Source organism: Guptibacillus hwajinpoensis, from assembly GCF_005144865.1.
In the GTDB taxonomy this organism is placed as follows: domain Bacteria; phylum Bacillota; class Bacilli; order Bacillales; family Guptibacillaceae; genus Guptibacillus; species Guptibacillus hwajinpoensis_A.
In genome coordinates this window covers 172,390-633,762 of the sequence record NZ_SWFM01000002.1, presented here as the reverse complement: position 1 = coordinate 633,762, position 461,373 = coordinate 172,390, and the positions used below count along the sequence as shown (strand labels likewise).

Below are 461,373 nucleotides of genomic sequence, written 5' to 3'. Positions count from 1 at the left end.
AGGGTGAGCTGGAGTTCTATGCTAGTTTAGGAACTTTTCCAAAATAAGAGTATTCTACTAGAGATCTAACATAACTATAAGAGTGGGGGATTTCCGCTCCAGGTGCTCGCTTTCCGTGGGGCGGGCGGTGAGCCTCCTCGGCGCGCTTTGGGCGCGCCTGCGGGGTCTCACCTGTCCCTCTAGTCCCGCAGGACTCGAGCACCCTTCCGCTCCAATCAGCTAAGTGGGGTTCTCTATAGAAAATCTTTTAAAAGCAAGAATCTTTTAGATAAGAGCCTTTAGAAAAAAGCATATTAAAAAGAACCATCCTGATAAACCAGAATAGTTCTTTACATAGATTATTCAACAAATGATGCTGGCTTTGTATTAGATAACTCGAAATAATAGAGGATGGCATCGACAATTCGTTTAGATGCTAATCCGTCACCATACGGGTTCGAGGCTTTTGACATCCGATTGTACTCTGCTTCATCTGTCAGTAGTGTTGCTGCTGTCTTATAAATGGTGTTTTCATCTGTTCCAACGAGCTTAAGTGTTCCAGCTGAAACTCCTTCTGGTCTTTCCGTATTTTCTCTTAGCACAAGTACAGGGCTACCAAGAGAAGGCGCCTCTTCTTGAACGCCGCCGGAGTCTGTTAGGATGAATGAAGCTCTTGAAGCGAAGTTATGAAAGTCTATGACGTCCAGCGGCTCAGTGAGATGAATACGCGGGTTTCCACCTAGAACTTCATCTGCCAATTTTCGAATCATTGGGTTTAAATGAACAGGGAAAACGACATGTACATCTTCGTAGTCTTTCACAATTCGATTAACCGCTTTGAAAATATTCTTCATTGGTTCTCCGTGATTCTCCCGTCGATGGGAAGTAAGAAGAATCATTCTTTTACCTTCTACCTTCGTTAAAAGGGGATGAGAATAATCAGATCGAACCGTGTTTTTCAAGGCATCAATTGCTGTATTGCCTGTTATGTAAATTTGATCTTGTTTTTTGCCTTCATTTAATAAATTGTCGTACGCTCGCATCGTAGGAGCAAAATTAAGATCTGCGAGCGCACCTGTTAACGTACGATTCATTTCTTCAGGAAATGGAGACCATTTATCATTAGAACGCAAACCTGCTTCAACATGACCTACAGCAACCTGATTATAAAAAGCTGCAAGACTTGCAGCAAAGGTCGTGGTTGTATCACCATGCACAAGTACAAGATCTGGTTTCTCGGCCTTCATGATCTCATCAAGCCCATTGAGTGCTCGAGTAGTAATATCAGCAAGTGATTGCTTGCTTTTCATAATATTTAAGTCATAATCTGGTTCTATATCAAATATAGATAAAACTTGATCAAGCATTTCTCGATGCTGTGCTGTTACCGCAACAAGTGGAGTTATGAATTGTGGATGCTTTTTCAATTCATTTACTAGCGGTGCCATTTTAATTGCTTCAGGTCTTGTCCCAAAAACACTCATTACTTTAACAGGTGCCATGTTGACTCTCCTTTTTTCCGAAGGCTTTTTCCGTAGAAATTGTAGCTTTTGCTATAAAGCGGTTGATTTCCGCGCCAATCAGCTAAGTGTGGATTTATAGACCCCTTACAAAAACAACAATCTTTTATAATACAGCTTTTCGGAATGATGATAACGTTCTGTTCCATCTTATAAAAACGAATCCCAAAAAGCAAAAGCCTTCCTTAGCAAAAAGGAAGGCTTTTCATTATTTACCACTCATATAATCTACAATAACATCTCCCCATACTTCAAACCCTTTATCATTTGGCCTTGCGTCAAGTAAATAGTCATTGATCTTGTCCCCATCTACAGATGGCCATTCTTTCCAATGATCCAAATATACAAGATCCTTTACCTCTGCGTACTTCGCAAGAGCACTAATTTGATAGGAATAATACTGAGGATCAGGAATAGGATTTGAAGGCATTAAGATAACGCTAACTCCAGGTGCGCCTTCTTTCAATTTCGAAATAATCGTTGAGATATTCTGATGACCTTCGTCAATCGTCACGTTCCCATTATCATTAAGCGTGAATGCTTCCAGAATTACGACATCGGGATTTTTCTCAATTACGTCTTTGTATAATTTCTCCTCAACAATCGCTTCTGTTGTTTCCTTCTTAAAGGTTAATTGCTCTACAGTAAAAGCGCCTTTCCAATAGGAAGATTCTAAGCCTTTTTCTACAATAGGTTGAAGACCAGATTCCTTTGTTCCAAAAGATTCAGAACCCATCATCACAACTGAGATTGGATCATTTGAAGCCATCATCTTTTCTTGAAGCTGTTCTGGAAAATTAGCTACTAATTCTTTAAGTTCATCATTTGAAATAGGTTGTTCAATTACCTTTTCGTTTTCGTCTTCAAGTTTGGAAGAAGACTGTTCTTCCGCACTTACCGGCTGTACTGAACGTTCAATTTTCTCATCCCAATGAAATTTACCTGCAATTACAAGCGCTAAGCACCCAATGATAGCAAGTAGAAACATTACATTTTTCATACCTTCCCCCCTAGGAATCTGTCGAATAATGGTATCTATTAGTATTATTGTAATAAAAAGAAAATGATTGCAAGTATAAATTAAGGATCTTTTCTAATAGATTATTGCTTATGAAAGAATTATTTTATAAAAACCAAACTTAGCTAATTAGAGCGCAAGTTGCTCACCGCTCGCCCCGCGGAAAGCGAGCATACTGGAACGGAGATTCCCCCACTCCTATAGCAACAATGTATACGAAAGGCTCTTTTCTAAAAGATTGTTGTTTTTGAAAGTACTTTCGTAAAAGAACCTGACTACGCTAATTGGAGCGGAAGGATGCTCGACTCCTGCGGGACTAGCGGGACAGGTGAGACCCCACAGGAGCGTTAGCGACGAGGAGGCTCACCGCCCGCCCGCGGAAAGCGAGCATCCTGGAGCGGAAATTAACCCACGCGTATAGCAACAATGTATACGAAAAGAGCCTAAATTAAAAAGCCGCTCACGAATGAGCGGCTTCTAAACGATTAGTTATTTAACCACTTATTAAACTGATCTCTTACTTCTTTGTTAACTGCATTATCTCCACCAAGAACTGTAGCACCTGACACATCTGTTGTTGTAAAGTACTTAACAAGATAAGATTCAATTTCTTTCGGAATCTTATTGCTTTCAACAAGGAACATGCTACCTTGATCTTTTACAACAAGCGGAGAAGCGGCAAGGGCATCTGGGAAGTTACGTCCATTTGCAACAAATAGTTTATCTGTATTTGAACCAAGCTCTTTATGGATCGCAACAAGGGTTCCATAACGGTTCGCACCAGCAAGACGTTTGGTTGTCGCAATTTTATCCGCCATTTCTACTACTTGATCCGAAATAACAGCATCCCCACCAAGTACATAAACCATCTTATTGGCCATTAGCTTTTTCGCTTCGTCAGTAAGTGATTTACCATCCGTTAAGATGATCGGCATATCATTTGCACCAGCTATAGAAGCTGCGCTAAGTGCATCAGCAAAGTTTTTGCCTGTTGCAAGGAAGACTTCTTTACTCTTTGACCCTTTTTCAGCAAGTTTGTTGATGATTTGGACGTTTGTATCATAACGATTCGCACCGCTTAGACGTTCAATATCGGCTGTACTTACGCCAATGTTAGCAAGCTGCGTGTTTACTTTCTTAGAAATAGCATTCTCTCCGCCAAGAATCATGACATTCTTCGCTTTCAAACGAGAGATTTCATTTAGAACCTCGTCAGATAGCATACCTTTGCTTCCTGCAAGAAGGATCGGCGCATCATAAGCACTTGCAAGAGGTCCTGCGGAAAGGGCATCTGGGAAGTTATAGCCTGTTGCAATGAAAACTGTATCAGCAGTTGTACCTTCAGGATACATTTTCTTCGAAACTTCAATAGCTGTCTCAATACGATTCTCACCAGCTACCACATCAACTAATTCACCGTCTGTTTTAACTGGAACAACCGATAGGATTTCACCAGTTGCTTTGTCTTTTAGGAATATGCCCGCTGTATATTGACCGCTTTCTTTAGGAGTCGTAATTTTCACATCCGTTGTTGCCTTCTTACCAACACCTAGATCAAAGCTTGATTTTCCAGTTACATCAATGCTACCAGCGCCTTTTTCACCTGGTTCTAAAACTTTTGCTTCAGTAATGGAAAGATCAAAATCAGTATCGTCTTCGACAGTTGCATACCCATCAACTCTTATTGTGTATTCACCATCAGGTAGATTTTTGAGTGAGATCGATTCTTCTGAATCACCGTCAGCATCTATTGCAATATAGTTCCCAATAACCTTTCCATCTTTAGAACGGTAAATGTATAGGTCAAGGTCATCTTCGGCATCATTTGTGTTACCGATTGCAACATCTAAAGTGATATTATTTTTCAATGTTATCGTTCGATCAAATGTACTTCCTTCCGCAACCGTTTCACGCGATTTGGATGTTTCACCCTTACTAAATTCCCCACCTACTACTTCAACAGATCGTTTAGTAGATAGATAGTTTTCGAATGTTATCGACTTAGATACCTCTGTCCCAGGCATGATACTACCAAGTTCAACCTTACCTGGACTCGATACGATATCTTGTACAAACGCTTCAAGCTTAAATTGGTTCATTTCATAGCCCTCTTTAGGACCTGATGCACCATAAACTGCTACTTCCCATACGCCTGATTTAGGACTTTTCACTACGTAATCTTCAACACCAATACCAGGAGAATCCTCTACATCATACCCAGCATAACCTTGGTATGGATTAACTTTATCACCATCAGGATTAATGACCATCATTCGAACCCGACCTTGGAAGTCGTCGTTTTCTTTAAGTGCTTCAAGTGCAAAACGAATTTCTTGTGCTCCTGGTTTCACATTAAAGAAATAGCTCTTTGTCTTAGAAGCTTGTACTTCATCTTCATGAGTAATGCGGAAACGATCCTCAGATTTGAAATCTTCACCAAGAATGATGGTTTGGAAAGAACGAGCTTCTGCATAAGCAGTGTCAAGATCATCAACCATTAGTGTACCAGCATTAACGCCTACATTCATTTTACTCTTATCATACTTAACAGTCAGTTCTTTGTATTCACCCGGCGCTAGCTTAATCTTATCAACAGAAGGTGTGAACCATTCAGAATCTGATGAGATGGTGAGATTCTTTGCTTCATCAGTTGGGTTCTCAACCATAACGGTTACCTCTTCTGGTACGTCTTTATTACGTACATAAAGGCCAGGACCACCAGAAACTTTTTCACCGTGGTAAACCGTTACATTCACTTCTTTCACTTCGTTGATATAGTGTTTACGGATGTAGTCATAAGCAGCTGGAACATCAATAAGTCCAGCACCTTCAGCTACACGCGTATAGCCGTCGATATGAACAGCAGTCTGAATAAGCGCTTCGCGTGCAAGCTCGTAATCAAAAGGAATACGATCCTTTAAAGCTGCTTGCTTTAATACTGCTACAGCACCTGCTGCGTAAGGAGAAGACATACTTGTTCCTTGAAGAACTTCATAATTACCTAAGTGAACAGGGAATGAAGCATAAGCTGATCCCGGAGCAACGAAGTCTGGTTTTTGCTGACCGTCTTCAGTAGGTCCGTTTGAAGAAAAATACCATAATCCTTCCCCATCAACTGGAGAACCATCAGCATTTTTACCATACGGATAATCACCATACTCTGTCGCCCACATCTTGCTGTTAATATATGCGCCTATAGATAGGGCCCTGATACTATCTCCAGGAGCTCCAACCGAGTCAACACCTGGACCAGAGTTACCCGCTGATGTTACATAGACTGTGTCGTACGCTTTACCCATATCTTCAATTATTTTGCCATAAGTACCAGAACCATCATTTAAATCTGGAGATGAACCAAGACTCATATTAACAACGTCTGTTCCAAACCCACCTGCTTCTTGTGGAATAGCAGCTAAATACATTGCATTTGAAATTGCCCACGCGCTAGTTCTACCAGCCGAATCAAATACTTTCAAACCAAACAGATCCGCTCCGGGAGCAACACCGTCTGCAGCGATAGCCCCAGTCTCATTCTCATTTGCTGGTCCATTAGCAGCAGCTATACCTGATACGTGAGTTCCATGCCCATCTCCATCAAAAAAGACTGTCTTTGTCGGGAAATTTGGATGTGGAAATAATGGGTCAGCAACTCTAAAGTTAGCTCCAGCTATCTCATCATCCAGGTTCACATCTAAATTAGCTGTATCTCCCACAGAGTATGCCTTCTCATCTGTAAAATCCATATCCTGATCAGAATCAATATAGATTTCATTGTCTACATGAAGAATACCAAACTCTGAATCACCTTTTTCATCCCCATTGATGTCAAAGTAAACTGCCTTACCATCTTTATCTACACCGTAAGGAGATGGTTCAAGTGTACCGAAATAATATGTATCATCAGCCGCATCGATACCATCCGTATTATAAATACCCTCTTCTACTGTTATTGAGTTGGATTCTGGTGCTTGTTGGTTAAATACAACGTCACCTTCACCAACAGTATCCACTACGCCCTTAACTTTAGAAGATACAATTTTCCCATCTTCATCATACTGAGTAAATGCTTCATGTCCTGGGTCAATACCAGTATCAATAATCCCTACTTTAATTCCAGTACCATCATATTTACTATGAAACTCATCAACACCGGTTGCTGAGTGGGTTTCTTCAGTTGCAGGCTTCACAACATCTTCAGGTTTTTTTTCAATTGGTTTAAGATCAGAGTCTTCCTGAGAAGTTTTATCTAGTACAACTTCATTATTTGCTCCAAGCATTCCTACAGAGTCTAAACGATAAACTTGTAAAATTTTGCGAGTTGGAACTTCTGCTAGATATAGATAGTTGTTTGTATTCTCCTTCACCTTAACTCCAAGACTTTCAAGCTCTTTGGTTAGATCAGGACCACCATGCTTATTCGCTACAATAATAAGTTCCTGCTTTGCTTGTTCACTCGCTGCAAGTGAAGCAATTTCCTGTGTAACGGGAAGCTTGAATTTCTTTGTTTCAGTTAAAGCTGCTTCAGCTTTTTCAGGATTATAAGTCGTCATCCCAGCGAATGAAGAAGCAATTAACGATGTACCAGCAACAACTGTCAGAAATTTTTTCTTAAACGTCATTTATAAAAATCCCCCTTTTAATTTGTGAAAACCTGCCAATCGCCCCTCCTTAAGCAATATATTATTATAATAATTCACTATTTTCAGTTTAATTTGAAAATATAAGGTAGTCAATCAATAAATGTAAAAATTGTGAAATATTTTTGATATTTTGTAGATAATTTAGGGCTTTTGTCCATAAAAGCCTAATAATGGAAGGTGATATTTGGCCTATAAACGACAAAAACGCCAGTGTTTGAACTGACGTCTTCAACAACTATTCTATTGTTCTAGCAATCGATCAATAGACCATGCTTTCTCTGGTGAGATGGCTTGTGGGCCACCTAGAATCCGGTAGTCTTTGATGCTCTGATTTGTTAAATAGCGAACTGACTTTTCCAGAGGTTCAGTATACCTCGTAGGATGAAGCAAAACGATAGCGTCACCTGACAATGACGCAGCAGCTCCACCTGTTAAAGCATCCGGGAACTTAAGACCTGTAGCAAAATATGTCTTCTTACTCGTTGAAGATGCCCCGAAACGCAGCAGTACTTTAAAATTCGTATCATAACGGTCCTCTCCTCCTATTCGTTCAAGCTCTTTTGAAGGAATAGAAGTATAGGAAGCGTCACTAACCACTTCTTTACCACCTATTACGTATGCTCTTTCCGGGACATTTTTATTAAGGTAAGTTTTTGTTTCCTTTGGTAAAGTACTTTGCTTTGTAAAAAGAACGGGTGCTCCGAATCTTGCCGCAAATGATGAAATTGAGAGCGCGTCTGGAAATTTTTCTCCAGACACAACGAATGCTTGATCCAAATTATCACCATTGACAAGGCTCGCAATTTCAGTTGCAGTCTCGTACCGATTTGCACCACCAATGCGAAGTGTGTTGATTCCAGCTGATTTAATCTCATTTGATATCTTTTCTGGTATAGCATTTCTGCCACCTATGACAAATACGTGATCAGCATGTAATCTTTTTAATTCAGTTAACACTTCAGAAGATACACCAGTCTTTTTCGTTAACAATATCGGACTTCCAAGTTTAGAAGCCAGTGGAGAAGCAGCGAGACTATCAGGAAATTCGTCGGACCTTGCAAGGATTACAAATTTACCACTAATCCTTTCCCCCTCTATATCCAAGGTTTGTTCCTCTAACTTGTTCCAGTTACTTTTAGCGATTTCAACAGCTGTTTCGATAGCTGTGTTTCCGTATATCCGGTTATACTCGGTAATGCCTTGTACAGCTGAATCGACATTCAATAGTCCACTTCCAAGAGAATAACTCGGATTGACCGGATCAGCCGTCTCTTTCATGAGTTTAATGGTTTGCTTACTCGTTAAATAAGGGGCAGATTCATTTATCAACACTGCTGATGATGTTGCAATTGGTGCAGCCATGCTCGTTCCTTTATCAAAAGCATATGTACCATTTAACGATGTACTATAGATGTCAGTTCCTGGCGTTGCAAGATCAACGAGTGACCCGTAATTGGAAAAGGAAGCTTTCTCGTTTGTTCCTGTTTCTACAGCAGCAACGGCTAGAACATCAGGATATGCTGCAGGATAAACGACGGACGATTCATTATCATTCCCCGCAGCCCCAACGACTAGAATATCTTCTGCTGCAGCTTCTTCGATGACGGTTCTTAATGCATATGAATGGTTGTAGCTTCCTAGACTTAAGTTAATAACATCTGCATCATGATCAATCGCGTACCGTATTCCTTGTACAACGCTTGATAAATCACCTTTTCCGTTTTCAGTAACCTTAATCGGCATAATTGATGTTCCTCGAGATGGAGAAACAATTCCTAGATTGTTGTTTGTTTCTGCTGCTATAAGTCCTGTCACTCTAGTTCCATGACCGTCAACATCCTGAGCTGGTTTTTTAGGTGTTACTAAGTTAACACCGTCTACTATATTTGCCTTCAGATCTGGATGAGTTAAATCAACTCCCGAATCAATAACAGCAACAGTCTGGGTGCTTTTCTTAGTAGATGCTAGATTCCAACTCTTCGATAAATGGATTTGATTGATCCAGGTTTTCTGGTAAGTGAAGAATGGATCATTTGGTTCAGAGCCCCCCATAAGGAAGACCGGCTGATCTTTTTCAACATGTTTAACCTCTTTCTTTGAAATAAGGAGGTCAATCGTTTCTTCCACTTCCGTTTCTGGTACCTCAATCACATCCACTTTCGATGGCTGTTCAAATGTACGAGATGGACTTTTGGTAGTTTCGTATGTAACGAGTAGACGTTCCGTGTTTTTATCTGTTTCCGCTTCAAAAACCTCAGGGTTTAATGAAAAAAAGAAACTCAAAAGAAATAAAAATAGAATATGTTTAGACTTCAGTTGTGACACCTCTCCCGTGGTTTGTTACTTATTCATTATTACGAGTATATAACGAATTTTTCGACAAATCACTAGAATAGTATCACATTAGAGGTTAGAAAAATATGGTGAAATGTATCGATTTATTAGAAAAGGTTTTGAAATAGATGACTGAAGGATTAGACGCGTTCATGAAGGAGGTATTGCTGCTGTTGCTGAAGAGTTTGAAGTTTTTCTTCGAGGATGTGCTGTTCTTTTCGCATGCTTCCAATAATCTGAATCAAATTAGTAATCATATTTTCTACTCGCTCAAGTCGATCTTCCTGCAATTTTTGTCACCTCCTTTTCATTTCCATCATTCTACCATATAATGATCTGTATAGTTCGAAAATTCATTCGACAAAGACCTGTTGGGAAACCTGTCTAGAAAAAGGGACTTAAAACGCCAAAAAACGATGTGTATTTCCCAACCTCAAAACTATTCTCTTTTCTGTGAATTTTTAGTAAACTGTAATCAAATAGTTCTAGGAGAAAGGGAGCAAAGAATGATAGGGGCAAAAATTCGTTACTTTAGACAAATGAAAGGCATCACGCAAGAACAACTTGCTTCCGGGATCTGTTCTATTCCATATTTAAGCAAAATTGAACACGGACTTGCCCAGCCGAGTGAAGAACTTGTCGAGCACTTGTGTAAAGAACTGGGTGTTTCTCTTGATCAAGTCGACGATGAGGATAAAATTACTGAAGTTACAAACAAACTTCAAGAATGGTATAGGGAGATGAGGATCAGAGACTTTGAGCAAGTAGAAAAAAAGAAACTGTTATTAGAACAAGAGTTTCAATCAATCGAAAACCCTTCTCTGTTAACTACTTACCTTCTTTATCAATTCCGATACCACATCCTTAAACAAGAACTAGATAAGTCTAACACGCTACTTGAACAACTTTACGTTGTACAAGAAAGTCTTAACCATCAATTGGAGTTCTACTACCATTACTTCTTAGGACTATACTATTATCAATTAAAGAAGTTTGCTGAGTCTCTTGAAGCATACAAAAAGGCAGAAAAACTTAGTAAAACAATGAGTTTAGATATAGGAGAAATAAGCGAATTCTATTATCAAAAAGCTCTTGTACACGGAAGACTATATCAAGTTGCATTATCGAATAATCATGCCGTTAAAGCCCTTGCTTTATTTAATCAGGAATATAATTTTAAAAGAAGTGCCGATATTGAGGTTCTTTTAGGAATTAATAATTTTAGAATATTGAACTACGAGGAAGCTACTAATCATTTAAAAAATGCTTTAAAGTATGCTGAATCTTTCAATGCTAAATTTCTTAAAAGTATCGTCTTTCATAACCTTGGTTTAGTTTCAGCGGCAATGGGATTATCCATAGAAGCATTGGATTATTACAAATCTGGATTGCAATGCATTTCCGAAAATTCATCTGAAGACATTGTCCAAACTATATATCTAATAGCTATTGAATATAACAAGTTAGATAAGGTAGATGAAGCAAAGAAATGGCTAACTCAAGGTTTAGAACAAGCCCTTGAAAATGAAGTAATTAATTACGTTTACCATTTCAAGATTTTAGATCATCAAGTTAAACAGTCTTTTAACAGTGAATACGAATCCTTATTAAAAGATGAGGCTATTCCTTACTTTCAAGAGAAACAATCGTGGAAGTACGTTACTGATTATTGTGAAAAACTAGCAGACTATTTTAATCATCACTCACATTACAAAAATGCTAGTTACTTTTATAGACTGGCCAATGATGCCAGAAAAAAAATTATCAATTAAGGGAGAGTTTAAAATGAAAAAAATCACTATCGGTTTAGCTACAGTTTTCACGTTGGCTGCATTTACTGTTGTTGGAACAAACCACGAGAAATTTCCAGAGTCTATTGATGCTCCAACAATAAACCATGAAAAGTTTCCTGAATCCATTGGAACACCAACAACAGACCATGAGAAATTTCCAGAATCCATCGGTACACCATCAGAGCAAGTAAACCTATAACACATTTAAGAGAGGAACAATTTCCTCTCTTTTTTATTTGCCCTCCCTTCCCTTATAACGCTATAATACTGGTCATAAGTTCACTAACAGAACAGGAGCGTGTGCTGACATGGCATTTTATATGTTTGATGTTGATGGAGTTCTAACAGATGAGAATGCTAGACCTGATCACGATGCGGTGAAGATGATTGAGAAATTAGCAGAAGATGGACATGTTATCTCATTTGTGACAGGACGATCAAGAGGATGGCTTGGGGACAATTTATTCCCTCTTTTCAGAAGCGATTTAGATTGGTCTTCGCTTTATTGCGTATCAGAGCATGGTGCTATTAAAGGCCGCGGGACTGACATTTCTTCATGGAATCTTGATGACCATTATGTTGTATCAGATCACGTCAAAGAGAAGTTATACAATGTAAGCCAAAAAGACGAATACAACGGTTTAATTCAATGGGATCAAACAAAGGAATCGATGGGAACGGTAGAAGCAATTCATGGCGATCCGGGTGACAAAGACCACTTAAATAAAACACGCCAGGCTCTCCGTGACTACGCAGACGATGTTGAATCGATTGCAACGAATTCTGGTAATAAAACAGTTGTTTCCACATATGGCGTAGACGTTATTCATCCAGACTTATCTAAAAAAATTGGTGCGAAATGGATTCTAGAGGAGATATCGAAACCAGAAGAAGTATTTGTTTTCGGGGATAGTGGCGGTGATATGGTCATGGCAGTAACGGCAAGAGATCATGGACTTTCCAATATTACATTTCACTGGGTTGGTGAAGGTGATGAACCTCATGAAGAGAACATCACGACCGTATCCAGTTCTAATCCTTACTCAGAAGGCACAAAAGATTTATTGAAAAAGCACATTGGCTCTTAAGCCAATGTGCTTTTTCATTAAGCCATCTCAATCGGACTATTATTATCTAGTGATCGATAGCATGCTTCAATTGCTTTCAAGTTGTTAACCGTTGCTTCACCTGAATAGGAAGGTGTCTCCCCAGTCGCAATACACTGAGCGAAATGATCAATCATTAACGTATACTGTTCTCCATTAACCGTTTCTTCTCTCACTTCGCCTTCACTAGTTGTCACTTGAACAATGCCGCTAGCTCCAGGTGCATCTGGACGATATGCATATGGAACTTTAATACTTCCTTTTGTTCCAAGTACTTCGTACATATTGCTCATCTGTCGCTCAAAGCTACAGTCGAATGAAGCTGTAACGCCGTTCGCAAATGTTAAAATACCTGCTGCAGACATGTCGACGCCTACTTCTGCAGGTACATTTCCTTCTACATATACCTTGGTCGGTTCATTTCCAAGAATGTGACGAGAAGAGTGAATGCAATAACACCCTACATCCCAGATGCTACCTCCACCCAGTTCACGGTTTAAGCGAATATTCTCTGGTCTATCGCCTAAAAAGAACGAAAAGGTAGAGCGCATGTGTTTGACATCACCAATTTCACCTGAAGCAATCACATCTCTCACTACATTGTGCTGTGGATGAAATTGATACATAAAGGCTTCCATGAAGGTGACTCCATTATCTTCACAGGCTTGTACCATCTCCATCGCATCTTCAACTGTAATAGCAGCAGGCTTTTCACATAAAACATGTTTCCCTTTTCTAGCTGCCTCAATTGTCCACTTCTTATGTAATGTGTTTGGGAGTGGAATATAGACTGCATCAATTGAGTCATCCTCAAGCATTGCTTCATAGCTATCATGAAACCTTTTAATTCCCATTTCTTCTGCAAACTCTTTCGCGCGTCCGCTACCACTTGCCACACTTACTACCTTAGCATGATCAGAATTCGTTATTGCTGGAATCACTGCTTTTCTAGCAATATTCGCTGTACCCATAATTCCAAATCTCAGTTCCAATTCCATCTCTCCTTCCGCTATCTTTCATTCATACTAGCATGATTTAATCTTTATAATGTTCTCATATGCTAGATTTATCTTCCTTTTTCATCTACCCCCAACTCCGGTTTCACTAAACCGAAACATTAAGTAATCCCTTTAATCCCCCCTTTTGATTATAAGGATAATAAGAGCCGGACCCATTCCCTGGGACCGGCTCTTTTCATTAGTCGACGAATCGTCTAATCACTTCAATTAATTCAGGACGGATATGTTTCTCCAGGTTTCTGATTTGCGCTTCGTTGCGGTATTTCTTCTCGATGATGTCTCTTTGTTTGCTATTTTCAAGCATCCAGTGTAACCAATTGAGGTCATCAGTTTCTTCAAATGCCTCTTCATTTTCATACTTATGGTGTAAATCCTTCAATAAATGCCCGAGACTCTTCTCCGGGTGTTCATTCCAATAAGTTCGTAAAGCATCGCAAAGAATTTCAATTTCCTGCTTCTCGTGCACGACATCACATCCTTATTCATTCGCTAATGTTATCTCTGAGTAGCCTTTACTATTCTAGAAATACTCATAGCTGTTTTTTTATTATTTATTACATAATAACATAAACACCTCCCACTCATTTCCTTATGGGAGGTGTTTCTAATCTATTTCGCTAATTTACTCACTCGATCTTCTATTGGTTTACTAATGGCAGCCTCTCCGCCAAGGAAATAGAATTCTCTACTTAACGTTGACTCGAGATACTGCTCTACTTCGGTTGAAAGAGTATTTTGCTTTGTTAAAATAACTGGTGCTCCCATTGCTGCTGCAAAAGGTGATCCAGGTAAGGCATCAATGAAGACATCACCATTTGCAAAAAAGACACCTTTGTTCTCAAAATCAAACGTCTGTGCAATTCTCACGCTTGTTTCATAGCGGTTTGCTCCAGCTACACGATCAACAGTAGAAGAAGTAGCAAGCTGATCTCTAACCGCGTTGGATACTGCATTCTCTCCACCGATAATCGTGGTTTTAACAGGATTCGCCGCAGTCATATAGTCTGCTGTTGCGCCACTTAACTTCTCAGTTGCAGTTAAAACAATCGGAATTTGCTTTGATGCCGCGTAAGGAGCGATGGAAAGAGCGTCCGGAGACTTTCCATCACCTGTTGTTACAAATATCTGATTGCTATTCCCAATTTCATTCGCAACAGCAACAGATGTTTCATAGCGGTTTGCTCCACTGATTCGATCGATTTTTGCAATATAACCTTTAGTTGTAAGCTGCTTGTAAACCTCTTCTGAAATAGCTGCTGGTCCCCCAAGAATATACACTTTTTCTGGCTTTAAGCGATCTAATTCTGCCTCAACGACAGAAGGAAGTTTGTTACTTGTCGTTAATAACAAAGGCGCATTGTGCTTTTTAGCAAGTACACTACCCGTTAGAGCATCTACAGATAAGTCTCCTCTACCAAGAACGACAACATCCGAAGCTTGTTTCCATCCTGCTTTTGAGATCTCAACACTTGTTTCATAACGATTATTGCCAGCAAGTCTATTAATAAAGCTTGAATTTACTTCAGTGACTAAATCTGTCCCTGGATAGTAGAATGATAGAATTTGATCATGAGTACGTCCTTCTTTTGACTGCTGATATGCGCCGTATTGGCTCATACCAATTCCATGGCCATACCCACTACCAGAAACAACAAAAGAGTCACCTTTGTCTTGGATATTCTTTACATATGGACTCTTCATAATTGTAGTTCCAACCATGAAACGAATATTGTAAGAAGAGTCCTGTATTGTCATTGTATGTTTCTTCAACTCACCATTTGAGTCAAATACAAAACCATCTTTGTTTTTAAGGAAATAGTTAATTGTCATACTACCCTTTAATACCTCATCTGATTTAAATGGTGGAAGGGTAAATGATATATTCGAAATATCGGTAATCTTAATTTCATCCGTTTTTCCAATTTTACTTTTAGAAGTAAGCCACGTTTTAATATTCTTAATTTCAGTTACGTTTGAACTTAGTTCAGAAACGTTTGCCCACCATGTTTCTGGCTTTTTCAAGTCTAGTTTATTCGCATCAATTTGTTGCTTCCCAAGCGTATACTCCCAATAGTCATATCTGGTGACCATTTTTTCATCATACGGATCGGCTTTAGTTTGTAAATAAGGAATTAACTTACTTCCCCAGGAGTTTGTATTCGACATAACCATACCGCCGTTAGTTGAAGAATAGAAAGCACCTATGTATTTATTGTCGTACTTTAGAACTTGACCAGCCGTATCATCAATGGCCTCATTTGTCGTTGCGTACCAATCATAACCTTTGTAAACCTGACTTGATTGACTATCTGTCAACGAGTCTTTGCGTGGTAAAGCAAACGTTCTTGCTGCAACTACTTGAGCTTTTAACGCTTCCATTCCCCCATTGTTCCCCCAATAAGCTGGCATTTCACTTGGAACTACGCCTTTCAAGTACTCTTCCATCGAAAGCGTATTAACAGGTCGAATGTAATTTCCTTCTACTTTAAATTCCATCCCCCCGAGGTATCGCTTGCCCCCAAGTTCTACGTAGCTGTCCATTGCGTTGGTAACTGTAGGTACTAACTTCATCGAACTTCCAAAATCTTTTAGCTTCGAGTCGCCCATGTAAAGAACAACATTACTACCTTCAGCCTTAACATGGTATTGATCTAAACGATTGCTGTCCAATACAATTTCGCTACCCTCAATTTGATAGCTTCCATACACATTGAATGACAAGGAATTACTATTCTTGATATAATTCACAAGTTTAACAGAAACAGTATCCCCCGCTGCTTGAACGCCATGCATCGACAAAGAAAATGCTAGAATGCCAACCAAAAGTGACGTAAAAATCTTCAAATCCCTTTTCCCCCTATACTTTTTTAAAGAAAATTTTAGATATATTCTCCCTTTTTAACACTTTAGCATAAATTTGCCATAAAATAGCTCTCATTTTGCTAATCTTATAAAAATAAAATAGAAGACCTATGAACATTGTCGAAACCATAGGATATTTTTACTATAAAAGTATTGCAGATTCAATTTGATGCACAAACCAAAAAAACTCTCCATTAATGGAGAGTTTTTGCTGAATAACATTTTTGCCATATGCTATATAAAATTAACCCGTGGAGGCTCCCTATCAAATCAACAAATACGTCCATAACTAAAGACGTTCTACCTGGAATAAAAGCCTGCACAAATTCATCTGTAACAGCAAACGCGCAAACAATCGTAAAAACAAATATTGGTTTAAGGAAAGAAGATTTTGTAAGAGGAAAATAGAGTAGAAAGATTGTTAGGAAACTATAAACAAAGAAGTGGCCTAGTTTTCGAATGATAAAATGCGTTAATCCTAGCTCGCCATTGTTGATGACGCTGAGTGTAAGTGGACCATAGTGAAATCCCTTCGCTTTGACAACAGAAGTAAACAACTTCACTAAAAAAGGTGAAGGCTCATGACCGACTAATGTCAGCATGGCTACAGTCGATAGAAATAGCCCAATGCATAGCCAGCATCTTACCATCACTGTCACGAACATAGATACACTCGTCATCATTCCCCCTCCTTTCAAAGCAATTCAAGTATTGCCTAAAAGAAAGGGTGTTATTCAGCTGTTTTCAGCCATGCTTTTTAACTGAAGGGCTCTTTTTTCTAGAAGTTCTTTCATGTATTTCTTCAAAAACAGAACGTTAGCAATTGAGCCTAGTACACCAAATGGGGCTTTATAAATAAACTGATCAATCATAAGAGTCACTTGTCCCATGTCTTCGAAACGGTGTGTATGTACAAAAGACTTAAAAGCACCAGAGACCATTTCATCAATAAACCAATCAGGTTTGTGCATAGCCGTTATTTCAGCAGTTAGACGTTGCTTTATTCCAAAATGAACGGCTTCCCATGTAACGGAATCACCGTTCTCCATTACCCCTGTTGTTACTCCATCTACAGCTCGTTCCTTTGTCTCCTCGGTACTTTTCATATGCGCTTCAACATTTCTCGCATAATCAAAGCACGTTTCTATAGGAGCTTCTATAAAGGTCTCAAGATAAATAACAGGCATTTTTTTCACTCTCCTATGTCAAATATCCCTATTTACTTCCATTAATTTGAATAAAAGCAGGCTATAAAGATTATTTCTTATAATTCGACAAGAAGAACTATATCTATTCAAGAAAGCAGCCGATAATAGAAATAATAGGTCAAATCGTTTCTTAATTTACTTGAAATTATATCAGAAAATAACAGTTACAATGAGACTGCGCGAAAACGGAGGAGCAGGGTACAATGAAGAGAAATTGGAGAACACCTGAACAAATCCAATTCCAGAAAAAACGCAAGGAAAAGGTCCTTTTCCTTGCCATTCCGATCTTTTCAATCATACTTGGTGTTCTAATTGCTATTATTTCGAATCAGGGTATTTAATAAGGTTGTTGTTTGTTAAAGATATTTTGTATTAAAAATTCACCCAACAAAGTTGATTGTAGCGGAAGGTGCTCGACTTCTGCGGGACTAGCGAAACAGGTGAGACCCCACAGGCGCGCCTAAAGCGCGACGAGGAGGCTCACCGCCCCACCGCGGAAAGCGAGCATCCTGAAGTGGAAACCGTCCACTTCTCTTATAGGAACATAGTCTACAAAAATAGCCTATAGAAAAGAGTCTTTATTAGCAAAACTTATTGCTCCAATTTAGGGGCAGTTACTTCTTTATGTTTGCTTCGCTTGTATTCTGATTCGGCATTAGGAAGACTTTCTACCGGGGTTTGATTATTTGTTATCGCTGCATGTGGTTGCGCTTTACGTTTCTTCATAAAAACGACCTCCCTTCACACCTTAGTTTGAACTTACTTTGTGCTTTCATGTGCAAAATAAAAATATCTAAATTTTCTGTAAACTATGCCCGTAATTTAAAATCCACATACGAATTGGCTATAATAGTGGAAATTCATTCATAAATTTAGGGGGGGAAGATTCATGGAAGAATCAATCATTCACCTTACATCATTTTCTGAGTCTCGTTACAGAGAGTTGATTTATGAATTTGAAATGAAACTTGGTCGAAACCTTCAAGAAAATGAATACCATTTAATCGAATTCATCATAGAGCGAGAGCTGTTAACCCAGGAATAAACGACTGCTCGCTTAAGAGGACGATGGGCCATTATTGGCCCATCGTCCTCTTTTTTCTATCCCAAAATCCTGTAAGAAAACAAAGCATCACATGCACGCCAGCTTTCACAGTTGCTTCCCTTGTATCTAATCGTGGATCAAGACAAACAATATCCATTGCCGCAGCTTTTGGCGATTGCCCTGCAAGAAATACAGCTTCAAAAAGTTCATCCGTCCTCATCCCACCTGGTGTTGAGGCTGGAGCGCCAGGTGCATAGGCCGTATCAAGGACGTCCATATCAACAGTTACATAAATGACATCAACGTTCTGATTCAATGCGTCGATCGATTCCTTCACCGTTCTTGAAATTCCATTTCTTCGCATTTCGTTCATCGTTCGATAGGTAATACCTACTGCATCAGCATATTCCTTCAGTGACCGACTATTGAAAAACCCGTGTAGACCAAGGGTATGAATATGTTTTCCTTCCACAATACCTTCTTCAATTAGAAGGCGCATTGGTGTACCATTCGTTGGGCCTTGGTCAAGAGGACGCAAATCAAAGTGCGTATCAAACTGTAATATACCGATCGTCTGCTCAGGATGTGCACGTTTCCACCCCTGAATAAGACGAGCGGTAACGGAATGATCTCCACCAACGCACACAGGTAAAGCGTGAGGATGGTTACTTCTTATTGCATACATTGCTTCACTAATGGAACGATGAGATTGTGCGATATCAGTAATAGACTGTTTTACATCTCCTAAATCAACGATTTGCATATCATCTAAATCAATATTTGATTCAATCTGATATGTGGAGAAATATTTCCAAGCGCTTCTCATTGCGTTTGGAGCTTCGCTAGCTGCAGATGCAGAGATTGATGAACGTGAAAGTGGAACACCTAGAAGAACGGCATCATATTTCTCCAAACTGTAATTACCAGACGTCGGTAACGTTTGAATCCATTCACTCACATTTTTCTCCCTTTTTTCATCCTCTTTTCGATAAACAGCAAAAGGCCTATCAAGCATTGGATAAGGATATTGACTCATATCAACATCCCTTCCCTTACTCGTACGACTCCATTCTTAATGACTCGTTCTACATGGTTTTCTCCAAAGTGGTAATGAAGATGATGATGTGTTGGAACGGAAAACAGAAGAAGATCTGCTTTTTTTCCAACCTCAATACTTCCAATATCGCTCCCTCTGTTAATCGCATGTGCAGCATTAATTGTCACAGCTACAAGAACTTCAGCAGGCGTCATTCCCATTTGCAAACAACCAAAATTCATCATCAGGGCTGTCGAAACGGTTGGTGATGAACCAGGGTTACAATCAGTTGAAAGGGCGACAGGTACACCGCGATCGATCATCCTTCTCGCATTCGCCATCTTCTTCTGTAGAAAGAAGGCTGTCCCAGGGAGTAGAACAGCTACTACTCCTGCTGTTGCCATTTGATCCATACCTGCTTCAGAAGCACATAGTAAATGATCCGCAGAAACTGCTCCGAGCTCTGCCGCTAGCTCCGCTCCACCATATGACTCCAATTCATCTGCATGAATTTTAGGAGAGAGACCAAGACGCCTTCCTGCCTCTAACACACGTCGTGATTGTTCAACTGTAAAGACGCCCTTCTCACAAAAGACATCATTGAATTCTGCTAATCCTTCTGCAGCAATGACCGGCATTACGTCTTTAATTAAATAAGTAATAAACTCCTCTGGAGCTGCTTTGTAAGATGACGGAACAGCATGTGCTCCCATAAATGTACTAACAAGATCTAGAGCGTGCTTTTGATTTAATTCACGAGCAACTTCAAGCTGTTTTTTCTCATTTTCAAGGTCAAGACCATAACCACTTTTGGCTTCGACTGTCGTTACACCCTGCTTCATTAACCGATCAAGACGTTCGTAGCTTTGCTCATATAATAGCTGATGACTTGCTAACCTTGTCTGCTCAGTCGTCGCATAGATCCCTCCACCTGCGTGCATGATGTCCAAATACGAAGCACCTTTTAATCTCATCGCAAATTCCTGTTCCCTAGACCCAGCAAAGACAAGATGCGTATGAGGATCGACAAATCCTGGTGTCACAAGCTTTCCTCTTGCGTCTATTACATCTGCTTCACTTGTTAATTGAGGAAACCGTTGCTTCAGTTCAGATGTTTTGCCGACTGCTAGTATCGTTCCGTTATCAATTAACACACTTCCGTTCTGGATAAGCGATAAATCTGATTCGACAGGCTTCACTAAAGGAGCAGAAGACGATCCTTTAAGAGTAATCAACTCATTCGCATCTTGTAGAAAAAGCGGTTTTTTCATCGGGCTCCCTCCTAATCAAGCGATGGCATATCGATCCCATTTTCCTGTGCGAACTTAATCGCTGTAGGGTAGCCCGCATCCGCATGCCGGACGACACCCATTCCGGGATCGGTCGTTAGTACTCGATTTAACCTCTCTTCTGCTGACTTCGTACCATCAGCTACGATGACCATACCCGCATGAAGCGAATACCCCATCCCCACACCTCCGCCATGATGGAATGAGATCCAGCTAGCTCCACCTACTGCGTTAACAAGTGCGTTTAAAATTGGCCAGTCTGCAACCGCATCGGTTCCATCAAGCATATTCTCCGTTTCACGGTTCGGTGATGCTACTGATCCAGCGTCAAGATGATCACGACCAATAACTATTGGAGCAGCTAATTCTCCTGAAGCAACCATGTCGTTAATAATTGTTCCGAATCTGGCTCGTTCTCCGTATCCTAGCCAGCAAATCCTAGCTGGAAGTCCTTGAAAAGCGATTTTTTTCTGTGCCATCTTAATCCAGTGGCACAGATGCTCGTTTTCCTTAAATTCCATAAGCATTCGCTCATCAATTTTTCGAATATCCTCTTCGTCACCAGAAAGAGCGACCCAGCGGAATGGTCCTTTGCCTTCACAGAACTGCGGCCTAATGTATTCAGGTACAAAACCTTTAATAGAAAAAGCATTAAGAACGCCTTGATCATATGCAACTTGACGAATATTATTGCCATAATCAAAAGCGATTGAGCCTTTTTCCTGCATCTCTAGCATCGCTTTCACATGGATCGCCATGCTCTCATTTGAACGTTTACAGTATTCCTCCGGAGAAACTGTTCTTAACCGACTTGCTTCTTCCACATTAAAACCTGATGGAATATAGCCATTAAGCGGATCATGAGCTGATGTTTGATCGGTTACAATGTCTGGTAAGACTCCTTTTCTCAAGAGTTCTGGAAGTAGATCGGCCGCATTACCAGGAACGCCAATTGATAAGGCTACTCCGGCATCTTTTGCCTGATTCGCTTCCTTTATTGCCTCATCCAAATCTTCAATCATTTTATCAAGATAATTGGTATCAATTCTTTTTTGTATTCGAAGTGGATCGGCTTCAATACAAAGACTAACGCCACCATTTAGAGAAACGGCTAGCGGTTGTGCCCCACCCATGCCACCGAGTCCTGACGTTAGTGTAAGTGTTCCCTTCAGCGTCCCATTGAAATGCTGTCTTGCACATTCCGCAAACGTTTCGTACGTTCCTTGCACAATTCCCTGACTGCCAATATAGATCCAACTACCTGCCGTCATTTGTCCATACATCATGAGACCCTTGCGATCTAATTCGTGAAAATGTTCCCACGTTGCGCGTGAAGGGACAAGATTCGAATTAGCTATGAGAACGCGGGGAGCTTGTGAGTGTGTTCGAAAAATCGCGACAGGTTTCCCTGATTGGATAAGGAGCGTTTCATCTGATTCAAGCCTTTTCAGAGATTGAACAATGTTCTCGAACGCTTGCCAGTTTCGCGCCGCTTTCCCTATCCCTCCATAGACAACAAGTTCCTCTGGTCGCTCAGCAACATTCTCATGCAAATTATTTAATAACATTCGCAACGCGGCTTCTTGCTCCCATCCTTTAGTATGAAGTTCCTTACCAGTATAAGAATGATTGATTACATATCGTTCATAAGTTCCTGACACACCTACACCTCATTTCAATTGAAGTTAGATATTGGGAAACAACGTTTACAAAACCTAAATATAATAAAGCAAATTAAACTCATTTTCCCAATGTACACCCCCATAAAAATGCGCTATACTAGTGATTGAAGTCATTTTTCGACAATTTTTACAAATATATGTCCTTTATTCAAAACAACAAATATGCAAATCGTACGAGAATGGCAAAATCATTGAAAAGTGATGACGCAAAGCTAAAGGGACTTCGCGGACACAATCACCGAAAGTCAGCCAGTTGCCGAATACGGCCTCCACTGCGATCTATGCAAAAACCAGGGGGAAATGATATGAAAGGTACATGGTTAACACCTGAAGAAATCCAATATAGAAGACAGCGCAAAGAGAAGATGATTTATCTTCTTTTACCTGTCTCCGCAATAGTAATTGGAGCAGTTATTGCTTTTCTCACTCAGATGACATATTAAAGATAACCGCTGGAGAGCTCAAAACGGCTCTCCTCTTTTAATGCATTTAAACGCATTGATTATAAGAACATTTTGAAATATTCAGATACTTCATATTTCTACGCAGAACGTATCCAATCCTTTTTTCTCCATTTTTCATTTACCACGACAAAAAAAGAAAGCCCTAACGAGGACCTTCCCTTATGCTCTATTTTGGATAACTCTGCTTATTGGTAAACGACTTATACAACCGTTTACTCCAAGCGAGTAGAAGACGAATGACTAAATATACAAGAAATAGGACGATAAATCCTTGAAGGCCAATGACAGCATCAGCAAATTCCATATTTCCTCTACCTGTAATCTTCTGTTGAATTTCGATCGCAAACACGACGACTAGCAGAACTGTTATCGTATAAATAAATGAAATAGCTGTTATGCTCCATTTTGAAAGAACACGAAACAGATATTGAACGACAATGAATCCTCCCATTCCCAGTAAACCAATAACCCAGAAATGCAGCTGCTTATCGGTGACGTTGAACCCAAGACCATACATAATGGTTATAACAATGTCATGAAGTTCATTGACTATAGCAACGATAAACTTTATAATCTCTCCCATTTTCCACGTTCCTTTTCATTTGACTAACTCTATTCTAGACAGGTAACGAGATTGTAGCAATAGCAGGATTTAACAAAAAAAGAAGCGTACATCGCTTCTCAAGTTTTATTTCTTCACCGCTCATTAATATAATCTTCGTTGTTAACAGGGACCTTTGTCATATCCATTCCACAATACGGACAAATCCACTCTCCCTGATAATTGCTGCTATAGGAAGGCTTTTTACATTTTTCACACGTTTTCTCTACCATACTCCCACTCCATTCGGTGGCATTCTTCATTACTAGTATTTATTTTAGAATGCAATTCGTAAGTCAACAAACATATTTTACCAGAGTGAACGATTAATTCAAGTACCAATATTCTGAATTAATGAGTAAAATATACTATTCGTGTGATCGCTTACTTTTGTTAAAATCTGTCCGATTCATTTAAAATGGTTCTTTTCGTAGACCTTTTTGCTATAAAAGTAGAGGTTGATTTCCACTATAAGCTGCTCGCTTTCCGCGGAGAGGTACGCTTGAGTCGCAGGAGTAGAGCAACTTCTGCTCCAATCAACTTTGAAGTGGTGTTCTCTTTAGAAAAATCTTTTTAAAAGGCTCTTTTCTAAAAGATTTTTGTTTTTGAAACGATTTTTGTATAAAAAACCACACTTCGCGATTGGAGCGGAAGGATACTCGACTCCTGCGGGACTAGCGGGACAGGTGAGACCCCACAGGAGCGTTAGCGACGAGGAGGCTCACCGCCCGCACCAAGGAAAGCGAGTATCCTGGAGCGGAAATAATCGCAATAGCAACAATATGAACTAACATAGCCTAAAAAAAGCAGGCATTACCTGCTTCTTTATCTCGTATTCTTTGAAGTTGTTACAAAGCGATTTTCAATTACTGGTCGTCCAATCGAAATGTAATGAATGGGGTACTTTGCTACTTCCTCTAATGAATAACAGTTCCTTCCATCAATCACAATAGGAGATGTCATAAGGGTTGTATATGTTATTAAATCGATTGACTTAATAACATCCCATTCTGTGATGATAAGAGCAACATCTGCACCACGTATCGTTTCTTCAATCGTTTCTTTAAATTGAACTTCTACTGGTAGAAATGTTCTAGCATTTGGAATTGCAATTGGATCGAAAGCGACTACATCAGCTCCTTGATTCACAAGTTCTTGTGCAATTGGAATGGATGCAGCTTCTCGCATATCGTCTGTGTTTGGTTTAAATGCAAGACCAAGTAACGCGATTCTCTTACCACTGAAATCACCAACCGCCGCTCTTGCTCTTTGAACTAATTTCATTCGCTGTGAATTGTTTACTTCAATCACAGACTTTAGGAGCCTGAAATCATGCTCGTTATTTCCAGCGATTTGAACTAATGCATTTGTATCTTTCGGAAAACACGAGCCACCATAGCCAATTCCCGCTTTTAGAAATTTGTCCCCTATGCGGTTATCTTTGCCCATACCAGAAGCAACATCTTCAACATTTGCACCTACTTTTTCACAGATAGCGGAAATTTCGTTAATAAAGCTAATTTTTGTAGCAAGAAAAGCATTTGAGGCATATTTAATCATTTCAGCACTTTTCAAGTCTGTGTGATAGATTGGAAGACCAAATGGAGCATTAATCTTGTCTAAGATTTCTTTTGCTTCATTGTTTTCAGTTCCAATCACAATCCGATCTCCATGGAACGTATCATAAACAGCAGAGCCTTCTCTCAAAAATTCAGGATTTGAGACGATTGTAACCTTTATCTTCTTAGGTGCTGCTTCTTCAATGACTGTCTTAATCCAATGATTTGTTCCTACTGGCACGGTACTTTTCGTGACAACAATAGTATCTTTCTTGAGCGAGCGAGCAATATCGTGTGATGCTTGTTCAATATACTGCAGATCTGACGTTCCATCAGGAAGTTGTGGTGTGCCAACCGCTATATAAATGACATTTGCTGAAGAGAAATTAAGCTGAGTTGTAAAAGATAACTGTCCTGCCTGAACATTTTTCTTCATCAAATCTTCTAATTCAGGTTCATAAATGGGGGATACTCCACTTGTCATCATCGCCACTTTCTCTTCATCAATATCGATACAAGTGACGTGATGTCCTATTTCAGCCAAACTAACCCCAGTCACAAGCCCTACATAACCGGTTCCAATAACAGAAATCTGCATTAAAATTCTCCCTTCGTTTGCATCTATACTTTAGGCTCTTATCTAAAAGATTGTTGTTTTTCAAGAGGGGTTTGTATAAAAAGCCACATTAAGCTGATTGGAGCGGAAGGTGCTCGACTCCTGCGGGATTAGCGGGACAGGTGAGACCCCACAGGCGCGACCTTCAGCGCCGAGGAGGCTCACCGCCCGCCCCGCGGAAAGCGAGCATCCTGGAGCGCAAATCAGCCTCTACTCTTATCGAAGAAGCAACAATGTCTACAAAAACATCCTTTTTCTATTATAAAAAGTTTTAATCTAGTTAAGAGCACATTCACCGTTTCCAAACAATACTTTAACATTTCTCTCATCATCCACTACCTATTATGCACAAATTTCGATATGATTGTGACTAAACTGATTAGAACAGAAAGCGTGTTGATGATCATTACATTTATTATGAATTGGAAATGGTTTATCCTCTCAATTATGATGATGGGAATTCTCTTTATTTCCTCTCATACACCTTATCAGCAGCAGGATATGAAACCATTTTTTAGAGATTATGTCACTCTTACAAAGGAGAACTTACCACAGGTTGAGTTTACTTACGATGGTACGCTCGTTACGCCTTCACAACCCTATCAATACGTAGAGTTCTTTATTAGAAAAGGGGCTCATGTTGCTTCTTTTGGTCTTCTAGCATTCCTTTCTGTGATGGCTTTCAGGGAACGAGGACAACATCAACACTTACTGCTTGGTTCTTTCACAGCATTTGCTTACGCGTTGTTTGATGAATTTCATCAAAGCTTAGTTAAAGGGAGAACGGGGCATTTAATTGATGTGTTGATTCCAGACACATCAGGGATCTTTTTAGCGGCATTCCTTTTTACAATTGTCCAGCGATTCAAAATGAAAAAGCCCCGCTAAGCGGGACTTTTGTCGGAAATAGTAGTAGGGGTAAATTAAATATCCTGTCTATTTTCTGATGGCGTTGATTTATCATTTACTTTTTCTTCATGCTCCGTGTCCTTACCCATCCCTTTTAGAAATGTAATGAGGAGGGTAAGAGAACGATTTACTTCTGGATCTTTTAGAGTGCGAAGCAAATCTAAATATCCTGTCTTCTTGGCATCTTCCCCATGCTCAGCAACATTTTCGATACCAGCGTTTACTTTTAAAAGAAGAGGCTCAAGGTCTTGCACGTTGATTTTACCGGCCGCTCCAACCAGGAGCATCAAGTTCTTTAGGGCGGCCGTATTTTCTGGTACATTCAACAACTCAACAAGAACTTTAAGAACACGATCGCCTTCTCCAAATAAGCCGTTGAGAAGTGAGAGGATACCTCTCTCCTTCATTCCACCTACGACATTAAGCGTCTCAAGAAGCGCATCCTTATTATCAATTAAAGCATCTTCAATCTCTCTTAAATCGTTTGCTCGTTTTTCCTCTTCAGAGACCTCGATTCGCCTAATCTGCTTAATGGCTTTTGCCATAATTGATTGCCTCCTTCGTTACCATATCGCCTGGGAAAATATAGTCCTTTCTCGCCCACTTCCGCTCGACCATAACACCCTTCTGTGGCTGTGGATTCCCATTACGATGATTAATCTTTGGAAGTGGTGAAGTGCCTTTATCTTTCAAGATTTCCATCTTTGCCTTCAATTCTTTATACACAGGCGTGTCCGTATCTTTATCAGCTTTACTACTAGTTAGTAAATTAACTGCCGCATCATCTGTATCATTAAGCGGAATGTAGACTTCTTTGCCCTGAACACGATCGGTTACGAGACACTTAATTTTCACAGCACCGTATGGAGAAGTTAGCCTCACAAGTGTTCCGTCAGTAAGACCACGTTCTTCAGCCAGCTCAGGTGACACCTCAACAAATGTATTAGGCGTTTTTGATTTAATCCCTTCATTTTTATACGTCATATTGCCTTCATGGAAATGCTCTAGCAATCGGCCATTGTTGACGTGGAGATCATATTCGTCGTCAAACTGTAGTGGCTGTGTCCATTCAACAGGGAATAGACGCGCTTTGCCATCAGGGAACGGAAACTCATCTTCAAACAGAAGTGGAGAATCTGTACCATTCGCTGCAACCGGCCACTGTTGACTGTTATAACCTTCAAGGCGTTCATAAGAGACACCAGCAAACATATCAGCAAGCTGCACAGCTTCTGTCATGATTTCACTAGGATCTGAATAGTCCCATCCAGCTCCCATTTCATTCGCGATTTCCATAATAATCTGCCAGTCTGGCTTCGAATCACCAAGGGGTTCAAGTGCTTGATAAAGTCGCTGGAAACGTCGTTCTGTGTTTGTAAACGTCCCTTCTTTCTCAAGACTTGGACTTGCGGGAAGAACAACATCAGCGAATTCTGCCGTCTTTGTCAGGAAAAGATCTTGTACGACAAAGAAGTCTAGTTTCTCAAATGCTGCATGCACATGGTTTATATTTGAGTCGACAATCCCCATGTCCTCTCCTTTTAAGTACATCGCCTTTAATTTCCCTTCATGGATATGCTCTACCATCTCATGATTATTTAAGCCAACTTCTTCTGGAAGCGGGGTGCCCCATGCTTTTTCATACTTATCACGAACTTTCTCATCTGTTACGTTCTCATATCCAGGCATTTTATCCGGCATACTACCGAAGTCACTTGCGCCTTGAACGTTGTTATGTCCGCGAAGTGGGTATGCACCTGTACCAGGTTTGCCATAGTTTCCTGTTACAAGAAGTAAGTTCGAAATCGCTGTACTCGTATCAGCACCACCACTATGCTGTGTAACACCCATTGCCCAAAGCGCAACCGTCGTTTTCGCTTCATGAATCATTTCAGCAATTTGAATTAACTCCGCTTCATCGATTCCTGTAACCTCTGACGCATAACTCATCGTATATTTTTCAAGGCTTGCAATATATTCATCAAGACCGTTAACACGATCCTTAAGGAATGCTTCATCAGCCCAGCCCTGATCAATGATATATTTCGTAACCGCTGAAAGCCATACAAGGTCCGTACCTGATGAAGGACGGATAAATAGATCGGAGCGTTCTGCCATTTCATGCTTTCTTAAATCAGATACAATAAGCTTCTGACCATGAAGTTTATGAGAGCTCTTCACTCGTGTTGAAAGGACAGGGTGAGATTCAGAAGTATTTGAACCAATAACAATCACAAGCTCAGACATCTCTATATCTTTAATTGATCCAGCGTCACCACCATGTCCAACTGTTCTAAATAAGCCTACCGTTGCAGGGGTCTGACAATAACGCGAGCAGTTATCAATATTGTTCGTACCGATAATACTTCTGCCTAATTTCTGCATTAAGTAAGATTCCTCATTCGTACATTTCGATGAACTAATGAATGACAGAGCATTTGAACCGTGGTCTTTTTTGATTTCTGCAAACTTGCTACTGATTAGCTTAAGTGCTTCATCCCATTCAGCTTCTCTAAAGGTATCTCCTTCTCGAATTAATGGTTTAGTAAGGCGCTCTTCACTGTTTACGTAGTCCCAACCAAATTTTCCTTTCACACATGTTGAAATTCCGTTAGCTGGTGCTTCGACCTGTGGCTCTACCTTTAGAATATCTCGGCCTTTTGTCCAAATATCGAAACTACACCCAACACCACAATAGGTACAAACCGTTTTCGTTTTCTTGATTTCATTTTCACGCATAGCAGATTCCATATCAGAAATAGCGAGAATTGAATTATATCCAGTTTCAACGTTTTTCGTTAATTCAATCATTGGACGAAGTGTATCTTGTTGAATTCCAGTTAATAATCCAGCTTCACCCTCCATGCCTTTTTCCATCATTGCGTTACATGGACATACAGTTGAACAATGTCCGCAAGAAACACAAGAAGATTCGTTAATATCAACATCGTTGTCCCAGATTACGCGCGGACGCTCACGTTCCCAATCAATGGTAAGCGTCTCGGTAACCTGTACGTCCTGACAAGCTTCTACACAGCGTCCGCATAAAATACACTGATCAGGATCATAGCGATACCAGGGGTTAGAATTATCAACGGGATCCGGCTTTGACTCGAACGGAATACTTTGATGGTTCATTTTCATCTCTTTGACTGTGTTATGTACTTCGCACGTTCCATTGTTATAATCACATACTGTACAGTAAAGTTCATGATTGTAAAGAATGCGATCCATCGCAATGTCTTGCGCTTGTTTCACATGAGAAGCTGTCGTATTAATATTATCTCCGTTTGAAAGATTAGTAGAGCAACCTCTCACAATTTCTCCATTCACTTCTACCATACACGTATCACATGTTTCAATCGCACCAAGACTAGGGTGATAACAAACACTTGGCAAATCTAGATTATTTTCATTTAATGCTTGCAACACACTTTGTTCTTTAGACACTGCTACACTTTTACCATTAATAACGACCTGGATTGAATCCTGCAAATTACATCACCCTTTTTCTTTTTCTGAAGTCCTATTTTATTCCTTTCCCTACTTCAGGAATTTTTAGACAAAACACTTTGAAAAAATTCATAATTTTGCACATTTAAGATAATATCCTTGTGAAACCTACATTTCATATCATGAATAAGGTGTTTTACACACTAAAAAACAGCTCTTCTTGAGCTGTCTTTTTGAAAGGCTCTATTGTAAAAAATGTTGTTTTTGATAGAGTTTTTGTATAAAACCACACTTAGCCGATTGGAGCAAAAATCAACCGCAAAAACGGCTACGAAAACCATCTTTTTAAAGCATCTAATCCTTCTTTTCACTTAACCACTGATAGACAATCATAAAACGCATGCAGGCTTTGTATAAAAGTTCTGGGCCACGTTCTATTGCACGATGTAATACCATTGGTTCATCTATAATCGGAAGAACTGCCTTTAAACCAAGTTCCTTAGCGTGAATCATTGTTGTCGTACCAGCAAATGCAACAACCGGAACGTTGTATTGCTTTGCCAAACGAGCAAGACCTGCTGGGACTTTCCCATAAAGCGTCTGTTCATCGACCCTTCCTTCGCCGGTTATGACCAAATCACTTGTTTTAATTTCTGCTTCAAGACAACATAGTTCAGCAATTAACGTAAATCCACTAACAAGTCTTGGATTTAGAAAAGATAGAAGGCTAAAACCAAATCCGCCTGCTGCGCCGCTACCTTCATACTTGTCTACATTCTTCCCTACGTGTTCGCTCACAATATTTTTATAATTTTCCATACCTGCTTCAAATCGATCAATGTCTCTCACTCCTTTCTGCGGTCCAAAAATGGTAATTGCTCCTTCAGAGCCTAGAAGGGGATTTGTTACATCTGAAGCTATAATAAATTCAACCTCATTTAATCGTGAATCCATTTCAGAAAGGTCAATCGAAGCAATATGAGCGAGAACACCACCGTTTCCTTGAACTTCTACTCCATCTTTATCGCGGAACTTTACACCAAGCGCCTGGAAACAGCCTGTCCCAGCGTCTACAGTTGCACTTCCGCCAAGACCGAGTATGATTTTCCTCGCTCCCTTATCAAGAGCTGAAGTAATGAGCTGTCCGGTTCCATATGTTGACGCTATATCTGGATTTAATTCACCCTCCTTTAGCAATGGAAGTCCTGAGGCAGAAGCCGTTTCTATTACAGCTGTAGACGTTTCCTCCACCCAACAATAAGTTGCATTAATACTCCGTCCAAGCGGATCATCTAGTCTCTTCACTTCCACTTCTTCACCCTTTAATATGGAGCAAAACGCTTCGACTGTTCCTTCACCACCATCTGCCATCGGTATAAGCACCGTTTCAATATCCTTATTTATTTCCTTAATACCACACTGAATGGCTTCCGCTGCTTCTATACTTGTCATGGATCCTTTAAAAGAATCTGGTGCGATAATAATTTTCAAGCATCTTCCCTCCTTACTAATTCAAGAAAAAACATCCTCCTTTATTAAAAGGCTCTTTTCGTATACTTTGTTGCTATAAAGCGGTTGATTTGCGCTCCTACCAGCTTTCCGCTCCAATCAGTTAAGTGGTGTTCTCTACAGATAAATCTAGTAAAAGCGACACTTCTTTAGAAAAGAGACTAGTAAAAACAGACGCTATCTTGAAGTAAAACAAAATGAAAAAACGGGCAGCCTCTTATCCGCTGACCCGCTCTTCTAAATTCTTCACTCCCACGCTCACATTGAGTGTATGTGCTCCGCCAATATAGACACCTTTTAGTGGTGAAATGTCTCGGTAATCTCGCCCAACTGCAATACGAATATGCTGCTCTGCCGCAATCGCATTGTTCGTAGGATCGAGACCAATCCATGGAAGTCCAGGAATCTTCACTTCGAGCCATGCGTGAGTAGCAGCATCGCCGCGGTAGGCGGAATTCTCACCACTATAGATATAACCACTAACATAGCGAGCCGGAATCCCTCGATACCTACAAAGCGCAAGCATAAGATGAGTATAATCCTGACAAACGCCAGTTCTATGGGTTAAAATTTTCTCAGCAGTTGTTTCAACATTTGTTGCTCCAGAAACATATTCCATCGTGTTATAAATATGCTCGTTCAACTTAACCGCAAAATCGAGCTCATCACGAGCATTTCTCCACAGGTCTTCTGTTTCAGCTTCCATCACTCCATTGGAAATGGTTGTATAGTCCGTTTCAATCATGAACTCCGTATGCGCTTGCTTAAAAGCCTCTGAATGAAGTTCTTTTAGCTGCTCATCTGTAAGTGGTAAGCTAACATCGATCTCAAAAGGCTTTGTTTCCACAGTGGAGATAGTTTCAATCGAAAGGTCTTGATGCTCTCCCCAAAGGTAGAACGTTTCAACATAATTACCCCAATAATCAGTATGACCATACGTTTGACTAGCAGGATTAATCAGTACGTTATACGCATGAAGAGTTTGCTGCTGATCATTTAGTGGTTTTAACCTGAACTGATTAATGCTTTGCCTTACTGGCAACTCATATTGATAGGTGTTCGTTTGGGTAACTTCGTATTTCATGGTATCACAACTTCCCCCAGATAATAGGTTTTGGTAATGTGCATGCCGATTGTGATGCACCTGTGTTGAAACCTTTGAAGAAATTCATGTGCTCCCTGTCCTAGAATTTCTTCTATTGAGAAATCGAATAAGTCATTGGCAAGGTGCTCAAGTTCCTGTGCAAGCGATTCTGAGTAATGTTCAACATGACCATCTTCAAGGGCTACGAAGGCATTTCTTACTTTTTGAATACAATAAATCATTGATCTAGGAAACTCAGCGTCAAGAATGAAAAATTCAGCTACATTTCGGCTCTTAATTAGCGGTCTGTATGTTTTGATATACGCTTCGTGACCACTAACAGACTGAAGAACGGACCACCAGTGATGATACTCAACAATTTCTTTGTTCTGGTAGCTTTCTAAATCTTTATGATAGTAAACATCCAATATGCGCGCTGCTTTTTCCGCTCTTTCCAGATGTTTACCCATTTCCATGAAAAGGTAAGCATCTCCTCGTGGCATTGTTGCTTCTACGATTCCCTGAAAAAGGAGAGACTCCTTTTTCACGAACTCACATAAATCATTCACTTCCTCCATTGTCCAAGGCGTATGGCTGTGTCGCTTTAACTTCAGATAAAAAGAATTTATGCTTTCCCACAGCTCATTCGGTATGATTTCACGAACAGCCCGTGCGTTTTCTCTTGCAATCGTAATGGTATTAAGAATGGAGTTAGGATTCTTCAATGAAAAAAGCAAAAACTCCATTACGTTATGATCACTTGAGCGGGTATATTCCTCATCAAATACATCCTGAAAACCACTTATTTCGATCAGTTCATACCAGTTCTGATTTATTTCCTCAATTGGATTTGCATTCTCCAGACGACTCGTTAACTTAACGGCAATTAGCCTGGCATTGTTTTCAGCACGTTCCACGTTTCGCGTTAACCAATACAATGAATCAGCAACTCGGCTGAGCATAAGCGCCTCTCCTCTCTATCGTTGAACTTTCACTGGATTTTCTTCAAGAACCCACGTATCTTTTGCACCGCCACCTTGAGAAGAGTTAACGACGAGTGATCCTTCTTTTAATGCAACACGTGTTAAACCACCAGGGAATACATGTGTTTTCTCTCCACCGAAAATAAAGACGCGTAGATCGACGTGACACGCTGCGAATCGATCTTCCTTAAATGCTGGTAGACGAGATAGCTTGATCGTTGGTTGCGCAATAAATTCAGCAGGATTCTTTAAGATTTGTTCTTTGTATGCTTCAATCTCTTCTTTAGATGCATGTGGACCGATCAACATGTTATACCCACCTGAAGCGTTCGTATGTTTTACGACGAGTTCAGAAAGGTGATCGAGTACGTAATCGAGCTGATCCTGATACCTCAGAAGATACGTATCGACATTCTTAACGAGAGGTTCTTCATTAAGGTAATAGCGAATCATATCTGGTACAAAATGATAGATTGCCTTATCATCAGCAACACCATTTCCGATGCCGTTTAGAATTGATACATTTCCTGCACGATAAACATCAATAAGCCCAGGTACACCTAGAAGTGAATCTTCACGAAATTCAAGTGGATCAAGGAATTCATCATCAATTCGACGATAAATCACGTCGACTTTCTTCAAACCACGAGCGGTTTTCATAAATACCTGTCGCTCACGTACAACAAGGTCTTTCCCTTCTACTAGCTCAATCCCTGTTCGCTGAGCAATGAAAGAATGATCATAATAAGCCGAATTATGCACACCAGGCGTTAGTAAAACGATATTAGGATTTTTGCTATGTGGCGCAAGAGAAGCCATAGCCGAATGGAGATAGGAAAATTGTTGTTCAAGTGATTGAACGGAATACTCATTGAAAAATTCAGGGTAAACTTTTCTCATTACATATCGATTTTGAAAAACATAGGAAAGACCTGAGGGATTGCGAAGATTATCTTCAAGAACACGATATTCTCCATTATCATCTCGAATTAAATCAATACCAGCCATAAAAATGTGCTGTCGTCTAGGCAAATCAATTCCCGCTACCTGTTCGTAGAAATGCTGACAATTGACAACAAGGTCTCTTGGAATAATGCCGTCCTTTAGAATGTTTTGTTCATGATAAACATCATCTAAAAAAGCATTAAGTGCATCAAAACGCTGTATTAACCCGCGTTCAAGTACTTGCCACTCTTCTGGCGGAATGATTTTGGGAACAAAATCAAACGGCATTGTTCGTTCAGTTCCTTCATTATCGCTATAAACAGTAAATGTTATGCCCTGACGAAGAAAATCACTCTGAGCAAGCTCATATCTTGTTTGAAGTTCTTCAGGCGCGATATCGGTTAACTTCTCATGGAACGGTTTGCAATGTCCTCTCGGTTGTTGACCTTTCTCAAGCATTTCATCAAAAAACCCTTCCAGCTTGTACGAATGAAACACTGACACTCCCCCTCCACTTATGTATTCATACTACAATAATTTTACCATTTTTCTAACTTTTCTAACAAATTTCAATATGGAAGATCGAAATTCCTCTATTTAAAGAGAATTACGGATGATTTTTTGCTAACAGATGTAAAGTACTCTCGGTGAATTCACTTTTTTGTAATCATACTCATAAGCTAGTACATCCCTTATTTTAAAAGGTTCCTTACCACAAGAAGCGAATCATTATAATTAGAGGGATTTTATGTCCAGATCGAGGTGAAAGAGCAATGCGGTTATCTGAGTTAAATCCTGATCGTCTTTCGAAAGATCAAATTACATCATTTATGTTTGATGACACACGCGATGATGGGAATGATGGGGACTGTATTCTAGTATTTGGAGCCAAAACAATCCATCGAGTGGAAAAGGCAGCAAATTTATATCATGATAAACGTGCACCATCTATTCTTGTAACAGGATCTGCAGCAAGGTGGGGTGTGAACGAAACAGCAGAAGCGATCTGGATGAAAGACCATTTAATAAAGCTAGGTGTACCAGAAGAAGATATTCTCATTGAACTTGAGGCTAGTAATACGACAGAAAATGTAATTGCTTCAATGATGGTACTTCAACAGGCATATGGGCTTCATACGATTAAAAGACTGCTTATCGTAAGCTCTCCCTTCCATATGAAAAGGTGTTTGTTGACCCTTAAAACATATATGCCGGACTGGATTACCTATACGTTTTGCTCAGATGATCGAAAAGTAGGTCAACGAGACAATTGGTGGACAGATTCCACTGAGAAAGAAAGAGTGATTAAAGAAGTTCATTCTATCTCAAAGTACGCAGGGCTTGGGATTATTGAGGACGTAGATATCCCATCACTTTAATTCCGTTTCAGTAACTTTATAAAAGGCTCTTTTCGTATAAATTGTTGCTTGGTTAATTTCCGCTCCAGGATGCTCGCTTTCCGCGGGGCGGGCGGTGAGCCTCCTCGTCGCTTACGCTCCTGTGGGGTCTCACCTGTCCCGCTAGTCCCGCAGGAGTCGAGCATCCTTCCGCTCCAATTTGCGAAGTCAGGTTCTTCTAAAAAATCCTTTCAAAAGCAACACTATCTCCGAAAAGAGCCTTATGAAAAAAGCTGTCTCTAAACGGTACACTGCGTACCGTTTAAAGAGACAGCTTTTTTAACGCCATTCTTTCCATTTATCCATTAACTGTTGTTTCTTTAATTGAAGCAGCGTATTTCCTTCATCGTCCCTGTTTTGTTTCTGCCATTCGTAGAAGCTTGCAACAGCAATGAGCGTAGACCCCGCAATTAATAGATACGCCCACCATGGCATGTTTCCCCAGTATGGCCTCGTTTGGACAAAGACATTTAGTAAGAGGACACTGCAACCAATAATAAAGTAAGATTTGATTCGATAGAGAAAACCAGCGAGCACGGATGCGAGCGACAAGCCTCCAGCAATAATCGCGTCATAGATTGTGTTGCTTATAAGCGCATCTGCCACAAGAATTGATGCTAAGATTGTTAGAACTCCCCATTCAATCAGCATCATCATTCGCTTTTCCTTTGACCATGTTGATTTCGAGAGATAAATAGTAAGACCCAGCCATGGCAAGATATACACTTCAGTGATGATATAGTGATTAATCTCAACATGGTTGAGTAGCGTATAGTAAGGAATCAATAACGTTGCAGCTGTGAGACTTTTAGCTATTCTAGAAGCGATTCCAACAGAAACTCTTCTCACTTGAAGTGCAAAGAGAACGCAGATCAATAAAGCAGGAAGTTCATCTGTCCAAAGAGGAAGAGGCGCTCCTTTTTGATATAGAGTTAGTACAGTCAACAATGCCGTTACAGAATACCAGTCTAAGTGATTCTCGAGTATGTTCTTCGATTGGAACGAGTAAAGAGTTCGATGAATGAGTAATCCTGCTACGAGAAGGGTCGTTGCTGAAAGAACTCGAACAACCGTTACCACCTCCATTGTTTCGAATGGAAGTGACAGTATAAACAGCACCACAAAAAGAAGGGGTACGATTGAAAACAAGTGCCATCCTGATTTGTGCATAACATAGAGTAAGAGCACGGCATAAGAAGCGCCTAACACGAACGGAAGAATCGGCATGTCGATAAAGTCAGTTGTGAATGGGACAAGTCCAAAGACAGAGAATGGCACAGCGTACCATTTTATCCGTTCCTTCCACTTATCACCCAACGAGAACCAGAGCGCAAACATTACTAGACTTGAAGCAAAACCAGTGTAGGTAAGTGCATTTCCATTAAGATTAAACGAACTGACAATCGAAATATAGAGAAATGGTAGTATCGTAAATCCTGCATAAAGAGAGGTACGGATTTTCCATTCAGTCGTTCTTGTTAAAATAGTATACAAATAGATTACTAACGCTATGCCGTATAAAATCGGCTCATCTCCTAATTCACTTACTGTGTACAAAAGCGAAATGGGTAGGTAAAGGTGAGCAAGATAGAAAAAAGCTCGTTGCGCAAAACTATTTTTCTTCGCTAGTGTATCTGCGATGAGTATAAGAAGAATGCTACCAATTATCCACTGAAAGACACCTTGTATTTGGAAAGCTTCAGCAGCTGAGATGTACGCTCCAAGCGTGAAAGAGCTGATAAGATACCACAGCGTTAATTCGTTTGTTCTTTTCAAAACCAGATAAAGGACACCAATTGCCCCAACTAATAAACTTGTTCTAACAAACAACTCATTAACTGGCGTTACAACTAGCATTAGTAACGAAATGCCGTATACACTCACTCCGGTCCAGAAAGTAGTATCTTCAAGCAACTTCTTCCCTTTTTTCTTCCATAAGTAGTTTAGCGCGATAATCACACACGCTGTAATACCTGTATGAAGCGGAAAGCCATACCCGTCATAACCATGCGCTTTCGTAAAGAGAAAATAGAGTACAAGTAAAGCAAGCGTCCATGCAATTGGACTCAATACAGCACCCGCATAACGAAGCCACAACCATTTTCCTTTTTGATAAATTGTTAAATAAATGATTCCAAGGACGAAAAGCATGACACTATCAAGCCACCACGTTTCTGTGATTAAACCGAGTAACAGCGCAAATCCCATGGGACCAAAAGATACAAAAAGCGAGCCTGTTTGAATTCTTATGGTGTACCGCCATTTATTCCAGTAGAAACCGGCTGAGTATAAGATTAGTCCTGTTAGAAATTGATGAAGAATAATAGTTGTACTTGATGGATCCTCGTAAACCAAACTCATTAGATAAAGACCAGCCGCTGCAAGAAAGACGGGTGACAGGAACCCGAACATACGATAACGCGAAATGTTCGCAAGGTACAGATAGTTCAAGCTGATGATGAAGTACCCTAGAACGAGCAACCAGGATGGATCATCGTAACGTAAGACAAGCCCTTTGTAACTAATAAATACGAATGCACACAATGAAACGAGCGCACTTGTAAGCTGAAAAGCTTTTTTAAAGTATGGATTCTCGAAAGGTCCAACCGCCTGAAGTCCGATGAAAATAAATCCAACGAGCGCGTATAACATGACATCAATGGATCCTAGAATCGAATGTTCAATCAATTGATAGATTCCGTATACGAGTAATGCGGTGAACACAAAGTGATATTCTTTTTGCTTCCCAATGTAAATCATAGAAAGGTAAAGCACAGCAGTGAGAATCACGTTAAAGCTATAGAACACTTCGCTTTCGAAGAAGAAAAGCAGTAGGAGTGTTGAGAGAACTAAATTCCCCTGAGCGTATATTGGAAGCTCCTTACTAAAAAGGGCTAGATTCTGTACGTTCTTCGCTTTCGCATATGCTAAAAGCAGAAGCCCATTAAACATGACTATTCCAAGATAGAAAACGTCTACTGTTGGATTAAACAAATTGATGAAAAAGGCAGCTCCAATGCTGAGTGTTACAAATGAAAACCAAACGAACAATCTTGATTTTTGACGTAAGGCGTGAAAGGTATATAACGGTAAACAGATTATTACACCTATGAGTCCAAGCACGTCATTTCCTGCACCTGTCACCGATAGCCATTCACCAAAAAGCTGAAAGTAACCAGCTGATAACACAACAATCGGTAGAAACAAGCTTCCAAGAATCAAAAAGGCAAAAGCTGTTTTCTCAATCTTTAACTTATGCCCACTCAGCCAACTGATTCCGAAGAACACAGCAGATACGCCACCGATTAAGGCTGTTTTCATAGCTGAGGTCATAACGTCCCACGTACTTGTCGCGAGTACTAATGCACCTAGTAGGAGAAACACAACGCCGATAATTAATATCCATGTTAGATTACGATCTCGTAATTCTTGAGGTAATTTCACTTTCTTTTCTTTTACTGGTCGTGGTTTTGTTATCGGTTTTGGTTGCAGCTGTGGAGTTTGCTTTATTTCTAACTCTTTTTGGTTATCTTCAAACGTATCAAGCATTCTCTGATAAGCAGACGAAACAAGTTCATACGTTTCACCCTTTATGTAATCGTGAAGTCTTAACCTTTTTAATTCATCTTGAAACACATTTTCTCTTTCTCTCTCATTCATCTTCCCCCACCTCCACTAATTAACATATTTTCCCTCTTTTGTTCTTGTCCCTAGTTTACTCATACTCGATTCCACCTTGCAATATGATCGCGTGATTTAGCTTATTTAAACCAAAGAAAGTGTCCGCTCCAGGCGGACACTTTCTTTGGTTTGTCTTTGAGGGGGGTCAGGTACCGACCTGACCCCCTATGGTTAATCCTGCATAATACCCTCCGCGGGCAATCAGTTCTTTATGGTTTCCTCTTTCAATGATTTCTCCGCTGTTCAATACGATAATTTGGTCGGCTCGTTGAATCGTATTGAGCCGATGAGCGATGACGAAGCTTGTGCGTCCTTCCATTAGTGCCCACAGCGCTTTCTGGATTTGAATTTCAGTTCTTGTGTCGATGCTGCTTGTTGCTTCATCAAGAATCAGAATCGCTGGATCGGCGAGAACTGCTCTAGCAATGGAAAGGAGCTGGCGTTGACCATGGCTGATTCCACCGCCATCCTGCTTTAGAATTGTGTCGTAACCGTCAGACAGCCTTGAAATAAACGAATGAGCGTTTGCTACACGTGCAGCTTTCTCAACTTCCTCATCCGTTGCATCAAGTCTTCCGTAACGAATGTTTTCACGCACTGTTCCATTAAATAAAAACGTATCTTGAAGAACAAACCCCATATTTTCTCTGAGACTAGCTCTCTTTATCTTCCTAATGTCGTGACCTTCTACTTCAATTGATCCACTCGTCACTTCATAGAAACGCATAAGCAGGTTAACGATTGTTGTCTTTCCGGCACCCGTCGGGCCAACAATCGCAATTGACTCACCAGGCTTTGCTTGAAATGAGACACCTGACAGCGTTTCATCCTGTTCATAGGAAAACGAAACGTCTTTAAAAGCAACTTGCCCCTTTACATGCTGGAGTTGTACCGCATCATCGTCATCCACTTTTTCTTCTTTTTCATCAAGTACAGAAAAAACACGCTCCGCTCCTGCGACAGCAGATAAAATCGTATTAAACTGGTTAGCAAGATCATTAAGCGGCCTTGTAAACAGCCTAGAATACTGAATGAAAGCAACAATCACACCGATTGATACCATCCCTTTTAGGGACAGCCATCCACCTGCAGCTGCAATTAACAGAAAGCTCAAGTTATTCAATACATTCATGAGCTTTGGAATAAACCCTGAATAAGTCATCGACCAGAAACCTGATGTTCGAAGCGCTTCATTTTTATTAGCCAATTGCTTTAATACACGTTTTTCCTGCGAAAACGATTTGACGATTTGTTGTCCAGACAACGTTTCTTCTATGACACTATTAAGCTCTCCAAGGTTACGTTGCTGCTCTTTAAAGTAATATCCGGTACGTTTCGTGATCCACCTCATGCCCATAAACATAAGTGGAATAATTGTGAATGTAATCGCAGTAAGCACTGGACTGAGCCATAGCATCAACCCGACCGTTCCTGAGAGGGTTAGGATACTCGCAAAAATCTGAATCACAGAGCTGTTCAATGTCTTACTCACATTTTCAATATCATTTGTTAACCGACTCATGAGCTCACCATGCGTTTTTTTATCAAAATACGGAATGGGTAAACGGTGTAAGTGGTGGAATAAATCCTTTCTCATGCGATAAACGGTTTTCTGTGCAATACCAATCATCCAGTAATTCTGAAAGAAGGTTGCAGCTGACTGCAAAACGTAGACAGCAATGAGGAGGCCAAGAATCATAGGAAGCCCTTTAAGTTCGCTAGGAACTAGGTATTCATCTATGGCAATGCTTGTTAAGTATGGTCCGAGAAGCCCAAATCCTGAGCTTGCGACGACCATCATGATTACAAGTGTTAATAGTCCTTTTTGTTTTGAAAGGTAGCGCCAGATTCTTGCGACAGTCCCCTTCAAATCGTCCGGCCGCTTTTTCCCATGCTGGTTATGTTTACCTAATCTCATGATAAGCCTCCTCTCCATACTGAGACACAAATATATCTCGGTAAACGGAATGATTCAGAAGCAGTTCGTCATGAGTTCCTTCTCCTATTAGTTCCCCATCTTCAAGTAGAAGAATTTTATCCGCTTCTTTAATCGAGCTTATCTTTTGTGCAATCAAAATCACCATACTCTGCAAATCGCTCAACGACCTCTGCAAGGCCGCTTCTGTATTTAGATCAAGCGCACTTGTACTGTCATCTAGAATAAGAATTTCCGGCGTTCGAATCAGAGCGCGCGCAATTGAGAGTCGCTGTTTCTGTCCCCCTGAAAGGTTAATCCCTTTTTGTCCGAGCACCGTCTCATACTGATTCGGCAATGACATGATAAACGAATGAATCTGGGCAGCTTTTGCAGCAGACATGATCTCATCTAAACTCGCCTCTTCCTTCCCCCATCGAATATTATCGCTAATCGATCCACTAAAGAGAATCGCTTCTTGTGGGACCAATCCAATTCGATTGCGTAGCTCTTCTAGCTGAAAATCATGAACATTACGCCCATTCAGCGTGATCGTTCCTGCGGTAGGTTCATATAATCTTGGGATGAGCTGAACTAGGGAAGATTTACCTGATCCTGTCGCGCCAATTACTCCAATTAATTGCCCTTGAGCGGCTGAGAAGCTGACTTGTTTCAGCACATTATCTTCTGAATCTGGATAGTGAAAGCTAACGTCCTGAAATTGAAGGGTCTTAAGTTCTTTCATAGTAGTTTCTAACCCCTCTTCCTGAATTGTTTCAGTCGCCAGCACTTCTTGCATACGAAAAGCCGAAGCCCTAGCACGGGATAGAATCATAAGAATAAAAGAGAACATTGTAAGCGCAACTGTAATCCTTGTGCCATATGTAATAATGGCGGATATTTCACCAACTTGTGCGGTACCAGCAACAACCTTTAATCCCCCAAACCAAACAACAGCTACAATGGCTACATTCATTAGAATGAGCAGAACAGGTGTAGCGAGCTCAATAAGGCGAAGTGATGAGACCGTTTGATTCATTAAATCTTCATTAACACCTTTAAACCGCCGCTGCTCGTGCTTCCCCCTAAGATAAGCTTTAATTAGCCTTACACCTACAAGATTTTCTCTCATAACACCATTTACTCGATCAAGTTTATCCTGAACTGAACTAAAAAGAGGAACCCCTTTTTTCATAACAAAATACAGAAAAACCATAACGAGTGGAATCGCAGCAGTTAAAAGAAGCGCAAGTTGCACGTCAACAACGAAGGCCATCACAACACCACCAACAACAAGTAACGGTGCTCTGACCATAATACGAAGTCCCATAAACACAACGAGCTGAACTTGATTAACATCATTCGTTAATCTAGTAATTAGAGAAGAAGTGGGAAACCGATTGAAATCTTTAAAGGCGAATGATTGAACTTTCTCAAAAAGTGCTTTCCTTAAATCGAAAGCGAAATGCTGACTAACATATGCAGCAAGAAACGTATTAATGATCGAAGCAATGAATGAAACGACGGTTAGAACAACCATGTAAATTCCTAGTCTGGTAATCACGTTAAGATTTTCTTTCACAATTCCGTTATCAATAATGTCTGCCATCATTAAAGGAAGCCATAGTTCAACAACAAGTTCAACTAACATTAAGAGTGCTGCAATAGTCGCAGCAACCCGGTACGGTTTAATATAGGCTAATACGTTCTGCACAGCATCCTCCCCTACTTATAAGGCGTCTAATTGTATTTATATTGTACAGGATATTTAGGGACTCGAACAAATATGTACTTTTAAAAGGCTCTTTTCGTAGACAATGTTGCTGGAGTGAGTGAATTTCCGCTCCAGGATGCTCGCTTTCCGCGTGGCGGGCGCTGAGCCTCCTCGTCGCTTACGCTCCTGTGGGGTCTCACCTGTCCCACTAGTCCGGCAGGAGTCGAGCATCCTTCCGCTCCAATCACCATGTTTGCCTCTTTATACAAAAAATTTTAAAGCAACAATCTTTGAGGAAAAAGCCTTTAGAAAAGAGCCTTTTAAAAAGAGTTGGCAACCTAAAGAGCCAGCTCACGAGTTGAGCTGGCTTCTCTTTTATTCTTTATTGCTTTTCGAAACAATCATTTCAAGATCACCCTCGAAATGACATTCCTTCATTGTAGATGGAATAATAAAGTGGTCTCCTTGGTTCACAGAGTAAGAAGCCTCTCCAGACGTTATATTCCCCTCTCCACTTAGCACACTAACGAGCAAGTAGGGGTGATCAGTATGAAGAGCATAGTCTCCATCCAATTCCCAGCGATACACGGTAAAATAATCTGACTCAACAAGCTGGATTTGCGTTAGTCCATCCTCTTCCATCGTAACAGGATGGAACGGAGGATCCTGATGAGGAATCGTAGATACATCAATGGATCTCTCAATATGTAGCTCTCGGGTATTTCCATTAGCGTCTTTGCGATCATAGTCATAGACCCGGTAAGTTGTATCAGAACTTTGTTGCGTCTCAAGAATCATCGTACCTGCACCAATAGCATGAATCGTGCCGCTTGGAACAAAATAAAATTCACCTGGCTCAATTGGAACACGACGTAGAAGCTTGTCCCATTCTCCGTCTTCAATCATTTGTTCAAATGATTCTTTTGTTTGCGCGTGGTGACCAAATATTAATTCAGAACCTGGATCACAATCAATAATGTACCAGCACTCAGTTTTGCCATACGCTTCCCCTTCAATTTCTCGTGCATATGTATCATCTGGATGTACTTGAACAGATAAATCTCTATCAGCATCAAGAATTTTAACTAACAATGGAAAATGCTCGCCCGTTTCATGACCAAACAATTCTCGATTGCTCTCCCATACCTCGTTCAGCTTTTTACCAGCAAGTGGTCCATTAATGACTTCACTCGGACCATTTTGGTGAGCAGAAATGCCCCAACATTCTCCGGTTGTTTCAGATGGAATTGTATAACCAAACACATCGCTTAGCTTCGTACCTCCCCAAAGCCGATCTTTAAATTCAGGTTTTAGAAAAAGCGGTTCATTTTGATACATCTTCATTTCCCCTATCATCTTGTTATTGTTCCTCTACCTTCTGGCGTCCGTGCATCGCTGCACCAACGATTCCAGCCTTATCATTTAGCTGAGCTGGCTCGATCTTGATTTTACCCCGAAGACCTTCATACACATACTGATCCACTTTTTCCCTAATAAGTGGAAGGATCATCTCTTTTGCTTGCATAACGCCCCCTCCAAGAATGAAAACAGCTGGATCAACCGAATGTGCAAGATTAGCAATCCCAATTGCAAGAGCATCAATCGCTTCATCTATAATTCGGAGCGCTTCTTCATTTCCTTCCTGGGCAAGTTGAAAAACTTCTTCAGCTCCCCCAGATAAGCCAATCCTTGCTTGTCCTTCTCTTGCAATCGATGTGCCAGATGCCAATGATTCCAGCGAACCAGCATTCATATTGGCATGCCTCATGCCACCAGGTTTAATAATCATATTCCCAATTTCTGCACTGTATCCGTGCTCACCCTGAATGAGACGGTTATTCTGTACATATCCGCCACCTATTCCAGTACTTACTGTTATGTAAAACGAACTACTTCTTTCGCGACCACTTCCGAACATCGCTTCTCCAAGCGCAGCAGCATCTGCATCATTTACAAGGAAGACAGGAATACCAAGATCCTCTTGAACAATAGACGCAATCGGGACATCTTTCCATCCAGGTAAATTAGGAGGAGCTACTACGATACCATCGAATGGATTTAATGGACCAGGTGAGCCAATACCGACAGATACAGCTGAATAAGCTTTTTTAACATCTTTAATTAAAGCAATCATTCTTTTAATAATTGATTCATACCCAGTTTCCGCATCTGTTGGAATTTGTTTAACCTTCAGCAGTTGACCCTTTTGATCTACAATCCCAACTCGAAGGTTCGTTCCTCCTAGATCCACTCCAATATAGACGTTCTCCATCGATCTACCTCCTCACATTTCTTTTCTATTATACTATCATGGATTTACTTTATTAGGACATAGCTCCCCCCACCTGTAAATGCAACTGGTGTACATAAAAGTACAAAATAGAACACAAACTCGTTTAATACGATAAAAACACGATAAATTTTAGAAAATTCTATCTAATAATATCCCATTCTGCTAAAATAGTACTAAATTCATGTAAATAAGGTGACTTATATGGTGTTTGATGGGATTTTATTGTCTATCCTTATCGGTTTCCTTCGAAGGGGCAGCTTAAAAGGGTTTGCTTATTTGTCATTTCGAGCTGGTTGGATTTTCCCTTTGTTGCTTCTGGTTGAAATTCTTGTCTTTGTATTCCAAACCTCTTACTCCTGGGTGGCTACACTAAGCGCTCCTCTATTTATGATCATTTACGTGGTAGGACTTATCTTTCTCTGGCTAAACAGAAAAATGAATATCGGAGTTCTGCTACTCTTTATTGGAGTTCTATTAAATTTTATTGTCATGGTCGTTAACGGAGGTAGAATGCCAGTTTCACTTGAAGCAGCAACCATTCTTGATCCAGCATATGCAGAAGCAATTCAGCATGGTTTATATGGGAAGCATGCTGTACTAACGGATAGCACATTATTTGGTTTTCTCGGTGACGTTATTCCCATTACTGATCCTTATCCGAAAGATCAGGTCATTAGCATAGGCGATATCGTCATGAATATCGGAATTTTCATTTTCATACAGCACGTTATGGTCAAGACCAAACATCCAGAAGAAACTCTCACCTCGACCCAACCTGAAGGGAGGTGAATGTTCATGGAACGAAAAGAAGGCATTAAGCTTACAGGCATCCTTATGAATATTGCCATTATTACTACAGCTGTTATTGCACTAACTTCTGGATTTAAATTGGTTTAATAAATACGGAGAGGCATAGCTTCTCCTTTAAAAAAACTAAATTTAAATGAGCGTGATAGAGACATGAAGGGCATATTTCAGAAAAACTCACAGGTTGTAGGCGTATATATACTATTAGCTTCAATCGCAGGAACAACACTGTTTACGACACAATATTGGCTTACATTTACACCACCAAACTGGAGTCTGGCCTTCACGTTTATAGTAGCCATTCTACTTCTTAATCACTACACAATTCTTCTGCCACCTAGCGGTAATTCACTTTCAATGGATTCCTCTATTTATCTGGCGGTATTATTTGTACTTGGAGTGAACTTAGCACTTACTATCTTGCTCGCAACCTCCATCATCTATGCCATTTATAAAAGAAGCGTTGTTTGGTGGAAACACCTCTTTAACTTTTCCATATATAGCGTCATGATTATTGGGGCTTATGAGATCTTTCTAATTTCAGGTGGCGGCCTTGGAACACTATCATTCTTTAACATTACAGCTTATATGTTATCGTTAAGCGTTTACTTTCTATTAAACGTCTTACTAATAGGCATTTTCTTTCTTCTTACAGCAACCGAAAACTTACTAACTATTTTTCGCGGTATGTTTAAAGAAACAATTTCAAGCTATTTAATAACACTCGTTTTGTCATTGATTCTTGTTTTACTAATGCAACAGGAAATTATTCTTGGCGTACTTTTATTTACATCAGTTGCAGTTCTCCTTTCCATGTCATTCAAACAATACTTTGAACTTTATTTGGAAGTCTCACAAAAAGCTGATGTTGATCATCTAACAGAGCTATACAATCACGGTTATTTCAAATCGCTTTTAGAAGAAGAAATTCGAACAGCAAGGTCAACAGGTCAACCGATATCCGTAGGCCTCATTGACCTTGATGATTTCAAAAAGTACAACGATCAACATGGTCATTTGCAAGGAGATAAATTGCTCAAGCACTTTGGGGCTGAACTGAAAAAGAATGCGAGCGATACGTGTACAGCTGCTAGATACGGCGGAGAAGAGTTCGCCATTTTGATGCCTGGAAAGACTGAGCTTGAGGCTTATCATTTTGTGAATCAACTCAGGAAAAAAGTAAATGACAATTATTTCGAGGGTGTCGAAGTTCTTCCACACGGTTGTTTATCCTTTTCAGCAGGCGTCATTCAATACAATAAAGAAATGTTCCATACGTCTGAAGTGCTTGAGAAAGCAGATCAAGCGATGTATTATGCTAAAACAAAAGGGAAAAATAATGTTTGTATTTATAAAGCAGAAAATGTTGCGAAAGAAACGTATTACAATAAACATGAAATGGAACTCCTTGAACAACAGTTGAAGATCTTCCTTTATAAAGACGTGTATACGTACAAACATAGTAGAAGAGTTTATGAATACGCCATTGAGTTTAGTTCGAAGCTTAACTTGAACACGAATGATGAGAAGACTCTTGTGATGGGAGCTTTAATTCATGACATTGGAAAGCTTGAAATTCCACGTGATGTAATCAATAAAGAAGGTAAGCTCACAAAAGATGAATGGGCGATGGTTCAAAAGCACGTCATCTGGGGTAGAGAGATTGTCGCAACGAATCGAGAGCTTCACTATCTCCTTCCATTAGTAGAGCTACATCATGAACGTTATGACGGAAAAGGCTACCCGTATGGATTAAGCGGGCAAGAAATTCCGAGGCTTGTGCGGATGCTTACGATTATTGATTCGTTTGACGCTATGACAACCGAAAGACCTTACCAGACAACAAAATCATTTAGTGAAGCGATTATTGAGTTGGAGAAATGTGCCGGTACACAGTTCGATCCCGAGCTCGTTGAACAATTTATTGAGGTCATTAAAGAAACTCCAACGTTGTACGAGAAAGCAAATGATACGACGGTTCAGATTGGTATGTAAGGGAAAGAGCGAATGCCATGTGTCGTGGCATTCGCTCTTTTTAATTTTTGGTAGTTTTAGCTATAAAAGTAGTCGTTGATTTGCGCTCCAGATGCTCGCTTTCCGCGGGGCGGGCGGTGAGCCTCCTCGGCGCGCTTAAGGCGCGCCTGTGGGGTCTCAACTGTCCCGCTAGTCCCGCAGGAGTCGAGCATCTTCCGCTCCAATCAACTTAGTTGTGAGAAATACACCTCTTCTTTAGACAAGATCATTATTATAAGTGAACAAGAACGGTACTACGTAATAACCAACATAAAGATCTAGTAATAATTTAGTTCTCATTCAAAATACTCCTGCACTATTTGATTTATATTAATAGCTTTTTTATCTCTTCCATTACAAGATAAAAAAGCTGAACCATCTCGGATCAGCTTTTTGCAACATTTATTATTATCAGGAATACCACTATTTCTCTGAGAGTGCATAAATCATGAGCTTAATCGAGTCGCGAATACTAGTATAGGGAAATCCGACGTGCGCTGAATGATGAAGTGTCATTTCAAACGTAGGCGGCACATGTATGAATCCTGCAGGAATATCCATTCCTTTTTGTTCGAGAGCGTATAGGACGCTATACATGACATTGTTGCAAAGATAGGTTCCGGCTGTATTTGAAATTTCTGCTGGAATGCCATTTTGCACAAGCGCATCGGTTATTTTCTTAATTGGGAGCGTTGAAAAATATGCTGCTGGTCCACCTTTGACAATTGGTTGATCTTCAGGAGCATTCCCAGAATTATCTTCAACACTATCATTGACGTTTATGGCAATCCGCTCAGGTGTTACCTTCGTTCGGTTAGCAGCAAGTCCAAGCATCATAATCGCAGCTGGTTCACACTGTTCAACGTAGTCAATCAGCATCTCTGCTGCACGTTCATAATCCACCGGAAGAACACGAGAAATAACCTCAAATCCACCGACTACCTCTTCATCCAGTTCTCTAACAATCTGTTCCGTCGGATTGTGACGATGATCTAAAAAAGGCTCAAATCCAGTTAAAAGTAGTTTCATCCTGCACTCTCCTTTCACATAGTAACAACTAATTAGAACGAAGACCTTCTTTCATTATATACCGTTCTATTACCTAAAACAGTGTAGTTCAACCTTGAAATCGTAGTAAATCTTTACCACTTAATAGGGGGATGTCACCGGTAACTCGTCTGTCCCCCACTGCTTTAAAGCAGGTATCGATGAGCTCAACCGAGAATGTTTATGTAATAGAAAGACTCTTTTCTAACAGATTTTCGCTTTTGAAAGAATTTATGAGTTGATTGGAGTGGAAGGGGCTCGACTCCTGCGGGAATATTGGACAGGTGAGTATCCTGAAGCGGAAATCATCATTACTCTTATAGCAACAATGTTTACGAAAACAGCCTATAGAATAGATGTTTCTGAAGGAGGACTATACATGTATTCGAAGATTGTCTTTACTCCGTTAAGTTATACGGGTTGGGGCTCAATTGAACAGCTCCTACCAGAGGTTGAGAAATATTCACCCCAGAGAATTCTCGTTGTAACTGACTCTGTTCTTGAAGAGATTGGTCTTGTTGATCGAATTCGAGATCCGTTAGAACATGTCGGCTATACAGTTGATGTCTACACAGATATTGTTCCGGAACCCCCACTTGCCGTTGGTGAAAAGCTTGTAGCCTATACAAGAAAAAATGCGTTTGACCTTGTAATTGGTCTTGGTGGCGGAAGTGCACTTGACCTTGCTAAATTAACAGCCGTTCTTTCAAGTCACGATGGTTCCGTTGCTGACTACCTTAATTTATCAGGCGGTAAACAGGTAACAGAAAAAGGACTTCCAAAGATATTAATTCCGACAACAGCAGGAACTGGATCGGAAGTCACAAATATCTCAGTTCTATCACTTGATCGAACAAAAGATGTTGTCACTCATGACTACCTACTTGCTGATGCGGCAATTGTTGATCCAGAATTAACAATTTCAGTTCCATCCAAAGTAACAGCAGCAACCGGTGTTGATGCCCTGACGCATGCAATAGAAGCCTATGTTTCTGTTAACGCAAGTCCTACGACAGACGGGCTAGCATTACAGGCGATTCGTCTAATCAGCCGCTCGATTAGACGAGCTGTTGAAAACGGAGAAGATCGTGAAGCACGAATCGATATGAGTAATGGAAGCTATATCGCGGGGCTCGCTTTCTTTAATGCCGGAGTTGCAGGTGTTCATGCACTCGCCTATCCGCTTGGTGGGCAGTTCCATATTGCTCATGGTGATTCGAACGCAGTTCTTCTTCCTTATGTCATGGGCTACATACGGAAAAGTTGCACAAAACGAATGAATGACATTCTTAATGCGCTTGGAGGAAACTCGCAGTATTTATCTGAAGAAGAAGGCTCTTACGAATGCGTTCGCGAGCTACATAGACTCGTCCTAGACGTAGGCATTCCAGAAACGCTCGGCGGATTCGGTATTCCTTTATCTGCACTCGACTCATTAACTGAAGATGGAGTGAAGCAACAAAGATTGCTTGCTAGAAGCCCACTGCCTCTCCATGAAACAGATATCCGAGCCATTTATCAATCTGCCTTCGATGGGAAGATTGTTGAACATACTCTTTCCAATGTTCAACATCCTTAATGATCATGATTGATTCGTAACTTCATAGGGAACACCTATAAAAAAAGCAGAACTGGTGGTGTATCCTTTGGGTTATTTCTTACTTCTCATTCTTTCACTCGCAATTCTTATTTTTCTAATCCGAGTGCCATTAACTGAACGATTTCCCCCTGCTATCCGAAAAATGGGGATTGTTTTTCTCGTAGGATTATCTGTTGTATTTCTCGTATTACTGATTGGATCATTTTTATAGACTCTTATCTAAATGCTCTTTTCTCAAAGATTGTTGCTATAGCTAGGTAATTTCCGCTCCAGGATGCTCGCTTTCCGCGGGGCGGGCGGTGAGCCTCCTCGTCGCTAACGCTCCTGTGGGGTCTCACCTGTCCCGCTAGTCCCGCAGGAGTCGAACATCCTTCCGCTTCAATCAGCCAGTGTGGTTCTTTTATTCAATAATTTTTTAAAAGCTTCAGTCTTTTAGAAAATAGTCTTTTTCTCTACAGAGAACCCCAACTCACAATGGACTTAAGCGGAAATCCCCCTTCACTCTTATAGAAACGTCTATGTAATGACCCTTTGTAGTATTAAAATAAGCAAGGGTGAGATGTCTCCCCCTTGCTTAAACCTTCTTAACTCTCCAACAGAAATGGCGTATTTTGGTTATCCATACACCTTAGTAGTCTTTCTTTAAACCGCTCAAGTGTCATTTTGCTTAGTGATTCTTCAAATGTAAAATATCCAACGTCCCGTGTTTCATTTGATAAGCTTAGCTCTCCACTTACAGGTCTTCCCTTAAAAACAAATACATTTCGTTTCTTTGAACTGTTTTGTTCAACACCTACTAATTCAATTATTTCTATTTCAATCCCAGACTCTTCTCTTACTTCCCTTACAGCTGCCATCTGCAATGTTTCTTCTTTATCCACGTATCCTCCGGGGAACTCCCATCCTCTATGTGGATTTTTGACAAGTAGAATTTCACCCTCTTCGTCTACAACCATTACCACCACGGCTATTTTGTAGTAAACCATTCCGAGCACTCCCCTTATCCTTTAAGATACTGCTCGAGAAGAGTTAGAAAACATTCCATATCTTTGTATGTTATATCACCTATATTGGCCACTCGAAACGTATTTAGATCGTCAAGTTTACCAGGATATATTGTGAAACCACGATCATATAGAAAATCATGCAGCTCATCAAAATCGTATCCTTGGTGTGAAGGTTCAACAATGGATGTAATAATTCTTGAATGATTAGGTTCATCAATCAAATGCGTCAAACCTAATGCTTTTAGTCCCTTTAGGAGCGTCCGCCAGGATTTCGAGTATCTATTATATCTTCTCTCAATCCCCTCCCACTGCGTTTCCAATATCGCTTGCCTTAGTGCATAAAGGGTTTGAACAGGCGGCGTGAATCTCATTTGCTTCGTACTAACAAAATGCTCATATTGTTCAGATAGATTCAGATACAAATTTCGTGGCTTAATTTCCTTTATTTTATCAAGTTGCTCATTATTTGCTATGACAAACGAGACACCCGCCATTCCCTGAAGATTTTTGTTCGAACTAGCGGCAAGATAGCTAATATTCATACGTTTCATATCAATAGGAATCGCACCATATGAACTCATCGCATCGACAATCATGGCAACGTTGTGTTTTTCGCATATTTTCCCAACTGCTTCTATGTTATTTAACAGTCCTGTTGTTGTTTCGCAATGAACAATCATAAGGTGAGAAATCTTAACGCGCGCGTTCTGAATTAACAATTCTAGTTTAATTAAATCTATAGCACTCTCAAGAGGTGAACGATATTCCAGAACATTTAATCCATAGATCGTCGCAATCTTGAGCATGCGTTCCCCATATGCCCCATTGTTTACGATAACAATCGCTTCTTTATCAACGACAGAACTTAGAATGGACTCAACAGCTGCTGTACCAGATCCACCAAACATAATAGTCGTATACTCATTAGGATTTCCCACAAATTCTGTGAGTGCCTGTGAAACAAACGTCATCGTATCCCCAAAGTCACTTTCTCTCGGACATATATCAGCTACAATCTGTGCGTGTTTCACTGTATCCGTCGTTGTCGCAGGTCCTGGATTCAATAAGATTTTTCGTTCAACGTGATGGGAGGATTCTCGTGCTTTTATTAGTGGGGCAATCAGATTATTAGCTCTTTGATAGTGATGTTCATCGTCTACCTCACACCAAACTAAATTGTCAGCATTCTGAACATATAAATCTACTTCTTTTGCAATATGAACAAGGCCATCTTCATAATGAAGATCCTTACTTGATTGAAATAACATGCTTGCTTTCTTACATAAAATTTTGAAGGTAGAAAGAGAGAGCTTTACTATTCCTACGAGCTCAGCGAATACCGCACTCAATTCGTTCGTATTCTTTGACATCATGATAAGGTTTTGATCCTTATCCACTTCTATAAAAACTTCGTCTCCTGAGCTAGTTAGTTCACTTGCCAGGATGACATCTGATCGTTTATTCGCAAGCACAGTCTGCAAAGCTTTTCTCTCAAAAAGTATATCTGATTCCAGAAGCAAGAAATCGTCTGTAATATACGGTTCTATTTGATAAAGTGTGAATAAACTACCACTTGCATTGTAATCTGGATTATTGAAGCAAGTAATCTGTGAATATTTTTGAGATAAGCTTTTATATTCTTCTTTTTTGTAACCAGTTCCAATATAGATGTTCTCAATTCCTGCATCTAGCAATTTTTCAATCGAATGTTCAATAAGAGGCTTTCCATCGATCGTTAAGAAACCTTTAGGACGCCCTTCGCTTCGATTTCGTATGCGACTCCCCATACCTGCCGCTAAAATAACAGCTGTTTTAATCACCTAAAAACACCTGCAATCTCTCTTTCACTTCAAAGGGCTTTAGTGTTGGACGTCCAAGAGATGCCTTGCTTCCGCCTGCAATCCGCATATAGAGAAAGGTTAATTTTTGATCCTGTTTCCAGTTTTCAATGCAATCCTTTAACTCTTCTAGCGTATGAACATAGATTGCTTGGTCATACCCGCAAGCTGAAGCAACTTCCACAAAATCAACGTTGCCTGAAACGGTCTGTTGTCCCCCAGTTGAGTCATGCACGTTATTGTCGAGAAGGATATGAAGCAAATTAGGTGGAGAGCAATAGCCATTTGTAGGGAGATTACCAAGCCTCATTAGTAAGGCGCCATCTCCATCAATAGCGATAACAGATTTCTCTCTTCTTGTGAGCGCAAGACCTAATCCTATTGAACTAACACACCCCATCGATCCAACCATGTAGAGATTGTTAGGTGCATCTTCCAGATCATAGAGCTCTCTTCCCGTTTTTCCAGTCGTCGCTAGCTGAACTGTTTGATTGTCTTTTAAAGTATTGATCTCACGTAATGCATCATATCTCGTTGGAAGCTGGTCTTCACGACTTTGGGGACGAGCGACTGAAGTCGTTATTTTCGTCTCTTGAGCTTGAAGACCAACAGGTTCAAAGGTTCCTTTTTTCACGATAAAAAAGTAGGGTTCATTCCGCTCAATCTTTTCATTAGCTCGATGCAATTGCTGTTTTGCTTCTTCTAGATTAGTTGATAGATAATCCCAATCGATCTTTAAGAGATCAAGGGTCTGAGGAGTGATTTCTCCCATTAATTCATGCTGCGGTTCATCTGGGACACCAGGTTCTCCTCGTAAACTAACAAACCCTAGTATTGGAATTCTAAATGGTTGTATAAGCGAGACGAGTGGAGAGACCGCATTCGTTAACCCTGAATTTTGCATTAATACAACTGATTTCTTTTGCCCTAATGTAGCTCCAGCAACGATTGCTACAGCTTCCCCTTCATTCGTAGCTGCTACGTACTCACATTCATTAATCGCGAAATTAATGAAATGCTTTAAATAAGAACAGGGCACGCCACTATAGAAATCGAAACCCAGGTTTTTTAGCTCAGCCCCAAATTCAGGAAGTGGAATCACATCTTTTCACCACCCTATCCTGAATAGCTAAATAGGTTTTCCGATCTACCCATGAGCCTTTAATGTAGGTAACAGATATAGAATGAGAGCTATGAACATGATTTAGAAGATCTGCAAGAGTAAGTTGATCAAAATCATCTCTTATTGCTAAACGTTCAAGAAAATTCCTTACAATCTCCGCTCCTTTTTCACTCACCTTCCATAAACCAAAAAATTCTCCATGGTTATGGTCTTCACTTAAACTCGTAACAACTTCAACCAATTTCACAGACTGATTATATAGTTCACGAGAATATGGAAGCTCAGCTTTTACAAAATAACCTGATTTTTTGCTTGAATCACTATCCACATCAATAACAATAGCAATGTCGTTCTCATTTGCTTGTAGCTCAGTGAGAACGTGAGGTTTATACATCATGTCACTATGACTTATGATAAGGTTGCCTTTGATTTGGTCCATTGCACGATGGAGTAACGATAGCTCTGCATGCTGAGCAGCACCGTCAAAATTTTGAACGGTTGGACCAATTACAGACACATGATGTATGTTGTGAGATTTTAGCTGTGCTACTTGGTCAATTAAGGCAGCTTGATCCGCTAAACTTTTCATAACAATGATTGAATTTATGTTTGCGCTAGAAGCATTTAAATATCTCCCTTCAGCTTGAGCAAGCTCTTCTGCTCCTTGAAGTTGAAAGATTTCATCCACAGATGTGACGTTGGCTTCTACATTGGCAAGACTTTCTTCAAGATATATTTGGTTAGACGTGTCTTGCATGGCTTTAATCGAAGCCCGTAGATTATGATTAGCCCATATCGCCAAGCTAACGCCTAAATCTCTGAAGCGTTGAGTCGGAACTGAATAGTATTTGGTTGGTACAATGACAACCGGTAGTCGATCATCCCACTCTTTCATAAAAGCTTCAATCTCAAGACTATCCGACCGCTTACTATGCATAAGAATCGCATCACTCCCCGCTGCTCTATAAGCTTCAGCTCGTTTAAGAGCTTCCTGAAGTCCCCAGCCCGCAATTAAGGCTTCCACTCTCGATACAACAACAAAATCATCGTCCATTTGACTATCTTTCATCGCTTTTATTTTTCCACAGAATTCATCGATACAAGCAAGCGGTTGCGCTTCACCCTTAATAAAAGAATTAGTCTTCGGGAAAACTTTATCTTCAATGCAAACTCCAGCTATGTCACGCTGCTCTAACTTCTTCACCAGTCTTCTGGCATTATTAAAATTCCCATATCCCGTATCCCCATCAAGTAGGATTGGAATAGAAGTAGCATCACTCATAAATTCTAATACATCTAATATCTGTGTCCACGACGCCTCATTGTTGTCTCTAACCCCTAATGATGCAGAGATTGATAAACCACTGCCCCAAATTCCCTTGAAACCGGCTTCTTCTACGATTTTAGCGGAAAGAGCATGATGGGCTTCCATGATGTATTCTAACGAATTACTTGTTATGATGTTTCTAAGTTGTGTTGTTTTTCTCATATCGGTCACCTCTATTTTAACTCCCTACAGGATGAGCTTATTTCTCATTTCTTGAAAAGAAGGTTGTTTCATAACACGGTGTGTGACTTTCAGCAAAATGGTTGTATCTTGATTCAAATGAGGTTGCAATACGTTAAATACCTCATCACCCGTTTCACAAAAGTGGACCTTCTCTTTCTCCATTCCAGCTTTTATTGCTGCATGACCGATCTCTTCTGCTTTCTCTCCAACAATAATTAACATATCAATTTTTGTCTCGGCTGCTTTTTGGCCCATTTGTTCATACTGTTCTGTGGCATATTTGCCCTTCCCTAACTGAGGCATATATCCTAATAGACCTACCGATTTCTTTCCTACTGTAACGGCTGAAAGAACTTCGAGAGCTGTCGCCATTGAAAGAGGGGCAGAATTCCATGTGTCGTCAATAATGGTCGATCCATTCGCTCCTTCTTTAAACTCAAGATGCTCTTTCACTTGCTTATAAGACGCCAAACGCTTAAGGGCTGTCGGAATATCAACGCCAACTGCTGATACAGCAGCGATTGCTGCAAGAGCATTGTAAACGTTGTGTTCTCCATATCCAGGCACGAATGCATCATAGCTCATTCCTTTGTAAATGAGCGTAAACGCCATTCCACCAGAGGCATATTGAGGATTAATTGCACGGAAATGACAGGTTTCGTTCATACCGATATGAACAGCGTTTGGAAAAAGACTAAGATCAATGATCCGACGTATATTCTCGTCATCTGAATTTAGTATTAGTGTTCCTTTCTCGGGGTCTAGCCCTTCAACAATTTCACCTTTTGCTTTCATGTACTCTTCTGGTGTATCACAATCTGCTAAATGGTGAACACCTATATTTAACAAAACGCGTATTTGGGGTTTAAAGTACCTGCAGGCAACTCGCAAATAGCCTGGATATGCAACAGGCATCTCAAATACTGCTACTTCTGTATCATCATCTAGTTTGTTTAGATAGCGAAGATTGACCGACATTGAATTCATACTCATCCAAGTCGCTTTCACATTGAAATCTTCCAATAGAATTTGCCGAACCATTTCTTTCGTTGTTGTCTTCCCACAAGTACCTGTGATTCCGATTATAGGGAAATCAAAAAGGTTCCGATAATACTCAACGAATTTCCAATAATCATCCTTTAGTTGATTAGTTTGAATTAGTATGATGTTTTCTCCTAAATCAATGCATTTATCTGGACGATCCGTTATAACAACTACTACCTCATGTTCTCTCCAGTATTTACCCTTAATCCGCTCATGATCGAGATGGAACAATAGGGTATGATCTTCAATATCTTTCTTCGTGCGATTTACAACGTGATGAATCATCGGATCTCCAGAACCTTGGATAACCTGACCGTCAACAAGCTTGAGAATTTCGCTTAATCTTAGGTTTCTCACCTGTCATCACCTACCATCTCTTTTTTCATAACCCGTCGTAACCTGCTAGTATACTTGCATAATTTAAAAGACGATGGCCAGCTAAATTCCGTAATTTATAAGCCCTGATTTGTGAGAATAAATTATCCGGTTTTGCATTAATTTCTAAAAGTTTGATTGAGTCGTACTGATCAATACATAAATCAACTGCGATTTCTCCAAAGGTGCCTACTTCATCCTGAACGGTTTCAACAATTCGCCCTGCAAGCTTCCCAAGTTGTTTAGATATAGATTTTCTCTCGGTACTATCTGGGTATACATGATGAAGCACTTTGCTAACACGCAAGTTAATTTCGGACTCTTCCGTCAGCACATCATCGTTCGATAGACGAGCAACCATGCCTGTTCTTAACCAGCGATTTTTTATTCCTTTTTGCATATAAACACGTATTTCAATATTTTTACCGTTGTATTGTTTGCGACGAATGCCTTCTTGAACGACATAGTTCGTTTGTTTAATATGAGGGGCCATATACTCCAGTAATTCCTCGATAGTAGTGAAATCATAACGTGTATTTTGTTGTAATTCTGTCATGATAATGTTCGTTGGCTTACGCAATATTCGATTAACTCCCATACTTAGAGATCCACTTACCGGTTTCACAAATACTTCCCCATGTTTATTTAGCATGTCAACTAAATCATCAGGAGTCTTTAGTGATTTTGTTTCGGGCAAATGATTACCATAATGACTCGAAAGGAGTTGATGAGTCTTCCACTTATCTCCTGTCAAATTGAAGAGAGAGGGAGAATTGATAAAAGGAATTTTGTAAGTGAATTGAAATTTAAACCGTACATCTGTAATATCCTGACTTCTATCGCGAATACGCAAATAACGATCATAGATAACAGCTGGAAAAGGAAAAACACCTTCCCCATCAATTGACGTACCTTTAATAGTCATTTGACCCCAATCAATATCAACTGGTTCAAATGCATAAACGAGCATTTGCTTTTCCTTTGCTAGATGGAACAAATGTTGGAAATAGGTGGTTTGTCTATCAAACGGTCTATTTGCAAGAATTCCAATAATCGGACCAAGTGTCACAACATCATCTGACGAAAAAATAGTTGGACACCAGCCTTCAGGCAAAGAGAGCTGGTCTCGTAATGCTTTAGAAAGATGGACCTTATCTGAGTTCTGAAATGCAAAAGGGTATGGTTTAATGGTTGCTGGTACAAGATTAATCCCCGCTCGAACGTGTGTCGCATCCCCTTCTTTAAGGTGATACTTCATTCTTAACTTTTTCGGGATTTGAATGATTGCATCTTGTTCATATCGTTTCGTTGTTTTCTCTAATCCCCAATTCGTTCTAAAGTCGCATTTTTCTTCAATCGGAAATCCACTGTCAATCGCTTCGAATAAGGATATCAATTCATTCTCATATTGAGCGTAGGTGGATGTATTTTGAATTGTTTTCTTTATGTGTGGCCATAGTTGTTTAAGAACCGGATAGTTTCCGTTATAGTAAGCTCTCTGAATAACGGGATGAAAAACAAAGTCGTCTTTCAATTCATGATGGTGATTCCCCACAAGCTTCGCTAGGCACAGAATAGATAACGATAGTGTTGGTTCGATCACCCATGAGCTTAACGATAAATACTCCATTCCATACGGTTTCACGCGATAGCGACCTAGCCCGCCATGGTTTGTTCTCCTTCGTTTTTTTGCTGTTCTAGAGTTCTCAATCATAGCAATCGGAATGGCAAGGTACTGATCTAGAGCCTTTAACAGCGATACAGAACATGGAATTCCAAAATGCAAATGCCCTCCACATTGATAACCCACAAACGGCATGCTCCCTGCTCGAAATGCTACATTTTCGTAAGGAACAAGTTCCGATGCTTTTTGAATAAGGGTTTTCATATTTTGAAAAACTTCGTGGGGTGTTTCAGCTTCTACTGGTCTAAGTTCAGCTAAAGCATACTGACCACTATCTTTCTCAATCTGCCTCTCGTCACAGCCCACTGATCCTTGAATAGGGAAGAAAGTCGAAGCTGGTAGTAATTCATTATCGCAGCTCAACATGAACTCAATATCTGCACCGATTGTAAATGGGCTTACCGCTTTTGTAACTGGATCTAGTTTCAAATTCTTGGATTCATTTATGTCCAAAACAATGTGTGATTCATTAGGTAGCACGCCAATTTTAACTATGCCTTGTGGCAGTCCTACTACGTATAGGGCACGTGTTGCAGTTTTGATCCACTCCTCCGGAATGGTATTAAGTTCAACTACCTTTGATTTCCAACCATAAGGCTGCGTCCTGATCGGTAATTCACTGTAAATGACTTTATCTTCCTCAATCGCATAAACTTTCTCCACCGTAAGACTTTGAATATGGAAGAGGTATTCTTTCTCAACAATGCATAATTTCGTAAAAAAGTCATATCCTTCTTCAATTGCCTCAGACTGAGTATGAATAATTGAAATATCTTTTCCCTGATAGTGACCATATTTACGACCAACAATTGGATACGCGCATGTTTTTGGATCCACTAATTCAACAGATCGTATATTGTTTAGCGCTAAAGTTTGAAGCATCAATTCTTTATCCGAAATAATGCTAAATTGTTCTCTTAACAGGTCCATGTATGATAACCCTCCATTGTGGAAATTCCGCTTTCCACCCACCCCTACAAAAGTCGTATCGCAATTAATATATTGAGATTTCATTACTTTGTTCCTGTACATTTGTATATTAATGGTGTACGTGTATGAAACGCCAAAGATTAAAAAGTGATGATATACACCTGATTAGCCCTTTCACAAATTTCACTTTCTTTGCATGTTTTAGTAATAAACCACTTCTAAATAAATGGCTCTTTTCTTAAAAAATGTGTTTTTTGAAAGAGGTTTTGTATAAAGAAATTCACATTTCAAAGTTGATTGGAGCGGAAGGTGCTCGACTCCTGCGGGATTAGAGGGACAGGTGAGACCCCACAGGAGCGTAAGCGACGAGGAAGCTCACCGCCCGCACCAAGGAAAGCGAGCATCCTGAAGCGGAAATCAACCACTACACTTATAGCAACAATATTTATGAATACAACCAAATAAATAAAGGAGTATACAAAATGGCAGTAAAGTTTATACAAAAAAATTATGTGAAGTATAACCGTGGAAAGGGATATAGGTGTTGCCATGTGGAAGCTTTACATGCGACACCACCTGCCGCTGATCTCTATACCGACTTACTTGTAACGAAATTAATCCAAAAAACTGGGTGTGCCGGTATTATTAGCACCGTTTCAAGAACTGTTATTGACCTTAACCGACCACCTAACGAGGATACTCTAGAGGCGGTAACAGAATATCGAAAATCAATTGAACAGATTGTGACTCATTTAGGAATAGTAGAAGAGAATACGAATCAACTCAACGTTCCATATTTGCACCTTTCATTCCATGGAATGAAAGATGAGCATTATGGACCGCTTGCAATTGAAGTCGGCACATCAAAGGGAAAATCATGTTCTAAAGAAGTGAAAGATTGGTTTGAAGAAAAGCTTACCGCGAATATAGAGAGCATACTCCCTAACGCTAAAATCATTTTTGACAATAAGTTCGCTGGAAATAAATCCATCCACCTTCATCGATTAGGCGATGGAGACGACTACAAAGGTTACAAGGAAAACTTTCATTCATTTCAAATTGAATTATCGCGAACCATTCGTAAGAGGCATCGTTCTAAGATGATTCAAGTATTTTCAGATTTAATAGATGAGTTTCAATCGACGTTTCTACATGATTCAAAATGAAGTTCAGAGACGAAAAAGAAAAGAATGGAGGAAATGTTCCTCCATTCTTTAAATGATTTTCTTTAAAGCATGTCTCTTATATAGTTGGGTAGTGTGAAGGAAGAAAGAAAGATCTCTGGATTAATATATTTCGTTTCCCGATCCATCAATTTCGTTAAATCAGCCTCTAATGGGTCTGATTTCTTTGAAGCCATCGTAAAACTCCAAATGCCACAAGGGAAAAGAGGAATCGTAATGATGTATGTCCTAACAATCGGAAATAGTTTCTTTAATTGATATCCCGTTTTTTCAAGTATTGATTCATTGTAGAATGGGGATCCCGATTGGAATGTCACCACGCCATCATCTGACAGGGCATCATAAACATATTGATAGAAATCTGAGCTAAATAGCTTTTTACCTGGCCCGACTGGGTCAGGGCGATCAATCATGAGAACATCATAGTGTTTGTTTTGATTCTGAATCCATTCATATCCATCTTGATGAATCATTCGGAATTGTTTGTCTGTCTTAAATTCCTCTTCTGGTGTTAACCATTTTCTACAAACGGATGTAACCGTCTCGTCAATTTCTACAACATCAATTTTTTCGATACTTTTATATTTCATCGCCTCACGGACGTGTCCACAATCTCCTCCTCCTATCATTCCAATGTTTTTTGGATTCGGGTGTGTCACGATCGGTATATGACTAATCATTTCGTTATATATAAAACCTTCTTTTGTAGACACTTGTGGAATACCATCCAAAACAAGCATTCTACCAAACCCTTTTGTCTCAACGATACTTATTTCCTGAAAAGGAGATTGCTCATAATGAAGTAAAGACTTAACTTTGTATGCCACTTTCATTCTTGCTTTTCCTACATAATTCTCAATCCAAAGAGTATGATTTGCGTCCTTTTTGAATCCATGGAACGTACCATTATCCGCCACACTACCACCATCCATCTCCTAATTTCACTTATTTCTAATCTTATGTAATCAGATCGACGGCTGGCACAGCAGATGTTTATAAATATAAAGTGGGGGTCAGGCTCGGGCCTGACCCCCACTGCTCTACCACATTAATAAGCAACAGAGTTTCAAAAAAATCGCTCTCTTTCGTTCTCACAAGCTAGTACAGAAGAGCACTTAAATAAACGTAGTCGCTAAGTAAATCACAACAGGCATAGTTAATAGACTTGATACAGTAGAGACCAGCGTTGCGCTCGAAACATTTTGTGGTTCGGTATGGAACTGAATTGCGTACATCGTTGTGTTCGCCGCAGTAGGTGTAGCAGCCATAATAATCATGATTTGTTTCGTCATAACATCGACTGGCATTAGCAATACAATACCAGCTGCAATAAGCGGCGCAATCATTAATTTAAGAGAAAGTGCAGTTGATAGCTTTCTCCAGTCAACGGCTCGAATGGTTATATTCGCAAGCTGCATGCCGAGCGTTACCATAATGACTGGAATTGCAGCATCAGCTATTAAATCTACCCCTTCACCGATTGTCCCAAGTGGGATGTGCAACCACTGAAACGCTAGACCAACAATTGCTCCATAAACCATTGGCATCCGTCTCACTGCTCGTAAGGCAGCCTTTACACCATCATGCTCTGGACTTCCTTTTGCAGCATAATAAACCCCAAGCGTACTCATCAATAGTTGTTGAAGTACCATTAAGACAATCGCCGTTTCCATCCCCACCGCACCGAAAAGAAATAGAACAAGAGGCGTACCATAGTTGCCGTTATTCATGAAGGCACTCGAAAGAACCAACCCGCACCGTTCTGACTCTGTGAAACGATAGAATTTGGATAGAATGCTAACTATGGCAATTAGAGCAAAGCAGAGTCCAAGCATGTAGATCGATAGATATCCGTATGATGAGTCAATTTCCTGTTCATAGAATGTCCGAAAAACGAGAATGGGCACTAATACATATAAAGCAAGATTTGATAGGACTCTTGTTTCAAGCTTTAGAAACCGCTGTGCGATATACCCAACAGCAAAAACAAAAAAGATCGGTAACAGAATCGTGAAGATCGACATTCTCATTCTCCTTCAGCTCGTAAGGCTTGCAAGGATAAAAAGGGACCCAACAACCTGGATCCCCTTCTCACTTTATCCGTTAAAAACAATAATTTTTTCTTCGGTCATTTCCTCAATGGCATAGCGCGGCCCTTCTTTTCCAGTTCCGCTCTTCTTCACACCACCATATGGCATATGATCCACGCGGTACCCTGATGTATCGTTGATAATCAGTCCTCCAACATGAATCTCATTAATCGCTTTTAAAGTAAAAGCGAGATCATTCGTAAACAGTCCTGCCTGAAGACCATACTCGGAATCATTTACTCTTGCAATCACTTCATCCTCTGAACGATAAGAACTCACCGCAACGACAGGGCCGAATACTTCCTGTCTGCACACTTTCATCTCATCCGTTACATTCGTAAGAATCGTAGGATAGTAGAAAACGCCATCTCGTTTCCCGCCGGTTTCAACGCTCGCTCCTTGCTCTACAGCCTCGTTAACCCAGCTCTCCACTCGAATCGCTTCACGTTCAGCAATCATTGGACCGATCGACGTCGATGCATCCATTGGATCTCCAACAACTAGCCCTTCAGTTACTTCCTTCATTTTCGCAAGGAATGATTCGTAAACCTCTTCATGAACATAAACACGCTGAACTGAGATACAAACCTGACCTGCGTTATTAAAGCTCTTCTCAGCTGAAAGAGTTGCTGCCGTCTCGATATCCGCGTCACGGTGAACAATCGTTGCTGAATTATTTCCAAGTTCAAGTGCTACGTTGCGGAGGCCAGCTTTCTCACGAATATGTTGGCCAACTCTTGGGCTTCCGGTAAACGTAAACATGTTCACATCCTGATTCTCAACTAGCCACTCCCCAACAGTTGCACCATCACCAGTGAGAAGGTTCAAACGACCAGCAGGCAAACCTGCTTCTTCCATAATCTCAGTTAAGATAACCGCACAAATTGGCGTCACTTCTGCTGGTTTCAATACAACGCTATTACCAGCAGCAAGCGCAGGGCCAATTTTGTGACAAACGAGATTGAGGGGCACATTGAATGGGGTAATAGCTGCAACGACACCGATCGGAAAACGTCTTGTGAAAGCCTGGCGTTGTTCAGATCCTGGTGCTGATTCAACTGGAATACCTTCTCCATGAATGCGTTTCGCTTCTTCAGCAGATACTTCAAGCGTTAGTGCCGCTCGACCTACCTCACCCCTACATTCCGCAAGTGGCTTACCAACTTCTCTCGCAAGAATTTCACCAAGTTCATCCTGACGAGCGCGAAGTGTAGCTGCCGCCTTAATTAGAACAGAATAGCGGTCATATGGTGAAAAGGGTGTTTTTAAAGCGTTTTTAGCAGCTTGCACGGCATCGATTACATCCTGCTTATCTGCTGCTGCCGTTCTTGCCGTTACTTCTTGAGTATATTTGTTAAGAACATCATCCGTGACCGATTTTTCTCTCCACTCACCATCAATATATAGTCCATAAGTAAGTACTGAAGTTTGTGTCGCCATTAAACATCATCCTCCTTTTTATAACGTTACGACCTTTTTGTTTAATAAAAGTTCTTCCGCTTTGCCTTGACTACCAAACACACGAATCTTCTCCTGCACTTTTTCTTTCATACGAAGACGTCCAAGTCCAAGGGAGCTTGCGAGTACAATATCATCAGGATTCTCAGCAAATGCTTCCTGTACACCCTTCGTAAAAGCCTGACGTAATTCAGTATCGACATTAATCTTTGCGATTCCAAGAGAGATGGCACGCTTAACTTGCTCATCTGGTACATCAGATCCTCCATGAAGAACAACCGGACGTTTCACCGCATCAACAATTTCTTTTAACCGTTCGAAGCGAAGGTTTGGCGTCTCCTTATATATCCCATGAGCTGTGCCAATGGATACCGCAAGATAATCAACATCAGTGGCTTCTACAAATGCAACGGCTTCTTCGGTAGACGTAATCAATGCATCCTTTTCATCAACTGTTATATCATCCTCGGTTCCGCCGATCTTCCCAATTTCACCTTCTGATCCAATTCCTAGAGCACTTGCGATTTCAACAACTTTCTTCGTTGTCGCTGTGTTCTCTTCGAACGAAAGACCTGATCCGTCGAACATCACTGACTGAAATCCCATTTGAACGGCCTGCATCGTTTGTTCAAACTGACGACTATGGTCAAGATGAATGGCAACCGGTACATCGAAATCCTTTTCGTACGTATCGATCAGTCCTTTTAATGCCTCCATACCAAGTGTTTGAATCACCTTTTGCCCTACTTGTATCATAATCGGTGCCTTTTCCTCTTCAGCTGCCTCCAATATAGCAAGTACCGTTTCTGCATTATGAGCGCTAAACGCACCTACTCCATACCCGTTCTGAAAAGCATGATCTAGCATCGTTTTTCCATTAATAAATGGCATACTATTTGCTCCCTTCTACCTCTTCAATTCAATATGATAGTGATACTGATCACTTCGATATTTTGTTTTTGTATATTCCATTGGATAGTCCTGTAATCCGTAGCTCAGTCGTGTCATTTCAAGCAAAGCTTCACCTGGTCGTATTGCAAGTAAATCAGCTTCATCGATCGTAGCATTCATCGCTGCAATTCGCTCGTGCGCTTTCGTTAAGTAAATTTCATCGTTCTCGAGTATTTCGTAAAATTTGGCTTCATTTAAATCATGCTTCATAAGAAGCTGTCCAATTGACTCAGGCCAGCAACTCCGCTCAAGTGCAACTGGTGTATCATCTGCAAACCGAATTCGTTCGACTAATAGAATTGGTGAATCTTGAGCTACTTGAAGCATATCACTCTCGTGGTAAAGATTTGTCCTGAATTCAGCTCGAAGAAGTTTCGATCTCGGGACTTGCCCTCTTTCCATCACTTCTTCAGCAAATCCTTTTAACTGACCTAGATTACCGACAAGCTGATGTGGTTTAACAACCGTCCCCCTGCCCTGCTTCTTCTCAAGCAGACCATTCTGTACCAGGATTGTCACCGCCTGTCGAATCGTTGTGCGACTCACTCCAAATTCTTTGATTAATTCCTTTTCTGTTGGAATAAGCGTATTCGCTTTCCAATCACCGCTTTGGATTCGATCAATCAGAGTATTTTTAACTTGTAGGTAAAGTGCTTCATCGCTAGTGGTTTTAAATCGATTAGTCGACATACAGTTCTTTTCCTTTAAGTGGTGGCGGGTAAGTTGTAACATCTTCACCTATGAGCGGCTTAAGCCATTCATAGTAACGTTTACGATTTTGAATGAACTCTTCTGGCATCACTCTTTCACCTGCTTCAACTACCTTTTCGAGCTCAATAGGAATCATATCAACAGAGTAGCGGTGGTGGGACTTACGCTTAATTGAAACCATAACACCTGAAAGACCATCTCGAATCCACTCTGCTCCAACTTTACCAACCGTATAAGCTTCCTCCCGATCGATATCGGAAATTACAGCGGAGAAGCTTCGCTGATTCATCCCTAGCAGTTCAGCCCTTGTCATTACACGTAATTCGCTTTTGAGAAAAGCTGCAACTTCGCTTGAAATGCCACCAAGCACTGGTCTTCCATCAACAACTTCACGCTGTACTTGACCTTCTTCACTCCAGTGAACGCCTTCACTAACCACAACAGTGGCATGACCGAAACGACGAAGTGCACAGTCTACATTCTGTAGCAAAAGCTCTTGTTTCAAAGGTCGTTCTGGAAGCGCAATGAAATGCGGACCTTCTTCTTCGTATTCCTGGAGAAGACCTGATGCCGAGGCAAGCCACCCCGCATTTCTTCCCATAGTCTCTAACACTCGAATCTTCTCAAAGTTCTGCATTGATGCAAGGTCTCTACTCATATCCCTTGTTGCCTGAGCAACATATCTTGCCGAACTTCCAAAACCAGGCGCATGGTCCGTTCCACCTAAATCATTATCAACCGTTTTCGGAAGTCCGAGCACTTGAAGCGGATAGTTCTGTCTTCGTGCTTCTAGCTCCACCTTCGCTAATGCTTCCATGGTTCCATTTCCCCCGATGAAAACAAGCACTTCCACATTCTTTTCTTTCAATTGACGGACACCTTGTTCAATGTGATCATCCGATAAAGGATAACGCCCTGAGCCAAGACATGCGCCAGGTACATCTCGATGAAGATGGATTTTGTGAAGCATTTCCTCGTCGCCATCCAACAAGGAACCATGCGCAAATCCTTCATAACCATTCTGAATAAAAAGCAGGGAATGATCACGATCGATTTCTTTCACAAACCCTGCGAGGGTAGCATTAATCACGGCCGTAGGTCCCCCGGCCTGGCCAATGGCGACCTTCTTCATGCAACTGTCTCCCTTCAGTTCTTCGTATAGATCGTCGTTTCTAATCCTAACTGCTTTCCAAGCTCGATTAGTTCGTCTGCCACATCGTCATAAATTATGGCGTAATGCGGCTCAAACCCTTCTTCCATTAACCCATATAGCGTGTCATTGATTTCTGTTTCCAGTTCTACTTCAACTGATGTCCCGTTAAATCGCTGTGGTGTATCAAGCGCATTCCCACGCATGACCAAAAGACGATAGCCTTCCGGTGTGTAACCTACTCGGAACATCGTAACGCGACCTGGCTTCAACCCGAATTCCATCGTAAAACCTAATTTACGATTTGGATGTACTCCAGGACGAGCACCTTGATCTGGATGTGCTAATGAGTAAGCTCCAGCTCCACAGTGCCAGAAGACAACAGAATTACTCGCTTCATTTACGTGCACCATGTCTCCTAAATACGGAGCACTTCCTGTTAACTGCTGGAGGATGAACATGGAGACAGATCCGTGAATATCTGATTCACATGATGAAACAACGCCATCTTCCGTAAATTGAGACAGTGTTGAACAAGCTGCAGCTCCTAGTTCGTTGAAGAAGTCCGGCCAACAGCGAATGGCAAGTGCTGACACATCTGCTTCGTTAATTTGTTCTTGTACATAAGTTGTAAACTGAGCAAAACGGTGCACCGTTTCGTCGTTCCGATTTAGCCCAATCACCTGTTGCTCTGCCCGTTCAATAGCGCCTTCCCATTTTTCACGGGGAAGCTTCACGCATTCTTCAAACGCTTTATTAAGGTCAAAATTCTTAACAGTTACACCTAGTTGCTTTTGAAGGGCTTCCTCATCCGTTCCTGAGAAGAAAAAGCCTGGAGGATGTTCACCAATCACACCAATCGTTAGTCCCTTAAGATCTTCAATGACCTTTTGTACTTTAAGCTGGATTTTAAGCCTTTTCTGAACCTGCGCTTCATCCGCATTGCCAAATACGAAGCTAAATGGATGATTGGCACAGCGCAGAACGTGACTTGTGCTATTACCACCAGTTAACGAATTGAGTCTCAGTCTTCCACCAACACTTGGTTCACGAACAGACCAAACAATGACCGGTGCTTCAACTTCTTTAATCAGCGCTTCCACAAATTCACCATCAGCAAATGTGACGCTTTGATAAATACTGGCGATAACTTCTTCGCTGTTAACGTTTGCAAGAAACGCTTCAAGATCATCTGGAGAAGTGATAATTTCTTCTGGCTCGATAACATTAGCTGTTACGCCGCGTAGGAACTCAGAACTTTTCTTTCTTTGACCTTCCCCCGCTTCAAGATCAAACGTTTTTCTTCCAATCGGTACATATAAAATGCTCGTTTTTGGCATGATTGGTCACAACCTTTCTTCCCTGTTTGTTACGAATACTGTATCATAAGTTACTATCTTTTAAAATAGGTAATTACCTTTAAGTCTATCTCCCTATTTTATAGCTTCAGCAGCTTTTTGAAAAATGTCGGCAAACGGTGAATCTTTTCGATAGAAAACAGGCGTTTGACCAATTGGTGCCTCCACATCAATGTTTCCACCCTTTGTTTCTGTGCCACTCCAAAAATGAACCCACTCATCATCAGGCAAGTAAACAGACCATTTGTCCTGCCCCTCTTCATAAACAGGCGCCACAACTAGGTCAGATCCAAGCATATATTGATACTTAATATCATAGGCTTTCGCATCATTTTCATATTCCATAAACAATGGACGCTGAATCGGCACTCCTGTTTCAGCATTTTCTTTACTAAGTGCTTTTAAATAAGGCTTCATGGTGGTGTAAACATTGGTCATTTTCACAAAGTGCTCAAGCGTTTCCTCATCCTGATCATACTGAAAACAGTCATCAGGTCTGTTACCTTCATGTGTTCGCATAACTGGCGTAAATGCAGCCATATCGACCCAGCGAAGAAGAAGCTCTTTATTACGCTTATTACCATGAAGGCTTGTATACCCACCGATATCGCTATGATGAACACCATTTCCACTCATCCCTGCAGACAATGCTGCTGGAATAACGGATGCTAGGCCATCGTCAAGACTCCAATCCACACTTTGATCTCCTGCCCACAGAAGCGGACAATAGCCACCACTACCGGAATATCCTGCTCTCATGAAATAAACAATATCGCCATAACGTCCGGCTTTTTTCACCGCGTTATGGTTTACTTTCGCCCACATCACAGGCCAAGCATTGTGCATCATTGTTGCGGGTTCTCCGTTAGACAGCTTAAGATCTGTCGGCAGATATTCACCGAAATCAGCCATCCATCCGTCCATTCCGAAATCGATCATATTCTTTTGAATAACGCCTTCATACCACTCACACGCTTCTTCGTTTGTAAAATCAACTACGCCGCAGTCAAATTCACCGAAATCCACAACATAATCGCTACCGTCTAGTGCAGTTGCAAGGTATCCATTCTTGTAAGCTTCTGCATAAAGGTCTCCTTCAACTGCAACATAAGGATTAATATAGCCGAGAAAGCGAATGCCTTTCTGTTTCCATTCTTTCACTTTTCGATCAAGCTCTGGATATTCATTCGGATTCCACTTCCAGTTCCACATCAATCGTTTACCAAAGGACGTAATGCGTTTTCCCTGCCAATCTTGACACCAAACCGCACCGACCTTCATTCCCTTTTCTAGAGCGTGATCTATTTTACGCTGAACAATATCGCTACCACCCTGCATTCCAAGCCAAATTCCATCAAATGTCCAATCTGGAAGCTCTGGTTGTCTGCCGAGGCGAGCAGTTAATTTCTCAACAAGCGCCTTATAGGTATCACCTGTTTCAAATAGAATTGATGCAGGTGCTTCCCATATGTGCAATTCATGAAAATCACTGCGCTGAAAATCAAAATCCGCGAACGCTGTCGTTTCCACATGGCAGAAATATTTATTCGTAGATACATAGGTTGGCTGCGGGTAATTGGTATTGTAGTAATCTCCGCCTGCCTGATCTTTCACATCTGCCTGCCAGGTTGTGTAAGTAGACTTATTCCGACCAACTCCAGGTTCTGATGTCCAAAGCGGGAAGTTCTTTCCGCGTAAATTAAAGTAGGAAAGCTGCTCACCACAACCGTAAACTTTTTCACTCTCATCAGCAGCTACTCGAACCCAGAAACGATTGAAGAGGGGGTCAACGAGCTCAAATGAAACGCGAAGACCTTCCCCATCCTGCTTAAGCACCATCGTAAGTAGCTCATGGTCATGAGAAAAGTGACGGAATGCGATTCTGCACGTATTTCCTTCATGACGAACCGTTCCGTATCGAAGTGCTACACGCTCTACAACATAATCTTTTATTTTAAAATTACCTCTGTACATATCTATTGTTTCTTCACCACTGCCTACAAAAATAAACGGACGTGCTGGAGAATGGGTGAACAATAATCGTCCTTCAAGGCGAATATCAAACTCTTCGCCTTGTTGATTCACTTCAAAGATGTTCTGAGTCACTTCTGTTTTCAATGTGAACTCCTCCTTCATAGTTGATTAAGCACTTCTAAACTTCTTATCGACTTCTACCGCTTCTTGATGCTTTCGTGTAACAAATCCTTGATACTTCGTATTCCAAGACTTTAGAGCTAGAAGGCAGCACAGTCCGCCTGCAACTGTTGTTCCAATGATTGCTGGCCAGAACCAACCTGATACAATGCCTCCTGCGTAAGCAAGTCCAATTGGTGAGAATAGGATGTAAACCATAACGACGAGAGTAATAAGGATCACAGCTACTGGAATTGTAAACTTCCATGGAACCATATCGACCTTTGGATTTGCTCGGAATTGATATGCTTCTGAAAGTGGACGAATGCGACCAACAATCATCATAATTGTCACTTCAATAAGGAAGAGAATAGCTGAAATATGGATAAAGTTCATTGTCACTTCGATATTGAAAAGTTGGTTCAATCCCCACACAAGCATATAGTACGTGACGACGTGGAAAATAATGGCGATTTTCGCACCGAGTGCCGGAATCCTTTTTGACATGATACCTACGAGTACAATGGCGATAATCGGGATGTTAAAGAATCCTGTAAACCGACGGATAAGGTCCCATAAGCCGTCTGGAGCATTCATTAGCATTGGTGCAATAAAGAAAGAGACAAGTGCGAGAACGCTTCCAAAATATTTACTAACATTAATAAGTTGACGATCGGTTGCTTCTTTATTGATACCAGCTTTATACACATCAAGCGCAAACATCGTTGCGGCACTATTCAACAGTGAGTTAAAGCTTGAGAAAACAGCACCGAGTAGAACAGCTAGAAATAGACCTGACATAAACGTTGGAAGCAAGTTGGCAACGACTGTTGGATAGGCGAGATCAACTGGATTCATCGACCCTCCATAGAGATGGAACGCAATAACACCAGGGATCATCATCATAAATGGGACCGTTAATTTATAGAATCCTGAAAGCAAAACCCCTTTTTGCCCTTCAGCAAGGTTCTTCGCTCCAAGCGTACGCTGAATCACGTACTGATTTGTCCCCCAATAGAACATATTCATGAAGATCATACCTGTAAAAATCGTCGAGAATGGAACAGAGTCGGTACTTGATCCAATCGCATTTAACTTCTCTGGATTCTCTATTGCAATAGTCTTCATACCTTCAAACATATCCCCATTTCCTAGCGCAAAGAATCCGAGAATAGGAACAATTAATCCAATGAATAAAAGGCCAATTCCGTTAAGTGTATCTGAAATGGCTACTGCTTTTAGTCCTCCGAAAATCGCATAAATAGCTCCGATAATTCCGATGATCCAAATAACGAGCCAAACTGATGATTGAAACGAGATTCCAAGAAGCTCCGGAACATCAAACAAACGAAGAATGGCAAGTGCACCAGAGTATAGAACAGATGGAATCGTAACGAATACGTATCCAAGCATAAAAAGAATAACCGTGTATCTGCGAACGCTTTCATCATATCGTTTGCTTAAAAATTCAGGAAGCGTTGAGAATGCGCCGCCGAGATAGCGCGGAAGTAAGATGAGTGCCATAATCACGATTGCAAAAGCAGCCGTGACTTCCCATGCCATATTAGAAAGGTTCGTTCGATAAGCTTGTCCATTCAATCCGATCAGCTGCTCAGCAGATAAGTTTGTTAGTAGGAGTGATCCTGCAATGAATCCACCCGTTAAGCCTCGTCCTGCAAGAAAATACCCATCTGAATCATTAACTGAATTCCTTGTTTTTAAATAAGAGACCCACGCAACAAGTGCCATAAAAAATACGCACGATACGAGTGTAAATGTCATACTAGACATGCATTCTCCCCCTTTGTTATTTACTTGGATATGTGACTGTCAGATTTTCTCCTAGAATTCCTTGATAAGCGCCAAGTTTCCTGAAACGTTCATGCTCTGGATGAGCAAGTAGCCATTTGTTTTTCATAAAAAGAAGTGGATCATATTCTTTTTGTGAGTCTTCTAACGGAAGATTTGTACCTTCTGGTAGAATCACCGTGCATTTAAATCCTTCATCATTCACTTTACATGGAGCAAGGTGAAGCGTGGTTTGGTACATTTCAATAGCAGTTCCTTTTGGGACAAAGAAAGCCTTAATCTTATTGACGTTAAACTGGTTATCAACGATATCATTCGTATGACCCAGCAAGAGTACAAAATCCGTTATCGCAACGTTGATTTCACTCCCCTTATGGAACTCCAGTCCTCCAAGCGATGAATTATTACCGTTACAGTAACCAATTTGAACGGGCATACCTCCAAAGTACCGTTTCTCAACGAACCTTTTAATAGATTCATCTTCTAACTCTTGAGCAGAAGGAACGTATTGATTTCCCTCTTCAGGGATTGCTGTTTCCTGCATTCGCTCCGCCATTTCCTCATATGGAAAATCCGTAAGTACTTTGCCATAGAACTTGAAAGAATCAGTATCGACACTCTCTAATTCAAGATGACGATTCATCTCTTGCAAAACTTCAATCATAGCAAACCTCCACCATAAGTAGTAATGTTTTAATAAACATCATAACCTTTTTACCACATTATATTGGAAACGCATTCATAAATGCAATAGTTTTTTGAAAAAAGAGAAAATAGAATTTAAAAGGGGTCAGGCGCGAGCCTGACCCCCACTGCTCTACCACATTAATAAGCAACAGAGTTTGTTAAGTCAACGCCATCAATTTCCTTTCGGCTATCGATCAGCCATTCCCCTCCACTTTTCACTAGCTGGTAGCGAAAAGCACTTGAGGTTACTTCTGTTATAACGTTTTGGTCTCCTGGCTCGTGATTAGCCGAATCCATCGTTACGAGAACATCGACGACCGCTCTTTTACCAGAGGAATTAATGGAGAGGCTATCTAAATCAAAGGCTGCTTCTAGAACATCTCCTGTGAAAGCTCCGTTATTTTGTCTAACGGATACAAAACGATCTTCGAAATATGAGTAAAGATCAGGTGTAAGGTTTGTGAAGTAACTTGCATCTAAATTTTCGTAAGCATTGATCCAATCTCTCAAATACGTATTAACCGCACGAATAATTGGCTCTGAATAGACTAGATCTGAAGAAGCGGGCTCGGATGGCACTTCTTTCTCTATGACGACAGGATCTGGCTCGCTATAATCAACTGTTAAGTAAACTCCCGCTCCATCAAATGGAACTGACGGGCTTTTCACAACGCCTGCTTCAAACTTCTTCTCAGCATGCATGACGACTGAACCATCTGTTGGAAATGGCCCAATTTCTCCACTTTCACCAATTGTAACGCCGGTATCTTTACCATTAATAAAAAGAACCGCATCGTCATAATTGGATTCTGGTGACACATACGCTCCGTTAACTGAAAGATCGATGTTCGCGGTTTCCTCTGGCGTCATTAACTCGATTTCAGCTTCTCCCTTCATCGTATAGCTCTCATGCTTCAACTCAGATGCAAACTGATAAAGCCCTGGAAGAAATGGCCCTACTTTCTTTCCATCTTCTTTTCCTCCAAATACCCCTCCTTCTTCATTGTTAATTTCAAGAGACGTACCTGGAAACTGCGTATAAACATTAGCATAGATAGGGACAGGTGAGATCGTATAGTGATCGAAAAGCAGAAACTTTTTACCCGATTTACTAAGCTTCATTTTAATAAATAAGGCTTCATCTCGTTTCCCAAACTTATTATTTTTTATCGTCTGTGCTTGACGCTCAAGGTCCTGAATTAAAAGGGCACGTTGCTCAGGGTGGTTCTTCATTAATTCAATAAATCCTTGTAGTTCTGCTTCGTGTGAAAGAAGAGGGTTAACTGGGGAAACAACGTTTTTCATTTTTTCATAGTTACCTTCCAACATGGCCTCATTAAATTGATCAATCGTTCGTTCTGGTGATGATAACATCCTTAACGTATAGAAACTGCCTGCAAGAAGAATAACGAGTGCACCTATACTTATAAGCCAGATCGTCCATTTCTTATTCCTATCCGGAGTCGTTTTCGCAACCTTTCGCCCACATTTTACACAAAAATCACCGGTTTCTTCCCTGTTACAAAACTCACACCAACCCATTTTTCCACCTCCTGCCATTAATTCAAATCATATGGCAGTGATTTCAATTTATGAACGCTTTTTGATTCAATTTTCCTATGTATTTTTCTAACATGATTCAGGACTTTTTACATAACTATGAAAAAGTACACGCTAAAAAAGGGGGGACAGTCATGTCAGATCTGCAAACAAAAATCGGTGGAGGAATATCGAAACTACAGGATGGTCTTCAACAGGGAAAGAACAAGCTTCAAACTGCTCAAGAAGTGTCTCAATTAAGAAAAGCAGCAAGTGATGCTGCTACAAATCGAGCAAAAATCATTAGGCAACTGGGGGAAATAGCTTATCGACTTGTCCGAAAAGGAGAAGTTCAACATTCCGAGCTAAATGAGCAAGCGGAGCGAATCATCCAATATGACCTTGAACTCTATCAAGCTAATAAAGAACTCGAACTCCAATTGCGAAGGGAATCGAACGGACAAACATGTGAATGTGGGGCAACGGTAAGTGAAGAGGATACCTTCTGCGGAAGCTGCGGTAACAAAGTGCATGTGCCTCAACCACCGGCCGTTTCGACCGTACCTTGCACAAGCTGTCAGGAAAACATTCCAGAGGGAGCACAATTCTGCGGTTGTTGCGGTACAAAAAACGGCTAGGAGGTGGTACGGAATATGTATTGTACAACCTGCGGGAATGAAGTACCCTTTGGCGATAATTACTGCCCAAATGACGGGACATTTCAGCAACACGATTTGCAGCAGCACGTCACATCTGGCGCAACTCCTAAGTTCTGCTCTGACTGTGGTACATCAAATACAGGTGAACACCTTTATTGCATTCAATGTGGTTCTTTCCAACTAACACTCATCCCTTTTAAATTCGAACGAACGAAGGAGAAAGTATCTGCTCCATCTCAAGCGCTACCAGACCTCAGTGGCATCAATAAAAAAATGGCTCTTCTTTGTGCGTTGCTTGCCTTTCTGATGGTCGGAATTGCGTCGTTTATTATTGCGGAGAGTTTTCAAAATCAAGCTGTTTCTATACAAGAAGTTATTGCAGAGTATGCAAGAGTCGGGCAAGACGGAATATTATACGATTTCTATGATTATGGAGACTCTAACCTACCTACTGACCCTTATACAGGGACGACAGATTACTGGATGGCCACTCATTTGCTTAACTCTGAGGTATCGTTCGATTCTACGTATGATGATGAGACCTATAAAGGTGGCGTTCATTTAGAATCAGGCTACCTTATACTCCTTCTTATACCAATATTTGCGCTTTTACTTAGCGGCTATTTATACGGCAGAAGAAACAGTTTAAATACACAGCAATACTGGATATCATCCCTTCTCATAGGAGCGGTTTACGGAGGACTTACAGCTATCGTTGCCATCTTTGCAGGTTTTTCATTTAGTGGGGAAATAGCAGATGATTGGTTCAACACAAGCTTAGCAATTGAAAACAACTACCCATTTGTAAAAGCGTTCTTTGCAGCGTTTTTCATTGGTACGGTTATTTCCTTTATCGGATGCTTACTTGGAAGTGGAACGTTGAAATCACTCACTTCTTCTCCTCTTAAAGAAGGAGTAAGAACGATAACGATTGGGATCGCAGCCTCCATCGTTGTGATGATGGTTGTATTCTATGGATTTATCATTGATGACTTACGTTTGCTTGGAGTGGAAGACATACCAACAAGTGTATTTGTCTTTATTATCGCCCAGCTTGGTTTCCTCTTATGGAACGTTCTCAATCTCTCATCACTTTCCCTTAATATGAGTGGATTCGGTGAAAATGTTCAAATCGATTTCTCTACGCTAGCAGGTATGAAAGTTATTCCAACAGTTACAGATCAGGATCTTACAATGTTATTGAACAACGCTCAAGATTTACGATTCTATATGCTACTTGGATTACTCCTCCCCATCACGCTCTTTGTATGGGCTGGATATCGAATGCAGCAAGAAGACGCGGTTCGAATTCATCGGATTGCAATGTTTGGGTTCGTGTACGCTTTGTTAATGTCATTATTAGTGGCCGGAACGAATACAGGAATTAACTTCTATAGTAGCCCGCTCACTGACTCGTTTATAGAAATGGAAGATTTACCAACTCTCTTCTATGGCTTCTCCACGATCGGCACATTCTTCAAATGCTTCATCTTCTCAACCCTTTTCGCAATCGCAGGAGCTTATTGGAAGAAGCAGCGAAATAGGGGTCAGGTACGTACCTGACCCCCATCGCGTTACCACTGTAAAGGAATGGGGGTCAGGCACGAGCCTGACCCCCATTCTCCTCTTTCTCCATTCATCGCTCCAACACAGCAGGACGAACAAACGTTACGCCATCTGCTTCAACTTCCTGATACACCCACTCGCCTGTATGCGTCATAAATTCGATTCCTTCTTCAGTAAGTAGAATCGTATCTTCTGACTTCACACCTGGCAACGAAGGGTTCCAAGCATACGCTTGATTCACCAAGACTTTATTCGTAGTTTCAGGGTTTGCTAGAAATTCCCGAGAGTTATAACCTGTTAGTCCACCCTGGTGAAGCAACTTCCAGTCTTCAGGGAATCCTTGGTTCGCATACTCATTCACACCAGCTACAATCACTTCGCCTGCTGTAACGCCCGCTTTCGTTGCTGCGTTCATCACGCTATCGATTCTAGCGACAGATGCGCTGTTTCTTCGCAGTTCTTCTGGCAATTCTCCGAAATAGACGAGCCTTGTTACATTAGCTACAAGACCGCCTTCCTCTGCACAAAGAACAAGCATCGCATGGCGCTCAAGCTTCTTCTCAGTAGGAATTGGATGGCGGTAGCGGTAAATTCGCTCATCGGTTGCAACAAGCAACACCTGAATCGACATCCCATTGCTCAATACCTTGGAAGCGAGATGTGCTTCAATTTCATTCTCGGTTTGACCAGGTTTAATTTCCCGGCACGTCTCTTCAACCGCTTTAGCCGCTTTTTGACAAAGATTCCTGTAGCGCTCACGTTCACCTTCAGTCAGTACTGACCGATAGTTCGAAAGCAACTCATCTACGACATCCCAATCAGAATAGATCATGTCGGTTGCCATTCGCTTTCCAGACGCAACCTCTTCAATTAGATCGTCCACAGGGTTGTACCAATCAACAGACAGTACTTCAAATGGAAAGGACAAATCTGCGCATTCTTCTTCTACGATTCGTCGCTCTTCCATTTTCGACGTCACAAGGTACGCTTTCTCACGTGTAATGACCCAGTCTGCAACGCCCGCTTCCATCGTCTCGACAATATAATTAGTATTCCCACCTGTTAACCACGAGAAATTGTTCCTTCTCCGGAGCAGAATGCCATCATAGTTCTTCTCTTCTAGAAACAATCGCACCTTTTCAATACTCATTCGTTATCACCATACCCTTTTGGATTGTTCTGATACCAGCTCCAAGCATGGGCAACAATTTGGGATAGTTCAGGATAGACAGGGTTCCATCCTAATTCATTGATTGCTTTAGATGAGGAAGCAATCAGCGTAGCTGGATCTCCTGCACGACGCGGTGCAACTTCAGCTTCAATGTTTTTCCCCGTAACACTTCTACACGTCTCAATCACTTCTTTAACCGTAAATCCTTTTCCATTACCAAGATTGTAGACGCCACTTTCATTCGTTTCTTTCATCTTCTTTAAAGCAAGATAATGCGCCTGAGCAAGGTCAAGAACATGAATATAATCTCGTACGCACGTTCCATCCTTCGTATCATAATCGTCTCCAAAAATAGACACCTGTTCTCTTTGACCGAGCGCAGCCTGTAGAACGATCGGAATTAAATGAGATTCGGGATTATGATCTTCTCCAATTCTACCTTCCGGGTCAGCACCTGCTGCATTAAAATAGCGAAGCGATACAGACTTCAGTCCATACGCATCATCACACCAGCGTAACATCTTCTCAATCGCAAGCTTCGTTTCCCCATATGGATTTGTTGGTGCAGTAACATCGTTTTCTTCAATTGGTGTTCGTTCAGGATTACCGTACGTTGCTGCGGTTGATGAAAAGACAATGTGCTTTACATCATGCTCCACAAGCTTTGAAACAAGCGCATGTGATCCAGCTACGTTATTGCGGTAATACTCAAGCGGATTCGTTACGCTCTCTCCAACAAGTGAACTTGCTGCGAAATGAATCACTGAATCAATTGAATGGTCGGCAAAAATTTGATCGATTACTTTTCCATCCGTTAAGTCTCCTTTATAAAAAGGAACATCAAGAACTGCCTGCTCATGGCCTTTTGTTAAATTATCTAGAACAACTACTTCTTCATTCTGCTCACGTAAATACATTACGGTGTGGCTACCAATATATCCCGCACCACCTGTGACTAATATCGCCATGTTTTTCCCTCCGATTTATAAAATAAGCGTCGAAAATCATCGTTATTTCCCGGAAAATACTAGTTATTTAGAGCGAAGGACGTGTGCTGCAAGCGGTGCTAACGACATTTCACCTGTAAATGTTTCTTCAGATACAGGGTCTATCCATGTTCCTTCAGGTAATGTTAATGAGCCTTTATTTTCAGTAGAATGATTAACAACACTCAAGAACACTGAGCCATCTTCCGCAGTACGAGTAACCGCCTCTACGTCTTCACCACTAGAAGGCATAACAGATACACCAGCATCGGAGAAAATGTCCGAATAAAGAGCATCCATCATCTCATTTTCGAGCGCAGAACCAACGTAATATACCGTTCCTTTACCAAATTTATTTTTCGTAATTGCTGCCGTTTTCTCGTAGAAACAGCTACGGTATTCAGCAAGAACTTCAGCTGTTGTCGGCTCAACTAAGTCACACCAGATTGATGCAACAGAATTCACTCCAGAAACGGAACCCTGAACGCCTTCCACAGCATTGCTTTGACCAAGCTGAAGCGATTCATATTCGTTAATTTCAACACCAGCAAGTTCTCGTAAAGCACCTGGTAGAGTATCCTCTACAACGAAATTATTCTGCTCCTTCACACCTGCTCGGTAGGATAGGATCACCGTTCCGCCTTGCTCAGCAAAACGAGTGATTTTCTCATTTACCATTGGATCTGTTAGGAAATAAACAGGGACAACAAGCACTTTATATCCATCAAGATTGCTTTCTTTCGTCACAATATCCGTCAGCGCATTCATACGGTGTGCCGGGCTATAGAAGCGAAGGAATTCGCGCTTATAATCAAAGGCATTACTTTGTGGCTGTATTCCCCATGCCCATGCATTTTCAACATCATAATAAACGGCTACATCAGCACTATACTTAGAAGCAATCCAGTCATCTCCAAACACATTTAGAGAATCGATCACTTCTTTTACCTCTCTATACTTACGCTTTGGTTTCCCATCATGATCAAGTACTCCGTGACAGAATTCTTCAGTACCAAAACGAGCAGCACGCCAGCGGAAGTAAACAATGGCTTCTGCACCCCGGGCAATGGCCTGATACGTCCAAAGTTTAATATGTCCAGGACGAGGTAAGTAGCCGATCGAACTCCATCCTTGCGCACCTGAGAGCTCTTCCATTACCCAGAAGCCTTTACCATCTTTGGATGAACGACAAAGATCATGCTGATGTGCAATGGCAGATGGAGCGATCGGTTCAGGAAGTCCACCCCAAACAGGATAGTTATCGAACGAAATAAAGTCGAGATCTTTCGCCATATCCCACTGATTAATTGCTTGACCTGTGTAGACGAAGTTGTGTGTGATCCACTGTTCTGATCTAATATGTTTACGAAGAAGATCGGTTTGAATTTTGTTATAAGATGTATAGGCGTCAGCACAGAAACGATCAAAATCCAGAAGCAGGCTCGGATTATGTTCCTGGTACACTTTACGTGGAACAGGAATTTGCGTCCATGCGGTGTACGTTTGACTCCAGAAAACCGTTCCCCACGCTTCATTTAGGGTATCGAGCGTTTGATATTTCTCTTTTAACCAAGTCTGGAATGCTTTTTGATCCACATCGCCATAACTACGGTCTGATTTCTCGTGTCCATACTCATTGTCTGTCTGCCAGCCAATGATGTCTTCATGCTGACCGTAGCGCTTTGCCATTTCCTCTACGATTTTCGCTGAAAAGTCACGGTATACCTCACTATTCACCGTATAGTGACGTCTGGCTCCAAAAGAAATAACCGTTCCATTCGGATCAACCGGTAGAATTTCAGGATATTTCTCGACCATCCAGGCAGGCGGCGTTGCTGTTGGTGTGCCAAGCACCACCTGAATCCCATTTTTCGTCAGTAGCTCAATAGCTTCATCATAGAGTGTGAAATCATATACACCCTCTTCTGGCTCCATAAGCTGCCAACCGAATTCTGCTAGTCGTACAACGTTTACACCAAGTTCCTTCATTAATCTTACATCTTCAGACCATCGCTCTTTCGGCCACTGCTCTGGATAATAATCTACACCAATATACAACGCTCTCGCTCCTTTAACTGCTCAAATGTTTATCCTATCTACTACAATGAGAAAAGAAGCCAGCCATGGTCGGCCAGCTCTTATTGATTTAAATAATTGTTCAATGCTTCTGTGAAGCGGTCAAATGCAGCCTGACCAGCATCATCCTGCTTAAACACACCAGCATGACTGAGAATATCAGAGAATATCAAGCCAACTTCATCTTTTAAGATCTCATCGATATTGACTGATGCAATATCAGGATATTTTTCTAAAATTGATTTAGCCCAGTCTACATGCTTAGCAATGCGATCATCAGCAGAAATTCGATTAAGAGGCTCCTCAGCAATGAGTGAATTACCAAGAAGTTGAAGTTCTTCTTTCAACCTTCCAGGCAGCACCGCAAGTCCCATTACTTCAATTAAACCGATGTTTTCTTTTTTAATATGATGAACTTCTGCATGAGGATGGAAAAGACCCATCGGATGCTCATCTGTCGTACGGTTATTGCGAAGAACCAGATCAATTTCAAATTGCTCACCATTCCGTCTAGCAATAGGCGTAATCGTATTATGTGGCTCTTCCGCTGTATACGCATGAACATCTACTTGTTCGTCACTGTATTCTTGCCAAAACTTGAGAATAGCATCAGCTAGTTCACCTAGCTCATCTCTGCTATCACTTTGCAGACGAAGCACTGACATTGGCCATTTCACAATCCCCGCCTTAACGTTCGGATAAGAAGAAAGATGAACAGTTCGCTCCATTCCTGCTTTAGCCATCGGGAAATCATGCTTTCCTCCCTGAAAGTGATCATGGCTTAGAATAGATCCTCCTACAATCGGAAGATCAGCGTTCGACCCTATGAAATAATGTGGGAACTTATTGACGAATTCAAGTAGACGATCAAATGTCCCACGAGAAATCTTCATCGGTTCGTGCTCACCATACAAAACGATCGCATGCTCGTTATAGTAGACGTATGGAGAATACTGCAAGTACCACTGCTTGTCTTCGAGCGTAACGGGAATAAGGCGGAGATTTTGTCTCGCCGGATGCGTTAAACGCCCAGCATACCCAACGTTTTCCTTACAAAGCAAACATTCAGGATAACTGCTCGTCTTCATATTTTTAGCAGCAGCAATGGCTTTCGGATCCTTCTCTGGTTTAGAGAGATTAATCGTAATTTCCATGTCACCATATTCTGTGGCCGTTAACCAGTGTTCATTCTTCGCGATTCGATCGGTTCGAATATAATGAACGTCTTTTGAAAATTGGTAGAAAGATGCGGTTGCCGCTTCTGGTCCAACCTCACGATACGTTGTTTCAAAACGATCAACTACGCTCGAGGGGCGCTCTGTTAAGCACCCCATAATCTTTGTATCAAGTAAGTCACGATATGTGACAGTATTTTCTGCTAATCTTCCATTCTCATAAGCCCAATCAAGAATGTTCTCAAGGATCTCAACTGGACTTTCAGGATTATCGATTACAGCATTTTCAGGATGATACTCAGTAAGTTGAAGGACATCTAGAATTTGATTTCGAGCATAAGACATGTCCCACTCACGAATGATTTCTCTCTTTATCGCATAGTAGAGGAGTCGTTCAATTTCGTGATTGATTGTCATGGTTTCTCTCCACTCCTCTCTACAGCGCTTCGCTTAATTGATTAATTTCTCTTGCACCATCGCCAATTTCAACAACATAAAATTCAGGTGTTAACCCTGTCTTCTCTTTATATACTTCTGCTGTATTCTTCCGGAACGACTCTAGAAACTGATTCAGAACGATACTAATCGTACAGCCTCCAAAGCCTGCCCCCGTCATTCGGGATCCAATGACACCTTCTTCAGACCAGGCTGCTTCAACTAGTGCATCAAGTTCAATACCTGTTACTTCATAATCATCACGTAAAGAAATATGAGATTCATTCATCAACTGTCCGAATGCCTCAAGGTCCCCTGCCTTCAACCGCTTCGCAGCTTCAATTGTACGTATATTCTCTGAAACAGCGTGTCTAGCACGCTTACGATCAACAGGATTTGTAATGTGGTGTTGATTCGTTTCAAACGCTTCAATTGTTAAATCACCAAGCGCTTGAATATCAAGGTGCGCTTGAAGCTGAGCAAGTGCGCGCTCACATTCAGAACGACGTTCATTGTATTTCGAATCAGCAAGACCTCTTCGCTTATTCGTATTCGCAATCACGAGAGAAGCATTTTCTAGTTGGACCGGGCTATAGCTGTACTCAAGCGTATTGCAGTCAAGGAGAACTGCTGCATTTTCTTTCCCCATTCCAATCGCAAACTGATCCATAATCCCACAATTAACACCAACGAATTCATTTTCAGCACGCTGACTCATTTTGACCATTTCGACCATATCAATCTCTAAATCATTCAGCTCATTTAGCAGTACAGACGTTGCTAGCTCAATGGAAGCCGATGAAGAAAGACCAGCGCCGTTTGGAATATTTCCATAATAAAGCACATCAAATCCACTTACGCTATAACCGTTCTGCTTGAAAATTGATACGACACCTTTCGGATAATTCGCCCAATCGTGTGCTGCGTCATAAGTGAGTTTATCTGATTCAACTTCAATAACACCTTTTGCATCAAAGTTCATTGAATACAAGCGAATCAGGGAATCTTCTCTCTTTCTTACGATGGCATATGTTCCGATGCTAAGTGAGCACGGGAAAACATGACCGCCATTATAGTCAGTATGTTCTCCAATTAAATTGACGCGACCCGGTGAGAAAAAGCTTTTTATTTCTCCACCATCTCCAAACACCTTCTGAAACTGTTCGTACATCGTCTTCATTTCAATCACCGACCTCGCCGTATTATTTACTACTTTTCCTTAGTTTAAGCTTTGTACCCATCGTGACTTTCTTTGCAACCTTTCGTCGTAGCAAGCGTTCCATCAAAAGTCCAACTGCTGTTTCACCCATTAATTCCGTATAGACTTTCACCGTACTTAAGGCGGGATAGACGTATTTAGACACGCTAATGTCATTCACGCCAATCAAACTCACTCGTTCAGGTACTGCTACACCTTTTTCATGAAGGGCACGCAAGCACCCAATCGCCATCGTGTCATTCCCTACAAAAAATGCAGTAGGGAGCTCTTCGCCAAGCTCATCTATCGCTTTATTCATGAGGGAATATCCATCATCAACCGTAAAGGATCCTGTATAAATGTATGGTCCGTTCACTTCTCCATGTCTCTCCATATAAGACTGGAACGTGGATTCTCGTTCATCCACAATTTCAGCACTCGCATCACGGAACGTTTCTCTTCCTCCGATATAGCCAATTCGTTCATGACCTTTGCTCACAAAGTAATCTAGTACTTTTTCTGTTGCCTTCTTGAAATCGACAACAACTGAATCGTATTTCTCATGACCAGGATCATAATCGACGAAGACAATGTTTGGTGTCACTTTGCTAAGAGAAGCGATCTCAGCCGTACTAAATTTACCAACTGCAATCATACCCTGGATGTTTTCCTTTTCAAGCTCGTCATAGCGGTCCTTAAAAATCTTTACAAGCTCAAGACCCTCTTCCTGACAACGCTGCTCAACGCCAAGTCGAATCGACATATAGTAGAGGTCATTCAGCTCTTCCTTTTCTGTGTACCAGTGAATAATGGCAATCTTTGGTGTAAGAGACTTTTTTCCTCGCTTCTTACTATAAGATAGCTCTTCTGCTACCTCGAAGATCCGCTTTTTTGTATCATCTGAAACAGATAACGTCTCATCATAGTTTAAGACGCGTGAAACAGTTGATGGTGAACATTGCACTTTTTGTGCGATATCCTTAATCGTCGCCATAGCCATCATCCTTTGTCATTCTCTTATTCTGCTTTTAAATAGGCTCTTTTCGTAGATATTATTGCTATAGCGGGTAATTTCCGCTCCAGGATGCTCGCTTCCCTTTGTGCGGGCGGTGAGCCTCCTCGTCACTTACGCTCCTGTGGGGTCTCACCTGTCCCGCTCCAATTAGCTAAGTGTGGTTTTTTATTCAATTATTGATTCAAAAGCAACAATCTTTTAGAAGAGAGCCTTTAAATAAAATACTTTCGACTGGAAGTCACCACCGCGTTCAGCAAACCCTTGATTCGCTCCATTGAATTCAATAGGAAGTGGTAGACCATTCTGCATCAATTCATCGCCGTAATATGTACGGCTGTCCACTTGGTATGCCAAGTCATGATGAAGACCTTTTAATTTCAATACTTGATTCGTCCGAGGATTCGGTGTACTTGAAGCTTTGTACCAACCAACAATGGCTTCCTTTCGATCATTCGAGACGATCATCCATGCTGTTTCATTTCCTTCAAAAGGACTTTGCAAACGAATAAACGATCCGTCCCGTACAAGTGGTCTGAATGATTTGTAGCGACGAATTTGCTCTTTCACAATGTCTTTCTCTTCGCTCGATAAACTAGAAGGATCGAGTTCATACCCGAACGTTCCAAAATAGGCTACATCCGCCCTTAGCGATAATGGAGTTGAACGAAGCGTTTGATGATTTGGCACGGCTGACACGTGAGAACCAATACTGTAGATCGGATAAGCCATAGATGTGCCATATTGAATTTTCAAACGCTCAACCGCATCCGTGTCATCGCTTGCCCATGCCTGAGGTGCATAATAGAGAAGCGCTGGATCAAAGCGACCTCCGCCACCCGCACAAGATTCAAACAGTACATTTGGAAACTCTGATGTTAAGCGTTCATAAAGATCATAAACACCAAGGATATACCGATGGAAAAACTCACCCTGGTGATTTAGTCCTGCAGAGTAGGCCTCCGTAATGTTTCGATTCATATCCCATTTGATGTAATCGAGGTCCGTTGCTTGAATGATCGCTCTCATGCGTTCGAAAATCGTTTCAACAACATTCGGATTCGTATAGTCAAGAACACGCTGGTTGCGACCAAGTGTGTAATGCTCTCCTGGTACACCAACTGCCCATTCAGGGTGCTCGCGATAAAGGTCACTATCCACGCTAATCATTTCAGGTTCAAACCATAAACCAAACTTTAGGCCCGTTTGTTTAACTTTTGAAGCTAGAGAGGCAATTCCTTCTGGTAGCTTTTCACAGTCTACGAACCAATCACCAAGAGAGGTGCGGTCATCATTACGTTTTCCAAACCAACCATCATCTAGAACAAACAGTTCAACACCTAATTCCTTCGCTTCCTTCGCAAAGTGAATCAGCTTTTCTTCATTAAAATTGAAATACGTCGCTTCCCAGTTATTAATGAGAACCGGACGTTCCGCTGATTTCCATTGCTCCGCAATCAGCTGGTTTCGATACAACTGATGAAACGACTGACTCATTCCGTTTAAACCTTCATCAGAATAAACCATCACCGCTTCAGGTGATTGAAATTCTTCTCCTGGTGCAAGATTCCATTGGAAACCAATTGGATGAATACCAAGCTGAACTCTCGCTACCCCATAATGATCGACTTCTGTTTGTGCAAGGAAATTCCCACTATAAACAAACTGGAATCCAAATACCTCACCTGTATGCTCTGTTGCATCCTTCGCTTTTAGTGCAAGGAAAGGATTATGATGATGTGAGCTAGCACCACGAATACTTGAAATCGACTGAATCCCCTGTTCGAGCGCACGTGTTTTCACATGACGCTCACGTGACCACGTCCCAGACAGATGAAGCAGATCCATCTCTGCATCAGGCAGATCGATCGATAGTGACATCATCCGCTCCACAGAAAGAGCAGTGTTTGACGTATTCACTACACGTGCATTCCGCGCAATGACCGCTTCATCAGCAAAAATTGTATAGCTCAAATGAAGCTCCACCCCACTGTACATGTCTTCTAGAACAATGATCAGTGTTTCTGCTTCAGATGAAGCGGCATACGTAGCTGGGAGACCACTTAAAGCAGGCTTCCCTTCCAACAATTCATGCGATTTGTATGCAAAATTCGCAACAGATTTTTGCTCTTGTGACATCATAATTGCCGGCTCTCTGAAATCACCTTTTCCATACACAGGGTACTCTTGCCTGATTGTTTCAAGTGAAAAGGCTGCGTCATCTTCGTACGTGTGACAGCTTGCAGGTGTCGGATTATGATACTTCTCAAAATGAGTATAGTCGCGATCTGGATGTAGCGCTTTACCAAAATACAGGTGTCCAAGCTGTCCATTTTTTAAGATGTGAAAAACGTAGCTGATCTTTCCATTTGTCAGGTGAAATTGCTGTTGATTAACCAGTATGCTCATTGCCATCGATCCTTTATCCGAGTTTAGGTTCGTTCGTTAATGTCACTTTGTTCGACTTGTTTCCTTCTAATACCAGAACAACAAGTTCATTTTCGCCTTCATACAGAAGTGGTCCAGGTAAATAAAGACGCTGCTGCGGCCCCATTGTCTGCCAGTACCTGCCAAGGTTAAATCCATTAATATAAACATTCCCCTTCGTAAACCCTTCTAGATCAACGAACGTATCCTTACAAGAATTCGCCTGGAATGTTCCTTTCAAATACTTGGGATATCGCTCACCAGCTGAGTAAGTGCTTGGTAACAAATCTCCTTCAATGCTCACCATTTCCCAATTAAACCAATACTGATTGTTAAGCCAAAGATTGCTGACAATCCCCTTCTGATCAGATAAATGCTTGCCATAATTAACTCTACCAAGGTTTTCAACGAGAATCTCAAAGACGTTTTCCTCATTTGGAAATGGAATCATCACCGACTTTGACTCATCATTAATTGAAACCGTTGCAACATGCTTGCCATTTACATAAATGAAGGCTCTGTCACGAATTGGCGTTGTATCAAGTTCAAACGTTCCTGTGTCATTAACCGATGTACGATAAAGCGTGTATCCAAAGTTCTGATTCAGCTTTTCCATGCTAAGTGGTGTAATGTGCTTTACTTTGGTCCCTACTTCTTCTAGAACATCGAATAAGCTTGTGCTCTCAGTAAGCGTCACTTCTCCATAACTTTTCGTCTCGACTTTAGAAACGTCTTCAATAGAAACGTTTTTAACGTTCTTCAACACATCCGCCATGGCCAGATACTTATCTGTCACGTCGCCCCATTCTGTTAAAAGGGAATCATAGTCATAGCTTGTAATCGTCGGAGCATATTGCTCATAATGATTCGCACCGTTATAGAAACCAAAGTTTGTTCCACCGTGGAACATGTAGAAATTCACAGATGCGCCCATGTCCATAAGTTTCTGGAACACGTCTGCTGCTTCCGCCGCGTCACGCGTATGATGCTCGCCACTCCAGTGGTCAAACCAACCAATCCAGAATTCCGCAACCATTTTAGGTGAATCTGGTTTCATGGCTTCAAGAGCCGCAAAAGCTTCTTCAGGTCTTGAGCCAAAGTTCAACGTCGTTACGACGTTATCCATTGAACCTTGTTTAATAAAATCTGGCCCGTCGGATGTGAAGTAAAACGTCTCAATGCCATGTTTCTCATATTGTTCTTTATGAAAGGCAAGATAGTTCTGATCGTTGCCATATGCGCCGTATTCATTTTCAATTTGAAACGCAATCACCGGGCCGCCATTTTTTTGTAAGAAAGGCTCTAGGCGTGGAAGAAGCTCATTGAAATAATCTTCTATATGGTTTATAAAAGCAGGATGGCTGCAGCGAAGGGCCATGTCGTCTTCTTTTAGTAACCAGGAAGGAAGTCCCCCCATTTCCCACTCTGCACAAATATATGGAGACGGCCTTAGAATGACATAAAGTCCAATCTCCTCTGCTTCAGCTATGAACCGCTCCACATCAGCCATTCCTTCAAAATGAAACTGACCTTTCTTCGGTTCATGAAAGTTCCATGGTATATACGTTTCTACCGTATTCAATCCAAGCGCCTTCAGCTTTTGAAGACGATCTCTCCAGTACTCAGGAACAACCCTGAAGTAGTGGAGACCTCCTGAAAGAATTTGAAAAGGTTCGTCGTTTAAGTAAAACTGGTTCTTTCTCGCTTCCAGCATAACAGCCTCCTACTATTTCAAGGCGCTTCCGAGCATACCTGAAATAAATTGTTTTTGCAGTGTTAAGAAGAATGCAATGATCGGTACTGTTGCAAGCGTAACACCCATCATCACTTGACCGTAGTCGATATAAGAGAGTCCCATTAAGCTAGATAGCGCAACAGGGAATGTGTACATGTCGTTCGTGTTCAGCACAACGAGCGGCCACATGAAGTTGTTCCACTGTGTCATGAAGAGGAAGATCGATGCAGCTGCTAGCGCAGGTCGCATTGATGGGATCACGATTGAAATGAAAATTCTTGTTTCGCTCGCACCATCAAGACGCGCTGACTCCATAAGCTCTGTTGGGAAAGCTAGGAAATTCTGTCTTAATAGGAAGATCGCGAACGGGAAACATAGTTGCGGTGCGATAACCGCGAAGTACGTGTTTAGTAGATTGAAATCAGACATCATTTGGAAAAGCGGAATCAATGTCGCTTGATAAGGAATCATCATTGAAAGCAAGAATGCTGTAAAAATGAATTTCTTCCCTTTGAAATTGTATTTCGCTAAAACGTAAGCTGCGCTCGCACAGACGGCAAGGGCAATAACAACGTATAGTCCTGATACAAAAAGAGAGTTAAACAGTACTCTGAAAATACCAATTGACTCATTTAGATTTGTTAGATTCGTCATAAACTGATCGCCAGGTAAAAGGGTTGGCGGGTTCGTAAACATTTTACTTGAATCGTTCGTTGCCCCGATAAACATCCAATAGAATGGGAAGATCGATACGACAAGGAAAATACTTAGAAGCGTGTACATCCATACCGCTTTTAACTTCTTTTTCTTTCTCTTCGGCTTCTTTTGCTGCCTCTCAGCAAGCGTGAGTTCATTCGTAGTCTGTTCAATTACATCAAGGTTCTTAGCCATTATTCATCACCTGCTATCTTGAATTGGATAATGGATAGAATACCAACCATCACAACAACCGCATATGCAATTGCAGAAGCGTAGCCAAAATCGAAGTATTCAAATCCACTTTGATAGATATAAAGTCCAAGAGTCATAGTCGAATCGGCTGGGCCACCACCAGTTAAGTTAAACGGTTCGTCGAAAAGCTGCAGGGTACCGATCGTTGAAAGGATCCCAGCAAATAAGATAACCGGCTTAAGTTGAGGAACAGTAATATAGAAAAATTGCTTAAACTTGTTTGCTCCATCAAGCGAAGCTGCTTCATATAAATCTTCTGGAATGTTTTGAAGAGCTGCAAGGAAAATAACCATGTTGTAACCTGTCCATCTCCAAGTCATGGCGATAATAATCGAAGCCTTTGCCCAGAATGGATCGGACAACCATGGAATAGCAGTAATGCCAATGTAGCTTAATGCCGTGTTAATAATTCCTTCTTCTTGAAGCATGATCGAGAAAAGAATCGAATAAGCAACGAGAGAAGTTACGGCAGGAAGGAAGAATGATACACGGAAAAAGCCTTTTAGCTTGAGTAACTGGTTGTTCAAAACATTCGCCAGCACCATCGCTAGAATAATCATAATTGGTACTTGTACAACAAAAATAATGAATGTGTTCTGCATCGCTGTCCAGAATATATCGTCGTTCCAAAGACGCGTATAGTTCTTCAATCCTGCAAAGACGTACTCACCTGCCACACGCTCCTGAAAACTTAGAACAAAAGAAGCGATAATAGGATAGACAGTGAACGCAAGGAACAATAGAATGGCCGGAGCTGCGAAGAAATAAGGAAATGTTTTCGCTTTATTCATTAATACCCCTCCTTAACATGAAAGGGGTTGATGCGAATCAACCCCTGATGATTTCAGTACTTATTGAATACGATTTTTCAAACGTTCTTCTGATGCTTTCAATGCTTCGTCAATTGCCTTACCGTTTGCAATTTCAGACTGAGCTTTGACCGCTTCATCCTTTGCAACAGCATAATCCCCTGTGTAGTTCACTGCTGGAATATTTTCCATTTCAGTAGCAAATAGATTCCAGATCGGCTGGTTGTTAAAGAACTCTACTTCTTTCGTGAATGCTTCATTATCATAAATCGTGTTAAGAGAAGGGAATAATCCACCTTCCATTGCGCTTAGCTGAACATCCTTATCTGTTGAGAAGAATTCCATAAAGTCATAAGCAAGATCTGCATTACCACTTGCACTTGGAATCATATAGTTACTGCCACCAAGGTTAGAAGCGCGATTGCCACCTTCTTCAAATGCAGGAAGTTCGATAACTCCCCAGTTACCGGAAGTGTCTTTACCTTGTTGTGTGATCGAACCGTATAGCCATGCGCCAGATGGAGCAGTAGCTACATCGCCTTCTACCATTGCACTAATCCATGCGTCCCATCCTACTGTTTCTTTCACAAGACCTTCTTCTTTAAGTGTTTGGTTAACTTCCATTGCTTTCTTAGACTCTTCAGAGGTTAAAGCAACTTCTTTGTCCTCGTTAAAGTAGAATGTGCCTTGCTCATTTAGCATCATGCGATAAAGGCCGTCATCACCATTAAGATCAAGACCAATCATCGCTGTATCTGTTTTTTCTTTAATTGTTTTCCCAGCTTCAATGTAGTCATCCCACGTCTTTATATCCTCTGCATTTACGCCAGCTTCTTCAAAAATATCAGTGCGGTAGAAAACACCAGTTGGTCCACCATCAAATGGGAAGCCATACATTGCACCGTCTTTTGAAAGTAGCTCTGTTTTATAAGATGGGAAGCTATCTTTCATCTCATCGAAACCTTTATCTGAAACGTTTACAAAAGCATCTGGAAACGCATTCATATAACCTTGAACACGATCGTCTTCAACAAGGACGATATCAGGTAACCCTTTTCCACCAGCTTGAAGGCCTGTAGTTAGTTTCGAATAAACATCATCCGTACCCATTTCCACAACTTCAAGTTCAAAATCCGGATTTTCTTCTTTAAATTTCTTAGCGGCTTCTTCAAGAACTGGTACGTTAATGTTCCAAGCCCAAGCCGTTACTTTATTGCTATCCCCTGCTTCTCCGTCGCTTCCGCTATTACCACAAGCAGCAAGAAACATACTCAAAACAAGTAGCATACTAACAAGACCCGTTACCTTTTTCATCGACTACCCCTCCATTTGTTTACTAAACGATCATTGGAGCGCTTCATGAAAGCGCCTACACTTATTAGGATAGTAGAAGGGGTAAACATAGTCAAGTAAATGTTTACTAAAAGTTTACTAGTTTATTTACTAACGGGGTCAGACCCCTCTCTGACCCCGCTAATAAATAAAAGGAAAGCGTCCACCTGAGACGGACACTTTCCCCTTTTTGTCTTTATAGGGGGTCAGGTACGTACCTGACCCCCCATCACATCATCATTATTGAATTCGATTCTTCAACCGATCTTCCGCTGCTTTATACGCTTCTTCAATCGATTTCTTTCCATTCATGATTTCAGATTGCGCTTTGATCGACTCATCGCTCGCAATCGCATAGTTACCTGTAAAGTTCACAGAAGGAATATCGTTCATTTCACTAGCAAACAGCTCCCAAATTGGTTGATTGCTAAAGAATGAAACTTCCTGCGTGAACGCTTCATTTTCATAAATTGTGTTCAAGGTTGGGAACAAACCGTTATCCATAGCTGTTAATTGAACGTCATCATTCGTTGAGAAGAACTCCATGAAATCATACGCAAGGTCCTGGTTGTTGCTTGCACTTGTAATCACATAGTTACTACCACCAAGGTTAGACGCTCTGTTTCCGTCCTCCTCAAATGCTGGCAGTTTAAACACACCCCAGTTTCCTTCTGTATCTTTCGCCTGTTGTGTAATCGATCCGCTCAACCATGCTCCAGATGGCGCAGTTGCCACTTCACCTTGAGCCATTGCACTAATCCATGCATCCCAACCAACAGTATCTTTAACAAGTCCTGCTTCTTTCATCATTTTCACTTTTTCAGATGCTTGCTTGGATTCTTCAGATGTAAAGTTCACATTCTTCTCATCATCAAAATAGAACGTTCCTTGCTGAGTCATCATCATACGGTATAGTCCGTCATCACCATTCAAATCAAGACCAAGCATCGCTTTACCTGTTGCATCCTTGATCTTTTTACCTGCTTCAATAAAATCATCCCAAGTCTTAATATCATCAGCATTTACACCAGCTTCTTCAAAATAGTCCGTCCGGTAGAAAACACCTGTTGGACCACCATCAAACGGGAAGCCATACATCGCACCATCTTTAGAAAGTAGCTCTGTTTTATAAGTAGGGAAGCTATCTTTACTCTCATCAAACCCCTTGTCCGAAACATTCACAAACGCATCTGGGAATGTTTCCATATAGCCCTGAACACGATCGTCTTCAACGAGGATGATATCAGGTAACCCTTTTCCACCAGTTTGAAGGCCAGTTGTTAATTTTGAGTAAACATCTTCACGTCCTAGTTCAACGACCTCAAGTTCAAAGTCTGGATTTTCCTCTTTAAATTTCTTAGCCGCTTCTTCAAGAACTGGAACATTGATATTCCATGCCCATGCCGTTACCTTTTTCCCACTACCGTCGCCTTCTCCAGCTGAACCTTCACTCGAGCTATTATCACTAGAACAAGCACCAAGAACTAACATCATAATAAGCAAAAAACTAACTCGACCAATAACCTTCCTCAAATTAACCCCTCCTGTTTGTTAACTAAACAATACCGAAAAAGAAAATGAAAGCGTATTCATATTTTTAGATTACGGTACATTTGAACTATAGTCAAGTAAATATTTACTGATTTATTTACTTTCTATTACATACCATCTTCAAGTTTCAATACACAAAAAAGCGCCCTCTTCCTAAGAAGAAAGCGCCCTAATATCTTAAGTGTTCTCAATAAAGGGAAAAGTGTCTTTGGAGGGGGTCAGGTACGCACCTGACCCCCTTTTATATCTTCGCTGTTACTCCATATACCGCTTCATGAAAATGGTTTACCTCTGGCTCAAGACCATTCTCTTCAAAAATCTTTTTCATTTTCTCAGAAGAAATCCGCTCATGGAGTGGAGGCCCCATATCCATTTCAATCGCTTCCCATTCGAGCACAAGCAATTTCTGCCCCGGCTTAATGATTCGCTTGAACTCTTGAAATGCTTTCGTGAGATCGGGTACTTCATGAATCACAAAAGCCGCAACCGCTTTGTCAGCTACGTGATCAGCCAGATTAACTTCTTCAAGACTACTTACCACGTACTCGATACCATCCGCTCCACCTGTTTCAGCTGCACGCTTCCGAAGAAGATCTAACATCTGCTTTTCAATATCAACAGCGTAAACCTTTTCAGTCGCTTCCGCTAATGGCAATGTAAAGTACCCATTACCTGCCCCAAAGTCAGCAACATGATCCGTTGCCTTTATGTCAAGATGAGCTATCACCTGTTCCGGTGAAATGATTTCCCTTCGTTTCGGATCTAGAAGTCGATCCGCCTTACCTGGTTTGAATCGTTTACCAGCCACAATAAGAACCTCCTTAGAATTTCTTACCTATTCTTAGATACCATCATAGGTATTATAACAAGAGAAGTTCATCTTAAACAAAAAAACCCGCTCTATTAGAGAGCGGGCTCAAGTGTCCTCTGTAGAGGGACATTTGTCTTCGGAGGGGGTCAGGTACGCACCTGACCCCTTTTTTGACCACTTTTATAACCGTCAGGATTCTCAGACTGCCAGCGCCATGTATCGCGGCACATTTCTTCAATTCCTTTTTCTGCAACCCAGCCAAGCTCTTCTCTCGCTTTTGTTGGATCTGCATAGCATTCTGCGATATCGCCTGGGCGACGTGGTGCCACGGAATACTTTACTTCTTTGCCTGTTGCTTCTTCAAAAGCCTTCACCATCTGGAGAACGCTATAGCCATTACCTGTCCCTAGATTATAGGCTTCGACTCCTGTTGTACCAAGAACATGTTCAAGCGCTTTAAGGTGGCCATTCGCAAGATCTTCAACGTGAATATAATCGCGAACCCCTGTCCCATCTGCTGTATCATAATCATCACCAAACACGCTGAGCTGCTCAAGCTTTCCGACAGCTACCTGACTAATAAATGGCATCAAGTTATTCGGAATCCCATTCGGGTCTTCACCAATTCGACCACTTACATGTGCACCAATTGGATTGAAGTAACGAAGAAGTGCAATACTCCAATTTGAATCAGCCACATGAAGGTCACGTAGAATTTGTTCAATCATCAGCTTTGTCTGACCATAAGGGTTTGTTGCACTTAGCGGTGCTTCTTCTGTAATCGGCATTACATCTGGCATGCCATATACAGTAGCTGACGAGCTAAACACAATGTTACGTACATTGTACTTTTCCATCACTTCACAAAGTACAAATGTACCTGTTAAATTGTTGTGGTAATAATGAAGCGGCATGGATACAGATTCACCAACTGCTTTTAATCCCGCAAAATGAATAACGGCTTCAATGTCATTCTGCTCAAATACCTGTTCAAGAGATTTACGATCGAGTAAATCAACTTCATAGAAAGGGAAATCTCTTTCCGTTAGCTCGCGCACACGATCGAGCGATTCCATTTTACTATTAGAAAAGTTATCTACAACGACAATATCAGATCCGTGATTCAGGAGCTGTACACAAGTATGACTTCCAATGTACCCTGCTCCACCTGTTACCAAAATAGCCATTTCTATTCCCCCATTCACTAATCGAACAACAAAAAATCTCTTCTCATCATACCATAAATATCCTTATTTTGATTAGCTGTTTTAGAAGGCATTGGTGCTGCAATGAGAGCATTGGTTGATTTGCGCTTCAGCATGCTCGCTTTGTGCGGGGCGGGCGTTGAGCACCTTAATAGCAACAATCTTTTTTTAGAAAACAGCCTTTGGTTAAAGCAATTAAACAAAAACCGCCCTACACGAGGACGGTTTACGAATCGAACTAAATACCAATCAGAAAGAAGCAACTACTCTAAAAAAGGATCCAGGACTTTTTACGTTTCTCTTTCTCTTCGCCACTAGCTGATTCAGCTGTCGCGAGTCCTTCTTGTTTCTTAATACCCTCTTCTTTAAAACGGCGTTTCTCTTCTTTCGACCATGATTTGTACTCTTTAATGAATGCCTCATAATGCGGCATAACTTCTTTCATTGGACCATATTCACGAATTGTTCCATGCTCTAGCCACAATGCCTTATTACAGAATTTCTTAATCTGTCCGTTGGAATGACTGACGAAGAAGATCGTCTTGCCACGCTCTTTAAACTCATTCATTTTCGAAAGACACTTATCAGCGAACGTTTTATCACCAACAGATAATGCTTCGTCCACTATGAGTACATCTGGATCAACGCTAATGGAGATAGAGAATCCAAGGCGCGACTTCATACCGCTTGAATATTTTTTAACAGGCATATCGATAAATTTACCAATATCGGCAAAATCAATGATGTCTGGCTTCATCTCTTCAATCTGATTTTTCTTATAACCCATCATTAAAAGCTTCAGTTCAATGTTCTCACGGCCAGTCAGTTCTTTGTTCAAACCAGCAGATACCGCTATGAGCGAGACATCGCCTTTCACTTCAATCTCACCACTTGTTGGTGGTGTAATGTTAGCAACAAGATTGGAGAACGTTGATTTACCCGACCCGTTTACACCGATAATCCCAATAATATCACCCTTGCCAGCTTCAAAGGTCAGGTCACGAATCGCATAGAAATCTTCCCCATAGCCTCCAGGTAAAATAATGTCCTTAAGCTTATCGGAGTTCTGTCGGTGCATTTTATATTTTTTGGTAATACCGTTTAGTTTTACTGAATAACTCATAAACGACAGTCCTTATTAGATATAGTCTACGAAATGACTTTTGAACTTCATATGAAGGTATGAACCAATCATCAATAATAACAGTACAACCACCCAATAATAGAGGGTGTATTGAAGCGTTTGATGAACCCAGCCCATGCCTAGAAGTGCATCTCTGTAGCCTTCCACTACATAATACAGTGGATTAAGTTTCATTCCTACCTGGATAAAACTTGGCAGGGAATCAATTGTCCAAAGAATTGGAGTTAAATAAAGAAACATACGAATAAACGACTGCAACATTTTATGCACATCTCGTACGATCGTCGATAGCGTCGACGTAATGAGCGAGATAGCAAAAATCAACATGATTAGTGCAAACATATAATACGGCAACTGAATCAGGTGCCAGGACAAACCCTGACCTGTCATCAACACCGCCGCAAAGTAGATACCGAGTAAGATCAAATGCTGATAAAAGACCGACATGATCACAAAGCTCGGAATCGTACTCATTGGGAAATTCATCTTCGAAACCATCGACAATCTTGTGTAAATGGACTTAGATCCTTGAATGACAGCTGGATTAAAAAAGAACCATACGACTAGTCCTGCCGACATCCACAATACAAAAGGAATTCCATCTACAGGATTTCCGTTTCGAATCCCAAATCCAAAGACAAACCAGTAAATACTCATTTGAAACAGCGGATTAAGAATTTCCCAAACCATGCCAAGATAGTTATTATTATTTGTACTTTTCACCTGATAAACCGAAAGACGATTAATCAGGTAAAAGTTGCTTACTTGTTCTTTTAAAACTGCCATCATCGAATTCATGCTTATTTTGCCTCACTAACAAAAATTTGGTCAACAACCTTTTTGGTAGCAGACCCTCCTTCGAGGTAACAATACGTATTATAGAAATCATTGTACTTTTCCTCGAATGCGCCAAACCCTTCGTTCTCAAACGTTTGGATGGCTTTCAAAACTTCTGCAGAGGTTGTAACCACTGGTCCCGGGGCTTCTACTTCAAGATCAAAATAGAAACCACGTAATTTGTCTCGATAAGATGCCAAATCATAAGCGAAGAAAATAATCGGACGTCTTAGATTCGCAAAATCAAAGAATACGGATGAATAATCCGTAATGAGTACATCTGACATTAAATATAGATCATTTACATCAACGCCAACAGACAAATCAAACGCAAAACCTTCATAACGAGAGAGATCAAATTGTTCCGCGATTAAATAATGCATCCGTAAAACAATAACATACTCATCGCCAATTTCGTGTTTCAGCATATCCAGATCAAGTTTCAGTTCATGCTTATACTTCCCTGCTTGATAGAATTCATCATCTCGCCACGTTGGTGCGTACAATACGACTTTCTTCTCAACTGGAATTCCATAGATCTGTTTTAATGAATCAATTTTATCCTGCGCGTTATCCAAATGAAGCCGATCATTGCGTGGATAGCCTGATTCAATCATGTTTTTCTTAAAACCGAACGCTCGCTCAAATATTTCACTTGAATACCGATTTGGTGAAATAAGATAATCCCACTTGGCAGCTTCCTTGTAGAAATTATTCTTATAAGACACCGTATTGGTACCTGGCATATAGACTTCATCCATATCACCAGCAAGCTTTTTAAGTGGTGTACCATGCCACGTTTGAACATACACAGTATGAGCTGGCTTTGGAATCCAAAGCGACATGCGACTGTTTGTTACCCAGTATTTGGCACGCGCCATAAGATAGAACCATCTAAGCGAAAAGCGCCTTACTGTTGGTATACCCCTTTTTCGAAAGGATTCAGCATGAGATTCCTCAACGCTCCAGATCATTTCAAGATCGTAGTCATGATCCACAAGATATTCGTAGATCGCTCTCGGATTACAGCTGTACTGTTTACCCGAAAAGCTCTCAAAAATAACGAGGCGTTTATTTGCTGGAAAACGACCAAGAGCTACAAACAGCAGTCGACTGAACGCTTTCATTAAAGGATATATTTTCAGCATTTTTAATAGCTTTTTCATGAACTTGACACCTTACTCTCAACAAGTAGTTGATGCTTAAATAGCTCTCTAGAAAAACAGGATAATGCCATATCGCCTTAACCAGCGGCAGTATCCTGTTCTAGCGTTATTCAGCTTTTCAATTAAGCCTTTTCTGGCTCAAACACTCTATTAATGACTTTCTTAGCAGCATGTCCATCATCAAGATGACAATACTTATCATAAAAAGCATTGAACTTGCTTTCATAGTCATTCTCAATTTGTCCGATGTTTTCAATCGCATCGAGAACAGCATCAGACGTTTGCAGCAATGGACCAGGGGCTTCATTCTCAAAGTCCATATAAAACCCGCGTAGTGAATCACGGTATTTAGCAATATCATAGGTGAAAAATAGAATCGGACGACGCAAGTTTGCGAAATCAAAGAACACGGATGAGTAGTCCGTAATTAACACATCGGATAGTAAATAAAGCTCTGCAATATCTCCATAATCAGATAAGTTATAAACGAATTCGTCCATACCAGTTGTATCGATATGATCTGCAATTAAATAGTGCATCCTTAAACCAATAACGTATTCATCACCAAGACGTTCCTGCATTTTCATGAGATCAAGCTTAATTTCAAACTTGTACTTACCTTTCCCATGAAACTCGTCATCCCGCCATGTTGGGGCATATAGAATAACTTTTTTATCTAAAGGGATGCCTATGCTAGCCTTTATCTCCTGCTGACGACGAACTTTTTCCTCATCATCAAGGTAAAGAATATCATTTCTTGGATACCCTACATCAAGCATTTCATTACCAAACTTGAAAGCTCTTCTGAAAATGTTCGTTGAATAATCATTCGGTGAAACAAGGTAGTCCCATTTCTGTGATTCACTATAGAAATTCCGCTTATATTTCTCAGTGGTTGTACCAGGCATGCGTACTTCCTTCATATCAGCTGCAAGCTTCTTTAATGGTGTGCCATGCCACGTTTGCAGATAAACCGTTTCCGGCCTTTTAATCGCAAAGTTAGGCATTCGTGCATTGGATACCCAGTATTTCGCTGTAGCTAAGTGATAGTAATAAGCTGGACTTAAGCGACGCACCTGTTTAGGATTACCCGGTATGTCTTTCTTCTTTTTATCATATACCCACAAGTAATCATATTTTTGATCACTCTTTAATAACTCCTCGTAAATATACCGCGGACTATCTGAATAGCCTTTACCACCGAAACTTTCGAGAAGAACTTTTCGACGTTTAATTGGCATTTTAATAAGAAAAGATCGATAGACCTGACGCATAAGAAGATGCTTCTTCCTAAATGCTCTGCGCCATTCTCGTAAACTTCTTCGAAATTTCATTGATTTTAAAACAGCATCCTTATTACCTTTTTGAATTAAACGATGCTCTCTTCGCTCAATGATGTTCCGTCGCTTGATTCTTCCTGGTGCAACAAGCGCAAGGCTATTTTTCAATGCAGTAAAGTGATCAAATAAAACATTTGGCTCCTTCGCTGCTTTGTTCGTAATACTTCTAGAGTAGTAATTCAAAAGAAGAAGATCCAGGTACCGACTAATGCTTTTTGTACCTCCATAGGATAACTTCATCTTATGATAAATATAGAACAAATCTGGGAGCTTCTCCTCTACCGAATGAAGCATTAAGGTAGGATGATCGATTGGATCATAGCACTCCCCTTTTACATAGGTAGGAAGCCCCGTTATCATCGGAATAATATCAGTATTCATAATCGCAGGAATTGAGAAAGAAAGATCTGTGTAGAACGTGGCTTGCTCATCAAAATGAAGACCGATTTCTTCTATATAGTCTTTACGAATAAGCAAATTAACAGAACTTCTTCTTCTCAGCGCTTTGACCTTCCTACCTCCACGTAGCTCACGTAGATTATAGGAGTCTTCTCCAATGTCGAGTGGAAGCTCAACCTTTCCACCTTTGAAGATTGAGCCACCAATCATAGGATATTCTCCGATATGCTGATCCAAGAGCTCTAGCGTATATGGGGCAAGGTAATCGTCACCGTCCACAAAATAGATATATTCTCCCGAAGCATACCCGATCCCAATATTGCGCGCTTTCGCTACACCAACATTTGTTTCGAGATGGTGAATCTTTAACCTCGGATCATTGTATCGCTGAATGATCTCTCCGCTTCCATCAGTTGACGCGTCATCAATCAGGATGATTTCAAGATCTCTGTACGTCTGGTTTAGCAAAGAAGCTAGACACTTTTCAATATAATCTTCTTTATTATAAACGGTTAGAATTACGCTGATTTGTCCCATAAAAATTCCTAGCACCCCAAATAATTATTATCTACTGCCGATCGTTTAGCCGTTGGATACAAGCAGTTCTTTTTTAATTTTAGTAGTTGAAATTCCTGCAGTACGTGGTAGATAAATAACTTCACAGTGGTCCTTTAGGAAATCAAACTTCCCTTCCCAGTCATCACCCATTACGAAGATATCCACATCATGGTTCTTCACGTCTTCCACTTTTTGTTCCCAATGTTCTTCAGGAATTACTTCATCAACATAGCGAATCGCTTCTAGAATCATTTTGCGATTCTCATAGCTATGGTACGCTTTTTTATTCTTGATTTCATTAAATTCATCAGTTGAAATAGCTACAATTAAATAGTCGCCAAGATCCTTAGCTCTCTTCAATAAATTAATATGTCCCCAATGCAATAAATCAAACGTACCGTAAGTCAAAACCTTCTTCATTTCGACCCCTCCAGTTATTTTGTTTAAATAAACTTCTTCACGAGACACGAATTAACAAACAATTTACAATTTTTAATAACACTTAACAACACATTGAAAGCTTTTGATTTATAATAGAACTGTACAGAAGTACTAGGTTCGATCAAATGAACGGGATGTAATGAAAACGCGTAAGCTTGTCTTAATAACAAGCATCGCTAAGAAAAACATCACATAGTAAAGCAATAAATCTGTTCCTGTTGTTTGCTCAATAATGGCAATAACGACAATTGCAACGAAGAAACCTGGTAAGCCAAGCAGAACAGCTACAACATCAAAAAAGAATGAGCCATCTCGAATCGAGTTAACTGGATCCTGAGTGGTTGATTGTGACATTGTTAATTTCGTTAACTGATAAGCAATAGGCACAAGCAATGCCATAATAATAGCCACAAAGGTCACGTAAACAAGTGTCATTTCGAGTATAGTAACATGAAGCAGACCACTTTCCCTTAATACTGTCAAAACCATTGATAGAAATACGGGAAGTGCCGCAGCTTGAATAATAATATCGATATAGTAGCCTTTTGATGATGTTTGTTTCGTTATTCTTGCAAGTTCTCCATCAACACAGTCAAATAAGTAGCCTATATTATAGAACAGTGCAGCGAACACAATTGACATTGGTGTCGCCATAACGAGCGATAAGCCAGATAATAAAATAAAGAAAACACTCATCCAACTCACTGTATTCGGCTTTAAGCGTAGTTTACAAAATAGTAGTGTAATATAAATTGAGATTCTGCGTAACACATACCATGACCACAAATCTTCTTTATAACTTAATGATTGAGACTGTTTTCGATAAGAAAGAATCGTCTCATTATCAAGAAACGTGGTCGGTAGTAATTCTTGCCCATTTTTCATGCCCGGTTTTCACCTTCCAGTATTGTTTGCTAAAGTATCCGCCGACAAGTCCAAGACCTCTAGTAAAATGAAGCAGAAAGAACTGCATCACGGTCGGAATATACGCACGGAAACCATGTTTTTCGATGACGCCAAGTGCCGAAACACCGATCATCATCAGATATACAGCTGAAAGGGTCAGTAAACTGATTAGAAAAGCATCGTTAAACAATGCTCCAACTCCAAGAGCAGTTCCAGTCATGAATGCCATCAAAGGCGCGAGTTGTCGGAACCTCATTACACCTCGAGTACCACTTGACGCAATAATACCCCATTTTCCATCAGCATATGATTTTTGTACAAATGCTTTCAGGCTGTCTCTCGCAAAGTAAGTGGAAGCAATGTCACTAGATAAGTAAAATTGTCCACCTTGATTTCTAACCCTTGCATGAAACTCTATATCTTCACTTCTTCTTAAGTTTTCGTTAAACAAGCCGACATTTTGGAACACTTCACGTTTATACGCACCATAGGGTACCGTATCAACTTGTCCTTCCCACCTACTCGAGCTTGACGTAATGCGGAACATTGAATTCCCAACGCCCATAGGGTGTGAATACACATATGCATTAATGGTACCCCAGAAACCTTTCCCTTCCGTTCTTATAACACCACCAACACAATCCATATTAGGCTTGCGCTGAATCAGATCATAATAACTTTGTAGGAAATTGGTTGGGATCATCGTATGGCCATCAACTCTTAAGATATAATGACCTTTCGCATTCTGAATAGCTAAATTCCATCCTGTTGGCAGAGTTTCTTTTGGATTATCAAACAATCGTATTTTTCCCGGGTTCTTTTGGCTGACATCTTCTACAATATCCTTCGTTCGATCAGAAGACATTCCATCAACTACTAGAATTTCATATGAATCTTGAGGAAACTCCTGTTGCAAGACACCGTCAAGCAACTTACGAATATACCTCTCTTCATTCTTCACGACGAGAAGCACGGAAAAGAACAATTCTTTCATTTCTTTTCATCCCTTCACAACTTCGCCTTATCTCACTATCTATGAGACTATTTTTAGATAAACCTTTTCAATCTAATATTTAAGTATACAGGAAATCCACTCATTAATCATTGTAAAATTTAGGGAAAAGAGAGATTTTACCTGTCAAAATTGTGAACAATCCTTTTATCATCAATTCCCTGTTACGGTTCACCTACCGATTTAAAGATAAGACGAATTATTTGACAACTTAGCTAATTATAGAACTACGACACTCTTCGTATTCAATCTCTTTTTGTGGCCATAAAGTGAATCTGATCGAAATGCTTCCTTTAAGAGCACACTAGTGTTAAACGAGTTACTTCTAACATTACCTTTACCCTATTTGAATAACTAAAAAACACACAACGTCAGCCGCTTGCCTTTTTTGTTAGAATAATCAGAAAAGTAATCACATGAATTCACGTCCGCTTCCATGCACCTAAATCCTTACTACTATTTTATCTAAAGGCTCTTTTCTTAAAAATTGTTGTCTTTGAAATAGGTTTTGAATAAAGAAATCCACACATCAAAGTTGATTGGAGCGGAAATCAACGACTACTCTTAAGGCAACAATATTTATTAAGACAGCCTTTCTAAAAAGGTCATGCATTACTATTGTAAAGTTTGTTATACCGAATTTAATTATCTTTAATAATAACATTGTAAGATATAGAAGGAAACCGGCACTCCCTGTCGAAAAATTTCTTATTGGGTGCAGTTTCAGCAAAAGATAGACCTTTATTTCATAAGCGAATAGGCCCTATGCTTCTTGTACCTAATATGAAAAAGCAGGAAAGAAGTCTTGAAATATGTTAATATTAGTAAGCACTTAATACGGTGAAAATTATTTAGTTACTGGGAGGATTCAACATGAGAGTTAGGAAGGCGATCATACCGGCTGCTGGTCTGGGAACAAGGTTCTTACCAGCAACTAAAGCACAACCTAAAGAAATGCTACCAATCGTGGACAAGCCAACGATTCAATATATTGTAGAAGAAGCTGTTGCAGCTGGAATAGAAGACATTATTATTGTAAGTGGACGTGGTAAGCGTGCCATTGAGGATCATTTTGACAAATCATACGAGCTTGAAGAAACGCTAATTAAGAAGCAAAAGAATGAAATGTTAAAAGAAGTCCAGCAAATCTCTAACCTTGCGAACATCCACTACATTCGCCAGAAAGAGCCGAAAGGACTTGGACATGCCATTAATTGTGCAAGCCGTTTTATTGGGAATGAGCCTTTCGCTGTTCTTCTTGGAGATGATATCGTCAAATCCGAACAGCCTTGTATCGGCCAACTAATGGATAGCTATAATCGCTATCGCACTTCAATCGTAGGTGTTCAGCAAGTAGCTGATGAAGCTGTTTCAAAATACGGTATTATTTCTCCAAAAGGTGAGCAAATCGATAATGGCATTATTCCGATTAAATCACTTGTTGAGAAACCTTCCCTAGAAGAAGCACCTTCTAATTATGCCATTCTAGGACGTTATATTCTAACGCCAGAAATCTTCTCTATTCTTGAGAATCTCCCTAAAGGGGCTGGTGGAGAGATTCAACTTACTGACGCGATTAAAGTGCTAAATGAACAACAAGCTGTTTTCGCTCATGAGTTTGAAGGCCAGCGTTATGATGTTGGTGATAAATTCGGCTTCATCAAAGCAACAGTCGACTTCGCTCTTAACCGTCCAGATCTACAAAAAGAAGTGATGGACTACCTAAAGCAAGTGGTTGACCATGAGTTAACAAAACAATAAGCGAAAACCGCATTCCTCCTTATCGGGGGAAATGCGGTTTTTCTTTTACTTTATTTTCTCAAGCTGCTTTTCAGAAAATTCGCCAACAAAAGGTAGCTTATACAGATGACCCTGATACGCTTTTACCATCAGTACGATCCATACAATCATACTTAGCGGTGGTAAGAGGAGAGATGAAGCAATAGTTCCAATGACGGGAATGACACTTAATACAAGGCTGACAACGAATAGCGAGCCGAACACGACAATCGATTGCATAGCATGAAAACGCACAAACTTGTTTTCCTTTTCAATAAGTAGAAAAAGAATACCAGTAATGAATCCAAGAGTATAGGTCAACAGTCCTGCGATGTTTTCTTCCATCCCGCTTGATGTTTTACGAGGCGTTTGACTCTGCTTCCCTGCTTCCACTAATCTCCCTCCTTTATTCTATTAATTCTGAATAGTTATTAATTTATTCTATCAAAAGCAGGAATACCATGGTAGTATACGAAAGTATAGTACTTATACGTTTATCTGTAATATTATGCATCGGAGAGTGATAGGATATATGCTTCCAGAACCTTCAATAAACGACAACTCCATCAAATCTTTTCCATTTAATCTAACGAGAGAGAAAGAGCTAGCTATTTTCTCCGAATTACTTGATCGTAATGGAAGTGGTATTTTATCAATATTCGGTCAACCTGGCACAGGAAAAAGTGAATTAATTATACATTATCAGCGTGAAGCGACTAGAAAAGAAGTGGTTTTCTATCTTGTAAATGCCCAGTATTCAAAAGCGGAACCCGCTGCTTTTTTGCAAGCACTACTTGAACAGATGGGTGCATCTAATCCATATGTTTCAACACTTGAAGCCATTACAATGCACATTCAACATCTTGAAAAACAGGGGAAAAAGTTTGTTATTGCCATTGACTCTTATGAGCGATTTGAAACACTTGATGAGTGGTTCAGACAGTCGTTTCTCCCATCGTTACCATCGACAACCATCCTCATTTTTTGCGGACGCAAGTCGTTGAATGATTCCTGGCGAGCGTCGATCTGGTACCCTTTTATACGTTCAATTGAGTTAAAAGGATTTAGTATCGGGCAGTTTGATTCTGCCTTTCAAACACTAGCACCAGAATTAATCAAAAAAGCCTGGCAGTTCTCAACAGGAAACCCTTATGCCCTCTCGCTCTGTGTTCAAAAACTTCAACAAACAAACGAGTGGAACTCGAATGACGAACAGTCTATTTATCGTACTGTTGTGAAGGAGTGGCTCAGTGAGTTAGATGATGACCGACTTCTTCCATATATTGAGGTTGCCTCAATCGGTCGATACATCCAACAAGAAAAAATTGAAGTGATGCTCGATCATCCTATGTCCCGTCATGATTTTGAAGCGCTCGTTTCGCTTTCTTTTTTCGAAGAGACAGAATCCGGTTGGAAACTTAATGCGCTCTTCCAAAGAGCTATGAGAGATGATCTCCAACGTAGAAAACCAGCTTATTATCATCAGCTCTGGAAGCGAGCACTTATGTATTGTCGTACATTCTTCGATCATGACAGACTAATGGATTCATCAGAAATTAGCGAGTTCTTCTATTTGCTTGGTGAACAGATGATGCAAGCCGCTCCGTTTGATCCTGAATCCCTTTCGACTTACAGTTTGTCCTCTGCAAGTGAGAAAGATTGGCCACATATAGAACCTTATTTAGCAGAACGCTCTCTCACGAAGGACAATCAAGAGTACGCCTTTTTGACGAAAGAAATGATCCAAGCAATTGGTATACAACACGTTAAATTGCTCCGTAACCGTGAAGGAAATGTTACTGGAATGGCTTTTCTCATTCCGATCCAATCGACAACACTTCCAAATTTAAAAAGAAGTCCTGTCACACGAAGTTATTTCAAAAGACTGCCTCCTGTTGAAGAAAAACGGATTATGGCTGTAACCAAACCATCTGGTTGGGTTATTCGTTATCTTGGTGTAACAGATAGCGAACGAAGTGAGGATCGAAAAGCGCTTCTTTATCACCTTCTCCCACTAGTTCTAACTGAAGGAATTCTTATAGCGTCAACACCACTCACATTCTATCAAAAGTTATTAGAGCAATTTCGCTTCAAGGAAGTTCCCGAGGCAAAGCATTTTGACTATGGACCATCACGACCATCAAAAACTTATGAACTGGATTTAAGAAATTCGCGCCTGCCACTTTACCTCGAATCCTTCGCTAAAGCGATCGGCGTTAATTTAACAGAAACGCCACTAGATCATTACGGCTTCACACCAAGGGAAAAAGAAGTTGTAACACTCGTTATCCAAGGCTATTCAAACGCAAAACTCGCAGATGAACTCTCTCTCAGCGAAGTGACCATCAAAAAGCACCTGAGCCGAATTTATGAAAAAACAGGCGTTAAGAACCGAACGCAGCTGACAAGGGTGATCATTGGGGGTCAGGTGCGTACCTGACCCCCACTACATTAATGAGGTGAAGTATTATAATGAAGGAAACCAACATTTATTTAATCCGCCATGCTCATTCGACGTATACACCGGATGAATATGGAAGGGAACTTTCACAGAAAGGGCGAGAGGATCAAGAGCGACTGACAAACGTAATGAAAAACGTGAAAATCGATGCAGTTCTCTCAAGTCCGTATATGCGGGCTATTCAAACTGTGGAGGGTATTGCCAAGGATAACAGGCTAGAAATACAGCTCATTGAAGAGTTTAAAGAGAGAATTCTCGCACAAGAGCCAGTGGAGAATTTTGATGAGGCAATTGAAGCTGTTTGGCGTGATGAAGCATTCCATTTACCTGGAGGAGAATCGAATGAAAGAGCTCGTCTAAGAGGCGTTCAGGCTTTTAAAGAAGTGTTACATACACATAGAGGAAAAAGCGTTGCAATCGGCACTCACGGTAACCTTATGGTATTGACCATGAGCTATTTTAACAATCAGTATGATGTTTCTTTCTGGAGAGAGCTTGATATGCCTGACGTTTACCGGTTAACGTTTGAGGGCGAGGAATTAAAAGCGGTTAATCGCATTTGGGAATGAACGAACAAAAAGGAAGGAGAATGAGCATCCAAGCTCAGCGCCTTCCTTTTTTATGTTAAACAAACGTTTGATTAACTTTTGTTTGGAACGATTCTATTATTCAAGCATTCCTTCTTCTCTCAACTTCTCTTCTACGTTTGCATAAACATTTCGATTGCCTGCATTCTCAGGACCTCTTCCATAGAACTGTTCACTACAATGCGACTGAGTTAAATAATAAGCACTATAGAGTAGGCGCCGATCCTTAATGGTAATACCGCTGTTAGGAAAAAGATACGTACAGTTTTGTTCAATCTGGGATCGCTTATCTTTTTGATCCACGTAATAAAATTCATCGGTCACTGCCCCATATTCCATATCTTCCGTAGATGTTAAATACGTACCATCCTCATGGTAGGGTATGATGGTGTACCCTTTCTCCTTTTTTAATTTAGGTGCTCCATCAACGTTATAAATGACAATTAACTGACCTTCATATCCCTCAGGGACGAGATGAATCGTATCCGTCTTTTCATGCTGAACAGTAGGCTCTGACGCACACGAAGTAGTTCCAACAACCACTAGTATCAACACAAGTAGCAGCCTTACCCATTTCATACACTTCTCCCCCAGTACTGTCGATGTCCCTTTCCTTTTCGACGGTGATAACCTCTCTTCCTTCTTTGCGCTGGCGAGTCGCGGGTGCCTGTCACCGCCCGCTTTTTGTCGAACGATACCGAAATGAAAATAGTCTCATGGAAGCTCCATCTTAGGACTGAGTTGAAAACCATTCCTGTGGCTGGTTTATTTTGGGTAGGTTCCGCGTACACTGAAAGTAACAATAGAAAGGAAAGGGTGAAACGAACATGGAGAACCTTTATGTGTTGGAACAAGAAATCATTAACCGCCGCTAGTCAATTCACTAAGAAATAGAAGGAGAATAATCAATGACTCTAGCCAAATACAACTACTACGACTAATCCCCTGGACATCGCTGACGATTTCCAGGGGTTTTTCTTTTTCTCTACTAAACGGTAAATATAAAGTAAATAAATCAAAAAGCCTGCTTCTCAATCGAAGCAGGCTTAATCTATTGTTTATACAGCAATATCTCTTTCAACAGCATTTGAATCGTTAAATTTATCGTGGTTCAACTTGCCAAGAATTCGAGAGGTTAGCGTACCTGATGTCATCGCACCGTTCACATTGAGCGCCGTACGTCCCATATCGATGAGAGGCTCAACTGAAATGAGAAGTCCCGCTAAGTAGACCGGTAAGTTCATAGATGAGAGAACGATTAATGCTGCGAACGTTGCACCGCCCCCAACTCCCGCTACACCAAACGAACTAATTCCAACGATCAGAACAAGCTGAATTAAAAATCCAGGACTAAGCGGATCTATGCCTACTGTTGGTGCAATCATGACAGCAAGCATCGCGGGATAGATGCCTGCACAACCATTTTGACCGATGGTTGCTCCAAAGGAGGCTGACATGTTCGCTGTTCCTTCATCAACGCCTAGACTATTTCTCTGTGCAGAGATGTTTAAAGGAATCGTACCTGCACTTGAACGCGATGTGAAGGCAAATGTTAGAACAGGCAGAACCTTTTTCAAATAAGTGACCGGGTTTAAACCACCTGTTGCGATCAAAATCAAATGGATGATAAACATAACTAATAGCGCTAAATAAGAAGCTAGAACAAATTTCCCTAACTCAAGAATACCGCCAACATTGGTCTGAGCGACAGTCGTTGCCATCAAGCCCATGATACCAAACGGAGTTAGGCGAAGCACAAGTGTGACGATACGCATTACGATCGCATAAACAGCATTCACACCTTTTGTGAAAACAGCTGCTTGCTCAGGATTTTTTCTTCGCACGCCAAGGGCAGCAATTCCCACGATCGCCGAGAAAATCACAACCGCGATCGTTGATGTTGGACGAGCACCTGTCATATCTTCAAATGGATTAGCGGGGATAAAAGCTAGAATCTTATCCGGCGTACTCATATCCTGGACACTACCTAGCGTTTCTTCAAGGTAACTTCCACGATCCTGCTCCGCCTGACCTGCTTCAATTTGCTCGGCATTTAAATCGAAAACGAGCGCGCTTCCGACACCAACGATAGCTGCCACCATCGCTGTGGAAACAAGGATGCCAATTATCCAACCTGACATCTTGCCAAGCTCTGACGTTTTCTCAAGGTTTGTAATTGATTGAATGATCGAAACCATCACTAGTGGAATGACGATCATCATAAGTAATCGAACATACCCGCTTCCGACAATGCTATACCAATCGGATGTTTGGCTTACAATCTCTGAACCGGCTCCGAATACAACTTGCAAATAAACGCCAAGCGCCACACCGAACCCTAATCCAGCAAAAACACGCTTACTAAAAGATACATGCTTTTGCTGCATCTTAATTAAAACACCAATAAGAACAAGTAATATGGCAATATTCACAATCACTAAAAATGTGTTCATACTGTTTCCCCCTTAGTTTTTTCAATGTCAAACTAAAATATATAATTCGTATGAGTTTAGTCGGCATTAATATAAAATACTACCATATTGTTGTGCTGTCAAGCGGGAAAGAGAGGGGTGGTGCCTGTCACCACCCGCTTTTTGTCGAAAGAAGGAACGTCTAATAATAGCATCTTAACCGATCAGCTTAACGTAACTTTCAATGCTTCTAATCCAAGAATCGCTTCAGTCACTTCCTCCTTTCTAACAGCTGAAGAAGCAGGAAAGTGAATCGACTCTCCTTCTCTCGTCGCGTAGTCTGCGATCACCTGACTTACTCTCTCTACATTTGTTGCTTCAACCCCAATAGATTCTAATGAGAGCGGCAACCCAATTTCTTTATAGAAATCAAATAAGCCTCTCACCTCTTCCCACTCTCCTTCAAGCACAAGCTGCACAAGAATACCATAAGCTACTTTTTCACCATGAAGGAAGGTGTGCGCTTCCTGAACATGAGTTAGCCCGTTATGAATTGAGTGTGCGCCAGCAATTCGACCGTATCGATCACCTAGACCACCAACCATTCCTCCTGATAAAAGATTTGTTTCAATCACACGAATAAACGCATCGCTCAATTGAACATTCTGTTGATCGTGAACAGCCTTTTCACCATCCTTAACTAGCACATCTCGGCAGCTTTTTGCTACCTCATATGCTAATTGAACGGGAACAGGCTTTGAGGGTAACCCTTCAATTAACGCTCTAGCTTCATACCATTTGGCAAGCGTATCACCAATACCAGCCCTCAAATAAGCGACTGGTGAATGCAAAAGAATTTCAGGCTCTACAAGAACAAGATATGTACTTCTTGGAAAAATAGTATATGTAACAAATTCACCCTCCTCTGTGTATTTCACACTAAGAGGTGTGGTCGCTGCACATGTAGAGGCAAGCGTTGGAACGAGACCAACATCCTTATTGATTTCGTTACCGACGGCTTTCGCGACATCTAGAACTTTTCCTCCTCCGACGCCTAGAATCAAATCTGCACCGTGAATGGTCGCTAATTCAGCTTGCCTTACAATTTCCGTTCCCGAACATTCCCCGCTATATGTTGAGTAAGCTACCTGATAAGCAGACAGATCGGGGAAGTACTCCCGAGCAGCTTTCCAGGATCGTTCGCCTGAAATCACAAATACTTTCTCAAATCCCCCTTCATGAAGAAGACGTGGTAACTCCTGAAGGACACCAACACGACACTCGTAATAGCCTGGCGTTGCTCTTACTTGTATAGGTTCCATTGCTAACTCCTCCTTTTTTTAATCCTTTTTCAACCGAGCTGAGAGAACATTTCCAAACGATTGGAGCCCTTGTACAAGAACAATTAGAAGGAACACCGTGACATACATCACATCTACTTCATACCGCAAGTGACCATATCGATAAGCAAGGTCCCCAAGACCACCGGCGCCGACAAGTCCAGCCATTGCCGTTGCTCCGATCAGTCCGATGGTTGCAATCGTTAACCCAAGCACAATCGAGGAACGAGATTCTCTTACTAGAACATGCCAAATGATATGTCGTGTTTTCACACCCATTGCTTCATAAGCTTCAACGACACCTCGGTCCACTTCAAGTAGCGCCGACTCCATCAATCTCGCAATATAAGGCGCCGTAAAAACCACGAGTGGAACAATGACACCCTTCACTCCGATTGTTGTGCCCGCGATCATTTTTGTAAAAGGTAAGATGAAAAACAATAGAATAATAAATGGAATCGACCTGATTACGTTAATGACCGCATTTAATAAACGAAAAAGAAATTTATTCTCGAGCGCTTTTTCTGGTCGCGTCAAAACTAGAAGTACACCTAATGGAAGGCCAATTAATACCGAGATTAAGAGTGAAATCCCCACCATTTGAAATGTCTCAATGATCGCTTCCCAAATATCTGCTCCCCAGAGATCAATGAATTCCGAAACGTTAGCTGACATGTGCTTCCACCTCCTGAACATATCCTTCTACAACGACACCATTTTCTTCTAAAAAGGCGACAGCCCGGGCTGTTTCTTCCGCTTCCCCATCCAAATGAACAACAAGCCTACCAAACGGCTGATCTTTCAGCTGCGTAATATTCCCGGCTAAGATAGACGGATACACGTCGAATTTCTTACTAACGAGCGCAAGAGCAGGACTGCCGGAGCTTTCCCCAATAAATGAAAGATTCACGATTTGACCACGTTTTTTTAAACGCGAGACAAGCGATTCTGGTAGCTCATCCTGGAATAACGACTGTACGAATCGTTTCGCTGTCTTTGTCGCAGGTTTACTGAAAATATCTACTACCCTGCCTTGCTCAATGACTTTTCCTTTTTCCATCACTGCGACTTCATGACAGATCTTTTGAACAACGTGCATTTCATGAGTAATGAGTAAAATTGTGATTCCGAAATCTCGATTAATTTGTTCTAGCAACGACAGAATTGATTCTGTTGTATCTGGGTCAAGCGCACTTGTTGCTTCATCACATAAAAGCACTTCAGGCTCATGTGCAAGAGCTCGCGCAATGGCGACGCGCTGCTTCTGTCCTCCTGATAACTGGGAAGGATAGGCCTCACACTTATCAGATAACCCGACGATCTCTAAATATTTATCCACTCGCGCGTTAATTTCTTTTTTCGGAACACCGGTCAGCTTAAGCGGGATCGCGATATTTTGATAAACGGTCCCTGTTTTCAATAGATTAAAAGATTGGAAAATCATCCCGATTCGCTGCCTCGTTTTTTGAAGCTTTCCAGTAGACAAGGACGTGAGCTCAATGTCATTAATAAACACTTTTCCATCTGTCGGTCGCTCCAGTAGGTTTACCATCCGGACGAGCGTGCTTTTACCAGCACCACTATATCCGATGACACCATAGATACTCCCTTTTTCAACCTGAATGGAAACATCATCAACCGCCTTCGTTATCGTTTCACCGCTTTTATACGTTTTCGTTATGTTTTCTAACCGAATCATCTCACCCACTCCTCTTCCAAATTACCAAGATGCAACAACAGAGCCGTTAAATTCGTCCTGAATAAACTGCTTCACTTCATCTGATTGATAGTAGTCCACTAGCTTCTGAATACGCTCATCGTCTTTGTCCTCCGTTTGTGTCGCAATCACGTTCACCCAAGGAGAATCCTCTGGCTCAATCTCAAGCGAGTCTTCTTTTGGTACACGTCCACTTTCCATCGCAAAGTTCGTGTTAATTGCTGCAATTGCAAGCTCACCAAGCTGTCTTGGAATCTGAGAAGCTTCTAATGGAACAAACTCGAGATTATAAGGATTTTTCTCAATATCTTTAATTGTCGCTTTCACTCCGACGCCATCTTTTAACTCAATAATGCCAGCTTGCTCAAACAACATAAGCGCTCTTGGTTCGCCTGTTGAATGGTTTGGTAACCCGACTTTGTCGCCTTCCTGCAATTCATCAAGACTTTCATATTGATCGGAATAAATGCCCATTGGAAAGTTAATTGTCGTTGCTACTTTTGAAAGCTCTAATCCTCGCTCTTTCACAAAGTCATTTAAATACGGCTCATGCTGAAACACATTTGCATCAAGTTCCCCTTCATCTAGAGCAGTGTTCGGCATCACGTAGTCATTGAATGCAATCACTTCAATTTCAAATCCATCTTCAGCTGCCACTTCCTTTACTTTGTTCATCACATCTTCATGCGGACCAGCTGTTACCCCGACCTTAAGTGGGGCATCTTCAGAATCCCCAGAAGCCTCATTTCCTGAACAACCTGCCAAAAAAACTAATATCAGTGCACCCAATAAGTAGAACGATTTCTTCATCTCTCAATCTCCTCCCGAATCTTCTAGTAATGTAAAGCGTTTGAGCACTAAAATATAAAAGTATAAAAATCCCTTTTGCCTCGAAAATCCCCCTTCCAATAAAAAAACTCCCTCTGTAAAGTACAGAGAGAGTTGTGTGATTTCATCCTAATCAGCAGCGCTGAACTCCCTCTCATCTTTCAAACGATTGCTCGTTTGCTGGAATTAGCACCTTTCTCACGAATTGAGATGGTTGCCGGGCGTCATAGGGCCAGTCCCTCTGCCACTCTAGATAAGAGTTTTTAATATTATTTAACTATTTTTAATAGTATAGTATCTTTCACGAAAAGCGTCAAGCCGAGAAATAGTGCCTGTCACCACCCGGTATTTGTCGAAAAATGTATTATTCTCATTCTCCTAAATGAGTATCAAACCAACCTGCTAGATGTTTTAATCTTTCAACTCGCAGTTCTGGATGACCGCTTCGTGATAAGTTATGATCTGAATCTGGGAAGCGGACAAATCTTGTTTTCTTACCACGGTGTTTTAAAGCCACATACAATTGCTCACCCTGTTCAATTGGGCAGCGATAATCGTTTACGCTATGGAGAATTAGAAGAGGTGTTTGAATTTGATCAACGTACTTTAATGGTGAATGATGCCAGAGCTTTTCTGGATTCTCATCCAAATCACTTCCTACTTCCCACTTTGTGAAAAAGTAGCCAATGTCGCTAACACCGTAAAAGCTCTGCCAATTTGAAATAGAGCGTTGTGTAACAGCTGCTTTAAAACGTTCTGTTTTCCCGACAATCCAGTTCGTCATAAAGCCGCCGTAGCTTCCACCTGTCACAAAAAGTCTTTCTTCATCAATAAAGGAATAGTTTTTAAGCGCAACATCAACACCTGTCATTAAATCTTCATAATCGCCACCGCCATAATCACCACGGCACCCATTCACGAACTCTTGCCCATACCCCTGGCTTCCACGTGGGTTGGTATAAAGAACAACATATCCTTTAGCTGCAAGAAGCTGAAATTCATGCATAAATGAATTCCCGTACATCATATGTGGACCACCATGAATCTCAAGAATCATAGGGTACTTCTTGTCTTCCTCAAAACCTATTGGTTTCATAAGCCATCCCTGAATCTCCACCCCATCTTTTCCCGGGTATGTAAACATTTCTGGTATAGAGAGCTCATAGCCCTGAAGAACTTCAGCATTTCGAGTAGAAATACACTGCTCCTTCACATGATCATCGCTAAATGAGAGCGTAGAAACATCGCCAATATTCTCAGGATCACTAACCGCAACAGACGCTTCGTTCACACTAGGCACATAGTGAAAAGCGTAGTGGTGCCTGTCACCACCCGATATTTGTCGAACTGTGGAATCTAATCCAGCATAATAAATTCCTGTGTTGCCCTTTGCACTTGCAAGGAAATAGACACCTGTCCCTTCGCTATTCCACATCCCACCAGGTGAAGCACCTCCCCAGTGCATATCAGAAATTAATACATCCGTACACTCAAGATCAACCGCTTCTGTTAAACATTTAAACTTCCTTGAAGCGAGATCGACTGTCCAGACCTTATTTAGCGTTGCCCCTTCATGCTCAAAAAAATGACCAATAAAGGAAAGACGCTTTCCATCAGGAGACCACTTAGGCGCAAGAAAGCTTCCACCCTTTTCGTTCAACAGCTCCGCTTCTCCCTCATCCTCCAATTGCTGGACGAACAAATCCGAGCGCATATAAGAGCCTTCTTCCTCATAGCGACTCCTTCCAAAAACGATTCCTGTTCCGTCAGGTGACCAACTAGGATTAGAATGATTGAACGGAGCATCTGTTAACGCCTCTACCTTTCTAGTCCCTGTCGTCACATCGACAAGCACAATCTGTGTATGCTTGCCATCGAGAAATCCCTTCCCATCCGCTTTATAGTGCAAATCATTCACAACAAGCGGCTTCCTCACATCGTTCTCATCGTCTTCTCCATCTTTACTTAACACAAGAATTGCTGAACCATCCGGTTTCCACACAGGGTCTACAGCTCCATTTGTCAGCTCTGTTAGCTGACGTGCTTCACCGCCTTCAGTTGAAATGAGCCATATTTGATTCTTTCCTGATCGATCAGAAACAAACGCAAGCGTCTTTCCGTCCGGTGACCAGCGTGGTGACTGATCTTTAAACTTGCCAGCTCCTGAAGTAAAATCACTCTCAATTCCTGTTGCACGATTCACAAGCACAAGATTAGAAGCATACTCTTTTTCCTCAGTAATCACTTTCTTAACATACACAACGTAACACCCATCTGGTGACAACTGCGGGTCCCCAACAAACGTTAGATCGTACAGCAACTCTTCCTTTATCATTGCTTGATCTACACTCATATCTACTTTCATGACTTCCACTTCCTTTCATTGTTTCTACTTCCCTTATATAGATTGAATTCCTGCCACAGAAGCCCTTTAAGTCGTCTTTTGAAAAGGCTCTTTTCTCAAAAAATGTTGCTTCTGAAAGAATTTTTGTTTTTGTATAAAGAACCAAACTTAGCTGATCGGAGCGGAAGGTGCTCGACTCCTGCGGGACTAGCGGGACAGGTGAGACCCCACAGGCGCAATGTTTTTGTGCACCGAGGAGGCTCAAGCGTCCCGCCCCGCGGAAAGCGAGCATCCTGGAGCAGATGAGACCCCGCAGGCGCGATGTTCTTGCGCGCCGAGGAGGCTCACCGCCCGCACCAAGGAAAAGCGAGCATCCTAAAGCGGAAATCCCTCTCACTCTTATCGCAACAATGTTTATGAAAGGCTCTTTTTTCAAAGATTGTTGCTTGTAAAAGCATTTTTGTATAAAGAACCAAACTTAGCTGATTGGAGCGGAAGGGTGCTCGACTCCTGCGGGACTAGCGGGACAGGTGAGACTCCACAGGCGCAATGTTTTTGTGCACCGAGGAGTCTCACAGCCCGCCCCGCGGAAAGCGAGCATCCTGAAGCGGAAATCCCTCTCACTCTTATCGCAACAATGTTACGAAAACAGCCTTTGAAAAACAGTCAATCGTTTATCAAGAAAAATTCATCCCATCAGACTCTATTCAAAACAGAAAACAGAAAACAGAAGTGAATTATTACCTATTATGAAAAAATCCACAACATAAAAGAGCAAAAAGCGAACGCGTGTTTTTATTTCGCCCATTTTTCCCTGAACCTACGCTCACTTTCATAGCAATTTCACATCGTTTTTATGCAATACATCTCAAAACGGTATTTGAATCATCTCAATATGAGATGTATAATGAAATTAATAAATTGAAAGCGGTTAACAAAACGACCATACCGCTTAAAATACAGGGAGGATTTACAATGAGCCAGCAAGCACGAAACCAATTTATTGAACTTTTGTGCGACAAAACGACAATGAACAGGGATGATGTTCTAAGGATGTCTGATGCGGAAGTAGAATATTTTCACTGGCTCTACTTTGATGAATCACCAGCGGACCTGATGTAACTTATATGAACATTCACACCCCCTGCAGGATCTCTCCTGCAGGGGATGTTTTGGTGTTGGTGTCCTTATTAAGAGGTGAAGTGCGTTACCAGTGATACCATCGGTAACGCACCTCACCTCTCCTTTTTCACTCCTTCTCAAGCCCCTTCATCACCTCAGCAAAGTTCCCATCCTTTTTCTCAAGCATTTCTTGCGCTTCATCCACTCCAACCTTCAAAAGAATCATAATCACTGCAACACGAGGGTCACCTTCTGCTTCCTTACTAGACCGCAAAGCCTCACGTTCTGAAACCCCAGTCAACTCCTGAATAATCGAAACCGTCCGCTTCCGCAACTTCTCATTCGAAGCCTGCACATTCACCATCAAATTCTGATACACTTTCCCAAGCTTGATCATCGACGCCGTTGTAATCATGTTAAGAACCATCTTTTGTGCTGTACCCGCTTTTAATCGAGTCGATCCAGTCACCACTTCCGCTCCTACTGGCAATTCAACCGGATACGTGACAAGTGTTGAAAGCTCTGACCCATTATTACAAGCAATTCCAGCAGTCGGCACGCCCAACTGATTTGCTGCCTCAATAGCCCCAAGCACATACGGCGTTCGACCGCTTGAAGCAATGCCGATCACCATATCGTTCGACGTAACGTTCTTTCTAACATCCTCTATTCCCGTTTCCTTACTGTCTTCCGCTCCTTCAATCGGATAGCGAAGCGCACGATCGCCGCCAGCAATAATTCCATTGACTAGATCTGCTGCAACGCCGAATGTCGGAGGACATTCGGAAGCATCCAACACACCAAGACGCCCGCTCGTGCCAGCTCCGAAATAAAAGAGTTTGCCTCCATTTTTCATCACCGCTACAGCACAATCGATTACACGCTCAATTTGAGGCAATGCTCCTTTTACAATGACAGGTACGCTTTGGTCTTCCTCATTCATCAGCTCGATGATTTCGAGCGTCGTAAACTGATGAAGCCGCTCCGATTTAACATTTCTCGTTTCCGTGTTGGGCGAACTGTTCACATCCGTCATCTCCATCTCTCCACTCTATTAGCTGCCGTGAGACGACAGTAAATTTTCTTTCTGTTGATCTGTTATCGCTCGACCTCGCGAAATTAGTGCACAGATACACGCACCTGCTGCCGGAGAGAGGAGTGGATAACAAACCTCGCACATCAACTTCCTCTCATTTCTCATTTCAGCAAAGCTTCTCCTGAAAAACTCTGATTGAAAAAGACCACCACAAACGACGAGTTTATCGTCGTCCCCTTCAATCGCCTTCGTTAATTCATTTAACTGTTCCATTGCTTTGTTCATAATCATCATCGCTGGCAGGTTCTTCTGTTCAGCAAGCAGAATCACAACTTTAGCGATTGAAGCGATTTTCATACGAGGATAGGGATCTTCATAAATGGCGGTTATCATTTCAGATGCGCTTGTAAGCTGTAGAAAAGAAAGCACCTCTGTCACAAACACCTCATCCCGCTTTTCCGTTCCATCATGCATCGCGGCCACCATACGAAGCGCCTGTCTTCCAATATCATAGCCACTGCCATCATCACCAAATAAATAGCCCCAACCACCTACACGCCTTGTCTCATCACCGCTAATCGAATACGCGATCGATCCTGTTCCGGCAATTAAAACCTTACCTTCCGTCGTATATGTGCCACTTGCCAAGGCTCCATAAGCATCGTTTTTCACTTCGATATAACCAGTGAAGAATGGGAGCGTTTCTTTAATCCATTTCTTCCATCTCACTTGATCCTCTTCTCGATCTCCACCAGCCGTAGAGACAAATATCCCTTCAAGCACTCTATCTTGTAAACCATCAGTCAATTCCATCACGACATGCTGAATCGCTGATCGCACGTCAACTTCCTCACGAGATTTCAGATTCGTAGATCCTGCCGTACTTTTCGCCACTATCACACCGTCATCATCGCATAAGAGCCCAACTGTTTTCGTTCCCCCGCCGTCTATTCCGATGTAGTACTTTTTATTTGATTGCACCCTGAGTTAGTCCCTCCATAAATTGTTTGGAAGCAATGAAAAAGAGGACAATCATTGGAAGTGATGCAAGCGTCAGACCTGCAAATAGTGCTCCCCAGTCTGCAGAGTATTCACCGAATAGCGAAAGCATGCCAACTGGTATCGTCTTTTTCAAATCGTCCGTTATGAAGATAAGTGGAAAGAAGAAATCGTTCCACGACTGGATGAATTGAATAATCATCACCGTTCCGAGCGCAGGTCTCATAAGTGGAAGAACGACATTCCATAGAATACGAAGGTTTCCTGCCCCATCAATTCGCGCTGCCTCCTCAAGCTCACGCGGCATTGTGCGGAAAAATCCGGTCAGAATGAGAATGGAAAGTGGAATACCTGTAGCAACATACATAAAAATAAGCGACCAGAGAGAGTTTAATAGATTCAAATCCTTCATAAGAATGAAGAGTGGCACGATTCCAAGCTTGATCGGTAGCATCATCCCCATAAGGAAGAAAAAGAAGATCACGTTGTTCCATACATAAGTGAAACGCGCGATGTAGAAAGCTGCAAGTGACGACGTGATAAGAATTAATAAGACAGACACAACACTAACAAAAACGCTGTTCATGAAATACGTTGTGAACGGAATGATTTCAAGCAGGTTTCGATACGTATCAAGGTTGAACGTCTTCGGTAAAGCTAGCGGACTCGTGAAAATCTCAGCGCTTGTTTTAAATGACGACAGAATCATTAATAGAATCGGATAGATGCTGATTGATGCGATCAAGAAAGCAAATACATAGTAAAACGGTCTCGTCCAGATTGTATGATTCATAGAATCTCCCCCCTTACATGTCCACTTGTTTTTTCTGCATGTATCGTAGATAAAGTGCGGTAAAGAATGAAATAAAGATAAACAGCACAACGGCGAGCGCAGATCCTAATCCGACAGCTGTTGTTGATCCTCCAGCTGATCCACCAAATGCAAGGCGATAGAAATAAATGGCGAGGGTATCTGTTGAGTGATACGGTTCGCCTTGAGATCCTTGCATCGCATACACAAGTTCAAACGCTTCAAATGACTGAATAAACGTAAGAACCGTCATAATCATGAAAGAAGGCACCATTAACGGAAGGATAATTTTTCGAATCATTGGCAAACCGTCTGCCCCATCGAGTTTACCTGCTTCGAATAACTCTTTTGGAATGGACTGTAGACCAGCAAGGAAAATAAGGACACCAAAACCAATGCCATACCAGCAGTTTACGAGAATAATGGAGATGAGAGCCGTATCCGGATCACCTAGCCACGCTTTCTGCAATTGCTCGAGCCCGAGCTTTTCTAGAATCACATTTAGCGCTCCGTAGTTCGGATTCAGAATAAGCTTCCATAGAAAACCAACCACAATCACCGATAATAGCCGAGGCAAAAAGTATGCGATCTTCAGGAATTCAGAGCCTTTTACTTTTTTATAAATAATATATGCAAGAATAAAGGCGAGCCCATTCTGGAAGATCATTTGAAGCACGAAGTAAAGAATGTTGTGACCGAAGGCATTCCAGAACAAGCCTGAAAAAGGTTCAAGCGTAAACAGATCTTTAAAATTCTTTAATCCAACAAACTCCCCTCGCACGATTCCTTTCCAATCAAAGAAACTATATGTAAGTGCTGCAAACAATGGATATACGACGAAAACTCCATAAATAAGCAAGGCGGGAATAGGGAAAAGGTGGATGGTCCACCTTTTCCAGTTCCTCTGTTTTTTTAATTTAACGACTGAATCTGAATTCATGGCTGGTTTCATATTCTCCGCCCCTTAATTACTGTAGTGGTTCATACCATGACTTCGCGCTTTCCTGTACAGCGTTCGCTACTTCTTCTGGTGTACGTTCACCGAGGTACATCCCTTGAAGCTCAGTTTCAATCGTAGCTTTCGTCGATGGATTACCACCTGCGAAATGAACAAGCATCATGTATGGTGTTGACTGTTCTTCTACCGCTTTACCTAGCGCATTTACAAGCTCATCTTCAGACTCAATTCCAGGAATCGCGCTGATCATTTTAAACTCTTCCGTGAACATCGTGCCGAACTCTTCTGTTGTCATAAACTGCAGGAATTTCTTCGCGGCTTCTTTGTGCTCAGAGTTTGCATTGATCGCATAGGAGCCATCCACCCATGTTGTGATCGTTGGCTCTTTACCAACTGCGGATGGCATTGGGAAGAAGCCAAGCTCTAGTTCTGGATTCATTTCGCGAAGCACTTCAATTTCCCAGCTACCGAGTGGGAACATCGCAGCATCGCCTGTAAAGAACATTGTTCGAATATCTTCCATCCCTAGTCCTTTATAATTCTTAGGGAAGAACTGTTTGATTTCGTCCATTGCATCAATCGAGCTTTGGAACTCGTCACTTGTAAAATCTGTTTCGCCAGCTGTGATTTTATCCACGAATTCATTACCACCATAATGTGCTGGTCCAATAATTCCGTGTGAAAGGGACAGCAACCAGCCTTCTTTTGTTCCAAGTGAAATCGGAGTAATGCCTTCATCTTTAATCTTTTCGCTTAACATCTTGAGCTCATCCCACGTTTGTGGTTCTTCTAGTCCAAGATCATCGAAAATCTTCTTATTGTAGAACATTTGCGTTGTACTAATATTCAGTGGCACGCCATACTGCTTGTCATCCGATCCTTTTGAAGCAGAGAGCGTTTCTTCGGGATATTGATCAAGTCCTTCTAGACCATCAAGCGGTTCAAGGTACCCTGCATCAGCAAGCTCAATACCCGGTGTGTACGGACGAAGGTGAATAATATCAGGACCTTCACCACTTTGAAGCGCAGTATTTAGAATCGTATTGTACTCGGTATTCTTCGATGGTTTAAATTCCACATTAATGTCAGGATTTTCTTCATTAAATTTGTCGATCACCTTTTGATAGCTTCCTTTATCTTCTGTTCGCCAGCTGCCAATTGTTAGCGTAACTTCTCCCTCTGAATCTCCTGAATTGCCACCACTTTGTGAGCTACACGCGGACAACACTAGAATAAAAGCTAGAAAACCAACAAACATGAACGCTTTCATTTTCTTCAAAACGTTTCCCCCTTAGTTAATGTAGTTGAAATCAATGAATGAAGATGAGACCTGATCTGTTTCATATTGTGTTGCCTTCCGTAATGAACAATATTCGATAAGAAGGTCACAATGAGTTCTTCCTTTGGATCAATCCAGAGACTTGTACCAGTAAATCCAGTGTGGCCGAAGCTTCCTTCTGACCACCTCCTTCCACATGAAAGTGGTGCTCCATTTCCACTCCATACTTCAAAGCCTAGACCTCTGTTCCCTACCACATGAGTCCTTGCACGCTTCATTAGCGCTGTCGATAGTACATCCTGGCTGTCAGGGTAAAGAAAATAATGACCGTACTTCGCCACATCACTTGCAGTCGAAAAGAGACCAGCGCTTCCGCTCGCTCCACCAAGGAGGAGCGCTTTTTCATCATGTACTTCTCCTTGAATGTAATGATCCTTATACCATTCCGTTGAAGCAATATGATCCATCGTAGAAGGATTGAACGCTGTTTCTGTCAGGCCCCATGGTTTATATAGGTGGGTGTCGGTGAACGTCGGAAGGTCCATTCCGCTTATCTTTTCAATCACTTTTCCTAGTAAAATCATTCCGATATCGCTATACTGTACCTTTTTGCCTGGTTCCGATATTAATGGTAATTGAACAATTTCTTGAAGGATATCCCTTTGTTCCTCCCGCTTAACGGGAGGTTCAAGGTCTGCCGGCAGTCCCGCTGTATGCGTAAGAGCGTGCCATATTGTAACTTCTGGATGCTGATAGTCTTTGAGGTAGGTTTGTATGGACTGATCGAGTTCAAGTGGCGTATGCTCAAGCAGCCATAAAATTGAAGGAAGGGTTGCCATCACTTTCGTTAGCGAGGCAAGGTCAAACTGTGTCGTTGTTGTAATAGGACAATCTTGTTGATGACGGTCTAGATAGTGACCATAAGCCTTATGAAATACTATCTTTCCGTGATGTTGTACATGTAGAACGGCTCCTGGAAGCTCCTTTTGATCGACTAGTTGTCGCAGATATGTATCCACATCACACATGCTTTTTAACATCCTCGACTGCTTTTCGAGTTCGTTCAAGCGCCGCAACGCTTTCGTCATAATTGCGACTTGTTATGCCAACATACAAAATATCAATAACGTTTAGCTGAGAAATACGGGAGCTCATCGCGCCACTTCGAATGCTTTTCTCAAGCGAGCTTGTGAAAAGCTTAATGTCAGCTAGATCAGATACTGGATTTGCACCGTATTTTGTTAACGTAATCACTTTCGCTCCGTTATCTTTTGCGATTTGGAGCGATTCAATAATATCTTTCGTCTGACCTGAATAAGAGATGCCAAACACTACATCCTGCTCACCGAGGTTTGCGCTAATTGTGCCCTGCGTATCATAATCAACAGCCGCTTCACACCAGCGATTAATGCGTGAGAGCTTCTGTTTAAAATCCTGCGCAATTAAGCCAGATGCACCGATACCATAAAGCGCTATTTTCCTTGCCTGATCGAGTGCTTCAATGGCTTTCTCGACCTCTTCTTTCGATAGAACGGAAATTGTGTCGTTAATCGATTGAATGTTGTTGTTTGATACATTTGCTATGAACGAATCCACTGTTCCATCAATCGAAATTTCCTGATAAGACTTGTTCGAATACTTTGTAGCAAGATCGCCTGCAATCCGAAGCTTTAATTCCTGAAATCCCTTGTAACTAAGGGTGCGTGCCAGACGAATGATCGTGGCTTCGCTCACCTCTGTCCTTTGGGAAAGTTTCTGGATCGACAGGTTGATCACTTCTTCTGGAAAATCGATGATATACTCTGCGACTTTTCGTTCTGACGGTTTTAAAGAAGTGATGGATTCTTGAATGCTAATTAATCCTCCGTTCACTTGTAACCCCCTCACCTTTTTTAAGAATTTTCTAATAAGTTTAGTGTATCAAGTTTTATTTATTAAATAAATACTTTTCCTGAAGTTTTGTTACATTTTATAAAAAAAGCAACTGTTACACGTCGTCTAAAGGGTCCCTATTTGGGGTGCAAATTGTGTGGAGATAAGGTCCTCCGGGGGATGACTCGCTTTCCGCGGGGCATGCGCTGAGCCTCCTCAGGCTCCGCCTTCCGGGGTCTCACCTGTCATGCTTATCCCGCAGGAGTCTCGCCATCCCCCTCCAGACCTTGCCGAAGTTGGCGCATGAAATCTCTAATGGCTCCTAAAAAAAGTTAAAAGACTCGTCAATTGACGAGTCTTTTGTCTTGTATAGGAATTAACCCTTTACACGTAGTCACAAGTGCTCTTTCCATAACGTTAGTAAAGCAAGTAATCTTCTCTCATTTCGTTAAACTCCGTTAAATCGTCCTGCCATTGTTGCTCCATCTCTTCAACGCTTTTACCGTCTTCAATTGCTTCACGAATCCAACCGTTTCCGACGAGAAGGTCAAAGAATGAGACGCCTGAGCTATTTTCTGCTCGGAATTCAAAGTCCTCTGGATATAGGTCATGAATCGTTTTTACAAGACTTAATCCGGTTTTCACTGGTTTGTACGCTTCTTTGTCCGTAACATGAATTTGAACACCATGTGTTAATTTACCCGCATGCTTTGAAAAAGAAGGCGTAAAGGATGCTGCTCTGAAATCAACGCCAGGGAGTTCAAGGCTGTTAAGTTCTGCTGCAAGTTCGGTGGAATTGATGAATGGAGCACCGATCAATTCAAATGGCTTCGTTGTTCCGCGTCCTTCTGACACGTTCGTTCCTTCAATTAATGCCGCCCCTGGATATACAAGCGCTGTATCAAGCGTTGGCATATTAGGTGATGGGAGCACCCACTCGAGTGGCGTGTCATCGTAATACATATCACGCTTCCATTTATCCATTTCAACAACCGTTAAATCAGCACCGATCTCAAATTCTTTATTGAAAAGCATCGCAAGCTCTCCAACCGTCATCCCGTGACGAAGTGGAATTTCATATTTTCCTACGAAAGACGAGTACTCATCGTCAAGAACAGGTCCTTCAACCGCTTCCCCACCAAGAGGATTCGGGCGATCAAGAACGATAAACTCAATGTCATTTTCCTTAGCCGCTTCCATCGCATAAGCCATCGTGTAAATGTACGTGTAGAAACGAGTCCCAACATCTTGAATATCAAATAGAAGAACATCAATACCTTCTAACATTTCAGGTGTTGGCTTTTTGGTAGCTCCATAGAGACTGTACACAGGAAGACCCGTTTCTTCATCAGTATAATATTCGACATATTGACCAGCCTGAGCGCTCCCGCGTACACCATGTTCAGGACCATAAAGCGCTTTAAGATCAACATCTGGATCATGGTGAAGCAAATCGACAATACTCGTTAGATCTTGATCAACCCCTGTTGGATTCGTAATCAGTCCAACGCTCTTCCCTTCGATCAAGGCTTTTTGTTCATCTAAAAGGACTTCCACACCAAGCTTGAATTTTTTCTTGTTTTTCTCATGACCATAAGCGTTACCATTTCCTTTGTTATCAGCAAGCGCCACGGATAATGAAGACAGAATGAGAATAGACGTTAACAGCATAACCAACCACTTTTTCATCGTAATCCTCCCCGTTTAAATGATGAATTTAGTATGTTAACCCATGACCAAAGTGATAAAGCACATCGTCATTTTCCCCGGGTATTGTAACTGGCAGCTTACCAGACGGTTGATTCCCACCAAAAATCGTCGCCGCAGTTGCCTCAAAACTTGCCGTTCTAAATCCATATTGTGCAATGTAGCTATCAACATTCGGATATGCCATGATGTCGTATGGATTGCGAATGCCGACTGCGATTACTGGAGCATCTGCACCTGCCATAATGCTTTGTACCATCTTCATCTGTGCATGATCCGGTGATCGCGTGCCTACGCTGTACGTATACGTCCCGATGATAATTTTATCTGCTTCATCTATCGTCGCACGTTGCTCATCAGTCAGTTCATAGGTAGAATTCGCTGAGATTACGGTAGTGTGATTATGATGAGATTTAACGGCATCACCAAGTGAATCGACAAAGCTTCTTCCGACCACAACAACGTGCTCGTCGCTATCGGGATCAAGTGGAAGAACACTCTCGTTCTTTACAAGCGTAATCGACTTGTTAGCTGCTTCCTGTTCAACCGCTTTATGTTCCTCGGATCCAACTACCTTAAGCGCACGTTCTATTTGATCGTTCACGTCAGCTGGATGTTCCGATTTCATAATGCCTCGTTTTACTTTTAGCGTAAGAATTCGATCAATGGAAGCTTCAATTCGTTCTTCAGAAATCTCACCTGTCTCCACTGCATCAAGCAAGCCATGAGCTACTTCAGGAAGACCAACAGGCATCAATACAATATCCGTCCCAGCTTTTACAGCTCGAATCGCTGCATCGACTGACCCGAAGTGATCCTGAATCGCCTTCATATTCATCGCATCTGTTGTAATGACGCCCTCGTATCCCATTTCTTCTCGCATTAGCTCTGTGAGTACTTTATGAGATAGAGTTGCAGGAAGCGAAATTTCAGTTCCGTCCTTCTTAGAAATCACTTTTGTATCATCGATTTTCGGGAAAGTTACGTGAGCTGTCATTATCGCATCAATTCCAGCATCCATCGCCTGTTGGAATGGATAAAGCTCGACTTCCTTAAGACGTTCTTTATCGTGTGGAACCTCTGGAAGACCGAGATGTGAATCGACCGCTGTATCACCATGACCCGGGAAGTGTTTTGCAGTTGCTGCTACGCCTGTTTCCTGAAGCCCTTTCGTGTAAGCAATACCGAGATCAGCCACAAGCTCAGGATCTTCTCCAAACGAGCGAACACCAATGACTGGGTTATCCGGATTATTGTTCACATCCATATCTGGCGCGAAGTTCATGTTCACACCAAGCGATTCAAGCTCTTCGCCAATCGCATGACCAACATCATGCGCTAAGCTTTCTGATCGAGTTGCGCCAAGTGCCATGTTCCCAGGCATATCCGTTCCAGTCTGAAGGCGTGTCACAATTCCTCCTTCCTGATCAATTGTCATCAGCATGCCGTATTTTTCAGATGCCTTCTGATAATCGGATACGAGCTTCGTTGTTTGTTCAGTCGTCACGACATTTTCTCTAAATAAAATAACCCCGCCAAGATGGTATTCTTTGATTTGCGCTTCGATTTCAGGAAGCATTTCAGTCACATTTTTACCATTCCAGTTCCGGTAATCTGGCATAAGCATTTGACCGACTTTCTCTTCAATCGTCATCCCATCGATTGCGTTTTGGATGATATCGTATTGCTTGCCTTTTTGTTTAATGAGTCTAGCTTTTGACGCTTTTTTGGAAGACTTGTCTACTTTGTAATCAAGAGCAATTCGATCGGAGTGTGATCCATCAGTAACGCTGATAAACGTACGTCCACGCTTACCCGTAAGCATAACGTTGCCGTCATCATCAACTTTTGCCACCTTCTTGTTAGATGATTTCCAGGTTAGGTTTTGCTCCGTTTTCATAAAATAACCATCATCATAGAGATGTAGGGCATTTAATGTAATCGTATTTCCGTCAAATTCTGGACTTGCTTCAGGTACATTTTCCATTAGTATTAAATCCGAGGCATTCCTTTCTTCTGCAGCCGCTTTCCCCGGCAGCATTCCCTGCGAGAAAACCATTAATAACGCAAGAAAACCTACGATCATTCGTTTACGCCGTACTCCCATTTCTACCCCTCCTGATATTGAAAATTAATATGAGCGTTGCATCCATTTGTCACTTTTTAAATTAAGATCCATTCCATTCAATTTGACCTGATCAACATACCAGCCGCGTTTGTTAACAGAACCGTCCGTGCTGTACGTAAAACGAATAGCCGTCGTTCCTGGTGGAATGGAAACTTCTTCTTTCTCCCAGTCCAGGCTACTTCCTGTAAGGGTTGCGACTTCATTCCACTCACTGCCATTTGCTGTGACCTCAACTGATCCTATATCATAGCCTTCCTCTATCCGGTACCATGTATTAAAAGTTAAGGTAGTATTTTCCGTAACATCGACTTCAGCAGTAAGGTGCTTCGACTGCTTATCTCCATAACCGCCAAACCAAGGCTTCGCTTTTTTACCCATGGCAACCGGGATCGCGTCAGCTACTTTTCTTGCAAACTCTCGTCGTGTTGGAGAAGTTGAAACTGTGTTACGCGTTGGATGCACACGATTTGTTAAGAGAATCGCGATCGTTTGGTTTGTTGGACTAACAACAATGGACGTCCCAGTGTAACCTGTATGCCCGAGCGTTGTGCTCTCAGAAAGTGCGTCCATAAACCACCCTTGTTGAAGCTCCCAGCCAAGTCCGTGATCGTCACCAGGAAATTCAGGGATACGGTTTTGAGTTAAAAGTTTAACCGTTTCAGGTTTGAGGATACGCGTACCGCCATATCGGCCTTCCATGAGAAACATGTGAGCAAACTTCGCTAAATCTGAAGCAGTTGAGAATACTCCTGCATGACCTGCTACTCCTTTAAGTGACCAGGCATTTTCGTCATGAACCTCACCCCAGACAAGACCTCGATTCGTCCACGGCTGATATTCGGTTGCGGCAATTCTTTCTTTTAATGTGGAAGGTGGATTGTACATCGTATCGTTCATTTTGAGAGGCTGTGTGATTTCTTGTTTTACATATTCATCGAGTCGCATACCGGATAAACGTTCAACAAGGGCACCGAGCGTGATCATGTTGAGGTCGCTATATGTATAATCGGTACCTGGCTCTGATTGGAGCGTGTAATTGAAAACATACTGAAGTCGATCTTCACGACTTCCTTCAATCGAATAAAGAGGGATCCATGGCTTAAATCCGGACGTATGTGTCATTAGCTGTTCAATGGTAACGCTTTCTTTTCCGTTAGCAGCAAATTCAGGAATGTATGTTGAGACAGGATCATCAAGCTGGAACTTTCCTTCCTCGTAAAGCTTCATAGCAGCGGTCGTTGTGAAGACTTTGCTAATCGAGGCAAGATCAAAAATCGTATCCATACTCATAGGGATTGGATTCTTCATTTCAGTGAACTCATCATCTGTGTATTGTGCGGAATAACCGTAGGCTTCCTCTTTCACAATGTGACCCCTTCGAGCGACGAAGGCTACCGCACCAGGCATTACTTTTTCGTCAATTGCATTTTGGAGGATGTGGTCAATTTCCTTGAGCGGCTCTTCTCTCATGCCAGCACCTTTAATTGAGCCTTCGTGGAGAACAGGTGATGTAGGACCAGGATTATCCCATGAAAAATTCGGATGTGTTTTGCTGGATTGATGGTGGTTCACTTTATTCTCTTTTTCAATGGTTGGACCTGGAGCAGCTAATCCGGACGGAGTTAATAATGACGTGCCAAGTACAGTTGTTAGCAGCAGCGACAGCGTTTTACTTCTCATATTATCCTCCTTTTTGCTTATACGTACCGTAGACGCAAAGCCTCCTCCCATCTTAATTTACAGAATATTCTTTCCAAAGTGTAACCTGATCCAATATAGTCGTCTATACCACTATTGTCACGTATGAAGAGAAAAACATACAAATTCCGCATCCTTTTACCTATGTCTTTGGAATGAATTTGAAGTTTTATGATCCATGATCTGATTGAGATTTGGAGCATTGTTTCAAAAAGTAGACGATAAGTCATTAAACAAACGTTTGATTAAGGAGGGGATTAAAGAGGGAGAGAAGCTAGACGAAGTTAATAAAAGAGAAAAGGAGTTGTCAGGCACGTCACCGACCACGCACCTGACAACTCCCTATTTCAACGCCCGAAGAAGCAGCGCCCAAAACTTCTCAAAATCAAGGCTATGCGCAAACTTTACATTCGGCTCTCTTCCTGTCACATTTAGCCGATCAACACAGGTTGTGCCATATGTATATTCTCCCTTTGTTTCAATATCGACTCGAACCTTCTCAAATTCAAAGATCGATTCATCTATTAAATAAGCAATCGTACATGCGTCATGAATTGGTGCCCCTTCAAAGCCAAAGACTTCTCTATAGGTTTTTGTAAAATAAACGAGGAGATCTCTAACAAATACTGACGTTACACTTTCAATAGAGTCAATCTTCTCAAGAATTGCTGGAGTAGTGATTGCCTGATGAGTGACATCAAGCCCAAACATCGTTACCGGAACACCACAATTGAAGACAATATCCGCTGCCTCGGCATCAACGTATATATTAAATTCTGCAGTCGGTGTCCAATTTCCAAAGGTTCCGCCACCCATTAACACAATTTCCTTGATCTTCTCCACGATCCCAGGTTCTTTTTGGATCGCATGCGCAATATTTGTGAGCGGTCCCGTTGGTACGAGCGTAATCTCTCCATCAGATTTCATCACTTTTTCAATAATAAAATCGACAGCATGCTGCTCAATAGCTGTTTTCTTTGGAACTTCAGGAAGCTGCGGACCGTCTAATCCCGAATCACCATGGATGTCAGGAGCAAACTCACGCACTTTCACAAGAGGTTGTTCCGCTCCACGAGCAACAGGTACATCTAGACCAATTAATTCACAAACTTTCAACGCATTAAGCGTTGTTTTCTCAACTTCCACATTACCCGCAACCGTTGTAATACCTTCGATCTGAATGCGATTACTTGATGCTGCCAGAATGATAGAAATCGCATCATCATGACCAGGATCACAGTCTAATATTACTTTTCTCATTAAGAATACCTCCTAGGGTAGGGGTCAGACCCCTCTCTGACCCCCACCTCTTTTCTACAACTCAACAAACTCCTTCTTCCGCTCTCGAAACACCGTCCAATTCTTGAATCCAATCTCCTTCAACTTCGCACGGACTTCTTCAAAATCTTCCCCAACCCGTGACGGCCAGTGAGCATCAGATCCAAACGTTACACCAACTCCATAGTGACACGCCATTTCGAGCATATCATTCGCCGGATACCAGCCACCGCAATCTTTGTTCTTGCCTGACGTATTGATTTCAATCGTTGCTTCAACTTCTCCAAGGCGCTTCAACGCTTTCTCCACTTCAGGTGTATGTACATTCGTAAAGTCAGGATAATACCCTTTCATCGCATCAATATGGCCGAGAATATCAAATACGCCGCTTTCAGCAGACTCTACAATTAGTTTGTAGTAATGTTCTTTTTCCTTTCGAACATCTTCCTCCGTTACGTTCTCCCATCTTCTTTTATCGAAAATATTGGATTCGTTACTGAAATGAACAGACCCAATAATGTAATCAAAAGGATACTGATCGTAAATGCTCTTATACAATGGATAATGGTCTCTAAAAAAGTCTGACTCAACGCCAAGAAGCACCTCTATTTTACCTCGGTACTTTTCCTTTAGCTTCACCACTTCCTCAACATAAGAGGAAAATTCACTCTTTGCCATTGCGATGCCTGGCAAGGCCATATCTTTTTCACTCGCAAAGAATGGAGAGTGGTCAGAAATCCCAATCATCTGCAAATCATTCTTGATTGCAGCTTGAATATAATCTTCAATCGTATCTTGTGCATGCCCACAGCGCTCATGGTGAGTATGGTAATCAAATTTCATCGAATCACTCCTTAACAGGTGGAAGTTTTTGTTATCGTTATCCTATCATAAAAATGGGCCTCGAACTGAAGATTCGTATCTTAATAATACCTCGACAGATACCGACTGGATGTGCCAAAAACCGGGTGGTGCCTGTCACCCGCGAACGCGAAGCGCGATTCACCCTGCTTTAGACTCAGGTATATATATCTGTTTTCACTAAATTCAGACATTCCCTCTCCATTCTATTTACTGGTAGGTTTTCTTTTTGTATACTAGTAATCGAAACGTTTCACTAATTTATGAAGGGAAGTGCATTGATGAAGAAATTCTTTTTTCTGTTCCTTGCTCTCGGGTTAATTATAAGTGGGGCTTTGCCATCATTCGTAGGTGCTCATGAGTCTTCTGAAGGGAAGAAGCATGCTTTTTCGAAACAATTGAAAGCGATTTCAAAGAAAACATATTGCTATTTTGAAGACTTTACTAATGAAGAGACTGGACTTCCATATGATGCTGTTCGAATGAAAGATGGAGAGATCAGTCCGCAGGATTTCACATCTCCTACCAACATTGGAATGTATTATATGAGCACCGTTTCAGCTGAAGAAATCGGAATTATCTCAAGAGAAGAAGCTGTGTCTCGTATCCAAACGAGCCTCGAAACGTTAGAGGAGGCTGAGAAATGGCATGGTCTTTTTTATAACTGGTACTACACGAAAGATGGTTCGTTGATGACAGACTGGGGCGAATTCATCTCTACCGTTGACAACGGATGGCTATCAGCAGGACTGATTGTTGCTGGGCAGGCTTATCCTGAATTAAATGATCAAACAAGCAAGCTAGTAGATGCAATGGATTATTCTACTCTTTATGATCCAGAAGTTGGGCAAATGCGCGGGGGCTATGATGTTAAAACGGAGAGTCTAACCGCACACCATTATGGTGCGTTTTATACAGAGCCACGCGTTGCTAGCTATATTTCTATAGGGAAAGGCGATGTTCCAGAAGAACACTGGTGGAAGATGTACCGCACTATGCCTGATAGCTGGGATTGGCAGTCACAAAAACCAGAAGGATACACGGAGACCTACGATGGTGTCGATGTGTTTGAAGGGCACTATACGTACAATGAGCAGAAATATGTTCCTAGTTGGGGCGGAAGCATGTTCGAAGCATTAATGCCAGGGCTTGTATTGAAGGAAAAAGAACTTGGCAAAAACGCGCTTGGACTCAACAATAAGCGTCATGTCGACATTCAAATTGAATACGCTACAGAAGAAATGGGTTACAGTGCTTGGGGACTCTCACCTGCTGCAACGCCAGATAACTATTCGGAATTTGGCGCTACTCCTCTCGGCATGAGCGGTTATAGTGCAGAAGGAGCGATCGTTACGCCTCACGCAACGTTTCTGGCACTTGATTATGCTCCAAAAGAAGTGTACAAAAACTTGAAAACATTGAAAGACTTTGGTGCTTACGGTAAGTACGGATTCTATGATTCTGTTAATGTAAAAACTGGTGAAGTGACACAAGCTTATCTAGCTCTTGATCAGGGCATGTCGATGGTTGCCATTGCTAACTATTTAGAAGATGGCATCATTAAAGATTACTTCCATCAAGATGAAATTGGAAAGAACCCTGAAGAACTATTAAAGAAAGAAACGTTTTCTATTAATTAGCACCATTAATTAAAAGGAGTCGCTACCCAGCGGCTCCTTTTTTCGAAACGTTTTGATCAATTCTCCAAGACTATCTCCAAATCTCGATCACATTTAACTCATCATTCAATTGCTCTTCCACCACATGTTTAGGAAGCACATCTCCACCTTGACGATATGGGTTCTCGGCATGGACTCCCTTGACTTCCTCACCGTTAACCAGAATTCGTCGCTCCCCTTTTGTCAGGTGATAAACAAACGTTATTGGTATATTCCAAAAGCGATATTGGAACTTTAAACCATCTAGTTTTTGTGGGAGAACCGGATCGACAATCATTTGTTTTGCTTCTTGCCTAATACCTAGTGTATTCGTTATAAGTTGATTCATATAAATTCCCGGGCCGCTCGAATAAATACGCCAGCCACCTTTTACAGGAACAGTCCCTTTTCTTAGTTCATCAAACCGTTCCTGAGCTTCATAACGAGTTTTGAATTTCCCATCAGAACTGCTGAAATACGCATTGCTCTGACGTTTCTCTGCATTCGTTACAACGTCCGTTATCCCAACAGGATTGATAATCTGCAGACCCTGCCACACTTCATCCTCTTTACCCAACTTCGCCATAGCTTCAACAAAACGAATATGAGCATGAACATATTGCAGTCCAATTTCCCTACCAAAGTTCGCGGCTTGTTCCGCCCTTTTAAAATGGGTACTTACTCCACCTTCGTATTTAGCAGGCTTGTCCATGAGACGAACGCCATCTGGACAATAGAGGTTTTCTTTTATGATTTTATAATGCGTCTCAGCTTCTTCCGCTGACAACAACTCACTGATCATCCCTCGAATCATTGGGAGTAACCTATACTGGATGCCTGTCTTCGTATCCTCCGGGTGCAACATTTTCTCAGGATTTTTTTCATCCTCCATATACAAAAATCCGGGCAACACTCCTGAGTTTAGAATGAATTTCTTGTAATCTTCCTGAATGCCTTCCGCAAGCTCTTTCAACTCTTTACCCAGTTCACCATTCGTCCCTATGGCTTTCGAAAGCTTCAACACCGCCTGATAGGTAAGGGCGACCGTCCAGGAACTGACCATATAAGTCTTTAATTGAGCATTGGCTGGTTGGAGCGTGTCATCCCAGTCCCCATCTCCGTAAGAAGAGAGGTGCGTATGATGGAGAAAATTCTTTTTAATGTAAGCAATTTGCTTTTCAATATGAGCACGTAGTGTGTCGGTGTGATCTGTCAAAACGAAATCCTTCTGGCTAGTAAATGGTATCTTCTCTTCCAAAATAGCGACATCGCCTGTTGCTGCGATATAATCCCCAACAACTTTCAACGGCCATACGATGACATCGCCATGACTATCAGCCTGTTGGACAGTTGAATACTCATCAAACATAAACCATTGTGGCCAATTTCCATCCTTTTCGTACTGATGAGCATACACCGTTTTAATGATTTCTTTCACAGTATCGTAGTGCTGAGCTGCCATAAAATACTCCATTGGCCCCTGACAGACGTCACGCGTTCCCCATGCTGCCCCAATATATTGCTCAAGCCCTCTTGGCACAGAATAGTGAACGAGCATGTTATGAGTGTACCACCAGGCAACTGCATTTACCCTGTCCAGTTCAGCGTTATTCTCTTCAAGACTTAGCTGAAAATCGTTCATCACATTTTGATAAAATAACCGATACCGCTCAATCTCAAGTTCTGCAACTCGTTCATCAGGCTCAAAATCCCCATCACGTGAACCTTGAATACAGAGTGACCAATCCTTAACTGCATCGATACTTAAAACCGAAAGAGAAGCAGATCCTGGCTCAATATGTTCAGCAAGTAAACGCTCATCTCCAACTAAAACGTCACCACCTGAGACGTATAGATGATAAGCTAGCTCGGGATTCATTTTAACACTATCAGCACCATCTCCACTTCTAAAAGTCAAGAGATTCCCATCACGACTAACATTGTAAGTTCCTTCATATTCATGGTTCGACATTGTGATCTGATTTGTTACGAGATAACGATACTCTTTACCATTTTTAGAACTCACATCTAACTGTACCTGTGTCGAATCAACTGTCGTAAAGTTTGTTATAACAATTAGATCGTCCTCAAATTTGTAAAACCACCGTGCATAGTTAAAGCCCATTTCAAACATCGATGGCATAGCAAGCAACCTGTATGTTCCTTCAAGTTCCACATAAATCCGTTGGCCCGATGTTTTGAGAATGTTAAGAGGATTGCGTGCGTTGCTCATCATTTTATGAAAAGATGTGTTTCCTAGCGAGATTTGAGAATTAAAAATGCCGTACATGTAAGCTGTCGTAGAAATAACATTCTCATTCATTCTGTCGTTTTCACCTGACATAAGAATATGCCCGTGCGGACGCTCAACGAGAAGCTCTTTTTCTTTTAATACAACATGCTCGTATGTTGGCGTGAAAAAGGACAGTAAATTCCCATTTTCACGCTCTTCTAGCTTACGAATTGGAAATAAATCTTTGATCTCTTCCTTTGTCATAGAAAGGGATTGAACAGGATCACTTGTAAGATAGCGAACAGGCATCTTAGGTGTTTCTAGTCCTTCTTCCATTTGAACATGTTTCCATGCTTCAAGGATGTCATCTTCAAACTCCAGCTTTCCTACTGCCTGAGGATGATCCTCCTGAAAAAGTCCGTAAAAGACAAATTGTTCTTCTCCTCTCAAAAGGACACGCTCAGATTGTAGAGCGGTATAAGCAAATTCATATTGATACGTTTCATTAGGAAGGGAGTTACCCTTTAACGCTTCTGGCTCGTTCGTTTCCTTATAAGACAAGCCAAAGAATTGAAACCCATCTGTTGAATAGCCTAGCGTCTTACCTAATGAACCCTGCTGAAGGTATGGAAATGACTTCTGTTGAGGCTGATTTTGACGAGTACATACAACATAGCCATTATTCGTTTCAAATACAGCGTGATCCAAGTACTGTGATATATACGCTTCATTTGTTCGGACAGCTCCTTTCTCAGCAAGACCAAGATCCTGTCCATAAACTACATCAACTTCAACGTCGCTTGCCTCAACTCTCACATCCCAGAACCAGATATTCTGGTCAGTCAGTGTAAAGATAACCTTATAGCGCACATCCGCTACCTCACCCGTCCAAACTACCTGATATTTTCCTACTTGCACCTTACTGTTTGATTGGGCACCGACCATTGGATAAGCTTGAATGCCATCCTCTGAAAACACGCGCAAATAAACCGCATTGAGTGACCCATCAAGTGAATTAGAAAGTACTTGGTTAACCATAATATTATTTGAAAAAAGTCCGTACAAGTCACCACTGTTTAGAAATACAGCCTCCATCTCCCCAGCATGTAACCTTGTTTTACCCCGCTCTGTTTTAATCACTCCATCACATCCCCTTTATTTCACAAATTAGAAAGGCAATTCTTCTATTAATTCCTTATTCGAAAAATTTAGTTACTTACTCTGCGCTTCTGTTTTCTAAAATCTGTAATCGAAACGTTTCATTTTTTTCGATATAAAACCCCATTGCTAAGACACTCACTATTCAAACCTTGTTTTCCTTAACTAACCAATGAAACATAGCTAAAAAATGGTGTTATACATGTTTTTAAACTATTTACACAAAAGCATTGAAAGCGGATTCATGTTTGATTATAATCGAGTTATCGAAACGTTTCAATACTTTGGGCAAGATGTTATGTGAAATAAAAAAGGAACTCTGCAGTGATCATGAAAATAAGCTTTTTAAAAGGAGATGGAACGGAATGAAGAAGAAAACGTCAGCGCTATTAGCAGTCTGCCTATTTACAATCTCAATGATTCTTGGGGCATGCTCAAACGATGAAAGCAGTTCAGGAGACGGAACAAAGGAAATAACGGTATGGGCAATGGGTGAAGAAGGAAAGAAGCTTAGTGAGCTTAGTAAACAATTCGAAGAAGATAATCCTGATATTAAAGTGAAGGTACAAGCTATTCCCTGGGAGAATGCCCATGACAAGCTGTTAACAGCCGTTGCATCACAAAAAGGACCGGATGTTCTTCAGCTTGGAACAACGTGGGTGCCTGAGTTTGCGGATGCTGGAGCTTTACTTGATCTTTCATCCTATCTTGAAGAGTATCCTGAATTCAAACCTGAGAACTACTTCGAGGGTGCAGCTGATTCTATGACATTTAATGATCAAGTGGTTGGTGTTCCATGGTACGTTGAAACGCGCGTTCTTTACTACCGTACAGATCTTTTAAAAGAAGCTGGATTTGAAGAACCTCCTGCTACATGGGATGAATTGAAAGATGCAGCGACTACCTTATCGGAACGCGGCGATGATTATTACGGACTTGACATCGATATGAATGATCAAATAACGCCATTTATCTTTGCTTGGCAGAATGGTTATGAAATGGACGTTGAGAATAAAGAACTGAATTTTGATAGCCCTGAGTTTAGAGAAGCACTGAAATATTACAGTAGCTACTTTGATGAAGGCCTCAGTCAGACCACAGCCGGCGTTGATATCGTACAAGCTTTCAAAGAAGGCAAGAAACCAATGTTTTTCAGTGGCCCATGGATGATCAACATTCTTAAAGACCAGGCTCCAGATCTTGAAGGTAAATGGGATGTTGCTGTGATGCCTGAGAAGAAATCGAACACTTCCAGCATCGGCGGGTCAAACTTCTCTATTTTCCATAACTCAGAAAACGTTGATGAAGCACTGAAGTACCTTTCTTATATGAATGAAGTTGATACTCAACTTGAATGGCTTGAGATTTCAAACACACTTCCATCACGTGTAGAAGCATGGGAAGATCCTGCTCTAAGTGATGACAAAATGCTCGCGACATTAGGTGAACAGCTTGAGAATACAAAAGGCGCACCACAAATGAAAGAATTTGAAGCAATGGCACAAGAATTACTCTCATCTATTGAACGAATCAATGTTGGTGACGCTGACCTAGATAAAGAGCTTGACCAATTCAGCAAAAAAGCCAACGAAATGCTAGAAGACTAATCAAGACGGAGTAACAGGCAGATAACTGCCTGTACTCCGTTTTATAGAAGGAAAAGCTTTCTTCAGATAGGTGGGATAACATGCGCAGTATAATAAAGAATGCTAACCAAGCAAAACACGGACTAATGTTCATCGCCCCTGCTGTACTTATTTTAGTTGTATTCAGCATTATTCCGATTCTAATTGCGTTTTTTATTAGCTTTACGGATCTAAACTTAAAAGGGCTTGCTGACTGGTCAAATATTCAATTCATAGGCTTTGAGAATTATGTAGATCTTTTCTCAGACGAACTATTTCATAAATCGATTTTCAATACTGTTTTCTATGTCCTAATTGGCGTACCACTCGTCATTATTTTTTCACTAGGCATTGCTCTTCTATTGAATTACGGAACTTCAAAACTCTTCACATTCTTCCGAGCTGTTTATTATATGCCTTCTATTACAAATATTATTGCAGTAGCGGTCGTTTGGGGCTATCTCTACAATACGGAGTATGGACTCTTCAACTACCTTTTATCCTTGCTTTCAGTAGAGAAAATACCCTGGTTAACTGACCCTACAATAGCAAAATTATCGCTCATTATTCTTGCTGTTTGGAAAGGCATTGGGATTAACATGATCATTTTCCTAGCAGCTCTTCAAGGAATACCTAAGTCATACTATGAAGCAGCAAGAATCGATGGGGCAAATCGAATTCAGGTGTTGTTCAACGTCACCATCCCTCTCCTTCGATATGCAACGTTTTTCGTAACGGTTACAACTTTAATCGGCTGGATGCAGTTCTTCGAAGAGCCATTCGTAATGACTGATGGTGGACCATTAGATGGTACGATCTCTATTGCCCTCTTCATTTATAAGAACGGATTTCAGTTTAGTCAATTCGGCTATGCAGCAGCAGGTTCATTTATTCTATTTCTAATCATTATCATCACGACACTCGTACAGTTCAAACTACGTAAGTCGGATACAGAATATTAATTTAATAGGATCGGAGTGAGAAAGATGGAGTCAAGATCCTTTTTACAAAAGATCGAAAAACCTGTGGTAGCTTTATTTTTAATTGCTGGAGGCGTTCTCGTCTCAATTCCATTTCTATGGATGATTTCAAGCTCCTTTAAACAGGAAAGTGACGTACTCAACATTCCACCGCAGCTTATTCCTAGTCATCCAACCTTTGATAACTACATCAACTTGTTTCTAAGCTTAAACTTTGGTGTGTATTTAAAAAACACGCTCATTATCGTGTTCTTCTCATTTATTGGCCTTCTATTAAATGCGATGGCCGGATATGGATTTGCGAAGTTCAAATTTAAGGGTAAGGAAAAGTTATTCTATATCGTCCTTGCTACCATGATGATTCCAGCACAGGTAACAATGATTCCAGTGTATCTTCTATTAAATGAAATGGGATTAACAAATACAATGGCAGGAATCATACTCCCAGGTCTCGCTGTGGCTTTCAGTATTTTTCTTTTCAGGCAATTTATGACCACAATTCCGACTGACCTTATTGAAGCCGCAAGACTTGACGGTGCAGGAGAATTCTATATTTTCTTTAAGCTCATTATCCCAATCGCCAAACCAATCTTTGCAGTTCAGGGGATACTGACCTTTATTGGCGCATGGAATAGTTTCCTCTGGCCACTTATTATTGCAAACGATGAAAGCCTCTACACCCTTTCAGTAGGACTCTCCCTCCTTCAAGGACAGTATGCGAATAATTACGCTCTCCAAATGGCTGGAGCTGCTTTCATGGTTGTGCCAATCGTCATCATTTTCGCCTTTTTTCAAAAGTATATCGTTGAAGGATTCACGATGTCTGGTCTGAAATAATGGCATTAAAGAAGCACTGGACAGTGACATTTTTTATCTATAAGAGGTAAACTAAATGTAAACTTACAAATGAGTTGTCAAGTTAGAGGATGTGAGAAAATGGCAACGATTAAGGACGTAGCAAAAAGAGCAGGCGTCGCCGTATCAACGGCTTCCTATGCATTAAATAACATAAAAAAAGTTAGTCCTGCTACAGTTAAAAAGGTACAGGATGCTGCTAGAGAATTAAACTATCAAAAGAACGGATTCGCTTCAGATTTGAAGCGAACCAAAACCAATACCATTGCTCTAATTCTAAAAGATCTTTCCGGACCCTATTATTCTGAACTCATTAAGGGTGTTCAAGAGGTTACGATGACAAATGGTTTTGATCTCATTGCCTGTAGTTCAATAGGTGGGTCACAATCAACAGCAGTGAAATTCTTAAAAGAAAAACGTGTTGATGGTGCCATCATTCTTGCGCATAACATTACTGATGAAATCATTCATGAATCAGCAAGAGAGGGCTTTCCAATTGTCGTTCTCGATCGAAACCTAAACAATGACCACATTATTCAGGTCGAAGTAGATAATACCCAAGGTGGCTATATCGCTACGGAGCATCTTATTCAAAACGGACATCAGGAAATTGCCTATATTAGCGGACCTTATGACTCGCACGATAACGAAATGCGTTTCAACGGGTTCCAGCAGGCATTAAGTGCTAACGAACTAAGGTTCCAATCAAGGTGGAAAATATCTGGTGACTTCACCCGCGAAGGTGGTTACCGCGCAACCAAAATGCTAATTGCTCAAGGTAACCTTCCGACCGCTGCTTTCTATGCAAACGATGAAATGGCACTTGGTGGGATTCAAGCTTTTAGAGAGAATAACATTTCCATCCCAGAAGATATATCAGTGATCGGCTTTGATGATATTCAGCTCTCTGAATATGTTTCACCTCCGCTCACAACAATTAAACAACCTAAATACGAAGCAGGCGCCCTTGCCGTTCACCTGATTTTCCAGCAACTTTCACTAGAAAAAGTAGATAGATACTACAAACTTCCTACTGAACTGGTTGAAAGGAAGTCTGTGAGAACAAGAAGAATAAACAAAGAAACGGAACGTCCAATCAATTAATGCTTTAAATTACAAATCCCCTTTCCATTAATGGAAAGGGGATTTCTTTTTTTGTTAAATTGTCTACTTTCTCTTCCGCACTTTCGACACTAATTGACATAAAACGGGTGGTGCCTGTCACCCGCGGATTATTTAGACTTTGTTAACTTTCCTATGATAAACGCCCTACTCTACCACTACTACTTCCATACCAATTTACTACGGAATCTCTGTATAATTCATATCATTATGCTTATTTCATTGTTATATCAAATCTATTACTCTATAAATGATCGCGCAGTTTGTAAATCTCTTTTTACATACATAGTCTATACTTCTACTCGAAAGACGATTTGAAAGGATGATGTCAATGAAACGCGCAATGAAGATAGCATTTCTATCGATCAGCACATTATTGATCGGAAATTTCTTTGCTGGAGGATTAGCCTCAGCAGCTGCGAAGGAAAATAAGCCAGTCATGAATTCTAACAAACTTGCGAATGTCGCACATCGTGGTGCATCTGGCCATGCCCCTGAGCATACCATCCCATCATACAAACTTGGGGATGAAATGAAAGGCGATTACATCGAAATTGATCTTCAGATGACAAAAGACGGTAAATTGATTGCAATGCATGACGAAGCTGTTGACCGTACAACAAACGGGACAGGCCTTGTGAAAGACTATACGCTTGAAGAGATTAAACAGCTTGATGCAGGTAGCTGGTTCAATGAAAAGTATCCTGAGCAAGCGAAGAAGTCTTACGAAGGACTTCAAGTACCAACGTTAGAAGAAGTCATTCAGACGTTTGGTCAAGACGCTCGCTACTACATTGAGACGAAATCTCCTGAAGTATACCCTGGTATGGAAAAGGAACTTCTTCGCGTACTAGAAAAATATAACCTAACAAGCGTAAACGAACGCTCGAGCAAAGTGTTAATTCAATCATTCAGTAAAGAAAGTCTATTAAAAATGCAAGATCTTAATCCGAATCTACCATTAGTACAACTGATTTCTTATAAACAGCAAGCTACGATGTCAGATAAAGAACTAAACGAATTAACCGAGTACGCTGTTGGTGTTGGGATGTCTTACACGAAAATTGACGAAGCATATGTCCAAAAAGTGAGAAGTGCTGGATTGCTCATCCATCCATACACTGTAAACGAAAAAGAAGATATGGAACGTCTATTAGATTGGGGCGTAACCGGAATGTTTACAAACTACCCTGATCGCTTGAATGAAGTACTAAAAGGGAAATAAGAAAAAGCTCGATTGAGAGATTATACCTCACAATCGAGCTTTTATTATAGTCTCATTACCAACCATATTGCATAAGGACCTCTGAAATAGCTATGTTATCATCTTTCTTCGCTAATTCGAAAGCTTGCTCACTTTCTTCTAAAGAAAAAGGTAAAGCACCAGCTACGAGCAATGCCTCAACAAGTTCCTCATGATTTTGTTTAATCGCTTCGAAAAGTATTGCCTTCCCATTAAACCGGGCATTAGCATCTCCCCCTCTTGCTAACAGAAGGGAGACAAGCTCTGATGATTTTCCCTCTTTCACTGCAACAACAACAGCACTATCCTCCCCGCTATCAACAGCAAAATTCGGATTTGCTCCTGCATTTAAAAGCATTGTCGTAAGATCTTCATTTTCTTCCATAATGGCGTAGTTAAGTAAAGTGGACTTTGCGCCATCTAATTCAGCTTCTAGGTTAGGGTTATATCCATTTTGAAGTAAGGTATTAATGAGGTCTAAGTTTTCTTCCTGAATTGCCTTAATGAGCATATTCTCATTTCCCACCTCAAACTGAGCACCCATTTTGAGCAACAGATCAATAATATCGTAGCTTTTATTATTAGTTGCAATCTCAAGGAGACGTTCATTTTCTCCACTTAAATGAACGTCCGCTCCAGCTTGTAAGAGCCATTTAACCATTTGATGATTCTCTATCATAACTGCATATGCAATAGGGGTCATGCCTTCTTCATTTTTCGTGTCAACATCTAGGCCGAGTGTGAATAGACGGTTCATTTCCTTATAATCTGTAGGTTCTATATTCTCTTTATAAATAATCTCCCATAATTTCTCATTATGGCTACTGAGTTCCGTCTCCACATCCGCTGATTCTTCAGCAGCACTAGCTTTTATAATTGATTCAGAAATGGGTTCATTTGAATCAATATCGCTACAACCAACGGCAACTAGAAATGGTATAACAAACAACATTTTATTGTTCATCTTCATCCTCCAAATGGTGATCCGTTCCTACCAAACAGGACTTTTATACTATTATACCGTGTATTAACCGAATAGAAAGCATCTATCTCTTCTTTTTAAAATTGTTCACCTACCGGCATGGGACAACTTATGGTTGTCATACACTTCTAGTAGTCAAGCTTCAAGGAGGAAGGAACCTTGTCGCACTTTAAAACGAGACGTCAACATGGAGGAGGTGGCGGAAAAGTCATCGTTATCCTCTGTGTGTTACTATTGCTTGCTGGAGCGATCACCTTCTTCATTCTCCAACACCCCAAATCCAAAGCCTCTGCAACAGTAAAGGAATTTTACTTATATGAGCAAAGCGGTGATTTCAAGAAATCCTGGCAGCTCTTTCACACAGAAATGAAAAACCGGTTCTCTGATGAACAATACAGCCAGCTACGTTCACAGCTCATTACACAAGATATTGGTTCTACGTCATTTACCTATACAGTTGGAAAAGTGAAAACGAAGAAAAATTGGAGATCAAGTGTAAATGGCGTCATTATGAAAAAAGTGTACGTGATGAAGGTAACTCAAAACTTTCATAATCAGTTTGGGAACTTTTCACTCGTTCAGGAAGTATTTGTGGCGAAAGAAGATGGAGAATATAAAGTCGTATGGGATTATCAGTAGAATGGAGCTAAACAACGTTTGATTAAGAGAAGATGCCGATCCATTTGGTGTCTTTTCTTTGTGGTGATTCATAATTGAATTTTACCAAACACCTCAGTCCTCTTAGCATTCACAAACTCACAATAGCTTTTACGCTTCTTTTTAAAGGTCCCCGGATACCCTTCTACCAATGGTGATAAATTCATATATGACTTCATTTTGCTATTTCGTGAAAAGTATAAACGATAGCTTGACCATGGATAGTCTTCTGCCCGGAGAACGAGGTTTGCTTTAACTGGATTGAGGTGTATATACCGACTAACTTCTAACATGTTAGCTGATGAATTTAACGGCTCATCAAAATAACGCTTCTCAAAAACGTGACCTGTTAGCTCATATCGCGCATTAAAATATGTAGCGTATCGTTTATTAACTAATGACATGATTTTCGAAATGGGATGTTCTTTTGAGCGAAGTTGAAGATGGAAGTGATTGTTCATTAAGCAGTATGCGGATAATTCAAAGGAATGTGTTTCGTAGACTTGCTGAAGAATGTATAAGAAGGTGCGATAGTCCTGAGGATCTTTAAAAAGCAGATCTTTCCGGTTCCCTCGGCTGACGATATGGTAAAAGTGATTCGGAAGCCATAACCGTGTTTTTCTTACCATAAGAAAGCGTGATGAAATTCATGAAGCTTTTTTCTTATCCGACATAATCGATTATTTGTCATATTTCTTCCTCCCTTTTGCAAAATTCTACTCTTTCTCTAAGAATAATTCTCCTAACCTATCACCGTCAACATCATCCTCTCGACACTTTTCTACTATATCCTCCATAAACCGGGTGGTGCCTGTCACCCGCGAATTCACCTGCTACGTAATTATTCTGTAATATTGAAATTAAATCGTAATTTAACAACCAAATTAACCCATAAATATGGTAGTATGGTTAGCGATTGGTCTTAAAGGGGGATTAAATTGAAAAAAATTTACTTATTTGGTTTAATAACGCTAGCTGTTGTTGGTAGTTTAGTAGGATTCGGATTTAATGAAGAAGGAAGTTTCGGGTCTAAATACCTATCATCAAAAGAAAGTAGTGCTAGTGTAGACGCTTCTGAATCTGATGAGAAACTAAAAGATGTTGAAAGCAATCAACTGGAAGCGCAACTTAGAGGCAAAAATCTAGCGGAAGCTGCTGAAATGGCCGCAGCTATTGAGGTGCCCGTCTTAACTTATCATCACATTGTTGCACAAGAAGATTTAAGAGATCGACATTATAAAGAGGATGGTAGTCTTTCAAACACTGTCATTGTATTGAAAGACTTTGAAGAACAAATGAAATGGTTACATGATCATAATTATTTCACGTTAACACTTCAAGAGTTCCAGCAATACATAGATGGTCAGGTTGATGTACCTGAGAACAGCGTATTACTTACTTTTGACGATGGACACAAAAATAATTACATAGAAGCCTATCCCGTTCTGAAACAATATGGATTTAATGCTGTTGAATTTTTGATTACTAGCTATAATCATTCCAATACAGAACCCTACAGTTCAGAACATAATCAATACTTAAGTTACGAAGAAATTGAAGCTTCAAGTGACGTGTTTGAATTTGCCAGTCATACGAATACCTTTCATAACTCAGAAGAAGACGGCACAGCTTACCTCGTTTCTAAAACACATCATGAAATTAGCGAAGACATCCAAACTAGTATTGATCTGATAGGTGATACGAACGCTCTCGCCTACCCTTATGGTGCATATGATGATGAAACAATGGAAGCGATTGACGGTGTTGGGGTAGAAATGGCCTTTACTGTTCAAGCAGGAAATGTACGACCAGGAGATGACAAATTGCAAATTCACCGTAACTCTGTAAGACCAAATCATTCGATCGATGACTTTGAAGAGATTGTTAGCGTGAGATAGAGAGAAATGAGATAGAGATAGAGATATTCGACATATTTCGGGTGGTGCCTGTCACCACCCGATTCAGGGGGATCAATATATTTTGAAGAAAAAGTATCTTTTTATTGCACTAGTATTTTTATGTATGAATGTATTTATTTTATCAGCTAATAACGCTGATGCTGCTTCACTTAATGTAGATCGACTTGCAGGAGAAACACGTCTACATACAGCCATAGAAATATCCAACAAAGGATGGCCAGAGGGTGTTGATAACAAAGAAAGAGCTGTTATTCTTGCTCGCGCAGACAAGCCTGCCGATGCCCTTTCAGCTGCAGGGTTATCCGGCGTAAAGGATGCTCCAATTCTACTTTCCTATCCATCAAAGTTAAATGAGATTGTACTTGATGAACTCTCTCGTTTAGGAGCAGCCAAAGTCTATGTTCTTGGAGGAACTAGCGCCATTTCAGAAAATGTCGTAACGCAATTAAAGAACGCTAACTTTGATGTAGAACGTATTGAAGGCAAGAATCGCTTTGAAACCGCTGTTGAAATCAATCGTGCAGCAGGACTAGAGCAAAGTGAACATGCTTACCTCGTAAATGGTGTAACGGTTGCGGATGCACTATCAGCATCCAGTTCTTCCGCTATTAACGAGACACCAATCTACTTAACCACGAAAGACACGATACCAGCAGAACTACCAGAAACGATTAAAGAAATTACAATTGTTGGCGGGAACGCCGTAGTTAGTACAAGTCTTGAAAAAGAACTTAAAAACAGAAATGTTATCGTGAACAGAATTGCTGGATCCAATCGGTTTGAAACGAACCTCGAATTGATTAAAACTACCGAAAACCCTAAAAAGAATATTTTATTTGTAAGAGGAATTTCTTCTAAATCTGGTGCGGAAGATTATCCAGATGCTGTAACAGCAGGTGGCCTTGCTCAGAGGATGAATGCAACTGTTTTTCTTCTTCATCCGAAGGGAAGCAATCAGGATAAAGCAGTTAAGAACTACCTTAAACAACAAAACTATAATGCCTATATCCTCGGAGGCCTTAATGCCGTACCGGATACTCCTCTTAACAAAATTGGAATCCAGATTCCAGCCTATGCAGAGGAAGTACCTGTACTAACCTATCATCATGTTCTTGAGAAACAGGATTTACGAGATTATCATTATGTCGGTACAGGAAAATTGAATAACATGGTCACTCTCCTGGATCAGTTTGAAAAACAGATGAATCTACTAGATGAAAAAGGATATCAAACCATTACTTTAAAAGAATTCGAATCTTTTATAAAGGGAGTAAAGCATGTTCCTGAGAACAGCGTCCTCCTTACCTTCGACGATGGGCAAAAGAATAACTATATTCGCGCTTATCCTGTTCTTAAAAAGTACGGCTTCACAGCTGTCGAATTTCTAGTTACTTCACGCGTAACAGAAGAAACGGTTCCTTTTAACACAGATACAAATCAGTTCTTAAGCTGGGACGAGGTTAATGACGGAAGTGATGTTTTTGAATATGGAAGTCACACACATAGTTACCATTCAAGAGAGACTGATACGCGTCTTCCATACCTTCTTTCCAAGTCAAAAGATAAGATTAAAAAGGATATTCAAAAAAGCATCGACTTAATTGGTAAAAGCACTAATGCATTTGCATATCCATATGGAGCTTACAACTCTACTTCCATCCAGGCACTAAATGAACTAAACGTCGACATGGCCTTTACTGTTAAAAGCGGTAACGTTAAACCAGGTGATAATCTCTTGGAGATTAAACGTCAATCGATTAGACCTTATCATTCAATGAAAGATTTTGAGCGAATAATCGAAGTTAATTAAGTTTAGTATAATGTGAAAAAAGAGCCAGAATTGAGGAGAAACCCTCCCTTCTGGCTCTTTTCTAGTTTCACTAAATTCCACCAATCGACATAAATCGGGTGGTGCCTGTCACTCGCGAACCCGCGAACTCAAACCTTATTAGGTGGCTCTTTCCCATTTAGTACGTCCATCAAATTCGCAGCTGCAACTTCTGCCATTTTCATTCTCGTCTTAATGCTAGCACTGCCGATATGCGGTAGTGTAACTAGGTTTGATAAGCTTAATAGAGGATGATCCACTGAAACAGGTTCCTCTGCAAAAACATCTAACCCAGCCGCCCAGATTTCTTTATTCTTAAGAGCATCGTAGAGAGCCTCCTCGTTTACGATTCCCCCTCTCGCAGTATTAATCAGCACAGCACTTTCTTTCATGAGCGCAAGCTGCTCACGTCCAATCATATTCTCTGTTTCAGCTGTGAAAGGCGTTAACACACAAACAAAATCAGCCGCCCTCAATAGCTCATCTAGTTCGACATACTGAAGCTCAAATTGATCTTCCGCTTCATGATTTCGACTACGATTATGATAGAGAACATTCATATCAAATCCTCTTGCTCGCTTCGCAACGGCTTCGCCGATTCTTCCTAATCCAATAATCCCTAATGTAGCACCGTGGATGTCCTGACCGGTAAGCTGCATTGGTGACCATGTTTCCCATTTCCCTTCACGCAAATAATCAGATGCTTCCGGAATTCGTCGAGCTGCTGCCATCATTAATGCAAATGTTAAATCAGCTGTTGTTTCAGTAAGCACTCCTGGTGTATTTGTAACCGTAATCCCTCTAGCCTTTGCCTCATCAACATCAATATTGTTATAACCGACGGCCATATTGGCAACCACCTTAAGGTTATTAGCCTTCTCAAGTAATGCTTGATTGACTTGCTCAGTTAGCAAGCAGAAAAGCCCATCAACCTGCTCGATTTCCTCTTCAAGAACCTCTCGTGGCACAGGGACTTCTTCTTCGCCCCACATCCGCACCTCATATTTCCCCCTCATCCTGTCGACAATTTCATCTGGCAATTTTCTAGTTATATAAATTTTTGACTTCATTTCCTTCACACTCCTTAAAGAATAATCGCTTTATCTACACCATTCACTCATCGTCTCGCTTTTCCTTCTCTCACTTTAGACATTACCCGGGAAATTTCGGACATCCTTCTCTTCTTACGTCATTTTATAACTGAATATTGTGTTAATATGAAGAAAAACGAGGTGAACTATGTTACAAGATTATCGCTTTTCGCACCCTCTTCGCGTTCGTTATTCTGAAATTGATGGCCAGAAAATCGTTTTTAATGCTCACTATTCTACTTACATCGATATCGCAACAACCGAGTATTTCCGAGAAGTGCTTGGTGATAACATGCTTGAATTAGCTGAAACTCACACCCTTGATCCAGTCCTCAAGAAAATCACGATCGAATTTATTAAGCCTGCAAAGCTAGATGATTTCCTAGATATATACTGTCGCATTATAAAACTTGGCACCTCGAGCTTCCAGCTTGAGCATACGATTACGAGAGGTGAGGAAATTCTTGTAGAGGCTGAGGTCGTGCAGGTGAATTATGATACAGAATCCGGAAAAGCCATACCTATTCCTGATAACATTAAGCAGAAGATCCTCTTATTCGAAAACCCGTCCTCTCATTAAGTTAATCAAACGTTTAATTAAAAAAGCTGGTGTGCTTTTGATGGCACATCAGCTTTTTTCCTTTATCGCCATTAGGCTGTGAAGTAGAAAGAGGTAATCGGAGCTGAAATACATCACCATTTAAACAATCACTAAAGCATCACTCCTTTTCACCCTGCGCAATACGTAACGCCGTCTGATAAAGCAACTGAACACCCTTCTCGATATCATCCATTTCAGCAAACTCAAGCGGGTTATGGCTAATACCCTTTTCACAGCGAACGAAAATCATCCCATAATCACTGATGTACGACATAAATAAAGCATCATGAAACGGACCACTCATTAAAACTGGAGCCTCTAGACGAAGCGCTTTGTCTTCCTCTTTCATAATGTCTTTTATCCAATCCGCACAGTACCTCGGTTCGCTTCTCGTATCTTCACTGATTGTGTGAGTTAAATTGTAAGAAGATGTTGTCTCCTCAATAATCGTATACAGTTTTTCCTCAAGCTTCGTCCGATGTCCAAGGTCAATGTCACGCAAATCAATCGTAAACTCCACTTTCTCAGGAATAATGTTTCGCGAATTCGGAAAAACCTGTACGCTCCCAACTGTACCGACAGTCGTATCCTTGCCTTCTTCTTTAATGAGGCGATCGAATTTCGAAATAATCTCACTCGCTCCGACCATCGCGTCTTTTCGCAAATTCATCGGAACCGATCCCGCATGCCCTGCAAACCCTTCTAACGTTACCGTTAGCCAGATAGGCCCTGATATACCAGATACGATCCCGACCGGTTTATTCTTTGACTCTAGGACAGGTCCCTGTTCAATGTGGAGCTCTAGAAAAGCTTCAATGTCTCCTTTTTTATAAACGGGACTTTCGGATAGATCAGGCTCGACACCAAATTCTTTCAATGCATCTTTTCTTGTTACGCCGTTCTTATCTTTCCTCTCAATCTCGCCTTCTTCAAGCAAACCTGCAAGGGCTCGAACACCGAAAACGCCTTTGTTAAAGCGTGATCCTTCTTCATCTGAAAAGCAGATCACTTCGATCGTCCGCTTTGGTGTTATTCCGTTATCTTTCATTGTATGTACCACTTCGATGGCACCAAGCGCACCTGCTGTCCCATCGAAGCGACCACCATAGGGCTGGGAATCGATATGGGAGCCGAGCATGAGAATCGGTTTGTCTTTCTCAGTTCCTTCCATTCTTCCAATTAAGTTACCGAAACCATCGATCTTAGCAGTCAGACCAGCTTCTTCCATCCAACTCTTCACAATGTCAACTGCTTCGCGGTCTTCTTTCGAATGAGCAAGACGACAGACACCTGTCTCACCGATCTTTCCAATTTTAGAGAGTTCCTCTATGTGCATTTGTAAACGAGTACGATTAATCCCCATACACTCACCCTTTTCACTGTTTTCTTCACTATAGCAAAGCCGTTTTCACATCACATTGTACAAAGTGTCATATATTGACTGAACATTATATATATTTCGTCTATTTATCCTAGTACCTGTCTGAGCTCATTAACTTTCGTTCGACAAAATAACAGAGAAACCGGGTGGTGACAGGCACTCGCGAACGCACTCGCGACCCATTACTCACATACACCATAATAGTACAAGCAATCCTCGAGAAAGTTGAATACGATATAGCAGACTTTTAAAAGGAGGTATATCTTCTTGCCAATTTATGATACTGGGGCTATTGATAACAAAAGAACTCCGCGAACTACACGTCTGTCTATCCGCGCATCCAACAGTGGACGCTTTTTCGCTACTGTAGGTATTCAGGTCTATAAAATCGTGAACTCAGGAGCTGGGTTTGATAACCGAACATTCACTGCTATGAATTTGGTTGGTTTGAGCTCAATCGATTTACCGAATAGCACTTTTACAATTGATGACATTCCTGCAGACTTTGACACATTTGGCGTGCGAGTTATAACGAGTGAACTTGGCGGGAATAACATTGCTATTTCAATTACTGAGACAAAGAATAACAACACACAGGCAACAACGTATACGACTGGCAATCTGACGAAGGTCGATGAGCTGTTATTTGTCTATGCAACAAATTTCGGAGGCCATTCGGTAACAGCTTATAATACAGGCACCAACACGTTAGTGAGCGAAATACCAGTAGGACTTAACCCTACTTATCCAGCTTTTACCCCCGATGGGACGAAGGCATATATTACGAATAATGGAGATAATTCCATAACCGTCATTAATACCGCAACGAATACAGTAATTAAAACATTCTCTGTAGGCATTGCACCTTTAGCTGCAGCAATTACACCAGATTCAACAAAAGGTTACGTAGCAAATTCAGGCGAAAATACAATCACCCTTTTTAACACAGCTACCAATACTCCAATCGGTTCTCCGATCATCGTAGGGAATAGTCCATCTGGCTTAGCCATATCCCCAGACGGAAAAAGAGTATACGTGACTCTTCAGACCGACAATGCCGTGGCGATTGTTAATACCGTGACAAATAATGTAGAAGATACATTGATTGTTGGAACAAATCCTACTTTCATCGACTTATCTCCAGATGGGACAAGGGCATACGTGACGAATGAGCTTGATAATACAATTTCCATCATCGATACAACAACAAATACCGTCCTCGCCCCAACGATTCCTGTAGGTACTAAGCCAATCGGCATCATTGTTAGCCCAGATGGCTCACGAGCGTATGTTGGAAGCGAGACTGACGGAACCGTTACGGTGATCAATTTAATTACAAATACAGTAATGGGTCCACCAATACCTGTCGGACCTAATCCAATTATCATAGCTATTACGCCGGATGGCTCAAAAGTTTATGTTCCAAGTATCGGGAACAACACGATTTCTGTAATAGATACAACGACAAACACTGTCGCCGCAACCTTATCAGCCGGTCAAAACCCTGGCGGTATTAACATTACACCTATATTGCTTTTCTAAATTGCCATCAATATAGAAAGAAGGAGCTGAAATGATTTGCCTGTCTTTGATACTGGAGTGATAGATAATCGGGGCACGCCGAAAACACGTCAAATAACTATATCAGTCTCTAACACTGGTCGTAGTTCGGCTATCGTAAGTATCCAGGTTTATCGCGTGACAACCGGTTTTTCATCCCGTCAGTTATTTCGATTAAGTCTAGTTAGTCTAAATCCACAATCCTTATCTAACAACACGTTCACTTTGGAAAATGTAATTGTGGAATCCAACTTCGGTGTGCGTGTTATTACAAGTGGTATTGGGGAAAATGACATAGCAATTTCTATCGTTCAGAAAGCTTCAGACAACTCAACGATCGCTTCAAGAACTGAAGGTGATATGCTGAAAATTGACGAGCTATTGTTTGCTTATGTAGCCGACCTCAGCGGTAATACGGTATCCGTTTTCGAAACAGGAACAAATACCCATGTTAAATCGATTCCTGTAGGAACTACTCCTGTATTTATTGCCATTAGACCTGACGGAGCTAAAGCATATGTAACAAACCAGAACAGTAATTCAGTTTCTGTTATAAATACAACGACTAATACGGTAACTAGCACTATATCAGTTGGTACAAGTCCAATTGGGATTGCCCTTACACCAGACGCTCAGCGTGCTTATGTGGCAAACCAAGTAAGTAATGACGTGACGGTGATCAATACTGTAAACAACTCAGTCATCGGGACACCGATCCCTGTAGGAAATGCGCCAATCGGTTTAACTGTAACACCAGATGGATCTAGAGCGTTTGTTGCGCTTCAAGAAGACGATGCCGTCGCAGTCATTAATACAAATACAAACACACTCGAAACAACCATTTCAGTGGGGATGAGTCCAGACTTTATTGCCATAACACCTCAAGGTGATCGCGCATTTGTTACGAACCAAGTCGATAACACCGTATCAATTATTGATCTTGAAACGAAAGAGGTAATGGAGAACTTGCCTACAGGTCAGGGCCCTGTTGGGATTTGTATAACGCCTGATGGTAGTAAGGCCTATATCGCCAATGAAAATAGCAACGATATCACCGTCATCAATGTTAAGACAAATACGGTAGTAGCTTCGAGCGTACCTGTTGGAAAATCTCCACTCATCACAACGACTTCCCCAAATGGAAAACGAGTTTACGTAAGTAACAATGGAGATAGCACCGTATCAATCATCGATACCTCTTCCGATACCGTTATCGGAACAATGCCTACTAACTTCGGTCCTGGCGGAGTCACAGTCACGCCTATCCTCTTGTTCTAATTGACTTCGACAAAACCTAACAAAAACCGGGTGGTGCCTGTCACCCGCGGTTCTGCGGAACGCTAACAGCGAACAGCCAAAACCACCTTGTCACGTGCAGCCTAATTGCATATAATAAAACTAGATCACATAAAGTAAAAAAAGAACGCCGGTGCATAAGCACCAGCGTCCATACAGCTGCTCCGCATGAAGAGCGGCGGCTCAAAAGGCATAAAGAAAAAGTAACTCACCTTAAACCTTGGCCGGGGCAGGGTGGGTTACTTCTTTTTATTACTAGAAACCGTAATAATCGTGACCACGAGAGAAGCAAAGCTAATCATCAAAACAAGCGCTTCAAATGTGCTCATCATTATAGGCAGCACCCCCTTTCAACAACGGGGTACCGCCGCCCACCCTGCATTGCAGCTGATACTAATCATCTTACCATAGTCGGCGACCTTAATTGGATAGACCATATACCTAAGTTGCTTCAAAACGAAATTCATACCCCAAAAAAGCTTGAAGAGAAGGCACATGCCCGCCTCTTCAAGCCTTTTCTATTACAATGGACGATCATCAAAATCATAGTCAGCTGGCTTCGGCGCAACTCGCGCATGATCCAAAGCAGGCGTGTCTGGTCTTGCAATCTGATAGACGGAAGCTCCTACAATTTCCGCTACATTCTGAAGTTTTTCTTTGCTTATTTTATCAATCGTATCATCAGGAGAATGGTACCACGGCTCAAGAGGCGCATGAATGAACAAAGCTGACGGAATTCCTTTTAGGAAGAATGGAACATGATCGCTTCGCCCAAGCTGTCCATAATCGACAGCTCCAGAGATTCTCGCTCCTGCTGAAGCACCAAGATCAGTTACAAGATTCTTATTTCCGTCAGGAGTAAACATGATCAGATCGCCCGCGTCACGACTTCCTACCATATCCATTTGAAAATGAGCAACCATGTTATCTAACTCTTCATCTGTTAATGTGTCAGCATAGTGATATGATCCAACTAAACCTTTTTCTTCAGCTCCAAATGTCACAAAGCGAAGCTCAGTATCTGTAGGCGTTTTGGCCATAATTCTCGCCAATTCAAGCGTCGCTGCAACTCCTGATGCATCATCGTTTGCACCTGGCCCATTAGGGACTGAATCATGATGCGCACCTACTGTGATGATTTGACCGTTGTCTTTGTTTGGATGAGGTTCCTTCTTCGCAATCACGTTATACGATGTTTTATCAATCGGACCGGCATTCTCTACGCTCACACTTGCTTGAACGTCTTCAATTTGAAGCTTCTCAACAAGACTAAGTCCCGCTTCCCTTGTAATGGCCACAGCCGGAATGTCCTGCCCTTCATAAGCGTATCCAAAATCGTTACCAGACTGCCCGTCGCCATTAAACATGATTACACCGATAGCACCTTTATCATAGACGTTCTGGATCTTTTCATAAAAACTATAAGAACCTCGCTCAATTAAAGCGATCTTTCCAGCGACTTCATCCCCAACTTCACTTGCAGATGCAAGTCCAACATAAACGAGTGATCCTGTCACACTATCGTTGATCGACCCTTGAAACGAACGAACATCGCCAGAGAACACTTCATCATTAAACGAAAGGCTTGAAGTTCCCCCATCCCACTCTTGAATGGTGAACGGCTGTAATTCAGTCTGATAGCCATAGCTCTCAAACTCGCTCTTTATGTACTGAACCGCTTTAAACTCACCTTCTGTACCCGCTGCTCGAGGTTGTTTAGATAATAAATCAATGTTGTTATACATGTTGTCAGCACTGATTTTCTTAATCACTTTGTTATCAAATGCGTGATCCGATTGTTCATTAGGCGCAGATTTCGCTGCATCAACCGAGAAAGACATTGGACTAAGAACCAGACCTGCAGCTATAGCTACCGTAAGCGTTTTCTTATACAATCAAAATTCCTCCTTAAGAGTTAAATTACCATCCTAATTATTCCATTAATTGAATGTTTAGTAAATTAACCAATTACTTCTAAAGAGGAATTAATTAAGAAAAACCGGACTTTTAACCTATAAGAAAACGAGCTAATACAAGAAGGTTCAGTCGAAAATTGTATTTTCCCGTAGAAGAAATGAGTATTCTTGGTCATTTTAGAATTGTTTGCACTTTTTATTATTGAATACTGTACTATCCATCATAAAAAAGATATTACGGTTATTAAAGGTCCTAAAAAGAGCCCTTCATAATTGAAGGATCCTTTAACTCTACTAAAATTCCCCAACTCTCATTCGACAAAAAACGGGTGGTAAAAACGGGTGGTGACAGGCACCATCGTAACCTCACACCTTCCACAACCTCAAAAGCACCGCTTCTTGCACCACCGCATGTTTCCTCCCCGTCATCAAACTCACACTCACATAACTAACTAGCGAAAGTACCACCGGCAACACAACCGTATGCATCCCAAACGCATTCGGCATAAACGTATTAAATGCGATATAACTCCCTACTCCGACTAAAATCGATGCCATCGCACCACTCGCGTTACCTTTCTTCCAATAAAGCCCCATCACAACCGGCCAGATAAACGCGGCTTCTAATCCCCCGAATGAAAAGAGGTTCAACCAGATCAATAGCTCTGGTGGATTCACTGCCATTGCAAAAACAAGCACGCCGAGTACAGTTGTTACCCCTATACTAAACCGCTTGATCGTTTGATCACTCGCTTCAGGTTTCACATAATTAAGGTAAACATCCTTCACAACAGCAGAACTCACAAGCAATAACAAGGAATCAACAGTCGACATAATTGCAGCCATTGGTGCCGCGAGCACAATCCCCGCAAGCCACGCTGGCAATACTTCCATCGCAAGCTTCGGCATGACCTTGTCCCCAACTTCAATCCCAGGTAACACGGCTCGTCCAAACACTCCCGTTAGATGCATACCAAGCATGATTACACCAACAACAACCGTTCCGATAATAAGCGCGCGGTGCATGCCTTTGGAGCTTTTATAAGACATGGCACGAACCGCAACCTGAGGCAGTCCGACGACACCAACTCCAACTAGAATCCAGAACGAGGAAACATACAGCGGTGTGAGCGATTGATCGGCACCAAATGGTGAGATTAACCCTGGGTTTTCCGCAGCAAGTGTGGAAACAATGTTCCCCATTCCTCCTCCTGCCATCACTGTTCCAATAAGAATCACAAGCGTTCCAACTAACATGACCACGCCCTGGACGGTATCCGTGATCGCAACCGCTCGAAAACCTCCGATGATCACGTAGACAAGAACAGATACAGCAAAAATGAAAAGCGCTCCAATATACGATAACCCTGTTAGCGCCTCAATCAGCCTCGCACCGCCAATCCACTGCGCTGCCATCGCTGAGAAAAGAAAGATAATGATGCTGAGAGCTGATAGAATCACAACGCCTTTGCTTTCATAACGTGCCTTTAAGAAATCAATGAGCGTCACCGCACGAATTTTCCGAGCCATGATCGCAAACTTTTTACCGAGAACAGAAAGGACAAAATAACCTGTCGCAAGCTGCGTCATTGAGAGCAACACCCAGCCAAGCCCCATCGTATAAGCGACGCCGGGTCCACCAATAAAACTACTCGCACTTCCGTATGTAGAAATCATCGTCATCGCTAGAATGAACCCGCCAAGCTGACGGCTCCCTAGAAAATACTCCTGCAAAAAATTCGATGTCGATTTCAAATGAGTTGATGCATAAAAGCCAATCACAAAAATGGAGATCAGAAAAAGGATGAGTGGAATGACAACTTCCCAGTTCATTTGTCACCCTCCTCATCAAACGGCACTTCTTTAAACAGGAAGACAACCGCTAAAATGACGAGCGAAATCACGATCACTGTTCCAAGGATGCAGCTATAAAAAAACCAAGCTGGCAGCCCCCATATATAACTGTATTCACCAACTGGTTTGGAGCCAATCCCATAAGCAAATCCGTACCAAAGTATAAAATTTATAATAACTAATCCAACGCCTAGTAAAGCTTCCCGATTCGCCACGCGATACCTTGGGTCATCCTCAAGGGGTTTATCGTGCTGCTTCATGCTTCTCCTCCTTAAAACAAAACCTTATTCTATTATAACCAGTAGAATCACTGTCACTTAAATTGAACATACTTTAAATGGAATAACCGTTACAAGGATATAGGAACACACTGAAAATTACTAGCATTTTGACATAAAAAAAGCACCACTCAGACGGTGCTGCTTGAATAATTCCTCTTAAACAAACGTTTATTTAACGTCCACCTATGCCTTTCGATACGCTCTCCGTTCCGCATAAGAAACGCACTTATAACAAACTGGCTTACGATTTCCCTCTTCATCTAAATAGTATTGAGCGCGCGTTGGCTTCTTCTTACAAATCATGCACTTCTCTAAGCCAATTAATTTCAGGAAAAAGCTCTTCATGTTTTGTAACACTCCCCATCTCTAGTAAACTAATATAGAGTACATCATAAAGATCAACTCTTTCTTCTATACAAACCAAACACCAACTGCAAACAAATTACGACAAATATCGGGTGGTGCCTGTCACCACCCGAATAATCAAAGGATGAGCATTCATGAAATTGATTCTCGCAACTCCTTTCTATCATCAGCTTCGCGGCAATACAATTACAGTGCGACGTATTGCAGAAGGATTAAACGAAGCCGGGATAGAAACAGAAGTGATATCAATAACGGAGCAAACCGATGACCAGCATTCCTTAAAGACTGCTGATTTAATACATGGATTCAATGCTTATCGTTTTTATCAGTTTATGAAGACAATGAGCACTCCGATCACAAATTATACAATTACGCTAACTGGAACGGATCTCAATCATGATCTGAAGAACAATGAACGAAAGCAGGATGTCATCACCTGTTTGAAGGACGCGCTTGCCGTTCATGTTTTTGACGAAAAAGCAAAAGAGCGTGTACTTGAGGTCTTGCCTGAACTCAAGAGAAAGCTTTACGTCATCGCTCAAGGAACAAGCACTTTCAACAACCAACCTCCCATACAGATCGATCAGCAAGACGCTTTTACTTTTCTACTACCAGCAGGAATTCGGAAAGTCAAAAACATCCCATTCGCTATCAATGCTCTTCAACAATTACGACAAACTCACCCACAAGTGCACTTGAAAATAGTTGGCCCGATTATTGAACCGGGAGAGGGCAACTATGTTCAGCAGTTAGTCTCAGAGAACAGGGATTGGGTCGTGTACGACGGGGTCATCCCTCACACTGAAATGCAATCGTTGTATAACAATGCGGATGTTGTGATTAATACGTCTCACAGTGAAGGCCAATCATCTGCCGTTCTCGAAGCAATGGGTCATGGTCTACCAGTACTCGTTTCTGGAAATAAAGGAAACACGAGTATAGTGACACACGATCAAACAGGTTTCGTTTATGACGGTATGGAGAATTTCCTGAACCTTGCACGTTCTTTAATTGAAGATTCTTCATTGCGCCAAGAACTAGGGCAGAAAGCAGCGGAATACGTAGAAAACCACCATTCAGCTAATATGGAGATAAAAGCGATAATCAACATGTACGAAGAAAGCTTAACGTTAAATAGCTTAGGGGGAAAATAAATGCTGAAAAGCCCATGAATTGTTGATCAAACAAGGGTCGTGTACGACTCTATCGATAAAGAAGTCATTACAAAAGGTGAAAAAAAGGCTCACAAAACAGTCATTTTATCATTCGATGATGGTCCTGGCCGCGCCCTGCCTGCACTACTTGATATCTTGAAAAAAGAAAACGTTCAAGCCATGTTTTTCTGGCAATCACGCCTCCTTTACGGTGAAAGACCCTGGAAAAGAGTGTTGGATGAAGGTCACATTATTGGAACGCATTCGTGCAGGCATCCTAACTTAACAAATCTCAATTATGATCAACAATTTAAGGAGCTCTCAAACAGTAAGCACAAAATCGAGGATATCACCGATTTTCCTATCACTTACTTCCGGCCCCCATTTGGTCAGTATAATTCGGAAACCATTAAAGCTGCACAGGACCTGGATTTGACTACCGTCATGTGGCGAATCAGTTCAATGGACTGGGAACTTGCTAAAAACCCAAATAAAATTGTAGAAAACGTGGTTTCAAACCTTGAAGATGGTGCCATTATTTTACTTCATGAACTAAAACAAACCGTACAGGTTCTCCCTACTATCATAAAAGATATTCGAGCACAGGGATATGAATTTGCAGTGCTCCCATAACAATCAAAAAAGGAGATAGTGGAATAGTCCACTATCTCCTCTGCTTTTTCAAATCTGACATCACCCTTCTACTTCAATTTCATTGACGCCCTCAACGTGCCTGAGAAGCTGGTAGATATCCGTTGTTTCGTTCTCTGCAAATGTCATCAATTTAAGCTCCACTTGCGGATTCTTATCTTTCGTATCTCGAACCCGAACATGACGTATTTCAAAATCATGTTCCACTATGGCTTTCATAAACTCAGTCAAATCTACGTTTTTCTTAAGCGTAATCTTAGCCCGCATCTCACGCTGTCTTAGAGCTTTCGGACCAATTCGCTTAATAATCCACGGAAGAATATTCACACTAAATAGAATCAATCCTGCCCCTACAAATGCTTCATAATAAAAACCTGCACCTGCCGCAATTCCAAGACCTGAGGCTCCCCAGATAATAGCTGCCGTCGTTAACCCTGATATCGCGTCGTTATTCCTTCTAAGAATAACACCCGCGCCGATGAAACCGATTCCCGAAACAATTTGAGCCGCTAGTCGCATCGGATCCGTTCGAATATTCTTTGAAAGCTCAGCGAAAGTCTCAGCAGATTCAATTGAAACAATCGTTAACAAGCAACTGCTGACCGCAATCACAATACACGTTTTTAACCCAAGCGGCTTATGCTTTAACTCCCTCTCAATCCCAATCATTAAACCGAGCAAAGCGGAAATACATAATTTAATTAGTACAACAACCATCGCTCGTCAACTCCAACGTCTAAATCAGAATATAGTCTTCTCATTAGTACTCTATTCAGTTGAAGTAAACATTAGAAGAAAACAACACCTCAGGATCTCAAATCTCCACCCGACACAACCTGACATTATTCGAGTTAAACCGGGTGGTGCCTGTCACCCGCGATTATCCTTCTACCTCCACAAACGTAGCGCCTTCAAGTTCTCGTAGTTGTTGATAGATACTCGTTGTATGGTTCCTTTCAAATGTTAATAATCGAAGGTCTACCTGATGATCCTTCTCCTTTGTATCGCGAACGCGCACATGTTTGATCTCAAAATCAGCAGCTTGAATCGTACTCATAAAAGCTGTAATATCCGTGCCTTTTTGAAGCGTAATTTTCGCTCGCATCTCCCTCTGCCTTAATTGGCTTGGACCAATTTTTTTAATAATGAAGGGAAGAAGATTCACACTGAACAGAATTAAAGCTACTCCGACAAACGCTTCGAAATAGAATCCTGCACCCGCCGCAATACCAAGCCCAGAAGCTCCCCAGATAATTGCTGCTGTTGTTAATCCAGAAATCGCATCGTTATTACGTCTTAAAATAACCCCTGCACCGATGAAACCAATTCCGGACACTACCTGTGCTGCAAGACGCATCGGATCGGTTCGTATGTTAGGTGAGATTTCGGAGAAAGTCTCAGCAGACTCAATTGAAACAATGGTTAATAAGCAGCTACTAACTGCGATAACCATACACGTTTTTAAACCAAGCGGCTTATGTTTAAGCTCTCTTTCAACACCAATCATTAGCCCTAAACAAGCAGATATACAAAGCTTTGCGATGACAACAATCATAGTCCCTCACCCTCACTTCACAACCTATTTTTCTTTTATTTTACCAAACATATCATGATCGTTCGAAAGAGGGTTGCTAATTATTAGAATAAATTCCGTTTGTGAACAACAAAAAATGGTTGCAGGAAGCAAACACCTTCTACAACCATCATTATTTAACACTGCTTATATTTACTTAAAATACATCATCAGAGTTTGCACAAAATGCTGCCCGGTAAGTTCTGCTGAGAACAAAATCATTCCCCAGAATGGTAGAACAAACAGACAAATCCATCCAAAACTTTCAAATGTATTCTTCCAATATGATGATTTATTCATCGCATTCTCCACCTCACGTATTATTAATAAAGAAATTATGTTCCTCTATTAAAAACGGAGGTCTGAGAAATAACTGGATTGAAAAGCAACTACATTCAAAAAACCATGGGCATCAGGATGAATCTCAATAGAAGGGAGCTTCCGCGTCAGAAAAAGAGAATATATAACAAGCTTATCAGCTGTTATGTAAGGAACAGAAGGACCGACAATCTTTTGTTTTTCTATTAAAATCGAGATAGATTGAGGGATGATTTTCGCGTCAGGAAGATAGACGAACTCAGTGATCGTTGGATTGTCAGTCGTTGGATATTCGAATTGATTTAATTGCTGTGCTGGATAAATGAACACGAGAAAGCCAAACAAAACGATCACTAAAAGCTGCTTCACCCTTTGCCCCTCCTCCACTGTAATCCTTATCCATATTTTCATCATTCTAGCACCGCTTCTATATAAAAGTCTATCTGCCTCGCAAGTTTTTTCATCGCGGCATCCGACAAATAGCGAGCTCATTCGGGTGGTGACAGGCACCCGCTACCCACTAAACCTTCGAAGAGAGTCAAAGGGAGAACGACCTAGGTCGTTCTTCTTATTTTTCGTATTAGTAACGTAACTTATAAAAGCGCTTTAATAAAGAGGACCAACTCAATTAGTAAAACCCAAAAGCCATCACATCACATATTCAAACAGGATCCCCTTCCTTAAATTTGTGAATTTTAACATATCTAGAGTTGTAACACAGCTGTAATTTTTAAAAATTTACAAACATTTTAAAAAAATAAACATTTCTCTAACATCTTTAAATTGACAAATAATTTGCTAAAATGGAGAAGTTCTTTAAAAATTGGAGGTTAAATCATGGAGAATACCATACAGGGTAAGCCAGCTAAAAATGAGAAAATTAAACACCCTCCTGGCTTATACCTTTTGTTTATCACTGAGATGTGGGAACGCTATAGCTATTATGGTATGCGTTCAATTCTAATACTATATTTAACAGCTGAATTATTCAGCGGTGGACTTGGCATGGATCAGGGTTCAGCTCTAGAATTGTATGGTCTTTATGTTGGTCTAGTTTACTTTACACCTTTAATAGGAGGGTATTTAACCGATAAATTTATCGGCTTACGAACCGCCATTACAATAGGTGGTATCACTATGGCTGTAGGTGACTTTACACTTTTTGCTATACAAGAGCAATGGGGACTCTACATAGGCCTTCTGTTGCTGATAATCGGTAATGGATTTTTCAAACCTAATATCTCTACTCTTGTTGGAGAGCTTTACAGTAAAAATGATAAGCGAAAAGATTCTGCTTTTACCATTTTCTACATGGGAATCAACCTCGGTGGACTAATTTCTCCATTAGTTGCAGGATTACTCTATGCGAATATTTTCTATTCGAATACAGGCGGAGTAGAAGTATTCGGTTTCAAATATGCTTTTCTGGCTTCATCAATTGGAATGATTATTGGTCAGATTACATTTAACTTACTTTCAAAAAAATATCTTGGGGACATTGGAAGAAAACCTACAAGTTCACGTGTTAAACCTAGCCTTGAAGAAAAAGCAAAACCATTAACAAAAGTTGAGAAGAAACGTACAGTAGCTATCTTTGTTCTTGCCCTCTTTACAATTGTTTTCTGGACTGGTTTTGAACAAGCAGGAGCATCATTCACACTTTATACTCGAGATTTTATAGACAGAACAATTTTTGGATATGAAGTGCCTGTTTCTTTCTTCCAGTCACTAAATCCATTATTTATTCTACTTCTAGCTCCATTCGTATCTGCATTGTGGATTAAACTATCAAAAACAAAACGCGGCGATTTTTCTGTTCCTACCAAAATGGCATTCGGTCTAATCCTATTAGGACTAGGATTTATGGTAATGATTCCTGCTGTAATGATGACAAGTAGTGGACCAGAAGATACAGTAGTTAAAGCCAGCATGATGTTCATGATCGTAACCTATTTCCTAAACACACTTGGTGAGCTAGCACTTTCACCAATTGGACTATCTGCTGTCAGCAAAATCTCACCTATCAAAATCGCTTCTTTACTGATGGGTATGTGGTTCCTAAGTAACGCAGTAGCAAACTACTTGGCTGGACAAGTAGCAGCACTTACAACATCAGCAGGGTATCTAGAAATATTCATCTACCTTGGTATAGCAGCAATTTTCTTTGGAATTGTATTATTGCTTCTATCTAAAAAGATTCAAAAGTTGATGCATCTAGACGAATTTGAGGAGAATGATAACACTAAACAAGTAATCTAATCCTTTAATAAAATTTTTCATAAAAATGCTACTGGCTAGACTAGTAGCATTTTCTTTTATCTGCTTCAACAAAATTATAGTTTCGGTCTATACATTTCCCCTCAATATCAACCATGATACAAAAAGTTATTTTGAAATATTATATTAATATAAACAACCCTTTACTTTAATATGGTATTAATGTAAAATTATACAAGTGGAGGTGAGATGAATGAAGAAAAAACTTACTGCGTTTTTACTAGCTGGTACCCTTGTAACTGGAATTACTTCCGCTCCAGCATCCGCGGCTAATCCTGATAAGATTAGTGGTGGTGGAGGCTATTCTATTGGTTGTGCAATATGGAATTACTTTTCAGACAATGATATTTGTGTGAAAGATCCATACTTTGGTCAGTAATCATTTAACAAAGTACCATTCTGGCAGTACTACATACAAAACGGTTCCCCTCACTCTCAAAGGGAACCGCTTTTTTATTTGCCCTAATTTCGACTCACACCGCCAATACCATAAAGATAGTGTTTCTTACATTCGTTATTACTACACGAAGCGAATTCAACAAAAAAATGGATTCGCTTCGCCAACTGACTATTATAAAAACTATTGAAAAGCGAGAACTACCTTGCTGGACAAATTGCAGCACTCACAACATCAGCAGGATATCTTGAAATCTTCATGTATCTAGGCTTTGCAGCTCTTGGACTCGGAATAATTCTTCTGCTACTGTCTAAGCCACTACAAAAGCTTATGCATCTTGAAGAATTCGACGATGATCATGTTGCAAAACAAATGAACGAATAAAGAATAGTAAAAAGCGGTTCCCACTTTTAGGATGGGAACCGCTTTTTCTATCTTTCCAACTCAATATTATAATGATACTGATCACTCCGATACTTTGTTTTCGTATATTCAATCGGGTGATCATTGAGTCCACGGCTCAACCTCGTCATCTCTAAAAGCGCTTCGCCTGGACGAATTCCTAGCGAATCAGCCTCATGAATTGTCGCGTTGATCGCTGTAATACGTTCGTTCGCTTTCTTAAGATAATAATTATGCTGCTCAAGTACTTCATAATACTTCGCTTGATTTAAGTCACATTGAATTAGAATGTCACCAATTTCCTTCGGCCAACACGTTCGCTCGAGCGCAATCGGAACTTCATCAGCAAAACGGATTCGCTCAACTAATAGGATTGGTTCCCCCTCATTGACTTTCAGCATATCGTTTTCATGATAAAGATCCTCACGAAATTCCGCACGAAGGAGCTTCGAATGAGGCGTTTGCCCACGTTCCACGACTTCCTCAGCAAACCCTCTCAACTTTCCAAGATTCCCAATTAAATTCTGCGCTTTTACAACCGTCCCGCGCCCCTGTTTCTTCTCTAAAAGACCGTTCTGAACGAGAATCGTAATAGCCTGTCTAATCGTCGTCCGACTCACATCAAACTCTTTAATCAGCTCCTGCTCAGTCGGTATCAATGTATTCGGCTTCCATGCCCCTGTTTGAATTCGCTTAATCAATACATCTTTTATTTGTAGATATAGGGCTTCACCTTTAGAATGATTCAGTATATTCGATGACATATAAGCCACTCCTTTAAGTGATCAAGAACAACTCGCTTCATACATCCATTATACCGAAAACTTGCCTCACTTAATACGATAACGCCTCTCCAACACAAGAACATACATTCGACATAAATCGGGTGGTGCCTGTCACCACCCGATTTTTCTTCCACTCTCTCCTATCAAGTGCTAAACCACAGCAAGCAGCAATATAAATAAGTTGATAGCTTAATCAGACATGTTCGGGGGCGTCTAACATGAAAAAAGGACTGATCTTAACCCTCTCCATTACAGGAGGAATCGCAGCCATAATTGTCAGTGTCTTAATCGGCGTTCTGATTGGCAATGCAGATCTTGAAGAAAACTATACCGAGAAGATTAAGAAGATCAAATCAGATATCACTATGGCAGAGGCGAAAGTGAAAGACGAGGAAAGCAAACTACTATCCATTAAGGAGCATACAGCTGCTGCTGAAGAACAACAAAGTTCTGAGAATGAAAAGCTAGAAAAACTACAAGCAGAAGTGGACGAAGTAGAGAAATTGATTGAGGAAAAAGACGCTATCACAAAAGAGAATGACTCTCTGCAAGAGGATAAGGATAAGAGCAAAAAAGAACTCAACAAATTGAGTGATAAAGTGAAAGAAAAAAAGACTCGCGGAAGTGAACTAGATGACACGATTAAAGCAAAGGAAAAAGAGCTCGAGAAACTCGAAAAAACCATTATACGTAAAAGCGAAGAACCGATTGAACTCACTGCTGGTCAGTATATCGTTGGGACAGATCTGCCTGAAGGTCGATACCAAGTAACGAATATCGGAGACGGTACAAATTTCTTTGTCTATGACTCAAGCGGAATGCCTACCGTAAATACGATACTAGGAGACGGAATGGTCGGAACAGGAGACTACGTCTTCTTCACAAACACAGGTGATATGATCGAAACGCTCGGCCGCGTTAAATTAATGCCAGTAGAATAATAGAAAAAGAGCTCCCGCAAGCAAGCCGCAGGAGCTCTTTCATTTCGACATAATATGAGCTAATTCGGGTGGTGACAGGCACCCGCGAAACAAGCACCGCGAACCGCGACCCGCGAACCGAGCATCTACATCCCAACTCCACTCTCTTTATAAACACCTTTCCTCATCCTCACAAAGAAGTACAATCCAATAAGGAACCATCCCCCAACCATCACCCATTCATAAGGCCAGATCAGCGCTGCCGGCATGCCAGGAAAATACAGCGCGATAAATCCGAAACTCAGAACTAGCGCAAGGTACCCGAAAATCGGACTTTTCCCTGCTCGGAATGGCCGCTCCATATCAGGCTCATTTTTTCTAAGTTTAATGAAGGACCACGCTACAAGGAAGTACGCAACCACAATGCCAAGGCCGCCTGCATCCACGATCCAGACAAGCGCAGACCTTCCAAGTAGAGGGGCAAGCATTGATAGTACCCCTATAAAAAGCACCGCATTTGAAGGTGTATGATGCTTCGGATGCAAACGCCCGAACCAGGACGGTAGCATACCAGATTTCGCCATGGCATATAAAACCCGACTACCGCCAATCACAAATGAATTCCAGCTCGTAATAATTCCTGCAACACCGCCAAGAATTAATAATTTCGCAAACATGGCAGAGCCAAATAGATTCCCCATCGCATCCGCCGTCGCTAATTCAGTGGTACCGAGCTGTTCTTGGTTCATCCCAAGAGAAACGCCAATTGCAATCGCTATGTAAAACAGAATCGCTCCGATAACTGAAATGACGAGAAACTTTCCTATTTGCGCCTGTGGCAGATTGGCTTCTTCTGCAACCTGTGGAATCACATCGAATCCAACAAATAAGAACGGAACCATCACGAGTACCGCCATGACACCACCCATTCCACCAATAAAATGAGGGGTTAAATTAGCAGGCTCCCCATTTACGCCAGCACCGAATATCAACAGTAAGCCTGCCGCAACAATCACAAGCGTAAACACCGTTTGCAGCACAGCCGCTTGCTTAAGACCAAGATAATTGATAAAAGTGATAATCACAGCACCAACAGAACCAATCAACACCCAATTGAGGTGAACATCCCAACCAGCAATCGTCCATAAGTAACCTGCCTGGTAATCTGGTAGCAAAAAGTCAATCACCGTAGGCAATGCCACTGCCTCAAATGTCGCAACGGATACGTAGCCGAGTGTTATTGCCCAAGATGCAACGAAGGAAGCATTCTCACCCAACGCGCGATGGACGTATTCATGCTCCCCGCCAACTCGCGGCATCGCAGACGCCAGTTCAGCATAATTGAGTCCAACACAAATCACGAGAAAGCCACCAATTGCGAACGCTAACACAGCTCCGAATGAACCTGCAGAAGTAATCCAGGTCCCCGAGAGAACAACCCACCCCCAGCCAAGCATTGCACCTAACGCTAGAAAAAGCAGGTCAAACTTCGACAGGACCTTCTTGAGTTTCTTCTCTTCGACCGCCATCACAGAACACCCTTACGCAGTTCATTAGCAACCTTTCGAATCGATTCCTCAACAATGAACAACCCTTCCTCTAATTCATCATCCGTAATCACAAGCGGCATTAAGAACCGAATGACATTGCTATAAACACCTGCACCTAATAAAAGAAGTCCCCTTTGCTGCGCTTCAGTAAGGATCGCTTTTGCAAGATCTTTATCAGGTGTTTTATTGTCTCGATCGCTGACGATTTCAATAGCATTCATTGCACCTAACCCACGAACATCGCCAATAAAAGAAAATTCCTTCGCTAAATAAGTAAACCGCTCTCTCACTTTTTCACCGATCCGAACCGCTCTTTGATTAAGTCCCTCGTCTTCGATTACATCGAGAACAGCAAGCGCTGCGCGACATCCAAGCGGACTGCCGCTATATGTGCCACCAAGTTCCCCAGGATCAGCCGCATCCATTACTTCGCCTCTACCGATTACGCCACTGATCGGAGTGCCTGCCCCTAACGATTTCGACACTGTAATGAGATCTGGTACAACATCAAAATGCTCTGATGCAAAATAACTTCCTGTTCGCCCAAACCCTGTTTGAATCTCATCCGCCACAAACAGAATCCCGTGTTCTTCACACGTGCGTTTCACAGCTTGGACGAAGTTTTTATCCGGTACAATAAAGCCGCCTTCACCTTGAACAGGCTCCATGACGATTGCAGCGATCGTCTCTGGGGCAACTTCTTTTAAAAGAAAATCAGAGAACTGCTGAATCATGAACTCACTATATTCTGCCTCATTCATTTGCTCAGGTCGACGGTAAGCATACGGAAAAGGAGCCTTATACACCTCTGGCGCAAACGGCCCAAAACCAAATTTATAAGGCTTCACTTTGCTTGTCATCGACATCGTCATTAGCGTTCTGCCGTGAAAAGCATTCTGGAACGTTACAACTGCCTGACGCCCCGTATATTTCCTTGCAATTTTCACCGCATTCTCAACAGCCTCAGCCCCACTGTTTTGCAGCAACACTTTTTTCTGATGAGTTCCCGGTGCTAATGCTGCAAGCTTTTCAGCTAATTCAATATAAGGTTCATACATCATCACATTGAATCCGGTATGGATGTATTTATCGACTTGATCATGAAGCGCTTCCTTCACACGCGGGTGGCAATGACCGACATTGATCGTACCGATTGCTCCAGCAAAATCAATGAACGTGTTCCCATCAACATCTGTTACCCTAGCCCCCGAAGCTTCCGCCGCAAAAGTTGGAAGCCCACATGTTACTGCCTTGGGCACAACATTCTCACGTCGTTCTAACAATTGACTGGCTACAGGTCCTGGTAAAGTTGTTTGAACAAAAGCACTCTTTGTCATCATCAATCACTCCTTCTATTTATTGGAAAACGGACTGCTGTCCGGTTAAATCGTATAATGTGGAAAGAAGGTGCGCTTCAATAGCGCGTGTCATTTCTTCAATGTCTTTTTCTCGAAAAGCGTTCAGAATACGTAAATGCTCAGGAATCGACTTCACCTCTTCAATCGGAATCGTATAGAACTCATCCTTCAAAATCAGATAGCCATCAGACCATTGATTAAGCGTTTCCACTTCTTGAAGTAAAAATTTATTCCCAGTCAATGTCGCAGGATAGGAATGAATCAGCCCGTTCACTCGCATAAATTCTTCAAAGTCCTTCTCTTCATACGCCTTTTTCTCCTGATCTAACAGCTGCTCTAGCTCATGAACATGCTCATCTGTAACGGTAGGAAGCGCTAACTTCGCAGCATACCCCTCCAACACAACGCGTAAGTGAAACACATCGCTTAACTCTTGATCAGAAGGATTGTAAACAAAAGCACCTCTGTTAGGGATTACCTCTAGTAACCCTTCATTACCTAACCGCTTAAACGCCGCCCGAATCGGCGTTCGACTCATATTAATTTCCTGACTCACCCACTCTTCCGTCACTCTCTGACCAGGTAAAAGCCTTCGGAGCATAATCGCTCGCTTCACTTTCTCATAAGCCAGTTCTTCATTCCGTTTCTTATTTGTCATCCTAAACCACCTATTGTGTCCAAAGATTGTATACAATTTCTTGATTCTTCTGACATATTATATCAAACTTGTTAATTATTCAATATTTTCAGACAAATATAGTTGTATCGTCCTACCTCCACACAAAAAATCCCTAAGCCTAGATGACCACTACCCATCCAAACTCAGAGATATTCGACACCATTCGAGCTAAACCGGGTGGTGACAGGCACCCGCGAACCCGCGAATTTACGCTCAGCGTTCGCACGCCGCCAATCCTACCCCAAAAACACCGCGCCATACGCAAGCGATCCAACAATCACAAATGCCGGATGCACTTTCATCTTCTCCATCAACACGTAACTTGCCGCAATCAGAAAGATCGTTTGGTACAATCCCGCTCCCTCATAAGAGCTAGTAAAAAATTGAAACGCCATCACGCCAAGGAGAATTGCGATCGTCGGACGGATGAGCGCGGTCATCTTCTTAACCTTCGGGGAGTTTTTAAACTTATTTAACAAGCTCAACAGCACGATCATCAGAATCAACGACGGTGCCACCGTAGCAAACACGCCAACGAAAGCTCCAAGAACACCGCCCTGCTGAAATCCAATATACCCTGCCATTTTCGTTGCAATCGGCCCTGGTAGTGCATTCGCCATCGCAAGCATTTCACTAAATTCATTCACGCTCATCCAGCCAAATCGACCTACCACTTCATTCTCAACAAGGGGAATAGAAGCAGGTCCACCACCATAACCAACGATCCCAGGTATGAAGAAGGCAACAAAAATATCCCAATAAATCATGATGACTGCTCCTCCTTCACCTGTTTTCCGTCATCATCCCGCTGTTTCCCACTAGTCGGCTTCAATAACGCATAAAGCAACAAGCAAGCAATCACAATCCCTGGATGAACCCCAGCTAATTCAATCAACGCATAAGATGCAACGGTTAACGTAATCGTTAAAAGCCAACCCAAATTTCCCTGTGCTTTTCGAAAGAAATCATACGTTAACACAGCAAGCATCACGCCAACAACCGGAACAACCGCCTGCGTCATCCCCTGCACCCACGCCTTCTCACGAAATGTGGAGAGAAACGTTAAAAGGAAAATCATGATTCCAATTGTTGGTACAATCGTCGCTAATACAGCGTTGAACATACCGGTTACCCCCGCCACGCGATGCCCAATATACCCTGCCATTTTCGTCGCAATCGGTCCAGGCAAGGAATTCCCTAATGCTAGAATATCAGCAAATTCATCGTCATTGAGCCATTTGTATTTCTCTACTACTTCTTTATGAACAAGTGGAATGGAAGACGGTCCACCACCATATCCAAGCATTCCCACCCTCAAAAAGGCGAGAAAAAGATGCCACTGTTGCATGGGACACCACCTTTCACATTCTCGCACCGCCAAAATTAATAAGCAGCAATTGTACCATCAGTCCGAGATTCCGTACCTCCAAACAGTGTACCAGATTGCTGATCACGCCAGATAATTTGACCCCTTCCAAAAGCGCCTTTTTCTAATTGGACTTCGATCCCATGTCCTTTACGACTAAGCGCTTCTGCAAGATAAGGTGGGAATGTCGACTCCACCCATACTCTCTTCCCCTCTACCCATTGCCATCTCGGGGCATCAAGTGCAGCCTGTGGATTCAAGTTAAAATCAATCATGTTCGTGATCACTTGCAAATGGCCTTGTGGTTGCATAAAGCCACCCATCACGCCAAACGGACCAATCGCTTCACCATCTTTACTCAGGAATCCGGGAATAATCGTATGATAGGTACGTTTTCCACCTGAAAGAGCGTTATCATGCTCAGGATCCATTGAGAAATTATGTCCCCGATTTTGTAGCGCAATCCCCGTCTCTGGGACAACGAGACCAGAACCAAATCCCATGTAGTTACTTTGAATAAAAGAAACCATGTTCCCTTCAGAGTCTGCCGTCGCTAAATAAACCGTTCCGCCTTTTGGTGGCTTACCTGGCGAAGGCGTAAGTGCTTCGTCCCCGATTAACGCACGACGACTTTCCCCGTAAGAAGCTGACAGCAAATCATCAACCGCTACCGACATTTTCTTCTCTTCCGTAATGTATTTCTGTCCATCAGCAAATGCGAGTTTCATAGATTCAATATGTTTATGATACGTTTCAGCAGATTCTTTATGATCGAACTGGAAGCCATTTAAAATATTGAGAGCAGAAAGAGCGATAAGCCCCTGTCCGTTCGGCGGAATCTCCCAAACATCATACCCTCTATATGTAACAGAAATCGGATCAACCCATTCTGGCTGAAAAGAAGCAAGGTCTTCTTCCGTAAGATAGCCATTGTACTTAGACGAAAAGGCTGCAATTTTCTCTGCGATCGCGCCATGATAAAACGACTTCCCGTCAGTGTCCCCGATCTCCCTTAACGTCTCTGCATGACCTTTCGAACGCCAGATTTCTCCTACTTCAGGAGCGCGCCCTTCTGGAGCAAACGTTTCAAACCAGTGACTGAACTCTTCGTCCGTCAGAACTTCTTTAAACCGAGCATATGCTTCTTGCCAGAACTTACTTAAAATAGGGGAGACCGGAAACCCTTCTTCTGCATAATGAATCGCAGGTTCTAACGTCTCTCTTAATGAAAGCTTCCCAAACCGACGAGATAATTCGGCCCATGAAGCCGGCACACCAGGAACGGTAACGGGAATCCATCCGTACTTCGGAATTTCATCGTATCCCCGTTCTTTTAGCGACTGGATTGAAATCGATTTTGGTGAAGGACCACTACCGTTCAACCCATGCAATTGCCCCTTTGTCCAAACGAGGGCGAACGCATCACCACCAATGCCATTTGAAGTAGGTTCTACAACAGTCAGCACAGCCGCCGTTGCGATCGCCGCATCAATGGCATTTCCGCCTTTTTTCAAAATATCTAACCCAGCCTGTGCCGCTAACGGCTGCGACGTCGCAACCATCCCTTTATTCGCAACCGTTGTCATTCGTTGTGAAGCGTATGGGTAATGTAAGTAATCAGTTGTCATAAGAATGCTCCTTTCATTTTCAAAGACTAATAAATAGTAATAGAACGAGCTGAGGCAGACGTTTACTATTAAAACAGACATTCTTCACTCTAATAGCTTCAACTCCGTCACAGTCTATCAGAAACCCACTTAACCAAAATATTTCAATGTTATTATTTATATACCTTTGTTAATTTAAATGATGTTTTTAATTAACAAAGGTTAATGTTAGTATCGATTATATAGAATATTCCGATATTTTCAATGAATTTTTGACTGAAAATTACTACTTTTCATTAACAATGAACGGGTGCATGTCACGATCTCAATGTGGTATGCAACGTATAACTCATAATTGGGAAGGTGTATAAAACATGAATGAAGATAAAAAATTAAAAATCGATGATACAGACAAACGAATTATTGAGTTATTAACCGAGGATGGTAGAATGTCTTACGCAGATATCGGAAAAAAACTCGATCTCTCCCGCGTTGCAGTCAGATCCAGGGTCAATCAATTAATTGAATGTGGCGTAATCGAAAAGTTTACATGTGTGGTTAATAGCGAAAAAGTAGGAAAAGGGGTCTCCGCTTTTTTTGAAGTCGATTGTGAACCACGTGCGCTTGTAGAAGTAGCAGAGAATCTTGCGAATAACCCTTACGTTGCGAGCTGTTATCAAATGACGGGACCGAGCACGTTACACATGCATGTGCTAGTCAATGACTTCATGCAATTAGAGTCTTTTGTGAATAATGAATTGTATGCGTTGGAGGGAATTACGCGGGTTGAGTCTCATATTCTGTTAAGGCGGTTTAAGAGTAGGAGCGGCCTGAAGTTGTAATGGGATATAAATGAAAATGAACACAAAAAGTGCTGCTTCATATTGAAACAGCACTACTTTGCTTAAAAGACATTCCATTAAGTATTAACTAAATCACTCGTCTTTTCAATACGAGGTGAATAAGCAACAACATTATTCCTCATCTTCTTCGCTTCATAAAGAGCCATATCCGCAGTTTTAATCAGTTGTTCTTTAGTATCCACGATCGTTGGATAAGTAGAAATGCCAATTGATACGGTAATACAGTCCAGCGGCATGCTTTCTGCTCCATAAAAAGCTCTCTCTGAAATAGACTTTCTAATTTCTTCAGCTAGCTCAAAAGCTTCCGTTTGACTATGACCGGGAAGAATAATCGCAAACTCCTCTCCACCATATCGACACGTATAGGCATCATTTGGTGAATGATCCAGAAGTAGAGACGATATCTCTTTTAACAACGTATCCCCTTGAGGATGCCCGAAGTGATCGTTGTAAGTTTTAAAGAAGTCTAAGTCTATTAAGAAAAGCGAAACTTCTTTACCTGTTTGAACCACTTCTTCAATCTTTTGCTGAAAAAATCGATGGTTATACAGATTGGTTAAACCATCTTTAATTGATAGCATCTTAAAATCATTGTACATCTTGTAGTACGTTCGATAAGAAATTCCTAGGCCCCATAGAACGACTGCGAATAGAACAATCCCCATGATTTCACCCTGTTCAATAACCTTTGTAACGAGTGTTCCAAACGCCATCAAATTAAGATAAACCACAGTTGACTTTACATCGAGTGAGATAAACGACCGATTCCTAATATAAATAAATATATTAACCAAAAGTAAATTCATAAGTTGATAGCACACTATGTACAGAACATAGGATAGAACGTTATTTAAGCTAAGACTACCTATTTCACCACCAGCAAGTTGGTATGCTTGTAATGCAACATAAGAAGATAATGCATACTGTGCTCCATTGAAAAAAATCGGTTTCCAAGCTGCAGGTTTAGTGAATACGAGAATGATACTGAAGATAAGCACAATGCACGCAGTTGGGAAGAAACCGTATATCACACCAGAGATAAATAAAAGAGGTGATACAAACGAAAGTTCTTCATCACTCGGAAGAGAAATAGGGCGTAATTCAAACAGAACCGCTACACTTCCTATTATCGATATAACAATCCACTCTTCTACTTGCAAAGGTCTTACATAAACAAATGACAAAGAGACATAGATTCCCAAGATACAATACAGGTAAATTCTCAACAGCGTATCATTATCCAATTTCATTGCTACAAATCTCCTTCCCAGGAGGATAACTAGATTACGAGCATTATGTTAGTAAGGTGAGCATATTTCTATGCTCACCAGCTAACTACCAACTCACTCTATACCCTGGATTAAAAAGAATATTAAAGATTTCAGTATCGTCATAATTATTGGTGGTACTGTCATCAGCTATATAAGATGACCCGTTTGCTCGTTTTAAAAAGAAGGATTCGTACTCATTAATCGTGATCCCATAAGTAGTTAAGAAACTTGATTGGATGTCAGTCGTCGCTAACTCTTCAATCATTTGATTAATCCCGTCAAGACCATCATATTTAATTAACTGCTTAACTGCCATAAAATACAAACCTTCAACATTATTTGATGCATTCAAAAGATCCTCTTGATTGGACTTAAGAGAAAATTTTCCATCTTTGCTTTTAAATTCTTTTAAATCCTTTTTTAATCCATGATAAGAAGATCGAGTACTAGTTGGATTCACCATTTGTTGAGCAGTAAATCCGTTGTATACAGCTAATCCCTCCTCAAACCAAATAGGGGATTTACCTTCAAGTCCAGAATACTGGAATAGAACATGAGTTAATTCATGAGTTAAGTAATGAGCAAGTTGAGATTTGTCATTGTATACGTAAAGTGGAATCCAAATCCTAGTACCATCTGTTATTCCACCTGTGTTGTTCACAATATTGTCTACTGATTCATCTGGTAAACCAGCTTTCACCAATGAGTTGCGGTAAGTCCTCTCATTCGAGAACAATATGATTTTAAACGGAACATTCTTTAATTGAGGAAAACTCTTTTTCAAATCCTCATAGGCCATATTCTTTTTAATAGTTGGTAGTGTAACATTCTTCAAAATAGTAGCAGTTACTTTAAGATGTCGATCTGAAATCCCTCTATCACCTGCATAAACTCTTCCAAGCTCTTCACCTGTAGAATCAATCGTTTGAACCTCAGGTAATGTTGGGCGCTCAACTATTTTATGATCATAAGTCTCCGTTTCGAGCTCACTACCTGTATTAGCAGAAGCTTGTGGTGTAAATGAAAGTAATGGGCTAAATGCAAACAGGGTTATCATGAATAACTTACTAATTTTATAGAACATGTAAATCTTCCCCCTCTCATTCATTTCTTCTCATCTCGCTTTGAATTGTGCTTGATTTTAATAGCTTGCAGGAGAAATCGATCATTATTCATAACTACACCTCCTTATTCCCAAAATTAAATCTATGTTTTGTAGGTTCCTAGGTGTCTATGTAGTTAGGCAAAAATAAAATGCTATTCCTGTAGTGGAATAGCATTGAATACTCTCAGCTATTCGGCAACCTGGCAATCATAGTAACAATCGTTACCTTAGACCCACGGCTTTGTGTCCTCATCTTTCGACAAGTTTACCTTTTCGTTTCTTATATTTAATTAGTTAATTGCCCTTACCTAACTGCGATACGCGAGGTTGATCAGGGTTTATTCCAAGTCATAATTTACAAATCTGAATTCTTATATTTAAAAAGGATAAAAAATTATCGTTTAAACAAAATCACGAATAACACAATATTCCGACATAAAAAGGTAAAATAATCTCCTGCTATCAAAAGAAGGAATATATAATCGGGCGCATCTATTCATATTTGTCTTAACGAACAAGTTTAGTGCAATTCCCTATCATTTTTTTTAGTAAATTATGTATTTTTATATAAGAATTTAGTACTAAACGAATGTTAACACAGGGCTCAACTTTGGTTCTAAATACCTATAAATACATGATATGGTATTTTTTTCATTTAGGCAACAAGAAGCGTTCGACAATTGCAGTTACTTTCTACATTTGACGACATTAATAGACTTATAACGAGATAATGTTTTGGAACTATTCCAAAACCTTTTCTCCATACTAAAGAAGTGCACCCAACAAAATATCAGGTGCACTTCTCACATTACTATTCAATTTATGATTAAGGCCTCGGCTAATCAGCTATCCAAAAGCACTCCCTGGATCATACTCCCCCAACTCAAGCTCAGTCCGTTCCCCAAGCACAAGCCGAGCAAGCTCTGCTCCTAGAAAAGGCCCGCTCGTTAAGCCCGATGCACCAAGGCCATTCGCTACAAATAGCCCTTTTACATTAGGTACCTGTCCAGCCATGGGTACATTCCCAGGCGTAAACGGTCGAAACCCTACTTTCGTCTCCACATACGTGCTACTCTCCAAACCAGGTGCAACCTTCAACGCTCGTTCGATAATATGATTCACGCCTCCCATCGTTACACGCAAATCAAAACCAGCCTCATCTTCCTGCGTCGCACCGACCACAATCTTTCCATCTTCAAACGGCAAGAAATATTGAATAAAAGGAGGCATCACAATCGGCCACTTATCGGTATCCGTATCCGGAAGCTGTAGATGAACAATCTGTGCTTTTTGAGGTGCGACATGAAAGTTCATGCCAAGGGGCTCAAGCAACGTTTTCGCCCACGCTCCTCCAGTGACGATAACTTGATCTGACTGATACGCCTCTCCATCTACAACAACACCTTTAACGCTTGAACCATTCCAATCTAGCTTTGCATCGCCGAGTAAAACCTTTGCACCATGTTTTTCTGCGCCTCGAATCAAGGCATTTCGTAATGCCGCTCCGTTCACCCGAGCTGCTCCGCTTAAATGCACCGCACCATAGTGATCGGATAATGGAGGAAATAGCGCATTTGTTTCAGCAGGTGACAAGCGTGACACTTCTCCCATCTCAGGCGTATCTTTCCTACGCTCCATCGCAAGCTTCAACTTTTTTTCAAGCTTTGTTTCACCGGAGTAGATATTAATCGCACCAACACGCGCATAACCTGTTTCCTCTTCACCGTCTTTTCGAAGTTCTTCTATTAATGATGGATAATAGCGCGCACCAGCTTCCACCAGTCGATAAAACGCACCACCTCGACGATTTGTAAGCCATGGACACACAATACCAGCCGCAGCCTCAGTCGCCTGCCCCGCATCTTTCCGATCGACTAGCATCACATCTGCTCCCTGCTTTGCCAGGTGGTAAGCAGTGGACGCACCAAGAATGCCAGCTCCTATTACAATAATTGATTTCATACGTTGCACCTTTTCTTCGTTTGTCTGTTACGTCATTTTACAAGATAAGTCCACGGGACTCAATGTTATGCAATTTAATTAAACGTTTGATTAACGGTTCAAGCCTTAACAAATCCAACACTTAGACATAATACTTTGTAACTTAAAGTTAACACTTCCTTCACAGTGCCCCGTTACACTCTAGTTAACAACAACACTAGGAGGACACTCAACTTGATTAATGGTAGAAATTATTTAGCAGCTCTTATCATTGCTATCATGTTTATCGGACCGTTATCAGCATTTTCCGCTAGCGGCCCACTAGGCACTGTAGATCGTATAGATGGAGGAATTGGCGATACCACTCACTACACGGATGATGCACCAAACATCTCAGTAGATCCTAAAGTAACGAACATCATCGCACCCCTTTTCGGCACACCTGCGATTAAAGAAAATGGACAAACATTAACAGTTAAAATGAATACCGAGGGGAAAGAAGCAGCTGGCTGGAGTATTAAGTTAAAGCCTACTAATCACTCAGCCTTCACAAAAACATATGAGCTGCCAGTTGAGAACGTATCAACTGGACAATCTCACTGGAAAGATGCTTCGAAAATCTATGATGTAAATGTAACGATTCCAGAAAGCGTACCAGAAGAATTGTATGATCTAGTAGTATCGTATACCGCAAACGGACAACGAAAAACGGATGAGCAACCACATTCGGTGAAAGTAGTAAAAGAATTCAATAAAAATTTCACCTTCTTACACCTAACAGATACACATGTTGGATCTCCTCGTAATTTAGGGAGCACAGATGATTCATCAACTATTAACGCTGGCCGCTTGAAAGAAGCAGGCATGTGGAATCCAAATGAAGAAAAGCGATGGCTATATCTTCAAAAAGCGATTAAAGAAGTGAACTTGAAAAACCCTGATTTCGTGGTTGTAACGGGTGACTTGATGTTCGGTCAATTGAACCCACTTGAGTATATCTATGAATATGAAGAAACGTACAGAGTACTACAGAAGCTAGATGTACCCGTCTACCTTGTTCCAGGAAATCATGATTACTATGCGCAGGATGCAACACTAACGGATGGAGCAAAATACTGGGAGCAATACTTTGGACCTCAGTACTTCTCATTTGATTACGGTCCTTACGCTCACTTCCTTGGTTACAATTCGTTCGATTGGCACAAGTTCGATCGAAGCGGGAACGGAACTGTTTCTGTTCCAACATGGGGCGGACAAATTCGTGAAGAACAACTAGACTGGGTGAAAAACGACCTTTCTGAGAATGCAAAAACGGCTCAACCGAATCAGATTAAAGGACTGTTCTCTCACCACAATCCACTCTGGCAGGATCGTGACATCTGGCCACAGGATGACCCAGACGTGCAGGAGTATTGGAAACAGTATGACGAGCAACACAACCCACAAAAACTGAGCACTCTGATTCTTGGCGAAAAGCTCGGTATTGACTATGACCAGCAATGGCACGGAGAAAATGCAAACGAGCTAATCGATGTGATGAAGCAATATAACGTTGACCTTAGCCTCCACGGCCACACGCATATTGACAATGTAACGAAAAAAGATGGCATTCTCTACACAACAACAACCGCCATTGAACTCAGCGGTAAACCATGGGTTGGCTTCCGACCTTTCGAGGTAAACAACGGCGAAGTCATGAATTACAATTACGAAGAACCCGGACACTCAGTCCCAGTCTATGAAAATGGCGATACAGAAAATGGCGTCATGTCATTTGAATCTACCTATCAAAATCCAAACGACGGAACTGCTACGAACCAAACAGTAAAGGTAGTTAATCGATTGAAAAAGGATATGACTGTGACTGTACCTATGTATCTAGTGAAAGGTGACTATGCTGTATCAGAAGGAAATGTGAAGCAGAACGTTACTTCTGGTGATAAGCAGTATGTTGAAGTGGAAATTACGGTACCGGCAAATAGTTCGAAAGAGATCGTTGTAGACTAATAGTAAGAAAAACAAACTCCCGAGAATGTGGTCATCCTCGGGAGTTTTCTTTCGACAAATTCTAAGTAAATTCGGGTGGTGCCTGTCACCACCCGACTATTCACCTATTAAACACAACCAGTTTCATTTCCGTCATTTCTTCTACAGCATACTTAATGCCTTCTCTTCCTGTTCCGCTTTCCTTGACACCACCGTAAGGCATATGATCAACGCGGAAGGTTGGGATATCGTTAATCAGAACTCCGCCAACGTGCAAACGATCCGCTGCTTCCAACGCTGTATGAACATTATCCGTATAAATACCTGCTTGCAATCCATAATTTGAATCATTCACAAGATCATACGCTTCTTCCATACTACTAAACTTATTAATTACTACAATCGGTGCAAACACTTCCTGACAAGAGACGTTCATATCAGCTCGAGCATTCAGAATAACAGTCGGTTCCAATACATTCCCTTCAGAACCTCCACCAGCTACAATGTTAGCTCCTCCATGCCTCGCTTCTTTAATCCAGGAGAGCGCCCTCTCAACATCTCCCTCTGAAATAAGAGCAGACACATCCGTTTCTGTATGCAGAGGATCACCTGTTTTTAATGCTTTCGTTTTCTCTATAAACGCTTCAACAAAGGCATCGTAGTTTGATTCATGCACATACACGCGCTGAAGCGAGATACAGACCTGTCCCTGATAAGCGAACGCACCCATTACAGCGCGATCAACGATATGAGTTACATTTACGCCCTCATCCACAATCAGTGCTGAGTTCGATCCAAGTTCGAGCGTGACCTTTTTCAATCCCGCTTTGTTCCGAATCCCAATTCCGACTGCAGGACTCCCCGTGAACGTTACCATATTCACTCGTTCATCCGTCACAATACGATCGCCTACTGTCTTCCCACTACCCGTAACCACATTCAGTGCCCCTTTAGGTAGTCCTGCTTCTTCAAGTAACTCCGCAATAAAATAAGAGGAAAGAGGTGTCTGACTTGCAGGCTTTAAGACGATCGTATTTCCAGCTGCAATTGCTGGACCTATTTTATGCGCAACAAGATTCATAGGGAAGTTAAATGGCGTAATTGCACCTATAACGCCAAGTGGTTCACGCACCGTATACCCTACTCTTCCTTCTCCTCCTACAGCAGCATCAAAAGGAATCGTTTCACCTGAAATCCGCTTCGCTTCTTCTGCAGCGAATTTGTAGGTTGCAATCGTTCGTGCTACTTCTCCTTTTGCTGTCGCGATTGGCTTCGCAGCTTCCAATGCAATCATTTCTGCTGCTTCATCAGCTCGTTCACTTAACTTCTGAACAAGTTTTTCTAAAATCGTCGCTCGCTCGTGGGCTGGAAGGTTTCGCATCGCAAGCCTCGCACGATATGCCGCTTCAATCGCGCTCTCCACATCCGCCACTTCTGCCACTGGAATTTCCGCAATCACCTCTCCTGAATAAGGTGATCGCAACTCTTGATAAGACGAACCCGCTCGCCATTCGCCATCAATGTACAATTTCTTTTTATCGACCGTCGATTTCATAAGGCTCCCTCTTTTCGCAAATTATTGTTGAACGGCAAGTTCATCCATTACGTCTTCAATTACATCAAGTGCCTCGTTTAATTGATCATCTGTAATCACAAGTGGGGATAATAGACGAATTACATTTCCGTAAAGTCCCGCTCCCATCACAATAACGCCACGGTTATGACACTCCTTTAAAATTCTCCCTGTTAGTTCTTTATCCGGCTCCTTCGAATTAAGATCTTTCACAATCTCAACGGCTAGCATCGCACCAAGTCCGCGCACTTCGCCAATTACAGAATGTTTGGCCTGCATGTCCTTAAAGCGAGATACAGCTAGATCGCCAATGTGATTCGCTCGCTCAATCAGCTTCTCTTCTTCCATCATTTCGATCACTTCAAGAGCTGCAACGCAACCAAGCGGACTTCCTCCATACGTCCCACCGATTTCACCCGGATTCGGTGCTTCCATAATTTCTGCTCGACCGGTTACTGCACTGATCGGAAGACCTGCCGCAATCGATTTTGACATTACGAGTAAATCAGGTTCGATATCAAAATGCTCAATCGCAAACATCTTCCCTGTTCGTCCAAATCCAGTCTGTACTTCATCCGCAATAAACAAGATGCCATACTTCTCACAGATCGCCTTAACACCTTGAACGAATTCTTTCGACGGAACAACGAAACCACCTTCACCTTGAACAGGCTCCATAATAATCGCAGCTACTTCATCTGCCGGAACTTCACCAAGGAAAAAGTCTTCTAATCTTTTAAGAATTTCTTGATCGAGCTCTGCTTCTGTCATGCTCGCATGCTTTCGGTAATAGTAAGGGTACGCCATTTTGTATGTATCTGGCGCAAATGGGCCAAATCCATACTTATAAGGCTTCACTTTACTCGTTAACGACATCGCAAGTAATGTTCGTCCATGGTATCCGCGCTCAAACGAAATGATTGATTTACGACCAGTGTATTTGCGAGCAATTTTCACCGCATTTTCAACAGCTTCTGCTCCACTATTTAAGAAAAAGGTTTTCTTTTGTGAAGCGCCAGGCGTGATTTCATTTAATTTCTTTGCAAGCTGGATATAAGGTTCATACATCATCACGTGAAAACACGTATGAAGGTATTGATCCACTTGAGCTTTTAACGCTTCTACTACTTTTGGCGGACAATGTCCCGCATTCATACTTCCAATTGCACCAGCAAGATCAATAAACGTATTGCCATCCACATCCGTAAGAAGAGCGCCTTCCCCTTTTTCAGCAAATGTCATCATTGTATTAAAAGGACCGCGTGGCACATGCTGTTCCTTCAGTTCCAGTAACTCTGATGCTTTCGGACCTGGTATCGTTGTTTTTAATTCAATGCTTTTTTTACTTGCTTCCGTTTTCATAATATAGCCTCCTTCTTTGATCTTCCCCCTCTTTATATGCAAGCTTCATACCAACTTTAATAACTAAGGCCAAAAATCGTTAAATAAGTTATGATAGGATAGTCTAGTAGTCAGATTAGTCAGACATAAATTGGAGGTAGATTCGAATGTCTTCAACTCTTTTAGAAATCGAATTGAATGCGATTTTAAGTGCATCAAAAGATAACATTGTTATCACGGATGGGAAGGGAATCGTCCTTCGCGTTAGTCCAAACTGTGAAGCTGTATATGGAAGAGAAGCTTCATTTCTAATCGGTAAATCAGTGCGAGAACTAGAACAAGAAAGTGTTTTTGCTCCATCGATTACAAAGCGGGTCCTCGTTGAGAAGAAGAAGCTTCAAATCATGCAAAAAACCCCAACAGGACGAGTTGTTATGGCAACGGGGCTTCCGGTCTTCGATGATAACGGCACTATTATCCGCGTGATTAGTTTTTCTCACGACTTAACAGAAATTCAGCATTTAAAAGAGGATTACGAAGAGTTGCGCACGCAAATGGAAGTCTACCAAACAGAGATTCAAGAGCTTAGAGAGAAAGAATTAGTACCCGAGGACTTCGTAATCAAGAGTCAAGCGATTCAGATGATCTGGCAACTTGTTGAGCGCGTTGCGAAATCGGATGCTTCTGTTGTGTTCTTAGGAGAATCAGGTGTTGGGAAAAACGTTTTTGCTCGCGCCCTTCATAAAGGAAGTGAACATCGAAACGGTAGTTTTATAGAGGTCAACTGCGGTGCTATTCCAGAAACACTTTTCGAATCTGAAATGTTCGGATATGAACCTGGCTCCTTTACTGGCGCAGGTAAAAAAGGCAAAGCCGGGTTAATTGAACTTGCGAATAACGGCACGTTATTTCTTGATGAAGTTGGAGAACTGCCTCTTGCCGTGCAGGCAAAACTATTAAAAGCAATTCAAGAAAAAACGATTACGAGAATTGGTGGCGTTAAACCCAAAACCATAGACTTTAGGTTGATTGCATCAACGAACCAGAACCTTGAAGACATGGTTAAAAAGGGGCAGTTCCGAGAGGATCTTTTCTATCGATTGAACGTGATTCCCATCACAATCCCACCACTTAAGGAACGAAAAGAAGATATCGCTACGCTAGCTGCTTTTTTCCTGAATCAGCTAAATGATAAATACCAAACAACTAAATTCTTTCATGCAGCTACCATCGAAGGGTTATTAGAATATTCCTGGCCAGGTAATGTACGAGAGCTTCAAAACATCGTTGAGCGCTTAGTCATTACAGCAGAAACCAGAACCATTTACCCAGAAGCCCTTCCCTCTTACATTCAGAGAACTTCAGATCAAGGACCAACAAACTGGGCCCTACCTTCCCATGAAGAAGAAGGAAAAAGTTTGAAAGAGGCACTTGAAGCGGTGGAAGTGAGATGGCTCAAACGCGCATTCAACCAATACAAAACAACTTATGAAATGGCTGATTACCTTGGAATGAATCAATCTACCGTAGTGCGCAAGCTAAAAAAGTACAAAATTGATGCAAAATCGCATTAAAATGCATAAATGCATGATTCACCTCTTGATTAATGCAAATCCGCATTAAAACAATGGACAAATCGCCATCATTCATCACACATAGTTGGCACGGAACTTGCAACCTATAATTGTGACACTACATATTACAGGAGGTTTCCCATGTATCAGCCAAAAGACTCTTCGAAATCACCGAGATTTTGCGGTGTAAGAACGTTTATGAGACTCGAACAAATTCAGACAACGGAAAATGTAGATTTTGCAGTACTTGGTGTTCCATTTGACACTGCCGCGTCGAATCGCACAGGACAGCGTCTTGGACCACAGCATATCCGAAACTTCTCTACGCTGCTTCGTCCTTATAATCCTGATATGGAAATTAACATTTTTGATTATTGCTCAGGTGTAGATTATGGAGACATTGATGTGATTCCAGGAAACATTCACCGCACGTATGACAATATGGTAGAAGGTCTGACGCCACTTCTAAATGCAAACGTTACTCCAGTTATTATGGGTGGCGATCACTCCATTACACTTGGCAATCTTAGGGCATTTCACAAAAAATATGGCCCCGTTGCACTCGTTCATTTTGATTCTCATGGTGATACGTGGGACAACTATTACGGTGAAAAGTATATGCATGGAACGCCTTTTAGACGCGCTGTAGAAGAAGGTTTAATCGATACGGATCATTCAATCCAGGTTGGAATGAGAGGACCTCTTTACGGCCCTGGCGATATTGACGATGCAAGAGATCTGGGTCTTGAAGTGCTTCCAATGAAAGAAGTTCGCAAGCTCGGCTTTGAAGAAGTCATCGCACGGATTCATAAGCGTGCTGGTGATCGCCCTGTTTTTGTTTCTTATGATATTGATTTCGTAGACCCCGCCTTCGCACCTGGAACGGGTACGCCGGAAGTAGCTGGACCAAATAGCTTTGAAGCGTTGGAATACGTTCGTGCACTTGACGGTCTTAATTTAGTAGGCTTTGATTTAGTCGAAGTATTGCCAACGTATGACCACAATGAAATTACAGCAGCCCTTGCCTCTTCCATTATGTATGAAATGATTACGCTCACTGCATTAAAGAAAAGAAGCGCTCTTCAAAGAGCTAATGAAGAAACGGTTAAACAGTCTTAGTTACTTTACCAAACCGAATAACACAGTAAATTATCTAACTATTCAAATTTTAAGCACTATTTTATATGTAAGGAGGGCTAATCAATGTTATTCCTTGATATAGCCATTATCATTGTCTACTTCTTAATCGTGATTGGTATTGGCGTCATAGGATCGAGAAAAGCAAAAACAATTGAAGACTATGCGCTAGCGGGGCGCAACCTTGGCTTCTTCATGTATTTCGGGTGTTTGTCGGCTGTTATTCTTGGCGGGGCGTCTACAATCGGGACAACAAAGCTAGGTTACGAGTTTGGTGTGTCTGGTATGTGGCTTGTCTTCATGCTTGGACTTGGCATCATGGGGTTAGGACTCTTTTTCTTAAAGAAAATATCCAGTTTCAAAGTGCTCACTATTAGTGAGTTTCTCGGAAAGCGTTTTGGTGATGAGTCTCGCCTTCTAAGCGCCCTAGTTGCGTCCGTGTATGCCTTAATGGTTGCCGTCACACAAGTCATCGGCATTGGAACCGTTATGAATGTATTGCTCGGTTGGAATTTAACAACATCCATGTTATTAGGTGGAGGAATCGTTCTTTTTTATACAATTCTTGGCGGAATGTGGTCTGTGACAATGACGGACATTGTCCAGTTCATCATCATGACGATCGGTGTATTCTTCATCATGCTGCCTCTTAGCCTATCGAAAGCAGGAGGATGGGGAGCATTGAACCAGCAACTTCCTGATAGCTATTTCTCATTCACTGGCATTGGCGGTAGTCAGGTGTTCCAATACTTTCTCCTCTTCTGTCTAGGAATGATTGTCGCACAAGATATCTGGCAGCGGATCTTCACGGCTAGAACGAATAAAACAGCTCGACTTGGGACGATTCTTGCCGGCATTTATAGTCTTCTCTATGGTCTTGCGGTTAGCATTATCGGAATGTGTGCGTTTATCGTACTTCCGAATTTAGGAGATTCACAGAATGCCTTTGCGAGTATGGCCATTGAAACAGTCCCAACAGGAGTACTCGGTCTTGTTCTAGCAGGTGTTATCGCCGCGCTCATGTCAACAGCATCCGGTACGTTGCTCGCATCGTCTACTCTCATCTCAAACGATGTGATTAAACGGTACTTCGTGAAAAATGCGAGTGAGAAGCAGAGCATGATCGTTTCAAGATTAACGACTACAGCCATTGGCGCGGTTACAATTGTATTTGCCGTGTGGATTCAGGATGTTCTCGTCGCGCTAGACGTCGCCTATGCCATTTTATCCGGAGCGGTATTCGTTCCAATTCTACTCGGTTTCTTCTGGAAAAAAGCAACTTCCAAAGCAGCCTTCTACTCCATGATCAGCAGTATTCTCGTCATCATAGGAGGGTTAGCGATCGAAGGTTTGCATTCTACAAACCCGATTATGTACGGCATTCTAACAAGCTTTATCGTCATGATTGGCGTGTCTCTTGTCACCGAAAACCAACCAACTGAAATGACTGGAGCCATTGAAGAAAGGAGTCACATTTCATGACCAATCAGCACGTGTATCTAAACGGTTGCTGGGTTGAAGGAGAAGGTGGTGAACGTCCTCTTCTCAACCCAGCTACTGAAGAAACACTAATCACAATCAAAGAAGCTTCACGGGAACAAACATCATCTGCTGTTGAAGCAGCGCGAAACGCATTCGATCAAACGGACTGGGCAACAAATTCAACGAAACGAGTGTCCGCTCTCCGTAAGCTAGCAGATCTGTTAGAAGAAGACGCCACATCGTTCGCAGATGCTGAAACGGCTAATACGGGAAAGCCCATTCGTGAAGCAACGCTCGATATCGATGATTCTGTCGCCTGCTTGCGCTACTACGCAGATTTAGTAGAAAAGCGAGCGCCAGCGACGATCGAGATGGCGGATGGGACAACGAGTAAGGTTATTGACGAAGCAATCGGTGTTTGTGCCTTGATTGTACCGTGGAACTTCCCACTTCTACTCGGTATGTGGAAAATCGCTCCCGCTTTAGCAGCAGGGAATACTGTCGTGTTTAAGCCTTCCGAACTCACACCGATAACGGCCATGAAACTCGCTCACTTGATCGATCAATGTGATTTACCAGCTGGTGTTTTCAACCTTATCCCTGGTGCAGGCGATCCAGTAGGTGAAACGCTCGTTACTCATCCTGAAGTTGATAAGGTTTCGTTCACTGGTGGTTCAGAAACTGGTAAACACATTAACCAGCAATGCGCACGTGATTTAAAGCGCGTATCGCTTGAACTTGGAGGAAAATCACCGCTTGTTATTTTAAAAGATGCTGATTTGGACGCCGCTGTTGAGTGGGCGATTTTCGGAGGTTTCTTTAATCAAGGTGAAGTGTGCGTGGCGTCATCCCGCATTCTTGTTCATGAAGACATTTACAATGCTTTCGTGGACAAACTCGTTAACGACACGGCACGCATTGTCATTGGTGATCCAACACATGAAGAAACAGAAATGGGTCCTCTCATTAGCCGTGATCATTTAACGAAAGTAGAGAAATATATCGAGATCGGCAAACAGGAAGGTGCAACCGTAATCTGTGGAGGCGACAGTAAAGATAACGGTTTTTACCTATCTCCAGTCATCTTCACGAATGTCACTCAATCCATGCGCATTGTGCAAGAAGAAATTTTCGGTCCCGTCATCACGGTGCAGTCGTTCAAAGATAAAGAAGAAGCGATTGCTTTAGCAAATAGGACAAAATACGGGCTTGCCGCCGGGGTACTTTCAAACGATTTATCCATGGCGGAACAGGTTGCTTCAAAGCTCAAAGCAGGAACCATTTGGATCAACTCTTACCATACACCTTACGTAGAAGCACCATGGGGAGGCTACAAGCAAAGTGGCATCGGACGTGAACTAGGTCCACATGGTCTGGCTGGCTTTACAGAAGTGAAGCATGTGAATACGTCCCACATCCTCCAGAAAGCGAACTGGTACTCTCATTGAACTCTCCCTGGTAAGAGTTCAATGCGCTGAAAATTATCGGAATATTACAAATTAATATGAGGGGGAATTATAATGAGTACATTCACCGATCGATTAGGCCATGATGATATTAGCCCAACACCTAAGAATAAGAGAAGCATGAACTTTTTCTCAACGTTTGCTCTATGGCTCGCAGCAAACGTTGTTATTACTTCTGTTATGACAGGGATGCTGTTTGTACCTGATATTACAATTGAAAAAGCGGTGCTTGCTATTCTCATTGGTTCTGCAATCGGGGCCATTCCACTTGCTTTAACTGGTAACATTGGAACACGAACTGGACTCCCTACGATGGTCATGACAAGAGCGGCCTTTGGACAGAAAGGTGCCATACTCCCTGCACTCGTGAACACGATTGTTTTAATTGGTTGGAGCTGGATTCAGGCTTATATGGCTGGTCTCTCCCTTAACTATGCGATCAGTTATACGACCGGTTACAGCAACATTAATCTGTTTGTGATTTTAACTGAAGTTCTTGTTGTTGGGATCACCATATACGGTCACCGTGGTGTAGAAAGCATTGAAAAATGGGTCTCTGTTGCCATGCTCATCCTCTCAGTTCTAGTATTCTATAAGCTTTTTACAACGTACAGCGTTTCTTCGTTAATTGAATTAAAAGCAAGCGAAAACCCAGCCATCTCTGGGATTATTGCCTTTGATATTGTGGTTGCGACTGCTTTCTCATGGATGTCTAGCGTTTGTGATTTTAACCGCCATAGCAAATCTGAAAAAAGCGGCATGCTTGGTACTTATCTTGGATATATCGTCGCCTCCCTTATTGCGATGGGACTTGGGGCAGTTGTTAGTGGCTTTAGTATCCTCAATAACATGGAACAAACCTATGACCCGACCGTGCTTCTAGCTGCTTACGGATTTGGATTCGTTGCTTCCATCGTTGTCTTTTTCTCAGTATTATCTACAAATGTCATGGCGCTTTACAGTGCAACAATGTCATTCATGAATGTATTCCCGAAATCAGGATTCTGGAAGCCCGTTCTCGCGCTCGGAATCGTTTGTACACTTGGCGCTCTTTTAAAGGAAGCCTTAATGGTTAACTTCTTTAACTTCATTCTCTTAATTGCCACCCTGTTCATTCCTGTTTTCGCGATTGTGCTTGTCGATTATTTTATCGTCAAAAAAGCCTACTACGATGCAGAGGATGTTGCTTTCGATCACAAAGGTCTTTATCGTTATCAGCGAGGTGTTAATGTTGTAGCAGTCGTAACGTATATAGGTGGCGCCCTTTTCGCCTATTACTTTACTTACGTCCAACCTTTAAGCATTGGCGCCACGATCTTAACATTTGCTTTATCCGGAGGATGCTACTACGGATTAATGGCACTTACGAAACAACTCGGAGTTAAAAAGACGGATTCAGAAGAGCTTGATGTGAAACTGGAGGCCTAAAGAATGAAGCATAAGATTGCAGCAGCTCAAGGAACATTCCATAATGGGAATATTGAGCAGAATTTGGACAGAATAGAAGCGATGATTACCGAATGTGTTACAAAGAACCCTGATACAAAGGTCGTCACGTTTCCTGAATTAGCCACCACGGGGTATTTTCTATCAAACGAAATAAAAGAGTTAGCACAAGAACGATACGGACCAACCTATCAAGCCATTCAGAAAATGGCTATCTCCAACTCCCTTTCAATTGTGTACGGCTATGTTGAAAAAGATAACGCTGGCAACATCTACAATGCCATTCAATACGTTGATGCGAACGGGAAAGATACAGCAAACTACCGTAAAATACACCTCACTCCACTGGAGAGAGATGTATTCACGGCTGGATCTGAGCCCGTTACAGTCAAAACTGAAATCGGAACGATTGGACTGATGATTTGCTGGGATCTCGCTTTTCCTGAGCTAGCAAGAAGCCTTGCGCTCGATGGAGCCGATTTACTTCTTGTTCCATCAGCGTGGGAGGAACCTTATGATGCTCCCTTCCTTCAATTTAGCGGAGCACGCGCGATTGACAACACCGTCTACCTTGTCGCATGCAACCATACAGGACATTCAGAAGAGCTGACGTTCTTCGGTAAATCATCCATTTTCGGACCAGATGGACAAGCCATTTCAACTACCGAAAAACAGTATGATATCATTACAGCAAATACAGATGACCAGTTGCGGAACGAACTGAAACAAACCTTCTTCTCCATGCTAGAAGAACGAAGAACTGACATCTACAGCTAAGGAGCCCATCTCATGAACTTTAAACAGATAATCGACTTATCCATTCCAATTAACAACGAAACGCCCGTTTACCCTGGGGATCCTAAACCCGAGATCCATCCTGCTGCAGAGCTCGATAAAGACGGCTATCAAGTTACACAGCTTAACATCGGCTCCCATACCGGCACACACGTTGACGCTCCCTTTCACTTCCAAAAAGAAGGCGAACGCATCGATCAATCAAGCCTCAACAAATTTATGGCGCCCGGACTTGTGATTGATGTCACTGGAAAAGAACCTGCAGAACAAATCACAATGGATGATGTAGCTGACCAAATTGAAACCGTCGTTCCAGGTACAATCGTCCTCTTTCACACCGGATGGGCGAAGCATATTGGAACAGAAACGTATTTCAAGCATCCCTATCTATCTGTAGACATCATTAACAGTTTACTCGATAAAGGCGTTACAACTTTCTTCATCGATGCCCTAAACGTAGATCCACCAGACGGATCAGCCTTCCCTGTTCACGAAGCCATCACTTCTGTGAATGGAATCATTGGTGAGAACTTTTGTAATTTCAATCAAATTGATTTTGCGAATCCTTTGATTATCGCATTACCACTGAAGCTAGAAGGTTTGGATGGCTCTCCAGTAAGGGCCGTTGCAGTTGAGGTTGAGTAAAGAACAAAAAAGAGCCCTCTTCCTATAAAGAAGGGGGCTCTTTCGTGCGTTCGACATCGTTCGACAGAAACCGGGTGGTGCCTGTCACCGCTCAGATAGATCGAATTCTTCTGCGATTTCCGCCATTTTAGATGGCATCGCATCATCGTTCATCACATTCTGAGATTTCTTGAAGTTAGCTGGGTTTACCTTATGTGCATTGGTTTCTTTGTTTGAGCTCTCATTCAATCCACTGCTTGTACCATATCCGATATAAGAAGGATACTTCTCCTGCTCATTCGCTGTTTTCCTCTCTACATCGCCTCGTTGAGCATACTTGCCAACTTTCAAGGTAGAGGTTTTCAATTTCTCTCCATACTTCATTGCCTTTTCAGATCCGTTTAGCAGTACATCGCGGGTATTTTTCCTAGCTGTTTTAGAAAAAGCGAGAACGAGCGCTCCTGCTGATAACAATCCTAATGAACCAAAAACTCTTTTCTTCATCGTATTACCTCCCAACATATCGTTTACCACTTATCTATTGTGTAACAAGAAATACTGAAATATTCATTTTCTCTCGTTTTGATTTAATACCCTTATTTCAATACTTTATAACTTCTGAAAACATAACTATTTGCATTGTCTAAACAAAAAAAGCCTCTCTCCTATTCGAGAAAGACTCTTCCTATCAATTTACATTATCGTTTTATCTCACGTGCCTTCATCCTCGCAAAATGCCTTTCCAAAAGCTTGTTCACTTCAACAGGTTTTTCAAGCGAAATGGAGTGCCCTGCTCTTCCAAGCACTTCACATCTCCCATTTTCTACTTTCTTAGCAATATTCTCTGAGAGTTGGATCGAATACGCATGATCCTGTTCACCAGCAACCGCTAGTACCGGGATCTTCACACCATCTAATTCCTCAAGAATGCTTGTACGATGGATCACCTGATGTGCGGCATCACCAATCGAAGGTTCAAGCTTCTTCATATAGTCGTACCAATAATTTCGTTCTTTCTCAAATACCGGATCATCAAGCGAAGCATCACCGAACATGATGTACATGAGCGTATCAACAACACCTTCAGCTCCATGACTCTGAAGCTGTGATACAAGCGGTTGAAATTCAGCCTTTTTGTATTCTGCTTCACCGGAACTTCCAAGCACAACACAGGAACTTAGCAAATCAGGACGTCTCGCAGCAAGGCGAAGCGCGATAAACCCGCCCATTGAATTTCCGATAAAATGACACTTTTTAATACCTAGCTCCTCAATCAATGCAGCAGCATCGTCTGTAAGCGTATCCATATCAAGGTTCTCCAAAAATGACCGACCGCTTCTACCTTGTCCGCGATGGTCATAACAAATCACACGATAATTTTTGGAGAAATGTGCTACTTGATTGTGAAACATATACGACGTAAAAAATAGCGAATGACTGAAAACCATAACAGGCGCATCCTTTGGACCATAATCTTCATAATAGAGCGGTGTATCGTTTACATCAATAAACGGCATGGCAAACCCTCTCCTTCAATATGAGTGTACTTATGGCGTATCAAGTAAAAAATTCCATACAAACCACCAAATCCCTGCTTTTTGACGCAAACGACAAAATGTTACACCGTTCGGGTGGTGCCTGTCACCGCCCGAATTTTCTAAATTCAATTGACATCTTTTCCAGAACTAGGTACTTTTAGTATGACGAATGATTTAATACCCGTGATATTTTTATCATACTAGGAGGTATTCAAATGCCAATCTATTCAGATCGAGAAACGTTGAGTCGCATTCAGATGAATGAACTCCAATGGGAAAGATTAAAACAAACGATCGAACATGCCTACCATAACGTCCCTTTCTACCGCGAATCCTTCAACCAGATACATATTACTCCTGCAGATATTAAATCACTGAATGACTTACCACTTCTCCCTTTCACGAAGAAACAGCACTTACGAGAGAATTACCCTTTCAATCTATTAGCCTGTCCTATGGAAGACGTTGTTCGAATCCACGCCTCCTCTGGCACGAGCGGGAAACCAACCGTCGTCGCCTATACAAAGAGTGACATTCGTAACTGGGGCGATATCGTTGCCAGAGCCATCTCGTTGGCCGGTGGAGGTAAAGGAGATATTCTTCATAATGCGTATGGTTATGGCTTGTTCACTGGTGGTCTCGGACTACACGCTGGTTCAGAACAGCTAGGATGTGCGACCGTTCCGATTTCAGGTGGAAACACGGCGAACCAAATCACCCTAATTCAAGACTTTAAACCAGCCATTATCTGTTCTACCCCTTCCTACCTCCTGAACATAGGCGAAACGATGATGCAGCAGGGAATTGACCCAGCTTCTACATCCTTAAAGTATGCAATCCTAGGTGCAGAGCCATGGTCTGAAGAGATGAGATTCCAGATTGAGAAATTGTTCAATCTTAAAGCAATGGATATCTATGGATTAAGTGAAGTAATGGGACCAGGTATTGCAATGGAGTGCGTGGAGTGTCAGGATGGCCTTCATATCGCAGACGATCACTTCTTAGTTGAAGTGATTAATCCGGATACACTTGAACCAGTAGAAGACGGAACTGATGGAGAACTAGTCTTCACCAGCCTAACGAAAGAGGCGCTCCCAACCATCCGCTACAGAACAGGAGACATTGCATCCATCACAAGAGAACCTTGCCGCTGCGGAAGAACAACAACTAGAATGAGCCGCGTAAAAGGTAGAATTGACGATATGCTGATTATACGAGGGGTTAACGTCTTTCCTTCTGAGATTGAACGATATATTTGCAACATGGAAGAGCTAGTCCCACACTATCAAATTCACCTACAGAAAAAAGGTTATCTCGATCACGTCGAACTTCATGTAGAAGTATGCCAAAATTATTATGAATCCCTGCCTGAAAAGAGCTTTAACCATCCAATCGCAGCGGAACTCATCAATCGAATTGCGAAGACATTAAAAATGAAAGCGCTTATATCGGTGGATGTGCTATTAAAAGAACCCCAGGGGATACCTAGATCGGAAGGGAAAGCGAAGCGGGTGTTTGATAATCGTGCGATTCTATCCACCTTATAATTCAAAAGCCCTCCTCACATAAGAGAAGGGCTTTTTATTCGACAAATCCAACCAAATTTCGGGTGGTGACAGGCACCTACAGCTTTATCGATCAGTCACGCTAATAAACTGCTCTTTCTACCAACACTAACCATTCGTTTGGACTCATTTGATTCAAGAGCAGCTAAAATTACCTGTAACGACTTCATTCCTTCTTCACCGCTAACAGCCGGAACAGTTTTATGTACGATACAATCCACAAACTTCTCTATAACATGCGTAGTCTGCTGTCCACCCTCTTCATTCGTCTGGATCTTCTTGAGTTCATGTTTGACGACGTCTCCGTTCTTGTATTCCACTACAAGCGAATAATCTGGATCATCCTCTAGACGCAAAACTGCATTTTCACCATAGATAATTGTTGAGTTGTCTGCACCTGATACATAAGACCAACTTGCTGTCAGTGTCCCAATAACGCCGCTCTCAGTTTTAAGAATACAAACAGCGTTATCATCAACATCCGTGTTTTCCTTTGCATTCGTTTCGACCAATGCGCCAACTTCTACAATTTCCCCTAGCAAATAGCGCATTAAATCGGACTTATGTACACCGAGGTCTCCCATCGCTCCAATAAAAGCTCGCTCCTTATCGAAAAACCAGCTTGTTGCTCCATCAATACTCCATTGCTCTGGTCCTGGATGACCGAATGTGGTTCTGAAGCTATATATTCTTCCAATATCTCCGCTCTCAATAAGCTCCTTTGCTTTCGAATGAGATGCTACAAATCGCTGATTATGTGCAATCATTAGTTTGCGATCGTTTACTTTCGCTGATTGAACCATCGCTTCTGCTTCCTCTTGTGAGGTTGCCATGGGCTTTTCACATAGAACGTGCTTTCCGGCATTCAACGCCGCAATAGAAACAGGTGCATGCAAAGCGTTAGGTAAGCAAACGCTCACTGCATCAATTTCACTATCTTCCAGTAACTTACGATAATCCGTATAAGCTGTACCACCGTATACACGCGCCATTTCTTCAGCACGTTCTTTCACAACATCACACACCGCTACAATCTCTACATTTTCCTCAGCATGATACTCAGGTAGATGCCGGCGTCTCGCAATGCTCCCACATCCGATAACAGCTACTTTCACTTTGTCCATATCCTATCCCTCCATCATCTTTATTAAGATAAAATGCTACTCGGCAACGATTCAGGCTGTCGGCAAGTACTTGTCATATGATAATGTTCACCTTTCAAAGAAGACTCATGAATGCCATGCATGATTTCGAGCACATGATAAGCAAGCTCCCCACTTGCTCGATGAAGCCTCCCTGATTTCAAAGCATTTACCATATCAATAACACCGATTCCTCGGCTATTTTCGATAGAACCGTGGGTAAAAGCCACTTCAACCCATTCCAATTCACCAGATTTCCTCAACAAAACAGGTCCGCCAAACGTATTAGGATCGGGTACACTTAATGATCCTTCCGTTCCATAGATTTCTAGAAAAGGAGTTTTCGATCCCCATACGTCAAAGCTAGTAACCAGCGTTCCAATCGCTCCATTTTCAAAATCGATAATTCCCGCTACATGCGTGGGTGTTTCCACTTTAATTTTTTCACCAAATTTAGGCTCACTAGTTATTTTTCGTTCAGGAGAGGTGACCCTCGCAGACCCTGTCAAACGACGGACAGGTCCAATCAAATTAATAAGCGCAGTTAAATAGTATGGCCCCATATCAAACATTGGTCCTGCTCCAACTCGATAGAAAAATTCTGGATCTGGATGCCAACTCTCAGGTCCATGTCCCATCATAAAAGCTGTTGCAGCAATAGGTTCACCTATTGCACCATCCTCAATGAGCTTTTTGCACGTTTGTAATCCTCCACCAAGAAACGTATCTGGTGCCGATCCGACTAGCAAGCCTTTTTCCTCCGCTTTGGCTAATACCCTTTTTCCATCTTCTAGCGATATCGCAAGTGGTTTCTCTACATAGACGTGTTTCCCAGATTCTAAAGCGCGTAGACTAACATCCGCATGCGCTGCCGGTATCGTTAGATTGATAACAAGATTTATCGATTTGTCTTCCAGTAGTTGATCCACTTCAAGCACTTCGGGAATGGCATATTCCCTTGCTTTCTCAATGGCCTTATCATAGTAAAGATCTGCTATAGCAACCACTTCAAGACCTTCAAGCTCTCGTAAGTTTTTTAAATAAATGTCACTAATGTTTCCGCAACCTATTACACCAATTCTAGTTTTGTCCATTGATTCTCACTCCTCTTGAATCTTCCTATCCTTTTACTGCACCACCTGTTAGTCCTTTTACTACCTTTTCTTGTGAAAAGAGATACACAACAAGCATTGGTAGACTCGCAAGTGTTAATGCTGCCATCAATCCAGGTACGTTAACCGAAAACTCGCCATAAAAGTCCTGTAGACCAAGTGGCAAAGTCATGTTTTCAGGACTGGAAACGAGAACAAGTGCAAAGATAAATTCGTTCCAGAGATGAATAAAGTTATAAATGAAAACGGTCATGAGGGCAGGTGTTAACATCGGGAGAATAATACGCCAAAAGATCCCAAAATGAGAGCAACCATCGATTTTCGCAGCCTCTTCCAATGACTTCGGAATTTCCTGCATAAATTGCGTTAATATGAAAATGGAAATTGGTAGACTGAAAGCAATGTAGGGCCCAAGAAGAGCAAGCAATGAATCGTACAGACCCATATTCTGAGATAATTTAAAAATTGGAATAAGTGTGGCATGAATCGGAAGCATCATACCCGAAATAAATAGGAGAAATAGAGCACGATTAAATCGATAGTTCATTCTGCTCAATGGATAGCTAGCTAAAGCAGCAATTAACATGACTGCTACAACAGCTGCTACTGAAACAAGAATGCTATTCAAAAAGTAGCGTGTTAAACCCATTTGGAATACGTCAGCATAGTTTCCTAACTCAATTGACCCTAAAATCGCAAATGGTTCTTCAAAGAACGCGCTCTTATCTTTTAATGAAGTCGAGATCATGTACACAAATGGGTAACCAGTGAAAATGAGCAGCAAAAGCCCCACTATGTATAAAGGCATCTTTCTTAGTGATTGAACCATTAGAAAGCTCCTTTCTTTTTGCGGTTATAATCGACAATCTGAATGAGCACTGTAACTATGAGAGCAATCAAGAACATAATAAATGCAATAGCACTTGCATAGCCCATATTAAAATTAATAAAAGCTTGCTTGAACATATAGGTTCCCATTAACTCTGTCGCATGGTTCGGTCCGCCACCAGTCATAATATAGAAAATATCGAACGCTTTAAGAGAGCCAACGATTGCTAGGATAGAAGAGCTTACGATTGTAGGCATAAGTAAAGGCAATGTAATATGAAAGAACTTCTGCCTTGCATTCGCACCATCAATTTGGGCAGATTCATAAAGTTCTTCAGAAATTCCTACCATAGCCGCTTTAAAGAGAATCATATAGAAAGGCGAGAACTGCCAGACCACGACTAACAGAATCGCAATCAGGGCTGTATTTTCATCACTAAGCCATGCTACATTTTCAAAGCCAAGGAGATTCACAAGTTGATTAATAATCCCATTAATCGGATCAAACATATACACCCATAATAATCCGATCGCAACAGTAGACATCAAAAACGGAAGAAAATAAACACTACTGAATAATCGAATTCCTCTTATGGGAGCAAATAGCATCAATGCCATAATCATACCTAGAGGAATTTGAACAAATACAGAGGTAATAACAACCCAAATATTGTTCGTCAACGAGGTCCAAAAAATCGTGTCATTAAATAGTTGAACATAATTTTCCAAGCCAATGAACGTTTTATCACTTGTTCCATCCCAGCTGTAGAAGCTATAACTTAAAGTAGATAGTATTGGATAAACGACATAGACAAGATAAACAATAAGCGCTGGTGCAGTAAATAAACCAATCGTTACAGCTTTTCTGATGTTACGCTTCTTCGCACTTGCCACAACCCTTGTCGTCTCGCTTCTCCTTGTCACCTCAGCAGTTTCCATAGCAATCGATCCCCCTCCTTTTAATAAGAAAGAGGGGTTACCCCCCCTTTTATTCCTTTATTCAAGAAGCTCTTCCGCTTTCGCTTCCATTTTCTTTGCTGCTTCTTCTGGTGTCATCGATAGACCAAATAGTGCCTGGGTTGTATCTTTGTGAAGTTCAGCTAGTTCAGGAGGCAGTGTTTGATCATAAGGCATTTGGATATGGGAGGCATTCTGAGCTACATCATAGAACTCTTTAACAAATTCATCTTCAGGGACAACCCCTTTAACAGCTGAGAGTGTACCCGTACCATCGGTAAACTTTTGAGCGGTTTCTTTACTCGTTAATGCTTGAATAAATTCAGCTGCCAAATCAGGATTTCCTGACTCTGCAGCAACTGACCAGACTGGCCCAGTCGCGCCACCAACCTGAGTTTGGTCTCCTTTACCTCCAGAGATTGTTGGGAATTCAAAGAAGCCGAGCTTCTCCTCAAATTGAGGAGCTTCTTCTCTGACGTTATTCAAGAAAGAAATCGTCATATCCATCATTGCAGCCTGTCCAGAATACATTAACTGACGACCGCGTCCCTCGTCATAAGGAATCCCGTTAAATCCTTCGTTAAATGCGCCCATCTTAACTAAATCTTGAATGTATTCACCCGCCTCAACGTAAGCTGGATCATCAAAACCACGACCCTCTCTATTGAATGCACTCTCGAATAATTCAGGTCCACCGATACGACTGGCAAAATTCATCAAGTAGTAAGACCCAGGCCACTTTGTTTTATTTGTTAGAGCAAGAGGAATGACATCATTCTCCTTAAGCGTTTTAACAACTTCCGTAAATTCTTCATATGTTTTTGGTTCGTCAAGGTTATACTTCTCAAAGATTTCTTTGTTATAGAAAATGACATCCAATGATAATCCTAGTGGAACTCCGTATACTTTCTCATCGAAAGTTCCGTTGTTTAATGCCATTTCAAGGTAATGATCCTGATCAATATTAGCAGTAATATCCTGCACATTTCCTTGATCAACAAAATGCTTTAACCAACCTCCACCCCAACTTTGAAACACATCCGGCGGATTCCCACCTGACATCGATACGGCTAGTTTTTGCTTGTATGCATCATTTGGAGTTTGTAACAGCTTAACCTTCACGCCATCATGATCTTCTTCAAATTGTTTGGCCACTTCCTCAAAAAGTGCTTCCCGTTCACCAGTTTCGATGTGCCATACTTCAATCACCTTTTCATCCTCTGAAGCAGCACCTCCTGATGCCCCCTCATTCCCACCACAAGCAGCTAACAAAAGCATTGTAATAACTGATAATAAAGCCGTAAGTTTCTTCATGCTTTATCTCCCCCTAGTTAATAAATGATAAAAAAGAAATCACGTATGCTTGCTTAGAAAATAGTTCATGCTAATTTCAATACTTTCAAAAGGTGAACGCTTACATTTATCTTGTTCAATAACCCACCAATCAACGTTCGAATACTCCCCCTGCTCCAACACTTCGTTTAGATTTACTCCACCCGTTCCAAGCTCAGCGAAAAACTGCTCTCCGTCAGTTGTCATGTCCTTCAAATGAACTAAAGGTGTTCGATCCTGGTATTGCTTCATCCATTTAACCGGGTCTTCCCCAGCTCGCGTTAACCAGTAAATATCAAACTCAGCTTTAACCCACTCTGGATTTGTTTCATCTAGGATCGTTTCAAGAGCAGTCTTTTCATTTGATAAACGTTCTAGTTCAAAATCATGGTTGTGATAGCATAGCGTAATGCCTTCTTCGTGACATTCTCGCCCAATATCATTCAAGCTTCGAATGAGCTCAGCATACCCTTCCTGATTTCTTAGTTCAAGCGCTAGAAATGGACAAACGAGCTTATCGCTTCCGATTTCATGCTGATAAGCAATCACGTTTTTCAAATCTCCTTTCAACACATCAAGCGGAATATGACTGGACGCTGATTTTAAACCAAGATGATCGATAACCTTTTTCAACTCTTTAGCCGGCAGATCGTAGTAGCCCGCGAATTCAAGTCCCTCGTAACCAATCTTCGCAACTCTTTCTAAAGTACCAACAAAATCCTTCTCACATTCATTTCGTAACGTATACATCTGTACTGCAACAGGTATATTTGCCAATTCAGTTCTCCCCTTTTTTCAAATTCAAGTCCTTTCGCAATCCGATACCTGTCACTCACCTCCTATAAGTACTCATCAAAATGTAATGGATTACATTTTGATGAGTAAATAAATGAATATCAGCAATTTTTTCATGGTTTTTCTCAATTTTAAAGTAAACGATTACATTTTTATGGAAAAGAATAGCCCTTAGGACTAGTTCTCTTTCAAATAGCCACAAGATTCTCTGATGACAAGTTGAGTATCAAGTACATGTTGTTTCTTCGTTAATAATTCTCCGTTAATTTGCTTTAACAGTAGCTCCATCGATCGCTTCCCCATTTCAATAAAAGGCTGCGCAATCGTAGTGAGTGCAGGCTCAAATAGTTCAGAGAATTGAATGTTATCAAACCCAATGACTGCTACATCATCTGGAACACGGAGACCCTGATTTTTAACTGCTTTAATGGCTCCCATCGCCATTGTATCGTTTGCTGCAAAAACAGCAGTTGGTGCATTCTCTAGTGCAAGGAACTTATTCATTAAATGATAACCCGTTTCATATGTGTGATCACCTTCTTGAATGAGTACACCATCTACTTCAATCTCTTGTTCAAGAAGCGCTTGTCTGTACCCTTTCAAGCGATCACGACTTAACGGAATATCAAGTGGTCCCGTAATCATCCCAACTCTTGTATGACCCAATTTCGCTAAATGTTCCACCGCTTCTCTCGCACTGCTTACATTATCAATAGCAACAGTAGGAACATTAAGACCTTCGATAAAATCGGATGTAAGTACAACCGGATATTTAGCGGCAAGTTCAGATATCACGTCGTTGTCTAATCTCGTTGTCAATAAAATCATGCCATCAACTTGCTTTTGTTTCAGTTCATCTATGTAGCTGTATGCTTTATCAGCATCTAAATTCGTATTCCCAAGCAGCACCTTGTAGCCGAATTGATTCGCTATAAGGTCAATACCACCAATAATTTGCGGAAACACGTTGTTCATAATCGTTGGAACGACCACAAGTATTGTTTTTGTTTCTGTTCGTCGAAAATACCTCGCTAAAATATTGGGCTGGTAATTTAATTCTTCAATCGCATTGAGAACTTTTACTCGTGTCTTTTCCTTCACAGTCTCAGGGTTTTGAAGAACCCGTGAAACCGTTGCTGTCGATACATTCGCTAGTTTAGCCACGTCTGTCATGTTTGCCATTTCGATTATCTCCCTAGTGTTTAAAATAACTTTACTATTTTAAACTATAAATGGCCGTTCTGATTTATTCAACCAAAATATAATGGATTACATTTCGGTTTCCATGTACTGAGTTGTTCTTGTTTTAGTATATTGAACTTTCTGAATAATTTCAATAATATTTACAATATTTTGTTATTTATTGGATTTTTTCTAAAAAATTGTTGCTTTAGAAAGATTTTTTTGTATAAAAGACCACACTTAGCTGATTGGAGCGGAAGGTGCTCGACTCCAGGGGCGACTAGCGGGACAGATGAGACCCCACAAACGCAATGTTTTTGTGCGCCGAGGAGGTTCAAGCGTGCCGACCGCGGAAAGCGAGCATCCTGTAGCGGAAATCCCTCTCACTCTTATCGCAACAATGTTTATGAAAGGCTCTTTTTTCAAAGATTGTTGCTTGTAAAAGCATTTTTGTATAAAGAACCACACTTGGCTGATTGGAGCGTAAGGGTGCTCGACTCCTGCGGGACTAGCGGGACAGATGAGACCCCGCAGGCGCGATGTTCTTGCGCGCCGAGGAGGCTCATCGCCCGCCCCGCGGAAAGCGAGCATCCTGTAGCGGAAATCAACCACTACTTTTATAGCAACTTTGTCTACGAAGTATACGCTCACAAAAAAACCTTGAAAGGTAACTACCCATTCAAGGTCATTTCAATTTCCTCATCACGTTCAAACCTGCTCCTTCTTCCACTTAATAAAAGAAATCAATTCCTTATAATCACTCAAATGCTCCCCTTCAATCCCCGCTCGTTCTGCTTCTTCAATAAATTCCCCCCACCCACCATCCTTGTATCGCTCTGCTCCGTTCGTTTCATCAGTACCAAGAATCGAATAAATATCAGTATTCAATTCTTTTGCGATACGTTTGATCAGGTTAATGGATGGATTAGCCTTGATATTTCTCTCAAGGCTATTTAAATAAGATTTAGAAACATTTGCTCGCTCAGCTAATTGAGTTAAGCTTATTCCTCTTGCCTTCCGATACCTTTTCAGATTATCTCCTATCATCCCACACCTTCACCTTCCTGTTTGATGTCGTTTTTCACGATCATCATGATTTGTTTGCCACACCTTGCTGTGGAACGATGACCGATACAGGTACCTTTTGCTCAGATACCTTCTTTCTACCCATTCCAATTTTTCCACTCATATAATGTCCAAACGGAATTTTGTTCATGATGTAAGTAGCGATAACAGATAGAATCACGCTTACTACCGCATAAACTGCAACTTGTATCATGACAGGTAGATTGATAGGAAGTATGCTTAATCCAATATAAATAAATGCCATAAACAAAGGATGGAACAAGTAGATTCCAAATGCATACTGACTAATGAAAACGAAGAAGTCGGGAACTCTTCGAATACTCATCCCTACATAGTAGATGAAGAAAATCATACTTGTTGTAAAGAAAAGCATATCAATTTGCTTTGATGAAATTTTACCGAATACATCGGTTTGATAAAGAAACACACATAAGCTTCCTGTCAGCACAGGACCAGCCAGCACAAGTTTCGAGTGTTTTTTGATCAAAGAGACAAACGCTGGATAATATCTTCCACAGTAATACGCTAGTGTGAAATAAAACAGCCAGCCGAGGAAAGGAATCCAGTACAATTTCGCCCAAATGTATTCGCCTAATGGTGTTTGAACGGGCGGAACAAAATTGAAGAATCCTAAATACGCACTAGTAATGAGGAAGGCAACTGGCAGCACCACTTTTGGACTCCACTTCTTTAAGTGTGAATGAAAGAAATAATAGAGAACGTAGAATTGAAGAATAATTAAAATGAAGTATCCGTGATAATCACCAAGTAGAAGGTGCCTCCATAAGAACGAACCAAATGCACTAAGAAAAGAAGTCTCTGAACTTAGTGCAACTTCCAATCCTTTAGAACCTGCATAGAACGTTCCAAACAACAGATATGGAAAAAGAACATACTTAACGCGTTTTCCCCAGAAGTTCGTTGGTAACTGATCCTGATAGGACCGAGCAAGAATAAAAATTGAGATGAATACAAAAGTTGGTGTGGCGAAGGTGAATAATAAATTCATAGAATTAACAACAGTGTTCGTTTCTAAGAACGACCTGGAAAATGAATGCAAGAAGACAATGCCAAGACATGCCATACTTCTTAATAAAAAGACTTCATCAATCGTTTTTCTTTGATCCATCTAATCATTCCTTTCCTATCTTTACGAGAAGAAATAGTTATCAAACTCGTACAGTGTTTTTTTAGCTAATGCACCGTGAATCCCTACAAAGTTCCCAATAAGTTTGATGTATTCACTGCCCGTCACACCGATACTGTATTTGTCACTCCACCAGAGCAAAGAGTGATAGCGACTTTCTGTACCGATATAAACAAGTTCAATGTCACTCCCCTTAAAGGCACGTTCATAATTTAGCTTTGTTCTTCGCATATGGTAATCTGACGAAACAATGATGGCAGAGCTCATATTCCGATTCTCCATCAGTTCCTTTGAATACTCGGCACTGGCTAACGTACTCTTCGACTTGTAGTCTGTGTAGATATTGTTGGAAGCGACTTGCTTCTTAACCCTAGCATGTTCCAACTCTGAAAAACCACGCGCGTTCGTTAAGACAATGCTGTCTGAAAACCCTTCTCCGACAAGTGTTAACGCCTCTTCTACTCGTCCATCTGCACCACTTAGTACAAAGATGACATCTGCTTGTTGTGGTTCTTGATCGACGATTAACCACTGACCAGCATATAAGAAGACAGAGAGGACAAGAATCCCCAAGACTATGAAAACTCGTTTCCTATTGAAATAGGGTGAAGCTTTCTTTTTAAACAATACAATCGGGTTATCATTCATCGCATTCACCCGCAGCTTTCTTTTAGCGTCCTACCTATTCTGGATACAAATATTTAAGTAATAACGACTTCAAATCTTTGATCGTCGCTTCCGTTGAAGAGGCATGCTTCTCGTTATGTTCTATTTTCTTAACATACTGACCGATTTCTACGAAAAGCTCTCTATACTTTGATTCTGTATCAACCTTCATACAGTGGCACTTTCCACTACAGAATAAATGGGCTCATAGCTTGTTCTCCGATCGAACTTCTCCTCAGCGAGCCCTCTTGCATTTCTACCACATACCGTTCTAAGATCACGATTGTTATAAAGCATCTCGATTAACTCCACCAATCGCTCGACATCACCTGGTTCGTAACTATATCCAAGCTTTCGATCTTCAACAATTTGCGTAAATTCCTCGTTCTGGCTACTATTTAATACTGGTAGTCCTGAAGCAAGATAATCTCCTATTTTGTTTGTAATGCTTTGCTGTGCACCTTTTGTAATTGCATTTGCTGCTATATCAGAGTTTGTAAGAATAGGAATCATTTCTTCATATGGCAGATACCCCTTAAACGCCACATTCGCATCAAGTTCATTTGCTAATGCTTGAAATTTCGGCTTTAATGGTCCGTCACCTAAAACGTTAAAAACAATGTCCGTATATCCTTTCTGATTTAATCTCGCTACAGCTTTTATCACAGTCTCAATATCGTAGCTATAGCTTAATGTGCCAACATAGGTGACCGAGAAATCATCCGACTTTCCTCCAGCCTGCTGAACATTACATGAATCAAAATAGCCAAGATCTGTTCCAATAAAAACGGGTAAATAACTCTTCGCACGTTGATTGACCTTTTGAACGCGGTCCACATAGCTTTCCGATACACCGACAACGAAATCTGCCATTTGATAGATTCGATTCGCGTACCAAGTTAACGGATAAAGTAGCGTGTCGGTAACGGGCTCCGGAAACTTCAATGTGTTTTTAATCGATTCTGGCCAGACGTCCTGAACATCAATAATGAATGGAATCTCCTCTTTATTGGCGTACTTCCCAACCTCATAAGCCGCTCCCATCATCGGATAAGCACAGTAAATGACATCAGGCTTCTTCACAAGAACCTTTAAGTACGTTGCAAGTTGCTTTGCGAAATGCCTGTGACTTATGATGCGGTCAAAACCTACATTCCTCGTATATCCGAGTTCAGCGATAATCACTAGTTTGTAAGGTAAAGTGTTTGTTAGCTCTGATAGATGGTCACTATCTCTAAACTTTTTCTCTGGATGCTGGAAGCTACTCGTAACGAGCGTAACCTGATGTCCCAGTTCGCTCAGCCTATTAGCAATATACGTAAAGCGACTAAAGCCTTTCTCACCAGGCAAAATCGTAAACGGCGCCACAAGCAGTACTTCTTTTTGAGTAGACACTTGGAATCTAACCTCCCTTCTCTAGATACTAACGGCTTCTGAACCTTTAAGTGGGATAGCACGATTAGCAATTGATAGCAGTACTTCTCTTACAACGGCCTTGTCTGAGGACCAGCATTCATCTACAAGTTCAATCACTTCATCCACATCGACTTCAACAGACTTGCCAATATAAATCTTAGGGTAAATTTGTTTATCTCGGACTTCATAATCATTTAAGAGCTCTTCATACAGCTTTTCCCCGGGTCTCATCCCGGTAAATTCAATTCCAATATCATCTTCTGAAAGGCCTGAAAGTCGAATTAAATTCCGAGCCAGATCGAGGATTTTAACCGGCTCTCCCATATCTAGAACGAAAATTTCTCCACCGTTTGCAAGCGCTCCTGCCTGTAGAACAAGCTTTGAAGCTTCTGGAATTGTCATGAAATACCGTTCCATTTCAGGATGCGTGATTGTGATCGGTCCACCTTTTCGAATTTGATCCTTAAAGAGCGGAATAACACTCCCACGACTACCTAGCACATTTCCAAACCGAACGGCTACAAATCGTGTATCACTTTTCTTATCAAGATTCTGAACAATCATCTCAGCAATTCGCTTTGTTGCTCCCATCACGCTAGTCGGATTAACCGCTTTATCACTTGAGATCATCACAAATGTTTCAATCCCAGCTGCATCAGCCGCTTCTGCCACATTCCGAGTTCCGTACACGTTATTCGTGATTGCCTCTTCAGGATTTCGTTCCATTAGTGGCACATGTTTGTGAGCTGCAGCATGAAACACCGCTTTTGGTTGGTGATGCGCCATAAGCCTAAAGATCTTTTCACGATCCTTAATATCGGCAATTTCTGTTGTAAACTCTATGTCCGATCCGTAGCTTGATTTAAGTTCCATTTCAATTGAATAAATACTGTTCTCTCCATGCCCTAGCAAAATGATTTGAGAAGGACGATAGTTAGCGATTTGCCTGCATATTTCTGAACCGATGGATCCGCCTGCTCCCGTGACAAGGATCACTTCACCTTTCACAAAATTCTCGATTGAATCTGTATCCAGTTGAATAGCTGGTCGTCCAAGTAGATCGCCGATTTCTACATTTCGAATATCGCTTACAGATACTTTACCTGTCACAAGATCTTCGAACATCGGAATCATCTGGGTTGTGGCATTTGTTTTGATACATTCCTTATAAATCTCGTTCAATTCTCTTTTATTTAGAGAAGGAATGGCGATCACAATCGTTTCAATCCCCCACTTCTTTACAGTCTCAGCAAGAGAATCCGTTCCACCAACTACCGGTAAACACATAATATCGAGATTTTGTTTCCGTTTATCATCATCAATAAAGGCAACAGGCTGAAGTCCACTATCATGGTTATATTTCAGCTGTCGTGCAACAAGCGTGCCCGCACAACCTGCACCAACAATGAGCGTTGGCTTCATTTGTTTGGAACTAAAGGAGTTCTTCTCTTGATAGAGTCTAAAGGAAAAGCGAGATCCGCTTATGAGAAAAAGTTGAATCATCCAAGTGGAAGCTAATACTCGAAAGAAAACGTCCTGCATGAAAATGAACTGACTAACAGCCGCTACAACGATTGCGAACGTAACCGCCTTTAAAATAATGATCAATTCTCCGATACTCGCATACTCCCATGCTCGTTTGTACATTTTATAAAAATGCGCAAAGATGTGATAGCTAATGATAAGGGTTGTCGAGATAATCAGGAGCGGAAACGTAAACACCTCGGAAATCGGAAATAGCGAGACTGTACTAATGTAAACAGAAGTGAAAACGATTAGAGAGTCTAGTAACATCGCACTCCATAACTTATTCTGTAACTTCATTCCTTTCAGCCCCTTCGTTATACCGTTCATTCTTTATTAAGAACAACAAGGCGTACTTCTTCTATATAACGCCTTTGACATGCACTAGTGTTTTCGTTACTTTCTCATCCAAGTTTGCTAATAACAACGTGATAACCCGCTGCTGCTCTTCTTCACTCATACTTGTACCTGACGGGAGACATATTCCCGTACGATATAACTTCTCACATACGCACTCACTCGAATGTTTATAGAAGCGATTGTTTTGAAATAACGGTTGAAGATGTAGCGGTTTCCATACCGGTCTTGCTTCAATGTTTTCTTCTTCAAGTGCTCTTACAAGCTCTTCTGGTGAGATAGCCCAGTACTCTGGATCAATGTTCATCGTCGTTAACCATCGATTACTCACCGTATCCTTCGCTTCAGGTTTGAATAAAATGCCTTCCATACCCTTGAATGCTTCCTTATAGCGTGTAAAGACTTCTCTCTTTTGCTTCACTCTTTCGTTAATCACTTCCACCTGCGCAATACCCATCCCAGCGAGGATGTTGCTCATTCGGTAGTTATGTCCGATTTGACTATGCTGATAATGAAGTGCTTTGTCTCTTGCCTGTGTAGCAAGAAATCTTGCTTGATCAATCGCCTTAAGGTCGTTCGTAACAAGCATCCCACCGCCAGAAGTAGAGATGATCTTATTTCCATTAAACGAATAGACACCGTATGCCCCCAACGTGCCACTTTGTTTATTTTTGTATAGAGACCCAAGTGACTCTGCAGCATCTTCAATGACTGGCACTTTGTAATAATCACAAATGGCAAGTATGTCATCCATCTTTGCACTTTGGCCGTAAAGGTGAACGACAACGACTGCTTTTGGCAATTTGTTCTCTTTAGCAGCATCTTTAAAGGCTTCAAGCAAAGCCTCTGGAGACATATTCCATGTTTCCGGTTCAGAGTCGATAAACGTTGGAATTCCACCTTCATACAGAATCGGATTGGCACTCGCGACAAACGTAAAGCTCGAACAGAAAACATGATCGCCAGGTTCAATACCCACTAGACGTAGCGCAAGATGAATCGCAGCTGTACCAGAACTTACCGCAAGAGCTCCCTCTACATTCGCGTATTTCTTGATTGCATTCTCAAATGCATCTACATTTGGTCCAAGTGGGGCGATCCAGTTTGAATCGAAAGCTTGTGATATATAATGTTGTTCTCTACCCGTCATATGAGGTGGGGATAAATAGATTCTTTTATGCCTATTCATCAAGAAAACCTCCTTTCTAAGTACGTGCTAATAGTGATTGATTCTCTTCATCTTTGCTAGTCAGATACAGGTCTGGATGACGGTAGACTGGAAAATAATCAGTTATTTCCTCGTTCTTCATTTCCAAAACAATTTCTTCGTATATGTCCGGACAATGAATTTGTTTACCGATATAGAAAGGCAAATTTCCTTTTTTATTAAAACGCTTCTTAAACCGATACAAGCTATCTCCATTTCCCGTGTAGCCGCCACCTAAATGTAAGGATTTGTAATTTCGTTCCTTTGCCCATCTCACCGTATAATCTAAAATCAAATTGTTAGCTGAAAGCTTTAACTGATCTGAATCAGAACCTGATAAATGATAATGGATTGTATCATCACCACATATAAATAATGCGGACATAATAACCTTCTCATCCTTCGTTACCACTTCAATTAATTCTGCTTTTTCCTTTAGAAGTTCACATGTGTGCTGAAAAAAAGCTTCTGAGAAATAATAATAATCTCTAGCCCCGTTTTTTGTCATTGTAGAATAATAAAGTCTCAGAAAATCGCTGAGTTCACTTATATCTCGATGCACGATTCGTAAATCATAACTGTTTGCTTTACGAATTCGATTCCGGTTCTTCGTATCGTAGTTCGCCCAAATATCGTCATAATCTCTTGTTAAATCAACATGAATGGTGTCTCTAATATAAATTGGTTCTGAACCAGAATAGATGGACTGATTTTGTAACAATGGATGAAATCGAATGAATTCAGAAATAATATTTGCTTTTATACAATGATCATTAAACGCAATTGCAGACCGTAACAGTAATGAACGCGCCTCAATCTCGTCTCTCAGGTTAGTAATTGGACCTCCATATCCATAAGGAGTCGAGATGTCATAGAGTGCACCATATTTTGCCACAAATTTTCGTAAATGAGTGAGTTCACTGAGACTTCGTAATAAATAGGGATAGTACACGAAGTTATCCCCTTCTTCATAAATGAATAACTGTGCTTTCCCTTCCCCATTCCGTTCGTAAATTTCAGAGTATTCGGGAGTGAAATAGATGTCCTTATTTTCGATACGGTTTAAATAAGCATGCCATGTTTGTTTGTCACTGAGATCAAGTATTTTGGTAGTCATATTCCCCTCCCATTTGATGTGTTAGGCTCACCCTCATGCGATGACTAGTAGATAATTTTTCAAAACCTTCTATGTTGGGGTGCTTACTTAATACTAGGAGTTTGCGATTTTGATCTAGTTCATATAGTGCACCCATCAAATCCTGATCGACTATGCCTTCCTCACCGATGCGGAAACAGTTGTCGGTGATACGACCGGTCGAATACTGTCCTTGCCTTGTTTCAATCGTTAGCATGGAGAACCCATACTTTTGATGGTGTTCATCAGCTTGCTCTTTATTAATTACTTGATAATTTACTTCCTCACCAGCAGGTTTGGCACGTTGTTGTGCGACATACCAGTAGGTGAGATCGTGAATCTCATATCCCATCTTTTCGTACCACGATATAGCTCGTGTGTTGCCCTCAAACACATCTAGAGCAAGAGATTTCATAGAAGGCGTTTTTAGAGTCGATAGTCCATGGTCATATAATAAGCTGCCAACTCCTAGACCTCGTTCTCCCTCCAGAATCGCAATGTTGTTCAGAAATAATGCCTCTTTCTGAGTTCTCCACTCTGCAAATCCAAGGAAATGATTTCTCATGTAAGCACCAAAGAATTTCACATCCGAGTTATTGACCATCGCATTCTTTACAAACAGATTGTATTTTGGAGAACTGTAGATGGTAAATGGAAAAACATCTCTTCTTACTCCAGTTTCAGTCAGGGCAGGGATAGAGTCTGCATCAGATACGAGAAGTGGTTTAATTTCAATACCCTTCATCCAAAGCCCTCCATTATTAAGTATTAAGCTTTTAATTTGCGTTCCATATCAAAGTCCATTAAATGCTCGCTTGGAACATCAACAATGTCTTCTTTTCGTAACACTTTCACAATTGTTAAAAGCATGATTTTCATGTCTAACCAGATAGACGCATTCTCGACATACTCTACATCGATTGCAAACCGTTCATCCCACTCAAGGATGTTCCGACCAGCTATTTGTGCAAGTCCAGTAATACCAGGTTTCACTTGATGTCGCTTACGTTCTCTCTCTGTATAGTAAGGTAAGTATTTGACTAGAAGAGGTCTTGGACCAACGATACTCATATCACCTTTTAGAACATTGACTAGCTGGGGGATTTCATCAATACTTAACTTTCTGATAATCTTCCCAAGTCTTGTTAGTCGAACAGAATCCGGTAATAAATGGCCGTTCTCGTCTCTTGCATCAGACATCGTACGTAATTTATACACAATAAACACTTGATCTTTGTAGCCGATTCTCTCCTGTTTAAATAGAATTGGCGCCCCCAACTTGAACCGAATTAGAATACAGGTCACAATTACGATTGGAGACAGAATCAGTAGAATCAAAGCACTACAAGTTACATCGATTACACGCTTCATCACATCACTCCCTCAATGTCATATCGTTTCTTATTAAGAACACTCATCTACGACTAACCTGTAGATATTCTTCCATCGTGCGCTCTACCATTTTCTCCATTGAAAATTCCAATTCTACTTTCTCTCTCGCACGTTGAGCTAATTTACGACTCATTTCATTGTTATCAACCAGTCCGAGAATAATGTCACAGAACTGTTTTGCACTATACTGCTGTACGAGAAAACCTGTTTCATTATGAATAATTGCTTCCTTCACACCTCCAACATCCACGGAGAGTAAAGGAGTTCCAGCTGCCATCGCCTCAAGCATTACCATTGGAAACACTTCTTTCTTAGAGGTTAATAGAAGTAAATCCATATCCTTTATGAATCCCTCGGGGTTAGAAGTGTTACCAAGTAACGTAATATTGTTAAGCCCTAAGGAGTTAATTTGATTCATAATGGACTCCTGTTCAGGCCCATCCCCTGCAATATAGAATTCAAGATTAGGAACACCTTTTAACTCATTTGCGATCTGGATAAAGAGACCATGATTCTTCTCTTCAGATAACCTTGCTAATATGCCTATCTTATAGTGATCACCTTTTTGCTTTGAGCTAAAATAAAACCTCTTTAAATCCACTCCATTATAGACAGTCGTTACCTTAGCCGCTTCTACACCTTTTTGAATTAAATTCTCTCTTTCAAATTCACTTACAGCGATAACCCGATCAACATACGTATTTACGAGCCTAGCAAAGATCTTTGAGTATTTCTCAAGAGCTGTTACGTTATGCTTTGTATAAAGAATAGTAAAGGAATTCCTCTTATTCATTGTCATTTTTATCATGCAAAGATAAAGCACCATTCGTAAGCTATTAGCATGGACGACATCAATACTCCTATGCGAGATAAGGCGACGAATACTCCTAATATTCTTCAAATGATTGGTCCGGCTCATGGGATGAAAGTTCTCTTTATGCTTGATATGAGATTGCAACTCCCCTGGACCTGCAGCAGTGTAAACTGTAAGATCTGGAGCATGAACTTCATTCTCAAGGCGACAGAAATAATTCTCTGCCCCTCCGTGAATCAGTTTATCGGTAAGAATTAAGAGATTCATATTCTTTCCTCCCTTCAGGTTGTATGTAGCAAGCGAGCACTTTGGTTAACCGGTAGATCCGAAGTTCTTGACTCAGTCTGAGAAAGATAAGCTGATAGAATGGCCATGAACAGGAAGAACATATCATTGATGACGAGAGACAAAGACACCATTTGAAGGAGAAAGCCGATAAAGGTTAGAAACAAATAAGGTTTTGTTCGATACAACCTGCTTTGAAGCAACTGTACGAAAACAATTAAGATAAACAATAAGTAGAAAAACAGCCCTGTAATACCAGAATCCGAAAGAATTTCTAGAAACGTGTTGTGAACATAATGCGGTTCACCATAATCAAATAAATTATAGTCAGAGAAATTAAAAGCCCCTAACCCTAGAACCATATGAGAAGAGAAATAGTCAATGGCTCGCCCCCACAGTTCAAACCTGCCACTTCCACCATCACTAGATAAATCATCCACACGGGATGCCACAAGACTGAACACATCGAACTTCAATTCTACTATTGCGATATAAGCCATGATTCCAAGTGATGCAATCACTCCCCCTATAAGCTTTAGCTGCTCCTTGGGCTTATTCGTAACTGCATAGAGTAAGAAGATCAAGATTAATGCAACTAACCCTCCTCTTGAAAAAGTCAAAATCGATGTGGTTAAACAAAGGAATAATCCAACCTTGTTTTTCAGGGTATGCCTATGACAAAGAAAGTAAGCAAAGAAGAGCGTATTATAGAAAACAAAGAAATTAGGGTCCTGAAGAAGTCCGATTAGCCGAGGGTAACCACGATCCAGTAGCACTCCTACAGATGTAATCCCATCACCGTCCCAAACAAAATTCTGCAACTTTAAACCAATTACGTAGAGAATCAAGCTAACGATATTGAAGACGATCCCTGCATAGCCGATGGCACTTTCGATGATGGTGTCCTTGGTTTGGCCGATTATATCTTTAATGATCACATAACAAATCATGTATAACACGATCCCAAACACCATACGAAAGCTCGATAATGAGTAAAGAGCAAACGCTCCAGAGTACATATAAATGAAATAGAAAAGAAAAAAGAAGATCTCAAACAAATGAAAACGGTAAAATCGAAAGGAAAGGATATGAACACAGAAGAATAGGAGACAGAGAATCATATAGGGCTTAATGGCAAAGCCAACATAAATGTTGTACCTACCCATCGTCACCAATACAATTAAAACAAATAAAGCAATATTGGTTCTTTGTTTGAATTGTGTATCTGTAAGCTCCATTTTCATACCCTCCCCTCCGCTCAATTCAATTTCAATTTATTTTACCGTGGCTGGTAAACCATCCCGGTAATCTCAATCCCCGCTGCCTCCATATCCTTTTTCAACTGTCGGATTCTACTCTTCTTATCCCTGTGTTGTTTAACAACGACGATGACGTCATCGCAAACCTCTGCCAAAAGTTGAATTTCTAAGTATGTTAAATAAGATGGCGATTCAATCACTGTCACATCACTAATTGACCTAAGCTGTTGTTTAAGTAAATTGAGGTTTTCCATTCGCCAGCTGTCGATCTGGTTAACCGAAGATGTACCTAAGGGCAGGAAAGATAAGTTCTTTATTTTTGTAGGATGGACATACCTTGCAACATTGCCTCTATGCAGCGCATTTGTTAACCCAAACGTTATTTTTTCATCAAGCCATTTATGAAGAACTGGTCCGCTGAAATTTCCATCTATTAGAATGGTGTTCTTACCTTGGTCAGCATAAGACTTGGCTAAATCAAGTGAGACAAACGAATCGCTCAATGAATGGTCTGGGGTTGTAATGAGAATACTCCTGTGGCTCATATTTGAATTTTTCTCAATCTCACTTCTAATTACTTTTATCTGATTAGCCCTTAGTCGGTGGCGAGCTGCTTCTTTCATCGCTTTACTGTGCAATTTCTCTTTAATTAAACTACGCACGAAGCTCGCCTCCTTTTTGCTCTCTCATGTCAAGATCAATTTTCTTTTTCTTAAACAACATTCGCTTTCCTACTTTTTTATCGACGACATCTAATTCTCCAAGGACTCGTAAACCAAGCTGTGATTCAATGTCCTCACTACTCACAACTGAATCATCGAAATGTTCTCTTAGTAGTGCAAGGCCAATACCCATAAATAAACCAACTGCAAAACCGATCACAATATTAACAATTGGTTTATCAACTCGAGTGAGTTTTGTTTCTCCCTCATTATTACTAAGTAGCTCAATTTGGTTCACCTTCAGCAACTTCTCCATCTTCTCAACAGATGTTGATGCAATGGCATGGGCCAATTCCTGCGCCTTTTCTGAATCATGACCTTTGGCAATGACATTAATAATTTGAGAATTCCTTGTGTTTTGAACAGAAACACTATCCTCGATTTCGTCATCTTTAAATCCGTATTTGGACTTTACTGTGTTATCAACAATCGGACTTTCAATGAAGTCCATGGCAGAAGCAAGAAGGCGTTCGATCTGCTGACCGTCCATACCCGAACCGTCATTAGCAAGCGTTCCAATTAGGATATACTCAGTTGCCTGGTAAGAAGGTTTAATGAGGTAAATGGATGCAACAATAGCAATTGATAATACGACTAAGGTGGTTACCATGATCGAAATATACCTTCTCTTAAGAATCTCAAAGAACTGTTTTAAATCCATTCTCTGCTCCATATTGACCTCCTAAATAAATGTCTTCATTTCGCCTTCCGTTCTTTTTAGAGAACCCTAACACAAGTATAGTCCCCCCGGCTTCTTATGGGAAGGACTAAAGATGTCTAAATATGCCTTAAAACTTGGTGTTTTCCTTTACTTTCTACCATTCTCATGAAATAGCTCCGTTTTTCATAAAGAACAAAAATAAGACAAAGTGTTCATTATATAACACGATATAGTGGGATTATTTTCCTAATTGTTCCTTTCAACTGCTTATTTATACATATTTCTAGTTCCTGAATTCATAACTTGTTCATGGGGCAGATTGAAATCAAGATCATTATCAGCAGACTGCGATGTTAATTCTATTAATGATCCTTCACTTTTGGCAAGATGAGCATCCCATATAACACCATTTAATTGATTCGCCGAACCACTAATTACAATCGCCTTTTGCGTAACTTTTGATACTTGAATTTGGAGTTGGCTAAACTGGTTACCCGACGTTTCATTTGGTACGGTTACTTGCCCAATTAAATGAATACAACGCACGCAATCATCAAGCGTTATATTTGTAAAACGATTACCATTTATCCATGTATACTGATCACTTATCCTATTTGTCTTTGCCTCCAAACGGATTCCCTGATTGAAACCAACAATACTTACATCTGAAATATTCACAAAACTAATGTAGTCACCTGGCTTACTAGCTGTAAGAGATAAGGCAGTACCCTTATGAGAACCACTCGAATTAACCAGCGTCACGTTATGCACTCTCGTTCTTTCTGTTGACCAATTCTTCTGATTCCCTTCAATTGAAATAAGTTCAGAGTTAAATTTAGGTGTTGATACTTCTATGATGCCATTAGTGAGTGAAGCATTCCGCTTCAATTCAAAGGCTCGAAAATCACCTTCAATATACACCTTTGTATTCTGGTCAAACTCTAGCTCCACATTTTCACGAACGACAATCCCCTCTGTTAAAATATAAGATTTGTTTCCTGCCAATCTTACTTTTCCAATAGTTGACTCTGCACTATAATCGATTGCTGCTTGGATCGCTGCTGAATCATTTGCCGAATCCTCTCCATTCGCTCCAAACTGTTCAACAGTTACAAACGTTTCACCTTGTTCTCCAGGACCTGTAACAGAACGTGCCGGACTATTATTACCTTTCACCCCAATCCATCCTATAAGCAATGCAACGATGACAAAACATAGAACAGTAGCGATTAGTGTCGTTCGCTTTTCCATGGTTATCTCCCCTCGGTCGTTCGTTATATAAGTACCTTCTATCACATAAGCCCCATTCCCTCTTTCATACTATTTTGAGCATAGAAAAAACCATCCAAAACGGATGGTGTGCAATATTCTTCTATAAAATTTCCTTTTTGTTATTTCTACCATTATCCGTTATGCGAGAAAGCGGGACATTTCTAATCGCGAACACGTTATAGGAACTAGTCGACGTGAATTGAACGAGAGAACGATTATGAGAAACATTTGATAGATCCCAAGACATCCCACCAAAGACGTTATATTGCCCATTAGACAAAAGAATATTTGTCGTAGCGCTCGACAACTGGATCTGAAGATTGCTGAACGTATTTCCACTACACTCGTTTGGAATCGTCTCTCCTGACACCAATGAAATACACTTCACACAATCATCGATGACGATATCATTGAACGTATTTGCATTCACATAGCTATAGCCGCCCTGTGTTTGAACTGCCTGAAGAAAAACCCCAATATTTAATCCAACAAGCTTCACATTTTCAAATGGTACAAATGAGATTTCATGACCAGGTCCATTTGCATACAGATGTATGCCCGTCCCTTTATGGGAGCCACTCCAGTTAACAATCGTTACGTCCTTCACCTGTGTTTTAAACCAAGAGTTATAATACTTATATTTCCCATCTAAATAAATAACCGGTGAATTAAAGGCACGATCGTCAATAGCAATATAAGCACCAATTAGAGAAGAATTTCTCTGTAACTCAAGTACTCGGAAATTACCCGACACAATAAAACGTGATCCATAACTAAATTTAAGAAGAACACCTTCCTTAATCACAATAGGACTCGTAATGGAATAATCTCGATCAATCAATTCAACCGTTTTCACATTGTTATCAGCGGCATAGTCAATCGCAGCTTGAATCATGGCAGTATCATTAACGGCAGAAAAATTATCTGCTCTTACCAAATTAAAACCTCCCTTTCTAATAACCGAGGCACTACCAATAATGTGCTCTCCTTACATATTATGTTAGAGACAAGCGTCTGACAGGCTTATCGCCTAGGAGGAAGGGTTTTCTATAGAAAATGGGTTAATATAAATAAAACATCGCTATACCATAAGATGGTATAGCGATGTTTTCAATTCTATATACAAAAGTTCGTTCCGAAACTATCAAAACTATTCTTAGCCCTTACTTAGTTAGTTCTACCCCATGCTCCTCCGCCAACACATTAACATCCTCCTGATAATCCCTCATCATTTTGCCAGCTTCCTGTAACTTCGCATTTGCAGCATCCATCTCACCATAATCTTGATGCTCAATGGCACTAACTACACCTAGAAAAGCACTGTGTTGGAGATGAAGAGCGTCGATGTAGTTCTCATGAAGTTCCCGTAATTCACTTGTTTCAACTTTAACTTTTTGAACCCGATCGATGTACCCTACATACTGGGGGATTACTTCTGTAATTAGCGTCTGATGGGTGATGGAATCATCTTGATGATTTGGTCCAATCACACTATCGTACAAATTGATAATCTCAGTCTCCTCTTCAGCAAGCGCAGGCATCTCGTCATTTACATAATGGAGAAGATCATCCTGGACAGAATCAGAACAACCAACAAGAGCAAGTAATGCCATGAACCCCGCTAAAAGCCATTTTCCCCTCATCTGAACACCCCCCCTGCTTACTTTATTTAAAACAAGGGGAGTCCTATTACCAAACTCAACTAATTTTTAATATGTGCTTTTCAGTATTATACTGCCTTAATCAAACGTTTGTTTAACTGTTATCTCTACTACGACAATAATGAAAGTCTTCTATCTAACATAAGAAGCTGAACCCAACTGGTTCAGCTTTTTAATGCTTATAGATTAAACCCATCTTTTCTTACAATAAACCATGGATTTAGAAGGTTTTCTTTATTATAAACAAGAGGTTCACCTGTATTAGGTTGCGTTACTGTGCCGCCTGCATTCATCACAATCGCATGACCAGCCGCTGTATCCCATTCCATTGTTGGAGCAAAGCGAGGATATACATCCGCCGTTCCTTCCGCCACAAGGCAAAGTTTAAGGGAGCTTCCTGCTGATGTTATATCGATCTCTCCAACCTTTTGTTTCACCTTATTCAGGTATTCTTCTGTTTCCTTTGAAAGGTGTGAGCGACTGGCAACTGCTGAGATTTTCTCATCTTTCTTATCCAATGGTAACTTCATAGCTAACGTTGTAAAAGTTTCCACCGAATTATATTGTTTACTTGTTACTCCCTCCAATTTATAGGAACCTAGACCCTCCTTAGCGACATATAACGTATCAAGTACAGGTGCATAGATCACTCCTAAAACTGGCTTGCCCTGATGGATTAATGCAATATTAACCGTGAATTCTCCATTCCGTTTAATAAACTCTTTTGTCCCATCTAACGGATCTACAAGCCAGAAATAATCCCAGTCTTTTCTACCCTCGTATTTTAAATGGTTTCCTTCTTCGCTAAGAATTGGAAGGTTTGGAGTTAAATCTTCAAGACCTTTTACAATCGTTTCATGAGATTTTTGATCTGCGAGCGTTAGTGGAGAGTCATCTTTTTTACTTTCCACCTTAAAATCTTCAGAACCATAGACTTCTAGTATTTTAGCTCCCGCTTCAAGAGCGATTGTTATCATTTCTTCTAACTTAATCTTCTCTAAAATAGGAATACACCCGCTTTCAATTTATTTTATTTCACAGTTCTCTTTGCCTGTCCCGAAAACGCTTTTCCCCTTCAAATAATTATTATTAATCTATTCTTCTTAAGATCTGTTTGTATAGGTTGTCTGCACTTCTTCTTAACTATAAATCAAAAAAGAGCCCAATGGATGGGCCCTTAATCTTAAAGAATTCAGTTAAACAAACGTTTATTTAAGCTCAGAATGACTCAGTTAACGCTTAATTCTTTCGTCTTTATCGTATAAGAATGAGAAACAGGATCTCTCTGATCCGCATCTTTCACTGTATACAATGTCATTGCTTTATTAAGAAAAACAGACGTCCCAAGCACAATCGTAAAGATAAGGATGAAATACTCCATACTCAACATCGCATCAGGTAGCACCGTCGAAGCCACAAAGAGTACCAGAGGATAGATAAGATAAACTCCGAAAACATATTTCCCAAACCCAGCTAAAAATAAATCTAGCAGAATCACTTTTTTAACAGATTCGTACATCGCGAGTAGCGAGATTGTAATCAATGGAATTGTAATCATCAGCGACCAACTGTTTCCGCCAACCGCTCCTGCTTGACCGTCATAAATCAGAAAACCAATTAAGCCTACTAAGCTTACATAACCTACCCAGTTAAGCTTCTTCGCCACGCTTTGGGCAAGTTCCCCGTGGTGAGCAAGGAATCCACCAAATACAAAGAAGAAAATCCACTTTACTAAGATCGCTTTCTGTCCAAGCATTATTCCTACTGCGTTAGCAGTGTCAGGTGAATAGATAAAGAGAAAATAAGCATTCACGACGAAGGAAAGGAGCAATAGAAGTGACCATGCCATCTTCGTACGAATGAGCTGCAATAGCGGGAAGACCAAATACAACTGAAGTACCGCAGCTACGAAATATAAATGATAGAAAGAGTTGCCCATAACGAAATCAAGAATGTGCGTCTTCCATCCTGTAAACACCGAAACTTCCATCACTATTTTTGTGATAGCAAGATATAGAATACTAATTCCTACAAAAGGGAGAACGATTTTGACGAATCCAACTTGATAGAATCGCTTTCGATCAAATCCTACACTCCGCTCTAGGAGCACAAACAGCATTCCCACAATCACCGCTAACATCGCAACACCTGGTTGCTCAAACTTATATGGAACTGCTGTCGCTGAGGCTTCGCTAAAAAACATGTTGGATACGTGAACGAGTAGTATACCGATACAGGTAATCGCACTTACAAAATAGATCATCTTCATCTCTTGATTCGTTTTCTGCATGAGCTCACATCCTGTTTTGATTTGGCTTTATGTCTCCATTATAAAGGTGTGATTCTCACTATGAAGCGATATTGGGTAATCTTTACAAAACATTAACAGGCGTGTCATGAACCTTACAAGATTAGCCCTGCTCTACTTGAATAGAACCATCATCTGTACCCTGGAGAAAACTCTCTCTAGGGTGCTTTCTATTAACATACTAAAAATTATTTTTAACCACATGCCCCTTTTTCCATTTTCAAAACGATATATAGGGTGAAAGGAGGTGATCAACATGGCAACAGCATCTCTCATGAACACTCAGCTTCGCATGGTACTTGAAACTGGCGTTGACGAGAACGGCAAATCAATCTTCCGCAGCAAGAACTTCAACAACATCAAGCCGTCCGCAACACCAGATGCGCTTTTCTCAGTAGCACTAGCGCTAGCACCACTTCAGCAGCACAACTTATTCGCGGTTGAGCGCAATGACTCATCTGATCTACAAGCGTAAGAACACCTAATTCATAAGAAAGGAGGTGAACTACAATGGCCAAAACACTCGAACTTCAATTCGATACACGTGACAACAAACCATTCTCAATAACATTAAGCGATCCAGTTGAACCAGTTAATCCAGCTGCAATCGCAGCGGCAATGGACGCAATCATCGCACAAAACTGCTTCACAACAAGCGGTGGAGATGTAACAGCTAAGAAAGGCGCTCGACTCGTTGAACGTAACGAGAATGAGATCGTGATCAGCTAATGACCTAAGGAAGGGCACTTGTCCTTCCTCTTTCGTAAGCCCATTAACGAACAAGGAGGGAAAACGATGGAGTCATGGATGTCATTGATTAGCGATGTTGGCTTTCCGATTGTGGTGACGCTTTACTTACTACATCGCATTGAAGGAAAACTCGACACGTTGAATGATACGATTCTGCAGCTGCCGGATCACTTGAACTCACGAAGTTCGGATCAAATAAAAGGCTAATAACTGAAATAAGGAGAGGTTCAACATACGATTTGGACCTCTGCATTCCTGTCTATCGCTATACATAACTGTCCGTTCAACTTCATATCGAACAACAGCTTCCACCTCTTTTTTAAATGGAGAGTACGTGAGGTTTCTTAAAGTGTGCCGTTGTTCAGAACGTGGAATGCCTACCACACGTTGTTAAACTAAACTTGTCAGGTAAGCTGAAGCCGATGCAGAAAATTCAGCGTTCTCATGCAACACACATTTCCCGGTTTATGTGATGAGAAGCTATGGCGAGAACGGCCCTAACGGTTCGGTAAGGTAACCAGGCGTACTACGGTACGGGTAGCAGCGCAAAGACCACGCACATTGGACTGGTTTGATGTGTAGAAAGTGCGCTGTTGAAGGAATTCAAGCGTTCAAATCGGGTGATACGGTGGATACCTCAGAAAGGTCTCAGTATACTTCAGTAGTAACGGACGGCTGCTTTTACAGTGCTGATGCTTTCTTGTCAGCACTGTAAAGGTAGTCATTCTCTGTCCAATGTTTCCTATCCAGTCTAGTGCCTTCAGTGGTTAAAGAGCACTCAAGCAAACAGCTTGGAACGGTTTATCTATTAAAGTAGAAAGTGCAGCATGACCTACTACTTTAAAGAAAGTAGATATAGAAAAGATTAAGAAAAAAGCGGAAGCGTCCTGGTTGGGAAGATGGTGGGAGCGGATCAGATTTTGACGTTGGTTTTTGGAAAACTGGAATAAGGAGTTAAGTAGATATTAAAGGACTATAGCAATCCTAGTAACCGCATAAACGGGTACTCAGCCAATAGTGGTTGGAGGTGAAATCTTAGCAAAAACAGCTACCTCTAATAAGAGATAGCTAGTACACTCTCAAGTTGGATAAAACAACTGAAAGTATTAGATCACCTTAAGAGACCTTATTTGCAACGATTTTATCATCTAGCGCAATTTATAAAATTTTGATCATCTTTTCAGCAGGCCTAGTCTGCGTCAAATTGGAGTGCCTATATACTGGAAAATATCCCTGACATTCTTCAGGAATAGAAGCAGCTAATTCTTTATAGATGGTTTCATTGTGTATCTGCTTCCCTATATAAAATGGCAAAGCCCCATTCTTATTGAAATGTTTTTTAAATCTATAAAGACTATCATTATTTCCTGCATAGCCACCACCTAAATGCATGGCTTTGAATCCCCGTTCCTTCGCCCATTGGACCATGTAATCCACAACTAAATTGTTCGTAGCGAGACGTAAATACTCTTGATCAGATCCTAATAAATGATAATGAATATACTCATCTCCAAGCATAAAAATAACGGACATAACTACTTTCTCTTCTTCTGTCACTACTTCAATTAATTCTACGTTATCTCCTAATAGTTCAAGCGTATCTTGAAAATAAGTGTCAGAAAAATAATAGTATTCCTTAGCCCCTGTTCTCTTCATTGTCGAGTTGTAGAGTCTAAGGAGATCCTGCCTTTCATTCCGATTTCGGTGCTTGATCTGAAGGTCGTAACTCTTTGATTTTCGAATTCGATTTCTATTTTTTGTATCATAATTCGCCCAAATTTCATCATAGTCTTTTGTTAGATCTACATAAATCGTATCTCTAATATAGAATTTCTCCCCGCATGTAAACAGGTTATGATTTTGATATAGAGGATGAAACCTAATAAATTCTGTTATGATATCAGCGTTCTTACAATAATCTCTAAATGAGTTTGTGAATCGTGACAGAATTTCATTTAATCTCGCTTCTTCCTTTACGTTAGTTAATGGACCTCCATAACCATAAGGCGTAGTAATATCATAGAGATTACCGTATTTTTGGGTCACCTGACATAAATGGGGTAATGTGTTTAAACACCTTAATAAATAGGGATAAAGCACAAAGTCCGAACCTTCTTCGTAAAGGTATAGCTGTGCTACGCCATCCCCATTTCTCTCATGAATCTCACAATACTCAGGGGTGTAATACACATCCTTGTTATTTAAACGGTTTAGATAATCGTGCCAGTTCTTTTTATCATTAAGACCGAATAATTTAGTTCCCATGTAATCCTCCCATTTGAAGTGATACCGTCGCTCATGTCTGGATCTATAGTATGTACCGGCATAACCGTTATTTTATTCACTTTCGCATCGTTTTAGTAGCACTTCCTCCCCCATCGTTTCTTATAGAGAACAACCGTGTATAAATCAACTATCACTACACTCTTACCATACTAACTACCACGGTTTCATCACAGCCCCTCTTCTACTCTCTCTGAACTCCTTCTTTGAATAATGCCTTTCTTTGATAGGTACGAGAAAAGCGATTGATTCAATTGTTTATCTAACAAGATATAAATACCAATGATGGTATATTGAACTCCCGCTGCGAGAAATGGCAAACTACTGAACACTACGTCGCACAACACTAAGCTTCCTAGGAGAATGATTATGAATGGAATCATTCTCTTTCCTATGAATGTACGATTCGGTGCAACCACCCAAAACCCCACAAATGCAACCACTTCAATAAGAATGCAGGCCCATGCTGCTCCAATCAATCCAAAGCTTTGACTCAATGTCCAATAGAAAATAGCTGCCCCTACCACTGCAAGTGATTGAACAATCATTCTTTGTGTTTGACGAGCTCGTGTTGTTAAGCCATCTGCAAGGGCAATTGTGATTCCTTGTAGAAATAACACAATTGAAATGATCTTCAATAAGCTTGCTGCACTAACCCACTCAGCTCCAAATAACAATTCAATAATAGGTGTCGCAAAATAATAGAGTGGCACCGTCATCGCCATACCAACTAACCCCATTACCTTCATTTGAAGCATGTTTAACGACTCATGATCTTCTATATGGTTACTATTGTAATAACGGAATAAAACCGGATAAAATGCTCCTGCCACAATGAAAGGGAGTTGAAGAAGCGCCTGCGGAATCCGATAAGCGACTGCGAAAAGACCAACTTCAGCAAGAGATACCGTTTTCTCTAAAAGAATGGGGCCTAACTGCGGAAGAATCACAAATAGCAATCCAGTCACTGTGAAGGATAACAACTGATCAAACAATCCTTTGTGGAACGAGCAGCGAACCGGTATTTTTGTGTATTTGAGAACCAGGAATATCCCCATTAAACCAGATATGAGATACGACAAGCCATATGCTGAATAAACAATATAAGGATGCCAGTTAAAAAACATACCTAGTGTAATAGATAGAACGAGCAAGATTGAGGAAGTAATTCGTATAATCCCTGAGAATTGCATTTTCTCAACAAGTTGAAAGTATGTTGAAGCAATACTCTGCATGGAAACACCAATAACAAAAGGAATAATGAGAAAATAAGAGGTTTTAAGTAGCATTGCATCTTCTGAGTGAAGCGATTGAATAATGATAAATCCCACTACGAACGTCGCTATTAACAGAATCACACGCAATTTAATATAAGAAGACATTACAACAGGAATATCTGCTTTTTCCTTAGATCCTTCCCGTAAAACGATTTTGCTCAAGCCCGCATCTGTAAAATAAGCCATAATCATCGCAAAGGCAAGTGCAACACTGAACATCCCATAATTTGATGACTTAAGATAGGATGCTAAGACAATCAGAGCTCCAGCATTTAACGCACTTGCAAGAGCAGTGCTATAGAACAGGTGAAGAATGTTCATTGCTATTGAATTTCCATTCGGCTTTTTCATATCAGGGCCACCTTATTTAAATGAATGTGGTTCGTACCATCTATCTTCCAACGTCACCTCTATGCAAAGCATTCCTAATCTAACCACTAATTTCGTTCTTTTTAGAGAACTACACTGTAAGTATAAAGCCCTAAGAGAAGATAGGGAAATTCCGTTTATGCCTAAAAAGTTCCATTTTAAAGGCCATCCCTCCCATTATCTTCTTTAATCTAATGCAAGCTTCTTTTTTCTTAGAGAACAAAAACGTTCACTATATGACACGATAGTACAAAACTTTCATTTACTTGTGACAAGTTAAGCGGATTAATAAAAGGCTCTTTTCGTAAACATTGTTGCTATAAGAGTGAGAGGGATTTCCGCTCCAGGATGCTCGCTTTCCGCGGGGCGGGCGGTGAGCCTCCTCGGCGCAAAAAGCATTGCGCCTGTGGGGTCTCACCTGTCCCGCTAATCCCGCAGGAGTCGAGCATCCTTCCGCTTCAATCAGCTAAGTCTGGCTCTTTATACAAAGATTCTTTCACCATATGAAGAGTTGGGGAAAGATGCAAGGTTATAAAGAGTTTGATCTTAAAGATAGTAACTTTCGATTGAAAAGAGGGTTGTATTAATAATGCAGGTTACTAAAAGTGTTATTCATCGGAACTATGAGTTTGCGCCATACCGACTTATGATCAATCTTCAGGGTTACATTCAACTCTACCCCAGCAAGGCAGATGGGATAAATAACTTTATAATCATAGACTACTTTTTCAACCTCAATGACATTCTCCCAATCATCACCAAAGTCGTAGTTGTAAACAATTCATATCCATAAGCAAGGTATAATCAGTTGTTTAATACAAAGAGTGCAACTTAATTAAACGTTTGATTAAGGTGTAATTTATAGAATCTATCAAGGTTAATCTACTTTGATTTATTCTTTAAGAACTTTAAATTCGCCTTCAGAGTATGAAAACTTATCTGATTTCATTTTCATTTCTTCATCATGTTTCGTACCTGGATGATTCGGCTGAAAAATAACGATGATCGGAGAGTGATCACTTAATTTTTGTTCTCGATAGGTATGCAAATACTTGAATGATAAAGGCTTCAGTCTTTCAGATGCAAAGCAATGGTCGAACCTGCGTGGAAACACTTTATCTTTCCTTTTTAAAATAAAGCTATAGTCGCTTTTCGCAAATCCATAAAGCGAACGATAAACATCTTCTAAATCATAATCAGATAGGTGTTCCAAAACACTTCGTTCTCCCGCATCCCATTCTATGCTTTTATTAGTAGTTCTCCATGAACCGTCTGTATGTAATGTTTGACCCCAGGTAATGATCTCTCCATCCTTCATTTCTAACTGTGGCGAATTAAAGTCTCCGCATAGAATTCTATGGTTGTCAGAATCGCGGGCTAATTTATTGAAAATCCCTTTAAAGGTATCGATTTTGACCCAACCATTTGATGAACCCGGAGGAACATGGCTATTATAAAGCTCGATATGCCCAAACGGACTATCCACCTTTACACCTAATACTCTTTCTTCCCAAGGTATTACGAAATCATTTAATATTTCTAGCGACCACTTACTTGCAATTAATAGACCATTCTTTCTAGGACCACTTAAGGTAGAAGGATCATTACTTAATGTAAAAGTATCTATTATATGATGAAGTCCTATTTCGTTAAGTGCTTGTGTATATTGATCAATGTTTTTAGTGGTCATTTCTTGAAGAGCTACTAAGTCAGGTTGTAATTCACTCATTAAGTTTAGCTGCTTTTCAATTCTCTTTCCTCCACCCTGGCGAACATTCCATGAGAAAAGTTTTAGATTATTAGTTATGTGAATCACCTCAGTAACATTTTAATTATTTTATAGTATAATTGCTGGTGTTTGTAATTCAATTAAGAAAGTATTTTATGATTTTTTAGGAAGGTGATAGTTTGAGATTATTCATAACTATCGTTTTGTTGTTTATATCTTCATTATTAACATTAGTATTAATGGATTACTTTCATGATAAAGCATTAAATCTACTAGATAACACTTTGCAATCAACTATTCTTGGAATTGTTTTTGCATTTGGGAATTGGGCATTTGGCACACCTCGATCTCATAAATAGAGAATTGTAAAATTAAAAAAGAATCACGAGAGCGCTCCCCTGATTCTTCGCCATCCTTATTTAATAACAGCTATATTCTTCTTAACATACGCCCAGTTCTGCGGAAACAGAAATCGTAACCGCCAGTAAGTACTTCCAAGTAAGTTATAAGCCTCCATTTGTTTATATTTCGCTGTAATACTCTTGATGTCCTCAAACCAAACAATATGCTCTTTATTCATAAGATTATAACTGTAGTTGGGAGCCTGCGCTATGGGATTGTATTGTATTGGAATCCATCCACTGAGTGCACCGTTCTGAGCATCCTGATTTGAAACCATTTTTGCATTAGCCTCACGTGGCACCGTCCAATCATATCCATAAAGACTCATCGCCATCATGACCTTGCGCCGATTGATCTCACCAGTCGCATACATCAATACTTGTTCAATCCACCAAACAGGCGCAATCGGATCAGGTGGCCCAATCGCATATCCATAGTCAATTGTCATAACAGATACAATATCCACAACCTCCCCAGTTGCTTTGTAATCAAGAAAACCAACCAATCGATTCGTTGGCATGTCGCTGCTTTTTGCATGTGCATTGAGTTGTAGAATCAAGTTTCCAAGAGCCTGCTTTAACTCTTTAAGAAATGTTGTGAAATCATTTCTTCTATCAGCGGGAACGAACTCAAAATCAATACTGACTCCTGCATAGCCTTTTTCCTTTACCTTTTTAACGAGGCTTTGAACCAAAGTCTTTCTTCTAGCAGCATCCTGAAGAACAACATTGGCTAGGACTGGACTAAACATACGATTCTCATAATTGCTAATCACAAGTAATGTTTTGATGTTCAACGCTTTCGCTCTTTGTAAAATAAGATCATCATCTATCGTAAGAAGTTCGCCTTCAGACGTGAACGAATAGGTGAATATCGCTAAATACGTGATCGAATCCGCGAGATCGTTAAGGGTTTCAAGGTAAGGTGCCCCCGTTAATGCATCAAAAAACACAAGAGTTTGCATAGGGTACTTCTGTGGCGTAGGAATTCGGATTCTTAGTCCGATTGGAAGAGCATTCGGATTGACGGATGGATTTGCTGTCATAATCGCTTGAATTGAAGTTTGAAATTGTTGGGATAGCTTCCAATACGTATCACCTGGCTTAATCTGATAGTACCTTTCTGGCAGTACCTGATCTGGGATATATAGATTCAAACCGGGAACAAGTCGATCAGAGACGAGACCGTTCACAGTCTTTATAGTCGCTATCGGTACACCATAAGCAATTGAAATGCCCCATAGATTATCACCCATCATTACAGTGTGGATCGCCATTCAATCCCCCCGTTCCTCAAAAGGCTATATTGATAGTCTATTTTGGAATGAAGGTCTTCATGAAGGAGGATTTTCTTGAGGAGGAGAGGGAAAGATTTGCGCTATTAAAATATACTATCTTAAAGTAAGTACGGATTGCTCTATTCCTGTTAAAAGAATCCTTAGTGCTTTTACTCTTTTACAATATAATCTGGTGCTCCATTTTTAAGTGAATTCTCTTTATTGTTCTGTGCACTTGTTTTATCGATTGTATTATCATGCAGAAGAAAACTATACTTGCCTGAAGGAAGTCCATCCTTTTCTGTAATTTGCTCGACGATTGTATCAAATATTTTTTCATTTGGATCTACGTCTTGTTCCTCCATATACATTTGGATTGTAATTGAAATCTTTGAAGGATCAATAGGTTCAGGTCCCAGAATACTTTTCCATTCTTCTTTGGTTTTGTTTGGATTCATTAAATATACTGGTAATAATTCTTCTAATCTCCCACCATAAACAGTCACTTTATAATATGGCGTTAAAAAGTAATTTCCTCTTACATTTTCATTTGCTTCTTCTCTTATTCCGATGACCGGATACTCTTGAACTATACCTTCAAGAAATGTATCAAGTTCCATAAATCTATCTTCATAAACCCATGCATATAAACCACTGACAATCGCTGTCTCAACTTGCCCTTCTTGCGACCAAACGCCTTCTGGATCTATTTCTTCCTTATCTTTATCAACAGGAATAATAGCGTAGGAATAGAAATGCGGCTGCCCAACTGACTCTACAAATACCGTCGCACCGTCTACTGCTCCTACAATGTTATGTACCTTAACTTCGGTTTGATAGTTTTCTTTAAAATAAGCTTTCACTGCTTCTTCGACTTCTTCTTTATGTTTCTCAGCAATTTTATCGGTGTCATTTCCACTTTGAAGTGTATAGCCTTCCCCAGTGTAGTCTTGAACTGATACAAAGTACTTGTCTTCTATAATATCTTCTTCTGATTTATCATTGAACAAACACCCACTGAGAAGTAATGTGCTACAAAAAATGCTACTATACAGGTATCTTTTTTTAATCATTCATAACTCCCTTTTCAATTAGTAAGAAACAGACCTTTATGACTCTTCTGTATGATAGAAGAAATTCATTAAATCAGCTGTCGTCTATTTATTATATCTTTTAATATAGAGGACACACCAAATCAACGATGCCGGAGGTTGCAAATGAGGTTATCAATTAGTCTACTCATAATTTTATCTTTATTTCTAGGAGGTTGCCAGGAGCTTAACGACAAGCATACAACCGATCCGGAAAATCTTGATCCAGAAGAACTACCGCAAGTAAGAGCTTTTGAAGATGAGTTTACAAGAGGATTTTTGCAATCAACTGTAGAGTCGAAAGAAGGATACTATCCTTTTTTATCTGATACTGGTAATTATGAAATGAATTTCCCTGCAGGTGGCGTTATAGGAGAGAAAGGATATTATGTACAAAAAGGTACTGAAAAATATAGTATTGGTATAGAATATAATAAATTTAATGCCAGAATCAATATTAAATACTATCAATTTATGAAAAATGAATATTTGGAATCTAGATTACAAACGCTTGAAGAAAGTTTTGGCATCCCACTTCAATTTCAAGAAAAAAAGTTAGATGGACGGTCTTTACAAAAAGCTTTTTATAAAGATGAAGATGGTTACTTTGGAGTTGTTGCCATGATTCAGAACATAGAAAATAGCGGTGCTATTGAAGTGACGACTGTTTCAGAGTGTAGTAATAATGATACGGAGTGTGATCAAGTTATTCAAGATACCAAGGACGTTCTATATAAATGGATGGAGTCAATCAAATTCATCAAGAAAAGTTAATAGATAGTTACCTTGATAGTTCTAAAAGCACCTTGCAATTTGAATAAAATCACTCACAAAACGCGCTCTTATTTCGGATAAGTATTTGTCTAATCCTTAATAATATCATCTGGATAAGTTCGTTCTAGACTATTGTCCTTTGTATTCTGACCACTCGATTTATTGATTGTATTGTCATGTAAAATAAAACCATATTGTCCCAGGGCTAGTCCTTCCATTTCTGACAAGCCACTTACCACTTCATTAAATATTTCTTTACTTGGTTCAGCATCAGGTTCTTCCATATATAACTGAATAAGAGTAGCTACCATGGAAGGATCAATTGATTCACCCTCTAACATTTTTGCCCATTCTTCTTTTGACCGATTAGGGTTATCTAAATACGGTGCCAATAGCTTTTCTTCCACACTTCCACCATAAATAACAACTTTATAGTATGGAGTTGTATGATAGTTGCCAACCCCATTTTGATTAGCCACATTAGGTATACCGACGATCGGATACTGCGTCACTTTTTCGTCCAAATACTGATCAAGTTTCTGAAATTCCTCTTCAAAAATCCAGGCATATAATCCGCTAATAATAGCTGTTTCGACCTGCCCTTCTTGTGACCAAACTCCACTAGGATCTACTTCTTCTGTTTGTTTATCGACTGGAATAATGGCATATGTGTAAAAGTGTGGCTTCCCAACTGATTCCACAGATACACTTGCACCATCTACTGCTCCAACAATGTTATTTACTTTAACATCTGTTTTATAGTTTTCTTTAAAATATGCCTTCACTGCTTTATGTACTTCTTCTTTATGCTCCTCGGCAATTTTGTCAGTTTCACTGCCATTCGGTAATGAATATTCCTCCGCTGTATAATCCTGTACAGATTTAAAGTATTGATCCTCTATTAATTCTTTCGTGGTCTTTTTCGGTTCTTCCTTTGAATTCGTGAAAGTAGAACACCCTCCCAGAATGATTACACCCGCAAGAATACTAGTATATATAAATCTTTTTTTCTTCATGGATAGCCACCTCTCTATCTGTAAAGCAATCATATTATTTCTCTACACTTCCACATTATAAATCAAATTCATCAAAACATCCGCCAACACTATTCGTTTTAGAAATCACCGGGATGCTTCTGCTGATTCATTTGCTTTCACACTACAAAAAACCAGGTAAGCTACTAATTAAATTAGTTTGCTTCCTAGTTTTACTTGAGTTTTTAAGTAAGTCTAATAGTGAATCATGAGAACCGTCCCCGTGATTCGTCGGTGATTTTTATAAATAAATAAAAGCACATGACTTTTAATAGTCACATGCTTCTACATAACCGTTCCTCTTTCAACCTGTGTATGAAGAAGTTTGAGATTATGAACAACTTGTTCAGATGCTTCAACTAAAGCATCGACCGATACAGCTTTTTGATGAGAGAGTTGGTTGATTACATCCGAAAATAATAGGGTCATTTCTTCTAAAATATCGGTAGAACTCAAATTGTATAACCGAACATCTTCGTACTTGCTAATGTTAAAAAGAGCTGTATCGATGTAAGGTTTGAAGCGATCAATTAACTCAGGGAAGTTTGTTAACAGTTGTTGGGTGCCTTCTTCGAGACCTTCTACCATATTAAGTAGCTGTTCTAATGGGTTAATTGTGAGGGATACAAACTCGTTGATCTTTTCATCAAAACTGCTGAATAAGCCTAGTAATTTGACTGGCAACGAGGAAGTGGATTGAACTTGTATATACCGAATAGAATTAATGAGAGCTTGTAGCATACTACCAAATGCAGACAGTATCCCTTTTATTGTTGAGAGAGGCGGAATAATATGCATCCAAATAGCATTTACAATTTTCTCTGTCGCTTCTTCCAGAACTTTTTCTTTAATGGAGAGTCCATTTGGTAAATACTCAGAATCAATCAAACGGGATTTTTCTATTTTTGATATCTTCTTAACCTGTTGAAGTTGGCTTACTTTCGACTCAATAGAAGCCGCTAATGAAAGGTCACGATCAAAGAGTGACGCTGCCGTTTCGGAAACACTCGTTCCAAAGCTCATGATTTGACCTGATAACAAGTCTTTATTCTGATTGATAATCTCGTAATGAGATGCTAACTCGCCAACTATGGCGTCATAAAAGTAATCCGTTCCTCCCTCAAACAATTCAGGGAGTTTATTCTCGCGTATGTAAGTCATATGCTGTACAAGATCCTCGAAATGGCTTTCCATTTCATTAATTTTCCGCTGAATATCACCAAAGATACTTTCCACGCTAACATCAATCTTAAAAATATGTTCAGCAATCTCAGCTGGAGGAGAATTAAGATACGAATTCAGACCCCTAAAACGATCCTCTGCCATATACAAAAGTTTTCTCATATTCTCAATTTCCACCTGTATGAGGTAACCGGTTGATGTAATCCCCTTTAATACCGGGGAAGAGGTTAGATCTTCGACAAAGTTAGAGAATGTTTCTTTTAAATTTGTTACACGCTCTTCAAATTTTGCTCGCTCATCCTCAACGATACTAACAGAATTTCCGATGTATTCTGTAGAAAGAGAAAGACGATTCGCTACAAGATCAAATATCCCTTGATACAGGGTATCAATGGTTTCTGCATTAAGTTCAATGCGACTTGAATTCCCTGCATGTAGTGACTCACCAGTCCAGATGCTTGTTACAATGTGCTCATCAGCACCAATTCGGATAAACCCGTAACCCGGTTCTCCCTTCACGCCAACTTCAACTTGTTGGTCTTTCATATCTCCGTCTAAATAGCCAGTGTGGTTAGCACCTAAAAGAAGCGATCCAGTTGGAGTTCCTCCACCGATACGATAAGCTTTTCCTGGTATGCGATAACCCAGCCCCAAAGCTTCTTCCCCATTTGTTAAAGGATCGTATTCCATAAAATAGTTTGTGCTATTAACCTCTAAATTTGTAGGATCTATTAAATCACCTGGTAAAATAGCAGGGTTTAACGTCACACTTTTAACGTCCTTATTTTTAACTGCGATTGAGTTTGCGAGTGCTCCACCTAGAGAGTTTCCTGCTACGTATGAGATTTCTCCGAACTTCTCTTCCATATCATTGAAATATTGACCAGCGTCCTTTAACTGCTGCGGGGTGTCGGCACCAATGAGTTGAAGATCAGTTATAACATCTTGTTTATTTTTGGGGTCAGTTCCTACGTAGATAACTGCTATTTCCACTGAATTGATATCATCTGTAACTTTTTGGACTGTAATTGCATTCAAGCCTGATGAATTAATTATAATACGATCAATTACTTCGTACGTATTTTCATTCACTTGAAATCTTTCAGAAGCAAAAAGTTCCCTGTAAGCGTGAAAACCTGAAAGTTCTACAAGATCCTTATCACTAATATTATTGTTTTGTACAGCTTTCAAGTATACCTCCACCTTTTTAAGATATATATAACTTTATTGTTTAACAATGTAATTTGGAGCAGCTCTTTCTAGGGTATTTTCCTTCGTATTCTGTCCTCTAGTTTTATCAATCGTATTGTCATGAAGTAGAAAGCTATACTTTCCGACAGGTAGCCCGTCCATATTCGACAAATCGGTTACAATTTGATCAAATATTTCCGAATTTGGTTCAACATCAGGTTCTTCCATATAAAGTTGTATTAGAACACCAACTCTAGCAGGATTAATTGATTCACCCTCTAACAATTTTGCCCATTCTTCTCTTGATCGTTTTGGATCTTCCAAATAACCTTCTAAAAGCTTTTCTTCCAAATCCCCACCATAAAATACCAGTTTATAGTAAGGGGTTGTATGATAGTTGCCAGCACCATTCTGATTAGCTTCCTCACGTATACCGATAATCGGATACTCTTTAACTTTCCCTTCTATATATTGATCAAGATTCCTAAATTTGTCTTCAAAAATCCAAGCGTATAGCCCACTTACAATTGCTCCGTTGATTTGCCCTTCTTGAGACCAAACACCATTAGGATCCACTTCCTCGGTTTGTGTATCGACTGGAATAATGGCATAGGAATAAAAGTGTGGCTTGCCAATTGATTCCACAGAAACACTCGCACCATCTACCGCTCCAACAATGTTATGTACCTTAACATCCGTTTTATAGTTTTCCTTAAAGTATGCCTTCACTGCCTTATGTACTTCTTCTTTATGTTCCTCTGCAATTTTGTCAGTTTCACTGCCATTCGGTAATGAATATTCCTCCGCTGTATAATCCTGTACAGATTTAAAGTATTGATCCTCTACTGATTCATTAGAAGTTTGTTTTTCTTCATTTTGTTCCTTCTTTTTATTCGGTTCATCGTTTGTATTCGTCAAAGCAGAACAACCTCCCAGAAATAATGCACTGCAAAGGATGCCAGTATATAGATATCTTTTTTTAGTCATAGTTAGCTCCCTCTTCAGTTTTTCACAACGATCAATAATTGCTTCCTATTTTTATAGTATAAATGAAAATTATTTAAACGCTTCCTGGTAATTACCTTTTTATCAAAAATAGTCTATTAGACTTATTCACTTTTACCTAGGAATTAGGAATCTTAAGATCGTTCTCATAGAATTAGACGACGAATGCAGGGAGTGTTAAATACTTTTTCCCAAAACTTCAAACACCCCCATTTGTTTTGGTATACTTATAACATTACTTACAAATCATTACATATACCCCAGTTTATTATTTTCTTCAGAAACCCCAAATTTACAAATAGCGAGGTCAACTATGTCTCTTCTAAAAAACGTGTTCAATATTCTGACTGATAAACGTGATATAAAAGAATCCATTCTCTATAAAGAAAGTACCGAAACCTCAGCAATTCTAAAGAGTTTAACAGACTTGAAATTAAGCAACGCTGCAAACCTGGACAATAAGAAGATCGATAACCATCTTAAACTCTTTTCTATAGGTCAAACTGGTGAACAACAAGTTTTATTTGAACTTCAAAACGCCATGCTTCCCTATCTCATTTTGCATGACGTCTATTTAGAATTCGAAGAATATCAAGCGCAGATGGATTTTGTCATCATTACACACAAATTCATTCTTGTCTTGGAAGTAAAAAAACTGTTTGGTAATATTCACGTTACAGATAAAGGGGAATTCCAACGCGTGATTACGAAGAACAATCGAGTTGTGAATAAAGAGGGCATGTATAGCCCAATTAATCAGGTTGGGCGACACGTCGAGATTCTTGAAAAACTTCTCAAATCTAACGGCACAATCACGAAATGTCCGATTCGATACGCTGTTACCTTTGCCAACCCGAAAACGATCCTAGACCTATCAAAAAATGCACCCGCCAATATTCAATCCAACGTTATTCGTCATGATCAGATTAAAACATTTTTGAAAAGTGAACTTGATAAGAAGTCCCCTGTTTTTATGTTAGATCAGCAACTTTATCAAATAGCCGATACCATTCTTCAAAATCATAAACAAAAACCATTTAATCAAGAAAGCTATGTACTCGATTCCCCTCCACCCACTGTAAAAAAAGAGACTAGTCTTTCTAGTGCCTATAACGATCAAGAAACAGACCAGGATTTAAAAGCAATGCTAGTTGCCTATCGATTAAAAAAGTCTCAAGAACTAGGGCGTAAACCCTATCATATTTTCACGAATAAAATGTTAGAAGAATTCCTATTAAAGCAGCCCTCCACAGTTGACGAGCTTCTAGAAATAGAAGGAGTTGGATCTAAAATAGCCTCTGAATATGGAGAAGATCTATTAGCAATCATCCGGAGAGGTAAAGATCTTCCAGTATACGAGATAGCTCATAGTGAAGCTCATTCACAACTTGCTGCTTCTAAAGAAGATTCAGTTGATAACGTTAATAAAGGAAATGGTGAGCTTCTAAGGTTATCACTCGTTGAATTTCGAACCACCCGCTCAAAAGAATTAAATGTGAAGCCTTATTATATCTTCACGAATCGTACGCTAGAAGATATTCTTACAAAACGACCGGCTAGTATGAAAGAGCTTTTGAATATTGAAGGAATTGGTCCAAAAAAAGCAGAGGAGTTTGGTCAGGGAATTCTTGAGTTAATTAAAAGGGATCGCCATTAATACGGGGATGAGATAGGCGACGATTCCTGAATCAATAAATGCATAATAAAACAGTTAAAGTTAGGAGTCTTTATGGAAAATCTCAAAAGAAATTTTATCGAAAATCATTTCACCATTTCAAAGGAAACAACTAAATCAATCGAGTTTGAACATGGAACAAGTGGTGAGGTTATCTACTTGATCCCAAACAAAGAAATTACGATTATACTAAACCCCAAATTAGTACAAGCAAACCAACAACTACTTGATAAATCATTCGGGTTGAATCATAGCACTTCTTTCAGACAGTTCCCTAAAAGACAGCATACTGGTAAAGACCTTATTCATTATGGTTATTCTTTTAAACTTCAATCTTCAGATGAGCTAGTAAAATTATTAAAAATAATATAGAAGATGAGAGGGAATCACCGGGACGGTTCTGCTGTTTCAAATGGCTACACAAAACAGAAACCTAGAAGGCAAGGCTAATGATAGACTAACTAGCCTCCTGGGTATCTTTGAATTTTTAAATGAAATTACGATAAAAGAGTATACATGAGAACCATCTTCATGACTCCCTTTCAGAATTAGAATTCCTTTCTTTGAAATTTGTGCAAACGCTTGCTTAACTACTGTACTATGGTATATACTATCCAAGTGTTATTTTTTACCCATAATAAGGAATTGATTCCATGTTTGGATCAGCAATCAATTCTATCTTAGAAGTTCTACATATAGCCTGATCGGGACAGTATCTAAACACAGTCCAGAGGCGCATCATCTATAGGAAAATTAGCAATCTGTCGCTCTAATCATAACAGCACTTATTTTTTGGATTTATGTGCAAGCGATTGCATTTAAAGAAAAGTTGTTCAATTAAGATGTTCATTGCGACTGATCGTGCATTAACAGGAGGGAATTATGTTAGAAGAAAAAGTTGTCAGCGAGCAAAGATATCAAAAAGAATTACCATTTCTACCAATCAGTACAATTTGGTTAATTAGTTTCGGGTTTCTAGGTGTGCAAATGGCCTTCTCACTGCAAAGTGCAAATATGGGACGCATATTCCAAACGCTTGGCGCAGATCCTCATAATCTAGGTTTGTTCTTTATACTCCCACCTCTAGCAGGTCTAGTGGTCCAACCATTAGTTGGTTATTTCTCAGACCGTACCTGGATGCCAAGGCTTGGCAGGCGAATCCCTTATTTATTAGTTGGGGCTGTAGTTGCTGTTATTGTTATGTGTCTACTACCCAATTCAGGTAGCTTTGGATTCAGTGCTGTAACAGCCATGACATTTGGAGCCGTTGCCATTCTCTTTATGGATGTCTCATCCAACATGGCGATGCAACCCTTTAAAATGATGGTTGGAGACATGGTTAACAAAGAACAAAAAGGATTTGCTTATTCGATCCAAAGCTTTCTATCAAACAGTGGTGCTGTATTAGCAAGTATTTTTCCTTTTGCTTTAACAGTGATTGGTGTCTCAAATAGTGCGCCAAAGGGCGTTATTCCACAATCGGTTGTTATTTCATTCTACGCTGGAGCCGGTGTTCTCATCATTTGCAGTCTTATTACAGTCTTTAAAGTGAGAGAGTATGATCCAGATGAGTTTGCTTTGTATCACGGAATTTCTAAGGAATCTACGAAAGAAAAAGCAAACCTTTTCAAATTACTAGCTAGCGCTCCAAAAGTGTTTTGGACAGTGACACTCGTTCAGTTATTCTGTTGGATGGGTTTTCAATACTTATGGACGTACGGCACGGGGGCAATTGCCATCAACGTTTGGAATACGAGTGATCCAGCGAGCGCAGCCTATCAAGATGCAGGGAACTGGTTTGGTATTTTAACGGCTGTGCAATCCATTGGTGCTGTCATATGGTCACTTGTACTATCCCGTATGCCAAACGACCAGAGAAAACCATTTTATGCGATTAGCTTATTGTTAGGTGGGATCGGATTTGGTTCAGTCTTCTTCATCCACAATCAATGGGCACTAGTTGTTTCATTTACCTTAATTGGAATTGCATGGGCAGCGATGATGACGTTCCCATTCACGATCCTCACGAACGCTCTAAAAGGAAAGAATATGGGAACCTATCTTGGGCTGTTTAACGGTAGTATTTGTTTGCCACAAATCATTGCGTCTCTCTTAAGTTTCGTGTTGTTCCCATTGATCGGATCTTCCATGCCGTTCATGATTTTACTTTCCGGTGTCTTGCTTGTTGTTGGTGCGTTGTCTGTACCGATTATTAAGGAAACGTATGCGAAGTAACGGTTCACAACTTAAGTGAATTTAGTTCATTAAATAATTTAAATCAAGCGACTAGCCTATTGATAATCAAAAGGTTAGTCGCTTTTAATGTTTTGGCTAATAAATGCTAGATTTGGCCAATATAATCTTAATTTGGACAATATATTACGATTTTGGACAATAAACTGGGATTATGGACAATATATCGGGATTCACAGATAAAGGATAGCGTATCAAAGCCTAGACATCACCGTGACACTCATGACTCCTAATTCTTTGCTTCATATATCATGAGTGATGCTTGCTCATCGTCATCAGGTATAGCAAATAGTTTAATTCCATTATCTGATTTCTTAAGAAAAACAGGATTACGCGTAATGACATGACCCTCGGAAGAAAACTCTGCTACTGGAACTTCATGCTCTATATTGAACGTTTTCGTATCAAGCAACGCTAAACCACCGAGCTCATATTTTCCTGTATTCGAGTTCGGATCATCTAATTCAGAGATACCGCTGCAAATCATTTTGTCTTGACCTACATATTCGCAATCCTGATAATCAATGAAATGACTTTGATTGTTCTCCATCTTCAATCCATTCCCTTTTTTACCCCATACATAATATTTACGTGATCCCCAACTAACTCCGAGTATTTTTCCGTTTTTATCATTATGAACAACGCCACCGATATGGTCGTTTACTCTGAACGCTTCTTCAACTTCTAGGGTTTCTGTATTGATTTTATAAACAATGGATTTACTGTCTGGACGGTATTCAGCAGTCGGCACCCAAATATTTTTTCCATCAAAGTCGATGCCTCCAGGATGATACATGTCACCTTCACCAAGTTTAATATCTTTCAGCAACTCTCCTTGTTTACTGAAAACAAAAAGATGCCCTATTCCTTTTCCGGCAGAACGGTCATAACCATTTTGTGCATTACTGTACTTTTTAGGCTTTTCAATAATTTCAACTGATGACATGTAGAATTTGTCTCCAACTTGAGTCATTCCTTGAGGATGATACGCATCGAACTGTAAATTAACTTGATCTTTTTTATCCCAATTTGTGCTCCGAGACAACTCTTTAAATGATTCTGTTACATCGTGGTTCTCATTGTTTTCTGCAAATACAGTTGTGAACATACTGATTAGCAGAACACCCGTCATTACCAATATAATCTTCCGCATAATTTTCCTCCTATTACCTACTTTTTTAATGAGTCCTATGTACTCGCTCAACTTCCCCATCGGTTATGTTTAAGACATCCTCATCATAAAAGAAAAATAATAATAGAAAGTTACAGGACTATATTAATTTAGTAAATTTGGAGAATCACCGGGGCAGATCTGCTTATTCATTTGCTTACCCAAAACAAAAAACCAGATGAGCTACTAAATAGATTAGTTAGCACCCTGGTTTTTCTCGTATTCTTGAGTGTCATAGTGAACATATGAATTCACTAGTGACCTTCCTTTATCTATTTACTATTTTATAGAATCATGAGAACCGTCCCAGTGATTCAATGAAAAACGAAGGTTCGTACCTTTTATTCTACTTATTCTCCATCATAATTACTCTCTGGCAACGTATCCCAGAAAGAAGTATCAGTCGAATCAATTGAATCATCTGCTAGTGCTTCTAAACTAGCTTTCATCGCAGTAACCGCTTGTTGAATTAAATAGCCATTGCTCTTCTGCCCTAGAACGTAGTCGTCACGGTAATGATCCGCCATTCCGCGCATTTCGAACAGAAGTGTTGCGATACCATATTCCATAGCTAATCCGTTTCGGCTAATCGTTGGCGCACTTCCTCCTGGATACTTCGAAAGTAGGCCATATCCTTTTGCATCAACAGCATTATAAACAACGGCACCTAGTTTCTTAGATTGTTCCCGAACCTCAGGGTCTACAGCTTCGTTTGTTGGATATAAAATCGAACCGGAGACTAGTTCTCCTGTGTCTCCTAACGTCGTTTGCGTTCCTTGGTGATGGAGATCAATCATATAATCCGGTTGATATTTCTGCAGCACGTTCTCATGCAAAGCCTTCGTTTCAGGCTGATTACGATCGACGTGATCACGGTTAAGGTCTACCTCATTCGCATTATATCTAGTATGAGTACCAGATACATAGTCTTCTAATGAGAAATTGACATCCCCTTCTGCCCCATCTACGTTTAATCGTGGAGCAATAAGCACATTTACATTCTCAAGAATATCTTGTACATTCTTCCCGCTCGAAGATAAATATTTAATCATCTCCAAAGCGCCTTCAGTTGTTAACGCTTCGTTCCCATGCTGCTGGGTTAAGAAAAGGATCGTTGGGTTGTCTTCGTTCATACTACCAAACTTAGCGAGGTAGAGATCTCTCCCTTTTACTGATTGACCGTAAACTTCTAATTCCAGTGCTTCAGAGCGCTTATCCACTTTTTCTAGAAAACTTACCATCTCTTCATAAGAATGCAGACGTTCGTTCTTTATCGTTTCATTGCCACCGTAGTTTGGTCCATTAGGTCCGTTCTCTCCAGCAAGTACCGTATTCCCTGTTAAAAATGATCCTGACACTAACATTGTTCCGGCTATTGTTAACGATAGAACTTGTTTTTTCATAGTTCTCCTCCTAGTAAGATAAATTCTCGGTTGTATTATTAAAACGATTTAATGACCATAATCTTGATCGCGATCTGTCAGTGGGATATCGTCATAATCCTCGGGATCAATCGAATACACATCTCCGCTCGTCACGCCATCGATAATACCGTAAAGTCCAAGTTCAACCGCTTTAACCAGCTGCCCAATTCGCTTTTGACCATAACTTTGCGTTTGACCCGTTACTTCAAACAGCACAGCGCCACTTCCATTTAACGCAAATGAACCAAGTGCTGTACCTGGCAAATCAAGATTTTGTGGATACAGAGTAATATGATCAAATGGAGAATTACCCCTCTCCTGTAAGGCGTTATAAGCAGCTACATTTAACTGTTTTGAAAACTCACCATTATATGTATCTGCATACTCACTATATTTCGTTCCTTCAGTACTATCAGGATCAGGAATAAAATCACCGGAAATCGAGAGCGTCACTTTATCATCCGTGCCTTCTACATAATACTCGCCCTGATGATGCAAATCGACAAACACATCTACTTTGCCAAACTCATCCATCAATCCTTTGTAAACATCACGAACCGTTTGAGCTTCAGGGGTAATGTACCACCCAGGATTTGATGAGTTATTTGGAAAATCTTCAGGTTGAGGCACATAGTCGAGATTCGGATTAAAGTCACGGTTTACGTCAAAGCCAGGATTAGAAGCGTAATCCCAGTATTGATTGGTATACGTGTAGTAATTCCATGATGGCGACGCACTAGCGAGCTGTGGAAAATCCTCCACTACTTCACTCCACGACATGTCATTTCCCCGTCGATTTAATTCCGTCGCATCAGGATTGATCATCGGCATAGCAACAATCGTCACTTCACTTCTGATTTTCTTAGCTTCTGGGGAGTTAGACCCAAGGTGTTGCAACATCTTCAACAACGCAGCCGTCCCCGTTTTTTCATTCCCATGAATTTCACTTTGCAATAAAATAACTTTCTCTCCTGAACCAACCGTCGCCTTATAGATTTCACGCCCCTGGTTGGAGTAACCAGCAACTTCTACATTCACTTGGCCCTGGCTGTTCTTATCAATCTGCTTAAGTCTTTTACTTAACTCAGCATGACTGATAAAACCTGAAGTAGCGTATTCTTGACTTTGCGCTGCAGCACGTTGTTCATTTGGCGCTGCCATAGTAGGACTAACAAGTACAGATGACAATAACAGGGTACTGCATAATAACGTTACGTTCTTTTTTGGACTCATTCGATTCCTCCTCAGTTTTAAAAGTCTACAACTGAGGAGTTCTCGTTTTTAGGCTGCTCCACCTTTTGATTAGTTTTAAAACGAAACGTATGGACTAGGAGGTTTTTGGAAAATAGGTAGTTTTACATGGGGAGTTATTGTGGTGAAGTTTAAAGAAGTGGTACGTTAGGAGGTTTTGGTGGTTTCTTTTAGTGGGGGGGCGTATTCCTTAAACCAAAAAGAATCACGAAAACCCCGCCGCGATTCTTCTTCAAGCATACCTATCTGTTATAAAATACCTATAAATGAGAAGGTCATATTTTAACCTAATTATTTTAGTATGACTTAATCCTTAATTTGGGATTTATTGGTCGGAACTCGTGACCTTCTTGATATAATGTAAGAAAAAGTTTTGGAGGTTTACATGAAGAGATTATATATTTTGATTGTCCTATCTCTATTATTAAATTTATTAGGTTGTAGTACAGAAACTACAGATTCTACAGACTATATTGAATACGATGGTAGTGATTTAGAAGTTGCAGTAATTGGAGATATTCCAAACTTGAATGAGGAGAAGGTGAAGTTTACCAATATTACTTTTGAGGAGATGGAAAAGTTAAAACCAAAACCGGAAGAAATTGATGCCGTTATTATTACTAAAGAGAACTTAATCAAAGCATCCCAGGGTAAATATGCAAAAGTTTATAAAAATACAAATATACCTTTTTTCTTTATTGAATCAAGTAAATCATACGTCCCATTTGTGTATGAAAAGTATTCTTATGAGAAATATCCTGAAGTAGATAGTCTTATATATGCTACTGGAGTTTATTTTCATAAGGAAGAGTTAACTCATTGGGGTTACGGACTTTATAATGACAAACTAAATGATGAAAACATAAGAAACGTTTATATTAGGATCTTTTCAACAATTGATGATGTTAAAAACATGAGTAATTAAAAAAGAAAGCCCAGATTAAATCTGGGCTTTCTTTTATTTTTAGTATAGATAAATGTTTTCCCAATCGTAAAGATATGCATAATCAACGGGACGGTTCTGCCGATTCACTTGCTTACACAAAACAGAGAATTCAGGTGAACTAATCAATTGAACTATTAGCCTCCTGAATTTTCTTGAGCTCATATTTGTGTAATCCTGTTTAAACTCCGACATGAATCACGAGAACCATCCCCGTGATTCACCCGCTTACATGAGCGAGTGGCTTTCTATTTTGAGGATTTGGCTAATAAAGCCTAGATTTGGCCAATATAATCTCAGTTTGGCTAATATATTTCGATTTTGGACAATAAATTGGAATTCTGGACAATATATCGGGTTTCACATATCAGGAATAGCGTTGCGATTAAACCGTACTGTTTTTCATAGCTTAAAAACCCAAATATTAAAGCACGCCTACTGCAACGATTGCAATACCAATGATAACAGCCAGCCCGAAATAGAATAGAGCTTTACTATTATTAGGTTGGAATCAGCAAGACGGTTCTGCTAATTCACTTGTATACATAAAAAAGCCAGGAAAGCTATTCATTTGTTGGATAGCCTCCTGGTTCTTCTTTACCTATTTATACGTTGAAATGAATCATGAGAACCTCCCCTGTAATTCTCGTGATTATTGAGCAGGTTTAGCGATATAGCCATCGCGAAGAATAACACTACCTTTAATAGAAGAAAACGAAATTGATTCACACGCATGATCTGGATAAACCAAACTAGTAAGTGCATATTGCCCTTCGTTAATAAATAGTTCAATGGAAGAAGAGTCTATAATCATCCTTAAATTAAGCTCGTTGATATTCTCGACTTTCACTATCTGATCATCAATAAAATTACTTGAGAAATCAATTTCCCCTGAATCTTTACGGACCACGCGAATAGCATTCATATTGTAATCGATTTCAATATTAGTAGTCTGTTCTTTCGAATGATTCACAGTGATGCCAAACTGTTGTGAATTTTCCCTTTCAATATTTATGGAACAATCAACAAAAGGACTTCCAACTGGATACTTTTTCGTTCCATTTTCATGACTAACCTCTCCATCAATCACGCTATCTATTGAGAAATATGATTCAATTTCCTTAACTGGTAATTGATTCACATTATATTCTTCCCCTACCTTTTGAAGAGAAAGTTCTCTTGGTAGTGTCATTTGGCTTCTCCAACCGTTCGTCGGCACTTCGTTTGCATAGCGCCAGTTACTCATCCACCCAAGATAAATGCGCCTTCCATCTATCTGAGGAATATCAGAAAAGCTAACCCCAGCATAGTTATCCTTACCAAAGTCTAGTAAATGGATTGAATCGTGATCTGGTTTAAATGTACGCCCATCAAATTCACCAACAAAATACTGTGTTTGTGATCCTGTTTCAAATTCAGGATTATCTCCAACACTTACAAGTAACACCCATTTAATTTCATCTGTCTCGGGTACCTGTAACTGAAATAAATCAGGGCATTCCCACACGCCAGTGTGAAGTCCTATCCCTTCCCCAAACTCACTTTCAAAATTCCAATTAATTAAGTTAGGCGAAGAATAGAATGAGATAGTTTGACCAGTAGCTAGTACCATCATCCAGTTCTTTTCCTTATCATTCCAAAATACTTTAGGATCTCTAAAATCAACTTTTGAATCACTAGTTAAAACAGAATTGCCTTCATATTTCACCCACGTTCTTCCACGATCGTAACTGTAGGCGATGCCTTGCGTCTGTGTAGGTTCTGCTCCTGCTTCCCCATCAAGATGATACGTAAAAACAGCTACTAATCCTGGTCCATTTGGAAAGAAACCGGTCGTGTTCTCCCAATCCACAACAGCACTACCTGAAAAGATCATTCCATGCTCATCGGGATAAAGCGCAATATCTAGCTCCTCCCAGTCTATTAAATCTTTACTAACCGCATGTCCCCAGTGCATTGGTCCCCAGACCGTACTATCCGGATGATACTGATAGAACAAATGATACTCTCCATCAAAGAAAATTAATCCGTTCGGGTCATTCATCCAGTTTTTTTGTGGAGCGAAATGTAAATATGGTCTGTATTTTCCTAAGGCATTTGTTTTCATTTGTCATCCTCCAATATGCTAGATCTATTTTTTAGCAGCTTATTTAATTCCTGTTCCTGAGCCGCCAAGTCCTTGTAATAAGTATTTTTGAGCGACAATATAAACGATAATAAGTGGAATTGTAGAGAGTGTAAGAATCGCCATCACCTGGTTGGTGTATACAGGTGGCGTCGAATTAATATTTGTAATGGCAACTTGTAACGGAAACTTTTCTGTATCCGTTAAGACCATTAGTGGCCATAAATAATCATTCCAACTTGCAATAAAGGAGAGTGTTCCGACAGTAGCGATCGCTGGTTTTGACATTGGGAGGATAATCTTCCAAAAAATCGTCCAATAGTTCGCACCGTCCAATTGAACGGATTCAATAATTTCATCTGGAACAGCTTTAAAGAAATTGCGAAAAAGGTAGATAAATAACATATTAGCAAGCATCGGCAACACAACAGCCATTCTTGTGTTTAGGATTCCTAACTCATGTGCCACTGTAAATTGTGTAATAATCAAGGTTTCCATCGGGACGATTAAGAGTGATAAAAGCAAGCCAAATAGAAACTTCTTTCCAGTAAAGTTGAATTTCGCGAATGCGTACCCTGCCATCGCATTTACTACGATTGATCCTGCTGTAACAATGACAGCATACATGACGCTATTGAACACATATTTCAATACATCAAATCTTTCAAACAAAGCCTGATAAGTTTGAAACCACTCGGATGGATTTATTGAAGGGAAGAAAGACTGAATGGTTCCCATGTCAACATAGATATCTCCTTCAGGTTTCATTGAGGATGCAATCATCCAAATCATCGGAAAAATAAAAATAGACGCTAATAGAGTGAGAAACGAGTATTCTATTATTCTCTTAACCGGCTTGCTCATGATCCATCATCCCCCTTTGATAGCTTGTTTTGAACGATTGTTACTAGCCCAATTACAATGCCAAAAACAACAGTCATGGCGCTTGAATAACCAATCAACCGATCTGAAAATCCTGATTGATAAATATAGTAAACTGGTGTCATCGTTGAATTCATTGGACCACCTTGCGTCATAACCATTGGTTGAATGATTAACTTAAATGCTGCTATAAAGGTCGTAATCATAATTAACAGAGTTGTCGGCCTTAACAGCGGAAGCGTAATGTGGATGAAATTTTGCCATTTGTTTGCACCATCAATTTTACTAGCTTCATAAACACTGCTCGGGATGTTTTGGAGCCCAGCTAGGAAGATCAACATTTGGTAACCGGCACCTTGCCAGGCAGATACAAAAACGATTGTATAAAGAGCTTGTTTAGGACTCGAAAGAAAAGGTTGGGCTTCGATTCCCACTTTTTCCAAAAGAACATTAATTAAACCTTCAGATGGATTTAATAAATAAAGCCAGAGTACTGAAATAACAACTAAAGAAAGAACCACTGGAGCAAAATAAGCTATTTTAAAGAAGATATTTCCTCTTCTGTTCTTGTTAATCAGTAGGGCCAAACCTAATGCAGCTCCGATTTGGATTGGAATAACACAAACAACAAAGAGGACGATATTCTTTAAACTTTGTAAGAAGATCGGGTCTTTAAAAATTTCGATAAAATTATCTAAGCCGACAAACTGTTTATTATCTGGCGTTAATAAATAGTAATCAGTAAATGCGTAGTAAATTGCCATTAAAGCTGGAATAATTAGAAATAACCCCATTAATACTAGCGCAGGAGATAAGAATAAGTATGCGGGTAGGTTCATACTGGAATTGAGCTTCTTCATCTTTGATGTCTCCTTTTAAAGGTAAACCGACCTGAAAATCGAGACAGGTCGGTTTACGAATTCTATTATTGTAACGCTTTATCAATTTGTGAAGACTTGGTATTGAGTAATTTCTGAATATCTTGATTCTCTTCAAAATAAGTGACATCACTGATGGTTTCTTGGAATGTACGGCTTACTTTTGGATACCCTGGAAGTACTGGTCGTGCATGTGCCGATTTTGCATTTTGATCAATGAGAACTTGCATTTGAGGTGAAACTTCTCCTCTAATTTCTTCTATTACTGAAGTCGCAGCTGGTAGAACACTATTTGCGAGACTGATTTTTGTAAGAGCCTCTGTTTGCGTTAAGAAATCAATTAAGGCAGCAGCCGCTTCCTCTTTATCGGTTGTAGCAGACATGGCATATTGCCATGAGCCCGATGGAGAAACTAACTCATTCGTATCCGGAGATGTTGGATAAGGCATAACGCCATAATTTACATCAGGATAGCTACTTTTCATTTCGGCAATCGTCCATGAACCTGTCATCATCATAGGATATTTACCAGTTTGAAATCCTTTTTCTACAGGTGTCTTTGTCGTGTATCCTTTTTCAACCATCTCTTGAATAAAACTCATTGTTTTGACGCTATTCTCATCATTGAAGAAGCCTGTTGCCTTCGTGCCATCTTCAGAAACAATGCTTCCACCTTGCGACCATAAGAATGGTGTGAACGCATACATTAACCACTCACTTTGATCCTTTAATCCCATATCAATAGCGGGTTGATCATACTCTTTCACAAGTGTTTCATTCAAGTCCATGAATTCATTCCAGTCCCACGGCTCTTCAACTGTCGGTAATGTCGCTAAATCAACCCCTGCATCCTCCAGCATTTGTTTATTGTAGAAAATACCTACGCCCGATTCGGAATATCCAACTGCATATAATTCATCATTATATGTACCTTGCTGAATAATACTTGGTAATAAATCATCTTTATTGCTGATATAGTCACCGATTGGTGCAATCATCCCTGCCTCAGCATATGCTGCTGTATTAGGCCCATCAAGTGTTAATACATCAGGTAATGTATCCGTTGTCAAAGCTGCGTTGATTTTATCTTCATAACCGCCACCGCTTCCACTTCTAGGAATGAACTCAATTTTTGCTGTATAGCCTTCCTCATTTTCCTCGTTAAACTGATCGATTAGACTTTGCATCTCTTTACCTTCAGCTGTTTCATTTGAAGTGTGAACCCACATCGATACTTCATTTTTGTTACCACTTGACGCTTCCTCTCCACTACAAGCTGCGACCACAACTGCCATACACAAACCGAAAACTAGTAAGATTAACTTTTTCACTTCTGTATCCCTCCCCTTTAAAATAACGGACGTTGGCATCACTTCATGAAACGATGAACAAAATAAATTTTTTCTAATTTTCCTATAAATGTAACCGTCTACAAAGATTATAATATGTCATCCGGTTTCATATGTCAACCGGATGACATATTGTTTTTAAAAAAATAGAAATACTATTCGAAAGAAAGAAGCGTAGAGAAATACCCCTCTTACTTTCTGGTAGTATCACTTTCAATTAGCTTTACTGGTAATATGGTTGCTGACTCATAATCTTCTTCTTTATTGATCTGTTTCATCAATATTTCTAAAGCTTTAACGGCTATTTCTCTTACTGGTTGCTCTATTGTTGTTAATTCTGGGAGTAAGAGTCTTGTCGTCTCTGTGCCATCATATCCAACTATCTTTAATTTAGTAGGAATATCAATTCCTCTATTCCTAGCCTCCTGCATGACTCTAGCAGCAATTAGATCATCACTAGCAAAAATGCCATCTACCTCTGGGTTTTCTTCAAATAGTAAAGAAAAAACTGAATCATTTGCTTCATATTCATACGTAAGCGGTGTCAATCCGTTGCGTTCCATAACATCTTCATAAGCTTTTCTTCGCATATTCGCTGGTGTTTCTAATGAAATGGGACCATTAATATGAACAATGGATCGACATCCCTTTTCAATTAATAATTGTGTTGCCTTTTCTCCACCCTGGTAATTATCACTTGATACAACAGGGATTTTGGTAGACAAATAACGATCTATTCCCACTACAGGAAGGTTTGGATCTTCATATTCTTCAATTCCTTTATTATGAGCACCCGCAATAATACCATCAACTTGATTTCTTTGTAACATCCTTAAGTAACTTCTCTCTTTATCTTCCCGCCCCTGGCTATTACAAAGTAACACTTTGTAACCAAGTTCAGATGCAAGGTTTTCTAAGTGAAAGATAAGCTGACCATAGAAAGGGTTACTCGTCGTTGGGAAAATAAGACCAATCAGGAACGTTTTTTTGATAAAAAGCGAACGAGCAACTTCATTCGGGTAATAGTTCAATTGTTCCATTGCTTTATGAACTTTCTCCCTCGTCTTTTCACCTATATAGCCCCGATTATTTAGTACACGAGAAACCGTAGTAGGTGAAACACCCGCCACCTTAGCAACATCTTCAATTTTTGGCTTCACATTCAACTTCCTCCTTTTTAATCATTACGTTTCAGAAATTTCACAACTCGATTTCAAGATCATCATATTACCATACTTTATTATTCTAGCAGAACTTACACATTGTCAAATCCTTCTTGTTGAAATCAGTCTGGGAATCACCGGGACGGTTCTGCTGATTCACTTGCTTTAGAATACAGAAAAAACAGGTGTGCTACTCATTAGTAGTACACCTGTTTTTTTCGTATCTCGTATTAGTGGACAGTAGTTTTTAACTTGAAGGCGAATCACGAGAACAGTCCCCGTGATTGTAAAATTGGTTTAAGAGGAAACCTATTTCTTCTCCTTTTTGAATACTAATAGGAAGGTAATCAAACGTTTGTTTAACTTCCACCATTCTTCATTCAATCATCTCTTGAAACCCTCTTCACCTCTTGAAGCAACGGCTCATATAGGTCTGAACCCTTTTTCACATAGTGAAGCTCCTTCACTCCTGGCACCTTCAAATGGATTGCTCCACTTTGCTTGTTGTACCACAATCGCAGTCCATCAAGGAAAACGGGTTTTCAGTTTCGGAAACTTCTAGCTTCATCATAGTTGATTTCATCCTTTTCATTATAATAAGTTCTCATTAACCTCTTACTGTTAGTCGTAATGCTCATCCACAAATGCTTGTTCCTCATTGGCTGTCAATAAGCGACTTGCTCTTCCTACGTTACCGTTTTCCATACTCCAAATCTCATTATGAATCTCAACGGCATTTTGAAAATCACCTTTTTTCCATTTTGTAAGCGCCTTGTAGTAGAAATCATAATGTTCATATTCTCCTTCACCTTTCACTTTATCGAGAATCGCGAGCATATCTTCAATACGCTTATCGGTCATTTCAACAAGCGTCCATTTTTCATCCGCATATACTTTTTGGTGGGTCATGCCATGAAGGGTAGTCATAAAATGGCTTTCACTAGGTATGGTGTCATCAGCTGTTGAATTTGCTCCATCATCGACGTAGCGATCTGGATCAATCTCTTCTTCTGGTTGCTCTCCCGACTGCTTTGTTTCACCCTTTTCTTCCACTAATTTTGCATTTAGATCAGAGATCAACCAGTAGCCAAGACCTAGAGATAGAATGACAATGATGCTTATGGATAGTAGTAACGTTTTTGTTGATGGCATTCTGTTAGACATCTCCTCAGAAAAATTGTTATTTATCTTTATCTTCTCTTGCTACATCTATTAGCGCATCTAATTGAACAATACTGCTCTTAAGTTCTTCATATTGGTTCTCAAGTTCTCTCGCTCTTTTTTCACTATCGTCTTCAAGAGAAGCTGATGCGTTTGCTAGCGTTTCTGCTTTTATATGAATTTTTTCTATCTCGTTTTTTAGTTCAGGAAGTTCATCAGAGTATTTCAGCGCTACTTCCATGCGTTTCATTAGCAGTTCGCTTCTATTATGAATCTCTTTAATTCCATCAACGTTCACATACCAAGATAACCCCACCTCTTTATCATGGTACCTCGTCAAAAGAAGCGGAAAAAGGTCTCTTTCGATATCAGATGCCTTTTCATCTATATATCCCATAACAACGCCCATATATTGATTTTCTGTTGGAAGCGGCCGTTCATCAACTTCGGGATTCCTCTCACCCCAATCAATACTTGAAATATAGCCAGTATCTTTCGAAAAGCTATATCCATTCTCGTATGTGATGCTAGAAGACCCCGATTCCTCTGATGAAATTCTATTTTGTTCTGGTAATTTCCATGCTTTTAAATAATCATAAATTTGTTGATGATTTTGATTTTGGAAGACCTTTTTATCAAAATCAATAGGAGCTTCTTTTTCTCTACTCTCATGATTATCTTCAGAAAGATTTTGCTGTGATTCTTTCATGTCTAGACTTTGTTCTGTTCCAATAAAATTAGAAAATGCGTAAGAACCGAGAATTAGTAAAAGAATTAGACAAGCTGCTGTTGAAAGAACGGGAATAAATCGTGTACCTTTCCGCTTCGGCTTTTTTGAATGAATAACCGCTTCATAAATCCGCCCCTTATACCCTCTACTTACCTCACCCTCTTTCAATACCGTTTCATTCATTTTACTCCGAAGGTCTTTCAGCTTTTCATCCATCTACTCAACCTCCTTATAAAGCTCACGAAGTTGTAATTTGGCACGCCTTAATCTTGTTTTAATAGTTTCTGTTTTAATACCTGTTAACTCTTCTATTTCTTGAATGCTTAGGTCCTCATAGTAAAATAAAATGATCACTTCTCGATATTTTATCGAAAGCGAAAGCACCTTCTGAGAAATTTCTTCGCCTTCACTTTTTTGAATAAGATTGTCATCAAGACTACCCACTGTTTTCAACTTTTCATCACTGCGAAGAGGCATGATAGACCGAAACCACTTGCTCTTTAAATAATCTTTGCAGCGATTGACGGTAATTTTGAACAGCCAGGTTTTATAGCTACTTTCTCCCCTAAAATGATCCATGTTTTTAAAACAGGATATAAATACTTCCTGCGTGATATCATCCGCTACCGCCCAATTTTTCACATATGTATAAGCAAGTCGCTTGATCTGCTCGGCATAATCATCAATCAACTCCCTTAGCAATTCATTTCTCTCGAACTCGTTCTCCCGTTTCTTCTCCCCCAACTAGCTCCCCCCTGGATTCACCTGTATGATAGACGACTTACTTTCTAAGATCGGTTCAAAATCCCCAAAATTCCCTAAAATGGTTTAACTTAAGAACTATAACACACAAAAAAAGGCTACTCCTTAGTACGAGTAGCCCTCAAGTTTTCTCACTTTTTATTCGTGCAAAGTTACCATCTCTTTAATTCTTAATAATTGTATAGTTGATCAGGTAAATTATCATATACCGAAACATCTGCTTGATTAATCGAACGATTCGCTATCGCATTTGCAGTACTGTCTATTGCAAGGAATGCCTGTTTTGTGAGATAGCCATTGGATTTCTGTCCAAGTACATAGGGCTCATAATTCCCATCTGCCATACCCCTCATCTCAAAGAGAATAACGCCTATATCATATTGTAGAGCCATGGCATTCGAAGCCACATTAGGATTCTCTGTTGGCTCATCATACTTGAAAACATGAGACCAGCCTTTTGCTTCTAATCCTTGATAAAGAACAGTCGCTAGTCTCTTTGATTGTTCAACTACGTCTTGCTTAACCCCTTTTATTTGTGGAGTTAGAAGAGACCCTGAAGTTGGCTTTCCGTCATACTCTTCTTGTGTACCCTGATGATGGAAATCGATCATGTAATCAATATTGTATTTGGCTAGAACATTCTCATGTAAGGCTTTTGTTTCAGATGCTGTTTTATTCACATGATCTCGGTTAAGATCGAGTTTATCGGCATTATACCTTGTCAGATGACGTCCACTAGCTAAATAGTTCTCAAGCTCAAAATCAACATCTCCCATTGCACCATCCGCATTATACATAGGTACAATTAGAATATTCACGTTCTGTAGTAATTCTTTATTGCTCTTACTGTTTGATCCGAGATGACGAATATAATCGAGTGCACCTTCAGTCGTGAGCGCCTCATTCCCATGCTGCTGGGTTAGATATAAGATTGTAGGATTCTCTGGATTCGTTATGTATTTGACTAGAAAAATATCTCGACCCTTCGTTGTCTTTCCAATAACCTCAAGATCCATACTCTCTTGCTTCTCGTTTTCTTTAAGAAGAAAGCTCGACATCTCTTCATATGTCGTTAACATTGCCGTTTGAACCGTTTCCTTTCCGTTAACATCAGGACCATTGCCTGCTGCGAATGACGGCATGCCTGCAATTGTTAAGCTTGCAATAACGGCAGAAAGTGATAACGTCAGTATTTTTTTCTTCAAACCTCTTCATCTCCTTACTAATTTTTAAATCCCAATAACGTGTTCGATTCTAGATATGTAAGTTATTTCCTTCAGTTTAAGCCTAAATGTGGATCAAAGGCCTAGTAGTTAGTTTTATCATGGTAAAGTATCACCCAACCAAAGAACTATAAGCTAGAACATCTTTCCTAGAATGAGCGAATAATTTTAGGATTAGACGACATATAGGATTACTTTAGTGCATTGAAATGGTTTTGTTATTCACTATCTCCCATAAAACAGAAAAACCAGGAGAGCTAATCAATAGAATGGTTAGCTCTCCTGGTTTTCTTTACGTCTTACTATGGAATAAGTCAATAACACAACTGACTCTACTCTCTATACACCTCAAAGTGAATCACGAGAACCGTCCCCGTGATTTCTTTATGTAACATAATGAGTTCGATTATGTTTTAAATCCAGGTTACTTCTGATTTAGGCTAATAAAAAGAGACCTTATCTTTTTTGGATAAGATCCCTTCTCCGATAATATAGATCTATTCTGCCAACGATTTCCTTAAGTTCAAAGCATTAATTAAAGCCTCTTCATCTATTAAAATATCGTTTGGCTTTACCCCTTTTCCAAGTATATATCCTTGAAAATCTAACCCAATGAAGTTGCAAATATAAGAAAATTGCTGAATCAATGGAAGACCCTTTGTCTTAGGCTCATCCCCTCCAACCGCAATCACATAAGCCGTTTTTTGGGCCATTTTAGATTTGAATTCTGGATACCTTTTATCTCTAACAGTCTGTGACCATCGATCAACAAAGGATTTCATAATGCCAGACATCCCGTACCAATAGATTGGCGTAGCAAAGATGATTACGTCGCTTTCTAATACAGAGTCAATCACCTTATCATAATCGTCATCAACAGAATCAAAACCATTTTCTTCGTGTCGTTGATCAATAATATCTTTAATATGGTAATCTTTCAAAAATAATTTATTCACTTGTAAACCTTTAACAACATGTTCAGTCAATACTTCTGTGTTTCCATTAGCTCTTGAACTACCATATAGAACTGCAATACTCATGTTACACCGCCTCATACTTAAGGTTCGACTTCTCTTTTCTTCTCATAACAACCACTTGAAGACCCAGTCCCATTAGCATTAGTCCACTCATGCAAATGAATCCTATGCTTGGAGAGAAAATATCAATTAAAAGTCCTAGCCCACTTGCTAAGATGGCTTGTAATAGTAGAGCGATTCCCATCCAAACAGATAAGGCTCTTCCCATTAAAGGCTTAGGTACAACTTCCATCAACATAGTGTTCATAATGATTCGTAAAGATGAATTTGACAGACCGATGAGAAAACTGCCCAGGTAAATCATTAACACTAAATTATTAACAGCAAGACCAAAGAGAGTCACGATCGCCAAGATAAATATCGTACTAACAGCCTTGTTTTCTGAGATTTTCTTAGCAAACGGTGCCGCAATGAAGCCAGATAATAAGCCACCAACCCCATATGCCATATCTGAGAAACCAAACACGACAGAATCTGCATTTAGTGTATCACTGACATACCCTGGAAGTACCACGTTATAGATCATCGTTGCGACTAACGGGACAATGGATACGATTCCTAACAAGAAAGTCGTTTTATGTGAGCCTAAATATTGCAGGCCTTTTTTAAAGGACTCAGAATAGCTTTCATCACTACTCTCAAGAGAGATCGATTGATATTTAATAAACATAAACAATAGGCTACTAAACACGAACATTAACGAGTTCATGAGTAAAATAATTTCAAATCCAAAAAACTTGTAAATGAACCCAGAGGCAGCACCAGCCATAAACATACCTACTTGAAGACTGATTTCAATAAGTGAGTTTCCCTTAGAGAGTTCCTTCTCAGGTAATAACTCTTGCATTAAGCTCCTCGATGCCGACATGTATATGCTCCAACCTATTCCATTAATTATAGCGAAAGCATAGATATAGCCAATTGAAAATCCATCAAAGATAAACAATCCGGTTAGAGCTCCAATTGTAATCGCTCTTAAAATAAAGGTTGCCTGAATGACACTTTTTCGATTGAACTTATCTGTGATGATACCTGTAAAAGGAGAGACTAAAAAACCTGATATTACGTTAATCGATAACATAAGACCGATTGCTCCAACTGATCCTGTTTCATCTAACAAATACCAATTTGCTCCAATTGTACTCATTCCCACTCCAAAACCAGATATAATATCTGCTAAAAAAAAGAACAAAAAATTCCTTCGAATAAAAGACATATCTTCACCTCTCCTATTTCTTCATTTATGCTTCTTGCCTTAAATGGTATAGCAGTATAATCGAACAGTAAAACTGAATATTTAAATCGCTTCCATCGAAAAATCCGATGCTATCAATGGGCTTAAGTCCGTCGATAAATTCGAATACTATTTCAAAAGAGAAACCCATCATTACAATAAAGTAATGATGGGTTTCTCTCCTAGTAAACCTCTACATCAACATGATTAATAGTTTTATTGGTACTGAAGTTTAATACGATTTATTAAGTTTATTGCGTTATGTTTAGCCTCTTCTGAATTTTGTCCAGTAGTGATCACATACCCTAGACGATCATCAGAGCTTTCAGGGATTTTCACCTTATCGCCTGTCTTTACAGTAATGTCATATTTCAAGATATTTAGGTCATTCGCAATTTCCTCTTCACCGCCAACAAAAGAGATAACCCCCTCTCTATCTGCTGTTAAATAAGCTATAGAGGTGGCTTTCTTTTGCATGTAAGTCTCAGTGATGGGTAAATTCAAATAGAAATTTACTGTTTCATCGAAGATGTCTAAACCGTAAGTGGTGTACAATAATTCGGAGGATATTTTATCTCCCCCAGGTCTACCATTCACTTCAATGATTTTAGGACCATCTTTTGTTAACTTTAATTCAACATGGCTTGGTCCATTATCGATCCCTATTGCACGTAAAGCTTGAACACAGACGCGAATCATATCATCAATCTTATCGCTCTCTACAGATGTAGGAACAGTATGTGAGATTTCTACAAAATAAGGTAGATCAGAAGTAAGTTTCTCTGTCACTGATGAAAACACAACTTCGCTATCCTTCAAGAAAAATTCTACGCTAAATTCTGGACCTATTAAGTATTCTTCAATGAGATATTCGTTTCTTACGTCAAAATCCATATAGGTCTTTTTGAATTCTCTTAGTTTCTCAAATGCTACTTCTAATTGTTTGTCATTTTCAATGAAATAGACGCCTTGACTACTGGCACAATTGGTAGGTTTAAGAACTACGGGATAGGTGATAGTTTTGGCAGCTTGTATCGCTGCCGTCAAGCTGGATACCTTTTGATATTTTGCACTAGGTACTTTATGTTGCTCATACACATCACGCGCTAAATCTTTATTTCTTGCGTTGTTTGCTGCTTGAGAAGATATTGTTTTTAGCGATAACCTTTCAGCTACCTCAGCTGTTAAGTGTGAGGCATAATCAGTCGCAGGAATTAACGCATCAATTTGACCGTAATATGAAGATTCTTTAATCGCATTGTAAATCGATTCTGCATTTCTTATGTCAGCTACTAAAAAATCATGATAATAATTCTCGTACGCATACTTTTTAGGATTATCGATTGATGAGCCAATTGCGATGACTTTACATCCTTTTCTGTACGTTCTTTCTACAAAATCAATGCCATAAAAGCTCGGTTCTACGAATGCTACAACTTTTGTCTTCACCATTCTTCCTCCTCACATAATTTTTCTTACATTGACAGCAAGTATGTACTTTCCATTTATAGGAATAGTTTCATTCTATGATAAGATGTAACTAAATCCCATATGAAAAGATCGATAGAACCAATCGGAAAATGCGATAGGAGTAGATTAATATGGATATGAAGCAGTTAGCTACATTTAAAATAGCAAGTGAGACTTTAAACTTTACAAAGACTGCTAAAGCGCTTAATTATGCGCAGTCTAGTGTTACTTCTCAAATTAAAAGTTTAGAATCTGAACTTAATGTAAAGCTTTTTGAACGATTAGGGAGTAAGCTCGTTCTCACTTCTAACGGTATAAACTTTAAAGGCTACGCAGATATGATTCTACATCAATATAAATCCGCTTTAGAGGCTATTAGCGATAACAAACAAACGTCCGCTACCATAACTGTAGCGGCGACCGAAAGCCAATGCACGTATAAACTTCCTGGGATTTTAGCCGAGATAAACGAACAATACCCAAATGTGAAAGTAATCATAAAACCTATACACCAAATTGACTTTATTCAATCTGAACTTCAAGAGGGGCGACTTGATTTTGCGTTCGCGTTTAATGAGGACTTGAATGACGAACAAGGTTTCCAAACCACTCTTCTAGCAGAAGAAGATTTAGTATTGGTAGCATCACCTTTAAACAAAGCTAATAACCTTATAAAACCAACTCTAAAAGACCTTCATGAGCAAACGATCTTATTAACAGAAAAAGGCTGCTCATATAGGGGTTTTTTAGAAAATATGATGGCTGAATCAAATATGGCTTTTCGGTCCTCCTATGAAATAACCAATGTGGAAACGCTAAAAAATTGCTTAAAATCAAACCTTGGAATTGCTTTACTCCCTTACGAAGTAGTAAGAGAAGAGATTCAGACTGGGAAGCTAAAAAGGATAGACTTTAATTCTAATCCAATATGGGTTCATTACCTTTCATGGCATAAAGACAAGGTTTTAACCGAAATACAAGAAAATTTTATTTCTGTGAGTAAAAACCATTTTAGGAACTGCTCTTTGTTACCAATAGATTGAAGATCATGAACATCTATTACATATCATTAAAACCCAAAAATAGAAGTGAAAGAATCTACGAGAATCACGGGGACGGTTCTGCTGATTCATTTTTCTTCCAAAATACAATAAACCAGGAGAGCTAATCAATAGAATGATTAGCTCTCCTGGTTTTCTTTACGTCTTACTATGGAATAAGTCAATAACACAACTGACTCTACTCCCCATACACCTCAAAATGAATCACGAGAACCGTCCCGGTGATTCCCTCACATCACTCTTTCTCCCTGAACCCAAGTCTCAAAAACTTCAAGCTCCTTCAACTCTTTCGGTTCAACTTCTCCTGGATGCGCTGATAACACGACGAAATCAGCTGTATGACCCTTTTCCAATTTGCCTTTCACCTTTTCCTGAAATTCCAGTTCTGCTCCTGTCGCTGTATAGGCATTATAGATTTCATCAACTGAAAGTCGCTCATCTGGAATCCAACCGCCTTCAGGTTTTCCTTCTTCATCCTGTCTTGTGACAGCTGCGTAGATGTGCATCATAGGTGATAGTGGACCAATTGGACAATCCGAGCTTCCGGTGAACGGAATGCCCATCTTGCTTACCGTTTTCCATGGGTTACAATATTTCTCTTGTTCTCTTCCTACCCAATCAGCCGTTTGATCGTATTCACTCATCATAAAGCCAGGCTGGATCTCAAGATAAGGTTTCAGCTTCTTTAGTCGTTCTAATAAATCTGGTGCAAGAATTTGGGCATGAATAATGCGATGACGCATTTTGCCTGCGCATACTTTCTCAATCGCATTGATCGCTTGCTCGACTGTTCGATCACCAATCGCATGCATCGTCACCTGCATGTTGTTCTCATCTGCCGTTTTCACCATTTCATCAAGTTCTTCTTGCGAATAAATCAAAGTCCCGCTTGTTTCCGGTTTATCATGATAAGCCTGTCTTAACGCTGCCGTGTGTAATCGCTGTGTGCCATCAAGGAAGATCTTGAAAGCTCCCATCCGCACGCGATCTGAACCTTCACCAGTTCTTCTATTATAAGTGTTGAGATATTCCTTCATATTATCGAGATTGTAGACGTAATGATGGAGATGAACTTGAACAGGTAGGTCTCCCTCCTCTTCTAATTTCCGATAGCTGTCCCAAACACGATCAAACGCACCCGTATAATTTAAATCATCTGTATGGATCGACGTAATACCATGCTTTAATAGATGCGGAACAGCATCACTAATCGCTTCATAGACCTCATCTTCTGTTTTTTGTCTGAAGTGGAATTTAATAAAATGAACAGCGCTGTCTTTAAATCGTCCAGTCCAATTACCGTTCTCATCTTTCTCTATGAATCTGTCATGGTTTTTCTCGAGACCATCATGCTCCTTAATAATCTCTAAAGCTTCTTCATTTACGATGCATTCATGACCATCGTCATGAAGGAAGAACATCGGCTTTTTATATTCTAACTCCTCAAGATCATGAGCCGTTAAAAGATGATCAATGTCTGTGAACTGACTATCAATTAATCCCCGCCCAATAATCCACTCATTCTCTTCCATCTTTTCTTCCGTATATTTATCACTTACAATTCGCTTCATTTCCTCCCACGTTGTTACCTCACGCAAATCAAGTTCTTTCTTCATCAAACCGTATCGCAGCAAATGCAGGTGCGTATCATTGAAGGAAGGAGCTACCGTTTTCCCTTTCCCATCAACAATGTTGGTTTGATCACCTTCATATGGTCCGTCCCCAACATAAGAGAATTTCCCGTCTTCAATGACAAGATGACCGTTTTCTATGGTTTCTTTTCCTGGTTGATAGATTTTCACATTGGTAATGACACTCATTCTTCCACTCCTCGTTATAAGAATTCTATTAATTCTCTACCCTCTACTATTAAAAATACTCGCTAAATTAGCGGGGCGGTTCTGCTGATTCATTTGTACTTGCATACACAAAAACCAGGAAAGCGAATTAACACATTTGTTCGCTTCCCTGGTTTTTCTTAAACTAAAATTAGACATTAATAAAGTTAGAGTGAATCACGTGAACCGCCCCCGTGCTTCTAACCCTTTTGTTTTGTACTTAATATAGTAATGGTAATGAGAATAATAACGAGTCCTATACTTTGAGTTAATGTAAGCACCTCTCCCAAAATCACTAATCCAAATAGAGAAGCCGTGACCGGTTCTACCATTGCTATGATCGCTGCAACGGATGCTGACGTTTTCTTCAAACCTTCTATATATAAGTAAAAAGAAATTCCAGCGCCAATTATTCCAAGAGTTACAAACCAAATCAAATCCTCGGAAAACAAAACGTCGAGCGCTTCTTTATGATCAATAAGTAAAAACATGGCAATGGTAAATGTAGCAAAAGCGACGGTTAGAACAAAAGGAGGACGTCCTTCTTTTGAAGCATTCTTAAATCCAAAAATAAATAGAGCGTATGAAAGACCTGATAATAGCCCACTCATAATTCCAAAAACATTTAAACTCCCAACCCCTGTCTCATAAACGTTTGTTAATAAACTAATTCCCACCATCACGATTACCATCGCGATTACTTTAAATGGGGTGACAGTCTCTATTCGAAATAGAAATGAACTAAAAAGAACGAATAAGGGTGCTGTGTACATCAAAGTTGATGCTACTGCTACACCAGATTCTGAAATACTAAGAAAGTAAAAACTGAAATTGCAAGCGACAGCGAAACCGGCTACTACCGACCACTTTACTGCCTTAGATGAATACGTTACTTTATTTCCTTTTCGATAAAGAAGCAGCCAAACAAAAATACCAACAAATCCTATCGCACCTCTATAAAAGGAGATGACGATCGGATCCCATCCTTTATCCATTAATATTCCTGCTAATCCCCCTGAAATGCCCCATAAAACAGCTGCCATGATAACAAAACCTATATAATATAAATTCATTTCAATCCTCCTTAAACGAAGCCTAAATGACTTGTTTGGAGGAGATTCCCAACTATTTACTAACTAAAACTAGAAGTATGGAAATGTAGTCATTTTCCATACTTTTTACTACACTGCAACCATCTCTTATAAACGTGCACATAAATCTTTCTATATGGTCTGGATATAGACCAATTCGGAATCGCAATTCAATCAAACGTTTGTTTAATGCTAATTGTTGATACCTGAGTGAAATAGCCAATGATCCCATTAAAATAGTGGTAGTATTCCGTTGGATGGTTTAAAATAGGTCACTAACAGGAAAAGCTTCACAAAAAGGTAGTGATGAAAGAAACATGTTATATATATGGGATGTTGAAAAGATTATTAAAGATACATTAGAAGAGCACGATTTAGCGATCAATTATGAATTCAATAACGAGCTAAACGCTCCCATGAGCTATAACGTATCAACGAACACAATTAAATTTAACTACTTACAAATCAACGGATACCAAGCCAAAGTCAACTTTAAATTAAAAGAAACGGAAGAAAACATTGCACTACTCCTTCTCTACCACGAGATTGGGTATTATTTAGATTTTAAGAAACACAGACATGACTTGAGGATATTAATGTATGAGGATGAGGATGAGGACGTTCAGCAAAAGCTTCTTGCTGATATTGAAGAGAACGCTTGGGAATTTGGGCGGAAATTGGTTCCTGATCATTTGCAAGAGTCTTATGATAAGTTGCGGGAGATAGATGAAGCGTTTCAGAATGGGTAGAGAATTAGCGGGACGTTTCTGTTGATTCACTTGATTTAAAATAAAAAATCAGGTAGGCTCCTCAATAATACGAGGAACCCACCTGTTTTTTTACCTCTTTTTAATGTGCATTGGTTTTTAACTTGGATTCCAATCAATAGAACCGCGCCCATTCCCTATCATTCTCCTATTAACATGTTCCTCAACATGCAAAATACAGTTAGTTATTTTGCTTTTTTGCCTTTTTTATCTTTGTTACTTTTTTTATCACTTTTCCCTTTATCATGTGGAACGTCCACTGTGGCTACTTCAGTCAAATCATTACCAGCATAATCTGTGATTAAATAAGTAATTGTATACACACGCCCCGATTTTTTTCCTGACCGCTCAGCACGTAGGGAAAATTCTGTATCCTCAGTACCATACTCTGCACCTTGAATGTCATCATGACTATCATCATCTTCATTACTTGTGATTGACACTAGCTCAACAGAATCGACTTCTGACATGGCGTCAGAATAGGTCAAGGTGGATTGAATCTTCTTCATTTTATGATTCGGTGACCATAATTCATACTTGTTTAATCCGACTTCCAGCTCCGGTACAGTAGTGTCTACGTTCACACCTATCGTTTGTGTATCTTCTACGTTCCCTGCACCATCAATTGAACGGAACTCTACATTATGCATTCCCTCTTGCAATGTAACGGGACTATTATAAGAGATCCATTCTCCTTTGTTTAATCGATACTCTGTAGCATCAATGCCGGAGCCTCCATCTGCAGGTGAGAGAGTGAAAGTTGGATCTGAAACATACCAGTCGCTCTTTCCTTTCGTTCCTTCAAGCTCCATTGTTGTTAATGGCTTTGTTGTATCAACCTTCAGTTGAACTGACTTTATATCTTCTACATTACCCGATTTATCTGTTGAAAAATAATCAACTGTCCATTCCCCATCACCTAGTGATTCAGGTGTAGTATATTGAGTCCATTCTCCATCGTTTTTTCTATATTGGATAATGGCATCTTCGTTTACTGAAAATTCTAGTGGAATGTGGTTATTAAACCAACCATTTTCATGAACCTCAGGAATGGTGAGAGTTGTTACTGGGGGAATCTTATCTACTGATAGCATTAACGTAGGGAATTCATCACCGGTTTCCATAGTCCATACGGATGTGAAATTCCATTCTGGATAGATTAGATTGCTTAATTTAGAATGATTATTTCTTTCTATCCAAAAGGAGTTGTTAATAGAACTTCCCGAATCATATCCAACAAAATTTCCTTTTCTTTCCTGGGGAGGTATTACTCCAAATGAGTTTTGAATCGAACTATCTCTTGCACTAGATACAAAGTGCATTCGAGAGCGCATGTCCTGTTCTTCACCTTCCAAAGACATAGCAGTATATGAATTTTTTATACTGTCTTTATAAGAGGCTCCAATCAAGCCTCCTACCTCTTGATAAGATGAATGTGGATTTATTGTTCCTTCAGTAAAAACATTTTCAACTTTTCCTTCACGTGAGCTTCCAAAAATCCCTCCAATAGTACTGTAATTTTCAGATACGTTTACATCTCCTATAAAACTTGACTCAGACAGTGATGTATAATAAGCATAACCAGCAAGTCCTCCAACAGTATATTCAGCTTCTACAATCCCATTAACAGCTATTTTTTTTACTGTACTGTGGTGAATATATCCAGAAAGTCCTCCAGAACTCGCCCCCTTAATTGAAATATTTTTCAAGAATAAGTCTTTTATTGTTGAATATCCAATTTCGTTAAATAAACCTACACCATCAGTATATGGTCGATTAATAGTTAGATTTGAAATGGTATGCTTTATACCATCAAAATTCCCTGTAAATTTGTACCCCTTATTCATGCCAATAGGCATCCACCCTTTACCATCAGGGGCACTGTATCCACTTAAGTCAATGTCAGCACCTAATTCGAAATGTGCGTCCAAATAATTTCTTAATTGATCCAATTGGTCAGCTGTTTCGATAACATAAGGATCTTGTTCTGTACCTGATCCACTTGCGAAGGGATGATCGGGATTCGCACTGACTTCCCCTGATAGGATGGGCACTGTTACAAACAGTAAAAAAGGCAATACAAAAAGTTTGATAACTGATTTGTTCATTCGTTTAGTCTCCTTATTTGGTTTGGTTAAAAAGCTGAAGTCATTCTTAATAAAGAACAAAACAACGGGACTCACAGGGACGATTCTAGTGATTCCCTACAAATAAATTAATTAAGTGACCTAGTATAACCTTTAATAAACACCTACTATCAAACGAACACTTAAACTTAAGCATTAAAGTATGAGTTACATCCTAGTACATTAGCAATTATCCTTTAAAAGCGATAAAAACCAGGTGACCTAATCTAAATGATTGGCCACCTGGTTTTATAGAGTCTTAAGATGAAACCAAGAGGAACTTACCAAGGTTTTTCATCAATCAACTATTACTATATTTACCGTTTTTTATTTTGAGTTCACACACCGTGATACCCCTTTATTTTAAGTGGTAAAGCTAAGTGTTTCTGAATTATCTGCAATAACTGAATTAAGAGATCGTTTAGTTTTAACGTCCTTAAGATCAATTGTTGAGTTTGCATAAAAACCAACTAAGATGTGCTCCTTAACAATGATGGAATTTGGGATTTTATTAGTATTAAATACCTGATCTATGTTAAAACGCCAAAAATGATGACCTTTGTATGTGGGGTTATAATTAGTCCAAAAAGAACCAGACAATTTTGCTTCGTACACAATCTCCACTTTCATATTACCTCGACTTGCATTTATAATTGCTTCTACTCCTTGTCCTGGTTCTAAATTTACATGCACGCCAGAAGAACGGCCTACCTCTATTTGTTTGGATTGAGACGATTCTTCTCCCCATGAATGAGAGTAAGCTATTTTTGTTTCACCGCCAGCATTACCACCTGGAAAGCCAACTGTATAGTTGATAGCTTGCGAAGCCTCAATCTTATTTGAACTACTCCATGAACTTTCAACTGTTTCACTTACTGAATCTTTAATTGCACAGTCAAATGTAGCATGACTACTACTGTCGTTCTTAAACGTTTGACTTGATATTATAACAGGTTCAGAGGTAATATCGATTACTTTAGCGTCCTTAACTTTCAAGACTGTTGAGGTTTCATCCCCACCAAATTTACTAAACAAATCACCCCATGGTGTCGGACTATAAAGAAATACATCCTTAGGCGCTTGGCCGAAAAATTTTTTTGCAGATTGCTTTAATTGATCTCTTTCAACTCCAAAATGCTTCATTTCCTTTTTGGTAATAATGTGACGAACACTTCCAACTGCTGTCACGCTAGATGATTCTTTGTCCAGACCAGGCTTGATACTAATCTCAATACCGTCTTGGCTCATTGAAAAACATCTCCCTTTTTTTATTACCATTTGCTACAGAACAACTGGACGAAAGGTCATACCATTTATAACACACTAAAACATTTTCTTCAATAAATTTACAGATTATTCCGAAAAAATAACAGGGATCACAGGTAAAGTTCTACTGATTCATTTCTTTGCACAAAAAATTGTTAAAAAATGAGGATAAACCCTCCCTTGCTTCATGCTGCTATAGCCGTATAGAATCACGAGAAACGGCCCCGTGATTCATGGAGTTCAAAGATTCAATCCTTATACAAAACAAAAACTAGTTGAGCTAATTAATTCACTGATTCGCTCGTCTAGTTTCACTGTATATTCATTTCAGAAACTATGAAAAGAGTCACAAAACGGTTATGCTGATTCATAACGAATAACAAAACAATAAAACCAGGTTATCTACTCTATAGTACGTTAGATAACCTGGTTTTTTCTTTGACTTATCTAGTAAGCCTTCTCCGTGACTTGTCAGCCGCTCCTCATTATCCGTTCAAATTATTAAAAGGATTACCATCCGGGTTTGAACGAACATAACCTCCTCCGTGCTCAATTGGACGATCGATTGTCGGATTGCCATCGCCGTCACGATAGTAGCCTTCAACATAGGTTCCATCGGATCTAAAATAGCCGTCTACATAGTGTGGTTCTACAAAATGGAGATTCCCCAAATCCAGTGGTTCAAATTGAAACTTATAGGCATGCTTTAATGGATCTGAAGTATGAAAGACATCATTTGTTCCTGAAAAAGAGTTCGTATCAAGAACCGTTATTTCACCAAAGTCAGTAGATTCATAACCTGTACTCAATCCATAATCTTGATCAAATGCCGATGAAACATCCACAATGTCAAAAGAATTAAATTCGCCCATACATTTGTTCCTCCTCTTGTTTGTACAATTCTATTTGCGCCTTTACTTTACTAAGCTCTGTTAAATGATGTTGCACACTCTTTTTTTCTAGTGATTTAGCATGAACTTCTTTTTGAATTGCTTCTTGGATGTAAATGACTAAGGAAGTGAACTCTTTTATAGCAATCTTTTTTATCTCTTGGACCTCTGTTGATAGATAATGCTGAAGACGTACCTTAAAATCATTTAAAGTAGCATCTAAATGCTGATTCACTTTAAGCTTAACCTCAGGTTTCACCTTCTCAAGTTGTCGCTCTGCTATTTTTTGCTGTAGGAATGGAAGACCTGCCATACCCACGATAGGAATGAGAAAAGGTCCTCCCAGTAAAAGCGCAACAGTGCTAGCTCCTCCTAGTACTGCACCCGCTTTAATAGAAGCGTTCCCCGTTGCAGTGTCAAGGATAGGATAATCAGCTAGATAGTGATACTGTTCTCCAACAACTTGTACTTTAATAGACTGTTTAAATGATTTAGAGAGACCCCTCGATACTTCAACTTGAAGCTTTCTAAGTAACTCTCCTAAGTAATCGCTGTATTGATCAATCCATTGCTTAAAACCATTTTGTAAGGTTATAGGCAATTGAGTTTGAACAAGGTTTTTAATATCATTCCCTGTATAAAGCTCTACCTTAGTAAGTAAATCACTTCGAAGACGCTCCCCAAAATGATCTGCTGATTTCAAAGCCATATACGATATTTCTTCTTCACGTTTGCCAAGGTAGAAACGTAAGCGATTTTCCCATTCATCTTTCTTATTCATCCACTCTTCTATAGAAGAAAGCTGCATTTGTAATTCTTCTATAGAAGCCTTTGATACGTTTTCTATAGTCTTGATTTCATCTAAAAGTGAGTTTAATAGATGATTGAAGCGAATTTGGAATCTTTCCATCTTCACTTTATTTCTGTTACTACTCTTTATAATGGACTCTATTTCATTCTCCACCTCACCTACACCGGAGAACTGTATCGATTGTTCGTTATTCTCAAGTTTCCCTTGTAAGCCTTCAAGTGCTGAAATAGGGTAAATCCTCGGATCATTTTTCCCCGTAATCTTCTGAATACGACTCTTTACAGTATCCAGCACATCCTCCATTTCTTCTTCATCAATGCGGTCCATGAAGTTAGCAAGATAGATTGTTTGGTCATGTGCAGACAAATGATTCTCCATAAATTCCTGCTCAGTTCTCTTCACTGGTGACGTCATAGAGAGCATAAATAGAACAACATCTGCCCGAGGAATAAAGCTATGTGTTACGTCGGAACGCTGTTGATTTAAATCGTTTACGCCAGGAGTGTCTACGAGGATGACCTTGTTCTTCAAAAGATTTGAAGAAAGAAATATCTTCAAATACTTAATCTCTTCTGGTTCAAAATCAGCCGTAGCTGTATAGCCATTCAAGAGCTCCTTGGATAAGGGATGGTTCTCTACTTCACCACTTTGTTTAACAACCTGTATACGAGGTTCATCAGCATGCATGACTGCATGAATGGTTGCTGTAGTAGGAGTAACGTCTACCGGCATAAGCTCCTGTCCGAGAAGGGCATTTACAAATGTGGATTTGCCATGCTTAAATTCGCCAACAACGACTACCGTATAATAATCTTCTCGAAGGTCATCAATAAAGTTTTGGAATTCTGGAATACTTGGACTATCCGGCATAATTGATTTAATCAACGATTGTAATGAATCGGCTTTTCTTTCAAGCGTTGCTTTCTTCTCTTCATGATTCACAGCTTAACCTCCTGCATTTCAAATCCAGCACCTAAATAGTTCAGATCCTTTTTAAGAGCTAGGAGCTGCTTCTCTCTCATTAATACAAGTTGCAAGTTACTCTGTAGATCTGCTTCCTCTAGCCTCAAGTTTTTCTCGAGAACTCCCAACTGCTGCTCAACTAATTCGGTTTCTTCTGTTACGATTTCAGAATATCTAGCTTTCACTATTTTTGCGAGAGATTTCCATTCATCTGAAAAGCCTATTTCTTTCTTTTTTCTAGTAGCTTCTAATTGTTGAACAAGCATTCTTTTCATTTTCGTTTTTTCATCTTCTCCAAGGATGAATTTATTAAACAACCAGCTAATTCCATGTGCAGCCACTGTTAAGATAGCGCCAGATGCAATTAACGTTTTACCAATAAAGCTTGTAGAATTGTCCCATGCCTCACCAAGCTCACCATATAGTTCATCAAACAAAGTAACCTCGCGTTCGTAAGTAAGATCTGCTTCTTGAATCACAGGAAGGTGACCAGTCCCATCATTCCATAGATTATTTATTCCGGAATGAATCGATTTCCATTCTTCATTAACAGACTCACTCATTCGTTTGATCACCTGGCTAACTGTCTCGCTCATTCGCTTTTGCTTTTCTTCATGTAATTTTCGCTCTAAAGGAGCAATGGTTTTTTCGATTTTGACATTCAAGTCATCGATACCCAAATAGCGATATTCCTCAAAAGCACCTAACGCTTTGTCAGATATACTTGTTAACCGCTGCTTATACCATTCTTCCAGAGTCCTCTTTTCTTTAATAAGTTCAAAAGAAATATTCTTCTTTGCTTCTTCTCCTTTGACCCTAACCTTCTTAATCTTGCTTCTCAATTCGGCTATTTTCGCTTCAACATCATGGGCTTGATGAGTAAGTGATTGTTTTTGAAAAGCAATTCTCTTTACTAACACATCATCAATTACCCTCGCCACCTGGTGATTCGCTTTTGAGATTCTAGCGGCACCTCGTTCAGATTCTAGAAATTGAGCTAATGATTTTTCCAAAGCCGGAAAACCTGTATCTTCTATATTCCAAGGAGTGATTGGTCTACCTCTGAATATTACTTCTTCACCTTCACTTATTCTCCTACTATTGAGAGCTTCTTTAGCAGCGACAAGAAACATTCTTACTTCTGGTAGTATAGGTTCAAGTTTCGCTTTGGCATAGTTCATTACTTTTTCAATATCTTCCTTACTTTTGAGTAAATCCTTGAAATTAATAACAACAAAAATTTTACTTATATCGTTTGCTAATAAACGATCACGTAGAAAGCTAACTTCTGACTCCGAAAGTAACTTTGTTGCATCTAGAAGAAGAATAGCAGCATCAGAAGCAGGGATGATGGTGTTAGTGATTTCTTCACGTATCGGATCAAGGTCATTCGTACCTGGGGTATCAATGATCTGCACACCATTTTGACAAAACGAAAGTGGATAGTTGATCTCAGCATACTTAACTCTTTTAATCCTCTGAACGTGCTCATCAAAAGTTGCTTCTGACTCTTTATCTCCAATAATCGGATCTTTAGGGGCGATTAATCCTTTGAATTGATCTTCTGAGATAAGATCAACAGTCTTACGATCATGATAGTGAATCTTGATTTTATGTGACGCTCCGTAAGATATAATATTTAATACAGTTGTAGTTGGTCTGACAAGAGATGGAAGAATTCGTTTTCCTAGAAGTGCATTAATAAATGTTGATTTTCCACGTGAGAATTCACCTACCACTACAATCTTGAACTCCTCTTCCAGAAGTTGTTTTCTAAAGTTAGCTATCTTACTAGTTTCAGTGGTCAATTCCATTTCCCCTAGCGTGTACTCCAACTGTTTCATAGTCTGCGACAGCTGATTTCTCTTTTGTTTATAAGCCTCCAGAGAAAAACTCATTCCTCTTCCCTCCAAATAAATTCAATTTCTTCGAGAATGTTCAAATCGACTAAATCTCTTATTTTAATTTCACCTTCATTTGAAATAGAGACGATATAGGTTGCCTCGATCTTTTTGTCATCACCATCACCCTCTGGGTAATAAAAGCGGTCTTCTGTATAAATATCAATTGCTAGTTCTGTGTCTGAATGTTCTCTTACGTTGACCACACGAACGTCCTGATTCTCCGTTATGATATCCCTACCTTGTACATATTCCACATAACTCTCAGTCTCTGAATACTCTTCTGAGTTAGGATCATAATCAGCCTCAATGTAGTCAAAACCATACTCGTTAAGTGCCTCAATGAAGCGTCCATAGAAAGAAGTCATCCATAGAGATACTTGATTGTGATCAACATAGTCTATTGTTCTCTCAATGATTTTCTCTTTGTTCGTTTCAAGGTTCGTAATCATTTCTATTGCGTATAATTCATCACCTATCACACGCACCTTGTATTTCTTACTCTTTTGGTAGTAAATTCGATCGCCATTCCCTTTATCATAATTAAATTCTTCGCTTGTTAGGATGTGATAGCTATTTCGCTCTACCTGCTCAACTGCCTGAATATTATCTTGCAAGAAATCAAATTGATAGCCTTTTCCATAGATCGAATCAATATAGTCTTCGATCTCTTGTGAGGCCGAACTATCGGCTATTAGATAGGAAGATATATAAGTGAAGTCAGTTTGATTGAGCGCTGAAAGATAGTCGCTCCGGAAATCACGAATAAATTGAGTTAAGGACACTTCAGAGACACTGTACTCCTGCTCCTGAGTGTCAATTAGGTTGTATTGAACACCTGTAATTTCTAACGTATTTAATGTAGGTGCAATCACATACTGAACATTGTAGGTGTTTATTTCACCATTCAGCTCATAAGTTTCTATAGCACTTAATTCCGCTTTGTCCGCTACGTAATCAACGCTTTCCACATCATAGGTTTCCAGCGAACCATACCCAAATTCGTCATAATATGATCTATAATCAGCTGCTCCCCCTTCAGAAAACCAACTATCACTTATGCTGGCACCCCTATACAACCGATCATCTAAATCGTTCATCATGTCTTCGTAAAATTCTTCTACTTGATCTTGCGTCCAACTTTCTTCCATTAGTGGTTCATCATTATTAGAAACATCTGATTCATCAACGATGTCATCCTCGTAATCAGAAGTTGAATCACTAGCATAAACGGCTACTTCTTCATTACTTACTTCTTCCGTGGGCTCCCCTTCATATGTGAATACAAATGCAAAGATTGAAAGGATAGAAACTATCACGATAGCAGTGGTTCGTTTTGTAGAAATATACCTATGATATTGTTCCAGATTGATCTTTAATGCCATTGGCTTTTTCAACTTATCTATTTTAATCCGATTAAAAGATTCTTTGGGATCACTTTTGTTCAGTGTATTCTCCTTTTCGCCAAGCTTACGGAAATTCTTAAAATCTAACATTCCTTCGGGTTCTGGATAAAAATGTGGGATCAACTGATTTTCTCTGAAAAGATAAAAACATTTTTGGTAAGTTTCTACAGTAGATAACTCACCATGTTGTGCAGTGAATAATGGGCTCACAATTCTTATATATTCATTTAAATCAGCAATAAACTTCTGACTATCCTCAAGAATAGGATCATGGATCTCCTTAAATTGATTGATAGTATTCAGATATGAATGATTCCATTCCGTTATCTTTTGAAATACAGAGGGAATTCGTTCCTTATAGAAAAGCTCCTTTTCTTGCGCAAGAAGAGCATACATCGTTTGTAACTTGTTCTGTAATGCTTCTCTCGTTTGACTCAGCTTTTCACGTTCCTCTTCTAACTCCTTTACTGTATTGTGATAGGTTTCGTTCTCCTTTAATTTCGATTTAAGACCCCATTTACTGAAAAGAACGGGGACTTTAAACTCGTCCCACTCCCTGAGCAAATCCTCATGATTCTCATAAGACATTTCTAGTGAACGATTGTAATGATCTACCTCACCAATATAGGATTCCCGTAAAGGTACTACATCGTTTTTCCATAAGATTAACGAATTTGTTTCTCCATTAATTTCCTCGTATTCGATCATCCATACTTCAAACGCTTTGAAAGAAGAACGTAACCTAGAGAGTTTATTGAAGTGAGACTGAAGACGCTTTGTTTGTTGATACTCTTTAGATAAGTCATCTATCTCAGTGATAAGATGAGATAACTTCCCATTAATAAAAGACTTTAACTTATGTTTGCTTCCGATAGCAGAACTCAGCTCTTTGTCTATGCTAGTAAACCTCTGACTAATAACCTGCATGGCATCAAACAATCTGTTGAACAAACGAATCGTTTTCTGATCTTTATCGTTCTCTACCTTTGAAATAATAGACTCGATTGCTTCCCAATTACTCCACTCCAGTTTAGTAGAGTCCTTCTCAAGTTTTCCCTCAAGTGCTTCTATAGCAGATATGCCGATTAGTCCCCTCACCAATCCGCTTACTCTCCCAAGTGAACCTTCGAGAAATTCTTCGATACTCTCTTCTTCATCGTCATGAAGATCAATTCGATTCACTACACCATATGGGAGTAAACCAATCTCTTTAATCTTTCTTAATTGGTCAAGTTCTGACTGAGTTCCAAGGTTTTGGTAGTTAAAGAGCCAGACCACTTCATCCGCTCGCTTCATAAATTCTATTGTTGATCGTGTATGATGATCATACCCTGAATTCAATCCCGGAGAATCTACTATTGTTAAGCCCTTTAGAATTTCTCCCGGTAACTTCAATTCAATATACGAAAGCTTATGCCGCATAGACTCCCATTTGCCTGCTCTCTCAGCCGTTAACTCCTCAAGCCACATATGATTGAAGTGCTTTGTTGTACCATCACCAAAATGACCAATAACCTCTTCTTTCTCGCCATATGTAAGCTTCGTTACCACTGCTGTAGCTGGAATAATGTCAGAAGTTAGAACCTTCTCACCAAGAAGGGCATTAATAAAAGTTGATTTACCTGCATTAAACTCTCCAGCTACTAGTAGCATGGGAGGCTCATGAATGTCCTGACGAATAGAAATGATTTCACTTGGATCTCCTTTATTTTCATCAGATAACCATTTATTTAGATTCTCTAAGGTTTCATTCAGCAGCTCTTTCCAATTCATGATTCGTCCCCTCACCGTTCAAATACTAATAACCATCAATATTCCCTCATAAAGATTCTATAAATTAATAACTTCACTCTTACTATCGGCATTCACAATGGAAATATATAGGTGTTTTTATGTTTTTAAAAACATTTTCATCCTCACTCCTTTACTATCTATTAGAATGATCTAGCTAATAGGCTAATCTTTCTTGTTTCATTGATTAACTACTTCAGCCTGTCACTATATACTCTTCCAATTCATTAAGGATTTTTGCTTAGAATATAGAAAGCGGGATATGCCCTTACCGACTTCCACAACACCGTTAAAGTAATAACAATGGCATATATTGGAGGTAGACAGATTTCCATCTAGAAATTTAAGTATAGGACAATAAACCTTTAACGATTCAACTTGTAAGGAGGGGTAGCTGTTATGGATTGGAAAATGAGACTTTATGAAACTATTGAGCGATTAAAAAATTGGGTACCCGCTAAGCATGTAGTTATATTAAGTGAACTTAAATCAATACAACAGGATATATATGACCCACCAATGTTGTTAATAGCTGGTGAGTTTAATGCTGGAAAGTCTACTTTTATTAATGCGCTTCTAGGTAAGAGGGTACTTACATCGGATATCATCCCAGCTACTTCTGTTGTTACAAAATTAACTTATGGCGATGAAGAAGAGGTCATTGGTCATTATGTGGATGGTCATTCAGAGCGTTTCGATCGTTCAGAACTTGAACAATTGACTGTGGAGAGCGAGGGTAAATGGCAAGGTACTCTTCACAGTGTTTCATATATTGAATTAAGGTTACCAGAAAAACGTTTAGAAAATTTAACAATCGTTGATTCTCCTGGTTTGAATTCTGGGTATGAATCGCATACTTCTGCAACAATTGAATTTATGAAGCGAGCGGATGAAGTAATATGGCTCTTTAATTACCAAAATTTAGGTACCCAGTCCGAACTCTCTCAATTGAAGAAAATGCGTGAGATTGGTTTAGTGCCTTATGGTGTCGTAAATCGGATCGATTTACATAATGATGAAGAAGAAAGTTTGGAAGAGTTTCTTGAAGCATCGTTTAGAAGAGTAAACGGGCTTGTTAATGGATTAATAGGTATATCTGCAAGTGAAGCGCTTGAGGGCAAATTGGAATCTAATTCTGAATTGTTGAAATGGAGTAATTGGAATGTCATTGAGCCTTTAATTTTACATATCGAAAAGACAAGCGAAAGGAAAAATAACAAATTATTCACAAGACTAGCCAATTCACTTACAAAGATAAATCAATTAATTGTAACTCAAAACAAAAAATTCACTAATTTCCCACTTAGATATTCACTGAAAACTTTTATAGAAAATGAGTTATTTGTATTGTTAAAAGAACGTGAATTAGTAGAACCTGCATACAAAGAACTTTTATTTCTCCAAGCTCACTTTAATGTTACACCTGATAAAATAAATACTATTAAGAAGGTTAATAGGTGGGTGTTGGAATATGAAAATGTAAAAGGTGAAACGAACGCTATTCGGTTTTGGAAAGAGGATCTCCTACCAGAATATGAGTTATATAATAAAGAAGTAACGTACTATAACAAAGAATTAGAAGAGATCTATCCAAACATCCAACAACTCAAAAAAGAGTGGGAAGAATTTAAACTTCCGGTTTTATTTGGTACGAAGACATTGAAAGCTAAAATTAGAGAAAGCGAAAAATATCAAAAGAAAATTGATGATTTTACTGTAAAACACAAAAATCTTATGGTTAGAATTAAGGGTTTAAGATCAAAATCAATAGAAATGGATGCACTCCTTCAGGAGGAGAAAAAAGCTCTTTATAACGAACAAACAGAGAAAATATATCAACAAGTTCATAAGTGGAATGATTCTTACCTTAGAATGAAAAGAGAATTTAAAGATGTAGAAGATGATTTCCTGGATGATGTAATGGCTTTTGAACAAGATTTAATGTGCTATATTGACATATTGTCTCCTCTTTTTTCTAACATTCATTTGGAAGAGAGGTTACTTGATTCTTATCAGCGCTGTTTTTATATATTCAGTAAAACCAAATCTTATTTGGATCTATATCCTAATAAAACAAGTATTGAAGCTTTTAAAGATTTTAGAGATTTAGATACTTTAAAAAATGTCTCTATTAAATCAAATCACATAGAAGGTGTTCAACCTATAATATTGACTCACGTTAATAAACCTCCTCAACTAAAGGTGAATCTAGATGGCTATTACAATAATATTAATGCTACTCGGTGGGGATTTAGTATTCTAGCGGGTATCGCCACCATTTTGTTGTCAATTGCTATTACGAATAATGCAGAAAAACCATTTGACGATATAAGTAGAGATGAAACTGTAACCGCTATTAAGGAAGAGGTTGAAAATGGTGCTCAAGTAGAAGACTCATCCCAAGAAAAGAAGGGAGAGATGATGCAGGCAAGTCTAGATGAAATGATAATAGGCAATGCAATTAAAGCATATTATGGTAACACCACTGGTCTTGTTAACTTAATCATGATCGACTCGATAGATGAATTTGGTGATAATGATGAATCAGTAGAATTATTAGAGCGAATACTTACAAGAGCAGGAACCTTTCAGTTAGAAGTAATAAGTACAAATGAAAATGATGTGTTGCAAGCGTATATCTGGATTGAAGACATGTTAGTTAATGAAGAAATGGTGAAGCAAGGTATGGCAACTCTTAGCGATGATGTCTCAGATAGTAAGTATGAAAATCGTTTAAGGAAAGCTGAAGAGTTTGCAAAAGAAAATGGCTTAGGAATTTGGGCGGAGGAAGAACAGAGTGAAAATTAAACAGATGTAAAGGAAGAAACCTTAAGTATAACAACTAATAATGGAAGAGATATCGCGGGTGGAACCCCGTTGATCATGAAATAGCGGACGGTTCTGTTATTCACTTGTATTAAGTTAACTTTAATTCAGTAAATCTAGTAAATTGTTTACTTATCACTTTCATCTTTAACTTAGGCCGTCCCCATTAATTCACGCCCTATAAATCAAACTTTGCGATAACCCCTCCACACCTTCCAACTCAAACAGATAGCCGGTTGTGTTGTATTTAAAATAGAATCTCGGGAACGGTTATACTAATTTATTTGCAAAAAAATTCTTATTTTTTTGACATTTACGTTTACAGCCTCAACCCCAGGGGTAGTTTCCAAAAGAATGGAAAATAAAATATATTTGGGGGTTATCAAAATCGAAAATGTAATGCGCAAGAAAAAGGTCTTAGTATCAAGCTTAGTGTTCATGTTGTTAGGTTTTATCTTAGCTCCGTTCGGTAGTTTAACTGAAAATAAAGTGGAAGCTGCTACGAATCAAGTATTAAGTGATGAGATCATTCAGGCTGCCGATCCTTACATAAAAGCAGTAGGCTCACACACGCAACCGCCAAGCACATCCGACGGAAGTGAACCCGAAGAACCAACCGATACGACCGAAAGTGGAAGTGATGAAGGAGGTGTAGATGACCACATAGAGCCTTCTGAAGGTGGTGAAGTCCCACCTTACCCTCCCAAAGATACAAAAGATGATCCTTTTTACGGAATGAATGCTACTAATGCTGCTACAAATGACGGAACAACACCAGATCAAGAAAATCTACCAGACCCGTATTACTATAGCTTTGGAATTTCTGATGTGGACTTAGAAGCGCTAAAGAGTGATTTGGGTGAAGAAAAAGCTCAACAGGTAGTTGATCAATTAGAGGTTACAAACGAAGCAATGAGGGAATTCGACTTAAAAGATGCAACCGTTGCAACGAATGTTGTAACTCTTGTTGGACAAAGCGAGGAATCTCAACAAGACCCTACTTGCCCTCCTGAAAAATGTTATTCACCAGATGATGTTGAATACGGAGAGAACGATATAAAATTTTATTGGTGGGGCATCGAGACTTCCCTATCTGAATATGTTGTATCCGTTCTAGAGAGAGGAACAGTTACCGCTGGTGTTACTTTCCTTGGTTATATTTTCGGTACTGGAATTGGAGCTGCTTTTATGTTTGCTCTAGCAGAATTTGTTATTAATGAATTCGTCGATCGATATGCCGAACCGGTCATAGTAACGGCAGTTTATCCCGGAGTTGTAATAGAAGCTAGTACCCCTTAAAGAGAGGTGATTTAATTGGCTCAAAAAGCAAAAGGTGCAACGATAGCTTCCCTTATTGCTCTAGTGCTAGTAGTAATTATTAACCTCATATTAGAAGATCCACTCATTATCAACATCTCTTCTGCTGTGATTGTATTTTTAATTATTGCATTTGGAAATCGCTTTAAAAATAAGGAGAAGAAGGAGCATTGATGAAGCGCCTTTTTAATAATAGGTTAAGGGACGGAGGGACAGGTACCTATGTCCCTCCGTCCCCATGTCCCTTATTCCACCCCTTTACTCACGCAGTTATTTCAGTATAGAATCACGAGAACCGTCTCACGGGGACGGATCTACTGATTAACTCGCTTATATAACGAAAAAAACCAGGTGAACTAATCACTAGAGCGGTTAGCCACCTGTTTTTTCGTTTACTTATATTTGGATCAATTAGTTTAATTCTTGAGAAGAATTAAGAGAATTACCCTTGAGTTTCTTTAATATACGCACAATGAAGCTGAGCACTAAAACCGATATGCTGTAAATGAAAATAACTAACGAAACTATTACTATTCTATCTAGTAAGGTTAGTCCCCGCAAAAACAAACTACCAATTATAATAGCCACTAGCATTGCTCCTGAATAGGTTACGAACATTTTCTTTTTTGTTGGCTCAGTTCTAAAAAAAGTTAATAGGGATTAACGGAGACTAATCATTCTATTGATTAATGTCCTGGTTTTTCTTTTTGTATAAGTAAGTTGTCCTGTAGACATATCTTTATCAATACCTTTCTGGAAAATATAATTCAGACCATAGTCTCATATTTCCCCGACTAAATTTGTGGAAAAGGCGTGGCATCTATTAATTTTTTCTGATAACGAACGATACACACAAAAGGAAGAAGTATAATTTCCAATAAAAACATTGCAAAGAAACAGGAAATCTCAAAAAATAGATAAGAAAAAGCTAGTACCATTACTGCAGAAAAACAGTTCAGTATCTATGGTTCCGTCCGAGATACCATATAAATTTAATAATCTAATTATTACTTATTAAAAAAACATCCAGAGATTATAATTCTGGATGCTAAATATTTTCTTGTTGCACATGAATATTAGTTATCTGTTATAAATATTAAAAGTACTTGATTCTACGACATCTACTAAAGATCCATTTTTATACAATTCAACTCCAACATAACTACCAGGATCCCCATAAAGATCTGACAAGTCTCTTAAATAGAATGACTTAATGGGTGTTCTATAACTAAAATACCCTTTAAGAGTAGGAGTATCAACAAAAGTTGAACCATACGAATCAACGCTCGCCTCATAATTTAATTTAGGACAGTCTCTGCTTTCTGCATACCAATCGATTGTTGTAGCACTCGAAGTATATGCTGAATAATCTGTCCATACTCTTACTTCACATCCAGAAATACCGTATACAGATTGCCAACTTGACATGGCTGCTTCTGCTTGGTTCATCGGTAGGAATGTAAGAACACTAATTAAACCTATCATTAAAAATGATACTATTTTCTTCATAAAAAGCCCTCCTAAAATTATAAACAACCGATATATTATATCACAATATTATTCTCTTTCCAATTTTAACTTATATATATTAATTTGAGAATTCACCTATTTCATTTAGAAATAATACGCCTCTATGTGCAAGCGACACTTCCCCTGGCTTGGGATTGGGAATCACGGGGACGGTTCTCGTGATTCAACTCAGAGTTTAAACAAACTGAAATAATAGTTAGCCACCTGTTTCTTTATCTATTAGCCTTAAAAACCTAATTAAAGTTAGAATGTATTATGAGAACCATCCCATTAACACCTTAAATAAGCGTATAATGAAGCTGAGCAATATAACTGAAACGCTATAAATCATAATAACTAACGTAAGCATTAAGATTTTATCCAATAGGGTTAGCCAAGACATAAACAAACTACTACTTATGATAAACACTAGCATAGCTGCTGAATAAGTTAGGAACATCCTGTTTTTTGTAGGCTCACCTCGAGAAAAATTAAATGGTATTATCGGATTAATAAGCGCTAGTATAGCCATAGTGCCACAGTAATACCCTATAGATATAAGTGATTCAACGAGCTTATCGTTGTAGCTTAAATCGGGATTGAAAATGAATGCGTCAAGAAAAAGCGATAACATCGAAGTAGTACTGTAAGTTCTAAAAACCTTTACCCGTGATCTCATTTTTTTCGTTATCCATGGTAAAACCAATCGTGGATTGATCATTCCTATTATAAATGCACAAACCGAAATCATTAACGTTATAAAGAAGAAAATATCCATGTTCCCCTCTCTTTTGAAGTCCTAAATTATTGTTTGATAAACTACTAAAACTCCCAAATACCTTCAATTATTTTACCATCATCAATGGTACCCTTCCATGCTAAGGTCACCAGAACGATTCTTCTGATTCTCTCGTTTACATAAAAGAAGAAAAGCAGATGAGTTAATCATATAATGATTAACTCATCTGCTTTTTTTAGTATTAATAGAGGAAAATTCATTTATTTTGAATCACGAGAACCTTCCCCGTGATTCGGAAGCTAACCATAACCTTCTCGCTAAGTCAGACGGTTTAAATCATAATACCTCTTTCACGCAGTTCCCTAAAAGACAACATACTGGTAAGAGTCTTATTCATTATGGCTATTCTTTTAAATTCCAGTCTTCAGATGAGTTAATTAAATTCTTAAATGTCATATAGAAGACAATTAGTAAGAATGTAGTCATGGGACGGTTCTGCTGATTCATTTGTACACAAAATACAAAAGGGAACAGGTGAGTTAATCTATAGATTTGCTCACCTGTTCTTTAAGGTTGAAGAGATTTAATCCAACATTGAAGTGAATCACGAGAACCGTAACCGTGAATCTAGATAGTAACACCCATCGAATTAGCGAAAAGGATTTGATACATAAAATGAATATTTTAGCTGTGTGTTGTGGTGCTATTGGATTCTTTCTAATCAGTAATTTGTTGTTTTCATTGTTATATATGCTTAGTAAATCGGCAGGGAAAGGGTTTTATCGCTGGACTTCACATGATGACTTAGAAATTCTAGTCATCGTGACTGCTCCATTATTCGGATTGACACAATACGTAGCAAGTACATTATATGAAAAATACAATTGGTTTAAAGCTAGAATTCTTCTAATCCTTTACTCGATTTTATTGGTGATACTAGCCATCTTGTTCTTTATTTTGTTTGACTTATTATAGTAGCAACATAACACTAGTACACGAATGGACTACAGAATCACGAGAACGATTGGCTCCAGATACTGCATCACTGGGATGGTTCTACTGATTCACACTTTTTATATAAACAAAAACCAGGTCAACTGATCCATAAAACGGCTAACCTCCTATTTATCTTCCGTATTTTTTAAACTATTAAACTCAGAAATGAATCACGAGAACCGTCCCCGTGATTCTATTAAATATACATTGAATGAATGAACAGATAAGTTATTCGGGTGGATATAAAATTAATCAACTAATACAATAAAGGATGTTATAAACTTGATGGAGTTTCTTGCAATAGCGTGCGGCGTTATCGGAATGGCTTTAACCTTTAATCTATTATTTTCTTTTCTATATCTAATAAGTAAATCTGCAGGTCATGGATTATATCGTTGGGTAGTTCATGACTTGGATTTTTTAATGGTGCTGTCATTCCCTATATTTGGCATAACTGAATTTGTAGCTAATAGACTTTATAGTAAGTTTAATTGGTTTGCAGCTAGAATCTTACTAATTATATACGCTATTTTATTATTCGTACTAGCTATCATTTTCTTTATTATATTTGGTGAAATTGCTGGTTCGAAGTAAAACTGAAAATCAAAAGGATTAATCAAATATGTCTTAATTTAAGCCGTTGTTTGAGTGATTTGAATAAGTACAACTTAACCAATATTATCAAAGCCATACCACCATGCACCATGCATGTTGATATGGCTTTTTTTGAATTATTAGTGGAGCAATAGCAGTGCAAAAAAACCTACAGCCCAAACAAATAAGTCACCCCTACTGCAACGATAACCATACCGGCGATAATGGCCAGTCCATAATGATATAAAGCATGATTCTTATTACCCTCTGTCCGTTCTCTTATTCCATAACGTAGGATTCGAACAAAGCAGTACGTCATGAAAAGTCCCGCGGCAAAAAGATTATTATCAGGGTTCGAATCGAACATTAACACGATAAAACCAACGATTAAAGCAACATAAAAGAACCCTAACACAGCTTCCCACCGATTGTTTTTCACAGTCTCTTTTATCACTTCCATCTCCTTATTGAATCTATTCGATACCTCTCTCCTTACTCCTCAAACTACCTCGAAGAAATCCACCAAGCAAAATGACCGCAATGTGCATTAGTACTAGCACCGAAAGTAATAACATTACTTTTCTTCTTGAAAAAGACTTATAGACATTTCAAGTTTTTGTATAGTAGGCTTTTTCTCCTACTCCTATGTACTTATAAAATTTCCCTTTATTTCTATTTTTTATTATTATACCGATCCATTATTATCCATCGTATGTTATAATGAACGTCTGTTTTATTTAATCCAATTGGGGGGATTTTATGTTTCAAACATTAGAAAAGCAGGTTGGCGATCGATTAATTTTGCCAAACCACGAGAATTTTGATGAGGCACGCAAGGTGTGGAACAGTGCGATTGATCGTAAACCAGGTTTGATTGTGCGTTGTGAAACCGAAGAGGACGTAAAAGCTGGCGTTGCTTTCGCTCATGAGAACAACCTTACCGTTTCAGTCAAAGCTGGCGGGCATCACCTGGGAGGTCTTGCGGTAGGTGATCATGCTGTGATGATCGACCTATCTAACATGAAAAAGGTTACGGTAGATACTGAAAAGAAAGTGGCATATGTACAAGGGGGAGCCACTTTAAAGGATGTAGATAACGAAACACAAAAATACGGACTTGCCACACCGACTGGAACCGTATCTGAGACCGGGATTGCTGGCTTAACACTGAACGGTGGACTAGGCTATTTAAGAGGAAAATATGGCCTTACGTGCGACAACCTCGTTGGAGCAACAGTTGTTACAGCATCAGGTGAATTGATCGAAGTAAACGAAACGAGTCATCCTGACCTCTTCTGGGCACTCCGTGGAGGCGGCGGTAACTTCGGGGTCGTCACTGAGTTTGTCTACCAGCTCCATGAAGTGGGTCCTGAAGTGTTAGCGCTTGATGTAATGTATGATTACAAAGACGCGAAAGACGTTATTAAGAAAGCACAAACCTATATGAACGATGCCCCTGATGAGGTCTCGATTAACCTGACGATGACAACCTTGCCTCCTGCACCGTTCATCCCAGATTTTCTACATATGAAAAAAGTCATCATGTTGACTGGCATGTTCGCTGGAACGCCTTCCATAGGCGAAGAGGTCATCAAACCTTTGAGAGAACTAGCAGAACCGATCGTTGATGGGACAGGCATCATGCCGTATACCCAGCTGCAAAGCAAGCTCGACATCATGGTCCCAGAGCACGTTCCCGTACACGGAACCTCCCTCTACTTCAAAGGACTAACAGATGACGTGATCGATACAATCTTAACTAAAATTGATCACGCTCCAGCACCGAGTGTACTTGTTCAACTCTGGTCGCTTCATGGCAAAATGAACCGTGTCGCTACAAACGAAACGCCATACGCTATCCGAGATGCTAACTTCGTTCTTCTTGTTGATATCATGGCGATGGATGTGGAACTTGATCTATGCAAACAGTGGGTAGATTCGGTTTATGGAAGTCTACTATCATCCGCCCATCACGAAGCTTCTTACTTAAATGGCATTACACCAAGCGAGAAAGTTGTCAAAGCTGCGTTCCGTGGGAATTACGAACGTCTAGTGAACGTTAAGAACATGTATGATCCTAAAAATGTGTTCTGTCATAATCATAATGTTGTGCCAGGGGATAGATAGAGGAAGTTGAAGAAGCTCAAGAATCGGTAGATTCTTGAGCTTCTATTATTAGCAATGCATTTTTTGTTAGTGAATCACCGGGACGGTTCTACTGATTCATTGCACACATAATACAAAGAAGAACAGGTGAGCAAATCTATAGATTAGCTCGCCTGTTCTTTAAGATTGAAGAGATTTAATCAAACATTGAAGTGAATCACGAGAACCGTCCCCGTGATTCTTAACAGGTTCGAGGGAATCCCCCTATTGAGATTTACACAACATTTTTGACACCACCTGTTGTACTTTAATGGATACTATGTTAAATTTTTACTGTAATAAATACTAATAGAAAGAAGGAATGTACTATGAAAAAGAAAGCGAAAAAGTTTATTATCTCGGGGTTGGTAGTTGGTGCAATGGGATTGGGTATAGGAAGTACAGCGTCTGCGGCATCTTTCGGATATAGTGCTAGTGGAGCCTCTTCTGTAGAATCTTATGAAATTAGATATGATGGTGCCGCCTGGAATTATTATAGTTCACCATATAAATGGACTTCGTTTAAATATTCACGAGATGGTAGAACTTTACTAAGTAAAACAGCCTATAGTTCCAAAGTGACAGGTTCTGTTTATGACGATTTACGATGGGGAGACAAGTATAATACGAAATTTAATTGGAACCGTGGGTCTTTAAGATAATTTTTCCCATTTGAATTCTTTAAGATATCTGCTTGAATCAATTTCAAACCTTTACCCTTTAGAGCTTCAAGGGTTTTAAGACACAAAAAAGTACCTCCCCAAAATGTCGAATTGAGTAAGCACCACACAAACCAATAATGTTTCGTATCACACGGTCAAACGGTCCAAAATCCATTTTGACCTCGTTACCTAGGTTTATAATGCTTCAAGATTGGCTACATAAGGGACGTACATTCTGCATGTTTGTCTTTCTTCAAAGGATTTAATTGTGAAATTGATTCGCTGAACAAAATTTAATGAAGTATCTATGAGATTTAATTATTGAATTATGGAAAATTGTTCGGGCCTGATAGGTATTTTTCCTACAGGGCCCGATTTTAAATAGGTATAATGTCATCGACTTTTAAATTGTATAAAGTATCGCATTACTTTAATTATGAATAATAACTTATTGTTTTCACAGCTACATAGTTGGTGTTTATTAAAAGGTGATACTATAATTTATAGATGCCATCTTTAAGGAGTAGTTTATGAAATATTCTTTATTTAGATTTATCGACGTTTTTGAGGCTTTTGCTATCTATCTAATCTGTTTTGCTTCAAACTTAATAATTATTTATGTTCAAACTTTGAATTTAGAAGGTTCTTCTATTATAAAGTCTTTTTTAAAAAGTATTATAGATTATCAACTCATAATAAATATTTTCCTTACATTTATTATAATAGTATTTCACTATCAATTTTTAAACCGTAGGAAAACAGAAATATCCTGCCGAATACTTGTAGGAGATACAATGGTAAATATTATAATTCGATATATCATGAATAGTCTATCTATATTAGTGTTTAGCTTTTTACTTTCACTTTCATTAAACTTCTATTTAGAGCTGAATGTAACAAGCAATCTCTACTTAGTTTTAATTTTTATTATATATATATTAATTAGTGTAGGTCAGGTGCAAAGAAAATGAGAATTTTACAATTTTTTATAACTAGAATATTTCTGAAAAGATGGATACTTGTTTTGGGGATGATATTATTACTTTTTTTAGCTAATTATCTTTCTTTTACTACTGCTCGTTCAATTATTTCAACTTACCAAGGTTATCAAGAAATGGAAACTCTGAATCAAGAAGGAACTTTTATTGCTAATCTAGACCCAGATAGTGAAGCTGATTTTGGTAAATTTAAAATAGATGATACCCAAAAAGTATATGAATATTTAAACAACAATTATACTTATGCTCTGCGAGCAGATGGTTTTGTCACTCCATTAGATAATAAACATAATATGGAAGTTTCTTTCAATTATATCAATGAAGAGGCTTATAAGTTAAATCAATTTAAATTATCTCAAGGAAACCAATTAACCTTCAATTATAATTTTAATAAAGAAAAAATACCCGTTTTAGTAGGTGCAGGTCTGGCCACCACATATCCTGTAGGGTCAAATATTGAGATTACAGATCCTGTCACCCAACAATTAGTCAATTTAAAAGTTCAAGGAGTCTTGAAAAAGAATACTCGTCGTTCTAATTTTTATGCTCCAAATTCAAAGAATTATTTCAATTTTTCAATTTTTATACCTGTGAATGAAAAATTTATTCAAAGTGCGGGTCTTGACCTTCACGTTAATAGTTTGATGGACATTGCGCTTCTTGATTCGACAAAAGAGAAATCAATGAATTTAAAAGAACATATCCAAGAAAATCTAGGTTTAGAATTTAACTTTTTTAGTCAACAAGAAAACTTTAATTACTTTGAAGATTATTATGTTAATTCATTAAAAATCATCTGTACTATTACCTTTATTTTACTCATAATAATTGTGTGTCTAGCTACCTGGAATACTTTAGTAAGTATTCGATTAATGATAAAAGACTTTACAATCAATTTATTAGTTGGATTAAGTTATTCAAAACTAAGAGCAATTTTTTATAGTTATTTTGGAATATTGTTTTCTATTAATCTAGCCATATTATTTGTGATAACCGCTTTCGATAGATACGGCTTTTGGTTAAGAAAAGACTCAACTTTTGCGACTTACGGAATATTTGGCTTAATTAGTAAGGATTGGATTGCTTTACTTATTGTTCTTTTTATAGATTTTATTATTGGGTTTACAATTGTTGAACTTACGATAAAAAAAATTAAAAGTATTCCGATCTCCGTGGGGGTGTTAAAATGAATAGTATAATTAAACTAGAAATACAGAAAAAAGTATTCAAGAAGAAAGGTCTTTCGATCTTAAATGATTTTGAGTTGGAAGTTGAACGTGGGGAAAGACTTTCTATTATAGGGGAGTCTGGAGTTGGAAAAACTTCTTTGCTTAATATTATTGGTCTACTTGATACAAAATATCAAGGGAGCTATAATCTTTTTGGTTCTTCTGTTAAAGATTTATCACAAAATAAACTAGCTGAGTGGCGTAATCAAAAAATTGGTTTTGTTCTTCAGGAGTCCGCACTAATTAATTCTTTGACCATAGAGGATAATATTAAATTGCCCCTTATGTATGCTAACATTGAAAAAGACCAAACTGTTCAAGAACACTTTAAACGAATAATTAATAAAATTGGAATTGAGCCCATTTTGAAAAAAAAACCTCTTGAGTGTTCTGGTGGCCAACGATCTAGAGCTGTATTTGCTAGGGCTGTAATTATGAATCCCCAATTAATTTTATCAGATGAACCAACAGCGTCTTTAGACTTAGAAAATAAAGAAAAAATTATCAATCTACTTTTTGATATGAATAAAGAATTTAATACTACTGTTATTACAGTGACTCATGATTTAGATTTAGCCAATCGTCATGAACGAATAATTACTCTCGAAAGGAATGAATAAAATGGGATTCTATATAATGATCATGTCATTCATACTTGGTATATTCTTTACCATTCTTGGTGGTTCTCGTTGGAAACGTAACTTTTTATACAAGGCTTTCATAGTGCTAGGAATCATTCTCATTCTTTTTGCTATCTATCTAGCAAGGCCTCATTAAGAATTATAGTCACATAAATCATTAATGAGTTATATTTTGTATCTGAGTCTGAATTTGTAAGAAATTAGTAAACGAATCACCGGGACGGTTCTACTGATTCATTGCACACATAATACAAAGAAGAACAGGTGAGCAAATCTATAGATTAGCTCGCCTGTTCTTTAAGATTGAAGAGATTTAAACAAACGTTGAAGTGAATCACGAGAACCGTCCCCGTGATTCTCGTGATTCTATTTAAAGCCCAATTTCATTGACCGCATAAGTGGCCTGCTCTTGAGTAAACCCGTCAAATACGAGTTGGTCAATCAGACCGCTACTTGAAAAAGACATCACATCAAGATACGTTTGCCCTGCTTTCACCGCCTGTTCGTTCCAATCGACAGTAATGTTTTCCACGGCGAAAGAAGCTTCTGCATTGCTGTATCCGTCGAATTCTAATTGCTCAATCAAGCCAGTTTTTGAAAATGCCATAACGGATAAGTATGTTTCTGCTGACCCAATTGCGTTCTGTTGTGCCAATGTAGGACTTGATTTTTCTGGCTTCTTTTCAGCTTTTTTCTTAGCCTCTTGTTCAGCTTCCTTTTTAGCTTCGTCTTCCGCCTCTTTCTTAGCCTTTTCTTCAGCTTCTTTCTTCGCTGCTTCTTCCGCTTCCTTCTTAGCTTTTTCTTCCTCTTCTTTCTTAGCTTTCTCTTCAGCAGCTTTAGCAGCTTCTGCTTCCTCTTCCGCTTTCTTCTTTTCTTCTTCAGCTTTCTTCGCTGCTTCTTCTACCTCTTTTGCTTCCTCTTCCTCTTTATCTTCAGCTTCTTCAGCATCAATTTTCTCTTCTTCGGCATCTACCACTTTTGCTGGCTCTGATGAAGTCGTTTCTGATTGTCCAGCATCAAGCACGGTTACACTAAAGATAAATACAATAACCAATGCCAACAAGGAAAGTCCATTTCTTTTTCCTTTTCCATTTCGCTTCACTAATCCAATAATCGTGATAACACCTACAATAAGTATTCCTAACATGCTAACAGCAAAGATAAATAATGACATTACAAAGCATCCCCCTTCATCCTAATTTATTTCTTCTTTGATGACTGAGATATATTTGATCGGTCCATCTGTACTTTCAGAATGGTACGAGTACTGATAACTATAACCATCTACAGTACTTATCTATTTAAGTACACGATTAGAGTTATAAGAATTAGGAGCGTTTTGGATTATTTAACCTTAAGCTGCTCGCCTGAAGAAGTTGCGATCATGCTTTGCTGCAAATGACTCATCACTAGAAAAGAGGTATAGAACACCTTCAATTATCCCAATGATTGTTGGAATGTACGTCCATACAAACAATAGATAAATGATTCCCCATCCCCATCTACCAAGATAAAACTTATGTGCGCCAAACGAACCAAGTAAGATAGCTAATACGCCTGCTGCGATTCGATTCTTGGAGTAGATTGGTAGATCTGTTCCATTTGAACCACTTGAACTAGCTGCAGAACTCGAAGATCCTCCACCGCCGCCTCCAGCATTCATAAAGACCATAGGATTTGTATTACTTTTACTTTCTTCTAACTTTTCAATCTTGCTTTGATTCTCTGTCATAATTTCACCAATACAAGTTTTACAGTAATTCTTCCGCTTTACTTCTGTGTTACACTCCTGACAAATAAATTTCCCACACCCTACACAAGTTCCAACGGATGTCTGATCTTCATGCATATAGCAGCTTAACCCCACACATACTCCCCCTTGAATGGCAATTAATTTCTATATCTATTATATACTACAATCATCATATTTATGGATAATTTAAACAAAATATTCCTTTTTAATAATTCCAATGAACTACTACTATCCTCATAGTCCATCCATAAATTATAGTTTTCTATTGGATATCCTCGCCATCTGTCTTTTCAATAGTTTTCATTTTGACTAACCCACCACCTCTATATACAAAAAAACACAACACAACGATGTCCCCTTCTCTAATTTGATTCTATCCAACTACCTACCTCATCCTCAGCAGTATCAATCACTTTTATCAAAACTTGATGCTTTTCTTGGCAGATTAAGATCCTCCCTGTTAATCACCAGGACAGCTCTGCTGATTCACACCCTTAAACAAAAAGAAACCCAGGTAAATTAACCGTAAAATAGTTAGATTACCTGGGTTTCTTTTTGAATGAGCTTTGTAAGAATTATATTGGGAAATGAATCACGAGAACCGTCCCCGTTATTCAAAGTGGCTATGAAGTCCGTTTTTACCGTGTAGCTCATTTAGTAGAAGAGTTGGAGCAAGCCTAAAGGTTGAATAAGCTCTCAGCATTTCGTGAAAAATTGGAGAAGGTAGATTTAATCATCCTGGATGAAATGGGCTACCTGCCGTTTAGTAAAGAGGGCTCTGAGCTACTATTCCAACTTATCTCTGAATTCTACGAGCAGAAGAGTTTAGTCATCACGTCAAATTTAGAGTTTAGTCAATGGAACAGAATATTTGTAGACTCTAGATTTAACGCTGCATTGGTGGATCGACTGATTCACCATGCCCATATCTTCTCTTATCAAGGAGAGATTTACCGCTTAACCACAATGCATTATCTAAAAGAATATAAAGAGAAGTATTACGGGTGACAAACCTCTGCACTTTTCTATTGCAAAATACAGTCTTATTATGAAATCAGTCAATATCCCTAATGTTTCCTCTATGTACCATTAGGTTCATGCACCTTGCAGTGAATCGCGAGAACCGTCCCCGTGATTCTTTATTTTCTTTACGGTGTTATATCTTTTCCAGTTATCCCCCATTGCTACTATTCCACCTAGAACAGTTTCATTCATTTCTATTAAATCTTGTAAATCACCTATCACTTCATATCCCAATACTTCTTTTCCAATTGGTTGAAATAGGTCAATGAGTCCCACTATTTTATATCGAGCTTCTTTCTCAACAATATCAATGACTACTTTACTATGACCACCTGACCCAAATATTTCAATTTTATCCATTAAATTCAATTCCCTCTCATTCTCTATTAACTTTAATTTATCAAAGTATTAAAATAGAAGATAGAAGATTTTACCTAAAAGGAGAATGATGTAAATAAGAGGATTATTGCTTATACTCTGGTAACCTTAAGTGTTCTACTAAGCTTATTGTTTTTTCAAGAGGAAGTGTCTACGTTGTCTCAAGAGGTGAGACTGAGTACATTAGTGGGAATAGCTGCAATAGCATCTGGCGTTTCAGGTATTCTGATGAGCCTATCAACAAAGCGAGTGGCTAACTTCGAAGCCATAAGGGAGTATTTCCAACAGGGTGATACACCAGAAATGATAAAAGCCAGGCATAAAATTTATGAATGTGAAAAAAAGGATGTTGATCTTGACCCTGAATCTGCAACACTAATATGTTCCTTTTTTCATTTCTGGGGAATTATGGTAAAAAAGGGTTTTTACCACTATGGATTTTCAAAAGCGCTTCAGGACCATCCATAGTTCGCCTTCACCACTTAGTAACACCATACATAGCACAGCGAAGACTATCCAATAACAAATATTATGGTGAAGGGTATGAATATCTTGCGAAGAGAATAACCAAGGAATATAAGTACACTTACATCCCACGAGCTGAAGATGAAGAAGTATAACTATACCCAACACAGTATATAGTTTTTGAGAGCTCAAAACCTAAAATCATCGGGAGGATTTTTTTATCTTATATTAAAAGGAGTGCTAATCAAAATAATGATAAGCACTCCTAAGATTTTTGATATAGAAGATAGATTCAAGCAGATTTTTCACGTTTATAGAGTGAGTCATGAGAACCGTCCCCGTGATTCCCGTTTCAATGTAAAATGGAACATATTATCAATTTAAGTTTTCAAATATATAAAGGGGGAACTATGATGAATCCTGAAGAAACTGTTGGTAAATTAGTGGACGCAAACAGAAGATATTTTGCAGTGGTATTAGGAAAATATCTTGAAGATAAATACATAGTTGATAATAGTTGGAGAAGTAAATCCGGATGGAATGAGGTTAAAAAAAGACACTTCAATAACGAATGTTTTTATTGTGGAGTACAAGAAGGCTATCAGTATACTCATCCAATATCTAAAAAAAATATGAGAATTATTTTACAAAAAGAGCATTTAGACAGTATAAGGATGGGAGGATTGGATGTAAAAGGGAATGTTGTCCCAGCATGTTCATTATGTAATAGAGAGAAAAGTGATACTAATTGGGAAGAATATCTCAATAAGAAAATTAAATCACAATCCATAAAAGATATAAAAATAAACAAAATAAATTGTTATAGAGAAAATTTTAGTAACTGGAGTAATTTAATTGAAGATACTATTTATAAGAATAGCAAGATTACATTGGATATAAAATTACAACAAGCAATACAATCTGCCCACCATTGGATAACAAATGAAATTTATCAAGATAAGCTTTATGAATATCTCTATCACATAACCACTATTAGGGAGTGGAACAACACACAAAATAGCTACTCTGCAGAATTTGAGATAGACGGGAAAAAAGGTACACCCTGTTCATATGAATTTCAAATTAATAATTATATAGACCGCCCATTAATGACTATCAATATGGAATCTGAGAAGATAATTATTCTATCTTTTAAAAAAGATGAGGTTGAAGGTCAATATGAAATGATTAACGTTGAAGGCGATAACTTTTTTTTGGTAAAAGGAGTGATTTCTTTAAATAAAATAACTTCATCAGAACCATTTTGCATATCACATTTTAGTGATATTAAGAATGCACTATCCAGTATAAAGCATTCTCTAACCAGCCAGGGGGTTAATTTTGCTGGCTACGAACCTAAATAATAGTGTAAAAGAATCACCCGGGGACGGTTATGCTGATTTACCTACTAATACAACAAAGAAAAACAAGGGGACTAATCGATAAAACGATTAATCACCCTTGTTTTTCTTTGAACCTTATTTGTTGGCACCTTGTTTATACTCGGAAATGAATCATGAGAACCGTCCCCGTGATTCGATAATGGATACGCCGGATGCAGAATGATGCGGATTTCGGAAGGGTGGTTCGCGGGATGATGTGGAACTGCTGGTATTCAGCTGATACAAGCTCATTACTTCAAGTCGAGCTTCTTCTGTCAAAGGGGGAAGGATCGATGGAAAGGCTTCGGCAAGCATGCTTTTCCCACACCCCGGTGGACCTGACATGAATACATGATGCTCTCCCGCAGCCGCAATTTCTAGTGCTCGCTTCGCGTACGAGTGGCCGACAATTTCAGAAAAATGAACCCTGCTCGCGACAATAGATTCTTCCTGAATTTTTGGTGGAATAAATGAAAGAATCGTTTGGCCGGACAGGTGCTGAATTACTTCACTTACTGAAGAAACATAGATAATATCCAAGTCCTTAAATTCCAGTTGGGGTAACGCCTCATCAAAAGGAAGATATAACCTTTTAAGACCAAGCTTCTTCGCCGCCAAAATGGCAGGCAACATTCCCTCTACCGGGTGAATGCCACCATCTAGCGAAAGGGCACCAATAAACGCAAAGTCTTCTGAGAGCTTAACTTGTATTTTCTTCATGTTGAGGAGTACACCTAATGCCATAGGCAGATCAAACAATGGCCCATTTTTCTTCTGCTCAGCGGGAGACAGATTAATAATAATTTTTTGGTCGGTAAGTGAGTGATTCATAGAGTGAAGAGCTGCAGCTACTCTCTCCTTCGATTCTTTCACAGAAGCATCGGGCAACCCCACAATAACGATGGTTTCCATCCCATCCACTGCCTGAACCTCCACTCTCACTCGATACCCTTCCAAACCTCTTAATCCGATACTAGTAACGTTCGAAGACAAACCAATTCCTCCTTATGCATATGATAGAGGAGGACGCAGGGACAGGTACCTCGTCCCAATAATAATTTATTATGGTACTTCCCCCCTCTTAAGTAGACAGCAAAAAGACCAGAGGGACAGGTCCCTGTCCCAGCCAACATCGAATAAAACAACACTTTATCCATAATCAAAAATTCCCCACAATTACTAAAGCATTTCTGTACCTTTCCTATATTATCTCCGCAAATCACCTAACTTCGTATATTCAGGAGAGACAGCACAATTCTTCTCTCCCCTCTTTCATTTCAACCCTTTCCTTACTCTTAATCTATGTACATTCTCATCCCCTCTCTTCTGTAACTTCACCGCCTCCCAAATATGCCCATCAGAAATCGCCTTAACCTGTTGGAGATCTGCAATGGTACGGGCAAGCCTTATAATTTTAATCTGTGCTCGGTTGCTTAAGTGGTTCTTTAAGGACAGCTGGCGAATCATTTGGTGCTGGCTGTTTGATAGTAAATTGCTTTTCGTTAATTGGTCGTATGAGACTCTGCCATTGCAGATCTCTTCTCCATAGCGATCGTACTGCCTTTGTCTTGCTTCTGTTACTCGTTTTCGGATGAAATCTGAACTTTCCTTTTCGTTTTCCTGCTCTGCTTGCAAATCTACTGGTTTTAGAGATAGGTGAATATCAAACCGGTCACGGATCGGACCTGAGAGGCGATTTTGATAGGCTGTTATTTGCTTTGGGGTACAGGTGCAGTAATGGGTGAGGGAATGATGGAAGCCGCAGGGACACGGATTCATTGCACCTATCATAATAAATTGAGCGGGGTAACTGACGGTTGAATGTGCGCGGCTGATCGTGATCTTTCCACTTTCAAGAGGTTGCCTTAACATGTCGAGGGTCTTTTTAGTGAATTCGGCAATTTCATCTAAAAATAGGACGCCTTTATGGGCAAGTGAAACTTCACCTGGCTTTGGATTTTGTCCTCCTCCAATAATGGATACGCCGGATGCAGAATGATGCGGATTTCGGAAGGGTGGTTCGCTGGATGATGTGGGACTGCAGGTATTCAGCTGATACAAGCTCATGACTCCAAGTCGAGCTTCTTCTGTCAAAGGGGGAAGGATCGATGGAAAGGCTTCGGCAAGCATGCTTTTCCCACACCCCGGTGGACCTGACATGAATACATGATGCTCTCCCGCAGCCGCAATTTCTAGTGCTCGCTTCGCGTACGAGTGGCCGACAATTTCAGAAGAATGAACCCTGCTCGCGACAATAGATTCTTCCTGAATTTTTGTTGGAGTAAATGAAAGAATTGTTTGTCCAGACAAGTGCTGAATTACTTCACTTACTGAAGAAACATAGATAATATCCAAGCCCTTAAAATCCAGTAGGGGTAACGACTCATCAAAAGGAAGATATAACCTCTTAAGACCAAGCTTCTTCGCCGCCAATATGGCAGGCAACATTCCCTCTACCGACCGAATGCCACCATCTAGCGAAAGGGCGCCAATAAACGCAAAGTCTTCTGAGAGCTTAACTTGTATTTCCTTCATGCTGAGGAGTACACCTAATGCCATAGGCAGATCAAACAATGGCCCATTTTTCTTCTGCTCAGCGGGAGACAGATTAATAATAATTTTTTGGTCGGTAAGTGAGTGATTCATAGAGTGAAGAGCTGCAGCTACTCTCTCCTTCGATTCTTTCACAGAAGCATCGGGCAACCCCACAATAACGATGGTTTCCATCCCATCCACTGCCTGAACCCTCCACTCTCACTCGATACCCTTCCAATCCTCTTAATCCAATACTGGTAACGTTCGAAGACAAACCAATTCCTCCTTATGCATATCATAGAGAATGAATTTTTAAAAATTGCTCTGAATGAGAATATCAATAGGAATACCAAAGAAGATCTATCATTTTGGAAAATGAAAGAATACTCTTGAAGCACATATCCAACCTTCATTTCATTCGATCAATCACACTTTTTGATATTCCAGTTACCCTGGAAATTTGACGGATGGATACCCCTTTGATTCTTTTCATCTTTGCCAATACAACATTTCGCTCTTCCCGATCCATTTGCTGGAGCATACTGTTGCTAATGATGCCCATTGTACGAAGATAGTCCCTGACCTGGTCATCTGTAACCTTTGTTATCTCTTTTATATCCAGGCATTGATCTTCATTTGTCTCTTGCATAAAAAGGATAAAACGTTGACGAGCTACTGTTCGATCTTCAGAGAATAAACGTAACCCCCTGTCAATATCAGCAAGTTTTACGATACGTACATACTCATGGATACTTGTCCACTTACTGTCCCATACACTTCTGACCAACTTTGCCTTAAGGGGATTTTGATGAATATACCTCAACACAGTCACAAAGTAGGCATCACTCTCTACGTTTTCACTATTAAATCTCTCTTGAAATAGATGACCACATCTTCCGTATTTCAAATTGTACCAGTACACATAACTTGAGCTTAGCCTCTTCATAAACATTGAAAGACTCTCCTCTGTCTCCTTTACCAACAGATGGACATGGTTATCCATTAAGCAATAGGCGTATAGTTCAATGCCACTCTTTGTTTTGTATCGGGCAAGGACTTCTAAAAACTTTCTCTTATCTTCCTCATCTTCAAAAATCGTCTGACGGTTGATCCCTCTGAGAACAACATGGTACACCCCCGTGCTGCTTTTCTTTCTAGCTTTTCTAGGCAGTTTAACCTCACCTCTTTTCGTCTGTTATTAAGAACAGAATTGGATGCGAGTTTTGAAAATGAAAATAAGAGTAAAGCAAATATGGGGTTGCATAAAGGAGGGCATTTCTAAAATAGGGGAAGGGGAATGTGCATTATCATAACGAAACGGAAGCACTTTTATTTATTTGACAACAATACAAAAAAATCCTTCTACAATATCACAATTAAATTACGTTAAAAGTGGAAAGGAGAAAGATGATGGATATTCGAAACCTTCTTCTAGCGTTTATCGTTGGGATATAGAATCTAACTCTCCAACGTCACTATCTGCAGAATTAGTATTATAGCCAATATCATTTGCGATGGCTCACTTTAGGCACGAGAGGATCATTTCCTTGTCCTAAGTGGCTCAAATAGATGGCAGAGGTGGTTTATTTCGAAGACTATAATTGAGTAAGAAGAACGCCTCTTAACCCATGTCCTTCTTTATAGTGGGACAAAGAACCTGTCCCCATAGCTCTTTCTCCCATCCAAGCTTTATAGGCAGAATCTCCTCCAGGTAGAGTTTTAATAAAATTCATAATAGCGATAGTTTTGTCATCCCTCACAAGAATTTTCCAGGTGTCTGGCTTATCTCCTATTAACAACTGATTGTATTCTACCGCGATTTCTGTTTTATTTAGCAATTCATCAGCTGAGACATTTTCCACTTCTTTTTTCTTAACTAAATTATCAACTGGTTCTGTTGTTGATGCACCACTACTACAGCCCGTAACAAACAACCCAACCCATTTTCTCAAAAAAGACCCCCTTTGTTCTTTTTAATGAACGACAATTGAAATAAAAAAGATCTCTTGTTTTGCCGCTAATATTTTCATTTATATATTATTCTTCATTCTTCCGTTTTTTTCCTCTTCATAGATTTAAATCATTGTGGCTGGTTCTATTTATTACACTTACTTTTTAAAAAAGAAAACCAGCTGGACTAATCATATAAGGGTTAAGTTCACTGGTTTTCTTTGAATACTATTTGTGGGATATCCATTCCAGAGTGAATCATGAGAACTGTCCCCCTGATTCCTCAAATTTACATTCCACACAAATAACGGTACACGTAAATAAATAACGCTATGCGAAAAGTAATACTTTGAATACATATCTACATATCTACATTATTTAACCGCCTAAACTACTAACTTAACCGCCATAGACTGTTCTCAATTACTGAAAAATTAGTGATAATAAAAATCAGGAGTTAGTTACAGTAATAAAACCACTTTAAGAGAGGGCGATCTCCTGAAGTGGTTAGGGTGTAAGAATTAAAGTCTCAATTTTTTTATTTCTTCTTCCGAAAACTCGTGTTTAACTGTAACTAGCTCTGCTTTTCCTTCAATAATCGCTGAAGCAACACTCAATTCGGGTTCAATACCTAAATATTCACATTCCGACTCAGAATACTTATGTATAACTTCTCCTAATGTGTTTTCACCTTCGAAATTAACTAAGGCAAAAGTTTTCAATCCGTTGTCCGAAATACCTATTTCTTTAACAGCCCTCTTTTCATCATTAATTTCCTGGTTACTTAATACACTATCGATAGCTTCTCTGAGCTTAACCCCACTATCTTTTAATTCTTGTATTTGTGAGAAAAGATTCTTGTCGGTTTCATTATACTCCCTTCTATCATATTCATCTCTTTCAATCACATAACCTAGCTTTTCCATATGTCTCGCAATATGACGAATGTTAGATGTTGATGACTGATGTAGTATGCTCGCGATTTCTTTTGTACTATACTTCTTATTCATATTATCACCTCCTTATTTACAACAAATAATATACTAACATAACTAATAACAATAATCACAGAATAATTTAGATTTTATTAAAAAGGAAATTACTTATCACCAGCATCAACTGGACGGGTTCTACTGATTCACTTGTATACATAAAAAACCAGGAAAGCTAATCACTTGTTAGGATAGCATCCTGGTTCTTCTTTAAATTTTTTATACGTTGAAATGAATCACGAGAACCGTCCCCGTGATTCCAAATAGATGGCAGAGGTGGTTCATTTCGAAAGTTATAATCGAGTAAGAAGACCGCCATCGCTTTTGTATGCTGGGACGAGGAACCTGTCCCCATGGCTCTTAAATGAAGATTAAAGCCACTATCATTTTTTGATAGTGGCTCACTTATGGCACGAGTAGATCATTTTCTTGTCCTACATAGATCAAAAAGATGACAGAGGTGAGTCTGATCCATATTCTTCTTTAGTGGGACGAGGAACCTGTCCCCATGGCTCTTAACGGAAAGCTTTTAATTTTTTTTGATAATAATCGTCCTAAATTGTGGGATGGTTGCTCAACAAATTTGTAAAATAAAATAGCTACCAGTAAAACGATTATTAAACTTATTGATATACAAAGATAAATATTATTAGTCAAAGGATACATTACAGAAGTTATCCCCAATAATATTGGGAAATGAACGATGTAAAAAGAGTAAGAAATTTTCCCTAAAAAACAAACATATTTGTTTTTTAAAAATTGGAAAGAGTTAATTTTTTTATATGAAAAGTAGAGGATAATGACCCATCCCACCGCCATTATCGGATCAACACTCAGACCATGTTCAGGCATAGATTTATTAAAAAAAAGTGGCATATAGAATCTTATGTTAATTAAAAACAAAGCGAACAAAAATAGCGATACAGAAAAAAACTTGTTTTTCAATTTAATCTCCATTAAACTAAAAAGCTTCTTATGATATTTAGCTAATATGCCACCGATAACAAATATAGGAAGGAACTTAAGAAAAGGTATTGCAATATGGGCAACACAACTCAGTATGAAGAGCGCAAACAAGCCAAAATAAGAATCCATTTTTTTTAACGGGACAATAACTAGAGGGAATAATAATGAAACATATATGAATACTCTCATAGCCCACATTGTAGAATTTATGGAATCAGTCGATGCTCCAAATACCAATATATATCCTAAGATATCACTGGAAGTTGGAGAAGTGGTCCATTTTGAATTTATCCATTCACTCAATCCAGTCATCGTCCCAGGTTGAAATACAGTGTACTGGACCATAATTGCAAAAAACATTCCTGCTAAATAAACAGGATAAAGTCGGAAGAACCTTTTAATTATGTATGAACTAAATCTTACTGGACGGTTAGATTCATTGACGTAGTTAAGAGAAAGAAAAAATCCACTTAATATAAAGAATATGTTTACTGCTGTGGCTCCATCCCAAAATATAAACTTCAATTCCCCTGTGTAAAACATGCTTACTGCATGCGAGAAAAAAACCATTAGTGCTGCAACTCCACGAATACCTTCAAAACTTTGGTATTCGTTGACTTTTAGTTGACTACTAGGATTTATCAATTTTTTAGCTCCAATCAAAAATTAGTTAACATTGTATTATTTTAACCTATAAAGAATCGGTAGAAAAAAATCATTTGAATTAGGAGGATACTGTTCAACTAATGGGTAACCACTAACAATGATGATATGATTGATTCCTGTAGCTATAGCTTCTTCAACAATATACAGAATTTTTGGCTTATCATCGATAGGAAGCATTTCTTTTGGTTATGCTTTTGTGGTTTGTAAAACCTGGTATATAGTCCCCCAGCAGGTATAATTACTTTTTTATTCTTTATAAGTAAATCACCTTGTTTTCTTTTAAAGAATAAATTATATGTAATTTGTAGTTTACAAACTTAATAATATTATTCTGAAAATTATCACAACAAATCAAAAGAAAACCCGCCTCTTGTAGCAGTTATCACTATCAATATAAACTGTCTACAGAGTGGGCTCATAGGTTTTTTAAAGAGCAAACTTAAAATGTTAGAAAATAAATGCAACTATCTACTAATTAGCTACCTAATAATTAATTATTGAACGTTATAATAATCAGTATACCAATCAGCAAACTTCTGCAGCCCTTTTTCAATAGAAGTTTCAGGCTTAAACCCTACAGCTTTCTGCAGTTCATCCGTAGAAGCATATGTTGCCGGAACATCTCCAGGTTTGATAGGCTCAAATTCTTTTTTAAACTCAACTTTTTTACCAGTTGCCTTACTCAAACACTTCTCCAACGTTTCAATAAATACCATCAACTTCTCTGGGCTATTATTACCAATGTTATAAACCTTATGTGGCACATCTTCAGTTGGAGAATTGCTAAGTAGTCTCTCAATACCGATAACAATATCGTCGATAAACGTAAAATCACGATACAGATCATTCTCAAAATCACCATTATTAAAGACTTTAATCGGTTCACCAGCAAAGTACTTATTCGCAAATCCAAAGTAAGCCATATCCGGTCGTCCCATAGGGCCATAGACAGTAAAGAAACGAAGCCCAGTAGCAGGAACGTTGTATAGGTGGCTATATGTGTGAGCCATTAACTCATTGGACTTCTTCGTAGAAGCATATAGCGAAACTGGATTATCTACAAAATCAGTTTCTTCAAATGGCACTTTTTTATTTGCGCCATAAACGGAACTAGAAGACGCATAGACAAGATGATCTACAGGATGATGTCTACATGCTTCAAGAATATTATAGAAACCGATTACGTTGCTTTGGATATAGACATCTGGATTCTCAATTGAATAACGCACTCCAGCTTGAGCAGCAAGATTCACAACGATATTCGGTTTGTACTCCTCAAAGATATTTATTATCACATTCTTGTCAGAAATATCTCCTTGAACAAAGGAGAAACGGTCAAAAGGTTTCAGTTCCTCTAGACGTGTATACTTTAAATTCAAATCATAGTAGTCATTGATGTTATCGATACCAATAACTTTACACCCTTGTTCTAATAATTTCTTAGATAGATAGAATCCAATAAAACCAGCTACCCCAGTAATAAAATATGTTTTATTAGTATCTAGAAGCTTGTAACTCATTGTTACTAGACTCCTTTGAACTTTCTCTGTATACTGGCATTCTTCCGATGGAATGATATTCAACGCCAGCTTCTTGCATCTCGTCAACTTTATAGAGATTTCTACCATCATATACAAGAGGAGTTCTCATTAAACTCTTATATGATTCAGGAGTCATTGCTCTAATTTCTCCCCATTCAGTAAAGACAAAGCAAACATTTGCACCTTCTAATGCAACCTCAATGCTATCAACATAGGTAATGCTACCTTTTCTGTTAGACCCTTCAGGATACAAATTAGCAAAGTTAGTTGCACCAACAGGATCAAATGCATAGATATCTGCACCTTGATCAAGTAGCAAAGGTACATTTTCAAGCGATGCCGCCTCTCTTAAGTCATCTGTTCCTGGTTTAAAGGTTAGTCCTAGTACTGCCACCTTAAGACCATTAAATGTAATTAATCGATTACTAGCTTTTTTGTATAACAATGTCTTTTGATCAGTATTCACATCGATCGCAGACTTCACAGTTCTTAACTCGTAACCATTTTGCCTAGCTAGATATTCAAGGGCTTTTGTATCTTTAGGGAAACATGAGCCACCAAATCCTATCCCAGCATTTAGGAACTTGCTACCGATACGCTCGTCATAGCTCATTCCTTTAGCAACATCTTGAACATCTGCACCTACTAATTCACAAAGGTTTGCAATATCGTTCATATATGAGATTTTTAGAGCCAAAAAATCATTAGAAGCATACTTCACCATCTCGGCAGATCTTCTATTAACAGAAACAATAGGTAAGTTAAACGGTTGATAAATGTTAGTTAATAAGTCTTCAGCCCATTTGCTCTCTGTCCCAATGATGATTCTCTCTGCATAGAGTGTATCGTGAACTGCAGACCCCTGTGCCAAGAATTCTGGATTTGATGCGACTTCTACTTTCACATCATTAACTAAAAAATCATGGATGAATTGTTCAACTTTATCATTTGTTCCAACCGGAACTGTAGATTTCACCACAACTAAGCAATCTTTTTCTATTGTTTCAGCAATTTGTCTAGCAACAGTAGCAATATATGATAGATTAGCTGATCCATCTGGCTGTTCTGGTGTCCCTACACCTATAAATATTGCATCTGCATCCTTGTATGCTGATTTGTAATCTGATGTATAATCAATTCTTCCAGCTGCATAATTTTTCTGCATTAACTCTTCTAAACCTGTTTCAAAAATGGGAGATACACCAGATTTCATTACTTTTACTTTTTTATCATCAATATCAACACAAGTTACTTGATGACCTATTTCCGCAAAAGATACACCTGCTACTAACCCTACATATCCTGTTCCTGCTACTGCTATCTTATACATAGATACGCCGCCTTCCTGTATTTCTTAAGTTACACTTCTCTTAAAATTTTTCTTGCAAACCTAGCAAATTTGAACATTGCGACAATCAGAGCACTTGGAAAATAACGTAACTATTTAGTGGATTCATTAAATCATTCAAATGTCATTAAACTAAATCAAGATTTGTGTACCAATCCTTAACACCTTCATAAAAATACTTGCTTTCTATATATATTTTTTGATTAGCTTTTTTGTAACGTAGTTTTATCTCATCAATATTGTTAATTGTATAATGAATTTGTTCTCTAAGTTCATTTTGAAACCCTCTTTTATTAACTTCAACAACTCTATCAGATAAATTTATTTCATCGTATAAATCAACTATTTTTTTATAACTACTCATACCTATTGTCGGTATTTCTTGAGCTATAGAACAAACATTACTATGAAATCTCATACCTAAAATAAATTCACATTGTTTATACAAACCAAAAATGTACTCTTCTGAACCTGAACCAGTTAGACACGAAGCTATCACAATTTTAGTTCTTCTAAGTCTATCATCTATTTTTTCCAGTAAATCATTAATAGCCTGTAAATCACTATAGATATGAGGGAATAATATTATCTGATATTCAATATTATTGTATAAGAAGACATTAATTTCTTCTGCAAATTTTTCTATAAACTCTTCATATTCTATTCCATTTTCTGATTTTCCATTAAATCTTATGTCTTTCATATCAGAAACAACATTAATACCTATTGATCTATAATTACTATTCAATTCAGGGAAATCAAATTGTTTAGATTCAAAGAAAAAAGCCCCATCAGGCACTTTGTAAATTTGCTCAATATATTTCCCATCATATAATTTATTAATGGTCTCATATGAGCCATCGTTTCTTACACTTATTAAATTCTTTTTATTGTTTAATATCTTTTTTAGAAAAGATTCAAACTTTATAACAGTACTTTCACTTGCTCCTTTAGCGATATCGCATCCGACGCCATGGAACAAAATTGGAGTCTTAATTTTATCTAAAGATTCTTCACTAATATTAATGGTAGTTCCCGTGAAAGAATAGTCCCATTTCAGTTCAAAAAAGTTACCACCTCCAATTATCACCAGATCAACACTATTACATGCATCAACGAAGTCCTCACTATTAAAATCTCTAATGGCCCAAGACTTATAAAACTCTCTCATTTCAATTTCTTCGTATTCGACATGGCATCCCAATGTTTCTTTTAACCTTGTTCTAAAGCCATTATGGTTCGCATTATCTCCAATATTTCCATTAAAACTTGCTATATGTAAAGCTCTTATAGTTTTCATAGAATCCTCCTATATATTAGTTACCTAATCTGAGTAACTTGAGTTTTAATTTTAGTATTTCTAAATCGAAAGGTTCATCAATATCTAGATCGAATTGCTCATCCATAATATAAGGTATTGTATTATCGTTAAAACTTGTCTCCGAATTTAATTTTTCATCAATCCTATTAATATAAATAGATCCATTCACTTTATAAAATTCCGGGAAGTCCTGTCTTCTTATTGTGCTGTTGATATTTAACATTTTTTTTATTTGGTTAAATTCGTTTATTGTTCGTAACAATACAGGGTTTTCCGCTACTTTACTCACACTTACCAATGATTCGTCATATTCTTCGTTCATTACTAACTCAATTGCTTCATCAATATGTATAGATTTTCTTAATGGTTGAGTAGGTTGCAATAAAACTATGTAATCATATTTTTGATCTATATTTTCTATTAAATTAATTACACAATCTATAGTTCTACTGTCATCTTTAGCAAGTTCTTTAGATCTCAAAAAAGGAACGTCTGCACCACACTCTTTAGCGATAGCTGAAATTTTTTCACAATCAGTGCTTACAACGATCCTATCAAGGTATTTGGATTTAGACGCTGCACTAATTGTATAGTCAATTAAAGGCCTTCCGTTGATATTAATTATATTTTTATGAGGGATTCCTTTACTTCCCCCACGTGCAGGTATAATAGCCAGGAATGTTTTTTTATTATACATATTATACTCATCCTTTAAAATTTTAGTTTAGACTCCTAAAACTGTATTTAAATCCACAAACTTTTTTTGGAAAGAGTTCTCCCAGTTATTATTTTCTAGTATTTTAATGAATTTTTCGTCACTATTACCATTCCCATAAATTGAATTCGTAGGTATATTCATAATACTCGCTCTATATATTGCGGATTCTATATCATTAATATCTTCATTTACATGGATAATATTTTGATTATCAGTGATACTATATCTTCCTTCTTGTCTATTCCCTATATCTATTGCAGGAATACCATACACTCCTGCTTCTCTTATCCCTGCACTTGAGTTACCTATAATAGACTGACTATGTTTTAGTATTGTTAGAAAATATTCAAACCTAATCGAAGGAAATAACTTGAAGTTTGTAAAATCCTCAAATCTTTTATACTCATCTAAAATAATATCTGTTCCTTCATCATTATTTGGATAGATAACTACAAAGTTTTTTTCGGATTTTATTAGAGCATCGACTAGTTCTTTTACATTTCTGCGTAATTTACTAACTTCAGTTGTAACAGGATGGTACATTACTATAGAATATTCCTCACAAAATAAATTGTATCTTTGTCTTGCTTTTTCAATGGTTGGTAATTTATTAGAGTGCATTATATCTATATCCGGTGAACCTATTATATATATAGAATTCTCTTTTTCTCCTAATTGAATAACCCTGTTTTTCGCTTCTGAATTCGCTACTAAGTGAATATGTGAAAACTTAGTAATTGCATGCCTTATAGATTCATCAATAGTTCCAGATACCTCGCCACCTTCAATATGAGCAACCTTTATGTTATTAAATGCTCCAACTATCGCCCCAGCAAGTGCTTCTAACCTATCACCATGTATTACAATTAAATCAGGCTGTATCTCAGCAACGAAATTGCTCAGTCCAAGAATTGTATTACTTAATGCAATATCCATATTAGAATTAGTTGATTGATTAATATATTTATAAATATTATTAAATCCATCTTTTTCAATTTCACTATATGTTGAACCATATTTAGATAACAAATGCATTCCTGTTACAAAAACGTTTAGTTCAAACATTTTATGTTCATCTACTTTTTTCATTAAGGATTTTATTTTTCCATAATCTGCTCTAGTTCCAGTTAGAAAGACAATTTTTTTCTTCATACAAACCACCCTTTAATAAACATCTGCCCAATTTATATGTTCATCACTAGAAATATCCCTTATAGATTTTCTTCCTAAAACTTCATTATAGTTTTCAGCTTTAATTTCACCAGTGCCTGGTCGTTTCACCCAAACATTATCATGCGAGAAGATTTCACCTTTACTTATAGGCTTTATAGTCACAACAGTAGCAAAAGCAAAGTCAATAGTAACTTGTTCTTCTTTAGTTGCTTCCTTTTTTCCGCCACGCATTTTTGCAACTTCAGATGAACTGATAATAAGTTCTGTTAGCTCAGATGGTGTCATAGAATTAATAATATCTGGACCTTTTCGATCTCTACGATCAGTAAAATGCCTTTCTAATATTGAAGCTCCTAAAGCAACTGCGGCTACACAGGCATTATTATTAAGTGTGTGATCTGATAATCCCACAACAACATTCGGAAATTCCTTTTGTAGCTCTTGCATTGCTCCTAACCTAACTAGTTCAGGGGGAGTAGGGTATAAATTAGTAGTATGAAGTAGTGCATATGGAACTTTCCTGTATTCTAGAATTTCAACAGCCTTTTTTACACTCTCAATATCATTCATTCCTGTCGAAACGATCATTGGTTTACCAAAAGAAGCAATATGATCAAGTAACGGATGGTTGTTCATCTCACCAGAGCCAATTTTATAAGCTTTCACATTCATTCTTTCCAGTCTTTCAGCCGCAGCCCTTGAAAAGGGAGTACTTAAGAAAATCATTCCTTTAGATTCAACATAGTCTTTAAGTTTGATTTCCTCTACTTCAGAAAGAGCACATCTTTCCATAACCTCATAAATTGAAATATCTACATTTCCTGGGATTACATTTTTTGCTTCTTTACTCATTTCATCTTTGATGACATGAGTTTGATGCTTAATAACTTCTGCGCCAGCCTTATACGCTGCATCTACCATTTCAAAAGCAACTTTTAGATCACCTTCATGATTAATTCCCATTTCAGCAATAACTAAAGGTGGATAATTTTCTCCAATCATTCTCTCTCCAATTTTAATACTGCCCTTATTCATCTGATCATTTCCTCTCATAATTTATATTTTAATTAAAGTGTTATTAGGAATAAATTTTTCACATATACCTATCTTTCGCACAATTAAAGTCTTTGCTTTTATATGTTTATAGACATTTAATTTCTATCCAAAAAAATCCTATCAGTTAATTTCTTAACAGTTAAATCATGTATTTCTTAATCTCATTTTCAACTTCAGTTAATTCTTCCTTATCCAATGTGTGTAATTGTATTTGAGCTCTAATTTTACGATATCGTTTAATATGTTTATTAATATTCTCACCAAAACTAATTCCGGTTTTATAATTTATTGCTGAAAGAATTGAAAGAATACCACGGTATATATTTCGTGCATATGCAACCCACATTTCTTTATTGAATTTCTTTTGAAATTTTTTAATTAATTTTGGGTCCCATTCAATATCATAACTACTAGTTTGATAAACCGTCTCAAGTAATTTAGCTAAACGAAGATATGATGGCCTAGTTTCATTAACATCATAATAGTGCTTAATATCCTCTCCTTTAATAGGGAGATCAAAATTTTCATTAATACTCTTAGCAAAATCTTCATAGTTATCTAGGTTTTCAGCATCTACCATAATTGAAACATCGTCTTCTCTTAATATTGGAGTGGGTCTTACTATTGCACATGGAACTTTTGCAAAATAGGACTCTACAATTGACGTACTTTTCCAAGTGTATACTTTATCACTTATTCCAATCCATTGTTTTACAGAAAAGTCTCTTATTACCTTAAAGTTAGCATGCTTGTCTATAAGATTTTTCAATTTCATACTATTGTATTCTGCTGGGTGTGGTCTATATATAAAGTTTAGATCTGAATTCTTTTCTAGTAAAATATTGACCCATCTCAAAAAATCATCTTGCGATTTAACTGATAAATTGTACCGTTCTTCAACAATAACTTCGCCTACTTTTTTCTTTAATTTCAAAATTTCCTTATCTGAAAGACTTGCATAACTAAAAGAGGAAATAAAAAATATTGTTTTTAAATTTGGATTTAAATCATATGATGTTAGTAAATCGTTACGGTCTTTATAATACCCTTTGAAAAAAGGCAATAAAAAATCAATTTGTAATGGCCCGGTGACAGCGATTTTGTCTTCTTGCATACCTACTCTAATCAAATTTTCTTTGGGTTTCTCTCCCCAGCAAATGTGCAATATTTTTTTAGCGATTCCTTTTGGATACCTATAACTATTAATGTCTCCTTCCGTTTTTAAAGTCCCTATTTGTTCCCACTGTAAATTGACTATTTTTTTTACAGGTCCTGCTAACCTATAAACTAAATTATAAAGTACTTTTTCATCGTACATAGAATGAGTTAAGATTGTTCTTACTTTTCCATAATACTTTTTTCGCAATTTATTTAAATTTTCATACGGAAAATGACAATATTCAACAGAATAGCCTCTTTTTTTAAGTTCATTACCTACCAATACTATGCTTTCTAATTCCCGTTGCTTCAATTCATATACAAATAAAAAATCAATCATAAAAACACCCTACTCCTGAAATTATTCTTTTAATTAGTATTATCTTGTAAAATATTTAGTTTGTTATCTGTTATTTAATAATTCATAGAAACTATAATGACAACTTGACCTTTAATATCATTTTTTGAAACGTTCTATTATCATATTATTCAACTGTATTGCTTCAGGAATCTTAATTAGTATTGATGTAGAATAATATACCAAGGCACCACACAAAATTGATAGAATTAATGCAAGGTTCTGGTCTACTAAGTTCACTATTGAATAAAATAGTAACAGTGATGATCCTCCCATGATAATAGAGGCAAGAATTATTTTTGTAGTTCCTTTTAAAATATTTAAAACCCCAATAGAGCCTATCTTTTTCTGAAGAGCAGTAATTAAGGAAAATACAATAATTCCATCAACTATACTCGTAGCCAACGCTAGCCCAGCTACTCCCATATATTTTGATAGTATTAAATTTAAAATAATATTAATCAACAAAGCTATTATTGTATTAATTACCGGAGTTTTTGAATCCTCCAAAGCGTAAAACACTTTAATTATTATATGTCGCAAGCCTAAAAAGGCTAATCCTATTGTATAAAAAAACAATGCAGACCCTGTTATAGCAACAGCACTACTGTCAAAGGCTCCTCTACCATAAATTAGTTGTACTATTTCTTTAGAAAACAACATCATACCTACACTTGCTGGTATCAATAATAATAGAGTTAATTTAATCGCTTCATTTAAATTCGTTTTTAATTTAGCTATATTATTAGCAGCCGCAAGCTTTGAGATATTAGCAAAAAAAATAGTCGCCAATGATACTATAAATAAATCATCCACTAATTTATTAATCCTACTAGCATAATTAAGAGCTGATATCCCACCATCCGACATTGTAGAAGCGATTGTTTTGTCTATTAACTTATTTATTTGATTAACAGCTGAACTAAACATTACTGGTATAATTAATTTCATTGATCTATTAAGATTTTCTGACTTATAATCCAAATCGAAATTATACCTGTAACCATACTTATACGACAAAAATATAATCAAAATAAGTTGCGTGAAAACTCCAAGTACTTGTCCAAATCCTAAATAAGTTAATCCGTAATTATATGCAAAGTAATATGAAAATATCATCCAAATATTCAATGGCAGTGTTGATATTATCGGTAATAAAAAGGACTTTTTACTATTCAAAAAACCTTCAAGAACATAAATTATTGGTAGAAACAGCATTGTTACTACGGTAATCCTTGTTAATTTCACTGCTAGATTCAAAGTTTCACCTTCAAATCCAACTGCAAATACCTTAACAATAGCTTCGATATTTAACCATATGATTATATTAATTAAAAAAGTTATTATTACAAATATGTTTATTAACGTATTTGTATAGACTAATCCTGCTTTCTTATTTTCATATTTTGATATTCTCGAATAAATTGGCAAAAACGCCGTTTTTATGCCTACCCCTATAAAAGAAAAAATAATGGTTGGGATAACTAATGAAATAAAATAAGCATCTGTAACATTCGAAAGGCCAAAAAAGTATGATAATGCAACCTCTCTAAACAAAGCTATAATCTTAATTAATAATGTTATACATGCCATAAATAAAAATGTTTTCTTCAATCTGTTCACCAGTTTCTTAATCTTTAAATTAGCTAATAAAATAGTTGTGCTCTCAATTTTTTTATTTGTTGAATGTTATTTTTAATTCAATTTAAAAAAATCTGTATCTCATTTCTTCTTTTATTACATTTTTCCGATATTCAAGTTTCAATAATACGAACTTAGCCACTAATATAGCAATAACTACTTGTGTAATTATTTGTCTGTAGGAAACATTGGCCAAATCTAATAATATGATAATTGTTAAAAAAGTTGCTATCAAAGCATATCCAATATTTTTTTTCCTATTTTTGATAGAATTAATTAACATTATTATTGGAAGGCTGTAATAAACAAAAAAACCAATAATTCCAGTGGAGGTAAGAACTTCTATGAAATTATTATGGGAGTAGCCTCCAAAAAAACTCACTCTTCTAAAGTTATCTAATCCGTAACCTAATACTGGATTTGACTGAAAGAGTAACCATCCCTCATTATATAACCTTAAACGGTCCCTAGTTGATGAATCAACTTGACTATTAGAGAATATGTTAGCACCGGCTAACCTTTGGCCTAATACTTCATGTAAAAAAGATGTATTCATAGAGAGTTCATATAATAACACGATGAAAAAAACAATAATAATGCTAACAAGAGATTTATTCTTAACTCTTCTAATTGAAATAAATAGGAATAATGAAACTCCTCCTAACAATGCTAAAAATGCTTTTCTAGATCCGGTCATTAGTGAAATCACGATAAACGGAATTAAAAAAAGATAATAAATAGTTTTGTTGCTTTTCTTAGCAATATAAACGGAGGCTATACTAGAATATGTTAATGCAATCCCAATAGTATTCGGATTTAACCCAAGATTAGCACCCAGTCTATCAGTCCCCCAGACATCAAAAGGTGTCATGATTATTACTCTAACAATTAAAATTAATCCTGCTATAACTATTGCTCTTAAAATCCAATTAAATTTCGAGTCGGAATCTATCAAAGAAATTAGTGCTGTATAAAAAAATAACTTTAATGTTAAATTTATTGCCTCTGAAGTTGAGGCTATACTATCATATGCAAATAAAGACACAAAATAACCCCAAGTTATAAAAACAGTCATCCATAATAAATGGACTGTAACTTTTATTCGACCGAATTTAACTAAATTTAATAACATAATTAAAACCATTAAAAGCTGAGCAGCTATCGAAAGACCTTTAATATTAGAAAATGCATAAACTATAACTATTGAAATAAGGAGCAAATAGTTGACATTAGATTGTTTACCAATAACAAAATTGCTATGAGAGAACATGCCCTCCCCCTTTTTATTAAATGTAATTGAGAGTAGGATTTTTTAAATTAGAAATTAGTTATTAATGAGGTTAAGTGCTAGTGATATTTTACTTAATATATTTATCCATATATGAAAATATCGGTGAGTGATTGTGATATAGACTATTAACAATAGACAAAGTACCATGTCAACTTTCTAATCCCCTCAACGATAATCCAAGCTCTTTGTTCATAATTTATACCCATTGATATCTTTATTTGAAGCAATAATAGGCACCCACATGCCATAGCTTCTGACTACTTAAATTCACATCGATTTTTTCCCAATCTCTATTCTACTTTGGGTAATAAATAAGATGTTAATTTATCACTTAACTTTATGCGGAAAATTTACTATTAATTAATCACCAACTATTTAGCGTTAGTTGCAATAAAAGATAATATTTTCTCTGCTCTCTTTTCTAACGTTAGAGATTGTGACTTTTGAAGACTACCTTTACCTAGGTCTTTTAACTTTTCTTTATTATTGTAAAGATGATTAATTGCAAATTTTATTTCTTCAACGCTGGAAGGATTTACTCTAATCGAACATGAATCATCTAATATATCATCGTTAAATGACAAATTAGATGATATTATTGGTAAACCACAAGCCATCGCTTCAATAATTGCATTACAGCAGCCCTCATTTAGTGTTGGGAGTACAAAGACATCCGCCGCACTATAAAAGTAGGGTAAATCTTTATTATCAACAGCTTGATTATAAAGACAACTCTCTCCACTTGGTGTTAGTTCACCTTTTCCGGCACAGATGGCATAAACACCATCTATCTTGTTAATTGCTTGCATAAGCCTATCAATACCTTTTCGGTAATCAAAACTACCGACGAAACATACTAAGAACTTATCATTTGGAAGCCCGAACTTTGCTCTGCTTTCAATTTTTTCTCTAGGATAAAATCGCTCTTTACGATACCCATTTGGAAAAACATCAATTACATTCTCTTTCACAGCATTTACAGATAGAAGCATTTCTTTGTTTTGTGTAGAAACAGCTACTACACCATCTAAAGTTTTTAATTCATTAGCAACTTTAGATGCGCCAAAGTGATCAATGGTCATAAAAGTTGCTTCTCCGTGAGCCATAAATGAAGGCAAATTAAACAATCGACCAATTCTAGCAGCCGCTATTCCAGCTGGTGTCACAAAATGTCCGTAAACCGCATCAGGTTTATCAATCATTTTGGTAATTACTTTTTTAACAGCATTTGTGAAATTATTAGTTGTAATTCTAGCTGGATTAAACCCTAATATTTCACTTTGACCATATCCTATATACTTGGGGAAATATACATCTACAGTAGTTCCATTTTCTGTAGTTTCGCTAGTCTTATAGGGGAATTTTAAATATTTTGTATTCAAATTTACTGGCATTGGACAAATTACTGAACAATTAATTCCTTTATCTGCCATTGACCAAACAAGTTGTTGCACAAAAACTAAAACGTTTGGTTCTACTGGGTTCGGATATTTATTTGTTATAATACATAAATTTTTCAAAATGATATCTCCTTATAAACAAAAAATATTTACTCAACATCAGTTTCAACTTGGTAGTTTTATCCAATCACCCATTTTTACATCAAAAGAATGAGGCGAAATTTTCCCGAATCCAGCACTTTTAGTGAAGGTCAGCTCTCCAAAAATGATCTTACCATCAACATTATAAAAATCTACACGGACGTGCAAAAAATCTTTTGATAGTTCTTTCGCATAATAAACCATTTCATCAAAATTATTTGGTTTGGGAACTTTAGTTGTCAAATCATTCTCATAACCTAATTTAACTTCGGGCAATAGGTTGAACTTCATATCGTATGCGTTAATGGTATGCTTATTGTCTTTCCATGTATCTATATAAACTAATTTGGGTTCTCCATTAAAACAAAAGAACTTGTAATCATATAACGCTTGACTTTGTGTATCCTTCAAATACTTCTCAATTATTATTCTAGGTTTTTCAACTCCATAAAACCATTCACCATAACAAGGTAAAAAGTCAGCTTTCAACCATTTCTTTAATAGGTTAATTGTTTTCTCTATATTTATTTCTCCCTTATCTTCACAAACTATATTAAAGGTTGAGCCATGAGTTACTTTGATTACAAATTGATTCGGTAAACTTTCAAAAGGGATTTTTTCAGGATTAAAACCACTCCATATTAAATCATTTAATATTTCTCCATGTCCGAGAGACTTCACGTATTCTCTAACTGTATATTTATCAGAGCACTTAATCATCAATTCATTTTTATCATATAGTTTTATCCACTGTAATTTTTCATTGTATGTAGTAGGATTTTCTAAATTCAATTTATAACCTAACTTTGCTTTAAAAAGTATTTTCAGACATAATTCAGGTGACATTTTATAAAGTATATTCATTGGGGTTAAAATGATATTTTTCACGATATTATTCATCAATTCTATCCTTTCCATCCTGCATGACCTATCGCATAAAATCTTGAATTATACTTAGGACTTTAGAAGGTTTATTGTATCTTTTTTTTATTGGATTTCTTTCAAATTTATTAATGCCATTAAGCAATTCATCCATATTTAATACACAATACAGATAACCTTCTTCTGCTAATACTTCGGCGACTTGGGTTTGATGGTCATCAATATGCTCACCATATCTTGCCAAACGCGGAACGGCTAACAATTGCTTTTCTAATTTTAAAGCTCCAATGAGTGCACCCGTTCCACCATGAGATATTACTAGATGTGCTTTCCGTTGACATTCTTTAAATTCAACAACTGACATAAACCGCTCAAACTTATAGTTCTTTGGAATATATGTTGACTTTCCAATTTGCGCAAAAACTTCCTCTTTTATTTCTCCTTGTTCAATTAACTCATCTAACTTTTTTAGTAGCCGATTAAATTGGTATTCCCTTGATCCAACACACACAAAAATCAATATATCCCGCCTCCATATATCGCTTTAGGATAAACTTTTTTCAATGGTTCCCACTGAATGATGAACAAATCTGCGTGCTTATACATTAACCTTCCTGCTCTAGTACCATCATTTACTCTCGCAAATGTTTCAATATAAATTAGTTTTTTTCCAAATAACTTTGCCAAAAATGCCATTGGCAATACTATCATAGTCCCTGTAGTAATAACATAATCTGGTCTTTCCTTGTACCAAATTTTTATAGACTTAAAGATATTTAATAGCATTTTTAATGGGAATAATTTATCTCGCATGCCGGTTTGAAACAAGTAATAATCTGCATCAGAAGTATATTTTGCGCCCTCTGTAATCCAAAATACATCATTATTCTCTGCTAATGGAGATAACATTTTTAATTGCTCATAGTGTCCACCTGAAGATGAAATTAAACATACTTTATTAAATTTTTTTTTCATTTTTCATACCCTCTCACTTCATTTTTCCGTAACATTTATTGAATCTTCCAAATCTCTTATTATATAATTCTCTTTATACAAGCTTAGTTTGTTATCATAGATCAAGTTTCCGAAAACTTTGTTAATTACACTTGACTTTCTTAAGCCTATTTTTACTACTGGGTTGAAAAACTTAGTTAATACTATGTTTCTATTATGTGATTTTGCAATTAACCTTACCATTTCACTAGTCTTAACATACTCTTTATTCTGAGGAAAAAAGAGACCACTTTCCCCATTATCAATCATTAATCTTACAAACTCACAAAGATTATCTACATGGATCATACTTCTCTGATTATTAATATCTGGAAATACAGGAAATATCTTAGCAACTTTAGCTAGTTTTAAATAATTTCCTTTAGCTCCCTTTCCAAATATCATCGGGGGTCTCAAAATAACGACTTTAAATCCATAGTTATCTAATTTTTTTATTCCTTCTTCTGCCAACAACTTACTATTCCCGTAAAAATTACTAGGAATTGGTTTGGTGTTTTTATCAATAACTTTTTTTGAGATACTGCCATCACCATATACAATAATACTACTCATAAAAATAAATTGCTTAACGCCTTCAGCTTTTGACTTCTCAGCCACTGCAATAGTTAAATCCCGATTCACCTTATAGTAAAGTTCTTCCATTTTAGGGTCCGAAGACACATGTGCTATCCCCGCAACATGGAATATAACATCGTACTTTGAAAAATCACTTTTTTTCCAATCATCCGTTCTGAGACTAATACAATCCACTGAATATTGATCAGGATAGTTTTCTAGCCAACTTTCTAAACTTGTTCCTATATAACTGTTAACTCCAGTAATTAGTATCGTCTTCATTTTGAAGAATTCTCCTTCGTACTAGCTAGTTCTTTATTTACACCTGTCCCCGTACCACCCTCAATAACTCCATCACTCTTTACAACACTTACAATAGTCCCAAAGAAACACTTAACATCCATACCAAAACTAAGCTTCTTAACATACTCCCCATCCAGTCTTGACTTCACCTCAATAGGAAGCTCATCTCTCCCATTAATTTGCGCCCATCCAGTCAACCCAGGGGGAACATCATTAACGCCATACTTATCACGTTCTTCAATTAGATCATACTGATTCCAAAGCGCTGGACGAGGTCCAATTACTGCCATTTGACCAGCAAATATATTAAAGATCTGCGGAAGTTCATCCAAGCTTGTCTTTCTCATAAATTTCCCAACTTTAGTAATGTACTGTTCCGGATTTTCTAATAAGTGAGTAGGTGTGTCCTTGGGTGTATCAATTCTCATCGTACGAAACTTCAATATATCGAAATGCTTTTTATGAATACCTACGCGTTTTTGTTTAAACAGAACTGGACCTTTTGATTCTGCCTTAATTGCAATAATTAAAACGATAAAAACCGGTGACAATATTACAATTCCTAGTGAAGAAAGTACAATATCCATTACTCTCTTAACCTTCATATACATAATTAACTCTCCTTCTAAGTCAGTTAGTTGGGTAGATGCTAGTTCTAAGATAGTTTTTCTATTAAACTAGCAACTAACCAAGTACCTCACTATTTTCTCTATCTTTAACTTACACACTTAACTCCTCATTCTTATAAGTGTTAAGTACACGATCTGAATGTACTTAACACCTACATATAATAACTAGTTAAAAATCAGTAAAAGTAGTTTACTTCGCATACAACAACTCTTTACTAGAGTTGATCCGATTATGTGCAATATCCAAAGCCCTCTCTCTAACACCCAACTTATCCATATCCTCAAACCGACCAACAAAATCCATCACAACACTCAAATCCGCAATAACCGACTTCCCAACATAAATCTTCGGATAAATCTGCTCATCATGAACCTCATCCTTACCAAGAAGCTCTTCATACAATTTCTCACCAGGTCTCACACCAGCAAACTTAATCCCAATTTCATCAACGGAGTAACCGGACAATTTAATGAGGTTTTCCGCAAGATCCACAATCTTAACCGGCTCACCCATATCAAGAACGAAAATTTCTCCGCCTCTTGCCATGGCGCCAGCTTGAATCACAAGTCTCGATGCTTCCGGAATTGTCATAAAGTAACGAACCATATCTGGATGCGTTACCGTAACCGGACCCCCCTTTTGAATTTGCTTCTTAAAGAGTGGTATGACACTACCACGACTTCCAAGTACGTTACCAAAACGTACGGCTACAAATCGTGTTGCGCTGATCTTGTCCATCTGTTGGACAATCATTTCCGCAAGACGCTTCGTTGCGCCCATGACGCTTGTAGGATTAACGGCTTTATCGGTTGATACCATCACGAACGTATCAACATCTGCATCACTCGCTGCTTCTGCCACGTTTTTGGTGCCAATAACATTATTTTTCACTGACTCATGCGGGTTTGCTTCCATTAAAGGGACGTGCTTATGCGCTGCTGCATGATACACAACATTTGGACGATGTAGTTTCATCACTTCACCAAGTCGTTCACGATCTTGCACATCAGCTATGACTGGTATGAAGGTAATGGTATCTCCGTATGTATTTCGAAGTTCCATTTCAATCGTATAAATGCTGTTCTCACCATGACCGAGTAACACAACTTGATCTGGATTGAATTTCGAAACCTGGCGACAGATTTCAGAACCGATGGAGCCTCCAGCACCTGTAACGAGCACTGTTTTCCCAGTGAGCGTTTCGGCGATGTTTTCTGTATCCAATTTAATCGGTTCACGACCTAGTAGATCTTCTACTTTCACATCTCGGAAACTATTAATCGATACTTTACCTGTCATTAAGTCTTCAATCATTGGGATGATTTGCGTCTTTGCATTTGTCTTAGAACATTCCTCATAGATTCGCTTCATCTCGGATTTTGAAAGAGATGGAATCGCAATGACGATGGTATCAATTTCGAGTTGCTTGACTTGTTCCACAATGTCTTCCGTTGGCCCAAGAACAGGAACGCCCATGATTTCTAAATTCTGCTTTCGAATGTCATCATCAATAAATCCGATTGGATTCAAGTCAGAATCGACACTCTGCCTTAATTGACGAACAATCATCATACCTGCTGATCCAGCACCAACAACTAGCACACGTTTCTTTTTATTCTTCGTATTCATATACGTATCACGGAACATCCGCCAGGCAAAGCGAGATCCTCCGATGAGTAACATATGAATCATCCACGTAATAGAGAGTGCTCTGAAGTAAATATCCTGAAGCAGTATGAACTGTGCTAATGCGGCAAGAATGACGGAGAATGTGACGACTTTAAAAATAACAACAAGTTCCCCGATACTTGCATATTGCCATGCTCGCTTGTATAGCTTGTAATAGTAAGAAAAGAAATGATGACCTAATAGAAGAACAATCGAGCTAGCAATAATCGGTTTGGACGAAAGAAAATCAGCATAGTTCAAAAGAAAGCTACTAATGAAAATCGCAAAAGCGACAATGCACGAATCAATCACGATTAGATACGATAACCGCTTATGATAGGACATTTACTTGCACCTCATTTCAGATTTCGTCATTCGCTCTTCAATCGATCTGTTTAGTAGCCCTTGTATCTCAAGTAGTTTCTGATCGGGTGCATCTTGCTTAATATATCGAATGGCTTTTCGAATCGACTTTGGTAACTGATCCGTTCCCTTCATATAACCACTCCCCCTTTAAATAACAATCCCATAAAAACGTCTTTTCCCGCGTGTCTATTATTGTGGTTTGGTTCTAAATAACCACTTCAAAAGAGAAATGCTTTTCTATCTACTTCTGGGCATAGTAATAGTAATAACTTCCATCCTTCATCTTCTTCCTATTTAGTACGACCCCAAGTAACTTACTATTCACACTTTCCAACCGCTCTTTCGCCTTCACCGCAGCTTCTTTATCCGTCGTTCCACTACTCACAACAAGCACAGTTCCCTGCACTTTATTCGCAACAATTTGCGAATCTGCCACTGCAAGAATTGGAGGACAGTCGAATAATATAATGTCATAATGAATTAGTGCTTCTTCTATTAAATTATCCATCCCTTTTGAACCAAGAAGTTCAGATGGATTGGGGGGAATTGGACCACTTGTTAAAACGTTAAGATTCGGCACTTCCGTTTCCTGCGTCACCTCTACTAACTCAGCCTGACGGGTGAGGACATTAGTGATCCCTCTAGTATTCATCGTTCTGAACGTGTAATGAACCGTTGGCTTCCGTAAATCCGCATCGATAATTAGAACGCTCTTACCTTGTTGAGCAAGAACAACTCCAAGGTTCGCAATAGTCGTAGATTTCCCTTCCATTGGGCCTGAAGAAGTCACCATAATCGTGCGGATTTCTTCTTCTACGGAAGCAAACTGAATGTTAGTTCTGATTGTTCGGTATTGCTCAGCAATTGGTGATTTCGGATTTTGGTGGGTTAATAGACTTCTTTCTTTATCAACGTGTACAGACTTTCGATTTTTACGACTCAACCGTCTCACCTCTTACTGACTTTTTTGCATTCCCTTTCGAAGAACCTACTTCTTTATCCTCAATGACTGCAATTGTTCCTAGTACAGGAAGACCAAGCAGCTTTTCAATATCGTTTTCATCTTTAATCGTGTTATCAAGGTATTCAAGTAAGAAAGCAAGTCCTACACCCACCATTAAGCCTATAATTAATGCAATAGCCATGTTAAGCACGGGGTTAGGATTTACAGGAGCTGGTGTTCCTTCAAATCCAGCTTTTGAAAGAATACTAACGTTATCGACATTCATAATGTTACTAATCTCTTTCTCAAATACTGTTGCAGTTGTATTCGCAATCTTCACAGCAAGCTTTGGATCCGGATCTGTTACTGAAATCAGTACAACTTGCGAATTTTGTGCATTGCTTACAGATATCTTATTGTTTAGTGTGTTAGTCGTCATATCAAGTGATAAACTTTCTTTTACTTCATCAAGAATAGTAGGACTTTTAATAATGACACTATAGGTATTAATAAGTGCTACATCTCTATTTACCTGGTTATAATCAATGGCACTATCTTTATCTGTTTTTTGATTCACAAGAATTTGGGTTTGAGTTTCATAAATTGGGGTAAGTAAGAAATAAGAGACAACACCGCTGGTTGCTGTAGCGAGTAGTGTAATTAGTAGAATAAGAGATAAGCGTTTTTTGAGTACTTCGAAAATTTCCTTTAAACTAATTGTTTCTTCCATAAATGCCTCCAACAAGCTCATAATATTTTTAATACGTAACTATTCTGAATACAGATTTCACTATAACACAGAAAATCAGTTAAAATTAGCCTTTTTTTTCATGTTTATCCACATGACTTTAGTAATGGTATAAAAGTCATGTTTTATTTTGTCGATTATTGTAGAAGAAAGTGCTTACACAGTAGAATTTCTTACTTTTATTGACGAAATGTTTTTTATTAAGTTTATTCTAATTGCATTTAGTAATGAAGTAACCCCCTCCTTATTTTAAAATAATCCTAGTATCTTTTTCCTTCTAATTTTCTCAGGAATTTCTTTTGCAACCATCTTACCTACAATCATATCTTCAGCGTTTTCCTGCAGCATATACCTTGTCGAAATGCCGAATTCACGTTCAACTGTCCCCATTGCGTCACCAAGGTCAAAAGGCCTATTTGTCGTGTTGTGAGCATCAGAAGCAATAAAATGCGTAAGGTTGGATTGGATAAGGTCAAATGAGAATTTTTGAATCTTTTTCCCCATCTCTCCTGTTACACTTTTGCCTGTTAACTGACTCAGTGCTCCCTCTTTTACAAGGTTATAAAGACGCTCAGGATTTTCCATGATTTCACGATTACGTTCAGGGTGGACAATAATCGGAATGATACCATTCACTTGAAGATCAAATAATAATTTGTTTGCATAGCGCGGTAAATGGCTTGATGGAAATTCAATTAGCATGTAGTTCCCATTTCTATTCACTGTAAGCAACTCTTCGCCACTCAAGTCTTCTACTAACTCACCATAAATACGATTTTCCTGACCAGGTAAAACTTCAATATGTATGCTCTCTTCTTTGAGCTTTTCATTTAATCGTTCTACTTCTGCCAGTATGATGCGACGTTCATTTTCGAACGTTCCATTTTTATGGTGTGGTGTGGCAACGATCTTCGTAATGCCCTGATCATAAGCTTGCCTTGCCATAGCAAGACTATCTTCTACTGTCTTCGCTCCATCATCGATTCCGGGTAGGATATGAGAGTGTATATCGATCATCTTCTTGCCTTCCTTCTATGTTGGATTATTCTAATAGATTAGCATATTATTGTTAAGATATTGTAAGCTTTGTGATTTTTGTCTAGTTTGTCATAAACAATTGGCAGTAGCACTTGAGATTGACGCTCTTTCACAAACTTTTTCTGGAAGGTATTTACTTTACAAAATAGTTCGACTTATAATAAAGGTTAGAATTTCGATAGAAAAATTGCAAGACAATTCTTGATAGAAAGCTGGAATGAGAGAATGAAGAAGTTTTTACTGATTGTAGGAATAATTGCGGGTGTTGTTCTCGTTGCTGGTGGCGGTTATGCGTATTATCTATATGATTCAGTGAAGGATACAGCTGGCGAGATGCACGAACCTATTAGTAGAGAAACATCTGAGAAACGAACGGAACAAGTAGATATGCAAAAGAAAGACCCTATTTCTATTCTCCTGATGGGTGTGGATGAGCGAAAGAATGACCAGGGTCGTTCGGATACAATGATTATGATTACGTTAAATCCACAGGACAATTCAATGTACATGTTTAACATTCCACGTGATACTCGCACAGAAATTATTGGTCGTGGAACGGTTGAGAAAATGAATCACGCTTATGCATATGGCGGGATTGAAATGACAATGGATACTGTCGAGAACTTCCTTGACGTTCCCATTGATTACTATTTCAAAGTTAACATGGAAGCATTCGAAGATGTTGTCTCAGCTCTTAATGGCGTAACCGTCGATAATCCGTTTGCTTTTCAATATGGTGGATATACATTTCCTAAAGGTGAAATTGAATTGAACGCTGAAGAAGCACTCGCTTTCTCTAGAATGCGCTATGAAGATCCTAAGGGTGATCTAGGCCGCAATGATCGTCAGCGTGAAATTATTAAGTCAATTATTAACGAAGGTGCAAGTGTAGGTAGCATTAATAAGATTGGTGACTTGCTGAATGCTGTTGGAACCAATGTGAAAACAAACATGACATTTGAAGAAATGAATGATATTTTCAAAAACTATCGTGACGCTCGTCAGAACATGACAACATTTGAAGTTCAAGGACATGGTGAAATGATTGATGGTCTGTGGTATTACATTGTTTCGGATGAAGAGAAGCAAAACATTACGCAAAAGCTGAAAGATCATCTTGAATTAAGTTAATTATTTAAGGCAGTTCCAGTTAAACTGGAGCTGCCTCTTTTTTTAAAAGATTCCTAATCTCTTCTTTTTATGAATTCTCTGAGGTGGTTCCTTTTGAACCACTTTTCCCTCGATTAGAAATTCTGCGTTCTCTTGCATCATATACCTCATAGACAAACCAAACTTATTTTCCACTGTGTCTAGCGCTTTTCTTAGATCACATGGTCGTGTTTTTACATTATGCGAATCAGAAGCGATAAAGTGAGCGAGGTTATGTGTGATTATCTCATGAGAGAATTGCTTCACTTTCTTCCCCATCTGTCCTGTTACCGCAGAAGCTGTTAACTGACATAGTGAACCTTCTTTGACAATTTGGTAAAGTCGTTTTGGGTTCTCTATGAATTCTTGGTTACGTTCAGGGTGAACAATGATTGGAATTAATCCACTTATTTGCAGATCAAATAAGAGTTTATTTGCATATGCAGGAACGTGACTTTGTGGAAATTCGATCAATAGATAGGTTCCTGTTTCGTTTATTGATAACAGTTTCCCTCGTCCATAATCATCAATCATATCACCATATATTCTAATTTCTTGGCCTGGAATCACCTTGAGGTCTATTTTTTCTCTCTCAAACTCTTTATTAAGAATGGCTACTTCCTGCAAGATCACTTTCTTTTCATTATCAAAGCTTCCATTACGATGATGCGGAGTAGCTACTACTTTCGTAATCCCCTCGCTCACTGCCTGCTTTGCCATTTCAATACTCTCTTCAATCGTTGATGCACCATCGTCAATCCCGGGGAGGATATGACTGTGAATATCAATCATGTGCAAATCCCCTTTCCTGAATGGTTTGTGTCTTGTCGAAACATTAACTAGTAAGTTCATATTCTACTTTAAAAGATGTATTATTCACGATAACAACAGGGTTTGTTCTATTTAAAGAACAACACTTTATTTTATACTAACATATTTTTCAATATTTGGGAGGGGAAATCTCAAATATTGGATATTTGTTTTATAAAGATAGTAGATTGACAAAAAGAGTTGATTGAATGTGCTTTGTATAAGCTACTTATATTACTTTATGGTTATTAAGATATGGAAACCTTTGAAGTTAAGGGGCGTTGTGAGATGATCGTCAACCTCTGGTATTATATCGCGCCTGATTAAGAGAGACAGTCAAATACGCAGAAGTTAAAGAATTATTTCGAGATTAGTTGAACGGAAAGAAGGGCTCTTCCACAGTGGAAAAGCCCTTCTTTTTAGTCTGTTTTCAGGTTGGATGCCATTCCCATGTTCTTCGATAAAATGCTTCGAATCTGTTCAATGTATGGTTTCGCTTCGCCCGCCTGCTTCTGTTCTCTTTCGACCTGCTGCACAAATTCCTGCAGCTCACCCCACATAGGGTTCTGTTTCTCTAGCCCTTTCATTCCGAATCCTCCGTTTTATTTCTAGTAAACTATTTTTTGAGATTGTATCACTCTATTCAAATAATTACCATAAAAATTTTGTAAATTATCAGTAAAGTATGCTTAATAGAATAAGAATGACTATGATGGCCTCAACCGATCGATGTGCTCATTTGGTATAACCTTACCCTATTATGGGTATACTCAATCATAGAATAAGAGATTCAAGAATTAGCAAAACAAGCCGGTTTCTTTTCCATAGAACGACAGCGTTTGATAGCTCTATCAATTATAATAGAGGAAAGTCACCCTGCTTCAACTGGATGAATTTCTTCGTACGTTATAGAATTTCATTTCTGTTTGTTTAAAGTATAAGAAAATCTAAAGCTTTCGCTAAGAACTGGCGGTAAGCTAAGGTTTTCTAAAAGGGGTTGAGGTTATGCAATACCATGAAGAAGGCAACTTCGCTAAAGGTATGGTATGGGGCGTCTCACTAAGTATTCCTCTCTGGATTGCAGTATTTGGTTGGGCTAAACTGGTAATGAGAATGGTTAGTTGATTTAATATAGAAAGAAAAGACGGACAGCGTATGTGCTGTCCGTCTTCTATTTGTTACTAATACTTGTTTTAAGTAGCGTAGATATTAATAACAAAAAACCTTAACTCGTTTAGTACGTTTAATTTGCAATAATGCTTATAATTGCTCCAAGGAAGATCGCAAATACTGGTACTAATAAATATCCTAGACTTCTATTTCTCTGTTTTCTCCAGGCAATCTCTTCTGGAGTCATGTACGTTCCCTTCAAAACTAAACCGCCTCCTATAGTAATATTATCCCAAATAAATTATATACAGATATAGAATAAATTGGAACTACTTTCGTTAAATAATTTTCTATATTTTTCAAATTATAGCTGTATGCATTGGTTTGTTCGTCATTAAGAATTAATTGTTCGTTTTTGGGATTGGAAAGAATTTTGCTTTAATGTTTTATTAATATAATTTAGTCACTTCTGCCAAGGGAATTATTGATAACACGTTAGGTGATGAATACCATCGGTATGTACGTAAGAATTTTAGATATAAAAAAATGTAGAGAAACACTAGGTTTCTCTACAAGGTGATCATTGCGTTATTGCGTTTCTTTTCTTATTTAACAAACAGAGAAATAATCTCATCTTCTACTTGCGTATCCACCGCATTCGGTCCACCGAAAATCGTAAATGTATTTGTTCCATTGTCTTCTAGCAGCTGCTTTGCAGGCGTTGATAGTCTGTCTGGTCTTGTTAGGATGACTGGCTCTTCGTTATATGCCGCATGAACGGAACCTGCAAGGGCGTCAGCGAAGCCTTGTCCTGTTGCTAGATTAACAGATTGAAGGCGGACGCCGAGTTCTTTTGCAACATTAACAGACGTTTCGTAGCGATTATCCCCTGCGATGCGGTTTCCGTTTGGAAGATCTGAGACGACGTTGTTTGAGATGACAGCTGGACCACCGATTGCGTAGGAGTTGTCATAGTTTTTTAACGCATTGCTAGTTTCTTCTGGAATGTCGTTTGATCGCGTTAATAGAATTGGGCTACCTTCCATCGCGGCAATAGATGCAACGGATAAGGCATCCGGATAATTGCCGCCATACGTAACATAAGCTGTATTGCTTCCTGTGTTTCCAAGCTCCGCTGCGATGTTTGCGGCTGTTTCATAGCGGTCATCGCCTGCGATCCGAGTGACGCTGATAGAAAGGTCTTTTTCTAACGTCGTTTCAACTCTTTCGGATACAGCGCTTGTTCCGCCGATGATGGTGACTTCTTCTACACCGAAGTAGTTGAATGCATCGAGCACGTCGTCAGGAATTTCATTTGTTTTCGTTAATAGAATCGGTGCATCTTTTGCGTAAGCAAGTGGTGCCCCAGCAAGAGCGTCCGGGAAATCTGTACCCGTAGCGAGTACAACGTGTGGCGCTTCATTCTTTCTGAACGTTTCTTTCGCGATTTCAACGGCTGTATCATAGCGATTGAAGCCGAAATGGCGCTCGTAGAAAAACATTCCCTCACCAAAGGTAGCGAAATAATACGGCTCACCATTGTCTTCATTTAGAAGGTCGGAAACAACGAAGTAGTAAGTTCCCGCCTCAAGGTGATCGAAGCTTCCTTTGTATTTTGTGATATTTTCTTCGCTATCTGGTGTGATTTTCTCGAAGCTGCTGTTATAGACGTCAACTTGCAGCTGTAGTGTTGGTTCGTATTCATCAGTTGCAGCTACAAAATCAAATCGATGGCCTTCTTTTACTTCTAGTTTGTAAACATCTTGATCGTTATCCGTTAACGTACCAGCTGCGATGTAATCGATCCCAGTTTGATTGGCATCATTGAATGCGTTGTTCGGTTCCTCTTCTCCGATAAATCCTTGAAGTTCTGCAGGCGCTTCGGCATTCATGTTTTCCTGTGCGTTGGTCTCTGTTGCTGCAGAAGCTGTGTTACCTAGTAAGCTCCCCGCTAGTAACACAGATGTGACAATCCCCATTGCTTTCTTCATGTGTGTTTTCCCCCCGGTATTTTGTATGTTCGGTTTGGTGCACCTGAATGAGTATAACAAGAGAGATGGGAGGATTCTAGGGAAATTGGGAAATAAAAGGAAAAAAGGCTCAGACTCGTGTCTGATCCCTTTTTCCTTTATGGTTGTGTATCTTCAAACTCATTCGATTTACAAAATATAGAGAAAGTATTTAGCTCATTCTTAAATACTTGAGCTTTTAATCTGGCGTTAGAGTCTCATCGATCATATTGATAGCCTTCGTTTTTACTTTACCTACTATAAATTGCCCTGCAGGGACAGCCAAAACATTTGTGATTTAACGTATCTGATCCTCATTAATTTAATTCCCTAATTTTTGTATTATGCTACTTTTGAAATAGACTGATCTATTACTCTGTTTTCTTTAATCGTTTTTATAATAGCACCAGTAACTATAAACATAGTACCGCCAACAACAAATGCTGCCCCTACTACCCAATAAGCAATGAGGTAGTTAGTGTCTATATTCATTAAAGCATATCTACTAGCGTCAACATAAGAAGATGGGTCATCCATATATGACATAGCTGAATCGATTCCTTTGTAAAATATTAATAATGCATGTACGTAAAAGATAACTGCCCAGATAATCCATTTTTTCATTTTATTTTCCTCCTATTAAAAGTCCGATATTATTTGTTTGTGGCACTACGGTTCCAACAATTACATAAGTATTGCTTTAGATCTTCAAAATGCTATAGAAAATATCCCAATTGTTTTTTCATTCTACTCGACCCTTAAGTATAATAGAGTAAAGGATCAGACATACGTCTGATCCCCAAAGCTATTTATTCAAATAACATCTTAATATCGTCTTCTACGCCTTGACCAACGGCACTTTTGCCACCAAGAATGGTGTAGAACATCGTTTCTTTATCTTGGAAAAGGTTCGCTACTGGAATAGGCAGGCTGTCTTTCTTCGTTAATACGACTGGCTCAAAGCGATTCGCAGCAAGTACTGAACCAGTTAAGGCGTCAGCAAAGCCTTGTCCTGTCGCAAGCGTTGCAAAGTCGACCGGAACGTCAAGCTGCTTAATCACCTGAACGGATGTTTCATAGCGATCCGATCCTGCAATACGCTTTCGGTTCGGAAGTTTCTTGTAAACAGCATCACTAATAACGGATGTTCCACCGATTGCATACGTATCGTTGTAGTTCTTAAGTGCTTTCGCTGTTTCAGCAGGAAGCTCTTTTGTTTTTGTTAGTAGAATTGGGCTACCTTGGAAAGCAGCAATAGACGCAACGGACAAAGCATCAGGGAAATTGCCACCGTATGTGACGAAGGCTGTGTCACTGAAATAAGGATCGAGTTCACCAGCAATTTTTGCTGCTGTATCATAGCGATTCGCTCCAGCGATTCGCTCGAATGTGATGTTCATTTTCTTAAGTTGATTTTCAACGTCTTTCGATACAGCCGTTTGTCCACCAAGAATGGTTACATGTTCAACGCCGAAGTAAGTTAACGCCTTTTTCACAGAGTCAGGAATTGATTTTGTTTTCGTTAATAGAATTGGTGCATCCTTTTGATAAGCAAGAGGTGCTCCTGCAAGGGCGTCAGGGAAATCTAGTCCTGTTGCGAGAACAACTTCAGGTGTATTGCCTTCTTCAAAGCCTTCTTTCGCGATTTCGACTGCTGTTTCGTAGCGGTCTGCGCCTTCGATACGAGTAATTTCTGGTTCACCAGTATAGACAGATGCTGAGAAGAAGTACTCAACGCCCTTGTTTATATTCGCTGTATCAGATACTACGAAATAATAGGTTCCGGGTGCAAGTGCTTCAAACCCAGCGTAGAATCCACCGTCTTTATCTGTATAGTCAGGCGTCATCTTTTTCTGTGAACTGTTATAAACATCAACTTGAAGTTTTAGAGATGGTATGTCTTCAAGGGTTCCAGCCGATAGGTCCAAGAACACCTCTTTATCTGCCTCAACAACCATTTTGTAATAGTCTTTGTCATTGTTCGTTAGTTTACCTGAAGCTAAATCATTATTTTGTAGCTTGTTCGCCTGAGCAAAACTATCGTTTGGTTCCTCTTCATTATAGAATCCAAACTCATCATAGCCGTTCATCGAAATGTTTTGCGCTTTTTTGGCAAACGCGTCCTGGGTGTTGGCTGAAGCAGCAGGAGCACCCATCAAGGTCCCTGCAAGGATTACTGTAGATAACATAGCGAATGGTTTTTTCATTCTTTTCATTTTCCCCTATCATTCTCATTTTCTAGTACACATCCGTTACCGAGCATGTCCCCCTGCTCCTTCATCACCCTTCCAATTTTTCACACTAAGAAGATTATATAGAGAAATGGGTGTAAGCGCTATAGGGAGATTTTGTCGAAAATGGAGAGGTTTTGGGAGGGGTCAGAGAGGGGTCTGACCCCCTTCTTTCATTAAAGAAGCGCTCACCATGGGCGAGCGCTTCTAACTTTATATACTATTTTGTTTGAGTAAGGCTATTCTGTATTCCATCTTTAAATGATGGAGGGGAGTTGATACTAGAGCTATCAGAGGTGTATTCTTCTTCCACCTTGTTAATCGGTATGATCTGACCATTCTCAATGTTAAAGACTTTCCAGATGACACCTGTTTTATTTGTTGGGACATAGAATGTTTTGATTAAATAGCTACCTTTGTATATTTCTACTTTGGCATCAGATTCTGATAATGCGGTACTTCCATACTCACCCTGATTCGAATAATCATGAACAAAATATTCGTAAACTCCACCTTCAGTTTGATTAAGGGTGATCGTTTCTGGACCATATGAGGTTGTATCATCGCGATCTAATGTGACGGCAAGTTCACCATCTTTGTAATAGTCATCAGCATAGTAAATATGAAAAAGCTCCGCCCCATCATACGAACCAACTAAATGTGAATCCAGGTCAGACGGGTTCTCTCCCCATGATAATATGATACGCGTTTCTTCATCAGCTAACAGAGGAGTGATTGTTGCATTTTGGTTCTTGGAATGTAATCCACCTAAGGAAGTAATGGTGAAAGTAGCTGCCACATAACCTTCTTTCGTAATTGTTCCTGTATAGGATCCTGCATCAAGCTTGATTTTGTACTCACCATTCTCATCTGTTGAGGTAGTTTGAACAACCTCGCCATCTTTAGAATTAACACCTTTTCTAAACGTAATTGTAGCTCCATTAACAGGATTTCCATTTAGGGCATTGGTAATTTCACCACTAACTTCTCCAGGACCTTCATGCTGGTCAGACACTAATTTAAGTTCTGGATTGTAGGTTAAACCGTCTCTCGTTACTTCTGCGTTATTAAAAACTTCATTCTTGTATCCATTTTTCTTGTAAACCAACTTGTAGAATCCTGGTTGTAGATCTAGCTCATAAGATCCGTCGTCTTTGGACGATGTTGTACGGAAAAATTCACCGTCTTTGTAAGCCGTAATCTTAACACCAGACAGCTTCTCTTTTGAGACTGCATCACTCACAGAACCTGTAACAGCTCCTGAAGGCATACACATGTCGAATCCTGTTTCATATAGATTAAAATGGGCGAGTTCTTTTTCATACTCGAAACCAAATTCCCACCATCCCAACGAAGCTTTCATTCTTGCTTTTAAGTCTGAATTAACATCTATATTGTATTCAGCTAGGAAACACCCTTCTACTTCTGGTGATAAATCGCTATCAAGAAAATCGAACGCGACCGTACCATTACCCTCCAATAAAATCGTTTGTCTAATCTCGTTTTCTACGACAGCTGGGACAAGGCCGTAAATCGATAATCCTACATCAAATCCAGCAGCTTGAGAGGCTTCAATCTTCCCTTCTACATCAAGAGAAGCTTCGGACTTTATTTGCTCTGATTTCGCTACAGCAACAAATTTATTATTCTTGCTTTTCCAGTTCACATCCATATGATGCGACTGTTCATCAATAAATGAAAATTTACCTACTAACTCTATTTCTCCATCAAGCGTCGTGACAAAAAACACCGTTAAGCCAAGTGGAACCTTACTTCTTGCTTCTTCGCCTATGACTATGCTTCCCACTGTGAATGTAACCGATCCTATTGTGACAATATCGTTACGCTCCACTCCCTCTAGAATTTTCTTTTTATCATCTTTTTTATTTTCTGGGAAAATATCCCCTTCCCAATTGATACTTAACTCGGATTTCATGGTTTGATCTGCATCAAATTTCATATCAAACGATTTCATCTTTCCTGAGAACCGAGATTTCTTGATTTTTGTTGATCCTACCATATCGTTTAATTCCATGGTGCCATTAAGCTTTACTTCCATATCACGATGGGCAGTTTCCTTTTCATAAAGGATCGCATCCATAACTAGTTTCATAGAACCGAATTCGAATTTATCACCTTTTAGAGTACTAGGAGCACTCTTTTGTTGAAGCATAGCTTTCTGAAATTCCTCATAACTTGCAACTTGTTCACCACCCGGTGCCTGAAGTGTCACTCCATCATGTAGATCCATGCCTATAATGTTATCTACTGTTAACTCTTTCTCAGCACTGAACTTAATTTCTTCAAACATATCCTCTATTGCAGGCTGCCCTAACAATAGCGTGGTTTTGTCTCCATTATTCTTTTTGTCACCAATTTGAACCATCAATCCTGTAGGGTGTTCTTCATCAGGTGGAATGACGAATAACTGACCAACTTCATAGGCTCCTAGTTTCGATGATGAAGGTACCGTAATTTCAAACGTACCATTATCAAAGATCGTTGCGTTTTCAAAAGCCTGTTCTAGAAGAGTCTCTTCGGTCTCTGTCATGATCACCGCATCTTCTGATAGAGTCGCCGCGCCTTCAGTATCACTATACTCACTAATAAATGATTTCAGACTTTCAACCACTTGATCCTCTACAGCCTGCGGTCCACCAAATACTTCAAAACTTCTAACTTTTTGTGCTGCAACTAATGTATTCACTCGATCAGGAACTTTGTCTGGCGCAACAAGCATAACGGCTGTACCTTCGTTTGCTGCCAGTAATGATCCTGATAAGGCATCTGCAAATTCTCGACCAGTACTCACATAAACATGATCATTCGTCTCGTAAAAATGACTGATGATGGCGGCGGCTGTTTCATACCTTGTTTCTCCTGCAAGCCTTAGTGGAGAAGGTAACTTTTCTTCCACTTTAGTTGAGATGGCATTGACCCCACCAACAACGATTGTGTCTGTAAAATCGTCTACATACTCTTCAACTGATTCGTTTAGGCGCTCGGGTCTAGTTAATAGGATCGGAAATTGTTTCTCGGCTGCATATGGAGCAATAGCGAGAGCATCTGCAAAATCAAGGCCAGTCGCGATAACGGCTGTTTCACTTGATCCAATCCGCTTAGCGATCTTTATCGAAGTTTCAAATCGATCTTCTCCACCAATTCTTTCAACCGAAATCCCCATACGTTCAATGTCGCCTTTAACACTTTTGGTTAGTGCTTCTTCTCCCCCAAGCAAGATAACCTTTTCGGTTTTTAAACGTTGCAACTCACTTTTTGTAACATCTGGGACGTTATTTGATTTTGAAAGAAGGATTGGCGCTTTTTCTTTTTTTGCTAGTGGAGCACCAGCTAACGCATCCGCAAAGTTATCTCCTCTAGCAATCACAACGACCTTACTTCCATTTTCCCACCCTTTTTTTGAAATTAAAGCAGCCGTTTCGTAACGATCCTCTCCTGCAATGCGATCACCGTTTTCGTTCGCAATAACGTACGAATGTGGTGAAAAAAGCAGTCCCCCTACGATTAATAACATAACCAACCACTGAACTAACTTCAAACGATTCACCTAACCAATCCCTCTTTTCCCATTTATTTTACTTACTTTACTAATATTAGAATATTTTTAATCGAAAATCCACTTAATTTTTTCAAAAATCTGATTATTTATTTTTGTATTCTGGGGAGGGTGTTTAAATCGTTGTTTCATTCTCTTTTAAGAACATGATGAGTGTGAGATTATGTCGTTTAATGGTCCAAAGTGAATTTTTTGCTCTTTTCCGCAAGAAGCGTGTAGTACTCTGTCTCATTATCTTGGTATAGGATTTTTTAGCTACTGTGAGTAGGAAGGCTCTTCTTTCTATCTATGACATTTGGATAGAACATTGTGGAACCTGTTTGCTAATTCCAAGTCGGGTCAGGCACGTGCCTGACCCCTATAAGTAACTATTCCTTCTGCTAGTTTAGTCATTAGATTGCGGAGGTAGTGAGGGTTTGAGAGGTTGCGATCTTCTTCTGGATTTGTCATAAAGCCCATTTCAATTAGCGTTGTCGGAACTTCGGACCAATTAAATCCTGTGATGTCACTTCGAAATGAAATTCCTTTGGTGTGGATACCCCCATTAGTTTGAACTGAATTGATAATTGAATTTGAAGCTTTACTAAAGAGAAGGGGCCAGGCAAGTGCCTGACCCCTTACTTATTTCTCTTTCGTCGTCCCTCTTACAATCAACTTCGGCGTAAACAATATCCTCTCTCTTGTAACAACTCTTCTATGAATCTCCTCAATCAATATATCTACAACCTTATTCCCCATGTCTCCCATCGGTTGCGCGACTGTCGTAAGCGCAGGAACAGTAGTCGTAGCTAGAATCGTATTATCAAATCCTATGATGGATAAATCATCTGGTACGCTAACAGCTAGCTCCCTTGCTCCTTGAATTGCACCGATCGCGATTAAGTCGTTGCAGGCAAACACAGCTGTTGGAGGATTGTCCTGTTGAAGAAACTTTTTCACAGATTCTGATCCATTCGATAATGATGCAGTAGTTCTCAAAAGATTTCGTTCATCGAACTGTTCACCGTACATTTCAAACGCATCTCTAAATCCTAGAATTCTCATTCTGCTGCTATGAACCTCTTCACCTATGATGGCGATGTTTCGGTGTCCGAGCGATAGGAGGTGAGACGCTGCTTCGAAGCCACCTTTGTAGTCATCGACTGAGACCGTTGTAACATCTAGTGAGGGATCATCGAGTGAGAGCATGACGAGTGGTATGTTATTTCTTTTTAAATCATTGAGCAGCTTTTTATCCTGAAAGCCGGATGCAACGATGAGCCCGTCGACCTGCTTCCGCTGCAGTAATTCTATGTATTTCTTTTCTTTCTCAGCATTGTCGTCTGTACTACACATGATCACGCTCATACCGCGGTCGTGCGCACGGTCTTCGATCGTTCGAGCGATTTCAGAGAAGAAGGGATTTGAGATGTCTGGTACGAGTAGACCGAGAGTTTCTGTTCGTTTCCCAGTTAGCGCAGAAGCTACAACGCTCGGGTAATAGTTGAGACCCTTCATCGTCTCAAGCACTTTGACTCTGGTCGCTTCGCTTATTTTACCTGTCTGGTTAATAACCTTGGATACGGTTGCAATCGACACGCCCGCTTCCTTCGCTACGTCATAAATCGTCGCCTTCATGGTTCCTGCCTCATTTCTGTCACCTGTTTCGTATACTTTTATCATATCATTTCAAGAGACTTTTGGCTTATGACCCGGTTTATTTGAATATAAAAGCAGGCTGAATCTGCAGCCTGCTTTTTAAACCGTTAATGAGTTCGTTCTGTTTTGTATAAGTTCTCCTTTTTCGAATGATTCTTTACATGAATAAGCAAGCCGCGTTGATTCCACACCATCTCGCACGGTAACAGCAGGTTTCCGACCTTCTAGAATACAGTTGATAAACTCTTCTGCCTCACTTCTGTATGCTTGCTCGAACCGCTCAAGGAAGCCATCGACACATTCCTGTATTGCGCCATTTTCATTAAATAGAACGATTTGATTTCGTTCCGGCACTGTGCCGATTCGTATTGATCCTTTTGTCCCGATAATTTCTGTCTCAATATGATACCCATGCGCACAGTTACGCCCTGCAAGAAAGACGCCGCTTGCATTATTCTCAAAACGAACCATCGCTGCACCTGTTTCTGCATCCTTAAGCTCATCGAACTCTTTTCGCTCATATCCCCCACCGATCGCCCACACTTCTTTTCCCTCTGTTCCAAGGTACCATCGTGCAAGGTCAAGATCGTGAATTGCCATATCAAGAAATAGTCCACCGCTGTAGTTCGAGCCAGCGAATTTCAGGAAGCTATCCATCTTTACTGCCGGATCAAGTCCATAACAGCGAATAAAAATTGGCTTGCCGATATCACCGCGGTCAATTTTTTCTTTCGCTGCCATGTATGATTTATCGTACCTGCGCATAAAGCCAAGCATGAAGACCTTATCAGAATGTGCCTCGACAGCTTCCTGCACCTCAACAGCTTCTTCAAGGTACAAACCGAGTGGCTTTTCGCTGAAAACATGAAAACCAGCAGCAAGCGCCTGTTGAATTTGCTTACAGTGAAATCCTGAAGGTGATGCGATGAAAATGGCATTTAACTCTTTATTTTGTAGCATATCTTCATATGTTGTGTAGGTATATGGAATATTCCATCTTTCCTGAACTTCTTTTACTTCATCCTCAATAACACTGCAGACGGCAGTTAATTCGCAATGTGGAATCCGAAAGGCGAGGTTTTCAGCGTGTTGCTTGCCAAGACGACCAAGCCCGACGATTCCAACTTTTACTTTCTTCATAACATCCCCCCTTACACGCCAGCCGTGTCTTTTAAGTATTGTCGTGCCATAAGCGCATATTCGAGTGGGTTCGCAATCGCTGGATCCTGTTCGGCTTCAACAAGCAACCACCCACGATAATCGGATTCACCGATTTTATGAAGAATCGGTTCAAAGTCGATATTGCCATTGCCCGGAACCGTGAACACACCTTTTCTTACCCCGTCTAGAAAACTCGTCTCTTCTTCCTGCATCGTTTGAGCGACGGGAATTCGAACGTCCTTCAAGTGAACGTGTTTAATACGTGGAAGGTATCGCTCCAGCACCGGAATCGGATTCTCACCAGATAGATAGAGGTGTCCTGTATCATAAAGAAGGTGAACGAGATTTGGGTCCGTCATTTGCATCAAGCGGTCAATTTCTTCTGCTGTTTGTACGCCTGTACCCATATGGTGGTGAAAGACGAGTTTCATTCCTTTTTCGTTTGCGAGCTCGCCAAGCATGTTCAATCCACTCGAGAGCTTTTCCCACTCATCGTCTGTGAACACGGGTTTTTCTTTAAAGAGTGGAAGATCCTTTCCCTGGATGCTTTTTCCCTGTTCGGAAACGACGATTACTTCTGCGCCCATTTCATGTAGAAAATCACGGTGCCAAAGAAAGGCTTCTGTTGTATGTTCGAAGGGTTCCGTTGTAAGAAACGCGCTGAACCATGCACTCGCAATCTCCACTTTTCGAAGAGAAAGAGCTTTTTTAAGTGCAATTGGATCTCTCGGATACTTATTACCCACCTCTGTACCAGTGAACCCGGCCAGTGCCATTTCACTCACACATTGCTCAAAGGTGATATCTCCTCCAAGCTCAGGCATATCGTCGTTCGTCCAATTGATTGGCGCAATCCCAAGCTTGACGGCATTTTCTCTAAACATGCAAATCCCCCTCTAGTAGTGGCGCGCTTTCTCAAGCTGCCGTTCTTTGTCTCTATATGCCTCCTGGATCGCTTCCTTTTGCGATTCTTCTGCCACACCAACGTGCCACCACGCATCGTAGCCATCCGTCATCGTTTTTGGGAGAACTTTAATATCAATCAGTGTAGAAACTGTTTCGTTCTTCGCCTCTTTCAAAGCAGTTTGAAGCTCCTCCATCGTTCTTACGGAGTACGTTTTCACACCATAGCCGCTCGCACTTTTCGCGAAATCGATCGGCATGATGCTTCCATTCAGCTTCTTACTGTTTTCATCACGCTTACGAAATTCCGTTCCGATGCTGTCCATGCCGTTCCCCATCTGAAGATTGTTGATACATCCGTAACCAGCGTTATCAAATAAAAGCACGTTAATTTTCTTGCCTTCCTGGATGCTTGTGATGAGCTCGGAATGAAGCATCATGTAACTTCCATCACCAACCATCGCATACACTTCCTGCTCTGGTGCAGCCAATTTCACACCAAGCGCCCCTGATATTTCATAGCCCATACAGGAATAGCCGTACTCCATGTGATACGTGTTCGGCGTGCGGCTCACCCACATCCGCTGCAGATCACCTGGAAGGCTCCCAGCTGCCCCAACGATAATCGCATCCTCTTCAATGGAGCGATTGATTTCACCGATAACAGCTGTCTGAGTAAGCGATGACCCGAGTGTTTCCTTGTACTCCTCAAGGCAGTGATCAAGGTGCCCGGCAATTTCAGGCTGGTAGTTTTCTGAATTGGAGTCAATTCGATACAAACGGTCAAGCTCTTCCTGCCATTCGTCCTTCACTTTTTGAATGCTATCACCATGCTCTGCACTGTAATCAACGAGAAGACGGTCAAGCGATTCAATCGCTGTTCTCGCATCTCCAACAACTTTTACCGCATCGAGCTTATTGGCATGATAGTCTGAAATGTTGATCGTTAGGAACTCGACCTCACTGTTTTGGAACAGCTGTTTAGAGGAAGTGGTGAAATCTGAGAACCTTGTACCAACTCCGATGATAAGATCAGCATCACGTGCAATCTGATTAGCTGCTTTCGTTCCGGTTACACCAAGGCCTCCAAGATTATAAGGGTGTGTGCTTGGGATAGCGCTTTTCCCAGCCTGCGTTTCAGCGATAGGAATTTGATAGATTTCAGCGAAGGATTTAAGTGCATCGCCTGCTTCTGAGTACCGAACGCCTCCACCACAAACGATTAACGGCTTACGTTTTGATGTAATTAATGCCATCGCATCGCGCAACTCATCTTCCGTCGGTTGCCTTCTGTTCAACCTGTGAACACGCTTTTTGAAGAACGATTCTGGGTAATCGTATGCTTCCCCCTGGACGTCCTGCGGAAGTGCAAGTGTCACTGCACCGGTGTCTGCAGGGTTCGTTAAGACACGCATTGCGTTCAACATCGCGGTCATAAGCTGTTCAGGACGTGAAATTCTGTCCCAGTATTTGCTTACAGGACGGTACGCATCGTTTGTCGTAAGCGTTGCATCATGTGGCTGTTCCACCTGCTGCAGGACGGGGTCTGGTTGACGGGACGCAAAGGTGTCACCTGGTAACAGCAAGAGGGGCACATTGTTCGCCGTTGCCGTAGCGGCAGCTGTCACCATATTCGCAGCTCCCGGTCCAACCGACGACGTACATGCGATGAGCTGCTTTTGATGGTTTTGCTTTCCGAATGCTGTCGCTGCATGCGCCATGCCCTGTTCGTTTCGCCCCTGGTACACCTCGAGATCTCCGCTATCTTCTTCAAGTGCCTGACCAAGTCCGAGAACATTTCCGTGGCCGAAAATCGTGAAGATGCCTTTGAAAAACTTTTGCTGTTCACCGTCAACCTCGGTGTATTGTTGATTCAGGAATTTAATAAGTGCCTGTGCCATTGTGAGTCTCATTCTGCCACCTCCGTTGAATAAAAAGCTGGACGGTGAGCCCGTCCAGCAATGATCGTTACACCCAGCGAGCTGTTACAACTTTTTTACGTGTGTAGAATTCCACACCATCTTTTCCATTCGCATGTAGATCGCCATAGAAGGAATCCTTCCACCCTGAGAATGGGAAAAACGCCATCGGTGCTGGTACGCCGATGTTGATTCCGAGCATGCCAGCATCGATCGTTTCGCGGAACGTTCTTACCTTACCGCCATTGTTCGTAAAGAGGCATGCGCCGTTCGCAAAGCGAGATTGGTTCGTTAGGTCAATCGCTTCTTCAAGATTTTTCACACGAGAAATGGAGAGTACCGGTGCAAAGATTTCATCCTGCCAGATCTTCATTTCACTCGTAACGTTGTCAAAGATCGTTGGTCCAACGAAGTATCCTTCACGCTGAATATCTTGATCCTTTCGTCCGTCACGAATGAGCTTCGCGCCTTCACTTTCACCGGATTCGATATATTGAAGCGTACGCTCTTTATGCTGCTCACGGATAACGGGACCGAGGAAAATGTCTTCGTCGAGGCCATTTCCGATTTTGATTTCATTTGATTTCTGAACAAGTTTTTCGATGAACTCATCCGCTACACTTTCTTCAACTGCGACAACCGAGCACGCCATGCAACGCTCACCCGCTGAACCGAATGCCGCGTTCAATACTTGAGTTGCTGCGTTTTCAAGGTTCGCATCATTTAAGATGATGGAGTGATTTTTCGCGCCAGCTAGCGCCTGCACGCGCTTCAAGTTCTCTGTACCTTTTTTGTACACATATTCTGCAACTGGCTGCGAGCCAACGAAGGAGATCGCTTTTACCTGTTTATGTTCAAGCAATCCGTTCACCACGTCATGTGCACCGTGGACGATGTTGAACACCCCTTCAGGAAGACCGGCTTCTCCAAGAAGCTCCGCAAGACGGTTTGCAAGTAGCGGGGTACGTTCAGATGGCTTCATCACGAACGTGTTGCCTGTTGCAATCGCCATCGGGAACATCCAGCAAGGCACCATCATTGGGAAGTTGAACGGTGTAATGCCGCCTACTACGCCGATCGGATAACGGTAAACGCCAGATTCTAGACCCTGCGCAATTGATGGAAGCTGAGAGCCCATCGTTAGTGTCGGTGCACCTGTCGCGAACTCAACGCACTCGATTCCACGCTGCACTTCGCCCTTCGCTTCTTTAAAATTCTTTCCATTCTCAATCGTGATAAGCTCCGCTAGCTCATCCCAGTGCTCAACGAGTAGCTGCTGGTACTTGAATAGAATACGAGCGCGCTTTGGTACCGGTACTTCGCTCCATGAAAGAAATGCTTCTTTTGCTGTTGCCACTGCGTGATCAAGATCTTCTCTCGTTGAAATTGGAACCTGTGCGATCACTTCACCTGTTGCTGGGTTGAATACATCCTGGTAGTCCTTCGTCTTCGCATCGATCCATTCGCCATCTACAAAGTTTTTAACGGTTTGAACAGCTGTTTTTGTCATCGTTTTTCCCTCCTGAAATTAAACTGGTTGAAATTCTGATGTTGCTATCTTTTCATCAATTTCTTCTGTCGTTGGCATCGCTTCTGAACAGCTATGTTTCGAAATCACGATACTCGCTGAAGCACTTCCATATTTCATCGCTTTTGAAAGGTCCCATTGATGTAGGAGACCGTAAATAAAGGCTGAGGCATAGGAATCACCTGCTCCGAACGTTTTCAGTACTTTCGTTTTGAAAATGCCACCTCGGTGAGAGCTACCATCTTTCGAGTATGCAATCGACCCTTCTCCACCGTGCTTAATGACCACAACTTCCGCATTGTGACTGAACCATTTTTCTGCCGTTCGCTTATCGTTCGTTTCCTCCTGCTGAAATTGCTCCATCATGTCGAACTCTTCTCTTGTTCCTATAATCACGTCACACTTTTCAGCTGCGAGGTTGTAGTAAACCGCTGTTTCTTTCGCTGAATTCCAGCTGTATGGACGATAATCAAGATCGAAAATGACAACGACATCGTGCTTACGTGCATATTCGAGTGCAAGAAAGACCGCTTCTCGAGACGGGCTTTGTGAAAGAGCAGTTCCTGAAATCAAAAGTGATTTCGATTGTTTGATGTAGTCTTCTGAAACATCCGTCGATTCAAGCTTCAAATCTGCGACATTATCGCGATACATGAGGATGCTACAATCTTCTGGACTTTTGATTTCTGTGAACGTAAGTCCCGTAACAGCACCGGTTTGATCCTTTACGACACCCTCTGTATTAATTTTGTTTCGCTCAAGATAATCAAGAGTGAAGTTCCCCATCTGATCGCTCGAGACTTTTCCGATAAAACCACTTTTCAATCCGAGTCGTGAAGCTCCGATTGCAATATTTGCTGGCGATCCTCCAACATACTTTGTAAATGAAGACGTTTCTTCCATCGGGCGATTGATTTCATTTGCATTAAGGTCAATGCAGAGTCTTCCCAGTCCGATAAGGTCGATCGGACGGTCTTGCTTAAAATCAAGGTTGTACATCATCACACCTCCAACAAGTTAGGTTAAGCGCTTACCTTAACGGCGCACTTATTTCATTACATTTTCAAACAACCATTCGTGGTCTGGATCATTATGAAATTTCCACGTACGCTTTGGACCAGCCATGACATTTAAGTAGTAAGATTCATACCCAGGAACAGAAGAAACGGGGTGATATCCTTCTGGTACGAGCACTACATTGCCATTTTCTACGCTCAACGTTTCATTGAGGCTTCGGTCATCGTTATACACTCTCTGGAACACAAAGCCTTGATCCGGATTGATTTCATGGTAATACGTTTCCTCTAAGTATGATTCATTCGGTAGATTATCACGATCATGCTTATGCGGTGGATAGCTCGATGTATTGCCATCAGGTGTAAACACCTCAACAACTAACAGGCTGTCCGCTTCTTTTTGTTCTGGTAAGATGTTATGAATTTTCCTCGCCATCTTCCCATGCCCACGGTCTTCTACTCCAACGTCTTCTGGAGAAATAAGGCGAGCACTATACGTTCCTTTCCCGGGTGCGCTGCATACCGCTAGCTTCAGATCCGTTAGGGCAGTGACGCGATACTGGTCATTGTCAGGTACATAAACTGAATAAGGTGGTACTTTCTCGAACACACTCATACGGTCACCGATGCTATGAAAGGCTTCGTGTTTCGTCTCCACGTCCGCTTTTCCGCTGAGAAGAACGAGACAAACCTCTTTGTCTTCTGTTAGACGCAGTATCGATTCACCTTTTTTTAATGAATAAACATCAAAGCCAACGTAATCCCATCCTGCTGATTCAGGACTCACACTGAGCACATTACCTTCTTTCGTTGGCTTTAAAGGCTTAACTAGCAATTGAGACATCGTAACACTCCTTTTCTAGAATCAGAGTAAGCGCTTTCCTTATTTAGATAATAGTCTACATCACATCGTTTAAAAATTCAATTAATTGCGAACGGGTTTTAACTCAGCTAGAGAAATCGTTCTTTTTTCCTGCCATGAACGGCGTGCTGCTAAAGCTAGTTCTTCGGCATGAAGGCCATCTACTCCGCTACATGTAAGAGATTTTCCTTCTGTAATGGCTAGCGCGAAATCATTAATTTCTTCGATATACGCTTCTTTGTACCGATCAAGGAAAAAGTACTTCGGATGTTCTACAGCTATGCTATCTTTTGTACTGATTCGAACAGTTGTGTTTCCTTCGTTTTCAGCTGAAACTGCACCGAGATCTCCAAACACTTCGATGCGCTGGTCATATCCATAGACGGCCTGGCGACTGTTGTCGATCACCGCAAGACTGCCATCGGCAAACGTTAGCGTGATGATGGCGGTATCCACATCATTGTGGCGGGCAAATTTCGGATGGACAAGATTGGCTGCTTTTACAGTCACATCGACCACTTCACTTCCTGCCAGGTACCTTACCATATCAAAATCATGAATCGTCATATCCATAAACATCCCGCCAGAGCGCTGAATGTACTCTTCAGGTGGTGCTTCAGGATCGCGTGACGTAATTTTGATTACATGAGGCTTACCGATTTTTCCTTCTCGAACGGTATCATACACTTTTCTGAAATGCTTGTCGTAGCGACGGTTAAAACCTACTTGAAAGTGAACGCCCTCTTCTGCAACAACTTTTAAAGCTTCACGCGTTGCGTCGATATCAAAGCTAATCGGTTTTTCACAGAATATGTGCTTACCTGAGCGTGCCGCTTTTTTTATAAAATCAACGTGTGTATCGGTTGAAGAGCAGATAAAAATGGCATCAATGTTAGGATCATTGAAAATGTCATCAGGGTTCGTTGAGACCGTTGCTTCTTTTTCATAGACTGTGCCAGCAAGGTGCTCCGTATAGATATCAGTGATACGCTTCAACGAATAATGTGCTGATTGAAGCATATTTGCAGCATGAAGGAGACCGATTCTTCCTCCCCCAATAATTCCTACGTTAACTTTTTCCATTGATAAAAACTCCTTTCTTTAAATCGAGGATTGCTTAAGTGATGGGGTTGCTTTCTCATTGTGTTGTTCTAACTTTTTCTGCTTCATTGCTGTGTTTCTCCAGAACCAGAATACTCCTCCGATTAAGATGAGGGTTGCGAGCATAAAGACAAATGACATGGAGGAATAGTCTCCGCTACCTCTTGCCACACCGATTGGTGAGAAGAACGCATACACGCCAATCATCAAGACGAGAATGAACACTGAAAATACTTTTGCGTGCTTCCACGGTTTGAGATCTACTTTCTTAGAGTCATACAATTCATACGCAACGGCTCTCGGACGAAGCTTTCCAACAAGCACCATAACAAACACATTTAGTGGGAAGAGCACGGATAGTACATATAGGAAATTCACGTTCCCAAGGAAAAACTTCGACAGTGCATACACCGCGATATGAACAAGAATCGTAATTTTCGGTGCACTTGCCGGGACATGTTTGCTAAAGAATCCAACGACTACCATGGCTATGATTGGAATGTTGTAGAACCCGAACATTTCCTGCAAGTAATAGTACAAGCCTGATGGTGCAAAAATGATGAATGGTGCTACGACGACGGCTACCGCAGCAAGAAAACCTGCAAAGATTCGCCCAACTTTTACAAGCTCTCGTTCCTCCGCTTCTGGTTTGAATATTGGACGATAAATATCAAGTGTAAATAATGTGATCGAGCTGTTGAGTGCACCGTTAAATGAGCTTAAAATCGCTCCGAATAATACGGCTGCAAGGAAACCAGATAGCGCTAAAGGGAGCACGTCCGTTACGAGCGCAGGGTAAGCCATATCAGAATTTTTTAGTCCGCCATCATACATGAGATACGCGATAATTCCTGGTAGAACGAGAAAGAATGCGCCGAAAATTTTGAAGAAACCAGCGAACAATACGCCTTTTTGACCTTCAGCAAGGTTCTTAGCACCTAACGTACGCTGAATAATTGCCTGGTTTGTGCACCAGTAAAAAAGGTTATTGAATAGTAGACCGGTTAAAAGTACTGTCCATGGAACTGAGGATTCGTGGTTTCCGATTGCGTTCAACTTTGCTGGATTTGCATGAAGGAGCTTGTCCACTCCCTCTACTAAACTCCCACCACCGAGAGCAAAAAGCGCAAGGAAAGGAATCATAAAACCACCGATGATCAGCCCGATTCCATTAATCGTGTCACTGATGGCGCAAGCTCGAAGACCACCAAAGATAACGTAACAACACCCAATGATCCCAATCGCAAGTGCAACAAGCATGACGGTCGAGAACTGGCTGATCCCGCCGATGCTAGATAGCGAGAAGATGCTATCTAGAACGAGTGCACCTGAGTAAAGAACAGTTGGAAGATAGGCTACTGCATAGCCGAGTAGGAATAAGATCGATACGATTTGTCGAGTGCGTAAATCATATCGCTGTTCCAGAAAGTCTGGAATGGTAGAGATCCCAGCTTTTAAATACCGCGGCAAAAAGATAAATGCCATAAAGATAAGTGCGATCGGCGACGTAACCTCCCACGCCATCACGACCATCGACTCTCCAAAGGCTTGTCCATTCAGCCCTACCATCTGCTCAGTCGACAGGTTCGTTAAGACTAGAGATCCCGCGATAACAATGCCTGTTAAACTTCTCCCTCCAAGAAAATACCCATCAGAACTACTTAAATCTGTTTTACGAGTTTTGTACCATGACACCCATGCAACAATGGCCGTGTACGCAAGAAAGCTTATTAATATAATCCAGATCATTCAGTACATCCTCCTTTTCTCATCCTCTGATTTTTGTAAGGGCTTTCAAAATTATTGAGAAAGAATTCGTTTAATATACTTGTTTTGACTTGTTTATCTGTTGCGTTTCTAGCACCAGCACTCAAGGTAAGCGCTTACCTTGAGGTTGAAATAAAAAACGGCATGCCCGTTTGGTTGTTTTTCATAGATGTTGTGATTATGTTCCCATGTTGTTCCTTTGGAGTTGATCACCGGCTTTTTCTACTCTTTTCACTTAAATAGAACCACCTCTACCCTTTCTATGTAATTGAAAGAAAGCGCTTAACTTGTTTTAGTATAAAACAGGTTAATTTAGTTCGCAAGAGGTTTTTCTAATTTTTCTGAATAATGGGAATTAAGTACAAGTAGGGTCAGGCATGAGCCTGCCCCCTATACACAACAATTCCATCCGCTATATACCTCATGAGTTTGCGAAGGTACTCCTGGTTTGAAAGGTTCGCATCATCTTCTGGATTTGTCATAAAGCCCATCTCAATTAATGTTGTCGGAACCTTAGACCAATTAAATCCTGTTATATCACTTCGAAATGAAATGCCGTTAGTGTCGATGCTTCTATCATTTTGAACGGTATTGATAATAGCTTTGGAAGCTTGTAAGCTCTGTTCAAAGATTGGATGACCTTCAGCAGGAGTTAGGATATGAAACCCTTTCACATTCTGATCCGTTGATCCATCCGCATGCAATCGAACAAACAGGTCTGCTTGATGGTGGTTAGCGAGTTCTGCTCTTTCTTTATTACTCATATCCACTTCGTTCTTATCTCTTGTCAGAACAACGTCAATCCCCCGCTCTTCCAATAATTCTTTTAATATGAGAGCGGCTTCGAGTGTTAGTTGATACTCGGGCTTGTTTGTACTTACACCAGAAGTCCCTGAAGAAACTTTACTCTTCGTTTCGGTTCTTCCTAGACCAATTGGTTCTTTTTCTAGATTGGAGTGCTTCTGGTGGCCAGGATCAATAACAATTAAAAATGGTTTAGGAGATGGAGTGACCGCTTGAGACTCATCCTTCTCCCGTGTGCTCTTCTTTATCCCATCACTTTCTCTTATCGGTGTAAGGTTTGCTGCTTGCTTATCTACAACCTTATTGGTTACTGGAGAATAGGCTTCTTTAAGGATAAAAAAAGTGGCGAAAAGACTAATGAGTAATAACGCGCTAACGAGTATGCCAGCTTTGCTTTTGAAACTCACTTATATTGTTCCTCCATCTTTTCAATTAACTTCACGTTATAGTCTTCAATACTACTTAATGAACCGTCGTAATACGGATCAGGGTAATACCAGCTTTGGTCCGAAAAGTAACGTTCTAATTCGTCTGATTTGAAAACATAACCGTGACGAGCAAAGATTTCATTTCTAGCTAATCGCAGTTCGTCCTCACTGAACCAGGAAAGATCACTTTCGTGTAGTTTAATAACATCACTGTTCGGGAGGATATAGAAACTGAAGGGCTCGGTGTACTCGAAGTCTTGAGTAGCATAGTCAGACATGACGTTTTCATCGACAAATAAAGTGATATCATTCCAGTCATAAGCTTCTAATATGGGGATCGAATAGCCACACGAACCATAATACCCGCTTAGAACAGCTGAAGGGAGGGTGACTGGATACTGTGGAACACAGGTATTCCCAACACTAATGCTCCAATCTAACTGCAGCTGTTTTTCTAATTCGTGCACAACATGAAGCACCTCTACTGACCATTTCTTAATCGGAGTTAGATTGTTTTGATCGTATAGCGTAAAAATACGGTCTAAGTTATCCGATGGAATGGCATCTGCTTGAATTATTAGTTTCCCATTAATATTTCTAATGCTCCACTCACCTAAAGAAATGTCTCTACCATTTGCGTGAATTGATAGTTTGTTAAGCTCTTCTGTTGCACTCTCAATGTCTAGGATTTTGGCGCCTGCTACTTTCTCCTTTTTCTCTTCTTTACTTTCTTCATTCTTTTCTTCTTTCCCTTTTGAAGTTTCCTTTTCTTCGTTTTGGCTTGCGATTTCTTTACTTTTCTCATCAGGCGTCTTTTTGTCACTCTTTAGAGCTTGACCACTAGATACAGGCGATGCCTTTTGGGAGCTATACTTACCTCCTATATAGAAGGCACCGCCAACAAGCAAACCGATTACAAGGATTAAACCGATATAGATAGCAGGTTTACGTTTGGTTGAAGCGCCGCTTCTACTAACCCCAGAAGGAGGTGCATTCTCCTGCTGGTGATCTACTTTGCTTCCACATCCTGTACAAAATTCTTGATTCTTATGTAATTTCTCCCCACAGTTACTGCAGTGACCCATAACATTACGCCTCCTTATAAATGATACTGAGAAATTTCACTCAACCATTATATGGGACATTTGATGGAGATAGCACTAAAGAGTGGGGAATAGGGGGTGGGGGGGTCAGACAGGGGTCTGACCCCACACTACTTTTTTACTACATTCTAAACTGTTTATGATGGTTTCAAATAAGTAACAATGAGGAAATTAGTAAGTAAATGAAAGCGCTGTGACACTCTATTCACATTTGATCGTCTTCACAAATTGTTTACACTAGGAAGAGACAAAAACAGCACTAGATAACCGAAAATCCTAGTAAAGGAAGGAGGTTTGTTGATGGGCGTACAGCTTCGTAAAGGATTGACCGATCGTAGAACCTACCTCATTCGCAAGCTATTAGACTCACCTGATAACCGTAAAGACCTCACTCAACTTCATTTGTTAACTTTAACTGAGCTTGAACGTAAGTATGCAAGGGATAAGGATCGCAAATTAGTGAACTAGATGATAGATAAAGAAAGATAGCACCGGAATGTCCGCCTGAGGCGGACATTCCGGTGCTTTTGTCTTTGAAGGGGGTCAGACCCCTGTCTGACCCCCTTCCTTACTACTTTAGTTAAACTCAACTTTCAATAATTCTACACTTGAATTGGGGTGCGGGTTAAACCCTTCGATGTTGTTCTTTCCAGCAACGACTGGGGTGGAGTGAACGAGTGGAATCCACGGAGCATCTTCGTGAATGACCTCTAGAGCTTGTTTGTAGAGCTCATTTCTTTTTTCCTGATCCACTGTTGATTGTGCTTCTACTAGAAGCTTGTGCAATTCATTGCTCTCGTATCGAGAGGAGTTGCTGCTTCCTATCATTTCTTTATCAAGGAGCGTATAGAGGACATTATCAGCGTCACCATTTTGTGCAGTCCATCCTAATAAGAAAGAATCCGCTTCTCCCCCAATAACTTTCTCAACGTACGCTGCCCATTCATAGGTTTTGATGGTCGCATTAACGCCTATTTCCTTAAAGCTTGATTGAATCGCTTCCGCTACTTTTTGGCCATCAGGCATATAGGGACGTGATACGGGCATCGCCCATAACTCCATATCAAACCCGTCCGTATAACCCGCTTCCTCCAGTAAGCTTTTTGCCTTTTCCAGATCGTATTCATATGGAACGATCTCGTCGTTATATCCTTGAATCGAAGGAGGAATCGGATTTTTCGCTGGTTCTGCCTGTCCTTCGTAAAAGGCTTCGATGATAGCGTCTTTATCGACCGCATGATTTAGTGCCTGTCTTACTTTCTTGTTTTCAAGGGGACCTCTTGTCACATTCAGTCCGAGGTAACCAATATTCATTGATGGACGAGTAAACGTTTTGAGTTCAGTACTCTCTTCAATTTGTGGCACATCACTCGGCATCACGCCATCCATCATATCGATCTCACCCGTTTTAAGAGCATTCAAGCGAGCCGCGTTATCAGGAATAGATTTAAAGATGACACGCTCTAATTTCGGATATTCCTGTACCCAATAATCTTCATTTTTTTCTAGAACGATCTTGTCGTTTCGTTTCCATTCTTTGAAGATGAATGGTCCCGTTCCTACAGGATTTTGTCCATAATTTTCACCTTTTTCAACTAACGCCTTCGGACTCGCAATGGAGAATGGCGTCATCGATAAATTTTTCAGAAATGGCGCTTGAGGTCTGTTTAACGTCACTTGTACTGTATATTCGTCTGTTGCTTTCACTTCTTTAATCACATGGCCTTCGTCGCCTTTAAAACCTCCAAACATTGACCGATAGAAAGCGAATGGCTCGGCCTGGTTTTCTTTAGGATTCATCCATCTCTCGAAATTAAAAACGACCGCTTTCGCATTAAAAGCTGTGCCATCATGAAAGGTAACATCCTCTTGTAGATGAAACGTATACTGAAGGCCATCATCAGAAACGTCCCAATCAGAAGCAAGATCTGGATGAACCTCTGTATCCATATCACCAAATTGAACGAGCGTATCATAAATGTTGTCGGCAACTTTAAACGATTCACCGTCTGTTACAACAGCGGGATCTAGTGAAACAGAATCTCCACCTCTACCGTAAATTAACGTTGTTTGCTTACCGTCTGAGCTAGTACCAGCATTAGAGGAACACCCAATAAGGCTTAACCCAACGACGAGGGACAATAAGAGTAAATTGAATCGCTTCAAGAAAACACCTCCATGAATTTTTAATCATTAGTTGAATGACTTGTTTTAGTAGAATTTAATAAGGCACCTTCAGGAAAAACAAGGGATAGAAACATCTTTCCAATGCCAAGTATAGCTCGTTCATCGACATCAAATTTTGGATGATGATGAGGATATATCGCATTGATATCAGGGTTTCGACCTCCAACAAAAAAGAACGTACCTGGAATTTCATTCAGATAAAACGCGAAATCCTCTGCACCCATAATCGGATCCTTATCGGAAACATTTTCTTCGCCAAAAAGTGTTTTCGCTAACATAGAAGCTCTAGTTGTCTGGTCTCTATGATTGTAAAGAGCCATGTGCCCACGGTTATACGCAACTTCCGCTGTTGCACCATACGTTCGACACGTCATCTCACTTATCTGCTGCACCAACTGTTCTGCACTGTCACGTACCCCTTTATCGAAGGTCCTTACGGTTCCCTTAATATGAGCCTGGTCTGGAATAACGTTGTGCGCATCCCCACTATGAATAGCACCGATGGTTACGACAACAGATTTCAATGGATCCGTTATACGACTAGCAATTTGCTGTAAACCAAGGATGACATGACTTGCTACAACAATCGGGTCAACCGTTTGGTGTGGCATCGCGCCATGACCACCTCTTCCTGCGATCGTGATATCAAAAGTATCAGCGGCTGCCATCGTGTAGCCTTCATGAAACGAATAATGACCAATAGGATGATCTGCCCAAACATGAGCACCGTAGATTTCATCTACTTCATCCAAGCAACCATCTCGAATCATCGCTTCCGCTCCACCAGGGGCGACTTCCTCGGCAAACTGATGAATCAAAACAACATCTCCCTCGAGTTCATCCTTCACCTGGGTCAATACATTCGCAACGCCAAGTAGTGCTGCGGTATGTAGATCATGTCCACACGCATGCATCACTCCAGGAACTTTGGACTTATACGAGACGTCTTTTTGATCCTGTATCGGGAGGGCATCAAAATCAGCTCGGAGCGCAGTTGTTTTCCCAGGCTTCCCTCCTCGAATCGTACCAACAACTCCATTTCCACCAACACCAGTTCTCACTTCAATACCGAGCTTCTCTAGGTAACGTGCGATTTTCTCGGGCGTCTCTACTTCTTGTAGCGATACCTCAGGATACATATGCAAATCTCTTCTCAACTCCACAAGGTCAGGATAAAGCATTTCAAGCTTCTGGAATAATTCAGTCATTGTATGGCTCCTCCCTGAATGAAATGTAGTCGATAATAATGGTACGCTATTTATAAATAAATTCCAAATATTCAAATAAATATAAGAAAAACCTCATCAGTGTCCTCAATTTGAGGATTTTGATGAGGTTTTGTCTTTGAGGGGGGTCAGGCCCGAGCCTGACCCCTTCACTCACATTCTATTTCAACTGCTGATTCAATCCATACCAAATGACATCAACTCGATCTGCCGCATCTGTCAGATCTTGATAAGCCCAACCTGTTAGTTCACGCCAGTCCCGTTCTTCTCTTTCAAATGGGACAATCCCCTGAGTAATATCGGTTCCGATGATCACAACGGTTCGATCCTTCTGCTCACTTTCCCACGACTGCCAGATTCCTAACAACGAACGCCAGATTGCTCTGCATTCCTCGAGACTTGCATCTGCTGTTAGTCCTTTTATCCATTCCTCCATTCCTTCAAGAACGACTACGTTTCCATAGAACCGACTCACATCAATCGGGATCTTCGGCTTATCGCTTGGCGTTTTCCAGTAGTGATCGTCTGTTAATCCATAGAACGTTCTTACCCATTTCGCTTTACCGTTATAGGCACCACCTGTAACGAAGTGCATTGTATGCCCCTCCTTCGTACATTCAGTTCTATTCTAGTTCAATCCTTAAACCGTTCGGAATGACCTGCTACCAGTACGACCGCTTCTTAGGTAGATCCTCAAAAGAAATTGCGAAGAACGTGTGAAAATGAATATTGCCTATCAAGTTCAAGGTCGGCGTACGTTTTTCCTTCTTATTTACGATGGTCAGCTACTTTTGGGGGTCAGAGAGGGGTCTGACCCCTTGTTACCATCTTCACAAATTCTTAACACACAACAAGGTAAAAAGGATGTATCCTAGAATCGAACGTGATCATAACGGAAGGAGGTTGTGTTCATGGGCATACAGCTCCGTAAAGGCATGACCGATCGACGAACCTACCTAATTCGTAAGCTACTCAATTCACCAGACAATCGGAAAGATTTAACGAAGCTTCATCAGCTCACATTAACTGAGCTTGAGAAGATGTATTCGACTGAAAATCGTAAACAAGTACAGTAAGGAAATAATAAATAGAGAAGGACTCAAAATCCGCCTGAGACGGATTTTGAGTCCTTTTTGTCTTTTTGGGGGGTCAGGCTCGAGCCTGACCCCCATCCCCTTGACCCCCATCCCCACACCACTATTCCATTCATCAGTTCAACTTTGCATTAATCTCTAACACTAACTCCTCAAAAAGCTCCTTAACAGTCGTCTCTTTGTTCATTCGAGTTCCTTGTCCTGCCCAGAGCGACATGAAATGTGCGTTCCCTTGTTTAGCTGCTTCTTTTCTAATTGATTTTGTTAAGCTATTTTGAATAGGATAAGGTGCAATAAAGGCATTCTCATTCATGAGTCGAATAAACTCATTCTCAATTCCTCTAGCTTCTTTTCCGGAGAAGGATTTTGTTAGAACGGTATTCTCTTCTGTTGCATCCATAATCGCTTTTTTATGAAGATCATGTGCCCCGCTCTCTCTTGTTGTTAGGAAAACTGTACCCATCTGTACGCCTTCTGCTCCTAACATTGTGGCCGCAGCAAAACCTCTTCCATCCATAATGCCACCGGAAGCGATTACTGGAATCTTCACATGGTCATCGACTTGAGGGGCAAGGGCCATCGTACCAATTATGCCGCCTCCTAAAAACGATCCCCGATGACCTCCAGCTTCACTTCCCTGAGCCACTATCGCATCCATGCCAGCTCTCTCCACAGCTATCGCTTCTTCAACCGTGGTTGCTGTGCCAATAACGGTGATCTTGTTTTCTTTTAGACGATTAATAATCGATTGATCTGGGATACCAAACGTAAAGGAACAAACTGGGACATTTTCTTCGATGATCATTTCAATGTGTCGTTCAATCTCTAATGAAGTTTTAACTTCTGGTAGTTCGTTCGATAGATTTAACTTTTTACGAAAGGTTTCTAATGTTTGGAAACTTTTATGTAGTTCTACTTCTGAGATGTTCTCTTCTTTTACAACAAACAAGTTCACTCCGAACGGAAGATTTGTTCGTTGTTTAACGTCTTGGATCGTTGTTTTTAATTGATCAGCGCTTAAATAGCCAGCCCCAATCATGCCAAGACCACCTGCATTACTGACTTCTGAAACTAATTCCGGAGTTGTTGGTCCTCCCGCCATCGGTGCTTGAATGATAGGATACTCGATTTGAAGAATGCGTGTTAATTCTGTTTTATTCCACATACCATTCCTCCTATTACTCTTATTAATGAATATATAACTAGCATAGTTGTGTTAATCGATGTTGTAAATTGCTGTTAATTAATTATTGCCAAGATAAGTAGTGAAATAAAAAGCATGGACGTGTCCGCCTGAGGTGGACATTTCCATGCTTTTGTTCTTTTGTGGGGTCAGGCACGTGCCTGACCCCTCCTTTTATGCTTGCTAAGTGCTTCGGTCGTGCATGTGTAAACACCTTCACTCACAAGCTTTCCAAGCGTCGTGATTGTGCCGCCGTATGGCTGGTGTGCTCCTCTTTGCGTTGCTGCAATGAGGATGCTGTCTGTTGGTGTTCCTGTTGCGATTGTTCCTGTTAAAGCGTCTTTGATTTCCTGGTCCTGCATAACCTTAGCCTTCGCTTCAGTTGCGGTCATAATGCTTTGAATAAACGCTTCATCTGTCAGGGTGCCGCTAACAAAAATCCATGTGTTGATTGTGCCAGGTAAAGGGTTGTAGTCGTGCACCCTACTTCGTGAAGCGTCAACCGCATTACCTCCTCCAGCCGTCACGACGATAAAAACGGAAACTTCTTCGTGATTGATGAGTCGGTAGGAAACGTCCTCAAGCTGAACGGCTGTCATCATACCGACGGTTTCCGTTGGATCAATGTTGTGATCCTGCAGAAACGCTCTCATTTCCTCACGGTGATTAGTACAGTTGTAGCTTTTATCAACATGGCGATTGACGAATGAGCTATACCAGCCTGTTCCAGATCCGACCACGCCTGATGACATCGTACGGAGTGGAAATGGTGCTGTGAGTGTAAGCGTTTCGTCCGTCCGCTCGAGGTACCGTTCATCTATAACAAGGTCGTTTAGATCATCAGCGTGCTTTTCAGGTAAAAGAAGCATTTGCGGCTTAGGAACAGTTGGATGCGGATGCTTCTCGATATTCGTCCGATAAACGGATTGAATGCGCTCTTCGTTCAGCACTTCATTTGGGTTGTTGTGCAGATTGATTTTTCCATCCTCAAGAAGAAGAAGGCGATCGCAATAAAGCCCAGCAAGGTTCAAATCATGAAAAATCGAGATAACCGTGAGCCCTTGTTCACGTGTCCATTTTTTCAGTAAATCAAGCAATTCTTTCTGATAAGAGAGGTCAAGATGGTTCGTCGGTTCATCAAGCAACAGGATCTCAGGCTCCTGTGCGAGTGCCTGAGCAAGGAAAACGCGCTGGCGCTCACCACCGGAGAGCTCATTCACGTATTGATCTTGAAACGCAGCGATTCCGGTTTGCTCCATCGTCTGCTGCACAACCGCTTCATCGTGCTCACTCCACATTTGGAACCAACCGGTCTGGTGCGCATAGCGACCGAGGGAGACGGTTTCTTTGACGGTATACGGAAAAGCCTGTTCAGCATGCTGCGGTAGAACGGCTAGCACTTTGGCTAGCTGTTTCGCCGAGTAGCTAGCGATCGGCTTTTCTTTTAGCAGAATCTCCCCTGATTGCGCCTTTAAAATACCACTAACCATTTTAAAAATGGTCGTCTTCCCGCTTCCATTTGGCCCCACAATTCCGAGAAGCTCGCCTTTTTTCACTTCAAAAGAAAGGTCGTGGAGGACGTCGTGACCGGGGTATCCTCCTGTTACGTGATTCACGCTTAGCATACTTATCCTCTTCTTTCCTTACGTCTTCGAATTAAAATGATCGCGAACACCGGCGCCCCGATGAGGGACGTGATCACCCCAATCGGGAGCTCTGTTGGTGAGATGATCGTTCTTGAAATGAGGTCTGCTACGATGAGAAATGCGGACCCGAGTAGAATCGAGAGCGGCAATAAATGTTTATGATCCGGTCCCCATAACAGTCGCGTTAAGTGCGGAATGACGAGCCCAACGAAACCGATCGTTCCCGAAACCGCTACGGCAGCTCCTGTTAAAATCGAGCCTCCGATAAGGATCCATAGTTTTCGTCGTGCGACGTTCACACCGATATGCTGAGCACGCTCTTCACCAAACGACATCGCGTTCAGTTCCTTGCTGCTGAAAAGTAAGATCGCAGATCCAATAACGAAAAATGGGAGAATGATTGCGATGTACTCCCAACCTCGCATTGATACGCTTCCGAGTAGCCAACCGATAATTTGGCGCAACTCCTCTCCAGTCAGTGCGATCATGAGTGAAAGCAGTGATCCAAGGAATGAGCTGAACACGATACCAGTTAGAATGATCGTTTCAACGCGCATCGATCGTTCGATTTGTCGTGCAAAGAACAGCACGAGAAAAATGGTGATGATCGAAGCGGAGATGCTCATGACAGGTAAAGTGAAAATACCGATGAACGGTAGCGTTAGATTGAAAAATAGGACGAGCACCGCTCCGACTGAAGCACCTGATGACACGCCGAGCACATACGGTTCCGCCAATGGATTACGAAGGAGACCTTGAAAGGCGGCCCCAGCTATCGCAAGGGACGCGCCAACAAGACCTGCTAGGATCACGCGCGGCAGGCGGATGTCCATTACAATCGTTGTGTACATTGGGTCGACAGTTCCCATAGATGGAAGTTGTAAGACCTCTGTTCCTATTAATTGAAGGATTGAGATTACTGGGACAGACACCGTTCCAACCGAGATGCCTAGCAGCATCGCTCCGATTAGCAATGCTGTTGCGATCACATAAGCGATGAATCGATTATTCCGTAAAAACATCCGGATAAACCGCTTTTGCAAGTTCCTCTACTCCTTCAACGAGACGAGGGCCTGAGCGTGTGACAAGGTCAGAGTGAACGTCAACAACCTGCTCGTCTGTTATAGCCGTGACATCCTGCCAGCCGTCTCGGCTCAATACTTGTTCAACTGGTTTTTCAGAATAATAACCGTACGTTGTGATGATGACGTCAGGATTTGCTTCGATAATGGCTTCTTGATCGATTTGATTCCAGCCTTCTTGATCGTGCGTCACATTCTTTGCGTTAATAAGCGTTAGCATGTCATCCATGAACGTATTTTTACCTGGTGAGTATATTTCCGGTGCTGGAGATACTTCGACAAAGACGTTTTTCTGCTGATCTTCGCTGATTGTTTCTGCTTTTGCTTTGATATCCTCAAGGCGCTTCTTCATATCTGCGATCGTTGTTTCGGCTGCTTCCGTTTCACCGGTTGCCTTTCCGATCATCTCCATCGACTTGTACACTTCCTCAAAACTAGTGTCATCGTTCACGACAAGAACAGTGATACCAGCATCGCGAAGCTGCTGCAGTCCAGCTTCTGCTGTACTTGCACTAGAAGCATGAGCAAGTACAAGGTCAGGTTTCAGAGAGATAATTTTCTCAATGTTAAATTCCATTCCCCCGATTTTCTCAATGTCAGCTGTTTCTTCTGGATAATTATCGAAATCCGTTACGCCAACGACTTCTTCACCTGCACCTAGGGCAAAAAGAATTTCGGTGTTACTTGGAATGAGAGTGACGATTTTCTCAGGATCGTTCTCAATTGTTACGTCTTTGTCCAGAGCGTCTGTAATTGTAACTGGGAATGCGCTATTCTCTGATTTCTCAGCTTGATCTGTATTTGTGTTTCCTTCGTTCGTATTGTTTTCCTGCGCTTCATTTGTTCCACATCCAGCCATGATTCCTGTAACTAAGAAAAGTAAGACAAGTAAAGAATAGAGCTTTTTCATGTGTGTTTCTCCTCCTGTTTTTAGAAAAACTCAACTTGGTGCCAGATGGCAAAGCCTTCGTTTTTCTTATGCTTTACTCCTACGAAAGAGATTTTTCAATAAAAATAAAAAATCCCCACGCACGAGCATGGAGATGGCCGAATGGAAGTATAGGTTGTTGATCGGTACAACACCTGAATCCGTTCGCACATCCCTATCCTCGTAGGTTGTTCGTGCTAGTGACTCAAGGCAGGTCTCCTGGCTCATGGTTATCGCGCGCTGCTCCTTCCCATTCGCTGACGAACAGTGGTTATTGCAGCTTACGACCATTTACAGTGGCGGGACCGCGCTGGATTTACACCAGCTTCCCTTTTAAGTCTTCCTATTGAAGACACCTGAATCGGTTGATATGTAATTGCAGTTTTTATTATACCTTAAGGGGGTTGTGGTGGGAAGGGGGTGACGGGGTCAGACAGGGGTCTGACCCCACACAACCTTTTTACTATCTTCTCTTCGTTAATAAATATAAAAACCACACACTATGATTTTGCTCATCTGCAGCTGCTCGCTTGAACGTTTCTTTAATGAAGGGATCCTGTGCTTGGTCTGCAATATCCAGGTAAAAATCGACTGTCTCTTGTTCGTCGTTAAAGGCGAAATCAATACCCTCTCTATACTCATTCGGACACTCCTCTGTCACCTGAGGTGAAGGTTGTTGACCGGTTAGTTGCGTGTAAATATTTTTGAAAGCTTGCAGGTGCATTTTCTCATCTTTCCTAATTTCCTTAATGCGATTTCGCTCGGTATCATTTGGGGCAAGCTGTGCTAGCTTCTTATAACACTGAATCGCACTGTATTCTCCATTGATCGCGGTGGCAATATCATCTACAAGCGTGCGGTAATATGGATGCATGATTTCTCTCCCTCTGAACACGTGATAGCACAGTGTATGATGAATGCCTATGTCTTGGTGAATGAAGAGGGTGGGGGTCAGAGAGGGGTCTGACCCCGTTCGTTATAGTGGACTCCCCATTTTCTCCTATCGCCCGCTCTTCTCTCCTCCTTCCCTCATATGCTAATAGCAACAATTGCATCATGAAGAAAGGAGAATTACTCAGTGATTGAACCACATGGAGGAAAACTCATTAACCGCATAGCGGATGATACTGAAAGAAAATCCCTGTTAGAAAAAGCAGCCTGGTATCCGTCTATCACATTAAACTCCTGGACCTTATCTGACTTATACCTAATTGCAACGGGTGCATTCAGTCCGTTAACGGGGTTTATGAAACAAGCGGATTACGTCAACGTTCTAAAAGAAATGAGGCTCGAAAATGGGACAATCTGGAGCCTGCCTGTTACGGTTTCTGTTTCTAAAAACATTATAGAAACGCTATCTCCTGGTGAAACCGTCTCCTTAAAGGGTGAAGATGGGAAGATTTATGGATTACTAAACGTTGAAGAAATGTATGAATATAGCAAGAAAGCAGAAGCCTTTTTTGTTTATGGGACAGCTGATCCCGATCATCCTGGCGTTCAAAAAACGTTGGAAAAGGAAGATTTTAATATTGCAGGTCCAATTACGCTCCTTAAGCATCCTGAAAAGCTGCGTGAGAATTTCCAAACGCCCGCTGAGTTAAGAGAGAAATTTCAACAGCTCGGTTGGAAATCGATTGTTGCGTTCCAAACAAGAAATCCGATTCATCGTGCGCATGAGTACCTTCAGAAAACGGCTTTAGAAACGGTGGACGGACTCTTAATCCATCCGCTCGTTGGTGACACGAAGAAAGATGACATTCCGGCTCCAATTCGTATGAAGAGCTATGACGTTCTTTTGAAAAATTATTACCCTAAGGACCGCGTGATGCTGTCCGTCTTTCCAGCTGCGATGCGATATGCTGGTCCACGCGAAGCAGTTTTTCATAGCCTTGTTCGTAAAAATTTTGGCTGCACGCATTTTATTGTCGGAAGAGATCATGCCGGTGTTGGCGATTACTACGGCACGTATGATGCTCAGAAAATTTTCGAGCAGTTTTCAAAAGAGGAGCTTGGCATTGAAATACTTGCGTTCGAGCATGCCTTTTATTGCATCAACTGTGCCAGTATGGCGACTGCGAAAACTTGCCCGCACGAAACGAATTTTCATATCCATTTAAGTGGCACAAAGGTTCGCGAGATGCTGAAAAATGGACAAATACCCCCTAAAGAATTCTCGAGACCTGAGGTTATTGAGGTCTTAATGAATGAGATGAATCGTAAAGATGAAGAAAAATAGCAGGCGATGGAGAAGAAGCTACAATGATTGAGTTCTATTTTGTATCGATTACAATGATTTTGATGTTAGTTGGATTGCTTTTTGAAATGGAGCGTCCAGAAGTGATTCTCGCTTCAACGCTAATGATTTTCATGGTGACAGGCATCGTGACGCCGACAGAGGCGATGTCAGGATTTTCAAATGAAGGCATGCTGACGATTGCGCTACTATTTATCGTGGCTGGCACCATTCAAAAAAGCGGTCTTGTCGATCGGGCTCTTCAACAGTTACTAAAAGGAGCCTCTTCCAATCATCATATTATGGCGAAACTGCTCCCTCCAATATCGCTCCTTTCTGCCTTTGTGAACAATACTCCGATTGTGATGGCAGCTACGCCAATGGTGAAAAAATGGTGTGAGGACAAAGGGATTTCTCCGTCCAAATTCCTGATTCCACTCTCTTACGCCACTATTCTCGGTGGTACGATTACGCTTATCGGTACATCAACGAACCTTGTTGTTCACGGACTTTTATTAGAATACGGACATAAAGGATTCTCCTTCTTCCAGCTTAGTGCGGTCGGGATTCCGATTACGCTGCTTGGGCTTGGCTACTTGATTTTCTTTAGCTCGGCGTTATTGCCAGATCGTAATGTTAGCTCAATCATTGAATCAGAGGCATTAAGAGAATTTACGGGAGAGGTTCTCGTTACACGTGATTTTCCTTATCTAAATCGAACGGTGAAGGAAGCGAAACTTCGAAGTTTAAAAGGCGTCTATCTCGTTAGTATTTTACGTGAGGGAGAAACGATTGCACCCGTCTCAAGCGCAACCATCTTGCATAAAGATGACCTTCTCCTTTTTACTGGAGACATTTCGACGATAACTGAGCTTCAACGAATGAAAGGACTAGAACTCCAAAGCAGTTCAGGTTCTCACTTTCCAGAAGATCACCGACTTGTCGAAGCCGTTGTAACGCATCATTCGTCGCTTCTATTTAAAAAAATAAAAGAAACAGATTTCAGAAGTCAGCATCAAGCCGCAGTTATCGCTGTTCACCGACAGCACGATCGATTGAAAGCAAAAATCGGAGATATCGTTCTAAAGCCAGGTGACGTTCTCCTGATGATTGCGGGAGACGAATTTAGTAAGAAGAAACGTTCTGCTGATTTTTATTCGATTACGCTACTTGAAGAGCAGTTGATTACACCTATGCAAATGAAGAAAGGCTGGTTATCGATTGCGCTGCTTGCGATCATGATTGGGCTCGTCACGTTCGGTGTCCTAACCATGTTTACGGCGATGGCAATCACAACGTTGCTGCTATTTCTATTCAAATTTGTTTCGCCTGGTGAGGTTAAGAGTCTTATTCAATGGCATGTTCTTTTGATGATTGCATGCTCATTCGGAATAGGTTTGGCGCTAACGAATTCAGGCGTAGCCACGTCGATTGCCCAGTTTCTAATGGCATTATCTAGCCCGCTCGGCCTTTTCGCTGTGCTACTGAGCGTATACATTTTAACGAACATTTTTACAGAAATCATGACAAATAGTGCAGCTGCGGTTCTCATGTTTCCGATTGTAGTGCAAGTCGCTAAAACGATGCAAATTGACCTATTACCGCTCGCAATTATCGTGGCAATCGCCGCATCATCAAGCTTTATGACGCCGATTGGATATCAAACAAACCTGATAGTGTATGGCGCTGGTGGGTATCGATTCAAGGATTTTATTAAAGTTGGATTTCCACTAACATTGATCGTTATGGTCGTAACCGTTGTAATCGTTCGCTTCTTCTGGTTCTAAGGATTGAGATGTAGGAGGTGTTAACTGTTGGAGGATAATAACTTAACGTGGCATGAAGGAAAAGTGATGAAGAGTGACCGCGAAGCATTAAAGAAGCACAAAGGGGCTGTGCTCTGGTTCACAGGATTATCTGGATCGGGTAAATCAACCATTTCGGTCGAGCTTGAAAAAGTATTGTACGGTTTAGGTGTTCACACGTATCGACTGGACGGGGATAACGTAAGGCATGGATTGAACAGCGACCTCGGTTTTGCCGATAAAGACCGCATTGAAAACATCAGGAGAATTGGAGAAGTGTCACGCTTATTTGTGGATGCAGGAATGGTAACTTTGACCGCGTTTATCTCCCCGTTCCAGCACGATCGGGATATGGTGAGAGCCCTTTTCCCTGCTGGAGAATTTGTAGAAATTTACGTCAAAGCAAGCCTTGAAGCATGTGAAAAGCGTGATCCTAAAGGGCTTTACGAGAAAGTCCGTAAAGGCGAAATCAGTCAATTCACAGGCGTCGACTCTCCGTATGAAGCGCCTGCAACTCCTGAGCTTGTTGTGGATACAGAGAAGCAAACGGTTGAGGAAGCAGTGGAGACGATTGTTAGTTATTTGAAGGCGAATGGGTATTTGGGGTAGGTCTTTGGGAGGGAGTATTTAGAAGGGGGTCAGACCCCTGTCTGACCCCCTCTTCTTTATTCTTTCTTAATAGGATGCAAACAATAAGGGTAACTTATCTGTAAGTAGACCTATTTAAGGAGGAACTCATCTTGATGATGAAGCTTGTGAATATAGGCGCATTCGTCTATTTACTTATCTCATCCCTCGTATTCGCTGGTGATATGGGCGGAAGCGATGATGTCATCTTCGCACCTGCTGGATTTACATTCTCCATCTGGTTTTTAATCTATCTGTTGATTTTGATATCCCTCGTTAGGCAATTTACTGCGGATGAACGAGATCAGGAACTGTATAAGAAAATCTCATTTTTATTTTCACTAAGCATGTTGCTTTCAGGTACTTCAGTGCTCGTTGGTACAACTGCTTCATTACTTTTAATCGCGGGTTCGTTAATTACGCTTTCCGTGCTATACGCGTTAATCACTAGAAATCCTGATCGCTCTTCTTTCTTCATTATTCCCTTCTCTTTCTATCTCGCCTGGACTTCAATTGCGACGATTGTTGATACATTTATCGTTGCAAATGCAAACGGGGTTGATTTGATATTTGGAATGAATGAACTTGGCTGGACGATTATTATGCTCATCATCGGCGGCGGTCTCGCCGTATACTTTAGTCTTTATAACGATGATTTAATTTATCCTCTCGTCTTCCTTTGGGGATACTTCGGAATCTTTGTGAAAGATGATAAACCAGTGCAGGTTACGTATACGCTGAGCATCGTGATGATCGGTATTGGCGTGTTTATCATTTGGAAGGTGTATCGGGAGATTCGTGGGAGAAGGATGCGGGCGGAAACGGTTTAATGATTTTAAAGCGGTGGGGGTCAGGTGCGAGCCTGACCCCCTCTCACTGCTGAAACCCATCAAATCATTGCTACATAAAGCTTTAAAGAGCATAAACAACATATGAGAATGAGAAGAAGTGTCCGCCTGAGGTGGACACTTTTTGCGTTTTGTCTTTTAGTGGGGTCAGGCTCGCGCCTGACCCCACTCTCTCTCTCCCACTCTCCCCCCTCTTTTTTCGCCTTCCACCCCCACCATAGAGGCTTATTTACTACATCCAATCAAGTTATTTATTTACTAAAATAAACTCCTTTCATCTGTAAAGAATTCGTAATATTTGACATTTTATAGCCACCTATTTTGCTTCAAGCTATATCCCATAAGGAAAGTTTTATTACAAAAGTGATCATCTAAGTTTAAAAGATGGATTAATAATGCTTCTTTCTTCCAATTTCACTTTTGAGGAAGTTTCAGGCTTTTCAGAACGAGGTATACTCCGTTTAATTCACAGCCCAAGCAACTGAGAAAAAACGGGCCAAAAGGCTTAGGACACACATTCAGTAACAGATTGGAGTGAGATGATGAGTATTCAAAAAAGTTCGGATAGCTCAAGTTTGGCGGAAGTCATTGATCGAATTTTAGATAAAGGGATTGTAATTGACGCCTTTGCCCGAGTTTCTCTCGTTGGGATCGAGATTCTAACCATTGAAGCTCGCGTGGTCATTGCAAGTGTGGATACGTGGTTACGTTATGCAGAAGCTGTTGGACTTCTACGTGATGAGGTTGAGGAAAATGGTTTATCGAAACAGGAAAATGAACGATCACCACAATTCAGCATTTAAAGATAGTCATACATTTTAACAGAGATGAGGGTAGATCATGGCTGAAAACGAAGATAAAAACACAAGCAGCAAGATCCTTTCGCAACCTGCGGAAGGCGACTCACAAACACAGGGAAATAGCGGCGAACGTCCTTCTGTCAATTACGCCATTCTAGGTGGAGTGGTTGGTGCAGGTATTGGCTTATTATCGAGTCCCGGTGCTAGCAAGAAGGTTGTTGAAAGCATCGGTAAGTCAGAAGCCGTTCGAAACGCTGGGCAGGAGATCAGGAAAACAGCTCAAGAATTCATTACTGAGCAGGCTCTTCTTACAATAAGGCAAACGGCTACAGGTTATATGAGCAAGTATGAAGGTCGTTTATCACCAAGGAAGACAAGCGAGGAAACGCAACAACCTTCCTCCCATTCAAACGAAGAAATCGAAGAAATTAAGGAAGAAAATAAGCATTTAAACGAGCGACTCGATCGGATTGAGAACATGTTGTCGAGCCTTGTGGATTCAAAGTAATCTGCATTCAGCTTTCCTTAAAGGAGGCTTTGGATGAGTAATCCTGGTAAGAAAATCGCCAAAAAGGTCATGGAGCATGCACCAGAACCTGTGAAAGATAAGGTAAAGGAAAAAGTGAAAGAGAAAGTCGTCGATGATTTTCAAGACAATGTCCAAGTAGGTATTCAATCAAAAGTAACGGAAGCTGCCGAGAAATTAGAGACAACGAAAGATGAGAATGCCGATAAAGTTCACTCGAAAGCGGAAGACGCAAAAGAAAAAGTCCAGGACGTCTTGTTGTCCGTTCGTGAAAAACTAGGCAATGCGAAAGAAGCCGGCGAAGAGTTCCAAGAAAAGGTGTCTTCATCCACTAAGAGTAGAAAGAAGATTAAAGGTGTCGGAAGCATCAAAAGTGCGACCAATATCAAGAGTTCCATGAACATTAAGAGCTCTACCGAAATTAAAAGTTCAGAAAATATCAAATCATCTAAAGATATTAAGAGCATGACTTCTTAAATCGAAAGGAGAATGAACATGGCTATTCAAAAGAGTTCAGATAGTTCCAGTCTTGCAGAGGTTATTGACCGAATTCTTGATAAGGGGATCGTCATTGACGCGTTTGCGCGGGTCTCTGTTGTCGGAATTGAAATTCTAACTATTGAGGCTAGGGTCGTTATTGCAAGTGTTGATACTTGGTTACGTTATGCCGAGGCAGTTGGATTGCTTCGTGATGAAGTTCAGGAAGAAGGACTTGCGAACCAAACGAATGAACGAAATGCTCAGTTTAGTATTTAAGCACAAAACTAGTTAGCGGGGTGGCTCTAGGGCCATCTCCCCTACTTTAAGATGGAGGTTCCTATGGAAATTAAAGAAATTATGAATAATGTAGCTGATTTTTTCAATCATCATATCGCTCCTCTCCACAAGATTACCTCAGTTGAAGTGAATGAAAATGAAGGCTGGCGGGTCATTGCAGAGGTTATTGAGGAGAAGGAATATATGAAGAAGTATGCAAAAGATGAAATGCTCGGGACGTATGAAGTTCTTTTAAATAAGGAGAAAGAAGTAACGTCCTTCTCAAGAAAAGATATTCGATACAGAAGTGCGATTGGACAGGAAATGTAGGAAGCGCGGGAGGTTAGTGTTGTGACGGTTTTAACGAACAGAAGTAAGAACAATCGAGAGCTCATACAGGACGATGAAACGAAAGAACTGCTCTCTCGTTCTCTTCAATACCTGAAATCAGGTTATCCTGTCCATTTTATTGGTCCTTCTGGAGCCGGGAAAACCTCTCTCGCACTTGCGTTAGCGAAGAAACGAAAGCGTCCCGTTATGCTGATGCATGGGAATCATGAATTAAATAACAAGGATTTAATTGGTGATTTCACGGGCTATACGAGCAAGAAAGTGGTCGATCAATATGTGCGATCCGTTTACAAAAAAGATGAAAGTGTTACTGAAACGTGGCGAGATGGACGGTTGTTAGAAGCTGTCAAAAACGGCTATACGCTTGTTTATGATGAATTCACACGTTCGAAGCCTACTACGAATAATCTTTTCCTTTCGATTTTGGAAGAAGGTGTTCTTCCGCTCTACGGCTCTAAATTGACGGAGCCTTTTATCAAGGTTCATCCAGCTTTTTCAATCATCTTCACAAGCAATCCTGCCGAATATGCTGGCGTATACCAAACGCAGGATGCGTTATTAGATCGCTTGATTACAATCCACGTGGATTACAAAGACAGTGAGCGAGAAATGCTAATCGTTTCTGAGAAAGCAAACCTTGTGATGAGTGAAGCGCGAGCCATTACAAATCTGGTCTCAAATATGCGTGAGCATTGTCCAAATGGCAACGGTCCTAGTTTGCGCGCCTCCCTCATGATTGCAACACTCGCTATTGAATCAGATATTCCCATAGACGGCAGAAATCCAGAATTTCAGCGTCTATGTCTCGATATAATCGCACATACCGTCAGTCAATGCATTGACGAAGAGAATCCAATTAGCAAAGCAGAAGAATTAATCATAGATGCATGTGAAAACATGGAAGTTATTGAGGAATAAAGGAGTGCTACGCATGAGTCAAAACGAAGAAATGGGCATTTATATCTTTTGTGCCATCCAAACAAATGAAGAAGATCATTTTGGAACAATCGATCTTGAAGATGAGGAAAGAGAACTTTTCACGATTCGATACAAAGATGCAGCGATGGTGGCAGCCGAAGTTCCGATGAAAATCTATCACCCTAATAAAAAGAACCTATTAACGCACCAGGAAGCCGTCTCGTTTGTTATGGGTCATAAAGATACCGTCATTCCGATCAGTTTCGGAAATACGTTCAAATCTCGTGATGATGTAAAAGTTCTTCTCGAGAATCTCTATCCGCAATTCGAGAAGCTTTTCCCTAATATTAAAGGCAAAATTGAAGTTGGGCTTAAGGTCATTGGAAAGAAAGAATGGCTTGAGACGATGGTGAATGAAAATCCAGAAGTCGAGAAAATGGCCGCGTCGGTAAAAGGAAAATCGCAAGCGGCAGGCTATTATGAACGAATTCAACTCGGTGGCATGGCACAGAAATTTTTCGCTTCCCTTCAAAAGGATATTAAAGAAGAAATTTTCGCTCCACTGGAGGAAACATCTGAGGCAGCAAAAACCAATGATCCTCTCGGTGAAAAAATGTTATTAAATGCAGCCTTTCTCATTGACCGCGAAAATGAAGAGAAGTTCGATGAGTTAGTGAATGAGGCTCATGATAAATGGAAAGACAAAGTTGATTTCAGCTACACCGGCCCATGGCCAGCTTATAACTTTGTGAACATTCATTTAAAGGTCGAGGAAGGCTAATGATTCACAAACTGGTTACCGCGCCTTTTGATTTAGTCATAAAAGTCGGTGAGAAAATCAAAGAAGAAGCAGATAAAGAATTGTTCGACCTTCCCACAATTCAACAAAAATTAATTCAGCTTCAAATGATGTATGAGCTTGGCGAAATCCCTGAAGAAGCGTACACAGAAAAAGAAGAAGAATTGCTGATCCGTTATGAAATCGCGAAACAGCGCGAGCTAGAACAATGGGAAGAATTAACGAAAAAGGATTGAAGGTGAACACATGAGTAATCTCCTCTATTTATACGGTTTGGTTCCTAGTCATGAGGCTACTACTACTCCCCTTCCTTCTATCAAGGGGTTCGATGGTGAGGGCATCATTTATCCATTATCAATAAATGAAGTCACAGCCTTTGTTTGCGAACTAGAAGCTGATCAGTATTCAGAAGAAACGATTAGCAACAAAATCAACAACGATATGGAATGGCTTCAGGAAAAAGCATTTCATCATCACGAAACGGTCCAGCAGCTAGCACAACAGTATACGATCGTGCCGTTAAAGTTCTGCACGTTATATAAAAACCCGGATAGCTTGATGCAGACAGTTGAGAGCAATAATGAAAAGCTTAGTGAAACGTTTAAGTTGTTAGAGGGCAATGAAGAATGGAATCTCAAAATCTACTGCAATGATGAAGAGCTTAAGAAGCAAGTGAGTGAAAGCAATACTTCGATTGAAGCAAAGAGGCAGGAAATTAGTCAACTATCGCCCGGGAGACAATTTTTTGAGAAAAAGAAAATAGATGAGCTCATCAATCAAGAGTTAGAAAATGAGAAAAACCTCTTTTGTGAAGAGATCCATGAAAAGTTACAAAAGATTTCTCTGTTTGGAAGCATTAAGAAAAATTGGAGCAAGGACGTTACGGGACGAAAAGAAAAAATGGCATGGAACAGCGTTTTCCTCCTCCCTTCCGCCAATGTTGAAGAGTTTATTGAAGAAATAAAGCTCGATGAAGAAACTTACGGGGTAAACGGATGGGATTTTGAAGTATCAGGTCCATGGCCACCCTACCATTTTTCTAGTTTTACTTCATAAAGCGAGGATTGAGGTCCATGACAGTTAGAGAGTCAATCGAAAACAAAGATATCGCCCTTATCGATATATTGGATGTCATTCTTGATAAAGGTGTAGCGATTAAAGCAGATTTAATTATCTCCATCGCAGACGTTGATCTCGTCTATTTGGATTTACGTGTTTTGATTTCGTCTGTCGAAACCCTTGTCCAACATAAGCAAGGTACTCGAAATACGATCCATTCCAATCAATTTGATAAAGAAAGGGAGGCATTAATCGATGCAACAGGCCAACCAGACAAGTGGTCGAATTAATTTCGACCCTGACAAGGCAGAACAAGGATTAGCACAGCTTGTCTTAACGGTGGTAGAACTTTTAAGACAAATTGTCGAGCGACACGCGATGAGACGCGTTGAAGGTGGCACGTTAACAGACGATCAGGTTGAGAACCTGGGTGTCGCTTTAATGAATTTAGAAGAAAAAATGGAAGAATTAAAAGATGTATTTGGACTGGATGCCGAGGATTTAAATATTGATCTTGGACCACTCGGAAGCTTACTTTAATTCGGCCGAGCCAGAGGAGGCGTTTAGATGGCTGTTGAACATCAGGGTCAATCAAATACTATTGTTGATGTTTTAGAAAAAGTTCTAGATAAAGGCGTCGTCATCGCTGGTGATATTACAGTTGGCATAGCGGACGTTGAACTTCTCACCATCAAAATCCGCCTGATTGTCGCTTCCGTCGACAAAGCGAAAGAAATCGGGATGGACTGGTGGGAAAATGACCCTTACCTTAGCTCGAAAGCTGCAGATAACAAAACAGCAGCGCTTGAACAAGAAAACAAGAAATTACAGGAACGACTGAATTCACTTGAGAAAAGTTTAGAGAACAACTGCCTTAATATGGCAGAAAAATAATAATTGGAGGGATTTAAAATGACAGAGCAAAACACGACGACTGTAGAGAATCAATCAGAGGGAAAGAGATCGACGAACGAAAACAATGGTCAGAACAAATCTAGTTTTAACAGGCCGTTAACGAGGACCGTTACAGGAAGTATTCTTGGGGCCACAGTTGGTTACCTTGCAACTCCTGAGAACGGGAAAAAGCTTTTCTCCAAAATCGATCAGGAGAAGCTTAAAAACAAAGGAAAAGATTTTGGAAATGCAACGAAGGAACGATCAAGAAAAGCAGCTGATTCAATCAAAACGTCAACGACGAACCTTTTTAAAAGGGACAAGCAGCAGTATTCTGAAGAAGAGAATGAAGTGGAAGCTGAGACAGCTGCAAGCTCGGAGACTAGTGTTCTAGATTCAGTTGACGATCAACAGCAAGACTACGATTCTCTTAAACAGGAGAATGAAGACTTACAAAACCGTCTTAAGCAAATTGAAGATAAACTTGATCGCCTGACGCGAGCAATTGAAGCGGATGAAGAGGATGAGGATGATCAACCTGCTTCCAAGCGAGGTAAAAAACAGACGAAAAAATCGACGAGAAATGTAAGTGAAGAAAACGACGAGGAAGACGATGAGAACGAACAGGCTCCTTCTTCAAAGAAGAAACAGCAAAGTTCGAAATCAACAGACCCAAAGAATGAAGAGAATCAGGAAGATGCTGATTCTGAGGAAGACGATGAAGAAGACGATGAAGAAAACGAGCAAGACAGTGAATTGAAAGATTACCAGGATAGCGATGATAATGATGAGAACGAAGATGACGATGAAGAAGGCGAGCAAAAGAATACAAACAAGAAAAAGCGTCGTTCAACGCGCAAAAATGCTTCTAAGAAAAACAGCAATTCAGATGATGAAACAGAAAACTCTGATGACGAAAAAGAAAAAGTAACAACACTATCCAGCAACGATGATACATCTTCTTAAGTAGATTGTTAGAAAGGAGAAGTAGAAAATGAGCTTTGAATCAAACAACAATAAAGACAATATACTCGAATTCTTCACACAAGCATCTAATAAACACGACTTTTCCCTTGATATCACATTAAATATCAACGGGGCGATTGTTACAGGAACAACCGTCTCTGCAAAGGAATACTTTGATACGCTAAGCGACTCCATTGGAGATGGAAACGACGTTGCAGAAAAGCTAAGTGAAGAATTTGCAAATGCAGGCCAAGCACTGGAAGACAACAATGGAGCCGAGACGAACTATATCCATTTAAAAAACACAAAGGTTTACTTAGGTGATAGTAAGCCCACTCCTTCAAAGGGAAAAATTCTTTGGAGAGGTAAGATCAGTGAGGTGGATGGGTTCTTTCTTGGGAAGATATCTGATGCGAAATAGGGGGAGTAAGGGGGAGTAAGGGGGAGTAAGGGGGTCAGGTGCGAGCCTGACCCCCTTACTTCATTTATAGCGTCAAACCGTTGGTGCGTAAGGCTTTAATCAGTATGAAGGCTCCTTATTAAGTGAAAAAAGTGTCCGCCAGAGGCGGACACTTTTGGTAGTTTTGTCTTTTAGTGGGGTCAGGCCCGAGCCTGACCCCTCTCACTTAACTGCACTTCCTCAATCCACATAAACCGAAACAGATCCACCATTCACAAAGAATTCTCCCCATCCGTCATTATTGATCGTAACTGAGTTGGATTTGTTTCCTGTGATGTCGTTCCATGTTTCACCAGCGTTTTGCACGCCAACGTACATCCACTTCGAGCCACCCGGTCCGTCTGTCATGAGTGTGGCAAGACCCGAGTTTGCATGTGATGCGTCACCTTCTCTCGTCCAGCCAATGATGTCCTGGTGGTTTAAGTAATCGTGCTGTGTGCCGTAGGCGAAGGATTTTCTAGCTTGAAGCAATGGATCGAGCTTCGCCTGCTGTGCAGGGATTTCATAAGACGAGCTCCCTTTTGTACCATAGTAATCGCCGTAGAATACGCTCGGGTAGCCCTGCCCTCTTGTTAAGATAAACGCATAGGCAAGCGGTTTGAACCATGATTGCACTGTTGACTCTAGTGCTTGTCCTGGCTGCGAATCGTGGTTATCAACAATCGTTACTGCTTTACTTGGGTTCGAAGCCATCACTGTGCCATTTAGCAGGTTTCTCATGTCATACGACCCACCACTCGTTGATGCCTGGTGAAAATTGTAGTGAAGCGGTACGTCGAACACAGACTGTGTATAATTCGTTTTTTGGAGGTAATCGTTAATCGCGCCAAGGTCATTTTTCCAGTATTCAGCTACTGTGAACATTTCTTTTCCAGTATCCTGACGAACCGAAGTAATCCAATCGCTAAGATAAGAATGCTTGATGTGCTTTACGGCATCGAGTCTAAAGCCATCCAGGTTGAGCTCATTCGCATACCATGTGCCCCACTTTTTCATTTCACTTGCTACTTCTGGATGCTCGAAGTCGAGGTCCGCATACATGAGGTAATCGTAGTTTCCGTTTTCAGATGATACCGTCCAATCCCACGCTTTTCCTGTTCCTTTGAACTGATAGATGCGCTTCAGATCGCGCGATTCATCCCAGTCTGTTCCGTCAAAATGATACCATTTCCAGTCAAAGCTCGAGTATGTATCTCCTCTTCCGGGAAAATTGAAGCCTGTCCACGCCTCGATTTGGTACTCCCCTGAGACAACTTGATTACGATTGCTACTGCTCACTTCAACCGCTGTGACGTTTTCAGTGTAATCCGCTCCACCTTTGTGGTTCATGACAACATCACCGTATACTTGGATGTTTTTCTGGTGAAGGGACGTTATTGCATTTTGGAGCTGACTCTTCGTCCCATATTTCGTCCGGACTGTGCCTTTTTGATTGAACTGCCCTAAATCATACAAATCATAAGCGCCATACCCGACGTCGTTTTGCTGAGTTCCCTTATAAGCTGGTGGAATCCAGACTGACGTTACCCCAATATCTTTTAGATGCTGTGCGTCACTGTTCAGGCGATTCCAGTGTGCACCGTCATTCGGCAAATACCACTCAAAATATTGCATCATCGTGCCATTGGTCGAAGCAGCCTCAGCACTCATTCCCGGAACAAACATAGGTAGTAACATGACAGTTGCAACGATTAACGATAAAAGTCTTCTTCCCTTTTTCAAAAAAGCCCTCCCCTGTTTCACCTTATGAAAGCGTTTGCATTTATAAGTCTACGTGTGCAATTTGTGCATCTCAATCGACTTTTATCACAGATAGGGGGATGACTTTTGTCTCAAAACGAATAGAAAAATGCATTGTCAGTTGCAAAGACTTAGTTCCAAAGTCCTTGTTTACTATTTTTCAAAAAACTAGTCTTCAACAGAGAGAAGATAAATTTTACCGTTAAATGACCCTCGCTCGTCTGCCTTTCTTTTCCTAACATTCTCTACTTCTTCTATGGAAGTTCCATGACTCTTAGTTAGCATGTGAATGACCTCAAGTACATCTGCAAGCTCGGTTATAGCTTCTTCATCCGACTCAGATTCGAGAAATTCATTTGTTTCTTCTAGCAATTTCTTTCTCAGTGCTGATCTGTACTCATCGTCTGTTAGAATCCTTGTTTCATAGGTTTTCCCTGTGTTCGAAATGATCTCAGGTATCCGATCACGTACGAGCTTATTGTAAACGGACATGGCTTTTGTCCTTTTTGTTTATAAGAGCGAGAAGATCCGAAAGGCTACCGGAACAGCGGGTAACACCACTTGTGTAGTAGAAGGTGGTCGACTCTGTTGGCTCAGGAAATTCCTTAGAATAAAGATAAACCGGAATAGAAAGACCGAGTGCAATCCCCATTTCGATATGAGTCCCCTTTCCACCTGGGAGAATAACCACCAAAAAGTCAGCGTTTCTTACAGCTTTCAGTTCATCTTCTCCAATAATCTCAAGCTCCTCTTCTGTTGATGCTCTTACGTTCTTTGTCCAATCATAGGTTTGAGTAAATCCCTCTTGCTTTAATTGCTCGCTGAACTGTTGCACTTTGGCTTTGTTTTGAAAGCCAGAAGCGACGTAGAATTTCATATGTATTGCTCCTTTCTTAATGGAGGGGTCAGACAGGGGTCTGACCCCCAGTGCTTTAAATCGCTACCAACTTAGCGCGCTTCGCATCGACATGTTTACGATCCAAAACGTCTAGAGCTTCTTGATCAAATCGATTCATAATGTATTCGCTAATCTTTTGAACTTCCTTCTTCACTGCGTCGTTACTATGTTCAGAAATATAGATCAGTGTATCGAATATAGCAAGAAGAATCGAGATATCTTCTCGTCCATAGAAGCTGATCTGATAGAAAGTAGAATACAATAATTCCTCTACATTTTTTTGCGTACCAATGACACGAGGTTTGTCCTCTTCATAATACGTAACGAAGTCTCCCCCAAGTTGAAATGCTTCCACTAAAGGCACTCTTAAATAATCAATACAGCTAATCGCCGTATTTGGATCATTTATGCCAGGGGAAATCGCTCTTAATGCAATTTCAACCATCTTTTGAATCCCGAAATCAATGTCTTGAACGCTGGATCGCTCATCTCCAACTGTAATGAATTGGTTGATATTCACATTAACTTCTTCAGTTTTATGATAAATGGAAAGAATTTTACTTTCTGGTGTAACAAAGCTACCAATCGGTTCACTCACTTCAATCATATAGTCATTGTTGATGGCAAAAGTTAAAAGCCCCTCATAATCAATCAATTTAATATATCCATAATTTGTTGCGGTGAATTCTTCAACAGATGCATAGCTTGGAGAAAATTGAGGCTTCACTTCTAAAACTCTATTTCGATCATCATCAAGTGCAGCTTTTGCCTCTCGAACCATATTTAGAGATTCATCTGTTAATTCTTTTATTAAGTTACTTACTTGAATGGAACTTGCTACTCTATGCAAAAAGAAAGCGAAAAAGGCGAGACATACAAATGCAGTGATTACGCCTACTGTAGCTGAAATCACTTCATGATCGATCAATTCTTTTCTCATAAATAATAGGGATAGAATGGAATAAACAAAGCCTCCCATGAAGATTCCTAGTACCCTCATCGTAGTCGGGTTTGTCGTAAAGTTCTTGAGTGTTCTTGGTGAAAATTGTGAGGAATAAGTTGTTAATACAACCATGATCGTAGAGAACGTAATCGTTGTCATCGTCAGTAGCGCTGCCGAAAGAGACGCAAGCGTCGTCTGGGCGAGATCAACAGTCGTTGTTAAAAAAGAAGGGATAAAGGGCTGAACCTGCTCATAGTAAACCGTATCAATTAGTATGACAGCTATAGCTAGTAGAAAAGATAGAACAGAATAAGTTCCAGGAATAAACCAGATACTCTCCTTAATGTGTAATAAGATCTTCTTTATCAACGCACATCTCCCCTTACTCGTTTGGCATCCTCTATACGAAATGCCTATGGTTTTAGTATAAAGTAGTTAATAGATTTGTGCTTAACTTCGTTAGGCAAATTGTCCTCAAATTGCGGACTTTATAGCTTTTTTGTCTTTATAGGGGGTAAGGCTCGCGCCTGACCCCCTATAAGCTTGACCCCCTATAAGCTGCCTATAAGCTGCTTATGTAAATCCTTCATCAACCTTCGCTCTTTCCGTTCTTCATACATCACTGATTTCTTCATCTTCTTCACCCGCATTTTCCCTATTACGTGTCGGACAGAATCATTCTTCTTCATTAACTCTTTGTACTCAGGGTTTTTCGTAAGATCTTGAAACCAGCTAAATGCCATAAGTGCCACTATGTTTGCTTCAATTCGCTCTTCATCTGGTCCTTCACCAAACGCAAAAAACATCTCACCAAAAAAAGCGAAGATTTCTACAAGCAGTTCCAACTTAGTCTCACCCTCCTAAACTATTAACTTTCGTATGCTCTTAACTCAAATACGATTAAAAGTGAGCTTTTGTTTCAAACATATGGTAATAAAATGAAAAATCATGCGAAATGTTCTCCTATTGTGGACTTTTCGCATGATTTTTAGTGATTTGTCTTTTAGGGGGGTCAGGCTCGCACCTGACCCCCCTTGAACTCAACTTCTCTCATCTACTTCACTACTGGAACTACAATAGAGGATGGATATTCTTCTCTATTTAATATTGTTGCAATTCCGCCTAGTTGGTCCAATTGTTGTGGAGCTGGAGACATTGCATGTGGGAAGTCACTTGGACCGATTGCGACACGCAGTTTGTGTCCTTCTTTAATCACAACATTCGTAGGGAAGATTTCTACATTTAATTCCATCACTTCATTTGGTGTCACTTTATTCACGGCATCTCTAGTGAAAGGATGCCATGGTTGGATGTTTTCTTCATTTAGGAAACGGCTTTTCGATTCATCAACCGCTCGGTGTGACGCAGCAAGCCAACCGGCTGTTATTTCGCTGGAGCTACCGTCTGGAGCCACATCAGTCAAACGCACGGAAAGAACTAACTCTTTCGCCGTTGTACTTGCATAGACTTTCGCTGCGATTGGACCTGAGATATGCAAGTCGCTATTCATTGGTGCAGTGGTATAGGTGAGTTCTGTTGTTTCGGTTAACCGATTGTCTTTTGTACATGGTAGCGCACTTGGAATGCCAGCTGTCCATTGATTTGTGCTACCAGAACAAATACCGTTTGCTGGCTGCTGGACCATTGTTCTAGAAGATTCAAGTGATGAAGGTGTATCCTTTGTTAGCATCTTACCAGAACGAAGATAGAATCTTTCTGCCGTCGCTTCTGAATGTGGCCAACTAGGCTGAACTTGGAACTGATCTTCACCAAGAACATATTGCGTCACATTAGGAATTTGCTCAATTCCTGTGCCATCAATCCCCATTAAGTACGTGTCGAACCATTTTAAAGCGATTTGATCTAGCGTCGGAATATTATCAGCAGGCAATCCACTTCCATAGTTTCCGTGCGTCCAGTTTCCCATTAAAAGTTTCGTAGTTACGCCGTTCGCTTTTAGTTTCTCATAAAGGAGTGGCGTACCTCGTTGAAATAGGTCGTGTAGACCACCAGTCAAAAAGGTTGGTACTTGGATTTGATCAGCAACATAAATCGGCGAGCGTAAATGTGCAGCTGGACCATCATAGGCAAAGTCCCCACCAGTAATGGCTGAACTAAGCGTGCTCGTTGGATACCCTGTTGTTTGACCTGCATGGTTAATGAGGACACTACTCGCCATAATCGGCTCTGACATCGTATACGTTGGTGGAAGGAGACCGCTACTCGTCACCAGCCCTAACCAGAGCGGAATAAATCCTGTATTCACCATGCCACCCGACATCATAATGTCACGGTAGACGTCAGCCATTGGCACGACTGGGAAAATGGCTTCTAACCCTTTGGGCTGCTTAGCTGCAGTGAGTAGCTGGTTGATTGCTCGATAAGATGAACCGTACAGTCCAACTTTTCCATTACTCCACGGCTGCTTTGCCGCCCATTCAACTACTTCTTTTCCATCACTCTGCTCAGCGATACCAAAAGAATCCCAGGCCCCTTGAGAGGAGCCTGTCCCACGCACGTCAACGACGACATGGGCATAGCCTCGTTTAATAAAATAGTCATTGTGGTTTTCTTTATTATCTTGGTTTTTATTGTAAGGAGTCTGCGTTAATATGACTGGAAATGGACCTGGTCCATCTGGTCGATGAACATCTGCAGCTAGAACGACACCATCTTGCATCGTAATAAAAACATCTTTCTCTGTGATATAGCTTGAATAATCTGCTGGACGATCGTAGGCCTCCTCGTCCCATGCTTGCGTTGTTGCACTTGAGGTTGCTTTGGATTTGCTCTTAGTTTTTTCATTGGCTGAAGCATGCACAAGAGCTGGGGCAATCACCATATTCAACATGATGAAAAAGAATACACTAAACCGAACCTGTTTCCACGACATCATATTACCTCCCTGTTTTTGTAAACACTTATATTAATGGTACTAAGCGTTAAACCATTAATAAATAGAGTGATGTAACTATTGTCCATACGCCAAAGGATGTAATGTGTAGCGAGCATTATTGTGGATGGGATTGAATAGAAGAAAGAAGTGTCCGTCCCAGACGGACACTTCTTTGGTTTTGTCTTTTAGGGGGGTCAGGCTCGCGCCTGACCCCCTCTCCTCTCCTCTCCTCCCTCTCCTTTTTTTACTTCCCTTTCAAATAATCTTCTATCCACATTTCCTGAGGTACTAGCTTTCCTCCTGTCGCCCAGACAAGATGGGTGCCTCCCTTATTCTTCTCATAATCCTTCGTAACGACAGGGCCAATCATTCCAGCAAGTGCAGAAGGCTCGAGCTTAATGCGCTCAGAGTTATAGAGCCAGCGAAGCATGTCGTAGAGTCGCTGGTCGTCGACTGTGAAGACGCCGTCGATGATTGATTGAACTTCACGTCCAACAAATCCAGATGGCCTTCCCACCGCTAATCCGTCTGCAGCAGTGATGTTATCAATTTCAAAGTCTTGGACTGAGATCTTGTCATGTTGGCCCGTCATTAATCCAAGCAACATTGAAGGCGAGTGCGTTGGTTCTGCGAAATAGCAATGAACGTATTCGCCAAACACTTGATGCAGTCCAAAAGCAATTCCACCAGGCGCACCGCCCACCCCACAAGGTAGGTAAACGTTCAATGGATTCTCCGCATCGACCTTGATTTCCATCTCATCTAACTGCTTTTTAAGTCGAAGGGCCGCAACCGCATACCCCATAAAAAGGTCTTTCGAGTTTTCATCATCAATAAAGTGACACGTGAGGCTCTTCTCACACTGCTGTCGTCCTTGTTCAACCGCAACGCTATAGTCTGCTTTATGCTCCACAACCTTCACGCCTTTTTTGCGAAGGAGATCTTTTTTCCACTGTTTCGCGTCGCTCGACATGTGAACCGTCACGTTAAAACCAAGCTTTGCTGACATGATGCCGATGCTCAGTCCAAGGTTACCAGTCGAACCAACTGTAATAGAGAAAGCTGAGAATAACTCGGTGAACTTTTTATCTGCTAAGATCGCGTAATCGTCATCCTTTTTAAGTAATGCATGACCTAAAGCAAGTTTCTCCGCATGCTTGATGACTTCATAAATTCCGCCACGCGCTTTAATACTACCTGCAATCGGTAAAAGATCATCACGTTTCAAGAGCAACCGGCCGTCAATTTGTGTGTCGTATTCTTTCTCAAGCTTTGCCTTCATAGAATTAATATCTGATATTGGCGATTCGATGATGCCGTTTGTCTCTGGGAATACTTTTTGGAAGTAAGGGACGAAGCGTTTCATGCGTGCTTCTGCTTCAAGGATATCGTCATAAGAAAGCTCGCTTTGTGTGGGAATACCTTTAGCGGGATTCTCCCATACAACTTCCTTCAGTTTTACCAAATCTTCTATCAGAGGATAGTCTTGAATCCACTTTTCAAGCGGTTTACCTAGTACGTGCATCTACATCGCTCCCTTCATGCTAAAGCAAAACCCTCTGAAACAAGTCAGAGGGTTCGTTTTCTTTATTTTATCGTAAGCTTTGCAAGTCTGTCTTCTACGCTTACCACATCAGGGCCACCAAGAAGTACGAATTGTTCTGTTTGCAAATCATTGATCGCCGCTTCTATGGATGGTGAAAGTTGATCTTTTTTCGCTAGTAACAATGGTGAATCATTTTTCGCTGCTAGAACAGCACCCGTTAATGCATCAGCAAAATTCAAGCCAGTAGCAACATAACCGGTGTGTGCTTCGTCATCGAAATAGCCGATGATTTCAGCAGCTGTCTCATAGCGATCGTCTCCAGCTAAGCGTTTGTGACCTGGTAATTGATCGTACACATTCTTTTGCACGACATTATCCCCGCCAACGACGATTGTTACTTTCGTGTCAGCTAACGCTTCTTTCGTGTAGTCAGGTAGCTTATTGTCTCGCGTAAGAAGAATTGGCATACCTTTCTTCGCTGCATATGGGGCAACAGCTAACGCATCTGGGAAGTTGTATCCGTATGCTACAACCGCTTTATCGCTAGGAGAATCGAGTTTCTCAGCAATCAGCTTAGCTGTTTCAAAGCGATCTTCTCCACCAATTCGCTCGGTTTTGAGACCCATATTGCGTAACTCTTTTTCAACTGCAGGGTAAACCGCATTATCACTTCCAAGAATAATAATTTTTTTAGCACCAAGTCGCTTGATTTCATTGGCAGTTTCTTTTGTGAGTGTCTTATCATCCGTTAGTAGAATAGGAGCGTCCAACTGATAAGCAAGTGGCGCACCAGCTAGAGCGTCAGGGAATTCATAGCCACGACTAAGGACAACCGTGTCAGCGCCGTCCTGCCAGCCGTCTTTTGAGATTTCGATCGCTGTTTTGTAGCGGTTATCGCCTGAAAGACGTTCGGTTACAGGGATTAAACTACCTGAAGCCATATATCCTTTTGTTCCGTCTTCAAGCTCTACGTGATAACGAACCCAATGGTCGTATGGGATAGTACCCTGGTTTTTGGTTGTATCAATATAAAATTCGCTACTCAATACAGTAGCAACTTGAGACTGTTTTACGTTGACTCCGTTTTCTGAGCTTGGTTCTTTCTTTAAGAGTTTACCAGCTACTGTAGAAACCTTGTCGCCTTCTTTTAAAAGAGTTCTTGAACGTGTTAATTCATCGTTCACGTCATAATGCATTTTATTAAATGTTATTGGTTCTTTTTGCTCCTTATCATAAGTGAAGTCATCCCTCTGGAACTTAATCGCTTCAATGTTAACAGAGAAATAATTACGCTGCTCAATGTTTTTGAATACTTCATCTTGATAAGTGTTTAGATTACGTGTCCCATCTTTTGCATCTCGAAAATAAGGACTATTCACTGGTACAGTTCCGTTATACGCCATCACTGCAAAGTACCAGTGTTCTAGAATATCTCGATCATTTGTATTAATAGTTGGAATAATCCCGCGGTCTCCATAATTCCATTTTTCATTTAAAATTTCTAAACCAGCATTGATATTGTATTGAATGTCATCTCCAAGTCTTTCAGGATCATAACAATTCTTTGTCTCACCTTCTTCACACACACCAGTTGTAACTTGCATTAATCCAATACCACCGTCTGTCTTATTGATAATCGGATCGGCTTGGGAATCATCTGACCATTGCTTCCAACCGTTCTCTTGAAATGCGACCGCTTTTGCAATCTCAGGTGGAATATTATATTCTAACGCACTTTCAGTTAACATTCTGTTGATATCATTGTAAGTGACTAGATCCTTTGCTTCCCCGTTTGATATCGTTGGCACCAAAAGTGTTAGAAAAAGAACCCCTACTAGTAAACTACTAATTTTTTTCGCCATATTTTCCCCCTTAAGAATGTACTACCATTTTCCATTTATTCATCCTCTCTCATTCTAGCATCTGGTGGTTTGAATTCCAATTTTTATCATATAAATAGTTATCTTGAACTACGGTACTTCCTACTAAAATAAAAAATCAACGGCACAAGTACAATCGTAGGTAAAATCCATAGATAAATGCTACGAAACCCTCCTCCTAGTAAACGAGGTGCACCAAATACTGTGAATGCAGTCACCGTCGAAATCGAGCACGCAATCATTCCCTGGATATGCTCAAGCAGCCAGCTGTTTCTGACAGGCATTGGACGGAGCCAGTAAGCTAGTTGACCAAGGCCTAGAAAGATTCCTAGAAAAGGAAAGAATGAGATGAGCGTATTGCCAGAACTGAAACCGTAGATTGAACAGGCAAGTCCTGATAGGAACAATAGACTTGAGAAAGCAAGGTCACCTAAATGTCGGTGTCGATCGGATTTACGTTTAAACCGTAAAACACGTAGCCCGTAATACGCTGTAGATGAACTTAGAACTGCAATAAATAATAAGAAAATCGAAAAGGAGAATCGCTCAGGTGATGTATCAGGTTGAATGAAGATCCGTATGAAAGCCATGCCTGTTGCCGTAATACTGACAATTCCCATCATCACAACAAAGAACCATCCGATTCGAATGTGCCACTTGCCACCTTTCTTTAGGACAAGCGGCAGCTAGAACGAGAATAGCGCGCTAAACCCTGCGGTTATGTGAAGAATTAAGAACAGATTGAACATTATGTAGTCCCCCTTTTGTAAGCGGGGTCAGAGAGGTACCTGACCCCCACTGCGTTAAAACACTGAAGTAACACAAAAAAATGTCCGTCAGAGACGGACATTTACGTGGTTTTGTCTTTGAAGGGGGTCAGGCACGTGCCTGACCCCTATTAAGCTAAATCAATGCGCCCGCTTCGCGCCTAGATACCTCGGTCCCCAGTAGCTTGAGTTCATATCGCTAATCGTCACTCCTGTTGAAGATCCAGCATGTATGAATTTGTTGTTACCGATGTAGATCCCTCCGTGTGAAGCGCCTGGTTTGTATGTGGTAAAGTACACGATGTCACCAACGGATGGTGAGCTTACAGGTGTTGTCACATTCCACATTTGCGCCATTGTTCTAGGCAGAGAAATGCCCTGCTTTTTAAACACATAGACGAGGAAACCGCTACAGTCGAAGCCCTGCGTTGGGGTGTTTCCACCCCATACGTACGGTACACCTATGTATACAGATGCATCAGCGATGAGATCCATTACACTGAAGCTTGAGTTGGAAGTTCCGTTATCGCTACCTGTATTCCCATTTCCTGTTCCTTCGTAGCCTGTTGATTGCTTGAGCTTTTCCCAAGTAGAAGGCCCAACAACACCATCGACAGTTAGCTTGTTGCGCGACTGGAATGCTCGTACAGCTGCATCTGTGCCGTTCCCAAAGTCGCCATCAAGTGGTCCTGAGTAGAGTCCAATCGCTTTTAACTTCGATTGAAGTTCTTTCACGAGTGAGCCAGTTGATCCCTTCTTTAGGAGGTCACCCTGGTCTTCACCTGTTGATGGTGTTATAACAACTTTATCTGTCGAGCCGTCAAGCGCATCCATGGTTTCTTTCGTTGCAGTCCCTGTTACCTGCAGTTTCTTTGCTTTCTGGAAGTCCTTGACCGCTTTCTCAGTAACAGGACCGAAATACCCTGTCGCCTCAACATGGAACGTACCCGCTTTCTTCAGCTTGTTCTGTAATTCCGTAACTGCATTGCCTTTCGAACCTACTTTTAAAACCGTTTCCGTTTGCGTGTTGCTTCTCGATTTTAGCGTGTCGATCGTTTTGTCGTCAGCAATTCCTGTTACAGGTAACCCTACGATACTTTGAAACTCTTTAACGGCTTTTTGCGTATTATTACCAAAGATTCCATCGATCGAATCATTGTAATAACCACGATCCTTAAGCATTTGCTGAAGGGAAGTAACTGAGCTTCCACGAGACCCGATGGATAGTCCAGTAACCGCTGCCTCAGGCTTTGCCGTTTCTTTTTCAGAAAGAGCGGCTAGCGTTTTGCTATCAGCAACGCCCGTCTGTGACAAACCAGCTGATTTCTGGAAGTTCTGCACAGCTTTCTGTGTGATCTTCCCGAAAATACCGTCTACCTTGTAGTTGTAGTACCCTTTCGATTTCAGCTTTGACTGCAAATCGGTCACTGCACTCCCACGCATACCGATTGAAATGTCTGAAGAAGAGCTAGACGGTTTTGAGCTTGAGTTAGCCGAGCTTTTCGATAGTGCATTAATCGTTGCAGCGTCTGCTTTACCAGTTACAGAGAGGCCTTTATCTCGCTGGAAATCCTGTACTGCTTTCTTGGTAATCTGACCGTAAATGCCGTCTACGTTGTAAGAATAGTAGCCTTTGTCTTTAAGCGCCGACTGCAGATTAGTAACCTGCTGTCCTCTTGATCCCACCTGCAGCGTGGACGACGTCTGCTGAGATGATTTGCTCACAGACTTTGCACCAAGCGCCTTCAGCGTGTCCGTTGTCGCGACGCCAGTAACGTTTAAGCCAACTGCCTGCTGAAACTTACCTACTGCATCTTCCGTAATTGGACCGTAGTACCCTGTTGAGGTGTGGTATGTAAAATACCCCTTCGCCTTCAAAACATCTTGTAGCTCTTTGACATCTTGATTGTTCATGCCTTTCTTAAGCTCTTGATCCCCAAACGCTGCTTCTGCACCATCAGGTTGAACAAACATTACTCCAGCTACAATCGCAGAACCAGTTATTGCTTTCTTGACCAATGAAGGTTGCATCCAGATCCTCCTCATTCCAATTAAGTTACTGCCCAAATATCGACACTTTGCATATACTATCGGCTATTATTCAACAAAGTTTAAGTGATATCCTGTTATTTTTTCACAAAAAAAAGAGATACAGGTCATTTTACCTGTATCTCCCTCGTATTCTACTATTTATTACTTTTGAAAAAGCATGTCTTCAACGCTTTTATTTATGGCTGCTTCTCCACCTAGTATTCTAAAATCTGTAACGGTTTTGATCGCACTTGTTGTTTCAGGTGGAATACTATTCGATTTAACGAGTAGGAGAGGAGCATTCTGCTTCCCTGCAAGAACAGATCCTGTTAATGCATCAGCAAATCCATAGCCATTTGCGAGATAAGCTGTTTTGGCGTCAGGGTAATAGTTTGCTTTCACCGCTGCAGCCGTCCCAAAACGATTCTCACCACTAATCCGCTCTGGTGAAGGTAGATTGTTGTATACCTTGCTTGTGATCACCTGATTTCCACCAACAACGATCGTATCGTTAATCCCTACGAGCGCCTTACTTGTTGCAGTCGGTATCTTATCACTTTCTACTAAAAGTATTGGGTACCCCATCTTAGCAGCATAAGGAGCGATCGCTAGCGCATCAGGGAAATTACGACCATACGCTACTACTGCATATGCAGGGTCCCCACCCATTCGCTTCGCAATTTTGGCTGATGTTTCATAACGGTTCTCACCACTAATGCGTTCGACACTTAATCCAAGTGCCTTGATTGCATCCGCTGTTGAAGGGGAAATGGCGTTATTTCCTCCAAGGATGATTGCTTTCGTCACTTTCAGGCGCTTGATTTCGTCAGCTGTTTCTTTTGGAAGACTATCTGTTTTTGTTAAAAGAATCGGTGCATTTAATTGATAAGCAAGCGGAGCACCTGAGAGGGCATCTGGGAAATCATATCCTCTGGCAATAACGACGGTTTCTGCTGCACTGAACGTTTCCTTACTAATTTTCGCGGCTGTTGCAAATCGATTTAACCCTTCGATTCTAAGGATTGTCGTCGCGGATGTCTTAACCTTAAGAGACGGGCCATTCGTTGTTGCATACCCTTTCTTATCAACCGCTTCTACTTTAAACGTATACTCTTTATTCGTTGCTAGACCTTGTACTTTTAAGCTACGAGTCGATGCGTTTACTTCTTTAAGAAAACTACCATTCTTGTAAATGATATAAGATGCAATTCCTGATGGATCCGTTGCTGTTGGCCAGCCTAACGTAATCGAGCTATTGGTAATTGCAGATGACGTTAATTTCGCGCTCTTTGGCCAAACAGGAGGATTTTTATCTTCCCCATTCGGCACTTTCACAGAAACGGCCATGGAATCACGGCTTGGATCGAGAACGGTTACAGAGACGCTCGAATTGGATCCTGAATATAATTTACTATTCGGCTTTGATGTATTGGTAAATTGAGCATATCCATTCCCGCTAAAATAATGATCATAGTACATATAAGGATAGTGTTCTGGATCTTGATCAAACTCTGGGTAGCCAAGTCTGCTTTCATTCGCCTCTTCTAGGTCCACCGCTTTGTGCGTTTCGTCCTGATTAACCATTCCATTAGATAATTGATCTTCATCAATATGCCAAATGGCAATGCCAGGAGCTGCAGCGTATTCAGCTAGTCCAATATCGAATCCTTTAAACTGTCGATTTTCGACCAAAAAGTATTCTGACTCGTCAGGCGTTTTCAGCTTAAGGACAGAATAGTCGTTAGCTAAGAAATTCGTCACTTGATAGGTGCCATTATCCTGAACCTCAACAGGTCTAATGAACCCTAACACCATTTTAGACCAAGGATCGAGATGCGTCGGGTACTCTCCACCATATTTGTAGTTAGCCGTTGTCCAGGCGCCACCGCCCATTAGACTATGAATGCCAACTCCAAAAGATGAATTGTCGTAATCATATAAATCAGGGAGACCAAGGTCATGTCCCAACTCATGAGCTATGATCCCAACCGTTGCCATGTGATCGCCATGGTTTTCACCGAACATCGTGTAACCACCATTTGCTAGATAGGCACCAATTTTCACCCCGTCAAGACGAGGTGCTTCACTATCGTATAAATTGGTCATATGCCCCCAAACCACTTTCCCCTCATCACCATAGCTTGCTTCACCACCAGCAACGATGGTCACAATATGTAATTCTTCTGATGATAGGTAGCCATCTTTGTTCTGATCAAATTGTGCGTAGTTTACTTTAGCATTGGAAGCCGATACTGCATCTTTAAATAATTGATAGTATCGCTCATTTTGATTATATGCTCCCTCAGGGCGAGGGTGATTTTTGTTTATGGAGACTTTAACAACACCATCATTTACTACTCCACTTGTTTCACTTGCCGCTTTAAACTGAAGTTTACCTTCAGATACTTCATCATAATACTTGTTCAATGTACTGCCTGTTGAACCGAAAAAGCGTTTGTTCCAATCAGCATCTTTATTTTTTATTTTCACATCATTAAATTCAACTAATAACACGAGCGTTGAATGTTCTCTAGCGCTTAATAGTTCAATTTGATCGTTAGTTGGAATTTCTTTCGGCTTCGCCATCAGTTTATTACCGGGCTCTAGCTTCATAACTTCCTTAAGGTCTGCTGCATCAGAAGGCTTTTCATCAATCGCATACTTGGCATTGGTTAATTGCAGATCCTGATCCACAATCTTTGCATAATACCAGTAGTTATCGTTCCCTATTTTGATCACAGATGCATCCTCTGTCGTCCACCAGTTCAGGTTCTCATTTCCATTCAACGTTGCTTTAAACGTCTCACCTGATGGTTGAACGAGCTGTTTCGTTTCTTCTTTTGCTGGCATAGCGTTTGCATTCCCCGTAAACAAAAACACCATCAAAAGGCTACATAATAGAACTCCAAAACCGTATGCGCTTTTTCTCATCGTTTTCCCCCTAAGGTCATTCAGAGTAATCCCTCCGAATTCATACTTTAATAGTCTACCATTAGCGAGTGAAACTTTTCCATAATTCAGCATATTTTAGGGAGAAAAAGAGGCCAGCCCAACGCTGTCCTCTCATGGTCAATTTACTTTACGCCTTGAAGTTCTTTTTCGATCGTAGGGCTAACTGCTTTTGGCCCACCAAGGATAGTGAAATGATAGATTCCGAGCTCTTCCTTCGCTTTAAGCACCGCATTCTGCATCTTTTCAGGATGAACGAGCAAGAAACTATTGTCTGTTTTTGCTGCTAATACGCTACCAGTTAGAGCATCAGCAAACTCGAGACCGGTTGAAACAAATGCCTTATAGGAAGGGTTGAGATCCCTCGCAATAATGGCAGCAGTTTCATAACGATCCGCTCCTCCGTAGCGTGTAGCGCCTGGTAATTTATTAAAAAGATCTTCAGAAATAACAGCAGTTCCGCCGATCGCTAGGCTTTTTGGATAGTTCTTTAATAGTTTAGCAGAGGCTTTCGGAATCTCATTCTGTTTCGTTAAAATGATAGGATACGCGTTCTCAGCTGCGTACGAAGCCACAGCAAGCGCATCTGGAAATTTCGTTCCATTAGCAACAACCGCCGTGTCTGATGATGGAAGAAACGCTCCAATTTTCGCTGATGTTTCATAGCGATCCGCACCATCAAAGCGGTGCGTTTTAATATCCATGTCTATAATTTCCTGTTCAACTTCAGGTGAAACAGCCACGTTACCGCCAAGGATATAAACCACTTGAGGGTTTAGTCGGGCGATTTCTTCTTTTACATTTGGATCTAACGCATCAGAGTGAGTGAGTAAAATAGGTGAATCTGAGTCATACGCAAGTGGAGCACCGGAAAGCGCATCTGGAAAATCATCGCCACGGGCAAGGATGACAGCCTGTGCAGACTCTTTCCATCCAGCTTGTGAAATTTTAATAGCCGTTTCATAGCGGTTCTCACCAGCTATCCGGGTTGTGTTAACCGGTAAGTTCTTGCTCATTTTCTTCCAGAATTCATCTGCAATCGCCATGTAACCGGCTAGTGATGGGTGGACGTTCGCTGGATTAGGTAAGTACTTTGATGGATTTTCTGCAATCTTATCGTAGGTTGGAACATAGTGACTGTTTGTAGCGAGAGCGATCCCTTTAATGATATCGTTAACCATATTTGTAAGTTGGATAATTGGTTGTTGCTGATCTTCAGGGTACTTGTAGAATCCATTATAATAGCCCATTAAATAAACTTGAGCAGTCGGATTAACCTTACGAATAATCTGCATACTTGCTCCGTAGTTTTGAGCGATTTGGTTCATGATTTTCCCAACTTCTACTGGATCCTTCAAACGATCAGGATTGGTTTTTAGCACCTGCAGAAAATCATTCGCACCAATCGAGATTGTAATCATATCTGTCGATTGGAGCTTAAACTGCATCTCAGGTTTCGATAACGCGGTCAATAAATCGATGGTTGTAGCACCAGGCACAGCAAAAGGCTTTTCAAAACTACCTAACAGTTCTACGTTCTGTAGATCCTCAGCTATGTAGTCTGCAAAGCTTAACCCTACTGAAGGTTTTTCAGGGGTACTATCGAACATAACTCCAGCAGTAAGTGAATCACCTAACGCAGCATAATTAACAACCTTCTTATCTCCGTCCAATCCAGTTGCACCAAAAGCTTGCGTAGGTACGAGCATCGCAATGACCAGAAGTAACGAAATCAACAATCGACGATTTTTAATGTACTTCAATCCGAACCCTCCTCGTATTCCATTCGTTATTACGAATGCCTGAGTATATAGTATTGGCTATTCTTTCCTGGATACCTTCTTGTTATTTTCTTATTTATGGTAATTTCACACGAAGAAGCACAGAGACAAAGCCTCTGTGCTTCTTAAAAAATTTATTTCTGATTTTGAAGTTTGGTAACTACATCAGAACCAACTGCTTGCTCTCCACCAAGAACGCGGAAATCATAAGCTTCGATCTCCTTAGCTGCTGCTGCCGTTTCTTCTGGAAGGATTGTTGGTTTCACTAGAAGCATTGCTGCGTTTTTCTTCGCTGCAAGTACGGATCCAGAAAGAGCATCAGCAAAATTCATTCCAGTTGAAATATATACGCGTGCAGATGAGTTTAACTCTGTAGCAATTTCAGCCGCTGTTCCGAAGCGATTCTCTCCAGCATAGCGTGCAGATGTACCGAGAAGATCATCCAAATCTTTATTAACAGCTTGCTCTCCACCAACTACAATCGCATCTCGAATGCTAATAAGCGCGTTGTTTGTTTCAGTTGGAATGTCATCAGCTTCTGTTAGTAGAATTGGGTAGCCCATTCTTGCAGCATATGGAGCGATTGTAAGAGCATCTGGGAAGTTTCTTCCGTTCGCAACGATCGCTTTATCAGGTGAACCACCAAGCAATGCTGCGATGTTCGCTGCTGTATCATAACGATTGTCACCAGATACACGGTCAACATCAAGCTTCATTCCTTCAAGTTGGAATTCAACATAGCTACTTACTGCGCTGTTTCCACCAAGAATAATAGCTTTTTTAGCACCGAGGCGTTTAATTTCTTCTTTTACAAGAGAATGGAGTGCCCCTGTTTCAGTTAGTAGAATTGGAGCGTCATATTTGTAAGCAAGAGGTGCGCCAGCAAGTGCATCTGGGAATGAATCACCACGTGCGATAACAACTGTATCAGCTGATTCCCAGCCTTCTTGAGAAATTTTCACAGATGTTTCGTAGCGATTATCACCATGAACTCGTTCAACATCCGCTTCAACAATACGTGCTTCATCCGTTTGCTTTACCGTTCCAATTTTCTCAAGGTACTCAGTGAATACTTCATAATCAACGAAGTTAAGCTGTTCGATACGTCCTTCAGAAGCGGCTACACCCATTGCTGTATACCCATCTCCGCCTTCAGCAATATAAGCGTTTGTGGCAACAGTGTAAGTCGCTTTCGGATCGATATCAACATAGCCTTTGTCTGTTTTTACGTTCACATCTAGAATACGTTCGCCTACTTTAAGGTCCTTATCAAACGCATACTTAAGTCCGGATACGTGAGCGAATCGTCCTTGACCAGTTTCTAGTCCACTTACGCCGTGTTCAAGAGACGAAATAATTTCTTCACCAGTGAGATCAAGCGTAACAAGGTTGTTACCAAATGGCATTGTTGTAAGAACTTCACCTAGAGTAATCGGACCTTCATCAATGGACTCACGAATGCCTCCACCGTTCGTAATTGCGATCGTAGCATCTGTGAATTGTTGGGCTTTGTATAGCATGCCGTCTGTAATCAGGTTACCAAGATTTGTTTCACCACTTCGAACCGATCCACGTTTTCCATCTAAGTAAACAGTTGATTCGCCGACAACCTTCTTTTCAATTTCTTCAAGTGGTTTTTTCAGATCATCGAAAAGCTTCTGTGCTTCTGGATCAGATTCATAAACTTTTTTAACATCTTTTCCAGTACCTAGGTCTAGAAGCTTTTCATCCCATTCAGTTAGAACGCCGTCTTTATTAAACGTCACTTGAAGATCACCGAGGTACTTGCTATATTCATTAGCTTGTACAACAAGCGTTGGCTCTTCTTTCTCATTCACAACTACCGCGTCTTCGAGCTTCGTGTGGCTGTGTCCACCAACGACAACGTCGATACCTTTAACTGTTTCAGCAAGCTTAACTTCGACTGTTTTTCCAAGGTGCGTAAGGGCTACAATTTTGTTAATCCCTTTGTCTTGGAACATTTTAACCATTTTCTCAGCTTGTTCTTGATGGTTCAAGAAAGAGATAGTGTCCCCAGGGCTGGATAGTTCGTCTGTTGATTCAATCGTTAAACCAAATACACCAACTTCTTCTCCATTTACGTCTAGAATAACTGCTGGATAGATGGTTCCGTCATCGCCCGTCATTGCCATTTCATTTTTGTAAAGTGGGCCAAGGTCAGGGTCTTTACTATAATCAATATTTGAGCTTACGATCGGGAATTTCGTTTGTTTAACAAATTCAGAGAATGTCTTTGGACCTTCATCGAATTCGTGGTTTCCAGGTACCATCGCATCGTACTTCATCATATTCATGAATTGTACGTCTGCAAGACCTTTGTATTGGTTGAAGAATAACGTTCCAGAGAAGACATCACCAGCATCTAATAGAATCGTGTTCGCACGTGCAGCACGAATTTCTTCAACTGCTGTTAGGCGACGTGGTGCATTATCAAGGTGAGCGTGTGTGTCATTTGTATGCATAATTGTAAGATCAAAATCGCCACCTGCCGCTTCTACAGGAGCTGAAGGTGCTGCAGCAATTGCCATTGCGAGTGCAGCTGTTGATAAGACACCGAAAAGAGGTTTTTTCATGTTCATGTACGTAATCCCTTCCCTTTCGAAAACTCTATTTTTGTCGGAATTTATCCTTTTTCATTATATAACAGTTTACTAGGTTAATGGTCCCTTTTATTGGAACATTCGATAAATTACAAATCATTCTTTAAGACTAGTTTCATAGTAAAAGGAAAGGCGGAATGAACCGCCTATTTCCTCTTTCACTTACCTTTTAATTCATTCATAACATCGTCGCTAATTGCATTCGTTCCACCAAGAATGTGGAAGTTGTGGAGGTCGTTCTCTTTAATTGCATCTGAAATTGGATCAGGAATTTCGTCCGGCTTCACAAGTAGAATCGCTGCATCTTCTTTTGCCGCAAGAACAGAACCTGCAAGAGCATCGGCGAACTTAAGACCTGTTGCAACGATTGCTGTATCTGCATTCGGTGTAAGCACCGTTGCGATAGCAGCTGATGTAGCATAGCGGTCTTTGCCACTATAGCGGACTGCATTCGTTAATTGACCGAACACCTTCTCACTAATGACATTTTCGCCGCCAACAACAATTTGTTCTTCTGTTTGGGTTAAAATTTTGTTCGAAACGGCCGGTAATTGGTCTGTTTCTGTTAACACGATTGGATAACCATTTTTCGCCGCATAGGATGCAACAGAAAGAGCATCTGGGAAGTTACGAGCATTTGCTAGAATCGCTATGTCAGGGGATCCGCCAAGTTTGGCTGCGATGTTTACTGCCGTTTCGTAGCGATCCTCTCCTCCAATGCGTTCCACTTTAAGACCAAGACTCTTTAATGAGTATTCAACATACGTCGAAATGGCCTGTTCTCCTCCAAGGATAATTGCTTTTTCAGCGCCAAGACGAGCAATTTCTTCCTTCAAAGCAGAAGATACTTTGTACTTCTCGGTTAAAAGAATCGGTGCATCGTACTTGTAGGCAAGCGGTGCGCCTGCAAGTGCGTCAGGGAACATGTCGCCTCTTGCAAGAACGATTGTATCCGCGCTTTCCCAACCTTTTTTGGAGATTTCAATAGCAGTTGCATAACGATCTTCTCCAAATGTACGGTCGACTTTGTTTTCCATTTGGATCTTCGCTAGAACTGGATCATGGTCGCTTGCACGCCCATCTGCTTCACTAAAATCAGCATTGATGTTAATGCTGTCGATCGTTGTACGTTTTGCTAGATTGTTTGATACAAGAATATGATCAAGAACTTGCGAGTTTCCTTGATAAACGTAAGTGTAACGCTGTTCAGATGGTAGTTTCTCCATCATGTTCGTTAGCACATCGCCTTCAAGCGTATTGATTGGTTTAGAGAATTCGAAGTCATTCAAGTCACCAAGAACGACTACATTTGCATCGTCCATATTTGTAACAACATCGTTCACAAAACCATTTACGATAGAAGCTTGTTTGATGCGCTGTACTTCACTGCCTAGCACAACTGGGTGCTCTGCACCAAATAGTGCGCCATCGCCACCTTTTGAGTTAAAATGGTTCGCTACAACGATGACTTTTTCACCATTAAACTCAAACTCTGCAGCAAGTGGCTTACGAGAGCTTTCGAATGCATCGTTCGTTGGATCGATGCGCCCTGGATTAAGTGTTAAACCATTTGCATCAACATCTACTGACGTTGTTGCATCGCCAGCTGTTTTCTTTGGTAAATTAACACGTTCAGGATTGTAGATAAAACCTACGCGAATGTTTCCGCCTGGCTGCCCACCGTCTACTTTGTCTGCTGGAGCGATATCAGTAAACTTGTAAGTTGGACCTCCCGCTTCTTCAATTCCTTTGATGATTGCGTTATAAGATTCACTAGCATCTGTTGTGCCATCATCTGTCGGACCATTGTTGTCCTGTACTTCAATTAAACCGATGATGTCAGGTGTTTTCATGTTGTTTACGATCGAGTCAGCGATTTTCGCTGTTTTGCTTTCACCAACACCAGTGTAGTAGTTCTCAATGTTGTAAGATGCAACTGTTAAATCGCCTTCAGATGATTCGATTTTCGTTACTTCACGTTTCGTATCTCCTTCGATGACAGAAGGGAACGTACCAGTTGGACGAATTTTGAAATTGCTATAATCGTAGCTAACGATACCTGTAACAGAGCCATCGAGTCGATCACCTGTTGTGACATCAATATCGATCCCATCTACATCAATGAGCATACGTTCTGGGTTGTAATCTTCAGGTGAGATCAATAGACCATTTGCACGTGTGAAAAGTTGATCTGCACTTGTATTAACGTAAACAGGAAGTTCGTCGTATTTAACAGGACCTGAGATTGTCGCATCAGGAATGGCAATTAACATCCCTTCAAGACTTTCGTAGAAATCAAGTCCGTCTGTTTCGGGATCGAACGTTTTCATATTGTCGTCTTCAATGTTTTCAGTTGGAGGTGTACGGTCGTCTCCAATAACGATTGCTTCTGGTAGTGTGTTACTGGAAGATGCGATTGTCACGTCTGAAGCGGTAATTTGAGTTGTGAGAAGATCCTTCGCGTCGCTATAACCGCCTTCTCTCCACTCTTTTACTTGACCATCTACTTCAACGTTGTCGCCAACTTCAACGCCTGAGCCGCCGCTTTTATAAACGTAAATCCCTTCTGAAGTAGCTACGTTATCATCTGGCTGCTCTTCTTGCATGTAGAAGCCGCTTGATCCATTTTTCGCTGTAACAATTCCTTTTACTTTTGTTACTGCCATACCTTCGTATGGAGAAGTGTGGTCCGCAGCTTGGATGTCATGAATGCTGATTCCATCTGCTGATTTTAATACTCTGTATTCAAAAGTAGAAACGTCGCTTGTTTTGCCATCTTTTGCTGCAATAGATTTAATAGTTGTGTTTTTTGTTAATTCGATTGGAGCAGTATACTCTGTACTACTAGCTGTTGGCTCACTACCATCTGTTGTGTAATGAATCGTTGCGCCTTCTTCAGCTGTTGCAAGCGTTACTTTTGTACCTTCTAGTACTGATCCCGCTTTCGGATTTGCAGTAACTGAAAATGCTTTTTCAATAACGTCTGTTGCGTTACGTGGTACAAGTTTGTATTCGCTATAGTTATAATCGATAACACCTTTAATAATTTCGTATGTTTTGCCGACTTCCAGTAAAGATTTGTCATTTGGCTTGATGACAAATTCACCAGAAGTATCTTCAGCAGTAAAGTTTCCTTTGCTGTCGACTGATTTAACTGTGACGTTTGTAAACTTAGTGAATTCAGCTTCGTGCTGTTCACCGTTATCTTTTGATAGATCAGTTGACTTAAGAGATTCAGGAGCTGGAACTCCTTTATCTGGAGTGGTGTTCTCTACAGTTGTCGCTTCGATTTGCTGCATACCATAGTAATCCGTGATCGAACCTTGAGCTGTTACTTCATCACCAGGCTTAGCTGTCATACCCGCTGCGCGAATGATAATTCCAGCCGTTTCGTCCTGAATAAAAAGGTTTGTTTGACCGCCAGCTTCAAAAGCAGCAGTTGCGATTCCTTTAACTTTAACTTGTGTGTTTTTTGCTTCTTGTCTAGCATCATTTATTGTTGAGAGTTTAATAGGGTCTGGGTCTGGAGTTGTGCTGTCAGGGAAAGTGTAAGTCGATGGGCTTTTAAGACCCGGTACACCGAAATATGTTTCGAGGGTTCCGGTAATCTGAATTTTTTTACCTTTGTTTTCTGGATGATCAACTAGATTCAGTTCTGTTCTGAGGTTGTTGTTAGGTAACTGAACAGGCATGATGTTTTCTGCCTTTGTCTCATCTGGTGAATCTGCGATGGCAATGTTTGTTTTTACATTATTGGCATCATCTAAGTTATAAGATGGTCCACTTGAAGTTGTTCCTACAATATAACCTTCTACTGTGGCAGAACCAGTATTGTTTGCGATCGCTTCACTTACTGAAATGGTTCCTTCAGCTGAAGCATACTGCGTTACTGGTAATGCGAAAAAGCTAAGGACCATTGAGAAAATGAGCGCAAAGCTAATTAAACGACGTGTTGACCTTCGTTCCAAATTCTATTCCCCCCGGATATGTAGTCGAATTTTGGTGACAATGCCACCAATTGTCAGTATACAATATCTTCCGGTGTAAATGTGTGAAAATAGCGTAAATTGTCTAATTTTTGAAGGCGCTGACATTTGTTTTACTAAAGGGGGGTCAGGTGCGAGCCTGACCCCCCTTAAAGACAAATAGCCCCATTTGTCCACGCTGGGAGGACACTACCTAAATTATCTGATTAGCATTCTATTCTACATAATATTTGTAAATAATTGGTTAAACTATTATACAACTATAGGATTGTGAATCTTTCCACCTTTACATCTGTGTTCAACACATAGGTCATAAGAACCAGAAAAGCAAATTGTGACACAATAAAAAAACCACCTCATCGATGGCTCGATTTGGTGGTTGAGAGGCAGGTTTATCTTCTTCTATGTTTCAACTTTCCCGGATGGGTTGGAATCCATCATGCTCTAGTCGGGGAAGTTGTTCTTGAAGATCCTTGAGGGATCAATACGCGGTTTTATAAGTGGAAGGTTTAACAGCTAACATTTGGTTTTATTGAGAGTATGGCAATCTCTTATTTTTCACGTGTTATTGGCGTTAACTCTAATCGACTTATAAACGAGCTAACACTAACGTATGGAAGTACACCTTGTTCAATCAGACAGTTTGTCCCCTGTCTAATTCGATCGTCTTTGTTTTGGAATGCAAAGACTTGTCTTGCTTGCTTCTGCGCAAAGTGTGCAGTCGTCATTGCACCACTTTTCACATCAGCTTCCATAATCACGACATGACTTGACCATGCGCTGATTAGCGCGTTTCGCTGGATGAATTGCTTCGGTTTGGGCGCTGTGCCAGGTGGATACTGGGAGATAACAGCACCCTGATCGATGATGGCTTCGAAGAGCGAGCGGTGCTCTTTCGGATAACAGTCATCGACTCCATGTGCAACAAAGGCTATCGGCCGCCCACGATTCGCGAGGCAGGCTACGTGAGCGTGCTGATCGATTCCTTTTGCGAGACCGCTAATGACAGGTATGCCAATCCGTGAGAGCGTGTGGGACAACTCTTCGGTAGCACGCCTTGCGTGATTGGAGCAAGTTCTAGAACCGACAATTGCTACGGAAGGTAAAATAGGCTGGATAAGGCCTTTGTAATACAGTAGAACAGGTGATTCAGGTACATCGTTTGCGTAATAAGGGTAAAGCGGGTCATCTCGGGGTAACAGCCAGATCTCCTTTTGATAAACTAGCTCAAGAATGCGTTTCGGTCTCTCCAGTGACCGTGCTGCTAAAATAGCTTCACGCGCACGCTTTGAGATTCCTTTTACTTCTTGAAGTTCAGCAGGAGAGGCATGATAGACTCGTTCAGGGCTTCCGAAAACAGCCAGTAACTTCTTTTGCGTTACCGGGCCGACATGCGGAATTGAACTAAGCCAGATCCAGCGCTCCATTCATTCACTTCTCTTTCGCTTGTAATTTTCCAAAGGAACCTTTCCTATTAATCAGGAAGATTTGTTAGTAAATAGATGCGTTTGCCACTAAGGATAGGCACTTGCTTCCTTAGTTCAGGTGGTGCTGATGGATCTGAATTGTGCACATAACGCTGATAAGCTTCCCGAGCTGGTTTTTGAAACAAAGATAATATGTAGTCGGGATAAGCATGCGGATCCTTTTTATATGAAAAATAGGCGCGATAACTGCTCCAGGCATAGTCCTCAGGCTTAACAGCCATCTGGGCTTTAACTGGATTAAGGTGAATGTATTTGCTCACGTCAATTTCATACATCATTGAATCAAGCAGTTCAGCGGAATAGCGACCTTGAAATACGTGTCCTGTATACTCATATTTGTCGTTGAAATATCTTGCATAGTTGGAGTTAATAACTTTCATGATTTCACCAGGGGGATGATTGAAGGTTTCGATGGAGAGATGCACATGGTTAGTCATGAGACAGTATGCGTGTAGGCGAAACGGAAATGCATGACGAGCTTGTTCGAGAAAGACTAAATACTTCAGTCGATCGATTCGTTCTTCAAATAACGGCGCTCTACGGTTCCCTCGGCAGGTAATATGATACTTCGCACCAGGAAACCAATTGCGTTTTTTGCGAGCCATTCGAATTGCTCCTTTAGTAAGGAAGATGGGGAATTTCTACCATATCGGGGGCTGATAATTGTAGTATACCACCTTTCAAGAATTTGGGAATAGTTAATTGATAAATTATTCAGAAATATTTTTTATTTCATTTGGAGGAATTTGGGTGCGGTGGTAGTAGGGGACGTAAGGGGGGGGTCAGGCTCGAGCCTGACCCCCATTACGCTCTCTCCCCTCAAACCCCTTGCTACATATAAGCTCACCGCCACTTAATACCGTTTGAAACAGCGAAAAGTGTCCGTCTGGGGCGGACACTTTTCGCTGTTTTGTCTTTTAGTGGGGTCAGACAGGGGTCTGACCCCACTTAGATTAAACTCTCACTACTTCAACTTCTCCACAACACCATCACTTACCGCTTTCGTTCCACCAAGAATCGTAAATGTATCGGCTTCAAGCTTCTTAAGGGCATCTGCCGTTTCAGTTGGCAGCTTGTCTGGCTTTACGAGGAGCATTGCTGCATCCTGTTTTGCTGCAAGCACCGAGCCTGTTAGTGCATCGGCGAAGTCCATGCCTGTTGCGATAAATACTTTCTTCGAAGAATTTAGTTCAGTCGCAATGGATGCTGCTGTTCCAAATCGGTTTTCACCTGCGTAGCGCTTCGCATCTGGTAAGTTACTAAACACTTTCTTACTGATTACCGCTTCTCCACCAGCGACGATCGTTCCATCGACGCTACGTAGCGCTAGCTTTGTAGCTTTTGGAACTTCATCCTTCTTAGCGAAAAGAATCGGGTACCCGTTCTCTGCTGCATATGATGCTGCAGCTAGTGCATCTGGGAAGTTCATTCCGTGTGCTACGACTGCTTTATCAGGACTACCACCGAGGCTCGCCTGAATGTTAGCAGCTGTTTCAAATCGGTCTTGTCCGTAAATGCGTTGCACTTTCAAGTCCATTCCTTCAAGTTGGTATGCAATGAACTTCGGTACAGCTGATGTACCGCCGAGAATGATCGCCTTTTTAGCACCAAGACGCTTAATCTCATCTTTTACAGACTTCTCAAGCCCTTTTTCACGTGTAAGAAGAATTGGTGCGTCTAGTTTGTACGCAAGAGGTGCGCCTGCTAATGCATCAGCAAAGTTATCTCCTCTAGCAATGACAACCGTATCCGCTTTGTCCCAACCTTCTTTAGAGATTTCAACTGCTGTTGCATAGCGATCGTCTCCGAATAAGCGCACAGGCTCTTTCGGCTCAGGCTCACCCGCATTCGATGTTACCTTCCAGGTATACTCTTTCGTGTTCTTTGCAATAGCGCCGCCATCGTTGTTAAAGATTTTGGATTTGTTATCTTCAGATGGTGCGATTGAAACAGGAATCTCGTTCTCACCATTTTTAAGAGTCACTTCGTGTGTGAACGTCATGTCGTCGTTCACTTTTACTTTTTCACCGTTGATTGTAAGGTCGCCTTCTTTAATGGCATTACCTTTAAACGTTACTTTATCGCCTTCAACGACTGCTCCGTTTTCTGGAGATTTTACAACAAGAGGCATATCGATCCAACGGTAAATTTCGTCCTGGACGACCATTTTGTTACCGCCTTGATTTGTTACAGTTACTTTCAAGTCAGTTCCCTGTGCGCCATAACCATAGTAGCTCACATCATCATCTGACTTATCATTACGAGTGTGATCAGCAAGACCTTCTTGGTCCCATGACTCACCCTTCGTATACTTGTACGTTAAAATTGTACCTTCAGGGAATGATTTCTTCAGCTCCCAGTCTGGCGATACTGCACCATTACGAGACATTTCCCACGCGCTTGTGCTCCACCCGTTTTGATCTCCAGGCATTGTCACTTTTGCGCTTAGTGGTGTGTAATCTGGGGCGTGCACTTTAAATGTCACATCAACCATAACGATATCAGGTGTAACCGACACTTCGTTTGAAGCCGTTTGATTTCCAGCCTGATCGTAAGCAACCACTCTGTATTTGTAAGTTTGTCCATTCTCAACTGCAAAGTCCGTATAGCTTACAGCTTCCGCTTCTTCTATAAGCTCAACCGTTTCGCCATTGCGCTCTATTGCAAGAAGATACGGGTTATCCGCTCCTTCAAGTGTCCAGTTTAATGTAATCTGACCAGACTCTTGCATTGGTACTTCAAGCTTCACTGCTTCTGCAGGTGCTTTCACATCATCTGCATTCTGAGTTAAAACAACTTCCTCGGTATTCGTTGTTTTCCATGTTGCTCCGCGGTCTGTCGAGAAAGCAAGACGATACGTGTATGTCCCTTTCTCAATTGGACGGAAGTCAGCTTTGAATACATTATAGGCGTCCTTTTCTCCACCTTGGCCAGTATACATAGCTTGCTTCTCAGACCAGTCACTGTCTCCGCGCTTCACTTGTAGCTTCGCGATCAAGCCTTCTGCAAGATCTGACTCTGTCGCTCCTTCAATCATAACGCTACCTTCAATAGCAAACGTTTTTGATAGATCGAGTACTTGATCCTCTAATGCTATGACAGGTGTAATCTCGTACTTGCCTTCTTTCCACTCAATGTGAGGAATAGATGCTTCAGTAGTCTCAACTTTAAGCGATTCATTTCCATCACCATCAACTGCTGTTACTGCAAAGAAGTACGACTGACCATTCGTCAAATTGTCGATCGTAATTGACTTCTGATCCGTAACTGTTACTTCTTCGTACATTGCACCTTGAAGCGTTGATTTATATACTTTGTACTGCTTTGCATCACCCTTCCAAGAAAGTGTTGCGCTTCCTTCTCCTGCAGTCGCTTTTAGCTCGCTTACTGCGTTTGGACGTTCAAAACTTTGGCCGTTATCAGCAATGAGCATGCGTCCAGTCATGGCTGGAATTGTTACATTCAACTTGCCATCCTTCACCGTTGCTTGATAATCCTTCGCAAGTCCATCTGTGAATGCGATATTATTCAAAAGAACATCATTTACGTCGAGTTCAAGCGTTTGTGCCTTACTTCCACGGTTAACGGCAATAACCGCTGCACCGTCTTTATTTGTACGAGCGAATGCATAGACATCGCCTTCAGCATGCAATGTTGTTAGCTCACCATACGCTAGAAGATCAGCATTTGCCGTTCGAACTGCACCTGCATTTTGATAATGCTTTACTAAGTCAGCATTTTCCTTTTCCCATGGATATGTGCGGCGATCATCGGGATCCTTAGAACCAGTCACACCAGCTTCATCGCCATAGTAAATCGTTGGCGCACCAGGATAACCCATTTGAAGGACAGCGGCTAATTTTAGACGCTTCACACCAAGTTCATGATCATATTTCGGATCGAACTCAGCTCTTTCATAACTATCTGTCCCACCACCAAGCAAGTAGACTGCACGTGGTGTATCGTGTGACCCCATTAAGTTCATGAGGGCATGGAATGCTTCCTCAGGATAATCTTCCTGTACGGCCATCAATTTCTCATCAGCACTAGCTGCATTCCCATTTTTCAAAAAGTCGAGAATCGCTCCTTCAAAGCGGTAGTTCATAACTGAATCATATTGATCACCTAGGAAGTACTTCGATGCATCATCCCAAATCTCTCCAAGGATAAGCGGCTCTTCTCCTTCTTTCAACGTAGCTCCTGCACCGGCCATCTCTTCTGACTTCAGTTCTTTACGAAACTCACGCCAGAATTCCATATCCACTTCGTTCGCTACATCAAGACGCCAGCCAGATGCACCGTTTGTTAACCATGATTTCGAAGCTGAGTCTTTGTCATACATAATGTAATCGGAGAACTTCTTATTGTTCAATTCGCTTTCGTAGTCAACGGCTTCTCCATCAACACTCTTGATTTCAGGGAGTGAATCATAGCCCCACCAAGCCTGGTAATCATAGCGTTCGTTGCCTTTTTCATCGACTACTTTCTCATTCTTAATGTTGAACCAGTTATGGAAGCCATACTCGTCGTTAAACGTTTGACCTTCCTTTTCGAGCTGTTTACGCGCTTCTGTTTTTGCTTCTTCTTCCTTTAGGCCTTTGTCATTCATCAAGTCATAAATGCGAGACCAGTATTCATATGCCCCAACAACATCATATTTGCCATATCGGTCAAAATAAATAGAGTCATCCCCAACATGGTTGAATACGCCGTCCATAATTAAATGCATATCACGCTTTTCAAGCTCATCTGTAAACGCTTTAAATTCTTTTGGCGTTCCAAACATCGGGTCGATTGATTTCCAATCCGCTGCATCGTACTTATGGTTTGATGCCGCTTCAGCGATCGGATTCAAATAAATTGTATTTACACCAAGTGACTGAATGTAATCCAGCTTGTCCTGAATTCCTTTCACATCTCCGCCAAAGAAATCATTGCTCCAGAATCCATCTCCCTCATAACCTGGCTTATCCGAAAGTCTAGGGTTGTCCGGAAGTTCGCCCCATTCCTGATGCTCGATTGGCTCAGGACCTCTAGCATTTTTCTTCGCATCATCGTTATCTTTGTTTCCATTATTAAAACGATCCGGGAAGATTTGATACACGACAGCTTCCTTCATCCAATCAGGCGTTTCAAACCCTGGATCGAATACTGTCAGTTGATACAATTCAGCATTCGCTTCGACTGCTTTCCCTGCTGCTCCTTGCTTTGTATCTTCACCGTACTCTGCTTTCGCTGAGCCGTCACGAACAATAAATTTGTATCCGTATAGACCCTTCTCATTAGGCGTTACGTCAGCTTCCCAAAAATCTTTTCCGTCTGCCGTTGCTGCCTTTTCCATTGGTACAAGTTTACTTGTTCCTGTATTTTGATTCTTCATATACAAATCCGCTCTTGTTAAATCATCTCTCTTTGATGCAAGGCGGATCGTCACTTTCTTACCTACTTGCACTGCACCGAATGGAGCACGGTAAGCTTCTTCCCATGAATTATGTAGAAGACTCGCTTTTGTAACTGCACCATCAGAACCTTTTGCACTGTAATCCGTGCTTACTTCTTTAGTCTCTGCATTGAAGTAAAACGTCACATCCGTCTTCTCCAACACATTTAGCTTCGCATTATCTGCAGGGTAGTCTTCACCCCATGCATTTCCGAGAGCGATTTTGTATGCATAGTTCCCCTTAGGGACACTTGCAGTAAATTTGTAAACGTTATCAAAGTTGTCATCAGTTAAAAGCGCTGTTGATTTTTCTGGACTCCATTCAGGTCCTGCATCAATAGCAGGTTGAATTGAACCGACTAATCTAGGCAACTTTTCATCTGAAATTGGTGTGTATGTTGTTGAATTAGCCACCGCATGTGTTCCATCATGATAGTAGAACGTTACTTTAGTAGCTTCTGAGAGTGATAGTTTAAAATTGTTAGCCCCATCACCGTAACTCTCTCCCCATGACTTATTAATTGCGATTTTGTACTCGTAATTCCCTTTTGGAAGCTCTGCCGTTATTTCATAGAATCCATTACCTTTTGCTTTCATAATGGTTTCTTCAGCTGCAGGATCCCATTCTTTCTTTGCACCCATTTCGTCCTGCAAATCGCCAGCAAGTGTTACGATTCTTTCAGTGGACGTCTCACCGATTGTAAATGTACTATTATCGTTTCCATTTGGATTTAGCGGATCTTTCATCCATTCTCCCTCCACGATAAATTTATACTCATGCTGACCATCCGACAAATCATCAACTGTTAATCGCCAGACATTGTTATCTCCCTTTTCAAGTGGAAGAGCTCCGTCCTGCCAGTCCGTAAAATCACCTGCAACAAGAACGTTGCTTTCGCTCCCATCTCCTTCATAAACAAACGTTGCGCTCGATCCATCAATAACCGGGCTTTGTTCCGCCGCTTTAACACCTGGTATAGCACCAGCTATAAGTTGTATAACAAGGACGATAACAAGTGACAGTGAAAGTTTTCTTCGATTACGCCGTTTCATTCTTTTCCCCCTCTTATTAAACACATGAATGTGGAACCGTTTGCACACTTTCGCAAAAGGAAGGAAACCGCTTGCACAAACAAAATAAAAAAATAAGCGAGTCTTTTCCGAGAGTAAGCAAACGCTTTCACGATCTATTTTGCCATAGGAATTGGAAAGAATCAACTTATTTTTGTTAAATTGTGCTACTTTTCATATAATTCGATCGGAAGACCATCTGGATCTGCCAAAAAGGTAAAACGCTTATTTGTTAAGTCATCCACTCGTATGTCTTCAAGGGATTCAATACCCTTCTTTACAAGCTCATTCACAGCTTCATCAAGGTCAACAACTTCAAAAGCAAGGTGTCTTAACCCCTGTGCCTCTGGATAGCTAGGTCTCATAGGGGCATTTGGAAACGAAAATAATTCAATTCTCGTATGCTCACCTACAGCAAGATCAAGCTTATAAGAATTTCGCTCCTTGCGATACGTTTCTTCTATTATATGTAGTCCAAGCGTTTCAACATAAAAGGACTTTGAGCGTTCATAGTCTGAGCAGATAATTGCAACATGGTGTATTTTAGTAAACATTTCCATCACCTCTCATTTAACGATACTGGCGATTACCTTATCCGTCAATAAAAAAACCCGACAATACGTCGGGGGCATGAGCAATTATAGTAGAGATTCCGCTCCATCAACGTACATCGCTGTACCTGTCACATGACTGGACGCATCTGAAGCGAGAAAATAAACAACATCCGCCACTTGCTCAGGACTTCCTGATTTTTGCTCAAGTGGGTGACTGCCTTCTGGGTATTCAACAGGAATCTCAATTTCTTTCACACTACTTTTTTTATCCGTACTTTGATCAATATTCGTTTCGATTGCACCTGGACAGATCGCATTCACTCGAATATGATATTGCGCAAGTTCAAGTGCTGCCATTTTCATAAACGCAACTTGGCCCGCTTTTGATGTACTGTATGCCGACATTCCGAAATTAGAAAATGTTCGATTTCCATTTATTGAGCTCGTAATAATAATACTGCCACCGTTTTCCTTCATATAAGGTATGCTGTGCTTCACCATTAGAAAGGTGCTCCTCAAATTTGTATGAATCGTTTGATCCCACTCCTCAACTTTCATTTCTTCAATCGAATTTAATGTGCCATTGATGCCGGCGTTATTGAAAAGAACATCAATTCGTCCCCATTCCTGTTTAACTGTTTTCAATGCTTCTGTAACTCTTTCTTCGTCTGACACATCAACATCTAGTACAAAGGCTTCCCCGCCATCACTAACAATCTCATCCCTAACGCGCTCTGCACGATCTTCTTTCAAATCAAGCAAACAAACCCGCATGCCTTCTTGTGCAAATCGCTTCGCTGTAGCTTCCCCTATTCCAGATCCACCACCTGTAATAACTGCAACCTTCTTCATATGTAAGTCCTCCTTTTTCCTCTCTATACCCGCTCACCCTCTTTTTAAGACTACTCCAAAAAGAAAAGACCTTCTGCAAGGTCTTTATTACTGATTTTCCGTTTCGTCACTCTTTTGTTCGTCGTTCTTATCCATGTTTTCTTCATCCATATTTCCATCTTCGTCTTGATCGCCTTCTTTTGATCCATCTTCATTCATACTATCATCGTCTTCTTCATCAATCGTTCCTTTGTCTTCGTTAACGTTCTCTCCATCCTTTTGCGAGTCCTCCTGCATTTCTGGATCTTCAACAGGACCTTCCTCCTCATCGGCATCAGAACAGCCTGTTACCATGTTAACTGCAAGCATTAACGTAAACAATGACAATAACCACTTTTTCATACTTGTTCCCTCCTAGTATGTTGTAGTGGTATTCTTACCAAAACCCGTAGATCTATTCTGTTTCCTATAAGAAGCTAATGAGTTTCAGGCCAACTATGACAAAAGAGGCTATAAAAAACTGTTATTTATTACAAATTCCAACACATTTTTCATATTTCTTGAACTATGATAGGTATAGCGAATAGGCTGAACAGATAAAACATCCTCCAGCATAAAGGCAACCTTTCTGAAAAGAAATGGACGCAAAGTATACAGATCTAAGGAAGTGGAGGAGTCGAGACTTCTATGATGGCTGTACTACCTGGAAAATTTATAAGGGGGATAATAATGGGGGTACATACAAAACAAAAGCTTGATCAGGACTGGGTTGAGCTGATCAAGGAGGCAAAAAAGCTTGGATTAACAATTGAAGAAGTGTATGCCTTCCTGCATAAAGAAAGTAAGTAAGGCTACAAACAAAAGCGACAATAAAGTTTGTCGCTTTTGTTCTATTTACGGAACGAATACATACTGGTATACTTAATAATAACAGATAATTTTGTCAAGGGCATCGGAGGGATCGACAAGTGATTGGTGAAGAAGTTAAAAAGTATCGTTTAAGAAAGGGATTGTCTCTTTCAGAATTAGCAGAACGAGCAAATGTTGCAAAATCGTATTTAAGTTCGATCGAACGTAATATTCAATCGAACCCTTCTATTCAATTCCTTGATAAAATATCAAACGTACTGGATGTCTCCGTTGAAGTCTTGCTACAAGGCAATGATTCGATTCACCAAACTGATTTAGACTCAGATTGGAAGAAACTCGTAAAAGAAGCGATGGAGTCTGGAGTTAGCAAAGATCAGTTCAGGGAGTTTTTGGAGTTTAACAAATGGCGTGCAAAAAAAGGGTCCGATCAATAAAAATGATTAAAGAGCTGATTTTATGGCTCTTTTTTTATTTTATAAAGGAAAGTAAAAGTAGCCAGTAGCCATGTAGACATAATAAGAACGTATAAATAATGGAAGCAACACTTAAAAGAATTCTTACGGAAACAGATCTAATCTGCTTGTGTAAGAATAAAAAACTAAGTAAGAGTAGAGAAATACCCGTTTTATAAGATAGAAATGCAAGAGGATGAAATTCGTACATAGATCTCATGAAAGGATTTACTTCTTCAATCCATCCGTTCTCTAGTCCCCAGAACGTTACAAAGCCATCAAGCAGGTTACAGCAGCCTACATAAATTACAAGAAATCGAAACGTCGACTTATCCTTCATTCTAGATAAGGGGATATCTTCTGATTTTTAATGATTTCACCTAAGTCGGAATAAAGTTTTTGTTCATCCCGCATCATTCCCCTGATATCCTGTTCCTTCTTCTCAAATGAGTTTATCTTTTTTAATATCAAAGATAATTCACATTTTCCCTTGTACTCATCATTAATATAAAGTCTAGCCAGCCGTTGATTTATTGCGATGACTTTAATTCTTTTTCCTAGAATATACGATACAAACGTATTTTCACCTAACCGAATCATTTACATCCCTCCTCAATTTTTCGAGGAATTGGTTAGAAATTGCTTCACTTCCTCCTTTGACAACCCAAGTTTCTTTGCGATCGAGATAAGCGTCACCCATTCTTCATCCAATTTTTCGTCAGTATACGTCCTCATTCCCATCCCCCTTATATAATTCTCCAGCACCCGACATTAATAAAGAACGATTTGTTCTTTATTTAGAATGTACATCTAATATAGTATTATTTTGGAAGATAAAAAAGACTGAAAATTCATTGATTTTGGTCATTTATTAGTATAAATCATTGCTTTACTTAAACATCCTCATCTTTTCTTAAACTTTCATCTAATTCTGAGTGAAATAAAATAATTAAATTGTGACAATCGTTCTGTTTACAGAACGATGTGTTCTTGATAAAATTAATATACCAAATAATGATAAAGTAGAGGTAAAGGGATGATAGGGGAAAAAATTAAACTTTATCGAAACCGAATGGGGTTATCATTAACAGAGTTAGCGAAACGTGCTGGAGTGGCCAAGTCTTACCTTAGCTCAATTGAGCGCAATCAACAGGCTAACCCATCGATTCACTTCCTTGAGAAAATAGCGGCAGAGCTAAAGGTACCAATGGAAGTTTTTATCCTTGATGAGGATACAGGAGAACCTGCACTTGATACGGAATGGAAGGAATTGATTGAAGAGGCTATGCGCTCTGGTATAACGAAAGAAGATTTTGCGGATTATTTAGAGTTTAAGAAATGGCAACTAAAGCATAGCAAAGAGGATTGAAGCAGCCGGTCCCGCCCTGCTTCATTTTTGTTTGAAATAAAAACTCCTGTCTAGAGCGGACAGGAGTCGATCATCTTATTCAGCAGAGTTCGTGGAGTTCTCGTTTGAAGCAGGTTCTTCTGTGTTACTTCCATTGTCCATTGAGTTGTTGCCGTTCTCTGTGTCGTTACCTTCATTACTGCTACAAGCCGTGATTAACATGAGAGCTACAAACGAAGTTGCAATTTTGAGCATGAATTTCCTCTGATTCATTTCCAAAATTCCTCCCTGAACTCAAGTAAGTTTTTACCGCTACGTTGCGGTTGAGATCATCATATCAAGTCAGATTGGAAATTTGTTGATATTTACATAGTCTCTATAAGGGTTTTACAAAGTAGATAAACGAATAACAAACCATAATGATTTCGCTTAAAGAGTAGTGGTTGATTTGCGCTCCAGGTGCTCGCTTTCCTTGGTGCGGGCGTGAAGCCTCCTCGGCGCGCTTTAGGCGCGTGTGGGGTCTCACCTGTCCCGCTAGTCCCGCAGGAGTCGAGCACCTTCCGCTCCAATCAACTTCTAAGTGTTATTGTTTATACAAACCCCTTTTCAAAGACTAAATACTTTTAGAAAAGAGACTTTCATTAAATGAAGACTTGGTGAGCAAAGTAACAATGTCTATGCAAGCAGCCATAAGTAAAATCAATATAAAAAAACCCCCACCAATAAGAATCTCTTCAATGCCTATCGGTAGGGATTTATTTCAACTATTATTTTAGTGCAAACATGATTTCTGCTTCTGCTGCTACTTCGCCGTCTACTGTAGCCGTTGCTTTGCCTTTGCCGATCGGTCCTTTGATTCGGATGATTTCGACTTCAAGGCGAAGTTGATCACCAGGTTTCACTTGTCTTTTGAAACGGCATTTGTCGATCCCCGTAAAGAAAGCGAGCTTTCCCTGATTTTCTTCTTTTTTCAACATTGCTACTGCCCCTACTTGCGCAAGTGCTTCTACGATTAGGACACCTGGCATAACAGGATAATCTGGGAAGTGCCCGTTGAAAAATTCTTCATTCGCTGTAACGTTCTTTATACCGACCGCTCTAACTTCTTCCTCAACTTCAAGAATACGATCAACAAGTAAGAAAGGGTACCGATGCGGGATAATCGATTTAATATCTTGAATATCTAACATGTCTCATTCTCCTTTCAATCACTACTTTTCTTTCTTAACAATATCAGTGATTTTCACCCACGTGTCTTTCTTGAAAACATCGCCAGGGCTTCCATCACCAATAACACCATAACCGAGCATGGCTCCTGCTAGAAGCGAAGCTAGAAGTAATAGCATCACGAGAAGAAGGCGCAGCCAGATCGGGATTAACCGAATTCTTGGCCTGCGCTGCTTCTCTTCTGTATTCTTATTCGTTTGTTTGGCCTCTTCCGTCGTCATGTTTTTACGATCTGAGGTCTGGTTCACCTTTTCATGGTTGTTCGCCATCATGATTACACCCTTACGAATAGTTTCCGTTACGTAGCTAGATTAATTTTTTCTTAGCAATCTTGTCAATATGTTCAAGCATAAGGCCTGTCCCTTTTGCAACACAGCTCATTGGCTCTTCTGCTACTAGAACAGGAACCATTAATTCTTCAGCAAATAGCTGATCGATACCGTGAAGCAATGCGCCTCCGCCTGTCATAATGACACCGCGGTCAATGATATCTGCTGAAAGTTCAGGAGGAGTTCGTTCAAGTACGCTTTTCGCCGCCATTACCATGTGTGAGATCGGCTCTTGAAGTGCCTGCTGTATTTCATCAGATTTCACTGTAATCGTGCGTGGAAGTCCTGAAACCATGTCACGTCCGCGAATATCAAGCTCTTCATTCCGGCCGCCTGGAAATACCGTTGCTACGTTGATTTTAATTTGCTCTGCTGTACGTTCTCCGATTAAAAGCTTATAGGTTTTCTTGATGTAGTCGAGAATTTCGTAATCGAACTTGTCCCCTGCCATTTTAATGGAAGAGGCGGTGACAATATCGCCCATTGAAAGAACTGCGATATCCGTCGTTCCACCGCCAATGTCCACTACCATATTACCGCTTGGCTGAAAAATATCCATACCTGCGCCAATGGCTGCTACCTTTGGTTCTTCTTCAAGAAAAATTTGCTTTCCACCGCTTTTTTCCGCTGCTTCTTTAATTGCCTTTTTCTCAACCGATGTAATATTGGTTGGTGTGCAAATAAGAATACGCGGCTTCGATAGAAAACTTTTCACATTAATTTTGTTCAAGAAATGTCTCAGCATCATTTCTGTAATATCGAAGTCTGCAATTACGCCATCTTTTAGCGGACGTGTTGCAACGATGTTTCCAGGAGTCCGGCCGACCATCTGTCTTGCTTCTTCACCAACAGCAAGTGCTCTTCCAGTATTAGTATCAATCGCTACTACTGAAGGTTCATCAAGAACAATGCCTCTGCCCTTCACATAAATCAGTACATTTGCGGTACCTAAATCAATCCCTATATCACGTGAAAACATGACTTATCCTCCCTGTGTACTATAACTCATCTATTGTTCCAGTCCTAGTATGTATAAACTACGTATCCATTAGTATATTGTACCACAAAAGTATCACAAGGAAGAAATGATTTAGAAAAAATTGTCGTTTTTAGACGTGTTATTTGACGGCTTCTTCTTTTTCGGTGTCCTTTCTATATTTTATTCTCGTCGCTTCGCCGCCGCGGAGATGGCGTATCGATTTATGATACTCGAGAATCCCCTTCACCTCATTGGCGAGGTCCGGATTAATTTCGGGAAGCCGTTCGGTTAAATCCTTGTGAACGGTACTTTTTGACACTCCAAATTCTTTGGCGATCACCCTCACCGTTTTCTTAGTCTCCACGATGTAATTTCCAATCTTGATGGTTCGCTCTTTGATGTAATCGTGCACACCACTCGCCTCCCTAAATTGGATGTGAGAGATGCGAAATGAGACTGATAAAGTGATCATGCTACGAAGCTCTAGTCATCAGGTGACCTACATGATGTCAGGAGTATTGCATGCAAGAATACTTCGAAGCGTTACCACAACTTCTCACCTCTGCCCCTCATTTACTAAGTTTTGTAACATTTTATTAAGGCAAAGGTGGTTATATACCAAAAAGTCAAGAGGGACAAGGGATTTTATTTAAATTTTCTTTCAAATGGGTAATATTGCTTATGTTGTATGTTTCAGGATACAAAAAAGAACCTCTGATTTTACTGAAAATCAGAGGTTCTTTCACTTTTCAGGTAGGCTTTATTTGTAGACATTGTTGCTATAAGAGTAGAGGTTGATTTGCGCTCCAGGATGCTCGCTTTCCGCGGGGCGGGCGGTGAGCCTCCTCGTCGCTAACGCTCCTGTGGGGTCTCACCTGTCCCGCTCATCCCGCAGGAGTCGAGCACCTTCCGCTCCAATCAACTATGAAATAGTGTTCTCTATAAAAAATCTTTTAAAAGTAACAATCTTTTTGAAAAGAGCCTCTAAATCACTTTATCATCCTTCCAGACCTCGCCATCTTTATAAGAGAGTTGCTCTGGGTAGCGGAGATCCATGACTTCATCTTGTAGCTTTTGAGACGGTGGCTTTGTACTTAGTGAGACGAGGACATTCGTTAAAAACGCAGAGCCTGCACCAAACACACCTGCTCCTGTATCGATGATGCCAAGAATCGTGAAGCCGCCGAATTTAGCAAGGAAAATATACGTTAATGTTACGAGTAAGCCTACGATCATTCCTGCTATTACTCCTGGAGCATTCGCGCGCTTCCACCAGACTCCTAGAATAAGAGCTGGGAAAAAGGTTCCTGAAGCGAGCGCAAAGGCCCATGCAACGATTTGTGTAATGACCCCTGGTGGATTAAGGGCAACAACTCCTGCTACAACTGTAGCAATCAAAATCGACCAACGAGCAACTGCCATCCGCTTCTTCTCAGTGGCACTAGGATTAATGATTCGATAGTAAATATCGTGTGAGAAAGAAGATGATATGGCAATTAATAACCCCCCTGCCGTTGATAAAGCAGCTGCCATTGCGCCTGCGGCCACAAGACCGATCACGAATATACCAAGGTTTGCAATTTCAGGTGTAGCCATCACAACGATATCGTTACTAATCGCGATTTCTTTCCACTGGAGAATGCCATCTCCGCTCGTATCAGCCATTTTAAGAAGGCCGGTATTGACCCACTTTTCAGTCCATGCAGGCAAAGCATCGATTGGGCTCCCCGCTACCTGCTTCATCAAAATGAATCGTGAAAATGCAGCATAAGCTGGAGCAGATAAATAGAGAAGTCCGATAAAAAGTAAAGCCCATGCACCGCTCCATCTTGCAGCTTTCATAGTAGAAACGGTATAAAAGCGCACAATTACATGTGGTAAACCTGCTGTTCCCGCCATTAAACTAAACATGAGTGCCATGAACTGCCATTTCGAAGCGGTATCGAACGGTGCAAAGTATTCAGAGATACCGAGCTCCCGATCAAGCGCTCCAAGCTCCGAAACAACATTTCCATAGCTTAACCATGGTATCGGATTATTTGTAATTTGAAGAGACATGAAGATAACAGGAATAAGATAAGCGAGAATTAAAATGACGTACTGAGCAACCTGTGTCCAAGTAATCCCCTTCATTCCACCAAACGTTGCATAAATAGCGATAATCACTACGCCGATCATGACGCCGATTTTGGCATCGACTTCAAATAAACGCCCAATAACAACACCTGACCCTGCTAACTGACCGATTGAATATGTAAAACTAATTAAAATCGTTGCGATTGCAGCAATCACGAGTGCTGTTTTACTTTGAAAACGATCGCCGATAAATTCTGGAACTGTATAGCGCCCATATTTACGAAGCTGCGGCGCAAGAAGGAAGGTTAATAACAAATAACCGCCTGTCCACCCCATAATATATGCAAGGCCATCATACCCGAGGACCATAACTGTTCCCGCGAGACCAATGAATGAAGCTGCACTCATCCAGTCAGCACCAATCGCCATTCCGTTATAGATAGCTGGTACGCCTCTTCCTGCAACAAAAAACTCTGATGTTTGACGTGCACGATTATAGACGGCTATTCCAATATAAAGACCAAATGATGCAACAATGAGCAAAAGCGATACGAGAAACTGGCTATCCATTCTTTACCCCCTTATGATTGGAAAGACTTCCCTTTCGTTACCTTACCTTTTCGTTCTACTAAATCGTATTTCTCATCAATTCGATCCGATATGTAAGCGTTAACAAATAATAGTAAGATAAAAACAATGATTGAGCCCTGTGCGCCCATAAAGTAATGAAGTGGAAAACCGTTGAATGTGTATTGAGCTAGTGTTTCTGCAAGCATCACCATTCCAAATGAAACTATGAACCAGATAACTAGAAGAACGCCTATTAAACGGACCCTTGCATGAAAGTAAGCATCCGCTACCTTCTTATCAATCTTCCTCATTTCTTAACACCTCTTCTTATAAATTAGATATTTCCATAAACGGTTTCGCTATAAGAGTAGTAGTTGATTTGCGTTCCATTGTTGCTTTTGAAAGAATTTTTCGTATGAGAAAGTTACACTTAGCTGATTGGAGCGGAAGGATGCTCGACTCCTGCGGGATGAGCGGGACAGGTGAGACCCCACAGGCGCGCCAAAGTGCGCCGAGGAGGCTCAGCGCCCGCCCCGCGGAAAGCGAGCATCCTGGAGCGGAAATCAACCCTCTTCCTATAACAACAATCTCTACGAAAAGAACCTTCATAAAACAATACTCTTTAAGGAAAGCCTATTTATTTTAAGTTAAAAATAAGCTCCATAGTTTCAACGAAGCCAAGTGGCACTCTGGCGATCTCTACTATAAAGTAGGCGCCCATCATGCCAATTGGTAGTAACAAATACTTTTTCTTCTTTTTCCTGAGTGTGATCACTAGACTAACAACTGCAGCTACCACTAATGCTAGTAACAAATAACCTCCCCCTTTAATTTTTCTGAATTTTCCGAAATACATTTCTAATTATGTTTCTATCAGATCTGGAAGTCAATGCGACTATCTTCCCAGTATTTGTATATTCAACCTCGACAATTGACCCAGAGAAAGCATCTTATCTTGATTCATTCTCGTAGAATTCCTTTGAATAGGTATCTATAATTATGTCGATTCCATCGGGAACTTTCATGCTATTTCCCGGGAAAGCTCGAATGTTGTCATGAAATACCTCCTTATCTCCCCTTGCATTTAAACGTTAATAAAAACTTGAAAACAACAAAAAAACCCCCGATTTCTCGGAGGTTCTTCCTTATTGAGAATCCTTTGTATCTGATTTTTCTTGTTCCGATTTTTGCTTATTGTTGTTTTGCTCGTCGGATTTATCCTCGTCTGCACCTTTTGCATCATCTTCGGCTTTCTTCTCAGCATCCATTTCGGATTCAGTACCTTTTTGATCAGTACCTTCTGAGGCTGATGGGTTAGAAACAGCATCCCCAGCTTCTGTGTTTTGCTTTCCTTCAATGGCTGAAGCAGGCTGATTGAACACATCAAGTGGATTCACTGCAGCTCCATCTTTACGAACTTCAAAGTGTACGTGTACGCCAGCGTCAGTATTAAATGTGCTTGTTCCCGCTACACCAAGCTTGTCTCCCTGTTCTACTTTATCACCTTCTGCCACTTCAAGGGCATCAAGAGATTCATAGACAGTCACAACACCATTCGCATGTTCCAAATGAACGACATTACCAAGTAACTGATCTTCCGTTGCTTTAACAACTTTACCAGTCATTGCAGCTTTCACATCAAAACTTGATCCATCTTCTTTTGCATAATCGATTCCTGCATTTTGGTAGTAGGTATTATTATAGAAAACAAGAGCTGCTTGTTGTTCTTCAGTGCTTGCTGCTGTATCGTAGAATTGTTTCTGCACAAATACTCCACTATCTTCGGATGCAGGTACTTTAAAGACTTCTGAATCACCAAGGACTGGAACAGACTCGTCATTCGCGTCAAAGGCACTTCTTTCTTCGTTAACTCCACCTAAATCACGCGGCCCTGCATTTTCTTGTCCGCCTTGCATCCAGAGAACTGCTGCAAGAACGATTGCTGCAAAACCAAGGTAGACTGCCGGATAGATCCAGCGTTTTCTTGCTAGCTTCTGCCATTTAGAAGCGCTTTTTTCAATAGGATGAGATCGTTGTTTTTCATCTCCCATTTGTTCATCACCTCAGCAACATTGTGGTCAGTTTGCGAGATTTATATACATTTAACCAAAAAAATATCTATTTATTTTTCGACAAAGGGTTTTATTTTATACATTGAATGATTTTCCTTATTAAGTTTTCGGATCAAAATACGTCATTCTCTAGTGATAACAGCACTTCTTTCCTAATTCAATTTATGTAAATGTTTCTTGTTTACAATTTGTAATAAATTTGCAAGAATGATTACTTACGCATTAGGGTATATAATCCTCAGATGCAATTACATCACCGAATTCTATCTATAGGAATTCGGAATGACTAACTAAAGGGGATTAACTAGATATGAATTACGTTATTACGTCGACACTTCCTGAACAATATGGCGGAAGAACAAAGTCCCTGCTGGATCGTACAAAGAAGTTAGTTGAACAAGCTAACATGGATTATACGATCATTACAACGAACTACAACCCTTACTATGGGGATATCTATGAACAATACTATGCTCAAGATAAAATTCCACGCTCTGTTCAACTGATTAATATCTATGACTTTCTATCAGGACGCTCTTATTCTGGTAAAAAGGTGGATCAGCCTGTTGAAGAAGAGGGACTTACTCATCGGGAGATTAAGAAGAACACTGTTTATCGTTTCTTTGAAAATGGTGAATACGTTCTTTATAAAAAATATGATAAAGAAGACGGCTCACTAAAATTTGTTGATTTTATGGATCCTTATAACCGGAAACGGGCTTGTAGGAAAGAATTTAATAGCCGCGGAATTTGCCATCGTAAAATTAATTACAAACAAGGTACAACAAATAAGCTTGAAGAAATTCTATATGACGATTACGGGAATGCATATGTGAATCGTACGTTCGACGGATCAAGTGAAAACAATTTAATCCGCATGCACCTATTCACTGATAATGACATCTTAGAATTCAAGACGGAAAAGGATTTCTTCCGTTATTGTTTCGAACAAATGATTGAAGACAATTCAACTATTATTAATGACGCTCGCCTTCTTGATAAACCGATGTGTGAAATGGAAGGCAACAACTTAACCAAAATTGCGATTCTGCATAATTCTCATCTATCAAGTGATGATCGTAACGATATTAAATCATCGTATCAGTACATTATTGATCATGTTGAAGACGTTGACCATATCGTAGCGTTAACTCATGAACAAAAGAAGGATCTTAGTCACCTGATCTTTAACAATGAGAAAATCTCTATTATTCCGCATTCCATTGCTCCACCAGAATCTCAAAAGAATGTGAAGAAAGAGAATAAATTTGTCTTTATCGGCCGACTGACTGACGTGAAGCAGGCAGATCATATTATCGAAGCGTATCAACTAGCAAGAAATGAGCTAGCAAACTTTACGATCGATATCTACGGTGAGGGTCCTGCAAAGAAGAAGTTAGAAGAGTTGATTAAAGAATATAACCTTGAAGAAAACGTCTTCCTTAAGGGATTAACCGACGATCCTGAGGGTGTCTTCGCAACTGCTAAAGCTTCTTTCCTAACAAGTCAGTATGAAGGATTCGGCCTGGTTATTATGGAGAGCTTAAACAACGGTTGTCCAGTAGTTGCTTATGACACGAAGTACGGCCCAAACGATTTAATCATCCACGGCAAGAATGGTTTACTCGTAGAAAGAAATAATCTTGAGGCGCTTTCCGAAGCGATGATCCAAATGAAGAATGCTGATTTCAAGAACGTTGATGTTGATAAGGAATTTCGCGAAGATGCCTTTATCTCGAATTGGTCCAGTCTTCTAAAAGAAGAGAAAAAACGCTTTAAAATTCCTTTCTTTAATTAAAGTCTTTTCTAAAAGATGGTTGGTTTTGACCTAGTTTTTGTATAAAAAACCACACTTCGCTAATTGGAGCGGAAGGATGCTCGACTCCTGCGGGATTAGCGGGACAGGTGAGACCCCACAGGCGCAATGGTTTTCGCGCCGAGGAGGCTCACCGCCCGCCCCGCGGAAAGCGAGCATCCTGGAGCGGAAATTAACAGACACCCTTACAAGTAAATGAAAAGAGCCTTTTCAACCTTAAATAAAAAACACAAACAAAAGGCCGCGCAATCGCGGCCTTTTGCTTTATTTTTGTGCAGTTAAATTGCTAACATACCGTTCCATCTCGCTAATTGCGACGTCCTTATAGTAATATTTCACAATGTCTGAATACGGCTTCCCTTCTTCTGCCATTCCATTTGCACCATACTGACTCATTCCTACACCGTGCCCGTATCCTTTCGTTGTTACGGTTATGCTGTCGCCACTTCGTTGCCAGGTAAAGTCTGATGAGCGTAGTTCTAACAAGTCTCTTATTTCTCTGCCTGAGAACGTTTTGCCGTTAACCGAGGCTTCTGCGACTCGCTTACCTTCAGTTAAGTTCTTAATCGTTCCAATAGAACCGTCACTTGGGAGCGTCACACCTAACTTCTGTTCAAACTCACCAACTGTGAACGAAATCTTATCCTCATATTTCGGAGAGTCTACATCCCATGGACTTTCCACACTCCTTAAATAAGGTGCTGCGTTTTCCCAGTAATCTTCGGAGTTTTCCGTATACCCGTTGCTTGTTGAGAAAAACGAAGCATAAATCGGATTACCATCATACGTTAAGATTTGCCCCGCCGTAGAATTAACGGCTTCTTCAATCTTTGCGTATTTCTTTTCGAAATTCTTTCCCCACGTCTTTTGGAGCTGATCTTTATCTTTGTACACCTGGTCCTGAATCGTATCTGTTACAACAGCTTCAGAAGGAAGGTTTCCAGGTGGATTTGTCAGTTTTGCAACGACAAACGTCCGTGCTGTTAGCGCTTGTGCCTTCAATGCCTCAATATTGAATTCTGAAGGCATTTCAGCGGCTACGACTCCTGTTACATAGTCTTCGATCGGAATATCCATCGTTTCCGATTTCTCTGAACGATAAACAGCCACCGACACGGCTTCCTCTTTCTTCTCTTTCTCCTTATTCGCTACGCTAGCAGGTGCCGGCTCTGTGTAGGTTGTACCGTAGGGTAAAACGAGAAGTGATGGAAGAAGGATTAGTATCGCCGCAAATAGAACAAGTGATACAAGAATCGGTTTCATTCGCATGCCTCCTTCTAGTTTGTTTACCCCTACCATCGTATGGAGTTGGACAACCATTTAGAACAGAAACAGCGCTAGCAAACTGAGTTGTTACCAAAAATAGCTAATGTCATCTTAATCAGTCAATGACGTCATTTTGCACACAAAAAAACCGTAGCAAACGCTACGGTTTTTTCCTCATATATTATGCAAATTTAGGCTTCATGTTAACTGCTTGCTCAGAAGTTTCTGTAGCTGGCTTTTGGTTCTCATCGATTGTAACACGTTCAACATCTGCACCAAGGCTAGCAAGCTTCTCTGAGAAGTTCACATAACCACGATCAAGGTGCTTCAGCTCATCGACACGAGTATAGCCGTCTGCGACAAGTCCAGCAAGGATAAGGGCAGCTCCTGCGCGTAGATCTGTTGCGGAAACTTCTGCACCTTGTAGTGTGGAAGGTCCTTCAATGATTGCTGCGCGGCCTTCAATCTTAATATTACCGTTCATGCGGCGGAATTCTTCCACGTGCATGAAGCGATTTTCAAATACAGTTTCTGTAATTACACTTGTACCTTTCGCTTGAAGCAACAGCGCCATCATTTGAGATTGCATATCTGTCGGGAACCCAGGGTGTGGCATTGTTTTCAAATCAACTGGCTTAAGCGTTTCTGGTCCTACAATACGAAGGCCTTGACCTTCTTCTGTAATCTCAACGCCCATTTCTTCCATCTTCGCAATAAGTGGGCGAAGGTGTTCAGAAACTGCGTTCTCAATAAGGACATTTCCACCTGTAATTGCTGCAGCTACCATAAATGTACCTGCTTCAATTCGGTCTGGAATGACAGCATGCTCAGCTCCAACGAGCTTCTCTACGCCTTCGATACGAATTGTACCTGTTCCAGCGCCACGCACTTTTGCACCCATTGCATTCAAGTAGTTAGCAAGGCAAACGATCTCAGGTTCCTGAGCGACGTTTTCCATTACTGTTGTACCTTCTGCAAGGACAGCAGCCATCATAATATTTTCTGTTGCTCCTACACTTGGGAAATCAAGATAAATCTTTGCACCTTGAAGTCTTCCTTTAATAGAAGCTTCAATAAATCCGTTCCCAATTGTTACGTCTGCACCCATTGCTTCGAATCCTTTAAGGTGCTGATCGATTGGTCTTGAACCAATCGCACAACCTCCAGGAAGTGCAATACGAGCATGACCCACACGGGCCAAAAGTGGTCCCATTACAAGGAACGAAGCCCTCATTTTGCGGACTGCTTCAAATGGTGCCTCTGTTTCCAATGGCTTAGTTGCATCTACTTTGATTGTATTACCATCTATTTTCGTGTCTACGTTCAGATAGCTCAATACTTCGCTAATCGTGTGTACATCTGATAGGGCAGGCACATCTTTTAACGTGCTAGTGCCTTCACCTGCTAAGATAGATGCTGTGATGACGGGCAAGACTGCATTCTTTGCTCCTTCTACCTTAACAGAGCCAGCCAATTTCCTGCCACCTCGGACGATGATTTTTTCCAACGTATTCCCCTCCGCGTCCTATTTGTATATTAATATTCAGTCGTAATTATTGGTGTGCCAATTGTAGCGGTTATTCCGCTGCCTAATCCTGTATTGCGTAGTGCTATTTGTAAGTTCATTCTCTTGTTGTTTGTTACAAGATCTTCTTTCCACTCTTTATGGTATGCGGAAAGAGATACAAACGTCTCTTCATTGACTTCTTCGACTTTTGAAGCGGAGAAAGCTCCTAATAGCTCGTCTGCTTCTTTGTACAAAACAATGTTCATTGTAGCATTTTTTACCCCCTGAAAACAAGTGAAGACAGGGGCTTCTTCAGTGACTAATTGTGTCTTTTGTGACTTAAATCGTTCGTACGTTGTTCGCCATTCCTCCTGAGAAAAACCAAACTTTTCCATGTGATAAATAAGATAAGAGCTCATGCGATTGTTTTCTGGATAAGAAACGAGTGTTAGTGTTTCAGTTGTTTCCGTTTCTGGATCCATTCTTGTCCCACTTACTTTGACATTTCCATCATGCTTTTCAAGCGCACCCCAATTGAAGCCGGGCGCTCTCTTGTTAAGTTCTGACATAATACCTGTGTTCCCTAAAGGCTGTGGTATGAAACTCACTTTTTCTCTCGTGTAAAGTGACCACCTGTCAATTGCGTAATCGTGGGTCAATAATACATTCGCCATTTCGGCAACTTTTACTTCCGTTTCATCTTCAAATGAGACCGATGTACCATTTGAAAAACTTCCCAGAAGCAAGATAGATAGTACTCCGATTAGAAGCTTCATCTTAACCCTCTCCCCGTTCAGGTCTTCTTATCTTTCAGTGTGACCATGGGGAGGAAGGACATACATGGAAGTTGTAGTCAGATACTGACAAATTCCGTACGAAGCTTCTGTAGTGTATATGGAACAGTGTCTTCAATTAACGAAACAGCGTCTAGAAAAAATACTGCAAACGGATGGACCAGTTGTAGTAATCAAGGAAGAAGTTGCTTGCGAGGGAACCGATGCTAAGGGTCAGTAGGATCATAAGGACTTTTGCCTGTGGACTATCCGGTTTTTTAAAGAAAAGATCGAACCGAAATGTTTGCAACGCCCACCAAGTAATCAATAAGAAAACCAGGTTTATGACAATCGAAAAGATCGATTGCTGCGCCAATGCTTCTGTCATCATATCTACCTCCCATCTGCAAGTGCACCATTCGACAAACATACCATTTTTCCATCTAATAGCTCATTATAAAAGAATTTCGTTACGATAGATACCCGACTTTACCCCTATATATAACTTTTTTATGTGTAATATAAGTTATTTCAGACATAATATGGATAAAAAACTTTTTACCGATAAGAGTATTGGTTGATTTGCGCTCCAGGTGCTCGCTTTCCGCGGGGCGGGCGGTGAGCCTCCTCTTCGCTACGCTCCTGTGGGGTCTCACCTATCCCGCTAGTCCCACAGGAGTCGAGCATCCTTCCGCTCCAATCAACTTTGAAGTGTGGCTTTTTATACAAAAACTTTTCAAAAAACAACTTTTAAGTATAGAGACAAACGAAAAACAGCAGGATTCCTGCTGTTCTATTGATTAAATATCTCTAGAAACTGAAAATGATCATGGATAAAGGTTAATGCTACTGAAGGGAAAATACCAAGTAAAACGGTTCCGGCTACTGTAATGGCAAGTACTGCTGTTACACCATTCGAGATTGTGACAGGTGTTTGGTGTTTGGATGGTCTGAAATACATTTGCACAAAGAATCCAAAATAATAAACGTACGAGAGCACTGTTCCCATTAACATAGCAGTGACTAATAGGTACCGCTTCGGTTCTGTGCCTAACGCACTCATAAAGATTTCAAATTTCCCTATAAATCCTGCTGTGAGTGGTATACCAGCAAGCGAAAGGAGATAAATACTCATCGCAATTGTGAGATAGGGCGAGCGTTTGAAAAGACCAGCAAATGAAGCGACAGTCACTTCTTCTTCAGCTGACATGACGTGAATAACCGCAAACGCTCCAATGTTCATTAATAAATAGGCAGTAAGATAAAACCAGACAGCATCGAATACGAGCTCAGATAATGCCGCTAACGGAACAAGAAGGTAACCTGCATGTGCGATGCTTGAGTATGCGAAAAGTCTTTTCGCATTCAGCTGCCTTAGTGCAATCACATTCCCAATAAGAATCGTTAGAACCGCAATGAGAACGAGATAAGGCCGAACTGAAACAAGTAGTGTTTCATAATTAACTCCATCAGGTGTAATGACCTCCCTAGTTCCAGGTGCAAAAACAAACGGAACCATTAGAAGTCGTAGCATGATTGCAAACCCGGCAATTTTTGAAACAACACTTAAAAATGCGGTAACAGGCGTTTCAGCCCCTTGATACACATCAGGTGCCCACATATGAAAAGGTGCGGCGGTTATTTTGAAGGAAAGGCCAACGACAATCATAAGAAAGGCGAATACCGCTAGAAAGCGGTTGTCTGTTACAACGTCACTTCCCATTAGTCCTTGAATTTCATAAATGTTCGTCTCTCCTGTTAGTCCGTAAAGATAGCTCATTCCAAACAAAGTTATGGCAGTAGCAATCCCACCATTTACAACATATTTAAAGGCGGCTTCATTCGCTAAAGTGTTGTTTTTCCTAATTCCCACTAGTACATATGATGAAAGACTTAATAGCTCTAGCCCTACAAAAAGCGTAATTAAATCGGCACTTGAGGCCATCATCATTCCACCTAGTAACGCGGTTAGAATGAGATAAATATATTCTCCCCTTACGCTTGTAGACTCGTCAGGGACACCTAGAAGAAGCACAAACCCAGTTCCGATTAGCATAAGAAATTTAAATGCTTTTGCAAACGAGTCCAGGCGATAGGTCTCATTTAAGATGGAAACGACCCCATCATCAAACTGAAGGAAAAGAAAAACAATAGCTGCCGCGATTCCAGCAAGAGCTAGCCATATGAGAAGCGAACGATCTTTCTTCTTATTCATGAAAAGATCAATGAGAGAAAGCGCGACAGCTGTTAGGAGTATTGTGAACTCTGGCATCATGCTGTTCCATTGATATTGTAGCAACGTATCCATATCCATACCGTTAACCTCCTATCCCAAGTGTGCGCGCGAGTTGAAGTGTATTGGATAGCACTTGAGGATATACACCAATCCAAATGATGATACTAAGTAAAATGGCCGATGGGACAAGTTCAACAGCCGTTAAGTCTCTATTATTGTCGAAGAGTGTTCGTCTCTCACCAAACGTGACGGCAAGAACTGCTCGAAGCATATAGACTGCCGTTAAAATAAGTCCCAGAACCCCGACAGCACCAATAACAGGCATTGCTTCAAACAATCCTAGAAAGGCTAGAAATTCACTAATAAAACCGCTCATTCCGGGAAGTCCAAGTGAAGCTAGACCTGCAGCGAGAAGAAAACCTGCAAATAATGGAGTCTGACTTGCTACCCCGCCAAGCTCTTCAAGCTTGGTTGTCTGAAAGCGATTAATAAGCACACCGACAAGTAAGAAGAGAAGCGCCGCAATTAAGCCGTGTGATATCGTCTGGAAAACCGCTCCCTGTAGCCCAGCCGTATTAAAGGATGCAACACCAAGTAATACAATGCCCATATGTGAAATCGAGGAATAGGCAAGCACGGATCTAAGCTCAGTTTGAACTAGCGCAATGAACGCCCCATAAAGGAGATTTATAACGCCTAGTATCGCTAGAGCAACAGCCATTTCCTTTAACTGCTCTGGGAAGAACCCTACTCCGAATCGAATTAAACCATAAGCACCTATTTTTAATAAGACGCCCGCGTGAATCATGACAACTGCAATGGGTGCTTCCACATGGACACGCACCATCCAAGTGTGAAAAGGAACAATTGGAAGCTTAATACCAAAAGCAATAAGCAATAGAACAAATAGCCACGTTCTTGTGCTTCCGGATAAAAATTCGAGTGAATCCGTATCTTTTAATAGCATTGTTAATTCAGTGATATTGGTCGTTCTCATTTCAACGAAGAGAACAATAATCACAATGAGAAGAAGAATGGATCCAATTCCATTGTAGATTAGGAAAGAGAAAGCGGCTTTTTCTCGATTAAATCCTCCCCACTTCCCAACGAGTAGAAACATCGATACAAGCGTTATTTCAAAAAACAAGAAAAAGAGAAACAAGTTTTCACTAGCAAACACACCGAGTATTCCAACCTCAAGAAGTAAGAACAGAATGTAAAATCCTTTCGCGCTTTCCTTTATCCGAAGCGCTGTAAGGGATGCAAGAAAGGTAATGAGTGAAGCTAGCATGAGAAACAAAACAGAAAGTCCCGTTACCCCGAGATCATATGCAACTGTGTAAGGTTCGTTTGGACTAATGGATGTCATGAGCTCAAACCATTGGTGATACTCCTTAAACTGCACACCTGATAGACTCCGATCAAACAGGGAAAACACAATCAATGTAAGTCCAAGTGGCAGAACCGTGCCCAGCACGCCCATATAATTAATAAACCGATGATCACCTGGCATTATACTAAGTAGCACAATCCCTAATAGCGGGGAGAGAATGAGGATCGTCAATAGAAAAGAATCATTCATTAGAAATACCCCCCTAATACAGCAATTAAAAGGAGAACAAGGACTAGACCTGAGAAAGCAACCGTACCGTACGTCTGCACCTGACCGGACTGCAGCTTCACTCCCGCTTGCCCAAATCGTTTGACTGCTCCGGTAATAACAGCCGCTCCCCCTTCAATAATGAATCGGTCAACATACATCCAAAAATACGCGATCACTCGGCTACCTTTTACAAAGACCACTTGATACAGCTCATCTACGTAATACTTTCGATAGAGAAGCTCGTGTAGCCCAGTTCGCTCATTGGATTCCTTAATAGAAGTCGTCTTCCTCACATACATCATCCACGCTAGAGCAATCCCCCCGATTGAAAGGACACTCGCTAGTATTGGAAGCCAGAATGGCGCTTCGTGATGAACAAATGTGATCGAATAAGGCGTTGTTTCAAGCCAGTCACCGAGGAAGGTTCCGAACCAATTCGTTTGGATGTAGCCTCCAACAATGGCAAGGGCCCCTAGAACCATCATTGGAATCAACATAACACTGGGTGATTCACGCGCTTCCGTGGAACTGTTCCCTGAAAAAACAAGGAAATAGAGACGGAACATATAGAAAGCCGTTAGAAAAGCGGTAATCAGACCGATCGCAAATAGTACGTATCGACCATCTCCGTAGGTAGTAGCAAGAATTTCGTCTTTACTAAAAAATCCTGCAAGTAAAGGAAAACCAGAAATGGATAGACTTGCAATTAAGAATAGAGTTGCTGTTATGGGTAATTTCTTACTTAGTCCGCCCATTTTAAAGATATTCTGCTCATGAACCGCGTGAATAACACTCCCCGCTGCAAGGAAAAGCAGCGCTTTAAAAAAGGCATGCGTTGTGAGGTGAAAGACCCCTGCTGTGTATCCTGCAGCACCAAGTGCTAGCATCATATAACCAAGCTGGCTGACGGTTGAGTATGCAAGAATCCGCTTAATATCCGTCTGCACCAGCGCGATTGTCGCTGCAAAGATCGCTGTAAAACCACCCGTTACAGCGACTGTCGTCATCGCTACTTCCGAAACTGAGAAAAGTGGATACGTAACGGCGACGAGGTACACACCTGCCGCAACCATCGTTGCTGCATGGATGAGAGCGGATACGGGTGTTGGGCCTTCCATCGCGTCAGGTAGCCATGTATGAAGCGGGAATTGCCCCGATTTTCCAACGGCACCAACAAAAATGAGAATAGCGATAAGCGTTATGAGTGATGGGGCAATATCTCCCGCTTGTGCCGCTTCAAAAATGACGTCTAACTCAAAGCTTCCTGTTTGCCAGAACAATAGAAAAATCGCGACGAGAAGTCCAATATCTCCAATTCGCGTCATGATAAACGCCTTTTTGGCAGCTGCTTTTGCTTCAGGTTTATAGAAGTAAAAGCCAACTAAAAGGAATGAGCAAACTCCTACTAGCTCCCAAAACATGTACAACTGTAGAAGATTTGGCGAAAGGACAAGCCCTGTCATAGAGAAAGTGAAGAGCCCAAGATAGCTGAAAAACGTTGCATATCGCTCGTCATTCGCCATATAGCCCATTGAATAAATATGTACGAGAAAACTGACAAGGGTGACGATCACGAGCATGAGGGCGTTAAGCGGATTTACCTCGAGACCAACCGTAATGATCACCGTATCAAGAGAGAACCAATTCGCTTCAACTATATAATTGCCTTCCGCAAAATGGCTGAAAAGGACGATAAGTGAACAAAGGAATGCAGCTCCTGTAAACAGGGTACCGACGATTCCAGCTTTTTTGTAAATGGGCCTTGTGAACAGAATGATGAGAAACGATAGAAGTGGCAACATTGGTATGAGAAAGACGTAGTCCACTTTTATGCCCCCTTCGCTACTTTTTAAGTGTGTTCATTTCATCAACGTTAACGGTTGCCCTGTTACGATAGAGCGCAATTAGAATGGCAAGACCAACAGCGGCTTCAGCTGCAGCAACTGTAATGGTAAAAAGGGAGAACACCTGGCCACGAATCGATGCCCCAACACCGTATTTAGCAAATGCGACAAGGTTTAGATTCACTGCGTTTAGCATCAATTCGATTGAGATGAGAACAATCACGGCATTGCGCTTTGTTAAAGCCCCGTAGAGTCCCATACAAAAAAGAAGCAGTGCTGTTACGAGAAAAGCAGAAAGTGGAACTGAACTCATGATTGCTCACCTTCCTTCTCATCCTCCTCGTCTTTCTTAGCAAGCACAACCGCTCCAACTAATGCGACGAGTAGAACAACCGAAACTAGTTCAAAAGGAATCACATAATCCGTGAACAGCATGATGCCTATTTGTTCTGTGTTATTCTCATGAAGTGTTTCCGCCTGTGGACCAAGCGAGATGGTTCGAATACCTTTAAACATAATGAGAAAGAAAAGCACGATACCTGTGAACACGACTCCTTTCTTTGCCCATCCTGTCTTCGGCTCTGCTTCTGTATGCTTTGTGAGCATGATTCCAAACAGCATAATGATGGTGATGGCACCGGAGTAGATTAAGATTTGAACGACCGCTACAAATTCAGCTGACAGCATAATGTAAAGCCCTGCAATACCCAGAAACGTTAGGACAAGCGCCATCACCATATGAATCACTTTTGTAAGGTTAAGCATGAGAAGTCCACCGGTTATTGTCACAAGAAAAAGTATGATAAAGACTAGCAGCTCACCGGTCATACTTTATTTTCCTTCCTGAGGTTTGTATCATTTTCGTCTAACCATTCCAAGTTCTTAAAAAGTTCATCACGACTAAATTCAGCGAGCTCAAAATTGTTTGTCATGATGATTGCTTCAGTCGGACACACCTCTGTGCAAAGATCGCACAGTATACAGATCTCAAAATTAATATCGTACGTTTCAATGATTTTCCCCTTTTTATTCGGATCAGGGTGAGGCTTTCCCGTTAGACTGATGCAGTCAGTTGGGCAAATAGCGACACACTGATTACAAACAATGCATTTCTCAGGATAGAACTTCTGAATGCCCCTAAATCGATCAGGCAATTCGAGTGGTTGATCTGGATATGCATACGTCACTTTTTCTTTTGTCATGTTTTTGAGGGTGTAAGCTAAGCCTTTTGCAAGTCCACGCATGTTGTGCTTCCTCCCTTATCTAGAATGATCGAAATAGTTCGATGACAATGGTCGTGAGAAAAATATTTAATAGTGCAAGTGGTAGCAGGACTTTCCATCCAAATGACATGAGCTGATCAGCTCGAAGTCTTGGAAACGTTGCTCTGATCCAGATCATGACAAACACGATCGATATGAACTTAAGACCAAACCAAATCGCACCTGGAATAAACGTTAAATATGGAATCGCCTGCCATCCGCCGAGAAAAAGAATCGTTGTAAGCGATGCCATTGCAAAAAGATAAACGTACTCGGCAAGCATAAAGAATGCCCAGCGGAACCCTGAGTACTCTACATGGTATCCCGCAACAAGCTCCGATTCAGCTTCAGGCAAATCAAATGGCGTTCGGTTCAATTCGGCTACCGACGCAATAAGAAAGATTAAGAATGCAAGCGGCTGTTTAAATAGAAATGCAACTGCTTGTTGCTCTGCAATAATGTCATTTAAATTAAGGGAGCCTGTGAGAAGAACGATACCAATCACGCTCATAACAAGCGGTATTTCATAAGAAATCATTTGTGCTGCTGAACGCATACTTCCAAGAAGTGCGTATTTATTGTTCGATGCCCACCCGCCAGCTAGTATCCCGATCGTAGTAATACCAGATATCGCAATGTAGTAAAGCAAGCCAACCCCAATGTTCGCAAATGAAATTCGCTCTGTTAGTGGTAGGACTGCAATAACGATAAATGCCGGTGCAAAAGCGATAACCGGCGCGATGATAAATAACGGTCGATCCGCATCACGTGGGATCGTATCTTCCTTTAGAAGTAGTTTAAGGACATCTGCAACGGTTTGCAGTAGCCCAAACCTACCTCCAACTCGGTTGGGTCCATGCCGTAGTTGCATAAATCCAAGCACTTTCCGCTCAGCAAGAATCGCATAGGTGACAAACCCAAGGACGACCATCAGCATCGCTGCACTTACAAGGAAAAATCCACCGGTTTGTACGTAGCTAGGTGTGGATTCAAGCATGTTTTGGATCATCAGCCATCCACCTCTCCAAGCACAATATCAATGCCTCCAAGAATGGCAATCAAGTTCGAGATATTCTCCCCTTCAAGAAGCTCAGGAAGAATTTGCAGATTATAAAAAGATGGACGACGAAACTTTAAGCGGTAAGGCTCTTTCTTCCCTTTCGATGCAATGTAACAGCCAATTTCCCCACGCGGCGATTCAATCCTGACGTACGTTTCACCAGGAGGTGGCTTAATGATTCTTGGCACTTTTGCCATGAATGCCCCTTCCTCCGGAAACTGCTCAACTGCTTGCTCAACAATTTTTAACGCCTCTTCGATTTCAGCCATTCGACAGTTATAGCGCGCCAATGCGTCTCCTTCATGGAATACGGGAACGTCGAAGTCAAATCGATCATAAATCGAATATGATTCATTTTTCCTGAGGTCCCATTTCACACCTGTACAACGAAGATTAGCCCCACTTAAGGAGTAAGTTAGCGCTTTTTCTTTAGAGTACGCTCCAACCCCTTTAATTCTCGCCATGAAAATTTCATTACCCGTGACAAGATCATGGTAGCCTGCAAGCTGCTCCCTCATATATGGAACGAACTCTCTGACTTTATCAATCCAACCCTCAGGGGCATCCCACTTCACACCGCCAACGCGCATATAGTTAAACGTCAATCTACCACCTGAGATCTCTGTTAATAGATTGATAATCGCTTCCCGCTCACGAAATGCGTAAAGAAACGGACTCATCGCACCAATATCAAGCAGGTATGTTCCAAACCAGACAAGGTGACTCGCAACTCTTCCAAGCTCCATGACAATCACACGTAAATATTCGGCCCGTTCTGGAATCTCCATCGCCATCATCGTCTCAACGGCATGGCAGAGAATGTAGTTGTTCGTCATAGCTGCAAGGTAGTCCATCCTGTCTGTATAAGGGATGATTTGCGTATATTGAAGATTCTCAGCAATCTTCTCTGTTCCCCTGTGAAGGTAACCTATGACAGGCGTTGCTTCCTTAATGATCTCTCCGTCTATTTTCAGGACGATGCGAAACACGCCGTGTGTACTGGGATGCTGCGGTCCAACATTCAAAAGCATTTCCTCAGTACGAATCATCGCTACACCTCCACATCATAAGGTTCATAGTCTTTTCTGAGCGGATGCCCAACCCAATCATCTGGCATCATGATTCGCGTTAAGTTCGGGTGTCCTAGGAAAGTAATACCAAGCAAATCATAGCCTTCTCGTTCAGGCCAGTTTGCTCCCTCCCAAAGCGAAGTTAGCGAATCAATGACAGGTTCGTTCCGATCAAGCTTTACCTTCAAGGCAACACTTTGATTATTCTGATAGGAATAAAGATGGTTATAGATCTCCATGTGCGTTTCAAAATCTGTTCCGTGTGTTTCAGAAAGATAATCAAAAGCTAGGAGCTCGTTGTATTTAAGAAACTGAGCGATCTTTAGATAAGTCTCTTTTCTCGCAACAAGAGTTGGAACATGTTTTGAGAGTCTATTGATATACGCATCCTCTAGTAGGTCTTCACCCAGGTTCTCTCGAATGATCTGAACATATCTGTCTAGAGCTGGCTGGTTTGACGACGGCTTCTCTTCTTCAATAACAGGTTCTACGGGCTTAGACCCTTTCGCCTTAGCAGCTGCAGCTGCTTTCGCTTTTGCTTTTGCCTTCGCAATGGCGATTGCCTTTGATTTTTCGTCATCGCCAGTCTCTTTTTCTGATTTCTTTTTTAATGCAGCGGCCTTTGCCTTTGCTGCTGCAGCCGCTTTCGCTTTGTCATCATAAACTACCTCACCTGATTCCTTCTTTTTCTTGAGCGCAGCCGCTTTTGCCTTGGCCGCTGCAACGGCTTTCTTTTTAGCGAGATCCAGATCCTCTTCTCCGGTAGGTTCCTCGCTTTCCTTTTTTAACTCGGTGGCTGAGTTAGACTCGAGCTCTTTTTTCTTTCGAAGTGCAGCCGCTTTCGCCTTGGCTGCTGCAACGGCTTTCTTTTTGGCGAGATCTAGATCCTCTTCTCCAGATGGTTCTAAGGTTTCTTTTTCCGCACCGTTTTGCTCAAGTTCTTTTTTCTCTCGAATCGCAGCCGCTTTTGCTTTTGCCGCTGCAACAGCCTTCTTTTTCTCAAGATCTCCGTCCGTGTTTGCTTCTGCAGCTTTCTTTGCTTCTCTCTCTTTTCTTAACTCAGCCGCTTTTTGTTTTGCTTCTTCAACGGCTTTCCGTTTTTCTTCAGCTATCTCTTCAGGTGTCTTTCCATCGGTCATCGATTGGTCACCCGCTTTCCAGTTCGTGCTTCGTAGCGAATTTTTTCCTGCAATTTATTTATTCCGTAGATAAGGGCAGCTGGATTCGGAGGGCAGCCTGGAATGTAAACATCGACGGGTACGATTTGATCGACCCCTTTTACCACCGCATATGAATTGATATATGGTCCCCCTGCTGTTGCACAGGATCCCATTGCAATGACCCACTTTGGTTCAGGCATTTGATCGTATAGACGCTTTAGAACTGGAGCCATTTTCTTCGTAACGGTTCCTGATACAATCATGACGTCAGACTGCCTTGGGGATGTACGGAAAAACGTTCCGAATCGGTCCAAATCATAATGCGACGCTCCTGAACCCATCATTTCTATGGCACAACAAGCAAGTCCAAAAGTAAGTGGCCAGAGGGAGTTACTCCTCGCCCATGCTTTTACATTCTCGAGCGTTGCTAGGAAGACATTTTGCTTCATTTCTTCGTATTCTTCTGGTGTAATGTTTTCTAAATTTAGATCCATTTCAACACCTTCTTCTTCCATGCGTATAGTAAGCCAATAAAGAGCATGATGATGAAGAGCATCATTTCAATAAATGCAAAGAAACCGAGTTTCTGATAGGCAACTGCCCACGGGTACAAGAAAACGGTTTCGACATCGAAAATGACAAATAACAATCCGAATAAATAATATCGGACATTATACTGAATCCAGCTTTGGTGGAACGGCTCAATGCCGCTTTCATAGGTTGTTTGTTTTTCTGCGGTTGGCTTTGAAGGGCGAAGGAATCTCCCAGCAGTTAGAGCAATAGCTGGAAGTAGAAGGCCAAGGATAAGAAACATAATGACAAAGAGGTAACTATTCTGGTACACGTTAAGCGATTCACCCATGAAGGTCACTCCTCTCATCGTGCTGCTAAATATGCTAGTCTTGTATACTAATTCAACATCTCTTACCTTATTCTTGCTTTTCTTTGGAAGTTTTTTTAAAATTTCGAGCAGAGGTGGTTTCATGTCAGATAAAAGAATCCGTACATTAACTGAAAAACTGTGGGCTCGTAATAAATATGCTGTTATGGCAAAAGGGTACGAGCATTACAAAAACGTTAGCAATGCATTAAAAAATGCACATACAAATGAACAGCTTCTAGGTGTTTACGAACTGTTGAAGGACACGCTAAAACTTCCTTACACTAGAAAAGGTATGCGGACAACACTAGAGCATATGTGGGGATATTTTAAAAAACAGGCAACAACTGAAGAAAAAGATTTATTTGTCATGAAACGAAACGAACTTAGCGATACTGAAATCCTTTCAGAAAAAGACATTCAATCCATTCGAACTTATTTAGTGGAACTACTCGATCGGTATCCGTCTGATTATTTGGAGCAAAGCAGTATTCTCCACCCTAACGAGAAATGGAATGAAGTATATGATCAAAAACAAATGAAGATTATTACAGAAGAAGATTATCTCTAACCGTTAAAGGACCTTCACCTTATAAGAGCGAATGATGTTTTTTAGAAGGCTGTTTTCGTAAACATTGTTTCTATAAGAGTGAGGGAGATTTCCGCTCCAATCAGCTATATTTGGTTCTTTATACAACAATTCTTTCAAAAACAATAATCTTTTGGAAAAGGGAGGAATGCCTCGTTGACGAGTTACATTGGATTTTTAAGAGGAATCAATGTAGGTGGTAAGAATAAAATAAAAATGGCTGATTTAAGAGCAATGCTTGAAGAAATGAACCTTATGAACGTAAAAACCTATATTCAGAGCGGGAATTTATTGTTTGAATCAGATCAAACAGAAGAGGATTTAAGCCAACAAATAGAAGAGCAAATCAAAAAGACATTTGACTTAACGGTACCGGTTATCTTAAGAACTGCTAAAGAGGTAGAGGAAATAAGAGATTGCTGTCCATTCAGTAAAGAACAGCTTTCTAAAGCAGAAGCCTCTTCTGCAGGGGAAAGCTTATATGTCGCGCTTTTATCTGAATATCCTTCCGAAGAAGCAATTAAAACTTTATCGTCTTTTACCTTTGAGAAAGAGGACTTTCATGTACATGGTAGGGACGTATATCTTCTTTTCTATGACAGTATTCGCAATGCTAAGATAACCACTAAGCTAAATAAAGTCGATTCCAAAGCAACGGTTCGCAATTGGAAAACAATTAATAAGTTACTTGATATGTCGACATGATGCACATTGACAAATCAAAATGATCTTTATAAACATTGTTGCGATAAGAGTAGTAGTTAATTTCCACTCTGGTATGCTCTCTTTCCGCAGTGTGAACGGTGAGCTTCTTTATAAAAGGCTCTTTTCTAAAAGATTTTTGCTTTTAAAAGAATTTTTCGTATGAGAGGTTACACTTAGCTGATTGGAGCGGAAGGATGCTCGACTCCTGAGGGATTAGCGGGACAGGTGAGCCTCCTGGAGCGGAAATCATTCGCTTTATATCAACAATCTCTCCGAAAAGAGCCTTATAAAAAACTTTCTCAAAACACCTATCTTTAGAAATGAAACAACAAAAAAGCATCAGAGGTTTGCACCTCTGATGCTTTTTATTTACCTGCCAAATCCAGGCGGTTGATTGCACGCTTGAGCGCTAGCTCAGCACGTCTGAAATCAACGTTATCCTGCTTCGCTTGATTCAAGCGTTGTTCTGCTCGTTCCTTTGCAGCACGTGCGCGTTCCACGTCAATTTCAGAAGGAATCTCAGCAGACTCAGCAAGGATCGTTACCTGCTTTGGTCTTACTTCAACAAACCCACCGCTAACGGCCAGTACATGCGTGTCTGCTCCATTTTTGAAACGGACTGCATTGATGGTAAGAGGGGCAACAAGCGGAATGTGTCCAGGTAAAATACCGAGCTCACCGCTCTTTGCTTTTACGCTGACCAATTCAGCTTCCCCTTCGTATACCGGGCCGTCAGGGGTGACTACACTGACATCCAATGTATTCATTGTACCCCTCCCTGGGTGTGGTGATCATAATTAGAAAAAGTTGGCTTATCGCCCAAATAGCAAAAGTGGGAGCAGAAGACCTAATGGGTCTCCGCCCTACTATGATCTAGCTGCATGGGCCAAATCCTCCGGCTGTTTCATTTCACCCCTTCGATTGAGACATAAAGCGTCTCATTCTCATGGCCTCCAACATCCTGCGGATTTAATCAGGCCCATTCCGCTTTTCATTGTCCAGCTACGGCTCCCGGGTCCTCGAGTCGCTTCACCTTTTCGATTGAACACAAAGAACGTGTTCATTCGAAAAGGCTCCAGCGCTTGTCGGACCCAGGCGGTCGCCTTCGCTTTTCCTTATTACGCCATTTGTTTCGCTTTTTCTACTACTTCTTCAATTGTTCCAACAAGACGGAATGCGTCCTCTGGAATGTCATCGTGTTTGCCATCAAGAATTTCTTTGAATCCTTTGATGGTTTCTTTAACTGGTACGTAAGATCCAGCCTGACCAGTGAACTGTTCAGCAACGTGGAAGTTCTGAGAAAGGAAGAACTGAATGCGACGAGCGCGAGAAACAGTTAGCTTATCTTCGTCAGAAAGCTCATCCATACCAAGAATCGCGATGATATCTTGAAGCTCTTTGTAACGCTGAAGTGTTTGTTGCACTTCACGCGCAATGTTGTAATGCTCTTCACCAACGATTTCAGGAGAAAGCGCACGGGAAGTTGAAGCAAGTGGATCCACCGCAGGGTAGATACCTTGCTCAGATAATTTACGTTCAAGGTTCGTTGTTGCATCAAGGTGAGCAAACGTTGTAGCCGGAGCCGGGTCAGTATAGTCATCGGCTGGTACATAGATTGCCTGAATTGAAGTAACAGAACCTTTATTAGTTGAAGTGATACGCTCTTGAAGCTGACCCATCTCTGTCGCAAGTGTAGGTTGGTAACCTACTGCTGATGGCATACGTCCAAGCAATGCTGATACCTCAGAACCTGCTTGTGTAAAGCGGTAAATGTTATCGATGAAGAGAAGAACGTCTTGTCCTTGCTCATCACGGAAGTATTCTGCCATTGTAAGACCAGTCAAAGCAACACGCATACGTGCGCCTGGTGGTTCGTTCATCTGACCAAATACCATTGCTGTTTTCGTAATAACGCCAGAATCTTTCATCTCGTAGTAAAGGTCATTACCTTCACGCGTACGTTCACCAACACCAGCGAATACAGAAATACCGCCGTGCTCTTGTGCGATGTTGTTGATCAGTTCCTGGATAAGTACCGTTTTACCTACACCGGCACCACCGAAGAGACCGATCTTACCACCTTTAACGTATGGTGCAAGAAGATCTACAACTTTGATTCCTGTTTCAAGAATTTCAGTAGTTGTTGAAAGTTCATCAAATACTGGTGCAAGACGGTGAATCGGATCGCGGCGAACTTCGCCAAGCTCTTCATCAAGGTCAATTTTCTCACCAAGAACGTTGAATACGCGTCCTAGTGTGATATCCCCAACTGGAACGGAGATTGGTGCGCCTGCATCAAGAGCTTCAACTCCACGTACAAGACCGTCTGTTGAACCCATTGCTACGGTACGAACAGAGTTATCGCCTAGGTGAAGCGCGACTTCAAGCGTCAACTCGATGCTCTCTTCGGCACCAGTTTGCGCTGTATAGTTAACTTTAAGGGCGTTGTAGATTTCAGGGAGCTTGCCGCTCTCAAACTTAACGTCTACAACCGGACCCATAACCTGGGTAATGTATCCCTTGTTCATCCTGTTCCCTCCTAACTTGCTTTAAGCTGCCTTTGAAAGTAAAACTTTCAAAAAGCATTTATGGTTTATCGTCGTATTGTCTAGCTACACAAGCCAAATCCTCTGGCTGTTTCACCCATTCGATTGAGACATAAACCGTCTCATTCTCATGGCTTCCAACAACCTGCGGATTTAAACGGGCTCGTTCCGCTTTTCGTGTCTAGCTACGGCTCCTGGACCCTCGATCGCTTCACCTTTTCGATTGAATACAAAGAACGTATTCATTCGAAAAGCCTCCAGCGCTTTTCGGGACCAGACAGTCCCCTTCGCTTTTCGTTATTATTCTAGTGCTGCCGCTCCACTAACAATCTCCGTTAACTCTTGAGTGATAGCCGCTTGACGTGCACGGTTGTAAGAAAGTGTAAGGTTGCCGATAAGGTCGTCTGCATTGTCAGTCGCACTTCTCATCGCTGTCATACGGGATGCGTGCTCTGCTGCTTTCGCATCAAGAAGCGCTCCGTAGATCAAGCTTTCAGCATATTGAGGAAGGAGAACTTCAAGAATTTCTTCTTCTGATGGCTCGTACTCGTAGCTTGCGAGTGACTTACTTCCACCTGTCTCAATATCGGTTAACGGAAGAAGCTTCTTCTCCGTTAGATCCTGCTGAATGGCACTTACGTAGTGGTTGTAATAAAGATATAGCTCGTCAAAAGCTCCATCTTCAAACATTCCAACTGTTCGAGAGGCAATGTCTTTAATGTCTGCGAAGGCAGGCTGATCAGAAAGACCAACGATGCTTTCAACTACAGGCATTCCGCGCTTCTTAAAGAAGGAAAGTCCAACTTTACCAGCAACGATAATCGCGTACTCATCAGTTGAGTTATGACGTTCATTAATTGTTCTGTATACATGACGTAGCACCGAGCTGTTATATGCCCCTGCAAGTCCACGGTCAGACGTGATTACCACGTAGCCCGTTTTCTTCACATCACGGCTTTCTAGCATCGGATGACGTACGCCGCTTGATCCATTGGCGATGCTTCCAACAACCTCTTGAATTTTCTCCATGTATGGAACGAATGACTTCGCATTCATTTCAGCACGGTTCAATTTCGCAGCTGATACCATCTGCATCGCTTTTGTAATCTGCTTTGTTTTCTTAGTCGATGTAATTCTCGACTTAATATCGCGTAAAGATGCCACTCATTTCACCACCTTTTAAGCTGGCCGCGGCGTTTCCGCCGCATCCCTCTTATTCAGATACTGCGAAGCTCTTTTTGAATTCTTCGATTGCACCGTTGAATTCTTTTTCGTCAGGAAGAGCTTTTGTTTCACGAATTGTATTGAAAATTTCTTTCTTATTATGTTCGATCCATGTCATCATTTCAGATTCAAAACGCTGAATATCTCCAACTGGGATATCATCAAGGAATCCACGAGTTAGTGCGTAAAGAATTGCAACCTGCTTCTCAACAGAAAGCGGCTTGTTTAGTCCTTGCTTAAGAACTTCAACCGTACGAGCACCACGGTTCAGCTTCGCTTGAGTTGCTTTATCAAGGTCAGATCCGAACTGAGCAAATGCTTCTAGCTCACGGTATGATGCAAGGTCAAGACGTAGTGTACCCGCAACTTTCTTCATCGCTTTAATCTGAGCGGAACCACCTACACGGGATACGGAAAGACCTGCGTTAACCGCTGGACGTACACCCGAGAAGAAGAGATCAGACTGAAGGAAGATCTGTCCATCAGTGATGGAGATTACGTTAGTTGGGATATAAGCTGATACGTCACCAGCTTGTGTTTCGATAAACGGAAGGGCAGTTAGTGAACCTGCTCCTTTTGCATCACTAAGCTTCGCTGCACGCTCAAGAAGACGTGAGTGAAGATAGAATACATCCCCTGGATATGCTTCACGACCTGGAGGACGACGAAGTAGTAGGGAAAGTTCACGGTAAGCAGATGCCTGCTTTGTTAAATCATCGTATACAACAAGAACGTGCTTGCCGTTATACATGAATTCTTCACCCATTGTTACACCAGCATATGGTGCAAGGAAAAGAAGTGGAGAAGGCTGAGATGCGCCGGCTGTTACAACGATTGTGTAATCAAGTGCACCCTGCTTACGAAGCGTTTCAACAACGCCACGTACCGTTGATTCTTTCTGACCAATTGCAACGTAGATACAGATCATATCTTCGTCTTTTTGGTTCAGGATTGTATCGATTGCAATTGAAGTCTTACCAGTCTGACGGTCACCGATGATTAGCTCACGCTGTCCACGTCCGATTGGAATAAGTGAGTCAATTGCTTTGATTCCTGTTTGAAGTGGCTCATGTACTGATTTACGATCCATAACCCCTGGTGCTGGGCTTTCGATCGGACGAGTTTTCGTTGTTCCAAGTGGACCCTGTCCATCAACAGGTTGTCCAAGAGGGTTAACAACACGGCCAAGAAGCTCTTCACCGACTGGAACCTCCATGATACGACCAGTACGACGAACTTCGTCACCTTCACGAATTTCAGTGTATGGTCCAAGGATAATGATACCTACGTTGCTCTCCTCAAGGTTCTGAGCCATACCCATAACACCGTTTGAAAATTCAACAAGCTCTCCTGCCATCACGTTATCGAGACCGTGGGCACGAGCAATACCATCACCAATCTGGATAACGGTACCAACATCATCAACTTTAATATCAGTTTGATAATTTGCGATTTGCTGCTTTATCAGCGCACTGATTTCTTCAGCATTGATGCTCATGCATATTCACCCCTATCTTCTAGCTCTTCGCTGAAACTAATTCTCGTTCCATGCGTTTAAGTTTACCGCTAATGCTTCCATCAAAAATGCGATTGCCGATACGGACTTTAATCCCACCGATTAAAGTAGGATCGATCACATTCTCGATCCGAAGCGTTGTTTTGCCTACTCGCTTCGCAAAAACTGCAGAAATCTTCGTCTGCTCCTCTTCACTCAAAGGCTTCACAGAGAATACTTTCGCTGCTGCTGTTTGCTGTTGTTCATAAGCGAACCTTTCAAATTGACTGACAAGATCGAAGACGATTGCAACACGCTTTCGTTCGATCAGTGTAAGAAGCGTGTTCATAACAGACGTTGAAAGAGTTGCTCCAAAGCTTGTTTGGATTAGCTCTTTTTTCTGTGCTGTTGTGAATTTTGGATGCTCAAACACGTTCATTAAGTCTGGCGTTTGGTTAAAAACTTCTTTCACAACGACCAGTTCATTCTTGACTTGCTCGACGTTATCGTTCTCACGAGCGATGTCAAAAAGGGCACCGGCATAACGTTTTGCGATTACTTCAAGATCTCTGCTCATTTCTGATCGCCTGCCTGATCAAGGTACTCATCGATAAGCTGCTTTTGAGCACGCTCATCAAGTTCCTTCTCGACAACTTTTGAAGCGATCATGACTGATAATGATGCAACCTGCTCACGCAGTGATGCAACTGCACTTTCACGTTCGCGTTTAATTTCAGCTGTAGCAGCTTCTTTCAAACGTTCAGATTCAAGGCGAGCCGCTTCGATCAATTCTTGACCTTTTTGGTCAGCCATTTGTTTCTGGTTCTCAAGCATAGCTTTCGCTTCCTGACGAACACGCTTCATTTCTTCGCGCTGCTCATTCAAGAATGCTTCAGCTTCTTTACGATTCTTTTCAGCTGAGTCGATTTCGTTAGCAATATGCTGCTCGCGATCCTTCATAATGCCCATTAAAGGTCCCCATGCAAACTTCTTAAGTAGCGCAAGAAGGACAATAAATGCGAAAAGCTGATAAATGATATCTCCCGCAGCAAATCCTGCTCCTAGAATTAAACTATTGAACACCGTGTTCACTCCCTTCAGAGGTCATACAAAACGAATGGCGAAGGTTTCATTTCGAAACTTTCTTCGCCATCATGAAACGATCCAAAATTACTATAAAGTTCTTTAATTATTGACCAAGTACGATGAAGGCAATAACAACACCGATGATCGGCAATGCTTCAACTAGTGCGATACCGATAAACATTGTTGTTTGAAGAGTTCCGCGAAGTTCTGGTTGACGAGCGATTCCCTCTACTGTACGTCCTACGATAAGACCGTTACCAATTCCGGCACCTACTGCCGCTAAACCTACTGCAATTGCAGCTGCAATTAAACCCATGCTAAACTTCCTCCTTATAATTCATAAAATAGTTTTTTATATAATGAAAACTCATTGATACCTTGTTTTAATGGTCGTCTGCCACTTTGTGTGCCATGTAAACCATTGTAAGCATTGTAAAGATAAACGCCTGAATTGTACCGACAAAGATACTGAATCCTTGCCATGCGAGCATAGGAAGAAAGGCTCCAAGCGCTCCAGCGAATGATGCGCCACCAAGTCCTGCGAGAAGTCCAAGCAGAATTTCACCGGCGTAAATGTTTCCGTAAAGACGTAGACCAAGTGTTAATGTATTGGAGAACTCCTCAATTAACTTAAACGGGAATAAGAATTTAAGAGGACTGAAAAATCCTTTTCCATATTCCTTAGGTCCTTTCATTTTCACACCGTAATAGTGTGTAAGAACCACGACCATCGTTGCTAAGGTTAGCGTGATTGTCGGATCTGCAGTTGGAGACTTCCACCATAGTTCTGAATCGATTGCAATGGCGAATGGAAGACCAAGCATATTTGATACAAAGATGTACATGAGTAACGTCATCCCAAGAAACAGGAAGCGTCCACCAGTTTTCCAATCCATCGTGCTTCCAATAAGACCTTTGACAAAGTCCATCACCCACTCAATAAAGTTCTGCAATCCAGTAGGACGCATCGCTAATGTGCGAGTTGATACAACAGCAAGAATAAAAACAATAGCAGAAGCAATTGTAATCATAAGTACATTGGAAAGATTGAAACTAATTCCCAGGAATTCATGTATAGGTGCATGATGTTCCAACAGCTTTTCACCTCTCTTCCTACTTAAAGCGTATTTTGGATATTGAATCTATGAGAATGATAATGTAGGTGATCATTAACCCAATTACCACACCTAGCAAGTTGAAGTGTTCCGGATATCTTGTTGCGATTGCGACTGCTAGTCCTGCAACGGCTAGTCTCGTTAGAAAACCGAGTGACTTCGCCTTTTTACCTTCAGCAGCTGCTTCACCAAGACGGTTGATCTTTCGGAACATGTTGAATAGGTTGTAAATGCTGAAAATTGTGCCAAGAATTAACCCGAGGAATAATGCTTTATATGAGGTAATTCCCCAACCCATTACGAAAATGGCGAGCAAATACAGGGTAAATTGCATGTAGCGGCGGAAACTTTGAGTGTATTCTGTCATCTAATCTTCCCCTGTAAACTTATGTAGAAGACGTACCAAACCATATATCCCACCACCTAGACCAAGTAAAAGCCCAATGACTAGAAAAAGTGGAAAGGTGTCGAAAAGGCTGTCTATCCATTTACCAAGAAATACTCCGGTAAGAATTGATCCAACTAAGTAAGAAAGGATCGTTGTATAGATTGCCATCGCCTTCAAATTAAGCGCCCCTTTTCTAAAAAGGTAAGTCGTTTGAAAGGTTATGTAGAGCAAATGAAAACCTTATCACTATACCCTTTGTAAGTCTACAATAGGGTCTTGTTCATGTCAATGTGTTTGGGGGAAATGGTGTGATCAAATTCACAAATAGAATTTAATTCATAAAACCCAGCATCACAAGGCATAGTAGCGCTTTCAAGAGCTGACTTGATTTATTATTCAAAAACAGGGAATGATTCCCTGTTTTATCGTATCGAATATTGTCACTATTCTTTCACATTTACAGTCATCCGACAAAATCCGCTCTTCCTTTAAGTAATAAGCTCTTATCAAAAAAATAATAGTGCTGTTGATTTCCGCTCCAGGATGCTCGCTTTCCTTGGTGCGGGCGGTGAGCCTCCTTCCGCTCCAATCAGCTAAGTGTGGTTTTAAATTTCAATAACAACATCCGATTAGAGATGAATCAACACTAAAAGCCTCCACCAATATGAAATAGGGGAGGCTCTTAATTCTTTATTTTTTACTTCGTTCCATATAGACGGTCACCGGCATCACCAAGACCAGGAACAATATATCCTTTTTCGTTCAGTTTCTCATCAAGACCTGCGATGTAAATATCAACATCAGGGTGCGCTTCATTTAGAAGCTCAACGCCTTCAGGTGCCGCAATAAGGCACATCATCTTAATGTTCTTTGCTCCGCGCTTCTTAAGGGAGTTGATCGCTTCAACAGCAGACCCACCAGTTGCGAGCATTGGATCAATTACGATGAATTCACGCTCTTCGATATCAGGTGGAAGCTTTACGTAGTATTCAACTGGCTGGAGTGTTTCAGGATCACGGTAAAGGCCAACATGCCCTACTTTTGCAGCTGGGATTAGCTTCAGAATGCCGTCTGTCATACCAAGACCCGCTCTAAGGATTGGTACAAGTCCAAGCTTCTTACCAGAAAGTACTTTCGATTTTGCTTCTGTTACTGGTGTTTTCACCATTACTTCTTCAGTTGGAAGCTCTCTTGTAATTTCATAAGCCATTAGTGCAGCTACTTCATCAACAAGTTCACGGAATTCTTTCGTTCCTGTTTTCTCGTCACGAATGTATGTAAGCTTATGCTGAATCAATGGATGATCGAACACGTATACTTTACCCATCGTATGCACTCCCCTTTTCAAGTTGTTTTCGTTCACAAATCTTCTTCGCAATTTTACAGAAAAATACGCTTCGGTTCAAGGTTTTATAAGATGATGAAATATTCACAATTATGCTCCTTGCTTAAAAGCTTCCAATAGCCCTATAAAAAAGCCGGAAGTTTGTGTTCTTCCGGCTTTAGAAACTATTTAACTAAAAATGATGTTATTCTTGAAGGTTTTGTATAAAAAGCCACACATAGCTGATTGGAGCGGAAGGATGCTCGACTCCTGCGGGACTAGCGGGACAGGTGAGACCCCACAGGAGCGTTAGCGACGAGGAGGCTCACCGCCCGCCCCGCGGAAAGCGAGCATCCTGGAGCGGAAATCAACCACTTTATAACATCAATGTTGAAAACAGTCTAGAAAAAATCTATTTAATAAGTTAGTTCCTCATACATTGGAAACTTATCAGTCAGTGCTTGAACACGCTCTTCTGCTTTTTTAAGAACATCTTCGTTTTCGAGGTCTTTTAGTACATCGCCGATGATGCTTGCGATTTCTACCATTTCTGCTTCTCCAAAACCACGAGATGTCACGGCTGCTGTTCCAATCCTCAGACCGCTTGTGACAAATGGACTTTGTAGATCAAATGGAATGGTATTCTTGTTTGTTGTAATCCCAATATCATCAAGAGCTTTTTCAGCTACTTTACCTGTAATATCAAGGCTCTGTAGATTTAGAAGCACAAGATGGTTATCCGTACCATTTGATACAAGGTTGATGCCTTCTTTTTCAAGAGCTGAAGCTAGCTTTCTTGCGTTAGAAATGACTTCCTCAGAATAAGCTTTAAACTCATCAGAAAGTGCTTCACCGAATGCTACTGCTTTAGCAGCGATAACGTGCATGAGTGGTCCACCCTGGATACCAGGGAAGATCGACTTATCAATTTTCTTCGCATACTCTTCTTTACAGAGGATCATTCCTCCACGAGGGCCACGGAGCGTTTTGTGTGTTGTTGTTGTAACAAAGTCTGCATATGGGACAGGGTTAGGATGATGTCCTGTTGCTACTAGACCTGCAATATGCGCCATATCGACCATTAAGTAAGCATCTACTTCATCTGCAATTTCACGGAATCGTTTAAAATCGATTTCACGTGGATAGGCGCTAGCTCCAGCTACAATTAATTTCGGACGATGTGTTTTTGCTTTTTCCAGAACATCATCGTAGTTAATACGCTCGGAGTCTTTGTCTACGCCATACTCAACGAAGTTATACTGGACGCCACTGAAGTTAACTGGGCTTCCGTGTGTGAGATGTCCGCCGTGTGAAAGGTTCATTCCTAGAACAGTATCTCCCTGCTCAAGGATCGTGAAATAAACAGCCATATTCGCCTGTGCACCTGAGTGAGGCTGAACGTTCACATGATCTGCGCCAAATAACTGCTTCGCGCGATCTCTTGCAATATTTTCTGCGACATCGACATATTCACAGCCACCATAATAACGACGGCCAGGATAGCCTTCCGCATATTTGTTTGTTAGAACTGACCCTTGAGCCTCCATAACGGCTTGTGACACAAAGTTCTCTGATGCGATTAGTTCAATCTTGCTGCGCTGTCTACCAAGCTCGTCTTTCATTGCCTGTAAAAGTTCTTGATCCTGCTTTGCTAGGTTTTGCATTGATATCCCCTTTCCATCCCACACAAATTTCCATTCGTTTGCACGAACAGGAGTGATTCAATCTAGTTTGCATTGTACCATAGAAGTACGGAACCGTATATTAAATTAATTGACTAAATTATCGTTCGGTTTTGAGTCTAAAAACAGTGCTCATTTTTCCCAAGATACGACGCTCGTTCTCCACCTATTAACTTTGGCCTTGATCGCGCCATCGTTAAATGGGCATGTCCAATTGACTTATGTCTGCTCCTTACAGGTACTGCTACGTGCCTAATGTGCATACCAATAAACGTATCACCGATATCGATTCCGGCATCAGCAGAAATGAACTCTACTAGGACAGGATCACTCATTTGTGAATACGCAAGCGTCGCCATGGAGCCACCTGCTCGCATCGTTGGAACAGCCGCTACAATATCATAGCCTTTCGCGTATGCTGTCTCACGTTCTACAACAAGGGCACGATTTAAATGCTCACAGCATTGAAACGCAAGTTGAACACCCGTTTCCTTCTGAAAGGAGTGAACACTTTCGTAGATGACCTCTGCAGCAGAAGTTGTACCAGCTGTTCCAATACGCTCACCTATGACTTCACTTGAACTCATTCCTATTACAAGTAAGTGACGATTCGAAAGTCGCGCATCCACTTGAAGATCCTGTAGTGCTTCAAGCGTATGTTGCGCGAGATGACGCACTTGCTCCTCCATACGTAACGCCTCCTTATGCTCTTGCTTCATACTCTGTTATTTTACTAACACGTTTAGCATGACGCCCAGCTTCATACTCGGTTTCTAGCCACACCTTTGCGATTTCTGAAGCAAGCCCAGGTCCGATAATACGCTCACCCATGGCAAGCACGTTAGAGTCGTTGTGAAGTCTCGTTGCTTTCGCACTGAAAAGATCATGAACAAGTGCGCAGCGAATTCCGCTCACTTTGTTAGCGGCAATCGACATTCCGATGCCTGTGCCACAGATCAAAATCCCACGGTCCGCTTCACCAGAAGCCACTTTTTCAGCAACGGGAATGGCGTAATCCGGGTAATCGACTGAATCATTGCAATCACACCCTAGATCTATAACGTCCATCCCAAGTTCTTTAATCACATGAACAATGTCTTCTTTAATATTAACACCAGCATGATCTGCTCCAATTGCTACTCGCATAATTATTCCTCCATACCGTTATCTTGATTTACTCGTTCAATCATTCGTTCAATTGCCGCTTCAATTTCAGCATATGTTTCCCGATACTGTTCGATCGTACCACCGAATGGATCGGAAATATCCAATGAAGGAAGCTGTTGCTCAAGTAACTGTAGTTCTTCAAGATCCTTCTTGAGCTCTGCCTCAAATTGTTCACGCTTCGTTTGCTCTGCTTCGCCTTCGAAGCTCGTAATATCATGTAAGAAAGCCGCACGCTTCATTTCAACTTCAGCCGCTTTTTGCTGATACGTATTGTATTTCTCTTCATCTTCACCGACTGCAAATTCTTTCAATGTATAGACGTTCTCAGCAAGCTCTGGGAAATCTCTTAGAACGAGTGCTTTGTGACTACTTGTCATCGTCAGAACAATGTCTCCCCACTCTGCAAGCTGTCGATCAAGCATTTGAGCCGTATGATTGAACGGAACATTCTTTTCCTCAAACAGGATCTCTACCTGTCGACTAGCTGGAGCGCCATTTGCTGCAAAAACGCCTGCTGATTTTGCTTCAATATTAACGTCTTTATTCTTCAAAACGACTTCCGCCATTGGACTGCGGCATGTGTTTCCTGTGCATACGAATAAAACTCTCACCATGACCACTTCCCTTCTCTCTTTATTATGAGAGATGGCCGTGGATAAATCCACCCTCTATCAAACTAGAATCAATGTGAAAAATTGTGGGACTTATGAAACCTTTTTGTTACCTGTACGTAATACTTGCTATAAGCAAATTAAGGGGGGGAAACCATATGTCACAAAGAAAAATCGTCATCCTATCAGGGTCCATCGTTCTGTTTCTTTTATTAGGGGTAGTTCTTGTTACAAGCTGGTATACAGTCGATGAATCTGAACAGGCGGTTATTATGACATTCGGAAAGGTAGATGAAGAAATTAGCGAAGCCGGGCTTCACTTCAAGTTGCCATGGCCAATACAACAGGTAGATATTCTGCCAAGGGAAACGTTCAGCTTAACGTTTGGTTATGATGAGGAAGATGGTGAGATCGTCGACTATCCAGAAGAAACGAAAATGGTTACTGGGGATGAAAACATCGTTCTCGCTGATCTCGTAGTTCAGTGGCGAATTACGAACCCTAAACAATTTCTCTACTACTCAGACGAACCGAAAGAAATTCTTTATAACGCAACATCAGCTTCACTAAGGGGCGTCATCGGAAGCTCTGAAATTGACGAAGCACTCACATCAGGAAAAGCGGAAATTGAGGGAAATGTGCGTGATATTCTAACGAAATTAATTGATCGATATGAGATTGGAATCTCAATTCTAGATGTAAAGCTCCAGGATGTTGAACTTCCGAATGATGAAGTACGTAAAGCCTTCACGAACGTAGTAGATGCTCGTGAACAGAAGGAAACAACGATTTATGGTGCTAGAAAATATAAGAACCAGGAACTAAGCGTTGTGGAAGGTCAGAAGGATGCACGTATATCAAGGGCTGAAGGTGATAAAGCACAGCGAATTGAGCAAGCCCGCGGAGACGTTGCAACGTTCAACGCGTTGTACAACGAATATAAAAGCAATCCTGATATTACACGACAGCGTCTTGTCCTAGAAACGCTTGAAGAAGTACTCCCTGATACGAAAATCTACATTACAGATGAAGGCGGAGACACGGTAAAGTACTTGCCAATTCAGCCGGCAAAGACTGAGACTGAAAAGCCGAAGGGAAGTGAAACGAATGAGTGATCAAAACGTATTTAATATGGATGAGCATCGTCGGAACATGAATCCACGTAAAATCGTCAAAAGTGTATTGCTCATCGTTCTGCTTATTATGATCATCGGCGCCTTTTTCAGCACAGTGTTCGTCGTGAAAGAAGGAGAATATAAAGTTATTCGACAGTTTGGTGATGTTGTAACAATTGAAACAGAGCCAGGATTGAAATTTAAGATTCCATTTATTCAGTCTGTCACGACCCTACCTAAATACAAGATGCTATATGATGTAAATCCTGAGGAAATTACGACTAGGGATAAAAAACGAATGACGGTAGACAATTATGCTGTTTGGTCTGTTAGCGATCCCAAGGATATGATTACGAACGCCAGGACAATTGAAAACGCCGAAGCCAAAATGGGCGAATTTATTTTCTCGGTAATTCGTTCAGAGCTAGGGCAATTGGAATACGAAGAAATCATCAACGAAGAAAAATCAAATCGAGGTAGTTTTAATGACAACGTTCGCGAACGTGTGAATAAATTGCTTGAGCGCGACGCATATGGCATTCAAGTAACGGATGTACGTATGAAACGAACAGACCTCCCTGATGCAAACGAACAATCGGTGTTCCAACGCATGATTTCAGAACGGGAATCGAAAGCTCAGGAATACTTATCACAGGGTGACGCTGATTCAGACCGAATTAAAGCAGAAACGGACAAAGAAGTCGATACGATTCTAGCAAAAGCAGATGCTGATGCACAGGAAATACGCGCAGAAGGTGAATCTGAAGCTGCGAAGATCTACAACAAAGCATTCAGTAAGGATCCTGAGTTCTACGAGCTATACAGAACGCTTGAATCTTATAAGACAACGCTAAATGACGAAACGGTTATAATGTTGCCAGCTGATTCTCCATACGCAAGACTGCTACAAGGAATTACCGAATAACGCCAAAGACAAAGCCGCTGATTTCTCAGCGGCTTTTTATTATGTAACGATTTAGTAGGAAAATGTTATTTCAAACTATATATCCCTTTAAATCCTTCTATTTCCAGTAACACCAAGATGTCAGCTTCAAAATACCATTAGGAAGACCTATTAAGATATACTCAAAATCAATGATAAATGACCTATTCCTTTTCCATTTAATTCTTGAAATATTTCAATTAAACAAAATTCAACATATTTTGTTAATATTCTTTTAATATTCCTTCGTTAGGATACAGAAGTACCAGTTAACTTCTAAGGAGGATGATGTAAGTGCAAAAAAAGAATTGGTCCATTTTCAATCTTGTCACTGTGTTCGCTCTAAGTCTCTCAACTGTTCTCACACCGATAGCTGATGAAGCGTATGCGGAAGGTCCAGCCGATCCAGCTCCGGAAATCTCACCTGTAGGTACTCCAAGCGGAAAAGACATTTTGTTTGATAACACTCATGGTCAAACAGCAGGTGCAGCAGATTGGGTTATTGATGGTGCTTTCTCTGATCTTGGGAACGCTTTAGCAAATGAAGGTCATCATGTAAAAGAATTACGAAAAGACTCCCCGCTAACTCTTGCAGATTTGAATACATATGAAGTTTTTATCGTTGGAGAAGCGAATATTCCTTATAAAGCATCTGAACAAGAAGCGATGCTTCAGTACGTTCAAAATGGCGGAAGTATTTTCTTTGTAGCGGATCATTACAATGCCGATCGAAATAAAAACCGCTTTGATTCTTCAGAGATCTTCAATGGTTACAGAAGAGGTGCCTGGTCTAATCCTACGAAAGGTATGGGTTCAGAAGAAGCGGCTTCTGAAGCAATGCAAGGAGTGACGAGCTCTGATTGGTTATCAAATAACTTTGGAATTCGCTTCCGTTACAATGCAATTGGAAATGTAACGGCAAATGATATTGTTTCTCCTGATCAAGCTTTTGGTATTACGAGCGGCGTTTCAACAGTTGCGATGCACGCAGGCTCAACTCTCGCTGTAACTGATCCGAATAAAGCAAAAGGAATTGTATATCTTCCTCAAACGTCAGCTAAATGGTCTTACGCAGTTGATCAAGGCGTTTATAACGGCGGAGGTCGCGATGAAGGTCCATTTGCTGCAATTTCTAAAGTTGGTAAAGGAAAAGCCGCTTTCATTGGCGATTCTTCACCTGTTGAAGACTCTTCTCCAAAATATAAGCGCGAAGAAACAGGTGGCACTAAGACAACTTATGATGGTTTTTCTGAACAAGACGACTCTACTCTTCTAGTAAACCTTGTAGATTGGCTTTCAACTCAAGAAAATTATACAGATTTCACTCAAGTAAGTGGACTTCAGCTTGATCAACCCACGCCTGTTCTAGCGATGGAGGATCCACAATCGTCAACTGAACCACAAGCTGAACCATGGGCTCAACCGGATCCAGGCTACAAATGGTATGACCCTTCGACGTTTAAAGCAGGTTCTTACGGTTATGTAGGTTCTTCAGGCGGTGGCGACCCATCCGGCGGAGAGAATGTATACTTCTCTGAATATGTAGAGGGTTCCGGTTATAATAAAGCGCTAGAAATTTTTAATGGCTCTTCAGCGGCTATTGATCTATCATCTTACTCAATTGAATCATCTAACATCACGACAAGCATTCCACTTTCAGGCACTCTAGCAAGCGGAGATGTGTTTGTGATCGCCAATCCTAATGCGTCATCATCCATCCTTTCAGTAGCAGACGCTCAGGATAGTTCAATCTCATTTAACGGCGATGATTCCGTATCGTTAAAGCACAACAGCGTTACAACAGACACAATCGGTACAAACGGCACCAATTTTGGTTCAGACGTTACTCTTGTTCGAGATTCCTCTGTTGCAAGCGGCTCAACAACGTATGTAGCAAGCCAATGGAACTCGTACACAACAGATACGTTCTCTTACCTTGGTAGCCACAATGGATCAACAGCAACACTTGGAGAAGATTTCGAAACTGGTTCAAAGGGATCCTATACAACTGGAAATGTAACTACTTCAACAGGATCATGGACATTTGCAAACGCCCTTCTTGGCGACCTTTCGAATGATAAGAAAAACGGAGCACAATCTGCAAGAATTAAAGCACCTGGATCCATCTCTATGAATTTCGACGCACCCTCTGTGTCAGTTGTGAAACTAACTCATGCGAACTTTAGTTCAGATTCTGGCGCTACGTGGAAGCTCCAGAAGTCCACAGATCAAGGGACAACCTGGACAGATGTGACTAGTGCTTCTACAAGTGGTAGTACATTAACTGAAAAAACAATCACTGTAAATGTTAACTCACCAGTAAGATTTAAGGTTGTCGTATCTGGTACATCAGGTGAGCGAATTAACATTGATGACGTAATCATCTTAAATTAATGTTCCTTTTCTAACCGCTGACACTCAGCGGTTTTTTTAAAAAGTCTTTTTCTTAAAGATTGTTGTTTTTTAAGAGGTTTGGTATAAAAAAGGTAACACTTCAAGGTTGGTTGGAGCGGAAGGATGCTCGACTCCTGCGGGATGAGCGGGACAGGTGAGACCCCACAGGAGCGTAAGCGACGAGGAGGCTCACCGCCCGCCCCGCGGAAAGCGAGCATCCTGGAGTGGAAATCAACCCCTACTCTTATCGCAACAATGTCTCCGAAAAGAGCCTTTTTATATAATGAGCAATTTAAGCCCAAACCCAAATAAAATACAACCGCCAAGCAGCTCACTGTATGATCCGATATAGTGTTGGAATTTGCGCCCCATCATTAACCCAGCCCAAGTTAGCATCATACTAAAGACTCCAAATAGAATAATCGACACAATAACACGTGCACCGTATATCCCGAGACTCAGCCCAACTGAAAAACTATCAAGGCTAACACTTAATGAAAAAAGCAGTAAACCAAAACCTAGTGGCGTTACGAATGGCTTATCACTTGAAGAAAGCGAGGATAGTCCCATTTGAAGCCCTAACAAGAGCAATAATCCTCCACCTACCATTGTTGCAATTGTTCCGAAATGCTCTGATAAGAAACGTCCGATCAACATGCCAGCAAGTGGCATTCCCATATGAAACAGGCCAATAACCGCACCGATTTTGGCAATTTGGCGAAGCCTGAGCGGGATCATTCCCATTCCAAGGCCCACTGAAAAAGCATCCATACCGAGAGCAAATGCCATTATGCTTAGCGTTGCAAGCTCTCCAATTAACGCAGTGGAAATCATTCCATCTCCTCCCGGGACGTGCTATTCAACTTTTATGCGTGTCCACTTGAAAATAGAAGGAAAAGAATGAATAATAGATTAAGAAAGGCTCGCTAAGGGTAAATAGCTAAGGATGAGCCAAATTGGAGGAACTAATACTATGAGCGTTCACAAAGGAATTTCAGATCAACTTAGCAAAAAAAACCGCGAGATTAATTTGTTTATACAATTAGATAAAGAACGAGAAGCAGCTATCGCTCGGGCAGTTGCACATTGTGAAGCAAACGAAGAATACACAACTGACCGCATCAACGAACTATCTTCTCAAATTAATGAACTTGCCAAACAAGGAAGCATTCCAACACGTACTTATGTAACAAACGCTATGATTGAGGAGTATTGTCAGAAGAAACGCTAAAAAATGAGAAAGACCGGCTCAGAATACTGAGCCGGTCTTTCTATTATTCTTTGATTACACGATTGTTCGCAGCTTTCGTTAATCGATTCATAACGGCTGCTCCTACACCCGCATGTGTAAACATTTCACTATATATTTCATCCACATTTGATTCATCAAATTTTCTAAGAACATCATATAACCGATTGGCGACTGTAATGAGATCGTGTTTCGATCCGCAAGGAATAACAACGTCAGCTTTAAATAATTCTTTTGACTCCTCTGTTGCTAGCACACCAATCTTCAGCCCTTCCGCTCTCCTTTTATCCACAAGTTGTTGGATAAACGAATAAGAACCATCCACAAGGGTAACCGGTGCGGTAGGTGCATAATGCTTATATTTAACTCCAGGAGACTTAGGTTGATGACCATCATCACTAAGCGCTGGATCAATTTTCACTTCCCCAACAACTTCTTCAAGCTGCTCTTTCGTCACACCACCTGGTCTTAGAATGGTCAAAACATCGCCAGAGCAATCAACGACCGTCGATTCCAACCCAACTCCAGTTGAACCACCATCCACAACTCCAGCAATTCGTCCGTCTAGATCATGAATGACGTGTTTCGCTGTCGTTGGACTCGGTTTACCGGATAAATTCGCACTTGGAGCTGCCAGTGGCAAATTCGCTGCCTTCAATAATGCTATTGCTACTGGATGATCGGGCATTCTAACCGCAACCGTATCTAGGCCTGCTGTCACATTCGTGGCCACACTCTTTCCACCAGGTAACACAATTGTTAATGGTCCTGGCCAAAATGCATTCATTAATTGATCAGCTTGCTTCGGAATATTTGTTACTAACTTTTCCACATGTGGACGAGATGCGACGTGCACGATGAGTGGATTATCAGCAGGACGGCCTTTTGCTTCAAAAATTTTTGCGACAGCCTTGTCTGATAAGGCATTTCCCCCGAGGCCATAGACGGTCTCTGTCGGAAAGGCGATCACTTCATCTTGTTTTAAGTATTCCGCAGCTTCCACAATCTGTGGATAATCTTTTTTGCTATCCACATTTTCATCCACATACCAAACATTTGTGTGGATACCTTCCACGTTATTCACCCTCTTACTTGATAAAGACTAGTAAACCCGCTTATTTCGGGATAATAAGTGGTTATTCCACAGAATTCTACACATTTTGTAAAAACGCTTCCTTTTGCTTTTTCATCATTCATCCACAATGTGTGGATAACATACGTTCGTTTTGTGTATAACATTGTTGATGAGACAAGCTAAACTAAGCGTTTTTTCATAATGACCCGATTACTTTCTTGATCTGTGAACAACCTATTGCTTTGCATTTGAATCGGTAGGCTTTCTCCGTTAATTGTCGAGAAACCAAAAACTTGGAAGAAAAAAGACTCTTCCTTAGAAGTGAGGTACAACTCGTCCAACTTCGTTTTCTTCGCATATTGAATGACTGAATCAAAGAACTTGAGCAACCCTTCAGAGGTTGATTCCGAGCTGTTTAGAACAAGCGCTCGAAGAAGACCTGCAGCACCGAACGTTTCAAGGCCAATAACTCCGAATAGCTCTTTCGTTTCTGTTTCGGCAATTAGAAACGATTCAATTTCAGGAAGCCCGTCCACTTCAAGGCCAGATTCTTTCACAATGTTCCATACGGCGGATTCGTCTTCTGCTGTCGCTTTTCTTACTAGAAACAAATGAATCATCCTCCTTCATTCTTCTGATAAAGAGCACAAAACCGTTCTGTTATGGTCTTATGCGTAAAAGGAGGATAATAGACTAACTATTTAAATATTCCCTTGAACCAATCGCCAACTCCATCAATTAGTTTAACAAGAAAGAAATCTACTTCCACTTCATCTGAAGGTTCTTGAACCGTTTCCTCATCGCCTGCAGCTTGTACCGCATCGCCATTTGAGAAATCAAGAAAGCATAATGGAGGGAAAAGAACGCACCACCAGTTATCCCCAAGTCCTTCACCGATTGTAATCAATACAGCTTCATAACTTCCTGCAGGATAAACAAAATCACCATACAACTTCGTTGGGAAAGCAACTTCTTCAAACTTCACGGAAAATGATTCACTGCTCCCGACTTTTGCAAGCTCTGTCTTAACAATTGCTTCAATTTCACTTAAATGACCTTTAATCACTTTACGTGAAGCTTCAATGGAAGTTAAATCTGCAACCCAGCCGTTAATGGATTCATTTACCTGATCACGAATTTGGCGTTTAACCGTTTGGTCTTCATCGCTATTACTATTTGCTAGTATACGAAGACGAATCGCTTCGTCTGGAATCACCTGGTTTGCTGATGCTACATCCGAACCCTGGAGACTTGAAGCAAGAATAAAAATTGAGATTAATAGATTTATAAGTCCTTTTTGATTCATCATCTTGTATCCCCGTCCCTTCTAGCTCTCATTCTGGCCAGAATTACACGTTCTAAACGTATAACTCTTCACCAGAATGTGAGTAGATTCGACGAGGCTAGTTTACAACACCAAATACCATACGCTCTTTGCCGCTAATGTCTTTGATAACTTCAACCTGTATACGATCTCCGAAAGAGGCTTCTAACATATCTGCTACCGTTCTTGCTTGTGTATCCCCGACTTCAAACCCAATTAAGCCTGGGCTTGCCAAAATGCCCGGAAGATCAGTTGCGAGACGACGATACAGATCATAACCATCTTCTCCTCCAACGAGTGCCTGAATCGGCTCATGATCGCGTACAAGCGGATCAAGCTCTTGATAATCAGCTTCCGAAATATAAGGTGGATTCGATACAACAATATCGACCTTTCTTTCTTTAAGAGGATCAAGCAGATCTCCATGAAGAAATGTAACAGGAGCTTGAAGATCACGAGCATTTCCTTCTGCAACGTGAAGCGCTTCTTCAGAAAGATCAACAGCCGTTACATGGCTATTGGTTAATTCAAGAGCAAGACTAATCGCAATTGCGCCGCTTCCTGTTCCAATATCCGCAATCGACGCACAGGCTGGATCAGGAAAAAGACGTTTTGCTCGAGATAGAATACCTTCAACTAGTTCCTCTGTCTCAGGACGAGGCACAAGAACATGGTGATTCACACGAAACGTTCGACCATAGAATTCTTCTTTCTCACAAATGTGCTGAACTGGAATACCACTTGCATGCTGATGAATTTTATCCTGAAAGCTAGCATAATTCGGCATTTCATCTCTCATCATGAGCAGAAGTTCTGTTCGAGATAAACCGAGCTCATGTTTCATCAACCATTCCGCTGCTGTTGCTTCTCTACCATGCTTTTCTAAAAAAGAAGAAGCCCATTTAAGGGCTTCGAATACAGTCGTCATAAGGTCACTCTCCAGCTTCTGCCATCAAGCGCGTTTGCTCTTCCGTAATAAGCGCATCAATAAATTCATCAAGTTTTCCTTGAAGAATTTGATCCAGCTTTTGAATCGTGAGGTTAATACGGTGATCTGTTACACGATTCTGCGGGAAATTATACGTACGGATTCGCTCTGAACGGTCCCCAGTACCTACTGCTGATTTACGATTGTCATCATACTCTTTCTGTGCTTCTTGCTGGAACTTATCATAAACACGAGCACGAAGTACTTTCATCGCTTTTTCTTTGTTCTTGATCTGAGACTTCTCATCCTGACACGATACAACCACGCCTGTTGGTGTATGCGTTAGACGAACGGCTGACATTGTTGTATTAACACTCTGTCCACCAGGTCCACTGGATGTAAATGTATCCACACGAACATCCTTGTCGTGAATCTCTACTTCCACTTCTTCCGCTTCAGGAAGAACGGCTACAGTTGCAGTTGATGTATGAATACGACCACCTGATTCTGTTGAAGGAACACGCTGAACGCGGTGTGCGCCATTCTCATACTTCATCTTGGAATAAGCACCTTCACCGTTAATCATGAAAATCATTTCTTTAAAGCCACCGAGCTCTGTAGAACTGTACTCGATTACTTCAGATTTCCAGCCCTGCATTTCAGCAAATCGACTGTACATTTTGTACAAGTCACCAGCAAATAAAGCCGCTTCATCTCCACCCGCAGCGCCACGAACTTCGATAATAACGTTCTTATCGTCGTTTGGATCTTTAGGAAGAAGAAGAATTCTTAGACGCTCAGCATACTCTTCTGCTTGTGGTGTAAGTTCTGATAACTCAGCTTTCACCATTTCACGCATCTCTGCGTCTTTCTCTTCTTCAAGCATTGCTTTCGCATCTTTAATGCCTTCAAGGACTTCCTTATATTCACGATAAACTTGCACGGTTTCCTCAAGGCTTGACTGCTCTTTGGAATATTCGCGGAGTTTCGTTGTGTCATTAATGACTTCAGGATCACTTAACAACTGATTTAACTTATCATAACGTTCTTCTACTATTTCTAAACGGTCTAACAAGATCTTTCACCTCGTTTTCGTTGCATAACATTCTAATTATAGTATAGGACATTTCACCCGTCAAAAGCAAAATCAGCTTGAATTTCTTTTAAACAGGGTAAACTGAAAAGAAGAGACCGCTAAAAGAAAGGTGATGGGTTATGAAAGTTGTTATTATTGGTGGAGACGCTGCTGGCATGAGCGCAGCAATGCAAATTGTTCGGAACGACGAAAATGCAGAAGTTGTAACGCTCGAAAAAGGAAATATTTACTCTTATGGCCAGTGTGGACTTCCATATGTCATAAGCGGAAAAATTGAATCATCCGAGAAGTTGATTGCTAGAACAGTCGATACATTCCGTGAAAAGTATGGAATTGACGCGAGGGTTTTCCACGAGGTAACCGAAGTTGATACTGAAAACAAGGTAGTGAAAGGAACGAATCTAAAGACAGGTGAAGCTTTCACGGAAAACTTTGATAAACTTCTTATCGCGACGGGGGTAAGTCCAGTTAAACCAGGATGGGATGGCATTGACTTAGAAGGTATACATACACTTAAAACGATCCCAGATGCAGAGAAAGTCATGAAAGACTTAGATGATTCCATTAAGAAAGTCACAGTGATTGGCGGAGGATACATTGGTCTTGAAATGGCAGAGGCGTTTAGAGAGCTTGGCAAAGAGGTCCGAATCATTGAACTAGGTCCTCAACTCGCCAGTATCTTCGATAAAGATATGGCAGAATTTATTCATGAAGAAGCTGAACGTAACAACGTTTCTGTCCACACAAACGAAGGAGTTCAATCATTTAAAGGCGATAAGCGCGTGAAAAAAGTGGTTACAGATAAAGGAGAATACGATGCTGATCTCGTTCTCGTTTCTGTTGGCGTAAAGCCTAACACTGGATTCTTAAATGATTGTGGCATTCACATGACTGAAAATGGTGCTATCCAAGTAAATCGTTATATGGAAACAAGTATGGAGAATATTTATGCCGCTGGTGACTGTGCAACCCATTTCCACCGTGTAAAAGAGCGAGATGACTTTGTACCCCTCGGCACTACAGCAAATAAACAGGGACGAATTGCTGGACTGAACATAATCGGACAGCCGAATACGTTTAAAGGCATTGTCGGATCATCTGTTATTAAATTCTTTGAACTAACACTCGGCCGAACTGGTTTATCTACGAAGGAAGCAGAAGAGCTCAACCTTCCATATGCAAATTGTTCTACAGAGGCAACGGACATTGCAGGATACTACCCAGAAGCGAGAGAGCTTCGTGTGAAAATTGTGTACAGAGATGACAATGAACGCATTCTCGGTGGTCAATTCATCGGAAAGTACGGCGTTGATAAACGCGTAGATGTCCTTGCAACAGCTCTATACCACAACATGTCGCTTCACGATATTGAAGACCTTGATCTTTCCTATGCACCACCATACAACAGCGTATGGGATCCGTTGCAACAAGCAGCAAGAAGAGCCCAACATTAAAATATGTAACAAATAACCCTCTCGCTCGAGAGGGTTATTTGACTCTAACGTGAATTTTATATCTCGGTACTGTTTTGTAGATCTTTGCTGCAAGTTGGTTCTTCAGCTGATTAACATCTTCTTTCGCATTGCCAAAATTCACATTAACCCAGGCATGATTTCCTGTAATTGAAATAGCTCCTGCGTTATAGCCTTCTGCTTCCACAACTTCTCTAATCTTGTTCTGATCATCGCTAATGGTTGATTTATTAACACTCATATTACGATAAGACTGCGGGTTTAAGTTAATATCTGTATTCAGCTGCTGCCCTTCTCCGGCCTGTCCATCAGAAGTAGGTGGTTTTAGTGGCGAACAAGCAGAAGCAACTAGAATAGTTAGTACCATCAAAAAAGTAAAAATTCTCATGCGTCTGACACCTCCTGTTCTTAAAGTGCCCAATGAATCAGGAGATAGATCAGTTAAAAAATGTAAATGAAAAGGATCCTTCTGTAAGGATTGATGTTTGTTGCAGTGGATTTGCGCTCCAGGTACTCGCTTTCCGCAGGGCGGGCGGTGAGCCTCCTCGTCGCTAACGCTCCTGTGGGGTCTCACCTGTCCCGCTCATCCCGCAGGAGTCGAGTAATACCGAAAAGCGGAAGTGGCCGGTTAGGTCCGACAAGCGCTGGAGGCAATTCATTTGAACACGGTCTTTGTGTTCGGATGAATTGCTGAAGCGACTCGAGGACCTGGCCACTGCAGCTAGATCACGAAAAGCGGAAATGCCAGTTTACACAACAAAAAAAGCCCGGGATTCCGGGCTTATTTAGATACTTCTTGTTGCTTTGGATCTCTTGCTGTTGGTTTACCGGGTACTTTATGGCAGTGACGGCAGCGCGGTTCATATGATTCTGAAGCTCCTACAAGAATAATTGGATCATCATAATGAGCGGGCTTACCATCGATCAAGCGTTGCGTTCTACTTGCTGGAGAACCACACACAACGCAGATGGCTTGGAGCTTTGTAACCGATTCTGCTACTGTAAGAAGCTCAGGTACCTGTCCAAATGCTTTCCCACGAAAATCCTGGTCAAGACCTGCTACAATGACACGCACGCCTTCATCAGCAAGTTGCTGAGCAACTTCTACAATGCCATTATCGAAGAATTGAACCTCATCAATCGCAACCATATCTGTATCTTCTGAGACGCGACTTAGAATGGCCTGTGAGTGATCAACTGGAACAGCAATAACTGACATCCCATTATGAGACACAACAGATTCTTCACTATATCTATTATCAACTTTTGGTTTAAACACCTGAACCTTTTGCTTTGCATAAGTCGCTCTTCTGACTCGACGAATCAACTCTTCTGACTTTCCTGAGAACATACTCCCACAAATAACCTCAATCCAGCCGCTGTGTTTCATGACATGCATGCAACCGCTTCTCCTTTCTCCAGCATAGGCATTAAAAAATCGGCTAAGCCAAATCTATGGCAACAGCCTGATCATTGTTTACTGCTTATACTTTCATTTATTTTGATTTATATTAATTAGGCTTTTTTCGTAAACTTTGTTGCTATAGAGAGCGGTTGATTTCCGCTCCAGGATGCTCGCTTTCCTTGGTGCGGGACACTTGAGCCTCCTCGTCGCTTACGCTCCTGTGGGGTCTCACCTGTCCCGCTAATCCCGCAGGAGTCGAGCATCCTTCCGCTCCAATCAACTAAGTGGTGTTCTCTATAGAAAAATCTTTTAAAATCAACAATCTCATAGAAAAGAGCCATTAATTAAAAGACACAAGGGGATAGAGGAGCACTAGATGCTCCTACGATTTTTGGCTCATTCGAGTGAAACCTTAGTTTCACTCGCCTTTCAGCTAAGCTGAAAGGTCGCCGTTTTGGTAAGAAACGAGTGAGCAAATTCATTTGCTCGAACCGTTTCTTACCAAAACGGCGGAAATGAGCCAAAAATCATCCCCATAAAATAACACAACCAACGCTATTGTGTTTCATTATTACTTATAGTGTTAAAAAAACAGGCAAGAAGTAAATACTTGCCTGTTTTCTATTATTAACCTTAACGGTTGTATTTTTTTCTAAACTTATCTACGCGTCCACCAGCGTCATTAAACTTCTGACGTCCAGTATAGAACGGATGACACTCAGAGCAAACCTCTACGCTGACGCCGTCCTGTTTTGTAGAACCAGTTTCGAATTCGTTACCGCAAGCACACCTAACAGTGATTTTTTCATAACCTGGATGAATTGCTTGTTTCATGAATTTCATCTCCTTCCGCCCTGATCCCTGAGGAACCAGAGTTATCTGAAGCTAGAAGGCAATGCCTTCTAGCTTCTGCACACATAGAAGTATTATAGCAGGGAGATACCTACAATGCAATTGGTCATTCCAATCTTAAATCAGTTCAATCTTTAACGTGAAGAACCGCTTTTTTCTTTCTCAAATAGATCGAAAAACTCACGGTTTGCTTTCGTTTTCTTAAGGCGTTTTAAGAAGTTATCCACAAATTCAAATGAATCATCCATGCTCTTACGAATTGTCCAAAGCATTTCAAGCTGTTCTTTCGGAAGAAGAAGTTCTTCCTTACGCGTACCAGAGCGACGAATATCAATCGCAGGGAACACGCGACGTTCTGCAAGTTTACGATCAAGATGGAGTTCCATGTTTCCTGTACCTTTAAATTCCTCATAAATGACGTCATCCATACGAGAACCTGTTTCAACAAGGGCTGTCGCAAGAATCGTCAGGCTACCGCCTTCTTCAATGTTTCTCGCAGCACCAAAGAAACGCTTAGGACGGTGAAACGCAGCAGGATCAATACCACCTGAAAGCGTACGTCCACTCGGAGGAATAACAAGGTTATAAGCACGCGCTAGACGTGTAATACTATCGAGTAGAATAACTACGTCTTTCTTATGCTCAACAAGACGCATGGCACGTTCAAGAACAAGTTCTGCCACTTTAATATGATTGTCTGGAGTTTCATCAAAAGTTGAATGCACAACATCGCCATCAACAGAACGTTCTATATCCGTTACTTCCTCTGGACGTTCATCGATTAGAAGAACAATAAGTTCTGTTTCTGGATGATTTGTTGTAATGCTGTTTGCAATTTCTTTCAATAGCATCGTTTTACCTGCTTTTGGAGGTGCCACGATTAATCCACGCTGTCCAAATCCAACGGGCGCAATCATGTCAATAATACGTGTTGAAAGACTACCCGACTGATTTTCAAAGTTCATGCGTTTCTCAGGGTAGAGAGGTGTAAGCGCAGGGAAATGGACACGTTCTTTGGATGAGTCAGGGTCTTCACCATTTACTGCCGCTACATGCAACAGTCCGTAGTAACGCTCATTTTCCTTTGGAGGACGGACTTTTCCAGACACACGGTCACCATTACGCAAATCGAATCTACGAATTTGCGATGCCGAGATGTAAATATCTTCTGCACTTGAAGAGTAATTAATCGGTCGAAGAAATCCGAATCCTTCAGAAGAAATGATTTCAAGTATCCCTTCCATGAAAAGAAGTCCAGACTGCTCTGCCTGTGCTTTTAATATGGCAAAGACAAGCTCTCTTTTGTTTAACTTGCTATAATACGAGACTTTATACAATCTTGCCTGCTCATACAGGTCTTTTAACGTCATTTGTTCTAATTCTGATAAATTTACTGCCATGTTGACACCACACTTTTTATATAATGATAGGTTTTATCCCAAAAATTGAAGCACGAAATGACAATTAGGTCACAGTGGGTTGCCACAAATAAGCGAAACCCTTGAGATCTAATGCAACATTCCTTTAAATCAATAAAACGTTTTTGAAGTCCAAAAGCTGTTTGAAAACAATAGGATTCTGCTGAGAGAAATAAACTAAATCGATCTTCGAAAATAAAGAAAGAGAGAAAAGAGTTTGTTGAGATCCTGTGAGAGGCTATCCATTCAGGCATCTCTTAAGTGAGAGTAGAGGAAGAACACAACGAAGGTGTTGCTTAACAATCGTTACTCTTAGTTTAATTGGTCCAATAGCATTGAAGGTTTTCGGATGGTATTGAATCCGAAATGAACTAGGTTGTTTAACTACTTTGATAACTTACACGTTAATTATACAGCACCTTATAGTTTTACCAGATTCCACAAGAATATTCAACATGAAATGAGCGATGCTGTTTATCACAGCACCACTCTTTTCTATTCTCTAAGCTCTAATGACCAGATCAGGCTTCTTTTTCAAGCTGTGTTTGCCGTCAATAAAGCGGACTGTTCCTGATTTAGCACGCATAACAACGGACTGTGTTGTTCCAGAAGTTCCCTTGAACCTTACACCTTTTAGTAATTCGCCATCTGTCACTCCTGTAGCAGCAAAAATGGCGTCATCACCTTTTACGAGATCTTCCATGTAAAGAACACGGGATACATCCTCAATCCCCATATGCTTACATCTAGCTAACTCTTCATCATTCTGCGGGAGAAGTTTCCCTTGAATTTCGCCACCCAAACATTTCAGGGCAACAGCAGCAAGAACGCCTTCAGGAGCACCACCTGATCCAAAGAGAATATCAACTCCAGTATCCTCAAACGCAGTGTTAATGGCAGCTGCCACGTCTCCGTCTGTAATCAACTTGATTCTAGCACCTGCAGAACGAACTTCTTCTATAATCTTTTCGTGGCGCTTACGGTCTAATATGACCGCCACACAATCTTCAATTTCTTTACCCTTCGCTTCAGCTACTGCTTTCAGGTTATCAAGCACGGAAGCATTAATATCGATTTTCCCTACAGCTTCTGGTCCTACTGCAATTTTGTCCATATACATATCAGGCGCATGCAAAAGGTTTCCGTGGTCAGCAACAGCAAGTACGGCAAGTGCGTTCCATGTTCCTGCAGCTACAATGTTCGTACCCTCAAGTGGATCGACCGCAACGTCTACGCGAGGTCCATAGCCTGTTCCAAGCTTTTCCCCTATGTATAGCATTGGTGCTTCGTCCATCTCACCTTCCCCAATAACAACTGTTCCTTTCATTGGTACAGTGTCAAATACGTCACG

General features: G+C 40.5%; 402 protein-coding genes, 3 pseudogenes and 5 riboswitches (1 of these 410 only partly in view). Of the genes and pseudogenes, 100 read left to right on the top strand and 305 right to left on the bottom strand.

Features of this window, described 5'->3' with window-relative positions; translation table 11 throughout:
• Positions 1-338: 338 nt before the first annotated feature.
• The 5 genes from wecB to FBF83_RS20865 form a co-directional block, all read right to left on the bottom strand.
• On the bottom strand, positions 339-1,481 hold the full coding sequence (gene wecB / locus FBF83_RS10200; RefSeq protein WP_136947040.1) for a non-hydrolyzing UDP-N-acetylglucosamine 2-epimerase: 1,143 nt from the start codon (positions 1,479-1,481) through the stop codon (positions 339-341).
• A 226-nt stretch (positions 1,482-1,707) separates the two neighbouring features.
• Positions 1,708-2,499 carry an SGNH/GDSL hydrolase family protein gene (locus tag FBF83_RS10195; RefSeq protein WP_136947039.1) on the bottom strand — a complete coding sequence of 264 codons (792 nt, stop codon included), beginning with the start codon at positions 2,497-2,499 and terminating at the stop codon, positions 1,708-1,710.
• Positions 2,500-3,002: 503 nt separating this feature from the next.
• The gene (locus tag FBF83_RS10190; protein WP_136947038.1) at positions 3,003-7,136 is read right to left on the bottom strand and encodes a cell wall-binding repeat-containing protein; all 4,134 of its coding nucleotides are present in this window, start codon (positions 7,134-7,136) and stop codon (positions 3,003-3,005) included.
• Positions 7,137-7,397: 261 nt separating this feature from the next.
• Positions 7,398-9,482, bottom strand: a complete 2,085-nt coding sequence (locus FBF83_RS10185) for a cell wall-binding repeat-containing protein (protein WP_136947037.1) — start codon at positions 9,480-9,482, stop codon at positions 7,398-7,400.
• 149 nt (positions 9,483-9,631) lie between these two features.
• Positions 9,632-9,781: a hypothetical protein gene (locus tag FBF83_RS20865; protein WP_169525343.1), complete on the bottom strand. Its 150-nt coding sequence runs from the start codon at positions 9,779-9,781 to the stop codon at positions 9,632-9,634.
• Between the two features lie 216 nt (positions 9,782-9,997).
• Between FBF83_RS20865 and FBF83_RS10180 the strand changes: the two genes are divergently transcribed.
• The 3 genes from FBF83_RS10180 (at position 9,998) to FBF83_RS10170 (ending at position 12,372) form a co-directional block, all read left to right on the top strand.
• A complete protein-coding gene (locus tag FBF83_RS10180; RefSeq protein ID WP_169525341.1) occupies positions 9,998-11,263 on the top strand; it encodes a helix-turn-helix domain-containing protein in 1,266 nt (421 codons plus the stop codon).
• A gap of 13 nt (positions 11,264-11,276) precedes the next feature.
• Entirely contained in the window at positions 11,277-11,483 is a 207-nt protein-coding gene (locus FBF83_RS10175; RefSeq protein ID WP_136947035.1) for a hypothetical protein, read from the top strand.
• Between the two features lie 109 nt (positions 11,484-11,592).
• The gene (locus FBF83_RS10170; RefSeq protein WP_136947034.1) at positions 11,593-12,372 is read left to right on the top strand and encodes an HAD family hydrolase; all 780 of its coding nucleotides are present in this window, start codon (positions 11,593-11,595) and stop codon (positions 12,370-12,372) included.
• Positions 12,373-12,389: 17 nt separating this feature from the next.
• Here FBF83_RS10170 and FBF83_RS10165 read toward each other — a convergent pair whose 3' ends face one another.
• From FBF83_RS10165 to FBF83_RS10145, 5 genes are all read right to left on the bottom strand, one after another.
• A complete protein-coding gene (locus FBF83_RS10165) occupies positions 12,390-13,388 on the bottom strand; it encodes a Gfo/Idh/MocA family protein (RefSeq protein ID WP_136947033.1) in 999 nt (332 codons plus the stop codon).
• A gap of 199 nt (positions 13,389-13,587) precedes the next feature.
• On the bottom strand, positions 13,588-13,875 hold the full coding sequence (locus FBF83_RS10160) for a hypothetical protein (RefSeq protein ID WP_136947032.1): 288 nt from the start codon (positions 13,873-13,875) through the stop codon (positions 13,588-13,590).
• Between the two features lie 143 nt (positions 13,876-14,018).
• Entirely contained in the window at positions 14,019-16,253 is a 2,235-nt protein-coding gene (locus tag FBF83_RS10155) for a SpoIID/LytB domain-containing protein (protein WP_136947031.1), read from the bottom strand.
• Positions 16,254-16,465: 212 nt separating this feature from the next.
• Complete coding sequence (locus tag FBF83_RS10150) at positions 16,466-16,951, bottom strand: VanZ family protein (RefSeq protein WP_169525339.1); 486 nt, start codon at positions 16,949-16,951, stop codon at positions 16,466-16,468.
• A 54-nt stretch (positions 16,952-17,005) separates the two neighbouring features.
• Complete coding sequence (locus tag FBF83_RS10145; protein WP_136947029.1) at positions 17,006-17,458, bottom strand: SRPBCC family protein; 453 nt, start codon at positions 17,456-17,458, stop codon at positions 17,006-17,008.
• Positions 17,459-17,682: 224 nt separating this feature from the next.
• Between FBF83_RS10145 and FBF83_RS20860 the strand changes: the two genes are divergently transcribed.
• Positions 17,683-17,820 (top strand): hypothetical protein, encoded by a 138-nt coding sequence (locus FBF83_RS20860; protein ID WP_169525336.1) that lies wholly within the window; start codon positions 17,683-17,685, stop codon positions 17,818-17,820.
• A 250-nt stretch (positions 17,821-18,070) separates the two neighbouring features.
• Here the strand turns inward: FBF83_RS20860 and FBF83_RS21285 are convergent, their stop codons facing one another.
• A complete protein-coding gene (locus FBF83_RS21285; RefSeq protein WP_255436017.1) occupies positions 18,071-18,205 on the bottom strand; it encodes a hypothetical protein in 135 nt (44 codons plus the stop codon).
• 163 nt (positions 18,206-18,368) lie between these two features.
• Here FBF83_RS21285 and FBF83_RS20855 point away from each other — a divergent pair, with 163 nt between their 5' ends.
• Entirely contained in the window at positions 18,369-18,524 is a 156-nt protein-coding gene (locus tag FBF83_RS20855) for a hypothetical protein (RefSeq protein ID WP_169525334.1), read from the top strand.
• 31 nt (positions 18,525-18,555) lie between these two features.
• Here the strand turns inward: FBF83_RS20855 and hutG are convergent, their stop codons facing one another.
• Genes hutG through hutU form a run of 3 tightly spaced genes read right to left on the bottom strand, consistent with a single transcriptional unit; the run spans position 18,556 to position 22,510 of the window.
• Positions 18,556-19,560, bottom strand: coding sequence for a formimidoylglutamase (gene hutG / locus FBF83_RS10140; RefSeq protein ID WP_136947028.1), 1,005 nt, complete (start codon positions 19,558-19,560; stop codon positions 18,556-18,558).
• A complete protein-coding gene (gene hutI, locus FBF83_RS10135; RefSeq protein ID WP_136947027.1) occupies positions 19,557-20,831 on the bottom strand; it encodes an imidazolonepropionase in 1,275 nt (424 codons plus the stop codon). Before hutI ends, hutG begins: the two co-directional genes overlap by 4 nt.
• A gap of 11 nt (positions 20,832-20,842) precedes the next feature.
• Positions 20,843-22,510, bottom strand: coding sequence for a urocanate hydratase (gene hutU / locus FBF83_RS10130; RefSeq protein WP_420875124.1), 1,668 nt, complete (start codon positions 22,508-22,510; stop codon positions 20,843-20,845).
• Between the two features lie 192 nt (positions 22,511-22,702).
• Positions 22,703-22,792, top strand: a riboswitch (cyclic di-GMP riboswitch).
• A 44-nt stretch (positions 22,793-22,836) separates the two neighbouring features.
• Between hutU and FBF83_RS20850 the strand changes: the two genes are divergently transcribed.
• Positions 22,837-22,974: a hypothetical protein gene (locus FBF83_RS20850; protein ID WP_169525331.1), complete on the top strand. Its 138-nt coding sequence runs from the start codon at positions 22,837-22,839 to the stop codon at positions 22,972-22,974.
• Between the two features lie 187 nt (positions 22,975-23,161).
• Here the strand turns inward: FBF83_RS20850 and FBF83_RS10125 are convergent, their stop codons facing one another.
• Together FBF83_RS10125 and FBF83_RS10120 are read right to left on the bottom strand one after the other, a co-directional pair.
• Positions 23,162-23,578, bottom strand: a complete 417-nt coding sequence (locus FBF83_RS10125) for a hypothetical protein (protein WP_136947026.1) — start codon at positions 23,576-23,578, stop codon at positions 23,162-23,164.
• An 843-nt stretch (positions 23,579-24,421) separates the two neighbouring features.
• On the bottom strand, positions 24,422-25,753 hold the full coding sequence (locus FBF83_RS10120; protein ID WP_136947025.1) for a UDP-glucose dehydrogenase family protein: 1,332 nt from the start codon (positions 25,751-25,753) through the stop codon (positions 24,422-24,424).
• 417 nt (positions 25,754-26,170) lie between these two features.
• Here FBF83_RS10120 and FBF83_RS10115 point away from each other — a divergent pair, with 417 nt between their 5' ends.
• Positions 26,171-26,659: a VanZ family protein gene (locus FBF83_RS10115; RefSeq protein WP_205665317.1), complete on the top strand. Its 489-nt coding sequence runs from the start codon at positions 26,171-26,173 to the stop codon at positions 26,657-26,659.
• 35 nt (positions 26,660-26,694) lie between these two features.
• Here FBF83_RS10115 and FBF83_RS10110 read toward each other — a convergent pair whose 3' ends face one another.
• The 6 genes from FBF83_RS10110 to FBF83_RS10085 all read right to left on the bottom strand — a co-directional run bounded on the left by FBF83_RS10110 (position 26,695) and on the right by FBF83_RS10085 (position 35,152).
• Positions 26,695-27,225: a DUF1641 domain-containing protein gene (locus FBF83_RS10110; RefSeq protein WP_136947024.1), complete on the bottom strand. Its 531-nt coding sequence runs from the start codon at positions 27,223-27,225 to the stop codon at positions 26,695-26,697.
• Positions 27,209-30,175 (bottom strand): formate dehydrogenase subunit alpha, encoded by a 2,967-nt coding sequence (fdhF, locus tag FBF83_RS10105; protein WP_136947023.1) that lies wholly within the window; start codon positions 30,173-30,175, stop codon positions 27,209-27,211. Before fdhF ends, FBF83_RS10110 begins: the two co-directional genes overlap by 17 nt.
• Before the next feature lie 312 nt (positions 30,176-30,487).
• Positions 30,488-31,624, bottom strand: coding sequence for a glycerate kinase (locus FBF83_RS10100; RefSeq protein WP_240688054.1), 1,137 nt, complete (start codon positions 31,622-31,624; stop codon positions 30,488-30,490).
• 235 nt (positions 31,625-31,859) lie between these two features.
• The gene (locus FBF83_RS10095) at positions 31,860-32,726 is read right to left on the bottom strand and encodes a transglutaminase family protein (RefSeq protein WP_136947022.1); all 867 of its coding nucleotides are present in this window, start codon (positions 32,724-32,726) and stop codon (positions 31,860-31,862) included.
• Complete coding sequence (locus FBF83_RS10090; protein ID WP_136947021.1) at positions 32,723-33,688, bottom strand: alpha-E domain-containing protein; 966 nt, start codon at positions 33,686-33,688, stop codon at positions 32,723-32,725. The genes FBF83_RS10095 and FBF83_RS10090 overlap by 4 nt, the downstream gene beginning before the upstream one ends.
• A 15-nt stretch (positions 33,689-33,703) precedes the next feature.
• Positions 33,704-35,152: a circularly permuted type 2 ATP-grasp protein gene (locus tag FBF83_RS10085; protein ID WP_240688053.1), complete on the bottom strand. Its 1,449-nt coding sequence runs from the start codon at positions 35,150-35,152 to the stop codon at positions 33,704-33,706.
• 275 nt (positions 35,153-35,427) lie between these two features.
• Between FBF83_RS10085 and FBF83_RS10080 the strand changes: the two genes are divergently transcribed.
• A complete protein-coding gene (locus FBF83_RS10080; protein WP_136947020.1) occupies positions 35,428-36,033 on the top strand; it encodes a YdcF family protein in 606 nt (201 codons plus the stop codon).
• A gap of 297 nt (positions 36,034-36,330) precedes the next feature.
• Here FBF83_RS10080 and FBF83_RS10075 read toward each other — a convergent pair whose 3' ends face one another.
• The 5 genes from FBF83_RS10075 to FBF83_RS10055 form a co-directional block, all read right to left on the bottom strand.
• On the bottom strand, positions 36,331-39,711 hold the full coding sequence (locus tag FBF83_RS10075) for a hypothetical protein (RefSeq protein ID WP_136947019.1): 3,381 nt from the start codon (positions 39,709-39,711) through the stop codon (positions 36,331-36,333).
• A 166-nt stretch (positions 39,712-39,877) separates the two neighbouring features.
• Entirely contained in the window at positions 39,878-41,650 is a 1,773-nt protein-coding gene (locus FBF83_RS10070; protein ID WP_240688052.1) for an ABC transporter ATP-binding protein, read from the bottom strand.
• Complete coding sequence (locus tag FBF83_RS10065) at positions 41,637-43,361, bottom strand: ABC transporter ATP-binding protein (RefSeq protein ID WP_136947017.1); 1,725 nt, start codon at positions 43,359-43,361, stop codon at positions 41,637-41,639. Before FBF83_RS10065 ends, FBF83_RS10070 begins: the two co-directional genes overlap by 14 nt.
• Before the next feature lie 375 nt (positions 43,362-43,736).
• Entirely contained in the window at positions 43,737-44,699 is a 963-nt protein-coding gene (gene manA / locus FBF83_RS10060; RefSeq protein WP_136947016.1) for a mannose-6-phosphate isomerase, class I, read from the bottom strand.
• 22 nt (positions 44,700-44,721) lie between these two features.
• The gene (locus FBF83_RS10055; RefSeq protein WP_136947015.1) at positions 44,722-45,633 is read right to left on the bottom strand and encodes an ROK family protein; all 912 of its coding nucleotides are present in this window, start codon (positions 45,631-45,633) and stop codon (positions 44,722-44,724) included.
• Between the two features lie 222 nt (positions 45,634-45,855).
• Between FBF83_RS10055 and FBF83_RS10050 the strand changes: the two genes are divergently transcribed.
• Positions 45,856-46,443 carry a DUF5317 domain-containing protein gene (locus FBF83_RS10050; RefSeq protein ID WP_136947014.1) on the top strand — a complete coding sequence of 196 codons (588 nt, stop codon included), beginning with the start codon at positions 45,856-45,858 and terminating at the stop codon, positions 46,441-46,443.
• 171 nt (positions 46,444-46,614) lie between these two features.
• The gene (locus FBF83_RS10045) at positions 46,615-48,456 is read left to right on the top strand and encodes a diguanylate cyclase (protein ID WP_136947013.1); all 1,842 of its coding nucleotides are present in this window, start codon (positions 46,615-46,617) and stop codon (positions 48,454-48,456) included.
• Between the two features lie 441 nt (positions 48,457-48,897).
• Here the strand turns inward: FBF83_RS10045 and FBF83_RS10040 are convergent, their stop codons facing one another.
• On the bottom strand, positions 48,898-49,503 hold the full coding sequence (locus FBF83_RS10040) for a pyroglutamyl-peptidase I (RefSeq protein ID WP_136947012.1): 606 nt from the start codon (positions 49,501-49,503) through the stop codon (positions 48,898-48,900).
• A 397-nt stretch (positions 49,504-49,900) separates the two neighbouring features.
• Between FBF83_RS10040 and FBF83_RS10035 the strand changes: the two genes are divergently transcribed.
• Together FBF83_RS10035 and FBF83_RS20840 are read left to right on the top strand one after the other, a co-directional pair.
• Positions 49,901-51,100 carry an iron-containing alcohol dehydrogenase gene (locus FBF83_RS10035; RefSeq protein ID WP_136947011.1) on the top strand — a complete coding sequence of 400 codons (1,200 nt, stop codon included), beginning with the start codon at positions 49,901-49,903 and terminating at the stop codon, positions 51,098-51,100.
• A 67-nt stretch (positions 51,101-51,167) separates the two neighbouring features.
• Entirely contained in the window at positions 51,168-51,332 is a 165-nt protein-coding gene (locus FBF83_RS20840) for a hypothetical protein (protein WP_169525325.1), read from the top strand.
• A gap of 373 nt (positions 51,333-51,705) precedes the next feature.
• On the opposite strand, the gene FBF83_RS10030 is transcribed toward FBF83_RS20840, so the two are convergent.
• From FBF83_RS10030 to FBF83_RS10005, 6 genes are read right to left on the bottom strand one after another with little or no spacing between them, the layout of a single operon-like run.
• On the bottom strand, positions 51,706-52,107 hold the full coding sequence (locus FBF83_RS10030; protein ID WP_136947010.1) for an NUDIX hydrolase: 402 nt from the start codon (positions 52,105-52,107) through the stop codon (positions 51,706-51,708).
• A gap of 14 nt (positions 52,108-52,121) precedes the next feature.
• The gene (locus tag FBF83_RS10025; protein ID WP_136947009.1) at positions 52,122-53,948 is read right to left on the bottom strand and encodes a 2-aminoethylphosphonate aminotransferase; all 1,827 of its coding nucleotides are present in this window, start codon (positions 53,946-53,948) and stop codon (positions 52,122-52,124) included.
• Positions 53,941-55,068 (bottom strand): phosphonopyruvate decarboxylase, encoded by a 1,128-nt coding sequence (gene aepY, locus FBF83_RS10020; protein WP_136947008.1) that lies wholly within the window; start codon positions 55,066-55,068, stop codon positions 53,941-53,943. Before aepY ends, FBF83_RS10025 begins: the two co-directional genes overlap by 8 nt.
• Complete coding sequence (gene aepX, locus FBF83_RS10015; protein WP_136947007.1) at positions 55,052-56,578, bottom strand: phosphoenolpyruvate mutase; 1,527 nt, start codon at positions 56,576-56,578, stop codon at positions 55,052-55,054. Before aepX ends, aepY begins: the two co-directional genes overlap by 17 nt.
• Before the next feature lie 24 nt (positions 56,579-56,602).
• Positions 56,603-58,000, bottom strand: a complete 1,398-nt coding sequence (locus FBF83_RS10010) for a Mur ligase family protein (RefSeq protein ID WP_136947006.1) — start codon at positions 57,998-58,000, stop codon at positions 56,603-56,605.
• A gap of 25 nt (positions 58,001-58,025) precedes the next feature.
• Complete coding sequence (locus FBF83_RS10005) at positions 58,026-60,632, bottom strand: putative amidoligase domain-containing protein (RefSeq protein ID WP_136947005.1); 2,607 nt, start codon at positions 60,630-60,632, stop codon at positions 58,026-58,028.
• A gap of 482 nt (positions 60,633-61,114) precedes the next feature.
• Here FBF83_RS10005 and FBF83_RS10000 point away from each other — a divergent pair, with 482 nt between their 5' ends.
• Entirely contained in the window at positions 61,115-61,798 is a 684-nt protein-coding gene (locus tag FBF83_RS10000; protein WP_136947004.1) for an N-formylglutamate amidohydrolase, read from the top strand.
• A gap of 62 nt (positions 61,799-61,860) precedes the next feature.
• Here the strand turns inward: FBF83_RS10000 and speE are convergent, their stop codons facing one another.
• The 11 genes from speE to FBF83_RS09945 all read right to left on the bottom strand — a co-directional run bounded on the left by speE (position 61,861) and on the right by FBF83_RS09945 (position 75,705).
• Positions 61,861-62,733 carry a polyamine aminopropyltransferase gene (gene speE / locus FBF83_RS09995; protein WP_240688051.1) on the bottom strand — a complete coding sequence of 291 codons (873 nt, stop codon included), beginning with the start codon at positions 62,731-62,733 and terminating at the stop codon, positions 61,861-61,863.
• Between the two features lie 198 nt (positions 62,734-62,931).
• Positions 62,932-63,840, bottom strand: coding sequence for an AEC family transporter (locus FBF83_RS09990; protein WP_136947002.1), 909 nt, complete (start codon positions 63,838-63,840; stop codon positions 62,932-62,934).
• Between the two features lie 72 nt (positions 63,841-63,912).
• Positions 63,913-65,346, bottom strand: a complete 1,434-nt coding sequence (locus FBF83_RS09985) for an aldehyde dehydrogenase family protein (protein WP_136947001.1) — start codon at positions 65,344-65,346, stop codon at positions 63,913-63,915.
• Positions 65,347-65,364: 18 nt separating this feature from the next.
• The gene (locus tag FBF83_RS09980; protein ID WP_136947000.1) at positions 65,365-66,255 is read right to left on the bottom strand and encodes a class II fructose-bisphosphate aldolase; all 891 of its coding nucleotides are present in this window, start codon (positions 66,253-66,255) and stop codon (positions 65,365-65,367) included.
• Between the two features lie 15 nt (positions 66,256-66,270).
• Positions 66,271-67,005, bottom strand: a complete 735-nt coding sequence (locus FBF83_RS21335; RefSeq protein WP_136946999.1) for a GntR family transcriptional regulator — start codon at positions 67,003-67,005, stop codon at positions 66,271-66,273.
• The gene (locus FBF83_RS09970; RefSeq protein ID WP_136946998.1) at positions 66,995-68,158 is read right to left on the bottom strand and encodes a diphosphate--fructose-6-phosphate 1-phosphotransferase; all 1,164 of its coding nucleotides are present in this window, start codon (positions 68,156-68,158) and stop codon (positions 66,995-66,997) included. The genes FBF83_RS21335 and FBF83_RS09970 overlap by 11 nt, the downstream gene beginning before the upstream one ends.
• Positions 68,159-68,172: 14 nt before the next feature.
• A complete protein-coding gene (gene sftI, locus FBF83_RS09965; protein ID WP_136946997.1) occupies positions 68,173-69,516 on the bottom strand; it encodes a sulfoquinovose isomerase in 1,344 nt (447 codons plus the stop codon).
• A gap of 93 nt (positions 69,517-69,609) precedes the next feature.
• Positions 69,610-71,652 (bottom strand): alpha-glucosidase, encoded by a 2,043-nt coding sequence (locus tag FBF83_RS09960; RefSeq protein ID WP_240688050.1) that lies wholly within the window; start codon positions 71,650-71,652, stop codon positions 69,610-69,612.
• 24 nt (positions 71,653-71,676) lie between these two features.
• The gene (locus FBF83_RS09955; RefSeq protein ID WP_240688049.1) at positions 71,677-73,458 is read right to left on the bottom strand and encodes a solute:sodium symporter family transporter; all 1,782 of its coding nucleotides are present in this window, start codon (positions 73,456-73,458) and stop codon (positions 71,677-71,679) included.
• Positions 73,459-73,474: 16 nt separating this feature from the next.
• Positions 73,475-74,140 (bottom strand): DUF4867 family protein, encoded by a 666-nt coding sequence (locus FBF83_RS09950; protein WP_136946995.1) that lies wholly within the window; start codon positions 74,138-74,140, stop codon positions 73,475-73,477.
• A 161-nt stretch (positions 74,141-74,301) separates the two neighbouring features.
• The gene (locus tag FBF83_RS09945) at positions 74,302-75,705 is read right to left on the bottom strand and encodes a zinc ribbon domain-containing protein (RefSeq protein ID WP_136946994.1); all 1,404 of its coding nucleotides are present in this window, start codon (positions 75,703-75,705) and stop codon (positions 74,302-74,304) included.
• A 152-nt stretch (positions 75,706-75,857) separates the two neighbouring features.
• On the opposite strand from FBF83_RS09945, the gene FBF83_RS09940 reads away from it, so the two are divergent.
• Positions 75,858-76,340, top strand: a complete 483-nt coding sequence (locus tag FBF83_RS09940; RefSeq protein WP_169525323.1) for a zinc ribbon domain-containing protein — start codon at positions 75,858-75,860, stop codon at positions 76,338-76,340.
• Between the two features lie 15 nt (positions 76,341-76,355).
• On the top strand, positions 76,356-77,924 hold the full coding sequence (locus tag FBF83_RS09935) for a zinc ribbon domain-containing protein (RefSeq protein ID WP_136946992.1): 1,569 nt from the start codon (positions 76,356-76,358) through the stop codon (positions 77,922-77,924).
• 73 nt (positions 77,925-77,997) lie between these two features.
• Here FBF83_RS09935 and FBF83_RS09930 read toward each other — a convergent pair whose 3' ends face one another.
• The 21 genes and pseudogenes from FBF83_RS09930 to FBF83_RS09830 all read right to left on the bottom strand — a co-directional run bounded on the left by FBF83_RS09930 (position 77,998) and on the right by FBF83_RS09830 (position 104,586).
• Positions 77,998-79,077, bottom strand: coding sequence for a M24 family metallopeptidase (locus tag FBF83_RS09930; protein ID WP_136946991.1), 1,080 nt, complete (start codon positions 79,075-79,077; stop codon positions 77,998-78,000).
• Positions 79,074-80,066 carry a UDP-glucose 4-epimerase GalE gene (gene galE / locus FBF83_RS09925; protein WP_136946990.1) on the bottom strand — a complete coding sequence of 331 codons (993 nt, stop codon included), beginning with the start codon at positions 80,064-80,066 and terminating at the stop codon, positions 79,074-79,076. Before galE (FBF83_RS09925) ends, FBF83_RS09930 begins: the two co-directional genes overlap by 4 nt.
• A gap of 63 nt (positions 80,067-80,129) precedes the next feature.
• Positions 80,130-82,145, bottom strand: a pseudogene (locus FBF83_RS21360) (beta-galactosidase); the annotation flags it as partial.
• 77 nt (positions 82,146-82,222) lie between these two features.
• A complete protein-coding gene (galT, locus tag FBF83_RS09915; protein ID WP_136946988.1) occupies positions 82,223-83,752 on the bottom strand; it encodes a UDP-glucose--hexose-1-phosphate uridylyltransferase in 1,530 nt (509 codons plus the stop codon).
• 19 nt (positions 83,753-83,771) lie between these two features.
• Complete coding sequence (locus tag FBF83_RS09910; protein WP_136946987.1) at positions 83,772-84,950, bottom strand: galactokinase; 1,179 nt, start codon at positions 84,948-84,950, stop codon at positions 83,772-83,774.
• 22 nt (positions 84,951-84,972) lie between these two features.
• Positions 84,973-85,962 carry a LacI family DNA-binding transcriptional regulator gene (locus tag FBF83_RS09905; RefSeq protein ID WP_136946986.1) on the bottom strand — a complete coding sequence of 330 codons (990 nt, stop codon included), beginning with the start codon at positions 85,960-85,962 and terminating at the stop codon, positions 84,973-84,975.
• Between the two features lie 219 nt (positions 85,963-86,181).
• Positions 86,182-88,389, bottom strand: a complete 2,208-nt coding sequence (locus FBF83_RS09900; RefSeq protein ID WP_136946985.1) for an alpha-galactosidase — start codon at positions 88,387-88,389, stop codon at positions 86,182-86,184.
• 13 nt (positions 88,390-88,402) lie between these two features.
• Positions 88,403-90,121 (bottom strand): glycoside hydrolase family 35 protein, encoded by a 1,719-nt coding sequence (locus FBF83_RS09895; protein WP_136946984.1) that lies wholly within the window; start codon positions 90,119-90,121, stop codon positions 88,403-88,405.
• A 12-nt stretch (positions 90,122-90,133) separates the two neighbouring features.
• A complete protein-coding gene (locus FBF83_RS09890) occupies positions 90,134-90,925 on the bottom strand; it encodes a carbohydrate ABC transporter permease (RefSeq protein WP_048312872.1) in 792 nt (263 codons plus the stop codon).
• 107 nt (positions 90,926-91,032) lie between these two features.
• Positions 91,033-91,884 carry a carbohydrate ABC transporter permease gene (locus FBF83_RS09885; RefSeq protein WP_136946982.1) on the bottom strand — a complete coding sequence of 284 codons (852 nt, stop codon included), beginning with the start codon at positions 91,882-91,884 and terminating at the stop codon, positions 91,033-91,035.
• 60 nt (positions 91,885-91,944) lie between these two features.
• A complete protein-coding gene (locus tag FBF83_RS09880) occupies positions 91,945-93,216 on the bottom strand; it encodes an ABC transporter substrate-binding protein (protein ID WP_136946981.1) in 1,272 nt (423 codons plus the stop codon).
• Positions 93,217-93,474: 258 nt separating this feature from the next.
• Positions 93,475-94,767, bottom strand: a complete 1,293-nt coding sequence (locus FBF83_RS09875) for an ABC transporter substrate-binding protein (protein ID WP_240688048.1) — start codon at positions 94,765-94,767, stop codon at positions 93,475-93,477.
• A gap of 259 nt (positions 94,768-95,026) precedes the next feature.
• Entirely contained in the window at positions 95,027-95,593 is a 567-nt protein-coding gene (locus tag FBF83_RS09870) for a class I SAM-dependent methyltransferase (protein WP_136946980.1), read from the bottom strand.
• A gap of 149 nt (positions 95,594-95,742) precedes the next feature.
• Positions 95,743-96,783 (bottom strand): UDP-glucose 4-epimerase GalE, encoded by a 1,041-nt coding sequence (galE, locus tag FBF83_RS09865; protein ID WP_136946979.1) that lies wholly within the window; start codon positions 96,781-96,783, stop codon positions 95,743-95,745.
• A 340-nt stretch (positions 96,784-97,123) separates the two neighbouring features.
• Positions 97,124-97,924 (bottom strand): annotated as a pseudogene (tagH, locus tag FBF83_RS09860) (teichoic acids export ABC transporter ATP-binding subunit TagH); the annotation flags it as partial.
• A 15-nt stretch (positions 97,925-97,939) separates the two neighbouring features.
• Positions 97,940-98,743 carry an ABC transporter permease gene (locus FBF83_RS09855; protein WP_136946977.1) on the bottom strand — a complete coding sequence of 268 codons (804 nt, stop codon included), beginning with the start codon at positions 98,741-98,743 and terminating at the stop codon, positions 97,940-97,942.
• A gap of 2 nt (positions 98,744-98,745) precedes the next feature.
• Positions 98,746-99,948, bottom strand: a complete 1,203-nt coding sequence (locus FBF83_RS09850; RefSeq protein WP_420875123.1) for a CDP-glycerol glycerophosphotransferase family protein — start codon at positions 99,946-99,948, stop codon at positions 98,746-98,748.
• A 122-nt stretch (positions 99,949-100,070) separates the two neighbouring features.
• Positions 100,071-102,224 carry a bifunctional glycosyltransferase/CDP-glycerol:glycerophosphate glycerophosphotransferase gene (locus FBF83_RS09845; RefSeq protein ID WP_136946976.1) on the bottom strand — a complete coding sequence of 718 codons (2,154 nt, stop codon included), beginning with the start codon at positions 102,222-102,224 and terminating at the stop codon, positions 100,071-100,073.
• A gap of 45 nt (positions 102,225-102,269) precedes the next feature.
• Positions 102,270-102,665 carry a glycerol-3-phosphate cytidylyltransferase gene (gene tagD / locus FBF83_RS09840; protein WP_136946975.1) on the bottom strand — a complete coding sequence of 132 codons (396 nt, stop codon included), beginning with the start codon at positions 102,663-102,665 and terminating at the stop codon, positions 102,270-102,272.
• 132 nt (positions 102,666-102,797) lie between these two features.
• Positions 102,798-103,571: a CDP-alcohol phosphatidyltransferase family protein gene (locus FBF83_RS09835; RefSeq protein ID WP_136946974.1), complete on the bottom strand. Its 774-nt coding sequence runs from the start codon at positions 103,569-103,571 to the stop codon at positions 102,798-102,800.
• Entirely contained in the window at positions 103,531-104,586 is a 1,056-nt protein-coding gene (locus FBF83_RS09830) for a glycosyltransferase family 2 protein (RefSeq protein WP_240688047.1), read from the bottom strand. The genes FBF83_RS09835 and FBF83_RS09830 overlap by 41 nt, the downstream gene beginning before the upstream one ends.
• 891 nt (positions 104,587-105,477) lie before the next feature.
• On the opposite strand from FBF83_RS09830, the gene galU reads away from it, so the two are divergent.
• Positions 105,478-106,365: a UTP--glucose-1-phosphate uridylyltransferase GalU gene (gene galU, locus FBF83_RS09825; protein WP_136946973.1), complete on the top strand. Its 888-nt coding sequence runs from the start codon at positions 105,478-105,480 to the stop codon at positions 106,363-106,365.
• A gap of 45 nt (positions 106,366-106,410) precedes the next feature.
• Here the strand turns inward: galU and FBF83_RS09820 are convergent, their stop codons facing one another.
• Entirely contained in the window at positions 106,411-106,776 is a 366-nt protein-coding gene (locus FBF83_RS09820) for a DUF4870 domain-containing protein (protein ID WP_240688046.1), read from the bottom strand.
• A 139-nt stretch (positions 106,777-106,915) separates the two neighbouring features.
• Between FBF83_RS09820 and FBF83_RS09815 the strand changes: the two genes are divergently transcribed.
• Entirely contained in the window at positions 106,916-108,823 is a 1,908-nt protein-coding gene (locus FBF83_RS09815) for a LuxR C-terminal-related transcriptional regulator (RefSeq protein WP_205665316.1), read from the top strand.
• Between the two features lie 32 nt (positions 108,824-108,855).
• Complete coding sequence (locus tag FBF83_RS09810) at positions 108,856-109,413, top strand: histidine phosphatase family protein (protein WP_136946971.1); 558 nt, start codon at positions 108,856-108,858, stop codon at positions 109,411-109,413.
• Positions 109,414-109,509: 96 nt separating this feature from the next.
• Here the strand turns inward: FBF83_RS09810 and FBF83_RS09805 are convergent, their stop codons facing one another.
• The 7 genes from FBF83_RS09805 to FBF83_RS09775 form a co-directional block, all read right to left on the bottom strand.
• The gene (locus FBF83_RS09805; protein ID WP_136946970.1) at positions 109,510-110,010 is read right to left on the bottom strand and encodes a DUF6843 domain-containing protein; all 501 of its coding nucleotides are present in this window, start codon (positions 110,008-110,010) and stop codon (positions 109,510-109,512) included.
• Between the two features lie 479 nt (positions 110,011-110,489).
• Positions 110,490-111,884: an L-cystine transporter gene (locus FBF83_RS09800; RefSeq protein WP_136946969.1), complete on the bottom strand. Its 1,395-nt coding sequence runs from the start codon at positions 111,882-111,884 to the stop codon at positions 110,490-110,492.
• 182 nt (positions 111,885-112,066) lie between these two features.
• Positions 112,067-113,164, bottom strand: a complete 1,098-nt coding sequence (locus FBF83_RS09795) for an iron-containing alcohol dehydrogenase family protein (protein ID WP_136946968.1) — start codon at positions 113,162-113,164, stop codon at positions 112,067-112,069.
• An 18-nt stretch (positions 113,165-113,182) separates the two neighbouring features.
• On the bottom strand, positions 113,183-113,857 hold the full coding sequence (locus FBF83_RS09790) for a methionine ABC transporter permease (RefSeq protein WP_136946967.1): 675 nt from the start codon (positions 113,855-113,857) through the stop codon (positions 113,183-113,185).
• Complete coding sequence (locus FBF83_RS09785; RefSeq protein WP_136946966.1) at positions 113,847-114,881, bottom strand: methionine ABC transporter ATP-binding protein; 1,035 nt, start codon at positions 114,879-114,881, stop codon at positions 113,847-113,849. Before FBF83_RS09785 ends, FBF83_RS09790 begins: the two co-directional genes overlap by 11 nt.
• Before the next feature lie 21 nt (positions 114,882-114,902).
• Positions 114,903-115,709, bottom strand: a complete 807-nt coding sequence (locus FBF83_RS09780; protein WP_136946965.1) for a MetQ/NlpA family ABC transporter substrate-binding protein — start codon at positions 115,707-115,709, stop codon at positions 114,903-114,905.
• Between the two features lie 169 nt (positions 115,710-115,878).
• Positions 115,879-115,987, bottom strand: a riboswitch (SAM riboswitch).
• Between the two features lie 110 nt (positions 115,988-116,097).
• A complete protein-coding gene (locus FBF83_RS09775) occupies positions 116,098-118,092 on the bottom strand; it encodes a S9 family peptidase (protein ID WP_136946964.1) in 1,995 nt (664 codons plus the stop codon).
• A 954-nt stretch (positions 118,093-119,046) separates the two neighbouring features.
• On the opposite strand from FBF83_RS09775, the gene FBF83_RS20835 reads away from it, so the two are divergent.
• On the top strand, positions 119,047-119,193 hold the full coding sequence (locus FBF83_RS20835) for a BH0509 family protein (RefSeq protein WP_169525321.1): 147 nt from the start codon (positions 119,047-119,049) through the stop codon (positions 119,191-119,193).
• Between the two features lie 127 nt (positions 119,194-119,320).
• Here the strand turns inward: FBF83_RS20835 and murQ are convergent, their stop codons facing one another.
• The 12 genes from murQ to FBF83_RS09700 form a co-directional block, all read right to left on the bottom strand.
• Positions 119,321-120,229: an N-acetylmuramic acid 6-phosphate etherase gene (gene murQ / locus FBF83_RS09755; protein ID WP_136946960.1), complete on the bottom strand. Its 909-nt coding sequence runs from the start codon at positions 120,227-120,229 to the stop codon at positions 119,321-119,323.
• Positions 120,230-120,247: 18 nt separating this feature from the next.
• The gene (locus FBF83_RS09750; RefSeq protein WP_136946959.1) at positions 120,248-121,210 is read right to left on the bottom strand and encodes an N-acetylglucosamine kinase; all 963 of its coding nucleotides are present in this window, start codon (positions 121,208-121,210) and stop codon (positions 120,248-120,250) included.
• On the bottom strand, positions 121,197-122,021 hold the full coding sequence (locus FBF83_RS09745) for a carbohydrate ABC transporter permease (RefSeq protein ID WP_136946958.1): 825 nt from the start codon (positions 122,019-122,021) through the stop codon (positions 121,197-121,199). Before FBF83_RS09745 ends, FBF83_RS09750 begins: the two co-directional genes overlap by 14 nt.
• 13 nt (positions 122,022-122,034) lie before the next feature.
• Positions 122,035-122,991: a carbohydrate ABC transporter permease gene (locus FBF83_RS09740; RefSeq protein WP_136946957.1), complete on the bottom strand. Its 957-nt coding sequence runs from the start codon at positions 122,989-122,991 to the stop codon at positions 122,035-122,037.
• Positions 122,992-123,007: 16 nt separating this feature from the next.
• Positions 123,008-124,267 (bottom strand): ABC transporter substrate-binding protein, encoded by a 1,260-nt coding sequence (locus FBF83_RS09735; protein WP_136947166.1) that lies wholly within the window; start codon positions 124,265-124,267, stop codon positions 123,008-123,010.
• A 5-nt stretch (positions 124,268-124,272) separates the two neighbouring features.
• On the bottom strand, positions 124,273-125,295 hold the full coding sequence (locus tag FBF83_RS09730; RefSeq protein ID WP_240688045.1) for a serine hydrolase domain-containing protein: 1,023 nt from the start codon (positions 125,293-125,295) through the stop codon (positions 124,273-124,275).
• Position 125,296: 1 nt separating this feature from the next.
• Positions 125,297-126,148, bottom strand: a complete 852-nt coding sequence (locus tag FBF83_RS09725) for a MurR/RpiR family transcriptional regulator (protein ID WP_136946955.1) — start codon at positions 126,146-126,148, stop codon at positions 125,297-125,299.
• Positions 126,149-126,565: 417 nt separating this feature from the next.
• Entirely contained in the window at positions 126,566-127,837 is a 1,272-nt protein-coding gene (locus FBF83_RS09720; RefSeq protein ID WP_136946954.1) for an exo-beta-N-acetylmuramidase NamZ domain-containing protein, read from the bottom strand.
• A gap of 28 nt (positions 127,838-127,865) precedes the next feature.
• Entirely contained in the window at positions 127,866-129,962 is a 2,097-nt protein-coding gene (locus FBF83_RS09715; protein ID WP_136946953.1) for a glycoside hydrolase family 3 protein, read from the bottom strand.
• A gap of 24 nt (positions 129,963-129,986) precedes the next feature.
• Positions 129,987-131,663 carry a serine hydrolase domain-containing protein gene (locus FBF83_RS09710; RefSeq protein WP_136946952.1) on the bottom strand — a complete coding sequence of 559 codons (1,677 nt, stop codon included), beginning with the start codon at positions 131,661-131,663 and terminating at the stop codon, positions 129,987-129,989.
• 360 nt (positions 131,664-132,023) lie between these two features.
• Entirely contained in the window at positions 132,024-132,941 is a 918-nt protein-coding gene (locus FBF83_RS09705) for a nucleoside hydrolase (protein ID WP_136946951.1), read from the bottom strand.
• A gap of 54 nt (positions 132,942-132,995) precedes the next feature.
• Positions 132,996-133,802: a histidinol-phosphatase gene (locus tag FBF83_RS09700; protein ID WP_136946950.1), complete on the bottom strand. Its 807-nt coding sequence runs from the start codon at positions 133,800-133,802 to the stop codon at positions 132,996-132,998.
• A gap of 299 nt (positions 133,803-134,101) precedes the next feature.
• Between FBF83_RS09700 and FBF83_RS09695 the strand changes: the two genes are divergently transcribed.
• Positions 134,102-135,460, top strand: a complete 1,359-nt coding sequence (locus FBF83_RS09695; RefSeq protein WP_136946949.1) for a glucoamylase family protein — start codon at positions 134,102-134,104, stop codon at positions 135,458-135,460.
• Positions 135,461-135,530: 70 nt separating this feature from the next.
• On the opposite strand, the gene FBF83_RS09690 is transcribed toward FBF83_RS09695, so the two are convergent.
• Positions 135,531-138,806 (bottom strand): GH36-type glycosyl hydrolase domain-containing protein, encoded by a 3,276-nt coding sequence (locus FBF83_RS09690; protein WP_136947165.1) that lies wholly within the window; start codon positions 138,804-138,806, stop codon positions 135,531-135,533.
• Positions 138,807-139,234: 428 nt separating this feature from the next.
• Here FBF83_RS09690 and FBF83_RS09685 point away from each other — a divergent pair, with 428 nt between their 5' ends.
• The 5 genes from FBF83_RS09685 to FBF83_RS09665 all read left to right on the top strand — a co-directional run bounded on the left by FBF83_RS09685 (position 139,235) and on the right by FBF83_RS09665 (position 144,676).
• Positions 139,235-140,476, top strand: a complete 1,242-nt coding sequence (locus FBF83_RS09685; protein ID WP_136946948.1) for a sugar ABC transporter substrate-binding protein — start codon at positions 139,235-139,237, stop codon at positions 140,474-140,476.
• Positions 140,477-140,556: 80 nt separating this feature from the next.
• On the top strand, positions 140,557-141,456 hold the full coding sequence (locus FBF83_RS09680) for a carbohydrate ABC transporter permease (RefSeq protein ID WP_136946947.1): 900 nt from the start codon (positions 140,557-140,559) through the stop codon (positions 141,454-141,456).
• A gap of 24 nt (positions 141,457-141,480) precedes the next feature.
• The gene (locus FBF83_RS09675; protein ID WP_136946946.1) at positions 141,481-142,311 is read left to right on the top strand and encodes a carbohydrate ABC transporter permease; all 831 of its coding nucleotides are present in this window, start codon (positions 141,481-141,483) and stop codon (positions 142,309-142,311) included.
• A gap of 99 nt (positions 142,312-142,410) precedes the next feature.
• The gene (locus FBF83_RS09670; protein ID WP_136946945.1) at positions 142,411-143,433 is read left to right on the top strand and encodes a LacI family DNA-binding transcriptional regulator; all 1,023 of its coding nucleotides are present in this window, start codon (positions 142,411-142,413) and stop codon (positions 143,431-143,433) included.
• 349 nt (positions 143,434-143,782) lie between these two features.
• A complete protein-coding gene (locus tag FBF83_RS09665; RefSeq protein WP_169525369.1) occupies positions 143,783-144,676 on the top strand; it encodes a glycerophosphodiester phosphodiesterase in 894 nt (297 codons plus the stop codon).
• A 55-nt stretch (positions 144,677-144,731) separates the two neighbouring features.
• Here FBF83_RS09665 and FBF83_RS09660 read toward each other — a convergent pair whose 3' ends face one another.
• On the bottom strand, positions 144,732-145,658 hold the full coding sequence (locus FBF83_RS09660) for an ankyrin repeat domain-containing protein (protein WP_169525318.1): 927 nt from the start codon (positions 145,656-145,658) through the stop codon (positions 144,732-144,734).
• Between the two features lie 177 nt (positions 145,659-145,835).
• On the opposite strand from FBF83_RS09660, the gene FBF83_RS09655 reads away from it, so the two are divergent.
• Positions 145,836-146,315 carry a hypothetical protein gene (locus FBF83_RS09655; protein ID WP_136946943.1) on the top strand — a complete coding sequence of 160 codons (480 nt, stop codon included), beginning with the start codon at positions 145,836-145,838 and terminating at the stop codon, positions 146,313-146,315.
• 68 nt (positions 146,316-146,383) lie between these two features.
• Here the strand turns inward: FBF83_RS09655 and FBF83_RS09650 are convergent, their stop codons facing one another.
• Entirely contained in the window at positions 146,384-146,962 is a 579-nt protein-coding gene (locus FBF83_RS09650; protein ID WP_136946942.1) for a transposase, read from the bottom strand.
• A 309-nt stretch (positions 146,963-147,271) separates the two neighbouring features.
• Here FBF83_RS09650 and FBF83_RS09645 point away from each other — a divergent pair, with 309 nt between their 5' ends.
• Together FBF83_RS09645 and FBF83_RS09640 are read left to right on the top strand one after the other, a co-directional pair.
• Positions 147,272-148,231 (top strand): polysaccharide deacetylase family protein, encoded by a 960-nt coding sequence (locus FBF83_RS09645; RefSeq protein ID WP_136946941.1) that lies wholly within the window; start codon positions 147,272-147,274, stop codon positions 148,229-148,231.
• Between the two features lie 82 nt (positions 148,232-148,313).
• The gene (locus tag FBF83_RS09640) at positions 148,314-150,062 is read left to right on the top strand and encodes a cell wall-binding repeat-containing protein (RefSeq protein WP_136946940.1); all 1,749 of its coding nucleotides are present in this window, start codon (positions 148,314-148,316) and stop codon (positions 150,060-150,062) included.
• Positions 150,063-150,190: 128 nt separating this feature from the next.
• On the opposite strand, the gene FBF83_RS09635 is transcribed toward FBF83_RS09640, so the two are convergent.
• Positions 150,191-151,150, bottom strand: coding sequence for a 2-hydroxyacid dehydrogenase (locus FBF83_RS09635; RefSeq protein WP_136946939.1), 960 nt, complete (start codon positions 151,148-151,150; stop codon positions 150,191-150,193).
• Between the two features lie 169 nt (positions 151,151-151,319).
• Between FBF83_RS09635 and FBF83_RS09630 the strand changes: the two genes are divergently transcribed.
• Positions 151,320-151,751 carry an acyl-CoA thioesterase gene (locus tag FBF83_RS09630; RefSeq protein WP_136946938.1) on the top strand — a complete coding sequence of 144 codons (432 nt, stop codon included), beginning with the start codon at positions 151,320-151,322 and terminating at the stop codon, positions 151,749-151,751.
• A gap of 139 nt (positions 151,752-151,890) precedes the next feature.
• Here FBF83_RS09630 and FBF83_RS09625 read toward each other — a convergent pair whose 3' ends face one another.
• Positions 151,891-153,135: a M20 family metallo-hydrolase gene (locus FBF83_RS09625; RefSeq protein ID WP_136946937.1), complete on the bottom strand. Its 1,245-nt coding sequence runs from the start codon at positions 153,133-153,135 to the stop codon at positions 151,891-151,893.
• Between the two features lie 285 nt (positions 153,136-153,420).
• On the opposite strand from FBF83_RS09625, the gene FBF83_RS09620 reads away from it, so the two are divergent.
• Both FBF83_RS09620 and FBF83_RS09615 read left to right on the top strand, forming a co-directional pair.
• Positions 153,421-154,695: a beta-propeller fold lactonase family protein gene (locus FBF83_RS09620; RefSeq protein ID WP_136946936.1), complete on the top strand. Its 1,275-nt coding sequence runs from the start codon at positions 153,421-153,423 to the stop codon at positions 154,693-154,695.
• 36 nt (positions 154,696-154,731) lie between these two features.
• Positions 154,732-155,991, top strand: a complete 1,260-nt coding sequence (locus tag FBF83_RS09615) for a beta-propeller fold lactonase family protein (protein ID WP_136946935.1) — start codon at positions 154,732-154,734, stop codon at positions 155,989-155,991.
• A 257-nt stretch (positions 155,992-156,248) separates the two neighbouring features.
• Here the strand turns inward: FBF83_RS09615 and FBF83_RS21160 are convergent, their stop codons facing one another.
• The 4 genes from FBF83_RS21160 to FBF83_RS09600 form a co-directional block, all read right to left on the bottom strand.
• Entirely contained in the window at positions 156,249-156,341 is a 93-nt protein-coding gene (locus tag FBF83_RS21160; protein ID WP_224594651.1) for a putative holin-like toxin, read from the bottom strand.
• Positions 156,342-156,530: 189 nt separating this feature from the next.
• Positions 156,531-157,904: a M28 family metallopeptidase gene (locus FBF83_RS09610; protein WP_136946934.1), complete on the bottom strand. Its 1,374-nt coding sequence runs from the start codon at positions 157,902-157,904 to the stop codon at positions 156,531-156,533.
• 387 nt (positions 157,905-158,291) lie between these two features.
• Entirely contained in the window at positions 158,292-159,758 is a 1,467-nt protein-coding gene (gene panF, locus FBF83_RS09605) for a sodium/pantothenate symporter (RefSeq protein ID WP_136946933.1), read from the bottom strand.
• Positions 159,755-160,039 carry a YhdT family protein gene (locus tag FBF83_RS09600; protein WP_136946932.1) on the bottom strand — a complete coding sequence of 95 codons (285 nt, stop codon included), beginning with the start codon at positions 160,037-160,039 and terminating at the stop codon, positions 159,755-159,757. Before FBF83_RS09600 ends, panF begins: the two co-directional genes overlap by 4 nt.
• A gap of 521 nt (positions 160,040-160,560) precedes the next feature.
• On the opposite strand from FBF83_RS09600, the gene FBF83_RS09595 reads away from it, so the two are divergent.
• On the top strand, positions 160,561-161,580 hold the full coding sequence (locus FBF83_RS09595) for a glycosyltransferase (RefSeq protein ID WP_136946931.1): 1,020 nt from the start codon (positions 160,561-160,563) through the stop codon (positions 161,578-161,580).
• Between the two features lie 39 nt (positions 161,581-161,619).
• Positions 161,620-162,213 carry a polysaccharide deacetylase family protein gene (locus FBF83_RS09590; protein ID WP_240688044.1) on the top strand — a complete coding sequence of 198 codons (594 nt, stop codon included), beginning with the start codon at positions 161,620-161,622 and terminating at the stop codon, positions 162,211-162,213.
• A 60-nt stretch (positions 162,214-162,273) separates the two neighbouring features.
• Here the strand turns inward: FBF83_RS09590 and FBF83_RS09585 are convergent, their stop codons facing one another.
• From FBF83_RS09585 to FBF83_RS20825, 4 genes are all read right to left on the bottom strand, one after another.
• Entirely contained in the window at positions 162,274-162,948 is a 675-nt protein-coding gene (locus FBF83_RS09585) for an MgtC/SapB family protein (RefSeq protein ID WP_136946929.1), read from the bottom strand.
• A 163-nt stretch (positions 162,949-163,111) separates the two neighbouring features.
• Positions 163,112-163,786, bottom strand: a complete 675-nt coding sequence (locus FBF83_RS09580) for an MgtC/SapB family protein (RefSeq protein WP_136946928.1) — start codon at positions 163,784-163,786, stop codon at positions 163,112-163,114.
• Between the two features lie 171 nt (positions 163,787-163,957).
• Positions 163,958-164,104 carry a hypothetical protein gene (locus FBF83_RS20830; protein WP_169525314.1) on the bottom strand — a complete coding sequence of 49 codons (147 nt, stop codon included), beginning with the start codon at positions 164,102-164,104 and terminating at the stop codon, positions 163,958-163,960.
• A 48-nt stretch (positions 164,105-164,152) separates the two neighbouring features.
• Positions 164,153-164,491: a hypothetical protein gene (locus FBF83_RS20825; RefSeq protein ID WP_169525312.1), complete on the bottom strand. Its 339-nt coding sequence runs from the start codon at positions 164,489-164,491 to the stop codon at positions 164,153-164,155.
• Between the two features lie 468 nt (positions 164,492-164,959).
• Between FBF83_RS20825 and FBF83_RS09570 the strand changes: the two genes are divergently transcribed.
• From FBF83_RS09570 to FBF83_RS09560, 3 genes are all read left to right on the top strand, one after another.
• Positions 164,960-166,381 carry a peptide MFS transporter gene (locus FBF83_RS09570; protein WP_136946926.1) on the top strand — a complete coding sequence of 474 codons (1,422 nt, stop codon included), beginning with the start codon at positions 164,960-164,962 and terminating at the stop codon, positions 166,379-166,381.
• A 211-nt stretch (positions 166,382-166,592) separates the two neighbouring features.
• Positions 166,593-166,778 carry a hypothetical protein gene (locus tag FBF83_RS09565; protein ID WP_136946925.1) on the top strand — a complete coding sequence of 62 codons (186 nt, stop codon included), beginning with the start codon at positions 166,593-166,595 and terminating at the stop codon, positions 166,776-166,778.
• Positions 166,779-166,982: 204 nt separating this feature from the next.
• Positions 166,983-167,180, top strand: coding sequence for a hypothetical protein (locus FBF83_RS09560; protein WP_136946924.1), 198 nt, complete (start codon positions 166,983-166,985; stop codon positions 167,178-167,180).
• A gap of 47 nt (positions 167,181-167,227) precedes the next feature.
• Here the strand turns inward: FBF83_RS09560 and FBF83_RS09555 are convergent, their stop codons facing one another.
• Positions 167,228-167,962: a GntR family transcriptional regulator gene (locus FBF83_RS09555; protein WP_136946923.1), complete on the bottom strand. Its 735-nt coding sequence runs from the start codon at positions 167,960-167,962 to the stop codon at positions 167,228-167,230.
• Positions 167,963-168,201: 239 nt separating this feature from the next.
• On the opposite strand from FBF83_RS09555, the gene FBF83_RS09550 reads away from it, so the two are divergent.
• Positions 168,202-168,924, top strand: coding sequence for a coiled-coil domain-containing protein (locus FBF83_RS09550; RefSeq protein WP_136946922.1), 723 nt, complete (start codon positions 168,202-168,204; stop codon positions 168,922-168,924).
• 125 nt (positions 168,925-169,049) lie between these two features.
• Here FBF83_RS09550 and FBF83_RS09545 read toward each other — a convergent pair whose 3' ends face one another.
• From FBF83_RS09545 to FBF83_RS09520, 6 genes are all read right to left on the bottom strand, one after another.
• Positions 169,050-170,432: an APC family permease gene (locus FBF83_RS09545; RefSeq protein ID WP_136946921.1), complete on the bottom strand. Its 1,383-nt coding sequence runs from the start codon at positions 170,430-170,432 to the stop codon at positions 169,050-169,052.
• On the bottom strand, positions 170,432-171,793 hold the full coding sequence (gene gabT, locus FBF83_RS09540) for a 4-aminobutyrate--2-oxoglutarate transaminase (RefSeq protein ID WP_136946920.1): 1,362 nt from the start codon (positions 171,791-171,793) through the stop codon (positions 170,432-170,434). Before gabT (FBF83_RS09540) ends, FBF83_RS09545 begins: the two co-directional genes overlap by 1 nt.
• Positions 171,794-171,809: 16 nt before the next feature.
• Positions 171,810-172,469, bottom strand: a complete 660-nt coding sequence (locus FBF83_RS09535; RefSeq protein WP_136946919.1) for a GntR family transcriptional regulator — start codon at positions 172,467-172,469, stop codon at positions 171,810-171,812.
• A gap of 257 nt (positions 172,470-172,726) precedes the next feature.
• Positions 172,727-173,257, bottom strand: a complete 531-nt coding sequence (locus FBF83_RS09530) for a chromate transporter (RefSeq protein WP_136946918.1) — start codon at positions 173,255-173,257, stop codon at positions 172,727-172,729.
• Complete coding sequence (locus tag FBF83_RS09525) at positions 173,254-173,838, bottom strand: chromate transporter (RefSeq protein ID WP_136946917.1); 585 nt, start codon at positions 173,836-173,838, stop codon at positions 173,254-173,256. The genes FBF83_RS09530 and FBF83_RS09525 overlap by 4 nt, the downstream gene beginning before the upstream one ends.
• A 35-nt stretch (positions 173,839-173,873) precedes the next feature.
• Complete coding sequence (locus tag FBF83_RS09520; RefSeq protein WP_136946916.1) at positions 173,874-175,484, bottom strand: gamma-glutamyltransferase family protein; 1,611 nt, start codon at positions 175,482-175,484, stop codon at positions 173,874-173,876.
• A gap of 353 nt (positions 175,485-175,837) precedes the next feature.
• Between FBF83_RS09520 and FBF83_RS09515 the strand changes: the two genes are divergently transcribed.
• Positions 175,838-176,305, top strand: a complete 468-nt coding sequence (locus tag FBF83_RS09515; RefSeq protein WP_136946915.1) for an Lrp/AsnC family transcriptional regulator — start codon at positions 175,838-175,840, stop codon at positions 176,303-176,305.
• A gap of 77 nt (positions 176,306-176,382) precedes the next feature.
• Here the strand turns inward: FBF83_RS09515 and FBF83_RS09510 are convergent, their stop codons facing one another.
• The 3 genes from FBF83_RS09510 to FBF83_RS09500 all read right to left on the bottom strand — a co-directional run bounded on the left by FBF83_RS09510 (position 176,383) and on the right by FBF83_RS09500 (position 180,664).
• Entirely contained in the window at positions 176,383-177,576 is a 1,194-nt protein-coding gene (locus FBF83_RS09510) for a GGDEF domain-containing protein (protein WP_136946914.1), read from the bottom strand.
• An 85-nt stretch (positions 177,577-177,661) separates the two neighbouring features.
• The gene (locus FBF83_RS09505) at positions 177,662-178,681 is read right to left on the bottom strand and encodes a hypothetical protein (protein WP_136946913.1); all 1,020 of its coding nucleotides are present in this window, start codon (positions 178,679-178,681) and stop codon (positions 177,662-177,664) included.
• 212 nt (positions 178,682-178,893) lie between these two features.
• Positions 178,894-178,982: riboswitch (cyclic di-GMP riboswitch) on the bottom strand.
• Between the two features lie 566 nt (positions 178,983-179,548).
• Positions 179,549-180,664 carry an NAD(P)/FAD-dependent oxidoreductase gene (locus FBF83_RS09500; protein ID WP_136946912.1) on the bottom strand — a complete coding sequence of 372 codons (1,116 nt, stop codon included), beginning with the start codon at positions 180,662-180,664 and terminating at the stop codon, positions 179,549-179,551.
• A gap of 213 nt (positions 180,665-180,877) precedes the next feature.
• Here FBF83_RS09500 and FBF83_RS09495 point away from each other — a divergent pair, with 213 nt between their 5' ends.
• Positions 180,878-182,650: a metallophosphoesterase family protein gene (locus FBF83_RS09495; RefSeq protein ID WP_136946911.1), complete on the top strand. Its 1,773-nt coding sequence runs from the start codon at positions 180,878-180,880 to the stop codon at positions 182,648-182,650.
• 100 nt (positions 182,651-182,750) lie between these two features.
• Here the strand turns inward: FBF83_RS09495 and FBF83_RS09490 are convergent, their stop codons facing one another.
• Both FBF83_RS09490 and gabT (FBF83_RS09485) read right to left on the bottom strand, forming a co-directional pair.
• On the bottom strand, positions 182,751-184,184 hold the full coding sequence (locus FBF83_RS09490; protein WP_136946910.1) for an aldehyde dehydrogenase family protein: 1,434 nt from the start codon (positions 184,182-184,184) through the stop codon (positions 182,751-182,753).
• A 21-nt stretch (positions 184,185-184,205) separates the two neighbouring features.
• Entirely contained in the window at positions 184,206-185,564 is a 1,359-nt protein-coding gene (gene gabT / locus FBF83_RS09485; RefSeq protein ID WP_136946909.1) for a 4-aminobutyrate--2-oxoglutarate transaminase, read from the bottom strand.
• Between the two features lie 146 nt (positions 185,565-185,710).
• On the opposite strand from gabT (FBF83_RS09485), the gene FBF83_RS09480 reads away from it, so the two are divergent.
• The 7 genes from FBF83_RS09480 to FBF83_RS21050 all read left to right on the top strand — a co-directional run bounded on the left by FBF83_RS09480 (position 185,711) and on the right by FBF83_RS21050 (position 194,088).
• A complete protein-coding gene (locus FBF83_RS09480) occupies positions 185,711-187,117 on the top strand; it encodes a sigma-54 interaction domain-containing protein (RefSeq protein WP_136946908.1) in 1,407 nt (468 codons plus the stop codon).
• A gap of 141 nt (positions 187,118-187,258) precedes the next feature.
• Complete coding sequence (speB, locus tag FBF83_RS09475) at positions 187,259-188,236, top strand: agmatinase (protein WP_136946907.1); 978 nt, start codon at positions 187,259-187,261, stop codon at positions 188,234-188,236.
• A gap of 84 nt (positions 188,237-188,320) precedes the next feature.
• Complete coding sequence (locus FBF83_RS09470) at positions 188,321-189,736, top strand: sodium:solute symporter (RefSeq protein WP_136946906.1); 1,416 nt, start codon at positions 188,321-188,323, stop codon at positions 189,734-189,736.
• Entirely contained in the window at positions 189,733-191,184 is a 1,452-nt protein-coding gene (locus tag FBF83_RS09465; protein ID WP_136946905.1) for an aldehyde dehydrogenase family protein, read from the top strand. The genes FBF83_RS09470 and FBF83_RS09465 overlap by 4 nt, the downstream gene beginning before the upstream one ends.
• 72 nt (positions 191,185-191,256) lie before the next feature.
• Positions 191,257-192,630: a purine-cytosine permease family protein gene (locus FBF83_RS09460; RefSeq protein WP_136946904.1), complete on the top strand. Its 1,374-nt coding sequence runs from the start codon at positions 191,257-191,259 to the stop codon at positions 192,628-192,630.
• Between the two features lie 3 nt (positions 192,631-192,633).
• Positions 192,634-193,425, top strand: coding sequence for a carbon-nitrogen hydrolase family protein (locus FBF83_RS21055; RefSeq protein ID WP_205665315.1), 792 nt, complete (start codon positions 192,634-192,636; stop codon positions 193,423-193,425).
• Positions 193,426-193,437: 12 nt separating this feature from the next.
• The gene (locus tag FBF83_RS21050) at positions 193,438-194,088 is read left to right on the top strand and encodes a cyclase family protein (protein ID WP_205665314.1); all 651 of its coding nucleotides are present in this window, start codon (positions 193,438-193,440) and stop codon (positions 194,086-194,088) included.
• Positions 194,089-194,172: 84 nt separating this feature from the next.
• Here the strand turns inward: FBF83_RS21050 and FBF83_RS09450 are convergent, their stop codons facing one another.
• Both FBF83_RS09450 and FBF83_RS09445 read right to left on the bottom strand, forming a co-directional pair.
• Positions 194,173-194,571 carry a hypothetical protein gene (locus FBF83_RS09450; RefSeq protein ID WP_136946903.1) on the bottom strand — a complete coding sequence of 133 codons (399 nt, stop codon included), beginning with the start codon at positions 194,569-194,571 and terminating at the stop codon, positions 194,173-194,175.
• A gap of 194 nt (positions 194,572-194,765) precedes the next feature.
• Positions 194,766-195,584 (bottom strand): alpha/beta fold hydrolase, encoded by an 819-nt coding sequence (locus FBF83_RS09445; protein WP_136946902.1) that lies wholly within the window; start codon positions 195,582-195,584, stop codon positions 194,766-194,768.
• Between the two features lie 236 nt (positions 195,585-195,820).
• Between FBF83_RS09445 and FBF83_RS09440 the strand changes: the two genes are divergently transcribed.
• Positions 195,821-197,152, top strand: coding sequence for an AMP-binding protein (locus FBF83_RS09440; protein ID WP_136946901.1), 1,332 nt, complete (start codon positions 195,821-195,823; stop codon positions 197,150-197,152).
• A 95-nt stretch (positions 197,153-197,247) separates the two neighbouring features.
• On the opposite strand, the gene FBF83_RS09435 is transcribed toward FBF83_RS09440, so the two are convergent.
• From FBF83_RS09435 to FBF83_RS09315, 26 genes are all read right to left on the bottom strand, one after another.
• Positions 197,248-198,294 (bottom strand): Gfo/Idh/MocA family protein, encoded by a 1,047-nt coding sequence (locus tag FBF83_RS09435; protein WP_136946900.1) that lies wholly within the window; start codon positions 198,292-198,294, stop codon positions 197,248-197,250.
• A 23-nt stretch (positions 198,295-198,317) separates the two neighbouring features.
• Positions 198,318-199,406, bottom strand: a complete 1,089-nt coding sequence (locus FBF83_RS09430) for a Gfo/Idh/MocA family protein (protein WP_136946899.1) — start codon at positions 199,404-199,406, stop codon at positions 198,318-198,320.
• Between the two features lie 25 nt (positions 199,407-199,431).
• On the bottom strand, positions 199,432-200,253 hold the full coding sequence (locus FBF83_RS09425) for a carbohydrate ABC transporter permease (protein WP_136946898.1): 822 nt from the start codon (positions 200,251-200,253) through the stop codon (positions 199,432-199,434).
• The gene (locus FBF83_RS09420) at positions 200,253-201,191 is read right to left on the bottom strand and encodes a carbohydrate ABC transporter permease (RefSeq protein ID WP_136946897.1); all 939 of its coding nucleotides are present in this window, start codon (positions 201,189-201,191) and stop codon (positions 200,253-200,255) included. Before FBF83_RS09420 ends, FBF83_RS09425 begins: the two co-directional genes overlap by 1 nt.
• Before the next feature lie 57 nt (positions 201,192-201,248).
• The gene (locus FBF83_RS09415) at positions 201,249-202,523 is read right to left on the bottom strand and encodes an ABC transporter substrate-binding protein (protein WP_136946896.1); all 1,275 of its coding nucleotides are present in this window, start codon (positions 202,521-202,523) and stop codon (positions 201,249-201,251) included.
• A gap of 39 nt (positions 202,524-202,562) precedes the next feature.
• A complete protein-coding gene (locus FBF83_RS09410; RefSeq protein WP_136946895.1) occupies positions 202,563-203,318 on the bottom strand; it encodes a sugar phosphate isomerase/epimerase family protein in 756 nt (251 codons plus the stop codon).
• A gap of 195 nt (positions 203,319-203,513) precedes the next feature.
• Positions 203,514-204,518, bottom strand: coding sequence for a LacI family DNA-binding transcriptional regulator (locus tag FBF83_RS09405; protein WP_136946894.1), 1,005 nt, complete (start codon positions 204,516-204,518; stop codon positions 203,514-203,516).
• A gap of 708 nt (positions 204,519-205,226) precedes the next feature.
• Complete coding sequence (locus FBF83_RS09400; protein WP_136946893.1) at positions 205,227-205,565, bottom strand: helix-turn-helix domain-containing protein; 339 nt, start codon at positions 205,563-205,565, stop codon at positions 205,227-205,229.
• 43 nt (positions 205,566-205,608) lie between these two features.
• Complete coding sequence (locus FBF83_RS09395; RefSeq protein ID WP_136946892.1) at positions 205,609-206,733, bottom strand: acyltransferase family protein; 1,125 nt, start codon at positions 206,731-206,733, stop codon at positions 205,609-205,611.
• A 21-nt stretch (positions 206,734-206,754) separates the two neighbouring features.
• Positions 206,755-207,399, bottom strand: a complete 645-nt coding sequence (locus FBF83_RS09390) for a YdcF family protein (RefSeq protein WP_136946891.1) — start codon at positions 207,397-207,399, stop codon at positions 206,755-206,757.
• Positions 207,400-207,433: 34 nt separating this feature from the next.
• Positions 207,434-207,589 (bottom strand): hypothetical protein, encoded by a 156-nt coding sequence (locus FBF83_RS20820; protein ID WP_169525308.1) that lies wholly within the window; start codon positions 207,587-207,589, stop codon positions 207,434-207,436.
• On the bottom strand, positions 207,586-208,812 hold the full coding sequence (locus FBF83_RS09385) for a glycosyltransferase family 4 protein (protein ID WP_136946890.1): 1,227 nt from the start codon (positions 208,810-208,812) through the stop codon (positions 207,586-207,588). Before FBF83_RS09385 ends, FBF83_RS20820 begins: the two co-directional genes overlap by 4 nt.
• Positions 208,813-208,833: 21 nt before the next feature.
• Positions 208,834-210,657, bottom strand: coding sequence for a polysaccharide biosynthesis protein (locus tag FBF83_RS09380; protein ID WP_136946889.1), 1,824 nt, complete (start codon positions 210,655-210,657; stop codon positions 208,834-208,836).
• 61 nt (positions 210,658-210,718) lie between these two features.
• Positions 210,719-211,903: a DegT/DnrJ/EryC1/StrS family aminotransferase gene (locus FBF83_RS09375; RefSeq protein WP_136946888.1), complete on the bottom strand. Its 1,185-nt coding sequence runs from the start codon at positions 211,901-211,903 to the stop codon at positions 210,719-210,721.
• A 16-nt stretch (positions 211,904-211,919) separates the two neighbouring features.
• Positions 211,920-213,038, bottom strand: coding sequence for a lipid II:glycine glycyltransferase FemX (locus FBF83_RS09370; protein WP_136946887.1), 1,119 nt, complete (start codon positions 213,036-213,038; stop codon positions 211,920-211,922).
• Positions 213,019-213,801 (bottom strand): GNAT family N-acetyltransferase, encoded by a 783-nt coding sequence (locus FBF83_RS09365; protein ID WP_136946886.1) that lies wholly within the window; start codon positions 213,799-213,801, stop codon positions 213,019-213,021. Before FBF83_RS09365 ends, FBF83_RS09370 begins: the two co-directional genes overlap by 20 nt.
• Positions 213,802-213,824: 23 nt before the next feature.
• Positions 213,825-214,427: a sugar transferase gene (locus FBF83_RS09360; protein WP_136946885.1), complete on the bottom strand. Its 603-nt coding sequence runs from the start codon at positions 214,425-214,427 to the stop codon at positions 213,825-213,827.
• A 43-nt stretch (positions 214,428-214,470) separates the two neighbouring features.
• On the bottom strand, positions 214,471-215,529 hold the full coding sequence (locus FBF83_RS09355; protein ID WP_136946884.1) for a glycosyltransferase family 4 protein: 1,059 nt from the start codon (positions 215,527-215,529) through the stop codon (positions 214,471-214,473).
• Between the two features lie 14 nt (positions 215,530-215,543).
• Complete coding sequence (locus FBF83_RS09350) at positions 215,544-216,791, bottom strand: O-antigen ligase family protein (protein WP_136946883.1); 1,248 nt, start codon at positions 216,789-216,791, stop codon at positions 215,544-215,546.
• 35 nt (positions 216,792-216,826) lie between these two features.
• The gene (locus tag FBF83_RS09345) at positions 216,827-217,468 is read right to left on the bottom strand and encodes a CpsD/CapB family tyrosine-protein kinase (protein WP_136946882.1); all 642 of its coding nucleotides are present in this window, start codon (positions 217,466-217,468) and stop codon (positions 216,827-216,829) included.
• The gene (locus FBF83_RS09340) at positions 217,461-218,201 is read right to left on the bottom strand and encodes a YveK family protein (protein WP_136946881.1); all 741 of its coding nucleotides are present in this window, start codon (positions 218,199-218,201) and stop codon (positions 217,461-217,463) included. The genes FBF83_RS09345 and FBF83_RS09340 overlap by 8 nt, the downstream gene beginning before the upstream one ends.
• A 255-nt stretch (positions 218,202-218,456) precedes the next feature.
• Positions 218,457-219,440: a hypothetical protein gene (locus FBF83_RS09335; RefSeq protein WP_136946880.1), complete on the bottom strand. Its 984-nt coding sequence runs from the start codon at positions 219,438-219,440 to the stop codon at positions 218,457-218,459.
• Positions 219,441-219,561: 121 nt separating this feature from the next.
• A complete protein-coding gene (locus FBF83_RS09330) occupies positions 219,562-220,398 on the bottom strand; it encodes a hypothetical protein (protein WP_136946879.1) in 837 nt (278 codons plus the stop codon).
• Between the two features lie 226 nt (positions 220,399-220,624).
• The gene (locus tag FBF83_RS09325) at positions 220,625-221,104 is read right to left on the bottom strand and encodes a hypothetical protein (protein WP_136946878.1); all 480 of its coding nucleotides are present in this window, start codon (positions 221,102-221,104) and stop codon (positions 220,625-220,627) included.
• Between the two features lie 197 nt (positions 221,105-221,301).
• Entirely contained in the window at positions 221,302-222,099 is a 798-nt protein-coding gene (cysQ, locus tag FBF83_RS09320; RefSeq protein WP_136946877.1) for a 3'(2'),5'-bisphosphate nucleotidase CysQ, read from the bottom strand.
• 251 nt (positions 222,100-222,350) lie between these two features.
• Entirely contained in the window at positions 222,351-223,412 is a 1,062-nt protein-coding gene (locus FBF83_RS09315) for an acyltransferase family protein (protein WP_136946876.1), read from the bottom strand.
• Positions 223,413-223,686: 274 nt separating this feature from the next.
• On the opposite strand from FBF83_RS09315, the gene FBF83_RS09310 reads away from it, so the two are divergent.
• From FBF83_RS09310 to FBF83_RS09300, 3 genes are all read left to right on the top strand, one after another.
• Positions 223,687-223,905 (top strand): DUF1659 domain-containing protein, encoded by a 219-nt coding sequence (locus tag FBF83_RS09310; RefSeq protein WP_136946875.1) that lies wholly within the window; start codon positions 223,687-223,689, stop codon positions 223,903-223,905.
• Positions 223,906-223,940: 35 nt separating this feature from the next.
• Complete coding sequence (locus tag FBF83_RS09305) at positions 223,941-224,159, top strand: DUF2922 domain-containing protein (RefSeq protein ID WP_136946874.1); 219 nt, start codon at positions 223,941-223,943, stop codon at positions 224,157-224,159.
• Positions 224,160-224,225: 66 nt separating this feature from the next.
• Positions 224,226-224,387, top strand: a complete 162-nt coding sequence (locus FBF83_RS09300; protein ID WP_136946873.1) for a YvrJ family protein — start codon at positions 224,226-224,228, stop codon at positions 224,385-224,387.
• 951 nt (positions 224,388-225,338) lie between these two features.
• On the opposite strand, the gene FBF83_RS09295 is transcribed toward FBF83_RS09300, so the two are convergent.
• The 6 genes from FBF83_RS09295 to FBF83_RS09270 all read right to left on the bottom strand — a co-directional run bounded on the left by FBF83_RS09295 (position 225,339) and on the right by FBF83_RS09270 (position 232,589).
• Positions 225,339-226,445, bottom strand: coding sequence for a peptidoglycan bridge formation glycyltransferase FemA/FemB family protein (locus FBF83_RS09295; RefSeq protein WP_136946872.1), 1,107 nt, complete (start codon positions 226,443-226,445; stop codon positions 225,339-225,341).
• A gap of 188 nt (positions 226,446-226,633) precedes the next feature.
• Positions 226,634-228,091, bottom strand: a complete 1,458-nt coding sequence (locus FBF83_RS09290; RefSeq protein WP_136946871.1) for an oligosaccharide flippase family protein — start codon at positions 228,089-228,091, stop codon at positions 226,634-226,636.
• Between the two features lie 601 nt (positions 228,092-228,692).
• On the bottom strand, positions 228,693-228,890 hold the full coding sequence (locus FBF83_RS09285; protein ID WP_136947163.1) for a plasmid pRiA4b ORF-3 family protein: 198 nt from the start codon (positions 228,888-228,890) through the stop codon (positions 228,693-228,695).
• Between the two features lie 111 nt (positions 228,891-229,001).
• The gene (locus tag FBF83_RS09280) at positions 229,002-229,925 is read right to left on the bottom strand and encodes an endonuclease/exonuclease/phosphatase family protein (RefSeq protein ID WP_136946870.1); all 924 of its coding nucleotides are present in this window, start codon (positions 229,923-229,925) and stop codon (positions 229,002-229,004) included.
• A 328-nt stretch (positions 229,926-230,253) separates the two neighbouring features.
• The gene (locus tag FBF83_RS09275) at positions 230,254-231,516 is read right to left on the bottom strand and encodes a glycosyl hydrolase family 18 protein (RefSeq protein WP_136946869.1); all 1,263 of its coding nucleotides are present in this window, start codon (positions 231,514-231,516) and stop codon (positions 230,254-230,256) included.
• A 170-nt stretch (positions 231,517-231,686) separates the two neighbouring features.
• The gene (locus tag FBF83_RS09270; protein ID WP_136946868.1) at positions 231,687-232,589 is read right to left on the bottom strand and encodes a DUF1672 family protein; all 903 of its coding nucleotides are present in this window, start codon (positions 232,587-232,589) and stop codon (positions 231,687-231,689) included.
• Between the two features lie 144 nt (positions 232,590-232,733).
• On the opposite strand from FBF83_RS09270, the gene FBF83_RS09265 reads away from it, so the two are divergent.
• Entirely contained in the window at positions 232,734-233,381 is a 648-nt protein-coding gene (locus FBF83_RS09265) for a hypothetical protein (RefSeq protein ID WP_136946867.1), read from the top strand.
• 89 nt (positions 233,382-233,470) lie between these two features.
• Here FBF83_RS09265 and FBF83_RS09260 read toward each other — a convergent pair whose 3' ends face one another.
• The 3 genes from FBF83_RS09260 to FBF83_RS09250 all read right to left on the bottom strand — a co-directional run bounded on the left by FBF83_RS09260 (position 233,471) and on the right by FBF83_RS09250 (position 237,706).
• A complete protein-coding gene (locus FBF83_RS09260) occupies positions 233,471-234,397 on the bottom strand; it encodes a DUF1672 family protein (protein WP_169525306.1) in 927 nt (308 codons plus the stop codon).
• A gap of 303 nt (positions 234,398-234,700) precedes the next feature.
• Positions 234,701-236,788 carry an SA1320 family protein gene (locus FBF83_RS09255; RefSeq protein WP_136946865.1) on the bottom strand — a complete coding sequence of 696 codons (2,088 nt, stop codon included), beginning with the start codon at positions 236,786-236,788 and terminating at the stop codon, positions 234,701-234,703.
• A gap of 33 nt (positions 236,789-236,821) precedes the next feature.
• Positions 236,822-237,706, bottom strand: a complete 885-nt coding sequence (locus tag FBF83_RS09250; protein ID WP_169525304.1) for a DUF1672 family protein — start codon at positions 237,704-237,706, stop codon at positions 236,822-236,824.
• 400 nt (positions 237,707-238,106) lie between these two features.
• Between FBF83_RS09250 and FBF83_RS09245 the strand changes: the two genes are divergently transcribed.
• From FBF83_RS09245 to FBF83_RS09235, 3 genes are all read left to right on the top strand, one after another.
• Positions 238,107-239,450 carry an HRDC domain-containing protein gene (locus tag FBF83_RS09245; protein WP_136946863.1) on the top strand — a complete coding sequence of 448 codons (1,344 nt, stop codon included), beginning with the start codon at positions 238,107-238,109 and terminating at the stop codon, positions 239,448-239,450.
• Between the two features lie 72 nt (positions 239,451-239,522).
• Positions 239,523-239,840: a hypothetical protein gene (locus tag FBF83_RS09240; RefSeq protein ID WP_136946862.1), complete on the top strand. Its 318-nt coding sequence runs from the start codon at positions 239,523-239,525 to the stop codon at positions 239,838-239,840.
• A gap of 510 nt (positions 239,841-240,350) precedes the next feature.
• Positions 240,351-241,703 carry an SLC45 family MFS transporter gene (locus FBF83_RS09235; protein ID WP_136946861.1) on the top strand — a complete coding sequence of 451 codons (1,353 nt, stop codon included), beginning with the start codon at positions 240,351-240,353 and terminating at the stop codon, positions 241,701-241,703.
• Positions 241,704-241,950: 247 nt separating this feature from the next.
• Here the strand turns inward: FBF83_RS09235 and FBF83_RS09230 are convergent, their stop codons facing one another.
• The 3 genes from FBF83_RS09230 to FBF83_RS09220 form a co-directional block, all read right to left on the bottom strand.
• Positions 241,951-242,874, bottom strand: a complete 924-nt coding sequence (locus tag FBF83_RS09230; RefSeq protein ID WP_136946860.1) for a DUF6454 family protein — start codon at positions 242,872-242,874, stop codon at positions 241,951-241,953.
• A 368-nt stretch (positions 242,875-243,242) separates the two neighbouring features.
• A complete protein-coding gene (locus FBF83_RS09225) occupies positions 243,243-244,295 on the bottom strand; it encodes a M14 family metallopeptidase (protein ID WP_136946859.1) in 1,053 nt (350 codons plus the stop codon).
• A gap of 48 nt (positions 244,296-244,343) precedes the next feature.
• On the bottom strand, positions 244,344-245,549 hold the full coding sequence (locus FBF83_RS09220; protein WP_136946858.1) for a M14 family zinc carboxypeptidase: 1,206 nt from the start codon (positions 245,547-245,549) through the stop codon (positions 244,344-244,346).
• Positions 245,550-245,952: 403 nt separating this feature from the next.
• On the opposite strand from FBF83_RS09220, the gene FBF83_RS09215 reads away from it, so the two are divergent.
• On the top strand, positions 245,953-246,492 hold the full coding sequence (locus FBF83_RS09215) for a hypothetical protein (RefSeq protein WP_136946857.1): 540 nt from the start codon (positions 245,953-245,955) through the stop codon (positions 246,490-246,492).
• A 670-nt stretch (positions 246,493-247,162) separates the two neighbouring features.
• On the opposite strand, the gene FBF83_RS09210 is transcribed toward FBF83_RS09215, so the two are convergent.
• The 12 genes from FBF83_RS09210 to FBF83_RS09155 form a co-directional block, all read right to left on the bottom strand.
• A complete protein-coding gene (locus tag FBF83_RS09210) occupies positions 247,163-248,617 on the bottom strand; it encodes a glycoside hydrolase family 32 protein (RefSeq protein ID WP_136946856.1) in 1,455 nt (484 codons plus the stop codon).
• 39 nt (positions 248,618-248,656) lie between these two features.
• Positions 248,657-249,499, bottom strand: a complete 843-nt coding sequence (locus FBF83_RS09205) for a carbohydrate ABC transporter permease (protein WP_136946855.1) — start codon at positions 249,497-249,499, stop codon at positions 248,657-248,659.
• Entirely contained in the window at positions 249,496-250,377 is an 882-nt protein-coding gene (locus tag FBF83_RS09200; RefSeq protein WP_136946854.1) for a carbohydrate ABC transporter permease, read from the bottom strand. The genes FBF83_RS09205 and FBF83_RS09200 overlap by 4 nt, the downstream gene beginning before the upstream one ends.
• Before the next feature lie 65 nt (positions 250,378-250,442).
• Positions 250,443-251,726, bottom strand: a complete 1,284-nt coding sequence (locus FBF83_RS09195; RefSeq protein ID WP_240688042.1) for an ABC transporter substrate-binding protein — start codon at positions 251,724-251,726, stop codon at positions 250,443-250,445.
• A 209-nt stretch (positions 251,727-251,935) separates the two neighbouring features.
• The gene (locus FBF83_RS09190; RefSeq protein WP_136946853.1) at positions 251,936-252,904 is read right to left on the bottom strand and encodes a LacI family DNA-binding transcriptional regulator; all 969 of its coding nucleotides are present in this window, start codon (positions 252,902-252,904) and stop codon (positions 251,936-251,938) included.
• 624 nt (positions 252,905-253,528) lie between these two features.
• Positions 253,529-254,059, bottom strand: a complete 531-nt coding sequence (locus FBF83_RS09185; protein ID WP_136946852.1) for a DUF6241 domain-containing protein — start codon at positions 254,057-254,059, stop codon at positions 253,529-253,531.
• A gap of 28 nt (positions 254,060-254,087) precedes the next feature.
• Positions 254,088-255,014 (bottom strand): hypothetical protein, encoded by a 927-nt coding sequence (locus tag FBF83_RS09180; protein ID WP_136946851.1) that lies wholly within the window; start codon positions 255,012-255,014, stop codon positions 254,088-254,090.
• A complete protein-coding gene (locus FBF83_RS09175; protein WP_136946850.1) occupies positions 255,015-255,542 on the bottom strand; it encodes a sigma-70 family RNA polymerase sigma factor in 528 nt (175 codons plus the stop codon).
• Positions 255,543-255,730: 188 nt separating this feature from the next.
• The gene (locus tag FBF83_RS09170) at positions 255,731-256,765 is read right to left on the bottom strand and encodes a M14 family zinc carboxypeptidase (protein WP_136946849.1); all 1,035 of its coding nucleotides are present in this window, start codon (positions 256,763-256,765) and stop codon (positions 255,731-255,733) included.
• A gap of 515 nt (positions 256,766-257,280) precedes the next feature.
• Entirely contained in the window at positions 257,281-257,823 is a 543-nt protein-coding gene (locus FBF83_RS09165) for a flavodoxin family protein (RefSeq protein WP_136946848.1), read from the bottom strand.
• Position 257,824: 1 nt separating this feature from the next.
• The gene (locus FBF83_RS09160; RefSeq protein ID WP_136946847.1) at positions 257,825-259,036 is read right to left on the bottom strand and encodes an MFS transporter; all 1,212 of its coding nucleotides are present in this window, start codon (positions 259,034-259,036) and stop codon (positions 257,825-257,827) included.
• Between the two features lie 234 nt (positions 259,037-259,270).
• Entirely contained in the window at positions 259,271-260,506 is a 1,236-nt protein-coding gene (locus FBF83_RS09155; protein ID WP_136946846.1) for an ATP-grasp domain-containing protein, read from the bottom strand.
• Positions 260,507-260,655: 149 nt separating this feature from the next.
• Between FBF83_RS09155 and FBF83_RS09150 the strand changes: the two genes are divergently transcribed.
• Positions 260,656-261,567: a LysR family transcriptional regulator gene (locus FBF83_RS09150; protein ID WP_136946845.1), complete on the top strand. Its 912-nt coding sequence runs from the start codon at positions 260,656-260,658 to the stop codon at positions 261,565-261,567.
• Between the two features lie 248 nt (positions 261,568-261,815).
• On the opposite strand, the gene FBF83_RS09145 is transcribed toward FBF83_RS09150, so the two are convergent.
• Positions 261,816-263,405, bottom strand: coding sequence for an amidohydrolase (locus FBF83_RS09145; protein ID WP_136946844.1), 1,590 nt, complete (start codon positions 263,403-263,405; stop codon positions 261,816-261,818).
• Between the two features lie 218 nt (positions 263,406-263,623).
• Entirely contained in the window at positions 263,624-264,496 is an 873-nt protein-coding gene (locus tag FBF83_RS09140) for a DMT family transporter (protein ID WP_136946843.1), read from the bottom strand.
• A 335-nt stretch (positions 264,497-264,831) separates the two neighbouring features.
• On the opposite strand from FBF83_RS09140, the gene FBF83_RS09135 reads away from it, so the two are divergent.
• Positions 264,832-265,263 carry a hypothetical protein gene (locus FBF83_RS09135; RefSeq protein ID WP_136946842.1) on the top strand — a complete coding sequence of 144 codons (432 nt, stop codon included), beginning with the start codon at positions 264,832-264,834 and terminating at the stop codon, positions 265,261-265,263.
• Positions 265,264-265,466: 203 nt separating this feature from the next.
• Here the strand turns inward: FBF83_RS09135 and FBF83_RS09130 are convergent, their stop codons facing one another.
• The 6 genes from FBF83_RS09130 to FBF83_RS09105 form a co-directional block, all read right to left on the bottom strand.
• A complete protein-coding gene (locus FBF83_RS09130) occupies positions 265,467-267,389 on the bottom strand; it encodes an OmpL47-type beta-barrel domain-containing protein (RefSeq protein ID WP_136946841.1) in 1,923 nt (640 codons plus the stop codon).
• Between the two features lie 381 nt (positions 267,390-267,770).
• Positions 267,771-268,655: an ETX/MTX2 family pore-forming toxin gene (locus tag FBF83_RS09125; protein WP_169525298.1), complete on the bottom strand. Its 885-nt coding sequence runs from the start codon at positions 268,653-268,655 to the stop codon at positions 267,771-267,773.
• 503 nt (positions 268,656-269,158) lie between these two features.
• A complete protein-coding gene (locus FBF83_RS09120; RefSeq protein WP_136946839.1) occupies positions 269,159-269,545 on the bottom strand; it encodes a hypothetical protein in 387 nt (128 codons plus the stop codon).
• Complete coding sequence (locus FBF83_RS09115; RefSeq protein WP_136946838.1) at positions 269,532-271,316, bottom strand: dynamin family protein; 1,785 nt, start codon at positions 271,314-271,316, stop codon at positions 269,532-269,534. The genes FBF83_RS09120 and FBF83_RS09115 overlap by 14 nt, the downstream gene beginning before the upstream one ends.
• Positions 271,313-273,235, bottom strand: a complete 1,923-nt coding sequence (locus FBF83_RS09110; protein ID WP_136946837.1) for a dynamin family protein — start codon at positions 273,233-273,235, stop codon at positions 271,313-271,315. Before FBF83_RS09110 ends, FBF83_RS09115 begins: the two co-directional genes overlap by 4 nt.
• Positions 273,232-276,417, bottom strand: coding sequence for a dynamin family protein (locus FBF83_RS09105; RefSeq protein ID WP_136946836.1), 3,186 nt, complete (start codon positions 276,415-276,417; stop codon positions 273,232-273,234). Before FBF83_RS09105 ends, FBF83_RS09110 begins: the two co-directional genes overlap by 4 nt.
• Before the next feature lie 417 nt (positions 276,418-276,834).
• On the opposite strand from FBF83_RS09105, the gene FBF83_RS09100 reads away from it, so the two are divergent.
• From FBF83_RS09100 to FBF83_RS20815, 3 genes are all read left to right on the top strand, one after another.
• Entirely contained in the window at positions 276,835-279,243 is a 2,409-nt protein-coding gene (locus FBF83_RS09100; RefSeq protein WP_136946835.1) for a dynamin family protein, read from the top strand.
• 372 nt (positions 279,244-279,615) lie between these two features.
• Positions 279,616-280,560, top strand: a complete 945-nt coding sequence (locus FBF83_RS09095) for a hypothetical protein (RefSeq protein WP_136946834.1) — start codon at positions 279,616-279,618, stop codon at positions 280,558-280,560.
• 15 nt (positions 280,561-280,575) lie between these two features.
• On the top strand, positions 280,576-280,752 hold the full coding sequence (locus FBF83_RS20815; RefSeq protein ID WP_169525294.1) for a hypothetical protein: 177 nt from the start codon (positions 280,576-280,578) through the stop codon (positions 280,750-280,752).
• Between the two features lie 906 nt (positions 280,753-281,658).
• On the opposite strand, the gene FBF83_RS09090 is transcribed toward FBF83_RS20815, so the two are convergent.
• On the bottom strand, positions 281,659-282,087 hold the full coding sequence (locus FBF83_RS09090) for a hypothetical protein (protein ID WP_136946833.1): 429 nt from the start codon (positions 282,085-282,087) through the stop codon (positions 281,659-281,661).
• Between the two features lie 79 nt (positions 282,088-282,166).
• Complete coding sequence (locus tag FBF83_RS21430; RefSeq protein WP_420875129.1) at positions 282,167-282,253, bottom strand: ATP-binding protein; 87 nt, start codon at positions 282,251-282,253, stop codon at positions 282,167-282,169.
• A gap of 1,854 nt (positions 282,254-284,107) precedes the next feature.
• Here FBF83_RS21430 and FBF83_RS09075 point away from each other — a divergent pair.
• Positions 284,108-284,416, top strand: a complete 309-nt coding sequence (locus FBF83_RS09075) for a hypothetical protein (RefSeq protein ID WP_136947160.1) — start codon at positions 284,108-284,110, stop codon at positions 284,414-284,416.
• Between the two features lie 169 nt (positions 284,417-284,585).
• Here the strand turns inward: FBF83_RS09075 and FBF83_RS09070 are convergent, their stop codons facing one another.
• Positions 284,586-284,870 (bottom strand): hypothetical protein, encoded by a 285-nt coding sequence (locus tag FBF83_RS09070; protein WP_136946831.1) that lies wholly within the window; start codon positions 284,868-284,870, stop codon positions 284,586-284,588.
• 305 nt (positions 284,871-285,175) lie between these two features.
• Between FBF83_RS09070 and FBF83_RS09065 the strand changes: the two genes are divergently transcribed.
• The 4 genes from FBF83_RS09065 (at position 285,176) to FBF83_RS09045 (ending at position 290,070) form a co-directional block, all read left to right on the top strand.
• Complete coding sequence (locus FBF83_RS09065; protein WP_136946830.1) at positions 285,176-286,543, top strand: FAD-binding oxidoreductase; 1,368 nt, start codon at positions 285,176-285,178, stop codon at positions 286,541-286,543.
• Between the two features lie 347 nt (positions 286,544-286,890).
• A complete protein-coding gene (locus FBF83_RS09060) occupies positions 286,891-287,223 on the top strand; it encodes a hypothetical protein (protein WP_136946829.1) in 333 nt (110 codons plus the stop codon).
• 967 nt (positions 287,224-288,190) lie between these two features.
• Complete coding sequence (locus tag FBF83_RS09050; protein WP_136946827.1) at positions 288,191-289,411, top strand: peptide ABC transporter permease; 1,221 nt, start codon at positions 288,191-288,193, stop codon at positions 289,409-289,411.
• The gene (locus FBF83_RS09045) at positions 289,408-290,070 is read left to right on the top strand and encodes an ABC transporter ATP-binding protein (protein WP_136946826.1); all 663 of its coding nucleotides are present in this window, start codon (positions 289,408-289,410) and stop codon (positions 290,068-290,070) included. Before FBF83_RS09050 ends, FBF83_RS09045 begins: the two co-directional genes overlap by 4 nt.
• Before the next feature lie 391 nt (positions 290,071-290,461).
• Here the strand turns inward: FBF83_RS09045 and FBF83_RS09040 are convergent, their stop codons facing one another.
• Together FBF83_RS09040 and FBF83_RS21355 are read right to left on the bottom strand one after the other, a co-directional pair.
• Positions 290,462-291,265, bottom strand: a complete 804-nt coding sequence (locus tag FBF83_RS09040; protein ID WP_240688041.1) for an Ltp family lipoprotein — start codon at positions 291,263-291,265, stop codon at positions 290,462-290,464.
• A 180-nt stretch (positions 291,266-291,445) separates the two neighbouring features.
• A complete protein-coding gene (locus FBF83_RS21355; RefSeq protein WP_338109123.1) occupies positions 291,446-291,958 on the bottom strand; it encodes a TM2 domain-containing protein in 513 nt (170 codons plus the stop codon).
• A 570-nt stretch (positions 291,959-292,528) separates the two neighbouring features.
• On the opposite strand from FBF83_RS21355, the gene FBF83_RS09030 reads away from it, so the two are divergent.
• Complete coding sequence (locus FBF83_RS09030; RefSeq protein WP_240688040.1) at positions 292,529-292,852, top strand: ATP-binding protein; 324 nt, start codon at positions 292,529-292,531, stop codon at positions 292,850-292,852.
• 87 nt (positions 292,853-292,939) lie between these two features.
• Here FBF83_RS09030 and FBF83_RS09025 read toward each other — a convergent pair whose 3' ends face one another.
• Entirely contained in the window at positions 292,940-293,227 is a 288-nt protein-coding gene (locus tag FBF83_RS09025) for a hypothetical protein (RefSeq protein WP_136946825.1), read from the bottom strand.
• 174 nt (positions 293,228-293,401) lie between these two features.
• Between FBF83_RS09025 and FBF83_RS09020 the strand changes: the two genes are divergently transcribed.
• Both FBF83_RS09020 and FBF83_RS09015 read left to right on the top strand, forming a co-directional pair.
• Positions 293,402-293,713, top strand: a complete 312-nt coding sequence (locus tag FBF83_RS09020; RefSeq protein WP_136946824.1) for a hypothetical protein — start codon at positions 293,402-293,404, stop codon at positions 293,711-293,713.
• Between the two features lie 410 nt (positions 293,714-294,123).
• Positions 294,124-295,074 (top strand): HNH endonuclease, encoded by a 951-nt coding sequence (locus FBF83_RS09015; protein ID WP_136946823.1) that lies wholly within the window; start codon positions 294,124-294,126, stop codon positions 295,072-295,074.
• Between the two features lie 150 nt (positions 295,075-295,224).
• Here the strand turns inward: FBF83_RS09015 and FBF83_RS09010 are convergent, their stop codons facing one another.
• The 27 genes and pseudogenes from FBF83_RS09010 to FBF83_RS08885 all read right to left on the bottom strand — a co-directional run bounded on the left by FBF83_RS09010 (position 295,225) and on the right by FBF83_RS08885 (position 323,473).
• Positions 295,225-296,085, bottom strand: coding sequence for a magnesium chelatase domain-containing protein (locus FBF83_RS09010; RefSeq protein WP_136946822.1), 861 nt, complete (start codon positions 296,083-296,085; stop codon positions 295,225-295,227).
• A 279-nt stretch (positions 296,086-296,364) separates the two neighbouring features.
• A complete protein-coding gene (locus FBF83_RS09005) occupies positions 296,365-297,819 on the bottom strand; it encodes a YifB family Mg chelatase-like AAA ATPase (RefSeq protein ID WP_338109125.1) in 1,455 nt (484 codons plus the stop codon).
• A 217-nt stretch (positions 297,820-298,036) separates the two neighbouring features.
• Positions 298,037-298,762, bottom strand: a complete 726-nt coding sequence (locus FBF83_RS09000) for a transposase (protein WP_240688039.1) — start codon at positions 298,760-298,762, stop codon at positions 298,037-298,039.
• A 460-nt stretch (positions 298,763-299,222) separates the two neighbouring features.
• Positions 299,223-299,579, bottom strand: coding sequence for a hypothetical protein (locus tag FBF83_RS08995; RefSeq protein ID WP_136946820.1), 357 nt, complete (start codon positions 299,577-299,579; stop codon positions 299,223-299,225).
• Between the two features lie 519 nt (positions 299,580-300,098).
• On the bottom strand, positions 300,099-300,587 hold the full coding sequence (locus FBF83_RS08990) for a hypothetical protein (protein WP_136946819.1): 489 nt from the start codon (positions 300,585-300,587) through the stop codon (positions 300,099-300,101).
• A 465-nt stretch (positions 300,588-301,052) separates the two neighbouring features.
• Positions 301,053-302,180, bottom strand: coding sequence for an acyltransferase family protein (locus FBF83_RS08985; protein ID WP_136946818.1), 1,128 nt, complete (start codon positions 302,178-302,180; stop codon positions 301,053-301,055).
• A 108-nt stretch (positions 302,181-302,288) separates the two neighbouring features.
• A pseudogene (locus tag FBF83_RS21155) lies at positions 302,289-302,458 on the bottom strand (UTP--glucose-1-phosphate uridylyltransferase); the annotation flags it as partial.
• 237 nt (positions 302,459-302,695) lie between these two features.
• The gene (locus tag FBF83_RS08975; RefSeq protein ID WP_136946817.1) at positions 302,696-303,721 is read right to left on the bottom strand and encodes a GDP-mannose 4,6-dehydratase; all 1,026 of its coding nucleotides are present in this window, start codon (positions 303,719-303,721) and stop codon (positions 302,696-302,698) included.
• On the bottom strand, positions 303,696-305,072 hold the full coding sequence (locus FBF83_RS08970; protein ID WP_136946816.1) for a UDP-glucose dehydrogenase family protein: 1,377 nt from the start codon (positions 305,070-305,072) through the stop codon (positions 303,696-303,698). The genes FBF83_RS08975 and FBF83_RS08970 overlap by 26 nt, the downstream gene beginning before the upstream one ends.
• Before the next feature lie 145 nt (positions 305,073-305,217).
• Positions 305,218-306,390, bottom strand: a complete 1,173-nt coding sequence (locus tag FBF83_RS08965) for a polysaccharide pyruvyl transferase family protein (RefSeq protein ID WP_136946815.1) — start codon at positions 306,388-306,390, stop codon at positions 305,218-305,220.
• 16 nt (positions 306,391-306,406) lie between these two features.
• Complete coding sequence (locus tag FBF83_RS08960; RefSeq protein ID WP_136946814.1) at positions 306,407-307,108, bottom strand: cytidylyltransferase domain-containing protein; 702 nt, start codon at positions 307,106-307,108, stop codon at positions 306,407-306,409.
• 27 nt (positions 307,109-307,135) lie between these two features.
• The gene (neuC, locus tag FBF83_RS08955; protein WP_136946813.1) at positions 307,136-308,281 is read right to left on the bottom strand and encodes a UDP-N-acetylglucosamine 2-epimerase; all 1,146 of its coding nucleotides are present in this window, start codon (positions 308,279-308,281) and stop codon (positions 307,136-307,138) included.
• A gap of 12 nt (positions 308,282-308,293) precedes the next feature.
• Positions 308,294-309,337 (bottom strand): N-acetylneuraminate synthase, encoded by a 1,044-nt coding sequence (neuB, locus tag FBF83_RS08950; protein ID WP_136946812.1) that lies wholly within the window; start codon positions 309,335-309,337, stop codon positions 308,294-308,296.
• Positions 309,338-309,497: 160 nt separating this feature from the next.
• The gene (locus tag FBF83_RS08945) at positions 309,498-310,856 is read right to left on the bottom strand and encodes a surface carbohydrate biosynthesis protein (RefSeq protein WP_136946811.1); all 1,359 of its coding nucleotides are present in this window, start codon (positions 310,854-310,856) and stop codon (positions 309,498-309,500) included.
• Positions 310,857-310,973: 117 nt separating this feature from the next.
• On the bottom strand, positions 310,974-312,488 hold the full coding sequence (gene murJ, locus FBF83_RS08940; RefSeq protein WP_136946810.1) for a murein biosynthesis integral membrane protein MurJ: 1,515 nt from the start codon (positions 312,486-312,488) through the stop codon (positions 310,974-310,976).
• 91 nt (positions 312,489-312,579) lie between these two features.
• Positions 312,580-313,785: an O-antigen ligase family protein gene (locus tag FBF83_RS08935; protein WP_136946809.1), complete on the bottom strand. Its 1,206-nt coding sequence runs from the start codon at positions 313,783-313,785 to the stop codon at positions 312,580-312,582.
• 392 nt (positions 313,786-314,177) lie between these two features.
• Complete coding sequence (locus FBF83_RS08930; protein WP_136946808.1) at positions 314,178-315,326, bottom strand: glycosyltransferase family 4 protein; 1,149 nt, start codon at positions 315,324-315,326, stop codon at positions 314,178-314,180.
• Between the two features lie 45 nt (positions 315,327-315,371).
• Positions 315,372-316,247 carry an ATP-grasp fold amidoligase family protein gene (locus FBF83_RS08925; protein WP_136946807.1) on the bottom strand — a complete coding sequence of 292 codons (876 nt, stop codon included), beginning with the start codon at positions 316,245-316,247 and terminating at the stop codon, positions 315,372-315,374.
• Positions 316,248-316,275: 28 nt separating this feature from the next.
• The gene (gene pssE / locus FBF83_RS08920) at positions 316,276-316,740 is read right to left on the bottom strand and encodes a PssE/Cps14G family polysaccharide biosynthesis glycosyltransferase (protein WP_240688065.1); all 465 of its coding nucleotides are present in this window, start codon (positions 316,738-316,740) and stop codon (positions 316,276-316,278) included.
• A gap of 5 nt (positions 316,741-316,745) precedes the next feature.
• Positions 316,746-317,204, bottom strand: a complete 459-nt coding sequence (gene pssD, locus FBF83_RS08915; protein ID WP_136946805.1) for a PssD/Cps14F family polysaccharide biosynthesis glycosyltransferase — start codon at positions 317,202-317,204, stop codon at positions 316,746-316,748.
• An 18-nt stretch (positions 317,205-317,222) separates the two neighbouring features.
• The gene (locus tag FBF83_RS08910) at positions 317,223-318,080 is read right to left on the bottom strand and encodes an NAD-dependent epimerase/dehydratase family protein (protein ID WP_136946804.1); all 858 of its coding nucleotides are present in this window, start codon (positions 318,078-318,080) and stop codon (positions 317,223-317,225) included.
• Complete coding sequence (locus FBF83_RS08905; protein ID WP_136946803.1) at positions 318,077-318,712, bottom strand: sugar transferase; 636 nt, start codon at positions 318,710-318,712, stop codon at positions 318,077-318,079. Before FBF83_RS08905 ends, FBF83_RS08910 begins: the two co-directional genes overlap by 4 nt.
• Positions 318,713-318,920: 208 nt before the next feature.
• A complete protein-coding gene (locus tag FBF83_RS08900) occupies positions 318,921-320,744 on the bottom strand; it encodes a polysaccharide biosynthesis protein (RefSeq protein ID WP_136946802.1) in 1,824 nt (607 codons plus the stop codon).
• Complete coding sequence (locus tag FBF83_RS20805) at positions 320,745-320,897, bottom strand: hypothetical protein (RefSeq protein WP_169525286.1); 153 nt, start codon at positions 320,895-320,897, stop codon at positions 320,745-320,747.
• 109 nt (positions 320,898-321,006) lie between these two features.
• Positions 321,007-321,708: a CpsD/CapB family tyrosine-protein kinase gene (locus tag FBF83_RS08895; protein WP_240688038.1), complete on the bottom strand. Its 702-nt coding sequence runs from the start codon at positions 321,706-321,708 to the stop codon at positions 321,007-321,009.
• Positions 321,698-322,438 (bottom strand): YveK family protein, encoded by a 741-nt coding sequence (locus FBF83_RS08890; RefSeq protein WP_136946800.1) that lies wholly within the window; start codon positions 322,436-322,438, stop codon positions 321,698-321,700. Before FBF83_RS08890 ends, FBF83_RS08895 begins: the two co-directional genes overlap by 11 nt.
• Before the next feature lie 267 nt (positions 322,439-322,705).
• On the bottom strand, positions 322,706-323,473 hold the full coding sequence (locus FBF83_RS08885; RefSeq protein WP_136946799.1) for a tyrosine-protein phosphatase: 768 nt from the start codon (positions 323,471-323,473) through the stop codon (positions 322,706-322,708).
• 246 nt (positions 323,474-323,719) lie between these two features.
• Here FBF83_RS08885 and FBF83_RS08880 point away from each other — a divergent pair, with 246 nt between their 5' ends.
• A complete protein-coding gene (locus FBF83_RS08880) occupies positions 323,720-324,625 on the top strand; it encodes a LytR family transcriptional regulator (protein WP_136946798.1) in 906 nt (301 codons plus the stop codon).
• A gap of 42 nt (positions 324,626-324,667) precedes the next feature.
• Here the strand turns inward: FBF83_RS08880 and FBF83_RS08875 are convergent, their stop codons facing one another.
• From FBF83_RS08875 to FBF83_RS08795, 19 genes are all read right to left on the bottom strand, one after another.
• Positions 324,668-325,435, bottom strand: a complete 768-nt coding sequence (locus tag FBF83_RS08875) for a tyrosine-protein phosphatase (RefSeq protein WP_136946797.1) — start codon at positions 325,433-325,435, stop codon at positions 324,668-324,670.
• Positions 325,436-325,872: 437 nt separating this feature from the next.
• Positions 325,873-326,040, bottom strand: a complete 168-nt coding sequence (locus FBF83_RS20800; RefSeq protein ID WP_169525284.1) for a hypothetical protein — start codon at positions 326,038-326,040, stop codon at positions 325,873-325,875.
• 656 nt (positions 326,041-326,696) lie between these two features.
• Positions 326,697-326,825: a hypothetical protein gene (locus FBF83_RS21270; protein ID WP_255435969.1), complete on the bottom strand. Its 129-nt coding sequence runs from the start codon at positions 326,823-326,825 to the stop codon at positions 326,697-326,699.
• Positions 326,826-327,168: 343 nt separating this feature from the next.
• Positions 327,169-328,554, bottom strand: coding sequence for a cell wall-binding repeat-containing protein (locus FBF83_RS08870; protein ID WP_136946796.1), 1,386 nt, complete (start codon positions 328,552-328,554; stop codon positions 327,169-327,171).
• 360 nt (positions 328,555-328,914) lie between these two features.
• Positions 328,915-329,196 (bottom strand): hypothetical protein, encoded by a 282-nt coding sequence (locus tag FBF83_RS08865; protein WP_136946795.1) that lies wholly within the window; start codon positions 329,194-329,196, stop codon positions 328,915-328,917.
• Positions 329,197-329,381: 185 nt separating this feature from the next.
• On the bottom strand, positions 329,382-330,779 hold the full coding sequence (locus FBF83_RS08860; protein WP_205665313.1) for a cell wall-binding repeat-containing protein: 1,398 nt from the start codon (positions 330,777-330,779) through the stop codon (positions 329,382-329,384).
• A 244-nt stretch (positions 330,780-331,023) separates the two neighbouring features.
• Positions 331,024-334,362 (bottom strand): cell wall-binding repeat-containing protein, encoded by a 3,339-nt coding sequence (locus tag FBF83_RS08855; RefSeq protein WP_136946793.1) that lies wholly within the window; start codon positions 334,360-334,362, stop codon positions 331,024-331,026.
• Between the two features lie 357 nt (positions 334,363-334,719).
• Positions 334,720-334,944, bottom strand: a complete 225-nt coding sequence (locus tag FBF83_RS21425; RefSeq protein ID WP_420875128.1) for an N-acetylmuramoyl-L-alanine amidase — start codon at positions 334,942-334,944, stop codon at positions 334,720-334,722.
• Between the two features lie 57 nt (positions 334,945-335,001).
• Positions 335,002-335,997 carry a LacI family DNA-binding transcriptional regulator gene (locus FBF83_RS08845; RefSeq protein WP_136946792.1) on the bottom strand — a complete coding sequence of 332 codons (996 nt, stop codon included), beginning with the start codon at positions 335,995-335,997 and terminating at the stop codon, positions 335,002-335,004.
• Between the two features lie 120 nt (positions 335,998-336,117).
• Positions 336,118-337,158 carry a Gfo/Idh/MocA family oxidoreductase gene (locus FBF83_RS08840; RefSeq protein WP_136946791.1) on the bottom strand — a complete coding sequence of 347 codons (1,041 nt, stop codon included), beginning with the start codon at positions 337,156-337,158 and terminating at the stop codon, positions 336,118-336,120.
• Between the two features lie 11 nt (positions 337,159-337,169).
• Positions 337,170-338,063, bottom strand: coding sequence for a myo-inosose-2 dehydratase (iolE, locus tag FBF83_RS08835; protein ID WP_136946790.1), 894 nt, complete (start codon positions 338,061-338,063; stop codon positions 337,170-337,172).
• A gap of 12 nt (positions 338,064-338,075) precedes the next feature.
• On the bottom strand, positions 338,076-339,995 hold the full coding sequence (gene iolD, locus FBF83_RS08830; protein WP_136946789.1) for a 3D-(3,5/4)-trihydroxycyclohexane-1,2-dione acylhydrolase (decyclizing): 1,920 nt from the start codon (positions 339,993-339,995) through the stop codon (positions 338,076-338,078).
• Positions 339,996-340,050: 55 nt separating this feature from the next.
• Complete coding sequence (locus tag FBF83_RS08825) at positions 340,051-341,511, bottom strand: CoA-acylating methylmalonate-semialdehyde dehydrogenase (protein WP_136946788.1); 1,461 nt, start codon at positions 341,509-341,511, stop codon at positions 340,051-340,053.
• Between the two features lie 18 nt (positions 341,512-341,529).
• On the bottom strand, positions 341,530-342,528 hold the full coding sequence (gene iolC, locus FBF83_RS08820; protein ID WP_136946787.1) for a 5-dehydro-2-deoxygluconokinase: 999 nt from the start codon (positions 342,526-342,528) through the stop codon (positions 341,530-341,532).
• Between the two features lie 48 nt (positions 342,529-342,576).
• The gene (iolB, locus tag FBF83_RS08815) at positions 342,577-343,389 is read right to left on the bottom strand and encodes a 5-deoxy-glucuronate isomerase (RefSeq protein WP_136946786.1); all 813 of its coding nucleotides are present in this window, start codon (positions 343,387-343,389) and stop codon (positions 342,577-342,579) included.
• Positions 343,390-343,470: 81 nt separating this feature from the next.
• Entirely contained in the window at positions 343,471-344,490 is a 1,020-nt protein-coding gene (iolG, locus tag FBF83_RS08810; protein ID WP_136946785.1) for an inositol 2-dehydrogenase, read from the bottom strand.
• 18 nt (positions 344,491-344,508) lie between these two features.
• Complete coding sequence (locus FBF83_RS08805; protein ID WP_136946784.1) at positions 344,509-346,257, bottom strand: solute:sodium symporter family transporter; 1,749 nt, start codon at positions 346,255-346,257, stop codon at positions 344,509-344,511.
• A gap of 389 nt (positions 346,258-346,646) precedes the next feature.
• Complete coding sequence (locus FBF83_RS08800; protein ID WP_136946783.1) at positions 346,647-347,486, bottom strand: N-acetylmuramoyl-L-alanine amidase family protein; 840 nt, start codon at positions 347,484-347,486, stop codon at positions 346,647-346,649.
• Positions 347,483-348,592, bottom strand: coding sequence for a YARHG domain-containing protein (locus tag FBF83_RS08795; protein ID WP_136946782.1), 1,110 nt, complete (start codon positions 348,590-348,592; stop codon positions 347,483-347,485). Before FBF83_RS08795 ends, FBF83_RS08800 begins: the two co-directional genes overlap by 4 nt.
• A 318-nt stretch (positions 348,593-348,910) precedes the next feature.
• Here FBF83_RS08795 and FBF83_RS20795 point away from each other — a divergent pair, with 318 nt between their 5' ends.
• Positions 348,911-349,078, top strand: a complete 168-nt coding sequence (locus tag FBF83_RS20795; RefSeq protein ID WP_169525280.1) for a hypothetical protein — start codon at positions 348,911-348,913, stop codon at positions 349,076-349,078.
• A gap of 108 nt (positions 349,079-349,186) precedes the next feature.
• On the opposite strand, the gene FBF83_RS08790 is transcribed toward FBF83_RS20795, so the two are convergent.
• The 3 genes from FBF83_RS08790 to FBF83_RS08780 all read right to left on the bottom strand — a co-directional run bounded on the left by FBF83_RS08790 (position 349,187) and on the right by FBF83_RS08780 (position 352,618).
• Positions 349,187-350,776, bottom strand: a complete 1,590-nt coding sequence (locus FBF83_RS08790; RefSeq protein WP_136946781.1) for an ABC transporter substrate-binding protein — start codon at positions 350,774-350,776, stop codon at positions 349,187-349,189.
• A gap of 20 nt (positions 350,777-350,796) precedes the next feature.
• Positions 350,797-352,005: a M20 metallopeptidase family protein gene (locus tag FBF83_RS08785; protein ID WP_136946780.1), complete on the bottom strand. Its 1,209-nt coding sequence runs from the start codon at positions 352,003-352,005 to the stop codon at positions 350,797-350,799.
• Positions 352,006-352,183: 178 nt separating this feature from the next.
• Positions 352,184-352,618 (bottom strand): bifunctional adenosylcobinamide kinase/adenosylcobinamide-phosphate guanylyltransferase, encoded by a 435-nt coding sequence (locus FBF83_RS08780; protein ID WP_136946779.1) that lies wholly within the window; start codon positions 352,616-352,618, stop codon positions 352,184-352,186.
• Positions 352,619-352,934: 316 nt separating this feature from the next.
• Between FBF83_RS08780 and FBF83_RS20790 the strand changes: the two genes are divergently transcribed.
• Positions 352,935-353,099: a hypothetical protein gene (locus FBF83_RS20790; RefSeq protein ID WP_169525278.1), complete on the top strand. Its 165-nt coding sequence runs from the start codon at positions 352,935-352,937 to the stop codon at positions 353,097-353,099.
• Positions 353,100-353,232: 133 nt separating this feature from the next.
• Here FBF83_RS20790 and FBF83_RS08775 read toward each other — a convergent pair whose 3' ends face one another.
• The 5 genes from FBF83_RS08775 to FBF83_RS08755 all read right to left on the bottom strand — a co-directional run bounded on the left by FBF83_RS08775 (position 353,233) and on the right by FBF83_RS08755 (position 358,830).
• Positions 353,233-354,282 (bottom strand): NAD(P)H-dependent flavin oxidoreductase, encoded by a 1,050-nt coding sequence (locus FBF83_RS08775; RefSeq protein ID WP_136946778.1) that lies wholly within the window; start codon positions 354,280-354,282, stop codon positions 353,233-353,235.
• Positions 354,283-354,449: 167 nt separating this feature from the next.
• Positions 354,450-355,925, bottom strand: a complete 1,476-nt coding sequence (locus FBF83_RS08770) for an adenosylcobinamide amidohydrolase (protein ID WP_136946777.1) — start codon at positions 355,923-355,925, stop codon at positions 354,450-354,452.
• A gap of 2 nt (positions 355,926-355,927) precedes the next feature.
• On the bottom strand, positions 355,928-356,968 hold the full coding sequence (locus FBF83_RS08765; protein WP_420875127.1) for a FecCD family ABC transporter permease: 1,041 nt from the start codon (positions 356,966-356,968) through the stop codon (positions 355,928-355,930).
• The gene (locus tag FBF83_RS08760; protein ID WP_136946775.1) at positions 356,952-357,938 is read right to left on the bottom strand and encodes an ABC transporter substrate-binding protein; all 987 of its coding nucleotides are present in this window, start codon (positions 357,936-357,938) and stop codon (positions 356,952-356,954) included. Before FBF83_RS08760 ends, FBF83_RS08765 begins: the two co-directional genes overlap by 17 nt.
• A 209-nt stretch (positions 357,939-358,147) precedes the next feature.
• Positions 358,148-358,331, bottom strand: a riboswitch (cobalamin riboswitch).
• Between the two features lie 88 nt (positions 358,332-358,419).
• On the bottom strand, positions 358,420-358,830 hold the full coding sequence (locus tag FBF83_RS08755) for a ferritin-like domain-containing protein (RefSeq protein ID WP_136946774.1): 411 nt from the start codon (positions 358,828-358,830) through the stop codon (positions 358,420-358,422).
• 204 nt (positions 358,831-359,034) lie between these two features.
• Between FBF83_RS08755 and sat the strand changes: the two genes are divergently transcribed.
• The 18 genes from sat to gvpU all read left to right on the top strand — a co-directional run bounded on the left by sat (position 359,035) and on the right by gvpU (position 370,959).
• Positions 359,035-360,192, top strand: a complete 1,158-nt coding sequence (sat, locus tag FBF83_RS08750; RefSeq protein WP_136946773.1) for a sulfate adenylyltransferase — start codon at positions 359,035-359,037, stop codon at positions 360,190-360,192.
• Positions 360,193-360,215: 23 nt separating this feature from the next.
• A complete protein-coding gene (locus FBF83_RS08745) occupies positions 360,216-361,976 on the top strand; it encodes an SLC13 family permease (RefSeq protein WP_136946772.1) in 1,761 nt (586 codons plus the stop codon).
• Between the two features lie 24 nt (positions 361,977-362,000).
• The gene (cysC, locus tag FBF83_RS08740) at positions 362,001-362,603 is read left to right on the top strand and encodes an adenylyl-sulfate kinase (RefSeq protein WP_136946771.1); all 603 of its coding nucleotides are present in this window, start codon (positions 362,001-362,003) and stop codon (positions 362,601-362,603) included.
• A 131-nt stretch (positions 362,604-362,734) separates the two neighbouring features.
• On the top strand, positions 362,735-363,451 hold the full coding sequence (locus FBF83_RS08735; protein WP_136946770.1) for a tryptophan-rich sensory protein: 717 nt from the start codon (positions 362,735-362,737) through the stop codon (positions 363,449-363,451).
• 560 nt (positions 363,452-364,011) lie between these two features.
• The gene (gene gvpJ / locus FBF83_RS08730; protein ID WP_136946769.1) at positions 364,012-364,272 is read left to right on the top strand and encodes a gas vesicle protein GvpJ; all 261 of its coding nucleotides are present in this window, start codon (positions 364,012-364,014) and stop codon (positions 364,270-364,272) included.
• A 37-nt stretch (positions 364,273-364,309) separates the two neighbouring features.
• Positions 364,310-364,777, top strand: coding sequence for a GvpT/GvpP family gas vesicle accessory protein (gene gvpT / locus FBF83_RS08725; RefSeq protein WP_240688037.1), 468 nt, complete (start codon positions 364,310-364,312; stop codon positions 364,775-364,777).
• Between the two features lie 33 nt (positions 364,778-364,810).
• The gene (gene gvpQ / locus FBF83_RS08720; RefSeq protein WP_136946768.1) at positions 364,811-365,272 is read left to right on the top strand and encodes a gas vesicle protein GvpQ; all 462 of its coding nucleotides are present in this window, start codon (positions 364,811-364,813) and stop codon (positions 365,270-365,272) included.
• 18 nt (positions 365,273-365,290) lie between these two features.
• Positions 365,291-365,551, top strand: a complete 261-nt coding sequence (gvpJ, locus tag FBF83_RS08715) for a gas vesicle protein GvpJ (RefSeq protein ID WP_136946767.1) — start codon at positions 365,291-365,293, stop codon at positions 365,549-365,551.
• A 63-nt stretch (positions 365,552-365,614) separates the two neighbouring features.
• Complete coding sequence (gene gvpO, locus FBF83_RS08710) at positions 365,615-365,881, top strand: gas vesicle protein GvpO (protein ID WP_136946766.1); 267 nt, start codon at positions 365,615-365,617, stop codon at positions 365,879-365,881.
• 21 nt (positions 365,882-365,902) lie between these two features.
• Entirely contained in the window at positions 365,903-366,820 is a 918-nt protein-coding gene (gene gvpN, locus FBF83_RS08705) for a gas vesicle protein GvpN (RefSeq protein ID WP_136946765.1), read from the top strand.
• Between the two features lie 13 nt (positions 366,821-366,833).
• Positions 366,834-367,601, top strand: coding sequence for a GvpL/GvpF family gas vesicle protein (locus tag FBF83_RS08700; protein ID WP_136946764.1), 768 nt, complete (start codon positions 366,834-366,836; stop codon positions 367,599-367,601).
• Positions 367,601-367,855 (top strand): gas vesicle protein GvpG, encoded by a 255-nt coding sequence (locus FBF83_RS08695; protein ID WP_136946763.1) that lies wholly within the window; start codon positions 367,601-367,603, stop codon positions 367,853-367,855. The genes FBF83_RS08700 and FBF83_RS08695 overlap by 1 nt, the downstream gene beginning before the upstream one ends.
• Before the next feature lie 10 nt (positions 367,856-367,865).
• Positions 367,866-368,675 carry a GvpL/GvpF family gas vesicle protein gene (locus FBF83_RS08690; protein ID WP_136946762.1) on the top strand — a complete coding sequence of 270 codons (810 nt, stop codon included), beginning with the start codon at positions 367,866-367,868 and terminating at the stop codon, positions 368,673-368,675.
• Positions 368,676-368,692: 17 nt separating this feature from the next.
• Positions 368,693-368,968 (top strand): gas vesicle protein, encoded by a 276-nt coding sequence (locus tag FBF83_RS08685; protein ID WP_136946761.1) that lies wholly within the window; start codon positions 368,693-368,695, stop codon positions 368,966-368,968.
• Positions 368,934-369,218, top strand: a complete 285-nt coding sequence (locus FBF83_RS08680) for a gas vesicle protein K (RefSeq protein ID WP_136946760.1) — start codon at positions 368,934-368,936, stop codon at positions 369,216-369,218. Before FBF83_RS08685 ends, FBF83_RS08680 begins: the two co-directional genes overlap by 35 nt.
• Before the next feature lie 27 nt (positions 369,219-369,245).
• The gene (locus FBF83_RS08675; RefSeq protein WP_136946759.1) at positions 369,246-369,572 is read left to right on the top strand and encodes a gas vesicle protein; all 327 of its coding nucleotides are present in this window, start codon (positions 369,246-369,248) and stop codon (positions 369,570-369,572) included.
• 18 nt (positions 369,573-369,590) lie between these two features.
• Complete coding sequence (gene gvpT, locus FBF83_RS08670; RefSeq protein WP_136946758.1) at positions 369,591-370,538, top strand: YtxH domain-containing protein; 948 nt, start codon at positions 369,591-369,593, stop codon at positions 370,536-370,538.
• Positions 370,539-370,566: 28 nt separating this feature from the next.
• Positions 370,567-370,959, top strand: coding sequence for a gas vesicle accessory protein GvpU (gene gvpU / locus FBF83_RS08665; RefSeq protein WP_136946757.1), 393 nt, complete (start codon positions 370,567-370,569; stop codon positions 370,957-370,959).
• A 219-nt stretch (positions 370,960-371,178) separates the two neighbouring features.
• On the opposite strand, the gene amyS is transcribed toward gvpU, so the two are convergent.
• The 20 genes from amyS to FBF83_RS08565 form a co-directional block, all read right to left on the bottom strand.
• Positions 371,179-372,741 carry an alpha-amylase gene (gene amyS, locus FBF83_RS08660; protein WP_338109122.1) on the bottom strand — a complete coding sequence of 521 codons (1,563 nt, stop codon included), beginning with the start codon at positions 372,739-372,741 and terminating at the stop codon, positions 371,179-371,181.
• Between the two features lie 165 nt (positions 372,742-372,906).
• Positions 372,907-373,230: a nucleoside triphosphate pyrophosphohydrolase gene (locus FBF83_RS08655; RefSeq protein ID WP_136946756.1), complete on the bottom strand. Its 324-nt coding sequence runs from the start codon at positions 373,228-373,230 to the stop codon at positions 372,907-372,909.
• Positions 373,214-373,615, bottom strand: a complete 402-nt coding sequence (locus FBF83_RS08650) for a nucleoside 2-deoxyribosyltransferase (protein ID WP_136946755.1) — start codon at positions 373,613-373,615, stop codon at positions 373,214-373,216. The genes FBF83_RS08655 and FBF83_RS08650 overlap by 17 nt, the downstream gene beginning before the upstream one ends.
• 55 nt (positions 373,616-373,670) lie before the next feature.
• Complete coding sequence (locus FBF83_RS08645; RefSeq protein ID WP_169525276.1) at positions 373,671-374,948, bottom strand: DUF2254 domain-containing protein; 1,278 nt, start codon at positions 374,946-374,948, stop codon at positions 373,671-373,673.
• Between the two features lie 182 nt (positions 374,949-375,130).
• Positions 375,131-375,424: a hypothetical protein gene (locus tag FBF83_RS08640; RefSeq protein WP_136946753.1), complete on the bottom strand. Its 294-nt coding sequence runs from the start codon at positions 375,422-375,424 to the stop codon at positions 375,131-375,133.
• Positions 375,425-375,633: 209 nt separating this feature from the next.
• Positions 375,634-377,472: a CocE/NonD family hydrolase gene (locus FBF83_RS08635; RefSeq protein ID WP_169525274.1), complete on the bottom strand. Its 1,839-nt coding sequence runs from the start codon at positions 377,470-377,472 to the stop codon at positions 375,634-375,636.
• A gap of 247 nt (positions 377,473-377,719) precedes the next feature.
• A complete protein-coding gene (locus tag FBF83_RS08630) occupies positions 377,720-379,000 on the bottom strand; it encodes a D-serine ammonia-lyase (protein WP_136946751.1) in 1,281 nt (426 codons plus the stop codon).
• A gap of 62 nt (positions 379,001-379,062) precedes the next feature.
• Positions 379,063-380,883, bottom strand: a complete 1,821-nt coding sequence (locus FBF83_RS08625) for a cell wall-binding repeat-containing protein (protein ID WP_136946750.1) — start codon at positions 380,881-380,883, stop codon at positions 379,063-379,065.
• Between the two features lie 98 nt (positions 380,884-380,981).
• Positions 380,982-381,527 (bottom strand): DUF2306 domain-containing protein, encoded by a 546-nt coding sequence (locus FBF83_RS08620; protein WP_240688036.1) that lies wholly within the window; start codon positions 381,525-381,527, stop codon positions 380,982-380,984.
• A 282-nt stretch (positions 381,528-381,809) separates the two neighbouring features.
• Positions 381,810-383,699 (bottom strand): peptidoglycan-binding protein, encoded by a 1,890-nt coding sequence (locus FBF83_RS08615; protein WP_169525272.1) that lies wholly within the window; start codon positions 383,697-383,699, stop codon positions 381,810-381,812.
• 162 nt (positions 383,700-383,861) lie between these two features.
• Positions 383,862-386,630, bottom strand: a complete 2,769-nt coding sequence (locus tag FBF83_RS08610) for a cell wall-binding repeat-containing protein (RefSeq protein WP_169525269.1) — start codon at positions 386,628-386,630, stop codon at positions 383,862-383,864.
• Between the two features lie 143 nt (positions 386,631-386,773).
• Positions 386,774-388,411, bottom strand: a complete 1,638-nt coding sequence (locus FBF83_RS08605) for a cell wall-binding repeat-containing protein (RefSeq protein ID WP_136946747.1) — start codon at positions 388,409-388,411, stop codon at positions 386,774-386,776.
• A gap of 152 nt (positions 388,412-388,563) precedes the next feature.
• Complete coding sequence (locus tag FBF83_RS08600; protein WP_136946746.1) at positions 388,564-391,029, bottom strand: cell wall-binding repeat-containing protein; 2,466 nt, start codon at positions 391,027-391,029, stop codon at positions 388,564-388,566.
• 179 nt (positions 391,030-391,208) lie between these two features.
• Complete coding sequence (locus FBF83_RS08595) at positions 391,209-395,018, bottom strand: cell wall-binding repeat-containing protein (protein WP_240688035.1); 3,810 nt, start codon at positions 395,016-395,018, stop codon at positions 391,209-391,211.
• Positions 395,019-395,587: 569 nt separating this feature from the next.
• A complete protein-coding gene (gene dprA, locus FBF83_RS08590) occupies positions 395,588-396,463 on the bottom strand; it encodes a DNA-processing protein DprA (protein ID WP_136946745.1) in 876 nt (291 codons plus the stop codon).
• Positions 396,464-396,510: 47 nt separating this feature from the next.
• Positions 396,511-397,128: a transposase gene (locus FBF83_RS08585; RefSeq protein WP_240688034.1), complete on the bottom strand. Its 618-nt coding sequence runs from the start codon at positions 397,126-397,128 to the stop codon at positions 396,511-396,513.
• Positions 397,129-397,487: 359 nt separating this feature from the next.
• Entirely contained in the window at positions 397,488-403,016 is a 5,529-nt protein-coding gene (locus tag FBF83_RS08580; RefSeq protein ID WP_136946744.1) for an alpha amylase N-terminal ig-like domain-containing protein, read from the bottom strand.
• Between the two features lie 185 nt (positions 403,017-403,201).
• Entirely contained in the window at positions 403,202-403,588 is a 387-nt protein-coding gene (locus tag FBF83_RS08575; RefSeq protein WP_136946743.1) for a VOC family protein, read from the bottom strand.
• Between the two features lie 84 nt (positions 403,589-403,672).
• The gene (locus FBF83_RS08570; RefSeq protein ID WP_136946742.1) at positions 403,673-404,440 is read right to left on the bottom strand and encodes an SDR family oxidoreductase; all 768 of its coding nucleotides are present in this window, start codon (positions 404,438-404,440) and stop codon (positions 403,673-403,675) included.
• 87 nt (positions 404,441-404,527) lie between these two features.
• Positions 404,528-404,821: a hypothetical protein gene (locus tag FBF83_RS08565; protein WP_136946741.1), complete on the bottom strand. Its 294-nt coding sequence runs from the start codon at positions 404,819-404,821 to the stop codon at positions 404,528-404,530.
• Between the two features lie 206 nt (positions 404,822-405,027).
• Positions 405,028-405,126, top strand: a riboswitch (cyclic di-GMP riboswitch).
• Positions 405,127-405,148: 22 nt separating this feature from the next.
• Here FBF83_RS08565 and FBF83_RS08560 point away from each other — a divergent pair.
• Both FBF83_RS08560 and FBF83_RS08555 read left to right on the top strand, forming a co-directional pair.
• Positions 405,149-405,268 carry an anti-repressor SinI family protein gene (locus FBF83_RS08560; protein WP_136946740.1) on the top strand — a complete coding sequence of 40 codons (120 nt, stop codon included), beginning with the start codon at positions 405,149-405,151 and terminating at the stop codon, positions 405,266-405,268.
• A 119-nt stretch (positions 405,269-405,387) separates the two neighbouring features.
• Positions 405,388-405,723 (top strand): helix-turn-helix domain-containing protein, encoded by a 336-nt coding sequence (locus FBF83_RS08555; protein ID WP_048311396.1) that lies wholly within the window; start codon positions 405,388-405,390, stop codon positions 405,721-405,723.
• 34 nt (positions 405,724-405,757) lie between these two features.
• Here FBF83_RS08555 and FBF83_RS21420 read toward each other — a convergent pair whose 3' ends face one another.
• The 3 genes from FBF83_RS21420 to FBF83_RS08545 are packed head-to-tail and all read right to left on the bottom strand — an operon-like array spanning position 405,758 to position 406,476.
• Positions 405,758-406,081, bottom strand: a complete 324-nt coding sequence (locus FBF83_RS21420) for a DUF5658 family protein (RefSeq protein WP_169525267.1) — start codon at positions 406,079-406,081, stop codon at positions 405,758-405,760.
• On the bottom strand, positions 406,078-406,341 hold the full coding sequence (locus FBF83_RS08550) for a hypothetical protein (RefSeq protein WP_136946739.1): 264 nt from the start codon (positions 406,339-406,341) through the stop codon (positions 406,078-406,080). Before FBF83_RS08550 ends, FBF83_RS21420 begins: the two co-directional genes overlap by 4 nt.
• Positions 406,342-406,353: 12 nt before the next feature.
• Positions 406,354-406,476 carry an anti-repressor SinI family protein gene (locus FBF83_RS08545; protein ID WP_136946738.1) on the bottom strand — a complete coding sequence of 41 codons (123 nt, stop codon included), beginning with the start codon at positions 406,474-406,476 and terminating at the stop codon, positions 406,354-406,356.
• 301 nt (positions 406,477-406,777) lie between these two features.
• Between FBF83_RS08545 and FBF83_RS08540 the strand changes: the two genes are divergently transcribed.
• Positions 406,778-407,110, top strand: a complete 333-nt coding sequence (locus FBF83_RS08540) for a helix-turn-helix domain-containing protein (protein ID WP_136946737.1) — start codon at positions 406,778-406,780, stop codon at positions 407,108-407,110.
• Positions 407,111-407,185: 75 nt separating this feature from the next.
• Here the strand turns inward: FBF83_RS08540 and FBF83_RS20780 are convergent, their stop codons facing one another.
• The 9 genes from FBF83_RS20780 to FBF83_RS08500 all read right to left on the bottom strand — a co-directional run bounded on the left by FBF83_RS20780 (position 407,186) and on the right by FBF83_RS08500 (position 414,321).
• Positions 407,186-407,362, bottom strand: coding sequence for a hypothetical protein (locus FBF83_RS20780; protein WP_169525265.1), 177 nt, complete (start codon positions 407,360-407,362; stop codon positions 407,186-407,188).
• 494 nt (positions 407,363-407,856) lie between these two features.
• Positions 407,857-408,279, bottom strand: a complete 423-nt coding sequence (gene fabZ / locus FBF83_RS08535; RefSeq protein ID WP_136946736.1) for a 3-hydroxyacyl-ACP dehydratase FabZ — start codon at positions 408,277-408,279, stop codon at positions 407,857-407,859.
• A gap of 21 nt (positions 408,280-408,300) precedes the next feature.
• Positions 408,301-408,585, bottom strand: a complete 285-nt coding sequence (locus FBF83_RS08530; RefSeq protein WP_169525263.1) for a DNA-directed RNA polymerase subunit beta — start codon at positions 408,583-408,585, stop codon at positions 408,301-408,303.
• 37 nt (positions 408,586-408,622) lie between these two features.
• Positions 408,623-409,624, bottom strand: coding sequence for a rod shape-determining protein (locus FBF83_RS08525; RefSeq protein ID WP_136946735.1), 1,002 nt, complete (start codon positions 409,622-409,624; stop codon positions 408,623-408,625).
• A 139-nt stretch (positions 409,625-409,763) separates the two neighbouring features.
• Positions 409,764-410,036, bottom strand: a complete 273-nt coding sequence (spoIIID, locus tag FBF83_RS08520; protein ID WP_048311390.1) for a sporulation transcriptional regulator SpoIIID — start codon at positions 410,034-410,036, stop codon at positions 409,764-409,766.
• 572 nt (positions 410,037-410,608) lie between these two features.
• A complete protein-coding gene (locus FBF83_RS08515) occupies positions 410,609-412,270 on the bottom strand; it encodes a sodium:solute symporter family protein (RefSeq protein WP_136946734.1) in 1,662 nt (553 codons plus the stop codon).
• Positions 412,271-412,281: 11 nt separating this feature from the next.
• Positions 412,282-412,581: a DUF4212 domain-containing protein gene (locus FBF83_RS08510; RefSeq protein ID WP_136946733.1), complete on the bottom strand. Its 300-nt coding sequence runs from the start codon at positions 412,579-412,581 to the stop codon at positions 412,282-412,284.
• Between the two features lie 326 nt (positions 412,582-412,907).
• Positions 412,908-413,084, bottom strand: coding sequence for a hypothetical protein (locus FBF83_RS20775; RefSeq protein ID WP_169525261.1), 177 nt, complete (start codon positions 413,082-413,084; stop codon positions 412,908-412,910).
• Between the two features lie 331 nt (positions 413,085-413,415).
• A complete protein-coding gene (locus tag FBF83_RS08500; RefSeq protein ID WP_136946731.1) occupies positions 413,416-414,321 on the bottom strand; it encodes a M23 family metallopeptidase in 906 nt (301 codons plus the stop codon).
• A 331-nt stretch (positions 414,322-414,652) separates the two neighbouring features.
• On the opposite strand from FBF83_RS08500, the gene FBF83_RS08495 reads away from it, so the two are divergent.
• On the top strand, positions 414,653-416,140 hold the full coding sequence (locus FBF83_RS08495) for a glycosyltransferase (RefSeq protein ID WP_136946730.1): 1,488 nt from the start codon (positions 414,653-414,655) through the stop codon (positions 416,138-416,140).
• Positions 416,141-416,422: 282 nt separating this feature from the next.
• Here the strand turns inward: FBF83_RS08495 and spoIID are convergent, their stop codons facing one another.
• The 16 genes from spoIID to FBF83_RS08420 form a co-directional block, all read right to left on the bottom strand.
• Positions 416,423-417,427 (bottom strand): stage II sporulation protein D, encoded by a 1,005-nt coding sequence (gene spoIID, locus FBF83_RS08490; protein ID WP_136946729.1) that lies wholly within the window; start codon positions 417,425-417,427, stop codon positions 416,423-416,425.
• Positions 417,428-417,605: 178 nt separating this feature from the next.
• Positions 417,606-418,931 (bottom strand): UDP-N-acetylglucosamine 1-carboxyvinyltransferase, encoded by a 1,326-nt coding sequence (gene murA / locus FBF83_RS08485; RefSeq protein ID WP_136946728.1) that lies wholly within the window; start codon positions 418,929-418,931, stop codon positions 417,606-417,608.
• A gap of 29 nt (positions 418,932-418,960) precedes the next feature.
• Positions 418,961-419,707: a YwmB family TATA-box binding protein gene (locus tag FBF83_RS08480; RefSeq protein WP_136946727.1), complete on the bottom strand. Its 747-nt coding sequence runs from the start codon at positions 419,705-419,707 to the stop codon at positions 418,961-418,963.
• Between the two features lie 151 nt (positions 419,708-419,858).
• On the bottom strand, positions 419,859-420,014 hold the full coding sequence (locus FBF83_RS08475; protein WP_420875126.1) for a DUF1146 family protein: 156 nt from the start codon (positions 420,012-420,014) through the stop codon (positions 419,859-419,861).
• Complete coding sequence (locus tag FBF83_RS21150; RefSeq protein WP_240688072.1) at positions 419,983-420,147, bottom strand: hypothetical protein; 165 nt, start codon at positions 420,145-420,147, stop codon at positions 419,983-419,985. Before FBF83_RS21150 ends, FBF83_RS08475 begins: the two co-directional genes overlap by 32 nt.
• 350 nt (positions 420,148-420,497) lie before the next feature.
• Positions 420,498-422,018 (bottom strand): NADH-quinone oxidoreductase subunit NuoN, encoded by a 1,521-nt coding sequence (gene nuoN / locus FBF83_RS08470; RefSeq protein WP_136946725.1) that lies wholly within the window; start codon positions 422,016-422,018, stop codon positions 420,498-420,500.
• A 4-nt stretch (positions 422,019-422,022) separates the two neighbouring features.
• Complete coding sequence (locus tag FBF83_RS08465) at positions 422,023-423,522, bottom strand: complex I subunit 4 family protein (RefSeq protein WP_136946724.1); 1,500 nt, start codon at positions 423,520-423,522, stop codon at positions 422,023-422,025.
• The gene (gene nuoL / locus FBF83_RS08460; RefSeq protein ID WP_136946723.1) at positions 423,522-425,369 is read right to left on the bottom strand and encodes an NADH-quinone oxidoreductase subunit L; all 1,848 of its coding nucleotides are present in this window, start codon (positions 425,367-425,369) and stop codon (positions 423,522-423,524) included. Before nuoL ends, FBF83_RS08465 begins: the two co-directional genes overlap by 1 nt.
• 16 nt (positions 425,370-425,385) lie before the next feature.
• Complete coding sequence (gene nuoK, locus FBF83_RS08455) at positions 425,386-425,700, bottom strand: NADH-quinone oxidoreductase subunit NuoK (RefSeq protein WP_136946722.1); 315 nt, start codon at positions 425,698-425,700, stop codon at positions 425,386-425,388.
• Positions 425,697-426,215, bottom strand: coding sequence for an NADH-quinone oxidoreductase subunit J (locus tag FBF83_RS08450; protein WP_136946721.1), 519 nt, complete (start codon positions 426,213-426,215; stop codon positions 425,697-425,699). Before FBF83_RS08450 ends, nuoK begins: the two co-directional genes overlap by 4 nt.
• The gene (gene nuoI / locus FBF83_RS08445) at positions 426,212-426,631 is read right to left on the bottom strand and encodes an NADH-quinone oxidoreductase subunit NuoI (RefSeq protein ID WP_136946720.1); all 420 of its coding nucleotides are present in this window, start codon (positions 426,629-426,631) and stop codon (positions 426,212-426,214) included. Before nuoI ends, FBF83_RS08450 begins: the two co-directional genes overlap by 4 nt.
• 19 nt (positions 426,632-426,650) lie before the next feature.
• On the bottom strand, positions 426,651-427,658 hold the full coding sequence (gene nuoH, locus FBF83_RS08440; RefSeq protein ID WP_136946719.1) for an NADH-quinone oxidoreductase subunit NuoH: 1,008 nt from the start codon (positions 427,656-427,658) through the stop codon (positions 426,651-426,653).
• Entirely contained in the window at positions 427,658-428,758 is a 1,101-nt protein-coding gene (locus FBF83_RS08435; protein WP_136946718.1) for an NADH-quinone oxidoreductase subunit D, read from the bottom strand. Before FBF83_RS08435 ends, nuoH begins: the two co-directional genes overlap by 1 nt.
• Before the next feature lie 2 nt (positions 428,759-428,760).
• Positions 428,761-429,918, bottom strand: a complete 1,158-nt coding sequence (locus FBF83_RS08430; protein WP_136946717.1) for an NADH-quinone oxidoreductase subunit C — start codon at positions 429,916-429,918, stop codon at positions 428,761-428,763.
• The gene (locus FBF83_RS08425; protein WP_048311373.1) at positions 429,915-430,433 is read right to left on the bottom strand and encodes a NuoB/complex I 20 kDa subunit family protein; all 519 of its coding nucleotides are present in this window, start codon (positions 430,431-430,433) and stop codon (positions 429,915-429,917) included. The genes FBF83_RS08430 and FBF83_RS08425 overlap by 4 nt, the downstream gene beginning before the upstream one ends.
• Positions 430,424-430,801: an NADH-quinone oxidoreductase subunit A gene (locus FBF83_RS08420; RefSeq protein WP_136946716.1), complete on the bottom strand. Its 378-nt coding sequence runs from the start codon at positions 430,799-430,801 to the stop codon at positions 430,424-430,426. Before FBF83_RS08420 ends, FBF83_RS08425 begins: the two co-directional genes overlap by 10 nt.
• Before the next feature lie 121 nt (positions 430,802-430,922).
• Here FBF83_RS08420 and FBF83_RS08415 point away from each other — a divergent pair, with 121 nt between their 5' ends.
• A complete protein-coding gene (locus FBF83_RS08415) occupies positions 430,923-431,390 on the top strand; it encodes a DUF1722 domain-containing protein (protein WP_169525259.1) in 468 nt (155 codons plus the stop codon).
• 174 nt (positions 431,391-431,564) lie between these two features.
• Positions 431,565-432,113 (top strand): DUF1697 domain-containing protein, encoded by a 549-nt coding sequence (locus tag FBF83_RS08410; protein ID WP_136946714.1) that lies wholly within the window; start codon positions 431,565-431,567, stop codon positions 432,111-432,113.
• A gap of 365 nt (positions 432,114-432,478) precedes the next feature.
• Here the strand turns inward: FBF83_RS08410 and FBF83_RS08405 are convergent, their stop codons facing one another.
• From FBF83_RS08405 to FBF83_RS08330, 15 genes are all read right to left on the bottom strand, one after another.
• A complete protein-coding gene (locus FBF83_RS08405) occupies positions 432,479-432,880 on the bottom strand; it encodes a F0F1 ATP synthase subunit epsilon (RefSeq protein WP_136946713.1) in 402 nt (133 codons plus the stop codon).
• Positions 432,881-433,231: 351 nt separating this feature from the next.
• Positions 433,232-434,641 carry a F0F1 ATP synthase subunit beta gene (atpD, locus tag FBF83_RS08400; RefSeq protein ID WP_136946712.1) on the bottom strand — a complete coding sequence of 470 codons (1,410 nt, stop codon included), beginning with the start codon at positions 434,639-434,641 and terminating at the stop codon, positions 433,232-433,234.
• A 318-nt stretch (positions 434,642-434,959) separates the two neighbouring features.
• Entirely contained in the window at positions 434,960-435,823 is an 864-nt protein-coding gene (locus tag FBF83_RS08395) for a F0F1 ATP synthase subunit gamma (RefSeq protein ID WP_136946711.1), read from the bottom strand.
• Positions 435,824-435,872: 49 nt separating this feature from the next.
• Positions 435,873-437,381, bottom strand: a complete 1,509-nt coding sequence (gene atpA / locus FBF83_RS08390) for a F0F1 ATP synthase subunit alpha (protein ID WP_136946710.1) — start codon at positions 437,379-437,381, stop codon at positions 435,873-435,875.
• Positions 437,382-437,400: 19 nt separating this feature from the next.
• Entirely contained in the window at positions 437,401-437,955 is a 555-nt protein-coding gene (locus FBF83_RS08385) for a F0F1 ATP synthase subunit delta (protein ID WP_136946709.1), read from the bottom strand.
• Entirely contained in the window at positions 437,952-438,461 is a 510-nt protein-coding gene (atpF, locus tag FBF83_RS08380) for a F0F1 ATP synthase subunit B (protein WP_136946708.1), read from the bottom strand. Before atpF ends, FBF83_RS08385 begins: the two co-directional genes overlap by 4 nt.
• A gap of 106 nt (positions 438,462-438,567) precedes the next feature.
• The gene (atpE, locus tag FBF83_RS08375) at positions 438,568-438,780 is read right to left on the bottom strand and encodes a F0F1 ATP synthase subunit C (RefSeq protein WP_121681967.1); all 213 of its coding nucleotides are present in this window, start codon (positions 438,778-438,780) and stop codon (positions 438,568-438,570) included.
• Between the two features lie 67 nt (positions 438,781-438,847).
• Complete coding sequence (atpB, locus tag FBF83_RS08370) at positions 438,848-439,558, bottom strand: F0F1 ATP synthase subunit A (protein WP_136946707.1); 711 nt, start codon at positions 439,556-439,558, stop codon at positions 438,848-438,850.
• A 19-nt stretch (positions 439,559-439,577) separates the two neighbouring features.
• Positions 439,578-439,946: an ATP synthase subunit I gene (locus FBF83_RS08365; protein ID WP_136946706.1), complete on the bottom strand. Its 369-nt coding sequence runs from the start codon at positions 439,944-439,946 to the stop codon at positions 439,578-439,580.
• Positions 439,947-440,135 (bottom strand): AtpZ/AtpI family protein, encoded by a 189-nt coding sequence (locus tag FBF83_RS08360; RefSeq protein ID WP_136947152.1) that lies wholly within the window; start codon positions 440,133-440,135, stop codon positions 439,947-439,949. It lies immediately after the preceding gene.
• A 529-nt stretch (positions 440,136-440,664) separates the two neighbouring features.
• Positions 440,665-441,294, bottom strand: coding sequence for a uracil phosphoribosyltransferase (gene upp, locus FBF83_RS08355; RefSeq protein ID WP_048311360.1), 630 nt, complete (start codon positions 441,292-441,294; stop codon positions 440,665-440,667).
• A gap of 413 nt (positions 441,295-441,707) precedes the next feature.
• Positions 441,708-442,955 carry a serine hydroxymethyltransferase gene (glyA, locus tag FBF83_RS08345; protein WP_136946705.1) on the bottom strand — a complete coding sequence of 416 codons (1,248 nt, stop codon included), beginning with the start codon at positions 442,953-442,955 and terminating at the stop codon, positions 441,708-441,710.
• Between the two features lie 137 nt (positions 442,956-443,092).
• Positions 443,093-443,662, bottom strand: coding sequence for a TIGR01440 family protein (locus tag FBF83_RS08340; protein WP_136946704.1), 570 nt, complete (start codon positions 443,660-443,662; stop codon positions 443,093-443,095).
• 13 nt (positions 443,663-443,675) lie between these two features.
• Positions 443,676-444,119 carry a ribose 5-phosphate isomerase B gene (gene rpiB / locus FBF83_RS08335; protein ID WP_136946703.1) on the bottom strand — a complete coding sequence of 148 codons (444 nt, stop codon included), beginning with the start codon at positions 444,117-444,119 and terminating at the stop codon, positions 443,676-443,678.
• Positions 444,120-444,121: 2 nt separating this feature from the next.
• The gene (locus FBF83_RS08330) at positions 444,122-444,754 is read right to left on the bottom strand and encodes a low molecular weight protein arginine phosphatase (protein WP_136946702.1); all 633 of its coding nucleotides are present in this window, start codon (positions 444,752-444,754) and stop codon (positions 444,122-444,124) included.
• A 155-nt stretch (positions 444,755-444,909) separates the two neighbouring features.
• On the opposite strand from FBF83_RS08330, the gene hflK reads away from it, so the two are divergent.
• The 3 genes from hflK (at position 444,910) to FBF83_RS21350 (ending at position 449,203) form a co-directional block, all read left to right on the top strand.
• Positions 444,910-445,866, top strand: coding sequence for an FtsH protease activity modulator HflK (gene hflK / locus FBF83_RS08325; RefSeq protein WP_136946701.1), 957 nt, complete (start codon positions 444,910-444,912; stop codon positions 445,864-445,866).
• The gene (hflC, locus tag FBF83_RS08320) at positions 445,859-446,791 is read left to right on the top strand and encodes a protease modulator HflC (protein ID WP_136946700.1); all 933 of its coding nucleotides are present in this window, start codon (positions 445,859-445,861) and stop codon (positions 446,789-446,791) included. The genes hflK and hflC overlap by 8 nt, the downstream gene beginning before the upstream one ends.
• 312 nt (positions 446,792-447,103) lie before the next feature.
• On the top strand, positions 447,104-449,203 hold the full coding sequence (locus FBF83_RS21350) for a lamin tail domain-containing protein (protein WP_205665312.1): 2,100 nt from the start codon (positions 447,104-447,106) through the stop codon (positions 449,201-449,203).
• A 276-nt stretch (positions 449,204-449,479) separates the two neighbouring features.
• Here FBF83_RS21350 and FBF83_RS08305 read toward each other — a convergent pair whose 3' ends face one another.
• The gene (locus FBF83_RS08305) at positions 449,480-450,037 is read right to left on the bottom strand and encodes a manganese efflux pump MntP family protein (protein WP_136946698.1); all 558 of its coding nucleotides are present in this window, start codon (positions 450,035-450,037) and stop codon (positions 449,480-449,482) included.
• Positions 450,038-450,176: 139 nt separating this feature from the next.
• Here FBF83_RS08305 and FBF83_RS08300 point away from each other — a divergent pair, with 139 nt between their 5' ends.
• On the top strand, positions 450,177-450,434 hold the full coding sequence (locus tag FBF83_RS08300; RefSeq protein ID WP_136946697.1) for a DUF2533 family protein: 258 nt from the start codon (positions 450,177-450,179) through the stop codon (positions 450,432-450,434).
• Positions 450,435-450,477: 43 nt separating this feature from the next.
• Here FBF83_RS08300 and FBF83_RS08295 read toward each other — a convergent pair whose 3' ends face one another.
• From FBF83_RS08295 to prfA, 5 genes are all read right to left on the bottom strand, one after another.
• Positions 450,478-451,518: an L-threonylcarbamoyladenylate synthase gene (locus FBF83_RS08295; protein WP_136947150.1), complete on the bottom strand. Its 1,041-nt coding sequence runs from the start codon at positions 451,516-451,518 to the stop codon at positions 450,478-450,480.
• A 188-nt stretch (positions 451,519-451,706) separates the two neighbouring features.
• Positions 451,707-452,138, bottom strand: a complete 432-nt coding sequence (locus FBF83_RS08290; protein WP_136946696.1) for a GNAT family N-acetyltransferase — start codon at positions 452,136-452,138, stop codon at positions 451,707-451,709.
• An 86-nt stretch (positions 452,139-452,224) separates the two neighbouring features.
• On the bottom strand, positions 452,225-452,833 hold the full coding sequence (spoIIR, locus tag FBF83_RS08285) for a stage II sporulation protein R (RefSeq protein ID WP_136947149.1): 609 nt from the start codon (positions 452,831-452,833) through the stop codon (positions 452,225-452,227).
• Positions 452,834-452,930: 97 nt separating this feature from the next.
• A complete protein-coding gene (prmC, locus tag FBF83_RS08280; protein WP_136946695.1) occupies positions 452,931-453,779 on the bottom strand; it encodes a peptide chain release factor N(5)-glutamine methyltransferase in 849 nt (282 codons plus the stop codon).
• A 4-nt stretch (positions 453,780-453,783) separates the two neighbouring features.
• Complete coding sequence (gene prfA, locus FBF83_RS08275) at positions 453,784-454,854, bottom strand: peptide chain release factor 1 (RefSeq protein WP_136946694.1); 1,071 nt, start codon at positions 454,852-454,854, stop codon at positions 453,784-453,786.
• Between the two features lie 140 nt (positions 454,855-454,994).
• Between prfA and FBF83_RS08270 the strand changes: the two genes are divergently transcribed.
• On the top strand, positions 454,995-456,329 hold the full coding sequence (locus FBF83_RS08270) for a CoA-disulfide reductase (RefSeq protein WP_136946693.1): 1,335 nt from the start codon (positions 454,995-454,997) through the stop codon (positions 456,327-456,329).
• A gap of 34 nt (positions 456,330-456,363) precedes the next feature.
• Here FBF83_RS08270 and FBF83_RS08265 read toward each other — a convergent pair whose 3' ends face one another.
• The 5 genes from FBF83_RS08265 to glpX form a co-directional block, all read right to left on the bottom strand.
• Positions 456,364-456,735: a hypothetical protein gene (locus tag FBF83_RS08265; protein WP_136946692.1), complete on the bottom strand. Its 372-nt coding sequence runs from the start codon at positions 456,733-456,735 to the stop codon at positions 456,364-456,366.
• 393 nt (positions 456,736-457,128) lie between these two features.
• Entirely contained in the window at positions 457,129-457,746 is a 618-nt protein-coding gene (locus tag FBF83_RS08260) for a thymidine kinase (protein ID WP_136946691.1), read from the bottom strand.
• 639 nt (positions 457,747-458,385) lie between these two features.
• Complete coding sequence (gene rpmE, locus FBF83_RS08255; protein ID WP_136946690.1) at positions 458,386-458,586, bottom strand: 50S ribosomal protein L31; 201 nt, start codon at positions 458,584-458,586, stop codon at positions 458,386-458,388.
• Between the two features lie 152 nt (positions 458,587-458,738).
• Entirely contained in the window at positions 458,739-460,004 is a 1,266-nt protein-coding gene (gene rho, locus FBF83_RS08250; protein WP_136946689.1) for a transcription termination factor Rho, read from the bottom strand.
• A gap of 520 nt (positions 460,005-460,524) precedes the next feature.
• Positions 460,525-461,373 carry the 3' portion of a class II fructose-bisphosphatase gene (gene glpX / locus FBF83_RS08245; RefSeq protein ID WP_136946688.1) on the bottom strand. The gene runs 120 nt beyond the window's last position, so only the last 849 of its 969 coding nucleotides appear in the window; its start codon lies beyond the right edge, outside the window; its stop codon occupies positions 460,525-460,527.

Coding starts and splice junctions, on each gene's coding strand:
- wecB (WP_136947040.1), bottom strand. CDS start 1,481: ATGGCACCTGTTAAAGTAATGAGTGTTTTTGGGACAAGACCTGAAGCA.
- FBF83_RS10195 (WP_136947039.1), bottom strand. CDS start 2,499: ATGAAAAATGTAATGTTTCTACTTGCTATCATTGGGTGCTTAGCGCTT.
- FBF83_RS10190 (WP_136947038.1), bottom strand. CDS start 7,136: ATGACGTTTAAGAAAAAATTTCTGACAGTTGTTGCTGGTACATCGTTA.
- FBF83_RS10180 (WP_169525341.1), top strand. CDS start 9,998: ATGATAGGGGCAAAAATTCGTTACTTTAGACAAATGAAAGGCATCACG.
- FBF83_RS10175 (WP_136947035.1), top strand. CDS start 11,277: ATGAAAAAAATCACTATCGGTTTAGCTACAGTTTTCACGTTGGCTGCA.
- FBF83_RS10170 (WP_136947034.1), top strand. CDS start 11,593: ATGGCATTTTATATGTTTGATGTTGATGGAGTTCTAACAGATGAGAAT.
- FBF83_RS10165 (WP_136947033.1), bottom strand. CDS start 13,388: ATGGAATTGGAACTGAGATTTGGAATTATGGGTACAGCGAATATTGCT.
- FBF83_RS10150 (WP_169525339.1), bottom strand. CDS start 16,951: ATGACGAGTGTATCTATGTTCGTGACAGTGATGGTAAGATGCTGGCTA.
- FBF83_RS10145 (WP_136947029.1), bottom strand. CDS start 17,458: ATGCCTGTTATTTATCTTGAGACCTTTATAGAAGCTCCTATAGAAACG.
- FBF83_RS20860 (WP_169525336.1), top strand. CDS start 17,683: ATGAAGAGAAATTGGAGAACACCTGAACAAATCCAATTCCAGAAAAAA.
- FBF83_RS21285 (WP_255436017.1), bottom strand. CDS start 18,205: ATGAAGAAACGTAAAGCGCAACCACATGCAGCGATAACAAATAATCAA.
- FBF83_RS20855 (WP_169525334.1), top strand. CDS start 18,369: ATGGAAGAATCAATCATTCACCTTACATCATTTTCTGAGTCTCGTTAC.
- hutG (WP_136947028.1), bottom strand. CDS start 19,560: ATGAGTCAATATCCTTATCCAATGCTTGATAGGCCTTTTGCTGTTTAT.
- hutI (WP_136947027.1), bottom strand. CDS start 20,831: ATGAAAAAACCGCTTTTTCTACAAGATGCGAATGAGTTGATTACTCTT.
- FBF83_RS20850 (WP_169525331.1), top strand. CDS start 22,837: ATGAAAGGTACATGGTTAACACCTGAAGAAATCCAATATAGAAGACAG.
- FBF83_RS10125 (WP_136947026.1), bottom strand. CDS start 23,578: ATGGGAGAGATTATAAAGTTTATCGTTGCTATAGTCAATGAACTTCAT.
- FBF83_RS10120 (WP_136947025.1), bottom strand. CDS start 25,753: ATGCAGATTTCTGTTATTGGAACCGGTTATGTAGGGCTTGTGACTGGG.
- FBF83_RS10115 (WP_205665317.1), top strand. CDS start 26,171: ATGATCATTACATTTATTATGAATTGGAAATGGTTTATCCTCTCAATT.
- FBF83_RS10110 (WP_136947024.1), bottom strand. CDS start 27,225: ATGGCAAAAGCCATTAAGCAGATTAGGCGAATCGAGGTCTCTGAAGAG.
- FBF83_RS10095 (WP_136947022.1), bottom strand. CDS start 32,726: ATGAAATACGAAGTTACCCAAACGAACACCTATCAATATGAGTTGCCA.
- FBF83_RS10090 (WP_136947021.1), bottom strand. CDS start 33,688: ATGCTCAGCCGAGTTGCTGATTCATTGTATTGGTTAACGCGAAACGTG.
- FBF83_RS10080 (WP_136947020.1), top strand. CDS start 35,428: ATGCGGTTATCTGAGTTAAATCCTGATCGTCTTTCGAAAGATCAAATT.
- FBF83_RS10075 (WP_136947019.1), bottom strand. CDS start 39,711: ATGAATGAGAGAGAAAGAGAAAATGTGTTTCAAGATGAATTAAAAAGG.
- FBF83_RS10070 (WP_240688052.1), bottom strand. CDS start 41,650: ATGAGATTAGGTAAACATAACCAGCATGGGAAAAAGCGGCCGGACGAT.
- manA (WP_136947016.1), bottom strand. CDS start 44,699: ATGTATCAAAATGAACCGCTTTTTCTAAAACCTGAATTTAAAGATCGG.
- FBF83_RS10055 (WP_136947015.1), bottom strand. CDS start 45,633: ATGGAGAACGTCTATATTGGAGTGGATCTAGGAGGAACGAACCTTCGA.
- FBF83_RS10050 (WP_136947014.1), top strand. CDS start 45,856: ATGGTGTTTGATGGGATTTTATTGTCTATCCTTATCGGTTTCCTTCGA.
- FBF83_RS10045 (WP_136947013.1), top strand. CDS start 46,615: ATGAAGGGCATATTTCAGAAAAACTCACAGGTTGTAGGCGTATATATA.
- FBF83_RS10040 (WP_136947012.1), bottom strand. CDS start 49,503: ATGAAACTACTTTTAACTGGATTTGAGCCTTTTTTAGATCATCGTCAC.
- FBF83_RS10035 (WP_136947011.1), top strand. CDS start 49,901: ATGTATTCGAAGATTGTCTTTACTCCGTTAAGTTATACGGGTTGGGGC.
- FBF83_RS10030 (WP_136947010.1), bottom strand. CDS start 52,107: ATGGTTTACTACAAAATAGCCGTGGTGGTAATGGTTGTAGACGAAGAG.
- aepX (WP_136947007.1), bottom strand. CDS start 56,578: ATGAGAAAAACAACACAACTTAGAAACATCATAACAAGTAATTCGTTA.
- FBF83_RS10005 (WP_136947005.1), bottom strand. CDS start 60,632: ATGGACCTGTTAAGAGAACAATTTAGCATTATTTCGGATAAAGAATTG.
- FBF83_RS10000 (WP_136947004.1), top strand. CDS start 61,115: ATGGCAGTAAAGTTTATACAAAAAAATTATGTGAAGTATAACCGTGGA.
- FBF83_RS09990 (WP_136947002.1), bottom strand. CDS start 63,840: ATGTCGATCTTCACGATTCTGTTACCGATCTTTTTTGTTTTTGCTGTT.
- FBF83_RS09985 (WP_136947001.1), bottom strand. CDS start 65,346: ATGGCGACACAAACTTCAGTACTTACTTATGGACTATATATTGATGGT.
- FBF83_RS09980 (WP_136947000.1), bottom strand. CDS start 66,255: ATGCCATTTATTAATGGAAAAACGATGCTAGATCATGCTTTTCAGAAC.
- FBF83_RS21335 (WP_136946999.1), bottom strand. CDS start 67,005: ATGTCGACTAATCGATTTAAAACCACTAGCGATGAAGCACTTTACCTA.
- FBF83_RS09970 (WP_136946998.1), bottom strand. CDS start 68,158: ATGAAGAAGGTCGCCATTGGCCAGGCCGGGGGACCTACGGCCGTGATT.
- sftI (WP_136946997.1), bottom strand. CDS start 69,516: ATGCCAAAAACGAGCATTTTATATGTACCGATTGGAAGAAAAACGTTT.
- FBF83_RS09955 (WP_240688049.1), bottom strand. CDS start 73,458: ATGTCTAGTATGACATTTACACTCGTATCGTGCGTATTTTTTATGGCA.
- FBF83_RS09950 (WP_136946995.1), bottom strand. CDS start 74,140: ATGATTGAAGTTTTGCAAGAGATGAATCGTCATCTTGAATTAGAGAGT.
- FBF83_RS09945 (WP_136946994.1), bottom strand. CDS start 75,705: ATGGGTTGGTGTGAGTTTTGTAACAGGGAAGAAACCGGTGATTTTTGT.
- FBF83_RS09940 (WP_169525323.1), top strand. CDS start 75,858: ATGTCAGATCTGCAAACAAAAATCGGTGGAGGAATATCGAAACTACAG.
- FBF83_RS09935 (WP_136946992.1), top strand. CDS start 76,356: ATGTATTGTACAACCTGCGGGAATGAAGTACCCTTTGGCGATAATTAC.
- FBF83_RS09930 (WP_136946991.1), bottom strand. CDS start 79,077: ATGAGTATTGAAAAGGTGCGATTGTTTCTAGAAGAGAAGAACTATGAT.
- galE (WP_136946990.1), bottom strand. CDS start 80,066: ATGGCGATATTAGTCACAGGTGGTGCGGGATATATTGGTAGCCACACC.
- galT (WP_136946988.1), bottom strand. CDS start 83,752: ATGACAATCAATCACGAAATTGAACGACTCCTCTACTATGCGATAAAG.
- FBF83_RS09910 (WP_136946987.1), bottom strand. CDS start 84,950: ATGAAGACGATGTACGAACAGTTTCAGAAGGTGTTTGGAGATGGTGGA.
- FBF83_RS09905 (WP_136946986.1), bottom strand. CDS start 85,962: ATGGCGACGATTAAGGATATCGCACAAAAAGTGCAATGTTCACCATCA.
- FBF83_RS09900 (WP_136946985.1), bottom strand. CDS start 88,389: ATGAGCATACTGGTTAATCAACAGCAATTTCACCTGACAAATGGAAAG.
- FBF83_RS09895 (WP_136946984.1), bottom strand. CDS start 90,121: ATGCTGGAAGCGAGAAAGAACCAGTTTTACTTAAACGACGAACCTTTT.
- FBF83_RS09890 (WP_048312872.1), bottom strand. CDS start 90,925: ATGTACACGCTTCTAAGTATTTTCCTTGTCGTATCGATCTTCCCATTC.
- FBF83_RS09885 (WP_136946982.1), bottom strand. CDS start 91,884: ATGAATAAAGCGAAAACATTTCCTTATTTCTTCGCAGCTCCGGCCATT.
- FBF83_RS09880 (WP_136946981.1), bottom strand. CDS start 93,216: ATGAAAAAGGTAACGGGTCTTGTTAGTATGCTACTTGTTTTGAGTATG.
- galE (WP_136946979.1), bottom strand. CDS start 96,783: ATGGCTATTTTGGTAACAGGTGGAGCAGGGTACATTGGAAGTCATACT.
- FBF83_RS09855 (WP_136946977.1), bottom strand. CDS start 98,743: ATGAATTCGATGATGGCAGTTTTAAAAGAACAAGTAAGCAACTTTTAC.
- FBF83_RS09850 (WP_420875123.1), bottom strand. CDS start 99,948: ATGAAAAAGCTATTAAAAATGCTGAAAATATATCCTTTAATGAAAGCG.
- FBF83_RS09845 (WP_136946976.1), bottom strand. CDS start 102,224: ATGGGACAAATCAGCGTAATTCTAACCGTTTATAATAAAGAAGATTAT.
- tagD (WP_136946975.1), bottom strand. CDS start 102,665: ATGAAGAAGGTTTTGACTTACGGTACGTTTGATTTATTGCATTGGGGA.
- FBF83_RS09835 (WP_136946974.1), bottom strand. CDS start 103,571: ATGAAAAATGGGCAAGAATTACTACCGACCACGTTTCTTGATAATGAG.
- FBF83_RS09830 (WP_240688047.1), bottom strand. CDS start 104,586: ATGAAAGAATTGTTCTTTTCCGTGCTTCTCGTCGTGAAGAATGAAGAG.
- galU (WP_136946973.1), top strand. CDS start 105,478: ATGAGAGTTAGGAAGGCGATCATACCGGCTGCTGGTCTGGGAACAAGG.
- FBF83_RS09815 (WP_205665316.1), top strand. CDS start 106,916: ATGCTTCCAGAACCTTCAATAAACGACAACTCCATCAAATCTTTTCCA.
- FBF83_RS09810 (WP_136946971.1), top strand. CDS start 108,856: ATGAAGGAAACCAACATTTATTTAATCCGCCATGCTCATTCGACGTAT.
- FBF83_RS09805 (WP_136946970.1), bottom strand. CDS start 110,010: ATGAAATGGGTAAGGCTGCTACTTGTGTTGATACTAGTGGTTGTTGGA.
- FBF83_RS09800 (WP_136946969.1), bottom strand. CDS start 111,884: ATGAACACATTTTTAGTGATTGTGAATATTGCCATATTACTTGTTCTT.
- FBF83_RS09795 (WP_136946968.1), bottom strand. CDS start 113,164: ATGGAACCTATACAAGTAAGAGCAACGCCAGGCTATTACGAGTGTCGT.
- FBF83_RS09790 (WP_136946967.1), bottom strand. CDS start 113,857: ATGTCAGCTAACGTTTCGGAATTCATTGATCTCTGGGGAGCAGATATT.
- FBF83_RS09785 (WP_136946966.1), bottom strand. CDS start 114,881: ATGATTCGGTTAGAAAACATAACGAAAACGTATAAAAGCGGTGAAACG.
- FBF83_RS09780 (WP_136946965.1), bottom strand. CDS start 115,709: ATGAAGAAATCGTTCTACTTATTGGGTGCACTGATATTAGTTTTTTTG.
- FBF83_RS09775 (WP_136946964.1), bottom strand. CDS start 118,092: ATGAAAGTAGATATGAGTGTAGATCAAGCAATGATAAAGGAAGAGTTG.
- FBF83_RS20835 (WP_169525321.1), top strand. CDS start 119,047: ATGAGCCAGCAAGCACGAAACCAATTTATTGAACTTTTGTGCGACAAA.
- murQ (WP_136946960.1), bottom strand. CDS start 120,229: ATGACGGATGTGAACAGTTCGCCCAACACGGAAACGAGAAATGTTAAA.
- FBF83_RS09745 (WP_136946958.1), bottom strand. CDS start 122,021: ATGAATCATACAATCTGGACGAGACCGTTTTACTATGTATTTGCTTTC.
- FBF83_RS09740 (WP_136946957.1), bottom strand. CDS start 122,991: ATGAAACCAGCCATGAATTCAGATTCAGTCGTTAAATTAAAAAAACAG.
- FBF83_RS09735 (WP_136947166.1), bottom strand. CDS start 124,267: ATGAAAGCGTTCATGTTTGTTGGTTTTCTAGCTTTTATTCTAGTGTTG.
- FBF83_RS09720 (WP_136946954.1), bottom strand. CDS start 127,837: ATGAAAAAGTGGTTGGTTATGCTGTTAACGTCTATTCTCATTCTGTCT.
- FBF83_RS09715 (WP_136946953.1), bottom strand. CDS start 129,962: ATGGGAGTACGGCGTAAACGAATGATCGTAGGTTTTCTTGCGTTATTA.
- FBF83_RS09710 (WP_136946952.1), bottom strand. CDS start 131,663: ATGAGAAGTAAAACGCTGTCGCTGCTGCTAACAACTGTACTTGGCACG.
- FBF83_RS09705 (WP_136946951.1), bottom strand. CDS start 132,941: ATGAGAAAAGTAATATTAGACTGTGATCCTGGTCATGATGATGCGATT.
- FBF83_RS09700 (WP_136946950.1), bottom strand. CDS start 133,802: ATGAAATTTGATTACCATACTCACCATGAGCGCTGTGGGCATGCACAA.
- FBF83_RS09695 (WP_136946949.1), top strand. CDS start 134,102: ATGAAGAAATTCTTTTTTCTGTTCCTTGCTCTCGGGTTAATTATAAGT.
- FBF83_RS09690 (WP_136947165.1), bottom strand. CDS start 138,806: ATGGAGGCTGTATTTCTAAACAGTGGTGACTTGTACGGACTTTTTTCA.
- FBF83_RS09685 (WP_136946948.1), top strand. CDS start 139,235: ATGAAGAAGAAAACGTCAGCGCTATTAGCAGTCTGCCTATTTACAATC.
- FBF83_RS09680 (WP_136946947.1), top strand. CDS start 140,557: ATGCGCAGTATAATAAAGAATGCTAACCAAGCAAAACACGGACTAATG.
- FBF83_RS09675 (WP_136946946.1), top strand. CDS start 141,481: ATGGAGTCAAGATCCTTTTTACAAAAGATCGAAAAACCTGTGGTAGCT.
- FBF83_RS09670 (WP_136946945.1), top strand. CDS start 142,411: ATGGCAACGATTAAGGACGTAGCAAAAAGAGCAGGCGTCGCCGTATCA.
- FBF83_RS09665 (WP_169525369.1), top strand. CDS start 143,783: ATGAAACGCGCAATGAAGATAGCATTTCTATCGATCAGCACATTATTG.
- FBF83_RS09660 (WP_169525318.1), bottom strand. CDS start 145,658: ATGAACAATAAAATGTTGTTTGTTATACCATTTCTAGTTGCCGTTGGT.
- FBF83_RS09650 (WP_136946942.1), bottom strand. CDS start 146,962: ATGGTAAGAAAAACACGGTTATGGCTTCCGAATCACTTTTACCATATC.
- FBF83_RS09635 (WP_136946939.1), bottom strand. CDS start 151,150: ATGAAGTCAAAAATTTATATAACTAGAAAATTGCCAGATGAAATTGTC.
- FBF83_RS09630 (WP_136946938.1), top strand. CDS start 151,320: ATGTTACAAGATTATCGCTTTTCGCACCCTCTTCGCGTTCGTTATTCT.
- FBF83_RS09625 (WP_136946937.1), bottom strand. CDS start 153,135: ATGGGGATTAATCGTACTCGTTTACAAATGCACATAGAGGAACTCTCT.
- FBF83_RS21160 (WP_224594651.1), bottom strand. CDS start 156,341: ATGATGAGCACATTTGAAGCGCTTGTTTTGATGATTAGCTTTGCTTCT.
- panF (WP_136946933.1), bottom strand. CDS start 159,758: ATGAACTGGGAAGTTGTCATTCCACTCATCCTTTTTCTGATCTCCATT.
- FBF83_RS09600 (WP_136946932.1), bottom strand. CDS start 160,039: ATGAAGCAGCACGATAAACCCCTTGAGGATGACCCAAGGTATCGCGTG.
- FBF83_RS09595 (WP_136946931.1), top strand. CDS start 160,561: ATGAAATTGATTCTCGCAACTCCTTTCTATCATCAGCTTCGCGGCAAT.
- FBF83_RS09585 (WP_136946929.1), bottom strand. CDS start 162,948: ATGGTTGTTGTACTAATTAAATTATGTATTTCCGCTTTGCTCGGTTTA.
- FBF83_RS09580 (WP_136946928.1), bottom strand. CDS start 163,786: ATGATTGTTGTCATCGCAAAGCTTTGTATATCTGCTTGTTTAGGGCTA.
- FBF83_RS20830 (WP_169525314.1), bottom strand. CDS start 164,104: ATGAATAAATCATCATATTGGAAGAATACATTTGAAAGTTTTGGATGG.
- FBF83_RS09570 (WP_136946926.1), top strand. CDS start 164,960: ATGGAGAATACCATACAGGGTAAGCCAGCTAAAAATGAGAAAATTAAA.
- FBF83_RS09565 (WP_136946925.1), top strand. CDS start 166,593: ATGAAGAAAAAACTTACTGCGTTTTTACTAGCTGGTACCCTTGTAACT.
- FBF83_RS09555 (WP_136946923.1), bottom strand. CDS start 167,962: ATGTCATCGAATATACTGAATCATTCTAAAGGTGAAGCCCTATATCTA.
- FBF83_RS09550 (WP_136946922.1), top strand. CDS start 168,202: ATGAAAAAAGGACTGATCTTAACCCTCTCCATTACAGGAGGAATCGCA.
- FBF83_RS09545 (WP_136946921.1), bottom strand. CDS start 170,432: ATGGCGGTCGAAGAGAAGAAACTCAAGAAGGTCCTGTCGAAGTTTGAC.
- gabT (WP_136946920.1), bottom strand. CDS start 171,793: ATGATGACAAAGAGTGCTTTTGTTCAAACAACTTTACCAGGACCTGTA.
- FBF83_RS09535 (WP_136946919.1), bottom strand. CDS start 172,469: ATGACAAATAAGAAACGGAATGAAGAACTGGCTTATGAGAAAGTGAAG.
- FBF83_RS09530 (WP_136946918.1), bottom strand. CDS start 173,257: ATGATTTATTGGGATATTTTTGTTGCCTTCTTCATACCTGGGATCGTT.
- FBF83_RS09525 (WP_136946917.1), bottom strand. CDS start 173,838: ATGCAACAGTGGCATCTTTTTCTCGCCTTTTTGAGGGTGGGAATGCTT.
- FBF83_RS09520 (WP_136946916.1), bottom strand. CDS start 175,484: ATGACAACTGATTACTTACATTACCCATACGCTTCACAACGAATGACA.
- FBF83_RS09515 (WP_136946915.1), top strand. CDS start 175,838: ATGAATGAAGATAAAAAATTAAAAATCGATGATACAGACAAACGAATT.
- FBF83_RS09510 (WP_136946914.1), bottom strand. CDS start 177,576: ATGAAATTGGATAATGATACGCTGTTGAGAATTTACCTGTATTGTATC.
- FBF83_RS09505 (WP_136946913.1), bottom strand. CDS start 178,681: ATGTTCTATAAAATTAGTAAGTTATTCATGATAACCCTGTTTGCATTT.
- FBF83_RS09500 (WP_136946912.1), bottom strand. CDS start 180,664: ATGAAATCAATTATTGTAATAGGAGCTGGCATTCTTGGTGCGTCCACT.
- FBF83_RS09490 (WP_136946910.1), bottom strand. CDS start 184,184: ATGAAATCGACGGTCGATAAAAAGAAATTGTACATTGATGGCGAATGG.
- gabT (WP_136946909.1), bottom strand. CDS start 185,564: ATGAAAACGGAAGCAAGTAAAAAAAGCATTGAATTAAAAACAACGATA.
- FBF83_RS09480 (WP_136946908.1), top strand. CDS start 185,711: ATGTCTTCAACTCTTTTAGAAATCGAATTGAATGCGATTTTAAGTGCA.
- speB (WP_136946907.1), top strand. CDS start 187,259: ATGTATCAGCCAAAAGACTCTTCGAAATCACCGAGATTTTGCGGTGTA.
- FBF83_RS09470 (WP_136946906.1), top strand. CDS start 188,321: ATGTTATTCCTTGATATAGCCATTATCATTGTCTACTTCTTAATCGTG.
- FBF83_RS09465 (WP_136946905.1), top strand. CDS start 189,733: ATGACCAATCAGCACGTGTATCTAAACGGTTGCTGGGTTGAAGGAGAA.
- FBF83_RS09460 (WP_136946904.1), top strand. CDS start 191,257: ATGAGTACATTCACCGATCGATTAGGCCATGATGATATTAGCCCAACA.
- FBF83_RS21055 (WP_205665315.1), top strand. CDS start 192,634: ATGAAGCATAAGATTGCAGCAGCTCAAGGAACATTCCATAATGGGAAT.
- FBF83_RS21050 (WP_205665314.1), top strand. CDS start 193,438: ATGAACTTTAAACAGATAATCGACTTATCCATTCCAATTAACAACGAA.
- FBF83_RS09450 (WP_136946903.1), bottom strand. CDS start 194,571: ATGAAGAAAAGAGTTTTTGGTTCATTAGGATTGTTATCAGCAGGAGCG.
- FBF83_RS09445 (WP_136946902.1), bottom strand. CDS start 195,584: ATGCCGTTTATTGATGTAAACGATACACCGCTCTATTATGAAGATTAT.
- FBF83_RS09440 (WP_136946901.1), top strand. CDS start 195,821: ATGCCAATCTATTCAGATCGAGAAACGTTGAGTCGCATTCAGATGAAT.
- FBF83_RS09435 (WP_136946900.1), bottom strand. CDS start 198,294: ATGGACAAAGTGAAAGTAGCTGTTATCGGATGTGGGAGCATTGCGAGA.
- FBF83_RS09430 (WP_136946899.1), bottom strand. CDS start 199,406: ATGGACAAAACTAGAATTGGTGTAATAGGTTGCGGAAACATTAGTGAC.
- FBF83_RS09425 (WP_136946898.1), bottom strand. CDS start 200,253: ATGGTTCAATCACTAAGAAAGATGCCTTTATACATAGTGGGGCTTTTG.
- FBF83_RS09420 (WP_136946897.1), bottom strand. CDS start 201,191: ATGGAAACTGCTGAGGTGACAAGGAGAAGCGAGACGACAAGGGTTGTG.
- FBF83_RS09415 (WP_136946896.1), bottom strand. CDS start 202,523: ATGAAGAAACTTACGGCTTTATTATCAGTTATTACAATGCTTTTGTTA.
- FBF83_RS09405 (WP_136946894.1), bottom strand. CDS start 204,518: ATGGCAAACATGACAGACGTGGCTAAACTAGCGAATGTATCGACAGCA.
- FBF83_RS09400 (WP_136946893.1), bottom strand. CDS start 205,565: ATGATAGGAGATAATCTGAAAAGGTATCGGAAGGCAAGAGGAATAAGC.
- FBF83_RS09395 (WP_136946892.1), bottom strand. CDS start 206,733: ATGGATCAAAGAAAAACGATTGATGAAGTCTTTTTATTAAGAAGTATG.
- FBF83_RS09390 (WP_136946891.1), bottom strand. CDS start 207,399: ATGAATGATAACCCGATTGTATTGTTTAAAAAGAAAGCTTCACCCTAT.
- FBF83_RS20820 (WP_169525308.1), bottom strand. CDS start 207,589: ATGAAGGTTGATACAGAATCAAAGTATAGAGAGCTTTTCGTAGAAATC.
- FBF83_RS09380 (WP_136946889.1), bottom strand. CDS start 210,657: ATGAAGTTACAGAATAAGTTATGGAGTGCGATGTTACTAGACTCTCTA.
- FBF83_RS09375 (WP_136946888.1), bottom strand. CDS start 211,903: ATGAATAGGCATAAAAGAATCTATTTATCCCCACCTCATATGACGGGT.
- FBF83_RS09370 (WP_136946887.1), bottom strand. CDS start 213,038: ATGACTACCAAAATACTTGATCTCAGTGACAAACAAACATGGCATGCT.
- FBF83_RS09365 (WP_136946886.1), bottom strand. CDS start 213,801: ATGAAGGGTATTGAAATTAAACCACTTCTCGTATCTGATGCAGACTCT.
- FBF83_RS09360 (WP_136946885.1), bottom strand. CDS start 214,427: ATGAAGCGTGTAATCGATGTAACTTGTAGTGCTTTGATTCTACTGATT.
- FBF83_RS09355 (WP_136946884.1), bottom strand. CDS start 215,529: ATGAATCTCTTAATTCTTACCGATAAACTGATTCACGGAGGGGCAGAG.
- FBF83_RS09350 (WP_136946883.1), bottom strand. CDS start 216,791: ATGAAAATGGAGCTTACAGATACACAATTCAAACAAAGAACCAATATT.
- FBF83_RS09340 (WP_136946881.1), bottom strand. CDS start 218,201: ATGGAGCAGAGAATGGATTTAAAACAGTTCTTTGAGATTCTTAAGAGA.
- FBF83_RS09335 (WP_136946880.1), bottom strand. CDS start 219,440: ATGGAAAAGCGAACGACACTAATCGCTACTGTTCTATGTTTTGTCATC.
- FBF83_RS09325 (WP_136946878.1), bottom strand. CDS start 221,104: ATGAGGGGAAAATGGCTTTTAGCGGGGTTCATGGCATTACTTGCTCTT.
- cysQ (WP_136946877.1), bottom strand. CDS start 222,099: ATGATAACAATCGCTCTTGAAGCGGGAGCTAAAATACTAGAAGTCTAT.
- FBF83_RS09315 (WP_136946876.1), bottom strand. CDS start 223,412: ATGCAGAAAACGAATCAAGAGATGAAGATGATCTATTTTGTAAGTGCG.
- FBF83_RS09310 (WP_136946875.1), top strand. CDS start 223,687: ATGGCAACAGCATCTCTCATGAACACTCAGCTTCGCATGGTACTTGAA.
- FBF83_RS09305 (WP_136946874.1), top strand. CDS start 223,941: ATGGCCAAAACACTCGAACTTCAATTCGATACACGTGACAACAAACCA.
- FBF83_RS09300 (WP_136946873.1), top strand. CDS start 224,226: ATGGAGTCATGGATGTCATTGATTAGCGATGTTGGCTTTCCGATTGTG.
- FBF83_RS09295 (WP_136946872.1), bottom strand. CDS start 226,445: ATGGGAACTAAATTATTCGGTCTTAATGATAAAAAGAACTGGCACGAT.
- FBF83_RS09290 (WP_136946871.1), bottom strand. CDS start 228,091: ATGAAAAAGCCGAATGGAAATTCAATAGCAATGAACATTCTTCACCTG.
- FBF83_RS09275 (WP_136946869.1), bottom strand. CDS start 231,516: ATGGCGATCCACACTGTAATGATGGGTGATAATCTATGGGGCATTTCA.
- FBF83_RS09270 (WP_136946868.1), bottom strand. CDS start 232,589: ATGATTAAAAAAAGATACCTGTATAGTAGCATTTTTTGTAGCACATTA.
- FBF83_RS09265 (WP_136946867.1), top strand. CDS start 232,734: ATGAGGTTATCAATTAGTCTACTCATAATTTTATCTTTATTTCTAGGA.
- FBF83_RS09260 (WP_169525306.1), bottom strand. CDS start 234,397: ATGAAGAAAAAAAGATTTATATATACTAGTATTCTTGCGGGTGTAATC.
- FBF83_RS09245 (WP_136946863.1), top strand. CDS start 238,107: ATGTCTCTTCTAAAAAACGTGTTCAATATTCTGACTGATAAACGTGAT.
- FBF83_RS09240 (WP_136946862.1), top strand. CDS start 239,523: ATGGAAAATCTCAAAAGAAATTTTATCGAAAATCATTTCACCATTTCA.
- FBF83_RS09235 (WP_136946861.1), top strand. CDS start 240,351: ATGTTAGAAGAAAAAGTTGTCAGCGAGCAAAGATATCAAAAAGAATTA.
- FBF83_RS09230 (WP_136946860.1), bottom strand. CDS start 242,874: ATGCGGAAGATTATATTGGTAATGACGGGTGTTCTGCTAATCAGTATG.
- FBF83_RS09225 (WP_136946859.1), bottom strand. CDS start 244,295: ATGAAAAAACAAGTTCTATCGTTAACAATAGCCGGAACAATGTTAGTG.
- FBF83_RS09220 (WP_136946858.1), bottom strand. CDS start 245,549: ATGAGTCCAAAAAAGAACGTAACGTTATTATGCAGTACCCTGTTATTG.
- FBF83_RS09215 (WP_136946857.1), top strand. CDS start 245,953: ATGAAGAGATTATATATTTTGATTGTCCTATCTCTATTATTAAATTTA.
- FBF83_RS09210 (WP_136946856.1), bottom strand. CDS start 248,617: ATGAAAACAAATGCCTTAGGAAAATACAGACCATATTTACATTTCGCT.
- FBF83_RS09205 (WP_136946855.1), bottom strand. CDS start 249,499: ATGAGCAAGCCGGTTAAGAGAATAATAGAATACTCGTTTCTCACTCTA.
- FBF83_RS09200 (WP_136946854.1), bottom strand. CDS start 250,377: ATGAAGAAGCTCAATTCCAGTATGAACCTACCCGCATACTTATTCTTA.
- FBF83_RS09185 (WP_136946852.1), bottom strand. CDS start 254,059: ATGCCATCAACAAAAACGTTACTACTATCCATAAGCATCATTGTCATT.
- FBF83_RS09180 (WP_136946851.1), bottom strand. CDS start 255,014: ATGGATGAAAAGCTGAAAGACCTTCGGAGTAAAATGAATGAAACGGTA.
- FBF83_RS09165 (WP_136946848.1), bottom strand. CDS start 257,823: ATGAGTATTGCAGTTCTATATGGTAGTTCAAGAGCTAATGGAAACACA.
- FBF83_RS09160 (WP_136946847.1), bottom strand. CDS start 259,036: ATGTCTTTTATTCGAAGGAATTTTTTGTTCTTTTTTTTAGCAGATATT.
- FBF83_RS09155 (WP_136946846.1), bottom strand. CDS start 260,506: ATGGTGAAGACAAAAGTTGTAGCATTCGTAGAACCGAGCTTTTATGGC.
- FBF83_RS09150 (WP_136946845.1), top strand. CDS start 260,656: ATGGATATGAAGCAGTTAGCTACATTTAAAATAGCAAGTGAGACTTTA.
- FBF83_RS09145 (WP_136946844.1), bottom strand. CDS start 263,405: ATGAGTGTCATTACCAATGTGAAAATCTATCAACCAGGAAAAGAAACC.
- FBF83_RS09140 (WP_136946843.1), bottom strand. CDS start 264,496: ATGAATTTATATTATATAGGTTTTGTTATCATGGCAGCTGTTTTATGG.
- FBF83_RS09135 (WP_136946842.1), top strand. CDS start 264,832: ATGTTATATATATGGGATGTTGAAAAGATTATTAAAGATACATTAGAA.
- FBF83_RS09130 (WP_136946841.1), bottom strand. CDS start 267,389: ATGAACAAATCAGTTATCAAACTTTTTGTATTGCCTTTTTTACTGTTT.
- FBF83_RS09125 (WP_169525298.1), bottom strand. CDS start 268,655: ATGAGCCAAGACGGTATTGAGATTAGTATCAAGCCTGGTCTGGACAAA.
- FBF83_RS09120 (WP_136946839.1), bottom strand. CDS start 269,545: ATGGGCGAATTTAATTCTTTTGACATTGTGGATGTTTCATCGGCATTT.
- FBF83_RS09110 (WP_136946837.1), bottom strand. CDS start 273,235: ATGAGTTTTTCTCTGGAGGCTTATAAACAAAAGAGAAATCAGCTGTCG.
- FBF83_RS09105 (WP_136946836.1), bottom strand. CDS start 276,417: ATGAATTGGAAAGAGCTGCTGAATGAAACCTTAGAGAATCTAAATAAA.
- FBF83_RS09100 (WP_136946835.1), top strand. CDS start 276,835: ATGGATTGGAAAATGAGACTTTATGAAACTATTGAGCGATTAAAAAAT.
- FBF83_RS09095 (WP_136946834.1), top strand. CDS start 279,616: ATGGAAAATAAAATATATTTGGGGGTTATCAAAATCGAAAATGTAATG.
- FBF83_RS09090 (WP_136946833.1), bottom strand. CDS start 282,087: ATGAAGAAAATAGTATCATTTTTAATGATAGGTTTAATTAGTGTTCTT.
- FBF83_RS09075 (WP_136947160.1), top strand. CDS start 284,108: ATGGAGTTTCTTGCAATAGCGTGCGGCGTTATCGGAATGGCTTTAACC.
- FBF83_RS09065 (WP_136946830.1), top strand. CDS start 285,176: ATGTTTCAAACATTAGAAAAGCAGGTTGGCGATCGATTAATTTTGCCA.
- FBF83_RS09060 (WP_136946829.1), top strand. CDS start 286,891: ATGAAAAAGAAAGCGAAAAAGTTTATTATCTCGGGGTTGGTAGTTGGT.
- FBF83_RS09050 (WP_136946827.1), top strand. CDS start 288,191: ATGAGAATTTTACAATTTTTTATAACTAGAATATTTCTGAAAAGATGG.
- FBF83_RS09045 (WP_136946826.1), top strand. CDS start 289,408: ATGAATAGTATAATTAAACTAGAAATACAGAAAAAAGTATTCAAGAAG.
- FBF83_RS09040 (WP_240688041.1), bottom strand. CDS start 291,265: ATGTCATTATTTATCTTTGCTGTTAGCATGTTAGGAATACTTATTGTA.
- FBF83_RS09025 (WP_136946825.1), bottom strand. CDS start 293,227: ATGGATAAAATTGAAATATTTGGGTCAGGTGGTCATAGTAAAGTAGTC.
- FBF83_RS09015 (WP_136946823.1), top strand. CDS start 294,124: ATGAATCCTGAAGAAACTGTTGGTAAATTAGTGGACGCAAACAGAAGA.
- FBF83_RS09005 (WP_338109125.1), bottom strand. CDS start 297,819: ATGGAAACCATCGTTATTGTGGGGTTGCCCGATGCTTCTGTGAAAGAA.
- FBF83_RS08990 (WP_136946819.1), bottom strand. CDS start 300,587: ATGAATAAGAAGTATAGTACAAAAGAAATCGCGAGCATACTACATCAG.
- FBF83_RS08975 (WP_136946817.1), bottom strand. CDS start 303,721: ATGAGTTACAAGCTTCTAGATACTAATAAAACATATTTTATTACTGGG.
- FBF83_RS08970 (WP_136946816.1), bottom strand. CDS start 305,072: ATGTATAAGATAGCAGTAGCAGGAACAGGATATGTAGGGTTAGTAGCA.
- FBF83_RS08965 (WP_136946815.1), bottom strand. CDS start 306,390: ATGAAAACTATAAGAGCTTTACATATAGCAAGTTTTAATGGAAATATT.
- FBF83_RS08960 (WP_136946814.1), bottom strand. CDS start 307,108: ATGTATAATAAAAAAACATTCCTGGCTATTATACCTGCACGTGGGGGA.
- neuC (WP_136946813.1), bottom strand. CDS start 308,281: ATGAAGAAAAAAATTGTCTTTCTAACTGGAACTAGAGCAGATTATGGA.
- neuB (WP_136946812.1), bottom strand. CDS start 309,337: ATGAATAAGGGCAGTATTAAAATTGGAGAGAGAATGATTGGAGAAAAT.
- FBF83_RS08945 (WP_136946811.1), bottom strand. CDS start 310,856: ATGATTGATTTTTTATTTGTATATGAATTGAAGCAACGGGAATTAGAA.
- FBF83_RS08935 (WP_136946809.1), bottom strand. CDS start 313,785: ATGTTCTCTCATAGCAATTTTGTTATTGGTAAACAATCTAATGTCAAC.
- FBF83_RS08925 (WP_136946807.1), bottom strand. CDS start 316,247: ATGAATAATATCGTGAAAAATATCATTTTAACCCCAATGAATATACTT.
- pssD (WP_136946805.1), bottom strand. CDS start 317,204: ATGAAAAAAAAATTTAATAAAGTATGTTTAATTTCATCTTCAGGTGGA.
- FBF83_RS08910 (WP_136946804.1), bottom strand. CDS start 318,080: ATGAAGACGATACTAATTACTGGAGTTAACAGTTATATAGGAACAAGT.
- FBF83_RS08905 (WP_136946803.1), bottom strand. CDS start 318,712: ATGTATATGAAGGTTAAGAGAGTAATGGATATTGTACTTTCTTCACTA.
- FBF83_RS08900 (WP_136946802.1), bottom strand. CDS start 320,744: ATGTCCTATCATAAGCGGTTATCGTATCTAATCGTGATTGATTCGTGC.
- FBF83_RS20805 (WP_169525286.1), bottom strand. CDS start 320,897: ATGAAGGGAACGGATCAGTTACCAAAGTCGATTCGAAAAGCCATTCGA.
- FBF83_RS08890 (WP_136946800.1), bottom strand. CDS start 322,438: ATGGAAGAAACAATTAGTTTAAAGGAAATTTTCGAAGTACTCAAAAAA.
- FBF83_RS08885 (WP_136946799.1), bottom strand. CDS start 323,473: ATGATCGATATACACTCTCATATCCTACCCGGAATCGATGATGGAGCG.
- FBF83_RS08880 (WP_136946798.1), top strand. CDS start 323,720: ATGAAGAAGTTTTTACTGATTGTAGGAATAATTGCGGGTGTTGTTCTC.
- FBF83_RS08875 (WP_136946797.1), bottom strand. CDS start 325,435: ATGATTGATATTCACAGTCATATCCTCCCCGGGATTGACGATGGTGCA.
- FBF83_RS20800 (WP_169525284.1), bottom strand. CDS start 326,040: ATGAAAGGGCTAGAGAAACAGAACCCTATGTGGGGTGAGCTGCAGGAA.
- FBF83_RS08870 (WP_136946796.1), bottom strand. CDS start 328,554: ATGAAGAAAGCAATGGGGATTGTCACATCTGTGTTACTAGCGGGGAGC.
- FBF83_RS08865 (WP_136946795.1), bottom strand. CDS start 329,196: ATGAAAAAATGGATTATCTGGGCAGTTATCTTTTACGTACATGCATTA.
- FBF83_RS08860 (WP_205665313.1), bottom strand. CDS start 330,779: ATGAAAAAACCATTCGCTATGTTATCTACAGTAATCCTTGCAGGGACC.
- FBF83_RS08845 (WP_136946792.1), bottom strand. CDS start 335,997: ATGAAGGCGACGATTTATGACGTAGCGAAGGAAGCGGGCGTGTCGATT.
- FBF83_RS08840 (WP_136946791.1), bottom strand. CDS start 337,158: ATGAAGAAAGTAAAAGTTGGAATCGTCGGGCTTGGTCGTCTTGGCAAG.
- iolE (WP_136946790.1), bottom strand. CDS start 338,063: ATGTTTAGAGAAAATGCCGTCAAGCTTGGGATTGCGCCAATCAATTGG.
- iolD (WP_136946789.1), bottom strand. CDS start 339,995: ATGAGACTCACAATGGCACAGGCACTTATTAAATTCCTGAATCAACAA.
- FBF83_RS08825 (WP_136946788.1), bottom strand. CDS start 341,511: ATGACAAAAACAGCTGTTCAAACCGTTAAAAACTTTGTAGATGGCGAA.
- iolC (WP_136946787.1), bottom strand. CDS start 342,528: ATGTACAACCTTGATTTTAAGCAAGACCGTCCGATCGACCTTATCGGA.
- iolB (WP_136946786.1), bottom strand. CDS start 343,389: ATGTCTCAATTGCTAGTTAAGCCTTTAAAGCCAACGAAAGAAGGTAAT.
- iolG (WP_136946785.1), bottom strand. CDS start 344,490: ATGGAAAAAGTTAACGTAGGAATTATTGGGGGAGGAAGAATCGGTCTC.
- FBF83_RS08805 (WP_136946784.1), bottom strand. CDS start 346,257: ATGATCTGGATTATATTAATAAGCTTTCTTGCGTACACGGCCATTGTT.
- FBF83_RS08795 (WP_136946782.1), bottom strand. CDS start 348,592: ATGGGTCACTGCAGTAACTGTGGGGAGAAATTACATAAGAATCAAGAA.
- FBF83_RS20795 (WP_169525280.1), top strand. CDS start 348,911: ATGGGCGTACAGCTTCGTAAAGGATTGACCGATCGTAGAACCTACCTC.
- FBF83_RS08785 (WP_136946780.1), bottom strand. CDS start 352,005: ATGACTGAATTATTCCAGAAGCTTGAAATGCTTTATCCTGACCTTGTG.
- FBF83_RS08780 (WP_136946779.1), bottom strand. CDS start 352,618: ATGCACTTCGTTACAGGTGGTGCCTATAACGGTAAAGCGAAATGGGTA.
- FBF83_RS20790 (WP_169525278.1), top strand. CDS start 352,935: ATGGGCATACAGCTCCGTAAAGGCATGACCGATCGACGAACCTACCTA.
- FBF83_RS08775 (WP_136946778.1), bottom strand. CDS start 354,282: ATGTGGAATAAAACAGAATTAACACGCATTCTTCAAATCGAGTATCCT.
- FBF83_RS08770 (WP_136946777.1), bottom strand. CDS start 355,925: ATGCTAAGCGTGAATCACGTAACAGGAGGATACCCCGGTCACGACGTC.
- FBF83_RS08765 (WP_420875127.1), bottom strand. CDS start 356,968: ATGTTTTTACGGAATAATCGATTCATCGCTTATGTGATCGCAACAGCA.
- FBF83_RS08760 (WP_136946775.1), bottom strand. CDS start 357,938: ATGAAAAAGCTCTATTCTTTACTTGTCTTACTTTTCTTAGTTACAGGA.
- FBF83_RS08755 (WP_136946774.1), bottom strand. CDS start 358,830: ATGCATCCATATTACCGCACGCTTGTAGATGATATTGCCACCGCGATC.
- FBF83_RS08745 (WP_136946772.1), top strand. CDS start 360,216: ATGATTGAGTTCTATTTTGTATCGATTACAATGATTTTGATGTTAGTT.
- gvpJ (WP_136946769.1), top strand. CDS start 364,012: ATGAGTATTCAAAAAAGTTCGGATAGCTCAAGTTTGGCGGAAGTCATT.
- gvpT (WP_240688037.1), top strand. CDS start 364,310: ATGGCTGAAAACGAAGATAAAAACACAAGCAGCAAGATCCTTTCGCAA.
- gvpQ (WP_136946768.1), top strand. CDS start 364,811: ATGAGTAATCCTGGTAAGAAAATCGCCAAAAAGGTCATGGAGCATGCA.
- gvpJ (WP_136946767.1), top strand. CDS start 365,291: ATGGCTATTCAAAAGAGTTCAGATAGTTCCAGTCTTGCAGAGGTTATT.
- gvpO (WP_136946766.1), top strand. CDS start 365,615: ATGGAAATTAAAGAAATTATGAATAATGTAGCTGATTTTTTCAATCAT.
- FBF83_RS08700 (WP_136946764.1), top strand. CDS start 366,834: ATGAGTCAAAACGAAGAAATGGGCATTTATATCTTTTGTGCCATCCAA.
- FBF83_RS08695 (WP_136946763.1), top strand. CDS start 367,601: ATGATTCACAAACTGGTTACCGCGCCTTTTGATTTAGTCATAAAAGTC.
- FBF83_RS08690 (WP_136946762.1), top strand. CDS start 367,866: ATGAGTAATCTCCTCTATTTATACGGTTTGGTTCCTAGTCATGAGGCT.
- FBF83_RS08685 (WP_136946761.1), top strand. CDS start 368,693: ATGACAGTTAGAGAGTCAATCGAAAACAAAGATATCGCCCTTATCGAT.
- FBF83_RS08680 (WP_136946760.1), top strand. CDS start 368,934: ATGCAACAGGCCAACCAGACAAGTGGTCGAATTAATTTCGACCCTGAC.
- FBF83_RS08675 (WP_136946759.1), top strand. CDS start 369,246: ATGGCTGTTGAACATCAGGGTCAATCAAATACTATTGTTGATGTTTTA.
- gvpT (WP_136946758.1), top strand. CDS start 369,591: ATGACAGAGCAAAACACGACGACTGTAGAGAATCAATCAGAGGGAAAG.
- gvpU (WP_136946757.1), top strand. CDS start 370,567: ATGAGCTTTGAATCAAACAACAATAAAGACAATATACTCGAATTCTTC.
- FBF83_RS08655 (WP_136946756.1), bottom strand. CDS start 373,230: ATGTCCGTTTACAATAAGCTCGTACGTGATCGGATACCTGAGATCATT.
- FBF83_RS08650 (WP_136946755.1), bottom strand. CDS start 373,615: ATGAAATTCTACGTCGCTTCTGGCTTTCAAAACAAAGCCAAAGTGCAA.
- FBF83_RS08635 (WP_169525274.1), bottom strand. CDS start 377,472: ATGTCGTGGAAACAGGTTCGGTTTAGTGTATTCTTTTTCATCATGTTG.
- FBF83_RS08630 (WP_136946751.1), bottom strand. CDS start 379,000: ATGCACGTACTAGGTAAACCGCTTGAAAAGTGGATTCAAGACTATCCT.
- FBF83_RS08625 (WP_136946750.1), bottom strand. CDS start 380,883: ATGGCGAAAAAAATTAGTAGTTTACTAGTAGGGGTTCTTTTTCTAACA.
- FBF83_RS08615 (WP_169525272.1), bottom strand. CDS start 383,699: ATGCAACCTTCATTGGTCAAGAAAGCAATAACTGGTTCTGCGATTGTA.
- FBF83_RS08610 (WP_169525269.1), bottom strand. CDS start 386,630: ATGAGAAAAAGCGCATACGGTTTTGGAGTTCTATTATGTAGCCTTTTG.
- FBF83_RS08600 (WP_136946746.1), bottom strand. CDS start 391,029: ATGAACATGAAAAAACCTCTTTTCGGTGTCTTATCAACAGCTGCACTC.
- dprA (WP_136946745.1), bottom strand. CDS start 396,463: ATGGAGCGCTGGATCTGGCTTAGTTCAATTCCGCATGTCGGCCCGGTA.
- FBF83_RS08585 (WP_240688034.1), bottom strand. CDS start 397,128: ATGGCTCGCAAAAAACGCAATTGGTTTCCTGGTGCGAAGTATCATATT.
- FBF83_RS08580 (WP_136946744.1), bottom strand. CDS start 403,016: ATGAAACGGCGTAATCGAAGAAAACTTTCACTGTCACTTGTTATCGTC.
- FBF83_RS08575 (WP_136946743.1), bottom strand. CDS start 403,588: ATGTTTACTAAAATACACCATGTTGCAATTATCTGCTCAGACTATGAA.
- FBF83_RS08570 (WP_136946742.1), bottom strand. CDS start 404,440: ATGAAGAAGGTTGCAGTTATTACAGGTGGTGGATCTGGAATAGGGGAA.
- FBF83_RS08565 (WP_136946741.1), bottom strand. CDS start 404,821: ATGAAAAAGTGGTTATTGTCATTGTTTACGTTAATGCTTGCAGTTAAC.
- FBF83_RS08560 (WP_136946740.1), top strand. CDS start 405,149: ATGGGGGTACATACAAAACAAAAGCTTGATCAGGACTGGGTTGAGCTG.
- FBF83_RS21420 (WP_169525267.1), bottom strand. CDS start 406,081: ATGAAGGATAAGTCGACGTTTCGATTTCTTGTAATTTATGTAGGCTGC.
- FBF83_RS08550 (WP_136946739.1), bottom strand. CDS start 406,341: ATGATTCGGTTAGGTGAAAATACGTTTGTATCGTATATTCTAGGAAAA.
- FBF83_RS08545 (WP_136946738.1), bottom strand. CDS start 406,476: ATGAGGACGTATACTGACGAAAAATTGGATGAAGAATGGGTGACGCTT.
- FBF83_RS08540 (WP_136946737.1), top strand. CDS start 406,778: ATGATAGGGGAAAAAATTAAACTTTATCGAAACCGAATGGGGTTATCA.
- FBF83_RS20780 (WP_169525265.1), bottom strand. CDS start 407,362: ATGAATCAGAGGAAATTCATGCTCAAAATTGCAACTTCGTTTGTAGCT.
- fabZ (WP_136946736.1), bottom strand. CDS start 408,279: ATGTTAGATATTCAAGATATTAAATCGATTATCCCGCATCGGTACCCT.
- FBF83_RS08530 (WP_169525263.1), bottom strand. CDS start 408,585: ATGGCGAACAACCATGAAAAGGTGAACCAGACCTCAGATCGTAAAAAC.
- FBF83_RS08525 (WP_136946735.1), bottom strand. CDS start 409,624: ATGTTTTCACGTGATATAGGGATTGATTTAGGTACCGCAAATGTACTG.
- FBF83_RS08515 (WP_136946734.1), bottom strand. CDS start 412,270: ATGGATAGCCAGTTTCTCGTATCGCTTTTGCTCATTGTTGCATCATTT.
- FBF83_RS08510 (WP_136946733.1), bottom strand. CDS start 412,581: ATGAGGAAGATTGATAAGAAGGTAGCGGATGCTTACTTTCATGCAAGG.
- FBF83_RS08500 (WP_136946731.1), bottom strand. CDS start 414,321: ATGGGAGATGAAAAACAACGATCTCATCCTATTGAAAAAAGCGCTTCT.
- FBF83_RS08495 (WP_136946730.1), top strand. CDS start 414,653: ATGAATTACGTTATTACGTCGACACTTCCTGAACAATATGGCGGAAGA.
- spoIID (WP_136946729.1), bottom strand. CDS start 417,427: ATGCGAATGAAACCGATTCTTGTATCACTTGTTCTATTTGCGGCGATA.
- FBF83_RS08480 (WP_136946727.1), bottom strand. CDS start 419,707: ATGAAGCTTCTAATCGGAGTACTATCTATCTTGCTTCTGGGAAGTTTT.
- FBF83_RS21150 (WP_240688072.1), bottom strand. CDS start 420,147: ATGGAAAAATGGTATGTTTGTCGAATGGTGCACTTGCAGATGGGAGGT.
- nuoN (WP_136946725.1), bottom strand. CDS start 422,018: ATGGATATGGATACGTTGCTACAATATCAATGGAACAGCATGATGCCA.
- FBF83_RS08465 (WP_136946724.1), bottom strand. CDS start 423,522: ATGAATGATTCTTTTCTATTGACGATCCTCATTCTCTCCCCGCTATTA.
- nuoK (WP_136946722.1), bottom strand. CDS start 425,700: ATGAGTTCAGTTCCACTTTCTGCTTTTCTCGTAACAGCACTGCTTCTT.
- FBF83_RS08450 (WP_136946721.1), bottom strand. CDS start 426,215: ATGACCGGTGAGCTGCTAGTCTTTATCATACTTTTTCTTGTGACAATA.
- nuoI (WP_136946720.1), bottom strand. CDS start 426,631: ATGCGTGGACTTGCAAAAGGCTTAGCTTACACCCTCAAAAACATGACA.
- nuoH (WP_136946719.1), bottom strand. CDS start 427,658: ATGATCCAAAACATGCTTGAATCCACACCTAGCTACGTACAAACCGGT.
- FBF83_RS08435 (WP_136946718.1), bottom strand. CDS start 428,758: ATGATTCGTACTGAGGAAATGCTTTTGAATGTTGGACCGCAGCATCCC.
- FBF83_RS08430 (WP_136946717.1), bottom strand. CDS start 429,918: ATGACCGATGGAAAGACACCTGAAGAGATAGCTGAAGAAAAACGGAAA.
- FBF83_RS08425 (WP_048311373.1), bottom strand. CDS start 430,433: ATGGATCTAAATTTAGAAAACATTACACCAGAAGAATACGAAGAAATG.
- FBF83_RS08420 (WP_136946716.1), bottom strand. CDS start 430,801: ATGGGTGAATCGCTTAACGTGTACCAGAATAGTTACCTCTTTGTCATT.
- FBF83_RS08415 (WP_169525259.1), top strand. CDS start 430,923: ATGTCAGATAAAAGAATCCGTACATTAACTGAAAAACTGTGGGCTCGT.
- FBF83_RS08405 (WP_136946713.1), bottom strand. CDS start 432,880: ATGAATACATTGGATGTCAGTGTAGTCACCCCTGACGGCCCGGTATAC.
- atpD (WP_136946712.1), bottom strand. CDS start 434,641: ATGAACAAGGGATACATTACCCAGGTTATGGGTCCGGTTGTAGACGTT.
- atpA (WP_136946710.1), bottom strand. CDS start 437,381: ATGAGCATCAATGCTGAAGAAATCAGTGCGCTGATAAAGCAGCAAATC.
- FBF83_RS08385 (WP_136946709.1), bottom strand. CDS start 437,955: ATGAGCAGAGATCTTGAAGTAATCGCAAAACGTTATGCCGGTGCCCTT.
- atpE (WP_121681967.1), bottom strand. CDS start 438,780: ATGGGTTTAATTGCAGCTGCAATTGCAGTAGGTTTAGCGGCAGTAGGT.
- FBF83_RS08365 (WP_136946706.1), bottom strand. CDS start 439,946: ATGACAGAATACACTCAAAGTTTCCGCCGCTACATGCAATTTACCCTG.
- FBF83_RS08360 (WP_136947152.1), bottom strand. CDS start 440,135: ATGGCAATCTATACAACGATCCTTTCTTACTTAGTTGGATCAATTCTT.
- upp (WP_048311360.1), bottom strand. CDS start 441,294: ATGGGTAAAGTATACGTGTTCGATCATCCATTGATTCAGCATAAGCTT.
- glyA (WP_136946705.1), bottom strand. CDS start 442,955: ATGCAAAACCTAGCAAAGCAGGATCAAGAACTTTTACAGGCAATGAAA.
- FBF83_RS08340 (WP_136946704.1), bottom strand. CDS start 443,662: ATGGAGGAGCAAGTGCGTCATCTCGCGCAACATACGCTTGAAGCACTA.
- rpiB (WP_136946703.1), bottom strand. CDS start 444,119: ATGCGAGTAGCAATTGGAGCAGATCATGCTGGTGTTAATATTAAAGAA.
- FBF83_RS08330 (WP_136946702.1), bottom strand. CDS start 444,754: ATGGTGAGAGTTTTATTCGTATGCACAGGAAACACATGCCGCAGTCCA.
- hflK (WP_136946701.1), top strand. CDS start 444,910: ATGTCACAAAGAAAAATCGTCATCCTATCAGGGTCCATCGTTCTGTTT.
- hflC (WP_136946700.1), top strand. CDS start 445,859: ATGAGTGATCAAAACGTATTTAATATGGATGAGCATCGTCGGAACATG.
- FBF83_RS08305 (WP_136946698.1), bottom strand. CDS start 450,037: ATGATTTCCACTGCGTTAATTGGAGAGCTTGCAACGCTAAGCATAATG.
- FBF83_RS08300 (WP_136946697.1), top strand. CDS start 450,177: ATGAGCGTTCACAAAGGAATTTCAGATCAACTTAGCAAAAAAAACCGC.
- spoIIR (WP_136947149.1), bottom strand. CDS start 452,833: ATGAATCAAAAAGGACTTATAAATCTATTAATCTCAATTTTTATTCTT.
- prmC (WP_136946695.1), bottom strand. CDS start 453,779: ATGACGACTGTATTCGAAGCCCTTAAATGGGCTTCTTCTTTTTTAGAA.
- FBF83_RS08270 (WP_136946693.1), top strand. CDS start 454,995: ATGAAAGTTGTTATTATTGGTGGAGACGCTGCTGGCATGAGCGCAGCA.
- FBF83_RS08265 (WP_136946692.1), bottom strand. CDS start 456,735: ATGAGAATTTTTACTTTTTTGATGGTACTAACTATTCTAGTTGCTTCT.
- FBF83_RS08260 (WP_136946691.1), bottom strand. CDS start 457,746: ATGCATGTCATGAAACACAGCGGCTGGATTGAGGTTATTTGTGGGAGT.
- rpmE (WP_136946690.1), bottom strand. CDS start 458,586: ATGAAACAAGCAATTCATCCAGGTTATGAAAAAATCACTGTTAGGTGT.
- rho (WP_136946689.1), bottom strand. CDS start 460,004: ATGGCAGTAAATTTATCAGAATTAGAACAAATGACGTTAAAAGACCTG.